The following is a 401,833-nucleotide window of genomic DNA, read 5'->3' as shown; positions in this document are numbered from 1 at the left end:
ATCGTTATTACAGCCCCATTAAACAAAAGCCCCGGTCTTACGACCAGGGCTTTTGAAGGTACTTTGTCAGCAGTCTGGGCTCCCACCAGGGAGCCCCTTTTTTGTATGGCCCTGGACCAGGCCTTGGTTCTAACCCCCCGGTTCGACAAAACGCAAAGCGTTTTGAACCAAGGCGCGCAGCGCCGCAGCCCGCGAGGGTCACAACACGCCCAAGCGTGTTGTGAGTAATCCCTGTCTGACTCCCCACGGTTCTCTATCGACCATCCAGGGAGCCCCTTTTTTGTATGGCCCTGGACCAGGCCTTGGTTCTAACCCCCCGGTTCGACAAAACGCGCCAGCGTTTTGACCGGGGTCGCGTACGACACGAGGCGCAAAGCGCCGCAGCCCGAAGGGTCACAACACGCCAAAGCAGGTTGCGAGTCATCCCTGCCTGATGCGACGGGCTGCTTCTGGACACGCACACGCTTCAAGCTGTGTGTCGCTTGAGACCTCGCTCATTTGTCAGAGACCTCACAGTTCCCAGTCCAGCACCAGGGCGGCGACACCGAAAGCGACCATACACACACCGGCGATAAGGGCGAAGGTGAGGCCTGAAAACTCCTTGAGCGGTGTATCGAACACTTCCGTGGGAGAGTCCGGGTTGAAATAGACGGTTTTGCGCTGGCCGATGGGAAAAGCACTTTCACGTGTCGATTTGCGACGACCCTCAATCCGGTGCTCGTTGCCGTCATCGTCGCGATACGCATAGATCGCCTGGTAAGCCTTTACCGTTCGCGTATCAGTACCCGTAATGGTGGTGTCCTGGAGCTCTACAATGACTGCTTCGGTCTTTTGGCCGCGATTGAAGTGCATGCGGGCCTCGCGCAGGCCATTCACGCCCGTGTACACAAAGACCAATCCGAAAACAATAATGATTACTGACATGTCCTGCCCCCCGACGCCCGAGCACTACCAATAAAAATGTAATATGGATGGAGACGGCTATCTGCGTATCACTGTGAAGCGTTTTCAGCGCTCAGTCAAAGCCCGCCCTCCCCGCTCACATCCAGGTCCCCCGTCTCAACGACATCAGGCCCATGCACAACGTAATCGACAACCCGACCGGCAGGCCCCAATCTGCGACCGCCTCCACCAGAAACAGGAAGGGTGTGTCAGACTGCTGACACACCCCGGATATTTAGCCGGGTAGTGCGATTCTGGTTGATCTGTCCCGGCCTTCTATACTGTCCCGGGTACCCGTAAACATGAAGGGTAATTCACACAGGACATCAAAGAAGGAGAACAACCCATGTCCCTATCACACTTGCTGCGCTTGGGCGGCCTGCTTTGCATGCTTGCCAGCGGTCTCGTCCACGCACAGGACAAGCCCAATATTCTGATCATCTGGGGCGATGATATAGGGTGGATGAACCCCAGTGCGTATCATCGCGGCATGATGGGCTACAAAACCCCGAATATCGACCGTATCGCCAATGAGGGGGCGCTGTTTACAGACTGGTACGGTCAGCAAAGCTGCACTGCCGGCCGCGCCGCCTTCATCACCGGCCAGAGCCCGTTCCGCACCGGCCTGCTGAAGGTCGGATTGCCCGGTGCCAAGGAGGGCCTGTCAGAGAAGGACCCGACGATCGCCGGGCTGCTCAAGAATCACGGCTACATGACCGCCCAGTACGGCAAGAACCACCTCGGGGATCTCGACGAGCACCTGCCAACCAACCACGGCTTCGATGAATTCTTCGGCAACCTGTACCACCTGAATGCGGAAGAAGAGCCCGAGAGCCCCGACTACCCCAAGAGTGCCGAATTCAAACAAAAGTTCGGGCCTCGCGGTGTCATCAAGTCCACCGCCGATGGCAAGATCGAGGACACTGGCCCGCTAACCAAAAAGCGGATGGAAACCGTCGATGAGGAAGTGACGGCCGGAGCCATCGATTTCATGGAGCGGGCAGCAGCGGCGGACAAGCCCTTCTTCCTGTGGTGGAATTCGACGCGGATGCACGTCAATACCCACCTGAAGCCCGAATCTGACGGTGTTACCGGCCTCGGAATCTATGCCGACGGCATGGTGGAGCACGATGGTCACATCGGCCAGATACTCGACAAACTGGAGGCACTGGGCCTCGATGACAATACCATTGTGATGTACTCCTCTGATAACGGAGCCGAGGTGTTCCTGTGGCCTGACGGTGGCATGACCCCATTCCGCAATGAAAAGAACTCGAACTGGGATGGTGGTTACAGGGTGCCTACCCTGATCAAGTGGCCCGGCGTCATCAAACCCGGCTCAATCTACAACGATGTGTTCTCGCACGAAGACATGCTTCCCACCATCATGGCGGCCGTCGGAGAACCCGATATCAAGCAGAAGCTGCTGAAAGGTCACCGTGCCTATGGGCACAACTACAAAGTCCATCTGGATGGCTACAACCTGATGCCCTATTTCAAGGGCGAGACCGAACAAGCGCCGCGCAAGGAGTTTTTCTACTGGACAGACGATGGCCAGCTGGCCAACTTGCGCTACGACCGCTGGAAAATGGTATTCATGGAACAGCGGGCGCACGGTTTCAGTGTCTGGGAAGAACCCCTGGTCACCCTGCGCGTACCGAAGCTCTTCGACATGCGCGGCGACCCTTTTGAACGTGCTGAACACGACGCGGAGGGCTACAACATCTGGCGTTTCGACAGGGCCTACCTGATCCTGCCAGCGGTCGACTATGTATCGCAGCACCTGGCAACCTACCGCGACTTCCCGCCGCGGCAGAAACCCGGGTCCTTCAATCTCACCCGCGTACTCGAGACGTTGCAGCAGAACCCCAGCACCAACTGAGGCTTTCCCCACCAGCCAAACCGGGCCCGGCCAAACTCTCTGGCCGGGCTCTCCACTCAGGCAACAAACTGCCGCGTAAACACCTCTGCGTCCCGGCTGAGGAATCTGCCACCGCGGTCACCTGGGTTACCGCCAGAAAACAACTAGACGTCTGCCCTCACCCACCGCAGGTCATTCACTCGTGACTCGATGGTGCGCAGCAATCTGTTCTTCGCTCAGACGAAGGAATCGGGCCGCATTATTGTAGAAAATATCGGCTTTCTGCTCCCGGGTGAGAAAGTCGGCCTCCTGAATGACTTCAATGCACTCGCCGATCACTTCCGGCCACCACATTTGATCCGACCCGAACATGATGCGCTTGCCCAGTCCCCGCAGCATCAGTTGTTCCAGATACATCAACATGGTGCGCTTGTCGAAAATATGCAGGTTGGTGGAAACGTCGACGTAGACGGTAGGGTACTGATACATGAGGCCGGTGATTTCATCGAGAAATGGCCAACCAGCGTTCTCCAGATAAAGACGCAATGACGGGTATTTGCGCAGCACAGGCGCGACACGTAACGGGTGGCCCAGTTCCGAAGGGAACTTGTCACCTCCTCCTCACCAGATACAACAGAAAAGCAGCAATGAAGGCAGATATTGGATATCTCATCACAGCACGCCCTTGTGGCAGGCACGCTAAATCCTGAACAGGCGGCAGCAGATCGAGACATCAGGGCTCAATACTGAAGTCCTGTTATCTGCGATGGCCGACACCTGGCCCGGTAGCTGTACTCTATTATCCGGGCCAGAGGATGAGTTCACCGGCCTACGTCAAAGCGCCGCTACGGGCATGCACCCGGATTTTCGCCCGGGTCATCCTGTACCACGACGGCCCGCAGGGACAACAGGACCTTATTGAGCTGCGAGTAGGCCGGGTCTCCCATATAACCGCTGTTGCCGCGGCGACACTGGACCGCTGCTTCTTCAAGGTCTTCGAGGAAAGCGCTGAAGGAGTGATGATCAATGCTGAGCCCCCCATGGGCACAGGACATGTCACGCCCGACATAGACACAGGGGCCTCCCGTTGCAGCACAAGCAAAATTGACCAGTGAGGTCCTCAAGTCCTCCGCTTGTCCGGCATTGAGCTCTCCGGCAAAGAAGTCATTGATGCGGTCATCTCCGGTAATGACCTCGAGGCCGGTATCAATCCAGCACTCGATGGCAGGTTGGCCACCAAGGTCATCATAGAGTGACTGCGCGTTCGACATGCCACTGTAGCAAAAGGCGGCGGTGACCAGGGATGCGGAAAAGAGACGTACGACAGCTGCGCGAGACGGATTCATGTTCATGACGAGTCCTTGTTCGACAGAACCGTTAGGGAATCATAAATTCGGGATACAGCGGCTGTAAGCGTAGACCGAGGATACGGTTTCGACAAATTGTCCGATGCGTCTCCCCCTTCCGCGACATCGGGGTGCTCTGTTGCATATTTCCATATGGAATTTGGAATTGAGTTTTTGCAGCACAACAACATTTATCCAATCAGCCCCCTGCTCCGACCTACGTAAACCGCCACATGAGCGCGAGAGCGTCTATACTCAACCCTGAGCCTGGCGATTGCGGCGGGTTCTCCTGCCTGTTGCTGCAGCTCTGCACTCACAAAATACGTTGTTACCCCTCAAACCTTCCCGAAATTGACTGTTCAATTTGATGGAGGTTCCTCATGAAAATCCTCTCTAAATCCATGCCCCGATGCTCTCAGCGTCCACACGCAGGAAGCGTGCGATCTCTGGTCTTCATCCTGGTGATCGCGTTCGGCATTCTGCCAGCGGCCGTCGCAACCGCCGACGGATCGCCAGGGCCCTACAGCGCTTCGGCGCTAAACGGTACGTACGTGTGGTCGGGGATGCTGAAGTTTGGCGCGCCAATCCCGATACCGGCGCTCATTGTCGACGGCGCGCCCCCGCACGACCAGGTGTCACCCGGTGAAGTAGTGGGTATCTGGGCCACAATTCTCGGCACCATGACCTTTGACGGAGCCGGCAACGTCACGCGCTTTGACGATGTGGTCAAGTCCGGGGAGATCGTGCCGCTGCCACCTGTACCCTTCGAAGCGCTCCCTCCCTTTCCGGAAACGGGATCGGGCGTCTACTCTGTCAGCGAGAGCGGCACTGTCGGCATTCAACTGACGGGGCGTGATCCTTCGAGCCCTGAAGGCCAGGTCGACTTCGAAAATGACCTGCACTGCGTTATCCAAAAACGCCAGCAGGAAATGCAGTGTGTGATTGCGCGTTTCAAAACCTACTTCGTTGACCCGAACGGCTATGCGAGCCCGATTACGGGCTTGATCACCATGAAGCGTCAACACTGAGACACACTTCCCACTGTATCCGAGTGACCTGAGGCGGCTCTGGTCACATCCCGGCGCCCGGAGGGGTCCAATAGCCGCTTGCTCCGGGTTGCGCTGCTCGCTGGATCGACATCAGTGATCGGTCAGGCCTTCTCTTGCGGCAAACGAACCGTTGCGCAGAAAGTAGATCACCTGCCCCTGCACATCCGCATTCCACATCATAAAGGTGTGGGATGCCGGCATCTGGATAAAATCACGCGTGCCTTCCACCCGGGTTTCGGCCACTGACACGGTACCGTCACTGGGTAGCGACGGCGCCCCCGGCAACGGTGGACGCCAGGCCAGGGTGCCGGCGATCACACCCAGTTCAAAGTCCACCGGGCCGAGTTGTCGTGGAACGGATACCGGCCCGGTTCCCAGTTGTGCAATGGCTGCGGGCCGCAGCCAGCCAAGCCAGTCCAGCGCGGCATAATAGTCCGCCAGCTCGCTGCCCTGATTGGGGGGCCCAAGCATGACCACCCGCCCCAGGTGCGCGATGCGGTGGTAGGCAAGGTACTCACGGACCAGGATGCCGCCCAGGGAGTGGGTGACGAAGTGGACGTGCCTTGGCCGGAACTCCACACACTCAGCCAGCCCCTTGTTCACAGCCATCACGGCGAGCTCATCGATGGAGTACAGCAGCGAGGGATAGGTGATGTTGGCGACGTTGTAGCCTGCCTTACGCAAGGCCCAGGCCATATCCACCATGGACAGCTGGGTGCGGCCAAGTCCGTGCAAGAGCACGATGCAATCCTCACCCGGTCTGTCTGCGGCGGGCTCAATTGGCCGGGCGTCGAGCGGCGCTGCGAACACCAGAGCGAGAAACAGCAGTACACCAGGCAGTTTCATTCGGCAGCCACCTTGATCAGCCTCCATCAATCCCGCTGGAAACCAACAGGGTGTACCCCGCAGTGAGGCATCCTCGGTTCACTGCCCTGCCGATCCGAAATAGGGAACTGACGTAAACGTTTCGCTCACCTCGAGCAGCCGCTTTTGTGCCTCGGGGTCGGAGGCCTGGGGAATGGCTTCGTCCGCCTCGAACACATTGAAGAACTGCCCGGTACCCACGTCGTCATTGATCAGTTGCAGCAGCGCGTCGCGGCCAGTTTCCACCGATGACTGGGGTTCGATACCCAGGTCGATGACCATGTCTGTGTCCATCAGGCCCGAGGGGAACAATGCGTTGGTGACGATATTGCGGGCCGCCAGTGCATCCTTCATGGCATAGGTCATCATGATCTGCGCGTTTTTGCTGCGCAGGTAGGCATCCAGGCTCTTGTAGTTCTTCTCGAACATCAGGTCGTCAAAATCCAGGGGGCGCTGCCCCGAGGCGACGTTCACCACCCGGCTGGGAGCGCTGGCCTCGAGCAGGGGCAGCAGCAGGTTGGTCAGCATGTAGCCAGCCAGGTAGTTCACCTGGAAATGCAGCTCATAGCCGTCACCCGATACCCGCCGACCCGCCTCGTCGGAAAGTGCGATACCGGCGTTGTTGACGAGGACATCGAGCCGTTCGTAGTCCGCGAGAATACGCGTGGCGAGGTTACGGGTTTCCTCCAGGCTGGCAAGGTCCGCCCGGTAGAACCTGGCGCTACCGCGGCCGCTGTCCTTTATCTGCTGGAGCACTTCCCTGGCACGCTCTTCGTTGCGGCCGTGGAGGATCACATGATCACCCGCCCGGGCCAGGGCCAGCGCGGTTTCTCGCCCCAGGCCGCCGGTGGAACCCGTCACCAGGATGACGCGCTGGCCTGGCGCGGGGGACATCTGTTCCGCTCGGGCTTTGCCTGGCAGCACGATGAGTGCCGCCACCAGAAGCGTCACAGGTGTCCACATAGCCACAACCTTATGGTCGACATTACCCCTGCTCACCTGCATGGTTTACATCCCTGTCGTCTATAGAACCTGCTCCCAGTGTAACCCCTCTGTAGTTGCGGGCCACACTCCACCCTGCAATGATGGCATCCCATCCACTGCGAGCGACCCAATGCGCCACGGCCAGACCCTTCCCGACGACGACAGGCCCCTCAACTGGCGAATCCTGTCGCGACTTTGGCCCATCCTGCGGGAATACCGCTGGCGAGTAATCGCCGCCCTCGCCTGCCTGCTGCTGGCCAAGGGCGCCGTGATCGCCATCCCCTTCCTGCTCAAGCATCTGGTCGACGGCCTGGATGCAACCGCCGGTATCGAACTGGCCCCTTTGCTGGTACTCGGCCTGGTACTGGCCTACGGCGGCGCCCGCTTTGCCAATGTGTTCTTCGGGGAGTTGCGCGACACCATTTTCGGGCGGGTGACGGAACGGGCCATGCGCCGTATCGGCCTGCAGGTGTTCCGCCACGTCCACAGCCTGGATCTCGACTACCACCTGAATCGGCAGACCGGTGGCCTGGCCCGGGATATCGAGCGCGGCGTTACCGGCATCAGTTTCCTGATGCGGTTCTTTATTTTCAATATCGCCCCGACCCTGTTCGAAATTGCCATGGTGGCGGGCATCCTGCTGCTGAACTACGGCCCGCAATTTTCGGTGGTGGTGGTTGTCGCGGTGGTTACCTATGGTCTGTTCTCCTTCCGCGCCACCGAGTGGCGCACCCGCTTCGTGCGGGAAATGAACCAGGCGGACTCCATCAGCAATACCCGGGCGGTAGACAGCCTGCTCAATTTCGAAACGGTGAAGTACTTTGCCAACGAGGCGTACGAAGCCGGGCGCTACGACGAATCCCTCGCGGTTTGGGAGCAGGCCCGGCGCAAGAATCGCCTGTCCCTGTTCACCCTGAATGGGGGCCAGGCCCTGATTATTGCCATCGCCCAGACCGTGGTGATTGGCCTCGCGGCCTGGCAGGTGCGGGCAGGCGCCATCACCCTGGGCGATTTTGTGCTGATCAACCAGTTCATGATCCAGCTGTTCATGCCGCTGGGCTTCCTCGGTTTTGTCTACCGGGAGATCAAGGGCTCGATGGCGAATATCGAGAACATGTTCAAGCTGCTGGCCCTGCGGCCGGCAGTGGTGGATGCCCCGGACGCCCAGGTACTGGACAGTACCGCCAACAGCGTCAGCTTCGACAACGTCAGCTTTGCCTACCAGGAAGACAGGCCGATTCTCAACCAACTCAGCTTTACCATCGAGCCCGGCAAGAAACTCGCCATTGTCGGCGCCAGTGGCGCCGGTAAATCCACCATCGTGAAGTTGCTGTTTCGCTTCTATGACCCCTCTTCAGGAACCATCCGCATCGGCGGGCAGGACATCAGCCAGGTCACCCAGCACTCCCTGCGGGAACAGGTGGGCATCGTGCCCCAGGACACGGTGCTGTTTAACGACACCCTGTTCGAGAACGTGCGCTACGGCCGGGTGGATGCCAGCCGCGAGGAGGTGGAGAACGCCATCCGCCTGGCCCACCTCGACGCCTTTATCGCCCGCCTGCCCGACGGCGGCGATACGCTGGTGGGCGAACGGGGCCTGAAGCTCTCCGGGGGCGAAAAACAGCGCGTCTCCATTGCCCGCACCATTCTCAAGGGCTCCCCTATCCTGGTGTTCGACGAGGCCACTTCATCGCTGGACAGCAGGTCGGAGCGCGCCATCCTTGACTCCCTGGCGGAGCTGGCCCGGGAGCACACCAGCCTGGTCATTGCCCACCGCCTGTCCACCGTGGTTGACGCCGACCAGATCCTGGTGCTGGACCAGGGCGAGGTCGTGGAACAGGGCACGCACACCGAACTCCTTCGCCGGGGAGCAAAATACGCGGAGTTGTGGCAGGCGCAGCAATCGCGTGCCGCCGGCGAAACCGCCCCAATAGCAGTTCTGAACTAAAAATGGCAGCCCTCAGTTAATTGGAACCGCCCGCCCTGATCCAGAGCCCTCTTATTTATTACCGTGCCACCGGAGCAAAGCTGCTCAAAAGCTGATCTATACTGGGTTTACAGCCCTTCGATGCCGATAAACATCGCTTGAAATTGGAATTCCCGGCCTTATTATGGGTCCAAGTATCGAACGCAGTAACTGTGCTGCGCACAATGGAGTAAACGATGCAAAACAAGCCGCTGTACCAACGTGAGTACAACCTGAACACCGCAGGCATGGAGTCTGTCGTGAGCACCAACAAGGTGCTGAGGAATACCTACATGCTGTTGGGTATGACCCTCGCTTTCAGCGCCCTGACTGCGGGTATTTCCATGGCCATGGGCCTGCCCCACGGTGCCGCTCTGGTGCTGTCACTGGTCGGCTTCGGGCTCCTGTTCGTGGTCCACAAAATGGCAGACACCAGCAAGGGTCTGTGGGCCATTTTCGCCTTCACCGGCGTGATGGGCGCCTCCCTCGGCCCCCTGCTCAACGCCTACGCAGCCATGCCCGGCGGCCCGGCGCTGGTCATGCAGGCCCTCGGTGGTACCGCCATCGTGTTCTTTGGCCTGTCCGCCTACGCCCTCACCACCCGCAAGGATTTCTCCTTCATGGGCGGGTTCCTGATGGTGGGCCTGATCGTGGCGGTCGTGGCCATGATTGCCAATATTTTCCTGGCGATCCCGGCACTGGCGCTGACCATCAACGCCGCCGTGATCATGATCATGTCCGGCCTGATCCTGTTCGACACCAGCCGCATCATCCACGGCGGTGAAACCAACTACATCCGCGCCACAGTCTCGCTGTACCTGAACATCTACAACCTGTTCATCCACCTGCTGAGCCTGCTGACCGCCCTGGGTGGCGATGACTGAGCCTCGCCCCGCGCTGCACGAACCCCGGTGCCTGCCACCGGGGTTTTTTGTTTTTGGCCCGCCACACACGTCGTGAAATACGCCCTCCTCGTCCTCGCCCCGCCCGGCAGCGCCAGCTACAGCGCGCTGCACTTTGCCCGTGCCGCCCTGGAACGGGGCCACAGTATTGAACGGGTGTTCTTTCTGGATGACGGGGTCAATAACGGCCTGGACACTACCGTGCCCCCCCAGGGGGAGCGCGATATTCCGGCGCTGTGGGGCGCCTTCGCCCGGGAGACCGGTGTCGAGCTGGTACTGTGCGTCAGTTCCGCTGTACGGCGTGGCCTGCTCGACGCCACCGAGGCCCAGCGCCATGAGAAGCCCGGTCCCACCGTGACCGAGGGATTCACCATTGGTGGCCTGGGGCTACTGCTGGAAGCGAGCGTGGCCAGTGACCGTGTCCTGACCTTCGGGGGCCAGGCGTGAGCGCTGTAAAGTTGCTACTGGTCTGCCGTCACGCGCCCTACGGCAACAGCCTCGCCCGCTCGACCCTCGATACCGCCCTGGCGGCGGGTGCCTTTGACATGGCGCCCACTCTGCTGTTCATGGCCGAAGGGGTGCTGCAGTTGTTACCCGAGCAGGACCCTACGGACGTGGGTACCCGCAATCATCGCAAGGTGCTGGACTCACTGCCCCTGTACGACATCGACCAGCTCTACGTGGACGGCGCCGCACTCGCCGAATACGGCCTGACAGACATGCCGCTGCCAGAGGGCGCTGTCGTTGTCGACGGCGACGGCATGCGCAAACTGCTGCAGGCGGCCGATCACCTGCTGGGGTTCTGAGATGATTTTGCACACGCTCAATGCAGCCCCGGAACAGGGTGTCTTCCAGCAGTGCCTGGGGCAGCTGGGTACCACTGACGCCCTGTTGCTGATGGGTAATGGGGTGTACGCCGCCCTGGACGGCTCTCCGGCGGCCACCCGATTGCTGGCGACAGGCGCAACACTCTATGTACTGCAAGACGACGCCCGCGCGGCCGGCGTCCTGCCGCGGCTGTGCCCCGGGGTAAAGGCAGTCGACTACGCCACCTTCGTCGAACTCACTGAGCAGTTTCCCCGGCAGCTGGCCTGGTACTGAACATGCTGGAACCCGGAGCATTCGACAAGGAGGGTTTCCTGCGCAACCTCGAGGACTGGAGCCCCGAGGTCGCCGGCCAGATCGCCAGCGCAGAGGGCATCACCCTGGAACAGGCCCACTGGGAAGTCATCGAGCTGCTGCGCGACTATTTCGCCGAATTCGACTCCTCCCCCGCCATGCGCCCTCTGGTAAAATACTGCGCCGCCAGGCTGGGGCCGGACAAAGGCAAGAGCATCTACCTGCTGTCCCTGTTCCCCGGCTCGCCGGCCAAAATCGGCAGCAAGATCGCCGGACTCCCGAAACCCGAAAACTGCCTCTAGGAGGCGCAGCCCATGGCCTCAGCACCGCTCGCAGCCGTTACCGCCGAGCATCCCTTCGCACCCTATGTCCGCATTCTCGGCAAGGGCAAGACCGGCACCCGCTCCCTCACCCAGGACGAGGCCCGCGATGCCTTCGGCATGATCCTGCGCGGCGAGGTAGAGCCGCTGCAGCTGGGTGCCTTCCTGATGTTGCTGCGGGTCAAGGAGGAATCCGGGGCGGAGCTCGCCGGGTTCGTGGAAGCCTGTCGCGACTGCATGGAGCCCAACGCCCCAACCGGTGCGGCGGACCTCGACTGGTCCAGCTATGCCGGCAAAAAACACCAGCACCCCTGGTTCCTGCTGGCGATCCTGCTGCTCAACCAGGCGGGCTACCGGGTATTCCTGCACGGCGCCGGCGGCCACACCGCCGGGCGCCTGTACACCGAACAGGCGATGGCCCAGCTCGGGTTACCGGTGGCGAATAACTGGCAGCAGGTGGATGCACAGCTCGCCGGCGAAGGCCTTAGCTACCTGTCTCTCGAGCACTTCTGTCCCGGCCTGTACCAGATCATGCAGTTCAAGTCGCTGCTGGGGCTGCGCTCCCCGGTCAATACCTTTGCCCGCATGCTCAACCCGCTGAATGCCCCGGCCAGCATCCAGAGTATCTTCCACCCCGCCTATGCCGCGCTGCACCTGGAGGCCGACAGGCTACTGGGCCAGCCCGCCTCCCTGGTGTTCAAGGGCGACAGCGGCGAGGTCGAGGTAAAACCCCAGGCCAACACCCGCCTGCTGTTCCAGCGTCAAGGTGAAGGGATAGAGGCCACATTCCAGCGCGCCCTGGGGGATCGTGTCGCGGCCGTCGAACAGCCCGACGTGGCGCCACTGCGCAGCCTGTGGCGCGACGAAGAGCGCAATGAATACGGCCTGCTGGCCACCCTGTCGACCTGCGCCAGCGCGCTGATGTTGCTGCGCCCGGAGCTGGAGGCCAGCGAGGCCACGGTGGAAGCCGAGCGCCTGTGGCACGCCCGGGATGCAGCGAGGTTGCCGGCATGCCCCTGAGCAGCTTCGCCCCCGAGGGTTACGCCAGCCAGTTGGCGGACAAGGTGACGCAGGTCAGTGCCCTGCTGGCCCCTTTCGATGCGCCGGCGCCAACCGTATTTGCCTCGCCGCCCGAGGCCTTCCGCATGCGCGCCGAGTTTCGCATGTGGCACGACGGCGATGAGCTCGACTATGTCATGTTCCGCCGGGATGATCCCAAAACCCCGGTACCCATTCGGGACTTCCCCATCGCCTGTGACACGATCCAGGCGCTGATGCCGCGCCTGCGTGAACGCCTGCGCCCGAGCGAGGTACTCCGGCGCAAATTATTCCAGGTGGAATTTCTCAGTACGCTGGCGGGCGATACCCTGGTGACGCTGGTGTACCACCGCCGGCTGGAAGCCGACTGGCAGGCCGAGGCCACACAACTGGCTGACGAACTCGGGGTGGCCATCGTGGGCCGCAGCCGCAAGCAGAAGGAAGTCCTGAGCAGAGACTACGTGACCGAAACCCTGCCGGTCGCTGGCCACAGTTACGACTACCGCCAGTACGAACAGGCCTTCACCCAACCCAATGCCCGGGTCAATATACACATGCTGGAATGGGCGGTTGCGGCGGCCGGGGGACTGGACGGCGACCTGCTCGAACTCTACTGCGGCAACGGCAATTTCACCCTGCCCCTGTCACGCTGTTTTGACCACGTGGTCGCCACCGAACTGGCCAAGACCTCGGTCCGGGCAGCGCGCTGGAACCTGGAACACAACGGCATCGACAACGTGCAGATGATCCGCCTGTCGGCGGAGGAAGTCAGCCAGGCCATGGCCGGTGAACGGGAGTTCCGGCGCCTGGCGGAACTGCCGCAACCGCTGGCTGACTACGACCTGCGCACCGTATTTGTCGACCCGCCGCGAGCGGGCCTGGACCCGGCCACCGAAGCCATGGTCAGCCAGTTCCAGCACATTCTCTACATCTCCTGTAATCCGGAAACCCTGGCCGGCAACCTTGCCCACATCAGCCGGACCCATAAGGTCGAACGGTTTGCCCTGTTTGACCAGTTCCCCTACACCCATCACATGGAGTGTGGTGTACTGCTCAGCCGCCGTTCGAGCGTGAACTGACTATACTGGAAGGAATCACCGCCACCCCAGGGAGGTAGCAACGATGGAACTGGTCAAACTCTCCACTACGGAAGTTGAAGAGCAGCTGGCGACACTGCCCGATTGGGGGCTCGACCAGCACAAGCTCTACCGCCATTTCGTGTTCACCAATTTCGTTGATGCCTGGGGATTCATGAGCCAGGTGGCGCTACTGGCGGAAACCGCCAATCACCACCCGGAGTGGTCCAACGTCTACAACCGGGTGGAAATACACCTCACCACCCACGACGCCGACGGTATCTCGGAACGGGATTTCGCCCTGGCCCGACAGATCAACAGCCTGCTCTGACGAGTTGCCCTAGCAGCGAATCCCGAAAGCCAGCAGGCCTCGGCCCAGCACCTCGTCCAGCCGTTCGCCGTCGCCCTCGCTGATCTCGATGGACTTCAGCTGCAGTTCCCGGTACACCTCGCGCCGACGCAGGCGCGCCGATAGCGCACCGGCGGGCACGTCGCTGTCCCAGCAATCGATATAGACATTCCCCTGCGGCAGGTAGAAATCCGCTTGCAGGGGTTCCTCACAGGGCAGCGCGCGGCCGTGGGCATGGGCCAGTTGCGCCAGGTAGAGCCAGTCGCACACCTGTCGCTGCAGCAGCGACCCGAGTTGATGGCCGTCCAGCCCTGCGTGCTGCAGGGGGGCGCTGTTGGCCGCCGCGAACAGGTCCGGCTCGCCCTCTATGACACCCTCTACAGCGCCCTCGCCCGGCGTTTCCGCCGCCGGCGGCAGCATCCGGGCCAGCTCCCGCAGCACCACCGGGTGATCGACAATTTCGTGGGGCCAGGTCACATAGAAGGCGCCACTGTTTTCACTCTCGGCCTGCTGGCCGCCCCAGCGCCGCCCCAATTCAGTCAGTTCCCAACCCAGGATGCTGTGCTGTTGCAGGCCTATCTCGGCCAGGGCCCGATTGATGCTGCGGGGGTGCAGTCCGGGGAAAAAGCGCCTCAGGGAGGCCGCGGTGATGCGCTGATTGGACTCGATGGATCCCAGCAGGGGGTGGTCCACCAGCGTTTCCGGCCAGACGATATAGCGGCCAAAACGCTTGCTGTTGCGGTAGCTGCCACCCTCGTACTCGCCCTTCGGGGTCAACAGCCAGTTGTCGGCCCGGCGCTCGATCCAGCCATAGTCCCGGAGGGTGACAAAGAGCTGCTGGACCGGCAGGTCCAGCGCCTTGGCCAGGGCCGTGGTGGACAGGCGCTCCGGGGCGTCGCTCACGGCATCAACCCGCCAGGGCCGCTTCGCGGTAGCGTTGCTCCAGGGCACTGTAAACCCGTTCGGCGAAGTCTTCCGCCTGGTGGTCCAGCTCCGCAATCAATTCCACCAGGTGCTCGTTGTCTTCCCGGCCCTGCCAGTTCTTGATGTAGCTGCCGTCCTTGTAGCCGTTGTCCTGGCGGAAGAAGTTGAGGACATTCTTGCCCACGTAGGCCGAGTAGAGGCTGTCGAAATCGAGCCCTGAGGCCAGCATCAACTCCCAGAAACAGGTGGGCGAAAAGCTCCTGGTCTCCAGTGAATGGTGGGCCAGGGCTTCGGTGGCCTCGCGCACATCGAGACCTTGCGGGCTGAACCCGGCCACCTCGGCGGCGATCTCCGCCGCCATTTCAGTCAGGCCCTTGCCGGGGGTGAACAGTGCCGACATGCCGAAATGCCAGATATCGATCACCTCGAGCCGAACCTGCTCCATGTCCGGTTCCTGCTTTTTCCACCACTTGTAACCGTAGTGCTCGACCAGTTCTCCGCACTCTATCCAGATTGCCCGGTACCAGGCGAAATTCTGTTGTATCCACTGCTCGTGAACCCGGGTGTTCATCCGGTGCTGCATCGCCAGCATGTTTTCCAGTGCCTGTTGCAAAGCCTGACCTCGTTCTGTTGGTACTGTGGTTGGTGTCAATCGCGGCAAGCATAGCAGCCGCCTCTCCCCGGTGACAGATCAGTTGTCGACCGCTGTCCAGCTACCCGGGATGTTGTCCTCCACCAGCTCATTGATGCTGATGCTCACAATGTCGTGATCCTGCCCCACCTCCGCAGCAAACAGCGACTCCTTGCTGCTGCGGGCGATGACCATCGACAGGGGATACTTGCGCCGCAGCCACAGTGCGGTGCGCAGGTTCTCTTCCTCGCGCCCGGTGCCGAGCACGAAGACGGTGTTGTCTCCGGTCACCTCCACTGCGTCGCTGACCTTGCGCCAGACCTCCGGGTGGGCGATGTCGCCCTCGTAGACCTGGCGCTGGTAGCCGCCGGAAAACGCCATCTGCTCGTCGGCCACCAGCACCCGCCGTTCGGCATCGCGGTCGATAATCAGGACCGACGCCAGTTCGTCGATAGCACAGCGCTGCAGCTCTTCGAGAATGGTTTGGCCGAAACGGCCAAAGCCGGCAAGGATCACCACGTCCTTGGAGCGGGTTTCGTGGAAGTGGTGGATCATGTGGCTGCGCACCAGGCCCGCTGCCGCCAGGTGGTAGGTATTGAAGGTTTCGCACTGCTGGGCGACCCGGGTATCCGCCATGGCGCGCATAAAGCGCAGGTTGCCACAGTGGATGACCACACGCTTGCCGATATCCGGCCTCATCTGTAGCAATTTGCTGGCGGCTTCGTAGCTGCGCAGGCTGTTGTCATCCAGCAGCAGGATTTTGCGTGCGCGGGTCACTTTCATCTGCTCGAGGCAGTATTCGTGGGTGATATCGCCCACGATGACCAGGGCATCGAAACTGTGCTTGAGCTCCTCGATCAGGGATGAATCCATCGCCGCGTGACTGACCACCACCACCGGGATTTTGGGGTTACGCTTGCGCAGGACCCGCAGGTAACTGAAGGTGAGCTCGTCGTGGCCCACCACAATAATGTGGTCGCGCAGGCGGCGATACTGCCAGCGCCGGGGTGCGATGGCCTTCAGGAGGGCCTCTACCAGGGTAGACGCTGCCAGAATCGGCGCGCCAAAGAAGCAGATCCACAACAATATCCGCGGCACCAGGCCACCGCCCTGAGGCGTACCCAGGTCTGCCCCACCCAGCATAAACAGGGTCAGCGCATAATAGACTTTCATCAGCAGTGAGCCGTCGGCCACTTCAGGACGCTCGCTGACCGTCACCCCCATCTCGAAGGCAAGAATGGAACTGAAGAAGAAAAACAGGGCGCCGGCGCTGCGCCAGGGAAAACGTCGTTTTATCTGTAGTGGTTGCATGTGGCGAACAAAAGGGCCAAGAGTAGCGGCGCCGGCGGGTGCCGTCTACGACTGGTCCAGTTTTTCCAGATAAAGCAGCGTGTTGAGCCAGGAAACGAAGCGCGCACTGCAGGCAGGTGACAGTTGCTGCATGGTGGACAGCGCCCGGGTGGCCAGTTTTTGAGGATTCAGGGGCCCGGATTCCTGGGGCGCTTCGGCCACCGAGTGGGCCAGCAGTTGCTCGGCCCCGGTGCGCTGCATGCGCTGGCGGTAGGAGCGCGCCGAGCGCAACTCCTGCCGTTCGACCGTACTGCCGTACTCGGCCAGCAACTGTAATTCCTGCTGGCGCAGCTGGTGCTCAAGGCCACCAGCGGATTCCTCTACCGGGGAATCCCGGTGCAGCGCCTCGATCTGGCTGACCAGGGCTAACAGCGGCCCCGGTTCCCGCGACAGCTCCTGGCTCTTCTCCAGCCGCGCCAGGGCGCGGCCGTTCCAGCCTTCCAGTGCCGAGTTGATCGCCGGGGCCAAGGCCGGTTCCCGCTCATACAGCGCCCGTGCCCGCTCCACCCAGTCACTGCGGGCTGTCTCGACACGGTCCGCGTAAAGGCTCATCTCGCAACGGGCGCGCCCCTCATACCACTCGGCCAACTGGCCCTCGGCGCCCTGTGCCCGTGCGACCAGGGCATCCAGGTAACTGAAGCCCGGCGGGTCAAAATACTCGGCACCGATCTCCCGCAGCTGCGCCAAACCCCGGTCCAGGGCCAGGGATTCGACATCGGGCACGGGGCCCGGCAGATGCAGGCCGCTTGCTGTGTCCGCTTCGTTATCCGGGCCGTTTGCCGTCACGACCTCCGCCTCCAGCGCCGGGGTATCCTGTGGGACGGTCTCAGTCATCGCTCCCCAGCCTCGGCACCGGGGCCATCTCCACCCGGCGATTGCGGGCCCTGCCCGCCTCGTCGGCGTTGGCCGCCACGGGTTGTTGCTCACCAAAGGCCGAGGCGAACACCAGGGACGCGGGCATGCCCTCCTCTATCAGGGCCCGGGTGACAGTGAGCGCGCGCTGGGCAGACAGTTCCCAGTTGTCCTCGAAGTGCAGGTTATCGCTCTGGATGGGCAGGTCGTCGGTAAAACCGCTGACCATCAGCAGCTCGTCGCGCTCCGAGAGATAATCCTGCAGCGGGCCGATCAGCGAACCGAGCAACTCACGCCCCTCGTCCTGCAGGTCTGCCGAGTTAAGGGCAAACAACACACTCCCGGAAATACCAATGCGCCCGTCGCGCAGGGAAATGCGGCCCGACGCCAGTGGATCCGCCAGCGCCTGCTCGAGCTGCTCGCGACGCTGCTGCTCTACCTGGCGCTGTTCCGTTTCAAAGGCCAGGTCCTGGGCCAGCTCGAGCTGGTAGCCAATCACCCAGACCAGGATCAGCACGAACACCCCGACCAGCGCAGCCATCAGGTCGCCAAAAATGGCCCAGACCGGTGTCTCGGTGTTGCTGTCGTGCAGGTCGCTCACTGGGCGGCCTCGGGTTCAAAGAGCTGCTGCTGGCCACCGAGCTGGCGCAGCTCCTCGATAATTTCCTTCTGCGACAACACGCTGTGGTCGATAATCTCCCGCGCCTGGGCCACGTAGTAACCCAGCTGCTCGTCGCTGCGCGCGCCGGAGCGTTCCATGGCCTGCTCCATCCGCTCCAGGCCGTCGATCAGGGACTGGTTGGCATCGCTGAACTGGCCCACGGCCGCCCGGAAGGCCTCGCCCAGGCTGGCCACCTCGCCGGCGCTACCGGCCACGTCCACTGCAAGGCCTGACAAGCGCTCAACGCCGTCGTGTACCTGGGAGCCGATGTGTTCGCCCAGCTCGGCCAGGGTTTCCGCGGAGCGCGATACAGCGGACTGCACCACGTCGTACTGGCCGGCAGCGGAATTCTCCAAACTGCCCATCAGACTCTGCAGGCGCTCCAGCAACTGCTCCCGCTCCTCCAGCAACTGGTTGTCCCGGGCGACGTTGTTGGACAGTTCCTCGCGCAGTTTGGCGATGACCTCGGCGGCGGCCTTCGGTGTCTCCGAGGCGGTCTCGATCAGGCGGGTCAGGGGGGCTTCCAGAGACGCGCCCAATTCGGCCAGGTGCTGGGCCGCTACCCCCTCGAGGGCCTGCAGGCGCTCGGCGGCCACCTCGGCGCGACCGGCTTCGGCGTCCCGCAGGGCGCTGAGCTGGGTGGTCGTGGTTTCCAGAATGGCCTGTAGCTGTGCGTCCTGCTGTTCCAGTCTCTGAGCCTCGACGGATTCCGCGCGCTCGCCCTGTGCCTGCAGGGCGTTCTGCAGCGTCTGCAACCGGTCGAGCAGTTCCACGGTGCGCTCGCCCTCCGCGTCCCGCAAGGCGGCGATGCTGGCTGCGCTCTGGGTCATCAGTTCGCCCAGTGCCTGCTCCTGCCGGGCGAGGCGCTCGGCGTCGGCACTGGCGGTAGCCGCGCGGTGCTCCTGCAGCACAGTCTCCAGGGCCTGCAGGCGTTCCTGTGTCGCCGCTGCCCGCTCGGATTCCCTGTCGGCCAGGCCATCGAAGGCATTGGCGCTCTGCTCCAGCAGGGCCTGAAGGCGATCCTGGGTCGCAGCGGCCCGTTCAGACTCCTTGTTCGCCAAGCCATCGAAGGCGCCGGCGGTCTGCTCCAGCAGGGCCTGCAGGCGCTCTTCGTGTTGCACCAGCCAGCGGGTTTCCGCCGCCTCCCGGGCCGCGGCCATCTCGCCCATACGGTTGAACACGCCCTGAAACTGTTCCTGCAGCTGGTCACCCTGCTCGCGCTGGCGCGCCTGCTGCTCACGGGCAACCTGCTCGATACCCTCGCCGATACGCTGGGCAAGGCTGCCGTTGGCCTCGCCCTGTCGTTCACCCGCAGCCGTCAGTGCGGCATGGACTTCATTGGTCGCACTGGTAAATTGTTCGGACAGCACTTCCGCCTGTTCCCGGGCCAGGCTGGCCAGTTGCTGCCTGGTGGCCTCGCTGTGCTCAGCGAGCGCTGAGACCGCCGCCTCCATGGAGGGGCGGATGCCCTCTCCGGCCATGCGACCGCTCTCCGCCAGGCTGGACTTCAGGCTGCTGCCAACCTCCTCGCCCAATCGCGAAAAGTCTTCCCGCAGGGCGCCGTACAGCTGTTGCTGGTTGCGTTCCAGGGTATCGCCCAGTTCGGTACCGAGTCGGGCCAGGCGGTCCACCAGGGCGTCGAGGCGTTCAACCACGGCGGGCACTGCCGCAGACTGGGCCTGCAGGGAATCGAAAGCAGCCTGGCGTCGCCGCTCCAGGTGCTGGTCGGGGAACACGTCGTGGGCAAAGGTATCGAGGGCGCGACCGGCAAGCAGTCGCTCCCGGCGACACAGTACCGACAACAGGCCCAGGCAGGCCGAGGCGGCAATACCGGCAACCGAGGTGCCAAAGGCCACGCCCAGGCCGGCGATCGGTGCGGCCAGGCCGGCGCGGATGGCGTCCAGTTCAGTGCTGCCCTGCAGCGCCCCCACCGCCCCGGACAACGTATCGACCATGCCAAAGAAGGTGCCCAGCAGCCCGAGCATCACCAGCAGGCCCACCAGGTAGGGTGTCAGCACTGGCCCGGGCAGATGCGACGGCTGTCCTTCCAGCCGCCCCCGCGCCGCTTCACGCAGATTGGGGTCGAGCCCCGCCAGCCAGGTGGAAGGCTCCCCAACCTGCCCCGGGGGCAGGGCCAGCGCCGTCGCCAGCGTGCCGGTCGCCTGGCGAAAACGCCAGAGTTCCAGTACGCCCGCGGTGTAGGCCAGCGCGATGAGCGCCGTCACCGCGAGCGCCAGGCCATTGACCCCGACAAAACGGGCGGCGACCCACACAACAATAGCGGCGCCCACCAGGGTGACGAGGAAAAACGGGAGTCTATTCATAGTGCTTCACTTTCTTGGGTTGGGGCCTGGCAGGGAGTTTGGCCGGGGTGTTCCGCCAGGTGTTCGTCGAGGGCCTCGATCAGCCCCAGCACCGGTAACAGGCGGGCATCGATTTCCGCCAATAGCAGCGCCTGTACATCCGACTTGAGTTGTTGTTCCGCTTCCGCCGCGCCTTGCAGCAGGGCCTCCCGCGCCGCGGCCTGCATCTTGACCAGCACGCCGGGAATGGTCGCGAACACACGCCGGCTGTGGACCGCCAGAATGTCGCCCAGCACTTCGTCCAGGTTCGCGAGTTGGGCCAGCCCGGAGTCCGCACCACTGAGGGCATCGCGGCTGCGCTCGTGCACACCGCGAACACGGGCGTCCATTTCCCGCTGGTGCGCGCTGTAGAAGCGCTTCAGTGCATCGCCGCCCCCCGCTTCCATCACCGCTTCCGGCCATTGAATACGGGTAGCGCCGGTCCCGGGGACCAGGCTGCGCATCACCGCGGCGATCATGGCAGCGCGAACTCGCAGGAAGTCCTCTCGCGCCCGCCGTGGGTCTTCATCCACCGCCTCGAATGGCCGGCGTTCCAGCATGGCCAGGGTGTCCGCCAGGGTGACGGAATTGGAGAGGTCGATCATGCCCCCCAGGCGCGGCCCGAAATGGCGCGATTCCGTACCCGCGGCAGGGCCGCCCAGGGTACTGAGAAGACTGATCAGACGGGACTGACTGAAGGCTGCGGAGGTCGGGGCTCGGCTCATCACGTATCGGGCAGATGGAAGACTCGCCCCAAAGCGCAGATTATTAGCTAACTTATTGATTTAAGTGCGCTTTTACCAGCTTGCAGGCAAGAAATTGCTAAGCCCGCATTATACGTGGGCCGGCGTTGATGGCAAGCGGCGCGAAACGTTGCGGATTGTGGTGCGACGGGCGGGACTTGAACCCGCAAGGCCTGTTAAAGCCGGGGGAGTTTAAGTCCCCTGTGTATACCAATTTCACCACCGTCGCGTCAGGCAGTGTCGGAGGTGGCCGGCAAATCCGGCAGGCCCCCGAGGCGGCGGCATCATAGCACAGCGAAGTCGGCCCGGGGCAAGCCGCGGCACATGCTACACTGCCCCAACCCGTAACCCGGCCCGGAAATGCATGCGACTGCTTGCTGCTGCCACACTGCTGATCATCGTCCTGGCCTCCGGGCTGGTCATTGGCGGCGCCGCCTGGGTGCTGCAGTCTTCCGAGCGCAGTGTCGCGCTCGCCCGGTGGGCCGTGGCGCAGTTTACCAACCTTCGTCTCGAGCTCGTATCGCCGCAGGTGTCCGTCGACAAGGGCGAGCTCAGGGCCGGGCAGTTGCTGCTCTACCCCCAGCATCATCCGGAACTGCCGCTGCTGGTGATTCACGACCTGGAAGCGTCCTTCCGGCCCCGCGACCTGCTGCGGCGGCAGCTGCGGCGGGCCAGGGTCAGCGCGGGCAATCTCACCGTCTATGTAGGACCCGGAGACCCCGGCCAGAAGCCGAGCCCGGCGAGCTGGATGCGTTTCCTCAGATGGTTACCGGGTCAGCTCGAAGTGGCTTCCGTTCACCTCCTGCAACACGATGTGGAACTGCTGGTGTTTCCCCTCCAGCAGTTGAGCGGCCAATTGCAGGACGAGAACAGTTATCGCCTGCACGCCGTCGGCGACCTCCAGGGTGAGCCGTTGGATACCACGATCCATCTCTACGCCATGCGCAGTGAAAGGGGGCTCCGGGGCATCCAGCTGCGCGCCGACCTGCACGCCACCCGCAGTGCACGGGTGGCGGTGCTGGAAGGCGAACTGCTCGGAGGCACCGAGCGCTTCAGTTACGACTTCAGCCTCAACGCCGCCCTGCCGGACATCCACCTGTTGGCCGGGCGTGGCGCGGAGCTCAGTGGCCTTGCCGGCGCCCTGCAGATGCGCGGCCGCATCCGCGGAGATCTCGACCAGTTCCGCCTGTCGGATGCCGATTTCGGGCTGTTCAATGCGCCCGACTACGAGTTTTTGGCCCATGGCGAGTTCGACTATCGCGGCCCCGATGACAACCTGCTCCAAGTCCAGGCCAGCGGTCAGATCCAGGAACTCGCACTGCTGCTGGACTGGTTTGATGTCGACCTCAGTGGCCTCGGCAGCGCCCGGGCAGAGCTGGATATACAGGGACCCCTGGCTTCCCTGGCAGTGCCCTCCTTCACGTTGAACACCCATCATGGCGCGGGACTGGACCTCACCCTGCAAGGTAGCCTGGGGCCCGGTGCGCTGAATGCCGAAGGGGCGCAACAGCGGGATAACGAGGTCCGGGTGCGCGCAGCGGGGCCCGAACTGTCGGTACTGGAGCCCTGGCTGGGTGACAACATTCCCGACCGCACGGGCCCTTGGGAAGTCACCGCCCTGGCCACCGGGCGCCGGGATCAGGTGACGCTGGCCAACATCTCGGGGCGAATCGGCGAGCCGGGCGGGACGGTGCTGAACGCGAGCGGCCGTATCGAGCAGATCGATACCACAGCGCCCTTCAGCCCCGCCTCAGTGCAGGGCGTAAACCTGCAGTTGACCGGCACGGCCGAGACACTGGAGCGGATCAACCGGTGGTACCCCACCGGCCTCGATAACGCCCACCGGCTTACCGCTGACGCCGACCTCACCGGCAGTGGCGACGCCCTGCAACTGGAAAATCTCAGGGCAAACCTGGAAGGGAGTGACCTCACCGTGGCACTCACCGGGGCACAAGGACTCATCAGCAGTCCACAGTGGGCGTTGTCCCGATTCAATGGCGATCTCGCCGCCAGTATCAGCGACACCAGCGCCCTGTCCCAGTATTTTTCCGCAAGCGTCCCGGTGCTGGGTGCGGCTTCCGCCACCGCGCAGCTCGAACGAGTAGCGGGCACCTTCCGCCTGACGAACGTACAAGGGGAAATCAACAGCGAGCAGGTGCAATTGAGCCTGTCGGGCGAGCTCCCCAATCTGCGCACACTGGAGGCCACCCGGCTGGATGTCGTCTTTTCGCGCCTGGACATGCGCAACCTGATCCACTCATTGGTGGACGGGTTCACCTACCCACAGCCGCTGGGCGCGTTGGCGGGCCAACTGGCATTGCAGCGCACAGCAGGGGAATGGCACATGCCCCAAATCTCTGTGGCCAGTAGCGGGACGCCCGCCATCAAGCTGCAGGTTGATGGCGCAATGCGCGATCTCGCCGGGGCACCGAGTGGTGGAGGCTCGGTTGAACTGGCGATCACTGACCGGGAACTGCTCAAAGTGATGAGCGGGCGCGAACTTCCCACACTGCAGGCTTCTTTTTCAACCCAGGCCAGCGCGGGGAAACTCGATTTCAACGGCAGTGCCACGCTCGCGTCTACCACGCTGGCGCTGCAGGGGAAGCTGCGCCACCACAACCAGGAGGTGCAGGGACTGGTGCTTGAGCTGTCTTCCCCCGCCGTGGTGCTGGCAGACCTGGGTCTGCAATCCGATCCCGGGCAAGCGGCAAGCGCCCAGCCGGCGCCGCCTGATCGCAATGAGCAGGCCACCCCGTTTTCGCTGGAGGAACTGATCGGCTCCCTGCCCCGCTACCCCCTCGACTTGCAGCTGCACCTGGGGTCGGTGCGCGGAGAGAACATTGACCTCGAGGGCATCGACCTGGCCATTGAGGGCAGCGAGCGCCGTTATCTGTTGCGCCAACTGGATTTGCGCGGCGATGAGTCGCGACTGGAGTTGGCGGGCGTCATCGACCTGGCGGCCCAGCCACCCGGCATCAGTCTCGGTGGCCAGGCGCAGGCCCTGGATATGTACCACGTTGTGCGCGACCTGGGCTTGCAGCTCGACGTGGCCGGCATCCTCAACCTGCGCGGCGGTATCAGCGCGCGCGGCAATCACCGGGCCGAGTGGCTGGGGAGTCTCGACGGCAATGTCTCGCTGGCGCTCGAGGACGTGGAAATTGAAGGTGCCGCCTACGACCTGCTGGCGACGGACCTGCTGGCCTGGCTGTATTCCGGCGCAGCACTGGAAAAATCGACCCACGTGGACTGCACCATGGCCAGTTTCAGCCTTCGTTCCGGCGTGGCCAAAAGCGAGAACCTGTTCGCCGAGTCACCGCGCATGGTCGCCACCGGCAAGGGTACATTCGACCTGGTGCGCGAAACCCTCGACGTGCGGATAACACCACTGTCAAAAAACCGCCTGTTGCAGATTCCCTCCTCCATCACCCTCACCGGCAAACTGCGTAAACCGCGCACCTGGGTGTCTCCCATTACCGCTACCGTCGATGCCTCAGCCAAGGCGATGACCCTCATTCCCGCGCTGACGCTGAAACTGCTGGGCCTGCGCAGGGACGACGACAAACCCATGCGTCCCTGCGAGGCACTGCCCCCTGCCTGAGACAGCGCAGCTTCGCTCGCGTCGGGCGCTGGCGCACCGGTCGGGCCGTGTTACACTCAGCGCCGCAATAACAAGCATTCCGGAATAACTCTATGGCTTCTTCTCGCGGCGAATTCAGCTCGCGTTTTGGTTTTATCATGGCGGCAGCGGGCAGCGCCGTGGGACTGGGCAACATCTGGGGCTTTCCTACCCAGGCCGCAAGCAACGGCGGCGCGGCCTTCCTGCTGGTCTACCTGTTCCTGGCCTTTTCCCTGGCCTACCCTGCGCTCATGGCGGAACTCATCATCGGCCGTCACGCCCACGCCAATGCGGTGAATGCCCTGCGACAGATTTCGCCGGGCCCGGTCAGCAAGCGCATCGGGGCAACGACAGGGATAGCCGGTTTTATTGTCGCCAGCCTGATCCTCAGTTTTTACGCCATCGTGGCGGGGTGGATGATGGCCCACTGCCTGGCCTCACTGGCCCACCTTGCGGGCATGGAAGACCTGGCCAGTTGGCTCACCGAGTTCAGCTTCAGCCGTAACATCGTCTTCATGCTGATCTTCATGGGCCTGACCATCGGCATTATTTCCGAGGGTGTACAGGCCGGTATCGAACGCTGGTCCAGCCGCCTGATGCCAATGCTGCTGATTACCCTGGTGGTGCTCACCGGTTACGTGTTTACCCTCGATGGCGCCAGCGATGGCCTGCGGGTTTACCTGCTCCCGGACTTTGAGCGCGCCCTGTCGCCCAAGCTGATTATCAGCGCCCTCGGCGCTGCCTTCTTCTCCCTGTCCCTCGGGGTGGGGACTATGTTGATTTACGGCTCTTATGTGTCCGACAAGGAAAACCTGCCCACGCTCGGCGGCATGGTGACCCTGGTGGACATCTCCATCGCGGTACTGGCCGGGTTCCTGGTGCTGCCCGCCATGTACGTGGCGCTGCACAACGGCGTGGAGATTTTCAATGAAGCGGGGGCGCTGATTTCCGAGGACACCCTGATCTTCACCGTACTGCCAGCCCTGTTCGACACCATGGGCGTGGCCGGCGTGGTGGTCTCACTGACCTTCTTCTTCCTGATGAGCATCGCCGCACTCACCTCGTCCATTTCCATGCTCGAGGTCCCGGTGGCCTACACCATCGAGGAACACGGGGTCACCCGCAAGAAAGCCGTACTGATCATCGGAACGCTGATCGCCGGTGTCAGCACCGTGATCCTGCTGAACTTCGGCCAGTTGTTCGGGCTGGTTATTGCGGTGACCACTCGCTACAGCCAGCCGCTGCTGGGCTTCATGCTCTGCGTGTACGCCGGCTGGATCTGGCACCGCGACAGCCTGCTGCAGGAATTGCGCAAGGGAAATGCCGGCGCCGAACACAGCCTGTTCTGGAAAATCTGGCCGGGCTATGTGCGGGTGGTGTGCCCGCTGATCATCCTGGCGATTTTTGCCCAGTCCCTGCTGGGCTGACGCCGGGGTTCAGTTCAGCGAGAGGCTGCCGCGTTCCTCTACCCGCTGGGTGGGCAACAGGCCCTTGAAATCGATCTTGGCGGCAAAGCGGTAATCGAGGGTATCGCCCTGCTTCTGCCCCAGCTCCGCCAGCAGCCGCAACATCTCGAACAGGTTGATACCCGCTTCCAGTTTCACGGTTTCCTCGGCGTAGGGCTCGATACGCGGGACCTCGTTGGTCACGCCACTGACCAGTTCACGGTCGAGAATGTCGATGGTGTAGCTGATACCCACGATATCCAGCGCCTGCTTGTTGGGGTTGGCGACCCGCAGGGTAATCTCGAAGCGGGGCCCCGAATCCCGGGCCGGCAGGGAGCGCACATTGTCTACGCTAACGGTGGGCGGGTCCATGTCAGACATCAGTGAAGCGCAGGCACCCGTCAACAGCAGCACCATGGCACACAGGCCGCGCAGCACAACGCGCCCTTGCCGATTGATCGCAATCATGGTGATTCTTTCCCCTGTTTCCTATTGGCCGCCGCCATAAAAAACAGGGCGTAGCCAAAGCTGCCGCCGGCAAACACCAGGGCCACCCAGTCACCGGTTTGCAAATACATCCAGCTACTGAACACAAACATCGCCAGGGTCAGGGCCAGACCCAGCCAGCGCGCGGGCTGCGACATAAAACACTCCTGTGGACACGATCAGGTGAACGCCGGCCTTTTCAGCAGCCGGCGTTTGCCGCCATAATACCACCGCAATGAACAAGTTTATTTTTGTCTTTCTCGCCGTGCTGATCGGGCTCTTCACCGTGGAGATGCTGACCCCCGTGCAGGAGCACGTGGTGCAGCCTTTTACTACCGGCCTGGCGACGCTGAGCGCAGCGCTCATTACCCCCTTCGACGCCAACGTGATCGCCTATGGCCGCGTCATCGAGCACACGGTGAGCCGCTTTGCCGTATCCATTGAATCGGGTTGCAATGGCGTGGAAGCCGCCATCGTACTGATCGCCGGCATTCTCGCCTTTCCGGCCTCTGTGCGAGACCGCCTGCTGGCCATCGGGCTGGGTTTCCTGACCATCCAGGTGCTGAATATCCTGCGCATCATCAGCCTGTTTTATCTCGGCCAGTGGAGCGAACCGGTATTCAGCTTTACCCACCTGTATCTCTGGCCGGTATTCATCATGCTCGACGTACTGGTGGTGTTCCTGCTCTACCTGCGCTACCTCGATCGCCGCCCGCGGCTGGCAGAAAGTAGCAATCCGTGAGCAATCGCTCCCCCTATCAGTTCATGGCCTGGGTCCTGCTGTTGATGCTGCCCTTCTTCGGGCTGTGGTATGCACTTGGCAACCTTCCCGCGGCCCCGGCTTTCCTGCTGGCCCGCTACGCACTCGAATGGGGGCTGCCGGATATTGTCGACAGCGTGTCCCTGGACCAGACCCGCATGCTGGTGGTGACGGCCTTTGGCGAACACAACGGCGCGCTGCTGCCGGCCGAGCAGGCGGGACACCAGATGGCCTTTGCGGTGGACACCCGGCTGGTGTCCTATTCGATCCCCTTCTACGCGGCCCTGCATTTCGCCTCCGGGGTTCCGCAGTCCCTGGAACGCTTCAGCCGGGGTCTGCTCATTTTGTGGCTGCTCATGGCGCTGGGGCTGCTCAGCATCCAGTTGAAAAACCTGATGCTGGGCCTGCAGGACACCCTGTTCACCCAGGCTTCCATGCCCCTGCCACCACCGCCGGTCATTGCCCTGCTCTACCAGCTAAATACGCTGATCGTACCCACTCTGGCACCAGTACTGGCCTGGTTGTGGAGTGCGCGAGACGCGACAATCCTGACCAGCCTGCGACTCGGAAGAACACCTGCGCCGCACTGATCTTCTTCGGCAAGATCAACGTACCAAACGCAGCCAGACCATTGCACCCGCGACCGCGGGAATTTAACGTGGGGTTGTAACAAATGGACGGTAATCCGGCGATGAACGACGAGGTGAAAGCGCAGCGCCCACCGGTGGGCATCGGCGCCTGCCTGAACGGCCAGGCGGTGCGCTACGACGGCCAGACCAAGCGCCCCAGCGGCCCGGTGGCACGCCTGCGGGAAGCCTTTGACATCCGCCCCTTCTGCCCCGAGGTGGGCATCGGCATGCCCGTGCCCCGCCCGCCCATTCACCTGGTGGGCAGCGATGCGGGACAGGTTCGCGCACTCGACGTCGCCAGCCATACCCGGGATTACACCGAGCAGCTGGCGGACTACGCCCGGCGGGTACTGGAGCGCGCTCCCGAGCTATGCGGCTACATCCTGGTCAAGAACAGCCCCAGTTGCGGCTACGACCGGGTCAAACGCCACGCCGACAATGGCCACGCCGTGGCGTCGGACACCCAGGGCATCTTTGCCAGTGCCCTGCACGCCATCGATCCGCTGCTGCCGCTGGAGGACGACGGACGACTCAACGACCCCGGACTGCGCGACAGTTTCGTGTCCCGGGTGTTCGCCTACCGCGACTGGCGGCAACTGCGCGAGCAGGAACTGAGCCCCGCGGCCCTGATCGACTTCTACAGCCGCTACAAGTACCTGGTGATGGCCCACAGTGTCGGCAGCTACAAGCAGCTGGGGCGGATGCTGGCCAGCGCCGGCAAGCAGGACCTGGAAGCGCTTGCCGACGAGTTTATCCACGCCTTTATGGCCGCGCTGTCGGAGCGCGCGACCCTGCGCTCCCACAGCAACGTGCTGTTTCACCTGTCAGGCTACCTCAAGCGCGACATCAGCGATGCCGAACGCCAGCGGCTGCGGGCACTGATCGACGAGTACCGTTGCGGCCATGTTCCCCTGGTTGTTCCCGTGACGATGCTCCGCCATCACTTTGCCAACCATCACAACCCCTACATTGCCCAGCAGGCTTACCTGCAGCCCTACCCGGACCAGCTGGGCATGCGCAACCAGCTGTAGGCATGCTGGCACCTCCGATCACTACGACAACTGCGGCCACGGCGGGCGCCCGTGAACTGGCCCGGTTCATGCGCCGCCACCCTCGCATTGTGGTACTCACCGGCGCCGGTATCAGCAAGGGATCCGGCATCCCGACCTACCGGGACGAAAAGGGCACCTGGCTACACAGCCAGCCGATCACTCACCAGGCCTATCTCGGCGATGAGCATGCCCGGCGCCGCTACTGGAGCCGGTCGCTGCAGGGCTGGCCTGCGATACGGGACGCCCGACCCAACGCTGCACACCTCAGCCTGAGTGCCCTGCAGCGCCAGGGCCGGGTGGGCCTCATCGTGACCCAGAATGTGGATCGCCTGCACCAGCGCGCGGGCAGCCGCAACGTGATCGACCTGCACGGGCGGGTCGACCGGGTGATCTGCACCGGCTGCGGCGAGTATCTGCCCCGCGAAGCCCTGCAACAGCGCTTCGCCAGGCTGGGGTTTCATCCGCTGGCCAACGGCGCGGCAGCGCGACCCGACGGCGATGCGGACCTGCCGGAGAGCAGCGTGCTGGTACCACCGATCCCCCATTGCGAGGGCTGCAACGGACTATTGATGCCGGATGTGGTGTTCTTCGGTGGCGCCATTCCGCGCGCCCGGGTGGAAACGGTGTACGCCGCCATCGACGAGGCCGACGCCCTGCTGGTGATCGGCAGTTCACTGCAGGTGTATTCCGGCTTCCGTTTTTGCAAGCACGCGGCTCACACCGGCAAGCCCATCGCCCTGCTGAACCCCGGTACCAGCCGGGCCGATCCGCTGGCCACCCTGCGGCTGCCACTGGACTGTGCGGCCGTGCTGGAAAACCTGCCGGCGGACTGATCCGCCCCCACCACCGCCTGCGTACTGTGTGCATGAGTAACCCCATCCTCTTCTGGTTCCGCCAGGACCTCAGACTGAAAGACCATCCCGGACTCCAGGCCGCGGCAGCCAGCGGACGCCCTGTTATTCCCCTCTACATTCTGGATGACACCTCGCCGAGGCACTGGCGTATGGGCGGCGCCAGCCGCTGGTGGCTACAGCAGAGCCTGGCTGCCCTCGGCAGCGCTCTGCAGCGCAGCTATGGCCTCACCCTGGTCCTGCGCCGTGGCTCGCCGACCGACATACTGCCGGCGCTCGCCAGCGAGACCGGCGCCGATACCGTTATGTGCACCCGCCAGTACGAGCCCTGGGCAGCCGATCTCGAGCAGCAATTGCACCGTGCTTTGGCAACCACGGGGGTCGAACTCAAACGCTATCCAGGCAACCTGTTGTTCGAGCCGGGGACCGTGCTCACCCAGGGAGAAACGCCCTTCAAGGTATTTACCCCGTTCTGGAAAAGCTGCCTGGCGCGGCCCGAGCCGCGGCTGCCGCTGCCGCCACCGGAGCGCCTGGTGCCCGCCTCTCCGGTCCCTGACTCAGAATCTCTTGAAGACTGGCAGCTGTATACCGCCCAGCCGGATTGGGCAGCGGGATGGTCCGAGCGGTGGCACCCCGGCGCCCAGGGCGCGGGCGCCGCGCTGGCACGCTTCCTGGGAGAAGCGGCAGAAGATTACAGCGACGGACGTGATATCCCTTCCAGGATGAGCACCAGCCGCCTGTCCCCCCACCTGCACTTTGGTGAAATCTCTCCCCGTGCCGTTTGGCATGCTTCGCGCCAGGCAGCGCGAGACCGCCCGGCACTGGGCGACCAGATCGACAAATTCCTCAGTGAACTCGGCTGGCGGGAGTTTTCCTACCACCTGCTGCACTTCTTTCCCACGCTGCCGGAAAAGCCTTTCAGGGAGACTTTTGGCGCCTTCCCCTGGCGCCAGGACGACGCCCAGCTCCGGGCCTGGCAACAGGGCCAGACGGGCTACCCGCTGGTGGACGCCGGCATGCGCGAGCTCTGGCAAACGGGCTACATGCACAACCGGGTGCGCATGGTCACTGCATCGTTCCTGACCAAACACCTGATGCTCCACTGGCGCGAAGGAGAAGACTGGTTCTGGGACACCCTGGTGGACGCCGACCTGGCCAACAATGCCGCCAGCTGGCAGTGGGTGGCCGGTAGCGGCGCCGACGCGGCGCCCTATTTCCGCATCTTTAACCCGGTCACCCAGGGCCAGAAGGTGGACGCCGGGGGCGACTACATCCGCCGCTGGGTGCCGGAACTGGCTGAATTGCCCGACAAATACCTCCACCGCCCCTTCGACGCCCCGGAAAGTGTCCTCAAAACAGCTGGCGTTGTCCTCGGAGACACCTACCCCGAGCCACTGGTCCCCCACGCCGAAGCCCGCCAGAGAGCCCTGGACGCCTACCGGAGTCTGACGGGCTGAGGGCTCCGAAGGATGGCATTTCCGCCCCAAGTCACTACACTGGACAAAGGGGAACCGAGGCCGGAGAGGCCCTCAGGCACAGGTGTGCCTGCCCCGCAGATTGACGGATAGGGCCGTCAGCAACCGACTCAAAGGAAGACACAATGACCCGCATTACCCATAAGACCCTCCTTGCCAGTGCCCTCACACTCGGCCTGGGTGCCAGCTTCGCCGCCGCCGACATCGCTGAAGTTACCACCGAGCAGGGCGATGTCATGACCTTCGAATACGAGGGCGATAATCTCCGCATCAACATGCAGGAAAGTGGCGCCGGCGGCTACATGCTGGTGCGCGACGGCAAGATGTACGTGGTGAACTACAACGACGGCCAACCCATGGTGTTCGACCTGGGCTCGGCGTTCCAGATGTTTGGCTCGATGGCGACCAGTGCCACCCCGAGTACAGTCGACAGCAAAGTGATCTCCCTGAAAGCAACCGGTGCCAGCGAAACGCTGGGCGGCATCAAGGGGGATGTCTATGAACTGCGCTTCATCGACCACGAGGGTCGCGAGCGGCAGGAAAACCTCGTGCTCTCGGATGACCCCCTCGCCATCGGCTTCCGCGACGCGATCGAGAAAATGGCCCGCACCCTGGCCGCGTCGGTCGACGAGAAACAATTCGAGAAAGAACTCAAGGCCAGCGAGAAGCTGCAACAGCAACTGGCGGACCTCAACAAGGGTGTTCTGCGCTACGGCAAGGATATGCAGATACGCTCGATCAAGGACACCACCGTCGACGCCCAGCGCTTCGTACTGCCTGCCGCCCCCACTGACCTCGGCGGCATGATGAGCGGCATATTCGGCGGCGGTAGCAGCAGTAGCCAGAAAAGCGGCCAGAGCAGCGGCGGACTGGGCTCGTTGTTTGGCGGCGGCAGTTCCTCTGACAAGGAGGAAGCCCCCGCCGAAGAGGAAGGCACCGGGTCAGCCGCAGAGGGCGTGGGCAAGGCGGTCGGCGAAGCCTTCGGCAAGCTGTTCGGTAAGTAAACGGCTCAGGCCGCCCAGGCGAGCAGCCCTTTGAAGGCGGCCTGCAACCTTCCTGACACCGTCTCAGCAAACGCCGGATCATAGTCCGGCGTTTCTGCACCCTGCGCCTCGCGCATGTAACAGCACTGTGCCAACTCCATCTGCACCGCGTGCACACCAGTTTCCGGAACGCCAAAGGAGCGGGTAATCCAGCCCCCCTTGAAGCGGCCATCCTGCACACAGGTGTAGGGCTCGCGATCAATATGGCGGCGCAACAGCTCGACGATCTCCGGCGCACAGCTGCGGCCGGAATTGGTGCCGATATTGAAGTCGGGCAGCACACCTTCGAACAGCCGCGGTACCTGGCTGCGAATCGAGTGCGCATCGTAGAGCAGCACCCTGGGGTGTTGCGTTTGCAGGCGGGACAGTTCCTGCTTCAACGTGGCGTGATAAGGGTCGTAGTAAAGACTGCGCCGCCGGGCGATTTCCTCTTCATCCGGCTCAGCGCCAGGCGTGTACAGCGGCGTGCCGTCAAAAGCCGTCACCGGGCACAGGCCGGTGGTGGCCTGCCCCGGGTACAGGCTCACGCCGTCCGGGGCGCGATTGACGTCGATCACGCAGCGCGAAATCGCGGTCCGAACGATCGTGATATCCAGCGCTTTGGCAAACCCGTAGAGCCGCTGTACCCACCAGTCGGTGTCGTAGCGCGCCAGCGGCAGGGAGACCAGCCGTGCGGCGACGTCCTCCGGGATTTCGACCCCGGTATGGGGCAGGCTCAGGACCATGGGCGCTTCTCCACGGGAAACCTCGAGCCAGGTTTCAGCTGTCTCACTCATCGCACTACCCTCCCAGGATCCACTGCAGGGCACGCTGATAGGCCTGGCCGATCTCGTCAGCCAGCACATGTCGGCCCTCACTCACGCACAGCTGCCCTGCCCGCCAGACGCAGTCAATTGCGCCCCGCCCAGAGCCGAATATCCAGCTATCGACGATGGCGTCGCCGCGGCGTTCCAGCAGCGCGGGATGCTCTGCACGCAGACTGAAAAAATCGGCCGGTGCGCCGACGCGCAACCCCGCCCCGGTGCCCAGTGCCTGCCCGCCTCCGATCAGTGAGGCCTCAAGCAGTTGTCGGCCGGTAGAGCCCCCCTCCTTCGCCAGCACATTCCGGCGCTGGCGGGTCAGCCGCTGTCCGTATTCCAGCAGTTCCAGTTCGCCGGCGAGATCGATGCGGACGTTGGAATCGCTCCCCACCCCGATACGCCCGCCGTGGGCCAGGAATTCCTCCACGGGAAAAACGCCGTCGCCGAGATTCGCTTCAGTGATGGGGCACAGGCCTGCCACCGCGCCGCTCCGCGCCAGTCCTTCGCACTCCGCGGTGGTCAGGTGGGTGGCATGGACATAGCACCAGCGTTCATCCGGCGGTTGATGCTCCAGCAGCCACTCCACCGGCCGCCTGCCGGACCACGCCTGGCACTGCTCCACTTCCGCCATTTGCTCGGCAACGTGGATGTGCACCGGGCCGGATTCAGTCAGGGCTACAAGGCGCTGCAGCTGCGCCGGTGTCACCGCGCGCAGGCTGTGTGGCGCAACACCCAGCACCCCGCCGTCCAGCGCCGAAAGTTGTGCAGGCAGGGCTTCATAGAGCCGGGCAAAGCTGTCGAGGTCATTGATAAAGCGGGCCTGGGCACCGGTTGGCGCCTGCCCACCGAAGCCACTGTGGGCATAAAACACCGGCAACAGGGTCAGGCCGATCCCGGTGCGCTCCGCGGCGGCGGCGACACGTGCCGAGAGCTCCGCGGGATTGGCGTACTGCTGGCCATCGGCATCGTGGTGTACATAGTGAAATTCACCGACCCGGGTGAAGCCCGATTGCAGCATCTCCGCAAAGGCCTGGGCGGTGATGGCCTCGAGATCCTCTGGGCGCATACGCTCTACAAAACGGTACATAAGCTCGCGCCAGGACCAGAAGCTGTCGCTACGGCTCTTGTTGACCTCGACCAGCCCGGCCATCCCCCGCTGGAAGCCGTGACTGTGCAGGTTGGGCATGCCGGGCAACAGGATGCCAACCCGGTGATCACCGGCCACCGGCGCCGTATCAGCGATGACTGCCGTGATCCTGCCGGATTCCACTGACAGCTGTACGCCTTGCGCCCAGCCGTCGGCCAAGAGAGCGCTCTCCGCGTAGTACCTAAGGGTCATGATTTACTGCTTACCTGTCATATACGGAATGTCCATTCATGCGGACGCCACTTACCGGGACGCGTATTATCGCCAGTTTCAACCTGAATTGTATATACATCTTGAGGCCATTTCCCTATCCAGTGCCACACCGCTCGGTACGATCGCCAGGTGGGTAACAGACTGCAGTCTACGTATTTCGCGCAAAACACAGTTATGATTGACGACAGGCCTGCAGAATCAAGCTACCGGTTCCGGATTGTCGACAGGGGAAGTTGAATGGGCCAGATAGATGATCTTGGCGACGCCGTCTCGCTGCTGATTACTGTGGCAATCACTGTCCTTTTCGTCTGGCTTTGGCTGGGCCCGACAATATACCGTCCCTTCAAGAATCGGGGCCTCGAGAAATTCCGCTCGTTCCTGGCAGGGCTTGCTGCGCGGCCCGAGGACTATGAATACTTCACCACCGGACACATTATCTGGTCGCAGGTATCGATCAACGAGATTGAGAAAATCATCAGTAACATGGCGGTAAGATCGGGCGGCGAGACAGGACCATTCCCGGCTCTACCCCGCTTTCTGCTGCACGTTCATGAACATAAAAGGCGGGTGTACTTTGTACCAACTAACGCCAAAGTCTTCGATTGGGACAGTATCCCTCATTACGAGCAGTATGTGAGAGACAGAACAGACGACGGTTGACGTGAACACCAGGGAAGGTGCGATGATGAAAAGTCATACGGGTTCGGGAGAACAGAAACCGGGCAGTGGTGCTGGAATAAACCCCTCCCGGTTGCAGATTGACTTTGCTCTGCCGCTGATCGACGCGAATCGCGTGTACCGCATACGGCGCCTGGGAACGTCTCTTCAACATCGATGGTTCTGGGGGATCACTGCGCTACTGACAATTACCGCGATCGCGCTTGCCCTCCATCTCAATAACGGGAAGGATTATATCCTGCGGTCACTCGCTCTTTCCCTGTTCGTCCCACTGTTCTCCTGGTACGGCTATGTAAACAAGTACAGATTCATATTTGGATCAGCTTCGGCTATCCGGCTGGTAGGTGGCAGGACGGTGAAATTCTCCTACAGAATCACAGAATCAGGCCTTACAGAGATCATTGACGGTAGCGAGGGGAAGATTCCTTTTACAGACATCCTCGATATCCAGGCAGAACGTGGAGAAACCACCCTGGTTACGCGGCAGCACCGCATCGTAATCCCTGCACGCTCGGTTGAGCGAGGGGAACTTGGAGCGTTCCTGCAGCAACTGAATAAACGGGCCAACCCTGATGCCCGCTGATAACTCCGGGCTTCACACAAACTCGAACGCCACGGCGGAAGCGCCGTCTCTCTGGCCCGGCAAAGTCGCCAGTCGATCCAAACTGCACGCAAGGTAAATCACCTGAATCAGTGTAGTTTTTGGCAGCCATACGATGTGTGGCTATAGTTTCTCATACAGGGAAGTCACTACGCACAGAATGGAGCGCATTAGCTATGACTATGAAAAACTGTCAAAGCTGTGGGGGTCAACTCGAGCAGACGCTGGACCAGTGTCCGTCCTGCGGCGCCATCCAGGAATCCTTCGCCTACACCAGCAAAACAGCGGCCGCCGTCCTCGCGTTTTTCGGCGGCAACTTTGGCCTTCACCGGTTCTATCTCGGGCAGTGGTGGGGAGTCCTCTACCTGTTGCTGTTCTGGACGTACATTCCGGCGTTGGTTGGGATTATCGAGGCCATCGTATTCTCGCTTCGCGACCAACAAACTTGGAATGCCCAGTACAACAAGGGCATATCTTTCGGTCGCGAAAAAGGCGGCCTCATTCTGATCATCGTTCTCACTGTCGGCATGATATTTATCCTGGGCATTCTCGCCGCCATCGCGCTGCCGGCTTACCAGGACTACACCATACGCGCGAAGATGACAGAACCGATGCTGGATGCGGCCGAGTTAAAGATGATCGTTGCCGAACACGTGCTCGTCGAAGGAGCCTGGCCCCAGTCCCTGGCGAGCACCGGCAGTGACTTCCGCCCTCAAAGTAGCCTGGTTCAATCCGCAACCATTGAGGATGGGGTCATCCACATTCAGGTCGCCCCCGCCACGGGCACACAAGGTGAACTCATATTTGTACCGAGCTACGAGGAAGGTGAAGTCACCTGGAGTTGTGAGGAGTCAACGGTGCCGGCCCGTTACTTGCCTGCGGCCTGCCGGTAAAAGATGGCTTCATGCAGGAACTGACAGCCTTGAGTCTGTTGCAGTGGCTGGCGGTGGGCGAGTTCCTGATAATGTATGGAATCTCACTGAAGTTGTCCGGTAGGGGTTATGTACCAGGCCTGTGCCTATGCCTGTTTGGCACGACGATCCTGATTATCAAGCTGGTTCTCATGCCGCTCATTCTATGGACACTATCGCCCCTTGCGCAGTTTTCCCAATGTAGCTTGAGGCAGACATTGCATGCCGAAACCCTTGTCTGTGGGCGTGCGATGGGTAGCGCTTACGCATGTTTTGCCGCCGCTGGAACGGCCGTTGTATGGCAGTTCATCGCCGAGAAGGTATTTGACAAAGAGGCGCGCTGAGCAGTGACGAGCCCTTAATCAGGTATTGCGCATCAGGCGTCTCGGAACGATGAAGCAACGCCAGCTGCTCTGGCGGCCAGTAGCAGCGCTGACCTGCATCGCGATGCTGGGTATCTATCCCTCCCGGAGCTGAAAACCGGATACGCTGGCGTCCGGCAGTATCTCGTCTATGCTTGTTGCCATAGAGGTAAGCGCTGGACCGGAGGTGCATCATGTACCGAAATGCAGCCGCAGTACTGGTTGGTTCACTTTTGGCATGCTCGATGTCAGCCCCCGCCTCGGCCTGTGGCGAGAGTCTTTACCGTGTGGGCAAGGGCGTCGCCTTCCGCGAATACAGCGCCCCCTTGCCTGGCCGCATCCTGGCCCTGGTGACAACCGAGAGTGACCGGGTCATGGCATCCATCCTTCGGGACGCAGGCCACGATGTGCATACGGTGGAATCCGTGGCGCAGTTGGGGAGCGAACTGACCAGCGCCGAACACGAGTTCGACGTCGTCATTACCCTGTACGAAGACCACGCCGCAGTACAGGAGGAAATCGCTCAGGCCCGGTCCGGTGCTGCCTATCTGCCCGTCGCCGCAGCCGACAGTGGCCAACTCGAGCACGCACGGCTCATCAACCGGGATGCGCCATCGACTGAGGACAGGGTCAACACCTTCCTGCGCGCCATTCACCAGACCCTCGTTCGCAGAGCACCTGCCTGAGGCAATTCGTGAACGCTGCGCCAGGGAGAAGGTGCTGTTGTCCTGCCGGGCCGCGCCACTGGCTGGCGACCGGTGTAGCCTACCTTGCGTCGGCGTCATTCTGCCTTGCCGACAACAACCCCTCCGGACACCGCGGCGAAATGTCCATTGGTTACCAGTACATTCACATCGATGGTTACGAAGCCACCTTTGGTAAACTGGATCTCGGCACGACCGATACCCATATTCTGAATTTTGACGTGTCGTTTGCGGTGACCGACCGCTGGTCAGTGTCATTGGGGATTCCCCTGGTCAGAAAGCGCTATCACGGGCCACTACCCCATGACCCTGACAGCATTATCCCTCCCGCCGACCAGGAGAATATCGACGATGGCAAGTTCCGTACCGATTTCCAGGACTTCCACCTTGGCGTTAACTACAGAGCCTGGGAAAACGCCAACTTTTCGTTTTCTCCATTCATCTCCTACGGCACACCCAGCCATGATTATCCCTTTTTCGGCAACGCCGCCATCGGCCAGAACCTGTGGAAACTGGAGCTGGGTTTTGACCTGGTCTATGTGCCCACGTTTTCCTACTGGTACTTCCGGTTCGCACCCAGCTATGAATTTGTTGAAGAAACCCTGGGGGTCAACATCAACAATGTTCGGGTGAACGCGGCAGCGGGCTATTTCGTCACAGACCGGGTATCCCTGAACGCCTTCGTACTGGCCAAGCAGGGTAAAGGGCTGGATTTTCCGGAGGATTTTCCGCCGCCGCGCAACGACGAGTTCTGGTTCAATCACGACCGGATGGCGCGACACAATTACGTCAATCTTGGCCTGGGGCTGGAGTGGCAGGTAGATCCCATGTATCACGTCAGCCTGTCGTGGATGACCATGGTGCACGCCGAGCAAACCCATATCATGCAGGACACCATTACGATGGGGCTCTCTAAGGCGTTCTAGCGACCTCCTCCGCTCCCGTCCGGGTCTGCGCCAGCGCCACCTGTTCCAGTGTCTGCGGGAGAACTTCCCGCAGCTTGCGCTTGCGCTCCAACACGTTGTCCAGAACCACCTGGTAGCGGCGATTACCGGCCATCCGCTTGCGAAAACAGGGCTGGTCCCGCAGTACCGGATACCACAGTAACCCCAGCGTGGTGGTGGTTTTCTCCAGTTCGGCCAGGGCCATTTCCTGCTCACCCGAGATGGACAGCAGGCACGCAAGATTCATGTGGGGGTGCCAGGAATTCATATCGGCCGCCCATTGCCGGAACATGCCGCGGAGGTAATCAATCAGGCGCACCGCGTCCTCGCGGCTCCCCGCTTCCATCAGTGCATCCGCCAGCATGACACCCGCCTCGATATCCTGCAGCGTCGCGCTGTCACGATACAGGCGTTCAGGCAGGCCCTGGGTGCCCATGAGCCGTATCACGATGTCGGGCCTGTCTGTGGCCGCATAGGCCCGCGCCAGGGTAAAAAGTGCCGCAGAGGACTTGTCTTCCAGTACCAGGTTGAACGCCATTTCTATCAGTTCATCGTACTGGCGCGAGAAGTACAGTGTGGCGACAGACTGCTCCGGGTCGTATTGGCGCGCAGTTTCCAGGTCGCCTATTCGGGTATACAACTCGGCTAACCGCCACCGGGAGGCGTTATTCATGGGCGCCTGCTCCCGTGCCTGGCTCGACCAGGCGATGGCCTTGTCGAGATCACCCACCACTTCATAGATACGGGATATCACCAGGTCCGCCGCGGCCGAATCGAAGGTCCCTGAAATCTGCGCAACCAGTTTTTCGGCCGGCGCGTACCAGCCGTTGGTCGCATAAAAATTGCCGAGTGCTTCGTAGCGCCGAATCGACATTGGGTCCAGGTCGCGAGCGCGCTCGAGGTAGGGGCGCGCGGCCAAAGTCTCCGCCCTGGCAACGAGATACAAGCCGTAGTCTGCCAGAGCGTCGGCGTTGCTGGGGTTCAGTTCCACGGCCCTGCGCAGGTGCTCACCCACGCCGTCGGCGTGTCGTGCGTAAAGGTACAGCCCGACTGTATGCTCAACCTGCGACAGTTGTTGCCCGGTCGCCTGGGCAGCCTCAATGAATACCTGCGCCTCGTTGACGTTCCCCCTGTACAGGAGCGCGGCCGCCATCCGGCTGTTCAACAACGCCGACCCGGGATCTTCGGCCAGCGCCTGGCGGTAGGTCGCAATGGCCTGATCCAGCTTATCCTGGTCGATAACGTCCTGCTCCAGGGCGCTTTTGAGATGGCTATTTGCCAACAGCATCAGGGAAAAAGCAGCATCGCTGCTGATGGCGACGCGACCCTCGGTAATTTCGCCTGGTGATTCACCCACCAGCTGCTGGGCAGCATCGTCGAATACGCGCTCCTGCAGGTCCAGTAAACCCTCCTCCCCCTGCTGGTAGCTTCTGCTCCAGACCTGCCGGCCGGATGCCCCGTCCAGGATAAACAGACGCAACTGGACGCCCTCATCCCCGTACTCCAGTTCACCGCTGATCAACCACCTGGCATCGAGAGCCGCGGCGATAGCAGCCGGGGCCGTGGTTTCCAGACGAAATTCACGCGATGAATCCCGCCCCACCACCTGCAGGCCGGCAACACTGCCCAACTGGTCTCGCAACTGGCCGGAAAGGCCTTCCCCCAGATACTCGTACTCACCCTCGTTACCCAGGCCACCCCGATGGGCGAAGGGAATCACTGCGACCGGATGGCTAACCGGCGTTGTGTTGGGCACGGAGCGCAAAACGGCAATGAGCGCAGCGCCCAGCAGGGTCAGCGATAGTACTATCGCCAGGCGTTTGTGCTTCCAGAACGCCGCCACTCTGGAAGCGTTTTGTCCTTCAGGACCGTCAACCGCTGAACCGGTCTGTTGCAACGCGCCGAGAAACGCCCCCATCGAGTGAAACCGCGCACCGGGTTCTTTCGCCAGAGCGCGCTGGAGAATACCTCGCAACCAGGGGGAAAAAGCCGCCAGGTCAGGCACCTCGTCGTGGCGGATCTGGTGAATCACCGCCTCTACCCGGTCGCCATGGAAAGGCCGGGTGCCGGTGATCATTTCGTAGAGCAGAATGCCGAGGGACCACACATCTGTGCGCTGATCCACCCCACTGCCGCGGGTCTGCTCGGGGCTCATATAGGCCACGGTGCCCACAATGATATTTTGTTCTGTTCGGTCTGATTGCGTCAGCTTGGCAATGCCGAAGTCCAGCAAGCGCACTGAGTCCGCGGACTCGAAAATCACGTTGGCGGCCTTTACATCCCGATGCACGATGCCCGCCTGATGAGCGGCACAGAGTGCCTGGGCTACCTGGATCGCAATGTCCACGGCCCTCGAGACGGGAAGCGCCCCCTTCCTGAGCACTGCCGCGAGGGTCTCACCGGTGTAGAACGGCATCACCAGGTAGTGCTCGCCGTCCTGCGACTCACCGATTTCGTAGACCAATCCGATATGCGGATGGTTGAGCGCCGAGACGGCCCGGGCCTCGATCATGAAGCGTTCGTCCGACAGGCCGGACGCCTTGGAAAGCACCTTGATCGCAACTTCCCGCTGCAGTGCAGGATCGTAGGCCAGGTACACGCGGGTGTGCCCACCCTCACCCAGTATCGAACGAATTTCAAAGCGCCCGATACAGGTTCCGATCTTCGGGTCTTCGATATTTTCCAGCAGGACATCCACGGCCGCATTGACAGCACTTTGCAACTCGAGCGTCAAACCGTCGCCGTCTTCACTGTACCTGAGCAGGTCTTCAACCTCGGCGCGAAGTTCCTGGGGTTCGATGGTGGAGAGAAATTGCCGCCGGACATCGCCCTCCATGGACGATGCCTGCTCGAACAGAGCTTCGATGACGGCTAGGGACTGTGCCATGGATGGTTTACCTCCAGGCCTTTGCCTGGCGCGGGTATCCGGACATCTGTCATGTCGAAACTATACACAGTATGGGTGACAATCCGGTCAATCGCCCTGATTTCTGGAAAACCAGCCAGTTCGTGATAGAAAGCATCGGTATTCGGTGTAAAGCTAAAGAGAGTGTGTTTACACAGGGGTGATACCGATGCAAACGATTCCCGGGTTGCGGGGGGAGTGCGGCATGTCTGATATTGCGGTGGAGGCATCAACATCCAGGGCGGGTGGCGCTGTCGGGATTTTCCCGGCATTGGTACTTGCGCTGGCAGCTTATGCAGGCTTTCCAGGCGAGGCGCGGGCCCATACACCCCACCAGTGTCCGCAGGACTTCCCGGATCTACCGGCCATTTCCGGGCATCTGGCACAGGGCGATATCGACAGCGGCCGCATTAGTTTCAGCAACCTCTTTCGCCACGGCAGGGAGGTCTTCTCCGCCAACTGGAATCACTGTGACGGTCAGGGCAGACCTGCCACTACCGGCACCGGTGCCGCCCGAGTGCCCGATGAGCCCGCCTTCATCAGGACCTCTGGCCCCGACGCCAACTCCTGTGCCGGCTGCCATAACGTACCACGCGCGGGTGGCGCGGGAGATTTCGTCGCCAATGTCTTTGTACTCGCGCAAGCCCAGGACCCGGTGATCACGTCGCTGGACCCCGCATTCAGTAATGAACGGAATACGCTGGGCATGTTCGGCGCCGGCGCCATCGAGATGCTGGCCCGTGAGATGACGGCCGAGCTACAGCAGGCGGCCGCGCAGCTGGGGGACGGAGAGCACACGCTCAACGCGAAAGGTATCCCCTTCGAGGTTACCCTCTCTGGTGGCGAGGTCATTGCCAGCCGGGGAGTCGACACAGACCTGGTGGTCAAGCCCTTTCACCAGGCGGGAGTCGTGGTTTCCCTGCGTGAATTTACCGTAAACGCCTTCAACCACCACCACGGTATGCAGCCCGAAGAGCGGTTCGACCTGAACCCCGCCAACGGCTTCAATGTCGATCACGATGGGGACGGTATCAGCGGGGAGATGACCATTGGCGACATTACCGCTGCTACGGTCTACCAGGCAGCGCTTGCGGTTCCCGGGCGGGTCCTGCCGGCAGCCCCCCAGGCCAGGCGCGAGGTTGCAGCCGGCGAAGCATTGTTTGAACAGGTGAGTTGCGCCGACTGCCACATACCGGCGCTGTATCTGGATAACCGCCAGTTTGTCGAGCCCAACCCCTTCAATCCGGCGGGCACTGTGAGCAGCGGAATATCCTACGCCTTCGACCTGACCCGTGAGGGCGAAAAACCCCGACTGGAGCACTACGGTAACCAGGGGGCCGTCGTGCGCGCGTACACCGACCTCAAGCGGCATAACCTGTGCGATGAAGAGATTCGGGTACTTTGCAATGAGCAACTGGCACAGGGACGCCCGGAACAGGACGGACGACCGGGCTCCGAGTTTTTTCTCACCCGAAAACTCTGGGACGTGGGTAACTCGGCTCCCTACGGCCATCGCGGGGATCTCACCACCATCACCGAAGCCATTCTGGCCCATGGGGGTGAAGCACGAGCGTCGCGTGATGCCTTCGTGGAGCTAAGCGTTGACGATCAACGGTCGGTGATTCGCTTCCTGCGTTCACTGCAAGTTCTACCTGAGGGATCTCCGCGAACTTTGATCCGCCCCTGAAGATTTTGTGACACAAACCTGCTCCTGATCGTGTGTATAGACACAGCAGGCCAAGGAAAGGCATTTCGAGGCCGGCACAACAGCACGTCGCTTTCATATCAGGAGGTTGTCATGTTCAGAGAGTTTGCAGTTCACAGATCGTTAGCTTGGTCATTCGGCGTGGCCGCCATTGTCCTGGGCGCTGCTCAGTCGTCGGCAGAGGTCACTGTCCAACACTCCGATGTCATCGGCCAGGGAATGGTCGGCCCCGTCGTCGCCCCGGATGGAGCAAAACTGGTTCGTTCGGAGAAGGGCTTGAATGTCAGCATTCGTATTCCAACCCCGGTGGGCTATGTCTACCCCACGGGCAACATGTGGAACCCCGACGCCGTGCCCGGGCACCCCGAAGTCTATTCATTCTGGGTGTTTGTTTTTAACTATCCCGAGGAATGTGCGATACCGAATGCCTGTGGCCTGAGTGATTTCGGGGCGGGGCGTGGAGCGCCAGCCGCGTTCAATGCCGGTGGTCACGTGTTGGGAGACGCACCGCATCTTCAGCTGAGCGGGCGTATTTCGCTTAACAGTACGCCGTTTCTTCCCCCGGGAGGAGCACTGATAGAACCCGAGACAGCGGAGGTGCACTTCGCCATTGCGCCACACGGTCAACTGTCTCCCGAAGATATGCCTAACCAGATAAACACGCCCATCGGTTCACCGGATCACTGGTGGATGGCCTTCTTCCACTAGCCCGCACTATCACACCAGGCGCCCGATACGCGGCGCCTGGTGCATTGACTCAACTGGCTCAACTTTCTGGACTTTCCATCGCTCGCCGAAGCCACGTTAGCGCAAAGCGCCAGGAGCGGTTTACCGTTGCGGCCGACACATTCAGGTGACTGGCGGTTTCGTCGATCGACATACCACCAAAAACACGGCACACCACAATTTTTGCCATGCGCCCGTCTTCGGCCTCCAGTTTCTCCAGCGCATCCTCGAGATCCAGCAGAGTGTTCGATTCGCTGAACAGCCCCCTGGCCTCCGCCGTTTCCAACTCGAGGTGGGGTGCAGCCCCGCCCCGTTTTTCTGCTTTTGCGTCCCGAGCGTAGTTGATCAGTATTCGCCGCATGGTCACGGCGGCAGCGCCGAGGAAATGGGCGCGTGAGACAAAATCAGCCTGGGACTGGTCCACCAGCCGGAGGTAGGCTTCGTTAATAAGGGCTGTGGTTCCCAGCGTCTGGTGACCGAGCACTCGCGATCGCTGGCGATGGGACACTGCCCTCAGGTCCCGGTAGACACACTCGAACAGCTCACCCCAGGCTTCCTCGCCCTCCCCGTCCGAGACGCGCCGGAGCAGCGCTGTGACGTCATGAGTGTTATTCAAGCTGGCCTGCGCTGCTCATCTGAGCGAAAAACATCCTGTGTCAAACCTTCCTATATCCAACGTTATAACCACCATTGGTTTTGTCGAGCGGATCGTTTCAGGTGCCAGGTCGGATTATCGCCAGGGCAAAGAAGAATAAGTAGGCCAAAATTCCACGCATAGCAACAAGCTTTCGATGAAAACTACAACTGACCAGGCAATTTCACCTACTACACTGGAAGATACGGAAAAATCGAAGCAATCAGGAAATGACTCAATGTTCCAGGAAGCGCTGAAGTCCACGCGTACCGCGTACCAGTTGATACCCTTTGTTTCCCTGATCCTGATGGTGTTTTCGGTCTCTGTCATCCCAACGGGCGAGCTTTACACCCAGGCGAGTCGCCAGATAAAAACGGCGCTGGGAATCGACTGGAGTGCCTATCGGCAATGGGCCGAGCGGGCGCTGGAACCCTACCAGGAACAAAAACGGCAGACCATCCAGGAAACTGACCCGGTCGAAGTGTACGGGGGACGACAGAGCGACACACAACCAATCGAAGCGGCCTGGCAACTGCTGAATACCCATTTCCCGCTGTTTCGGCCGGAGGTTACACAGCGGGATGCACTCGAAACCGTGGTAATCGAGATGGACCAGTCGATCAGGACCTACATCGACACAGCAGCACCTGAGGAAGGGCTCGGTGAGTTTGATGTGACCATCCCACTTGATATCTACCGTTATTTCCACTCCCCCGAAGCACAACGCGATGCAGTACTGATTGGCCCGGATGCCGAAAAAGCAAAAGCGGCAATCTGGAACAGCGTGGGGGAGAAGATCATTCACCAGACGCGATACGAAGGCCCTACCCTGCTCGCAAGTGAGGTCTCCATTGCTGCCAATGTGCTGGTAGAAGCAGTGCCGATAACCCGGGTGGGCGGCGGGAGCGATGAGAGCTATCGGACCGTCGTTCACATCAAAGGCTTCAGGGCCGATTGGCTGGACCCAGCTACAGCGCCGGACTGGGAAGCTGTGCAGACCCGCTACGTGGACGCCGCCTCCCAATCGATACCACAAACCAGTATCGCCACCTGGTTGGCGACAGCGTATCCGGAAATGGGCATATCACCGCAGGAGGAAGGATTTGTCCCATTTGGTGGGCTGGAACATGTCTGGCGGGAGATCGCTGATCGACCACTGATTGATGCCGATCTTTACCTCAACGCGCTGGCAGCGGAGGAGCGCCGCCGCGGTGACAAAGTCACCCTCATGGGGGTCACCGTGCCGGCCGGGCTGGTGCCCTTCGCTGGCCCCCTGGCATTGCTGTACCTGCAATTCAATTTGCTACAGCTATTGCTGCACGTTACCCGGCACGCCCCCCGGCACCGCGAAGTTCTAGCGGAATTTCCGTGGCCCGTGCTGCATGGTCAGCGTATCTGGTGGCTGCATCCCGCCACCTGCCTGGTTGGGCTGCCGATAGCTACCCAGTGGGTTATCGCGCTACGAATGACTGACGCCGATCCTCTGTGGGTCAATATAGGTTGGGTGTTAACGGCCTGCAGTGTCGCCTGTTCGCTTGTCGCGTGTCGTCGCCTCGTTGGATTGAGGAGCGTGGTTCCTGTTGATGAGTAACAAACCTGGCAAGGCATCAACCAGTGCCCGTTTCGGTGATTCACTTCCCTGCCTCGATTGTGGCGGCCCATACCCCGGAAGGACTTGAGGCCGACCTCTACGGAACCGGCGAACTGATAGAATCCTTCGAGGCCAGAGTCGCAAAATCTTTACTGAGCGGCCGGCGCCGGCTCTACTTGCAACGGCTTCGTTGCGAATTTCTGCTCCGCCTGCCACACGTCATAGGCAGACTGCTCTGCCAACCATATCCTCGCATCACCGCCGCGCTCTACCCCCAGCCAGGCCTCGATCCGCAGGGCCATCTCTGGCGAGATGCCGGCGCGGCCGTTCAAGACCCTGGACAGCGCCACACGGGTCACGCCAAGCTGACTGGCGGCCTCCGTGACCGTCAGGCCCAGCGCGGGTAATACGTCATCGCGCAGGGTGATGCCTGGGTGTGGCGGGTTGTGCATACGGCGCATCATTTCATCCTCAGTGGTAATCCATGTAGTCAACCAGCACGGCGTCCTCGGCTTCGAACCGGAAGGTCATGCGCCAGTTTCCGCTGACTGACGCCGCATAGTGGCCTTTCAGATCACGGCCCTTCAGCGGGTGGAGTCGCCAGCCTGGGAGATTCATGCCCTGCACATCCTTTGACTCATTGAGCCTGCCGAGCATCCTGGCTAGCCGCGGTGCATGAGCGGCTTGAATTCCTGCCGTACTCCCTTTCTCGAAGAATGCCTTCAGACCCTTGTGCCGAAATGACTTAATCACGAATGAGTGTATACCGTAAAGTTACACTTAACAATGCCTGGCAGCCAAACCTGCCAGCCGCCACGTTACCGGACTTCACCTGCTCTCGCAGTGTAACCAGGTAATCCGCCCAGCTGTGCATCATATTCGCCCGTTCCTCAAGGAACGATGAGCGGTTGTACGCCCTGCCGTTTGCATCCTTCACAGCATGGGCCAGCTGATGCTCTATTACACCAGGCCGGAAACGCAGCGCCTCATATAGCAGGGTGAGAGTAGTGGCACTGAAGCCGTGGGGAGTGACCTGCTCTTTGCTATACCCTTCTGACGAGCACGATGTGCTGAATCAATTGTCCCACTGGACTCTGCACGCATAAGGGCCGCCAGCAGTTCCTGAGACTCAAGATGCAGGAAACATCAGACCACTTGGCCAACGTCGGATCAAGTTGCTCAGGAATGTCCACATACGTAGCGCGTAAACAGCCGGAGCGCCGGACACTACACTGTGAGCCGTGCACGGGAAGTCACATTTAAGTTAGTGGAGGCTCGGGTCGGAATCGAACCGGCGTACACGGAGTTGCAGTCCGCTGCATAACCACTCTGCCACCGAGCCTTCAAGGGGGGATTGTGTGAGGGTTGGAGCGGGAAACCGGGTTCGAACCGGCGACCTCAACCTTGGCAAGGTTGCGCTCTACCAACTGAGCTATTCCCGCCTCACACAGAGGGTGCCCATTGTATGAATTGTTGCGCCGGAGTCAACATCCCGCGGAGAAAATTCCGCTAAATATCTGAAAATGCGCGATTTTATTGTTCGCGCATCACATCTCTGGCGGCCCGCAGGTAGATCACCATGGACCACAGGGTCAATACCGCCGCGCTGTACAGCATCAGGTAGCACAGGGCCAGCATCCAGCTCTCGTCCTTGACCGGGTCGATGGCCAGCAGGCCGACGATGGCCACCATCTGGAAGGCGGTCTTGACCTTGCCCACGTAGGACACCGCCACCGAGGTGCGCTGCCCCAATTCCGCCATCCATTCCCGCAGGGCCGACACTACGATCTCCCGGCCGATGATCACACAGGCAGCCAGGGTGAACAGAATGGTGTCGTGCCGCTCCACCAGCAGCACCAGTGCCACGGCCACCATCAACTTGTCGGCCACCGGGTCCAGGAACGCGCCGAAGCTGGTCATCTGGTCCAGGCGCCGGGCCAGGTAACCGTCGAACCAGTCAGTGATCGCGGCAATGGCGAAGATGCCCGCCGCCACCAGCAGGTGTTTCTCGAAGGGCAGGTAAAACACCACCACCAGGACGGGGATCATGAAAATACGCAGCATGGTCAGCGCATTGGGAATGTTGACGTGCAAGCTCGGTGCTCCTGGCTAGTCTGCGGCCGTGTGCAGGTGATCGTAGATCTGCTGGGCCATGGTGGCACTGATGCCGCCCACTTTCTTGAGTTCGTCGACGCTGGCGTTCTTCACGCCCTGGGCGCTACCGAAATGGCGCAATAGTTCCCGGCGCCGTTTGGCCCCCACCCCGGGTATGCCTTCCAGCAGGGACTGGCGGCGCGCCTTGTCGCGGCGGGCCCGGTGACCGGTGATGGCGAAGCGGTGCGCCTCGTCGCGTATGTACTGTATCAGGTGCAGTGCAGAACTGTCCCCCGGGAGTTGTCGCTCCCGGCCCGAGTCGCCCATGATCAGGGTCTCGAAGCCGGCCTTGCGGGTGACACCCTTGGCCACCCCCACGACCGTGACATCGAGTATCTGCAGTTCCTCCAGCACCGACAACGCCTGGGCGACCTGCCCTTTGCCGCCGTCGATCAGCAGCAGGTCGGGGAGAACGCCCTCCCCCGACTTGAGGCGCTTGTAGCGGCGCTCCAGGGCCTGCTGCATGGCGCCGTAATCGTCCCCGGCCGCCACGCCCTCGATGTTGAACTTGCGGTAATCGCCCTTGCGCGGGCCCTCCTGGTCGAACACCACACAGGATGCCACGGTGGCCTCACCGGAGCTGTGGCTGATATCGAAACACTCCATACGCTGGGGCGGCTCCGGCAGGCCCAGTTCGGCCTGCAGGGCCTGTACCCGCTCCTGGGTGGTTTCGCGCCCGGCCAGGTGGGCGGCAAGGTTGGTCTGGGCGGTCTGTACCGCCAGTTGCAGCCAGCGCGCCCTGGCCTCCCGCACCCGCGAGCGCAGGCGCACCTTGCGGCCGGCGGATACGGTGAAGGCCTCGGCCAGGGTATCGGCGTCATCCGGCAGCGCGTTTACCAGGATGTCACGGGGAATCTGCCGCTCCCCGCCAAGGTAGTACTGGGGCAGGAACGCCGACAGCACTTCCGCCTCGCTTTCTTCCAGTTTGAGTGGCGGATAATAGGTTTTACTCCCCAGCACCCGGGCACTGCGCACAAACAGTACCTGCACGCAGGCCCTGCCCCGGTCCAGCGCGGCGGCGAGGATATCGAGGTCACCACTGCCGCCCTCGATGCCCTGGGTCGCCTGCACATGCTGTAACTGGCTGAGTTGGTCGCGGTAACGGGCGGCCTCCTCGAAGCGCAGCTCGGTTGCTGCCCGCTCCATGTCATCCGCCAGCCGCACCATCAATTCCTGCGACTTGCCTCGCAGGAACAGGCTGGTGTTCTCCACCTGTTCGGCGTACTCCGCCTCGCTGACCATGTCCACGCAGGGGCCGGTGCAGCGGTCTATCTGGTACTGCAGGCAGGGGCGCGAGCGGTTGCGGAAATAGCTGTCTTCACACTGCCGCACCTTGAACACTTTCTGCAGGAAGTGCAGCGATTCGCGCACCGCCGCGGCGCTGGGATAGGGCCCGAAGTAGGTCCCCTTGCGCCGCTTGGAACCGCGATGCAGGCTGAGGCGCGGCCACTTGTCCTCGCTGGAGAGGAAGATGTAGGGATAGGACTTATCGTCCCGCAGCAGGATGTTGTAGGGGGGCTGGTGGGTCTTGATCAGGTTGTGCTCGAGCAGCAGCGCGTCCACCTCGGTGGACGTGACCGTGACCTGGATATCGGCGATGCGGCTGACCAGGGCCATGGTCTTCTCGGTCAGGCCACTGGCCCGGAAATAGCTGCTCACCCGATTGCGCAGGTTCTTCGCCTTGCCCACGTACAGCAGTTCCCGTTCGGCGTTGTACATCTGATACACACCGGGGCGGGTAGTCAGGCGCTTGAGAAAGGACTTGTGATCGAACCCGCTCACTGTCCCGCGCCCTGCGCTGCGCCCTGCACTTCACCATAGACCCTGGGTTCCATTTCCAGCGCCACACCAAAGCGCTCCTGCACCGACAGCTGGATGGCACGGGCCAGTTCCAGCAGGCGCGCGCCACTGTTGGCGCCATAGTTCACCAATACCAGTGCGTGGCCCGGGTGAACGCCCACGCCATTGCGTTGCTCACCTTTCCAGCCGGCTTGCTCAATCAGCCAGGCGGCGGGGATTTTTATCCGGCCCTCGCCCGCCGGATAAGTCGGCATGCCGGAATACTGGCCCGCCAGTGCCTTTGCCACGCTCTCGGCTACCACGGGGTTCTTGAAGAAGCTGCCGGCATTGGGGTCGGTCGCCGGGTCTGGCAGGCGGGCGCCGCGAATTGCCACCACCGCGTTATACACATCCATGCCGCCGGGCTCGGTAATACCCTGCGCCTCAAGGTAGACTGCCAGGCTGGGATATCGCGCTTGCGCAGGGGCTTTCAAAGGCAGGCGGAAATCGACGGCCGTCACCACCACATCCGTCAGCTCGCGCTTGAAAATACTGTCGCGGTAGGCGAATCCACAATCGGCGGCAGACAGGGTCTGCTCTACACCCGAATCGAGGTGCACTACCTGCACCGCCTCAACGAACTGTTCCAGCTCGACGCCATAGGCGCCGATATTCTGGATGGGTGCCGCGCCCACGGTACCGGGAATCAGCGCCAGGTTGGCCAGGCCGCTGTAGCCCTGCCCCACGGCCCAGGTGACGAAGGCATGCCAGTTCTCACCGGCTGCTACCCGCAGGCAATGTGTGGTGTCGTCGCTGTCCAGCAGTTGCCTTCCGCGGCTGGCCAGTTGCATGACGAGGGCATCCACATCCCCGGCAAACACGACATTGCTACCCTCGCCCAGGGGCAGGATGCCAAGGCCCTCGGCCCGCGCCCAGACCCGCGCCTGTCGCAGCTCATCGAGTGATTCCACGCGCGCAAAGGCGCGCGCCTGCGCAGCCAGCGCCAGCGTGTTGTGCGCCGCAAGGGAAAAATCAGGGTTTATTTGCACTCAGGATATCCGTGAGCAGGCCGTCACTGGCCGCTTCGATCAGATCCAGTACGTGGTCAAAGCCGTCGTCGCCACCGTAATAGGGATCCGGTACTTCCCTTAAACCGGTGTCGGCAAAGTCGAGGAACAATCCCAGGTGGCCGGCAAAACTGGCCGGACGCATGGCGCGCAGGTCGCCAAGATTGCTCTCGTCCATGGCCAGCACGTAATCAAACAGGGAGAAGTCCGCGGGCTCGACCTGCCGTGCCCGCAGGTGTGAAAGGTCGTAACCACGTTGCAGCGCCGCGGCCTGGGCCCGCCGGTCCGGCGGATGGCCGATGTGCCAGTCACCGGTGCCGCAGGAGTCAACGACAATACGCTCCTGCAGTCCGCGCTGCGCAACCCGTTGCTCAAACACACCGTGGGCAGTCGGTGACCTGCAGATATTGCCTAAACAGACAAAGAGCACATTCACCTGTGTCATCACTGCTCCCCCTCCAGCAACTCGCGCAGCCGCTCAAGGTCCTCGGCGGTATCGACACCCCCCGGTACGGCGGCACAGGCTTCGGCCACGTGAATACCCACGCCGTGATAGAGCGCGCGCAACTGTTCCAGTTGTTCCAGCCGTTCCAGCGGCGCGGGCGCCCAGGTGATATAGCGGTGCAGGAATCCGGTGCGGTAGGCGTAGATGCCGATGTGGCGGAACCAGTCCCCGGCCGGCAGGCTGTCGGGCGCCCCGCCCTGTGCGGCGTAGGCATCCCTCGGCCAGGGGATAGTGGCGCGGCTGAAGTAGAGTGCGATGCCGTCGGTATCACTCACCACCTTCACCGCATTCGGGTCCCACAGTGTTTCCACACTCTCGATACGCTCACACAACGTGGCGATGCCCGCACTGGTGTGTTGTTGCAGGTTGTTCGCCACCTGGTCGATCACCGCCGGTGGAATCAGGGGCTCGTCGCCCTGCACGTTCACCACGATGTGGTCATCGGCAAAGTCGAATTGCGTCACCACTTCCTGCAGGCGGTCGGTGCCGGAGGGGTGGTCTGCGCGGGTCATGCACACCTCGGCGCCAAAGGCATCCGCGCAGTCGGCGATGCGCTGGTCGTCAGTGGCAATGATCACCCGCTCGGCCGCACTGCTGGCGGCCTGCTGCCAGACACGCTGGACCATGGGCAGGCCGGCGATATCCTGCAGCGGCTTTCCCGGCAGTCGGGAAGAGCCATAGCGGGCGGGAATTACAACGGAGAAGGACATGGGCTGAATTTCCGTAAATGAGGGTTCCGTAACTGAGGATTCTGTAAACGGTGTTATCAATCGGCGCGCCGGGCGAGAGCGACCACCTCGTCTAGCAGGGCCTGTGGCAGGGTCGCGTCAATCGGCAGGTACCAGGCCTCGGCAAGCCGCTCGGCGGGCAGCACTGCGCGACATTTTACCGCGTCCTTCTCGGTCATGATAATCCGCCCGCCGGACATCCCGAGGAAGTCGGCCTCGGTATAGGTGTGGTGGTCGGCAAAGGAGTGTTCGGAAAACTGCAGGCCCGCCGCTTTCAGGGTGTCGAAAAACTGCTGTGGTTGTCCGATACCGGCCACGGCCCGGCAGGGGCCAGCCGAGGCGAACGCCTCGAGCGAGAGTTCATCACAGCCATCGAGCCGGCGCACCCGGCCCAGGGTATAGCGAACACCCTCCTCCGGCGAATCGCTGCCCCGGCGCAGGCGAAAATTGACCTCGTCCAGGCGCACCGCCGGCTCCCGCAATGGCCCGGCCGGCAGGCAGTGGCCGTTACCCATCCCGCGCGCGGCGTCGAGCACGGCAATTTCATAGTCCCGGGCCAGTGCGTAGTGCTGCAGGCCGTCGTCACACAGGACAATATCCACCTCCTGTTCCAGGGCCTGTACCGCCCGCGCCCGCAGGGGGTCGACCACCACGGCGGCACCGGTACGCTGGTAGATCAGCAGGGGTTCATCGCCTGCGTCACTGGCCAGGGAAATTTCCGAGAGCCGATGGGGATACAGCGGCGCCCGGCCGCCGTAACCGCGACTGACCACCCCGGGCCGCAAGCCCGCCTGCTGCAGGGCCTCCACCAGGGCGATGACGACCGGTGTCTTGCCTGTGCCACCCACAGTGATATTGCCCACCACCACCACGGGCACCGGGGCGCGATAACTGCGCAGGGTTCCCCGCCGGTACAGGCCACGCCGCAGTGCAACCACGGCGCGAAACAGCCCTTCCAGCGGCCACAGCAGGCACAGCCAGAACGCGCCCTCGTACCAGGCCCGTTCCAGGCGCGCGGCGAAAGACATCAGTCGCTGAATTCCTGATGGTAGAGCTGGGAGTAAATGCCGCCTTCGGCGAGCAGTTCGGCGTGGGTGCCCTGGGTCACGATACGGCCGGCATCCATCACCACAATGCGGTCGGCCCGCTCCACCGTCGACAGCCGGTGGGCGATCACGATGGTGGTGCGGCTCGCGGTGATCTCATCCAGGGCTCGCTGGATGCGGTGCTCGGACTCGTTGTCCAGGGCGGAAGTCGCCTCGTCCAGAATCAGCACGGGAGCGTCCTTGAGGATGGCCCGGGCAATCGCCAGGCGCTGGCGCTGGCCGCCACTGAGGCCGCCGCCGTCGTCGCCGAGTAGCGTATCCATTCCCTCTGGCAGCTGGTCGATAAACTCACTGGCGTAGGCGGCCTGCAGCGCGGCCTGCACCTGCTCCACTGATGCCCGCTGCAGCGCGCCAAAGGCGATGTTGTTACGCACGGTGTCCTTGAACAGGGTGACATCCTGTGACACCACGGCAATCTGGGCGCGCAGCGAGTCGAGGGTGTAGTCATCGATGGGCACGCCATCGAGGGTAATCGCGCCGTGCTCGCAGTCATAGAAGCGGGACAGCAACTGCACCAGGGTGCTCTTGCCGCTGCCGGAACGACCCACCAGGGCAACCGTGCTGCCCGAGGGCACATCGAGCGTGATGTGCTGCAGCACCGGCCGTTCGCCACCGGGATAGCTGAAGCTGAGATCGCGAATGGCCAGGTCGCCGCGCGCCCGGTCCACGGTATAGGTCCCGGTGTCCCGCTCACCCTCTTCGTCGATCTGGGCGAAAATGTCCTCCGCCGCCGCCAGTGCCCGCTGGATGGTGCTCTGAATGCCACTCAACTGGCGGATGGGTTTGCCCAGCAGCCCCGCCGCCGTAAGGAAGGCCACCAGGCTGCCACCGGTAAAGTCCGCCAGCATCACCGGGTTCAGGGCGATCCACACCAGCACCGCCAGCGACATCGCCAGCAGCGACTGGATAACCGGTGTCGACAGGGCGTCGGCAAAGGCGAGTTTCAGGCTCTGCTCGCGGTTGTAATCGCTGGCCGCCCGGAACCGGTCGGACTGCTGGCCCTGGCCGCCAAAGATACGGATTTCCTTGTGCCCGCCCACGCTCTCGTTACTCACCTGGGTCACGTCGCCCATGGAGTTCTGGATACGGCGGCTGTAGCGACGGAAGTGCTTGCCCACCACCGACACTACCAGGGCGATAATTGGGGCCACTGCAAAGAACACCAGCGCGAGGCGCCAGTTCTGGTACAGCAGATAGCCAATCAGACCAATAACGGTAAGACCCTCGCCGATAATGATCTTCAGCGCCTTGGTGGCCGCGCCGGACACCTGTTCGACGTTGAAGGTGATCTTGGAGATCAGCGTGCCCTGGCTGTGCCTGTCGTAGTAGCTGCAGGGGGCGCCGAGCATTTTGTCGAACAGCTCGCAGCGCAGGGTGTGAATCAGGTTGCGCGCCACGTTGGTCATGAAGTAGGTGCCGGCAAAGTAACCGGTGGCGCGGCCGAAGGCCAGCAGCACGGCGGCCACTGGCACCGCCACTCGCGCGAATTCCAGCCGGGTGCCCTCGCCGCCCTCCCAGAAGCGGTAGGCGATGCTGGCCACTACGCCCTTGTCGGACTGGGCGGTATCGTTGATGGCATCCAGCAGGAACTGCATCAGGTCGGCCAGCAACACATTGCCTGCCGAGTACACCGCGAAACCGACCACACTGAGCAGGAACATTTTCCAGTACGGCAGCGCGTAGCCCAGCAGCCTGCGATAGAGCTGCCAGTCGGACATGGTGCCCTGGCGGGCCACGTAGCGGGCGGTCCTAGCCATTGCCGTCGCTGGCGGGCTGCCGGGTGGTGATGCTGAGGTGCACGAAGCCCATCTGGCCTGCCGCGTCCATCGCCCGCACCACCGACTCGTGGCTGGACTGGGCATCGGCGGTAATGATCATGGGCAGGGTGGTATCGCCGGCAGACACTTTGTAGATGGCGGCCTGCAGGGTGCGGGGCCGGCTGTCGACCAGGCGCTGGCCGTTGACCCGGTAGGTACCCGCCTCGTCGATCATGATTTCTACCTGCTCGCCCAGGCTCTCCCGCGGCTCACCGCTGGCTTCCGGCAGGTCGATACTGAGCTGGGTCTCCCGGGTAAAGGTGGTGGAGACCATGAAGAAGATCAGCAGCAGAAACACCACATCGATTAGGGGTGTCAGGTTGACGCCGACTTCCTCCCGGCGCTGGCGACGGAATTTCAACGCCGCGCTTCCTCGGGTTCCTCGGAGTGCAGCGCATCCACCAGTTTGATGGTTTCCTGCTCCAGTTCGACCACGATGCCATCGATGCGACCGATGAAATAGCGGTGCATCACCAGTGCAGGAATTGCCACGGCGAGGCCTGCGGCGGTGGTGATCAGCGCCTCGGAGATACCGCCGGCCAGGGCGCTGGCATTACCGGTGCCCTGGGCCATGATTTCGGCGAACACCTTGATCATGCCCACTACCGTACCCAGCAGGCCCAGCAGGGGAGCCACCGCGGCGATGGTGCCGAGGGTGTTGAGGTAGCGCTCCAGCTCATGGATCACATGGCTGGCGGCTTCCTGGATGCTCTCTTTCATCACGTCGCGGCCGTGGGAGGCGTTACCCAGGCCCGCTGCGAGAATCCGCCCGAGGGGTGAAGACTGGCGCAGGCTCTTGAGGCGGCCGGCATCGATTTCGCCAGCCTTGAGCTGCTTCCACACGGTGGCCAACAGGTGGGGAGGTGCAATCTTTTTCGGGTTCAGTGTGTAAAGGCGTTCGATACAAATCGCAACCGCCACGATAGAACAAAGCAGGATCAGCACCATCAGCCAGCCGCCTGCCGTTACCAGTTCGAGCACACCTGTTTCCTGTAACAGCGAGAAGTGGCGCCATTATACGCACAGCTACCAGATCGGATAAACCGGCGAAGTGGTCACTTCGCATTAACGAATACCGGGCTGACCCTTAGCGCCAATAGAACTGCTGCAGGCGCCGGTGGGCCACCACCTCGAGAGCACTCTCACCGGGTTCAAAGATCAGTTCGATCGCACCCTCATGGGCGCTGAACCAGGCCCTGGCACCGCTGGCGGCGATACGCCTGAGCACGTCCGGGTGGGGGTGGCCGAAGCGATTGGCATAGCCGGCGCTGATCACCACGTGCTGTGCCGCAACCTGCTTCAGGAAGGCATGGCCAGTGGAGCTGTTGCTGCCGTGGTGGGCGGCCAGCAACCAGTCGCTGCGCAAACCCCTGCCCCAGTAACGCAGCAGTTGCCGCTCGCGATCACTGTCGATATCACCGGTCAGCAGCACCACCGTAGCGCCAATCTGCAGTTGCAACACGCAGGAGCCATTGTTGCGGCTGAGTGCCTGTTCCTCCGCGGGTGCCAGAAACCGGAGCGTCACCGGGCTTGCAGGCCAGTGCCAGGCCTCGCCTGCCCGGCAGTGCCTGGCCCGGGAAAGATCGGCCCCCGAGCGCACCGCCACCACTTCCACACCCTCCTCGATATCGACCCAACCCGCGCTGTGGTCGCTGTCACCGTGGCTCAACACCAGGGTATCCAGGCGCCGGATTCCGCGCTGGCGCAACAGCGGCAGCACGACACTGTCGGCCACGGTCGGCCCTCCGGGCACGCCGCCGCCGGTGTCGTACAGCAGCGCCCGGTCTCGGGTGTAGAGGAGGACGGAGGTGCCCTGCCCCACGTCGATAAACAGCAGGTGCACCGCATCTTCCGACGCCGTCTTCGCCACCCCCGGCGGCAGCAACGCGGGGGTGAGTAGCAGTGCCACCGCCAGCCACTTGCGCAACGCCGCGACAGGACTGACAGCCAGGCCAATCGCCACGGCGGCAAGCACAAGCTCTGCGGTGGACGGGCTGAATCGCCAATAGAGCCAGTCGGGCCGGGCCTGCACTATCCCGTCCGCCAGTGGCAGCAGGTACCCCAGGGGTATAGCCGCGGCCCGCCACAGCGCGTCCGCAGCGGACCAGCCTGCCAGGGCCAGGAATGTGGCTGCCAGCGACAGGGGTATCACGTAGAGCCCGAGCAGTGGGACCACCAGCAGATTCGCCGGCATGGACACCAGACTGGCGCCACCAAACCAGCCGCCTGCGAGAGGCACCATGGCCAGCGCCATGTAACCATGGGTACCCAGGATCGCAATCACGCGCTGGCCGAACCGACGCCCTCTCCCATGCCATTGCAGGCGCCACAACAGGCAGGCGACGGCACCGAACGACAACCAGAACCCGCTGCCCAGGGCGGCGAGCGGGTTGAGCGCCAGTAACACGACCGCCGCCAGCCACAGGCAGTGTCCGGCGGCGGCGCCACGCCCCAGCGCCGCGGCCACTACCACAACGCACAACATCAACAGGGCCCGGCAGGTTGCCAGGGAAAACCCTGCCAGGGCGGTATACGCCAATGCCATCAACAGTGCCAGCAACCCTGGCAACTGCAGGGCAACCCGGTTTCCCGCCAGTGACAGCAGCCGCCCGATCGCGTAACCCAGCCCTGCCAGCAGGCCAATATGCAACCCGGAAATCACCAGCAGGTGATTGAGGCCGAAGGACTGGAACAGTCGCCACAAACCGGTATCGAGCGCGCTGCGCTCGGCGACAGTGACCGCCTGCAGTACGGCCTGGACGTCCCGGGGCAGGCCGAGCCGGGCTATTCGCTCGCTGATCCGGGCCCGGGCCCGGTGGTGCAAGGTGGCCAGTCCGGCATCCACCGCGGGCAGGGGCAAGGCTGAACCGGGTGCACTGCGTACGCTGCCGGTGGCGTCGATGCCACTGCGGGCGTACCCGGCCTGCATGTTGTAGGACCCGGGATTGACCAGCCCCCAGGGGCGCCTGAGCAACACCTCGAAGCGCCAGCGGCTGCCGGGCTCGATGGCGGCCTCACCGTAATAGCTGAGCAACAGCCGGCGGGGACCGCGGCACTCAGGGGCCGACAGCGAGCTTACCTCGAACTCGAAGCGCTGTTGGCGGGTGCGCGCGTCAAAGTACGTGACCCGGGGTAGCGATACCACCCGCCCCGCCACCACCAGCGGCTGGCGCACACAGCTCTCTGGCAGAGTGCGGGCGACAGTGGCATGCCCATGGAGAATACCGACCAGCAGGCCCAGTAAACCCAGCCCGGCCAGGCGAGCGCCGCGCCGGGCGCGAAGCACCAGCGCCGTTCCGGCAAGCCCCAGAAGCAGCACGACAGGCCAAGCCGGTAACCACGGCAGCCCGGCCGATATCAACAGACCCGCCACCGGCGCTGATATCAGCCCTCCCACTGGTGGGCAATCCCGCCGATGTTGGGCATAATGGCCGCCCCCGCTGACTGGGCGCCTTGCGCCAGGAGCTACAGTCGACCACAGCGCAGCGCGGGTTCACACGTCGAATCAGGCCAGCGATGCCCAAACATACCCTCAAACAGATCATGCCCTCCCCTGCCAGGCTGCGGGAAATCAAGGCGCTTGGTTTTCTGGGCGAGTGGATTTACCAGTCCAATTTGTGGCACCTGAACCGCTACTCGGCTTCGATGGCGTTTTTTATCGGCCTGTTCGTGGCCTTCGTGCCCCTGCCGGGGCAGATGGTCATCGCCGCGCTGCTGGCCATCCTGGTGCGCTGCAACCTGCCGCTGGCGGTCACCCTGATCTGGATCACCAATCCGCTGACCATCCCGGCCATTTTCTACCTGGCCTACCGGGTGGGCGCATTGTTGATGAACGAGCCGGTGCAGTTCATGCACTTCCAGCTCAGCCTCGAGTGGGCCACCGAGAGCCTGCACGTGATCTGGCAGCCCTTCCTGCTGGGCTGCCTGGTGTGCGGCCTGTTTTTTGGCTCCGTGGGCTATTTCGTGATCAGCATGCTGTGGCGCTGGCACGTGGCCAATCGCTGGCATGCGCGCAAGGCGCGGCGGCTGACGGCAAAAAAGCTTCTGGAAGAAAACCGCCCCGGCCAGTAACACCCGCGCGGTGTGCGCCTACAGGTCCTGGTGCAGAATCTGCGCCGGCGCCAGCCTGGCGGCCCGCACTGCCGGATACAGGGCAGCCAGTAGGCACATCAGCAGGGCCACCCCACCCACCAGCAGCACATCCGAGCCCAGCACATCTACCGGCACGAAGGACACGGGGTAGACGTCGGTGTCGAGGAAGCGGTAGTCCAGCAGCTGTTCCAGCCCGGCCACCAGGGACGGCACGGCGAGGCTCAGGCCCACGCCCAGCAGGCAGCCAAGCGCAGCGCCCACCAGCCCGATCACCGCGCCCTGCAGTACGAACACCCAGGCGATGTCACCGCCGCCGGCACCCAGGGTGCGCAGGATGGCGATGTCGCCCTGCTTGTCGAACACCACCAGCACCAGTGACGACACCACGTTGAAGGCAGCCACGGCGATAATCGAAAACAGCAGGATGGATACCAGGTCCCTGGACAGCTGGATGGCGGCATACAGGTTGCCGTGGGTCTGCATCCAGTTAGTGGCGTAGTAGCCAGGGGGCAGGTTCTGCACCAGCTCCCAGCCCACCCGGGCCACGTCGAAAATATCCCGGGTTTCCACCTGCAGGCCACTGGCGGCACCCTCGGCGCTAAGCTGCGACAGGGCAAAGTCGAAGTCGACCAGGGCAACACTCTGGTCCAGCTCGGTACCGGTATCGAGCACACCGCACACCCTCACCTGGACGAAGCGGGCCTCCTTGGCGCCCACCCCGGCCCCCTGCCCCGGCACAATCAGGGTGAGAGGGTCGCCGGGGCCAACGTCCAGGCGCTGGGCCAGCCCCTTGCCCAGGGCAAGGGCGTTGCCGGTCTCGGAGAAACAGCTGAACTGCCCGGGGGGGAGGCTCGCCAGCAGGGCTCCCGCGTCGCTGCCGCCAATGACGCCCAGCCCCTGGGCGGTCTCGATGCGGCGGCCGTGCATGAACAGGGCGTTGAACTGGACGAAGGGGCGGACCGCCGTGACATCCGGGTGCCGGGCGACCGGGCCCATACGCTCGCGCCAGTCGGCCATGCCCTGGTGGGCGTACAGGGTGATGTGGGGCACCAGCGACAGGATCCGCTGGCGCATCTCCTTGTCGAAGCCGTTCATCACCGACAACACGGTAATCAGCAGGGTGATGGCCAGCACCAACCCGAGCATGGAAAGCGACGACAGAAAGGTCGAGAGATGACCCCGGCCAAAGGCAAAGCTGTAGCGCAGGGCAATGCGCAGGCGCTGTCCGGTATTCACTGACGCTCCTGCAAACGGCCCTGTACCAGCTCCAGGGTGCGGTGCATGCGCGCGGCGATCGCCGGGTCGTGGGTAACCACCACAAACGCCGCCTGCTCCCGTCCCAGTTCATCGATCAGGGCCAGCACCTGGGCGGCGGAATCCGGGTCGAGGTTGCCGGTGGGTTCATCCATGAGCACCACATCGGGCCCGGCCACCAGGGCCCGGGCAATGGCGACGCGCTGGCGCTCACCCCCGGACAACTGCCCGGGGCGGTGGGTGAGGCGGTGGCCCATGCCGACCCGCTCAAGGATGGCAGCGGCCCGGCGGGATGCCTCCCGCCGTCCGGCACCGGCAATCAGCAGCGGCATGGCCACGTTTTCGCCCGCATCGAACTCGGGCAGCAGGTGGTGGAACTGGTACACGAACCCCATGCGCTCGTTGCGCAGGCGGCAGCGCGCCCGCTCGTCGAGGCGGGCGATATCCTGACCGGCCATCAACACCCGCCCGGTGCTCGGATCATCCAGCCCGCCCAACAGGTTGAGCAGGGTCGACTTGCCGGAACCGGAGGCCCCCACCACCGCCACGGTCTCGCCGGGCAACAGGGTGAACTCGACCCCTTCCAGCACCTGCACGTGGTGGTCGCCGTCGCTGTAAACCCGGCCCAGGTTTTCGCAACGCAGCACCGCCTCTTTCATACCGGCTTCGTTCATAACAGCTTCATTCATATCCGCCCCGTCCATACCTGCCTCACTCATAGCGCAGCACCTCCGCCGGGGCGACCCGGGCAGCGCGCCAGGCCGGGTACAGGGTGGCCAGCAGGCTCAGTGTCAGGGAAGCCAGTACCACTGCCAGCACATCCCCGCCCAGCAGGCGGGCGGGCAGTTCGCTGATGAAGTACACCTGCGGGTCGAACAGCTTGACCCCGAGCAGCACTTCGACGAAGGCAGTGACCGGGGCAATGTAGGTGGCCAGCAGGCTCCCGAGTAGCGCACCGACGCCAATCCCTACCAGCGCCAGACCGAGTCCGTGGGCCACAAACACCACCATGATGCCCCGGGCACTGGCGCCCATGGTGCGCAGCACGGCAATGTCGCGGCGTTTTTCCGCGACCGACATGACCAGGGTCGATACGATATTGAAGGCGGCCACCGCCACCACACTGAGCAGCAGCAGGCTGACCATGATCTTCTCCATTTTCACGGCGCGAAACAGCGAACCCTGGGTCTGGCTCCAGTCGCGCACGGTAATATCCGCGGGCAGCGTCGGCGCCAGTTCCCGGACGATCTCCGGCGCGCGATAGAGGTCGAGGGTCTTCACCTGTAAGCCCTCTACCCTGCCCCGCTCACCCAGCAGGCGCTGGCCGGTGTCCAGGGAAACATAGGCCTGGTAGGTATCGGGTTGGGCGCCCACTTCGAACAGCCCCACCACCTGCAGGCGTTTGGTACGGGGAAAGGCGCCCAGGGGCGTCACGGTGATACGCGGCACGGTCACTTCAACGCTGTCGCCCGGCATCACACCGAGCAGGCGCGCCAGGGCCGAGCCCAGCACCACCGAAAAGGGTTCCGACTCCAGGCGCTCCAGGGAGCCATTTACGATGGCCTGGGGCACCCGCGACACCTCGCCCTCGGCGCCCACATCGATCGCGGTCAGCACACCGCCGTGGAGCAGGTAGCGGCCACTGAAAATGACCTTGTCGCTAATGTAGGGAGAAACCGCCACCACCCCTGGCCGGGCGCGCAGGTCTGTCGCCAGCGCCTGCCAGTCGGCGATGCCATCGGCGGAGGATTCGAGATAGGCGTGGGGAACCAACGACAATATGCGCTGTTGCAGTTCGCCAGCGAAGCCGTTCATCACCGACAATACCGTAATCAGGCTCGCTACCCCGAGCACCATGCCGAGCATGGACACCAGGGCAATCAGGCCGGTGAAGCGGCTGCGCTTGCGGCTGAAGCTGTAGCGCAGGCCGATGAAGAGCGCGTAGTGATCCGCCAGTGACGAGAATAGCCGCAAGCCGTGAGCGTCCCTGCCGGGCCAGTGCGCTAGCGTTTTTCGCTGGCGTCGTAGAACTGCGGGCGCGGGGGCTCGGACGCTTCGCCGCCGCGGGTTTCCTCTTCACAGCGCTGGGGGTCACCGCCACAAATGGTGCAGGACTGGTCGATACCCGTGGCGCCGATACCGCCACAGGATCCCTTGATGGGAGCACGCCCCGCCATCACACCCACGGCCATCGCGGCAATTACCGCGGCAAATACCACTACAGTGATCAGGAAAGTTGCCATATTCACCTCGCCGGCCCAGTCACTGGGCCTGTTCCTTTACTGCCTCGCTCGCCGCCAGATAGGGCGCGAACGCAGCTGTGTGAGTGGCGACAAGTTCTTCACCCTGCCGCCGGATAAAATATACCGCCAGGCCCTGCTCGCTGGCCACCCGCAGGGCGTCCTCCGCACCGAGAACCTCGAGCGCTGTCGACCAGGCGTCGGCCAGCATGGAGGATGGCGCCAGCACCGTCACCGACACCAGGTCGTGGACTACCGGATAGCCCGTACGCGGGTCGATACTGTGGGAGAAGCGCTTGCCGTTGAACTCAAAATAGTTGCGGTAGTCGCCAGACGTGGCCACCGCCACATCGGTCAGCGCCAGACCCACGGCCGGCACCCGGGCCCCCGCCGTCGGCTTCTCGATCGCCACGCGCCAGTCATCGCCGCGGGGGCTTCGGCCGGACAATCTCATCTCGCCACCTACTTCGACAAGGAAATCGTGGACTTGTTGCGTTTCCAGGTAACGCGCCAGGCGGTCCACCCCGTAGCCCTTGGCCACGGAGGAAAAGTCCAGCTTGACGTCGCGCAGCTTGCGCACCCGCCGCTGGTCCGCATCGACCTCCAGGTAGCGTTGCCCGACAGACGCCAGCGCGGACTGCACCGCCTCCTCCGAGGGAATCTGCGTCTCGCGGGTGCGGGGGCCAAATCCCCACAGGTTGACCAGCGGGCCCACTGTCACATCGTAGGCCCCTTCGCTCTGCTCGCCCACCGCCAGGGCCGCCTCCAGCACCGTCAGGAAGGCGCCGGAAACGCCCACCCATTCGTTCACGGCCGCGCGATTGACCACATTGATCTCGGCATCGTCGCGATACGTGGACATGCTGGCGTTGACCTCGTCCAGCTGGGCCTGCAGGCCCGCCTGCATCGCCTCGGGGTCCTGCAGTGCGCCGCTGTCGGTGTAGGTCACATTCCAGGTGGTACCCATGGTGTGACCGCTGAGTTTGATCGCATCGGCGCCGGGCTCGCCACAGGCACCCAGCAGCAGGAACAGCGGCAGCAGAATACAAAAAAGCCACCCCTTGGAGTGGCTTTTGTTGTGGGGAGCGACTGCGGTCACTTAACCACCGAAGTCGTCCAGCATGATGTTTTCCGGCTCGACACCCAGATCCGTCAGCATCTGGATCACAGCGGCGTTCATCATGGGCGGTCCACACATGTAGAACTCGCAGTCCTCGGGAGCCGGGTGGTTCTTGAGGTACTCCTCGAACAACACGTTGTGGATGAAGCCGGTGAGGCCGTCCCAGTTGTCTTCGGGTTGCGGGTCCGACAGGGCCACGTGCCACTCGAAGTTGTCGTTCTCGGCGGCCAGCTGGTCGTACTCGTCCTGGTAGAACATCTCGCGCAGGGAGCGCGCGCCGTACCAGAAGGAGATCTTGCGCTTGCTGCCCAGGCGCTTGAGCTGGTCGAAGATGTGCGAACGCATCGGCGCCATACCGGCACCACCACCGATGAAGACCATCTCGGCGTCGGTGTCCTTGGCGAAGAACTCACCGAAGGGACCGTACACTTTCACCTTGTCACCGGGCTTCAGGTTGAACACCCAGGACGACATCTGGCCGCAGGGGATGCCCTCACTACCGGGAGGCGGCGTGGCGATACGGATGTTGAACTTCACAACACCCTTTTCTTCGGGATAGTTGGCCATGGAGTAGGCGCGGATGACCGTGTCCTTGACCTCGGACTGCAGTTTGAAGAAGCCGAAACGCTCCCAGTCGCCGCGGTACTCTTCGTCGATGTCGAAGTCTTCGTACTTGACCAGGTGCGGCGGGCACTCCAGCTGCACGTAACCACCGGCGCGGAAGTCGACGTTCTCGCCTTCCGGCAGCTTGAGGGTCAGCTCCTTGATGAAGGTCGCCACGTTGGGATTGGATTCTACAGTGCACTCCCACTGCTTGACCCCGAACACCTCTTCCGGCACTTCGATCTTCATGTCCTGCTTGACCGCGGTCTGGCAGGACAGGCGCCAGCCTTCGGCGGCGTCGCGACGGGTGAAGTGGCCTTCCTCGGTCGGCAGCATGGAACCGCCGCCCTCGTTCACGATGCACTTGCACTGGGCGCAGGTACCGCCGCCACCACAGGCAGAGGGCAGGAACAGGCCACTCTCGGACAAGGTCTGCAGCAGTTTGCCGCCCGCCGGAACGGTGATGGTCTTCTCGCCGTTGATCTCGATGTGGACATCACCACTGCTCACCAGCCGCGAGCGGGCAAACAGGATGATGAAAACCAGTGCCAGCACGATCGCAGTGAACATGCCGACACCCAACACAATTGTCATATCCATAACTAGTCTCGCGCCCCTGTTAGATGTCGATACCGCCGAAGGACATAAAGCCCAGCGACATCAGGCCCACGGTAATGAAGGTGATACCCAGACCCTGCAGGCCGTCGGGGATATCGGAGTACTTCAGCTTCTCGCGAATACCCGCCAGGGCCACAATGGCCAGCGCCCAGCCGACACCGGCACCGGAGCCAAAGGCCACACTCTCGCCGAAGGTGTAGTCACGCTCCACCATGAACAGGGAGGCACCCATGATGGCGCAGTTCACGGTGATCAGCGGCAGGAACACACCCAGGGCGTTGTAGAGCGCCGGCACGTACTTGTCGAGGAACATCTCCATGATCTGCACGATGGCAGCGATCACGCCGATGTAGGACAGCAGGCCCAGGAAGCTCAGGTCCACCTCCGGCATACCGGCCCAGGCCAGGGCGCCGTCGGCCAGCAGGTAGTGGTAGATCAGGTTGTTGACCGGCACGGTAATGGTCAGCACCACAACCACGGCTATACCGAGGCCCAGGGCCGCTTCCACCTTCTTGGAGATCGCCAGGAAGGTACACATGCCGAGGAAGAAGGCCAGCGCCATGTTCTCGATGAACACGGCCCGGATAAACAGGCTCAGAAAGTGTTCCATTTAGGCGGCCTCCTCGACAGCAGTGTGTTTGGCAATCTTGTAGTCAGGTGCTTCCACCTGGCTCTTGTCCCAGCTGCGCAGGGCCCAGATGAACAGGCCGATCAGGAAGAAGGCGCTGGGGGCCAGCAGCATCAGGCCGTTGGGGTTGTACCAGCCGCCTTCGGTCACTACCGGCAGCACCTGGTAGCCGAACAGCTTGCCGGCGCCGAACAGTTCGCGGAAGAAGCCGACCACCAGCAGGACCACGCTGTAGCCCAGGCCGTTGCCGATACCGTCGAGGAAGCTCGGAATCGGCGGGTTTTTCATGGCGTAGGCTTCGGCGCGACCCATCACGATACAGTTGGTGATGATCAGGCCGACGAATACCGACAGCTGCTTGCTGATCTCATAGGCGTAGGCCTTGAGTACCTGGTCCACCACGATCACCAGCGACGCGATCACGGTCATCTGCACGATGATGCGGATGCTGCCCGGGATGTGCTTGCGGATGATGGAGATGAACAGGTTGGAGAAGGCCGTCACGCTGGTCAGCGCGATACACATCACCACGGTCACCTGCAGCGAAGTGGTCACCGCCAGGGCCGAGCAGATCCCGAGGATCTGCAGGGCGATCGGGTTGTTCCGCAGGATTGGCTGCGTGAGCGTTTCCTTTACTTCAGACATCTCAGGCCTCCCCGGCTTTCAGGTTTTCGATAAAGGGCTGGTAGCCCTGCTCACCCAGCCAGAATTGCACCAGGTTGCTGACCCCGTTGGAAGTCAGGGTCGCACCGGACAGACCGTCGACCTGCCAGGCGGCATTGGCACTGGACGGGTCTACGGTGCCCTTGATCAGGCCGAGTTCAACCTCTCCGTCCTTGTACACCTTCTTGCCGGGCCACTTGGCTTTCCAGCTGGGGTTGTCGACTTCGCCGCCGAGCCCGGGGGTTTCGCCGTGTTCGGCAAAGCCCAGGCCAATGACGGTGTTGAGGTCGGACTCCAGCGCCATGTAGCCGTACAGGGTGGACCACAGGCCGTAGCCGTGGACCGGCAGGATGATCTTCTCGAGATCACCGCTGGCGCTGCTCACCAGGTACACCTCGGCGTAGTCGCCGCGGCGCTTGATCTTGGCGATGTCGGCTTCGGCAGACAGGGTCTCGGACATCGAGGGGTCCTTGGCCGCCTTGCGCGCATCGAAGGTCTTGGGGTCGACCTCGTCGGTGAACTTGCCGGTGCGCAGGTCGACGATACGGGATTCGACCTGTTCGAACTGCGTCTCTACCGACACGCCCTGCTCCAGCATGCCCGCCGCGGCGAGAATGTTGCGCTTGCGGTCAAGGGTCTTGTTCACCTCCTGGACGGGCTTCAGTACCACCGCGGCGGTCGACACCACCACGGAGCACACGATGCACAGGGAGAAGGCGACGATCAGTGTTTTCTTGATGCCGTCGTTACTGGACACGGGCGAGCCTCCGTTTGATATTGGCCTGGACCACGAAATGGTCCATCAGCGGGGCGAAGATATTACCGAACAGGATGGCGAGCATGATGCCTTCCGGGAAGGCCGGGTTCATCACCCGGATCAACACGGTCATCACACCGATGAGAATACCGAAGGCCCATTTGCCGCCATTGGTCATGGCCGCCGATACGGGATCAGTCGCCATGAACATCATGCCGAAGGCGAAACCACCGGTGACCAGGTGCCAGTACCAGGGCATGGCAAAGGCCGGGTTGGAATCGGAGCCGGCAAAGTTGAGCAGCGTGGACAGTGCCACCATGCCCAGGAAAACGCCGGCAACAATGCGCCAGGCGGCAATCCGCATGAGCAGCAGTACTGCACCACCCATCAGGATGGCCAGGGTGGAAGTTTCACCAATGGAGCCGGGGATGCTGCCGAGGAAGGCGTCCATCCAGGTCCACTGTTCCTGCACCGCGGTCATACCCTGGGCGGCCGCTACCGACAGCGGGGTAGCGCCGGTGTAGCCATCTACCGCCGTCCACACGGCATCGCCAGACATGGAGGCCGGGTAGGCAAAGTACAGGAAGGCACGGCCGGTCAGGGCCGGGTTAAGGAAGTTCTTGCCGGTACCACCGAACACTTCCTTGCCGATCACCACACCGAAGCTGATCCCCAGGGCCACCTGCCACAGGGGGATATCCGGCGGACAGGTCAGGGCGAACAGGATGGAGGTCACGAAGAAACCTTCGTTGACCTCGTGCCCGCGCTTCATGGCGAACAGGACTTCCCAGAAGCCGCCCACCACAAAGGTCACGAAGTAGATCGGCAGGAAGTACAGGGCGCCGAACCAGAAACAGTCCCAGATGCTGGCCGGATCGTAACCGCCAAAGGCCGCGATCAGGCTGCCACGCCAACCGCCCACTTCCGCACCGGTGGCGGCGATGACGTCATTGGCCTGGAAGCCCAGGTTGTACATGCCGTAGAACATGGCCGGGAAGGAGCAGAACCAGACAGTGATCATGATGCGCTTGAGGTCGACACCGTCGCGCACGTGGGCACTGCTCTTGGTCACTGAGCCCGGGGAATAGAAAATGGTATCCACCGCTTCAAAAAGGGCGTACCACTTCTGGTAGCGGCCACCTTCGTGGAAGTGGTGTTCCATGTTGTCCAGAATTTTGCGCAGTCCCACGTCTTAACCCTCCTTCTCGATACGCGTCAGGTTGTCCCTGAGGATGGGACCGTACTCGTACTTGCCGGGGCAAACGTAGGTACACAGGGCGAGGTCTTCCTCGTCCAGGTCGAGGCAACCCAGCTTCTGGGCGGTCTCGGTATCGCCGACGATCAGCGCGCGCAGCAGCTGAGTCGGCAGCATGTCCATGGGCACAACCCGCTCGTAGCTGCCCACCGGCACCATGGCGCGCTCGGAGCCGTTGGTGTTGGTGGTCATGGCCAGCGGCTTGCTGCCGAACAGGCTGCTCAGGTAGATGCCGAGGCTGGAGTGGCGGTTGGCACCCGGAGAGAGCCAGCCCATGAAGTCGCGCTGACGGCCTTCCAGCAGTACCGATACCTGGTTGTGGTAGCGGCCGAGGTAGGCGGTGGGCGCATGGGTAGTGCGACCACCCAAAACAGAACCGGAAATCACGCGGTTTTCACCGTCCTTCAGCTGGCCGGCGCACAGGGCCTGCAGGTCGGCACCGAGGCGGGTGCGCAGCAGACGGGGCTGTTCCACCTGGGGACCGGCCAGGGCGATCACCCGGTCGGTGTAGAGCTTGCCATCGAGGAAGGTGCGACCGATGGCGATCACGTCCTGGTAACCAATGGTCCAGACCGGCTTCTCGGCGCTGACACCACCGCGCAGCAGGTTGATATGGGTCCCGGCCAGGCCCGCAGGGTGCGGACCGGCAAATTCGGCCACTTCAATATTGCTGGCGCTACCGGCAGGGATATTGGCACCTGAAGCCTTACACAGGTAGAGGCTGCCGCCGGTCAGCTTGGCCAGCAGGTCCAGGCCCAGTCCAAAGGCCTCTGCCTGGTCGGCGATGACCGCAGCGGGGTCAGCCGCCAGGGGCTGTGTATCGATGGCAGTGACAAACAGCGCAGCCGCTTCACTATCGGTGGCAGGCACCTTGCTGAAGGGGCGGGTTCTCAGCGCGGTCCACAGGCCGGTCTGCACCAGCTGCTCGCGTACTGCGGAGGCATCCAGGGCACGGGCTGCCGTGGCATCGTGAGCGGCAAAGCTCTCGAAGGCCTCATCAGCGCTGACTTCGATAACAACCGACTGCAACACGCGGCGGGCGCCGCGGTTGATGGCGGCCACTGTGCCGCCGGCGGGCGCGGTGTAGCGCACGCCCTCGGTTTTCTTGTCTGTGAACAGCAACTGCCCGGCTTTCACCGTGTCGCCGACTGCCACCTCCATGGTGGGCTTCATGCCGACGTAGTCAAAGCCCACCAGCGCTACAGCGCGGGCGGCAGGGGCATTTTCAATAGTTTGCTGGGGCGCACCCTGTAAAGGGATATCCAGGCCCCGCTTGATCTTGATCATACGATCTGCCTGCAGATTGAGAACAATAGTGTGTAGCGACTGGAGACCCGACTGGTCTTACCGGCCATACCGCAGCCGGCAGAAATCCGCGTCAGTCAGCTATTCCCGCCTGAATTTCAGGCAAAATGAGCCGCCCGGATTCGAGCCGCGCGCATTATAGCGGAATGCTCCCCCGGATGGCCACCATCTCGGGGGAGCAGCTGCTTGATTTAGAACAGATTTTCTCTCAGAGCGTGAGAAAAGCTCATCCTTCCCGGGGATAGACCCGGTAGTTGATGCCCGCCATCTGCTCGAGAATCCGGTACACCTGGCAGCTGTAGCCGAATTCATTGTCGTACCACAAGTAAACCACGGCCTGGGTACCGTTGACGATGGTCGCCTGGGCATCGTAGATGCAGGCGTGGCGCGAGCCCACGAAGTCACTGGACACCACTTCCGGCGAATTCGAGTAGTCGATCTGTTTGCGCATGGACGAATGCAGGGCCGCATTGCGCATGAACTCGTTCAGGGCTTCCTTGTCGGTGGCCCGGCCCAGGGTCAGGTTCAGGATGGCCATGGACACGTTCGGGGTCGGCACGCGAATCGCGTTACCGGTCAGCTTGCCCTCCAGCTGCGGCAGCACCTTGGCCACCGCCTTGGCAGCGCCGGTTTCGGTCAACACCATGTTCAGGGGCGCACTGCGGCCGCGGCGCTCCGCCTTGTGGTAGTTGTCGATCAGGTTCTGGTCGTTGGTGTAGGCGTGAACGGTTTCCACGTGCCCGGTGATAATGCCGAACTCGTCATCGATAGCCTTGAGCGGCGGCGCGATGGCGTTAGTGGTGCAGGACGCCGCGGAAATAATGGTATCGGACGCTGCAATGATGTCGTTGTTGATACCGGCAACCACGTTCTTCATGTCGCCCTTGCCGGGTGCCGTCAGGATCACCTTGCTCACGCCGGGGCACTTGAGGTGCTGGGCCAGGCCATCCTCGTCACGCCACACACCGGTGTTATCGACCACGATGGCGTTCTTGATGCCGTACTGGGTGTAGTCCACCTCGGCGGGGGAATCGGCGTAGATCACCTTGACTTCGTTGCCGTTGGCCACAAAGGACTGGTGCTCCTCGTCCACGCGGATGGTGCCTTCAAAAGCACCGTGCACGGAATCGCGACGCAGCAGGCTGGCGCGCTTGACCAGGTCGTTGGGGGCCTTGCCCTTGCGCACGACAACGGCGCGCAAGCGCAGGCTCTCGCCACCGTCGGTCTTGTCAATCAGGATGCGGGCCATCAGGCGGCCGATACGGCCAAAACCGTACAGCACCACATCGCGGGGCTCTTCTACCGGCTTCTCGGTAGCGCCGACCAGGTCTTCCACCTGGGCGGTGACATACTCTTCGATGGTCTTGCCGGCACCGTGGCCGTGGTCGTAATAGTTGACCGCCAGGCGGCCGATGTCGATATGGGCCGGACCCAGGTCGAGCTGGCTCAGGGTCTGCAGCACGGGCCAGGTCTCAAACTCGGACAGTTCGTTCTCTTCCACCTGACGCACGTAGCGGTGATCCTTCATGATCTCCAGCACAGAGCGGTTTACCAGTGATTTGCCGTAAATGTAGCATTTGACGTTGTGCTCGCGGGCCAGCTTGCCCACCACGGGAATCATGCCTTCGGCCAGCGCTTCGCGCTCTTTCCAGTCCCGGAAGTAGTCTGCCGGGCGCTCTCTCTTGCGTTCGCTCACTGTGTGTACCTTTCTTTAGTGCATTGGGTCGGGTTTCGGGCGCGCGTATTATCCTCGCCCACCCCCGCCGGGGCAAGGCAGAGCGGTCATATTTACACCCCGGCGACACCCCTTCAGGTCAGGCCACACGGGCGAGCCGGGCGCTTTTGCCGGGGGAAGGCCCCGAGTGTCATCAGCGGGTGGAGAGACCGCTCCCTTCCCCTTACAATAGCGCCCCCTGCCCGCGGGCGGGGCTCCCAGTAACTGCTGCCGACCGGATTCGCTCATGTTCCACGCCCTGCTCGCCACCACCCCCTGGCCCGACAAGCCCGGCAGCCGCACGGCAATCGGGCCGTTATACGGGAGCGCACAGGCACGCTGTGTGGCGGAACTGGCCAACACCGAACGCCTGCTGCTGGTAGTGACACCAGACACCAGCGCCGCCCTGGCCCTGGAGCGGGAACTGCCCTTCTTCTTGCCCGCAGGCGTGGAGTTACTGGCCTTCCCGGACTGGGAGACCCTGCCCTACGACAGTTTTTCCCCGCACCAGGACATCATTTCCGAGCGCCTGAGCACCCTGTACCGCCTGCCCTCCGTGCGCGGCGGGGTACTGATCGTGCCCATGCCCACCCTGATGCACCGGATCGCGCCCACCGAATACATCGCCGGCAGCAGCCTGGTGCTGGCCCCGGGGGACACCCTGGATGTCGACACCTTTCGCCGGAACCTGGAGCGCAACGGCTATCGCAATGTCGATACCGTCTACGAGCACGGGGAATTCGCCCTGCGCGGCTCCCTGCTGGACATTTTCCCGATGGGCTCCAGCACGCCCTTCCGCATCGACCTGCTGGACGACGAGGTGGACACCCTGCGCACTTTCGATCCGGAGACCCAGCGCACGGTAGAGAAAGTCGAGGCCATCAACCTGCTGCCGGCCCGGGAGTACCCGCTCAATCCCGGCGCCATCAGCCGCTTCCAGCTTAACTGGTACGAGGCCTTCGAGGTCGACCACGACGCCTGCCCGGTGTACAGCGAAGTCAGCGCCGGGCGCTCCCCCGGCGGCTGCGAATACTTCCTGCCCCTGTTCTTCGAGCAGTGCGGCACCCTGCTGGACTACCTCCCCGAGGACACCCCGGTGGTGGCGGTCGGCGACCACCACGGCGCCGCCCAGCGCTTCTGGGGCGAGGCCAACCAGCGCTTCGAGGAGTACGGCATCGACCCCCGCCGCCCCCTGCTGCCCCCGACCCGCTGCTTTACCCCGGTGGAGGAGCTCTACCACCTGCTGGGCCAGCGCGCGGTGCTGGAGTTGCGCCTGAACCCGGACGCCCCGGTCCACGTGAGCGCCCCCAGCCTGCCGCCGCCGGAACTGGCGGCGGGCGAGAGCCGCGAGGCGCCGATGGCGCGGCTCGGCCGCTTTATCGAATCCCAGCAGGCCCCGGTACTGCTGTGCGCCGAATCCGCCGGACGCCGGGAAATGCTGCTGGACAGCCTGAAGCAGGAAGGCCTCAAGCCCGTCGCCGTCAGTAACTGGGCGGAGTTCGAAGCCAGCAACGAGCCCTTCGCCATTGCCACCGCCCCCCTCGACCGGGGCATGTACTTCGGGCCCGACCTGCCCGCCCTGGTCTGCGAAACCCAGCTCTTTGGCAAGCGCGTGGCCCAACGCCGGCGCCGACGCAAGGCGGAGGAGTCGAGCAACGCCAATATCTTCCGCGATATCTCGGAACTACGGGAAGGTGTACCGGTGGTGCATCTGGAACACGGCGTGGGCCGCTATGTCGGCCTGCAGACCCTGGAAGTGGATGGCGAGGTCAACGAATTCCTGACCCTGGACTACGCCCAGGGATCGCGCCTGTACGTGCCGGTAGCCTCCCTGCACCTGATCAGCCGCTACGCCGGGGCAGACCCGGAGCTGGCCCCCCTGCACAAACTGGGCTCCGACCAGTGGGACAAGGCCCGGCGCAAGGCCAGCGAGCGCGCCTCGGACGTCGCTGCCCAGCTGCTGGAAGTGTACGCCCGGCGGGAGGCCCGCGAGGGCCACAGCTTTACCATCCCTCACCCGGACTACGACCTGTTCGCCGCCACCTTCCCCTTCGAGGAAACCGCCGACCAGGCCGCGGCCATCGAGGCGGTACTGGACGACATGGCGAGCCCCCGGGTCATGGACCGGCTGGTGTGTGGCGACGTGGGCTTCGGCAAGACCGAGGTCGCCATGCGCGCGGCCTTCATCGCCGCCGCCAACCGCAAGCAGGTGGCGGTGCTGGTGCCCACCACCCTCCTCGCCCAGCAGCACCACAATTCCTTCGCCGACCGCTTCGCCGACTGGCCCTTCAATGTGGAGGTGGTATCGCGCTTCAAGACCGGCAAGGAACTGGCCGCGGTCAGCAAGCGGGTCAGCAGTGGCGAAGTCGACATCCTGGTGGGCACCCACAAGCTGCTCGGCCAGGATTTCGCCTTCGGCGACCTGGGCTTGCTGATCATCGACGAAGAGCACCGCTTCGGGGTGAAGCAAAAGGAGGCCATCAAGGCCCTGCGCGCCGAGGTGGATATCCTCACGCTCACCGCCACGCCGATCCCCCGGACCCTGAACATGGCCCTGGGCGGCATGCGCGACCTGTCAATCATCGCCACCCCACCGGCCCGGCGCCTGTCGATCAAGACCTTCGTGCGCGAGCACAACATCGCCCTGGTCAAGGAGGCAGTCCTGCGGGAGACCCTGCGCGGCGGCCAGGTCTATTACCTGCACAACGAGGTGAAGACCATCGAGCAGACCGCGGCCAAGCTGCGTGAGCTGCTGCCAGAGCTGTCGATCGCCGTCGCCCACGGCCAGATGCGCGAGCACGAACTGGAGCGGGTGATGTCGGACTTCTACCACCAGCGCCATCACATTCTGCTCTGCACCACCATCATCGAGACCGGGATCGACATACCCAACGCCAACACCATCATCATCGAGCGGGCCGACAAGTTCGGCCTGGCCCAGCTGCACCAGTTGCGCGGCCGTGTCGGGCGCTCACACCACCAGGCCTACGCCTACCTGCTGTGCCCGCCGCGCTCGGCGATTACGCCGGACGCCGAGAAGCGGCTGGAAGCGATCGAGGCGGCCGGAGACCTGGGCGCCGGCTACCTGCTCGCCACCCACGACCTGGAGATACGCGGTGCCGGCGAACTGCTGGGGGACGAACAGAGCGGCCAGATCCACAGTGTGGGTTTCAGCCTGTACATGGAAATGCTCGAACGGGCCGTGGCCGCCCTGCGCCGCGGCGACATTCCCGACGTGGACGCCCCGCTGGACGCCGGCACCGAGGTGAACCTGCACACGGCGGCGCTGATCCCCGAGGACTACCTGCCCGACATCAACACCCGCCTGGTGCTGTACAAGCGCATCGCCGCCGCCGACAGCGATGAGGCCCTGCGGGAGATCCAGGTGGAGATGATCGACCGCTTCGGCCTGTTGCCGCCGCAGGTCGACAACCTGGTACAGGTATCGCGCCTGCGCATCGCTGCCCAGCGCCTGGGTATCCGCGCCATTGAGGTGGGCACGCAGGGTGGTACTATCGATTTCAACGACAATACCCGGGTCAATCCCCTGTCGCTGGTGAAGCTGGTGCAATCCGACCCCACCGGTTACCAACTGGCGGGGGCCACCCGGCTGCGCTTCAAACGCGAGCTGGAGCAACCCGAGCAACGCCGGCAGTTTGCCGAGCAAATACTGGACAATTTCGCCGCAGACGCCACGGATAACGCCGCCTGATGAATCGACGCCTGACTGCCCTCGCCTCACTCCTCGGCCTGCTGGCCACCCAATCCGCCTGGTCCCAACTGGAGCTTGTCCCCGAGGAGGACAGCGGCCAGCGCTGGTACCGGGTGGAACTGATGATCTTCACCCAGGGCAACGCCGGGGCGGCTTCGGCTGAGCGCTGGGACCCGCTGCCCGAGCTGGCCTACCCCGAACGGCATCGCTTCCTGGTGTATCCGGAAAAAGTTGAAGCGCGTATTGCCGCCCACCCGGCCGGGGAAAACCAGGCCGTAACCAGCACCATCGGCCCCGAGGGCAAACAGACCATCGAGTTCGTGAATATCGAGATCGAGGAGGAACCCGAGCTCACCGAGGGCCCGCTGGATATTCCCTACCGCGAGGCGGCGCCCACAACGGAGCCGTTACCCGACGCGCAGCCGGGGGGCGACCAGGCGCTGCTTCCCGGGGAAGCCGTGCCAACAGACGGCGAGCTGTTACCCGAAGAGGAACCCGCCCCGCCGCCGCGCCCGACTCCCTGGGTGGTGCGCCCGGCCGCCGAGCAGGAATTCCGCGGCAAAGCCGCCTACATGGAACGGCGCGGCGGTTACCAGATGCTGTTTCACCAGGCCTGGCTGCAGCCCATGGCGGGCGAGAACGAAGCCCGCGCCATCATCATCGACGACTCCGGCAGCGAGGCCAGCTACCCGCGCCTGCAGGGCAGTGTACGGATCTACGTATCCCGCTTTCTGCACATCGACACCCATCTGTGGCTGAACACCGAGGGCGAGTACCTGCCCGGTGACTGGCGCATGCCCGCCCCGCCGCTGGCCCCGGCCTCGCTGAGCATTGTCGAACCTCTCGACCCGAACGAATTTGGCGAATACGTGGTGCGGGCGGACGCGGTACTTGATGGCACCGCGTGGACCGACGGTGAAGCGGTGTCACCCGGAGAAATCGCGGTGAACCCGACGCCCGGGGCGCTGCCGCCCCCCTACCCCTACCGCCACGCCATTGTGCTGCAGCAACACCGACGCATGCGCAGTACCGAGGTGCACTACCTGGATCACCCGATGCTGGGTGTCGTGGTCAAGCTGACCCCCCTGTCGGAGGAAACCCTGGAGCAGCTGGGTGAGGCCGAAGCAGAAGCCAGGGCCGCCCTGGAGCAGGAAGCCGGGGTGCTGGAGGGCGCCTTACCGGGCGTCCTGTAGCGCGCGCCGCGCGACCAGGGTCTCCAGCAGCTTGCGCACGGCGCCGGCTTCCCGCGCCAGGATCTGGTGCATGATCGCCAGCGACAGGGGTACATCCCCCAGCCCCGCGGCGGCGTTGACCACCATACAGACCGAGGCGTACGGCAGGCCCAGCTCCCGGGCCAGGGCCGCTTCCGGCATCCCCGTCATTCCCACCACGTCGCAGCCGTCCCGGGCCAGCCTGCGCACCTCGGCAGCGGTTTCCAGCCGCGGCCCCTGCATCACACCGTGCACCCCGCCCGGCTCGCAATCGATGGCGGCCTGATCCGCCGCCCCAATCAAAGCCTGGCGCAGCTCCCGGTCATAGGGTTCGGTAAAGTCGACGTGCAGCAACTCACCGCTCAAGCCGTCATCGAAGGTGTGTTCGCGGCCCCAGGTGTAATCGATAAGCTGGTCCGGAATCAGCAGCCGCCCCGGCCGCATCTCGCCGGTAATTCCCCCCACGGCATTGATCCCCACCACTGCTCCCACCCCCAGCGAGTGCAGGGCCCAGAGGTTGGCGCGGTAGTTGATGCGGTGTGGCGGAATGGTCGCGGGGCCACCGTGCCGGTGGAGGAAGTACACCACCGCCTCCCCCAGCCGGCCCTCCTGGATCGATCCGGAGGGCGCGCCGAAGGGCGTGTCCACGGCGTGCTCCCGGTAAACCACCAGGCCGTCGAGTTCGGCAATGCCGGTGCCGCCGATGATGGCCAGCCCCGTCATCGAGCCGGCTCCGGGGCAGCCGCCGGCTCCGGTTCACTGTGCTCCAGGTGCAGCGTACGGGTGGGAAAGGCCACGTCGGCATCGTGGGCGTGGATGATCGCCAGGATACGCAGCAGCACATCCTGCTTGATGCGGTGGTACTCCGCCCAGACCGTAGTCTTGGTAAAGGTGTAGATGAAAAAGTCCAGCGACGAGGGACCGAAGCTGACGAAGTTGACCATCAGGGTGCGCTCGGTATCGATTTCCTCGTGCTGCTCCAGCATGGCCTTCACCTCGGCGACAATCGCCTCCATGGCGGCGCTGTCCTGGTAGCGGATACCGATGGTCTCCTTGATGCGCCGGTTGAGCATGCGCGAGGGGTTCTCAACGGCAATCTGGGTGAATACCGCGTTGGGCACGTAGAGAGGGCGCTGGTCAAAGGTCCGGATGCGGGTCAGGCGCCAACTGATCTCCTCGACGGTACCCTCGATCTCCCGGTCCGGGGAGCGAATCCAGTCACCCGGGGCAAAGGGCCGGTCGAGGTAGATGCTCATGGCGCCGAAGAAGTTGGCCAGCAAATCCTTGGCGGCAAAACCCACGGCGATGCCGCCGACCCCGCCGAAGGCCAGCAGCCCCGAGACCGATACACCGATACTCTGCAGCGCCATCAGGGACGCCAGGATCCACAGGGTGATGCGCAGCAACTTGGCGATGGCGTGCACCGTGGCCTTGTCGGTGGAGGTCTTGCTGCCCCTGTCCTCGTGCAGCAGTTCCTCCTCGGAGTAATAGACCAGCCGGTGCAGGAACCAGGCCAGCAACAGGACCAGGGCTGTGTCGTAGGCCCCGAATACCAGCTGACGCCAGCTCTCACCCAGGGAGTTCAGGGTGAGCAGCAGGTAGACCACCACCACCCAGAGCACGACCCGCAGGGGCAGCTCCAGGGCGCTCATCACCACGTCGTCCCAGCGGTTCTGGCTGTGGGCCGCGGCCCGATGCAACCTGCGCACGAGCACCCCGAGCAACAGGTGTACGCACAGTGCACCCAGCACCAGCACGGCACTCGCCACCAGCGGGCCGCTGCCCTGCCACAGGGCGTTCAGGTCACCCATCCATTCGCTCAACATGTCCACCGGCCCCGGGTACTCCTTATTCGAGAGGCTAACGCCAATTTTTAGACAAAGATTTTATGTATTCAGTGAATTTTAAAGCGCTCAAGCTATATAAAAACCACACCTTGATGAAGTGGAATTTTCAAAGCTGGCGCAAGCATATGATCTTGCAGAGAATCTTTTAATCCTGTTCAACGCGCTATTTCGGCAGGCATTTTTAGACGAATTTCACATAATGGACAGGCCAGCCTGAGGTGTTATGTTGATCCACCCAACATCTGGAACGGTCGTGAGTGTACTGCAATGAAAATGCTGAGTCCCGTAGTCGGTGGCTGGTACAAGGATCTGGAAACACACGAGTTGTTCGAAGTGGTCGCCTGGGATCCGTCGACGCTGACCATCGAAGCGCAATTCCTTGACGGCGAGGTCACAGAATACGATCTCGACGCCTGGCGACAGCTGACCCTGGCCCAGGCGGAGGCCCCGGAAGACTGGCGCACGCCCTTTGAGCTGGACGACGATGACGGCATGGACCCCGATTCCCCCTACCACCCCGAAGACTGGAACAACCCCGTCAGTATGATCGAGCCCGATACCATGTACGGCGTCGAGGATTATTAAAGCCCCTGATCCCCGAGTTCCGGCTGGGCGCGAAGAATCGCCTCCCGATACTGGGCCGGTACCGGACAGGGACGCCGTGACGCCTTGTCAACGAACACCTGGGTAATCGACCCCGCTGCCAGCACCTCGCCCGAGCCCTCATTGGCCAGCTGAAAGCCCATTTCCGCACTCGAACGCCCGAGGCGGTTGTATCCCACACTGACCCGCACCCGGTCGCCCGCAACACACTCCCCCACAAAGTCGCAGTTGATATTCACCGTGAAAAAGAAACACGGTGCCTGCTGCGGGTTCATGGCGGTCATCCCCAGTGACTCCATGTAGTGTCCCCCGACCTCGTCGGCGTAGATCATGTAATTGGCAAAATACAGATGGCCCTGAGCATCTGTGTCGCTGTAACGGACCTTCAGCACGTCGGTATATGCGGTAGGTGGGTGCAATAGCCTGGTGGCGGTGTCAGTCATGGTGTTGCGGGTTCCCTGTACAGTGAATTCGCCTGATCGGGCGCCAGGCCCGGGTCTCTCAGCCCGGCGACGCCCACGCTAGCCGAAGCGCAGGGGCAAAGTAAACAAGCCCCTTGCGGTGGGTTTCTTCTTCCCCCGGGCCTGTATATACTCACAGGCCTGTACATATAAACAGTTCGCGCAGCGCAGAGGACGAGCCCATGGAACAACTGACCCGGCGGCAACAGCAGGTACTGGATATCATCCGCGCCCACATCGGCGATACGGGCTACCCCCCGACCCGGGCGGACATCGCCCGGGAACTGGGCTTCAAGTCCGCCAATGCCGCGGAAGAACACCTCAAGGCCCTGGCGCGCAAGGGCGCCATCGAGATCATCCCCGGCGCCTCCCGCGGCATTCGCCTGCCCGAGCGAGCTGGCATTCCCATTGTCGGTCGCGTGGCCGCCGGGAGCCCCATCCTCGCCCAGGAGCACATCGAGGACTACTGCGAACTGCCCCAGGAGTTCTTCCGCCCGCGGGCGGATTATTTCCTCACCGTGCAGGGCGACAGCATGATTGACGTGGGCATCTTCGACGGCGACCTGCTGGCGGTACACAGCACGCCGGTGGCCAATAACGGGGAAATTGTGGTGGCCCGGGTGGACGACGAGGTCACGGTGAAGCGCCTGCATCGCACGTCCAGCAAGCATTTGCTCGAACTGCTGCCAGAGAATCCGGATTATGACCCGATCAGGGTCGACCTTCGCGAACAGCAGTTCGCTATCGAGGGTTTGAGCGTAGGGGTACTGCGCCGCAGTCTCTAAACCGCGGCGTCAAACAGCCGCCCCTAGTGAAGTACGCGGGGGGCGGTATCGGGCTCGATTTCTTCCGCTTCGTCCACCGTGGACAGGTTCGAGGCGGCCTCGATACCCGCCTGGATCATGGCGCGGGCCACTTCCAGGGTGTTATCCATCAGGTAGACGCGGGATTCATCGGAAAAGCGGATGCGAACCAGGGGGTCGGAATCGTCCTCGGCGCGCTGCAGGACTATTTCCCCGTCGCCCAGATCGACGATTTCCAGTACGGATGTCGGCACTCAGTTACCTCATTTGCTACAAACTGCGCCTTCATTCTATCAGCGCTGCCGGTCGAGTTACCACCCGGGTGGGGAAAGACCCTCAATACTCATCCATGGAATCGGCCATGCGGGCGAAGCGGGATTCCAGTGAGTCTACCCAGCCGGCGAACTCCCCGGGGCCGGTGGCCTGCTCCACGGTGCTGGCCAGGTTGCCCGGGCTGCGGCGAGTCGCACCGGGCGCGGGGCATTCCCAGCCCAGCATATCGGCCAGCCAGCCACTGCGTTCCAGTTGCTCGAACTCACGGATCTCACCCGCCACGGCCTTGCCTTCCGGGGGCGGCGCCAGGTCGGCGACGCGGGTCGGCGGTGCCGCCGGGAGTTCCCCTGGCGCGCTGACGGCCAATAGAAACCAGCCGTAGGCCCGCAGCAGGTGCTGATGGCAGCCGGAGCCAAAGGCAGCGGCCAGGGTGCTGGCGGGGACGACCCCGGCAGAGCTGTCCCGCTGCCAGGCAGCGAGGACCAGCCGGGCCAGGTAGAGGTGGTGGTTGGCCAGCCCCCGGGGGGAACTCATTTCTTCGAGCGCCCCTTGCTCTTGGTCGCCTTGGCGGACTTGCCCTCTTCCACGTCCCACTTGCTACCGCTGTAGAACGCTTTCCAGCCGGTCGCCTTGCCGTCGACTTCCGTCATCACGTACTGCTCCTTGGTCTTGCGGCTGTAACGCACCTGGGTGCGATTGCCGTCGTTGTCGACGGTCGGCGCGTCGAACAGGAAGCTGTACTTGGGGTCGATCTCCTGGCGATGGGGCAGCAGTTCATCGACAAAGGGCGCCCGGGTTTCGCGGTTGCGCGGGAACTGGCTGGCGGCGAGGAACAGGCCCGCGGCGCCGTCGCGCAGGACGTAGTGGTCCTCCACTTTCTCGCAGGCCAGTTCGGGCATGGGCACAGGGTCCATCTTGGGCGGTGCCGGTTCGCCGCTGCGCAGCAGCTTGCGGGTGTTCTTGCAGTCCTCGGCGGTACAGCCGAAGTACTTGCCGAAGCGCCCGGTCTTGAGCTGCATCTCGGAGCCGCACTTGTCGCACTCCAGGGTCGGGCCGTCGTAGCCCTTGATCTTGAACTTGCCGTGCTCGACCTCGAAGCCGGAGCAATCGGGATTGTTGCCGCACACATGGAGTTTGCGCTGCTCGTCGATGAGATAGCTGTCCATCGCCGCGTTGCAGATCTTGCAGCGGTGTTTGCTGCGCAACAGGCGGGATTCCGCCTCGTCGTCGGCGTCCTCGCGGATCGCCTCGTCGCCGGGCACCAGGTTGACCGTCTGCTTGCAGCGTTCCTTGGGGGGCAGTGAATAGCCCGAGCAACCGAGAAATACCCCGGTGCTGGCGGTGCGAATCTGCATCGGCCGGCCACAGACCTTGCAGGGAATATCGGTCATGGTGGGCTCGTTGGGCTGCATGCCCACCGGCTGCGGTTCTTCGGCCTGTTCCAGCAGCTCGCTGAATTCGCCGTAAAAACGGTCCAGCAACTCACGCCAGTCGAGACTGCCCTGGGCTACTTCATCCAGGCGTTCCTCCATGGTGGAGGTAAAGCCGTAATCCAGCAGCTCGGTAAAGCTTTTCTGCAGGCGCTCAGTGACGATCTCGCCCATTTTCTCAGCGTAAAAGCGCTTGTTTTCCAGGCGTACATAGCCGCGATCCTGGATGGTGGAGATGATCGAAGCGTAGGTGGAGGGGCGGCCAATGCCACGCTTTTCCAGTTCCCGCACCAGGCTGGCCTCACCGTAGCGCGGCGTCGGCTTGGTGAAGTGCTGGGCCGGATCGAGCTTTTTGAGGTCCAGCACGTCGCCGGACTTCAGGTCGGGCAGGACCACATCCTCGCCCTTGCGCCCCGCAGGCGGCTGCACTTTGGTGAAGCCGTCGAACACGATGATCCGCCCCTTGGCGGTCAGCTCGAAGTCCCCCGCCGCCACCGTAACGGTGCTGGACAGGTACTCCGCCGGCGGCATCTGGCAGGCCACGAACTGGCGCCAGATCAACTCGTACAGGCGCTCCGCGTCGCGCTCCATGCCCTGCAGCGCGGTCTGGCGCAGGTTGACTTCGGAGGGGCGGATGGCCTCGTGCGCCTCCTGGGCCCCCTCCTTGGAGGAGTAGCGGTTGGCGCTCTCGGGCAGGTACTTCGCCGGGAAGTTAGCCTGGATATAACTGCGGCAGGCCGCCACCGCCTCGTCGCTGAGGTTGGTGGAGTCGGTCCGCATGTAGGTGATGTAGCCCGCTTCGTAAAGGCGCTGGGCCAGCATCATGGTCTTCTTGACACTGAAACCGAGGCGGGTACTGGCCGCCTGCTGCAGGGTCGAGGTGATGTAGGGCGCCGGCGGTTTCGAGCGGGTGGGTTTGTCCTCCCGCTGGCTGACCTTGTAGGCCTGCTGCTCCAGTTCGGCAACGGCGGCGCGGGTGGTCTGTTCGTCGTTGGGGCGGAACTTCTCGCCCTTCTGCCGCACCACCTGGAAGCGCACGGGCTCGATGGCCGCGGGCGCCAGGTCGGCGTGAATTTCCCAGTATTCCTCGGGGATGAAGGCGCGAATTTCCTTCTCCCGCTCGACGATGAGGCGCACCGCTACCGACTGCACACGGCCGGCCGAGAGCCCGCGAGCCACCTTGGCCCACAGCAGGGGGGATACCATGTAACCGACAACCCGGTCCAGGAAGCGCCGCGCCTGCTGGGCATTCACCCGGTTATAGTCCAGATGGGCCGGGTCCTCGAATGCCTCGGAAATGGCCTTCTTGGTGATTTCGTTGAACACCACACGCTGGAAGCGATCGTCATCGCCGCCAATGGCCTCGCGCAGGTGCCAGGCAATGGCCTCTCCCTCGCGATCAAGGTCGGTTGCGAGGTAGATGGCATCGGAATTGGCTGCCAGCTTCTTCAGCTCGGCGACCACTTTTTCCTTGCCCGGCAGGATCTGGTACTCCGCCTTCCAGCCGTGCTCCGGGTCAATGCCCATACGGCGGATCAGTTGCTCGCGCGACTTCTGCTTCTTGTAGGCGGCCTTCTCTTCGGGGTCCATCTTGCGGGTGCGGGCGGCCTGCGCGGCCCTCTCCTTGGGATCGACCTTGCCGCCACTGCCCGCGGTGGGCAGGTCGCGGATATGACCTACGCTGGATTTCACGATGAAGTCGGAGCCCAGGTACTTGTTAATGGTCTTGGCCTTGGCTGGTGACTCAACGATAACGAGTGATTTGCCCATATGCTCCTGTGAACCCGGGTACCGGGCTGTTCCAGTTCTGCCCCAAAGGGAAAAAAGGGGCATATATAAGTGCCTGATCCGCCCGGGTCAAGCAAAAAGCCCGGATCAGGCCGTCAGCTGCTGCCCCCATTCGGCCAGCAGGCGTTGTATCTCGGCTACTGTAGCCACGTCCCCGGACTCTCGCCAGTAGATTCCACAGGAGGCCTCGTCGACGCTGGCTGCCAGCACCGCCTCCGGCATGCCCAGCAGTGCTTCGGGAACCGGTGCCCGCTCCCCGAGAGCACGCCAGCTCCCCTCCTCGCAAAGCCAGGCACCGCGCCGCCTGGCGCGGCCCCGGGAGGGGCGCAGGCGCAGGCCGTAATAGATACTGTCGGTGCGCGCACCCCTGGCTCCGGGCGCATTGCTGTTGGGCAATTCACGAAACTCCACAAACAGCCCGCTGACCGCCGCTGCCTCGCGCAGGCTGGCCTGCCTGCGCTGCTGCTTGCTCGGCACGAAATGCGACAGGGGCGCGAGCGCCAGGGCAATCACGAATATGATAATGAGGTAGGTCAACCGGCGGGCTCCCGCTTGCAACTTGCGAATGGCGCGACATAGTATGCTATAAAGGCCTTGCAGTCGCCGAGCAGTCTACCTTAGGAGTACATCATGACCGCGTACAAGAAAATCCTGATCGCTGTTGATCTCAGCGAAGATTCTGCCGAGGTGGCCCAGAAAGCCCGGGCAATCGGCGGCGACAATGCCGCCGAGATGCACCTCATCCACGTGATCGAGCCCCTCAGTTTTGCCTACGGCGGCGACATTCCGATGGACTTTTCCGGCATCCAGGACGAAATCCACCAGCAGGCTACCCAGCAACTCGCCACCTTCGGCACCGCCCACGGCATTTCCGCCGAACGCCAGCACATTGTCCTTGGCCGCCCGGAAGTCGAAATTCACAGCGCCGCCGAGGAAATCGGCGCCGACCTGATCGTGGTGGGCAGTCACGGCCGCTACGGCCTCGCCCTGCTCATGGGCTCCACGGCCAACGGCGTATTGCACGGCGCCACCTGCGACGTACTGGCAGTGCGCGTCGGCGACGGCGACTAGACGGGCGGGCCCACCAGGGCCAGCAGCCCCGCCTCTTCGAAGGGCCAGTGCAGCTCTTCGCTACCGCTTCGCAGCACCGGTATCAGCAAACCGTAACGCTCAAACAGGACATCGTCATCGGCGATGTCCACTACTTCGTAACTGAACGTGCAGCCTGCCGCCTGCAGTGCCTGCAAAATTTCTTCCGCCTGTTCGCACAGGTGGCAGCCGGAGGTTCCCAGCAATTCCAGTTGTTCGCCGCTTCCGGCCATAATCGTTTCCCTGAGGCCCGGGATGGCAGCGACTGCCACCCCCTGCCAGAATCATGTAGAATCGCGGTTCCGCAAATTCGAATAAGCCCCGGAGGTAATAAGAAGTGGCGCTATTCTCGCAACCCACAGCACGCGCGCTAGCCATCCTGGACCTGTTGATGGCCAACCCGCACCAGGCCTTCGGCCTGACCGAGATGACTCGCCGCCTCAATCTCAACAAGGCCACCTGCCACGCCATCCTGACCACGATGGCCAATTACGGCTTCCTTATACAACACCCGAAGACCAAGGCCTACCGGCTCGGCCCGTCCATCATTGCCGCCGGCAACGCCGCCTTCGCCCAGTTTCCGGTACTGGAATACGCCCGCCCGGAACTGGAGGGCCTGCAGAACGACCTGAAAGTCGGTTTTGCGGTGACGGCTCGCTCCAAGCTGCACCAGGTGCTGCTCGCCCTGTACGGACACGCTACACCGTTGATCGACTCGTTCCAGCTTGGCCTGCGGCTGCCCAACACCGCCCCGATCGCCGCCTGCTTTACCGCCTTCTCCCCGGCCAAGGCCCTGGAAGCCTGGCTCACCCGGGCCCACGAGTCCCGCGGCGGCTACAACGAGCGCCTGGACCAGAAATTGCGGGTCTCGGTGATCGCCATCCGCGCCCGTGGCTTCGAGGTCACCCTGAAAACCAAGGCCGAGGAAGAGCTCACCGCCGAGTTGTCACGCATCCACCAGAGCTGGAGCCTGACGGAGCTCGAAGACGCCGCCAACAAGTACCAGCACGATATTTGCGACGAACACTACCATCTGGATCGCATCGATCCCAAGGCGAAGTATAACGTCAGCACCATTGCCGTACCCGTGTGCGTGTATCGGGACATGCCGGTGATGTGCTTTGTGGCCGGCTCCATCGACAAACCGATCACCGGTGCGCAAATCGAGGAAATCGCCGCGCGGATGAAGGAATCCGCCGACCGGGTCACCGCCCTCGCCATGGGCAAGGCCAGCGTCTAGGGCTTTCCACTCCATGTCCGACAACCCGGCCTACCGTAAACGCAAGGCCTTCTTCGATCGCTTACTCACCGTGTACGGCCGCAAGCCGGTGCTGGAAGTACTGCAGAACAGCAGTCTGCAGTGCCACGCCCTGCACCTCGCCGAGAGCAATCGCGAACAGGGCATCATCCGCGAGATTCGCGAACTGGCCGACCAACGCGGCATTGAAGTAAAACACCACGACCGCCAGGCCCTGTCGCGGATATCGCGCAACGGGCGCCAGGACCAGGGGGTCGCGCTCGACGTCATCTGCCCTGCGTTCCGGCAGGCCAGTGAAGCGCTCCCCGAGCTGCCCCCCAAAGCCCGCCTGCTGGCCCTTGACGGTATCAGCAACCCACAGAACCTGGGCATGATCATCCGCTCGGCGGCCGCCGGTGACATCGACGGGATTCTCTACGCCAGCCGCGGCAATGCCGCCCTCGGCCCGCTGGTGATCAAGGCCAGCGCCGGCACCCTCTACCGGGCGCCGCTGCTGTTGTGCGATTCTCTGCCCGAGATCCTCGCCGAGTGCCGGCAACAGGGCATGGAGGTTTGCACCCTGGCAGCCCAGGCACCCGAGTCCCTGTTCGAGTACCGGCCAAATAGCGGTTGCGTTTACGTACTGGGCAACGAAACCGAAGGGGTCTCCGGGCCGGTACAGGCCCGGGCCACCCGCAGCCTGTCCATCCCCATGCGCAACGGCGTGGAGTCCCTCAACGTTGCAGTAACGGCCAGCCTGATTGCCTACGCGGGCCAGATGGGCTGAAAAATTCGACGCGTCAGTCGTCCGCCGGATTCACATCGATAATAATCTTGCCCCGCGCCCGGCCGGATTCCGAGTAGGCAATGGCCTCCCTGACTTCAGCGAGGGGATAGTGGCGGTCGATCACTGGCGACAATTCACCGCGGGCCATCAACTCAGCGAGATATTCAAGGTCCTCGCCTCTCAGGTGCGCCAGGAAGGGCTTGAGGTTCTCGTCAATAAAATTCGAGGCAACGACCGCCACGGCCAGATTGACCAGTGGCCCCACCCAGTTGCCCTTACCGGCCCCCACCATCACCAGGGTGCCCCCCGGGGCGAGCGCTTGCCGGTTGACGAGGGGGCCGTGGTTGCCCACCGCGTCGATAATAACGTCCCATTGCTGCCCCGACCGCGTGTAATCCGCCACCGTATAGTCGATGACCTCCGTGGCACCCAGGCTGCGCACCATTGCCAGGTTGCGCGTACTGCATACCCCGGTCACTTCAGCGCCCATTACCCGGGCCAGCTGTACCGCAAAGGTGCCCACACCACCGGAAGCGCCATTCACCAGGACCCGGTCACCCGGCTTCACCCGCCCCGAATCTCGCAGGGCCTGTAAGGCCGTGACAGCGGCTATCGGGACGGCGGCCGCCTCCGCGTAACCGACGTTGTCGGGAAGGTGGGCCAGGGATCCCTTGTCACTTCGTTTGAGGTAATCGCCAAAGGCGCCATTGGCGCCACCGTACACCCGGTCACCGGGTGCGTAGTCTTCGACAGCGGCGCCTACCGCGACCACGGTCCCGGCAAAATCCACGCCGAGCTGGTGTCGGCCGGGGCTGCCAATGCCAGTGTCGAGACGCATGAAATAGGGTTCACCCCGGAGATAATGCCAGTCCAGCGGGTTCACGCCGGCGGCCCGCACCTGCACCAGCACTTCGTCACTCTTGATCTCAGGTATGGGGGCGACAACCGTTTCCAGGACGTCAGGGCCGCCATAGCAGCGGGAAATAACGCTGCGCATACCGTTCTCGCCAGCGTAGATCTCGGGCTGTTCGGGACAGGCGTCGGTGCGGGACATGAGAAACGCCAGTACGACCAGCACCAGTAGAACGAGGCCGGCCAATCCGGCCAGCACATTACGTAACAATTTCACCAAGAGGCTCCCCCAATCTGCTCGGGTACGCTGCACTAAAAAGTATCAGCTTACTGTGTCGGTACGGCCGACAACAGCATGCCCGTCGCAGCGAGAGGGCGCCCTGGCGCACAACGCGTTACTTGGAGAGGTAACCCATCCCCTCTTCCAGGCCCTTGAGGGTCAGGGGGTACATGTGGCCTTCCAGCAGCTGGTTGGTCATGGCGGTGGATTGGGTCCACTCCCACTCTTCCTTGGGAACCGGATTGATCCAGATGACTTTTTCGTAGGTTTCCCGCAGGCGCCGCATCCACACCTCGCCCGACTCCTCGTTCCAGTGCTCCACGGAACCACCGGGCTGGACGATCTCATAGGGCGACATGGCGGCGTCGCCGACAAAGATCACCTTGTAGTCGTGGCTGTACTTGTGCATCACGTCGAGCAGCGAGGTGCGCTCGTTGTGGCGGCGGATGTTGTTGCGCCAGACGCTCTCGTAGATGAAGTTGTGGAAGTAGAAATACTCCATGTGCTTGAACTCGGTGCGAGCGGCCGAGAACAGCTCCTCGCAGACCTTGACGTGGGGATCCATGGAGCCGCCCACGTCAAAGAAAATCAGCACTTTCACCGCATTGTGCCGCTCGGGCACCATCTTGATATCCAGCAGCCCGGCATTGCGGGCGGTGGAGCGGATGGTGTCGTCCAGGTCGAGTTCGTCCGCCGCGCCGGTGCGGGCAAATTTTCTCAAGCGGCGCAGGGCCACCTTGATATTGCGGGTCCCGAGTTCCACGCTGTCATCGAGATTCTTGAAGTCGCGCCGGTCCCACACCTTGACCGCTTTCTTGTTGCCGCCGTTGGGTCCGACACGAATGCCTTCCGGGTGGTAGCCCTGCTGGCCGAAGGGCGAAGTGCCCCCGGTACCGATCCACTTGTTGCCGCCCTCGTGGCGCTTCTTCTGCTCCTCGAGTCGCTTCTTGAACTCCTCGATCAGCTTTTCCAGGCCGCCGAGGGACTCAATTTTCGCTTTCTCTTCCTCGGACAGGTTCTTCATGAACTCGTTGCGCAACCAGTCGTCCGGAATCAGTGCCTCGATGATGTCGTCGAGTTGTTCCAGGTCGCGAAAATGCAGGCCGAAAGCGCGGTCGAAGCGGTCGAAGTACTTTTCATCCTTCACCATGCAGGTGCGGCTGAAAAAATAGAACTCGTCGACACTGCCGAAGGCCACGTGCTGCTTCAGGCCCTCCATGAGGTCGAGCAGTTCGCGGGTGGTGACCGGAACGCCGGCGTCGCGCAAGCCGTGAAAAAAGTTGATCAGCATGAGGTCCTGCCTATGCCGGTCTAGCGGCTTTCCCGGCGGTGCATGAAGGCCAGTCGCTCAAGCAGGTGCACATCCTGCTCGTTTTTGAGCAGCGCACCGTACAGCGGCGGAATCGCCTTGGTCGGGTCGCGCTCCTTCAGCAGTTCGTCGGGAATGTCATCGGCCATCAGCAGTTTGAGCCAGTCGATGAGTTCCGACGTCGAGGGTTTCTTCTTCAACCCGGGAATGCCGCGCACATCAAAGAACACTTCCAGCGCTTCCTGCACCAGTTCCTGGGCGATGCCCGGATAGTGCACATCCACGATCTGGCGCATGGTGTCGCGATCGGGGAAGTTGATGAAGTGGAAGAAGCAGCGGCGCAGGAAGGCGTCTGGCAGTTCCTTCTCGTTGTTGGAGGTAATGATGATGATCGGGCGGTGCTTCGCCTTGATGGTTTCGCCGGTCTCGTAGACGAAGAACTCCATGCGATCGAGTTCCACCAGCAGGTCGTTGGGAAACTCGATATCGGCCTTGTCGATCTCGTCGATCAGCAGGACCACCTGCTCGTCGGCATCGAAGGCCTCCCACAGTTTGCCCTTCTTGATGTAATTGGCGATGTCCTGGACCTTCTCGTCGCCCAGCTGGGAGTCACGCAGACGGGACACGGCGTCGTACTCGTACAGGCCCTGTTGCGCCTTGGTGGTGGACTTGATGTGCCACTGGATCAGGCGTTTGCCCAGGCCGTCGGCCACTTCCTCCGCCAGCATGGTCTTGCCGGTGCCGGGCTCCCCCTTGATCAGCAGCGGGCGCTGCAGGGTGACTGCGGCGTTCACCGCCATGCGCAGGTCCTCGGTCGCTACGTAGCGATCGGTCCCCTCGAATTTCGTGCCATTGGTTGTCATCGCATCTTCCGTCATAAGATCAGGCAAAGCCCACAAGGGTAGCGAGCAGCGGCGGCCCGTGCAAGCGCGTCAGCGCTGGTCCCGCTGGTCTGGGAGGTTGTCTGGGAGGGTGTCTGAGAGCGTGTCTGGGAGGGCGTCGGCATCGGCGCGCAGGCCCTGGAGGACCGGTTCACCCTCCCCCGCGGAAGCGTCGCGAAAACGGCGTTCCCACAGGGCCAGGCGGCGGCGACGGCGGCGGCGCGATATCCACCAGGCCAGCAGCGCCACAAACACCAGTACACCGACCAGGGTCAGCAAAGGCCCCTGGAGGCTGGCGTCGGGCAGCTCGGCGGGCCGCGAGCTGATCGCGTCTTCACTCGGCCCCGCGTGCACCTCCACATGCATCGGCAGTTCGCGCTGCAGGGTCTGGCCGGACACCCTGGCCAGCAACTGGTAGCGGCCACCGTAGTCCAGTGCCGGAATGGTCACCCGGTACTCGCCATTTTCCGGTAACGGGTAGCTCCCGCTCACGTCGATGTGCTGGCGGTAATTGCGGGGCCCGCTGATATCGATACTGATGTTGAACAGGCGCAGTAATTCGGGGTCCCGAATCACCGCGTCGCCATCGCGCAGGCGCAGCCCGAGTTCACTGACCCGGCCCGCCGGCATACTGTTGGGGAGGGGGTCCACTTCCAGGTTGAGGTCGGCAATCACCGTGACCCGGACCCTGGCGTCACCCGGCGCTTCCAGCGTCCACACCCCGGGTGCAGGTGACCTGACGGTGACCAGGGCGAAGCGGTCGGCGACGAACCAGTCCGCGCCTGCATCCCGTCCCGGCAGATAAATCGCTCCATCGGGGCCACGCAAGGACAGGGCCGGTTGCATGGCGCCGTAAAACAGCAGGGCAGTGAACTCCTCCACGCTGTCGTCGATCTCGAAGCGCCCGCCTTTCAGCGGCACCTGGGCGGCAGGCGCCACCATTTCCAGTGACTGGACAAAGATGCCCGACAGGGCATCGGCCGTCCTGGCCTTCTCCGCGAGCCCCCTGCTCTCTTCCGCCAGCGAACTGAGGAAGTGCCAGTCCGCCTCATCGGACAGGGCGATGGTGTGCACCGGGATGCCGGTCGCTCCCAGGCGCGGCGCGGTTTCCGCCAGCACCTTGCGGGCCGCGGCCGCATTGGCCATGGGCGAAGTCGATACATCCACCTTGCCGTCGGTCAACAGGACGATACTGCTGCGGTAACTGGGGTCCATGCTGCCGATATCGTAGGTAGCCGCCGCCAGTGCCGCGGGAATATTGGTGCGCTGGCCGGAGTTGTCGATGGCGGCGACCGCGGCCCTGGCCTGCTCGCGCCAGTTGCTGTCCACCTCGCCGTGAGGCACCAGCACTTCGACCGTTTCACCGAAGGTCCATACCCCGGCGCGGGCACCATCGGGCAGCAAGCGCACAATCAGTTCCAGTGCGGGAGCCCGCAGGTTGTCGGGATCCGATTCCTTCATGCTGCCGGAGATATCAATCAGCAGGCGCAGGTCGGGCTTGAGGGCGCGGGCCGAGGGATCCGCCTGCACCAGCAGGGGCAGCAGCATCACCAGCGGCAGTAGCAACCCACGCAGAGTACGGGGCAGGTCAGGGATAAACCTCATCGATGCGTGTCTCAGGGCTCCGCCGTCTCCGGTGCTTCGGCCGTTACCTTGTGGCCCCGGTGCCGAAGCACCGTCAACCCCAGCAACAGGGACAGCACCAGTGCAGCCCCCAGCATGAAGCCGAGGGGCCGCAGGGCATGGGCCGCGGCCGCCTGGTCGATGGTGAGCCACTGGAAGACGGCCACGATCAGGGCCGGGGCCAGGGTTTCCACCTCCGCATCGGGATAGGCCGGCGTCAGGAGCACGGCGGCACCGCACAGTACCACCAGGCCGATCCAGGCCGGGCGCCAGGTATGGCGCAGCCAGAACGCAAACAGCAACAGCGCCAGCACCGCCGCGCCGAGATAGGCGGCCATGGCGATGTGGTAGCTCTGGTCATTCAGCACAGGTATCTCCCCTACTCGACCCAGGTAATGATGTGCTCATCATAACCATCGGGATGTACATATTCATCCGAGATCGCCCGCCCCCGGATCGATACCCCGGCCCGGTGGACGCTGTCGCGATCGCCCGACACCAGCGGATGCCATTCGGGCAGTGGCTCACCGTGGGCCCGCAGGCGATAGGCGCAGGTGCTGGGCAGCCAGTCGAACTCGGCGCTGTTCTCGACCGTGAGGTGAACGCAGTTCGGCACCAGTACCGAGCGCCGCTCATAATCGCTGCAGCGGCAGTTGTCCTCGTCGAGGTAACGGCAGCGCACCTTGGTGTAGTACACCTCGCCGCTGTCCTCGTCTTCCAGCTTGTGCAGGCAGCACTTGGCGCAGCCGTCACACAGGGCCTCCCACTGCTGGCGGTCCAGTGCCTCCAGTGGCAGGGTGTTGAACCAGTCAGCCATCGGCGCGCTCGCGCCGGCGCAACTCGGCCTCGGAGGGCGGCATCTGCAGGTAGAAACCCTGCTGTTCGATTTTGTCCAGGACCTCGGCGGCATCGGCCCGGGCCAGTTTGCGCCCGGAATCGAGCATCAGCACCATTACCGAGCGCGGTTCGCCGAACTGGGCCATCAATGCCTCCGGGACATCGGCCAGCCCACGGGCCCGGTCAACGTAAAGGTACATCTCTTCCTTGCGGGAGCTGCGGAAGATTTCACACAGGCGCTTCATGCCCCACTCTCCTTGAACCCGTGCTCCGCGAGAAAGCGGACCAGCGGGTCGATCACCCGCTCGCGCCGCCAGCCCTGCCAGTGCCGTGGCATGGGCGTGCCCTCTCCGTTTCCGGCACGACGCACCAGGGCGTCGTAATCGCGGCTGTTCAGCAGGATTTCCGGCGCCACCTCCAGCTCAGCGGCCAGCGCTCGGGCCTTGCCCTTGAGACGTTTGGCCAGGTCGCGCTCACGGCCACCGGGTGGTGCCGGCAATGGCGCCGGCATGGCCGAGTCAGGCTGCTCCGCGTGCTGGCCCAGCACTTCCAGGATGGCGTCGGCGTAGCGGCGCTGGGCCGCGGGCTGCAACTCTGCCGCGGCGCGCAACTGGGCCCGGTCGCGGGGCAAGGCCCGGGCGATCTGCAGGCAGTCCTGGTCGGTGATAATCCACGACCGCGGCTTGTCGCGTTCACGGGCGGTGTCCTCACGCCACTGGCACAGTGCGGCCAGGGCGCCGAGCTGGCGCGGATTCAGCTTCCAGCCACTCTTGATACGGGTGTAGTACGGCTCCGGACCCGCCTGCTGGGCGGCCGTCGCATCGGCGCCGTCGGCCAGTACCCAGTCGACTTTGCCCGCAGCCTCACAGGCCGCCTGCAACTCGTGATACACCGCCAGCAGGTAGAGCACATCCTGCGCCGCGTAGTGACACTGGGCCTCGGTCAGGGGGCGCTGCAGCCAGTCGGAACGGGTTTCATCCTTGGGCAGGTCCACGTCGCAGACCGCAGCGACCAGTGCCCGGTAGCCGAGGCCAAAGCCCCGGTCCAGCAAGGCGGCAGCGCGCTGGGTGTCGAACAGCGGATCCGGCTGCACGCCCAGCCACTTGTTGAACACTTCCAGGTCTTCGCTGGGCGAATGCAGTACCTTGACCACGGAAGGGTCGGTCAGCAACGCAGCCAGGCCGCTGGTATCGCTGATGGCCAGCGGATCCACCAGCCAGGCGGTGTCCCCAAAACACAGTTGCAGGAGGGCAATCTGCGGATAAAAGGTATTGCGGCGCATGAACTCCGTGTCCACCGCCACCGCGGCAGCGCCGGCATTGTCCTGCAGCACCCGCTGCAGGGTCGCGTCGTCTTCTACCAGTTCCCAGTTGGGCATTCCTGCACTCATTACTGCTCCATCTTGTGATTCATCTAACCCTGCTCCACGGCGCGCCGGCCGCTGAAGGCGTGAGCCAGGGTATTGCCGTCAACGTATTCCAGCTCGCCTCCGAGGGGTACGCCGTGAGCAATGCGGGACACGCGGACCCCCCGGGGGAGCAGCATGTCGGTCAGGTACCAGGCGGTGGCTTCGCCCTCCACCGTGGGGTTGGTGGCGAGAATGACTTCCTCGATGCCCTCGTCCAGCACCCGCTGCTGGAAGCGGTCGAGGCCGATTTCCGCAGGGCCGATACCGTCGATCGGGGACAAATGCCCCATCAACACGAAATAGAGACCGCGGTAACTGCCACTCTGTTCCACCGCCAGCACATCGGCGGGGGTTTCCACCACGCAGATGATGCTGGTATCGCGCCGGCTGTCGGCACAGATCTCGCAGATGTCCAGTTCGGTGAAATTGCGACAGCGCTGGCAGTGATCCACCTTCTCCACCGCCTGGGTGAGCGCCCGGGCCAGTGCCTCGGCCCCTTCCCGGTTGTGCTCCAGCAGGTGCAGGGTCATGCGCTGGGCCGACTTGGGCCCGACACCTGGCAGGCAGCGCAGGGCCTCTATCAGCTCCAGCAGTGCGGGACTGAACTTCATCGCGGGCGCCTAGAACGGCATCTTGAATCCACCGGGCAGGTTCAGCCCGGCAGCGAGGCCCGACATGGCCTCCTTGTTCTTGTCCTCGACCTTGCGCACGGCGTCATTGACCGCGGCGGCCAGCAGGTCTTCCAGCATGCCCTTGTCTTCCGACAGCACACTGTCGTCGATCGTTACCCGGCGCACATCGTGACGGCCGTTCATCACCACTTTCACCAGGCCGGCGGCCGCTTCACCGGTCACTTCCGCCTGGGCTAGTTCTTCCTGCTTCTTCTGCATGTCAGCCTGCATTTTCTGGGCCTGCTGCATGAGGTCCGAAAGGTTGCCTTTCATGATCTTTCCTCGGTGTTTCAGTTATCCAGGGGAGCGATGGACGCCCGGTCCAGCTCGCCGTCGAAGCGTTCGATCAGGCGCTGCAGCACCGGATCGCCCTCGATGGCAGCCTCGGCCTCGCGCTGTCGCTCCTCCGCCAGCCGCAGGCTGCGCCTGGCCGGGGTTTCGCCGGCCAGCGGCCCGACCGTAATCGCCACCCTGATCCCGGTATCAAAATAGTTCTGCAGGGCCAGCCGCACGCGGTCGGAATGGCCGCTGTTGAACAGCGTTGCGTTGTGCTCGTCGAGCACGAAGGCCAGTTCGTTACCCGCGACCTCCCGCAGCTCACAGTTGGAGGCAATATTGTAGACAATGCCCACCAGCCCGAGTTGCTCCAGCAGGTCAGGCCAGCTGGCGGGGGACAGGGCGGACAGAGGCATGGCATCCGCCGGCCGGGCCGGGGCTTCCGCCACGGCAGGCTCTGGAGCCGCCGTTGCAACCGGCTCCGGTTCATCCCACGGTGGTGGCTCCGGAACCTCCGGAGCCGCGAGGGACTCAGGCTTTTTTGCGCTGGGGCCGCCCTCCCCCTCGGCGGCCTGAAGGCTGGGGCTGGCAGTGTCCCCGCCGCCCACCGGGGCGGCACTGGACAGGGTTTCCACCGCGATGGCGGGCCGGAAGGCCAGCATTCGCAACAGGATCATCTCGAACCCGCTGCGGGGGTCGCTGGCCAGGGGCAGGTCCCGTTTACCGTTGATCGCCATCTGGTAGTAAAGCTGGGCATCTTCGGGAGTCATGCTGCGGGCGAGATCCGCCACCCGTTCGGCATCACCCCAGCTGTTGTCCACCGCGTCCGGCACCACCTGCGCCAACGCCACCCGGTGCAACAGGGTAATGAGTTCATCCAGGCTGGATTCAAAGTCCGGGGCGTGCTCGCCCATGGCGGCCACCACATCAAGGGTCGCCCTGGGGTCGCCGTCGACCACGGCCTCCAGCACCTGGTAGACAAACGTGAGGTCTACCGTACCGAGCATGGACCGGACTTCGGCTTCGCGCAGGGCACCGGAGCCAAACGCGATCGCCTGGTCCGTCAGGCTCAGGGCGTCGCGCATACTGCCCGCGGCGGCGCGCCCGAGCAGCCACAGGGCCGGCTCCTCGAAGGTCACCATCTCCTGCTCCAGCACGTGCCGCAGGTGCCCAACCACCTGCTCCGGTGGCATGTTCTTGAGGTTGAACTGCAGGCAGCGCGACAGCACGGTCGCCGGCAGTTTCTGCGGATCGGTGGTGGCCAGCAGGAATTTGACGTGGGGCGGCGGCTCCTCGAGGGTTTTCAGCAGCGCGTTGAAACTGCTGGCGGAGAGCATGTGCACCTCGTCGATGAGGTAGATCTTGTAGCGGGACCGGGTGGGCGCGTACTGCACGTTTTCCAGCAGTTCCCGGGTGTCTTCCACCTTGGTACGGGAGGCGGCATCCACTTCCAGCAGGTCGACGCTGCGGCCCTCGGCGATTTCCAGGCAGGAGCCGCACTTGCCACAGGGTTCGGAGCTGACGCCCTCGTCACAGTTCAGGCACTTGGAAAAAATCCGCGCGACGGTGGTCTTGCCGACCCCGCGGGTACCGGTGAACAGGTAGGCGTGGTGCAGGCGGTCGTGATCCAGGGCGTTGATGAGGGCCTTCAGCACATGCTCCTGGCCCACCATCTCGCGAAAACTTTTGGGCCGCCACTTGCGCGCCAGAGCCTGGTAGGACATGCCGGTCGTTGCCTTACTGCAAAAGGCGCTAGGATACACCAGCGGCGCGGGGGCGGGGAAGGAAGTCCGCAGCAGCGAGCGGGATTGACCGCTCAGGCCATCGCGCCCTGGTTATTGCGCCAGGCCCGGGGGGAATGGCCACTCCAGGCCTTGAAGTGCCGGCTGAACACGGCGACGTCGGCATAGCCCAGCTGCAGGGCGAGTTCGGTAATACTGACCCGGGGTTCCGACAGGTGCTGACAGGCCAGGTTGAAGCGCGTTTCCCGCAGGATATCGCCGTAACCCGTACCCCTGGCGCTGAGCCTGGCCTGCAGGGTACGCGGTCGCAGGTTCAGTGTTGCCGCAATCTCCGCCAGCGAACATTCCCCCGTGGGCAGCAAGCGACTGATCACGTCGGCCACCTGCTCTTCGAGTTGATTGGGGTACAGGGTCTGCAGCCTGCCCACATACTCCTCGAGATGCCGGTTGAGGGTATCGACATCGAGGTGGGCTGGCCGCGCCAGATACTGCGCGGCCAGCCCAACGCCATCGAAGCTCTGGTCAAAATGCAGGTGTTGATACTGTGTCACCCCCTGCCCGGAGCCATCCTGTGGCCGGGGCTGCCGCAGGTAAATGGGGAGTGCGTACGGGTCACTGTCCGCCATGACGGCAAGAAACCGGGCCGCCTGGGCCAGGCTCAACTGCATGAGTTGTTCGAACCCCGGCGACTGGCCGATAGCGATGCTGAGCTCCAGCCTGGCACTGGTCTCCTGCACCGAGAGCACCAGGCGCAGGCCGCTGGCGTGCAGGTACAGATAGCGCTCGGCGACCTTGATCGCTTCGGCCACGGTGGAGGCTCGGGAGGCGATCAGCGGCAGCGCCCCCAGCACCCCGATCCCCTGCCGTTGTCCCAGCAGCAGCCCGAACAGCGGCTCCTTGCAGGCCTCGCTACAGACATGCAGCAATTCGGCCATTTTGGTGTAGGCGATGTACTGATCAGGGTCGCGCAGCTGCGCCGGGCTCAGTCCGGTGCTGGCGAGCAGAGCTACCGGGTTCTCGCCCCGCTCCCGCAACAGCCGCTCAATGCCCTCGATACCGCCAATCCGCACTCGGTACATCTGTTAGGGAATCTCCTCCACCAGATTGCGTAAAATATCAACTAATATGTAGAAAATGTCAAGTTTCTGCTCAAAGGCCGGAGTAGAGTGGGCACCATTCCGAAACATAACAACTGTGGACCACCACGAGGAATCACCATGTCACTAGAAGGTAAGGTTGCCGTCCTGACCGGCGCCTGCGGCGGTATCGGCAAAGCCATCACGCGTACATTCGTCTCACAGGGCGCCCGGGTACTGGCGACAGACCTCTCGGCTCCCGCCCTCGCCGATCTGCAACAGGAACTGGGTGACTCGGTCGCCACCATGGTGCTGGACGTCTCCGATTTCACGGCAGTGACCAGTGCGATGGACAGAGCGGTCGAGACCTTCGGCACGCTCGACGTTGTCATGAACAATGCCGGCACCGGCGCCCCCAAACTGCTGCTGGAGCACGAGCCGGCGCAGGATTACGACCCCATCACCGCAGTTAACCAGAACGGTGTGTATTACGGCATCCTCGCAGCCGGCAGAAAATTCGTCGAGCTCGACCGCCCCGGCGTGATCGTCAACACCTCCTCGGTATACGGCACCATGGCGTCGGAATTGACCTTCAGCTACAACGTGAGCAAGGCCGCCGTGGACATGATGACCAAATGTGCCGCACTGGAATTCGCCCCGCACAATATTCGCGTCTGCGCCGTGGCGCCGGGACGCGTCAACACACCGATCATCGAAGGCTACAAGGCCTTGGGCCTGCTCGAGCACATCACCCGCGAACAGATGCGTGAGCGCCTGATCGAGCCCGAAGAAATTGCCCGGGTGGTCGCCTTTCTCGCCAGCGACGAAGCCGGTTGTATCAACGGCACCACCGTAGAGGCCGGCGATGGCTTCAGCGGCTTCAAGTATCCCCTGACCCAGCGCTTCGCAAGCGCCTGAGTAACCCAAGCAACGGCTTCACCGGTCGTGAGGCCCCCCACTCTATAAGAGGCAACAACCATGGCACTCCCGGAAACCATCAATCACCAGGATTTTCTACTCACCCTCAATACCAACCAGGAACCGATCGTCGTGGACGCCCTGCCGGGCGTCGATGTCTGGCCACTGTTCCTCGACACGGAAAACGGCGTGTGGGTACTGCGGGTTCGCTTCCACCCCGGCACCACCCTGCCCAAGCACTTCCACACAGGCGTTGTGCACTTCTACACCCTGTCGGGCATGTGGCACTACCTGGAATACCCGGACCAACCCCAGACCGGCGGCAGTTATCTGTACGAGCCCGGCGGTTCGATCCACACCTTCCACTGCCCGGAGGATTCCGAGGGCAGCGACGGTTTCATGGTGGTCGAGGGCGCCAACATCAACTTCGACGACGAGGGCAATTTCGTCAACATCATGGATGCCGGCTGGATCGAGGACGTGTTGCTGGCCGTGGCGAAAACCCAGGGAATCACGCCGCGTTACATCAAACCAGGCAAGAACGCCGGGTACTCCACCGACTGAAACATCACGGCTCCGCGGGGGCGGCCGGCACTACGGCCGCCCTCCAATAAAGACAAGCCCATAATAATCTCTAACAAGAGGAATGCGTCATGACCTATACCGTAGGCGCGAAGCAACAGAGAGTTCCACTGAAACGACTGGCCGCGGCCATCCTGGCCTGCCAGGCGACAGTTGCCAGTGCGCAGCTGGAGGAAGTCATCGTCACGGCACAACAGCGCTCTGAATCACTTCAGGACGTGCCCATTTCCATGGTGGCGATGAGCGGTGCCCAGATCAACGAGCAAGCCATCACCAAGATGGAAGATTTCACCATGAACATGCCGGCGGTGACGGTTGCACAGAACCCCGTCGGCAACTTCCTGTTCATTCGCGGTGTCGGCACACCCGGCGCCAACCAGGGTATCGAGCAATCGGTGGCCATTTTTCACGACGGCATCTTCATGGGTCGCCACCAGCTATCCCGCGCTCCCTTCATGGACCTCGACCGCATCGAAGTCCTGCGCGGACCGCAGAGCATACTGTTCGGCAAGAACACCATTGGCGGCGCGCTGAGTCTGCACACCGCCAGGCCCACGGATGAATTCGAAGGTTCCATCCAGGGTCTTTATGGCAGCTACGGCGAAACAGAATTCAACGGCGTGGTCTCCGGGCCACTGACAGACAGCCTGCGGGGCCGGCTGGCGTACCGCAATTACCAGCTCGATGGCTACCTGGACAATGTCATTACCGGCGACGATGCTCCCGAGCGGGACGATGAGACACTGAGGATATCGCTACAGTGGGACGTGACCGACACGGTAGTGGTCAATGCCAAGTGGGAGCACAGCGAATTTGAACAGAACGGCTCCATCACCCAGCTCGGGCGCGTCGCCGAGGTGCCCTACAACGGAACAGCCGCATTGATCACCCAGCTGAATCGCGCGTCGGTGGCCTATGCCACCGGCGGTGACGGTATCGAGGCTATCGATGACGAACGCGCCGTGGTCAACGACGGTGGCGCGATTCTCACGGCCCTGGGCGTTATACCACCCGGCGTACCGGGCTTTCCCGACAAGCCGGAGGGCAGCAAGAATGAAATGGACGTGGGCCACATCAATGTCGAGATGTTCCTGGGCGAACATACCCTGACCCTGATTTCCGGTCTTGCCCAGTACGATTACCGGGATATCTGTGACTGTGACTTCTCTGCGCTGCCTTTCATTGAGGTCGATGCCATCGAGGATTATGAGCAGTTCAGCCAGGAAGTGCGCCTGACCTCCCCGGCCGGTGAAACCTTCGAATATATTACCGGCCTTTACTACCACGATGCAGACCTCTACTACCGGGCACTGGATGCCTTCGGCACCGCCGCCTTCGGCGCTCCGAACGTTACCCGTGACTACGACTTCGACCAGTCGCAGAAACAGTGGGCTGTGTTTGGTTCGATCACCTGGAATATGACCGATCGCTTGCGCGGTACACTCGGCCTGCGTTATTCCGAGGAGGAAAAAGAGGTCAATCGGCAGCTCAGAAAACGTTTTACAGCCGGCTGGGACTTCAGCAGCACCGTTGGCGCCCCCGCTGGTACCTTTGCCTACGGTGACAGCGCCGAGGAGTACGACCGCTTTACCCAGGAGCTGGCGCCGGTGGCATCTGCCATCGATGCCACGGTATGGAACGATTCCGGACTGCTGGGAACCTATGAGCACGAGTTCGTCAATCGCAAACGCGACGAAGACTTTGTCGACTGGTATCTGAACTTCGAATTCGACGCTGGCGAAGATACGCTGATCTACGCAACGGCTTCGACCGGCGTCAAGGGCGGCGGTTTCGATGCGCGTTTTCTCAAGGAATCGGTTGGTCCCCGAGCGGGACTGTTCGAGTACGATGAGGAAGAGTCACTGGCAATGGAACTCGGGATCAAGACGACCCTGCTCGACGGCGGCATGCGCCTGAATGCCGCCGTGTTCCGCAACGAGATATCCGACAGCCAGGTCAGTGTATTCGACGGAGCGACAGGCTTCGTGGTGGTGAATGCGGCGGAAATTGTTTCCCAGGGGCTCGAACTGGACCTGCAGTGGGCCGCTACGGACAACCTCACCATCAGTGCGGCGGGATCACTGCTGGATTCCACCTATGACAAATGGGATACCGCACCCTGCTGGGCCAGCCAGCTGGTAGATCCAGGACACCCGGAATATAAACCCGGCTGCGTCAACGGCTTCCGCGACGCCAAGGGAGACAACACCGGGTTTTCACCGGAAGTGGCCTTCAATCTCAACTTTGATTACGGCATGCCGGTTGGCGATTCGCTCGAAGCCCGCGCGGTACTCAACATCAACTATTCGGACGAGTTTGCCACTGTCGGCGACCTGGACCCCCTGATCGGTTACCAGGACAGCTTCACGATGCTGGATTTTCGCCTGAGCCTTGGCGAATACAACGGCACCTGGGAAGTCGCCCTGATCGGCAAAAACCTCACCGACGAAGAGGTCAGCTACAACAGCAATGACCAACCGCTGGCGAACGGCAACGGCTTTCATTCCATGAGCCGGCTGCGGTCCTACGCCCTGCAGGCAAGCTACCGCTTCTGATTGCCGACAACGGACCTGAAGGACTCAATGCCGGCTGCGTGACAGGCAGCCGGCCAATTTCGAGGAAATGATTATGTCAGTAAAACGTGTAGCCCTCGTGACCGGTGCGGGCATGGGCATCGGTAAAGCGATCGCCAGCCGCCTCGGCCAGGACGGCTTATCTGTCGCGGTCAACGATATCGATGAGGCGACCGCCCAGGCCACGGCGGAAGCGTTGCAGGCCGAAGGCGTCACCGCCATAGGGGTTCAGGGCGATATCAGCCAGCGGGACCAGGTATTCCGCCTGGTGGAAACCGTGGTCGGCGAGTTTGGCCGTCTCGACGTCATGGTGTGCAATGCCGGCATCGTGCAGGTCGACCCGATCCTGAACATTCAGGAGGACGATTTCGACAGGCTGTTCTCCATTAACGTGAAAGGTGTACTGTGGTGCGCCCAGGCCGCGGCGCAACAGATGATGACCCAGGGTGGTGGCAAGATCATCAACGCCGGCAGCGTCGCCAGCTTCCTCGGGCATCCACTGCTCGGTACCTACGGCGCGTCCAAGTTCGCGGTGCGCGGGCTGACCCAGATCATGGCCCGGGAATTCGCCGACCACGGCATCACGGTGAACGCCTACTGCCCGGGTATCGTCGACACCGGCATGTGGGAGACCATCGACTCCCGCGCCAGCGAGGTCATGGGCACACCCCGTGGCAGCATGGTCGAGGCCGCGCAGGGGATGATTACCCTCAAACGCATGGAACAGCCCGAGGATGTGGCGAAATTCGTGTCGTTCCTGGCTTCCCCCGACGCCGATTACATTACCGGCCAGTGCATGATGGTCGATGGTGGCATTGTCATGAATTAGGGCCTAACCTGTGAGGGCCTGGGGTCTCCACGACGCAGGCCCGGTTTACCGCAATCCCGCAGTAATCCAGGCTGCCCCCACCGTGGAGCCAGGCCCGACACACTATGAGGAAGGCTTATGAACTGGATGTCCCTGCGGCCCGCCGCGGCTGCCCTGACGATGCTCGTCGCGCTCTCACCTGCGACAGGACAGGCTACCGATCCGCTCCCCACCCAGGTGTACTGGGGTGACACCCACCTGCACACCAGCAATTCTTTCGACGTCTACCTGTTCAACACCCCGACCTCGACCCCGGACACGGCACTGCGCTTTGCCCGCGGCCTGCCGGTGGTTAGCCCCACCACGCAGGTACGCTGGCAGCTGAACACGCCGCTGGATTTCGCCGTGGTGGCAGACCATGCGGAACTGGTGGGCTCCATCGTGCGCCTGTTCGAAGGTGACCCGGCAATTGCCAACACCAACGCGGGCAAGGCCCTGGCCAGGGTCGGCGGGCAACGCACCGAGGAGGAGTTGCAGGCGGTCTACGACGAGATCGTGCGCCTTGGCAGCGGCTTGCCGTCTGAATCCGGATTAACCGCGCCGGAACTGGTGGCCGACATGCATGCCGGCGACAAACGTCGCCCCACCTGGGAGGCCAATATTGACACCGTGGAGCGTCACGATACGCCCGGTGAATTCACTGCGTTCATCGGCTGGGAGTGGAGTGCCCAGCCCAAGGTCGGCAACCTGCACCGGGTCGTCTTCACGCCCCAGGGCGGCGACGTGGCCCGTCAGTTCCTTCCCTACAGTTCACTGGAGAGCGGTGACCCACAGGATCTCTGGGCCTGGCTGGAGGAGACCAGCGCACGCACCGGGGCCGACTTTGTCGCCATTCCCCACAATGGCAATATCAGCATGGGCCAGATGTTCCCGCTGGTGGACCAGAGCGGTGATCCGCTGGATGCAGAGTACGCCCGGGCCCGGGAGAAGTGGGAACGGGTGATTGAGATCACCCAGATCAAGGGCGACAGCGAAACCCATCCCCTGCTCTCCCCGACGGATGAATTCGCCGACTTCGAGACCTTCCCATTCGTGCTGACGCCTGACGGACGCACTCCGGACCCCACCGAGGGTGACTACGTGCGCGCCGGCTTGAAACGGGGCCTGGCCTGGGAGGAACAACTGGGCACCAATCCCTTCAAGGTCGGCGTCATCGGCAGCACCGACAGCCACACCGGCATGAGTGCAGTGGAAGAGGACAATTTCGCTGGCAAGGGCCAACACGATTCCCGCCCCGGCCTGCGCCCTCACCTCACCGGTATCGGCGGTTCCAGGGGCTGGGATATGGGAGCCGCCGGTTATGCCGGCGTGTGGGCCACGGAGAATACCCGCCAGGCGATCTTTGACGCCTTCATGCGGCGCGAGGTGTACGCCACTACCGGGCCGCGCATTACCCTGCGTTTCTTTGGCGGCTTTGAGTTCGACGCCACCGATACCCAGGCACAGGACCTCGCTGCAGTCGGCTACGCGAAGGGCGTTCCGATGGGCGGCGACCTGAAGGGAGAGAAGAGCAAAACCCCCACCTTCCTGCTGGCCGCGATGAAAGACCCCAATGGCGCCAATCTCGACCGCCTGCAGATCGTGAAGGGCTGGCTCAAGGCGGACGGCAGCACGGCGGAAACGGTGTATGACGTGGTTCTGTCAGGCGGGCGCGATGATGGCGCCGAACTGGTAGGCAACACGGTGGACCTGGAAACCGGGGAATACACCAATACCATCGGCGCCACCGGCTTTACGACCGTCTGGACTGACCCCGACTTCGACCCCGCCCAGCGCGCCTTCTACTACGCCCGGGTACTGGAGATCCCGACACCGCGCTACTCCCTGCTGGACGCCATCGCGCTGGGTATCGACATCGAGGAAACCGGACATCCCCCAACGATCCAGGAAAGGGTGTACAGTTCACCCATCTGGTACACCCCGTGACGGGTGGCATGTAACCGGTCCTGACAAGCATCTGGGCACAGCGGTACCGGGACGGGTACCGCTATCAAACACGCTTTGGAGGATGTTATGCGCGCACTTTATTCACTAATGGCTATCGCTACCCTGCTCGGAAGCGCTCTCTCGTCTACGACACTGGCAGCAGCTGATGCCCCTGCCCCCAACGCCCAGCGCGACGTCTACTTCGGCAACCTCCACGTACACACCCGCTATTCTTTCGACGGTTTCGCCAACGGCTCGGTGACTGCCCCGGATGATGCGTACCGCTGGGCCCGGGGCGAGGCGATCCCCGGGGGCGGCGACGGCTCGATGCTGAAAATCCTACGCCCGCTGGATTGGTACGCGGTCTCGGACCACGCAGAATTCCTTGGGGTGTTTCCCAAAATGGCGGACCCCGAGAGCCCGTTGAGCAAGCATCCTCTCGCCCCCAGAATTACCTCCGATGACCAGGCCGTCGCCTTCCAGGCCTATTCGGACACGCTCAACAACATGAGCGAGGGCAAGGTGGATTTGGAACTGGTAGATCCGGACATCGTGGGCACCATCTGGTCCGAGGTTGTGAGCACCGCTGACAAACACAATGACCCGGGCACTTTCACGACTTTCCCCGCCTACGAATGGACCTCGAACCCGGGTAAGCAGAACCTGCACCGGGTGGTCCTGTTCAAGAATTCCATGGGTATTCCAGGCCTGCCCTTTTCCGCCATCGATTCCGACCGTCCCGAGGATCTTTGGCAATGGATGGACGGCCAGCGTGACAAAGGCGTGGACCTGCTGGCGGTGGCCCATAACGGCAATGCCAGTAACGGCCTGATGTTCCCTGAAAAATCCAGCTACGGCGGCAGTCCGGTAGACGCCGACTACGCCAGTGCGCGCATGCGCAACGAACCCGTCTATGAGGTCAGCCAGATCAAGGGCACCTCGGAAGTGCACCCCACGCTGTCGCCCAACGACGAATTCGCCAATTTCGAAATCTGGGACTATACCCTGTCGGCGGATGCCAAACCGCCAGAGAAAAGGCGCGGCGGCTATGCCCGCGCCGCCTATGTCGCGGGCCTTGAACTGGCCGCCTCGGGGGCAGGCAACCCATTCAAGTTTGGCCTGATTGGCGATTCGGATACGCACAACTCAGCCTCCATGGTCGAGGAGAACAACTACCGCGGCAAGTTCGGCATGGAGAATGATGCCGGGCACCGTCTCAATGGTCTTCCTGGCTTTCCCGAGGCCAACAACCTGCAGGTACGCCGGTTCAGCTCTGGTGGCCTGGCGGCGGTCTGGGCCGAGTCCAATACCCGCGATGCCATCTTCGACGCAATCCAGCGCAAGGAGACCTATGCCACCACCGGGCCGCGCATGAAACTGCGCTTTTTCGGCGGTTTCAATTTTGACAGCAAGGCCATGGCGGGCGGCAGTGACTGGCTGGCTAAAGCCTATGACAAGGGCGTACCAATGGGTGGCGATTTGCACTCAGCGCCTGACGGCAAGGCGCCCGTCTTCCTGATCATGGCCGCCATGGAGCCAGACGGAGCCAACCTCGACCGGGTCCAGGTGATCAAGGGCTGGCTGGAGGATGGCCGGCAGAAGGAAAAGATCTTCGACGTCGCCTGGTCCGATGATCGCAAGCCCGATGAGCAGGGCAATCTGCCGCCGGTGGGCAATACGGTAAATATCGCCGAGGCCAGCTACGACAACAGCATCGGTGCGCCCCAACTGCAAGCGGCCTGGACTGACCCCGAGTTCGATCCGGCCCAGCACGCGGTATACTACGTGCGGGTGCTGGAAATTCCCACGCCGCGCTGGTCCACCTATGATGCGAAGACCCTGGGTATCAAACCGCGAACAGACATCCCGGTGACCATCCAGGAGCGGGCCTGGTCTTCCCCAATCTGGTACACCCCCTGAACCCGCACCTGAAAAAGCCTGACCCAACGGGTCAGGCTGTTCCGGAAGAACGCGAGGACAATTGAGCTACACGCCGGCTACGACGGTCTAGTTTCGCTCGGCCAGGAAAACAAACGCCAGGTGGCTCAGCAATTTTACGCCGTTGCTCAATGCGGGTTCATCAATATCGAAGTAAGGCGAATGGTTGTGCTCCGATTTCATAGGATCCTCACCGGGCGGTGTTGTACCGAGCCATAGAAACAGGCCGGGTGTTTCATTAGCGAAATAGGAAAAATCGTCGCTGCCAAATACCATGGGACCTTCATTAGCGCCCGTTTCACCCACCACCTGCTTGATAGTGGGGAGCATGCGCGCGATCAGGGCCCGATCATTGATAAGAGCGGGATACCCCTTCTGGATGTCGATGTCTGCGGTTGCGCCGACAGCTTCAGCATGATGTTCTACCACTTGCTTGACGTCAGCATGAATAGCCGCACGCTGATGGTCGTAGAAACTGCGAATAGTTCCTTCCAGAGTAACCTCAGACGGGATGATATTGTGGCGCACACCGCCGCGGATAGTACCCACGGAGATCACGGCGGGCGACTCCATCAGGTTAACCCGGCGGCTGGCAATGGTTTGCAGGCCCAACACAACCTGGCCGGACAAGGTCACCGGGTCGACACCGAACCAGGGCATACTACCGTGGGATTGGCGGCCCTTCAGGGTGATGTGAAACGTGTCTGATGCCGCATGTGCCGGGCCACTGCGATACGTAACCGTACCCGATGTACCTGCCCCAACATGGAGTCCAAATACGGCATCGGGTTTCACCGTGTCAAATAACCCTTGTTCCAGCATCAGTTCCGCGCCGCCCTCTTCCCCTGGCGGTGGGCTTTCTTCCGCCGGCTGAAAGATAAACATCACGGTTCCGCTCAGCTCTGAGCGCTGGGCAGCAAGAACGCTCGCAGCTCCCATCAACATGGCAGTGTGGGCATCATGGCCGCAGGCGTGCATCACTGGTACCTGTTTGCCCCCGTACTCTGCAACGGCTGTTGAGGCAAAGGGCAACCCGGTCATCTCCTTGACCGGAAGCGCGTCCATATCCGCACGCAGCGCCACCACTGGCCCAGGCTTGGCGCCTTTGAGAATACCGACCACGCCGGTATGAGCGATACCTGTTGTAACCTCGATACCCAGGGATTTCAGGTGATTTGCGACAATACCAGCCGTGCGATGCTCACGATTACCCAGTTCCGGGTGCTGGTGAAAATCGCGGCGCCAGCGAATGACATCACTTTCTACCGCATCGGCTGCGTGGTCGAGGGTAGACTGAATATCCGCCGCATAACTGGTGACTGGCATCGCCAGCAGCGTAGCTAACAACATGTTTCTGGGGGAGATCATCAGGGATAGCCTTCTTTACGTGTGAGTGTGGGATTTCATTGCTGATAGTTTCACTTTTCCCAGGCGGCTCTGCTCTCTGCTTTCAATGACTGTCGTTCACTTCAACAGTTTTTTGCGTCGCCCCTCTCAACCATTCCCGAAATTTCCTGGAAAACAGTGGAAGAAAAACAACGCCAAGCATCAAGGCAGACGACCAGAGCAACGGCCCCATCTCATCAGCGCTCAGGCTGCCAGCAAAAATGCTGTAGCAAGCAGCACGAACCACAGCGCCTACCGACAGTGCCGCAAAAAATATCATCGCCGGCATAGGAGTAACGCCTGCGACGCTATGCACGGGTGTCAACAGCCCAAGCGGATAGCCGGTGAAAACTGCTATAACAAGAGCACTGTTAAGTTGCCCGCCAGTATTAATCACTTTTTCCAATCGCTCTGATGCCTGCTCCCTGACGAAATCCCTGCCGCCATATCGCGTCAGGAGAAAAGCCAGCATCCCAGTGATTACCAGGCCCAAAGCGCCGTAAATCGTCCCTTCCAATGCACCAAAGCAAACCCCCACCACCAGTAAACCCAGGTGTGAGGGAATACCCAGTAACATTCGGAAGGCAACAAACAGAACGGCGACCATTGGCGCTACCGGCCCGGACTCAGTAATCCATGAGCGCAGGGACTCTACTGAAAGCTCAACATCAAAAATTTCTCTGGCATAGGAGCCGGCCACCAGAATAGCCAGTATCACCAAACCCAGCAGCAGCAACTTTCGATAGGTTTTAGACATAGCAGTATTATTAGTGTCTGAGTGAGAATTTACTGGTAGCAAACGATGGTCGAGTCGTTTACCAAATGACCGATATCCGACTCAGAAAACCCGACCTCCGATAATACCTGTTGCGTGTGCTCTCCTTTCAGCGGGGCTCGCTTGAAACCACCAAACGCCGTTTCACTGAATTTCACCGGCGTCCCAGCTACCACTTTGTTATCTTTACAGCCGGGCTCTTCAACTTCGATCAGCATATTCCTTGCAGCGAAATGGGGGTCGTTAAAAATCTCCCGCGCATCCTGGACCGGAGCCACAGGTAATAAACCACCGAGTCGCTCCATGAACTCAAATTTGGTCAGCTGCAGCAGATACCTGGCCATGCCCTCCTCCAATGCTTCCAGATGCTCTTTTCGCTTCAGGGCATCAGAAAAACGCGGATCGGTATGCAGGTCGTTCATATTTAATTGCTGGCATAGAATATCCCAGTGAGCATCCTGCATCGCAGCTATCGATACCCAACCATCCTTCACTTTAAAAAGACCCGCCGGAGCAGCCAGATGGTGGTGATTACCCGCCGGGCTCGAAGATTTACCAGCATAGGAGTAGTTGTAAACCAGGCTCTCGCAAATCGACAAAATGCTATCTGCCATCGCCACATCGACATGCTGAGCCTCTCCAGACTGTTTCGCCCGATGTAGCGCGGCCAGGATTCCAAATGCCGCATACATCCCAGGGACAATATCACCCAGGCTGGAGCCCACACGGGTGGGCATATCGCTGCGAGGCCCGGTCATGCTGACCAGGCCGCCCACGGCCTGGGCAATCGGGTCAAATGCCGGCCAGTTCGCGTAAGGGCTTTCACCGTTTCGAGCATCACCAAAGCCGCTGATGCTTGCAAACACCAGAGTGGGGTTGCAGGCCTTGAGTTCGTCAAAAGACAAACCCATCTCCTCCATCACACCGTTACGAAAGTTTTCGACGACAACGTCGGCCGTCTCGACCAGTTTTTTCAGGATCGCTACGCCTTCTTGCTGGCGCAAATCAAGCACAACACTTTTTTTGTTGCGATTCACACTCTGGAAGAAACCTCCCAAAGCCTTCGCGCCACCATTGCTGGCAAACGGCCCGGCCAGGCGCGTTGGGTCACCGGCGGGCGACTCGATCTTGATGACTTCGGCCCCGTGGTCTGCCAGCAACATGGTACAAAACGGGCCGGCCAGCATACGGGTTAAATCCAGCACCCGGATACCTTGCAATACACCAGTGGGCTCGGTACTCATCGTTATTTCTCCAGGAATTCAAGACTTCAGCTTTAGTGACGCTGGAATGTCGGGGCGGTGCCATTCATCATCGCCTCTATACCGGCGAGGAAATCTTTCGACTCCAGACACTGCGCATAGGCTTTCAGCAGCGATTCACCTACTTCAGGCGGTTGGCTGAAGTGGTTCACCGCGACTTTCATCGCCTCCACGGGTAATGGCGCTAAACCTGCATAGCGCTCAGCTACGGCAATGGCTCGATCACGGACTGACGAAACATCAACCAGCTCATGCAAGAACCCGCAGGCCAACAGTTCAGCACCCGGCACGCTCTCAGCAGAAAGCAATAGTCGTTTCGATACGCCACGGCCTACGTTGGCTACCAGCCGCTGGATACTACTCAAGGGATAGTGCAAACCAATCCTGGCCGCGGGGATCAGGGCCTTTACTTCGGCAAAGCCTATGCGGTAATCGCAAGCCATAACCAGATCGACCCCACCACCGTATACATGACCGTTTAGCGCACAGATCGTCGGACACCTGAGCTGTTCAATCTCCAGCGTCAGTTTTTCGAACGCCAGGCCGCCCAGGTTCTCTTCGTCGTAGGAATGCTGCTCTTGCTCATGACTGCCGACAACCGCCGCGATCGCCTTAAGATCAAACCCCGAGCTAAAGCAATCCCCCGTGCCGGTCAATATCAGCGCGCGAACCGATGTATCGAGCCCAATTTCTCGAATAGTTTCGCGAAGAAAAATGACTCCATCCGTCGAGATGCGGTTACGAGAGGCCGCGTTATCCAGGGTCACTTCAACGATCGCCCCATCTCTCCGGACGGAAATTTCACCAGAATGTGCTGCTGAAACTGCCATCGTCCCTCCTCCATCACAGGTTGTGGAATGCTCAGCAGTGTAATCAACAGACGGACTAACGCTTGACAGTTAAAGACAGTTATTTGACCATTTGAGACATGCACTCACATCACGCCAAGACTGGATATGCTGACGTCATCAGAGCTAATAAGAACGACCGCGCTCAACGGATTCGCCGACCTGGTGGCCGAGTTCAACGTGAGCCCGCTGGACTTAATGCATGAAGCGGGCATCAGCCCCCGGTTACTGGATGACCCGGATCACTTCATTCCCTACAGAGCGTATTGCCAGTTGATGGATTTGGCGGCGCAAACAACCAAAACGCCCGAGTTTGGCCTGTTGTTGGGAGACAAGCGGAATCTGTCCAATCTTGGACTATTTGGCGTGGCACTACAGCAAGCGAAGAGCCAGGCTGAAGCAATCGAGGTTTCCAGGCGCTTTCTCCATACCCACAACCAGTGCTCTGAATACACTTTTCAAACCGATAACGGCATTTCGCAACTCACACACACAACCAAACTTGCCCAACACTACCCTCATATACAGGCCAAGCTAAAGAGCATGGGGGTTGCCAACAGCATCCTCAAACTACTTCATGGCAAAGATTGGCGGCCAATTGAGGTGTGGCTGGATATTGCCCCTGTGGGCGATAGGAAAAAGATACAAAGGATTTTTGCGGCGCCCGTGGTATTCAATCAGCCCGAGTCCAGCATCCTATTTTATGAACAGCCGATCGCTGATGCGTTTTTCAACACGGAAAAGAACAGTTATCTACAAAAAGTCGTTCACCAGTACCTCGAGAAAAGCAGCCAGACAGAAACAGGAAGGATTTCGGATCAGGTCACTGCATTAATCAAGACGACACTGATGTCGGGCCAGTGCTCTAAACAATCCCTTGCCGAACTACTGGCATTGCACCCACGCACCCTGCAGCGCAAGCTGGCAGCTGAAGGAACTGACTTCAGAATGCTGTTGAATAAGGTCAGAAAAGAGTCGGCGCAGCACTATTTGCAGTCCACCTCTATGTCGCTTAGTGAGATTGCCGAAGTGCTGGGTTACACCGATCTCAGTGCTTTTTCTCGTGCGTTCAAGCAATGGTGTGGCCTGTCGCCACAGGCTTGGCAGCGAGTTGAAAAAAGCTGACCAACGATAAGCTATGGCGCCCCGGCTGTGGATACCACAGTTCCAGGGCCGAGATGTTGGAATGATGAACAGGTAAGAATCTGCCGACATACCAGAATGCCAACATACTGATAAATACGGCTTCTTTAGGGAAAGTGGAGGCGACCCGAACAGCCACACCCCGGCACACGAGTCAGTAACTACCGTTGCTCCCTTCCGGGCCTGGCGGGGTTCACTACCTATCGTTGCGAGGGGACCGCCCGGGCCACCATAGCGCCTGCACCGTGGGTCTGGTGGTGCAGAGGGCGCGTATTGTGTCCTAAAGGTTCCTACCCTGCAAGGCCGATATCCCCGCACGTGCAACCCGGCGGTGCAATTATGCGTCTTGACATCAATGTTACGACCTCTAACATTACGCCTATCCAGGCTTACACTTCGCAACGGACACCTCCCAATGCCCAGCCCCTCTTCTCCGAGCACCACTTCCCGGCAGCGCGTACGCACCGCCGCGGGCGCAGCCGTGGCACTGCTGCTGGCGGTCGGGCTGAGCAGCCTCCTGCACTGGCGGGCCGGGGCATCGGATGCCCGGGAACCCGCCGCAGCGCTGCCCGTGGCCACCACGGTATTTGAGCAGAACGCAGGATACGCGGAGGAGCGCCGCTTCCTCGGTGTTACGGAAGCGCCGCGCAGAACCGATCTCGGATTCGAATCCGGCGGGCTGCTGGACCGGGTTGAAGTAAACGAGGGCACCGAGGTGGAGGCCGGACAGCTGCTGGCCGAACAGGACCCGCGCCTGCTGCAGTCCCGCCGTAGTGCCGCCGCCGCCGAGCTGGAAACCCTGCAGGCCGATCTCGAGCTGGCCCACCTCAAGGCCCAGCGCCAGCGGGACCTGCAGGCGAGCGGCGCGGTTTCCCGGGAAGCCTTTGACGAAACCCGCCTGCGAGCGCAGGCCCTCGAGTCCCAGCGCAAGTCAGTGGCCGCGCAACTGGAACGACTGGATATCGAGCTGGAAAAACTCGCCCTGCGCGCGCCCTACAACGGCGTGGTTGCGGCGCTCTACACCGACCCGGGCGCCGTGGTCTCTCCCGGCACCCCCATCCTGCGCCTGATCCAGGCCGGGCCCCGGGAAGCCCACGTGGGCGTGCCACCGGAACTCGCAGCCGATCTGACACCCGGCAAGGTCTACCCGCTGCAGTGGCGCGGCCAGACCCTGAACGCGCCACTGCGGGCGGTCCGTCCCGACCTGGACCCGGCGTCGCGCACGGCAGTGGCCGTGTTTGAACTGCCGGAAACCCTGGCCGCCCTGGATGGCGAGGCGATCACCCTGCAACTCCAGCGCCACATACCCGAACCGGGTGGCTGGCTACCGGTCAGTGCGCTGCTGGAAGGCCAGCGCGGAGTGTGGAATGTACTGGCGCTCAAGCAACAGGACAGTCACTGGCTAACCGTGCGCGAGGCGGTCGAAGTGCTCGAGCTGCGCGGTGATCGCGCCTACGTCCGCGGCACCCTTGCCGATGGCGCGCGGGTGGTCGCCGACGGCCTGCACCGGATTGCCGCGGGCTCCGCGGTCCAGCCGCTGGAGCCCTGACACCGTGCTGGCCCAGGCCCTGTTCCGGCACCGTCGCTTTGTCACCCTGCTGGTCATCATCATCCTGGCTACCGGGCTCAGCAGCCTGCGCTCCATCGGCCGCCAGGAAGACCCCAGCATCACCAACTTCCTGGCCACCGTCACCACGTTTTTCCCCGGGGCTCCACCGGCCCGGGTAGAGGCACTGCTGACCCGCCCGCTGGAAGATGAGCTGCGGCGGATTCCGGAAATCGACGAGCTCTCCTCGACCTCCTCCGCCGGCGTGTCCTTTATCAATATCAAGCTGGAGGAGACACTCTCCAAAGTCGACATTCAACGCGCCTGGACCGAGATTCGCGACGCACTGGGCGAGGTCAGCACCCGGTTCCCCCCGGGGGCCGGGGCGCCGGTATTCGACGATGACCGTCTCACCGCCTACACCACCATCCTCGCCCTGAGCGCCGCCGAGGGGCGCGAGGTGCCGCTGTCACTGCTGCACCGCATCGCCCTGGACCTGGCCGACGCGGCGCGCAATGTAAACGGTACCGAACGGGTCGACCTCTACGGTGAGCCGGTCGAGGAAGTCCGCGTGGCGGTGGACGAGGCGGCAATGACGTCCCGCGGCCTGAGCCTGGCGGAAGTCGCGAATGCCCTGCAGCGGGCCGATCCCAAGGTCGCTGCCGGCCGGGCCAGTGGCGCCGGCACCGACCTGCTGGTAGAGGTGAGCGGTGAATTCGACTCGCTGGCGCGGATTCGTGCCGTTACGGTCTCCGCGGGTGACGGCGGCGGCGTGCGGGTGGGCGATATTGCCCGGGTCTACAAATCCCGGGTCACCCCGCCTCCGGCCATGGCGCTGGTGGATGGCAAGCCCGGCATCCTGGTTGCGGTGGCGATGACCGGGGGCCAGCAGGTGGACCGCTGGAGTGCGGACTTCGCCAGATTCACCGAGCAGTGGCGGGCCCAGGCGCCCGCCGGTATCGAACTGGTCACCACCTACGACCAGAGCGTCTATACCGAAGCCCGGTTGCAGGGGGTGGTCGAGAACCTGGTGCTGGGGGTCTCCCTGGTCCTGCTGGTGCTGCTGGCTACCCTCGGCTGGCGCGCGGCCGTCGTGGTGGCCGTTATCCTGCCTTTGTGCGGACTGATGTCGGTCACCCTGCTCTACTACTGGGGCGTGGCCATTCACCAGATGTCGGTGACCGGGCTGATCGTCGCCCTGGGGCTGGTGGTGGATGGGTCTATTGTGATGACCGATGAAATCCGCAAGCGCCTGCTGGCAGGTGAGGCGCCGGTCATGGCCATCAGGGGCTCGGTCCGCCGCCTGCGCATTCCCCTGCTCTCCAGCACCCTCACCACCATTCTCGCCTTCATGCCGCTGGTGGTGCTGCCGGGACCCGCGGGCGACTTCATGGGCAGTATCGCCAAGGCCGTGGTGGTCATGCTGGGTTCGTCCCTGCTGTTGGCCATGACTCTTACCCCGGTTCTCGCGGCCCGCCTGCTCCCCGCCGGCCTCACCCGCGAACATCACTGGTGGGAACAGGGCCTGGACAGTGGCCGCGGCGGTCAGCTGCTGCAGCGCAGCCTGGCGTTGGCCCTGCGCAATCCCGGCGTTTCCATCGCCCTCGCGCTGTCATTGCCGGTGGCGGGCTTTCTCGCTTTTTCCAGCCTCACCGCGCAATTTTTCCCGGGTACCGACCGCGACCAGATGTACGTCCAGGTCAAGTTGCCCGACGGTCGCTCCATCTACGACACCCAGGCCCTGGTGGAACGGCTGGACGCCAAACTGCGCGGCGAACCCCTGGTGCGCCGGGTGGACTGGACCCTGGGTGAAAGCCCGCCGGCCTTCTACTACAACATGTACCGCAACCGAGAGGGGATCCCCAGCTGGGCCGAGGCGCTGGTGCTGACCCGCGACGAGAACCGGACCGACGACCTGATCCGGCGCCTGCAGCGCGAAGTGGACCGGGAATTCCCCGAAGCCCGCGTAATCGTGCGCGGCATCGACCAGGGTCCCCCGGTGATGGCACCGCTGGAGGTGGAGATTTACGGCCCCAACCTGGAGCGACTGCGGGAGCTGGGCGAACAGTTCCGCCAGCGCATGGAAGCGGTGGCGGACGTAACGCACACCAACGCCAGTTTGTCAGGCGGCGCACCCAAGCTGGTGTTCGAACTGGACGAGGGCCGCACCCGGCTGGCGGGCCTGACCCTGTCGGACGCCGCCGATACCCTGGACGCCAGCCTCCGCGGGCTCACTGGTGGCGAGTTGCTGGAGGACACCCAGCGGCTACCGGTCCGGGTGCGGCTCGACGAAGACAGCTGGAGTGACGCCCAGGACATCGCCTCCCTGCGCATTGCCGGTGCACCGCGGGCGGACCTGACACGCCCCGGCGGCGTTGCCCTGGGTGCCCTGGGCACGCCCCACCTGCTACCCTCTTCCAGCCCCATTTCGCGCAAGGACGGCGAACGGGTCAATATCGTCCAGGCCTTCCTGATGCGGGGAGTGCTGCCGGAAGAAGCCCTCAAGGCCTTACAGGCCGACCTCGCCGCCAACCCCATTCCCCTCCCCGCCGGCTATCACTTCAGCTTTGGCGGTGACGCGGATGTGCGGGCGGAAGTGGTCGAGCAAATCATGGCGCCGATGGGCATGATCCTCGCGGCGATGCTCGCCACCATCGTGCTCACCTTCAATTCCTGGCGCCTCTCGGCCATCGCCGGTCTGGTATTCGTGTGCTCCTTCGGCCTCAGCCTGCTGTGCCTGGCCCTGTTCCGGTACCCTTTCGGGGTGCAGGCGATGATCGGGGTCATCGGCTCCATCGGGGTCTCGATCAACGCCGCCATCATCATCATGACCGCGCTGCAGCAGGATGCCGCCGCCAGCGAGGGCGATACCGGCGCCATTCACCGGGTGGTAATGGACTCCAGTCGCCACATCGTCTCCACTACCGTCACCACCTTCGGCGGCTTCCTGCCACTGATTCTGGAGGGCAGCCAGTTCTGGCCGCCCTTCGCCATGGCCATCGCCGGCGGAGTGTTACTGTCCACGGTCATTTCCTTCTTCCTCGTGCCCCCGCTGTTCCTGGTGGCGACCGGCTGGCAGCGCCACCCGGAACAAGGTGACGCCACGGCGGCGCCGGTGGCCTGAGGCGCTATACTGAGCTGCCCGGTGTCCGCACCCTGAATGAAAACCGCCGAACCATGACAGAACAGAACCAGACCCGCTCACTCTCGATACCCCGATTCCCGCGTGTCAGCCTTCGCAAGCTGCTGCTGCTGGCGCCGCTGTGCCTGGCACAACCAGCGGCTTTGGGCAAAGACGCTCTGCCTCTCTGTCGCGCACTGCCCCCGCTGCCGGGTAGCGTGGAATCGCCAGACCTGGCACAGCAGCGCGAACAGCACTGCGATGTGGATCTCAACAATAACAACACGGCCATCTGTGCCAAGACCTGGAGCACCAGCCCGGCTGCGCTCATCTACGCGTTGGAGGGCACCGCCTGGGCCGGCAGGGTCGCAGAGTTCGAACGCGAAGTCTGCCCGCGTGGAACCCGGGCGATTCAGGACGCCCACGCGGAACTTGGCGTGTTCAAACACTCCATGAATGGCCGCAAGACCAGCGCTACCTATGCCCCCGCCTCCCTGCTCTACCACCACCTGGGGGCCTGGCTGGGGCTGCGTATTCACATTCCCATCGCAGTGGAGCTGCAGTTTCCCGTCGACTGGTATCGTGAGCGCGTTGTCAGCCGCGGCCTTAAGGCCAGCGCCAATCGCAAGTCGCTGGCCATGTTGCATGCCGCGTGGGTGGAAACCGACGCCCTGCTGGCCTCGCCACAGTCCCACTCCCAGGCTCGCGAAGTGCTGACGCCGGACAGGACCCACATCTGGGGTGCCAGCCTGCTGTTCACCGGCAAGCGCTACGGCCCGGAGGTCAGCGGTACCCGCGCCTCCGGCTGGGGCAAGGGCCAGAACTACGACTTCCAGAAAACGCCGGAATTCATTGCCCTGCGCAGCGAGGGACCGCTGCAGGAAGCCGTGACTACAGGCATCGCCAGGGCCGTGACCGATCACAAGATGGAGCTCGCCATCGAGGACGCCACACCGCTGCAGGTTGCCTGGTGGGCGGGTGAAGTCGCCGAGATCGTGGTCATGGACTACCTGCTGGGTCAGCAGGACCGCATCGGCAATATCGATTACCAGTGGCGCTGGCTGTGGCAGGACGCTAACGGCTGGCACTCCACTCCGCACAAGGGGCAGGCTCCACCTGAAGCCCAGCGCCTCAGGGTCACTTGGCTCAACGATAACGACGCCGGGATTCGCGGCAGCTACGCCAATTTTGCCCGGTCAACCGGGATGATCAATGGCCTGCGCCATTTCGATCCCACCCTCTACCGGCGCCTGCGCCTGCTCGGAGCGGACTTTGCCACCCAGGGCCCGGTGTATCAGGCCATCGCCAGTGACTATCACCTGCCCGACAGCGACCTGGAACGTATCGGCGAGCGCTTGCAGGAGTTACTGGAGGTGCTCGGTACGGCCTGTAGTGCGGGCGAATTGCGCTTCGACCTGGCACCCGAGGCCATTCTTGGTTCCAGCGGCAAAGCCGCCGACGTCAGCTGCGATGCGTAAGCTTGCACCGCTACTGGCCCTGCTGTTCAGCGCGAGCAGCTGGGCGGTCAGTGAAGTGGATATCCTGTCGGACCTGAACGGCCGCTACGGTACGGTGGGCTACCATGAGCGGGTTTCCGCGGCAGTGGCTGCCATTGTCGCGCGCCGGCCCCAGCTGGTGATTGCCGCCGGAGACCTGATCGCCGCCCAGCGCCGCCCGCCACTGTCGGCGGAGCACCTGGCGCGCATGTGGCAGGCCTTCGACGACACCGTGTTCGGGCCACTTGAGAAGGCGGGCATCCCACTGGTGGTCAGCGCCGGCAATCACGACGCCTCAGCCTTTGCCGGATTTGAGGGTGACCGCACCGCCTTTGCCCACTACTGGCAGAGCAAGCCACCGCCGATGGCGCTGCTGCCAGGTTCCAACTACCCCTGGTACTTCGCGGGCAAAGTCGGCTCGCGCCTGGTGGTCAGCCTGTATGTCACCGTGCAGGGCGAATTGCCCGGTGAGCAGAAGCAGTTCCTCAGCACACTGCTGGACACGCTGGATTCAGGGGTCAGCGAAGTCTACCTGGTAGGCCATCTGCCCCTGCACGATCTGGCGAAGGGCCGCGAAGGCGACTCGCTCGATGACCCGGCACTGGAAAAGTTACTGGCGAAGCTGACGGTGCCAGTGTGGTACGTGAGCGGCCATCATCACGTGTTTTACCTGGGCCGGGACGGCGACGGGGAGTTACTGCACCTGGCCGCGCCGCCACTGGGCGGCAACCGGCGCACCTGGCTCGCTACCGACAGCCACTCCCCTTTTGGCTTTATCGCGGTGGACAACGCGCGCTGTGTCAGCCTGCATAGCCCTCCGGCCTTCGGCCCCGTCGCCCCCCGGGGCATCCCGTCCCGAATTGGCAGCCAGACCCTCGCCAGCGATCGGGTCGCCACCAGCAGTGGCGGCCACTGCCAATGACGGATACAGACTCGGCAGCGGATACACCGCTCCCTGTGATCTACCGGGACGAGCAACTGGTGGCGATCAACAAGCCCTCCGGCCTGCTGGTGCACCGCAGCCTGATCGACCGCCGCGAAACCCGCTTTGCCCTGCAACTGGTGCGCGACCAGATCGGCCAGCGGGTCTACCCGGTCCACCGACTGGACAAACCTACCTCGGGGGTGCTGTTGTTCGCGCTGGACAGCGGCACCGCCCGCACCCTGTCCACGGCATTCGAGGAGCGCCGGGTGGGCAAGGAGTACCTCGCCGTCGTGCGCGGCTACTGCCCCGAAGCTGGCACCATAGACCACCCGATCCGGGACGACCCGGACCCCCTGCTCAAGCAGGACCGGGGCCCGCCCCGGGACGCCCGCACCCGCTACCGGCGCCTGGCGACGGTGGAACTGCCCCACGCCGTGGACCGCTACCCGAGCGCGCGTTACTCGCTGGTGGCACTGGAGCCGGAAACCGGGCGCAAGCACCAGTTACGGCGCCATATGAAACACCTCGGCCACCCGATTATCGGCGACGCCAAGCACGGCAAGGGTGTGCACAACCGGTTCTTTGCCGAACAACTCCAGGCCCCCCGCTTGCTGCTGGCATGCACCGGCCTGCGGATAGCGCACCCGGTCACCAACCAGCCACTCCATCTCCAGGCGCCCGTGGACGCAGTCTTCCGCCACCTGGTGGTCACCTTCGACTGGCAGGCGGAACTGCTGGCGGCCACCCCGTGGGCACTGGAACCCCTCGCCGGCACGCCGGCCCCAGTGGACCCATAAGTCCCGCCCGCTGGACCTACGGCCGGCCCGGGCCGGACATCTACCATAGCGTTTTATCATCCGGACAGTGGACGAGCAGGCATGGAGTGGGTGGATCTTACGGCGGGAGCGCTGGTGTGGCTGAGCCTGGCCGTGTGCCTGGCGTCGCTGATCAGTTCCGTTACCGGCATGGCCGGCGGCGTGCTGATGTTCGCCGCCATGAGTGTGTGCCTGCCGCTGCGTGTACTGGTGCCCATTCACGGCGCCGTGCAGGTAGTCAACAACGCCGCCCGCAGCTGGTTCCTGCGCGGCCACATCCGCTGGCGGATGTGCCTCCCCTTTGCCCTGGGCGCGGCCCTGGGCGCCACCCTGACCACCCTGTTCATCGTGCGCTACGTGGGCGAGTTCTTTCCCCTTTTGCTGCTGGTCGGCCTGATTCTGTACACCCTGTTCAAACCGAAGCACTTGCCGGACCTGCGCATCCCCGACGGCGCCTTCTTCTGGGTGGGCATTGTGACCGGCTGCATGGGTATCCTGGTGGGTGCGATCGACCCCTTGCTGGGCGTGTTTTTCCTGCGGGATGACCTCAGCAAGCAAGAGGTGGTAAGCAACAAGTCGCTGATGCAGATGTTCACCCATCTCACCAAGATACCGGCCTACCTGTACCTCGGCTTTTCGTTCCTCGACAATGCCGCGCTTATTCTGGTGCTGACGCTGGCGGCAGTGGTCGGCGCCCGGCTGGGTGTGTTCCTGCTGCACCGCGTCAGCACCAGGGCCTTTTTCCAACTCATGCGGGTCGCGCTCGCGCTCGCCGCCTTGCGAATCATTTACCAGTTAGCCCAGATGGGAGTCTGAGATGTCTCAACAATATTCTGTCCTCAACCCGTTCGATAACACACTCCTCGGCGAGTACTCCTACAGCAGCTGGGAACAGGTGGAGGCCACTCTGGCCCGGCTCAAGGCCGGCCAACCGACACAGCGGGCAACCCCCGCCTGCGAGCGCGCCGCGGTGCTGGCGCGGCTGGCCGACCTGTTGCGGGAAAACGCAGAGGACCTGGCCACCCTGATCACCCGGGAGACCGGCAAGACCATTTCCGACGCCCGGGTGGAGATGAACCGCGCGGTGAACGCCGCCGTCGCCAGCAGCGAGGAGGCCCGCCAGATCAGTGGCGAGGCGCTGGACGCCAGCGCCTATGCCCCCATGGGCGGCAAGATCGGGGTGGTGTGCTGGCGCCCGCTGGGCACCATCCTGTGTATCACACCCTTTAACTTCCCGATCAACATCGCCGTGCACAAGATCGGCCCGGCCTACGCCGCGGGCAATACCATCCTGTTCAAGCCGGGCCCGCAAAACACCGCCTCGGCGCAGTTCCTGGTGGACCTGTGCTACCGCGCTGGCATGCCGGAAGACGCCCTGCAGCTGTGCATGCCGCCACTGGCTGACATGGACCGCCTGAACGCGCACCCGGATATCGACGCCATCAACTTCACCGGTGGCAGTGCCGCCGCGCGAGCCATTGCCGCCGTGTCCGGGTACAAGAAGCTGCTGCTGGAACTGGGCGGCAACGACCCGCTGATCGTGATGCCCGACGCCGACATCGAAGCCGCGGTGACCGCCGCCATCAACCACCGCTTCGCCACAGCCGGCCAGCGCTGCACCGCGGCCAAGCGCCTGTTTATCCACGACGCCGTTTACGATGCCTTCCGCGATCGCCTGGTGGAAAAAGCCAGTGCCCTGAAAGTCGGCGACCCGATGGACCCGGAGACCTTCGTCGGCCCGGTCATTCACCGCCAGGCCGCTGAAGGCATCGAACGCACCGTGGAGCAGGCCCTGTCCCAGGGCGCGACAGTGGCCCTCGGCCACCGCTACGAAGGCGCCTTTGTCTACCCGACTGTGCTGGAAAACGTGGCGGCCGACAGCGAAATCATGGTGGAGGAAACCTTCGGCCCGGTGATGCCCCTGTACCGCTTCACCGCGGTGGACGAGATCATCCCCATCATCAACAACAGCCCCTACGGGTTACAGGGCGGGATCTTCAGCAACGACCTGGCACTGGTCAAACGCCTGTTCGAAGCCCTCGATGTCGGCACCCTCGCGGTAAACGACGGCCCGGGCTTTCGCACCGAGCACTTCCCCTTTGGCGGGGTGAAGGCCAGCGGTGTCGGCCGTGAGGGGATCAAGTACGCGATTCGCGAGATGAGCTTCACCAAGACCCTGGTGATCTGAGGCACACCACAGACCAGCTGGAACGAAATCTGCATGCCTCTACGGCATGCAGGCTTATAAGAGAACACCACGCCGCGGTGTCCTGGGGACACCGCAATGACATTGGCGACCCTCGACTACGTGGTGATCGGCGGCTATTTTGCCGTGCTCATTGCGCTCTGCCTGAGGGTGATGCGGCGCTCCCCGGATACCGACGAGCTGTTCCTCGCAGGGCGCAGCCTGGGGCCTGCCGTGATCGGCCTGTCGCTGTTTGCCTCCAACCTGTCCTCCACCACCCTGATTGGCCTGCCTGGCGCCGCCTGGCAGAGCGGCATCTCGGTCGCCAACTACGAGTGGATGGCGGCGCTGGTGCTGTTGTTCACGGCGGCCTTTGTGGCCCCCGTGTTCGTCGGGCGCCGGCTGACCACGGTGCCGGAACTGCTCGAGCAGCGCTTCGACAGCCGCCTGCGCAAATACCTGTCCGCCACCTCGCTGTTCCTCAGCATCGTGCTGGATACCGCGGGCAGCCTCTACGCTGGCGCCCTGGTACTGATGATGTTTTTCCCCGGGCTGACCCTGGGCCCCACCTGCGCCGCCATGGCGGTGTTTGCCGGTGTTTATACCGCCGCCGGCGGGCTGCGAGCCGTAGCCTACACAGACGTGCTGCAATCTCTGGTGATTCTGCTCGGCTCGGCCATTCTCGCGGTACTGGTATTCCAGCAATTCGACTACGACTGGAGCCAGGTCAGCGGCGCTGTGGACGCCGGGCACCTGTCGTTACTGCGGCCACTGGACGACCCGGCCCTGCCCTGGCTGGGCACCCTGATCGGCCTGCCGGTGCTGGGCTTTTACTACTGGACCATGAACCAGTACGTCGCCCAGCGCCTGCTGGGCGCTCGCGACCTGGAGGCGGCCGCCCGGGGGGCAATGCTGGCGGCGGTACTCAAGTTGCTGCCGCTGTTCCTCATGGTGCTGCCGGGGGCCATGGCCATCGTCCTGCTGCCGGACCTGGAGCGGGCCGATACCGTGTTTCCCCGCCTGATCATGGAATACGCCCCCGCGGGGCTCGCCGGCCTGATGCTGGCCGGGCTGATGGCGGCGATCATGTCCAGTGTCGACTCGGCCCTGAACTCCGCCTCGACCCTGCTGATGGTGGATTTCGTCAAGCCTCGCAGGCCGGGCCTCTCCACCCGACAGATCGCCCGCTGGGGCCGCATTACCACACTGACCCTGATGCTGCTGGCAGCCCTCTGGGCCCCGGCCATCGATCGTTTTCCGGGCCTGTTCGCCTACCTGCAACAAACCTTTGCCTACGTGACCCCGCCGTTGGTGGCAGCGTTCACAGTGGCCTTCTGCAGCCGCCGGGTGGGGGCCAGCGCCGCCCTGTGGGGTGTGGCCGGCGGCCACCTGGTTTCCCTGGCCTGCTTCATCGCCGCCCAGTCGGGCTGGCTGCAGCTGCACTTCACCATCGTGGCCGGCCTGCTCTATGGCATTACCATCGTCTTGATCCTGTGCCTGCAGGCCAGCGGCCGCTGGGAGCCGGCCAGCCCCTCCCAGGCCATATTTAGTGAACGAAGTATTTTTCCGTCCCTGCCACGTCGATTACGGCTGCAAATGCTGACCCTCGCGGCCATTACTCTCGGTCTGGTGATCCTGTTCAACTGATCCAGACGAACCATTTCAGTGCACTCCGATCTATTTTTGATCGCATTTGGTGCGCATATTCTCGAGGAAAAACCCGCTCTTCACGAGAACTCGGGGCGACTAACGGGCTTGCAAAAAACATTCAACCTGTCCCTCAGGGCCTGTATTGCCTTTCCAGCGGTTCGGGCCCAGGGTCGCTGGTACGGAACCTGCATTGTTTCGTATTGAAAGCAATTGCGCCGGGCGCCGATCCGGCAGGAAGAGTGAATGCTATTAGCTACCGACCTCGACGGTACGTTCCTCGGCGGTGATCTCGAAGGCCGCACCCGCCTTTACCAATTCATCGCCGCCCACCCCCAGATAGACCTGGTCTTCGTGACCGGCCGCGGACTGGAGTCCGTTATCCCCCTGCTCTCGGATCCCACCATCCCCCAGCCCTCGTACATCATCTGCGACGTGGGCTGTACCGTCGTGGATGGTGAAACCCTGCAACCCCTGCACCCCTTGCAGGGCGAAATCGACCTGTTGTGGCCGGGGGAAAGGACCGTTGAGCAGCAGCTGGCCCACATCGACACCATCCAGCGCCAGGAAGTGCCCCAGGAACGCCGCGTCTCCTATTTTTGCGAGGCCGACGCAGTCACCGAGGAGATAGAGGCACTGGTCGAAGCCCTCGATTGCGACCTGCTCTACTCCGCCAATCGCTACCTCGACGTGCTGCCCCGCGGTATCAACAAGGGCCACACCCTCACCCGGCTGGTACAACACCTGGGGATAGACCCCCAGCGCGTGCTGGTGGCCGGGGATACCCTCAACGACCTGTCCATGTACCACCAGGCCTTCAACGGCGTGTGCGTGGGTGAATCGGAAGACGCCCTGCTCGACGCCACCCGCCACCTGGGGCGGGTCTACCACGCCGACAGCGCCGGCTGCGGCGGGATTCTCGAGGCGATCAGCTACTTTGGCTACCTCGGCCCCGCGGGCATCGACGTGGAGATCGGCGACAGCTGCCAGTCGGGCAAGTCCGATCTCGTCATCGTCTACCATCGCCTGCCCTACGAGGAAGTAAAGGAAGACGGCACGCTCAAACGCCGCCGCCCCCGCTCACCCAACGGCATTATCCCCACCCTGTTGAGCCTCTTCGGCAGCGGGCGCTCGGGTTCCTGGGTGGCCTGGTCCCAGCACGAAGGCGACCCGTCGACCTTTGAAACCCACACCGAGGTTGACCCGGTGAATTGCCCGCGCCTGACCGCCGCCCGGGTGCCGCTGACTGCGGAGCAGGTCGACGTGTTCTACAAGAAGTTCTCCAAAGAGGCGTTCTGGCCAACGCTGCACACCTTCTGGGAGCGCGCCAGCTTCGAGGAAAGCCACTGGGAGGTATTCCTCGAGGTCAACAAGCTGTTTGCCGAGCGCACCGCTGCAGAGGCTGCCACCGGCGCCACGGTCTGGATTCACGACTACAACCTGTGGATGGTGCCGGCCTTCCTGCGCGAGATGCGCCCGGATGTGACCATCGCCTTCTTCCACCACACCTACTTTCCCTCTGCTGACGTTTTCAACGTGGTGCCCTGGCGCCGTGCCATTATCGGCAGCCTGCTGCAGTGCGACTACATTGGCTTCCACATCCCCCGCCAGGCGGAAAACTTTGTCGACGTTGCGCGCGGCGTAATGCCGCTGGAAGTGGTGGAGAAATCCAACTGCGCGCCGCGCTTCTTCACCTACGGCTGCGCCGTGGGGCTGGACGAGATGACCACGCGCATCAAACTGAATGATCGCCACATCGGGCTGGGCGCTCACCCGGTGGGGCTCGATATGAGCCGGGTCGAAAAAGTACTGGCAGACCCAGGCACCCAGCAGCGCATGAACGAATTGCGCGAGGAACTGCACGGCCAGCGCCTGGTACTGTCGGTGGAGCGACTGGATTTCACCAAGGGCATTCTGGAAAAACTGGAGGCCTTCGAACGCCTGCTGGGAGACCACCCGGAACTGGTCGAGAAAGTCACCCTCATCATGGTGTGCGTACCCGCCGCCAGCGGCATGACCATCTACGATGAATTGCAGGCCCAGATCGAACAGACCGTGGGCCGGATCAATGGCCACCTCGCCACCGTCGGCTGGACCCCCGTGCAGTTCTTCTTCCGCGCTCTGCCCTTCGAGGAACTCGTGACCTACTACGCCATGGCGGATGTCATGTGGATCACGCCCCTGCGCGACGGGCTGAACCTGGTGGCCAAGGAGTACGTTGCCACCCAGGGCCTGACCGACGGCTGCGGGGTACTGGTGTTGTCGGAGTTCACCGGCGCAGCCGCCGAGTTGCGCGGCGCGGTGCTGACCAATCCCCACGACCCCCGGGAGCTGGCGGATTCCTGTTACTTCGCCCTGAACATTGGCCGGGCCGAGGCACGCAGCCGCCTCGCCGAGGCCTACGAGGTCGTGTCCCACTACGACATCAACTACTGGACCCAGGACTTCCTGTCGTCGGTAAAGACCTACGCGGCGAGCTACGCGGGCGAAGTCACCCGCCTGCCCCAGGCGGAGGAAACTACGCCGGGGGAAACCGCCGTGGCCTGAGCGCCAGCGGTTTGACCCGACGCATCACTACAGGTAATCACGAGCCAAGGAGCGAGCATGCTGTTGCGTAACGCCGTGCAGTTAATCTGCTATCCCAACCGGATCGGCAACAACCTGGCGGACCTCCATACCGCGCTGGAAACTCACTTCGCCGACGCCCTCGGCGGGGTGCACATCCTGCCCTTCTACCCGTCCAACGCCGACGCCGGGTTCTCGCCCCTAACGCACCGGGAAGTGGAGCCGGCGTACGGCAGCTGGGACGATATCGAACGCATTGCCGAACACTTTGACGTGTGCGCCGACCTGACGGTGAATCACATCTCCGACGAGTCCGAGGAGTTCCAGGACTTTATCCAGCACGGCTTCGACTCGCGCTACGCCGAACTGTTCGTGAACGTGGACGACTTCGGCGAGATCAGCCACGACGACATGGCCAAGATCCACATCCGCAAGGAAAAGGAACCCTTCCGGGAAGTCACCTTCGCCAACGGCGACAAGGCCAGGGTCTGGTGCACTTTCACCGAGCAGCAGATCGACCTGAACTACAACTCGCCCCTGACCTACGAACTGCTGGAAAGCTACATCCGCGAGATGACCAGCCACGGGGTCAAGCTGCTGCGGCTGGATGCCTTCGGCTACACCACCAAGGAAATCGGCACCAGTTGCTTCCTGGTGGAGCCCCAGGTCTATCGCAACCTGGACTGGATCAACGAAGTGTCCCTGAAGTATGGCGCTGAGTGCCTGCCGGAAGTCCACGACCACACCAGCTACCAGTACGCCATCAGCCGCCGCAACATGCACCCCTACGGCTTTGCCCTGCCGCCGCTGCTGCTGTATTCCCTGCTGGACGCCAACAGTGTCTACCTGAAAAACTGGCTGCGCATGTGCCCGCGCAACATGATCACCGTACTCGACACCCACGACGGCATCTGTATTCCCGACGTGGAAGGAGTACTGCCGGACGACAAGATAAGGATTCTGATCGACAACATTGACGCCCGCAGCGCCGACCCGATCCTGCGACGCTCGGCCGCCAACATTCACAGTGTGGGCGCCATCTACCAGCTGACCTGTACCTTCTACGACGCCCTGATGCGCAACGACGACGCCTACATCGCCGCGCGCGCCATCCAGTTCTTCACCCCTGGCATTCCCCAGGTGTATTACGTGGGCCTGTTGGCGGGCTGTAACGACGAGGACCTGATGAACGAGACCGGCGAGTTGCGGGATATCAACCGCCACTACTACAGCCTCGAGGAAGTCAGTGAGGCCGTGGAGCAGCCCGTGGTCCAGCGCCTGCTCGCGCTGATGCGTTTTCGCTGCAGCTACCCGGCCTTTGACGGCCACTTCGAACTCAATTATTCCAGTGACTCCAGCGTGTGCATGGCCTGGCGCCACGGGGAGCACTACTGCCGGCTGTTCGTGGACCTGAATTTCAATACCACCGCGGTCACCTACCGGGACCCGCGGACCGGGGAAGAGCGCACGCTGGACGCGACCTGAGTGAGCCCGGTCGCCGGCGCCGACTTCCTTCTATATTACCGTTGACGCGCTCAGGCACCGTGAGTATCATGCGCCTCCTGAAATCAAGGGGTAGCCAAGCTTCCCTGCATTTCTGTTCGGGGTATAGCGCAGTCTGGTAGCGCGCCTGCTTTGGGAGCAGGATGTCGGGAGTTCGAATCTCTCTACCCCGACCAACTTTTCCGCCACAATCTGGAAAGTTGGGAGCAGTGATTTCAAACCCGCGATGGTGGCCGTAGCTCATCGGGTAGAGCACCGGATTGTGGCTCCGGAGGTGGGGGGTTCGAGACCCCTCGGCCACCCCAATTTTTCTCTCGCTTTGACAGAACATCGCCCGCCCCCTATTTTCTAGGAAGGGGCGCGCTCTTGTGCGTGGAACACACGAACAACAGGAATTCCTGCGATGCCATCACTGCGACTGTCCGTGACGCTGGCGACCCTGTTATTGGTGACGCCGGCGGCCTTCGCGCTCAACGAGGCGGAACGCATCCAACTGCTGGAAAAGCAACTGGCAGAGCAGCAGAAAGCCATCGATGCCATGCGCGAGGAAATCCAGCGCCTCAAGGCAGCGCAACCTGAGGCCGCTTCGGTCCCGGTCCAGAAACGACACTCGGACGCCATACCCGTCAGCGAACAGCAACGCGCCCAGCAGGAACAGGAACCTGTCGTCGCTACCGCTCCGACCTGGGATGACGAAAACACCTTGCATCTGTATGGCCACGTGCAACTGGACGCTATCTACGACTTCAAACGCGTGGACCCAACCTGGAATTCCACCCTCCGCCCCTCCACCATTCCCACCACCGACGGCCAGTTCGGGGCGGACGGCGAAACCATCTTCGACGTGAAGCAAACCCAGTTCGGCTTCAAGGGCAGTACCGCGACGCCCCTCGGTGTCATGGAGAGCTGGTTCGAGTTCGACTTCTTTGGTACCGGCTCCGACGCCGGCGACACCAAGTTCAACCTGCGCCACGCCTGGATAAGCCTGGGTGGTCTCGGGTTTGGCCAGACCAACAGCAATTTCATGGACATCTCGATTTTCCCCAATGTCACCGACTGGTGGGGGCCGTCCGGGATGGTGTTCAATCGCAACCCTCAGATCCGCTATACCTGGGACCTGTCCGACGCGGAATTTGCGATGGCGCTGGAAAAACCCAACGGCAGTTTTAACAGCGGCATCTTCGGCGATATCTCACCCGGCTTCGATGACGCAGTAACGGCCAGCACCCCTTATCCCGATCTCACCGCCCACTGGCGAGACGAATACGTCTGGGGGCACTACCAGGTCGGGGCCGTGCTGCGGCAACTGGAAATCGAGACCCGTGGACTCCCGGGGGGATCGAGGAGCGATTCCGAGTCGGGCTGGGGGCTCAACCTGACGGGGGTCGTCAACAGCATTGGCCGGGACCAACTCAAACTGGGGCTGGTCTACGGTGAAGGCATTTCCAGCTTCATGAACGACGGCGGGGTCAACCTCGCGCCAGAGAACAACCGGGCCGTAGCGGTACCGGTGCTGGGGGTTACCGCCTATTACGACCGCTACTGGTCGCAGCAGTGGTCTTCCTCCATGGGTTTCTCGGTGAACGACGCCGACCCGCGCAGCCAGCAGGCTGAGGATGAGTTCGACACCGGCATCTACGCCAGCGCCAATCTGCTCTACACGCCCTATCCCGAGCTCCTGATGGGATCGGAGCTACTCTACGGCAAGCATGAAGATGTAGGAGGTCGCACCGGTGAAGACTACCGGATCCAGTTCACGCTCAAGCACAAGCTCGGTGTCAGCTTCTAGCTGCGCGCCGCTGTTGAATCGCCTGACAGCGGCCCTTGGCCTGGCGGCAGCCCTGCTGGTTGCCAGCTGTGACAAAGCCGCCCCTCCCGCCGTTGAACAAGCACCCCCTGCAGCTGAAGCGTCAGTCGCGGCTCCCGCGGCAACGTTCAGTGTGGTGGAAGCAAGCTTTACTGACATGCAGGCCGCCATGGAAGACGGACGCGTTACATCGCGCCAGCTGGTGGAGCAGTACCTCGCGCGGATTGACCAATACGGTGAGCAACTCGGCGCAGCGCTGGCGGTCAGTGATACCGCACTGCAAAAAGCCGACGAACTGGATAAAGAACGGGCCGCCGGCAAGGTGCGCGGGCCACTCCACGGGATTCCCATTGCCCTGAAGGACAATATTCACACCACCGACATGCCCACCACCGGTGGAGCGCTGGCCTTCAAGGGTTATGTACCGCCCTACGAGGCCACCCTGGTGAGTAACCTTGAAGCAGCGGGCGCCATTATTCTGGCCAAGACCACCCTGACCGAGCTGGCCAACTGGGTCGCCACCGGCATGCCCAATGGCTACAACGCCGTCGGCGGCTACAGCTACAACCCCTACGACCCCCGGCCCGACCCGCGCGAAGGCTTCGACGACGGTCGTCCGGTCCTGGATACCGGTGGCTCCAGCTCCGGTGTCGGTACCGCCGCCAATCTGTGGGCGGCCAATGTGGGTACCGAGACCAGTGGTTCTACCCAGATTCCCGCCAATAACAATGCCCTGGCCGCGATCAAACCGACGGTGGGGCGCATCAGCCGCCACGGCATTATCCCGATCACCGCAGACCAGGATACCGCCGGGCCGATGGCGAAATACGTGGCCGACGCGGCTGCCCTGCTCGGCGCGATGGAGAGCCAGGACGCCAACGACACCACCACCGGTATCTGCCCGCCCTCTGCCAGCGGGGCCTACAGTGAACACCTGCTTGCCGACGCCCTGGCCGGGGCCCGTATCGGAATTCCGCGGTCGTTCTATTACCAGCCTGTGACCCCGCCGGGCAGTGACTCCCCGACCGGGGGCCTGTCCGCAGCGGAGGCAGCCGCCATGGAGCGGGTCATGGCGATCCTGCGCGACAAGGGAGCGGTGATCGTAGACCCGGCTGATATTCCCAGCGTGATCGCCGAAGCCCCCGAGGACAACCAGCTCCTGTTCGGCAACTGTTATGACCTGCCCCAGGGGAAGGGGGGCGACGAACACTGCTCGATCATGCTCAAGTACGGCATGAAGCGCGACTTCAATAGCTGGTTGGCGAGCCTCGGCGACAGCGCACCGCTGGCCAACCTTACTGCCCTGCGTGAATTCAATCTTGCACACGAGGCACAGGGCGCCATCAAGTATGGACAGGCGGAGCTGGATATTTCCGACGAGATGGACGTGGAGGCAGACCGTGACCGCTGGCGCGCCGACAGGGACAAGGACATCCGCCTCTCGCGCACCGAGGGTATCGACGCGGCGCTGCAAGTGCACAACCTGGACGCCCTGCTGTTCCCGGCCTGGAAGTCGGAGAACATCCTCAACAAGGCGGGCTACCCGGCTATCATCGTGCCCTTCACGGCCGTGCCGAATACCCTGGACCCACCCCTGCCTGAGGGGTTTGATCCACGGCCCCTGCCCTTTGGCATCAGTTTTGTTGGCACTGCCTGTTCGGAACCGCGACTCATCGAACTGGCTTACGCCTTTGAACAGGCCACCAAAGCCCGCCGGCCTCCGGCCCGGTTTCCCTGACCGCCTGTGCCAGAGCACTCGCGAACAGGTGAGGTAACGCCCGGACTCTGGACACGCCTGTCAGCCGGGCTGCTGCCAACCCTGTTCCTGGCGCTGGCGGTCCTGCCCTCCTCCCTGGCGCTCGCCGGCGCGCGCGACCTGCAAGCGGTAGTCGACGAAGCCTTCACCGCCTACCGGGGGGTAGACGATGGCGAGGTGGCCACCTACATACCGGCACTGGCAGAGGCCGATCCCGATCACTTTGCGGTGGCGATTGCCACGGTGAGCGGCGAAGTGTTCAGCGCCGGCGACAGCAACCGGACTTTCGCCATCATGTCCGCAGCAAAACCCTTCACCCTGGCGCTGTTACTGCAGCAGCAGGGCCCGGATTTCGTGTTCGAGCATATTGGGGTCGAGCCGACAGGCCTGCCCTTCAACGCGCTGTCGAATATCGAGGACCCGCCCCTGGCGCCGCTCAATCCGATGGTCAACGCCGGCGCCATTACCGCCGTCAGCTTGCTGCAGGCGGAATCAGCCGGGCAGCGCTGGACGCTGCTGCAAAACTGGTACAGCGCGTTTGCCGGCGAACCACTGGAGCTAATGGATAACGTTTACCGTTCTGTCAGCGAGGGCGGCTACCGCAACCGGGCGGTGGCGGACCTGCTGCAATTGCACGACCGACTGGGCGCCAGCCCTGCGGAGACGCTGGAGGTGTACAACCGCCAGAGCAGTGTGGGTGTCACAGCGAAACAACTGGCGGTGATGGGGGCCACCCTGGCCAGTGGCGGCAGCAACCCCCTTACCGGGCAGCGCGTTCTCTCCCCGGAGCTGATCGATGAAGTACTGGCAGTGATGATGACCAGCGGCTTTTACGACGAAAGTGGCTGGTGGGCATACACCACAGGGCTGCCGGCCAAGAGCGGCGTCGGCGGTGGCGTGGTGGCCATTGTCCCCGGACGTATGGCGATCGTCGGCTACTCGCCACGCCTGTCACCGGCCGGCAACAGTGTCCGCGGCCTGCTCGCCGTACAGCACATCGCCCGCGAACTGAGACTCAACCTGTTCCGCACCGCCCCTTGATGATGGAACCCGGCAAGCCGAATCGTTATACTTGCGCCCTTTCGTGGCCGGGGTGGTCAAACTATCCCCGCGTGACGGCCATGAGATCCCCGGGGGTATAGCTCAGTTGGATAGAGCAACGGCCTTCTAAGCCGTGGGTCGAGGGTTCGAATCCTTCTACCCCCGCCATTTCATTTCCTTACGCAGGGATTCCGTACATGTCGGCACTCATACTCGATGGCAAAGCTCTGGCGCAACAGACCGAGGCAGCCCTGCTGCAACGAGTTGAGGCGCTGAAAGAAAAGTCCGGCGGGAAAACCCCGATCCTGGCCACCATCCTGGTGGGCGATGACCCGGCCTCGGCCACCTACGTGAAGATGAAGGGCAACGCCTGTCGCCGCGTGGGCATGGATTCCCTGGCGGTCGAGATGCCCTCCTCTACCACGACCGACGAACTGCTGGCCAAAATCGACGAACTGAACAGCAATCCCGACGTGCACGGCATCCTGCTGCAACACCCGGTGCCGGAGCAGATCGATGAGCGCGCCTGCTTTGACGCCATCGCCCTGGAGAAGGACGTGGACGGCGTAACCTGCCTCGGCTTCGGCCGCATGGCCATGGGCGAAGACGCCTACGGCTGCGCCACCCCCCAGGGCATCATGCGTTTACTCGAAGCCTACGATATCGCCATCGAAGGCAAGCACGCCGTGGTCGTGGGCCGCAGCCCCATCCTCGGCAAGCCGATGGCGATGATGCTGCTGCAAAAGAACGCCACCGTGACCATCTGCCACTCACGCACCCAGGACCTGCCCGCGCTGATCAAGCAGGCCGACATCATCGTCGGCGCCGTGGGCAAGCCGGAGTTCATCAAGGCGGAGTGGATCAAGGACGGCGCGGTCGTGGTCGACGCCGGCTACCATCCCGGCGGTGTCGGCGATATCGAACTGGGCCCGCTGGCCGAGCGCGCCGCAGCCCTGACCCCGGTTCCCGGCGGTGTCGGCCCGATGACCATCAATACCCTCATCATGCAGAGCGTGGAGTCCGGCGAGAAATCCCTCGCCTGATCTGCAGGACTAAACCCCAGCCCCTACTCCGCGGGCTTGCTCCGCTGCAGGGCCACCAGGCTGTCGGTCAGGCGCGCATTGGCTCGCGCCAGCTGGCGGCAGGTACGACGTAATTCATCCAGGTACTGCAGGCAAAGGTCGACCTGTTGGATAGACAGGTCTCCCCCCGCCGTTTCCTTCAGCAAGTCGCGTTTCAGGCCATCATAGGCCTCCCGGATGCTGTCGTACTCCGGCAGCAATTCCTGGCCGCTCTCCTTGAGTCCGTCTTCCCAGGCTCGCACAAAGGCTTCCGCCCGGGCGGTAAAGTCGGTTATCGCCTGTTCCGCCGCTGCCGGCAGTGATTGGCCGGCCAGTTCACTACGCAGCCGCTGGATATCCGCGCCCAAGGCGACCACGGTGAGGTAATGCTGCAGTGCAGTAATCAGGTTGGCGACAGTATCCACGAGGAACGGCGTCAGCGAACCCCGATTGAGTTGCACCGCAAACTCACCCACCGCCGATGCCAGGCTGCGAATATCTGCCCGCTCCTGCACCGCGTTGTCGGCACGATCACGCAGGATATCCAGCAACCCTCTGCAGGCATGCAAGGCGATCCGCCTGACCTCCTTCGCCATCGCGGTAGTGCCGGTGTAGGGCACTCCGAGGGTACTGCGGTCGAGGTAGCGCGGCCGGGCGACTTTCTGGTCGGCCGCGTGAAACAGGCGTGAGAGCTCTCTCACCAACAGCGCCGAAAGCGGCCACATCAGCAGCACGCCCATCACATTGAACAGTGTGTGGAAGACCGCCAGGGTGACGGCCGCGCTGGGTTCGAGGTGGGCGCTGTCCTGCAGGAACCCCACCAGCCACAACATCGGCCCGAGCAGCAGCAGCGCAACGATCGCCGTCAGCAGGTTGAACGCCAGGTGGCTGATGGCAACCCGTCGCGCGTTGGGCGTGGCGCCAATCATTGTCAGCAGCGCGGTCGAGGTGGTACCCAGGTTCGCCCCGATCACCACCGCCGCCGCCGCATTGATTTCCACCAACCCGCTCTCGGCGGCACTCAGCGCCACCACCATGGCGGCGCTGGAGGACTGCATGAGGGTGGTCATGCCGAAGCCGATAGCAACGTAGAGCAGCAGACTGGCGAGGGTCAGTTCGGTGAAGCCGGGCAGCGCGAAGCCGTCCGCCAGCCCTTCGAAGGCCGATTTAAGCGCGCCGATACCAAGGAACAACAGGGCGAAGCCCACCACGGCGACGCCGTAGGAACCGCGACGGCTGCGGCCGGCGGTCAACTTGAGCAGCGCCCCAACCCCGACGAGGGGCAAGGCGATGGCGGCGATGTCGAGCTTGAAGCCCACCAGGGCGACAATCCATGCCGTCATGGTGGTGCCGACATTGCTTCCGAAAATCACCCAGACGGCACGTTCCAGGCTGAGGATACCGGCATTGGCAAAACCGATGGTGGCCACCGTCACCGCGCTGGAGGACTGAACCACGGCGGTAATCAGCAGGCCCGCCGCCAGGCCCCGCAGGCGGGTGTTGGTCCACTGGGCGAGCAGGCTGCTCAGGGCATTACCGGCGGCGAGCTTGAGGCCGTCGGTCATCATCGACATCCCGATGAGCAGCAAGCCGAGCCCGCCCAGCAGGCCCGAAAGTACTGACCAGAGGGAGGCCGAATCCATCAGCAATAGCGACCCGGCATAAGGCGGGCCGCGTCAGGGCTGAACGGCAATCCTAGCTGCGGCGCCACTTGGTTCCCTCGCGGGAATCCTCCAGCACCACGCCCTGCTCCAGCAGTTCCTGGCGGATGGCGTCGGCGCGGGCGTAGTCCTTCGCCGCCTTGGCGTCCTGGCGGGCCTGGATGGCGGCCTCGATCTCCTCCGCGGAGATACCGTCGCCGGCGTCGCCCTGCAGCCAGTCTTCGGGATGCTGGTCGAGAATGCCGAGCAGGTTGCCCGCTACCAGGAGGCGCGCCTTGATGCCCGGTTTGTCTTCGTCCGCCGCCTTGTGCAGCTGCTTGGCCAGGGCGTGGATCTCGGCAATGGCCACCGGGGTGTTAAGGTCGTCGCACAGGGCCTCGTAGAACGGTTCACCTTCCAACTGGATTTCCATGTCCAGGGGGATGTCGTCTACTTCCCGCAGGGTGTTGTACAGGCTGGTGAGGGTGGCCTCGGCCTGGTCCAGCAGCTCGGCGGAGAAATTCAGGGGCGAGCGGTAGTGGGCCGACAGCAGGGCAAAGCGCAGCACCTCACCGCGGTACTTGCCCAGCAGGTCGCGCACGGTGCGCACGTTGCCGAGGGACTTGGACATCTTCTCGCCGTCGATGTCGATATAGGCGTTGTGCATCCAGTAACGCACGTAGTCACCACCGTGGGCGCAGCGGCTCTGGGCGATCTCGTTCTCGTGGTGGGGGAAAATCAGGTCGCGGCCGCCGCCGTGAATGTCGATGGTGTCGCCGAGATGCTCGCGAATCATCGCCGAGCACTCCAGGTGCCAGCCCGGGCGGCCGAAGCCCCAGGGGCTGTCCCAGCCAGGCTCGCCCTCTTTCGCCGGTTTCCACAGCACGAAATCGCCGGGGTGACGCTTGTAGCTCGCCACTTCCACCCGGGCGCCCGCCAGCATGTCGTCCAGCGAGCGGCCGGAAAGTTTGCCGTAGTCGGCCATGGACTCCACCGCGAACAGCACGTGGCCCTCGGCAGCGTAGGCGTGGCCTTTCTCGATCAGCTTTTCGGTCAGCTCGATCATCGGGCCGATATTGTGGGTGGCGTGGGGCTCCAGGGTGGGCGGCAGCGCGTTCAGCTCGCCCATGTCCTCACGGTACTTGGCGGTGAACTCCTCGGTGACCGACTCGATGCTGCGATTGCCGTCGCGGGCCGCGGCAATGATCTTGTCGTCCACGTCGGTGATGTTGCGGGCGTAGATCACCTCGTCAAACAGGGTCTGCAGCAGGCGGAACAGGGTGTCGAACACCACCACCGGGCGGGCGTTACCGATGTGGGCCAGGTTGTAGACCGTGGGGCCGCACACGTACATCTTTACCTTGCCGGGCTCGATGGGCGTAAAGACTTCCTTCTTGCCGCCCAGGGTGTTGTAGATCTTCAGGGACATGCTTGCTCCGGCTTATCCGTTGTTCCAGGTGTCGCGCAGGCCAATGGTCATATTGAAGACCGGCGCTGCCTCGGTGTGCTCGAAACGGTCCGCCACAAAGTAGCCCTCCCGCTCGAACTGGAAGCCCTGCTCCGGTTCCGCCGCGGCCAGGCCGGGCTCGATCCATGCGCCTTCCACGACTGTCAGAGACTCCGGGTTCACCAGGGTCATGAAGTCCTTGTCGCCCTTGTCCGGTGCCGCATCGGTGAACAGGCGGTCGTAAAGGCGCACGGTAGCCTGGCGGCCCCCGGCGGCAGATACCCACTGGATCACGCCCTTCGGCTTCACACCGTCTTCCGGGTCGTTACCGATGGTGTTGGGGATGGTGTGGGCGTGCACTTCGACAATATTGCCGGCTTCGTCCTTCACCACGCTGTCCGCCTCGATCACGTAGGCGTTACGCAGGCGCACGCGCTTGCCCAGTACCAGGCGCTTGAACTTCTTGTTGGCTTCCTCGCGGAAGTCCTCTGCATCGATGTACAGCTCCCGGGAAAACGGCAGCTGGCGCTCACCGAGATCCTCGCGGCTGGGGTGGCAGGCAGCCGTCAGCTGTTCCACCTGGTCTTCCGGGTAATCGGTGAGCACCACTTTCAGCGGCCGCAGCACACACATGGCCCTGGGCGCATTCTCGTTCAGGTCGTCGCGGATGGCGTGTTCCAGCATTGCCACGTCCACCACCCCGTCGGATCGGGTCACGCCGATCATCTCGCAGAACCTGCGAATGGAAGCCGGGGTAAAGCCGCGGCGGCGCATGCCGGACACGGTGGGCATGCGGGGGTCGTCCCAGCCGGAGACCACGCCGTCGTCCACCAGCTGCTTGAGCTTGCGCTTGCTGGTGACCGTGTAGTTCAGGTTGAGGCGGCCAAACTCGTACTGGCGCGGGCGGTGCGGGACCGGCAGGTGCTCCAGCAGCCAGTCGTAGAGGGGGCGGTGATCCTCGAACTCCAGGGTACAGATGGAATGGGTCACGCCCTCGATGGCGTCTTCCTGGCCGTGGGCGAAGTCGTAGGTGGGGTAAATGCACCAGTCATTGCCGGTCTGGTGGTGCTCCACCTTGCGGATGCGGTAGAGAATCGGGTCCCGCAGGTTCATGTTGGGGGACGCCATGTCGATTTTCGCCCGCAACACGCGGCTGCCCTCGTCGAACTCACCGGCCTTCATCCGGCCCAGCAGGTCGAGGTTCTCCTCGACACTGCGCTCGCGGAAGGGGCTGTTCTTGCCAGGTTCGGTCAGGGTGCCGCGGTACTCCCGGGCCTGTTCGGCGTTGAGGTCGCAGACGTAGGCATCGCCCTGCTCCACCAAATGCACCGCCCAGTCGTAAAACTGCTGGAAGTAGCTGGAGGCATAACGCACCTCGCCGGCCCACTCGTAGCCCAGCCAGCGCACGTCTTCCTGGATGGAGGCCACGTACTCGGGGCTCTCTTTTTCCGGGTTGGTGTCGTCGAAGCGCAGGTTGCACTCGCCGCCAAAGCGCTGGGCCAGGCCAAAATTCAGGCAGATGGACTTGGCGTGCCCCACATGGAGGTAGCCATTGGGCTCCGGCGGGAAGCGCGTGATGAGCTTGCTCACGCGGCCGGACTCCAGATCCTCGGCTACAATCTGCTGTAGGAAGTTGTTGGCGGGTTTGCTTTCCATAAAAAACGTCGGCTTCGGGGTAAAAAGGGCGCGTATTATAGCGGCTGAAACCGGTCTCTTATAGGTAAATACCCCACTGCTCGCGCGCGAAGGCAAAAGCCCGTATTATTGCCGGCCATTTTTGCAAACCCCACATGACCATCACGATCCAGCAGGACGCACGCCATGATCATTATTCGCACAACCTTCGGCCCCATCACCCTCGAACTGGACGCGGAAAAAGCGCCCAAGACCGTTGAGAACTTTCTCAGCTACGCCCGCGACGGCTTTTACGACGGCACCATCTTCCACCGCGTGATCGACAACTTCATGATCCAGGGCGGCGGTTTCGACACCAACATGAGCCAGAAGCCCACCGGCGAGCCGGTCGAGAACGAGGCCGACAACGGCCTGAAGAACGACTTTGGCACTATCGCCATGGCCCGCACCATGGACCCCCACTCCGCCACGGCCCAGTTCTTCATCAACGTGAAGGACAACGACTTCCTCAACCACAGCGGCAAGAACATGCAGGGCTGGGGCTACGCGGTATTCGGTAAAGTGACCGAGGGCGAAGAAGTGCTGAACAAGATTCGCGCCGTGGCCACCACCAGCAAGAACGGCCACCAGGACGTGCCCGCCGAGCCGGTGATCATCGAGACCGTCGAAATCGTCGAAGGCTGATCCCGCCAGCGTGAGCGCCACCTGGTTCATATCGGACCTGCACCTGGACCCGAACCGGCCTGCCATCACGCAGGCCTTCGGGGACTTTCTCGACGAGCGCCGCGACGCCGACGCCCTCTATATCCTGGGTGACTTCTTCGAAGCCTGGATTGGCGACGACGACGATGCCCCACTGGGAACCGAGGTCGCCGGGCTACTGGCCGACTACAGCGCCAGCGGGCCCAAAGTATTCCTGATGCAGGGCAACCGCGACTTCCTGCTGGGTGAGGACTTTGCCCGCCGTAGCGGCGCCACCCTGCTCCCCGACCCCACCGTGATCGACCTCTATGGCCGCCCCGTGCTGCTGATGCACGGCGACAGCCTGTGCACCGGCGACGCCGAATACCAGCAGTTCCGCCGCATGGCCCGCAGCCCCGAATGGCAGGCCGAGGTGCTGGGCAAGCCGCTGGCCGAGCGCCGGGCCCTGGCCGCCCAGCTGCGCAGCATGAGCAGCGAGGCCAACAGCAACAAGGCCGAGGACATCATGGATGTGACTCCGGAAGAAGTTGAGAAAGCACTTGAACAACACGGTGTGGACTGCCTGATTCACGGCCACACCCACCGGCCGAAGCGGCATGTGCAGCAACACGGCGAGCGCTGGGTGATGGGCGACTGGCACAGCCATGCCTGGGTGGTCGAGGCGACCCCCGAGAAAATCGCTCTACTCAATCTCTATGTATAACAATAACTTGAGATAGATTTATAAAGTCTATCTCAAGTATCCAGCACCCCCTGCCCCACGTTTAATCTTCCGGCTGATACCAGATGGGAGAGGTGTAGGTGCGCTCCTGGTGGATACCTGAATCGCCCTCAGCCAGGTCAACGCCGTAGAAGGCGGCATCGTGAGCCGTCCAGCGCGGTGTGGGTATCTCGAGTACCCGCACATAATAGAAGGCGTTCAGCGCGGGATCGAAATCCGGGTCCTTCCATGCCGCAATGAACTCCGTGGCGCCAATGGTGTTGCTCCAGGTGGCGGTTTTCAGATCCACCGTGTTACCCACCGGCGTCAGGCAGCGGCCGTCGGCCCCTATCTTGCGGCCATCCGACACCACCACATCGTAGATGCGCTCCTGGCGCTTGCCGTCCTTGTCCAGCCAGCCCTTGATGATCTGCACCCGGTCCAGGTTGGCACCGATCGGGTCCTTGAGCGCAGCCACCAGGAAGGTGGGCGACTTGCCTGTTGGCGCCTCGCCCAGTTCACCGCCCATGGGCACACCCTTGGCGTAGCCTACGGTGGCGGGCTGCCGGGTCTTGGTATCCCCGGGGCCAAAATCCCAGCCGGCGAAGAAGCGCACCAGCATCCGGGGGCCGGTGGTGGCGTAGGTTTCCCGGCGGGCCATGGCGTCGAACAGGGCTTCCCGGGTGTTGTCCGTGGCCCAGACCCCGGCGTAACCCGAAGCCAGGGTCTCCCAGTTCATGATCTGCAGGTTGCCGAACTTGGCAAAAGCGTGCTGCATCCGGTCGGCGCTGGGCTCGGAGCCCGAGTGCTTGCCGAAGAAGTTGTCGTCGTCGGCCGTGGCCAGTGAGGTGTGGCTGTCGGTAGAGCCGATCATGCCGTACTGGTAGGGGTTGATGCCCAGTTTGGCCTCGAGTTCGAGGCCGAGTTGCAGACCGCTGCGGGCATACTCGTGGACCAGCATGTCGTCGGTTTTCAGTTCACTCAGGTTCAGGTTGCCCTTGTCCCAGGTGCCGTAATCGGCGTATTCGTCGTTCGGCGACAACAGCGGGTGAGCCTCGCCATCGCCCTTGATCTGGGTCGCCTCGTACAGGGGCTCCCACTTGGCCCTGGTTTCGGCATATTCCCGGGTGACCGGCTTGTTGTCGACATGATTAACCAGCGGAAACATCAGGCCATTGGACATGTTGCCGTTGTGGGCAATGGCCAGCACGTCACCACCGGTCTTGTCTTCGTACTCCTGTAGTTTCTCCCACAGGTACTCCGGGTCGGTGCTGCCCTGGGGCGGATAGGTGGTGGCGGGGACCGTCTGGCGCGCCTGCTCTCCCCCGTCCCGGTAGATCACCACCCGGTGCAGGTTCTGCCCCGGCGGCACCTGGGACGTCCACTCATAACCAATGAAGGCGGTAAAGCGGCCGGGCTCGTTGAAGTTTTCCGCCGCGGAGATGGTTTTTTCCCAGGAGGATTTGTACATCTCGCTGTCCGGCCAGTACATCAGCGCGTCCGGGAAGGTGCCGCGGGAGAAGGAATCGATAATCTGCATGGCCACTGACATACCTTTGCCCGCGTTGATGTCGTCGTACCACTGCTTGCCGGTCTTGTCCGCCAGGATACGCGGGTCGCCGGCAAACATGTCCGGGAAGAAGCCCATGTTGTCGGAGTGGTCGGCAATCACCAGGAAATCCAGCGGACGGGCCAGCCGCGCGCGGCCGGCAGTGGTGGACTCCACCTCCTCGCCACGGGCAAAGCGGTAGGCCTCGTCCAGCCCCAGGCGGTTACCGAAGGCACCGGCATCCATCGAGAAGGAGGTGTGCAGGTGGGTATCTCCCCAGAACACACGGGTGGAGGCTGAACCGGTGGCATAAGGTGAATAAGGCAATTCCGGGTCAACCGGCTTCAGGGCCTCCCCCGATACAGTGCCGGCCTCCTGTGCGTAGACCGAAGGGGCGGCGACAAGCGCAGCGAAGACACAGTACGCCAGCCTGGGAGCAAATGGACGGATCACGGTAATACCCTCCTTTCCTGAAGGATGGGCCACCCGACGTGGCGACCCTCAGCCTGGACCGGCAGACCGCCGGCGCATTCTTGTTGTTGTAGCCGATGGGTAGCTGTAAACCCATGAACTGAGTATGAGTATAGACAGGGCAGGCAGATCCGCGCCGGCGATTGCACCGGCGCTTGATTCAGATCAATTATTGAGTGGAATAGTCTTTAAATTCATAAGGTTGTGAAGCCTTTTGAAAGCAAAACTACGCTGCAGGCACGCCGCTGTGAAAGCGGAATTCAGTGTCCGGGGACTCGATCAGCTCGCGCTCCACTTCAAGTAACACCTGAAGTCGTTCACCGACCTCCTCCTCCGAGCTGATCTGCCGCGCCAACTTCAGGTAGTCCATGAAGTGGCGGGATTCGGACTTCAGCAGGGAGCCGTAGAAGGCACCCAGTTCCTCATCCAGTACCGGCACCAGGCAGGCGAAGCGCTCGCAGGAGCGGGCCTCGATAATGGCCCCTACCAGCAGGGTATCCACCAGCCGGCCGGGCTCCTGCTTGCGCACCTGGTCGCGCAAGCCGCCGGCGTAGCGGGCGGCGCTGAGCTGTGGGTAGTCGATGCCCCGCTTGCCCATGATGGCGATCACCTGCTCGAAGTGGCGCAGCTCTTCCCGCGCCAGCCGGGACAGCTTGTTGAGCAGCACCGGGTGGTCGGTGTAGCGGTACATCAGGTTGAGGGCGGTGGAGGCGGCCTTCTTCTCGCAATTGGCGTGGTCCACCAGCATCAGGGCAGGGTTCTCCAGCGCCCAGTTCACCCAGGCGGGCGGCGTGGCGCAGGACAGGAACTCGCGGATGGGCGTGATATCGACGGCCTTGCTCATGCGGGGCTCTCAGCTTCCGACAGGCTCTCGGCAAAGAGATCCGGCGTCTGGATATAGCGCTCGTAGTGGGCCTCGGACAAAATAAAGAACTCCCGGTCGATCAGGTCGCGCAGTTCCACCAGGGGCAGCGCGCTGAAGTCGGCATCCACGGCGAAGCCGAACTCGTGGGTGTCGGTGATCTGCCCTGCCCCGGCCTTGAGCAGGCTGAACACCCAGCAGTACTCGTCGTGGTGGGCCACATGGCGCACCTGCTGCACCTCCAGCTGCCACTGCAGCAGGGCCTTGTCGGTCACCCGCAGCTTGTTGCTCACGCACTGGGACAAAAAGCCCGACAGGCGCCCGTCGATGGCCCGCTTCTGCTCCGGGGTGTAGCTGTTCCAGTGGATGACCTCGTGGGAAAAACGCTTGCAGCCCCGGCACACAGCATCGCCGATACCGGTGGAACAGACGCCGATACAGGGGGTTTTGATGGTGGGGTCGAGCATAAATACGGCTTTACGAGGTGCGGTGAACAGCGCCACCGAGTCTAAGGTATCAGCTGGGTGAATGCACGGTATAAGCGCTTGATTAATTTAATTGTTTCAAGGAACGGGCTATAATCCGAGCCCGATTTTTCCTCCACCGGACTGCCCCGGGGTCTGCAACTGCCGCGACCCAGCCATCGGGCGGCCATCTCTAAAGGAGCTCTACCGTGCTAGAAGCCTATCGTGAACACGTAGCGGAACGCGCCGCCCAGGATATTCCCCCCAAGCCCCTGAACGCCGAGCAGGTTGCGGCATTGGTGGAGCTGCTGAAAAGCCCGCCGGCGGGTGAAGAGGCCTTCCTGCTGGAACTGATCACCGACCGCGTGCCCCCGGGTGTTGACGAAGCGGCCTACGTGAAAGCCGGCTTCCTGTCTGCCATCGTCAAGGGTGAGGCCACCTCCCCCCTGATCGACAAGCCCGCCGCAGTGAAACTGCTGGGCAACATGCACGGCGGCTACAACATCGCCACCCTGGTGGAACTGCTGGACGACGCTGACCTGGCAGAGCTGGCCGCCACCGAGCTCAAGCACACCCTGCTGATGTTCGACGCCTTCCACGACGTGGACGAACTGGCCAAGGCCGGCAACGCCAATGCCAAGGCGGTGATGGAATCCTGGGCCGCCGGCGAGTGGTTCACCTCCCGCGACGACGTACCCGAGTCCATCAAGGTTGCCGTGTTCAAGGTAACCGGCGAGACCAACACCGACGACCTGTCCCCCGCGCCCGACGCCTGGAGCCGCCCGGACATCCCCCTGCACGCCCGCGCCATGTACAAGATGACCCGCGACGGCCTGACCCCGGAAGAGCACGGCGTGACCGGCCCCATGCAGCAAGTCGCCGACATCCAGGCCAAGGGCCTTCCCGTTGCCTTCGTTGGCGACGTGGTCGGTACCGGCTCCTCCCGTAAGTCCGCCACCAACTCTGTACTGTGGTTCTTCGGCGACGACATGCCCGGCGTACCCAACAAGAAAGGCGGCGGCATCTGCATCGGCGGCAAGGTTGCCCCCATCTTCTACAACACCATGGAAGATGCCGGCGCCCTCGTGTTCGAGGCCGACGTCGACAACCTGAACATGGGTGACGTGATCGAGATCCGCCCCTACGACGGCAAGATCCTGAACGAAGCCGGCGAGACCGTCTCCGAGTTCGAACTGAAGTCCGACGTACTGCTGGACGAAGTGCGCGCCGGTGGCCGCATCAACCTGATCATCGGCCGCGGCCTGACCACCAAGGCCCGCGAAGCCCTGGGCCTGCCCGTTTCCGACCTGTTCCGCACTCCGGAGCAGCCCGTCGACACCGGCAAGGGCTACTCCCTGGCCCAGAAAATGGTCGGCAAGGCCTGCGGCGTCGAGGGCATCCGCCCCGGCACCTACTGCGAGCCCAAGATGACCACCGTCGGCTCCCAGGACACCACCGGCCCGATGACCCGCGACGAGCTGAAAGACCTGGCCTGCCTCGGCTTCTCCGCCGACCTGACCATGCAGTCCTTCTGCCACACCGCGGCCTACCCCAAGCCCGTGGACATCGACACCCAGCACACCCTGCCCGACTTCATCATGACCCGCGGCGGCGTGAGCCTGCGCCCGGGTGACGGCATCATCCACAGCTGGCTGAACCGCATGCTGCTGCCCGACACCGTGGGCACCGGCGGCGACTCCCACACTCGCTTCCCGATGGGCATCTCCTTCCCCGCGGGCTCTGGCCTGGTGGCCTTCGCCGCCGCCACCGGTGTAATGCCGCTGGACATGCCGGAATCCGTACTGGTGCGCTTCAAGGGCGAAATGCAGCCGGGTATCACCCTGCGTGACCTGGTGCATGCCATCCCCTACTACGCCATCCAGGAAGGTCTGCTGACCGTCGAGAAGAAAGGCAAGAAGAACATCTTCTCCGGCCGCATCCTCGAGATCGAAGGCCTCACCGGCCTGACCGTCGAACAGGCTTTCGAGCTGTCTGACGCGTCTGCCGAGCGCTCCGCCGCCGGCTGTACCATCAAGCTGGACGAAGACACCATTGCCGAGTACCTGCGCTCCAACATCGTGCTGCTGCGCAGCATGGTGGCCGAGGGCTACGGTGACCCGCGCACCCTGGAGCGACGCGCCCAGAAGATGGAAGAGTGGCTGGCCAACCCCGAGCTGATGGAAGCCGACGCCGACGCCGAGTACGCCGCGGTGATCGAGATCGACCTGGCCGAAGTGACCGAGCCTGTCGTCTGCTGCCCCAACGACCCCGACGACGCCAAACTTCTTTCAGAAGTTGCGGGTGACAAAGTCGATGAGGTCTTTATCGGCTCCTGCATGACCAACATCGGCCATTTTCGTGCGGCCGGCAAACTGCTGGACCAGCACAAAGGCAGCATCTCCACCCGCATGTGGATCAGTCCGCCCACCCGCATGGATGAGCACCAGCTGATGGAAGAAGGCTACTTCAACATCTTCGGCGCCGCCGGTGCGCGCACCGAAATGCCCGGCTGCTCCCTGTGCATGGGCAACCAGGCCCGCGTGGCGGCCAACAGCACCGTGCTGTCCACCTCCACCCGTAACTTCCCCAACCGCCTCGGCGACGGCGCCAACGTCTACCTGACCAGCGCCGAGCTGGCCAGTGTGGGCGCCATCCTGGGCAAACTGCCGACCCCGGCGGAGTACATGGAATACGCGCAGAACCTGGATGCCATGAGCTCCGAGATCTACCGCTACATGAACTTCGACCAGATCGTGGAGTTCCAGAAGAGCGCCGAGGAAGGCAAGCGGATTGCAGCGGTGGAGATTAGCGAGGTGCCTGCGGCCTAATCTAGCGCCTTATATTCAGGCCTTAAACCGAAAGCCCCGTGCCTGAGAAGGTGCGGGGCTTTTTTGTGCGTGCTCGGGCGTTGCACCGCCTCTGCAAGCGCCGTATCGATTGCATGTTTGTATCCAGAAGGATACGCTCGCTGAACGTATGAAGTTCAGCAGACTGAAGTCTTCTCCAAATGGCTCTCGAAGCTAAAGGATCGAAAAGCCTTGGCGAGAATACTGGTTCGAATCCAATCACTGCGCCGAGGTAATACTGGCGATTCGAAATCACTAGGTTCCGGCCTGCATGAACTCGGAATACATTTTGGGCCAGGCTACCGAGTCTACTTCACCCGCAAAGCTGGCCTTGTGGTGCTCCTCCTATGTGGCGGAGATAAATCGAGCCAAAGCAAAGATATAGCTCGCGCTCGGGATATATTGTCCGAATTGAGAGCGGAGTAACAGCTATGGTTAAAATCACAGAATTCGATCCAAGTGCCTATCTCGATAGTGAGGAAGCTATCGCAGAGTTTCTCACTGCTGCGCTTGAGGAAGATGACCCCAGTGTATTTCTTGCAGCTATTGGGCATGTCGCCAAAGCACGGGGCATGTCTGCTATAGCACAAGACTCAGGCTTGGGACGGGAGAGTCTCTACAAGGCGTTTGCTCCTGGGGCAAAGCCGAGATATGAGACAGTCCAAAAGGTTCTGCATTCCCTTGGCGTTAAAATCAACGTGTCAGCCGCGTAACAAGGCCAAGCAGCGGGTCGCGCGTACCACGCGCCCTTGTTGGCGGCGTTACATGGCCCTCACATCACGGTATTCTCGGAGGTGGCAAAATGAATCTTCCAGATGAGTTAGACCATGAAAAACTGGCTGAAGTGGCTCTCGCAATCTTGTCGCTGACTGCGATGGATGACGATTATGGAGTCCGAGTATGGAAGGGCATGGATTGGGGTCTAACAGAGTTCTTGTACGAAAAGGGCTGGATTCATGATCCCAAAGGAAAGCAAAAGTCCATGGTCCTAACCGAAGAAGGGGCAAAGCTAGCACCCGAATTCATGAAGAAGCACTTTGCCAAGTAAAGCGCCAGGTTCCGGGGCATGTAACAAGAGCGGGCAGTACGCTCCCTTCGGTCGCCGGACGTCCGTTGCTAGTACCATCTATAACCTAAAAACGTCTCCGCGGAGACGCGGCTTCGCCGCAGGCTGCCGGTTAACGCTGCGTTACGCACCAAGCCACTATCGCGCCACAATTGCATGAATACCGTGTATCCATTAATATTCTGACACATGATAGTTTCATTCGGCGATCGTGGCACTTCGGACCTCTTCAACGGCATTTCCAGTCGGAAGAGTAGGAAATTTCCAGGTCCAATACATGAGCAGGCACTTTATAAGCTTGACGTTTTGAATGCGGCTCAAGTGCTCGATGATTTGAAATCGCCGCCTGGAAATAGACTTGAAGCACTGAAAGGAGACTTAAAGGGCTTCCATAGTATTCGAATTAATTCTCAGTGGCGCATCGTGTTCCGCTGGATTGAAAGTGGTGCCCATGATGTCCAAATCATGGATTATCACTAGAAAGGTGTGAGGTAACTTATGATTCCTAGTAACAGAACAGCTACCCATCCTGGGGTAATACTTCTCAAAGAATTCCTGGAGCCCTTAGGGGTTAGCCAAAAGGCGCTTGCCGCTCACGTAGGTATTTCAGTTCAGCGTGTCAACGAAATCGTGCGGGGCAAGCGAGGCGTTACGCCTGAAACAGCCTGGCTGTTCTCCGAGGCATTTCAAACCACGCCGGAATTTTGGCTTAATCTTCAGGCAATTCATGATCTTTCCGCCAATCGGCCGGCTACTCATGTCGAGCCGCTTCTGAGCGTGAGCGCGTAACAAGGCCACGTTGCGGACAACTTTCAGTTGCCGCAACTGACGGCTTTATGCATAAAAAGGCCTAGGCGATTAAAATTTTATTTCAAGCATCCTCATTTATTGTTCTGCTTGGCGTAAGCAGTGTTCTCGGATTTATGGAGCTAGCCGGGGAAATGGGGTTAGCCATACTGGCCGGCGCTATTGGACTGGCTTTTTCAAATTTAGATAAGATTTCACGCTTCAAAGGTGCTGGATTCGAAGCTGAGATGAAAATGGTTCATACCATCATAGAAAACCAAACCGAACCAAGTCCGGAACAGAAGAAGCAAGCCATACAGAGTGATGGCCTATCCGATGAGGAAGCTAGAATACTCGTTTCTCTCCAAAAGCCGGGATACACATGGCGATATGCTAGAACAGTTTCTGGTGAGGTATCGCTACCGTTGGATAAAACGGAGTCTATTCTTTTTTCCTTGATGACGCGTGGTTTTGCCAAAAATGGCACAGGGTCAGACGGTGAAATTTGGGCAATTACAAACGTTGGGAAAAGCGTTCAAGAACAGTATCGAGCAAAAGCAGCAAAAGGGGTCGGAGGGATTAGTTTCTGACCAAGACCAATTTGCTGGAATTCTTATGTCTCTGTCCCCTTTATCTCTGCTAGTAAAAGTGCCCCCATCGGTCCATGGGGCGCTCAATACCCCTACCCTAATCGATACGTAGACCGATCGGAAATGATTTGCACGCTAGATGTTTCAAGCTAACCTGATGAGAATGTGGCCGCATTATAAAATGGAGTTCGAAATGCGCTAAAGGGACCAGAGCCCCTCTCCCAACGCATTTGAGCTGAATGAAGCAAAGGGTTCTTAACCATTAAAAGGAAGCGTCATCATGGAAACTAGCGAAAGCACCAAATCCAGATGGGCGGCCTACTTTGGTGGTGCAACGGTTGTCGCGTCTTTGTTGCTAGTGGCTTGGGAAAATTCGTCAAAACACTGTGGCCCTGGCGGCTCAGGCACTGCAGGATCTTAATTCAATGGCCAACGAGATTCTGCTGACAGCCGCGGAGAATGACCAATTATCTCAGGTGCTGGAAAAAGGAAATCAAGATATCTCCTCTCTGACTGGCGCCGAGTTCCAACAGTACTGGGGATATAACTACGCATTGATGAACTCGTTAGATGCGGCGCACGGCTTTTACAAGAAAGGCATCCTTGGCGAAGATGATTATGCCGGCTGGCGAACGTACACATGCCAGTACCTACGAGGTCCTTCAGTCCGGGAAATATGGAACAACGACAAAGCGACCTTTGGTGACGACTTCGCCGCATTTGTCACGCGTGAGTGCAACTTATGAATGCGCGAATTAAGGTATCAGGGCCCTATTCCGCACTGAAAAATAAGCCAAAGAATACTAACACTACCTCATTTGATGAACTGACCAGTTTGTAGCTGATGGGGGATACGCATATGGATGCTCCCTATCTTATCCAGGACCACCAGGAGGACCTCTCCGCTATACTCTCATCGGGAAGCAATCAACTGCTGGATATACGATGATTCTACAACGCATGGCCGAGAGCCTCAGGTCTCGAAATTGGGGAAACCTTTTTACTGAGCTGGTTATAGTCGTCGTCGGAGTTTTCATTGGACTTCAAGTCGATACCTGGAACGATGCTCGCTCAGACGCCAAGCGCCGGGAACAAATTGTGGATGCGCTGGCTACCTATCTAAGTGACCTTAGAAGCGTTCAAGAAAATGTAAACGCTGAAGTAGAGTTGGGGTTGGCGTCATGGGAATCTGCCTATGCAGACGGCAGGCGCCCCCCGCCATTCTATTATCGTCACCAAGGGTCCGATACTGCGCCAGACATGTGGTCGACCCTTAAACAAATGCAGCTGACCGATCTTTTTGACCCCGTCACCCTCTTCGACTTGTCATATTTCTTTTCCGAACTCGACGGCGTTGGGCAGAAGCACGTTCGCTACATAACCTTTGTAGAGAATCAGATATTGCCAGGATTGGATAGCAATGAAGAAGTCTTCTACGACCAGAATGGCGAGTTGAGAATGGAATTTCGGGCAAACATGAATCGCCTGCGCGAACACGTCCAGGATAACCTGCGGCTTACTCGATGGGCTGATTGTCTCGTTTATCGCCTCGGAGCAACGCGCACTTTTGACCAGTCATGCCTCAGCGTGGACCACCAGTTAGATGGAATGAGCCGAAGATTGTAAATTTAAGGGACAGAACCCCTCCCCCCGATAGCTCTTCCTGCGGCTTCATTTATTTGGCCGCCCGGTGTTCCCGCTGCTATCGTGTGCTGAGTGCATTAGCCTGCAAGGGAAGGCTACCTTTCTGAGGAGATGAAGTCATGATCAAACCTCATGCAATCGACCATATTGTGTTGCGTACGGAGCGCTACCAGGAGCTGATCGAATTCTACTGCAATGTGCTTGGCTGCAGGATTGACAAGGTCGCTGCAGATGATTTCGGTTTGACACACCTTCGGGCGGGCAGCGCACAGATCGATATCGTCGATGTCCACCGGCCGGCTGGCCAGTCGGGTGGACCTGCTCCGGCATCGGAGGGAAATAACGTCGATCATTTCTGCCTTCAAATCGAAGCGGTCGACGAAGCTGCGTTGAAGGCCTACCTGGAACAGAATGGCGTCGAATGCGGCGAATTCTACGACCGCTATGGCGCACAGGGTATGGGACGCTCTATCTATATGAAAGATCTCGTGGGCAACAACGTGGAACTGCGCTTCGTTATTCATGAATGAACCGGGATAAGGGGTCAGAGCACTTCAGCTAGCAAGTAGAAATCGTCCAAATTTTGTATCTCCCCGTCAAAAGTTTTACCTTCCATACATACCTCTAAGGCCGGCAGCCCCAAGTAATGAAATGTCAGCCAGCATCAAAACGAGAAGCTACGGAAAAATGGAAAGATTGTTTGTTTACGGAACACTCGCGCCAGGAAGGTCGAATCATTATGTCTTGGAGGACATATCAGGAAATTGGGAGGCAGCCACTTTAACGGCGTACATGCTGGACGAGGGCTGGGGCCTGGAGCAAGGTTTTCCTGGAATCGTTCCGTCAGACGAAGGCAAAGAAGTAAGAGGGTCGGTTTTCTCATCGGATCACCTATCAGAATATTGGTCGATGATTGATGAATTCGAAGGTAGCGATTACCAGCGAGTACTGGTCCAAGTCAGGATAGAAAGCGATGAAGTTATTGAAGCCTACGTTTATGCACTTGCAACTTGAATCAAAGCTGCCCCCTTTTATGCAGATTTCCTGGCAGCTTATACCTAAGTGCCTTCGTTACTGGTGCCATCTATGACTGAAAAACGTCTCCGCGGAGACGTCACTTCGTGTCAGTGCAAAAAGGGACGGAGGGGTTATTTTTTGAACAAGACCAAATTGCTCAGATTTTAATCCCTCCGTCCCCATTATCAAAAACGACAGGCACTTGCTATGGATCAGCTAAGGAGTACGGTAGTCGCCACGACCCTGTGGTTTTGCTATTCCCGTTAGCGTATCTGGTGAGCGCATGGTCGCGTGATCGCCCTACTGACCCAGCACCCGCCTGAAGCGTCATATATTAAAAATGACCAGGAGTCACTAAATGTCCGTTCCATTGTTTTGCATTGCACTTCTCGGCCTATTGGTAATACTGCTCGGCTTCAGAGTCTCCCTTGCTCGCGCAAGCTCCAATACCGTTTACGGAGGCGAGATTGATCCTGTAAGCCCCCTGTACAAGGCTCAACGGGCGCATGGCAATACGGTAGAGTACGCGCCCATTCTGGCAATCATGATGCTTGCATTGGCCCAGGCACCACAACCCGGGTGGGTACTTTGGTCGATGATCCTTGCCACTTTCTTTCGGTACCTCTTTGCAGCCGGAATTCTGTTTCCCGCTACAATGGCAAAACCCAATCCAATGCGGTTTATTGGTGCCCTGGGTACGTATCTAACCGGCATTTCACTTGCTGTTGCGCTAGTGATTCAGGCGGTAAATACATAAACTGTCGCGCAATTACACACCGGCCGTATAAAGTGCGGACGCTGCGGGGCAGCCTACGATTTCGAAGCAGGTCGCTGACCTACCAACCGAAAACATCGCCTAAACCGCACCTCAACTTGTTCATATTCTGTTCAGAAGTAACTTGAGATATTCAACCATGTCACAATTCAACGACGTATCAGTCACCAGAGAAGCCAACATCTACTTTGACGGCAAAGTTACCAGCAGAGCGGTGCACTTTCCGGACGGGACAACGAAGACCCTCGGCATCATGCTGCCCGGTGACTACGAGTTCGGTACCGAGGCAAAGGAATTGATGGAAATCCTCTCTGGCGATCTCGAGATCCAACTGGTCGGGGAGGATTGGAGGAAGATCTCAGCTGGCGAATCCTTTGAGGTACCAGCCAATTCAAGCTTCAAATTGAAGATCACTGAAGTCACCGATTACTGTTGCAGCTATCTGACCCAGGACTGATCGATGACACCCGAACAGTTGGTCGACGCACTGAAGACCCACCAGGCGCTGGAATTCGAAGACACCATGGCGGTGATCGACGAGCATTTTGACTACACACCGACCGCCTTCAAGAACGGCGAGCAGGCGAACGAACCTGGCCAGAATGCGGGGTCCTGCAAGATTCTGGCCTTCGGCCAATTCATGGGCCTGAGCGAAGAGGAAGCACTCCGCGGTTTCGGACGTTTCTACCGGGACGTCCAGAACACACCGGACGGAGATGACCACGGCAACATCCGTAACTTTATTCGTTACGGCTGGAGTGGCGTCTCGTTCGATTCAGCACCGCTCCAGCGCCGGTAACCCGGCTATCAAGGGGGCCGAGCCCCCTTTCAACCCCTTGCGATCGGGAACGAGCGCTCTCTACCTGGGCACTATTGCTCAATAATTGAACAATCCCTCGACACTAACCCATTATCTCCGTATAGTGCCCGCCCCGCTGTGCGTCCCCGCAACAGGGATGCCCAACTGCCAGTAACATCACTTGCCAACCCGCAGGAATACGCTCTTGATCACCACCGCGAACATCACCATGCAGTTCGGTGCCCAGCCGCTGTTTGAAAACATCTCCGCCAAGTTCGGCAACGGCAATCGTTACGGGCTGATCGGAGCGAATGGCTGTGGCAAATCGACCTTTATGAAAATCCTGAGCGGCGAGTTGGCTCCCACGGCGGGCAATGTCTCCATTGCACCCGGCTGTACCCTGGGCATTCTGAGCCAGAACCAGTTCGCGTTCGAGGAATTCACCGTGATCGATACTGTGATCATGGGCGATACGGAGCTGTGGCAGGTCAAGCAGGAGCGCGACCGCATCTATTCTATGCCGGAGATGAGCGAGGAAGATGGCATGCGCGTGGCGGACCTGGAGGTCCGGTTCGCCGAAATGGACGGCTACAGCGCAGAGAGCCGCGCCGGTGAGATCCTGCTGGAAGCGGGCATCGAAGAATCCCTGCATTTCGGCCTGATGAAGCAGGTCGCTCCGGGCTGGAAGCTGCGGGTGTTGCTGGCCCAGGCACTGTTTGGGGACCCGGACATCCTGCTGCTGGACGAGCCCACCAACAACCTGGATATCCATACCATCCACTGGCTGTCGGAGATGCTGAACCAGCGCAAAAGCACCATGATCATCATTTCCCACGATCGCCACTTCCTCAACTCGGTGTGCACCCACATGGCGGACATCGACTACGGCGAACTGCGCATCTTCCCCGGTAACTATGAAGCCTTTGTCGCCGCATCCACCTTGATCCAGGAACAGCTGCACGCGGGCAACGCCAAGAAAGCGGCGGAACTCGAAGAGCTGCAGAGCTTTGTAAACCGCTTCTCGGCCAATGCCTCGAAAGCCAAGCAGGCCAGTTCCCGGGCGAAGAAGATGGAGAAGATCAAACTGGATGAAATCAAGCCGTCCAGCCGGGTTTCTCCCTATATCACCTTTAACCATAGTAAGAAGCTGCACCGCCAGGCCCTCACCCTGGAGGGTATCTCCCACGGCTTTGACGGGGTTCAACTGTTCCAGGGTGGCGAAATGCTCGTGGAAGCCGGTACCCGCATGGCGGTGATCGGGGAAAACGGCGCCGGCAAGACGACCTTCCTGCGCTGCCTGGTCAATGAACTCCAGGCTGACGCCGGCGTGGTCAAATGGTCAGAGAACGCCGCCATCGGTTACTGCCCCCAGGACAGCAGCGCGGACTTCAGTGGCGATCTCACCATTTTCGAGTGGATGAGCCAGTGGCGCACCGCAAAGCACGATGACCTTGCCGTACGTGGCATGCTCGGCCGCCTGCTGTTCACCGCGGACGATGCCAACAAGAAAGCCAGCGTCTGTTCCGGCGGCGAAAAAAACCGCCTGCTGTTCGGCAAACTGATGATGATGGACACCAACGTACTGATCATGGACGAACCGACCAACCACATGGACATGGAGTCCATCGAGGCGCTGAACAAGGCGCTGGCCAAATACGATGGCACCCTGATTTTCGTCAGTCACGACCGCCAGTTCGTCTCCTCACTGGCCACCCGGGTGGTTGAGATCAAGGACCAGACCCTGGTCGATTTCCAGGGGACCTACGACGAATACCTGGACAACAAAGCCAGAGCCGAATCGAAGGCTGCCTGAGGCAAGCATTGCGACGCACTGCCAGCCAGCGCGCAAATGCATCAACTCGTCGCGAATTAAGTCGCAGTAGCTCCTTTCCTCGCTAAACTGGGCCCTCTTGAGTCACTACAGTTTAGGAAGCAACAAAAATGGCAAGGATGTTACTTCTCTCCATTCTACTGATCAGCGCAGTCAGTCTGCAGGCAGGAGAAGACAAGAAAGTGCTTATTGTGGTGTCCAATATGATCGATATGGGCGACCCGGAAAAACACGAAGCAAGAAACGACCTGTTCGAAGTCGCCCCGCCCTTTCACGTCTTTCTGAGCCACGGGTATGCAGTAGATTTCGTCTCCCCCCAGGGTGGCGAGGTGTTTTTCATGCGGGAGCCCCTGGGAATCGCCAGCTACACCATCAAGTACGAGGGTTTCCTTGAGAAAACAGCAAACACACTGTCGCCGGACCAGGTCAATCCAGATGACTACTGGGGTGTGTTTACCGGGGGCGGCTACGGAGTCATGTTCGATGTTGCGAGTGATACCCGAGTCCAGTCCATCATCGCGGACATCTACGAATCCGGTGGTGTGGTGGGAGCCGGTGGTCATGGGTCGGCCAGCATCGTCAATGTGACGTTGTCTGATGGCGAATACCTCGTCAAAGGCAAAAAGGTGGCGGGCTTTCCCAATTCCACGGAAACCAGCAAGCCCTGGGCTAAAAACGGCACACTCCTGCCTTTCCTGATCGAGAGCCAGCTGAATAAGCACGGCGCGATTGCCCAGAACAAGGAGAATCTGGCAGATAAACATGAGGTGGTCGTGGACCAGCGCATCGTTTCAACGATGTTCTTGCCGTCTGCTGCTCTGGTTGCCAAGGAAATGATCAATCTGGCGCCGGAGCTCTCCCTTGAATAGCGCCTGGCGTATTACCATCGCGTTTATCCTGTTGGTGGCAGGCCTGTACCCCCTGGGTGTTTGGCTGCTGCTGAGGTTCCAGAGTGCCAGCCCGTTAATGCTGACCGTCGGGTTGGCAACCGTGGGCGCCTGCCTCATTTGCGGTCGCCAGCTCAGGTCACTGGGTTGGCGTTGGGGCGACTGGAAGTATCAGTACCAGAGCTATCTGCTCCCTCTCGCCTATGTGGCTCTGGCCTATGCCGGAATATGGGTGTTTTCATTCGGGGATTGGTATGACACTGGCTTTGTAGAAGAGCTAAGAACCGGCTATATGCTGGAATCGTGGTCCGACGAGTCCATTATTGCGTTACGGTTCGTGCTCACTGGCACAGTGAGCTTTTTCCTTCTCCTGCCCGGCGTGCTGGGCGAAGAGATGGGTTGGCGGGGCCTTCTGGTACCCGCGCTATCGCAGAACCTCGGATTCACTCAAGTGGCGCTACTCAGCGGTGTGCTTTGGTCCATGTTCCACTGGCCACTGATGTTCCTGGGCTTCTACGGTAATGCCGAAACCCCGCTGCTCTTTCAGCTCGCGACGTTCACGGTCTGTCTCGTATCGATGTCATTTGTGATGACGTACATACGCTACAAGACCGACAGCCTGTGGCCGGCCGTAACGTTTCACATGAGCCACAATGTATTCCTGCAGAAGTTCTTCGCCCCCATGACCGAGGCGAATGCGGCCACCGTATGGTTTGCCGATGAGTTCGGGATCGCTGTACCCTTGGTAGCAGCCTGTTTTGGTCTTGTCTATTGGCAGAAGGGGAATCTGGACTTTGGCCATATTGTGAAAGCAGACACACATATGAGGTAAGGGGATTCGTTATGGAGCAGTTGCCTTTATGAGCCAATATTCCCTGTCACTCCTTGGCGATGGGAGCGAGCTTGAGCTGACAGTATCTGGCAACATTGATCTCTTAACTACCATGCAAGAGGCCGGATTATCAGTACGCAGTAGTTGTCGCAACAGTGTCTGTAGACTGTGTAAATGTCGATTGGTTGAGGGGGAGATTAGCTACCAGGGGCGACCGCCTTGCGGGCTCCTGGATCGACACATTGCCGAGGGATACATCCTGCCCTGTATCGCCTTTGCCCGCAGTGACCTGATCCTTGATAATCTCTCACTGAATAAATCGATTTAAGGGATCGGAAGGAAGCTCCATGGACACTGAATTCTGGCACCACAAATGGCGCGAAGGTGATATCGCCTTCCACGAGGGAGCGCCCAATGCCCTGCTTCAGGCCCACTTCTCGCGCCTCGACGTTCCCGCTGGCGGCCGAATCTTCCTGCCCCTGTGCGGCAAAACGCGAGACATTGCCTGGCTGCTGGAGCGCGGCTATCAGGTAGTAGGCGCGGAACTGAGCCAGCTCGCTATCGAGCAACTGTTCAGCGAACTGGGCCTTGCACCGCGCGTTGAGGAGACGGGCAGCCTGATTCACTATAGCGCGGCGGGGATCGACATCTTCGTCGGCGACATTTTCGACCTGCAGCGCGACACCCTGGGGCCAGTGCAGGCCGTGTATGACCGCGCGGCCATGGTGGCTCTTCCTCCTGACACCCGCCGACGCTACAGCACTCACCTGGTCGACATCACCAGTGCGGCACCGCAGTTCCTGATCACCTTCAACTACGATCAATCACTCATCGACGGCCCACCCTTCTCGATCCCCCAGGAAGAGCTCGAGCGCCACTATGGCGCCATTTACCAGATGACAGAACTGGCACGGGAGCCGGTGACGGGCGGTCTGAAAGGCCAGGTCGAGGCCGTGGAACTGGCGTGGCAGCTGATTGCGCGGTTACATCCAGAATGACGGTTAATCTGGTCCTAACAGCCCTGTTCGGTGCGTGCCTGTTTGTTCTGTACAGAGTTTACAGGGCGCGCGTCATCGCTCATCGGGCACACCTGATCGATACCTACCGCTTTCCACCGTCCATTGCCGAGAAAGTGATCAAGGCTTACCCGCATTTAGGACCCGCCGACGCCGAGTTAGTGATGATGGGGCTCAGAGAATACTTCCAGGTCACCAATGTCGCGGGCAAGAGAATGGTCGCCATGCCCTCCCAGGTGGTGGATGTGGCATGGCATGAGTTCATTCTGTTCACACGGCAGTACCAGCATTTTTGCAGCAAGGCATTGGGCCGGTTCCTTCACCATCCCCCTGCCGAAGCCATGGTAACGCCCACCTCGGCACAAACGGGCATCAAAACTGCCTGGCGCGCATCCTGTCACCGGGAAGGCATTAAACCGGACTCACCAACCAGGCTACCGCTGCTGTTTAAACTGGATTCTCAACTGAACATACCGGACGGGTTCAGGTACTCGATCAATTGTCTGGCAGAAGGCAGGAATGACTACTGTGCCGGCCATATCGGTTGCAGTTCAGGATGCGCCGGGGGTTGCAGCGGTGACTCATCGGGCTGCGGTGGAGGCTGTGGGGGCGATTAAACGGCAGGAACATTTATGAACAAACAATTACACTCCGAACCCGATTCCCCCGAGGGAGCAACGGCCGTCATCAAGCACCAGGTACGTTTCGACCGGCATGCTGACTATGAAGCATGGGTAAAGGAAATTGCGCCCCTGGCCAAGGCCGCTCCCGGCCATCTGGACTGGCACATCGTGCGACCGGTTCCCGGCCGCAGTGAGACCTTTACGGTGATTGTTCGCTTTGATACGGATGAACATCTGATGGATTGGATGAACTCACCCACTCGCGCCAGCCTGATCGAGAAGGTTCAACCGCTGCTCGTCTCCGGGGACGGTGTCCATATCAGCAGCGGATTGGATTTCTGGTTTTCTCCTCCAAGTGCTAAGGCAGCGGTGCCGGTACGCTGGAAGCAGTTCCTGGTGACCTGGTCTGCCATATACCCGCTGGTGCTGGCGGTGACCCTCATCATGACGCCGCTCATGAAGAACCTTGGCTTGCCGCAGAGCCAGTTACTCGTCACCCTCGCGGTGACTGGAGTCGTTGTCTACCTCATGGTGTACGCCGTGATGCCCTGGTACACAAAGCTGGTTCAGCGGTGGCTGTTTGATTAAGTGAAATCCACTCGCCTCCTCCTCCGCTCGGCCTTGCTGGTCCTGGGCCTGGTTTCACTGGCCACCTTCGCGGACGACACCGCCAGCTGTCTCACTGGCGTAGCGCCTGTCGCAACTCACAACGGGGCAACGCTCAGGGTCGGAACCCTCAATATGGCCCATGGACGCGGGACCGCCATGAACCAGATGCTGCTGGGTAAAGAGCAGATACAGGACAACCTGGACACGCTTGCCCAACTGGTGGACCAGCAGCAACTGGATTTGCTCGCACTCCAGGAGCTGGACATCGACTCATTCTGGGCCGGTGGGTTTGACCAGGCGCAATGGCTGCTGGGCAAGACTGCGTTCAATTGTGCAGCACTGGGAATGCACGCGGAAACATGGTTCTATCGTTTTGGAACGGCTCTGCTCTCTAGCATTCAGCTACATCAGGCGCGCAGCCTGAGCTTTGACCCTACTCCCCCCTCCACCACCAAAGGCCTCGTGGCAGCCCGGATTCACTGGCTACACCTGGGCGAATCAATGCCCGTGCTGGTGATATCTGTACACCTGGATTTTTCCCGCAAGAGTGTACGCGAGCGACAATTGGCGAATATTATCCAGACCGTCGCCAGCAGCCCGTTACCGATCATCCTCATGGGAGATTTCAATGAACAGTGGCAGGAAGAAGACTCTGTTGTGCGCCAACTGGTAGAACAGGCAGACCTGCACGCCTACGAGCCAGCGTCGACGGTGCATCCGACCTACAAGGCAAAGCGCCTGGATTGGATCCTGTTATCGGACGATTTCGAAATCACGAGCTACAGTACAGCAATGGATGCAGTGTCAGACCACCGCCTCGTCGTCGCGGAAATTCGTTGGAGGGATCCCCAGTGAAAGTATCGATCTTCAGCAGGTGCCTTCTGATAGCGCTACTCTCCTGCCTGATGTCGGCCTGCGCAACCACAACCATCAGCCCCGAGGATTGCCCCGCAGGCACTCAGCCCCTGGAGAACTGTCCGCCTCTGGAAGCAATTAACGACGAACAGCTCAATACCTGGTACGAGCTGCGAGAGACCCTGCCCGGAAAGTATGCTGATAGGGATAGCATGAAACTCGGCATCGAGGCCGAGGTCCCGGTGCAGGACACCCGGGCGAAACTGCTGGGAAGCCGCCCCGAGGAAGCGCTCAGGTCGATCGCTGCGAAAATCTACCTGATCGAAGAGGCTGGACACAGCGTGGACGCGGTCTACTACATCTTCAAGGACGACATTATCGGCAGGGCGATGCTGGGTGCACTGTGCGAGGCCGTCATCCGCGGCGTGGACGTGCGCCTGATGGTCGACTCGATCGGATCAGTCGGGCTGGACAAAACCTGGCTGCGTGCACTTCAGAGTTGTGAAGTGCAGGCGGGGTTTATTCACAATGCGAAGGGGCAACAGACGACCCGTCGGGCCCGGGTGCAGGTAGCCATATTCAACGCGGTGAGCAAGTCGCCCTTTACCTCCAATCGCCGCTCTCATGACAAGTTGCTGGTGGTCGATGGTTTCGTGCCGGAAAAGGCCGTGGTGATGACCGGCGGGCGCAATGTCTCGTTATCCTACTATGGCATTCTGGCAGACGGCACGCCCAACCCGGACACCTACAACGATGCGGAAATTATCCTGCGCCCGGGGTCATCGACTGAGGAAGAATTCACAGTCAGCGCGGTAGCAGAGACGTACTATACCCTGTTATTTCAGTATAAAAACAACAAGCAGCTGCGATCGAAACAGTTTGCCAACGGCACAGACCTCTACAGCAAGCGCCGAGAGGAGATGCAGCAGGCGCTCGTCGAATTGAAATCCCTGCCGAGCCTGCAGCCCAGCTTCGCAGACATGAGTGAATACCTGGAGTCCGGGTGGCATACCGCCAATGTTCGCCTGGCGCACGAATTCGGTAATCTGGTGAACAGAGCGGTGGTCACCGACGCCGTTGCCAACCTGGCCACCAACCCCAACTCAATCATGCACCTTATCTCCAGCGCGGAGGGTGCAAACAAGCGTCACGTACGTATCGTCTCGCCCTACCTGTTCCTGGCGCGCTATTACGATTCCGAGGGAAGCCTGCTGCTGGACGAGGCACAGCTGCTGCTCGACTGGCTGGACGAAGACCCGGATCGCCGCTGCGAGATGATAACAAACTCCGTACTGACATCAGACAATCACCCCGCCCAGTCAGTTGTGGATATGTCCATGGCACCAGGGATGCTGCTGGACGACGAGCACAGGAAGGCCTGGCTCTCGGGGCTTGAAGACAGCGAGCTGAACCCGGAACTGGTGGAGAGCGACGCATGGAAAGCACTGGTCGACAACCCCCGCCTGAGTATCTATGAAACCGGGCGACTGGACGACACATCCCTCGGTGGCGACACCTCCTACGGCAAGCTGCACGCCAAGTTTCTGCTCGGCGACAGTGTGGGCTTTATAGGCACCGCCAATTTCGATTACCGCTCCCGCCTGTTCAACAACGAAATGGGGTTTTTCTTCGAAGGGCCCGAACTGAGAGAGGAATTCATCGCGGAATTCGAATTCCTCAAGGGGATGTCCTATCGTTGGGGTTCGCCGGAGTGGTTGGAAATGCGCCGGCAGATCATGGACAACGGCGGCGTCAGGGCCTGGGCACTCAAGAACCAGCGCTCACTATTCAAGATGCTGAATGCCACCGGACTGGAGTACCTGTTCTGAGGGAATGGAGGGGCCAATGTTCAAGAGGTTTCAGATGCGCAAACCAGGAAACCACAAGCGTCAGCCGGGTACAGCAACTGGCTTTGGTATCGCTGTCGGCCTCGCTAGTCTGGTCGGTAACTGACCCGGTCAGCGCTTACAGCCGGTTTTCCCCTACATCGACAACCCGGCACTGCAACCGCTTGAAGCGCGAGCCGAGAAAGATCAGCAGCCCGCCTATCAGCAGTGCAGCGATGCCGATCACCCAGGAGATCACCGCCACACCGGTACCTGGCCAGACAGCCAGGATCAGCCCGACGATCGCGGTAACCAGGCCGACGCGCTTGCCTGCCTCCTTCGCCGGGTCGTCCGCCGCCAGCTTCCGCGCGGTCAGCACCTGACCCAGGCCGACGAAGAAAATGGCCGCACCGATCATCATCAGTAACGTGCGCAGTGTGGCGTCGGGCCAAAGCACCAGGACTACCCCGATCGCGAGTACAACGAGGGCTTCACCGAGTTGCTCCTGAAGCTTGGAGTAGCGCGCCGCAACCACCAGCGTGATGGCGCCATCGGCGAGGCAGTAAATGCCGACCGCCAGCAGCAGTAATCGCACATTCTGCTCCGGCCAGAATATGGCGAAGATACCCAGCAGCACTGCCAGCGAGCCGCGCAGCAGCAGATACCACCAGACATCGCCGAGCCTGCCCGCTACCCCGGCCTGCAGCTTTTCCGCTGCGGCTTCCAGTTGTTCCTCTCGGTCGTCGTTTACCATGGCTGCACCGGCTTTTGTTATGGCACTCAGGAGTAGTTATAGGCCAGGTGTGGGTAGATGTCACAGGGCGCTTTTTGTTTTGTCTAAGTCTCCCGACGCCCGGATCGAGCGCAGATAAAAATTGAGTGGATTCAGCGTGTTGCAGATACTCCTGAAAAGGAGCATATTCAAAGCGATGGTCGGATTCGGCGCTGGGGCCGAATTTCCGAAATGGATGGCCGATATCTTCGGGTTGTGCTGCTACCCGATGGTAAAACCGTTCATAACGCATTCTTTGACAGAGGTTTCAGGCCATGAAAATCACGTATTTTCAAGACACGGACACGCTGTATATTCAGTTCCGTTCAGTCGAAATTTCTGAATCCAGAGACCTGGACGAGGATACCGTGATCGACCTCGATGCCAACGGCCAAATTTGTGCAATGACAATGGAACACGCCAAGGTCCGGACCGATATTCCTCACTTCTCCTTCGAAGAAGTTGCCGCCTGAATAAAAGAAGAAGCACGCTCCTCCCTACCAACTGAGTTGCAATTAACAGGAACATACTCCATGTACTACATCGTGGAAACGGACAAACCCTTTGATCAGGTATTAACCGACCTGGAAGCAGCGGTAACCCAACATGGGTTCGGTGTGCTTCATGTGCACAACATCGGGCAAACGCTCAGGAACAAGGGTGAGGATTTCAAGGAGCAGTGCCATGTATTCGAAGTGTGCAATCCTCATCAGGCCGCCAAAGTCTTGAGCAGCGATATGCGCCTGAACATGGCCCTGCCCTGTCGGATATCGGTCTACACCGATCAGGGCAAAGCGTATATAGGCCTGATCAAACCCGAACCCATGCTGTTGTCACTGTCGGATGATGACGACCTCAAAGTGGTCGCCTCCGAAGTCCAGCAAAAGATCATTCAAATGGTCGATGATGCCTGTTAAGGCGTGCCGCTTTACCACTACTGCGGTACGGAAATCTGCATCACGGGCAACTCATCCGGCATCCCGCCGAGTGAAACCGCACAGCGCGAAAAGCCGTTAAAGTAGGCCACTGCCATCGACAGGTGAACCAGCTCTTCCGGCGTGAACTCCTGGAGCAGCTTCTCCTTGAGTTCGCTGCCCAGGCCGGCGGGGTCGTTCAGGTACTGGTCGGTGAAGGCGAGGATCAACTTTTCCCGGTCGGTGAGCGAGGTCTGCTGAAAATCGTCATCGATCATTTGCACCTTTTCTTCGGTCAGGCCATCGGCCACGGCAATGTCGTAGCGAACACTCTTGCAGAACACGCAGTTCACCTTGCGGGCATTGCGCAACCTGGCGATCTCGACTTCCGCCGGATTCAGGAGGCCCCCTTCCCAGATCACCCGGGTCAGATCCATATATTTATCGAGCGTTTCCGGCACAAGGCCCAGCGCGGAATCCCGAACGATGTTACCGGTCTGCTGCTGCGGAGCGGTGACCCTGGGTTGTGATGCCATTGTTATTCTCCTTGGCCGCCATTTTTGGCAACGTCTGGCGCCGACAGCTGCCACAGCAGGCTCAGCCGCGTCATGCCATCGAATATGCCGAGTGCTTCCACCAGGGCCACCAATCCGGCGTCACCGTAATGCCCCTTGACGGCAGCGGCTATGTCATCGGTAATGGCCTGCGCATCCATGGCATAGATTTCGGTGAACTCGATACAGGCGCGCTCGGCGTGGGTGAAGCCGTCGCAACTTGACCAGCCAGCGAGCTGTTCGCGCTTGCCAGCGCCGATTTCGCAGTCCTTTCGCGCCCACTCCAAATCGCTGTTGTGGAGCTGCGCCAACCGCAAGCGGCACAACTCCAGTGTCATGCCGGGAATATGCGGCTGGGTCCAGAAACTCTCATACAGCGCCTTGAACGTGCCAGCCAGCTCCGGGACAGAAGCCAGCGTTGTGGCGCGGTCGGTACCGCCGTTGATCCAGTTCATCCGGTTCGTCCCTATCGGAGTGTGCGGGTGCGTTTACGATAAAGTGCAGTAGTGCGTCGACTGCGCCTTGCTGTCAACGCAACTGGTAGCAATGGGTACAGCCAAGAAGATGAATCACTTACCGGGTATCAATTACTAAACTCCGCTCGGGCCTGGTGCGACGTCAAACCAGTGCAGGGGCGGCCCACCGGTTTAACCGGTCTCGAACTGGCTATCGAATGGGTTGTCCAATGAATCCCTCTTCGCGTTACCATGGGAACCATCAGTTTCAATTACACAATCAATGCGCTATTTCGCCTACGGCTCAAACATGTCACTCGCCCGCCTCAGGGAGCGCGTACCCAGCGCGGCCCGCATCGGGTGTTATGCCCTGCGCGAACACGACCTCAGGTTCCACAAATCTGGCAGGGACGGCTCGGCAAAGTGCGATGCCTTCTTCACCGCCAGTGGCCTCGACGTCATTCACGGTGCCCTCTTCGAAATAGACCCCGGGGAGAAACCCTACCTGGACCGGGTAGAAGGGCTCGGATTCGGGTATGACGAAAAGGAGGTCATCCTCACCGCCAGCAATGGAGCCAGAGTAACCGCAGTGACCTATGTCGCCACCGTGATCGATCACACTTTGAAGCCCTACTCCTGGCACCTGAACCATGTACACATTGGTGCGACGGAAATAGCCGCTCCCGGTGACTATGTGGAACGCAAGATACTCGCCGTAGACGTTATTGAGGATCGCGACACGGCGAGGGATTCGCTGGAGCGGGCCATACACCACCGAGGCATTGCACCATGAATATGAACCAGGTCACCCTGCCCGTGTCGGATATGCAGGCAGCCACCGCGTTTTACCGCAGGATGGGCTTTCTACAGATCGTCGACACCGCACACTACGCCCGCTTTGAGTGCACCGAGGGGCAATCCACGTTTTCGCTGTCGCTGGAGACGGAGGCTTTCGTCAACGGGAGTGTGATCTACTTCGAGCACGAAGCACTGGATGAACTGGTCGCAGGGCTCAAGGAGAAGGGCTTTGCATTTGACCAGGATCCCACCGACATGTCGTACCTGTGGCGCGAAGCCATCCTCCATGACCCCTCCGGCAACAAGATCAAGCTGTTCTGGGCCGGTAACAACCGGCTGAACCCGCCCTGGCGGGTGGAGCGTCGGGATTGAGGATCAAAACGAGGCATAGCTCTCTGGCAGGCCGATTTCAACGACAGACCAACCCCGACACCGACTCCTGTCACCGAACGCGCGGCAAAACCCTCGGCGTACCCGAGCTGATCGCCATTGCCCTCGGCGGTATGGTCGGGGGAGGCATCTTTACCATCCTGGGTATTTCCGTGGCCATGGTGGGTGTGTACACGCCCCTGATTATCCTGATTGGCGGCGTGCTTGCCTGCTTCGCCGCCTACTCCTACGTCAAACTGGGTGTTTACTACAAAGACGAGGGCGCCACTTACTCCTTCTTCAAGAAGACCTTTCCCGCCTCGCCATTTGCCGCTTCGCTCATCGGCTGGTGGGTCATCTTCGGCTACATCAGCACGCTTGCCCTGTACGCCTATACGTTTTCCGCCTACGCCATCAGCGGGTTTGCCTTTGGCGATAGCGAGCTGGCAAGAAAGCTCGTCGCCGGCGCCGTCATTCTGGCGTTTACGCTGATCAATCTGTGGAGCGTCAAGGGCATGGGCAAGGTCGAGGACCTGATGGTCTACACCAAGCTGGTGATACTGGCGATTATTTCCTTTGTGCTGATCAACAACGGCAGTACCAGCCTGCCGGTACTCTTCCAGAGCCAAACATCGGTCAATATCGTGTCCATCCTGATCGCGGCGTCGCTCACCTTCGTCGCCTACGAAGGTTTCCAGCTGGTCATTAACGCGGTGAATGAAATGGAAGAGCCGCAAAGGAATATTCCCAAAGCCATTTACACGGCTATCCTGCTTGCGGTGCTGATTTACTTTGTGATCTCGCTCGGCGCCATCCTCGCCATACCGTTTGATGACATCATCAGGAACAAGGAGTACGCCCTCGCCGCCGGCGCGGAGCATGTGCTGGGGCACTGGGGTAAGGAACTGATTATTGCCGGGGCCCTGCTCGCCACCAGCAGCGCCATCAGCGGCACGGTGTTCGGGGCCTCAAGGCAGATGGCGGTGATCGCCGACGACGGCTACTTCCCGTCTATTCTGTCTCACCGTAACCAGCGTATCCCGACCTACGCCATTATCTGTATGTCGGCATTGGCCTTCCTGCTGGTTTTCGCGGGCAGCCTGCAGGTAATCCTGGAATTCGGCAGCGTCACCTTCCTGCTGGTGTCACTGCTGATGGCCTTCGCCAATTTCCGAATTCGCCATCTCACCGATTCCTCCACCCTCGTCACCCTGCTGTCCTGTGCCGGCCTGCTGGCGGGAACGGGGTTTATTCTCTACTACGAGTTCGCCAACCAGCCTGAGCAGTTGGTATTTATCGTAGCAATATATGTGGTTTTAACCCTGGGCTCGTGGATTTACTCCAGACTGAAATGACGTGTGCTCCGCCCTTGGGCGAACATGCATGCCAAAGAACAAGCTTGGGAGCCGTCTAGCGCCGGCACTTGGGTTTGACCGTGAAAACCGTTATCTTCGCAGGCCGACCCCGCAACCGTCTGAGATGCAGGCGAAGGAGAATCGTAATGCTCCGTTTTTGCTACTCGCTGGCTCTTGCAGGAATCCTCGCATTCCCCCCGTTCTCCACAGCAGCCGATACCGCGGACCTGATCTATTCCGGCGGCCCCATCCTGACGATGAACGATGCTCAACCGACCGCTGAAGCCATTGCGGTCGCAGACGGGAAGATCATTGCCGTCGGCACCGGGGAGGCCATCAAGCCCTTCATTGGGGAGCAGACGAAACAGGTCGATCTCCAGGGCCAGACCCTGCTCCCCGGCTTCGTGGACTCCCACGGGCACGCTTTCCTGATCGGTTTCCAGTCGCTCTCCGCCAACCTGCTGCCACCACCCGACGGTGAGGGCGAGAACATCGACGCGCTTGTCGGCTTGTTGCAAGACTGGACAAAAAAGAACCAGGACTACATCGACCAATACGGCTGGATAGTGGGCTTCGGCTACGACAATGCCCAGCTCGCGGAACAGCGCCACCCCACCCGGCAGGACCTGGATCGCGTGTCCACTGACCTGCCCGTGCTTATCGTGCACCAGTCGGGCCACCTTGGCGTGGCGAATTCCAAGGCACTGGACATGCTGGGTGTCACTGCCGACACCCCGAACCCGGATGGTGGCGTGTTCCAGCGGGAAGCGGATGGCAAGCAACCCAACGGGGTCGCCGAGGAGTACGCATTTTTCCGCCTGGTGGGCGGCATGAGCCAGACCTGGACCCCCGAGCTGCAGGATCGCTTCGTGGTAGAGGGCACCAAAGTCCTGGCCTCATTTGGTTACACCACAGGCCAGGAGGGGCGAGCCAACGGGCAGGCCCTCGCCGCCATGGAGCGGATGGCCGATGCCGACAAACTGAGGATCGACCTGGTGGCCTACCCGGATATTCTGGAAGTGATGGACATCGCACCCAGCCGGAGTTACACCCACCACTTTCGTGTGGGCGGCGCCAAGCTCACCATCGACGGCTCTCCCCAGGGCAAGACGGCATGGCTGACCCAGCCCTACTACGTCCCGCCACCGGGGCAGGACAAGGATTACGTGGGCTATCCCGCGATCAGTCACGACCAGGCCATGGACGCCGTGGACAAGGCCTTCGCCAACAACTGGCAGATTCTGGTCCATTGCAATGGCGATGCCGCCATCGACCTGCTCATCGAGGCGGTAGCCGCAGCGCGCAAGAAATACCCGGATGTTCATAACCGCCCCGTGCTTATCCACGGCCAGACGCTGCGCAAGGACCAGGTCGGCAAGATCAAATCCCTGAAGATCTTCCCCTCCCTGTTCCCCATGCATACCTTCTACTGGGGCGACTACCACCGCGATTCGGTTCTGGGCCCCGAACGCGCGGAGAATATCTCCCCCACCGGCTGGCTGATGGACGAGAACATGATGTTTGGCACCCACCACGATGCCCCGGTCGCCCTGCCCGACTCCATGCGGGTGCTGTCGGCCACGGTCACCCGGCGTTCCCGCAGCGGTGCGGTGATCGGGCCCCAGCACCGGGTGAGTGTCGCCACGGCGCTCAAGGCCATGACCATCTGGTCGGCGTGGCAGCACTTCGAAGAGGACCGCAAGGGCACCCTCGAAGGGGGCAAGCTGGCTGACTTTGTCATTCTGTCGGACAACCCGATGACCGTAGACCCCGAGTTGCTGGATAACCTGAAAGTCCAGCAGAGCATCAAGGAAGGCGTACCGATCTACACCCGGGAGGAATAGCCCCGCCCGACACTGGCCCATAGCCAATATTTATACCCGGATAATATTGCAATTTATTTTTATCCGGGTATATTTACGCGCTCACACAATGAGCCTGACGCCATGACCGACAAACCAAACTCCTGCACCGCCTTCAGTGGCGAGCGCAAACTTGCCTCGGGCCCGGCCAGGACTGTGGCCCGTAAACTCAAAGAGAATCTGACCACGACAGAGCAGCAGAGCGTGCTGGTATTTGATGACGCCAGTGGCCGCCTGCGGGACCTGGACCTGAGCGGAGAGCTCGAGCAGGTCCTGGCGAGGCTGGAACAACCCACAGAAGATGCTCCCCGGCGCCGCGGCCGCCCCAAACTGGGTGTGGTCCCGAAGGAGGTGACCCTGCTGCCCCGCCACTGGGACTGGCTCAATGCCCAGCCCGGGGGTGCGTCGGTCACGCTGCGCAAGCTGGTGGACAACGCTCGCCACGGGAAAGCCAGCAATAGCCAGCGACAGCACCAGGAAAGCTGTTATCGGGTGATGCATGCCCTGGGTGGAGACCGTCCAGGGTATGAAGATGCACTGCGGGCGCTGTACGCGGACGACCTCGCTGAGTTCCGGCACGCCATCGACACCTGGCCGCGGGACATCCGCAATTACCTGGGCCGGTTTGCCGACGGTGCCTTTACCGGGCCTGACGAGGGAGCCCGCTAGCATGCAGGACCTCACTCGCGGCCCTGTACTCGGCCACCTTGCCCGCCTGTCATTGCCGATTGCCGTCGGCATGCTGTTGCAGAACCTGTATCACCTGGTGGACCTCTACTTTGTGGGGCGCCTGGGGGATGCGGCCATTGCCGGCGTGAGCGTAGCCGGTAATTTGCAGTTCATGGTGCTGGCCGGGTGCCAGGTGCTCGGTGTCGGGGCGATGGCACTGATCGCCAATGCCTGTGGTCGCAAGGACTTCGACGACGCGCGCCTGCTGTTCAACCAGGCGCTGGCCATGTCGGTATTGCTCGGTTTTATCACACTGGGAGCCGGCTACCTTGGCACCGGCTATTTCCTTGAGGTAATGACCGACGACCCCGCTACCCGCGAGGCGGGCCGCGCCTTCCTGTACGCCTTTATACCCGGCCTGGCCATGCAATTTGTATTGATGGCCATGGGCAGCGCCCTGCGCGGTGCGGGCGTGGTGAAGCCGGCCATGCTGGTGCAACTGTTCACCGTGGTCCTCAACGCCCTGCTGGCGCCCATGCTCATCGCCGGCTGGGGTACCGGTATCGCCCTCGGCACCGCGGGCGCGGGCCTCGCCAGCAGTATCGCCATTGCCTGCGGCCTGTTGATGATGACGTATTACTTCCTCCGGCATGCCATCGGGCTGCGCTTCGACCTTGCCGCCATGCGCCCGCGCCTGTCGGTCTGGCGGCGGATACTCACCATCGGCCTGCCCCCGGGCGGGGAGTTCGCGCTGATGTTCGTTTACCTGTCGGTGGTGTACTGGGTACTGGCGGACTTTGGTGCCGCCGCCCAGGCGGGCTACGGTGTGGGCCAGCGGGTCATGCAGACCCTGTTCCTGCCGGCCATGGCCATCGCCTTTGGCGCGGTCCCGCTGGCGGCCCAGAGCATGGGTGCCGGCCGCCCTGACCGGGTGCGGGAGAGTTTCCTGCGCGCCCTGCAACTGACCTCGGGCATGATGCTCCTGCTGACGGTGGTGTGCCTGGTCTGGCCCGAGTGGTTGGTGACGCCCTTCTCGGATGACCCCGAGGTAATCGCCGTCGCCGCGACCTTCCTCTCCACAATCTGCTGGAACTACGTGCCCACTGGCATCATCTTCCTCGCCTCGGGGATGTTCCAGGCGCTGGGCAACACCCTGCCGGCCCTGGTGAGCAGCGCGTCGCGATTGGTATTGTTTGTGCTGCCGGTGCTGTTCCTGGCGGGCCACGAGGCCTTTGGCATCCAGGAGCTCTGGTGGCTGTCGGTGGCCAGTGTGTTACTGCAGTCGCTGTTCAGCCTGGCGCTGCTGCGCCGGGAAGGCGCCAGGCACGGCATCCGCGTGTGGCGAGCAAACAACAGCGAGCTCGCAGTGCCGCAACCGGCAAAGGCCGGGCAGCAGTGAAAGCGCCGTTACACCCGGTCCCTGGGACGGATACTGGAAATGGGAGCCCCCGCGGGTCATATAATGCGGTGAAATAACCTAACCATAACCTAACCATAACCATAACAATGACAACAGGAACTAACCCGAATGCCCTACCTCCTCATCCTCGCCGTGGCATTACTCACGGCCTGTGAAAAAGCCCCCTACCCGACAGCTGCTACCCCACTTGCACCGGAGGCCCTTGAAGCCCACAGCCAGCTGTTCCGCAAAGGTGTGGAGAAAGTCACCGACGGTGTGTACGTTGCCATTGGCTACGGCCTCGCCAACTCCATCATGCTGGAGGGCGACGACGGTATTGTCATCGTCGACACCATGGAAACTGCAGAGGAAGCCCAAGCTGTGCTGGCGGCGTTCCGTGAAATCACGGACAAACCCGTCAAAGCCCTGATTTACACCCACAATCACACCGACCATGTATTTGGCGCCGCCGGTTTCACCGGGGGCAAGCAGGTACCGGTGTACGCCCATGAGAGCACCAGCTACTACATCAACCGGGTGGTCAACCAGATCCGGCCAATCATCTCGACGCGCTCGATGCGCATGTTCGGCACTCACCTGCCCCCGGGCGAGCGCATCAACGACGGTATTGGCCCGCATCTCGGCGTCACGCCGGAGAGCGTCCTGTTCTCGCTGCCGCCCACCCACACTTTCGAAGACCAGCTTTCGATCAATGTCGCCGGGCTCAACATCGAGCTAGTACACGCCCCGGGTGAAACCGAGGACCAGCTGTTTGTCTGGGTCCCCGACAAGAAAACCGTGTTGCCAGGCGACAACGTCTACCAGGCCTTTCCCAACCTGTACACCATCCGCGGCACCGCCTACCGCGACGTCAAGCAGTGGGCCAATAGCCTTGACCGGATTCGCGCACTCGGCGCTGAACACCTGGTGCCGAGCCACGGCCGGCCACTGCAGGGCGAGGGCCAGATTGCCACCCTGCTCACGGACTACAGCGACACCATCAACTTCGTGCACGACCAGACCCTGCGTTACATGAACCACGGGCTGACACCCGACGAGATCGTCGCCAAAGTTCAACTGCCCGCCCACCTTGCCAGCAACCCCTGGCTGCAGGAGTTCTACGGCAAACTCAGCTGGTCGGTGCGCTCGGTGTTCGACGGTTACCTCGGCTGGTTCAGCGGCAACCCCAGCGAACTCCAGCCCTTGTCGCAACCCGAAGAGGCCCGGCGCATGGCGGCGCTGGCCGGAGGCAATGGCGCGCTGCTGGAGAAGGCCCGCCAGGCCCTGGAGGACGGGGATACCCAGTGGGCCCTGAGCCTGAGTGACCACCTGATGGTGCTGCAGCCGGAGGACGAGGCCTCGCGTTCCCTGCGCACTGATGCCCTGCGCAAGCTGGGCGAAACAGAGGCCAACCCCAATGCCCGCAACTACTACTTCACCGTTGCCCGGGAAGTACAGGACGGGCTCAAGCCGGGCTTCCGTCCCGCCGTCAACGAGAATTTCCTTGCCACCCTGCCCATTGAAAACTTCCTCTACGCCATGCCTCCCCTGCTGAAGGCGGAAGACACCCTGGAGGAAAACACCGCCCTCGGTTACGCCTTCAATGACAGCGGCAAGCAGTTTACGCTGCGTATCCGCCGCGGCGTGGCCACAATCCACACCGGTATCGACGAGGACGTCGTGGCCACACTCGATACATCTGAAGCCACCTGGAAGGCCATTGCGGCAGGCCTGGAGAATCCTGCCGCAGCGCTGGCTGGCGACTCCCTGGATATCGAAGGCAGCAAGCTCGCCGCGCTGCGCATCCTCGGTTACTTCGAGACCATCGACTGACCCGGGCCGCCATCGCATTCGCAAGCCCACGCCAGTAAACTCGGACAGGACTTCACTGTTAACGCGAGGTTTACTGGCGCATGAAAGTACTACTGGCTTCCCTCCTCACCCTTACGGTGCTTTTGCCCTGGGAGACAAACGTCGCCTCGCCAGCGGATGTCGCCAACAGCCGGGCCACTCCCCTGCAGGTTTTCCTGGTCCGCCACGCGGAAAAGGTGGATGCCAGTAGCGACCCCGCACTGTCGGAGGCCGGCCTGCAGCGCGCACAGGCCCTCGCCCACACCCTGCGCGATGCCGCTATCGAGCATATCCACAGCTCTGACTATATCCGCACCCGCGACACCGCAGCGCCCCTGGCGGAGCTGCTGGGCCAGGAGGTCAGCCTCTATGACGTCGAGGCACTGCCAGACCTGGCCGAGGCATTGCGAACAGCGGGCGGGCGGCACCTTGTCGTCGGCCACAGTGACACTACCCCCGAACTGGTCACCCTGCTCGGGGGTGAACCCGGGCCAGAGATCAATGAGGCAAGCGAGTACGACCGTCTCTATCTGCTCGCGATCGACACGGCGGGGAATGTGACCACGACCCTGTTACGTTACGGGGAAGGCCCGCCATAATCAGCGCCGTGAATATCGCTACGACGGTGACACTGGCACTGGTGCTCACCTTGCTCACGACCTCGAGCTGCGTCACGGCCCAGGCCGAACCGGCCCCAACCCGGGCCTTCCAGCGCCCGGCAACCGTGCCTCATCCCGAGAGCAACCCCTACACGCCCGGCAAGTTCGCCCTGGGGCGCAAACTGTTTTTCGACCCGCGCCTGTCCCGCGACAATGACATCAGCTGTGCCACCTGCCACAACCCGGCTCATGGTTGGGAAGACGGCCGGGCACTGGCAGTGGGGAGTGGGCAGGCTGTCCACGAGCGCCATAGCCCCACCTTGGAAAACCTGGCCTGGGCCCCAGCCCTGCTCTGGGATGGCCGCGCGCCGACGCTGGAATCCCAGGTCTGGTTTCCCCTGACAGCGCATGATGAGATGGCCCAGGATGTACGCGAACTGATGGCGGAACTGGGCGCCGACCAGAGCTACGTGGAGCACTTCAGGGACGTTTTCCCCGAGAGGGGCATCTCGCTGATCACGCTGTCCGCCGCCATCGCTACCTTCGAGCGGGAAATCGTCAGCGGGTGAAGCCCCTTTTGATCGCTGGGTGGCCGGTGACGACCAGGCCATTTCGCCGCTGGCCAGGGAGGGCTTTGTCCTGTTTACCGGGAAGGCGGGATGCGCCGACTGCCACAGCGGCTGGCGATTTACCGACGATACATTCCACGATGTCGGCCTGCCGGCCCCGGAGGACACCGGTCGCTACCGCTTCAGCCGGGAACCGGGCGACCGTTTTGCCTTCAAGACACCCGGCCTGCGTAACCTCGCGTCGCGGGCACCCTATATGCACAATGGGTCAATGAACACACTGGATGCCGTCATCCGGCATTACAACGGGAACTGGTTGCAGCGACCAACGCTGTCTCCCCTGTTAAGGGATCCGCATCTGAGCGAAGATGACATCACTGCCCTCCTGAGCTTTCTGGACAGCCTCAACAGCGACGGTGGGACGCAGGTACCTGACACCGCAACCCACACCCCTCAGGGAGGCAAGCCATGATACGCAGTGCCACGCAGACCGATGCCGCTGCGGTCGCGCATATCTATAACCACTATGTGGAAAGCACCGTGGTGACCTTTGAGACCGACCCGGTCAGTGACGGCGAAATGGCCGGACGTATCGACGAGTGCCGGCATGCGTCCCTGCCCTGGCTGGTCGCCGAGGACGCCGGCGAGATCATTGGATACGCCTACGCCAGCAAATGGAAGGGACGCTGTGCCTACCGCTATGCGGTGGAAGCCACCGTGTACCTGGATCACCGCGTCGCGTCCCACGGCTGGGGGACAAAGCTGTACGGCGAACTCTTCGCACAACTGAAGCAGCAAGGCTTGCACACTGTGATCGGTGGCATCGCCCTGCCCAATCCGGCGAGTGTGGCCCTGCATGAGAAATTCGGTATGGAAAAGGTTGCCCACTTCCGCGAAGTGGGGTTCAAGTTCGACCGCTGGATCGACGTGGGTTACTGGCAAGCCCTGCTGGACAGTTGAGGGAACCCGTTAGCGTCCCTGAACTCCAACACGTGAGTGTTTAACATCCGAGCAATCAGGAGGGATATTTCGTTCCATGAGCACAGACTGGCCACCCCATGTCACCGTCGCCACCGTGGTCGAGCGCGATGGCCGCTACCTGCTGGTAGAAGAACGCGACAAGGTCACCGGAGATCTGGTGTTCAACCAGCCAGCCGGCCACCTGGAGCCGGGCGAGACGCTGTTCGATGCCGCCCGGCGGGAAACCCTCGAGGAGAGCGGCTGGGAGGTCGAGTTGCTGGGCCTGTTGGGCTGGGCCCTGTACACCGCACCCTCCAACGGCGTGACCTACTACCGGAGCACCTTTATCGCCCGCCCCCTGCACCAGCGCAGCGAGCTGGCACTGGACCCCGACATCCTGCGCACCCACTGGCTCGATTACGGGGAAATCCTCGCCAACTCTGCTAGAATGCGCAGCCCTTTGGTGCTCGCGGCGATCGAACAGGCTCGCAGCGGCACCCGGTACCCGCTAGACGCACTACAGCATTTATGAGCAACGCATCCACCAAGGTCATTGTCGGCATGTCCGGCGGTGTCGATTCTTCTGTTTCCGCACTGCTGCTGAAGGAGCAGGGCTACGCCGTGGAAGGCCTGTTCATGAAGAACTGGGACGAGGACGACGGCACCGAGTACTGCACCGCCAAAGAAGACTTTGCCGACGCCCAGGCGGTGGCCGACAAGCTCGGCATCCCCCTGCACGGCGCCAATTTCGCCGCCGAGTACTGGGACAACGTGTTCGAGCACTTCCTGGAGGAGTACCGGGCCGGCCGCACCCCCAACCCGGACATCCTGTGCAACCGGGAGATCAAGTTCAAGGCCTTCCTCGACTACGCCCTGATGCTGGGCGCCGACCTGATCGCCACCGGCCACTACACCCGCCGCGGCGAAGCAGACGGCAAGGCCACCCTGCTCAAGGGCCTGGACCCGAACAAGGACCAGAGCTATTTCCTGCATGCTGTGGGTCACCATGAGCTGGAGAAGACCCTGTTCCCGGTCGGCGAGATCGAGAAGCCGGAGGTGCGCCGGCTGGCGGAACAGTACGACCTGGCCACAGCAAAGAAAAAAGATTCCACCGGTATCTGCTTTATCGGTGAGCGCCGCTTCAGCGATTTCCTCAAGCAGTACCTGCCCGCCCAGCCCGGCGACATTCACAGCCTGGAGGGCGAGGTACTGGGGCGCCACCAGGGCCTGATGTACCACACCATCGGCCAGCGCCAGGGCCTTGGCATTGGCGGCCGTGCCGACGCCGCCGACGCGCCCTGGTACGTGGTGGACAAAGACCTGGAGCGCAATGTGCTGTTAGTGGCCCAGGGCAATGACCACCCCGCCCTGTTCAAGTCCACTCTGTATACCGGCGCTATCTACTGGGTGGCGGGCTCAGCACCGGCGCTGCCCGCACAACTCACTGCCAAGGTGCGCTATCGCCAGGCGGACCAGGCCTGCACCCTGCACCGTGACGGGGAGGGCTACCGGGTCGAGTTCGATACCCCCCAGCGCGCCATCACCCCCGGGCAGTCAGTGGTGTTCTACGCCGACGACACCTGCCTCGGTGGCGGCGTGATCGAGCGAGCCGCCCCATGAGCAAGCGCGCACTCAGCGACATCGAACAGCAGACCCTGGCCCTCGCCGGGGTGGTGCAGGCTGCCCGTATCGTCGACCAGATATCCCGCACCGGCAGCTACCCGCCGGAATTTCTGGAGGCCTCCATCAACAGCCTGTTCAAATTCGACGCCGAGCGGGTGGAGGACGTGTTTGGCGGCCTGCCCGGCATCAAGCTCGGCCTGCAGAACCTGGCCGCCCTGCTGGCCAACCAGCGTGAAGCGGAAAACCGCGACATGGTCCGCTACGTGTTTGCCCTGCTCTACCTGGAGGGCAAATTCAGCGCGGACCCGGCCATGATGTCCGTCGTGCGCTCGCGCCTGGAACACGCCAGTTTCCGTGCCGAGCACTTCGCCGGGCACGTCCAGGATGTCTGCCACAGCATCTCCGGTGTCTACCAGGACACCCTCAGCAAGCTCAAATTCCGCATCAAGGTGACTGGCAGCGCCCAGCACCTGCAGGACAGCAAGAACGCCGACATCATCCGCGCCCTGCTGCTGGCGGGGATTCGCTCGGGTTTTCTCTGGCGCCAGCTCGGCGGCCGGCGCTGGAAGCTATTGTTCCAGCGCAAGGCCCTGCTGCGCTGCGCCCAGGACCTGTCCCGCAGCACCAGCCTGGTGTAAAATCGCCGCCCCCAACCACCCCCAAATCTATTTCCCGGAGTCAGCATGGACCTGTCAGCGCTTACCGCCGTATCCCCCATCGATGGCCGCTACGGCAGCAAAACCGCAGCCCTGCGCGAGGTATTCAGCGAATACGGCCTGATCAAGCGCCGGGTACTGGTGGAAGTCCGCTGGCTGCAGCGCCTGGCGAGCCACGCCGGGATCGGCGAAGTGCCCGCCCTGTCCGCCGGCGCCAATGCCCTGCTGGAAAGCATCGAAACCGGCTTCAATGTTGAGGGCGCCGCGCGGATCAAGGAGATCGAGCGCACTACCAACCACGACGTGAAAGCGGTGGAATACTTCATCAAGGAACGCTTTGCCGACAACGCCGAACTGAACGCCATTTCCGAGTTCGTGCACTTTGCCTGTACCTCCGAGGACATCAACAACCTGTCCCACGCGCTGATGCTGCGCGACGGCATGAATGACGTGATCCTGCCGGAAATGCAGCGAGTGGTGGACGCCCTGACCGACCTCGCCGTGGCCAGCGCCGAGGCGCCGATGCTGTCCCGCACCCACGGCCAGACCGCCAGCCCCTCCACCATGGGCAAGGAAATCGCCAACGTGGTCGCCCGCCTGCGCCGCCAGATGCAGCAGATCGAGCGGGTGGAATTCCTCGGCAAAATCAACGGCGCCGTGGGCAACTACAACGCCCACCTGTCGGCCTACCCGGAAGTGGACTGGCAGGACAACGCCGAACAGTTCGTGACCTCCCTGGGGCTGACCTTCAACCCCTACACCACCCAGATCGAACCCCACGACTACATGGCCGAGCTGTTCGACGCCATCGCCCGCTTCAACACCATCCTGGTGGACTTCGACCGGGACGTCTGGGGCTACATCTCCCTGGGCTACTTCAAGCAGCGCACCATCGCCGGGGAAGTGGGCTCCTCCACCATGCCGCACAAGGTCAACCCCATCGACTTCGAGAACTCCGAAGGGAACCTGGGCCTGGCCAACGCGGTGTTTGGCCACCTGGCCGCCAAGCTACCAGTCAGCCGCTGGCAGCGGGACCTCACCGACAGCACCGTACTGCGCAACATGGGCGTGGGCATGGGTTACAGCCTGATTGCCTACCAGGCCAGCCTGAAGGGCATCGGCAAGCTGCAGCTGAACGAAGCGCGCCTGGCCCAGGACCTGGACAGCAGCTGGGAAGTACTGGCGGAGCCCATCCAGACCGTCATGCGCCGCTACGGCATCGAGCAGCCCTACGAGAAACTCAAGGCTCTGACCCGCGGCCAGGATATGAACCGGGAAACCATCCAGGCCTTCGTGGAGACCCTGGAGTTGCCGCAGCAGGCCCGGGACGAGCTGCTGGCCCTCACGCCGTCCAGCTACATCGGCAACGCCGTAGCCCAGGCCAAAGCCATCAAGTAACACTCTCCCCACAAGCTCCCCGCCCGACACTGCGCTAAATTCGCAGTGTCGGCTCCCTGTCGGCTGGTTCATAATGGCGGCATCATCCATCGCGCCACAGGCCCCCTGCCCGCTCCCCATGCCCCCGACCAAGCCCCTGACACTGCCTATAGATATCGAGCACTTCCTGGCCGAGTACTGGCAGCGCAAACCCCTGCTGATTCGCAATGCGATCGCGGATTTCGAAGTGCCGCTGGATGCCGACGAACTCGCGGGCCTGGCGATGGAGGCGGAAGTGGAATCGCGCATCGTGGAGGAAGCCGGCGGTGCCTGGGCGCTGAGCCACGGCCCCTTTACCGAAGCGGACTTCCAGCGCCCTCCCCCCTGGACCCTGCTGGTTCAGGCGGTGGACCAGTTCGTACCCGAAGTGGCCGCACTGCAGCAATTGGCAGCCTTTATCCCCCAGTGGCGCGCCGACGATGTGATGGTGAGCTACGCCACCGACGGCGGTAGCGTGGGGCCCCATTTCGATTACTACGACGTGTTCCTGCTGCAGGGCGAAGGCGAGCGCCTGTGGCGCCTGGGCCAGCATTGCGACAGTAGCAGTCCCTTACTGGCGGGCTGCGACATGCGGGTACTCGAGCACTTCGAATGCCAGCAGGAGTGCCTGCTGGAGCCGGGGGACCTGCTGTACGTCCCGCCGGGGCTGGCCCACTGGGGCATTGCCCGGGGCGAGTGCACCACCTTCTCCATCGGCTTTCGCGCCCCGGCCCGGCGCGACCTGCTGGCCCGCCTCACCGACACCGCCCTCGACAGCAGCAATGCCGACAACCTGCTGGCTGACCCGCAGCGCGCCGGTGCCGATCGCTCCGGTGAAATAACCGCAACCGACCTTGAGAACGCCCGTCGCCAGGCCATTGCGCTGCTGCAGGACGAGCAGTCACCGCACTGGTTCGGTGAACTGGTGACAGAACCGCGCTATGACCTGAAGGCAGGCGACGTTGACGAGGCGGATATCCGCGCTTTACTCAAGGGGGAAACCCCACTGTATCGCGACCCGACGGGGCGGCTCGCCTGGACCCGGCAGGGCGACGACCTCGTGGTGTTTGCCAACGGCGCCAGCTGCGACGCCCCTGGCGCGATGTTGCCCTGGTTGACAGACTTCTGTGCCCGGGGGCAGGCAGACTGTGGTGACCTGGAAAACTTGCATCCACAAGCCAGCGGGTTACTGTACTTCCTTCTTGAAAGCGGTGCAGCCTGCATCGATGGCTGAGCGACCTACACTGGAAACGGAGCGACCCATGTCGAATGACACAGACACCCTTACCCTGCAGCCTGTCAGCTGGAGCGAGGCCTCGAAGGCCCTCAGTGAACTGCGCCGCGTGGTGTTCATCGAGGAACAGGGGGTACCCAAGGATATCGAGTGGGATGGCCGCGACAACGAAAGCCGCCATGTGCTGGCCCTGCGCGGGGAGACCCCGGTGGGCTGTGGCCGGCTGATGCCCGACGGCAAAATCGGCCGGATGGCAGTATTGCCCAGCGAGCGCGGCAAGGGCACTGGCGGTGCGGTCCTGCAGCGCCTGATCGAGCTGGCAAAGGAGTCCGGCATGTCCCGGGTCTATGTCCACGCCCAGCAGCACGCCGCCCCCTTCTACCGCCGGGCAGGCTTTGTCCCCCGCGGCGCCACCTTCGAGGAAGCCGGCATTCCGCACACCACCATGCACCTGGAAATCCCCCAGTAACATGAACGAGGAGCAGACGGAGCCCCGGCAGGACTTTGTCGCCGGGGTCGAATACCCCGCTCCTTTCGACGACTACGCCCAGGCGCTGGCGGAGAGCGCGCGGCGCTACTTCTGCATTCTCAGCCCGCGGCTCGACACCCGGGTGTTTGACCGCCCGGAGCTGGTCAGCGCCCTGGCCGCCCTCGCCCGCCGCAGTCGGCAGACTGAAATCCGCGTATTGGTGAGGGAAGCGGCGCCGCTGGTAAGACAGGGCCACCGCCTGCTGCAACTGGCCCGGCGCATGCCCTCCAAGGTGCGCCTGCAGGTGCTGGCAGAACACCCGGAGTGGCCGGGACAAACCCTGGTCGTTCGCGACCACGACGGCGTGCTCTACCAACCGCCAGACAGCGACAGCGGCGGCTTCTACGAGCCCGATTCCCGCGCTTCCACCCAGCAACACCTCGAACTGTTCCAGAACCTCTGGCGCAGTAGTGCGCCAAGCGTGGAATTGCGGCGCCTGGATCTTTAGCGGGCCCCTACTCCGCCATCACCCGCGCCAGCCGCTCCGGTGAGCGCCAGCGGCTGCCCAGCAGGCGCCAGAGATAGATGGCCGCCAGGGCCAGCAGGGTCGCAACAAAGGCCCACCAGCTCGCCATCGGCCCAAACGCCAGCACCTTGATGATGTACACCTGGAACACCAGCATCAGCACGTGGATAAGCATGGAGGTAATCATCAGCCAGCGAGTATCCCCGGCGCCGCGCAGGACGCCACTGGCAATCAGGATGGCCGCGTCCGCCAGCACGTAGGTCGCCAGGCCGATCATCATCTGGCTACCCAGGGTTACGATGGTGCTGAAGTCCTCTCCCGGTGTGGCGAAGACGTTCATCAGTTGCTCGCGCAGCACGATGAAGAAAGTGCCCAACAGGATCGAGTAGCCGAACGCCAGCAGGAACGCGGCGCTGATCACGTGGTTGGTGCGGGTCATGTCACCGGCACCCACGTAACGGCCAATCATGCTGGTGACGGCAATGTTCATCCCGATCAGCGGAACATAGTTGAGCATGTCCCAGTTGAACACGATGGCCATGGCGGCACCTTCGTTCACCCCGTAGGACTGGAACAGCAGCAGGAACAGGTTGAAGGTGGCAGCACCCACAAACACTTCCATACCCGAAGGCAAACCCAGGCGGACATAGCGCTGCAGGATGCCCCGGTCGTAGTGGAACGAGTCCATCACCGAAAAACGCCGGCGGTGCACGCGGTTGAAGTAGAACAGTGCGTAAACCGCTACCGAGAAGCCGGTGGCAATCACCGTCCCCAGCGCCGCGCCCTGTATGCCCAGGGCCGGCAGGCCCATCACGCCAAATATGAGGGCATAGGTCAGGGGAATGTTGACCAGCACCCCGAGCACGTCGGAGATCATCACCACCCGGGTCCGGGCAATACCGGAAAAATAGGAGGCGATACAGGTTTTGGTCAGGGCGAGGAAGGAACCCGCCAGCAACACGAAGAAGTACTGGCGTTCGAGTGCCACCTGGGCCGGAGCGTGCCCCATCCATTCAAAGAGGTTGGCCGCCTGCCAGCCGAGCAGTAACAGCAGGGGCTGGCAGGCTGCCGCCATGATCACCCCCTGGGTCACCACCCGCGGGCACTTGGCCAGTTGCCCGGCCCCCATGTACTGGGCCGCCAGCGCCGTGGCGTAGGAAATGACCCCCTGGAACAGGGAAATCGTGACAAAGAAAGTGACACCCCCACCCAGGGCAGAGGCGATGTGCAGGGCGTCGATCCGCGACATGAAGAGCCGATCGGTGAAGACCATCAGCGCAAAGGCGCTCTGGGACACCACCATTGGCAGTGCCAGCCGGAACAGCTCCTTCAGGGTCGCGGACGAGAACATAAATCAGCGGCTGGCGGCAATCCACTCGTCGACGCGGCGTTCGAGAATTGCCAGCGGCAGTGAGCCGCCGCCCAGCACCAGGTCGTGATAGGCGCGGATATCAAAGGCGTCGCCCATCTCGGCTTTGGCGCGCTCGCGCAGTTCGAGGATTTTCAGCATGCCCACCTTGTAGGAGGTCGCCTGCCCCGGCCACACCAGGTAGCGCTGGATCTCCGAGCGCACGGCGGTTTCCGGAATGGCCGAGTTATCCAGCATGTACTGGACCGCCTGCTCCTCACTCCAGCCCTTGGCGTGCATCCCGGTGTCCACCACCAGGCGAATCGCGCGGAAGATCTCCGCGCCCAGGCGGCCGAAGTTGTAATAGGGATTGTCGTAAACGCCCATCTCCCAGGCCAGCAGTTCCGAGTACAGGGCCCAGCCCTCGCCGTAGGCGGAGTACCAGACATTGGTGCGGAACAGCGGCAGGTCGGTGCGCTCCAGTGCAATCGAGCCCTGCATGTGGTGGCCGGGGTTGCCCTCGTGGTAGGCGGTGGTCTGCAGGTCGGTACGATTGTTGGCGCCCATGTCCGAAAGGTGCATGTAATAGACACCCGGACGACTGCCGTCGGCCGTGCCACTGGAGTAGTGCGCCGCAGCGCCATCGCGCTCACGGAAGGCCTCGACCCGGCGAACCTCCAGCGGCGCCTTGGGCAGGATGCCAAAGTACTCCGGGAGTTTGGCGTCGATCAGGTCCAGATAGTGGATCGTCTCGTCGATGAACGCCTGGCGGCCGGCGTCGGTGTTGGGATAGTAGAACTGCTCGTCACTGCGTACAAACTCGAAGAAGGCCGCCAGGTCCCCCTCAAAGCCCACTTGCTTGCGAATCGCATCCATTTCGCCGCGAATACGCGCCACTTCGGAAAGCCCGAGTTGGTGCACCTCCTCGGCGCTCATATCGGTGGTGGTATAACTGCGCAAACGATAGGCATAGAACGCCTGCCCGTCAGCCAGGCTGGAAACACCCAGAGGCTGCTCCGAGGTGTTTTTGCGGTCTGACTCAAGCCAGGCCACCAGCCCCTTGTAGGCTGGCTCCACTGCTGTCAGCAGGGTTTCGCGAGCCTGCTCGAGCAGGGCCGCGGCGCGCTGCTCGTCCACCGCGCCCGCTTCCTGCAGCCCGGCCACCTTGGTCTGGATATCGGCCCACAAAGGAGCCGTGGCGTCGGTGTCGTCAAACGGCGCCCCGCTGACAACTGCCCGGGACTGGTCGATCACGATGTCGTAGGCAAAACGCGGCGGACGCACTCCCTTGTCGGCGCCCCGTTGAGCCCGCTCCTGCACCTGGCCAAGGGCCCGGGCTACACCCTCCAGGCGGCTGATATAGTCGAGCATGTCCTGCTCGGTAGCCACGTTGTGGAAGTTGATCAGGAACTGTGGCAGCGACGTGTGCACGGCGGTTACCTGGTCCAGCACATAAGTGTGCGGACGCCAGCCAAGATCCTCGACCGCGCGGTCGGCACGGTAGATCCAGTAGTCGTAACTGACCCGGGCCTCGGAGTCCAGGGCCTGGTAGTCGAACCCGGCCTTCAGCGCGGCAACCGTACCCTGGCGCCATTGCAACTGGGCCTCGGCTGCGGCATCGCTGTAATCATCGATCTGGTCGTACTGGGTCTTGCGGCCCAGTTTGGTCTGCTCCATGGGGTTGAACCCCAACTCTTCTTCGTAACGCGCGTCCAGCCACTGGGTGAGGCGTTCGCTCTCACTCGGGGCTGCCACGGCGGCCAGCGGCACCAATAACAGTGCCGCAATCAGGTTGCGCATGGTGTAACTCCTTGCCTGAAATGGCGAATATCGGGGCGCTGTTGCAGCTCCTCGCCACAGAATTCGAGGGACCGGGCCTGCTCTACTGGCAACCCCCGGACAGGCGACCTAGTATAGTGACTGTGCCACCAGAAACCAGTACCTGTTCAGTTCGCTGGAGCACCGCGTTATTAAGTAACAAGAGCCAGAATTTATGCCACAAAGTGTTACTCATTGCCCACATCACACCGCACCCTGGGCGCTCGCTATAGCGATAACAGCCACCCTCACCCTCCCCGCCACCGCCCAGGAGGATTCGGGCATCAATTTCCGAGAACTGGGCCAGGGCTATGCCCACATGATCAGTTTCGCTGCCGCGCCGGAGATCTCCGCATCGGGCTTCCGGATCGACAGCGAGACGCCCAATACGGACAACGTCATGGCCGTGCTCAAGGTCCCGCTGTACAAGGAATTTGAAATCGAGGACAGTGACTGGCGCTGGTATGCCCAGGGCGCCTTCAGTTCACTGCGCTACACCGAGGAACTGGACGACCTTGAACTGGTTCCCGGCATGGATATGTTCACCACTGACATCGATGCCGAGTGGGAGGCCTACACCGGGGTGGCGGAAGCCGGCCTGATCATGCCGCTCACGCAATCCCTGTCATTGACCGGCGGATTCGGCGCCGGTGGCACCCGGCTCAAGAATGATTCGAGTATCAGCAACGCATTTGTGCGCGATATTCTGGCACCGGTGCTTGAAGGTCAGGTCATCAACTGGCGCACCAGCGCGGTGATCGGCCGGGCAACCGTCGGGCTGGCATACAGGGACACCTGGTATGACAACCTCAAGGTCCGGGGCAGCACCAGCTATGTCTACAGCTATGTGGAAAGCTTCAATGAATCCGAAGGTTTCCCCAGCTTCCAGGCGAACACGGGCAGTATGTCAGCCAAATTCGACGTTGCCCAGCCCCTGTCGGCGACGATCAATGAGCACCCGCTGTACCTGATCGGCCACGTTGCCGGCACTGCCTTTACCGGCCCGGGACGCGACCAGTTCGGTTTTACTCACTTCTACGAAGTGGGGGTGGCACTGGGTTACCGCCAGGTGGCACTGGGGTTGCAGGCAGTGCTGGGGCCCGATGTAGACGGGCTCACCATCACCTTTGACTATGGCTTCTGAGTGCAGGGCTTCTGAGTGCAGGGCTTCTAGCGTTTGGCAACGCCCAGCTCCCCCAGTGTGGCAGCCATGTCCTGGGCAGACGTAGCGGGCTCCACGTCGGTATCGATCTTCAGCACCTTGCCATCCGCGCCAATGTAGATGGTGTGGCGCTTGGCAAAGCCGAGCATGTGCAGCACGTCATACGCTTCGGCGGCGGTTTTCTCCGGGTCGCTGAGCAGGGGGAAGTCTGCCTTGGTCTCCTTGGCGAAGCCCTTGTTGTCCTCCAGAGGGTCCACACTGGCCATGAAGTAGCTGACGTCGTACTCCCGGATCAGGTGGCCATTCTCCGCCAGCGACTTGCATTCAATGGTACAGCCCTTGGTGTAGGCCTTGGGAAACCAGGCCAGCACCACAGCCTGCTTGCCGCGGTAATCCGACAGGGTGTAGGTCTTGCCGTCACTCGCCTGCAGGGTAAAGTCCGGGGCCATATCGCCGACATCCAGCGCAGATGCGGGTAGCGCGACCAGCAGGCTCAGGGAAATCAGGGTCAAAAACTTGCGGAACATGGTTAGTTCTCCGTTTCACATGGGGCAGTGCTACACGTGGTGGGTTCCACCGTGTAAGGTACGCGAGTTCGCGCAGTATGTATCACCGCGCATCATTCAACAAATACTGGACTACCGCATGAAATACCAATCGACCGCGCCACTGGCGCTGGCGACCCTGCTGGCGGCGCCGGGGCTACTGGCCGCCGAAGAGACGGAAGCAGGATGGGACGTTAACGCTCCCGCCTACTCCGTCAAACCCACCCGCGCCGAAATCGACGTCACCGAGGGCACCTGGATGAGCCTGGATGTCTCCCCGGACGGCAAGCAGGTCGTGTTCGACCTGATGGGCGACCTCTACCTGCTGCCGCTGGCGGGCGGCGAGGCCCAATCCCTGACCTCCGGCCACGCCTGGGACATGCAGCCGCGCTTCAGCCCGGATGGCAAAAAGATCGCGTTTACCTCCGACCGCGCCGGCGGCGACAACATCTGGACCCTGGACCTGGACGCCAACACCTACCACCAGGTGACCTTCGAGGATTTCCGGTTGATGAACAACCCCACCTGGAGCCCGGACGGCGACTACATCGCCGCCCGCAAGCACTTCACCACATCCCGCTCCCTGGGCACCGGTGAGGTCTGGCTGTACCGCGCCGACGGCGGTGAAAACCAGAGCGGCCAGCTGGTCGTGGAACGCCCCGCCAAGACCTTCCAGAAGGAACAGGGTGAGCCCATGTTCACCGCGGATGGCAAGGGCATCTACTACACCCTGAACGCCACCCCCGGGAACACCTTTATCTACCACCAGGACAGCAACACCGAGCTGTTCCAGATCCGCCGCATCGACCTGGGCAGCGGTGAAGTGACCACCGTAGCCGGCGGCCCCGGTGGCGCCGTGCGCCCTACCCCCTCTCCGGACGGCAAGCAGCTCGCCTTCGTCAAGCGCGTGCGCTCCGAATCCCGCCTGTTCGTGAAAGACCTGGCCAGCGGCGAGGAGCGCATGGTGTACGCCGACCTCGACCAGGATATGCAGGAAACCTGGGCCGTCCACGGCCTCTACCCGAACATGGACTGGACCCCCGACAGCGAAGCCATCGTGTTCTGGGCCGGCGGCAAGCTGAAGAAAATCAGCGTGGACAGTGGCGAGGTCAGCGACATCCCCTTCCACGTGAAGGACACCCGCGACATCTACCCCGCTCCCCGCTTCAAGGTGGACGTGGCACCGGAGCGCTTCCGCACCCGCATGGTGCGCTTTGCCCAGCCCTCCCCCGACGGCAAGGCCGTGGTGTTTGAATCCCTCGGCCAGCTCTATGTGCAGCGCGGCGACAGCGCCCCCAAAGCCCTGGCCTCCGACCCGCAGGACGGCTTCGACTACTCCCCGGTGTGGGCGCCCGACGGTGACGACATCTATTTCCTGCGCTGGAACGATGAAAGCCTGACCTCCATCCGCAAGGTCAGCGCACGCGGCGGCCGCTCCCGTGCCGTGAGCGACGCCAGGGGCCAGTTCACCGAGCTCGCCATCGACAATGAAGGCGAGACCCTGGCCTTCCGCAAACGCCCCGGTTCGGCCCTACTCAACCCCGCCTGGGGCGTGGAACCCGGCGTTTACCTGATGGACATCGACGACGGCCAGCCCCGCTTTGTGAGCAAACGCGGCACCGCCCCGCACTTCGGGCCGGACGATGGCCGCCTCTACGTGCAGGAACGCGCCGACAGCGCCACCGGCCGCGGCAGCAGCACCGCCGTCACCAAACTGCTGTCCATGAACTACAACGGGAACGAAGTCCGCGAACTGGCCCAGGCCGAGTTCGCCACCACCGTGCGCATGTCCCCCAGCGGCCGCCAGCTGGCCTTCGAGGACAGCCACCACATGTTCCTGGCGGACATCCTGCCCAGTGGCAAGCCAGTGGTACTGGACGCTCCCAAGCCGGCCTTCCCCAGCGTCAAGCTGAGCACGACCGGCGGCACCTACCTGTACTGGAATGCCGATGGCAGCGCCGTGAGCTGGTCCGTCGGGCCGGTACTGAAAACCGTCGCGGTGAAGGACGCCTTCGCCGAAGGCTTTGAGGCCCCCAAAGGCGGCCGCGACCTGTCGATGGAGGTGGAGGCCGTCAAGCCCGACACCCGCGTGGCCCTGGTCAACGCCCGGGTCATCACCATGGACGGTGCGCGTACCGTCCACGAACGCGGTACCGTGCTGCTGGAAGGCAACCGCATCAAGGCGGTCGGCGCCACGGGCGAACTGAGCGTTCCGGCCGGCTACGAGCAGGTGGACCTGGCCGGCAAGACCGTGATCCCCGGCTTTGTCGACATTCACGCCCACGGCCCCTACGGCTCCGGCGAGATTGTGCCCCAGCAGAACTGGAACCTGCTCGGCCACCTGGCGCTGGGCGTGACCACCGTGCATAACCCCTCCAGCGTGGCCAGCCTGGTGTTTGCCGCCGCGGAATACCAGCAGACCGGCAAGATCCTCGGCCCGCGCATCTTCTCCACCGCCGAGATCGTGTACGGCGCCAAGAGCACCTACTGGTCACCGGTGAACAGTCTGGACGACGCCCTCTCCCACGTGCGCCGGCTCAAGGCCCAGGGCGCCATCTCGGTGAAGAACTACAACCAGCCGCGCCGTGAACAGCGCCAGCAGGTGATCGAGGCAGCCCGCCAGGAAGGCCTGATGTCCGTGGCCGAGGGCGGTTCCCTCTACCACCTGGACATGAACCTGATCGGCGACGGCATCACCGGTATCGAGCACAACGTGCCCGTCATGCCCATGTACGACGACGTCACCCAGTACTGGAGCCAGTCCCAGGCCGGCTACACCCCGACCCTGGTAGTGACCTTCGGCGGCCTGACCTCCGAGGACTACTACTACCAGGACACCGAAGTATGGAAGCACCCCATCCTGTCCAACTTCGTGCCCCCGGCAGTGCTGCAGCCGCGCTCTGTGCGCCGCCCGATGGCCCCGGAAGCGGACTACCGTGACGACGACGCCGCCGCGGCCGCCAAGGTGCTGCTGGACAAAGGCATCATGGTCAACACCGGCGCCCACGGCCAGCGTGAAGGCCTGGGTACCCACTGGGAGATGTGGAGCTTCGTGCGCGGTGGCTTCAGCCCCATGGAAGCGCTCTCCGCCGCAACCATCAACCCCGCCACCTATCTCGGCATGAGCGATGACGTGGGCTCACTGGAAGCCGGCAAACTGGCGGACCTGGTGATCCTGGAAGACAACCCGCTGGCAGACATCCGCAACACCGATCACATCAGCCACGTGATGGTGAACGGCCGCCTGTACCGGGCCGGCGACCTGGGCGAAGAAGTGACCGGGGATGCCGAGCTCAAGCCCTTCTACTGGCAGGGCAAGCCGGAGTCGGAGATTCGCTGATAGCGGACAACCGCTAACTGGAAGGCCCCGGGGTGCAAAGCCTCGGGGCCCTCTACAGAGCTCCTCTACTGACCTCCCCTGCAAGCTTTTCTGACATTTTCGACCATACTTTGGTATCTGCATTTGCGCCACCAGCGGGCGCAGGAGGTCGATACCCATGTCCGCAATTCCAGACCAGGAAGCCATTATGCAGCTTGGCACCGCTTTCTGGGGGTCAAGGACCCTGTTAAGTGCCGTCGAGCTGGGCCTGTTCACAGAATTGGCCGCAGGTCCGAAGAGCGGTGAAGATATCAGGCAGCGCCTGGGCCTGCATCGACGAAGCGCAACCGATTTCCTCGATGCCCTGGTCGCCCTGGGCATGTTGTGCAGGGAGAATGGGCTCTACTCGAATACGCCCGATACAGACGCCCTCCTCGACCGCAACAAACCAGCCTACATTGGCGGTCTGCTGGAAATGTTCAGCGCGCGCCTCTTTCGCCATTGGGCCAACCTCACCGAGGCCCTGAAAACCGGTGTGTCGCTGAACGATACTGAAAACGACGATCCTTTCGAGGTGCTCTACGACTCCCCGGATCACCTGAAGCAGTTTCTGTCCGCCATGACTGCCATCAGCCTGGGTCCCGCAAAAGCGGCAGCAGAGCTGTTCCCCTGGAACGAGTTCAAGTCTTTCATTGATGTCGGGTGCGCCCAGGGCGGGTTCACGGCGCAGATTGCCATGGCTCACCCACACCTGACAGGCGGCGGTTTCGACCTGCCACAGGTAGGACCTATTTTTGATGATTACATGAGTTCACAGGGTGTATCGGAGCGGATGACGTTCTACCCCGGCAACTTCTTCGAAGACGCGTTACCACCCGCGGATGTGATCGTCATGGGCCACATACTTCACGACTGGGATCTCGAACAGAAGCGCGCACTGGTGCAAAAGGCCTACGATGCGCTGCCCGAAGGCGGCGCCTACGTGGTCTACGAAGCACTGATCGATAACGAACGGCGCGAGAACGCCTTCGGATTACTTATGAGCCTGAACATGTTGATCGAGACTCCCGGCGTTTTCGACTATACCGGTGCCGACTGCGAGGGCTGGATGAAAGACGCGGGATTCCGTGCAACCCGTACCGTCCACCTCGTAGGACCTGATTCGATGGTTATCGCTACGAAATAGCCAGCAAGCGGCCACCTCCTGCTCACTCGCCACGGGCAACATTATCACACGCCCGATGGTTCGGCGGGTTCTCAATCTAACTCATGCCATGCTGGACCGGCAGAGGTGACGGTTCGCTGTCAGGCCGATCAAGTAACTCCGCCTCGGAGGCGCCAGCGCGATAGCGCGCCAGTAACTCATCAGGATCGTAACCGACACCAATGGGGTTAGCGGCAAAGAGGTCACTGCGCATAAATGCGTTGGCTTCTTCGACACTGCAGCTCTCTACCTGGAATTCGTGCCGGTTGCCGTCCGGGTCCTGGTAGTACAGGGACAGCGTAAAGCCATGATGCACCGGCCAGTAAGGCGAGATACCGAGCCCTTTCAGCCGTTCGTAAGTCTCCAGCAGCTCCCCCGCCGACGCGAAGGTGAAGGCCACGTGGTTGACGCCCACCTCACCGCACTCCACCGGCGCAACCGTCGGTTTCAGTACATCGAGGTTGGCAAAGGCAAAGCGGTGATGCTCTTCGTCGAAGGTCATGAAGGTCAGCGCAGGGTCCGAGTGCACTATCCAGGCCCCGAACACCGTCTCGTACCAGGCAATCATTTCCTCGTAGCGGCGAGTCATGAACACAACGTGGGCAAGGCGCGGCTTTGGCATGTTGGTCTCCCGGTTTGTTATCGGGTAAGCATAGTCCCGGGGCCGCTTTTTCGCCCAGTGCATTTGGCTTACAAAGTGCTATTATCGGCGCTTGGGGCTATTCAGGGACTAATAGCTGTGTCGGGATTGATCGGGGAATTAAAGCGGCGTAACGTCTTCCGGGTGGCGATAGCCTACCTCGCCCTCGGGTGGGTCATCGTCCAGGTGACCGACGTAGCAGTTCCGGCATTAAACCTGCCCGAATGGGTACCTTCACTGGTGTTTTTTCTCGGGCTCATCGGTTTCCCCGTCGCCCTCCTCTTTGCCTGGGCCTTCGAGCTGACACCCGACGGTCTTAAACGCAGTGAGGATGTGCTGCCTGAAGATTCAGTCACCTCTAACACCGGCCGGTTGCTGGAACACCTCAGCCTCGGACTTCTCGCGATCGCCCTGGGCTTTGTGGTCTGGGACGCTTACCTCAGTTCTCCCAGCGATGAAGCGCCGCCAGCGGCTGCCCGCATTTCGGAGATTACTGAAAGCGCGGATGCCCCGCCACTGCAAGCCTCGATCGCCGTGCTGCCCTTCGAGGACATGTCCCCCGCCAAAGACCAGGAATACTTTTCCGACGGGATCTCCGAGGAGATTCTCAACCTGCTGGCGAAAACGGAAAAGCTGCGGGTGGCTGCGCGCACGTCGTCCTTTGCCTTCAAGGGCACCAATGCCGACGTCAAGGACATCGCCACCAAGCTGGACGTAGGCAATGTGCTGGAAGGTTCGGTGCGCAAGTCCGGCAATACCCTGCGCATCACTGCCCAGTTAATTGACGGCGACAGCGGTTACCATATCTGGTCGGAAACCTACGACCGCGAGCTCAAGGACGTGTTCTCGATGCAGGATGAGATCTCCGGCGCCATTCTGGGGGCGCTGAAGTTTCACCTGCTCGGGGAGCAGGCCCATGCGGCAGCCGACACTACGAACATGGACGCCTACAACGCCTTCCTGATCGGCCGCAGCCGCTTGAACCAGCGCACCCGGGAGGACGTGCTGGTAGCCCAGGAGAAGTTCCAGGAAGCCGTCCGGCTCGATCCCGATTTCGCACCCGCACACTCACTGCTGGCTGCCACCTGGATCTTCCTCGGGGACCAGTGGGAGACCGACTCCAGCGACCGTCTCAGCCCGGAAGAGGTAGAGCGGGAGGCCATCCCGGCCCTGGAGAAAGCCCTGGCGCTCAACCCGGAAAGCGCCGATGCCTACGCCATCCGCGGGCTGCTGCACACCCAGCGCTATCGCTTCAAAGAGGCTGGCGCCGACCTGGACATGGCCATTGCCCTCAATCCCAGCCACGCGCTGGCCTACCTGTGGCGCTCCGAATTGCGCTTCGAGGAGCGCAACTACCTGGCCATGCTGGCGGACAAGGAGCAGGCCTACGCCCTGGACCCGATGTCCCTGGAGATCTCCGAGGGTCTGGCCCGGGATTACCGGAATTTCTGGCGCCCCGAGGACGCCGACCGGATCGCAGACCGTATGGAACAACTGCACCCCGGCAGCCTGCCGGCCAGGCGCACCTCGATCCAGAACCTGACATCCCTGGGCCGCTACGCCGAGGCGCTACCGCTACTGAAAGCCGCCACGAAAGCCTATCCGGACAACGAGCGGATGCGCTCCTACTACGCTTGGTCGTTCGACTTCCTCGGGCTGCAAGACGAAGCGCTGGCGTTCGGGCTGCCCGATCTGTCCATGGAGGTCCACCTGGTGCGCAACGAGCCTGAGGCCGCCAGGGCGATTCTCGAGGCGACCACCCCGGAGGATGAGCGCTACAACGCCGTGCTCTGGCAGGGAATGCAGCTCGAGTACTGGCACGGTGACAACGACAGCCTGGCCCGCGTGGTCGCCGCCTACACCCAGGAGCTGGAGCGCCGCGGTGAGCCGTGGCAGGAGCGCTGTCACTTCGACCTGATCCAGTACTACCGCAAGCTGGGCCAGGGGGATCGCACCGAGCAGATGATGGCGCGCTGTCGGGACGAGACTGTCGGCATGCTCGAGGCGGGCTACCTCTGCCCCTGCAGCTGGTTCAACCTGGTGCTCGTCGCCATCCTGGACGGACAAACCGACGAGGCGGTGCGGCAGGCGCACGAGTGGCTGGACAAGGGCGACAGCTATTACGGCGTCGAGATACAGCCTATCTTCGCCGAGCTCAAAGATCACCCCGAGTTCCCGACACTGCTGCGCCGCAATGCAGACCAGATTGCGCGTCAGCAGCGGATCTACAAAGCGCAGGGCAAGGGGTCAGATAACTCCTGATACCTGGCGGTTTAGTCGAGCGTATTTTTGTAAATCTTGCCGTCCTTCATGATGAGATCGAAATTCTTCTCAGGATCGGCGATGAGATCGATATTCTCGAGCGGGTTGCCATCCACCAGGAGCAAATCCGCCAGGGCGCCCTTCTCGATGACACCGTTCTTTCCGGGATAGGGATCCCTGGGTCCAGATAGCTTGAAGAGCTGGTAATTGGTGCTGGTGGCCATTTTCAGCACCTCCCATGGTTCATACCATCTTGTGAGTTTTGTCAGTGCTTTGCCCTGTTTGGCCGCAATCTCGGCACCGTTTTGCAGATCCGAGCCAAAGGCGACCTTCAAATCGTGTTTTTTGGCTAATGTGTAGGCTTTCTCCGTGCCTTGGGTCATTTCCAGGAATTTCTGTTGTTCGAAAGATCCCTCGGGAAATGGAGGAGCGTCTTCATCGTTCAGCAAGGGCTGCAAGCTAAGCCATGCATCCTTTTTCTTGATCAGCTTTGCGGTGTCTTCCGTTATCATCTGGCCGTGATCAATACTTTGAACCCCTGCTTCCAGCGCTCCCCGGACCGCGACATCTGAATAGGCGTGTACGAGTACATAGGTGTTCCAGGTCGCTGCCGTATCCACTGCCGCCTTCATTTCCTCCAGCGTATATTGCCTGACATCCAGAGGGTCACTAAATGAAGCCACGCCACCGCCCGCCATGACCTTTATCTGAGTGGCGCCGCTCATTAAATTCTCACGCACCCGTCTCATCACCTGGGGAACACCGTCTGCGACCTTTGTCCACCCCATGATTTCACCATCGAGAAGTTCTCTTCCGTCTTTCCTTGTTATCGCTGTGGGAAAGCGGAAATCTCCATGGCCGGAGGTCTGCGTGATATAAGCACCCGAAGGATAGATTCTTGGCCCTGTATATCGTCCCTCGTCGATCATTTTCTTGATGCCAAAAACCGGACCTCCAGCATCGCGAACCGTTGTAAAACCTCGCATCAGCGTCGCTTCGGCGGCTTCTGCCCCCGCCAGGGTCAGATAGCCAAGGTCATTGACGAGGATTTCCCTGCTTGAAATATGGGCATGCATTATGTGAAAGTGAGCATCGGTAAGGCCGGGCATCAGGGTACGACCGCCCCCATCAATCACCTTGCCGCCAGCAACGGCCAATGGCTCCGTTGACACTTCCGAGATCAGGTTGCCCGTCACCACGACATTGGCGTCTTTGATCAGTTTCTCATGGACACCGTCGAAAACGTTGACGTTGGTAATCAAGGTAATATCCGGTTGTTCCTGCGCGAACACAGGCGCAATGGAAGTGCATATCAAACACACCGTAAGGCTCAAATAACGTCGTACGCTTAGTGATTTCATTTTGTGCCCTCTAAAAACGTTAAACGAGTCAGCAGGTAACAATCCGATTACAAACTGTTTTTATAAATCTTCCCGTCTTTCATAATCACGACGAAGTTGTTGTCCGGATCGGCCACCAGATCGAGGTTCTCGAGTGGATTGCCGTCTACGAGAAGGAGGTCGGCCAGGGCGCCTTCCTTCACGACGCCGAGCTCACCGGGATAGGGATTTCGCGGCCCGCTCAACTTGAGCAGTTGGGCGTTGTCATAGGTGGCCATTTTCAGCGCCTCAAAGGGGCTATACCAGCGCTTGAGCTTGGCCAGCAGCTTACCGTGTTTCAGGCAAAGCTCGGGGTCGAAGATAACGTCCGTACCCCAGGCGGTCTTCACGCCATACTTCTTGGCCATTGCGTAAGCGTTGTCCGTACCCTCTGTCACCTGCTCGAACTTCTGCTGATTGACCGAACCCTCGGGAAAAGGAATGGCGTCCTCATCGTTGAGGATGGGTTGAATACTCAGCCACACATCATTCTTGGCCATCAGTTTGGCCGTATCTTCGGTGATCAACATGCCGTGTTCTATCGACTTCACACCCGCCTTAATCGCCATTTGAACCGCTTCGTCACTAAAAGCGTGAACGGCTACGTAGGTGTTCCATTCGTCAGCGGCTTCGACGGCGGCTTTGAGTTCCTCCAGGGAGTATTGTCGGACGTCGAGCGGATCGAGGTCAGAAGACACACCGCCACCCGCCGTGAGTTTGATCTGGGTTGCCCCGCGACGTAACTGCTGACGTACTGCACGATAGACTTCAGGCACACCATCCGCGATGATCGCGTGGCCAGATGTCTCCAGGTAGGGGGCGTGGTTTGGCTCTAGTCCTGGCCGAAAATCCGCATGTCCGGAGGTCTGACTGACCAGCGCACCGGAAGGATAGATGCGGGCTCCGGGAATAATCCCTTGGTCAATAGCTTCATTCAATCCAAAGGTATTACCACCAATATCACGCAAGGTGGTAAAACCGCGCAGCAGGTCTTCCTCAGCCGTCTGCGCTGCCATGATGCCCAGGTAGAAGGCGTCCTTCGTCATCACTTCCGCCACGGAGAGCTTGGCCCACATCATGTGCCAGTGCATGTCGATGAGCCCGGGCATGAGCGTCTTCCCGGCGGCGTCGATCACTGTCGCGCCCTGTGGCGCTTTGATACTGGACTCAATGCTGGAAATTTTGTTGCCTTCGACCAGCACACTCATCGGTTCGGACAATTTTGGGGAAGTGCCATTGAAGATGCGGGCATTGGTGATGAGGGTCGGCTTCGACTCTGGAACCGCAGCAGCCTGTGCGGTAACGCTGCCACCGAAAAGGGTTGTTGCGAGTGCCGCGGCGGCAGCGCCAGCGACGAGGACTCGACGATAGAAGTTAGCCATTTCCTGTTCTCCTTCGTTCATCATTAACTGGTGTGCAAGTAGACCGCGCTATGAGCGAAGGTCTTGCTGGTCTGTGCTTTAGTTCGCGTTGAGGTTCTCGAAGATCCGGTAGAAAAAGCCGATGGTTTTTGCGTACTCATCCACCAGGAGACGTTCGTTCACCCCGTGGAAACCTTCAAACTCCTTGACGTTTTCGAGCTGCAGCGCGGTAATGGTGAAAGTGTCCGGTGCAAAGGGTCGGGCCTGAAAATGTTTTGAATCCGAGCCGCCGATCACGAAGAAGGGCGCGACAATCAGGTCATTGCCCCAGGTCTGGCGGATCGTCTTTTCGAGCGCCCGGTAGGCATCGGTGTCGGGATTGGCGATGGCCGTCGCGGGGGTGGAGGCGGAAATGTCCCGCACGGTAATGCGATCGTCAGCAATAGCATCCTTCACGTGCTTGATGATCACTTCGGGCGTATCCCCCGGCATGGGCCGGAAATTGACCACGGCCGTCGCGGAGGGCGGCAGGACATTGTCCTTGGTTCCCGCATTGAACATGGTGACGGCGATGGTGGTGTGCAGCATGGCCCGTGTGACCTGGTTGCCGGCCATCGCTTTGATGAATTGCTTTTCGAGGTCGGTCATTTCACCGTCTTTGCCGAAAGCGACTGCCTTGTACATCGGCTGTTGCTCTTGCGGCAGTTCCGGACCCATATAGCGATATTGCGAGCGAACGGCCGGATGAATCCTGTAGGGGAACGGTGCCGCCTCCAGTTTGGTGATGGCTTCCGCAAGGATACCGATATTCGATTCCTCGGGCGGCTGTGACGAGTGTCCGCCAACGGCGTGAATGGCCAGTTCAAGGCTGAGATAGCCCTTCTGGGCGATACCGATCAGCGCGGTATTGTCCGGAATACCGGGGAACAGGCCGGGAATGAGCGGCGCCGACTCGTCCATCACAAAGGCGAAGCGCTTGACGCCCCGCTTTTCGAGTGTTTCGGCGATGAAGCGGGCGCCCTCTGGCCCGCCCACTTCCTCGTCCTGGCCAAAGACGAAATACATCGTCCGCCTGGGCTTCCAGCCCTCCTTGATCTTCATTTCAGCGGCTTCGAGGATGCCGTGGATCTGGTTCTTGTCGTCCACCACGCCGCGGCCCCAGATGTAACCATCGGCAATCACCCCGGCAAAAGGATCCTGGAGCCACTGGTCACGCGAATCGTCCGGCACCGGGACCGCATCCATATGTGCATAGAACAACACAGGCTCTGCTTCAGGATCGGTCCCCTGCCAGGTATACAGAAGGCTGTAAGGGCGTGGGTCCCCAAGGACCTCCCGTTTAAGCGTTTTGGTCACATTGGGGTAGGATTCCGCCAGGTAGGCGTGATAGTCGGTGAATGCCTTGGTATCAAAGTCGTCCCTGTCCTGGTTTGAGATAGTACGGAACTGCACGGCCCCGGACAGGCGCTTCACGGCGGCATCAATATCTACATCAACGGTAGTTTGCTCGATGCCCTGCATCTGCATGGATGAAAAGTCCTGGCTGGCAAGGCCCGTTAAGGACAGGCTCATGCCGAGTGCCGACGCCCATATACATTTCGTCCAACTCTGCTTCGAGGTGTTCATTCCGGATTTACTCCTGATCAGGTGATGCATTGCTTCTGGCGTACAAATTCTCATTACCCAACATTAAGACAGGCTTACTCCGTGCCGCCGAATGATTTTGCAATCGCTCGCGCCATGACCTCCTCCTGTTGCTTGCCGGTGCTGAACCACACCACGACCGTATCCGCCGACGGAGAGATGTAGATGCCTTGGCCACCGACACCTCCTTTGTAGAAATCCCCGTCGGGGAACACGATGTCCCACTGGTAGCGGTTCGTCAGGCCCGCTATGTCAGGAAATGAGCTCTGCAGTAGCGTACCCACAGTGCCACCACCATAGATCTCAGGCTTGCCCGTATGCTGAATCGCATCAATCAGCGCGGGAGGAATGATTTGTTCCTTACTGACCTTGCCCCAGCTCGGGGTGTAGAGCATTGCAAAGCGGCCCATATCACGCAGGGTTGTGTTGATAAAACCCCAACCATTACCCAGGCCGTGTTCGGTGACTCCGACGAAGGCGTCATTCTGCGCACCGATCTTGCGCCAGACGCGGGCCCCGAACTCTTCGTTGAGCGTATGGCCGGTGACCTCATCAACGATCAGTTCCAGCACAAAGGTATTGATGGAGTTGTATTCGAAAACGGTATGGCCGGGCTTGACCCGCTTCATGTTCCGAAGCACGTCAAAAGGTGACAAATTGAGCTTGTCCTTGTCTTCAAACAGGCCCAGGCTCACAGCCCATCGGTACCAGCCACGCTCGGGGTTGGTCCGCGCGTCGTGCTCTTCATGTTCGGTAGAATCCAGGCCGGTCGCCATGTCCAGGGTTTCTTCGACGGTCACGTTGTCCCACTCGGAACCCTTCAGTTCGGGAACATAGTCACTCACCGGTTGCTTGAGATCGATCTTCCCTTCGAGTGCCAGTAAGGCCACTAACGTTCCCGGAACGACCTTACTGCAGGAGAACCACTGGTGTTTATCAAAGGGCCGCATGGTTTTATAGTGTTCGTACACCACGCTGCCTTTATGCAGCACCAGCAGCGCATCCATCGTGCTGGATTCGAAATGCTGGGATACCGTCTCCGGCGACATGCCCGGGCGGGTAAATGTGAGCTGACCGAGTTTGGGGTCTATCTTCTCCGGCAACTGGCTGATAGGCCCGTCCCGGCTGATTTGCATCGTGTAGACGAACGCCGACATGTTCTGCCAGGCATAGAGGGTTTTGTCACTGGCCACCTGGATTTGAACGACATTGGCGGGAGTGTGAAAGTAGTCAAAGATATCGCGCACCTCCGCAATCGGAGTGTCTCTCGATACGATGGGTTCCTGGGCCACCGCGGGCAGTATGCCCAGTGTGGTTAACAACATAGCCCAATTGATAAGTCTCATTTTCATTTCTCCAAAATCCATTACCAGGGCAGAGGCACCACCGGCGCGACAATAAACCGGATTTGCCAGTCCGGGCCAAAGGTATCCGGGGCTTCTATGTACTCCCAGTACTCCAGGCCGAACTTCCACGGCGTTTTACCAATAATCGTGGTCTTGTTGACGCCAACACCCACAGGGAAGGTCCAGCGCTGCCCGCTCGGGGCTTCGTGGTCGTAGGCGAAGGTCGGGCCGGAGCGCAGTTGCCAGCCCTCTTTCAAATTCACCACCCAGAAGTACTGTCCGGCGGTCACGTTGGTATCGACGTCGTTGTCTCCGGCAACGTCCCACTGATGAGTCACCAGCAAACCCAGCGCGCCCCAGGGTTTGACCAGTGCGACCAGCGCTTCCGGACCAAGGGCCCACTGGTCCTTGCCAAGGGCGTCATCGGTTGCAGTGGGTAATGTCCCGACCATACCGCCAATGGCGACAATACCGTTGTCGAAGGTTTTACCCACGCCCACATCGAAACCGATATCGCCCAACTCGAAATCCAGCTCCTCGTACCCCCCAGCTACAGGGACATCCTGCTTGAGGATGACGGGAACCGCAGGGCGGGCGAAAAAGTTCATGCCACTTTCCAGGGGGTAAGGCAGGCTGGGCTGGAAGGTCATGCGCAGGGCACTTTGCTCGTCCGCATCGGTCAGGTCACCGTCGAAGGCGATATAGTCCAGGTTAAAGTTCATCGTGCCCAACGCGGTATTCGGGTTGGCCAACTCGGCGGCAATTTCCGCGGCTGTTTTCTCGGCGGACCCCTCTTCCGCACTGGCCATGCCTGTATACCCCAGCAAGCAGGTCAGCACCGCGGTGCCGAGATGCTTGAAGTTCGGGCATTTCATGGGGGCTCTCCTTCTAGTAGTAATAGAACGTACTGAACTGAAGTCGCGAAGCGTCACCGTCATTACCGGCAACAGTTTTCTTTTCGCCCCACATGTACTCCATGCCCACCCGAAACCGCGGATCAACGTCATAGATCAGGTTGGCGTGGGCCGCCCAGGTCTCGGCCATTTCATCCGGCTGGAACAGGTCGGGAATTTCCTCCAGCCGGGTGTAGGCATAGTGGAGATTGGTTGAGAATTTACCGGGGAGCTTCAGGTGCAAACCGATGTTGGCATTCCAGCCCTCGGCCAGGTCCAGCTTGCCGTCCTCCCCCAGTGCAGCGTTCGGCGTCCCCGCGTTGGCGAAGGCAATAATGTCCGCTACCGTGCCATGGGTATAGCCGGCGTTGAAGCCAAGGAAGTGCTGGTTGTCCTGGTCGAGATAGACCCTGGAGCCGATAACGGAGGTCCAGCCCAGTTCAGACTCGTCATCGACACCATTCGCCCCGTCGAAACGCACCTCGTTGAGTGCTGCTCCGACACTGACGACGCCGTGGTCCCAGGGGTAGCTGAGGCCACCGGAAAGGCGCGGTGCGTCCGCCCGGGCCAGGCCGCGGCCGTCAAGGCTGTCCGGTGTCAGGATGCGCGTATCGTCGTAGGCTTCAAGGCCGACAGCCCAGTCAACCGCGCCGAATAGCTTGTCGCCATCCCACTTGATCTGTTCAGAGCGCCCGCCGAGGATGGCGTCACCAGCGGCGAAATCCATCAGTAACGGCAGGGCGCGCAGTTCCGTAATGATCGACCAGGTGCGGCCGGCCAGCAGCTGTCCGAATTGCATGTAGGCATGGCGCAGGCGGAAGTTCGTGCTGTCCGTGCCATCGAAGAAATCGAACTCCATGAAGAACTTGTCGATCTTGTAGGGCGAGTTGATATTGCGAATTTCCAGATTCGTACGACTCTCCCTGATATGTAACTTGCTATAGCTACCACCCTGGGGTGAACCGTTCACCGGGATACCTACCGACAAAAACTGGTAGGGGTCAGCTGAACCGTCAAAGTCAAAGATCAGGTCGGTCTTGGCATAACCACCGATGGAAAACCGGTAGTCCGATCCGAACAGGGGTACGGACTTCTTGAAGTCAGGGTCGTTAAGTTGTTCACCGCGCCCCAGGCCGGCAATGGGCATGTTGGACAATATGGCGTCGGTATCGGGTTCCGTCAGTGCCGCGACATCAGCTCCCGGTTCTTTTGCAGGGGCCGAACTGGCTGAGCCCTTTTCCAGGCTGGCGTCGTTGGCGGCAATCGGCTGGCTGGCCAGGCCAGCCTGTCGCTCCGCATCCCTCGCTCGCAGGACATCAAGCTCCTTCTGCATTTGCGCCATTTTTACCTGCATGGCCTGCATTTCCTGCATCTTCACCTGCATGGCCTGCAGCTGGCTTTGCATCTCCTCAAGGGTCATCGTCTGGCCACTGACGGGCAAAGAGAGTGCAGCCAGCATGGCCATCAGCGGCGTTGCCAGCCTCGGTGCCGCAGCGCTGAACGGTGCTCTATTTTTAACTGACATAATATCCGCGAACTCCTACGTTATATCAGTAAACGTAAGCCATCTGCAGAGATTGCGGACAGCTGCCCGGCTTAATCAGGAGCCTTTGTAAATCAAAGCCAGACAGGGATACTATAGGCGCGCTCGCTGCTGATTTTTTGATGAAAATATGATGAGGCGAAAAACGGGCACCTCGGTCAACAAATGTACACCCGGGTAAAGCGGTTGGAATAAGAGGCAAGGTGAACGAGTTGTGAAACGCAGAGCGTTAACGCCAATCAGCGACGAGATTGCGCCGACCTATCGGTTTGCGGATTTATGTTTTCGGCCAGGCCAGGGATTGTTTCGCAACAACCTGCGACTGCCTGTGCCGCCGAAGGAAACTCAGTTACTCGAACTCCTGCTGCGGGCAGAGGGGGATGTAGTCTCGCAGGCCACCATCGAGCAGGCCCTGTGGCCGCGACAGGACGTTCACTACGACTCCCTTGCCCGTTGTGTTTACTCCCTGCGCAAGATTCTCCGCCAATCCGGAGTTGACTGTGTTCAGACGGTATCCAAACACGGCTACCGGATTACCGAGTCAATCCATTTACAGCACCCCGGGAGGCACCAGCCCGCCCGGCTCGACGCGGTGGAAACCAGCAGTACCCCCGCCTATTCCTACTACCTGTCCGGACTGCGCGAGGCCAGCATTCCCAGCCCCGAGAAACTGTCCCTGGCTATCAGGTTTTTGCAGAAATCAGTGGCTCTGGACCCCACCTACGACGCCGCGCTGGCCCTGATCGCGGATGTGACCATGTATCAGTGTGTCCGGGGGTACCTACCACCGGAGAAAGCACTGATGCAGGCACAGCACGCTTACCTCACGGCCCTCGCCCACAACCCTTCTCATGTTCCGTCCCGGGTAGCAAAGGCCTGGTTCAAAGGGATGATTGGTCAGAACCTGGACGAGGGGCTTGCAATACTGGACGAGGCGCTGGAGGACGATCCGGATTATGCGCCGGGCTATGCCCATCGGTCCTGGTTCTCGCGGGCGCGCGGAGACGCAAAAGCGGCCGTTCTTGACCAGCGGGAAGGGGCCAAACTGAATCCCGAGGCTCTGCTGAACCGCCACGGTCTGGCATTTACACTCTTTCATAGCCTGAATGTCCAGGAAGCCATAGAACTCGAGACCGAGTTGGCCCAAAACTATCCAGACGACGATACTACCCATACCTATCTGGCGGTTTTCGAAGCCTATATGGGCAGAGAGAAAGAGGCGCTTGAAGCGGCAACCCGCGGCATGGCCCTGTCGGCCGACATTCCAGGCATAGTGGCAAATATCGCCTACGTCGAGGCAACAGTGGGCAGCCGCTCCAGGGCTGGCGAGCTGGTCCGGTTTGCGCTGGAGAACAAAGAAAACCGAAGTCCGCGCCCACACATTGCCCCTGCTCTCTGTGCGCTGGGGCGAGAGAGCGAAGCGATTTCGTTAATGATGGCTAGCAAGCAGGAGCACTGCCCCTGGTTCTACGGGATGAGAACGGACCCGCGTATTGCTGCCATTGTGAATGAAGACCGACTGGTCAGGCTGTATGAGTAGGTCCACCCCCTCGCGATGAATACCGCCTCAGAACGGATTCAGCGTATAACCTTCCTGCTGTAACTGCGCATGCGCCGTCATCGCCGACAATGCGATGGTCACACCCGGCAGCAAGTCCTCCTGCCCCACGTCTCGCATGGCCGCGGTCTGGCCACAGAGTTGAATAGTCGTTCCCGCAGCGACCAGTTCCGCTATCAATCCGGCATTAGGGTTGGTACTTCCGCGCGCCTTGTCCGTCAGCAAATCCTTCCAGGCGCCGCCGTGCACGACAACAGCCGCTGAGAGATTCCCTGCTGGCACGCCGGCGGCCCCGTGCATATTCAGGAACCGTGCGGGAGTGACCAGCTTGCGATTGAGGCCGTCTTCAGGGCCCGCCTCGGCGACATCGAAAGCCACCATGAACCGGGTATCCGCAGGCAGTTCGACAGCCGTCACAGGTGCGGAGGCGCCGAAGCCAGGCACAACTGTGCCAGGTTTGAACGCTTCCGGCCCGGCCAGTGCGGGTATAGCGAGGGTGATCACAGCAGCGATAGAGAGAGTGGAACGGATCATGCTCGAATTCCTTTGGATATTTGCGTACTTGTCGAGGTCCCGTCCCAATCCAGTTGAAACGGTCCCCTGGATGCCCATATTACGGAAAAGCCAGCGACTGTCAGCAATATGCAGAATCGATATAAGAACCCATCCGGAATGATTTGAAACACGCCGCACTATGAACCACAATAAATACTGTATATTTATACAGTATTTATTGTGAGGCGTACCATGAATGCTCCCGCCCGAATTGCCGACTTCACCTTCGAGGACAACGCCGAAGAACTGGCTCAACAGATCACCCTCCTCGCCGGGCAGATCAACGCAGCCACCCATCGCTTGCTGAAACTCATCGCCGAGTTCGACAACTGCAAGGGCTGGAGTGGTGGCGGCACCGTACGAACCTGCGCTCACTGGCTCAACTGGCAGTGCGGCATCGTGCTGGGGGCCGCACGGGAAAAGGTGCGGGTTGCCCATCGACTGGAGGAACTGCCACTGATCGATGCCGCGTTCGAAAAAGGCGAAATCAGTTACTCCAAGGTCCGGGCCATGACGCGCGTAGCCACCGCGGACAATGAAGACTACCTCCTGATGATCGCCCGTCACGGTACCGCCAGCCATATGGAAAAACTGGTGGGCAAGTTCGACAAGGTTAAAAAGCAACTGTCGGATAGGCGCCGGGAGAACGAACAGGAGAACAACCGCAAGCTGCTCTACTACCAGGACGAAGATGGCATGTGGGTCATCCACGCCAAACTGCCGCCTGAAGCGGGCGAGCAGGTTATCAAGGCGCTGGAAGCTGTGGCGGCGCCGATTCAGGCTGAGCATCAAAAGACACTATTGGAGCACGCACCCGGGGAACTGGAGGACGTCTCCGCGGAGACGTTTTCCGAAACCGTCGAGCGAGAAGAACAGGAATCAGGCAACCACTTCCAGGAGTTACTGGAACACACCCGCGCCGATGCCCTGGTCAAGATTACCGAACACTTTCTCGCCACCAGCGCAGGAGCCAATTCCCTTCAGGCCCTGAAAGGCGCCGAACGCTGCCAGATAATGCTGCACGTAGATATCGACACTCTGCAAAAGAGCGGCTCGACGCATTCCCATGGCCCCCACTGCTGTGAATTCGAGCATCAGCAGTGGCTCAGCCCGGATACCGCCCGCCGGTTGTCCTGTGACGCCAGCCTGGTGACCGTGCTGGAAAACAACAATGGAGAAGTGCTGAATATTGGCCGCCGCGCCCGCACCGTGCCGCCAGCCATTCGCCGGGCCCTAGCACTGCGGGACAAAACCTGTCGTGTGCCGGGTTGCTGCGAATCGCGCTACGTGGATGCCCACCATATCCGGCACTGGGCCGATGGCGGCGAGACCAGCCTGGATAACCTGGTGACGCTATGTCGCTATCACCACCGCCTGCTGCACCAGGGCGGTTTCAGTATTGAGGCCGTACAGAGTAACGGAGTGGATTCACCCGCCCTGCGTTTTAGCACGCCAGCCGGCATCACCATCGAAACCAGTGTCTTCCCGCAATTTCCCGACGTCTCCGCGGAGACGTCGGCGGAGGCGATGCGACAACTGGCCCCAAATGTAGACGCTACCACGGGGCGCCCCTACTGGACCGGCGAAGCCATGGACTACGGCATGGCGATCGACGGATTGCTTAGGCGAAGTCGACAAACTTGCTAAACGGCATCTCTCGCAAACGCTGGCCCGTCGCTGCAAAAATCGCATTCGCCAACGCCGGCGCCGCGGGTGGCACCGGTGGCTCGCCGATACCGGTTATCCGGCCGCCGGACTCGAGCCCATTGATTACAATCTGCGGACACTGGTTGATACGCATGCCCGTGTGCTGGTGAAAATTGTGCTGCTGGGCCATGCCGTCGGCGTAGGTGATTTCGCAGTTCATCGCATGCCCCAGGCCCCAGATGACACCGCCCGCGGCCTGGTTCTCGAAATTGATGGGGTCCACTACCTTCCCTACCTCGGCGGCCATAAAGACTTTCTCCAGGCGAATGCGCCCGTCCTGCTGGCTGACCTCCACCACCTCGGCCACCGGTGTGCCGAAGGAAACGACCAGCGCCACGCCGCGACCGTGGCCGGGGGGCAAGGGATCGTTCCAGCCGCTCATGTCACGCACCGCTTCCAGTACCCGACGGCTGGCGGGGTCGTTGCACAGGGCGAGCCGGCCGGCCAGGGGGTCCTGCCCCGCGGCAATCAGGGCTTCGTCGATGGCGGATTCAATAAAGAAGCCGCCGGTGGATGCACCCACCGAACGCCAGGAACTGGTCGGCGCCAGTTCCGGTACGCGATAGGCGTTAACCTGCATGTTGGCGATATCGTAAGGCGCGTTCCACACCCCCGCCGGTATCTGGTTGTCCGGCCCCGGGATCGGCATGCCGGCGCGTTCCATCTGGGAGGTAACCGCCGAGGGCGTGGCGATGCCGATATCGAGCGCGGTGATGCCCCCCTCCCCGCTCACCACCCGAACCCGGGCCATACCGATCTGGCGAGGGAAGTCGTGGGCAAAGTCCTCCTCCCGGCTGAAAGTCAGCTTGATGGTCTCTCCGGGCAATTTGCTGGCGATCTCCGCCGCATAGCGGATGTTCTCGAACTCCAGGCGGTGCCCGAAGCTGCCGCCGCTGTAGAGATTGTGCAAATACACCTGCTCAACAGGCAGGCCGGTGATGTCGGCAACCAGTTGCTCCGCCATGCGGGGAAACTGGTGAGAGGCCCAGATATCGACCCGCTCCCCACTCACCCGGCAGACGGCCGACAGGGGTTCCAGAGGTGCGTGTGCCACATAGGGTGCCCGGTACTCCAACTCAAGGGTCTCGCCGCCACCGGCTGACGCCAGCGCGGCCTGTACGTCGCCGTCGTCGCGCCAGCGCTTGTCCAGTCGCTCCTCGGTGAAGGATGACTCCACCGCCGCCCAGTGCTGGGCCATCTCCGGCGGATAGGGAGCCTCGCCCCACTCGCACTGCACGGCCGCAATCGCCTGGAAGGCATTCCAGGTATTGTCGGCCAGCACGGCCACGCCACCGGTGACTGGAAGAATTTGCCGTACACCCGGCATGGAACGCGCCTTGCTGTCGTCATAGGACAGCAAGGCCCCGCCCTGGCGGGGATTGAATCGCACGGTGGCATTGATCGCCCCCTCAGGCATGAGGTCGATGCCGAAGTCCTGGGTACCGGTGGACTTGGCGACAATGTCGAGCCGCAGTGACGACTTGCCGATAAGGCGCCAGGCCGACGGGGGGCGCAGGGACACGTCCTCCACCGGGGGAATTTTCGCCGCGGCGGCCGCCAGTTCGGTGTAGGGAATACGGCGGCCGTCGCGCAGGACCACCGCACCGGATGCGGTACTGAGCGTGTCCACCGCTTCCCCGGTCTTCTGTGCCGCGGCGAGCTTGAGGGTCTCACGGGCAACCGCACCGGCCCGGCGCAGCTTCTCCCAGGAGTCGGCCACAGTGGAGGAGCCGCCGGTCATCTGCTGGCCGGACAGTTTGAGCATGGCCCCCACCGCACCTCGGGCAGCGCGTGCTGCAAAACCCTGGTCATCCGGCGGGAAAGGCACGGCATCCAGCGCCATGGCCGTGTTCCAGTAGGCGGGCGATGGTTTCCCCGGAGCGACCTCGAACTGGCCTGCGTCGAGATCCAGTTCCTCGGCGATCAACAGGGCCTGCACCGAGCGAGCGCCCTGCCCCACATCGGTGTGGGGAGCGATCAGGGTGATGCCGTCCGGGCCAATCAGCACCCAGGGGTTGAACGTCACCTCACCGGCCGCCAGGTCATCCGCCAGCGGGTTGTCGGGATCCTGTTTGACTTTGTAGACACCAAAGGCCACGCCACCCGCCAGGGCGACGCTGCCAAACAGAAAGGTCCGGCGGGTCAGGGTGGCGAGGCGCCCCATAATCAGCTCTCCTCGCTGGCGAGCGTTTGCGCTGCCCGCTTCACCGCCTGGCGAATACGCGGGTAGGTGCCGCAGCGGCAGAGGTTGCCGGCCATGGCGGCATCGATATCGGCGTCGCTGGGCGCAGGGTTGTTGGCCAGCAACCAGGCGGCCTGCATCACCTGGCCCGACTGGCAGTAGCCGCACTGGGCCACCTGCTCGTCGATCCAGGCCTGTTGTACCGGGTGGGGCTCGGCGGGGGTACCCAGGCCCTCGATGGTCACCACCTCGGCACCGGCCACTGCGCCCAACGGAAACTGGCAGGAGCGCATGGCCTGGCCATTGAACAGCACGGTACAGGCGCCGCACTGGGCGATGCCGCAACCGTACTTGGTGCCGGTGAGGCCCAACTCGTCGCGCAGCACCCACAGCAGCGGCATCGCTTCCGGGGCGTCGACCTCTACGGGCGTGCCATTGAGGGTGAAACCGGTCATCTCGGATCTCCTTGTATGATCAACGGTCGTGCTCGTGGCACCACGCCAGCACCAGCGCCGCCAGTTCCGCCCGCCGCTCCTCCTCGCGCTTACCGGCGCGAATCTGGGCAAACAACCGCGCCAGTTTGCGCCGCTGGCTGTCGTCGAGTTGCTCCAGCAGTTCGGCATCGAGAGCGAGGTCGCTGCGGTCAGCATGGGTACGGTGACATAAAAGCTTGTGGTGTAACAGCGCGCGGCCGAGCACCACAAAGGGAAAGTTGAGATTGCGGCTGGGGCCGTAGCTGAGTTGTTTGCCGCCGGTGGGAATCCCTTTGACTTTGAACTGGGCGATCTCTTCGGCGTAACGCCAGGCCCCGACGCCACCAGTGATTGCCCCGGCGGCCCCAGTGACCAGCGTACCCAGCCCGCCCAGCAGCCCGCCGGTCGCGCCGTCCAGCACCATGCCGGTACCGCCGCCGATAATGGCGCCCGCGGAACCCGCCACCGCGGCGAGGGAGGCGCGACTCAGGCCCCACAGGTACCAGTCCTCCACCTGGAACAGGTCCGAGTCCTCCAACGCCAGTACCTCTTCACTGCGCTGCAGGTTGTGGTAGTGAAAGAGCTCTTCCACCTGGCGCCGGCACTGCCGTTCGCGGCGCGCCAGGGACTCCTTGTAGCGCAGGGCCAAGGCGGCCTCCACCGGGCCTGAGGGCGCACCCTCTGGGATTTTCTGGCTCACCTGGTAAGTGAGGGCGGCGGCAATCAAATCGGCGATCAGCGAACTGCTGTCCCGGTGTTGCTGTTCGCGCTCCGCCCGCAGCACCGCCACCGCCCGCTGCAGGGAGGTTTGCCAGTCCGGGTCGAGGTGGCCGAACAGTTCCAACAGCTCCAGTTGCTTGGCGAACTCGGCGCGGTGAGCATTGAACAGACGCACGGTGCGAAAATACTGGCCGAGGCCGGCCTGCCACTGGGCGGCGTAGTCGTCATTATCGATGGGGTTGATCACCGCGAGACTGGGGCGACCACACCAGCGCAAAATCTCCATCTCGGCCTCGTAGTCGACGCCGAAGGGACAGGAGCCGTCCACCACGTAAATGATGCCGGCGCCGTCGATGATCGGCCGCAACAGCTCGCACTCGTCACGAAAGCGCGGGTCGCCCTCGTGCCCTGCCACAAACTCGCGGACCGCCCGGGGCCTGCCGGCGGCGTCGCCGCAGTGGGCCTGCAGCCAGTCCAGCACTTCCCGGGCACGCTGGATACCCGGGGTATCCACCAGGCTGTAGAGAGTTTCACCGTCCACCTGCATGGGGAAGGTCCGGGCCTTGCGGGTGGAGCCCGAGCGGGCGTCGATGTAGACCGAATCGTCACGGGCCAGGGTGGCCACAATACTCGACTTGCCCTTGTTGGGGCGCCCCACCACGGCAAATACCGGCCCGCTCATACTGGCGCCACCCGGTTGAGAATGCGCACGTCGACGCCGGCAAAGGGCAACTCGCGGGCAAAGCCCCGCCAGTCCTCTACCTTGCGATGGGGAATCGAGCGCCCCGGTAGTGGCACCAGGCAGATGCTGCAGCGCAGGGCGGCCGGCAACAGGGCCAGCATATCGGCCAGTTCCCCGACCGGCGGCTCCCAGGATTTGACCAGCACCAGCAGGTGCTCGTAGTGCTCACTGTCGAGCGCGGCCAGTGCCTGGCGGTCCTGTTCCAGGCCGGCCTGGCCGAGGGTGAGCACCGCGTCTGCCGGCACCGATGGCAGCTCCTCGAACTGCCCGGGCAGGTCGCTGCCGAGGGCGCCGGCCCAGTCAATCAACAGCAGCCCCTCGGGCACCGGAACAGGGGGTTCGACTGCCGGTGTCGCCACCGGGGTTGCACTCTCTTCACCCACCTCGGGGGCCTGGGTGGACACCAGCGCCGCGTCCATCCGCGCCAGCACGCGGTCGGCGCCCGGCAACCCGGCAAATGCCCGCCGCATCAGTTTGGGACCATACCAGCGCGCCAGACCCCACAGCAGCAGGCGGGGCAACAGGGCGTAGACCAGCAGGCAGAGCAGGAGGAACGGCCACCAACCCCGCATACCGTCGATACCGGCGCGGTCCAGTACCAGCGCATCGTGGTGACGGCTGCCGGCCACCACCTCCGGCGGCACCGTGGCCCAGGGCAACCAGTCGCGCCAGGGCGCTGCGAGGGTGTCCACCAGGCCCTGCACCGCGCCGTCTCCCGGCGCATAGGTAGAGCCCCACACGAAGACAAAATCCTTGAAGGCCGGCACCGCGACAAAGGCCACCAGTGCCGCCAGGGTAAACAGGGCGCCCCACTCCTGGCCAAAGCGCAGGAACAACAGTCGCAATACCCCGCCCGCCTCCCGCAGGCTGCGCTGGTCCGGCAGGCTGCGCAGGACAAACCAGCGCGCGGGGCTGGCTGGCAGTCCAGCCGGCACGAAACCGCTCACGGTGCGTACCAGCGCCACAGTCGACAACACGCTCATGATCAATTGCAGGACAACAAAAACCAGCAACAGCAGGAATACATTGACCAGGCCCTTGCCACTGCCGAGCAGGAATCCCGCCATCGCGACGAAACCGAGTACAAGGGCAAGCAGGCGCGACAGGTTGGCACCCATCGCGCCGCTGTAGCGACCGGAGTCCTCCGCCACAGGGGCAACGTGATCCAGCCAGTACAGCAGGCGCTCAGTGTGACTGCCGCCGCTACAGTCCCGGCCGATGCCGTGGTCGCGCTGCTTCAGTTCGGCCAGCGGCACCTGGGCATCCGCCTCCAGTTGGCCAGACAGTCGGTAGAGATCGGCGAGATCAGGGCGTTGAGGCACGTCGGTCCTGCTGTTCGTATGGTCTGCGGGTATTCTACACAACGCTCCACGCGGTAACCTATGGGCCAGGTGAATAACTCAAACCCCGGGACGCATTACCGCGCGGAGACTGCTTCATGAGCCAACGGCAGAAATGGCCGATTCGTTGGGACCTGCTGGTCCGCTACCGCTATATCGAAACCCTGGTGTTGTGGGAGGGCCGACTCACCACCCGCCACCTCTGCGAGACCTTTGGCATTGGCCGCCAACAGGCCAGCAAGGACATCAATACCTACCTGCGCGAGATCGGGCCGGGCAACCTCGAGTACGACAAGTACCTCAAGGGCTACAAGCCCACGCCGGATTTTTCACCCCGGGTGACCCAGGGCCTGGCCGATGAGTACCTGCACCTGATGGCGCGCAACAACGAGCTGTCGAACGTGTTCGAATCCCTCGCCCTGAATGTCGCCAATGTCGAGGTGCTCTCGGTGCCGGTGCGGGATGTGGCGCCGGAAACGCTGCGCCCGATCATGCAGGCAGCGCGGCAGCAGCGCCGCCTGGAAGTAGACTACGTCTCCATCAACAACCCGGATAGGGAGGGGCGCATCATCGTGCCCCACACCCTGGTATTCACCGGCCTGCGCTGGCACGTCCGGGCCTGGTGCGAAAAGAACCAGGGCTACCGGGACTTCGTCCTGAGCCGTTTCCGGGACGCCCCGGAGATGATGGACGAATCACCCCACGGCGCCGACGGTGACAGCGAGTGGAACACACGGGTAACCATTCGTATCGTCCCCGACCCCCGGCTGCGGCCGGAACAGCAGGAGGTGGTGCAGGCCGACTTTGGCATGGAGGATGGCGCGCTGTTGATCTCCACCCGGGCGCGGCTCGTCTCCTACGCCCTGCGGCTACTGCATATCGACCCGGCGGAAATCCGCGAGGAGGCGGCGGCCCAGCAGATCCGGGTCGAGAACCTCGAGGAACTGCGGCCCTGGCTGTTTGGGTGAGGTGGCGTTGAGGTGGCATACGGCCCACCGGAGTCGTTACACTGATCACTGATCGGGATGCAGGGTGAACGCCATGGGCGCTTACAACAGCAGGACAGGCAGCTACCGCCAGGCCTATAGCGACGAGAGCTTCTGGCTGAAACTGCGGCGCTTTGCGGGAACCGCGGGGCGCGAGCTCACCGAGAAGGCGCTGATGCTCTACTACGCGGCGCGGCGCCCCGAAACCCCCACCTGGGCCCGGGCCACCATTTACGGGGCGCTGGGCTATTTCATCGCACCGCTGGACGCCATCGTCGACATCACCCCGGGCATTGGCTATACCGATGACCTCGGGGTGCTGGCCGTGGCCTTCCTGACCGTGGCCCGCTACGTCGACGCCGACGTGCGCGCCCAGGCCGCGCGCCGGGTCGACCAGTGGTTTGGCCCCAAGGTCATTCCGGCCCCGGACCACAAGGGTCACTAGGACAGCGTCAGGACGATCTTGCCGATGTGCTGGCTGCTCTCCATGAGCTGGTGCGCCGCTGCAGCCTGCTCCAGCGGGAACGTCGCCGCTATTACCGGCCGCACCTCGCCAGCGGCATAAAGGGGCCAGACAGACTCGCGCAGGGCCGCGGCGATGGCGGCCTTGTCGTCAGCCGTGCGGGGGCGCAGGGTAGATGCCGTCAGGGTCAGGCGCTTGACCAGCATGGGCACAAAATTCACCTCCGTCTGGAAGCCCTGCTGGAAGGCGATATTGACGATGCGCCCGTCCATCGCCGCCAGGCTCAGGTTGCGGCTGACATAGTCGCCCCCGACCATGTCGAGGATCACATCGACCCCCTCGCCCCCGGTGGCCTCCCGCAGCACGTCAACGAAATCCTGCTCCCGGTAGTTCACTGCCAGTTCCGCGCCCAGGGCCTCGCAGGCGCGGCATTTCTCGTCACTCCCCGCGGTGGCAAACACCCGCGCGCCCAGGGCCTTCGCCATCTGGATGGCGGTAATACCAATGCCAGAGCTGCCGCCGTGCACCAGCAGCGTCTCGCCTGCCTTGAGGGCGGCGCGTTCGAACACGTTGGTCCACACGGTAAAACAGGTTTCCGGCAGGCTGGCGGCCTCCACGGCGCTCAGGCCATCGGGTATCGGCAGGCACTGGCCCGCGGGCGCCACAGTGTAAGCCGCGTAGCCGCCGCCATTGGTGAGGGCACAGACGGCGTCACCGACCTGCCATCCCGTCACGCCTTCGCCCAGCGCTGCCACGCGGCCCGCTACTTCCAGCCCGGGCAGGTCGGAGGCGCCGGGCGGTGGCGGGTAGAGGCCGCGGCGTTGCATCACATCGGGGCGGTTGACCCCCGCCGCGGCCACTTCAATCAGCAGTTCGCCCACAGCCGGCACGGGCAGCGGCCGGCTCGCCGGTACCAGCACCTCGGGGTCGCCGGGCTGGCTGATTTCGACACAGAGCATGGTGTTGGGGGACATGGCACTTCTCTCCAGCGGAAAAGCGCCTATTCTGGCACAGCCCGGGCAGGGACTACGACGCGGCGTCGCCCTCCCCGGCTGCCAGCGCGCTGAAATGCTGGAAAACCTGCAGCTGGACCTCCACCAGCATGGCGGCCAGGGGCGCCTGCCAGGGCGCTTCGGCGCCACCGCTTTCACCGAGGCCACCGGGCCAGTGTGCCAGGTAGGCCTCGCCCTGCTCAGCCGCCAGGAAGTGATCGAGTTCCGCCGCCTTGTCCACCGCCAGCAACCAGTTGGTTTCGCGCATGGCGACCCCGAGACGGGGATGGGGGTGGGCTGCGAGCTCGACCAGCAATGACAGGCTGCGGGCGTCCAGTGGCCGGTAGGCGGTCAGCCTGAGGCGCCCCTCCTCGGTGGCCGCCAGCGCCCCGAGCATATAGCCCTCGCGCTCCAGGGTAATCACGTCGTCGTCGAAATCCACCGGGCCCAATTCCAGCCACCAGGCCTCGTTGCGGGCACTGCGTACCGGGGCGACACCCTGGTCCACCGAGCGGCCATAGGGGGGTACCCCACCCAGCTGTTCCAGCAGGCGCTGCATGCTGTACTCCATGGCGAGCCAGTCGCTGTGGCGCCTGGCACTGCTGCACTGGAGTTCATAGAGCATTGCCGGCGGCGAGGTGGCGCCGACGCTGTCTTCCAGCCCGGCGCAGGGCACCGCACCGTGATCGTCGAGTAGCTCAGAGGCGGGAGGCAGACCGAGCTGGCCCAGGAGTTCGTAGTGAAAGGCGAGTCTGGTGGGTTGGGGCATGTGGGCTCCTCCCTGAGCGCGTTAGCCAGTGACAGGCTGCCGGGGGAATCCGTCCCCTCGGTCGAAAGGTCCAGAGTATGGCGCCCGCCCGCCAACGCAAGACGAGGCGCGCGGAGTTGAGCAGCGGGTCACAAATTCACCGGCCGCTGGCAGAGTATAGTCCAGCTTGCCAAGGCTGCCAGCGGGCCTGAAGAAGGCTGCCAGCGGGCCTCAGTCGCGCAACAGGCGCAGCTCGCCGTCGAGGTGGACGTCCTGTTGCGGGAAGGAAATGACCACGTCGTGCTCGCGAAACAGCGCGTCGATGCGGAAGCGCAGGTCACTGCGGATCACCCGCAGGCCACGCTCGGTGCTGGAGTGAATCCACACGTTGAGCTCGAACACCAGGGCGCTGTCGCCGAAATCGTCGAAGATCACCATCGCCTCTGGCTCCTTGAGCACGTCGGGGTGATCCTCCGCCGCCTGCCGGATCAGGCGCTCGGTCAAACGGACATCGGAACCGTAGGCCACCCCTACCCGCACCGCCGTGCGCACCAGGGAATCCACCAGGGTCCAGTTGGTCACGGTGTTTTCCAGCAACTGGCTGTTGGGGATCAGCAGGTGCACACCATCCACCCGGCGAATGCGGGTCGAGCGGGTATTGATCGCCTCCACGGTGCCGCGCACGTCGTCGATCTCGAGGAAGTCGCCGATCTTGATCGGCCGCTCCCACATGAGAATCCAGCCGCTGATGAAATTGTTGATGATGTTCTGGGCACCGAAGCCAATACCGATGGCCACGGCACCGGAGACAAAGGCAAAGGCCGTTAGCGGTACACCCAGCAGATCAAGGGTCACCAGACCCAGGATGACCAGACCGACAATCTGGTAGGCGCGGATCACCAGTTGCACCGCATTGGGGTCGGTGCCGCGCCGGCCCAGGCTGGAGCGAAGGACACGCGCGCTCCACAGAATGACGGTGAAACCGGCCAGAATGAAGGCCAGTACGGTAAAGATCTTGGCCAGGTCGATGGTGACCTCGCCGAAGACAATCAGCGGGGTGTGGAGAATGCTGTCGATTTCTTCCATGCTATTATCCAACGCAGCGTTAACCCGAATGGTAGTGGTCAAGGCACGGTTGATCAATTCGACTGTGCCCCTGGTGGAGCCTGGAGATGATACGAGCCAAGTTGCTGTCGACGGACGGTCAGCAGGAATGCGGTGAGCTGGAACTGGTAGAGCGCTGGCGCGACACAGAGGGCGCCTTCCTGTGGCTCGACCTGGAGGGCGACATATCCCCCGAGCGCAAGGAGTTACTGCTGTCGCTCGGCTGTTCGGAACTGGCGATTACCGACAGCAACCGCCTGCGCCACCCCCCCAAGATCGAGAGCTTCGCCGACAATACCTTCATCCTGTTTCGCGGGATCGCCCGGATCGACGACAACCTCAACCTGGTGCCGCAACAGGTGGGCCTGTGGGTGGGCGACAACTACCTGATCTCGGTGCACCGCGGGCTGTCGGTGAGCGTCAACCATTTCTGGCAGGAGGCGCCCGAGCGGCGCTCCCTGGCAGACCCGGCGGAGCTCGCCCTGCGGATACTGCATTTCGCCAGCGGCCGCTATCTGGACAAGATCCTGCAGTTTGAGGATGAGCTCAGCGGACTGGAGGACTCACTGCTGACCGGGGAGTCCGACAGCACCATGCGCGAGCTGGTGGGCTACCGCTCGCGCCTGCGCAAGTTGCGGCGGATTTTCAACTACCACCAGGTCATGACCGAGCAGTTGCTTCACCATGGCACGCCGCACCTGGGCGAAGGCGACCCCGACGACGCCACCCACCACCTGCGGCGGGATCTCTACGACCGCTGCGAGCGGCTCTACAGCCTGTGCAACATGTACTACGAAATCTGCGGCGACCTGGTGGAGGGTTATATCTCGCTTACCTCGCACCAGCTCAACAACACCATGAAGGTGCTGACTATCATCACCGCCATCTTCGTACCACTGAGCTTTCTCGCCGGCCTGTACGGCATGAACTTCGAGAACATGCCGGAACTGCACCTGCGCTACGGCTATTTTGTGGTGCTGTTTGTGATGATTGCGGTTGCCAGCACGATGCTCTGGCTGTTCCGCAAGATCCGCTGGCTATAGCTTAGGGCCCGGTCAGTTCACGGATAATGGTGCTCCAGTGGTCGAGGGCGCCGAAGAAGGCTTTCTTGGGGACCCGCTCGTTCAGGCCGTGGGCAAACATTTCATCCGGGTCCATGAAGATACCGCTCACCGCCCAGGTCGGGATGCCGGCTTTGCGGAAATGCATGCCGTCGGTACCGCCGGACTCCATATAGGCCAGCAGTTTCACGTCGGGATAACGGGCGTGAACGGCTTTGCCCACCGCCGCCATCACGTCGTCGCGCAATTCTGAAATCGGACTCGCGGTAGGATCACCGAGCAGGTTGAACTCGATCGCATCGTTGCCCACCACCTGGCGCAGGGTCGCCTCCACATCGTTAACCGACTCACCGGGGAAGATACGGCAGTTGACGGTGACCGTGGCCGATTGCGGCAGGGCATTCTCGGCGTGGCCGGCCCGCAGCATGGTGGGGATACAGGTGGTGCGTGTGGTGCCGACATAGGAGGACTCCCGCGCCAGCCGGTCCGCCGCCTCTTCGTCACTCGGGTCGTAGGCGAAGCGGGTCATGGCCTCGCCCAGTTCCCCGCCCATCATTTCACCGGTCTGTTGGAAGTACGCCAGGGTCATTTCGCTCCAGCGCACCGGGAAGCGATAACCCTGGATATTACGAATGGCGTCGGACAGGTCAAAGATGGCGTTGTCCGCCCGGGGACGGGAGCTGTGGCCACCGGGATTCAGGGCAGTGAGTTCCCAGGTAGCGTAGGTTTTCTCGGCCGCCTGGACGGTGTAGACCAGGGCCCTGCCCTGCTTGTCCAGGTCGCCGCCGCCGGCATCCGAGTTGAGCGCGTACTCTGCGCGCGCCAGTTCAGGTGTCTCGTAGGCCAGCATGCGCGTAGTCGTCATGCCGCTCTCCTCGTCCCCGGAAAACACCAGGTAGAGGTCGCGATTGGGCTCGAAGCCCTCCTTGCGCAGGCGGATAAAGGTTGACGTTAGCTGGGCGACGCCGAATTTGTTGTCGATGGTGCCGCGGGCATAGAAGTACTTGTCGTCCTCGGTCAGTTCGAAGGGCGGGCGCTCCCAGTCACTGGCCAGGGCTTCCACCACATCCATATGCCCGAGAAACAGGATGGGGGCCAGCTTGCTGTCGGCGGCACCGGGATAGCGAGCCACCAGGGCGGCAAAGGGCCCTTTGGGAATCACCTTCACGTCGGCTTCGGCAAACCCGGCGTCCTGCAACTGGTCCGCCAGGTAGTTCGCCACCGCCAGGGTATTGCCCTTTGCCTTGGAGGTGTCCACCTCGACGATACTGCGGTAGATATCCAGGGTGCGGCTGGCGTGCTCGGACAGTACCGGGTCGGCAGCGTGGGCCAGCAGGGGGAACAGTGCGCCGAACAGGCAGGAAATACGCTTCATCGATAGCTCCGGATAAGCAGTTGAGGGAGGGCCACTGGGCAAGAATGTCGCCTGGTTGCTGTTCCCAAGGCAAGTCCCGGACTATTGTAGGGGTATAGATAGCGATTGATAAGGATAAAAGCTATGCGCAGAATTGACCTGGCTGACGCCGGTTTCCTTTACATGGAAAAACGCCAGACCCCCATGCATGTGGGCGGGCTGCACCTGTTCACCCTGCCCGACGGCGCCGAGGCAACCGAATTCCTCGGCCAGTGCCTGGAGGTGTTGCGAACCGATGAGCCCTACCGCAAACCCTTTGGCGATTACGTCGCCCACGGCCGGGCCGGCGCGCTCGGGCCGCTGTACTGGGAAAAGGACCGCAACTTCGACATCGATTACCACGTACGGCACTCGGCACTGCCCCAGCCGGGCAGGTTCCGCGAACTGTTCGTACTGATTTCCCGGCTGCACGGCATGCTGCTGGACCGCAACCGGCCCCTGTGGGAGAGCTACCTGATCGAGGGGCTGCAGAATCGCCAGTTCGCCCTGTACACCAAAATGCATCACGCCGCGACCGATGGCGCCGGCGCCATGCACATGGCCAATGCCATGTACTCCACGAAAAAGTCCGACCGGTCCGAGCGTTCGCCCTTTTCCCTGGCCGCCTACGAGGAGTACAAGGCCCGTTACCGCGCACAGAAGCAGGCCCGGGTCGTGCCCCGGGGAGCGGAGCTGCGCAATGTCTCGGAGGTGCTGCGGGAGCAGTTTGACACCACGGCCCACCTACTGGGCGCCCTGCGCCGTTTTGGCGGCGCTTTCATTGGCCGCGGCGAGGGCCTGGCGGTGCCGTGGCACCACGTGCCCCACACCTCGATGAACACCAATGTCACCGGGGCGCGCCGGTTTGTCGCCCAAAGCTGGGACTTCGACCGCGTTCGCGCGGTCTGCAAGGCGGCCAACGGCACCGTCAACGACATTGTGCTGGCCATGTGTGGCGGCGCCCTGCGGCGCTACCTGATATCCCAGGATGAGCTGCCAAAGCATTCCCTGAAAGCCATGACCCCTGTTTCCCTACGGGAAGAAGGCGACCTGGATTCATCCAACGCCGTCGGCTTTATCGTCGCCGACCTCGCCACCAACCTCGACGATCCGGAAGCGCGCCTGCGGCGCACCCAGGAATCGATGCAGGCCGGTAAATCGCTGGTCCAGAGCCTCTCCCGCCGCGAGGCCATGCTGTTCATGCAGATCACCCAGGTACCCGCCCTGCTGACCTCGGTGCTGGGGCTGGCGTCCCGCTTCCCCGCCTTCAGCACAGTGATCTCCAATGTCCCCGGCCCCCGGGAGCAACTGTACTGGAACGGTGCCAGCGTAGACGGCATGTACCCGGCGTCCATCGTCTTCGACGGCTTTGCCATGAACATCACCCTGGTCAGTTACAACAACAAGTTGCACTTCGGTATTGTGGCCTGCCGCCGCTCCATGCCCCAGGTGCAACGGCTTATCGACCACCTGGAAGATGCGCTGCAGGAACTGGAGGAAATGGCGGGCCTGGTGCCCGGTGGCAGCCAGCGGAAAAAAGCCCCGGTATCAAGGAAGAAAACCGTATCCCGGAAGAAACCTGTGGCCAGGAAGAAAAAAGCGGCCAGCGCCTAGAGTTTCGCGCTGGAGAAGGTGTCGCAGGCGTCCAGGTCACCGGATTCGAAACCGGTGCGGAACCAGCGCACCCGCTGTTCCGAGGTACCGTGGGTAAAGCTGTCCGGCACCACCTGGCGCCCCGCCTCCCGCTGCAGGCGGTCATCGCCAATGGCCGTCGCCGCCCGCAGGGCTTCCTCCAGGTCGCCGCTGTCCAGTAACTGGCGCTGGGTGTCTGCGGCGTGGCCCCAGAGGCCGGCGAAGCAGTCCGCCTGTAACTCCTGACGCACCGACAGCGCGTTGACCTCGGCTTCGCTGCGGCCACGGCCGGCAGCGCGAACCTGCTGGCTGATACCGAGCAGGGTCTGCACATGGTGGCCGACTTCGTGGGCGATCACATAGGCCTGGGCGAAATCACCCGGGGCGCCGTGACGGGTCCTGAGGTCATTGAAGAAAGAAAGGTCGATGTAGAGCTGCTGGTCGCCCGGGCAGTAGAACGGCCCCACCGCGGCTGTGGCCATGCCGCAGGCGGAATTCACCCTGCCTGAGAACAGCACCAGCGTGGGCTCGCGATAGGCGCGCCCGAGCCCGGCGAACAGTTCGTGCCAGGTCTGCTCGGTATCGGCCAGCACCACTGAAGTGAAATCCGCCAGTTCTTCCTCCTCCTGGCTGAAGGTCGCCGGGGCACTGCTGTGGCTGGTCACACCCCCGCCGAGGAACATCCCCAGCACGTCAATGCCCAGCAGGCGCCCGCCCACCAGCACCAGCACACCGACGATCAGGAGCGTACGGCCGGCCTTGCTGCGGATCAGCGCAGGGAGAAAACGCAGCAGCAAGGGCGTCGCAGAGGCCGCGCTGCTGTAGGACGGGCTTTCGCCCCGCCGGTCATCGATATTGCTACTGCGCCTGCCGCCTTTCCACCGCATGGAGTCACTCCCTGAACCTGCTCCTACATTAGCACCTGATCCGCCTCTGGCAAGCCCGAGCGAAGCTGCCTATGATGGCTCGACGGGATGATCCACGGACAGGTACAGGATATGAGTGACGGCATTCTCATCGGCGGCAGCGCAGCGGGCAAGGTTTACCTGAACCCACGTTATGCCAACCGGCATGGCCTGGTCGCCGGCGCCACCGGCACCGGCAAAACGGTCACCCTGCAATGCCTGGCCGAGGGTTTTTCCGACCTCGGCGTTCCGGTGTTCCTGGCCGACGTGAAAGGTGACATATCCGGCATGTGCCAGGCCGGCAAGCCCCACCCCAAGGTGGACGAGCGGGTGAGTTCCATCGGCATTGCCGACTATCACCAGCGGGCGTACCCAGTGGCTTTCTGGGACCTGTTCGCGAAACAGGGCACCCCGGTGCGCGCCACCATCTCGGAAATGGGCCCCCAGTTGCTGTCGCGCCTGCTGGACCTGAACGAAACCCAGGAGGGCGTCATGACCCTGGTGTTCGAGTTCGCCGACCGGGAGGGCATGCTGCTGGTGGATCTCACCGACCTGCGTTCGACCCTGCAGTACCTCGCCGACAACCGCAAGGCCATGGGCGCCAATTACAGCGTACCCGTGGCCTCGGTGAACGCCATTCTGCGGCGGCTGCTGGTACTGGAACGGGAAGGCGCCAACAGCTTCTTCGGTGAACCGGCCCTGCAACTGTCCGACTTCATGCAAACCACCCGGGACGGCCGCGGCGTCATCAACCTGCTGGCAGCCGACCAGCTGATCAACAGCCCGCGAGCCTACTCCACCTTCCTGCTCTGGCTATTGTCGGAGCTGTTTGAAAACCTCCCGGAACTGGGTGACCCGGAGCAACCGGTACTGGTGTTTTTCTTCGACGAGGCACACCTGCTGTTCCGGGATGCGCCCAAGGCGCTACTGGAGAAAATCGAACAGGTGGTGCGACTGATCCGCTCCAAGGGGGTGGGCGTCTACTTCGTGACCCAGAGCCCGGCGGATATCCCCGACAGTGTACTGGCCCAGCTGGGCAACCGGGTGCAGCACGCCCTGCGTGCCTATACGCCGGCGGAACGCAAGGCGGTGCGGGTTGCCGCCCAGTCCTTCCGCGAGAATCCGGGAGTCGACACCGCCACGGTCATCAGTGAACTGGGCGTGGGGGAAGCGCTGGTGTCGACTCTGCAGGACAAGGGGATACCGATGCCGGTGGAGAGAGTGTTGATCCGGCCGCCGCAGTCGCGCATGGGCAAGGCAACGGCCGAGGAGCGACAGGCGGTGCTGGACCGGGATCCCAACCTGAAGCGCTATGGCGAAGCGGTAGACCCCCGCTCGGCCCATGAAATACTCAGCGAACGCACTGCCGCGGCCCTGGCCAGGCAAAAGGAAGCGGACCTGGAAAAGCGTGCCGGGCGGAGTTCGTCCCGCGGCGGCTCCGGGCGCCAGAGTGCCTCGGAGGCGTTCTTCAAAAGCATGGCGCGGGCGGCCGGCAGCAGCCTGGGGCGGCAGTTGTTCCGCGGCCTGCTGGGATCGCTGCTGAAATAGTGCCGAAATAGTGCCCTATTGGAGTACAGGTCAGTGGCCGTTGCCCGGCCTGACCTTCTGTACTGCTCCCTGGACTGCCAGGGTCAGGGCGCCGGCAAGCACACCGAACAGCGCCGCCAGGATAGTGAAACCGGCAAAGTGAATGACCGGACCGACGACCCGGATCGCACTGCCCGCCTCCACCAGGTACTCGAAGACCTCCGCCACCGGATGCAGGCCGTGAACCAGTATGCCGCCGCCGACCATGAACATCGCCAGCGTACCCACCACCCCCAGCGCCTTCATCAGCCACGGGGCAAAGCTCAACAGTGAGCGGCCAAGCCAGTGCAGGAAGCGAACACCGGCGCCCTCCCCCTCGCGCTGACTGAGCCAGAGCCCGGCGTCGTCCAGCTTGATGATCCCGGCCACCAGCCCGTACACGCCCACCGTCATCACCAGCGCGATACCCGCCACCACCATCACCTGGGTGCTGAACACCGCGTCGGCCACGGTACCCAGGGTAATGACGATAATTTCCGCGGAAAGAATGAAATCGGTGCGAATGGCCCCGTTGATCTTGGCCCGCTCTTCCTTGACCAGGTCACGCTGTGGATCGGCAACCCGCTCCACCAGTTCGTGTTCGTGGGCCGCGTCCTCCTCCTGCGAGTGGAGGATGGGGTGGGCCAGCTTTTCGAAGCCTTCGTAGCACAGGAACAACCCCCCCAGCATCAGCAGGGGGGTTATCAACCAGGGCGCCACGACGGAAATCAGCAGGGCCGCCGGCACCAGGATGCACTTGTTGCGGAAGGAGCCCTTGGCCACCGCCCACACCACGGGCAGTTCGCGGTCGGCGCGCACGCCAGACACCTGCTCGGCATTCACCGCGAGATCATCGCCCAGCACGCCAGCGGTTTTCTTGGCGGCGACTTTCGACAGGACCGAAACATCGTCCAGGATGGTGGCGATGTCGTCGATCAGTACCAGCAGGCTACTACCGGCCACAGTTGTCCTCCACGTGCTATCCAGAAATTTCCCGGAGTGTAACCGAGAAAAGCGCGCGAGTAACCGCGGCCGGGCCTAATCGTGATGGCGTCGACGCTTTGCCGGGTCGTGCATCCCGGTCCGGGGGTACCGCGGTAATTTGCCGGTGGCGAGGTAACGGTGGATCGACTCCTGGGAGCGAATTTGCGCGGTCTTCTTGCGGCCCTTGACCTTGTGGTTGTCCTGGTCCGCATCGAGCACCCGGGCCTTGACGTTGTCGTGCCACTGCTGGTCGAGAATGTCCTGGATCATCTGCTGCGCAGCGGGGTCATGGACCGGGCACAGCACCTCGACCCGGAAGTCGATGTTGCGCGTCATCAGGTCGGCGGAACCGATCAGGTAGCGCGGTTTGCCGCGGTTGTAGAACACGTAGGCCCGCGGGTGTTCGAGGTAGCGGTCGACGATGCTGATGGCGTGGATATTCTCGGAAATACCGGGAATCCCCGGCCGCAGGGAGCACATTCCCCGTACGATCAGGTGAATTTCCACCCCCGCCCCCGAGGCCTCGTAGAGTTTGTCCACCAGGGCGCTGTCCACCAGGTTGTTGCACTTGAGGATCATCATCGCCCGGTAGCCCTGGCGGGCGTTGGCGATCTCCTTCTCGATCAGGCTCTCGATACCACTGCGGGTGGAGTGGGGAGAGACCAGCAGGTGCTGGTATTCCGGGCGCTTGTAGTTGAACTGCAGGAAGTCGAACACGTTGTAGACATCCCGGCCGATTTCCTGGTCGTAGGTGAGCAGGGTGAAATCGGTGTACAGGCGCGCGGTCTTCTCGTTGAAATTGCCGGTACCGATGTGCGAGTAAAAGCGCGGCGTGCCGTTCTCCTTGCGCTCGATCAGTACCAGCTTGCTATGGACCTTCAGGCCCGGCACACCAAACATCACGTCGATGCCGTTGTCCGTCAGTCGCTCGGCCCAGGTAATGTTGGCCGCCTCGTCGAACCGCGCCGCCAGTTCCACCACCGCCAGCACCCGCTTGCCGTTCTGCACCGCATTGACCAGGGCATCGATCACGCGGGACACCTTGGCCACCCGGTACAGGCAGATCTTGATGCTGCTCACATGCGGGTCGAGGGCGGCGGTCTTGAGCAGGTCCACAATGTAATCGAAGGGATGGTAGGGGTAATACAGGAACACATCCTGCTCGCGAATACTGTCGAACAGGCTGCCGGGTTCGTCGAGCCGGGGGATGCGAATGGGGGGCTGGGGTTTGAACTCCAGGTACCTCGGTCCCACATTGGGAAACGACATGAAGTCCTTGGAATTATGGTAGCGGCCGCCGGGAATCATGCTGTCGTACTTGCCGAAACCAAAGCGGGAACTCAGGTACTCGAGCAGCCGCGGCGGCATCGTGTGGTCGTAGACAAACCGCACCGCGTCCGCCTTGCGCCGCTGCTTGAGGCTGCTGGCCATCTTCTCGATCAGGCTTTCCGTAATATCCGGATCGATCTCCAGTTCCGCGTCGCGGGAAAACTTGAAACAGTAGGCCGCCGCCTCATCCACCGGGAACACGCCACGGAACATCTGCGGCAGGCAGGCCCGGATCACGTTGTCCAGGGCAATAAAGACCTTGCCCTGCTTGCCCTTGCGCCGTGGAATCTCGACAAAGCGCTCCAGCCGGTCGGTGGGCACCTCGACCACGGCGTAGTTGTAGTCGTCTCCCGAGCGGATATCCATCGCCAGGTAGATCGATTCGTCGTTGAGCATTGGAATGGCCTGATCAGGGCGCAGCAGGATGGGCTCCAGCTCGGGAAGCACGGTCTGGGTGAAGTACTCCTGGACAAAGGCCGCCTGGCCGGGGTCGAGCTGGCGCTCGTTGATCATGTAGATGCGGCGCTTGCGCAGGTCGCGCAGGACCGAGTTGTAGACCTGTTCGAACTCCTTTTGCTGCTCGACCACCCGGTTCTGGATCGCGGCCAGCAATTCCTTGGCCTGCTGGTGGGCCTTGCCGGAGGTCACCGAGATAAGGCGCCTCACCTCCGCCACCCGAACGCGGAAGAATTCGTCCATGTTGTTGGAGAAAATACCCAGGTAACGCAGGCGCTGGATCACGGGCACGGAATGGTCGGCGGCCTCCTGCAATACCCGAGCGTTGAACTGTAACCAGCTCAGTTCTCTCGAGATGAAGAGTTCCTGGTGGGATTCCGCAAGGCGCAGCTTGATCGGGCTGGGCATACAGGTCCTTGAATGCGAAGGTGACAGCACACGGGGCAGAGCGCCCCGTAAAACGACACATTGTGTGATCCTAGCATGACAGTTTTATGACAGCGATCACCCGCGACATTTCAAGGACAGAAAAAAAAGCCCGGCACATGGCCGGGCTAAAGGTAGGGTTTGTTACCTACAGGGGAATCATTCATTGGCGGCAATCAGTTCGAGATGGCCGAGAACCGTCACAAACTCCGCAGCGACGGCTTCCATCTGGTCGCGCATCTCATTGTGCCCCGGGCTCGCCTGCAAGGCCTTGCAGCCCTCTTCCACCAGGGCGACCAGCGTGATCAGCTCGAACTCGTCGAACTCCAGCGTCACCAGCGGCGAGCGTCGGTCGAGGCAGTGCTCCAGGGCAATCGTTCTCATCAATCATCACCAACAAAAAAGTAGAGGGAAAAAAGGGCCCGGTTGGTCAGAGACATGGCCGGGCCAAGGTAGGGAACTTTCCCCTCTAAGGAGCCGTTGTAAACTTCGCTCAGGCCGCGGCCTGCTCGAAGGCATCCGGATACGCGCTGCGCACCGCGGAAAAACTGTAATCTTCCATGCCCAGTTCCTTGAGCACCGGCTGCAGATCATCGCCGGCGCGAGAACTCAGGCGCTTTTGTACCGCCTCTACCAGGCCGTAGCGGTTGGCCATCTGCCAGGTGCCCGTGGCCCGGGTCCGCTTGCCCTTGCTGTAGCTGAGGGCCTCTTCGTAGGCGTAGATGGCGCGGACGGCTGCCAGTTCGAGTTCACTTTCGGTGGCGTAGCCCTCGGACCGCAGGTCCACGGCGCGGCGATAGGCCTGCTTGGCCAGTTCCGGGTGCCCCTGGCGCTGGGCATTACGCGCGAACACGTAGCATTTTTCCGGTTCGCTGATTCGAAGTACCAATTCGTGCATGTGCTTTCTCCTACCGTTCTGTCTGCGAGGTTTCGACCTCGTTCGTTGACCACGGTGTAAAGATTACGCGCCGCGCGGAAGTCTCTACATGGCAGAGCGCGACAAGCGCATAACAGTTTGCGACAGCCGGTGACGCCAGTTGATACAGCGCGGGAGGTTGAGGAGAAAAAGGCTTGATTCAGAAAGAAAAAAGCCCGCAAATCGGGAAGAGATGGCGGGCTAAAACAGCCGTATGTTTCGGGGCGGAAACATCGGCCAGGGGACGTGTAGCATGCGACGGGCCGTCACATGCTAATTTCAAAAATAGACCGCTACCGGCAAATGGCAAGTTCTGGTGCGAAAAAAGTTCGCCCTGCCCCAGTTGCGAGCGATAACCAGCCTCAGGGTTTCAGGGCCAGCACGTCGGTGTGCAGCAGGGCGAGAACAGATTCCGCTGTATTGCCGAGCAGGCGGGCCTTCACCCCCTTGCGGCCGACAGTCCCCATCACCACCAGCTGGGCCCGCACCCGGGCGGCCTCACTGGTAATGACCTTGGCCACCGGCCCGCGCTTGACGACAAAGGCGCTGCGGGGCAAGTCGTACTCCTGGGCGAGTTCGGCAATCAGCGGCGCCATGTTCTTTTTCTGTTCCCTGACGAAGGCTGCGGGGTCGACCATATCGAGCTCAGCCAACAGGGTGGGAACCTCTACCGCACAGATCAGCTTGAGTTCGGCATCCAGCGCTTCGGCGATGTGGCGGGACTGCTCGATCACTTCCAGGTTGAGGCGCCGCTTGCCCTTGACGCGGGTGCCGAGGTCGAGGGCCGCCAGTACCGGCTTGGTGCGATGCCACTTGTCCCGGGCCACGATCAATACGGGTACCGGGCACTCGCGCAACAGCTGCCAGTCGCTGGGGGTGTGGGTCACGGATTCACTGCGGCGGCCGGTCTTGATAACACCCCAGTATTTGCCGTTGGCAACCCGGCGTTTGACCCAGCCGCTGATATCCCGCTCCCAGATCACCTTGATGCTGACCTTCTGCCCTTCCTGACGGTATTTGGCGACGCGCTCCTCGGCCTCCTTTTCGCGTTCGCTGAGCAGGCGCTGCTTGAGCTCCGCTTTGTCACTGGCGCTGAGGTCCAGCCCCTTGAGTGAAGACCAGACAAAGGCCACTACCTCAACCGAATGCCCCAGGCGACGGGCCAGTTCCATGCCGCGCGGCGTGGCGGCACAACGGTTGGTGGTATCGGCAATAACCAGGATCTTTGCCATATCGCTCCCTCGTGTTCAGATTTATTCCCCGCGGATTATAGTGATCGGCGAGGCTACCTGAGAAGGGTTAACACGATAAATACCCCGACACTGGCCGCAAACCCGCTCCCGGTTCCAGCGCCGATAGTCCGCCAGGGTGATCAGCAGGTCGAAGCCAAGGGCGGTTATCAGTAACAGCGCAAACGACCCGGTGATCTGCAGCGCGCTCACGGCGTCCTGGTGCCAGAGAAACAGCGCCGGCAGCGCCAGGCCCAGCAGGCACAGGCCGAGCAGCAACAGCAGGGAGCGCGGCGGGAAGCTGCGCGGTACTCGCTGGGTATACCAGTCGAACAGGGGTGGCAGATCCTGCTCGTGTAACAGGGCCAGGAAAAGGCTGCGGCGGGAAGCGGTGGCGCGCGAAGCGCAGAAGGGACAATGGTGATGCGACATGGTACCCGGGGCAGGAATCTGAAACGCGGGTACTGTAGCGATGTACTGAAGCCATTGGCATGGCCAGCCGCGACAGCGGCATGCCCTATTCCGCCAGACTCAGCGGCTGGCGACATCTTCCCGGTAGTCAGCCGGGGCCTGGCCGGTCCAGCGCTTGAAGGCCCGGGAGAAGGTACTGGGCTCGGAGAAGCCGAGCAGGTAGGCGGTCTCCACCACTGAGCGTCCCGGGCTGCGAAGGTATTTCTGGGCCAGTTGCAGGCGCGTGTCCTGCAGCAGGTCCATGAAACTGGTGCCCTCCTCCTTCAACTTGCGCTGCAGGGTGCGGTTGCTGACGTGCAGGGCGTCGGCAATCTGGCGCTGGCTGGGCGGTCCGTCGGGGAGCCGTTCGATGATCTTGCCCACCACCTCCCGCGAGGTGCTCGGGGAGAGGAATCCGTCGAGATAGGCCTGGCTCTGTTCGTCGTTGACCCTGGCCAGCTCCGGGTCACCGGTCACCAGCGGTTCTTCGATGTCACCCCGGGACCAGCACAGGCAGTTGACGGGTTGGTCGAAGGATACCGGCGCCGCGAACTGGTACTCCCAGGGATGGGGTTCAAGCGGGGCCGGGCGCGTCATCTGTACCGTAACCGGCGCTAGGTATTCACCCAGGGTGAGGCGACACATTCGCACAATGACAGCGAGGCCGTAGTCCACCTCGGCGGGCACGGCCGCGCCCAGCTCAGTGGTTGCTTCCGAGAACACCCTGACGGTGGTGTCGTCTTCCTCCAGGTGCAGGCGCGACGCGGTGGTCAGCAGCTGGTTGAACCGGATCATGCGCCGCAGCCCGTCGTAGACGGTATCACTCGCCAGCCAGGCCAGGCCGAGGCTGCGCAACACCTGGGGCTGCAACTGACGCGCGGCCAGCAGGCCAAAATCCTCCTCGCCAGTCACCTCCACGCAGTGCTGCAGCAGCCGCCGCCAATCGGCTTCAGCGATGCGCCATTCGGGATTGGCCACCTTTGCCGCGTCGATACCGACATCTGCGAGCAGCGAGATCGGATCCTCGCCGCGCAGGCGCAGGGCTGCCGCAACGGGCAGTATGACCGCCCCCATCAAGGAAGCACCCGCTCCTGCACCGCCGCCTGAATTGCCTGTTGTTGTCATGCCAGCTGCCAGCTACCTCGCCCGGCAGCCACTATAGCATCCGTCCCTAGGCGTAGAACCAGTACGCCACCGCAATAGCCGCACCGATACCCGCAGCGTCTGCGGCCAGGCCGCAGGCCAGGGCGTGTCGCGCGTGGCGTATCCCCACCGAACCGAAGTAGACCGCCAGTACATAGAACGTGGTTTCCGTGGACCCCTGCATGGTGGCGGCAAGCCGGCCCTGGAAGGAATCCACCCCGTAGGTATTCATGGTATCGATCATCATGGCCCGGGCACCGGAACCGGACAGTGGTTTCATCAGCCCGGTTGGCATGGCATCGACCCAGCGGGTATCCCAGCCCAGCAGGGCCACACCCTGGCGCAGCGCGTCCATGACCAGGTCGAGGGCACCGCTGGCGCGGAAGCAGCCAATGGCCACCAGCATGGCGAGCAGGTAGGGAATGATCCCTATGGCGGTTTCAAAGCCCTGGCGGGCGCCGTCGATAAAGGTGTCGTAGACATTGATTCGTTTACGGTGGGCCGCCAGTAAAAACAGGATGATAAGACCGAAGATCATCAGGTTGCTGATCAGGCTGGACTGTCTCTGCAGTTCTTCCGCGCCCAGGGTACCGAGCCAGGCCATCAGCGCCAACAGGGTGGCAAAGGCCACCCCGATGAACCCCATCACCACCCCGTCCCACAGCCTGAGCCGCTGTACCCAGGCGGTGACCAGCAACCCCGCCAGGGTGGAACAGCTGGTGGCGATGAGGATCGGCAGGAACACCGCCGCCGGGTCCTCGGCCCCCATTTGTGCCCGGTATAACAGGATGGTCACGGGAAACAGGGTGACTGCCGACGTATTGAGCACCAGGAACAGGATCTGTGCGTTGGTGGCCACGGCGGGTGCGGGATTCAGGCTCTGCAGGTCCTTCATGGCCTTGATACCCAGGGGGGTGGCCGCGTTGTCCAGCCCCAGTACATTGGCAGACAGGTTGAGCGTGATGGAGGAGATGGCCGGGTGATTGGCGGGAACTTCCGGCATCAGGCGCCGGAACAGGGGCGACAGCAGCCGCGCCAGTTTGTCGACCAGGCCGCTGGCCTCCCCGAGGGCCACCACGCCCAGCCACAGGGCCATCAATCCGATCAGGCCGATGGCCAGCTCCACCGACAGTGCCGCCATGTCGAACAGGCTGGCCACCATGCGCTGGAACACCTCGGAATCCCCGAGACCCAGCCATTGATACAGTGCACTGACAAACGCCAGCAGGAAAAACCCCAACCAGATCCGGTGCAACATCAGCCGCCCTGTCCCGCCAGGAAGCGGGTGATACGCGCCGCCGTCTGCTGCGGGTACTCCAGGGGAAACAGGTGGCCCCCGGTGCAGGACTCCAGCTCCGCCGCAGGCTGCAGCCTCGCCCACCGCCGCATCGCCGGCGGGCGCAGAATATCCGAGGTCTCGCCGCGCAACCCCAGGGTGGGCACTTGCAGGCGCATGAGCCGTGGCCATACCAGCGGCACCGAGGAATAGACCGCTGCTTCCCAGCCAGGTGACCAGGCCAGCTCGAACTCGCCGCTGCTGCCCGGCCGGGTGCCGGCGCGGATGTAGTCCCAGAGGGTTTCGTCAGTCATGCCGGAGAAGGCGCGTTTGCCACGGTGAAAGTCGAAAGCCGCCTGCTGGTCTCTGAAGCGGCTTGGACGCAGCAGGGTCTTGCGAATCATCGGCATCTTGCGCAAGCCCTTGACCGGGGTCAGGGCCAGGCCCACCGCCTCCCGGGACGGGAGAAACACCGGGTCCAGCAGGATCAGGCCGCGAAACAGCTGCGGCGCTTTCACCGCCGCCAGCATGGACACCACCGCCCCCAGGGAGTGTCCCACCATCCATACCGGCTGGTCGTAACTGCGGCCCAGGGTATCCACCAAATCGGCGGCAAACTGCCGCCAGTTGGCCCGTGCCGGCGCCGGCTGCTGAGCCGCGTCCTGCCACAGGGGCCGGTGCAGATAGCCGGACACCGTGCAGTGCCGGGTCAGGGGTTCCAGCAACTGGCGATAGGCCCCCGGCGGGTAACCGTTGGCATGAGCGAATACCAGTGGGGCCCCCCTGCCGCCAAAGGATTCCAGGCGGTCTTTCATCCGCGGGCTTTCTCCTGTCGCTGTAATCAGCCGCAAAGCCTAATCCAATGTCCGCCCATACAAAAGCTTGCGCCGCCACCCGGGATGCCGGTACTGTGCGTTTATACAGCCCGCCGCTGCGGCCGGTGTAAGCGCGGCAACGGCGTATTCGACTATAGTTAATGCCACCGGGGCCACACCACACTGACGCACATACCGTTTCCTTCGTCCCGGAAGGAGCTCCAGCATGAAAACACGCGCTGCTGTCGCCTTTGAGGCTGGCAAACCCCTGGAAGTGATCGAGGTCGACCTGGAGGGACCGCGCGCCGGTGAGGTCCTGGTCGAGGTCATGGCAACCGGCATCTGCCATACCGATGCCTTCACCCTGTCCGGTGACGACCCGGAGGGCGCCTTTCCCGCGATTCTCGGCCACGAGGGAGCCGGCATCGTCAGGGAGATCGGTCCCGGCGTAACCTCACTGAAACCCGGTGATCACGTGATTCCGCTCTACACTCCGGAATGTCGCGAGTGCAATTTCTGCCTGAACCCGAAAACCAACCTCTGCGGGGCGATCCGCGAAACCCAGGGCCGCGGCGTGATGCCGGACGGCAGCAGTCGCTTCTCCCTCGATGGCAAGCCCATCCTGCATTACATGGGCTGCTCCACCTTCTCCAATTTTACGGTGCTGCCGGAAATTGCCCTGGCCAAAGTGCGCGACGACGCGCCCTTCGACAAAATCTGCTACATCGGCTGCGGGGTTACCACCGGCATCGGCGCCGTAGTCTACCGGGCCAAAGTAGAGGCTGGCAGTAACGTGGTGGTTTTCGGCCTGGGAGGCATCGGCCTCAACGTGATTCAAGGTGCGCGAATGGTGGGCGCGTCAAAAATCATCGGTGTCGACCTGAACCCGGACAAGCGGGAACTGGCGGCAAAATTCGGCATGACCGACTTCATCAACCCGGCCGAGGTGGACAACGTGGTGGAGGCAATCCTCGACCTGACCGGTGGCGGCGCCGATTACAGTTTCGAATGTATCGGCAACGTCAACGTAATGCGCCAGGCGCTGGAATGCTGCCACAAAGGCTGGGGCGAATCCTATATCATCGGCGTCGCCGGGGCCGGCCAGGAAATCAGCACCCGCCCCTTCCAGCTGGTGACAGGCCGCTCCTGGCACGGCGTGGCCTTCGGCGGTGCCCGCGGGCGCACCGACGTGCCAACCATTGTCGACTGGTACATGGATGGCAAGATCAATATCGACGACCTGATCACGCACACCATGCCACTGGCTGAGATCAACAAGGGCTTCGATCTCATGCACGGCGGCGAGAGCATCCGCTCCGTGGTCATTTATTAAGGAGAAGTAGTGGAAGTACTCAACCGACAGCGCTGTTTTGAAGGCGAGCAACTGCGGGTTCAACACCGCTCCCAGAGCCTCGACTGCGACATGACATTTTCCCTGTACCTGCCCCCCGCGGCCCGCGGGGGCGTTGTGCCCCTGCTGTACTGGTTGTCCGGCCTGACCTGCACCGACGAAAACTTCGTCCAGAAAGCCGGGGCCCAGCGCTATGCCGCCGAGCACGGTGTGGCCATTGTCGCCCCGGATACCAGCCCCCGGGGGGAAGGCGTTGCCGATGACCCCGAAGGCGCCTGGGACTTCGGCCTCGGTGCCGGTTTCTATGTCAACGCCACCGAGTCCCCCTGGGACCGCCACTACCGGATGTACGACTACATCGTCGACGAACTGCCGGCCCTGCTGGCCGAGGAATTCCCGGTGGATGTCGAGCGCGCCTCCATCTTCGGCCACTCCATGGGTGGCCACGGCGCACTGGTGATCGCCCTGCGCAACCCCGCCAAGTTCCAGTCGGTGTCCGCCTTTGCGCCCATCGTCGCCCCGAGCCAGTGCCCCTGGGGCGAGAAGGCACTGGGCCAGTATCTCGGCCCCGACCGCGAAAACTGGAAAAACTACGACAGCTGCGCCCTGATCGAAGCCGGCGCCCTGCAGTTGCCGATGCTGGTGGACCAGGGCGACGCCGACGACTTCCTGGAGGAACAGTTGCGCACCGGGTTGCTGGAGCAGGCCTGCGCCGACACCGGCTACGAGGCCACCATCCGATACCAGAGCGGTTACGACCACAGCTACTTTTTTATCAGCAGTTTTGTGGGCAGCCATATCGCCTTCCATGCCCGGGCGCTGGAACACTCCCTGGCTGAAGACTGACGGGAGTGGGTCCACCCTCGCCCTCCGGCCTGCGGCCGGCCGCCTTCCTGCTGCTGATGGTGCTGGTGGCGCTGAACCTGCGCCCCGCCCTCTCCTCTGTGTCGCCGCTGCTGGCCCGGCTGCAGGCCGACCTGGCCCTGTCACCGGCGGCGGTCGGCGCGCTCACCACGGTGCCCGTACTGTGCCTTGGCCTGTTCGCGCCGCTGGCACCGCGCCTGTCCCATCGCCTGGGGATCGAACGCGCCCTGTCCTTCGCCCTGTTGTTGCTGGGGTCCGCGCTGCTTCTGCGCGCCCAGCACCAGCTATTTAGCCTGTTTGCGGGGACTATTCTGGCCGGCGCAGCCATCGGCATCGGGGGCACCCTGTTGCCGGTGCTGGTGAAACGGGAAATGCCGGAACGGGCGGACCTGCTGACCGGGGTCTACACCATGGCGCTGTGCCTGGGCGGCGCCCTGGGCGCCGGCCTCAGTGTGCCCCTGGCCGGGTTGCTGGGAGGCTGGGCACCTTCGATTGCGTTCTGGGCCCTGCCTGCCGCCATTGCCCTGATCGCCTGGCGGGGCCTGGTGGCTCACCTCTGGCCGCAGCACACAGCGGACAGGCCCCGCGAGCGACACCCCGGCCTGAGCCGCAACGCTCTGGCCTGGCAGGTCACCGTACTCATGGGCACCCAGTCTTCCATTGCCTACATCGTCTTTGGCTGGCTGCCGGTACTGCTGCTGCAGCGCGGTATCGGCGAGGCGACGGCGGGGCTGATGCTGGGCTTCTCGGTGCTCACCCAACTGGTATCCGCTTTGGCGGCGCCCTGGCTCGGCCGGCTGGGACGCGACCAGCGCCCGGCCCTGGTGGGCCTGCTGTCGCTGGCCGCGGTCGGGTTTGCCCTGGCCATGCTGGGGCCCGCCAGCCTGGTGTGGCCCGCCATGGTTTTGCTGGGCCTGGGCCTCGGCGGAACCTTCAGCCTGGCCCTGACCCTGCTGGTGCTGCGCAGCGCCACGCCCGCCATCGCCGGCCAGCTCTCGGGCATGGCCCAGGGCATGGGCTATTGCATCGCCGCCCTGGGGCCCTTCGCCGTCGGGCTGCTACTGGACTGGAAAGTCGGACTGGCCGGCATCACCGTGCTGGTGCTGGCGATCCTTGCGGTGGCCATGGCGTCCGCCATTCTCGCGGGACGCCGCCTGCAATTGCGGGTGGATGAGAGCAGTGGGGAGATCACCACCGCGCCGCCGGAGTACTGCAGATAAGCCCGGTGCCAGCTCAGCCTCTTGAACCGTGACAGTCGAGCCCGTCGACGCGATGACCTACAGTGTGTTCCCGCGACAAGACCGGAGAAGGCACCATGTCCGAGCTCGACACACTGAAAACCGAAATCCGCCAACTGCAGGATCGCCAGGCCATCCTGGAATTGAAGCACCGCTATCTCGACGCCTGCGATGCCAAGCAGCCCGCCGAGGTCCTGGCGTGCTTTGCCGCCGGTGAAATCGACATCGACTTCGGCCACATCGGCCGCTTCCAGCGCCGCGAGGATTTTGTTGCCGTGTTCGAGGAACTGGGTTGCCACGACCACATCGTGGACATGCACCACGCCCAGAACCCCGTCATCCACCTGACCGGGGCCGACACGGCCGAGGGCCGGGTGGGACTGCACTTCCACAGCCTCAACACCCGGGACAAGACCGCTTTCAAACTGGCCGGCCAATACCGCGACGAATACCGTCGCATCGACGGCCAGTGGCAGATCAGCCGCAGCCACTTCCGCCCGCACTGGGTGGAGATGCGCGATTTCTCCGGTGCCGCGGACGTGGTGACCTACGCCGGCAACTGCATGCCGGGGTGAGCGCTGCGCACAGCGCGTCATCAGTAACACACCAGCTTCAGGCTGAGGTCCACCCAGCACCAGGCAACGTGCCAGTGCTCGTTGCCCGGCAGGTAAGCCAGCGCCCAGGCGGGCAGGTCCAGCGTCACTGCGATGTTTATCCCTACCAGCATTCCCCATTCTCCCGGGGGAGCTCCCTTTGCCAGGTTTTTTTGGGCAAACTCCCGCCCTGCCCCTGAATCGCGGGGCGGAGTTGCACTGTTTATGGGTCTATTTTTGGGTCTGTTGCGAAAGCGGCGCCTTGCTGGCGCCGCGTATCAGAGTCGGGAAAACTCCCGGTTGAGTTCGTACTGCCGCGAAGTCACATAGGACTCCATGTCCTCGACCCGCTTGAGGGCGGCATCGAGCCGGTCCCGCGCGCGCTGCAGGCGCTCGCTGCTGGGCTCCGAGTACTGGAAGACCTTGCGCGGGCGGTAATGCTGGTAGCGCTCGTCGTACTCCATCTCCAGCTCCGGATCATCGGATGGGTCATCGGCAAAGGCCGCCCCTTCGCCGAAACGCCGGTCCGGGCGCGGCGCCAGTAACAACCAGGCGCCGAGGTAAACCCACAGGGCCAGGGTACCGGTAAACAGGAAGGCCCCTACCCAGAGCAGCCGGACCACCCAGTGGGCGACATCCCAGTGATCTGCGAGCCCCGCGGCCACGCCCGCAACCTTGCCCTCTCGGGTATTGCGGTAGAGGTTCATGCCCCAGCCACTGCGCTTGCGCGAACGGATGGTGCGGTGGCAGCGGCGGGTCTCCTCGCGGAAGTCGCTGTACCCTTTATGCCGATAGTGCCTGCGGTGACGTCGTGTCATGGCTTACTCCTTGTGCCGCGAATCGCGGTCTGTCTGCGCCCGCCAGTCCGGATGCTCCGCATCCAGGATCGACTCCAGCGCAATGATCCTGTCGGTCAGTTTGTCGACCGTCTCCAGCATGTGCTCCACCGACTCGCGATCATCCTCGCTCAGCCCGCGGCTGGAGCGATTAACACTGCGGTAATGCATGATGAGCCAGAGCGGCGCCACGATCACCAGAAACAGGATCGTGGGGACAAACATGAAGTTCCAAAATTCCATTTGCTGATTCCCTGGACAGCGTGGCACTCAGGCCATGCTGCCATTGTCGAGTGGGTTCGCCAAGCGTCGTGCCGGCGGCCGGCAGTGTCCCGCTGGCCACCTTACTCAGGCTGGCCGCTGCGGGGAGTGGCTTGCGGCTCACTGCCACCGCCAAGCTCGGTTTTCAGGCGCTGCAGTTCATCGTTGATCCGCTCGTCCTCTGCCAGGGCGTCAATTTCAGCAGCCAGGTCCGGCGGTACATCGCGGCCGATGTCCATGGACTCGAGCTGGCTCTCCAGGTTGTCCATCCGCCGCTCGAAGTGCTCGAAACGGGTGAAGGCATCATCCAGGGCCTCGCGCTGCATCTGGCGCTTGACCTTGATCCGCGACTCCACGGTCTGGCTGCGCATGAGCATGGCTTTCTGCCGCGCCTTGGCATCGCTAAGCTTCTGCTGCAACTGGGCGACCTCTTCTCCCAGATGGGCAATGTGCTCATCCAGGGCCTTGAGTTCGGCTTCCACTGTGGCCAGTTCGTCGAGAATGGCGTGCTTCTCCTGCAGCGCGGCACGGGCCAGGTCCTCGCGGCCCTTGGAAATGGCCAGCTTGGCCTTGGCCTCCCAGGTGTCGGCCTCGGCCTGCACCTGCTCCAGGCGCCGCGCCGCCGCCTTGCGATCGGCCAGCACCCGGGCCGAGGAGCTGCGCACCTCCACCAGGGTGTCTTCCATCTCCTGGATGATCAGCCGGATCATCTTTTGCGGGTCCTCGGCAGAATCCAGCAGCGAGTTGAGGTTGGAGTTGATGATGTCGGTCATGCGGGAAAATATACCCATGGTCGTGCTCCTTGCTTGTGTTCGTTCAGTCGTCAAATCCGGGTTTCGAAATCGGCTCGGCGGCGCAGGGGCCGGCCCAGCCAATAGATGGCTTCCACCACCATGCTCATCTGCACCAGGGTCCAGAAGGCGGCCTGCCAGCCGGCCATGGCACCGGTGAGGGCGCCAGCCAACAGCAATGCGATATACACAAGGCGTCTTTCCTGAATTGAATTCACGCTTCCTGCTCCTGGCGAATCTGCTGTTGGTATTACAGAATCCGTGCCAAAATCCTATTTACCTGTTATTTATCAATAAGTTACTAGGTTTTTATCGATAGCTTGCGAGGATTTCTCTACTCAATTTTGGTGTTTCTGACCTTATTAGAGGTATATTTAACCTCTATATTTGGCTATATATACCCATATGAGAACGCCTGACAGTATCATCGGTGACTCCGCTGCCCTCGCCGCAGCGCTGGAACAGGTCTCCAGGCTGGCCACGGTGAACCGGCCGGTGCTGGTGCTGGGGGAACGCGGCACCGGCAAGGAGCTCGCTGCCGAGCGCCTGCACTACCTCTCCCCCCGCTGGGACGCTCCCCTGGTCAAGGTCAACTGCGCCGCCATGGCCGAGTCGCTACTGGAGTCGGAACTGTTCGGCCACGAAGCCGGGGCCTTTACCGGAGCCACCCGCGCCCACCGCGGCCGCTTCGAGCGAGCCGACGGCGGCACCCTGTTTCTCGACGAGGTCGGCACCATGTCGCCGCGCCTGCAGGAGAAGCTCCTGCGGCTGGTTGAGTACGGAGAATTCGAGCGCCTCGGGGGGCACGACACCCTGCGCGTCGATGTGCGAGTGGTCGCGGCCACCCACGCCGACCTGCGCCAGATGGCGGCCGCCGGGGAATTTCGTCACGACCTGCTGGACCGACTGAGCTTTGATGTGGTCCACCTGCCCGCCCTGCGCCAGCGCACTGAGGATATCCCCCTGCTGGCGGATCACTTCGCCGTACAGATGTCGGCCGAACTGGGCTGGGAACTGTTCGCCGGCTTCACCGAAACTGCGCTGGAGGCCCTGCAGGCCCACCGCTGGCCGGGCAACATCCGCGAACTCAAGAACGCGGTGGAGCGCTCCCTGCACCGCTGGGAGGACGCCGCGGAACCGGTGGCCAATATTGTCATCGACCCCTTTGTTTCACCCTTTGCCGACGCCCTCGAGGTATTGCCGTCGTCAGAGGGGCCCGGAGAGCCTCAGCCCCCCGCCGGGCCGGCGCGGGATTTCGCCACCCGGCTGGCCGAAATAGAAAAGCAACTGCTGGAGGAAGCGCTGGCGGAAAACGGGCATAATCAGCGCCGTACCGCCGACGCCCTCGGTCTCAGCTACGACCAGTTGCGCGGCATGGTACGCAAACACGGACTGGGAGGCCGGCGCAGGGGTCGTAAAGCAACATGAGTGAGTTGACCGACGAATCACCTGAACAAGCCCTGCCAAGGGTGATCGACGCGCTGAACAGCGACAGCTTTTGTGTTGCCCTGCTGGACTACATCGCCAGCGTGGCCCACTTCGACAGCGGGGTAATCATGGCCTACCCCGACGACGGCGAACTGCGGGTGGTGCACAACGCCCTGCACGCCGGCGACCAACCCGGCTTCGGCGGCCCCTACCGCGATGGCCTGTGGCTGCTGTCCCCGTTGTACCTCAGTGCCAAGGCCGGGGTCCGGGGCTATTTTCATATCCTCGACATCGCCCCCGACAATTTCCGCGACAGCGAATACTATGCGCTGTATTACAGCTCCAACGGGGTGGTCGATCACTGCGGCTTCCTGCTGGAGACCGGCGACGGCACCCCGCTGGCAATCTCCCTTGAACGCACGCCCGCCTACACCCGTTTCCGGGCTGCCGAACGACGGCAGCTGGCCGCCATTGCCGCCACGCTGGCGGCCCTGGCGCGCCGGCACTGGCCGGCGGGTCCAGACACCGGCACCAGCGGCGATGGTGGACTGCACCGACAGGTCGAGGCGGTGCTGGAAGCCTTCGGCAGCAGCCGTCTCACCCCGCGCGAGCGCCAGGTCGTGCAGTGGGTGCTGCGCGGCCACCCCTCCAAGGTCGTTGCCCGCGAGCTGGGCATCAGTGCCCAGACCGAGCAGGTACACCGCAAGAACATCTACCAGAAACTGGGCCTGTCGTCTCACAACGAGTTGTTTTCGCTGTTCTTCGACGCCCTGGCACAACCCTTTCGCCCCGGCGAGGATCCCCTCGCCGGGCGCTATCCACCTACCTGACTTCAGGTATGGCGACGCCCCCTGCCGCTCACTATGCTAGGTTGTCAGGTGAAACCGACACGTTGGACACAGAAAAGGATTGACCATGAACCTGTCACTGCAAGACCCGAGCCTCCTGAAAACCCGTGCCTACATCGACGGCGCCTGGGTTGATGCCGACGACGGCGCCAGCTTCGCCGTCTACAACCCCGCCACCGGCGAAGAGATTGCCCAGGTGGCCAAGGTTGGCCAGGCCGAGACCGCCCGCGCCATCGCCGCAGCGGAACGGGCCATGCAGTCCTGGAAAGCCCTGCCCGCCAAATCGCGCTCCCAGGTGCTGCGCAAGTGGTTCGACCTGATGATGGCCCACCAGGAAGACCTCGCGATCATCATGACCGCCGAGCAGGGCAAGGTTCTGGCGGAATCCCGCGGTGAAGTGGCCTACGGCGCGGCCTTTGTCGAATGGTTCGGCGAGGAAGCCAAGCGCATCGACGGCGATGTCATCCCCGGCCCCGGTGCCGACCGCCGTATCGTCTGTATCAAGCAGCCCGTGGGTGTGGTCGCGGCCATCACCCCCTGGAACTTCCCCAACGCGATGATCGCGCGCAAGGCGGCCCCGGCGCTGGCGGCAGGCTGCAGCATCGTCATCAAACCCGCCACTGAAACTCCCCTGTCGGCCTTCGCCATGGCGGAGCTGGCGGAACGCGCCGGTGTACCTGCAGGCGTACTGAACGTGGTGGCCGGTTCCTCTTCCGCCATCGGCGGCGAACTGACTGCCAACCCCATCGTGCGCAAGCTGACCTTCACCGGCTCCACCCCGGTGGGCAAGATGCTGGAAGCCCAGTGTGCCGACACCATGAAAAAGACCTCGATGGAGCTCGGCGGCAACGCTCCCTTTATCGTGTTCGACGACGCCGACCTCGACGCGGCCGTCAACGGTGCACTGATATCCAAGTACCGGAACGCCGGCCAGACCTGCGTCTGCTCCAACCGCATGTTCGTGCAGGACAGCATCTATGACGCCTTCGTCGAGAAGCTGGTGAAGGCCACCGCGGAACTCACCGTGGGTGATGGCCTCAAGGACGGCATCGCCGTCGGCCCGCTGGTGAACACCAAGGCGGTAGCGGATGTGGACGGGTTGGTGCAGGCCTCGATAGCCTCCGGCGCCAAAGTTGCCCTGGGTGGCGGCGCCCATGAACTCGGCGGCTGTTTTTACCAGCCGACCATCCTCACGGAAGTGACCTCGGAGATGGCCGTATTCCGCAACGAGATCTTCGGCCCGGTGGCCCCGGTGGTGCGCTTCTCCACCGAGGAGGAAGTCATCGCCATGGCCAACGACACCGAGTTCGGGCTGGCCTCCTACTTTTACACCCGCGATATCGGCCGGGTGTGGCGGGTCGCCGAGGCCCTGGACTACGGCATTGTCGGCATCAACGAGGGCATCATTTCCAACGAGATGGCCCCCTTCGGCGGCGTCAAGGAATCCGGCAGTGGCCGCGAGGGTTCCAAGTACGGCATCGACGACTACGTGGAAATCAAATACATGCTGATGGGCGGCCTGGACCGCTGATCAGCTCGCACAGGAGTTATCATGACTGACCTCAATCTCGAACACTGGTGGCAGCCCTTCACCAACGTCAGGGCCTTCCAGAAAAACCCCCGGATCTTCACCCGCGCCGAGGGCAGCTTCCTGTTCCGCGAGGACGGCGGCGATGTCCTGGATATTACCGCCGGCCTGTGGTGCTGCAATATCGGTCACGCCCGCAAGGAAGTCGCGGACGCCGTGCACGCCCAGCTGATGGAGCTGGACTATGCGCCGCCCTTCCAGTTCGGCACCCCGCCGGCTTTCCAGTTCGCCAGCCGGCTGATGGAACACACGCCAGAGGGCATCAACCGCATCTTCTTCACCAACTCCGGCTCCGAGGCGGTGGACACGGCGTTGAAGATCGCGCACCTGTACCAGTTCGCCCGGGGCAAGGGCAGCAAGACACGCTTCATCTCCCGTGAACAGGGCTACCATGGCGTCAACGTGGGCGGCACCTCCATGCAGGGACTGCCGACCAACCGTCACGGGTTCCCGGTCCTCAACGAAGTGGACTTCCTGCCGGGCATGCTGGACATCAGCCGCAACGCCTTCAGCCGCGGCTGCCCGGAACACGGTACCGAGCGTATGGCGGAAGCCTTCGAGCACATCGTCGCCCTGCGCGGTGCCGACAGCATCTGCGCGGTGATCATCGAGCCGATTTCCGGCGCCGGCGGCATGGTACCCCCGCCCAGGGGCTACCTGCAGAAGGTGCGCGAGCTGTGCGACAAGCACGACATCCTGCTGATTTTCGACGAGGTCATCACCGGCTTCGGCCGCACCGGCTCTGCCTTTGCCGCCACCGAGTTCGGCGTCACCCCGGACATCATGACCAGCGCCAAGGCCATCAACGGCGGCACGGTACCCATGGGCGGCGTGTTCGTGAAGGATTCCATCCAGCAGACTATTTTCGACCACACCCCGGAAACGGTGCCGGAGTTCTTCCACGGCAATACCTACGCCGGCACCCCGGTGGCCGCGGCCGCGGGCCTGGCAGCCCTGGATATCTACGAGTCCGAGGGCCTGTTCACCTGCGCCAGCGGCGCCAAGGGTGAGCACTGGGCCAACACCCTGCACGCCATGAAAGACCTGCCCAGCGTGATCGATATCCGCAACTACGGCCTGCTGGGTGCGGTGAGCTTCGACCCGGGCGAGGCGCCGGCCAAATCCCTGGGGCCGAAGATTCACCAGCGCTGCTACGAGAACGGCCTGCTGTGCCGGGCGGTGGGTGACCACATGGTGATGTCACCGCCGCTCTCGATCACCGAGTCCGAGATTGGCCTGTTCGCCGAGCGTTTCCGCAAGAGCGTGCTGGAAGTTCTCGGCTAGGTCCTCGGCCAGGGCCAGCGGTAATCTTTCACAGGGGCGCCATACGGCGCCCCTTTTTTGTGTCGGGCCACTGGTGTCCCCTTTCACGGTGCGTATACTGCGCCAGCGAATCCCCCCACTATGCAAGAGGTAGACCTTGACGCATATCGTAATCGTCGGCGGCGGTGTCGGCGGATTGGAACTGGCCACGGCCCTGGGCAGAAAACTCGGACGCAAGGGCACAGCCGAAGTCACCCTGATCGATCGCAATCACACCCACATCTGGAAACCGCTGCTACACGAAGTGGCCTCCGGCTCCCTCGACGCGGAACTGGACGCCGTCAACTACCGGGTGCACGCCCACCGTAACGGTTTCCACTTTGAACTCGGCACACTCTGTGGCGTAGACCGGTCCCACAAGCGCATCCAGTTGGCCCCGCTGGTCGATGACACCGGCGACGAGATCCTCCCGCACCGGGAAAAGGCCTACGATTACCTGGTGCTCGCGGTGGGCAGCGTCTCCAACGACTTCAATGTCGAGGGCGTCAGCCAGCACTGCATCTTCCTCGACAGCCCCGGGCAGGCCCAGGTGTTCCACCAACGGCTGGTGGATCGCTTTATCCGCCTCGACCAGGAGCTGGAGTCAGGCCAGGTGGACCGCAAACTGCGTATCGCCATCGTCGGCGGTGGCGCTACCGGCGTCGAGCTCTCCGCCGAGCTGTTCAAGGCCCGGGAGTGGTTTTCCACCTATGGCCTGAAAACCATTACCCCGAATCACCTGGAAGTGTCCCTCATCGAAGCCGGCCCGCGCCTGCTGCCGGCGCTGAACGAGCGCATCTCCGCCGGCGCTCACCGGGAACTGCTCAAGCTCGGAGTGAAAGTGCGGGTAGCGACGGCGGTGGTCTCCGCCAGCAAGGAGGGGCTGACCACCAAAGAAGGTGAGCTGATCCGCGCCGACCTGATGGTCTGGGCCGCGGGCGTCAAGGCACCGGGTTACCTCGCCGGCATCGAGGGTGTCGAAACCAATCGCATGGGCCAGTTGCTGGTGGAACCCACCCTGCAACTTAAAGGGGACCCGGACATCTATGCGCTCGGCGATTGCGCCGGCTTCGGCATGACCGGCCCCGATGGCGAGCAGCGCTGGGTACCACCCCGGGCCCAGTCGGCACACCAGATGGCCGCCTGCATCGCCAGCAACCTGCGCCGGCGCCTGAAGGACAAACCCCAGCAGCCCTTCCAGTACAAGGACATGGGCTCGCTGGTGTCACTGAGTGAATACTCGGCGTTTGGCCGCCTGATGGGGGGTCTGGCCCGCGGCGGCATCAGCCTCGAGGGCAAGGTCGCCCGCCTGGCCTACGTGTCACTCTACCGCATGCACCAGGCGGCGATACACGGCTGGCCGCGGGCCATGCTGCTGGCCTTCACCGACAAGATCAATCACTTCATCCGGCCGCGCTTCAAGCTGCATTGATCCGGCCGGGTTTTTCCTCGACGGGGGGTTCAGGGGGCGTGACCAGCATGTCGTCATGGGCCTCCATCCGCCAGGGCAGAACCGCCGGCGAAATGTGCAGGAAGTGCAGGTGTTTCTCGAACTGGTCGAGGATATCGGTGATGATGTCCTGCTGGTCGAAGCCGTAAACGTCATAGGACTGGCCACCCCGGCGCAGGAACACTTCGGCACGGTAGTAATGTTTCTGCTCGCCATCGCGGGCAGGCATTTCGGGGTAAGCGAAATCCGGAAGCAGATGCTCGAGCAGGCGAATTTCGTAGATGAAATCGACGTACTCGTCCTTGAGTACTTCAAGGAACACCCGGTGGTGTTCTTCATCCTTGTGAACCTGCGCCTGCCAGCCCTCCTTGATCAACTCCCGCTCGACCCGGTGCATGGCCTTGTAGACCGTGGTATCCATGAAGGCCTGCACCTGTTGCCACCCGGGAAATGTCACCAGGCTGTGCAGCCGGTTCCGCCACAGACTACGGCCATTGGTGCCGGAAAGGCGCTGCTGGACATCGGTCTGCAGACTGCGATGGTGATGCCCCTCGATGACCAGCGCCCGCCACATGCCGAATGCGGCGATGATCATGATCACGCTGAACGGCAATGCACTGACGATGGTCATGGTTTGCAGGGCACTCAGGCCACCGGCCAGCAACAGGGTCGAGGCCACGATGCCCTCCACCGAGGCCCAGAAAACGCGCTGCCAGACCGGCGTCTCCAGTGCCCCACCGGAGGCCAGGGAATCGATCACCAGCGAACCGGAATCCGATGACGTCACAAAGAACGTGACGATCAGAAGCACTGTGAGGAACGACAGGATCGAGGTGAGCGGCAGGATTTCATACAGCTTGAACAGGGCGATCGCCTGATTGTTCTGAACCTCCCCGATCAGGGTAGCGTAGCCCTCGTTCATGATCTCGTTGAGCGCGGTGCCGCCAAAGATGGAAAACCACAGGAAAGTAAAGATCGAGGGCACCAGCATCACCCCGAGGACGAACTCCCGGATCGTTCTGCCGCGGCTGATTTTGGCGATGAACAGGCCGACAAACGGCGCCCAGGCAATGGTCCAGCCGAAGATGAACAGGGTCCAGTTACCGATCCAGTCGCTGCGCGTGTACGCCTGCAGGTTAAAGGTCCGTTCCACGATATGGTTGAGGTAGCTGCCGGTGTTCTGCAGGAAGGTTTCCAGGATGTGGATGGACGGGCCGGCGAAAAACACAAAGGTCATCAGGGAAATGGCCAGCAGCATGTTGATGATCGAAAGCCGCTTCACACCCTTGTCCATACCCGCCACCACCGAAAAGATCGCAAGACAGGTGATCAGCACAATGCTTGTGATCTGCACCGTATGACTGATCGGCACCTCGGGCCACAGGTAGTGCAGGCCGGTATTGATCTGGGTGACCGAGAGACCGAGGGTGGTGGCGATGCCGAACATGGTACCGAGAATCGCGAACACGTCGACGGCGTGACCGATGCCGCCGTAAATACGGTCACCGATCAGCGGGTAGAGCGCAGAACGGATCGACAGCGGCAGACCGTGACGAAAGGCAAAGTAAGCCAGCACCAGGCCCACCAGGCCGTAAATGGCCCAGATGTGAAAGCCCCAGTGGAAGAATGCGATCTGCATGGCCTGGCGGGCGGAGTCGAGGGATTCCGGCGCGCCCTGGGGTGGCGCGGCATAGTGCAGCACCGGCTCGGCAACGCCGAAGAACAGCAGGGCAATGCCGTAACCGGCGGAAAACAGCATCGCAAACCAGGCGGGAAAACTGTACTGGGGATCCGCGTGGTCGGGGCCCAGCTTGATGTGCCCCCAGCGGGTCATGGCCACGCCGACAATAAACACCAGGAAAAACGCCACCGACAACATGTAGAACCAGCCGAAGGTGGTGGTGATATAGGCCAGGGTACGCGCGAAGGCATCGCCGGCGAGATCAGGATTGCTGATCGTTCCGATGACCAGCAGGACGATGACTACAACAGCGGGGATGAAGACGGGAATGAGGACGGTAGAGGTGTTGCGGTTTTCCTTGGCTGGCATGAATCTCCCCATGGCCTGACACATTTCGCCAACAGCCTAACATTTGTGGGGTTTGTTTTCAGGCACATGCCACAACGAAAAAGGCCCGGCGATCACCGGGCCTTTTCAGGAGCATGGAGAAGTCAGGCGAATTGCTCGCCTGACGCTGCCTTCTCCACCGCAATGGCCGGCGGCTCAAAGCGCTCGCCGTACTGGGCAGCCAGTTCACGGCAACGATCGACGAAGTTCTGCACGCCGTAGGTGTTGACGAACTGGATGAAGCCGCCGGTCCAGGTCGGCGCACCGATACCCATGATGGAGCCGATATTGCCGTCATCCACCGTGCGCAGAACGCCTTCCTGCAGGCACTTGAGTGACTCGATCACCTGACGGAACAGCATACGGTCCTTCATATCCTGCTCCGGCAGGCTCACGTCTGCGTTGTAGTACAGGTCGAACAGGCCGGGCCAGATATCCTTGGATCCGTCTTCGGCATACTCATAGAAACCGCCGCCATGGTAACGGCCTCCACGACCGTGTTCCTCGACCATGGTCGCCACGACCTCGCGGGTAATGGCCGCGTCAGAGTGCGCGTCTTCCACGCCCATTTCCTTCCAGGTCTGCTGGGCCTTGCGAGTCAGTTCGAGGCTGACCTCGTCATAGACCGCCAGCGGACCTACGGGCATGCCAACTGCCTTGCCCAGGGAATCGATCTGGACCGGGTGGCAGCCCTCTTTCAGCATGCGCACACCCTCGTCGAGGTAGGTGCCGAAAGTACGGGAGGTGAAGAAGCCCAGGGAGTCGTTGACCACGATCGGCGTCTTGCGGATCTGCTTGGCGTAGTCGAAAGCGCGGGCGAGGGTCTCGTCCGAGGTCTTCTCGCCGCAGATGATTTCGATCAGCGGCATCTTGTCCACGGGTGAGAAGAAGTGGATACCGATAAAGTTCTCGGGCTTGCTGCTCGCTTCCGCCAACTGGGTGATGGGCAGGGTTGAGGTGTTGGAGCCCCATACACCGTTTTCCGCCAGGAAACTCTCGGTTTCCTTGGTGATCTTGTGCTTCAGTTCGATATTCTCGAACACCGCTTCGATGATCAGGTCACAGCCTTGCAGGTCGGCATTGTCAGCGGTTGGCTTGATCAGGTCCAGGATGTCGGCCTTCTGCTCCTCTGACATCTTGCCCTTGCTGACCCGCTTGGCCAGCAGACCTTCGGTATAAGCCTTGCCTTTCTCCGCCGCTTCCGCGGAGATGTCTTTCAGCACCACCTCGATACCGGCCATGGCAGAGGAGTAGGCAATGCCCTGCCCCATCATCCCGGCACCCAGAATGCCGACCTTTTTGACCTTCTGCGGCTCGACACCTGCAGGGCGGCTGGCGCCACCGTTCAGCCGGTTCATTCCGAAGAAGAAGGTGGAGATCATGTTCTTCGCCACCGGCGTGGTCACGAGGTAGGTAAGACCCCGGGACTCGACGCGCAGCGCAGTGTCAAAGTCCACCCGGGTTGCAGTAACAGCGCAGTCCAGGATTTCTTCCGGCGCGGGCAGCAGGCCACGGGTTTTCTGGCGCAGCATCGGGGGCGCCATGGTGATCAGCTGGGCCACCGCGGGATGGTTGGCATTGCCACCGGGAATCTTGAAACCCTTGCGGTCCCAGGGTTGAACCGCCGCGTCGGGGTTGTCTTTCTGGGACAGGATCCAGGCCTTGGCTGCCGGCACCAGCTCCTCGCGAGTCGCCACCAGTTCGTCCACCAGACCCTGCTCTTTGGCATCGGCCGCCTTCACCCGGGTCCCCTCCAACAGGTAGGGCAGCGCGGTCTGCAGGCCCAGCATATTGGTCATGCGGACCACACCGCCACCGCCGGGCAACAGGCCCAGGGTGACTTCCGGCAGGCCCACGATGACACCCTTGTCATCCCAGGCGACACGGTGGTTACAGCACAGGCAGATTTCATAGCCACCGCCCAGGGCAGCGCCGTTGATGGCCGCAACCACCGGCACCGGCAGTTTCTCGAGACGGCGCAGTTGGGGCTTGGTGTGAACTTCCAGCTCCTCGAAGAAAGCCGCTTCCTCGCCCTTGGGGGTCGCCAGCAGGTCGTACAGGTTGCCGCCGGCAAAGAACACTTTTTTGGCGGAGGCCAGCACCACACCGGTGAGACCCTCTTCGCTTTCCAGCTTTTCCAGGGTTTCCCCCATCGCCACGCGGTACTCTTCGTTCATGGAATTGACCGGGCCGGTCATGTCCATGGTGACCGTTACGATACCGTCGGCGTCTTTTTCGTACTTGAATACACTCATTGTCTTGAACCTCTGTCTGACGGCCGCTTACACGCGCTCGATAATGGTGGAGATACCCATGCCGCCGCCCACGCACAGGGACAGCATGGCGCGTTTGAGGCCGCGGCGCTCCAGTTCATCCAGCATGATGCTGACCAGCATGGCGCCGGTGGCACCGAGGGGGTGACCCATGGCGATTGCACCGCCGTTGACATTGGTGACCTCGTGGTCGATGCCCAGGTCCTTCATGTAGCGCATGGCCACAGAGGCAAAGGCTTCGTTGATTTCCCACAGGTCGATATCGGATTTGTTCAGGCCGGCCTTTTTCAGGCATTTTTCCGCGGCGGGGCCGGGGCCGGTCAGCATGATGATGGGGTCGGTGGACAGCACGGCCGTGGCCACGATGCGGCCGCGGGGGGTCAGGCCCAGGTCCTTGCCGGCTTTCTCGCTGCCGATCAGCACGGCGCTGGAACCATCAACGATACCGGAGGAGTTGCCCGGGGTGTGCACGTGGTTGATTCGGTTGAGAGTCGTGTACTTGGACAGGATCACGTCATCGAAACCCATTTGCCCAGGCATTTCGAAGGAGGCGCGCAGTCCAGCCAGGCCTTCCAGGGTGGTGTCGGGCTTGATGAAATCGTCCTTTTCCAGGATGACGATGCCGTTCTTGTCCCGCACCGGAACCACGGACTTGTCGAAGTAACCGTTGTCACGGGCATGCGCCGCGCGCTGCTGTGAGGCCAGGGCGAAGGCGTCCACGTCCTCGCGGGACCAGCCCTCCAGGGTGGCGATGGTGTCGGCGCCGATGCCCTGGGGCACGAATCCGGTTTTCAGGCTGAAGGCCGGGTCTCCGCCCATGGCACCACCGTTGGAGCCCATAGGCACACGGGACATACATTCGACGCCACCGGCGACTACCAGGTCTTCCCAGCCGGAAGCGATCTTCTGGGCAGCAATGTTGACCGCCTCGAGGCCCGACGCACAGAAGCGATCCAGTTGCACGCCGGCAACCGACTCGTCCCACTCGGCGTTCTGCACAATCATTTTGGCCACATCGGAGCCCTGCTCACCCACCGGGGTCACACAGCCCATCACCACGTCATCGACGTAGGAAGTATCCAGGTCATGGCGCGCCTGCAGGGCCTTCAGCAGGCCGGCGCCGAGATCGACAGGTTTTACTTCGTGCAGGGTACCGTCGCGCTTGCCCTTGCTGCGGGGCGTGCGCACGGCATCATAGATGTACGCGGAATTGGACATGATGAAGCCTCTGGCGTTGGTGGTCGGTCAGCGCAGCCCGATGACTGCAAATCGGCCCACATGTTGCGAGCCTGGGCCCCCTGGCGCAATGATGCCGGAGAGCTAAAAAATTGACCCAAAATGACACACAAACCCGCGCTAGAAGCTGAAACGATTGCCGGATTCGGACGGCTCCACCCTGCCCTCCACACCCACCAGGCCTTCGTTCACCAGCCGCTCCAGGGTACCGGCATCGGCCCCGGTATTGGCGACAAAGCGCTGGCCGTCCTCCATCCGTCCCAGCACGATACCCCGGGCCGGCGTGTCGCCCTGGTAGCTGGCCGTGAAGGCCTCGATCGTTCCCCGGCCGCGCGGCGACTCGGCTACCGGCAGCGATTGGATAGCGTCCAGTTCCGCCTGCAGGTCTCTACGGGTTCCAACAGGCCAGGGATCGTTACCGGGAAGGCGGCTGTAGACGCCAATCGAGTGTTTGGTCAGGTAATTGCCGTTGGCGGTGACCATCCCGTGCTCGCCCTCCCCTGCCCGCAGCCGCTGCACCATTTCCACGATGCCATGGCTGGAATAGTTGTTACCGGGGCCACCGAACAGGGTCAGCCCGCCGGTCAGGGTGACGCCGCGCGGGTCGTCGCAGGCGATGCCAATGGCGTCGCAGGCCACCTGCACCGCCGAGGGGAAACAGCTGTAGATATCGAACAGGGCCATGTCGTCGACCGACAGGCCCGCCAGGGACAGGGCCTGGGCCGCGCAGGCGCGGATCGCCGGCGACTGGTGCAACACCGGGCGTTCGCTGACATTCCAGATATCGTTGCCGTCGGCGGTTCCCCGCAGGTAGATTATCTGTTCCGGGGCAACGCCGAGTTCCTGCGCGGTTCCCGCCGTGGTCATTACCAGGGCCGTGGCCATATCGACGGCGAGAATGGCGTTCATCACCCGGGTATAGGGGTAGCTGATGAAGCGATTGCCGTCTGCCGTCGAGACAGCCGCTTCCGGGGTCCACTGTTGCTGGCGCCAGGCATGGGGATTTCCCGCTGCCACCTCGCTCATGCGGCTGACCAGCCCGCCCAACACTGCGAGGTGCTCCGTCTTTGACCAGCCCTTGGCATGGCGCAGGGCGCTCTCGAACAGGGGATAGGTATTGACCGGCTCGTACATGCCATGAGCCTGTTCCAGCTTGCTGCAGGGTCGGCGATATTCGCCGAGCACGACCGGCTCGGCATCCCCGCCCAGCTTCCAGTGGCTGACGTCGGCGCCGGTTTTCAGGGCCTGGGACAAGGTGGCAAACAATTCCCCGCCACTGATCAGCACGCCCCGGCTTGCGCCACTGGCCAGACGGTCGGCAAAAAAATTTACCAGCTGCTGGGGCGTATTGCCTCCCACGTGAGCGGTAAATGTCTGCGCACTCAGGCCGAGGCGCTGGCACAGTGCATCGCCAATGTTGCCGGGCAGCAGCTCCGAGAGGCCCGGCACCTGGTTGGCGAGACAGGGTACGGTGGCCACCGTGTCGATCGCCGTGCCAATGCCGGCAGCACCGGTATCGCCCAGCGCGGCGGCGCTGACGTCCGCCAGCGCATCCACCAGGCTGCGGCTCGGGTCCCTGTCGCGCCAGGTCTGCTGGGCAACGCCGATCAGGACGGGCCGGTTGTCACTCATGGTTTCCCCTTGTCGTTGTTCTTGTCGTTGTGCTTATCGTTGTCAGGGCGCCGCGCTGGCAAAGGCCTGGATACTCTCCAGGTGCCGTGAGATCGCCACCAGCCGGGGGTACGGCGCCAGGTCGAGTTCGAAGCGCCGCGCGTTGAACATCTGCGGCACCAGGCAGACGTCTGCCAGCGACAGCTCCCCACCGTAGCAGTAATCCTCCCCCGTCACCTGTTGCTCCAGGGCGTCGAAACCCTGGCGCAACCAGTGGTGGTACCAGGCCAGTTTCTCGTCCTCGCTATGCCCGAGTTCACGGGTGATGTAACGGAGTACCCGCAGGTTGTTCAAGGGATGGATGTCACAGGCGATGGCATACATCAGGGCGCGCACCCGGGCGCGATCCAGGCTCGCCGCGGGCAGCAGGGCCGGCTCGGGGTGGGTCTCCTCGAGCCACTCCAGAATCGCCAGCGACTGGGTGACTAGGGCGCCATCCTCGAGCCGTAGCGCCGGCACCAGTCCCTGGGGATTGACCGCGAGGTAGGCGTCGCCGCGCTGTTCGAATTCGAGCAGGTTCACCGGCAGGGACTGCCATTCAAGCCCTTTCAGGCCGAGGGCAATCCGGACCCGGAAGGCGGCGGAGGAACGCTGGTAGTCGTAGAGTTCAATCATGTTGTGTCTCCGGTGTCAGGCGAGCGTCTCGGCGAGGAAGTTCTGCACCGCCTGCCAGGAACGACGGTCCGCCAGCGGGCTGTACACGGTCCCCATTTGCGGGTTGTTGGCCACCGGGTTGGTAAACGCGTGCATCGTATTGCCGTAGGCGTGAAGCTGCCAGTCGGCTCCGGCCGCCGACATTTCCGTGGCCAGCGCCAGCACCGACTCCGGCGGCGCCATCGGGTCGTCATATCCGTGCAGGCACAGCACGCTGGCATCGATGGCTTTACCGGCGGTGTTCCCGGGGGCGTCGAACAGGCCGTGCAGGCTGACCACCGAACGCAGGGGAGCGCCCACCCGGGCCAGGTCGAGAGCGCAGAGCCCGCCAAAACAGTAACCGATGGTTGCCATGCAGTTGGCGTCGACCTCGGGCTGGGCCGCGAGCGCCTCCACGCCCGCCAGCAGGCGGCCCTGCAACAGGGGGCGATCATTTTTGAGGGGCAGCATCAACTGCTGGTTTTCCTCGACGCTGGTACCGCGCACTCCTTTGCCGTAGACATCCAGTGCCATGCCAACGTAACCCAGGCCGGCCAGCGCTTCGGCCCGGCCCTGTTCGAATTCACCCCGCCCCGCCCAGGTATGGGCCACGGCCACGCCGGGCCGCGGAGATGCCACCGCGTCGTCCCAGGCCAGCCAGCCGGCAAAGGTGATTGACTGGTGGGTGTATTCCACTTCGCGGGTTTGAATGGCCATGGCCTGGTTCCTGTGCTGCTGCGGGAAAGGGGCCATAGCCTATTACAGGGTGACGGCAGGGGCCAAGCCTGTAACCTCCGACAGGTGCCGCGAATACCCCTCAGGCGCAGACCCGCAGGTAGGGCCTGCCGCCCCGCTCCACCAGGCCGTGGAGTTCGATCCCGTTACCGCTGCGATACTGGGCCAGCAGGAAGCTGGCCACTTCCCGGGTAATGAGCTGCCCCGGGTTGAGGGCGGGTATGCCCGGCGGGTAAGGCACCACCTGGTCGGCACTAATCGCACCGACCAGGGCCTCGTTGATGCCGCCGTCCTCGCGGTCAAGGGCCCGCTCACGCGCCGGGCCAAAGAACGCCTCCCGTGGCAGGCGCACAAATTCGGAGAGCGGCGGCAGCGCGCTGACCGGCGCCTCGGGCGCATCCTCCGGGGGCTCCACGGGGCCGCGCCTGGCGAGCTTTTGCAATGCGTTGAGCAGGCGCAGGACCTTGCTCTGGGTCGCGCCAAGGGTCACCAGTACGGTAAAGGTATTGTGGGTGACCTTCTCGATCTGGATGCCGTAATCCTCAAACAGCGCCAACTGGACTTCCCGCGCGCTCATGCCCGAAGCGCTGACATCGACGCTGAGCTTGAGCGGGTCGAGGCGAATGCCGTCATCCACCAGGCTGGCGGGCAACATGTCCTCCAGCTCGAGCACCCGGAACACACCGGTTTTCTGGATGCCCTCGCGCAACCGCGTGGCGATACCAAGGCAGCGCTGCAACTGGCTGTACCCCTCCAGGCTCACCTGCTTGCGGGCCACGTCCAGGCTGGCAATCATCGCGTACTGGGGGCTGGTGGAGGTGTGCATGTTGAGGTTTTCGCGAAAACGGTGCTCGTCGAAGTCCGGGTCCGCCACGTGAATCATGCTGGCCTGGGAGAAAGCGGACAGCATCTTGTGGGTGCTCTGGGTCACGTAGTCTGCACCGCAGTCCAGCGCGTTGGGACGAAATGCGGGGTGCGCCCTGCCGTGGGCATACCAGGCCTCATCGATCAGGACCTTGACACCACGTTCGTGGGCCGCGGCGATGATCGGCGCGAGGTCGTAGCGGAAGCCGTCGTAGGTACACGAGGTGAGCACCAGCAGGCGCGCCTCCGGGTGCTGTTCCAGTGCGTCGAACACATGCTTCTGTGGCACCGGTCCGTACATGCCATAGCGGCTGTTGACCGAGGCGGGCAGGTAAACCGGCTCGGCACCGAAAAGGATCACCGCGTGGTGGACCGACTTGTGGCAGGCTTGGTCGAGTATGACCTTGCCACCGGCACCGAGCAGGTGCTGCACAATCACCTTGTTGGCCGTTGACGTGCCGTTGGTAACAAAAAACGTATGCTGTGCGCCAAAGGCCTCGGCGGCCAGTTCCTGGGCTTCCTGGATCACGCTGTGGGGCTCCAGCAGGGAATCCAGTGACTGCACCGATACCGAGAGATCAGTGTTAAAGATGTGCTCGCCCATCATGTGGTAGAAGTCCGCTACCCAGGGGCTGTCGCGCAGGCTGTCGCCACCGCAGTGGCCGGGGGTGTGCCAGGCGTCCTTGGCGCTGTATACATAGTCCCTCAGGGTGTCCGCAAAGGGAGTGCGGGCACGGCGGGCGACGGCGCTGCGAATGTGGCGGCACAGCTGACCGGGGCTGATGTCGTCCCGGTCCAGCAGTTCAGCACGCCCTTCAACGGTGTCACCCTCGGGTTCCACCATCACGAAGAGGTCGAGCTCCGGGCGCAGGGCGCGCAGTTTCTCCGGCAACGCGGCAGCGCCTGCCAGGCCCGGCAGGTCGAGGACGGCTGCCTGCAGTTCTCCGCGCTCCGCGGCGAGTCGCAACAGGGCATCACCGCTGTCGCAGGCGGTGAACTCGAGGTCAAAATCACCGTGACGGCGGGTATCAGCGGCCGCACTTCGGGCCAGGCCGGCCAGCAGGTTCTCACGTCTCGGGGTGTCGCCACTGACAATGGCGACGGTAACAGGCTGGGGACTCACACTGGCTCCTTTTCGAATTCTGCCCCCAGTGTAGGGACATCATTCGCCAGAATGAATCGACAAAACTGACGGATTAACGCAAAATTTCCGTCAATTTAACGGAATGCCACTGACCGTGAGTACACTGGACACCCTCGATACCCTCGACAAGACCGACCGCCGCCTGCTGGACCTGCTGACGGCCAATGCCCGGGCCAGCACCAGCGCCCTGGCCCGGGAGCTGGGCCTGTCCCGCTCCACCGTCCAGGACCGCATCGCGCGCCTGGAACGGCGGCGGGTCATCGAAGGCTACACCCTGCGCTACAACGAGCAGTTCCGGGCGCGCATGCTGCGCGCCCACGTGATGATCCAGATCAACCCCAAACTGGCCCAGCGCATCGGGGCGGCACTCGGCGAAATCAGCGCGGTGAAAACCCTGCAGACGGTGAGTGGGGTCTATGACCTGGTCACCACCGTGGAGGCCCCCACCACCGAGGAAATGGACGCGGTACTGGACGCCATCGGCGCCATCGAGGGGGTGGAAAAAACCACCACCTCGATCGTGCTCAGTACCAAGTTCCAGCGCTAGCGCAGCGCCTTGTATCAGGCAGCCCGGCGGGGGTAGGCCTCCGGGTCGAGGCGCTGCATTTCATTTTCAATCCAGCGTTCAACCTCGTCCATCAACTCCCCCGCCTCGCGGCCGGCTGCTGACACCGGCGTGCCTATGGAGACATCAACCACCCCGGGAATGAACGAGAAAGAGCGGCGCGGCCAGCAGCGACCGGAGGTCACCGCCACCGGAATCACACTGGCACCGGTGGCCACCGCCAGGCGGGTGGCGCCGGTTTTGTAGGCGCCGCGTTTGCCCCGCTCGGTGCGGGTGCCCTCCGGGAACATGATCACCCACTTGCCGCGATCCATCAGCTCGGCGCCCTGCTCGGCCACCTTGTTCCAGGCCTCGTTGCGTCTGCTGCGGTCGATATGGATCATGCCCAGCCGCGCCATACACCAACCAAATACCGGTATCGACAGCAGCTCCTTCTTGAACACGTAGGCCAGGGGGTGCGGTGTCATGCTGGGAAAGAAAAAGGTTTCCCAGGTGGACTGGTGCTTGGGGCACAGCACAATGCGGCGCATGTCATCCTTGGCCGGCAGGTTTTCCGCCCCGTGCACCCGGTATCGAACGCCGCCGATAACCCGGGCGACCAAAATGACGCCGCGCAGCCAGGGTACTGCAAACCACCACCACAGCTTGTCGTCCCGGACAAACAGGGACCCCGTCAGCAGCACCACGCCAATCGGAATCACCGACACCACCATCCACAGGAACACCAGGGCAGAGCGCACTACATTCATAGGGTGGCGCCCTCTTCAGCCACCGGATTCTCCCCGGAACCGGGGTCTCCCTGGCCCTGCGCCTCCTGTAGCCGGCCGGGAGGCCGCGCGCCAGCCTCCTGCAGGAACCGCGCGACCTCGGCAAGTGCCGCGTCCGCTTCCTCCAGTTCAGGCGTGAACAACTGCCACACGTGCACCATGTGCGGCCAGGTCTGCAGCTCAACCGCAGAGCCCGCAGCCCGGGCCCGGCGCACGTAGCGACGGGCATCATCCAGCAGCATCTCTGCCTCGCTGGCCTGCACCAGCACCGGTGGCAGGTCGCGCAGATCACCTCGCAGGGGGGACACGATCGGGTCGGAGGGGAAGAACCGGCTGCCCAGCCAACTGCTCCACCACAGCAGCGGACGGGGGTAGCGCAGCATGGCGCCGAAGGCCGGGCCGAGCATGGGATCGCTAGCCTGGTTGCTACTCAGGCTGGGCGACGTGAGCGTACCGTCGGTCGCCGGTGAAAAGGCCACCGCCGCGTCGGCCTGGCGCAGCCCCTCATCGCGAATCCAGGCGATCAACGACAGCGTCAGGTTGCCGCCCGCGGAGTCACCCGCGACCGCCATAAACCGGGCGGGTGCCGGACCCTCGGGGCCGTTGTGCAACAGCCAGCGCCAGGCCTGTTGGCAGTCTTCAATACCGTCGCGCCGCGAGTTCTCGGGCATGAGGCGATAATCCAGGGAGAACACGGCGCAGCCACTGAGTCGCGACAGGGCGTCGGTAATGGTGCGGTGGCTGCGAGGGCTGCCCGCCAGCCAGGCGCCACCGTGGATATACAGCAGGCGCTGGTCCGCGTCACAGCCGGGGGCCAATACCCACTCGCCACGGACCCCGCCCTCTGTCACCGGGACAAAGCGGCTGTGCAGGTCCCGCCCCTCGCTAATGGCGTCCATGGCCCGGCGGATGGAGTGAATACGGGCCCTGCCCCGCAGGCCCTGACTGGCGCGCGTCAACTCGCCCAGTTGCTCCACCACCCCCTGGTGACCGTCGGAGGGCGGCGTGTTGGCAGGGGCAGGGAGCGGCTCGTCGAGCCAGGTGAGATTGGCTCCGCGCAGCTTGAACACGGTGAACGCGCACAGTGCCACAACGGCAACCAGCAACCAGAACATGGGGATGTCTCCTGAACACAATGGGGTGCATTAAACCAGAATGCCACCGCCAGACAAAATGCCGCGTCCCACTCACTGTATTTGCCCGGTGGCGCGGCTATACTAGGTGGTTTGCAGTTTCAACCGACGCACCCGTTGAGCGGGTGGAACAGCCGAGTGAAAGAAGCCACGTGAAAAAGCCCGTGTCCAAAGCCGAACTGCGCGCCGACCTCGAGCGCGCCACCGAGCGTTTCCTGCGCAAGGGCGGCCAGGTCACTGCGGTCCCGCGTGGCACCAGTGGCAGCGACGCGCACACCCCCCAGAATGGCCTGAGTCGACGCCTGTTCGTTGAACCTCGCGAACAGCGCACCCTGATTCCCGAGGTGGTCGCTGCCATTGAAAAACGGCGCAAGGCCATGCTCAAGCGCAAGCCCCAGCCGAAACGCTCGCGCCTGCCCCGCCCCCGCCGCAAGACCATTTACGACGACTTCGGCGAACCCCTGCGCAAGGTCTGGGTCGACGACTGAGACCCGGACAATAAACCCGGGCAATAAAAAAAGGGGCTGTCGAGCCCCTTTCAGAGTACCGCGGTGCTGGTCAGGCGAAGCGACGACGCAGCGCAGTGATCAGGCCACCCAGTGACAGCAGCGCACCGCCGGCGAGGCCGACCAGGAACAGCGGGCTGGCGGTAGTGGGCATTTCCGGTTCATCCGCTTCCTCAATGGTGATGACGGCGATTTCGACATCATCTGCCGGCTCTTCGTCGTGAACCGCCAGCGCCCAGCGGTCGTGGGGCAGGTATACGTTCAGCTCCTGGCCACGGCTCAGCTCGCTGGCCCGGTAGCTGCGGCCGCCGATTTCGGCGCGCCAACTGCTCGGTACCTGGATGCTATGGCTTTCGCCCTTGGTGCCATCCACGTGAATGGGGCGGAAGGTCACGCGATTGCCGCGGACCCTCAGCACCTCGACGCTGGCCTTGGCGTAGAGCTCACCGTTTTTCTCGTAGATGCCCTTGCAGGACTGGGCGATTTCGGGGTACGCCGCCAGCACTGAAGCGGACCACTCGATATCGGCACAGGTCGGGGCGGCCTGGGCGGCCACCTGTCCACTGAGACTGAGCGCGGCGGTCATTCCGGTTGCAACGATCAACTTCTTGAGCATGTCAATTCCTCCTTAGTTTCGATTGACATAGTTTTTGTCCAGCGAAGCACTCACAACAAAGCGCTGTGGCGCGTGCCCGACGAAGTAGAACGGGTAACAGGTCACGAGGGTCAGCCGCTGCTCATCGGTATCGGCGAGCACGTGGGTATCCTCGATTTCCACAATCCGGGTGGCGTCCACGGTGAAATACTTCGGCCCCTGCAGGGTCTCCAGTACCACGCGGTCGCCCAGGCTGATGTCCTTCAGCGCGCGAAAGTAGCCGTCGCGATGGCCGGCGATGCCGATATTGCCGCCCTCGTGGGGGTAGGCCATTCCGTCGATTACCCCGGCGCCACGGTCCATCGTCAGTTCCGAGTCGATGGAATAGACCGGCAGTTGCAACGCCAGGGAAGGGACATTGAGAATGCCGAGTACCGGGGGAAGGTCAAGCTGCAGACTGGCCTGATAGTCGGCTACTCGGCCGGGAGACCAAAGGCTGGTGTCGGGGGCTGGCAGGGCATCTACCGGGAGTGAAGCCATTGACGGCTCGCTGTGGCCTGCGCTGTCAGAGGCCATATCGGCCACTTCAGAATAGGCGAGCTGCACCTGCTTGAAGGCAGCGATGTCAGTCTGCCGCTCGACCTCGCCCACGGCCAACTGGCTGAGGAATAAAGCCGAACAGACCAGGCCGGCCGCATAGCAGCTCCACTCGATAGTGCGCATCAGGCGATTGCGCCAGGACATGGGCATGGACGCTCGCTTTCCCCCAGTGTGTGCCCTGACCACGGGCGTATGGTTATCGGTCGATACAGGGGAAGTCTAACCCGCCATGAGGAAATTGCCACCCCCTTTGGCAATCCGATTGACCGAAATCAAACTCCGGTAAGCGGTTGAACCGGTATTGCCGGTGCACCGTATACTGAAACAGCCCAATTACAGGACCATGCCATGCTCGAGCTGAGGGAAAGCTGCCACGTACCACGCAGTACTGCAGAGGTCAGCCGCTACCTCGCCGACTTCTCCACCGCGGCAGAGTGGGACCCGACCACGGTGTCTGCGAAGCGCCTCGATAGCGGCCCCATTGCCGAGGGGGCCCGCTTCGAGCTGGTATGCAAACTGCCCCTGGGCACGACCCGGGTACGCTATACCCTGACCGGGCTCAAGCATGGGGAGCAGCTGACCCTCTCGGGTGAGAGCGCTTTCTTTACCGTCGACGATGACATCCAGCTCACCGCCACAGACGGCGGCTGCAGGATCGACTACCGGGCCAGTTTCCAGTTTCCCGCGTTCATCGAACGCCTGGTGCAAAAGGACCCCGCCGGCCTGGAAGCCATGGGACGCCGAACCATCGAGAGCCTGGCGACTGCCCTGCGTGACGACAACCCGTCGCCCGAGGCGCAGGAGGATACGCGGCGCGCCGACCGCTGGCTCCTGCCAGGCGTGGCCCACTTTACCCGCGCTGGCTATCGCCGCGGACGCCGGCGCTGGCCGGCAAGCACCACCGACATCAGTGGCCGTCACATCGTGCTGACTGGCGCCACTTCCGGACTCGGCATGGCGGCGGCCAGCACACTCGCCGACGCGGGTGCCCACCTCACCCTGGTAGCGCGCAACCGGGATCGGGGGGAATCCACGGTGGCCGAGTTGCAGAGCCGCAGCGGCAACCGTGACATTGTCCTCGAGTGTGCCGATCTCGGGCTGTTGCAGGACACCGATGACCTGGCTGCAAGACTGCGCGAACAGGGCCGCCCGGTCGATGTTCTAATCAACAATGCGGGTGCGTTGTTCAACCAGCGCGGAGAGACAGCGGAGGGCCTGGAACAGAGCTTTGCCCTGCTGTTGCTGTCGCCCTGGCGCCTGGGGCTCGGCCTGCTGCCCCTGTTGCGGCAGAGCCACGGAGGAAGGGTCATCAATGTTGTATCCGGCGGCATGTACACCCAGAAACTGGACCTCGACATTTTGGCAGGCCAGACGGATGATTATAACGGGAGCGTCGCCTACGCCCAGGCCAAGCGAGCGCTGATGATTGTCACCGAGCACTGGGCCGAAGCCTGGTCCGACGATGGCATTAGCGTCAATGCCATGCACCCCGGCTGGGCCGATACTCCCGGGGTCGAAAGCGCCCTGCCGCTGTTTCACAAACTGGTAGGGCCCTTCCTGCGCAGCCCGGAAGAAGGAGCTGACACCATTGTCTGGCTGTCCCGGGCCCGGGAAGCGGGCCTGGTGAGTGGCCAGCTGTTCCTGGACCGGGAACCCCGGCCGACACACCTGCTGCACAGAACCCGTGAATCTGCCGCGGACCGCGAGGCCCTTCTCGCTCTTCTCGAGCAGTACCGACCCGACTCCAAAGGGTAACCACTCAGGTGACCAGCCTCAGCTTTTGAACTGGCACTGGCATTCGACCTGCAGGGCGCCACCGGCTATTGCAATGCGCCCGGCGCGTGACTACGGTGACATCACTCACCCACCTGCGAATCGAGGAGCAGAGCGTGGCTGGAAACATTCGTCCCTTCCGTATTGATATCCCCGACGCTGTTCTGGCAGACCTGAAAACGCGCCTTGCTGCAACACGCTGGCCGGACGCCGAAACCGTCGACGACTGGAGCCAGGGGATACCACTGGCCTATGTCCAGGAGGTGGCCGGGTACTGGCAGAGTGGCTATGACTGGCGCCAGCGGGAGGAGGCGCTGAACCGCTGGCCCCAGTACCTGGCCGAGGTGGACGGTCTCGACATCCATTTTATCCATGCCCGCAGCCCCCACGAGGATGCCCTGCCCCTCATCATCAGTCACGGCTGGCCCGGTTCGGTGGTGGAGTTCAACAAGGTCATTGCGCCGCTCACCGACCCCGTGGCCCACGGCGGCAGGGCCGCCGACGCCTTCCATGTGGTCGCCCCCTCTCTGCCGGGATACGGCTTCAGCGGCAAACCCACGCGAGCCGGCACCAGTGTCGAGCGCATAGGCCGACTGTGGGGACAATTGATGGCCCAGCTCGGCTATGACCGCTATGTCGCCCAGGGCGGAGACTGGGGCAGCATGGTCACCCAGAGCATCGGACAAACCGAGACCGAACACTGCGCCGGCATTCACATCAATATGCCCACTGTTGCGCCCGACCCGGAAACCATGAACAACCTGAGCGCTGCCGAACAGTCGGCGCTCGAGGCGATGGGCTTCTACCAGCAGTGGGACTCCGGCTACTCGAAACAGCAGTCCACCCGCCCCCAGACCCTCGGTTACGGACTGGCGGATTCGCCTACCGGCCAACTGGCCTGGATCCTGGAAAAATTTTACGCCTGGACCGATTGCGGGAAGGACGGTGTAAAACATCCGGAGAACGCGCTTTCACGGGACGAAATGCTCGATAACGTCATGTTCTACTGGCTCAACAACGCCGCTGCCAGTTCCGCTCGCCTGTACTGGGAGAGCTTCAATTCTCCCAACCTGGACCCCATCACCATGCCCGTTGGCTGCTCCATATTCCCAAAGGAAATTTTTCGCAGCAGTCGTCGCTGGGCGGAAAAACGCTTTACCCAGCTGATCCACTGGAACGAACTGGACCGCGGCGGTCACTTCGCCGCCTTTGAGCAACCCGAGCTGTTCGTCAATGAAGTGCGAACGGCTTTCCGCACTTTGCGCTGAACACCCCAGAGGTAACCATGTTCGACTTCTACACCGGCGTATTCAATCCCTTCGCCTCGGAGGAGATCAGCCCGCCACACACCCGCGAGTGGGCTGCCAAGCGGCGACTGGCGGATGCCCTGCGCAACCTTGCCGAACTCGCCGTGACCTCCGACGCCAGCGTCGAGCAGATCGAGGAGAGCGCAACCCGGCTTGAACAGATCGCCAGCAACCTCGCCAGTGCCCCGCGCTGCCTCGGCACGCTGGCCTTCATGGCCAATGGGGAACACGGCAGTTACGGCGAAATCAATCACGAGTTGAATGCGGTGGGCGGCCAGAGCAACCCGCTGGCCCCGGGCCTGAATCAGTGGCTGGAAGGCGATGTCGCCCACGGCACCGTGTGCTGCGGATACGCCTATGAGGGACCGCCGGGCTTTGTCCACGGCGGACATGTAGCGGCCATCCTCGACCAGTTCCTGGGGATGGCGCAACTGGCCGGCGGTCGCCCGGGCATGACCGGATCGCTGACAGTGCGCTACCTGCGCCCGACTCCGCTTAACACAGAGCTGCGCCTGCGGGCCGAGGTGGTGCAGAACGAGGGACGTAAAACCGTCATGCGGGGGGAGATCAGCAGCGAAGGCGAGGTGACCGCCACCGCCGAGGGGCTGTTCATCGAGCCGGGCCGGCCCATCCAGGACCTTGGGAGCTGAATCAGTCTTCGACAGGCTCTTCACCGCCAACCGGTTGGCGGCGATAGGCCGTCACATTAAACCCCGGCGTATCCAGGGGGTGCGGAGTCGGTATATCGGGATCCACCAGATGACTGCGAGCGGGCCGCGGGGGCGTGTCCCTGCCCGTTTCCGGCTCACTGGTATCGAGGGTCGGGCCAGGTGCCGGGCGCCTGAGCACCTCGGGAGCCTCCAGGTCTGCGTCAACTAACGCCACCTTCGGGACTTCCGGCTGGCCTGGCTGCGCGTCTGGCTGGTTTTCTGGCGGCTCGTCTGGCTGCCCGTCTGTAAAAGCATCGGGAATCTCTGCCGCGATAAAGCTCAGGGGCTGCAACCGCGCCGGGGGCGCGTCATCGTCGTGCCTGGCCACCGCCGGTGGGCTGACGTCCAGCCTGCGAGCCTGCTCGGCCAGGGTGCCGGCGAGTTCCGCGGCGATACCGGCGGCTGCACGGTCGCGATCCATGTCCGGGCTCTGGTTGACGGCCACAGCCACCTGTTCCACCGCCTGGGCGGGTACAGCCTCGGGCACAGGGGCCGATGAGGCCGGTGCCTCTTCCTCCCGCTGCTGACGCAGGTGCAGGCGCTGGCGCAGCACTTCATTGGCGCAGGCATACCAGCGGCCACACTCGGCAGATTCGGCGGGATTGGGCATCCGGTGTTTGCGGAAGTTGCGCTGGGCCAGCATGAAACGTTGCTTGACCGCGCGATAGAAGTGAATGTGGCGTTCGGTTTCCAGCGCATTAAGTTCCTCCCCACGCCGGATTTCAATCAGCTGGGGCGGCAACTGCCCCTGCAGGGAGTGCAGCAGGTCCGCCAGAAAGCAGAGGCGAAAAGCGGCCTCCGCTCCGTATTGCCCGGCGGTGTCGCAAGGCAGGTACAGGTAGTCACCCAATTCAGAAAAACCACTGGTGCGCATCAGCAGGTTGACGCTGTCGTTGAGCGGCCCCACCGCGAGCTGTCCGTCGACGATAAAGTCCACGCCGCGGCGCATGGCATCCAGGGTCGCGGTGGCGCGCTGCCGCGGGCTGGCTTCCCACTCGATCTGGACGAAGCGCCTGCTGTTGGCGCGCAGGGTTGCGGCGAAGGCGTTTTGCGGACGGGCGGGGATGACCGGGTCCGGGGCGTCGGCGTCCGGTGGAATGCCGTGGCGGGGGTTCTCCAGCGTCAGGCGTTCCATCCAGCTGGCGAAGGGGGACTTGCGAAACAGCACCAGGTCGTCGGCACTGAAACTGAGCTTGTTATCGGCACTATCGCGTTGCATCGGGCCCCGGCAGTTGTTCGTTAATACGATGCAAACAGCAGGGGCAGATGTCCGCCCCGGCCGTTTGTGTATTTATATCGGAAGCCCGCAGCGCTGTCCACGCTGCGCGTGTAATCAGGCGGCTGGAGCGAGCAGAATGTCGGCCAGCTGTGCCCGATGCCAGGCGCCATCGCCCCACAGGGCCTGGCTGTGTTTCTGGCGCTTGAAGTACAAATGAACGAAGCACTCCCAGGTAAAACCGATACCACCGTGATATTGCACGGACCGGCTGGACGCAAAGCCCGCGAGGTCGCTGGCACTGGACTTGGCCATGTGCGCGAACTGCGCCACTTTTTCCGGCTCGTGATCGTAGGCACAGGCGGCGTTGTACACCAGCGAGCGGGTTTCGTCGGCCATGATCATCACATCCACCAGCGGGTGCTTGACCGCCTGGAAGAATCCGAGGGGATGGTCGAACTGCTTGCGGGTGCTGACGTACTCGACGGTGGTCTGCAGCTGCCACTCTGCGGCCCCTGCCATGTCCGCCGCCAGCAGGGTCCAGATCGCCGGCAAAGCCTGGTTGACCGCGGCAAGGCCGTTGCTGCCGACGCAGGTGGCCAGGGCCCCGTCGAACGTGACCCGCGCCTGGTCGCGGGTGAGGTCGACAATGGCGTCTGCCTCGATGGTGACCCCATCGGCCCCCGCGTCAACCCAGTACAGGGCCAGACCGCCCTCTGCCCTGGCCAGGGCCAGGATGCGATCCACTTTGCCGGCGTCCTGCACAAAGCAGGCAGTGCCGGAGAGACGCCCGCCCTCCGCTGCCAGGGGCGTATCTCCCGGCAGCCAGCTGCCCGAGGGCCCGGTCAGCGCCAGGGTCGCGGACAGGCCGCCGCAAATTTCTTCGAGCGCCCCGCGGCCCTGTTCGCCACAGGCGGCCAGGACATAGGTTGCGTTCAACGTTCCCAGCAGGGGACAGGGAAAGGCAGCCCGGCCCAGCTCTTCTACCAGGCCGGCCACGGCCACCAGCGGCATGCCCAGGCCACCGGCCTGTTCCGGCACCGCCAGCATGCTCCAGCCCAGCTCCACCATCTGGTGCCAGAGGTCTTCGCGCCACACCAGTTCGGGGCTGCGCTCGGGGTCGGGGTTTTCCGCTACCAGCCGGTGCAGTGCATCCACTGGCAGGTTGTCGGCAAAAAATTTGCGTGCGGAATCCTTGAGCAGGCCCGCTTCTTCGCCAAAACCAAAATCGTTCGGTTGTGCCATGTTGTTCTCCTTATTCGAGCGGCTCACTTGGACTTGGGCATGCCGAGCACGCGCTCGCCCAGGATGTTGCGCTGCACTTCACTGGTGCCTGCAGCGATAGTCATGCCGAAGGTGTTCATGTAGGCCAGGGGCCACTGGCCACCCGCCGGCGCGTTGGGATCGGCCAGGTAGAGGGAGGCCGCAGCACCCTCTATGTCCAGTGCCAGCTCGGACATTCCCTGGGCGATCTCGCTGGCCAGCAGTTTGTTCTGCAGGGGAATCCGCATCGGGTGATCCAGCAGGGCCTGCACCCGGGAGCGTCGCTGGCTCTGCTCGAAGGCCTTTTCCCGGATGGCCAGTTGCATCATGCGATCTCGCAGCAGCGGGTCGTCGGCCGCCGTTGCGGCTCCCCGGGGGGTGTTGCGAGCCAGCTCCATGACCGCCGCCGCATTGACCTCGTGGGTCGCTTTGCTCTTCATGCCGCCGGAACGCGGTGTTTGTAGCTCGCCCGCCCCGCGCTCGTGCAACAGCGTAGTCATGGCCACCTGCCAGCCCTTGCCCAGTTCGTCCAGGCGATAGCTGTCATCCACTTCGAGGTCTTCGAAGATCACCTCGTTGAAGCCGGTTTCCCCGGTGATCTTGATCAGCGGGCGCACCGTGACGCCCTTGCCCAGAGCCTCCCGGATCGGGACCACAAAGTAGGACAGACCGTCGTACTTGTGGGACTTGTCGGTGCGCAGCAGGATGATCATCCACTCGGCAAAGTGGGCCAGGGAGGTCCACACCTTGTGCCCGTTGATCACCCATTTGTCACCCTTGCGTTCAGCAAAGGTCTGTACGCTGGCCAGGTCGGAGCCGGCACCGGGCTCACTGAAACCCTGGCACCAGATATCCTCTCCGGAAAACAGGCGCGGCAGCAGCCGTTGCTTGAGTGCTTCCTGGGCGTGGTAAAACACGGTAGGCGCCGCCATCCCCAGGCCGATAACATTGGGGAAGAATGGCGTCTGCGCGCGGATCATTTCCTGGTTGGCGATACGCTGGCAGTCCTTGCGCCCGCCACCCCCGACCTCCTCCGGATAGTCGCAGCCCACCAGCCCCGCATCGTAGGCCGATTTCTGCCAGGCCTGCAGGTAGTGGAGCTGAGGCTCCGTCATGATCTCCAGGGCGCTCTGGGGCAAGCGTACCGGGGGCTCCCCCGGCTTGTTGGTCGCCAGCCAGTCTCGACAATACTGACGAAACTCGGCCTGTTCGGGGCTATCTATACGCGCTGACTCTGACATCAGGACTCCTTGTGATTATTCGATGAATGACCGGGATGGCGAGGTCCGCAGTTTGCTAAATGGCGTCGGGCGCCGCAACTGGCATTATCAATAGTCGCCCCGCCACTGCGAGGGCCCGGGGCGGGACTAGTAGTGAGGCGGGCGCTCCTGCTCTGCCCCCGGGCCGGGAAGGTCGTCGATGACGGAGGCATGCTCGTCCTGGCGCTGCTTGAGCAGTTCGACCTGCCGCCTCAGCAGGAGAATCTCCTGTTGCTGGGCAGAAAGGGCGCTGTTGAGCGCGCTGAGGGTATCGTCCTGGAAGGCGAGTTGGCTCTGTAGGTCATGGAGCTGTGCCAGGATGGCGTCGTCGCTCATGGGGGATCTCCGTTCAAAATGCGCTGGCAGGCTAATATACTGCCGCCACTTTCACAAAGCACTGCGAGAACAGCATGGCAAAACGGGACAAATCCTCCGGCAACGGCAGCCGGCTGGTGTACTCCACCGATGTGGGCCGGCGCTGCCCCCAGTGCGCCCGACCGGTGGCGGAATGTGTTTGCGGCAAGGACCGCCCGGCCTCGGTGGGCGACGGCATTGTCCGCATCCAGCGCGAAACCAAGGGGCGCGGGGGCAAGGCCGTGACCGTGGTGAGGGGGCTGCCCCTGGCCGGCGCTGAACTCAAGGCCCTGGCCAAGGCCCTGAAACAGCACTGCGGGGTCGGTGGCGCCATCAAGGACGGCAATATCGAAATCCAGGGGGATCAGCGGGAGGCGATTCGGTCAAAACTGGAAAAAAAAGGCTTCACGGTAAAACTGGCCGGAGGCTAAATAAGAGCATATTGCTACATTTGACGAAGTTAGCCTTTCTTCATTGGTATATGGCAGCATATTTCCTGATTTTTTATATCCTATATGGCTAACAAAACTATAAGTTACGTTATTCTTTCCAAAATCTTCTAAAGAAAACCCTCTCAACTCGTTATTTTTATTGGATTTATTTTTTTGCTGTGCTAAAAATGACCCTAAGGGCGCGCATCGTTCGCTAAGTTCGGGGGCAACACCGGCGGCAACGGCGTGAAAAACGGACAAGACCACCCCGCCCTGCTTTATCAGCACGATGCACCGCAAGGTGCGAAAGAAAATGAGTGAAACGGCAGTATCTGACGGATTTGACATCCCTGCGAGGAAGTGGGTTATGTACGTTACCGCAGAGCACCTGAGGGACCAGGTCATACGACCAACCCTCAAATACCTTGGTGTCTGGAACCCCGGCACCGAAACTCTCCTGCTGGACGCCGCTGTCTCGGCGCCTGATCTCGGCCTGTTCTCGGCGCGCAAGGACGGCCTCGGCCTGTTCCATATCACCGCCGCACAGCACCGGGACATCTGGGATCGCTACCTGGCCTTCAAGCCCGAGATGGCGAGCCGGATACGGGGGCTGGCGAGCCAGAGGGCGTTCCTCAGCGACCCGGACAGCGAACTGACCACCAACCTGAGCTACTGCACCGCCATCGCCTGGTTACTGCACCAGCGCGCCGCCGGCAGCAATCGCCAGGACGCGCCACAGCCTGCCAGCGCCGCTCGCTTCAGCGCCTGAGCGACTGCCGCAGGTACCTCAGTACGCCGCCGAGCGCTCAGCCGCGCTGAGCACCGGTGTCGGCTCCTCCCCCATGAGGTGCTGGAATACCACCGCGTATTCCAGAATCGTCTTCACGTAATTGCGGGTTTCCCGGTACGGGATGGTCTCCGCCCACACTTCCACCGGCACCGTTTCACCAGCCTTGTTGCGCCAGCGATCCACCCTGCTCGGCCCCGCATTGTAGGCCGCGAGGGCAAACAGGCGGTTACCCTGGTAGCGCTTGAGCAATTCGCTGTAGTAGGCACTGCCCAGCATCACATTGTGATCCACCTGGTAGAGGGCATTGCTGCTCGAGGATACGCCCAGCCGCCGCGCCACCTGCCGCCCGGTGGCCGGCATGATCTGCATCAGGCCGCGCGCCCCGACCGTTGAGTGGGCCCGCGGATAGAACGAACTCTCCCTGCGCGCGATCGCCATCAACTCGTGGCTGGGCACGTTGCGCAGCGAGCCATAGCGCTGGAAAATGTCGCTGTAGGAGGTGGGAAAGCGCAGGTTGACCGCGTTCCAGGCCCGGGCCTGTCCCGCCGCGGCAATGGCCATGTTGTGCCAGCCCTGCTCCGTGGCATAGGCCCCCAGCCGTAACTGCTGCTGCGGGTCATTGGCATACACACCCAGTAAGAATGACCACTCCGCCTGCATGTTGGCGGGCTCCTCCTGGAAGTCCAGTTCGATGGCGCGCTGCAGCCCGGGCAGATTGAGTAATTCCGCCCGCTGGGTATCATCCAGTTCCAGGGGCTCCTCATTGAAGCGATAAGGCACGCCGAGGCGGTCCGCGGCCAGGAAACCGTAGTAGTCGCGCTCCCTCGCCAACTCGGCATAGGTGCCGGTGGCAAGTTCGGTCTGCCCCCGCTGATCGTAAATGCGCGCCTGCCAGTAACGCCACTCCTTACGCTGCCGCCCCTCCGCCGATAGCTGTGCCAGCGCCCTGTCCATGCCCGCCCAATCCTGCTCCTCCAGTGCCCAGCGCAGGCGGATCTCGACCAGGCCGTCGTCACCGACCCGCCCCAGTGCGTCATCCAGCCAGGCGCGGTTGACCTCCGATTTGGCAAACAGGCTGCGCAGGGCGATGGCCGACTCGACCATCTTTACCTGCTGCCCGGTGAAGGGCATTACCGGTTCAAAGCGCTGCCAGTAGTCCAGCGCCTGCTCTGGACGATAGCGGGCCAGGTACACCAGTCCGCGCACCAGGACATCCCTGGAGCGGGGATCGGCGACCGGCAAAGAGAGATTTCGCATGCCGCGGGGATTGTCATAGACCTGCTGGAGCCTGTCCGCCCAGGGGCCCAGCTCCGAACTGGCCTTGCGCGCCACATAGCGCATCAGCGAGCGCTCCCGCGCATCGAAGGCCAGCAGCATGCGCTCCCATACTGCCGAGTCGTCCAGCTGCCCGGCTTTCATCCAGGCCGAAAATAGCGGATCGCAGGGTTTGGGGCGAGACTCGCCGTGCACCCACAGGCGACGCGCCCCTTCCCAGGCCGGCTCGGTAAACCCGGTGGCGAGCCGCGCGCGGAAGTAGTAGCACTTGAGTTCGATACTGTTGGGTTCGGCGGGCATCAGGGCCAGAAAGTCATCCCAGCGCCGGTCCTTCCCGGCGCGCTCCAGGTAGCCACCCAGAAAGCGATTGGTCAGCGGGCTCCCCTCGCTCGCGCTGACAAAGTCCATGGCCTCCTGGCGGGAAATCCGGGGAGACCTGCGGCGCAATTCGTAGTAGTCGAGGTACAGGGCCAGCGGATAGCCGTCGAGCGTAGCGCGCAACCTGCGGTATTCCGAGGTTCGCCCTTTTTCCAGAGCCTCCTGGGCACTCTGGTAGGCCGTTCGCCACTCGTCCAGTGCTGCTGGCGCCCCCGTTGACATGCTCGCCCAGCCCGAAACCACCAGGGCCACCACCAGAACCAGCCAATTTTGACACCGCAAAGAAGCTTACCTCGTCGCCACACCGCCGCCATACATCGTGGGTGAACCCCACACCAGATGCACCACAGAGTGATACGGAGACTCGGCGATTGCAAGCGACCGGGGGCGAAACTGGCGGCGCGCAATGAGAGCCGCGGCCATAGAACCCGGCCGCCCCGATAAGTTAGTTATCAGGCGTTAATTTTTGTGCAATTTTTCGTCAGAATGTCCACAGAAATTGCGCCAGCGGCGAAATGATCGCTTATTATTTAACAATCACTTGATAACAAGATCGCACAGATGAGCCAGGTTTCCCGCAAAGGCGAGCGCACCGCTGCCGCCATACTCGACGCCGCCGAGCAGCAGTTCGCCAGTAAAGGCTATCACGGTACGTCCCTGCGCCATATAGCCCGGGAAGCCGGCCTGCAGGAACCGGGAATTTACAACCACTTCCAGGGCAAGGAAGCCATCTACTCCGCCGTACTGCACCGTCTGCTGGACCCGGTGGGCACTGAGCTGTCGCGACACCTCGCGGCAGCCAGATCGCTGCCTGAGATGATCGAACTACCCGGTCTGCTGATGGACCTGCTGGTCCGTGAGCCCAATCTGGCCCCCCTGCTCCAGCGCGCGCTACGCGAGGAAGCCGGCCTGCCCGGCAACACCGTACTCCATCGCTGGCTGACCCGCCTGTTCAACGAAGGCATGGCGGCGGCGGTGGAGGTGACCGAGGACATCGACCTGCAGCGCGAACGCATGGTGATCAACATGCTGGCCCTGTTCAATGTAGCCACCGGCTACTTTGTCTCTGCCCCGGCATTTAGCCAGCTGGAGGCCGGCGACCCACTGGACAAGGACAACATCAGCCGCCAGAAGCAGCTGCTGCACAGGATAATGCGGGCGATGATGGTCAGTTAAAAGACCTACTTCCGCTGCCAGGTTCCCTCGTCCATCTGCAGGCCGAGTTTGTCGGCGCACTCGGACTCTACATCCCCGGCGTCACTTGCCAACCCCGCCATTCCGGCCACGCCCGCGCTGCGGGTTTCATTGCGGATACAACCTTCCATCAGGCGCGCATTTTCCCGGGCCTGATCGGTGGGCGAGAGGGACCGGGGCTGCATGTGGTTGGTGTAGTACCAGTAACCAATGGCGACCACGGCAATGAGGGGCAAGAGTCGTAGCATGGTGCTTCACCTGCAAGTCAGACTTTGTAGTGTGAAATACAAGCTTAGCTTCTTCGCAGCCGCACTGCTGAGAACCGCCCGCCAGCTAAGGCTCGAGCCCAGATACTGCCCGCGTGAAGGCTTTAGCCAGTCTTCGGCCAGCAAATTGTCACGGTCGCTTTACACGGATCAGTTTTCCGGCTCCGGGAGAGGATGCGCCAGGATTGTTTTGATGTCGCCGCGTATCAGCCCGGCAGTAATCCCGGTCATGGTATTGACCTGCCGCATGAACTGGTCAGGGTCGAAATAATCTATCCCTGCGGCGCTGGACCAGTAGGCGCCCATGGAGACCATATTGGATGCGATTACCTCGATGCCTAGCCGCCGAGGGTGGTGCCCCAGGCCGAACCAGTGTCCCTGTGATTGCCCATGTACTCCGGGAACATCGGTCGCGCGCAGGACCTGGTTCCGTGGTTGGTGTTGCTCCAGCGCACCACGTGAAAGCGCTACCAGGTCCCTGTAGGGAGTGACGTAGAAGCCTCCGTTCTCCATCTGCCCCGTCGGTAGATAGCGGCCGTTCCGTTCGGCGTACTCGACCTGACCCAGGTGTTCCAGGTGCACGCTGGCAACCAGGCGGCCATGCGCCGGCGCCAATGCGCCGCCGGCCCCTAGCACGCGCTGGATGTCGTAGCCCGGCAACGCCGCCTCCCGATCTGGAATGAAGTGCCGACTGTCGAGAAACAGCATCAGGCTCTTGTCGCGATGCCGCTGGTCGATGCGGGAAAAGTAATGCAGGATCGAGAGCAGGCCGAGAGGCCCGTTCTCCTGAGAGATCGAGGGGCCGTCGGTGTGGGAAATCATCAGAATGATTTCATCGTCGTCGCTGCCGTAGTTGCGCCCCGGTAGCACGGCGGCCAATTGGTAAGCCTGTGTGGACTCCTCTTGAGCATCGAGAACCAGGATCCCATGACGGGCGCTTTTCGCGGCGGAGATGACCTCGGCGCCTGCCTCGCGGCCTAAGTACAGCGTAGGAACATTGTAGATTGCCGGTACCGGGAAACTGTACAAACCTCTAACACGCTCGTCCGCCATATCAAAGATCAGCACGACTCCCGCCGCTTTGGTCTGTTTAATACGCTTCAGGTAATGCGGCTCCGGAAAGGGTAATTTACCCTGCAGATTGGCGGCAAACAGTTGCGAGGCAGTACTCGACGAGACGGTATCCTCCACCTTCAGCCACTGACCCGCGCGATAGGGGTAATCGGCCGGCGCATACAACCAGTCCGGCACCTGGCGCTGGAAATCGGTAGGGGCAACCTGGAGAACAATGATCTTGCCTGCCAGCACGGCGGGATCAGGCAGGGCCTCGAACTCCTCGCCAGTCACCACGACAAGCTCGGCCCTGACCCCGTTGGGCCCGGTGTCTCCGGAATTGGCCCCGTAGTTGGCAACATCAATCTGCCTGTCGCCGATGCGAAGGGACCAGCCGCTGCGGTCGGGCCACTCCGAAGTATGCCAACGGTTATAGCGAAAAGTGTTACGTCGCAGGTCAACCATGCCCAGCTGTCCAGCTTCGCGCTCTATCAGTGCGAGGTAACTGTTCCAACCACTACTGCCAGCAAAGGTCGGACCAAACTGGTCCTTGGCCTGATGCCATGCCACAACCTGTTCACGGGATATCGTCAGCGGTGCGCAAAAGTTTTGCAGGCAATCACCTCCCGTCGCCGCCGCTGTCATGAAACTGTAAACTATCCCGATGTAAGCTACACTGACCTGCATCAACCTGATAATAATACGGTACATATAACCGCTTCCTCTCACCTCGGCCCCCTGAAACCGGACCAGTCATTAGTTACGCGCGCGTTCTTCTGGCATCGGCTTCGACCGCAGCACACCGGGAGGGGCATCGGCCCAGGCAACTCCCAATTTCCATTCAACAGGCCAAAGGCATGCTCGCACAGGCAACAAATCAGGACTCGAAGGCACCGGCCAACCCGGAGGGGATGGCCAGAACACCCTTGAATCGCCTGCTGGCGATCGCTGCTACCGAAGGCCTGGACACTGGTGAATTGTTCGATCGGGTCGGGGTAGACCCGAGGCTGCTGCTCATCAAGGGACGGCCAATCGATCGCAGCCAGTACCTGTCCGTGGCCAACGCGCTGCTCGAGGCCCTGGACATACCCGATATCGGTTTTCGCTCGGGAACCTCTTTCCGGGTCAACGATCTGGGGGTTCTCGGCCATGCCATGCTCAGTAGCGAAAACATCGTACAGGCCATCCAGACCTACCTTCGCTATCGCTCCGCCTTTGGCTCCACCTTCCCGGTACGGGCCTTGATCCATGAAGGTCAGCTGGCCCTTACCGCAGAAATCGCCCTGCCGGACAGTCCGCTGAAACGCTACCAACTGGAAAACTGGCTGCTCACGCTCACCGCTCTGCGCGAGCTGGTGAGCGAGCCGGACGCCCTGTTTCGCTCGATCAGTTTCGCCTATTCCGAACCGGCTCATAGCGACCGGCTGGTCGAGCAGTTCCGCTGCCGCCTCCTGTTTGACCAGCCCGCATCGCTGGTCGTATTCAACCCGGAACTGACCCGCGCCCGGCTGAAATTCGCTTGCGAAAGCGTACACAGACTGTGTGCACAGGAATGCACTCGAGCGCTCAGAAACCTGTCGCGCCCCGACACCCTCGATGTGGCGGTCAAATCCATGCTGGTGGACGTTTCCACCGACTTCCCCTCCCCCGCCGACCTCTCCGCCCGACTCAATATCAGCGAACGCACACTGCGCCGCCGGCTGGCCGACCTCGGTACCAGCTACAACAAATTGCTGCTCGAGGCGCGCATGGAACTCGCCGCCGCCTTCCAGGCCAGTGGCGCGAGGAGTATCAAGGACATCGCGCTCAGTCTCGGCTACAGTGAGGTAGAGAGTTACCACCGCGCGTTCAAGAGTTTCCATGGGGTCACCCCTGGGCAATTCGAGGCGCGGCACACCGACCCCTAGTCTCCGGCCGCGCCTGCCCAGCTCAGAACTGCCAGTTCACGCCTACGCCGTACATACGCGGCGCACCGAAATAGGCGCCCTGCATACCGACGAGAGTACGTACGCTGCTGCGGTACTCTTCGTCGGCCAGGTTTTTGCCATAGAGGTAGACCGACCAGCCACGGGCGGGATCGCCGAGGCTCACCCTGGCGTTTAGCAGGGTGTAGCTTTCAGCCTGCAGTGCCGGAGTGTTCTCGATATCGCGATAAGTGGAGTCGGTATAGGTCGCCCACATAGAAGCGCGCAAATCAAAATCGCCAGCATTGCCCTCCCAGGTGATATCACCGGTCAGGCTGGTGCCGGGCGTACCGGGAAGCTCATTGCCTATGCGCGCCTGTGCCTCGGCGGGATCATCACTGTTCCATTCGGTGATTTCCGAGTCCAGCACAGTTGCCGACAGGCCGGCGGACCAGTGTTCGTTGATCAGATACTTGATATCCAGGTCGAGACCCATCACTTCCGACACCGCGGCGTTCTGGGTAACCGCTTCGGTAATCCCGTTGCCAAGATCTAGGATAGCGAGCACCTGCTTGTCGGAGTAATCGTAGTAATAGAGCGCCGCGGAAACATCCAGGGTATCGTCCAGCAAACGGGATTTTACGCCGAGTTCATAGGCCAGCAGTTCTTCTGCGTTGTAAGGCAGGAAACCGATTTCCTCAACGATGCCAGAGCCGTCGAAGCCACCGCTCTTGAAGCCTCGACTGACAGAACCGTAGACCAAGGTGGCGTCCGAGGCCGTCCACGACAACTTCAGCTGACCGGAGACGTCCTGGTCGTCGTAGTCGGATTCGCCGAAAAGGCCACCGGCCACTTCCGGGTAAACCGCGGCCACGATGGAGGTGCCGAAGGGATCGTTTTCCCAGGAACCGCCCTCGTAACGTTTTTCCTCGTCGGTATAGCGCAGGCCACCAGACAACAGCAAACTGGGACTTAACTGCCATTCAACCTGACCGAACACAGACCAGCTCTCGTCATCCTGGTCATAGGCCGAAATCAACTCACCCAGCAGGTAGTCCCAGCTGCTAAGGGAACGGTGATAGTCGATACTGTCCCGGGTCGCGTTGAGACCCGCCAACCAGTACAGCGAATCCCCTTCGCTGGAAATCCGGAACTCCTGACTGAAGCTGCTTACGTCCTCGTCGTAGGTGGGCTGCGCCAGACGCAGCGGCACGAAGTCTCCGACCGAGTAATCCCTCGACAGGCTTTCAACGCCGGTCAGCGAGGTAAATGTGAAAACGTCGCCTTCCCAATTGAGTTCGAGGGACGCACCGCGATTGCGGGCATCCATTACACCAGCGAGGTCATCGTAATCGACGTGTATCGCACCTTGTTCAGGCTGGAATACACCCAGCGGATCGCCGTTGAGATTGGTCGAGTTGACGATTTCAGATCCGTCATTGGCGTAATGTACCCGCAGGTCCACCGTCAGGCGATCGCTGGCTTGCCAGAGCGCGGAAGCACGACCGGCCACCACGTCCTTGTCACCGTAGTCTGACTTGGCGGAGATGGATGGAATTGCCGGTATCACGCCCGGCGCGCGGCTGAATCCGGCCGTGCTGTCCACGGTGCCCTCGCGCTGAATATAACCGCCGCCTTGAGCGGAAAAACCGGCGAAACGCAGCTTCAGAGAGTCGCCGATGGGCGTATCAATCGCGCCCTGGAGGGTGGTCTCGCCATAGCGGCCGTAACTCAGGTCGACATGTCCGCCGATGGCGTCACCAGGCTCGACTGACACGAAGTTGATCGCGCCGGCAATGCTGTTGCGTCCGTACAATCCGGCCTGGGGGCCTTTCAGTACCTCGACCCGCTCCAGGTCGAAGAGCGGCATGCCCAGATACGAGCCAAACGGTAGGTAGACGCCGTCAATGAATGCGGAGACGGAAGGGTTGTTGTTGATCCACGGGTCTGTCGAGCCAATGCCGCGAATCGCTATGACCGGGTTGTTGGTACTGTTGCCCCGGGCGATATCCAGGGCTGAGGTATTGACGCTGAGATCAGCGAAATCCTGAATCCGTTTCTCGTTGAGGTCGTCGCTACCCATAACCGTCATCGATATCGGGATGTCGGTAGCGGACTGTTCGCGCTTCTGGGCGGTGACCGTTACCTCCTCCATCACCAGCCACGGGACTTCCACCTGACCGAAAACTGCGGAAGCACCCAGGGTGCCGGCTATCGCCAAGGCGAGCCTAGAGTGTCGTTGTGGAACGTAAGGAGTTGCCATGTTACAAGCCTCGCATTGCCGTGCGTGAGTTTCAATGCAGGCAATGCTAACAACGACCCGATTACACACGTATGACATAGGTGGCCAAGCTATTGATGCGAGTGGCCGCTGGGAACAAGTGTTCCCGACATACCAGATAGGAACGCTCAATCTGGCGCTTACGTTTTTGTGGGCTCGTTTGAGGAACGATATATTAAAATTTTTATTGAGTATTCAGTGTGTTATGGCCCGCCCGGCAGGAGTCGAACCTGCGACCTTGGCCTTAGGAGGGCCCTGCTCTATCCGTCTGAGCTACGGGCGGGTAACTCTGGAGAAGCCGCGCATTATGGGTAGTGAATTCGGACATGGCAAGCCTTCGGCTTGCTCCTGCTCCCGCTGCGCGGTCCAGCCACGCATCGCAGATGCGCGGCGTTCGGCTGCGCGCAAAGCTGACGCTTTGCCAACGCTTGCCTCACCCGTCTGAGCTACGGGCGGGTAACTCTGGAGAAGCCGCGCATTATGGGTAGTGAATTCGGACATGGCAAGCCTTCGGCTTGCTCCTGCTCCCGCTGCGCGGTCCAGCCACGTATCGCAGATGCGCGGCGTTCGGCTGCGCGCAAAGCTGACGCTTTGCCAACGCTTGCCTCACCCGTCTGAGCTACGGGCGGGTAACTCTGGAGAAGCCGCGCATTATGGGTAGTGAATTCGGACATGGCAAGCCTTCGGCTTGCTCCTGCTCCCGCTGCGCGGTCCAGCCACCTTGCAGACCACCTCATAGCCATCTATACCTGTAAGTGATGCCGGCCCGGCGCTGTACGGGCCTGTCCCGTGCGGGAACAGGGTGACAGACGGCACAAGCCTTATCGACACCGGCATTGCCAGGGATTGGACAACCCCCGTCTGTCGCCGTCACTGCGGCTGAATTGCCGCGGGAGGGATTTCCCATGGCCACTTACAGTCATCACCATGAACCGCTTTACCAGGTCCACCAGATACCCATGTCGAGGCCCTTCGTCTGGCTCGGACGCGGGTGGCAGGACCTGATTCACCATCCCATGGCCAGCCTGGCCTGGGGCGCGCTGGTCTCGGGGCTGGGGGCCCTGATCCTCGCCTACGGGCGCCACCCCTACTTCATCGCCGCCATGGCCTCGGGTTTCCTGCTGATCGGGCCGGTGATCACCGCCGGTCTGTGCGAGCTGTCCCGGCGTCGGGACAGTGGCGAAAAAACCGAAAGTTTCGAGGACTCCCTGACCCCGCTGCGCCACAACCGCAAGAGCCTCGTCGAGTTTGCCCAGATCCTGCTGCTGATCTCGCTGATCTGGTTCACCGTGTCCGCCAGCATCCTGTTCTTCACGCTCGGGGATATTGCACCCGCCGTGACGACCACCGTGTGGGGTGACGTTATGATGAGGCTGAGCGCCCCCCAACTGCTGCTCTATATCGGCAGCGGGGCGGTACTGGCGTTGATGGTCTTCGTGCTGTCGGTGGTCACTGTGCCGATGATTGTCGATCGTCACGTGGATGCCAGCACGGCCATGCGCACCAGCCTGAAAGTCAGCCTGCGCGACGCACCGGCAATGATGGTCTGGGCTGCGCTGGTCACCGGCCTGGTCGTGGTGGGCTTCGCCACCGGCCTGATCGCGATGGTGGTCATTTTCCCGCTACTGGGGCACGCGACCTGGCAGGCCTATCGCGATCTGGTCTACTGAAGGGCTGGCACCCGGACCAGCCGGGCACCGGCAGAAGAGGGATTACAGGCGGAAGCTGACGCCCACGACCTGGGTGCAGGCCTGGCTGTCCACAAAACTGCGCAGGCGGGCGTGGATTACCTCCGCGTCCTGCTCCGGCAGGCCAAACATCAGGCCGTCGAAGTAGCCAAGGGCCTTGGCGTAGATCACATCACCCTCTTCCGGCTCATAGGAATCGAGGACTTCCGAGCTGAGTACCTCGAAATCGTCCGGAGTCAGGTAGCCCAGGGAGTCCTGCGCCAGCACACAGGTCAGGTGGCGAGCCGCCACAAACTCGTCCGGGCCAAGGGAAAGCGCCTGGGCACGCAGAGCCACCAGCGGCAGGAGCAGTCCGAAGGTGAGGGTTAACAGAGATGTAGGGAGGCGTCGCATGTGAGTCCGCTGGTTAATTCAAGGTTGCGGGCGCAACAATACTAAGCCTCCGTTACACTAATATGACAATCGAGTGAATTTTTTCGTTCAGGCCAAACGTTTAGCCACGTAGGCCATGAATTCGGGCGCATTGGCCTGCTGGTCGGCATCAATTTTCCGGGCAATGTCGGTATCGGCCATCATTGCGTCCCACTCCGCCAGGCCCGGTACGGCCGCCAGTACATCCAGATTGAGGTGTGTCGGCCCCACCAGCTTGGGAATGGCCAGGGCATAGCGCAGGAAAATGTCCGCCACGCTCAGTTCTGGCCCCGCCACATAGGGTGAAAAGGCCGCCAGGACCTTCAGTCCATTAACGCCGCGCTCCATGGTCTCGCGGACCTCGGTCAATGTCGCCGGGGGAATATCGGCATTGGCAAGCACCGCTGGCAGTAGCCGGCGAGCCGACAGCTCGAGGTAGAGCTCCGACAACTTGGTGATGCGACGCACCCGGGCCCGGTCCTCGGCATTGCGCGGCAGCAGGGCCGGCTGCGGGTAGGCGTCCTCCAGGTACTCCAGCAGTACCGAACTCTCCGACAGGGTGGTGCCCTGGGCCGTCTTCATCGCCGGCACCTTGCCCATCGGGTTGACGGCGGCCAGTTCAGGGGAGCCGGGGTAGGTAATTTGCTCGTCGAAATCCAGTCCCTTGACCATCAGGGCGTGCTTGACCATGTTGTGGTAGTTGCTGAAGGGAAATCCATAGAGGGTGATCATGCTGTTGTTCTCTCTTTAGTGGCTGGGGTTAGGAACCGGGAGCAAGCTGAACAGTATAGGCCTCCTGCGGGCATCCCGCGCTACCCGTTTCTGTCTTGCCCCAGGGCAAATTTGCACCCCCCGACGCGAGCATAACGCCAGTGCTGGTCTACTATTAATGGACGGTGGTTTGCGGCCGGCTCCGGCCTGTGCCTCGATCGCACCACCTTGCCTCCAGGGGGATTCAAGCGCCATGAAAAGACTCTGCGCCATTGCGCTGGCCACTGTCGCCAGCCTCGGTCCGTGGCAGTGCCTGCACGCCGGCGGGCTATGGCTGAATGAGTACGGCGACCCCGCCAGCGGGCGGGCAGCGGCCGGTGCCGCCGCCGGCGTGGATGACGCCTCCACCATGCTGCACAACCCTGCCAGCACCATTCGCCTGGAGGGCAACCAGCTGCTCGCCAGCGCCGCCCTTTTGCAGCCCGTATTTGAGTTTAACCAGGACATGACTGGCACCCCCGGGCCCGGGGGTGGCAACGGGGGTGATGCAGGCGTGCTCTCGCCCACCGGCGGTGTGTTCTACGTGCATGACAGCGGCAGTGACAACTGGCAGGCCGGGCTCTACTTCAGTGGGCTGGCGGGTCTGGGGCTGGACTACGACGACGACTGGGTCGGCCGCTACCAGAGCATTGAAAACAGCCTGCTCATAGCGACCCTCGCCCCTACCGTCGCCTGGCGCTTCACGGACCGTCTGTCACTGGGTGTGGGCCTGCAGTACTACGTCGCCACCCTCGACCTGAGCCTGCGGGTGCCAAACCCCCTGCCCAACCGGCCCGACGGCCGAGCCACACTGGATGGCAGTGATACGGATTTCGGCTTCACTGCGGGAGCTCTGTACGAGTGGTCTGAGAGCACCCGGATCGGGGTGAATTACCAGAGTGAACTGAGCCCGGACTTTGGTGGCCAGCTCGAACTCAAGGGCCTGGGTGTCGCGGTGGATACCAACACCGAACTGACCCTCGCCCAGAAAGTCCGCCTGGGTATCTACCACCAACTCAGTGATCGCCTGGCACTGGATATATCCCTCGGCTGGGACGACTGGAGTGCTCTGGACAAGGTGTTCGTGGCCGTCGGCAGTACCGGCGCCAGCCTGGACAAAAATTCCCGGGACACCTCCCACGCAGCGCTGGGTTTCCAGTACCAGCTCAATCCCCGCTGGCTACTCACCGGAGGTGTGGCTTATGATACGAGCCCCATGGAGTCCCGTTTTCGCACAGCCGATATGCCCCTCGACCGCCAGGTGCGGGTGGCTGTGGGCGGCGAACTGATCCTCAGTGAATCCCTCAGCGTCGGTGGTTATGTCAACTACGCAGATGTCGGCCGTGCCCACATCGTAGCGCCGCAGTTTCAGGGTGACTACGAAACGACCGACATCTACCAGCTCGGCATGAATGCCAGGTGGCATTTCTGAGGGAGAGCTGTACAGTCTCGCGGTCGGGCCGCCGCCAGTTCCGACTGGTTTTCACCCTGCTCACCTGCCTCGGTTCGCTGATGCCCGTCGAGCCTGCCCGAGCGAATGGCCTGGTAGATCGTGTTGTCGAGGATTTCCAACAGAGCGAATTCGTCTTCCAGCGCTCCGGCTCACTGGTCCCCTTCCCCCCCGTCGCCACCATTGGAGGCAGCCAGTATGGCAGTGCCGAGGTCTCCCGTTCAGACCGGGGTGAAGCCATCGAGTACGACCTGTCCACCATCTCCCAGGCTGCGGGCATTCCCTGGCTGGTGACCGAACGCGATGCCGTGATCGTCGGTGAATACCTCTCCTGGTCAAAATTTGACCTGAAGAATGGCCCACGGGACAGCTTCAACGTGGCCACGGTGGGCCTGCCTGTCGGCTGGCTGCGGCAGGTCAACCCGCGCTGGCAGACCGCCGCCTTTGTCATGCCCATGGGCCACAAGGCCTCGCTGCCCGACGCGGACTGGAGCTGGCAGGTCCTGGGGGGCGCCTTTGCGCGCTATGTGCAGACCGACCGCCTGTGGTGGGCCTTTGGCGTCTACGCCGATATCGCTCCCGGAGAAGACTTTTTTGTGCCCTACCTGGGCGCCTCCCTCTCCCTCAACAACCACTGGACTCTCAGCGCGGTGATGCCCTGGCCCGCCATACTCTATGCGCCCGACGATAACTGGCTGTTTCGCTTCGGGGTTACGCCCTCCGGGGCCTCCTGGTCAGCGGCCCCCTCGGGCACGAGCGACGATGTCGCCATGAACCTGGACGCCTGGGACCTCGGCCTGACCGCCGAAAGACGCCTGCTGAAAAACGTCTACCTCGGGCTGGAGGCCGGTGTGGGCGGGTTCCGGGGCTTCCGGGTGAACGACAATTCCTCGTTCGAGGATATCGAGGTCGATGCGGGCTCGAGCCCGTTTGTCCGCCTGCAACTGAAGCTGCGCCCCGGGTTGTTTGACTAGCGAGCAGCTCCCGTCACTCGGGGAAGATCCTGCGCCAGTCCTTTTTCATGTCCACCACTACCCAGCCGCGTTGTGGCGCTTCGTCCAGCGCCTGGTCGAGTCCGCCGACATGGGAGCCGTGGTCATAGGCATATTCCCGCTCGGCGTCCGTGTGGTGAAGAATCAGGCCGAGACGGGGCCTGGTATCGCCAGCGTCTCGTGGCATCGTGGTGTACTGCAGCATCTGCAGGTCGCCGTCGGAATTGCCTGCGGCAAAAATCGGCCGACGCCCGATGTGGCGGTAGATACCGACCGGCTTGCCGGCCTTGTCGTCGATCAGGGAGATTCCGGCATCACGCACGATGACCGGAACACCATCGCGCATCTCAAAATGCGCTTCCAGCGTCGTACCGACCACCTGCTCCGGGGGAATGCCGTAGAGTGGTTCGGAGAACGCCCGAATGAAGTCGATACCCCCTCCCGACACGATGAACACCTTGAAACCGTTCGAGCGCAGGTAGTCGAGCAACTCCAGCATGGGCTGGTAGGCCATCTGTGTGAAGGGGCGCCCTGTATCCGGATGCCGGCTGGCCTGCAACCAGTCGCTCACCTCGGAATGGAAAGCGTCGCCAGTCACTCCCGCATGGGATGCCATGAGGATTTTCATGACACCCTCCATCCCGGAGGCCATCAGGGCCTTCATATCGCCGGCCAGTGCGCTTTTAAAAGGTTCTTCCCTCGCCCACTCGGGATGCTCCGGCGCCATTTCCCGCAGGCGCGCCATGGCAAAGAAGGCCTGGAAATACACCGGCTGCTCGGCCCACAAGGTGCCGTCGTTATCGAAGGTCGCGATTCGCTCGGCGGGGGGCACATAACCGTCACTGCTCTCCCTGGTAACGTTATTCACAAAGGCGACGATCGCATTCTTTGCCGCACCGTCCTGCCAGGAAGGCAGTACTTCACCTGCCAGCACGGTGACAGACCAGAGCAAGCTGGTCAGCGTCAACGCTACCAGCCGCAAACCCGATCCGATGATCGACATCCTGTATCCCCTGTCACGCTACCGTTGAGTGAAGCAGGCGCTACCTGGCGCCCGCCCCGGTTGCTCAGCCGCCAGCCCGGACTTTGTCGAGCCCGTCGCGAAGCTCGCCCGCCCAGCGCCGCAGTATGCGGTCAGCTTCGACTTTGTTGGTGACGCTGTTGCTCCAGCTCATGTAACTGTCGTCGAAGTCCCGCTGGCGATCGAGCACCCGCACCAGTACATCCCCGGTGTTGGCGTCCACTGCCTCCAGCATGAGCGTCATCTCCCCGGCCGAAGTGGTATAGGTGCGGCTCATACCGGCACTGCGTACATCCGGCGCATTGATATCCAGGTTGACGATGGCCGGTCGCAATACCAGCACCATTTCACCCGGGGTGAACTCCTCAACCACATTGTAGGCAGGCTCTTGAGCCAGGGCCTCGCGGAACATTGCCTCACAATGGGCACCGAGGGCGTCCTTGATACGGTCCACATCCTTCTGGGTAACGCGATTGCTCAGGCTGACGCGATTGGAATTCTGGTCGCGCATCCAGTTTTTGCGAAATTCAACCTCGCAGGGCGTCACACCGTAGGTGGAATAAGCCGTCAGGTCCACGCCCGGCTTTCTGTACACCTCGGCAAAGACCGTGTCGGGAACGAGTTGAAGACCGTCGGGGGTTTCCGCCGGGGGAGCCGGAGCCATACTGGCGCAGGCTGTCAGCAGCAATCCGGACGCCACGGTAGTGGCAAGCGCGATGAATCTGTCCATCGTCAATTCTCCTTGGAATGTGAGTGCGACATCGACCAGTGCTTTGGAGTGTAGACCAAATCAGCCAGACCACCCCCTCAGCGGGGTTTATCTTACTATGCAACCCGGCAGACAGTTAACAGGCCACCCGGATGATGAAATTGTAGCGCAATGCGCTGGCATGAACTTTTCTCGGGGCATAAAAAAACCCGCGCTTGCGCGCGGGTTCACAGAAGCGAGCGAGAGTCTGTCGCTTAGTCGAGGGTACCCTCGAGGATCCAGCCAGCCCACCAGGCGTCATTGGCTGAGGTGCCCGGTTCAACCGCACCCACGAAGTCGGTGTCGTCGAACGTAAAGCCGGAACCGTTGTCTACTGCCATGATGCCGGGAGCACTTACCAGGGCCGCGGCCTCGGTGATGGCGTAGGCGTCATCGATGGTGACAGTGGCATTGTTACCCTCACCCGCGTTGTCTTCTACGTCGGCTGCACGCTTGTTGTAGAAGCCGTCGGCACACTCACCCAGGATATTCACCAGGGTGACATCGGAGCTGACGATGGTGGAGCCGTCACCGTTGACATCGGCATCGTCGATGCGGATACAACCGGAGTCGAATCCTTTAACAGCCGTGTTGTAGATGGCAGTCGTCAGGGCGCCGCGCAGACGCATGCCCGGTTGCGCACCGGCGTCCGAGTCGTCGTTGTTGTTTACCGGGCTACCCAGGATCAGGATGTTGGCCAGTACCGCGTTGGTCTCGGGAGCGTACTCGTCGTCTGAGGAGTTCGCTTCGATGGCACGCGGGTCGTTGGAGCCGGTAGGTGCATCCTTGTTGGGATCCTTGCGTACGATGGCGTACTGGATGTTGCCCTGGTAACCCTCGTCGAAGTCGATATCGTCGTCGTCGTTGTTGGTCAGCACCAGGTACCTAGCGTTCACCGTACCGCCGAACCACTCAACACCGTCGTCGAGGTTGCCGTGCACCTGGATGTACTCCAGGGTAGTGCCGTGACCGACACCTTGCAGGGTCAGACCGTTGATCTCGTTGTTGGGACCAGCGACCAGACCACCCTCGGCGATACGCACGTAGCGCAGGGAGCCGGAGTTGTCGGCAGCATCGTTACCGCCGTAGTTGCCCACCACGGTACCACCTTCGCCGACCACGTTACACACAGTGCCGCTGCCGAAGCAGGCGCCGGTGCCACCCTGGCCGTACTGGGGTGCGAAGCCCTGCATGATGATACCGCCCCACTCGCCGATGCCGTCGATACCGTCATCCAGGCTGGAGAAGGTGATCGGGCTGGCGGCAGAACCATTGGCAATCAGCTTGGAGCCGCGGGTAACCAGCAGTGAACCGTCGTCAAAGGCTTTCACTTCAACACCGGCACGCACCGTCAGGGTGACGCCAGCATCGCGAACCGCCTGTACATCGGCGTCGGAGCTGACGGCCTGGTTACCGGTACCCACCAGTACCTCGCCGGACAGACGCCATTCAACGCCAGCCACCAGGGTGTAGTCGGTGTCGACCGTTCCGGAGATGGTGCACACACTGTTATCGCTGTTACAGCTCACGAAGTCGGCGGTCTGCACTTCTTCTTCAGCGCCCAGGCTGCCGGGGATGGTCCAGCCTTCCCACCAGCCGGTGGCCGCATCGGGATCAACCGCGCCAACGTAGTCGGTCTGGTCGAAAACAAAGCCAGAGCCAGTGTTCACAGCATTGATAACCGGCGCAGAGGAAAGCTGTGCAGCCGCCTCGTTGATTGCCAGGGTGCTGCTGTAGGTCAGGGTCTGCTCGACAACGTTGGACTCGGAAACCGGCAGTTCGTGGCTGTAGATACGATCGGCACAGTCGTTCAGGATGTTTTCCAGAATCACAGTGGAGGGCTCGATGATGGAGCCGTCACCGTTCACATCGGCGTCATCGATACGGATACAACCGTAGTCGAAACCCTGGACAGAGGTGTTGTAAATGCTGGTGGTCAGGGCACCGCGCAGACGCATGCCGGGCTGGCGGCCAGCGTCGGAAGCGTCGTTGTTGACCAGGGGGCCACCGATGATGGTGATGTTGGCCAGTACCGCTTCGGTTTCCGGCGCGTACTCATCGTCGGAGGAGTTGGCCTCGATAGCGCGGGGGTCGTTGGACCCGGTGGGCGCCTCTTTGGTCTGGTCTTTCTGGATGATGGCGTACTGGATGTTACCCATGTAGCCTTCATCGTAGTCGATGTCATCGTCGTCGTTGCCGGTCAGTACCAGGTACTTGGCGTCAACCGTACCGCCGAACCACTCCACACCGTCGTCCAGGTTGTTGTGAACCTGTACGTACTCGACGGTAGTGCCGTAGCCCACACCCTGCAGGGTCAGGCCGTTCAGCTCGTTGTTGGGGCCGGCGACCAGGCCGCCCTCGGCGATACGTACATAGCGGATGATGCCGCTGTCGTCGGCGGGGTCATTACCACCGTAGACAGACACATCCGTGCCACCTTCACCTTCCACGTTACACACTTCGCCGTCGCCGAAGCAGGCGCCAGTGCCGCCCTGACCGTACTGGGGCGCGAAGCCCTGTACAACCAGGCCACCCCACTCGCCGAGGCCGTCGTAGTTGTCGTCCAGTGAGCTGAAAGTAATCGGGCTGCTGGCGGTACCTTCGGCCATCAACATGGAGCCGCGGGTCACGATCAGGGTACCGTCGTCAAAGGCCCGGATGTCGGTGCCGGGTTCGATTTCCAGGGTAACGCCATTGTCGCGCAGCGCCTGCACATCAGCGGCGCTGGATACGTTCTCGTTACCCTCACCAACAGTAACCGTGCCGGACAGACGCCACTGGACATCGCTGGTCAGCGTGTAGTCGCTGTCGACCAGGCCGCTCAGGGTACCGACGCTGCAATCGTCATTGAAGCTGACAAAGGAGGCTTCGACGACATTATCGCAGTCGGTATTGCTACCACCGTCGCCACCGTCGCCGCCGTCGCCGCCGTCGCCGCTATCGCCGCCACCGGTCTCAATATTGATGGTTACGTCGTCACCCTCGTCGCCACTGCACCCCGCGAGGGCGGTGAGCGCGACCAGGGTTGCTACAACAAGCCCTTTACGATTCATGATTCAGTCCTTTCGGTTAATGGTTTGCCGCTGGTTGATGCTGAATTTGTGCACCCGGTGACCCAGGGGCCACCGTGTACGGTTAGTTAAACTGGTAGGTGATCGAGGCGCCGAAGATGGTGCCGTTTTCATAGCTCTCGATCACGTTGTTGTTCTGGGAGTACTCGACCTTCTCGTTCAGCAGGTTTTTCACCTGCAGTTCGAGGGTGAGCGACTCGCTGAACATTTTTTCGTAGGTCAGGTCGACAATGATGCGGCCATCCTCGATCTGCGGGCCGGTATTGGCACCGCGGGCGATACGGAAGATGCGGTCGTCAAAGTAGTTCAGCAGCAGGGTGAACTTCTGCTCAGTCGGGTAGTGATCGAAGCCGAGCTGGATGTTGCCCAGCCACTCGGACTGCCCCTGCAGGGCGCGACCGTTGGCGTTGGCCCCCTCGAGACGAATCGAGTCAGCACTGAGCTCTACTTCCGAGTCGATGTAGGACACGTTGCCGGCGACGAACATCAGGTAATCGGTCTCGTCGAGCACGTTCATATTGGCGTCCAGCTCGATACCGTTGAGCTTGGCCGAATCCTGGTTGCGGAAGGTGATGCCGGAAGCGGCAGAACCGGACGCATCAGGCAGTGCACGCTCCACCGGCTTGTCGATATCCTTGCGGAAGAAGGCCAGCGAGATGCTTTCGTCATTGGAGAAGTAGTACTCCGCACGCAGGTCGTAGTTCTCGATGGTGGATACCTGCAGATCCGGGTTACCGAAGATCGGATCGTCGGTGACCGGGTCATAGGACAGGGACTCGGAACGCTCGATCAGGCCCGGGTAGGAGACCGTTTCGCTGTAACCTGCACGCAACTGGATGTCCTCAATAGGACGGAAAGTCACGTTGAAGGCCGGGTATACGTCATCGTAGTCGAGTTCGTTGGAGTTGCCGTTGGCCTCGTTCGGGTAGCTGAGGGCCTGGCTGAAGTCCTCGAAACGGGCACCCAGGAGCACACTCCACGCTTCACCCAATTCGGTATTGGTGGTCAGGTAGTAGGCCTGGATCTCCTCTTCGGAGTCATAGGAGTCGGTGTCCGCGGTATTGGCCTGCAGGCGAACCCGGTCCAGAGCAAAGTTGTAATAAGGGAAGACGTCCTTCTCCAGATCCTGGTCCAGACCGAGGTCCAGGTCGCTACCGTTGTCGCCCAGGCGAATACCGAAGCGGTACTGCTCCACTTCGCGCTGCTTGTCGGACCACAGCACACCCACCTTCACCTCGGTCATATTGGAGCTACCCCACTCCAGCGGGATGGTGTAATCCACAGAAATATCATTGCTGTCCTCCACCAGGTCGGACCAGCGACGCTCAAAGGCGGAGGTAGACAGGTTACCGTTGAAATAGGTGTACTGGCGGCGGTCCGGCTCGTCCCGGTCGGTGCGCGAGTAGGCCAGGCGCCAGTCCAGGGCATGGGTGCCGTGGTCAAACTCGAATTCGTTGTGGCCAGTGAAAGCCTGGGAGAAGAACTGGCGTTCAACCCATTGCAGGATGGCACTGTCGATCTGGCTGTCTTCGAGGTCGACACCGCTCTCCCAGCGGGTGGTATCTTCGCTGCTGCGCAAGAGGCTGGTTTTACTCAGCACTTCATTCGCCGCGCCGTATTCGTAGCCCGCCACGAAATAGCCATTGAGCGAGATGGTCTCTTCGGCGCGTTGATAGCCGCCGGTCACATCCAGCGGATTGTTCAGCCTGGCGTCACCGCGATCGGAGGTTGAGTAGCCGTAGTCACCCGCGGCATAAAAACCGAACTCGCCACTGTCCGTGGGAATACGATCCCCGTAGGAGATGGAGAGGCCACCGTCCGGCAGGGCTTTCTTGTCCCCGATGTTGTAGTCGTCCTGGAAGGCCACGCCCAGACGGGCCGCTTCCAGCGGTGCGGTACAGCGGTCGGGGTCGATGGCGGGGTCACAAACGGTCAGTGAGGTACCGCCATCCGTCGCATTGACAACGCTGCGGGGCAGGCCGCGCAGCCCGCTGTCAAAGCCGGTCCAGTCGGTGTCGGAGCCGCGATGGCTGATGATGTCGTCACCGGTGAAGTCAAAGTTGTAGGCGGTTGAAGCGCCGATCTTGAAGACTCGCTCGTCGGGCAGGCCCTTGGTGTTGATCTTGATCGAGCCACCGGTGGTGCTGGCCAGCTGGTCCGGGCTGTAGGACTTCTGGATCTCGATGCCACCGAGAATATTGGTGGGGAACAGGTCGAGCTGAACGTCCCGACGCTGGGGGTCGGTACTGGGCATCAGCAGGCCGTTCAAGGTGCTGGAGATATAGCGCCCGTCGAGGCCCCGCACGGTGGCGTATTTGGAGTCGGTCACGGCAACGCCCACCACCCGGTTCAGGGCCGCGGCAACATCGGAGTCGCCAAAACGTTCGAGCATTTCCACGTCGATGGCATTGGTAATGGTGGTGGCAAAACGCTCCATGGAGCCGGCATCCTGCATGGGGTTGAAAACCCCCATTACTACCACTTCCTCCAGTGCGGTTGAGGGCAACTGCATGGTTTCCGCCGCGGATTCCGCGTACAACTTGATCTGGGCGGTCACGCCGAGATCGGCAAGCACCCGAACGTTCGATACGGTGGCATCTTTGTATTCCGGGTGGGATACCTTGAGTTCATACTCGCCCCGGGGAACGTCGACCTGGTAGATACCATTGGCATCCGTAGTCACCGACTTGCCTGCTCCACCGACGATGATGGTGGCACCGGGAACCGGTGCATTGGCGGTGTTGGTAATGACACCGGTAACGTAGCCGGTTGCGCCGACATCGCCGGCGCTGAACTTGCGAACGCTGACCTGCGGCTCATCGCCACTGGCACTGGTGAAAACAATGCTGACCTCAACATCCTCATCGGCGGCCGCATCAAAATCTATGGGAAAAGAGAGGTCATCATCGGTAAGGGTCAGTGTGTGTTCGCCGCCACTGAATTCGCCCTCGGCACTGCCGCGGCTGTCGGTGCTACCGAGCGGCTCACCGTCCAGAGCAGCTTCCACACCACGCAGTGGCGCATCATCAAGGAACAGCTGTACATATAAGCCGCCGGCCAGCGAGTGCTGCGATACCAGCGAGGCCACCAGACCCATGCCAAGATAGGATTTTTTCATGTTGCTGCGCTTCAGCCCCCAGTTAAGGAAAACGGGATGCGCGACGCTCCCCCGGGGGCGCGCCTCACTGGAATAAAGCGCACTGCCAAGGGAACTCCGTGCAGATGGGCGCATCGTAGTCCCTCAACATGACAGTTTTGTTAAAGTTTTCGGCGGCGGGCAAAAACTTGAGACGCTCGTCCAACAACCGCCTCGATTCAGCCGATAACAGCGGTAAAAGTACCAAAAGCATTGTCATAAATTGTTCAAATTATCGTCTTTTTCCTGCAACAGGCGCTCGCCATGCTGCCACCAAACCAACGGCAAGCGAGGTCAAGGGGATGGCACGCAACAACCCAGAGGTGAATCCGGGAGAGAAACAACGCATGCGGGACCAGATCCGCCAGCAGGTGGAAGAGTTCCTGCACAAGGGCGGCCGCATCGACGTCATGGACCGCACGCCCCCGCGCAGGCAGGCAGGTGAGCGCGGTTCGGTCTGGCACGGCCAGGACGATTTCCAGCAGTTGCTGGACTGAGGGAGACCTATGCTCAATATCCAGAATGTACTGGAAACCCGCTACCCCTCCTTCTTTCAGCGCCACGCGCGCAGTGCCCGGACCCTGTCACGTTTCCTGGGCTTCCTGTTCTACCAGTCCCGCTTCGAACAGTTCGGCCGCGACTACCCCCACCTGAGGGGGTTCGACTTTGTCGATGCGACGCTGGGTTACTTCGACTTCACCCTGAAGCTGCGGGACAACGAACGGGTGCGCATCCCGACCAGTGGACGCGTAGTGATTGCGGCCAACCACCCGATTGGTTCACTCGACGGGCTGGCGCTGCTGAACCTGGTGCGACAGGTACGCCCGGACGTGAAGGTGGTGGCCAACGACCTGCTCACCGCCATCGAGCCACTGCACCCGGTACTGCTGCCGGTAAACAATATGGGCGGCAATACCGCGCGCCAGAACCTGCGGGCGATCCGCGAGCACCTCGAGCAGGACGGCGCCCTGATCATCTTCCCCGCCGGGGAAGTCTCGCGCTTCGGCGCCAAGGGCGTGAAAGACGGCGAGTGGCAGAGCGGCTTCGTCAAGATCGCCAGCGCCACCCGGTCGCCGGTGCTGCCGGTGTTCGTGGCAGGCCGTAACTCGCTGTTCTTCTACAGCCTGTCCTTCCTGGCCCGCCCGCTCTCCACCCTGTGGCTGGTACGGGAAATGTTCAAGCAGAGCCACAACGCGGTAGAGGCCAGGGTCGGCAAGCCGATTCCCTATGACAACTACGCGTCGCTGGACCTCTCCGCGCAAAAGATTGCGAAGATGTTCCGCAAGCACGTCTATCGCATCGCCCGCGACCGACGCCCGATCTTCCGCTCCATCGAAACCGTGGCAGCCCCGGAAAACCCGCTGCTGGTCAAACGGGAACTGGAACAGGCAGAACACCTCGGCAGCACCGCCGACGGCAAGCAGATGTATCTCTGCCGCATGGACGATGCGCCCTGCGTCATGCGCGAACTGGGCCGTCTGCGCGAGCTGACGTTCCGCAGTGTCGGCGAGGGCACCGGCCTGCCGCGGGACGTCGACCGCTTCGATCGCGACTACCGGCACCTGGTACTGTGGGATGCCACCGACATGGAAATCGCCGGCGCCTATCGTCTCGGCGACGCCCGGGCATTGCTGGCCCGGGGCGGCAAGGACGCCCTCTATACCCATACCCTGTTCGAGTTCGGCCCCGGTATGCAGCCCTACCTCGAGCAGGGCCTGGAACTGGGCCGCAGCTTTGTCCAGCCCAAGTACCAGACCCGGCACAGCCTGGACTATTTGTGGCAGGGTATCGGCGCCTTCCTGTGCCGCAATCCGGAGTTCCGCTACCTGTTTGGCCCGGCCTCGATCAGCCGCCTCTACGGTACCGAGGCCATTGCGCGCATCGCCTGGTTCTTCAGCAGCCACTACCAGTCCATGCCACTGGAAGTGACGCCGCGCACCCCCTTTACCATCCAGCCCGAACTGCAGGCCCGCCTGGCCAGTGAGTACACGGGGCTGGACCGCGAAGAGGACCTCAAGGCCCTGCGCGACACGCTCGCCGAGCAGGGGATGCCCATTCCGGTGCTGTACAAGCACTACGCCGGGGCTCTCGAGCCCGACGGCGTGGTCTTTACCGCCTTCAATATCGATCACGACTTTGGTGACTGTGTCGACGGCTTTGTGCTGGCGGACCTGACCCGGCTCACCGAGCGCAAACGCAAACGTTATCTGGGCACTGGCACGGGGGACGTCAGCGCCACTTGACCCACGGGGAGGGGAAAATCGATGGAGGCATTCAACGCGGACGGCAAGATTCACTGCAGGACACTGTGGATTTCCGACGTTCATCTGGGCAGCATTCACTGCAAGGCCGACTACCTGCTGGCGCTGCTGGATCGCGTCAAGTGCGAACGGCTGTACCTGGTTGGCGATATCGTCGACGTGTGGGCCATGCACCGCCGGGTATTCTGGCCCGAGGCCCACAACCAGGTCCTGCGCAAGCTGCTGAAACTGTCGCGCAAACAGGTGGAAGTCATCTACATACCGGGCAACCACGACCAGAACTTCCGCGAGTTCTGCGGGGCGGAGTTCGGCAATGTGCACCTGCGTGAGCAGGCCATCCACGAGACTGCGGACGGACGGCGCTTCCTGGTCATTCACGGCGACGAGCTGGACTACGCAGTGCGTTACAGCCGTCTCAACCGCGCCATCGGTGATATCGCCTACGACTTCCTGATGTGGGTGAACCGCTGGGTGAATCGCGGTCGTGAATTGATGGGAAAACCCTACTGGTCACTGGCGAAGTGGGTAAAAGGCCACATCGCCCAGGCCGAGCAGGCCATCAATGCCTACCAGGACGCAGCAGTCCTGATGACACGCCAGAAAGGGCTGGACGGGATCATCTGCGGCCACCTCCACCACCCTGTAATCAAGCAGTACGAGGGTGTCCTCTACTGCAATGACGGCGACTGGGTGGAGAACTGCACTGCCCTGGTGGAGGACTTCAGCGGCAGCCTGCACCTGATACGCGGAATCGGCAGCCCGGAATCGGCGGTGCCGGTACTGTTCGCCGAGACGGCCCCCGCCGGCCAGGCCTGAGGCCAGTCGGTCAGGCCTCGACCAGCTCGAGCTGGCCCGGCTGCCGGCGCACACGCCGGGCAACCGGGGTGCGCATGGCCTGTAGCCCGCCGATACTGCCCAGCAGGGTGTCTGCCCGGTAGCGGTCCTCGCCTTCCAGGCTGGCGTAGTGATCCAGGCAGCGCTGGAACATCCACTGGCTGTAGCTGTGGATGTAGCGGGTGCCCTGCACTCCGCCGGTCGTGAAGGGGTGAAAACCGAGCACCCGGGGCAGGCTCCCGCCCGGGTTCTGTTCCAGCCACCCGGCGTTGTGAGCGACCACGTCCACCGCATCGGGCAAGTGTTCGTGACACATTCTCTCCAGCACCGGCATCAGGGTGTCGGGCACGCGGTCGTCGGCCAGGAATTCGCCGCTACAGGGTTGCGGGTTGTTCATCCGCTGGACCCAGCGATAGACATTGGGGGCGGTCCGCTCCATCAACTCGCGGGGTACCGGGTCCCGACCCAGGTGGGCATACAGCGGCCCGATCAGGCCGAAGTCGCCTATCGACGGGCGGCTGCCGAGCAGGAAGTCGTACTGGGCGAAGTGGGCATCGAGCTCACCCAGCAGTTCGCGATAGGACTTTTCGATACCGGGGATGGTTTCCTCCGTCACCCCCAGGGCAGGAATCGAGCCGCGGAACGGCGCACAGAGTTTTTCCCCGAGATGCACTTGTTCTTCCTCACTGGCGTCGGGGGCACTCATGGCGCCGAACTCACGCATGATGAAGGAGTATTGCTGGTCGATCACACTCCAGCGATAGTGCATGGCCGGCATCACCAGCCACTCGTCGCCGTAGAACTCGAGCATCAGCGCCACCAGCTTCTGCAGGGAGCCCGCCGGATACACGGGGGGATTGGGATGCCGGGCCTCGAGAAAATCGATGATGTCGGTGGTGTCCTGGACCACCTCGTCGTTATCCGTGACCAGCACCGGCACAATCGCCGCACCCACACGCGGCAGGATAAGTTCCTTGTGCACCTCCCGGGTGGCGGGCAGCTCCCGATAGTCCAGCCCCTTGTAGCGCAGGTAACAACGCGCCTTGCCGGTATACAGCGACAGCTCACCACCGTAGAGCGTGTAGGCCGGTGTGGGTTCGGATGTCATTATTATTTGCTCCGTCCGTCGAATTTACTGCTGCGCCAGGCGCCTCAGCAGGATAGCAGCTCGCTTGGCCTGCTGCGGCAGCAGGCGCATGTCGGCCATCTCGTCCACGGTGTGACCACCGCTTCCCAGCAAGCCAAGGCCATCGATCGCCTGCTCCACGTAGCCCGCGGCAAAGGAGATATCCGCCGCGCCGGCCCGGCGCGGATCGACCGGCGTAACGGGCCCATAGCCCAGCTCTTCACTCACCGTACTGTACAGCGCCAGCAACTGCCGGTTGCCCTCGGTGGACGGCATCGGCGGGTAACCCTCGCTGAAGGTGAGCACGGCACTGGAGTGAGGGCTGTTGTCGGCGGCCACCTTGTGCATTACCTCCTGCGCGCGGCGCAGTTGTTCCGGCGACACCGCCCGGATGCCACCGTTTACCAGCGCACTGCGGGCAATCACATTACTCTTGCCAAACACATCACCGCGGCCGCTGGTGGCATCCAGGCTGACATCGGTGCCCGCCACCAGCACGCCGGGATTGAAGGTGAGGTTTTCCTCGGCCCGGAGGGCCTCGCGCCAGGCGGTGAGGATACGCGCCAGCTCGAAGGCCGCGCCGTCACCGATGTCTTCACGGAACACCTGGGAGGAGTGAGCCGGTTTGCCCGTCACCTCGAGGCGCCAGCTGGTGGAGCCACGACGCGCGGTGGCCACGGTGTGCGGGTCGTTATCGCCGTTTTCGAAACCTAGGGCGACATCCGCCCAGCGGGCGGCGTCCACCAGGGCGGCATTGGCGACATCCAGCGGCCGACCGCGGAGTTCCTCGTCGCCAGTGAGTACCGCCGTCAACTGCAGGTCGTCGAGCAACCCCGCCTCCGCCAGGGCCGACAGCGCCAGCAACATCACCACATTGCCGCCCTTCATGTCGGCGATACCCGGCCCCGCGGTATGGTGTTCGTCCACCACTTCGAAACGCTGGAACGGGCTATCACTGGCGAATACCGTATCCAGGTGACCGATCAACAGGACTTTGGGGCCCCGGGTACCGCGACGCGCCACCAGGTGGCCGGCGCGGTTGAAGGCCGCGCCGTCAACCCACTCGGTGGTGAAGCCCAGTGCCTCAAACTCCTCCGCAAACAGGTCACCGACCTTCCGCACACCGGGAAAATTCATGCTGCCCGAATTGATGTTGACCGCCCGCTCCAGCACCTCGGTGTAGCGCGCCGTGGCGCCGTCGACCGCTTCTGCGACGGAGGTTTCCACCGGGTCGAGGGCAAGGACCGGCACACTGGCGGGAAGGGTAAGGCAAAGCATAAGTAAACATCGGCGCAACACAGGCGAATCTCCGTAGTAACCAGGTGAAGGTATGTGGTCCGAGACCTTAGCACGCAGCTCACGCCAGAGACCACGGCGCGGGGCGCGAGGGCCAACTTGCCCGCCCCTGTCGAGGCCGCCCTGAGCACGCCTGGGAACAGCTGCAAATCCTCAATTTTTCATAATGTTTACAGTGAGTTAGGCGCCCTATCACATTCAACAGCTTGCTCGAAAACCCCCGCTGACGGACCTTAGGCGGCGATAAGAACATATAACTGAGAGGTCCCAACGTGAACGCAAACATTCCCGGTAAACGCTTTCCTGGTCACCAACGCATCCTGGCCCGCGCTGTGGCCCTGCTGGCCCTGCCACTGGGCAGTACCGCAGTCCAGGCCCAGGGCAGCGACGAAGTCCTGCCGCTGGAGACGGTGATCGTCACCGCCCAGCGCTATGAACAGTCCGTCAACGATGTCGGCATGGACATCCAGGCCTACCAGGGGGAGCGACTGGAACAGCTGCGCCTGGACGATGTCGACGACCTGACCGCGGTGGTACCGAGCTTCACGGTCGCCCAGAGCTACCAGGGTGTGCCCACCTACACACTGCGCGGCGTGGGCTTCAACACCATCAACATGTCGGCGACCTCCACGGTCGGCACCTATGTGGATGAGGTGGCCTACCCCTACCCCATCCTCAACGCCGGCCCCATGTTCGACATGGCCCGGGTGGAAGTGCTGAAGGGCCCCCAGGGTACCCTGTTCGGCCGCAACACCACCGCGGGCCTGATCAACCTCGTCACCAACAAGCCCACCGAAGAATTCGAGGCCATGGTGAGCGCCGAAGTCGGCAACTACGACACCTTCAACCAGGAAGCGATGATCTCTGGCTCCCTGTTCGACGGCCTGCAGGCGCGGCTGTCGATTCGCAATGAGGATAGCGGCGAAGGCTGGCAGGAAGCCATCGACAGCAACGAGACCCTCGGCGAGGTGCACCGCACCGGGGTTCGCGCGGCAGTGGCTTTCCAGCCCACCGACACCCTGAGCATCGACTTTTCCTACAATGGCTGGCGCGACACATCCGACACCCTGGCCGCCCAGGCCATCGGCTTTACCCCCGCGACCACCCCGGGCGGCGGCGGTACGCCAAGCCTGTTCAACGCCCCGGGCCTGGCGGACTACATCGCCAACAACCAGCCCAGAAATGCCGAGGACGCCAACTGGGTCAGCGCTGCCCAGCGCGGTGCCGACATCGGTATTGGCGCCGGCCTGGCCGGCGACCTGGACAACGACGCCTCCCTGGACGCCTACAAGCTCAACATCGACTGGGAACTGAACGACGACATGCGCATAGTCGCCCTCACCGGCTACCAGGACTTCGAGCGCCAGGCCCTGTCCGACTGGAGCGGCGCACCCTTCGAAATCCTGGTGCAGGACGCCTACGGCACCATCGAGAGCTTCTCCCAGGAACTGCGCCTGGAGGGCAGCACCGAGAACACCCGCTGGCTGGTGGGCGCCTATTACGCGGAGGACGAAATTCTCGACTCCAACCGCACCCTGCTGGGCGAGAACGCCAACGTGCCCATGATTCGCTTCTTCACGACCACCCTGCTGGAGACTCCTTTCAACTCGGGCGGCTATACCCTGACCGACGCCCTGCAGGCCTTCCGTACCTATCGTGACTCGGCGGACATCGACACCACCACCAAGAGCGTATTCGGCAGCGTGGACTGGGAACTGGGCGACACCCTGACCCTGACTACCGGTATTCGCTACAGTGAAGACGAGCAGGATTACGGCGGCTGCTCCAGCGACTTCAACGGCAGCATGCTGCCCAACGTCAACGTCACCAACCGCGCCCTGTTCTTCCAGACCTACGGCGCCTTCGTCGACGAGATCAGCGCCAACGAGTGCAACACCTTCAACCCGGAAACCCTGAGCTTCGGCCTGGTGGAATCGAAACTGGATGAAGACAACGTGTCCTGGCGCGTGGTTGCCAACTGGACCCCGACAGTGGACACCCTGTACTACGCCTCGGTATCCCAGGGCACCAAGGCCGGTGTGACCCCGGTGAACGCAGCCAACATCTCCACCCAGAACGCCCCGGCCACCCAGGAAGAGCTGCTGGCCTACGAGGTGGGCATGAAGGCGACCCTGCTCAACCAGCGCATGCAGTTCAACGCGTCGGCCTTCTTCTACGATTACACTGACAAGCAGCTGAGCGTGTACTTCTCCGACCCGATCTACACCGCCCTGTCACGCATCAACAACGTGCCCGACTCCGAGGCCTACGGTCTGGACGCCGAAGTGACCTTTGCCGTCACCAACAACCTGACCGCGATCTTCGGTGGTACCCTGCTGAACACCGAGGTCAAGGGCTACACCGGCATCGACGCCGGCGGCCAGCCCGCCGACTTCGACGGCAAGTCCTTCCTCTACAGTCCGGAGGTTGCCGGCAGCCTGACGCTGATCTACGATCGACCGATTACGGATGGGTTGGGTATGTCCATAGCCCTGAACGGACGCTACCAGGATGAAAGCTACGGCAACCTGGCCAATGATGACGATCACAAGATCGACAGCTACAGCCTGTTCAACGCCACAGCGTCCATCTACTCGCTGAATGAGACCTGGAACGTCAGCCTCTGGGGCAAGAACCTCACCGACGAGTACTACTGGAAGGCGGTTGCCACCAACGCCAACACCGCGGTGCGCTTCCCGGGCCAGAGCATGACCTACGGCGCCAGCTTCACCTACCGCTTCTGATGGCCGGTTCCGGCACCTCAAGAGCCCGCATCCTGCCCCTGCGGCAGGCTGCGGGCAGCGGCATTCCCCGCCATTCCACCGCGTCCCCCAACCCGGTGTTGCACTCATGCGCGACTCGGGGCACTCTTGAGCGCGATAACAAGAGGGGGAAACCTGTGATGGCGGTAGTACCGACAGCGGAACAGCGTGCGGAGGAGCAGGACGAGGTACAGCATCTCGCCGAGGCAGTCGCCGCAGTCGGGAAACGCATCGGGCTACCCTATATCGCCGCCAGCGCCGATATCTCCAGCCCACACCCCCTGATCGACCGCGAGGGGCGCCCCCTCGCCGAATCCGTATTTCCCTGGCTCGATCCCGACCTGCGTTACTGGGAAGACCCGGGCTTTGCCCTGCGGGCGGCCATTATCCAGGCCTGCCGGGTCTGTGCCGAACCCTTCTACCTCACCCAGGGGAAACTCGGGAGCTGGCGTCACAACGGCGCGCTGGACGCGGTGAATGAGCAGGAAGACTTCGACGGTTTCGGCGTGGAATCGGCGATCATGGTGCCCTGCCATCTGCCGGGGGGCGTTATTGGCTCCATTGTCTGGGCCAGCCCGGACAAGTCGTTGCCGGTGACCGCCATTTTTCAGGAGCACGCCAGCGAACTGCTGACCCTGGCCCTCACCTTCCTGGCCAGTTACCGCGACTGCAGTGCCCGGGCGCGCATGGAGGCCCCTCCCCGCCTGACTCCCAGGGAGATCCAGTGCCTGAAGTGGGCAGCCTTGGGCAAAACCGACGCCGAGGTCGCCATCATCATGGATATCTCCCTGCCGACGGTGCGCTTCCACATCACCAACGCCGCCCGCAAACTGGCGGTCTCGGGACGTTCCCAGGCGCTGTACCGGGCGGCCATGCTGGGCTATATCGGTGCGGCGGCAGGGCCCGCGCGCAGCTGAACAGGTACAGGTAATGTTTCTAAAAAGTTACCGTTATATAAACAGCCCTTCCTTGTTCCAAAACATTAGTCGACTTGCCGGGGCTGCTCTGGTTTCATGAAGTTGCGCCTGCGGGCGCCACTTCCGGGTATTGCCGGGCGCTTTTGTCCAGCTACCCGCTTCGACAACTCGCTACAGACATCTGGAGCCCACTCCTGCCGCCAACCGCACGTTACGCGTGCGTCGCTCTCGCCTCGGCGGTGGAAACAGGCTCAAGACGGAGGCAACCTCTATGAGAAGACAGAAGCGCGATATGAACTCCAGGGCTTTTGACCGCGGCTATCAGGCCGGTGTTTCCGGCCGCAGTATCGACTACTGCCCCCACGCCAATGAGGAACATCGACAGAACTGGGTTTCCGGCTGGCGCGAAGGTCGCGCCGACCAGTGGGACGGTCTGACCGGCGTGTCCGGCGTCCACAAACTTCGCGCCCTGTAATCACAGAGGCTTCGAACACCCGCAAATCATTCCGGCCGGCGGGCTACGCCGGCCCCTTTCAATTCCGCAGGCTGCTCTGGGCCAGATCCAGCAACTCCCGGTTTGCCACGGCGTACATGGCAAAGTCCGGCGAATTGGTGCTGTGCAGCTCCGATAGCATCTCGCGCCAGCGTTTCAGCAGGGTTGCCTCCTGCTTCGACCACTGCTTGAAGCACTGGTCGGGGTCGCCATCTTCGCACCAGTGACGCAGGGCCCCGGCCGCCAGGGTCCGCTGCTGCCATTCCAGGTCCTCGAGGTAAGTATCCCGGGCCAGGGCCTGCCATTCATTGTCGACCTTGCTGGCGAGAATCTGGCCGCCAAACCAGTCGAGTTCCAGCTTGTCACCGAGGTAGTAGTAAAGCTGGGCCACACGCTCCAGTGAGGAGCCAGTCTCGCTGCTGGCCTGGATAATGCCCAGGGTGGTGTAGGACAGTACTGCACCGGCAACCCGGCCCGCCAGCAGGTCGCTGACCCCGGCGTCGATGTAGTGCTGTTCGAAAGCGGTGTACTGCTCCTTCAGGCGGCCACGCAACAGTTGGGGTACCAGCTCCCGCAGCTGGGTCACCCCCTCGCCAAACTCCTCGATACAGGTGCTGGGCGCCAGGTTGTGGCGCCGGTTGCGCAGCAGCCAGCGCACTCCCCTGCGCACCAGCCGGATCAGGTTGAGCATCATCTCCATCTGCACCCGGGCGTCGACACTGTGGTCCAGGGCCTCGATTTCGTCCCACAGGGCAACCACGTCGTAGACATCCATCACCGTGGTATAGGCCCGGGCGATGTCCGCCACCGGGGCACCGGTCGCCTTGCGCTGGCGCATGACGAAATTGAGCCCCATGCGATTGACCATGTCGTTGGCAATCTGGGTACACATGATTTCCCGGTGCAGGCGGTGAGCCTGCAGCTCCTCGCCGTAGGTCGCCACCAACTGGGAGGGGAACGCCGTGCTGACCTGGCTGGCGAGACGGGGGTCCTTGCCGAGATCGGAGTCAATCAACTCCTCTTTCAGCATGGCCTTGCTGTAGGACACCAGGATCGCCAGTTCCGGCCGGGTCAGGCCCTTGCCCTGGACCCGGCGCTCGGTCAGCTCCTCGTCCGAGGGCAGGAATTCCAGCTCCCGATTCAGGCGGCCCCTGGATTCCAGGTCGGCGATGAAGCGCTGGTACTCACCACTGCGCTCGGCCGCCTGGAATTCCGCAAGGCTGATCGCCTGCACCTGCCGGTAATTGTTCTCCAGCACCAGTTCCGCCACCGCTTCGGTCATGTCCTCGAGCATGGCGTTGCGGTGTTTTTCCGTGAGGTCGCCCCGCGCCACAATGGCGTTGAGCAGAATCTTGATGTTCACCTCGTGGTCGGAGCAGTCGACCCCGCCGGCGTTGTCGATAAAATCGGTGTTGGAGCGACCTCCGTGCAGGCAGTACTCCACCCGGGCCAGCTGGCTCATGCCGAGGTTGCCGCCCTCGCCCACCACCCGACAGCGCAACTGGTTGGCATTGACCCGCACCGCATCATTGGATTTGTCCCCCACGTCGGTGTGGGACTCCAGCGAGGACTTCACATAGGTCCCGATACCGCCATTCCACAGCAGGTCTACCTCGGCCCGCAACAACCGGGAAATAAGCTCATTGGGCGTCAGGCGGCTCTCGCTGATATCGAAGCGGGCCTGCATCTGGGGCGAGATGCTGATCGACTTGGCAGCCCGGCTGAAGATCCCGCCACCGGCGGAGATCAGGCTGGCGTCGTAGTCGGTCCAGCTGGAACGCGGAAGATTGAACAGACGCTGGCGCTCGGCGAAGCTGCTGGCGGCGTCGGGCTCCGGGTCCACAAAAATATGCATGTGGTTGAACGCCGCCAACAGGCGGATATGGGGCGACAACAGCATGCCGTTGCCGAACACATCCCCCGCCATGTCCCCAACACCAATGGCAGTAAAGTCGGTGCTCTGGACGTCGATACCGATTTCACGGAAATGCCGCTGCACCGAAACCCAGGCCCCGCGGGCGGTAATGCCCATTTTCTTGTGGTCGTACCCGGCGCTGCCGCCGGAGGCGAAGGCGTCCCCCAGCCAGAAACCGTATTCCTCGGACAGGGCGTTGGCGATATCGGAGAACGTTGCGGTGCCCTTGTCCGCCGCCACCACCAGGTAGGGGTCTTCCTCGTCCTTGCACACCACCTGCGACGGACGCTGGATACCACTCTCGACGCGGTTGTCGGTAATATCCAGGAGACCGCGAATGAACAGCTGGTAGCACTCGATGCCCTCCTGCTGCACCTCGTCGCGGCTCATGTCGGCGGTGAGGTTCTTGGCCACGAAACCACCCTTGGCGCCCACGGGCACAATCACCGCGTTCTTGACCTGCTGGGCTTTCACCAGGCCGAGCACCTCGGTGCGGAAATCCTCCATCCGGTCGGACCAGCGCAGGCCACCGCGGGCCACCTTGCCGCCGCGCAGGTGAACGCCCTCCACCCGGGGCGAGTACACGAAAATCTCGAACATCGGCACCGGCGCCGGCACATCGGGAATTGCCCGGGGATTGAACTTGAAGGAGAAGTAGGGCTTGAGTTCACCGTTGCCCGCCTGCTGGAAGAAGTTGGTCCTCAGGGTGGCTTTGATCACGGTGATGTACTGGCGCATGATGCGGTCTTCACCGAGGTTCTCCACCTGTTCCAGGGCATCCACGATCCCCTGCTCCACGGTCTGCTCACGCTCCGCCCGCCAGTCTTCGTCGCCGTCGAATACCGGCGAAAAACGGGTCAGGAACAGCTCCACCAAACCTGCTGTAATGGGCAGGTGGTTGGCCATGGTCTCGGCGATGTAGTCGACACTGTAGGGGAACTGTAACTGCCGCAGGTAGCGGGCATAGGCCCGCAGCAGGGCAATTTCACGCCAGCTGAGCCGGGTTCCCAGCAACAGCCGGTTGAAAGAGTCGTTCTCTGCTTCGCCAAACCAGATGCGGGTGAAGGCGTCTTCGAACTCGTCGCGCACCTGCTCCAGGTCAATGTCATTGGACAGTGAGTAGATCAGGCTGAATTCCTGGATCCAGTAGCGTTCACCATCGGCGGCCTTGACGCCGTAGGGGCGCTCGGACACCACCCGCAGCCCCAGGTTTTCAAGGATGGGCAGGATGTCCGACAGTGGCAGCGATTCCCCTTTGTGGTAGAGGCGCAGACGCAGCTTGTCGTCCTCCTCCTCCAGCAGGCGGTACAGTCGCATGGCCAGTTCCCGGCCATTGTCCAGGCTCAGCAGGTTGTGAACATCCATCACCGCAACGCGGGGATCGAAATCATCGCGATAACCCGGGGGAAAGCCTACGCCGAGATTGCGCGCGTAGCCTTCGCCCTGCTCCTCGCCGAATTCCTCCACCAGTCGCATGCGCAGGCGATCTTCCCAGGCGAGTGTGGCTTGCACAATTTGCTCCTCGATTTCATTGACGTCGTAGTGCCGTTGCTCGGTCGGGTCGACCCGCAGCACGAAGTGACAGCGCACCAGAATGGATTCGGAAAAATGGGTGGTGAACTCGGATTCCTCGGCACCGAAGGCGCGGCTAAGGATGTTTTGCATCTTCACCCGCTGTTCCGTGTGGTAGCGGTCCCGCGGCATGTAGACAAGGCAGTTAACGAACTTGCCGTGGGCGTCCTCGCGCACGAATAGCCGGGTCTGGCGGCGCTCCTGGATGCGGTTGACGGCCATCACCGTGTCGTACAGCTCGCGGATGCTGGACTGGAACAGCTCGTCCCGGGGAAACAGCTCCAGTACCCGGGCCAACTCGCGGCCATCGTGTTCGCTGGTCTCAAGGCCGGACAGCTCCACCACCTGCTCGACCTTGCGCCGCAGGATGGGGATCAGCGCGGGGTTCATGGTGTAGACGGTAGAGGTAAACAGGCCGATGAAACGGTGCTGCCCAATCACTTCGCCGGTCTCGTCAAAGACCTTGATCTCGACGTAATCCGGGTAAGCCAGACGGTGAATACGCGAGCGGATCCGCGACTTGGCGAAACTGAGCTGGCGCCGCTGCAGTTCTTCCGCCGGCATGGCGTTGAGATCGGTGGCGAGTTCACGGGCGCCGCGGGTATTGCGCCGGCGCAGCAGCCCGAGGCTCTCGGCCTTGGCTACGTCCACCTCAAACTGGGAACCGCTGCGCCGTACGTCGAGGTATTCATAGCCGAGGAAGGTCATATGATCCCGGCACAACCACTCGCAGAAGGCGCGGGCTTCACTGCGATACTCCTCCTCGATGCAGGTACTTTGCCCAATCACCTCGACAACCTGCTGCAGGCGTTCGCGCATGGCCGGGAAGTCATCCACCACCAGGGACACCTGCGCCAGGATTTCCTCCAGGGCGCTGCGCAGTTCGTCCATCTCGTCGCTATCGGAATGGCGGCCTATCTCGAAATAAAGCAGGCTCTCGTGTGAGAGTCCCTTGCGGCTGTCGTCGTTGTCTTCCGGCACCGCCTGCAATTCGCCGTGCTCGTCGCGATGGGTGACCAGGTTGCAGCTGGCCAGGGTGTGTATGCGGATATTGCGCTGGTTGAGCTCGCCCCTTACCGAGGCGGTGCAGAACGGCATGTCCCGGCACAGTATCGCCACCACGGTGTACTTGCTCTCCCAGCCGTGACTTTGCAGCTCGGGATTGAAAATCCGTACCTTGGCCGCGGGCGATTCCCACCGGTCCATAAAATGGAACAGCCCATACAGGCAACCGTAGAGGTTCTCGACGGTACGCCCGCGCATGTCCTCGGCGGGGAACCGCGACATGAACGTCGCTGACAGGTTATGCAGGGACTGGCGGTCGTCCTTGTCCCCACGTTTATCAATTCGCTGTGCCAGCTCTTCAAGCAGGCTGTTTTTCAGGGCATCCCAGGCCATCGGATTCTTGCGGGCTCCAATTTACGGCTTAATTTTTGTGGGTCCGTTTACCAGACCTCGGCTTTTGCGGCATAGTCTAGACCAATTGCCCTTCGCTGTAGTCAGTTTCAACTGGAACTTTTGCACAGGCAGCCAGTCTGAGGCACATCCCGTGCTGCAGGGTTTGGCCTGCAGCGGGGCATTGGCTAGAATCCGGCGCTCGCACCGATCACCGTGTGCACCAGGCGCCCACAGGCAAGAACAACAGGAGAACGCGTGGCAAGCGCAGAGCTCAGAGCACTCGAAAACTGGCTCAGCCAGCAGATCATTGGCCAGTCCCATCTGGTCCAGCGCCTCATCATCGCCCTGCTGGCAGATGGTCACCTGCTGGTGGAAGGCGCCCCCGGCCTCGCCAAGACCCGGGCCATCAAATCCCTGGCCGATGGTATCGAAGGCAGTTTCCACCGGGTCCAGTTCACTCCGGACCTGTTGCCGGGGGATGTCACCGGCACCGAAATCTACCGGCCCCAGGAAGGGAGCTTCCACTTCCAGCCGGGTCCCGTGTTCCATAACCTGGTGCTGGCCGACGAGGTCAACCGGGCACCGGCCAAGGTGCAATCCGCCCTGCTGGAAGCGATGGCCGAGCGCCAGGTGAGTGTGGGTAGCGAAACCTACGCCCTGCCGAACCTGTTCCTGGTGATGGCCACCCAGAACCCCATCGAGCAGGAAGGCACCTACCCCCTGCCCGAGGCACAGCTTGATCGCTTCCTGCTGCATGTTCGCGTGGGCTACCCGGATGCACGTGCCGAGCGCGACATTCTGCGCCTGACCCGCTCCGAGGCCGTCCACAACAGCAGCGAGCCGCCACCGCCGCTGACCCAGGAAGCGGTGTTCGAGGCGCGCCGCGAAGTACTCGAACTGCACATGGCGGAGTCGATCGAGGAGTACATCGTGCAACTGGTGATCGCGACCCGGGAGCCCGGCCACTACTCCAGTGAACTGGCCGGCTGGATCGAATACGGTGGCAGCCCCCGGGCGACCATCGCCCTCGACCGCTGCGCCCGTGCCCATGCCTGGCTGGATGGACGCGAGTTCGTATCCCCGGAAGACGTCCAGGCCGTGGCCGCTGACGTCCTGCGCCATCGCCTGTTGCTGAGTTTCGAGGCCGAGGCCAATGGTGTGACCGCGGACCAGGTGATCCGCGAACTGTTGAGCCGGGTGCCAGTGGCCTGAGCCGCCGCCGATGTCGCAACACGCACCGCAACTTCCACCCCAGGGCGCCTACTGTGAGCTGGCCAGCCTGATCGGCCTGCGGCTGCTGGGCAGCCAACTGGACCTCGGGCGGCGCAAGCGCGCCCTCAACCAGCTCACCGGCCCCAACAAGTCCAGCTTCCGCGGCCGCGGTATCGACTTCGAGGAAGTGCGCGGCTACCAGGCGGGCGACGATATCCGCAGCATCGACTGGCGCGTCACCGCCCGCACCGGCAGCGCCCACACCAAACTGTTTCGCGAGGAGCGGGAGCGCCCCGTGCTGATTGCCGTGGACCAGCGCAACAGCCTGTTCTTCGGCTCCCGCCACTGTTTCAAGTCGGTACTGGCGGCCCACCTTGCCGGTGTCCTGGCCTGGAGCGCCCTGGACAAGGGAGACCGGGTGGGAGCACTGCTGTTCAATGGCAGCGAACACCGGGAAATTCGCCCGCGCCGCAGCCGCCGCAATGTGCTGGCCATCCTGTCCGAGTTGAACGCCTACAACCACCGGTTGCCGCTGCCCGAGTCCGGTAATGGCAGCAGCTTCAGCGACATGCTGTCTCACCTGCGCCAGGTGGCGCGACCGGGCAGCAGCATCTATATCATCAGCGACTTTCACAATGCCGCCCGCGACCGCGCCGGAGAACACCTCTACCAACTGGCCCAACACTGTGAAATCACCGCCCTGGCCTGTCACGACCCGCTGGAAGAAGCCCTGCCCAGGGCGGGAGTCTACACGGTGACCGACGGCCAGCGCCGCACCCAGCTGAGCACCGCGGACCGCCGCTTGCGCCAGCAATTTGCGGAACGCGCCCGCAGCGAGGCGCAGCAGTGGGCGACAGACCTGCAACGGCTGGGCATTCCCCTGCTCTCTTTCAGCACCGGCGAGCCCCCGTTTCCCGTGTTGCAGCATTACTATGGCGAAGGCAGGCACTGACCGTGCAAGGCGACGATCCCCTGGCCCGGTTGCAACCCCTGCGCCAACCCCTGGAAACGGGCTGGTGGCCCCCCGCCCCCGGCTGGTGGCTACTGGCTGCACTGGTGCTGTTGCTGGCCGCCGCCGGGGCCTGGCAGCTCTGGCGTCGCCACCAGCGGCGTCGCTACCGGCGCCAGGCGCTGGCCCAGCTCGAGGCATTGCAAGCGAGCTGGCCCGCCAACGACCCTGCAGGCTTTGGCGGCCAGTGCAACCGCCTGCTCAAAATCGTGGCCCTGCGCAGCTTTCCCGGTGACACCGTGGCGGCACTGAGCGGCGAGGCCTGGAGTGAATTCCTCAACGCCAGCGTGAAGGCCGGCAAGGAGAACAGCGACAGCCGTTTCACCCCCGCTTTTGACCTGCAACTGTACCGGCCCGATGGTATCGACCCGGCCAGTCGCGACCAGTTGTACCGCGCCAGCCGGCGCTGGATCGCGCACCACGAGGCTGCGTCATGATTGAATGGCAATGGCCCTGGATACTCCTGTTGCTGCCACTGCCCTGGCTGGTGCGGCAACTGCTGCCCGCTGCCAACAGCCAGCAGGCGGCCCTGCGGGCGCCGTTCTTCGACAGCTGGCGCGACCTCAGCGAGAGCACCGGTGGCGCCCGGGAGGGGGGCAACTGGCCGACACTGGTTTGCCTGTCGCTGCTGTGGCTGCTGCTACTCCTTGCCGCCGCGCGCCCCCTGTGGATCGGTGAACCGATCGAATTACCCAATAGCGGCCGTGACCTGATGCTCGCTGTCGACATCTCCGGCAGTATGCGGATGGAAGACATGGTGGTCGGCCAGCGTCAGCTGCGACGGATCGATGCGGTGAAAGTCGTTGGCGCGGATTTTATCAGCCGCCGGGAAGGCGACCGACTGGGGCTGATTCTGTTTGGCAGCAAGGCCTACGTACAATCGCCCCTGAGCTTCGATACCGGCACGGTGAAGGATTTCCTCGAGGAGGCCCAGATCGGCTTTGCCGGCCAGGAGACCGCCATCGGTGATGCCATTGGCCTGGCGGTGAAGCGGCTGAAGGAGCGTCCCGCCGAGAGCCGTGTGCTGGTTCTGCTCACCGATGGCCAGGACACCGCCAGCTCGGTGCAACCACTGGACGCGGCGCGACTGGCCCAGGGCCTGGGCATCCGCATCTACACCATCGGTATCGGCGCCGACCGGATGACCATGCCGGGCCTGTTTGGCTCCAGTTTTGGCAGCCGCCAGATCAACCCCTCGGCGGAACTGGACGAAAAAGGCCTGTCGCAAATTGCTGACCTGACCGGTGGCCGCTACTTCCGCGCCCGGGACCCGGAGGAACTGGTGGGCATCTATCACCTGCTGGATGAACTGGAACCGGTAGAGCAGGATGCTTCGACCTACCGCCCGCGGCAGTCCCTGGGCTACTGGCCACTGGCCGGTGCCCTGCTGCTGAGCTTTGTGCTGGGAATAAACCACTGCCGGCGCCAGGGCCTGTTCCAGCGCACGCCAGCCAGCGAGAGAGCGCTGTCATGACCCTTGGCGCCCTTCACCTGATGCGCCCCGAGTGGCTGTGGGCGCTGCTCCCGGCCCTGCTGCTGGGCTGGGCCCTGGCGGCTGCCCACAAACGCTCGGGGAGCTGGACCGCGGTGATCGACCCCGCCCTGCTGCCCTACCTGGTGAGTGAATCCAGTACCGGTAAACGCCGCAACCTGCTGCCCTGGCTGCTGCTGGCCTGGCTACTGGCCTGTGTTGCACTGGCCGGCCCCAGCCTGCGTAAAATCCCGCAACCGGTGCAGCAACGGCAGGATGCCCTGGTGGTCGTGCTCGACCTCAGCTATTCGATGAAAGCGGCCGACCTGGTCCCGTCGCGCCTGGACCGGGCGCGCCAGAAGATTCTCGACCTGCTCAAGCAACGGGAGGAAGGCCAGACCGCCCTGGTGGCTTTTGCCGGCGACGCCCACGTGGTCACCCCCCTCACGGACGACACCGGGACCATCGCCAACCTGCTCCCGGCCCTCAACCCCGACATGATGCCGCTCCCCGGGAGCGACGCGGCCTCTGCCGTCAGCCTGGCCCTGGAACTGCTGCGCAGCGGCGGCGCACTCGATGGCCGCATTCTGCTGATCACCGATGGTGTAGCCCGGGACCAGCACAATGACATCGCCGGGGCGCTGGATGCCGCCGGGGTGGAGCTGGAGGTGATGGGTGTCGGTACGGCCAGCGGTGCGCCCCTGCCCCTGCCGGATGGTGGTTTCCTCAAGGATGCCCAGGGGACGATCGTGGTACCGGGACTCGACAGCGGCAGCCTGGCCACCCTCGCCGAGCGCAGCCGGGGCCGCTACATGGCAATGCAGGTAGATAACAGCGATCTCGAACGCCTGGCCCACCCGCCTGCCCTGCCGGGGCGGGAGCGCCTGAGCGATTCGGAGCGCCGCGCGGATCACTGGGAAGACCAGGGCTATGTGCTGGTACTGCTGTTGCTGCCTGTCGCGGTGTTCCTGTTCCGTCGCGGCGTATTGCTGGGGCTACTGGCACTGTTGTGGCTGGGGAATCCCCAGGCCGCTCGCGCCCAGAGCTGGGATGACTGGTGGCTGACGCCGGACCAGCAGGGCCAGCGCGCGCTAGAGGCGGGCGACGCTGAGCAAGCCAGCGAGCTGTTCGACAATTCCGCCTGGGCGGGGACCGCCGCCTACGAGGCGGGCAACTACGAAGGCGCTGCCCAGCGGTTTGCCGAGGGCGACAGCGCCGATGACTGGTACAACCGGGGCAACGCCCTGGCGCGGGCGGGCAAGCTGGACGAGGCGATCGCCGCCTATACCGAGTCCCTCGACAGGCAGCCGGAACAGGCAGATGCCCAGGCCAACCTGGAGCTCGTCAAACAGCTGAAAGAACAGCAGGAGCAACAGCAGCAGAATCAACAGAACCAGGATGGCGAGCAGGACCAGCAGGACCAGAATCAACAGAGCAACGACTCGCAGCAGCAGGACCAGCAGCAAAACCAGCAGCAGAACCAACAAAAAGGCGACCAGCAAAATACCGACAGTGAGTCCGGGCAGGATCAACAACCCCGGGACGACCCGGCTTCCGAGGATGATGAGCAACCGCAAGCGGATGCCCAGGCCGGTAATCAGGAAGAGGAAGAGGACGAACAGCAGCAAGCATCCCCCACGCCTCAGGATCAACAGGACGGCGAGGGTCAAGAGCAGAGCAGCGCGCCGGTCAGCGCCGAACAGGCCGAGCGCGACCAGGCCCTGGAGCAGTGGCTGCGACGGGTCCCCGACGATCCCTCCGGCCTGCTGCGGGAGAAATTCCGCTACGAGAGCCGGCAACGTCTACAGCAGGGAGAGACACCGCGAGATGAACAGAACTGGTAACCGCCCCCACTCTTCGGTGTGGCTGTTATGGCTGCTGACGTCGATGTTGACGTTGGTGCTGGCGCATCCCGCCGGGGCGGCACTGGAGGCCAGGGTCGATCGCAACCAGATTGCCATGGGCGATACCCTGCGCCTGGAAATTACCGCCACCGGGGGTGAAGACCTCAACAGTATCGACTTTGGCCTGCTTCAGGAGCAGTTCGATATTCTGCAGCGCTCCTCCTCCAACAGCGTCAATATCGTCAACGGCCAGCGCTCTGAAAGCCGCAAGCTGGTGCTGGAAATAACCCCCCAGCGCCAGGGTGACCTGCTCATCCCTTCCCTGGTCAGCGGCAGCGCCCGCACTGCGGCGCTGTCGGTGAGAGTGGGGCCGCAACCGGAATCGCCCACGGGCGACACCGAGGTGCTGTTCGACGCCGAACTGGACCGGGACCAGGTCTACGTGCAGGGCCAGGTGGTGCTGACCCTGCGGGTACAGCAGGCCATCAATCTCGACAATCGCAGCGTCACCGAGCTGAACCTGGATAACGCGTTCGTGAAACCGCTGGAACAGAACTCCTTCCAGCGAACCGTCGGCGGCCGCCCCTGGCTGGTACATGAAATACGCTATGCCATCTTCCCTGAGCAGAGCGGCACCCTGGAGATTCCCGCCCAGACCTTCTCCGCCAGGGAGAGCCTGGCCCGACGCAGCCTGTTTGACCGCAGCAGCGGCCCGTTGCTGCGGCGCTCGACTGAGCCCCTGACCATAGAAGTGCTTCCCCGCCCCGACAGCTACCCGGCCGATGCCACCTGGCTGCCGGCGCGCAACCTGACCCTGGAAGAACAGTGGTCAGTGCCTCCGGAGCAATTACAGGCGGGTGAAAGCGCCACCCGCACCGTGCGGATCGTGGCCGATGGCCTGCAGGGTGCCCAGTTGCCCCCTACCCTCTTCCCCGCCCAGCCCGGTCTGCGCTACTACCCCGACCAGCCGCAGATCAGCGAAACGGAAACCGGCAACGGGCTGGCCGGACAGCGCACCGACAGTGCCGCGCTGGTCCCGGGAAGCCCGGGCCATTACCGGATTCCCGAAGTCCGTATTCCCTGGTGGGATACCGAAAGCGGCGAGCTGCGCGAGGCAGTCCTGCCGGCCCGGGAAATTGAAGTCACGGGAGCGGCACACTCCCAGGTGCCAGCTGCCCCGCTACCAGACCAGCTTGCGTTGGACGCTCCGCCATCCCCCGCGGCCCTCGAACCGGCCGGCACGACGGAACTGTGGTGGTGGCGAAGTGTTGCGGTAGTTTGCGCCCTGGGCTGGCTGCTCACGCTGGCCTTGTGGTGGCGCGGGCGAAACCCGGGGCTGCCAGAGCAGAAAACGACGGATCGGCAGGACGGCAGTGAAAGCCAGGCTTTCAAGCAACTGATGGCCGCCTGTGCCAGCAACCAGTCCGCCGCCGCACGGCAGGCGCTGCAGGCCTGGGGCGCCAGTCTCTTTCCGGGTGAAGCCGGCCCCCACCTGAAGACCCTGCGCCAACAGGCCGGCAGTGAAGAGCTGGACCAGGCGCTCGACGCCCTGGAGCAGGCCCTGTTCGCCCCCGGCGGCGTCCCCTGGGAGGGAGCCTCCCTCGCCCATTGCGTGACACGCCTGCGTCCCGAATTGCGCAAGGCGGGAAACGCCCGGACGCCCGACGGACTGACCCTGTACCCGGCTTGACGCCGGGCACCTGCAGTTGAAGGCTTAGCCTTCCAGGGACTTGCTCAGTACTTCGAAGACATCCGGCGACAGGTCCGGCAGCGCCGCCAGGCGCTCCAGTTCCGCCCGCATTTTCACTCCCTGCTCCCCGGCGTAGTTACGCCAGCGGGTGAGCGGTGTGAGCAGGCGCGAGGCGATTTGCGGGTTGCGGATGTTCAGGGCTTCGATGATCTCGCCGAGAAACCCATAGCCACCGCCATCTGCGCGATGGAACTGCAGCGGGTTGCCATTGGCAAAACCACCCACCAGTGCACGCACCTTGTTCGGGTTGCGCAGGTCGAAGGCGGCGTGCTCGAGCAGGCCGCGGACCCGTGCCAGCGCCTGCTCACCCGGCACTGCCGCCTGCACTTGCAGCCACTGATTGACCACCAGGGTCTCGCTTTGCCACTGCCGGTAAAAGCTGTCCAGCGCCTCGTCGCGCTGGGCGTCGCTGCCGCGCTGGCTGATCACCCGCAGGGCTGCCAACTGGTCGGTCATGTTGCCCGCGCTGGCGAACTGGGCCCGCGCCAGGGCGATGTGCTCGGGACGCGCCAGCGCCAGATACTCGAGGCTCAGGTTGCGCAGGCTGCGAGCGGCCACCTGGGTGGCTTCGGGAGCGTAGGGCTCACTCACCACGTTGCGCCGGTAGGTGTCCAGCCAGGCGTTTTCTGCGTGCTCCGCCAGCGCTTTCAGTACCGCTTCACGGGCGAGGTGGATGCTCTCCACCCGGGCACCGCCACGGCGGGCCGCCAGTTCCGCCATGTAACCCTCGCCCGGCAGGCGCAGCATTTCCGCGACCATCGCCGGATCGAGGCTGGCATCCTCCAGCAGGACGGTGCAGGCGTCGAGGAACAGCGGATCCACCACAGGTGCGTCGCCCCCCAGGATCTGCCCTTCGACTTCTTCCAGTACCGACAGGGCCAACTGTTGCGCCGCATCCCAGCGCACAAAACCGTCGTCGTCACGGCTCATCAGGGCGCACAGTTCCCCCCGGCTGTAGGCGTATTCCAGGCGCACTGGCGCCGAGAACCCGCGCAACAGGGAGGGCACGGGCGGTTCACGCACGTCCTCGAAGACAAAGGTTTGTTCGGCTTCCGTCACCCTGAGAACAAGGTGGGTGTTGTCCCCGGTCTCGGGGTCCGGCGCTTGCCCGGCCAGTTGCAATGGCAGGTTGCCGGCATCTCCCAGCAGGCCCATGGCCAGGGGAATCAGCAGGGGTTGCTTGTCGGCCTGTCCCGGCGTTGGCGGGCAGGACTGGCGCACGTGCAGGCGGTAGCGTTCGGCATCGGCGTCGTACTCACCGTTCACCGACAGTACCGGCGTGCCGGCCTGGGAATACCAGCGGCGGAACTGGCCGAGGTCCACACCTGAGGCGTCCTCCATGGCGACCACGAAGTCCTCACAGGTCACGGCCTGGCCGTCGTGACGCTCGAAATACAGGTCCGAGCCTTTACGGAAGGCTTCAGCGGCTAGCAGGGTATGGATCATGCGCACCACTTCCGCACCCTTTTCGTAGACGGTCAGGGTGTAGAAGTTGGAGATCTCGATAAAGGAATCCGGCCGTATCGGGTGGGCCATGGGACCGGCGTCTTCGGCGAACTGGGCGGTGCGCATAACCGTGGCGTCTTCCACGCGCTTGACGGTACGCGAGCCCATATCGGCGGAAAACTCCGCGTCGCGAAATACCGTGAAGCCCTCTTTCAGGCTCAGCTGGAACCAGTCCCGGCAGGTGACCCGGTTGCCCGACCAGTTGTGGAAGTACTCGTGGGCAACGATCGCCTCCACCGTCTGGAAGCCCTTGTCGGTGGTCGTGGCGGGACTGCACAGCACACAGGAGCTGTTGAAGATGTTGAGGCTCTTGTTTTCCATCGCCCCCATGTTGAAATCATCCACGGCGACGATATTGAAGATATCCAGGTCGTATTCACGGCCGTAGACTTCCTCGTCCCAGCGCATGGACTTCTTCAGTGACAGCATGGCGTGGTCGCACTTGTCGAGGTCCTTCTCCTCCACAAAAATGCGCAGGTTGACCTCGCGCCCGCCGCAGGTGGTGAAACTGTCCTCCACACTGCGCAGGTCGCCGGCGACCAGGGCGAACAGGTAGGCTGGCTTCGGGAAGGGGTCGTGCCAGTCGGCGCGGTGGCGGCCGTTGTCGAGCACTTCGCTGCCCACCAGGTTGCCGTTGCTCAGCAGCACCGGGTAGCGGGCGCGGTCGGCCTCCACGCTCACCTCGAACTCGGCCATGACATCCGGCCGGTCCAGGTAGTAGGTGATCTTGCGGAAACCCTCGGCCTCGCACTGGGTACAGAACATGGTGCGGGACTTGTACAGCCCTTCCAGCGACGTATTGTCCTGGGGCCGGATGCGGGTCCGGGTGGTGAGGGTGAACTGGTCGGGCACCGAGGCCACCTGCAGGGTGTCGTCGGTCAGCGAATACTCCTGGCCTGCCAACTCCCGCCCGTCCAGGGCAATGGACAGCAACTCCAGCTCCTGCCCGTGCAGCACCAGCGCCTCACCCGGTTCGGCGGCGGGATTACGGCGGATGTGCAGCGTCGCCGCCACCAGCGCGTGGTCCTCGTACAGGTCAAAAGCCAGCCGGGTACGCTGGATCAGGAAAGCGGGTGGTCGGTAGTCTTTCAGGTAGATGGCGCTGGGGCGTGCGTCTCGCATGGGATACCTCAGTCAGAGTCGGGACAGGGCGACCTGGTAGCCGCCGTACTTGCGCAGGTTGATCACGCCGGTATCGAAGATCAGGTACTGACCCTTGATCCCGGTCAGGGTGCCCTCGATGGAGGGCGTCTTGTCCAGGTTGAAGGACTTCACCTTCACCGGGTACTCCAGTACCGGATAGTCGATGACCGTCTCCGCCTCGCCTTCCAGCACCGTGATGGCCTGCAGGCCGTGCTCATCCTGCAGGCGGGCGATGTCCCCGGCGCACTCGGCGACCAGTTCGGCACGTCGGGCCTCGAGATCCACCGGCTGCCCGGGCCCCTTGAGCATGGTCTGCCAGCTCGTCTTGTCGGCCACGTGGTTCTTGAACAGGGTCTCCACCAGGCCGGACTGGAAACGGCTGCTGACGCGAAAAATGGGCTGGGCCTGGCTCGCCCCCTGGTCCATCCAGCGCGTGGGGACCTGGCTGTGGCGGGTGATTCCCACCTTGAGCCCGGAGGTGTTGGCCAGGTAAACGATATGGTCGATCATGCAGTGCTGCTCACCCCACTCCGGTTCCCGGCAGGTTCCCAGGTGGTAGTGGCATTTTTCCGGGCTGACGATACAGCTGTCACACTGGGCCAGGCGCTTGAAGCAGGGGTAGCAGTAACCCTGGCTGAAGCTCTTGCTGGTCTTGCGGTCGCAGTGGATACAGTTGATCTGCCCCTGGTAATCCAGCCGCAGGGCCTGGCCCAGCAGGTTATTCAGGGGTTCGAGGTGGTCACCCAGCACCATCTGGTACTGCACGGGTGATTCCAGCGCGGTCTTCATCTTGCGCAGGGGACCTGCGGAAAGTTCCTGGGCCAAGGGGCCTCCTTTGGTCGGATCAGGTGGGCGTGGGACGCGTTCGCGCGCGCCCCTGTGGGTTCAGTCGCGCCAGTTCAGGGGCACTTCGGAATCGGGGTCGTCACCCGGGTTATCACATGAGTCGCCCGCCTTGTGCCCGCGGTCGATATAGCCCACCCGCTGCTCCTGGGGCAGGTTGCGCTCCCCCCAGGCGATCAGCGCCTGCAGGCACTCCTGGCGCTGCTCGCGACTGAGCCGGCGGCCGTCGGGCCACTTGCCCAGCTCCACGGCGAGCTTGAGTTTGTCGTAGACCTCGGGGGTCAGGCTTTCGATCAGTTGCTGGTATTCCATGGCGAACCGGGGATGTAGGGCGAGGGGCGCGATTATAACGCCCCGGGCTCAGGCTTTGGAAATCCGCGACAGCCCGCCGAAAAGCGCACCGAGAACGGCGCCGCTGAGCAGGCCACCCACGTGGGCGGCATTGGCAATGGCGCCAAAGCCCAGCACTTCCACCACCCCGACGACACAGATCACCAGCCAGCCCACCATGAACAGCATGATGGCGGGCCTCGGCTGCAGCCCCCAGCGAGGCTGCAGGGCACCGGCCACCCAGGAAAAGCCGAGCAAGCCGTAGACCACGCCGGACATGCCGCCAAAGATGGCGGCGCCGCCGAACAGGTACTGGGCGCTGTTGGACACCAGGGCGATGGCGGTAAACAAGCCGAGCATATTGACGCTGCCCATGACCCGCTCGACCCGGGCCCCCAGTTCCCACAGCCACAGACTGTTGAACACAATATGCAGCCAGCCGAAGTGGAGGAAGGCCGGTGTCACCAGGCGCCAGTACTGGTGCCCCTGGGGCAGAAACTCGATCTGGCCCTGCTGCAGGGTGAAGGGATTGAAGGTCAACAGGGCGAGCCAGCTCACCGGGGCGTTGAAATACACCAACAGGAAACCCGCCGCGCTGAGCGCCAGCAGCACCAGAGTGACGGGGGCTCCGCGCCAGGTGGCGGGTGCCGCTGCCGCGGGCGCCCTCTCCCGCTGCTCGATCTCGATAGTCACTTCGCCGGCGCGCCAGGCCCGGTACAGCTCGGCCACCGGGGCCACGTGGCCTGCGTCCATGACCTTCAGTACCTGCTGCCCCCGCTCCTCATAGATGCGGTGCATCACGCCGCGCTGCCGCAGGGCGACACTCAGCGGCAGCAAATCCTCGTCGAGCCCGACGCGCAGCGCCGGGTAACCGTCTTTCATCCGCAGCAATACCTAGTTAACCAGGGCGTAGCTCCAGCGCAGCTTATCCCTGCAGCTGGCATAGAAGCTGTGACCGATGGGGTGCAGCAGGGTCAGGCGGTGGGGCTTTTTGCTGATCACCACGCAGTCACCCGGACGGGCGGTCATATTGACCTGGCCGTCGCAGGTCACCGGCGGGTGAATGCGGTTGCGCCCGAGAATGTGAATACTGATCTCGCTGTTGCCGTCCACCACGATCGGGCGGCTGGAAAGCGCGTGGGGGAACATGGGCACCAGCACCATGGCATCCAGGGTCGGGTGCATGATGGGCCCGCCACCGGACAGGGAATAGGCGGTGGACCCCGTCGGTGTGGACACGATCAGGCCGTCGGCGCGTTGGCGGTAGACAAAGGTATCGTTGATGGACAGCTCGAACTCAATCATCTGGGCCGAGGTCCCGGAGTTCACCACCACATCGTTGAGGGCGTCCGCCTTGCCCACTGTCTTGCCGTCGCGGGTGACCCGGGCGTCCAGCAGGAAGCGCCGTTCCCGCTCGAACTTGCCGTCCAGCACCGCGGGCACCTGCTGCTTGATTTCGTCGGGGCTGATATCCGTGAGAAAACCGAGGCGGCCGCGGTTGACCCCCAGCACCGGGGTCTCGTAACGGGCCAGGGTGCGCGCGGCACTGAGCAGGCTGCCATCACCGCCCACCACGATCACCAGGTCGGCGTCTTCCCCGATTTCGTCCAGGCTGGCCAGCTGGTGGCTGCCCGCGGGCAGCAGCTCGCCGAGGCGATCCTCGAGCACGACCTCCAGCGCCCGCTCGTTGAGCAGCGCCAGCAGTTCCTCGAGCACAGCCTGTACGCCCTCGTGGGCACTGCGACCGACCAGGCCAATTTTCTTGAAGGATGGCTGCATTCTTTCGCGTTCCGCCCCGAATGGACTGGTAGTATAAAGGTTCCGCTGATCAATTAGGTAGTGCCCCCGCGGCGCAGGCCTACTGACCAGGGGTGCCCAGACACGAGTCCTGCCGGGGAGAACGCATGCCAAACCTGCTCTCCACTCCACCCGATCAGGCCCCGGCCCTGCGCCAGCGTGCGGTCCGCGACCTGGCCTTCGCCTGCCTGTCGCCACCACTGCTGCGCAGTGGCGCCCTGCCGGGAGCGCCGGCGCCGGTCTCCAACACCGGCTTCGCCGCCACCGCGGAACGTCTTCGCTGGCTGGTGGCGCTGGACCACAACCCGGCCCCCCTGCTGGCGCGGCTTGCCGCCCACCCCCAGACGCGCCTGGGCCTGTATTTCGAGACCCTGTGGCAGTTTTTTCTCGAGCAGGATGCCGAGGTGGAGCTGCTGACGCACAACCTGCCGGTACGTCAGGCAGGCCAGACGGTCGGCGAGTTCGACTGCCTCTACTACTGTTATCGTCGCCAGCGGGCAGTGCACCTGGAGCTGGCGGTCAAGTACTATCTGCATCGCCAGGACGCGGGATGTGATTGGGATCAGTGGCTGGGGCCCAACAGTCGCGACCGCCTCGACCTGAAACTCACCCGCCTGCTGACACACCAGAGCCAGCTGTCCCTCCACCCCGCCGGTGCCGCACTGCTCGAGGCAAAGTGTATCCGCGACCCGTTGCGGGAGGTGGAGGTGAAAGGCTACCTGTTCCACCACCTGCAGGAAGACGCGGTGGCACCGGAGGGCTTCAACCGCGCCCGCTCACTGGACACATGGTGTTACCTGAAGGAGCTCGACAGCGCCCTGCAGGCGGGAGAGACCTACCGGGTGCTACCGCGACTCGAGTGGCTGGCGGCCGCCGAAGTACCGGCACAAGAACGGCTGGACGCGGCGGGCCTGCATACGCAGCTTGGGGAGCGCTTTGGCGAGGGGGCCGGCGCGCAGCTGGTGGCGGCCCTGGGCACGGCGGGCCAGGAGACGCGACGCTTTTTCGTCTGCCCGGACAACTGGCCTGACTGATCAGGCGGATGGCCCCAGCCACGCAAAGCCGCGGCGCCCCTGCAAGCCCCCCGTGTGGACCAGCACCAGCGGCAGTGTGGTGTCGAGTGTGGTGTCGAGCTGCCCCGCCGCCAGCATCTGCCGTACTGCCAGCAGCGCCTTGCCGGTATACACCGGTTCCAGCGGCAGGCCCATGCTGTCGCTCCAGTGGATGCAGGCTTGCAACGCGTCATTGCACCGGGCGAAGCCGCCACAGTGATAATCGTGGCGGATTTCCCAGCGCGCCACCCGGGACGCCCGCAGGGCGTCGAGGTTGGCCTGGACGCGGGCAGCGGTATCGAGTGCGCCCTTCAGGGCCGAGATACCGATTACGCGGAAGCGTTCGTCGAGGCCCGCGGTAATACCCGCCAGGGTGGTTCCCGTACCCGTGGCCAGCACGACCACTGCGCCCGACGGAAAGCGCCGGGCAATGGCCTCGCCGATGGGCAGGCAACCGCCGGCACCCGCCGGGCAATCGCCGCCTTCCGGAATCAGAACACCGGGACCGTAGCGAGAGACCATCTCCCGCTGGAATGCGTCGTCGTTACGGCGGCGATACGCCGAGTACGCCAGCGCGTGCAGCCTCATACCCTGGCGGGCTGCTTCCTCGAGTGTCGGTGTGGCCAGGTTCTCGCCTCGCACCAGGCCCACGGTTTCCAGGCCACGGAGGCCGCCGGCGGCCGCCAGCGCATGCAGATGGTTGGACCAGGGGCCGCCGAAGCTCATCACACATCTGGCACCGCCGGCAACCGCCGCCGCCAGCAAGGGATGCAATTTGAACGCCTTGTTACCGGGCGCTGCCCCGCCGCTGCGATCGAGTCGCAGCACATGGACCGGACAACCCTGTTCGGGCAGCGCTAATACCTGCCAGTCGTCCCGAGTAAGTGACGGCGGTGAGGCTTGCATGGCTATTCGTTGCTGTCTCCAGATTATTGCCGCAACGACCCGATTGAGTCCGCTCCAGTGACTCTGCTATCGTGGGCACTTCTTCCGGCCCCGAGAGGGGGCTCTATGGGCCTGTTCGAAGAACTGAAGCGTCGCAACGTCATCCGCGTGGGGATTGCCTATGCGGTAACGGCATGGCTGTTGCTGCAAATCGCCGACCTGGTCCTCGACAACATCGGCTCTCCGCTGTGGGTCATGCAGGCCTTCATGCTCCTGCTGGGCCTGGGTTTCCCCCTTTCCCTGCTGTTCGCCTGGGCCTTCGAAATTACTCCCGAGGGTATCAAGCGCGAGGCCGAGGTAGACCGCGACGCCTCCATTACCCACGTAACCGGACGCAAGCTGGACTTCGGCATTATCGCACTGTTGGTGGTCGTGGCGGGCTATTTCTTCTGGGAGTCGCGCTTTACCCGCGAGCACCCGCCCGCCGAGGCGCCTGTTGCCGCTGCGGCCGATGCCGCCAGGGCGCCCTCCGCGGCGGACACCACCGGGTCGACACCGGCACCTGTCACCGCTTCCGGCACGCCCTCCATCGCCGTTCTGCCCTTCGTGAACCTGTCGTCGGACCCGGAACAGGAATTCTTCTCCGACGGCATATCCGAAGAACTGCTCAACGTACTGGCCCAGTTCTCGGACCTGCGGGTGGCGGCGCGCACCTCCTCCTTCCAATTCAAGGGAGACAACCGCAATATCAGTGATATTGCCAGCCAACTCAACGTCAACCACGTGCTGGAAGGTTCGGTACGCAAGGCCGGTAATCGCCTGCGTATCACGGCCCAGTTGATCGAGGCCGAGCACGGGTATCACCTGTGGTCCGAAACCTACGACCGCGAACTGAACGACGTGTTTGCCATCCAGGACGAAATCTCCCTGGCCATCAGTGAGGCACTGCGGGCGGAGCTGGAACTGGAAAACCAGGGCGACAGCGGACCCAAAGTGGCGGCCACCGCCAACACTGCCGCCTACGAGGCCTACCTGCACGGGCGCTACCTGATCAACCAGCGCGGCAACAAGGCGATCACCCAGGCGGTGCAGGAACTGGAGCGTTCGGTACGGCTGGATCCCGAATACGCTCCGGCCCGGGCACAGCTGGCGATCGCCTATACCCTGCTCCACAATTCGCCGTCTTCCTATGGCGATCTTACGACCGCCCAGGTCATCGCCAAGGCCACGCCCCATATCGACCGGGCTTTCGCCCTCACCGAAACCCTGGCGGAGGCCTGGGGTGCAAAGTGCCAGTTGGCCTCGACACAGGAGGATTTTCAGCGCTCGGTCGAATACTGCCAGCGGGCCCTGGAACTTAATCCGGCCTATATCGATGCAATGAACTGGATTAACAATAGCGCCCTGCTCTCAGGGCAGTACCAGCTGGCCTACAGCTACATCAAGCGCATCCAGGAAGTCGACCCGCTTTCGGTCATTGGCCGCCTGAATTATGCCGGCATGTTCCTCGGCCACACCGATCCGGAGCGGGCCCACCGCATCGCCGATGACCTCCTGGAAGTGAGTACCTGGGCCGGGCACTCCACCCACGCCAATGTCAGCGCCAGCGAGGGGAACATCGCGGAGTCCCTGCGCTGGTCACTGCTGGCATTCCGCGATAACCCGCTGGACACTTACAGCCATGGCGGCCTCGCCGGCGGCCTGAGTATCGTGGGGCTGGTCAGCGAAGCGCGGCGTATTTCCGATTACGCCCGCACCTTCGCCGCGGCGACACCGGAAGAATTCGCCGAGGCGCGAGGTTATGCAGAGACCGCCGTGAACACGGACCCGGACAACACCAGCAACCTGCTCACTCTCGCCTACAACACGTATTACGCCGGCGACCTGGACGCTGCACTCCCGCTCTACCGGCAAATACACGAGATCGCCGCACCGGACCTGCCCACCAGCCAGGGCTACAGCCTGCACCCAGGCCTGCGTTACGCCTGGCTACTGCGCCGCACTGGCGATGAATCCGGTGCCCGGCAACTTCTCACAGCCATCGAGAAAGACCTCGACAGCCGCGAGGGAACACCCCTTACCCTGTTCCCTTCCTATATCAAGGACCGGATCGTTCTGACCTGGTTAAACGGGGACGAAGAGGGAGCGTTGACGCAGATGGCGGCGGCAACCCCAAGTCAGCTGGCACCCCGCAATGAACTGCTCGACCCGCTGCTGGCGCCTTCACAGCAGGACCCACGTTTTGTCGCCCAGTTGGAACGCTACGATGCGTGGGCCAGTGAGCAGCGCGAAGAGGTGCTGACGCTGATCTGTGAGAACAACCCGATCCCCGACAGCTGGCTGCCGCTGCCGGAGACCTGTCAGGGCTTCAATACCGCGGCGCGTTAACGCGCCGGTTCAGAGACCGACGTTGTTCTTTTCCAGCACCTGTTCGGCGCGGTAGCTGGAGCGGACGAAGACGCCGGACACCACTTCCAGGAAGCCCTTTTCCAGCCCCCACAAACGGTACTGTTCGAATTCGTCCGGAGTGACATAGCGCTGGATGGGCAGGTGATTGGCAGTGGGCTGCAGGTACTGGCCGAAGGTGAGGATGTCCACCTTCGCCGCCCGCAGGTCGTCCATGGCCTCGCGAATTTCCTCGTCGGTTTCACCCAGGCCCAGCATCAGGCTGGTCTTGGTGAGCACGTCGGGACGGTGGGCCTTGGCGTGGGCCAGCACCGCGAGGGTCTGTTCATAGGAGGCGCGGGGGTCGCGCACCGGATGGGTCAGGCGACGCACGGTTTCCACGTTCTGGGCAAAGACTTCGATACCGGAATCCACCACGGTTTCCACATCGGCCAGAACCCCGAGGAAATCCGGGGTCAGGGCTTCCACCGCCGTTTCCGGGTTGTCCTCTTTCACCCGCCGCACGCAGGCGGCGTAGTGGCCAGCGCCACCATCGGCGAGGTCGTCGCGATTAACCGAGGTCAGCACCACGTACTTCAGGCCCATCAGCGCCACCGAGCGCGCGGTGTTGTCGGGTTCTTCCGAATCCAGCCAGCCTTTGGGGTTACCGGTGTTGACGGCGCAGAACCGGCAGGCGCGGGTACAGACGTCGCCCATCAGCATGATGGTGGCAGTCCCCGCGCTCCAGCATTCACTCATGTTGGGACACATGGCCTCTTCACAGACCGTGGCCAGGCGATGCTCGTGCACAATGCCCTTCACCTTCTCATAGGTGGCCCCGCCGCGGGCGCGAATGCGCAGCCATTCCGGCTTTTTCAGGCGCTCGCCCTGCTGGCTGCTGGCCTTGATGCCGTCCTTGATCGCAGTGATGCCACGGTCGTTGACGAACTTCTGGCCGCTGTGTACCTGAACCGTGGGAATGAGATTGCTGTCTGTCATCGACTGTCCTGAACTGTCCGCGGGGTGCACCCGATGGGCGAAAGGCGCTGATTATAGCGGAATTGGCGGCCAATACCGAGGTCTGTCACTGGGGTATACCGCGCGCCCGCTGGTTGGCGCGGGCATCAGTCCGGCGACTCCTGCCAACAGCAGCACGGGTGATTAGCCCTTGGCATCACGGTGTAACTGGGGCTTAATGGCGGCATCGGTCAAATTTTTTATTTGGGTAAAGTATGGAACCTTCTCCTGCCCCCGAGGGGCGTCGAGAGCGCAAGAAGCGCGAGACCCGGGAGCGCATCCTGCAGGTGGCCCAGGCCCAGTTCAACCGCCACGGCTTCGAGGCAACCACGGTCGAAGCCATCGCCGAGCAGGCGGATATTTCAAAGCCCACCCTGTTCAATTACTTTCCCAGTAAACTCAGCATCCTGCAGGCCCTGCTGCCGGAGGTGGACGAACGTTTTGCCGAGGTGATCGAAGCCACTGCGCAGACCTCTGCCGTGACCGGCAAACGGCTCGAAGCGTTTTTCAATTACGTCGCTTCCATGACGGAAGCGACGCCACACCTGACCCGCTCACTGATGCTGCAGTCCCTGCAGGTCTACGGATCCACGGAACCGTCCGAAGGTCCCAGCGACCTGCGCCGCTTCCCCGCCACCCGCAATGCACTGCAGAACCTGCTGGAAGCCGGCATCCAACGCGGTGAAGTCCGCAGCGATGCCAGACCGGAGCAACTGACCGAATACGTCACCGGGATTTACGTACACCAGTTCATGACCTGGCTGATCGACCCCAACTACCCCCTGCATCGGGAGTTGGTGGCAGCAGCAACTTTTCTCACCGCTGCCCTGCGGCCCGCTCCGCCTGCCTGACCCCCTCAGACATCACACGCCACTGCCCGGATCTCCCGCACCGGGCGGGTTTGTCAATTTAAACCGCAGGGCCACCCCTGCCTGAATTTGTGTGTGGCCTGCTGGCCCTTGGGCGCGTATCTTTTGCCCGCGGTAATATTTTAAACTCCGGTTTATATAAACCAGCCGCCCGATAAGACCCAGGCAGCACGCCTGCATAACAGATTCAGCGAGGCCTACATGCACCACGCAAGACCTTTCCGCCACGCGCCACTGGCGCTAGCCATCTCCCTGTTGAGCGCCCCGGCCGCCATGCCCACTCTGGCCCAGGGATTCGCCCTTGAGGAAGTGGTGGTCACCGCCCAGAAACGGGAGGAGTCCAGCCAGGATACCCCGATCTCCATCACCGCCCTGAGTGAGAACGCCGTGGAGAACCGCGGCATCGCCAACAGCGAAGACCTGATCGGCGAACTCCCGGGCCTGTCCGGCTACACCGCGCCGGGCTCCCGCGGCGCCTCCAGCCTGGCCATGCGCGGCGTCTCCGCCGGCAACCCGGCCAACCTGTCACTGGACCCGTCGGTGGCCATGTACATGGACGGCGTCTATGTCGGCAAGCTGGTGGGCTCCGCCATGGACGTGGCCGAGATCGAGCGCATCGAAGTCCTGCGGGGCCCCCAGGGCACCCTGTACGGGCGCAACTCCACCGCCGGTGCCGTCAACTTCATCACCAAGAAGCCCACCGGGGAACTGGGCCTGCGCGCCAGTGCCAAGGCCGGTAACTACAACTTCCGCGAGTTCAAGACCAACCTCGACCTGCCGGCTTTTGGCGCTGTCGGCGAAGGCCTCGGCGAGTTCGCCCTGAATTTCGGATACCAGACCCGCCTGCGGGACGGTTTCTACGAAAACGACAGCCCCGGGGGCGAGGACTTTGACGACCTCGACCGCCAGGCCTGGCGTGCAGCGGTGAGCTGGAACATCACCGACAGCGTCTACGTGGACTACATCTACGACCACAGCGAGCTGGACGAAATCGGCGCCCTGCAACAGGTGGTCGGCCTGACCCCACTGGACGCCGCCGGTAACGTGAGCCGCCTGCAGGCCATGCAGGGTGTCCTGCTCGCTGCCCAGGGCTGGGCCGCCAACCCCGGCGCCGACTCACGTATCAGCGAGCGCTGGATTCCCTCCCTGCAGCAGAGCATCGCCGCTTACCAGAATGCCCTCGACCGTGGCGAGGGCCGCGCCGATGACGGCCTCGCCGACTTCGCACCGGCGTCGAAAAACGATGTGGATGGCCACGCCCTGACTGCCACCTGGGAAGCCGGCGACCTCGGTTTCTTCGGTGACGTCACCTTCAAGTCGATTACCGCCTACCGGGAACTGGAAACCAGTGTGTTCGGTGACCTGGAAGACATCGACAGCCGGGTTGACGGCAACGGCACAGGCGCCTGGTCAGACCTGGTGCACCTCACCCTGGCGCAAATTTATGGCGCCGAAATCGGCTTCACCGGCGCACCGTCGGGTGTGTTCGCAGGCCGCCTGTGGAACGGCATCGACGAGATTGGCGCCTTCCACAGCAAGCAGGACACCACCACCGGTTACGAGCAATTCTCTGAAGAACTGCAGATGGTCGGCAGCACCGAGCGCATGGAATACGTGCTGGGCCTGTACTACTTCGAAGACGAGGGCGAGTACCGCCGCAACGCCATCTTTGCCGCCCCCCTGAACGGCGCCGGCAGCCAGTATTACGACAACGCTACCGAGGCCTGGGCCAGCTTCGCCCAGACCACCTGGACCCCGGGCTGGCTGGAAGACCACATCGCCCTGACCTTCGGTATTCGCTACACCGAGGAAGACAAGTCCATCGACTACGACTACGGCGCCTACGACACACCCTTCAGTTCGGTTCCTGCGCAGGCGATAAGTCGTGACGAGAGCTTCTCCAATGTCAGCGGCAACTTCACCCTGGCCTACCAGGTCACCGACGATTTCAACACCTTCCTGCGCTACGCCACGGGTTACCGCAGCGGTGGCTTCAACGGCGAAGTGTATGACAACGCGTACGACGAAGAGACCATCGAGCAGTACGAGATCGGCTTCAAGACCGACTGGTGGGACAAGCGCCTGCGGGTGAACGGCTCACTTTACGCCTACACCTACGAAGACCTGCAGGTCAGCCAGATCAAGACTGACAGCGGCGCCGCCACCAGCCAGATTACCAACGCCGGTGAAACCGAGCGCTGGGGTGGCGAACTGGAGATGATGGTGTCTCCGCTCGAGGACCTGGTGCTGGGCCTGACCTACTCCTACGTCGATGGCGACTTCGAGAAGTTCCCCGATGTCTGCGGCACCAATGTACCGACCACCTGCCTCAGCGGCGTGGACAACGCCCAGCGCGGCGCCTCGCCTGACCACCAGGTCAGTGTATCCGCCGACTACCTGTTCGCCCGCACCGGTTTCGGTGACATCACCGGCTACATCCAGGCCAACTGGCAGAGCGACTGGGTGGAAACTGCCCTGTGGAGCGGCGTGGTCGGCGGCGACCCGGTGATCTACGACCACCTGGGCATGGATGAGCGCACCATCGTCAACGCGCGCCTGAACCTGGAGGGCATTCCACTGGGGGACGGCAACCTGCGCTTCACTCTGTGGGGACGCAATCTGACCGATGACGATTACCCGACCTTCGGCATCAACCTCGGCAGCCTGGGTCTGCTCACCGAGCAGTACGGGGCGCCGCGCACCTACGGTCTCGAGGTCACCTACGACTACTGAGTAAGAGCAAAGTCCTTCTGCGGGCGGCCACTCCCTCGGGTGCCGCCCGCTTTTTCGGACAGCCAGTTACCACCATCGGCCTGAGACCGCCGGGCACCGACTCCCCCAATCTCGCCTAGCTGGTATTAATAGTAATACCGCCATCCGGCCTGCTGACCAACTCGGTTATGGAGGCCAGCCCCTCTCCTGTGTATCGTTTTCCCACGGATAATTATTTATCTGTAGTTAGCTTTTAGTCTTTTGCAGGACAGAGCGGCCGGACACCCGGTGCCGTTAATAATGATAGAGAGAGGCCCTCATGCTGTTACCGAAGTACCGCCTTCAAACCTACCTTGCCCCCAATCCCCTCGCCCTGGCAATCTCCCTGCTGGCCGCCCCTGCCGCGCTGCCTGCGCTGGCCCAGGGCGGCGCTCTCGAGGAAGTGGTTGTCACCGCCCAGAAGCGGGAGCAGTCCAGCCAGGAGACGCCGATATCCATTAGCGCGCTGAGCGCCAGCAATATCGAGAACCGTGCCATTCGCAATACGGAAGACCTGATCGGCCAGCTACCCGGCGTAGCCGGCTTCTCGGCGCCCGGCTCCCGCGGCGCGACCAGTCTCGCCATGCGCGGGGTGGCGGGCGGCAACCCGGCCAACCTGTCGCTGGACCCTTCGGTGGGTATGTACCTGGATGGCGTTTATATTGGCAAGGCAAACGGCTCGGCCATGGATGTAGCGGAAATCGAGCGTATCGAGGTTCTGCGCGGCCCCCAGGGCACCCTGTATGGCCGCAACTCCACCGCCGGTGCCGTCAATGTCATCACCCGCAAACCCTCGGGTGAATTCGGGCTGCGGGCCACCGCCAAGGCCGGCAATTACAACTTCCGGGAATTCAAGCTGAACATGGACCTGCCCTCTGTGGGTACCAGTGGCGAGGGCCTGGGTGAACTCTCCGCCAGCGTCGGTTACCAGACGCGCCTGCGCGACGGCCTCTACGACAACAACAGCCCGGGCGGGGATGATTTCGACGAACTTGACCGCCAATCCTGGCGCGCGGCGATCAATTGGAACATCACTGACAGCTTCTACGTGGACTATGTCTACGACCACAGTGAACTTGATGAAGCTGGCGCCCTGCAGCAGGTGGTGGGCTTCACTCCGGTGGATGCCGCCGGCAACGTTAGCCGTATTGCAGCACTACAGGGCACCCTGGCCGCCGCCCAGGGCATGGCCAACATACCCGGTGCGGACCCGCGCATCAGCAGCCGCTGGATACCGTCACTGCAGCAGACCATTGCCGCCTACCAGAACGCCTTGGAGCGAGGCGAGGGGCGAGCCGACGATGGCCTCGCGGACTTCACCCCGCGCTCTGACAACACGGTTGACGGCCACAGCCTGACACTCACCTGGGAAGCCGGCGACCTCGGCGCCCTTGGCGATGTTACCTTCAAGTCCATCACCGGCTATCGAGAAGTGGAAACCAATGTTTTCGGTGATATCGAGGACCTCGACAGCCGCCTGGACAGCAATGGCGTCGGCGCCTACTCCGACCTGGTGCAACTCACCATGGCCCAGATCTACGGCGCGGAGATCGGCTTCCTCGGCGCCCCTGTCGGCGCCTTCGCCGGCATGCTGTGGGACGGTATCGACAACCTTGGCGCCTTCCACACCAAGCAGAACACCTTCACCGGCTACGAGCAATTCTCCGAAGAACTGCAGATGATCGGCAGCACCGATCGCCTCGAGTACGTACTCGGCGCTTACTACTTCGAAGACGAAGGCGAGTATCGGCGCAACGCCATCTTCGCGGCCCCCCTCAATGGCGCAGGCGCCCAGTACTACGACAATGCCACCGATGCCTGGGCCGGCTTTGCCCACGCCACCTGGACTCCCGGCTGGCTGGACGAGCGCCTGTCACTGACTGCCGGCCTGCGTTACACCGAAGAAGAGAAGGAGATCGACTACGACTACAAGGAGTTCGCCACCCCCTTCGGTTTCAACCCCGCGCGGGCGGTTAGCCGCGCCGAGAGCTTCTCCAATACCAGCGGCACCTTCACTGTCGCCTTCCAGGCGACCGAAGACATCAACACATTCATACGCTACAGCACTGGCTACCGCAGCGGCGGCTTCAACGGCGAGATCTTCGACAATGGCTTTGACGAGGAAACCATCGAACAACTGGAATTAGGTATCAAGAGCGACTGGTGGGACCGCCGCCTGCGGATCAACGGCTCACTTTATACCTATACCTACGACGACCTGCAGGTCAGCCAGATCAAGACCGAGGGCGGCGCGGCAACCAGCGTCATCACCAACTCAGGGAAAGCCGACCGCTGGGGTGGCGAACTGGAGCTGCTGGTCTCGCCATTGGAGGACCTGGTCCTGGGCCTGAGCTACTCCTACATCCATGGCAACTACGACAAGTTCCCCGCCGTGTGCGGGACCAACGAGCCGGCCACCTGCCTGCCGGCGGACGACCTTGCCAAGCGCGGCTCCCCCAGCAATCAACTCAACTTCACCGCGGACTACCTGTTTGCCCGCACCCACTTCGGTGACATCACCGGCTACGTCCAGGCCAACTGGCAGGACGCCTGGTACGAGTCCGCACTGTGGACCGCCGTGGTCGGCGGCGAACCGGTCATCTCCCCCCACCAGATTATGGACGAGCGTACGGTGGTGGACGCACGCCTGAACCTGGAAAACATTCCCCTTGGCAATGGCAGCCTGCGCATCACGGCCTGGGGGCGCAACCTCACCGACGACGACTATCCCACCTTCTCCATCAACTTCGGCACCCTGGGGCTGATTTCGGAGCAGTACGGGCAGCCGCGGACCTATGGGTTGGAGGTGAGTTACCAGTACTAAGTCGAGCCTTAGGAAGCGCCAACACAGCCACACAGGCTCTGCGCCCCTGCACAGGGGCGCATCCACCCTCAATCAGCAGTCCTGATATCCCCTGATACAGTCGATTCTGCACCAAAGTTGACAACGCTAGCATCTTGACCAATTCTTGGTACCACTGTCGCTCACCTGACGGTGGCGACTTCATCCAATAACGTCGGAACAGCTCGCGAGTGAAGTGGTATACCTCAGCAGGGGATAACAACACCTAAATTTCTGAGACATACACCCTGTCGCAACAGCGGCGGGGGGCTCGTTAGCTGTACCTGTGCAAAAACCTTTGGAGGTTTACGTGCAACTATCGAAGTTACTCATGGTATCTGCTGTCGCCCTCGCAACCTCAGCGCATGCAGCGCAAGGTGGCAAGGTGGCAAGGACAAGACCAATATCAACCAGAACAGCGCTGTGCCCACGCATCTGCAATCTTTGCGCCTTGCGGAGCCTATAACGCGCTCACAGGCCGAAACCCTCGACAGAGGGCTCAGCAACGCGAGCGGGACTGTGCAAGTCATTCTCCGCCTGAGCGAGCCGTCCCTGGCCCAGGCCGGCGGCCGCCACAGCCAGCTACAGCGTGTTGCAAGCCAGCAGCAAGCTCTGGACGCGGCGCTGGCTGCGGCAGGTGCTCGCAAGCTCGGCGCCCTCAGCAAAACCTTGAATGCCGTCATGGTGGAGGTGGATGCCTCCCAGCTCTCCAGCCTTGCAGCCAACCCTTCGGTCACCGCCATTCGTGAAATAGGCCGCTATCACAAGACCCTCGATGAAACGGTTTCCCATATCGGCGCAGCCGTGGAACTGGTGGGTGACAATGACGGCAGCGGCATCTCCGTCGGCGTGGTGGACAGTGGTATCGACTACTACCATGCGGCACTGGGTGGTTCGGGTATCGTTGACGATTATCTCAATGACTCGGGCACAGTCCGTGAAGATGGTACTTTCCCCACAGAAAAAGTCGTGGGTGGCTGGGACTTCGTGGGTAGCATATGGCCTGATCCGAATGACGTTGTGCCGGGCGACGGACTGGCTGAGGACCCCGACCCCCTGGATGACGGCGATGAGGCCGGGCACGGGACTCACGTGGCCCACATCATCGGCGGCGAAGGTAACGTCGATCTCGGCATTCCTCCCGGCGTGGCACCGGGGGTCGACCTCTGGGCCCTGAAAGTCTGCTCCTCGGTTTCGACCTCCTGCTCTGGAGTCGCACTCCTGAACTCAATCGAGTACGCAGCGGACCCCGATGGCGACCCGGAAACCGATGACCACCTGGATATCCTCAACCTGTCCCTGGGCTCGAATTACGGCCAGGCCTTCGACGACGACCTGTCAGCCGCCATCGATGGCGCAACGGCCCTGGGCATTCTGACGGTGGCCTCCGCCGGGAATGCCTCCGACAAGCCCTATATTGTCGGCACACCGTCGGCGACACCTTCCGCCCTCAGCGTGGCGCAAACCCAGGTACCCTCGGCCAGCCTGCAGCTGATTTCCGCTGGTGGCCAGGATGTGCCCGCTGTGTTCCAGCCGTGGTCCGTCGAACCCGATGGCACCGTCGAAGGGCCGATCAGGTACGGCAACAGCGACGGCAGCAACCTCAACGGCTGTAAACCGTACGACGCCGGCACCTTCGACGGCAGCATTGCCTTGATCGACCGAGGAGGCTGTAACTTCACCCTGAAGATTCTCAACGCCGAACTTGCCGGCGCCAGTGCCGGCATCATCGGCCTGGTCGCCCCGGGCGCCCCCTTCTCTGGCGGTGACGGCGGCGACGGCCCCATTACGATACCTGGCTACATGATCAGCCAGTCTGCCTCCAACTTCCTGAAAAGTCTGGATGAGGATAGCGTAGCGGCCATCGACCCCGATAACGGTCTGCCGCTGGTGAACCAGATGGTTGGCTCCTCATCTCGTGGTCCGACCCTGCAGTTCAACGCCCTGATCAAGCCGGAGATCGGCGCGCCGGGCGCGTCGGTATCAGCGATTGCCGGCTCCGGTACAGGTACCGGGCCCTTCGGCGGTACGTCCGGTGCAGCGCCCATGGTATCCGGTGCCGCGGCACTGGTTCTGGCAGCGGATACCGACCTCAGCCCGGCCGAAGTACGGGCCAAGCTGGTCACCACGGGTGATACCAACATCGACACGGACCCCTTTAGCGGATTGGCGCCGGTAGCCCGTATCGGCGGTGGCGAGGTACGCGCCAATCGCGCCCTCAACACAGCGGTATCCGCCTGGGATGTCGATACCCTGTCTCCGGCACTTTCCTTCGGCTTCCTGGACGCCTTCGAGGAAACTACCCTGAGCAAGACGGTGGTAGTGACCAACTATGGCGACAGCGACGTGTCCTACGCGGTCTCCTCCGCCTTCCGCTACGCAGCAGATGACAATGGGGCAGTGTCAGTCGATGCCAGCCAGTCCTCCATCGATGTGCCTGCCGGCGGCTCGGTGGAATTTGATGTCACACTGACTGTCAGCCCGGAAGATCTGACGGCATGGTATGGCAACTCCGGTTCTCTGGGGGCCGACCCGGCCTGGATCACTGACCTGGAGTACGACGGCTACGTGAACCTGGATGCGGACGGCGTGGACAATGACATCCACCTGCCCTGGCACATCCTGCCGCGTAAATCCGGCAACCTGGCCGTATCCCTGAGTGGCAAGGGTCAATTCACGCTCAGCAACGAGGGCGTGGGAGACACTCTGGTTGAATCCTACAACCTCATCGCGACCAGTGACGATCTGCCCGAAGGTGAACGTGGAGCCAACAATCCCATCACTGACTTCAAGGCACTGGGCTATCGCACAACTGCGGTACCGGCCGGTTATTGCAGCGCCGAAAAGTCCTTCGTGATCCAGTTCGCCGTCGCTTCCTGGGAACGCCAGACTCATGCCAACGTGCCCAATGCCTGGGATCTCTACCTGGACTACAACGGTGACGGGTTCCCCGAAGCCAATGTGTTTAACTATGAGCTGGCTGGCAACCTGAGTGACGGGCGCAATGCGGTTATCGCGACTGACTACGTTGGCGGTACCCAGACCATTTACTTCCTCACGGACCATGAGACCAACAGCGCCAACACCGTTCTCACGGTTTGCGCCGAGCAGATCGGGCTGGACGGTAGAGGCCTGACCCACAAGGCTCAGGTCGCCTTTGGTGGCGCCTACGATCTCTATTTCACCGGGGAATATACGGACTTCCTGACTGAATTCGAGCTCAGCCCCGGTGTTGACGATTCTCCGGTGACCTTCCAGGGGAACAAGTCGGGCTACACGGTCTTGCCCAACGGCGGGAGTGTCAAAGGCACGAGGTCGGGCAAAACCGGCGCTCTCCTGTTGTTCCGCGGCGGCGCGCCTGAAGGCAATGAGCATGTCATCATTGAGTAGGCTGATTTGCTGACCAACAAAAGGGCCGGCTCTGCCGGCCCCAGACTGCTGACAAACCCCGGTCATTTAGCCGGGGGTTGTCGTTTTGGAGATACCGCTTTCTTTTCCCGACGTCTCCGCGGAGACGCCGCTAGACTGCCCTGAACTGGCCAGAAGCCCGATAAAAGGTTTCCCCCTGCGCGGACAGCGGTACTCATCCGCCTCACTATGTAGGTCGGCTGGGAATCTCAGACCGCTGGTTCCCGACCTCACCATGCACTAGGGGCATATTGTAGGGATCTATCACAAAAGCGCAGACCATCCCCGTGTTCTCGACGTGTTTCTCGACCACCTGAGAAACGGGCAGCACGACTAGCCCCCCTCCTCTGCGACCCCCTACCCGCGATATCCGACCGGGGCCATACTATGGCTTCGGCGGCTTCAAATTACGCCCTGGTACCGCAGTGACTCTATGAGCGGTTCCTTATACCCCAACGAGCTCAAGATGGACTCTGTGTGCTCACCCTCAAGTGGTGGCGATGACCTGATTTCTGCAGGTGTGCCACTGAATCTCGGCGCAGGAGCAGGCTGGAGAACCCCGTCAATCTCCAGAAATGTTTCTCTGTGTCGATTATGGGGGTGCGCCGCAGCCTCAACGAAATCCAGTACTGGCGCGAAACAGGCATCGGTACCTTCTAGTAGCTCACACCACTGGTCACGCGTTCTGGTTTTGAACAACGACGCCATTTCCCCCTTGGCTCGCGACCAACGGGTCTTGTCGAACTGGTTGTTGAATCCAGGCTCGTTAGCGAGGCCGCATTTCTCCATCAGCAAGTTATAGAACCTGGCTTCCAGCGCGCCCACGCTGATATAGCGGCCATCTGCACACTCGTAAGTACCATACCAGGGCGTGGCGCTGTCAATGATGTTGTCGCCCCGTTGGTTGCTCCATACACCTGCCTGATGAAACGAGTACAGCAACGACGTCATTACAGCCGTTCCGTCTGTAATCGCCGCGTCTATCACCTGACCTTTACCTGTCTTTCTGGCGTTGAGAATTCCGGCCACTATGCCGAGGGCAAGCATCAGTGCGCCTCCCCCAACATCGCCTACGAGGGTCGGTGGCGCGAAAGGCGCCTCCTCGCGGTGACCTGAGTAGTAAAGTGCGCCGCTCAATGCGATATAGTTGATATCGTGTCCGGCGCAATTTGCCAGTGGACCACACTGCCCCCAACCGGTCATACGGCCGTAAATCAATGCCGGATTTAACTCCAGGCATGTCTCTGGACCCAATCCCAGACGCTCCATTACCCCGGGACGAAAACCTTCGATCAATGCGTCGGAGTCACGGATAATGTCCAGAGCAACTTCTGCTGCGACAGGGTTTTTGAGGTCCAGGGCAATTGAACGCTTGCCACGATTCGAGATGGCATACTTGCCTTTGGTGACAAGGTCTATCAGTGCACCCGAATCGCCCCCTTTGCGTTGTATAACAGTGACTTCCGCCCCCAGATCCGCAAGAAACATTCCACACATGGGTCCCGGCCCCAACGCGGAAATTTCAACGATTTTTATACCTTCCAACGGTCCCATTCTATTCCTTTGCTCGCTTCACTGAGTTCTCAATCACTGAGAACCGGCTAAACATTCAGTTACCTGGCCTGCATAACCGTCGCCGCGTCCAGTCGAACTGTCCGGCCATTCAAATAGGGGTTTTCGATCATAAAGGTGCAGGCATGGGCAAACTCTTCTGTTTTGCCCATTCGTTTAGGTGCCTCGCACATATCGATGAGGGCGTTCTGAACATGATCATCCAGCGAACGTACCAGCGGCGTACCGAATAGACCCGGAGCAATGGAATTGACTCGAATGCCATATTTCCCTAGTTCCCTGGCCGCCGGCATATTCATTCCGTTGACACCCGCCTTGGAAGCACTGTAAGCGCACTGCCCTATCTGTCCCTCAAAGGCGGCGCCTGAAGATACATTCACTACAACGCCCCGCTCGCCATTTTCGTCGGGTTCGTTTAAGGCCATCCGTTCTGCGCACTTGGCCATGACATTGAATACACCGCACAGGTTGACGTTGATAACCGTTGCATAGCGGGACAGGCTATCGGCTTTCCCGTCCCGGCCCAGCATCTTGCACGGAAGCGGTATCCCCGCGGCATTGATATCCGCATGGATGGCACCAAACCTCGCCATGATTCTTTGTATTGCCGCGTCGATACTGCCCTCTGATACTACGTCCGTTTTGCAGAATAGCGCGTTGTCTTCCCCCAGTGCGCTCACAGTTTCGACTCCGGCCGATTCATCCAGGTCGAGAATGGCGACTTTCGCGCCTTTCTCGCGCACCATGTAATTGGCGGTCGCCTGACCCAGCCCGGACGCACCGCCCGTAATGACCACTACCTTGTCTTGCAGATTCAACGCTGACTCCCCTTTACGTTATGTCGTCGACGCAACAGATCAATGCTTACCTGAACGCTTGCACACCGGTAAGGCATCGAGCGATCAACAACTTCTGAATTTCAGTGGTACCATCCGGGATCGGATTAATGATCGCCTCACGCGCGAGTCGCTCAACGATAAATTCTCTGGTAACTCCGTTGCCCCCGTGGATTTCTACCGCGTCCCGGGTTGCGGTTACTGCCATTTCAGTGCCATACCATTTCGCCATGGAGCACTCTTTGTCGGCACGCGCCCCGCTCTGCACTTTATCGATGGCTCTGTAGGTGAGCAGACGCGCTGCGTCGATATGCGTCGCCATCGTCGCAATTTTGTCCGCAATCAGTTGATGGCCGGCAATGGGTTTACCGTGCTGCGACCGATCTTTGGCATAGCCAATGGCTTCATCCATCGCGCGACGGGCAATACCAATTCCCCACATGGCCATATGGCATCTCGCGAACTCAAACATCTTGAGCGTATTCCTGAGACCGCTCCCCAGTTCACCAAGAGTATTACTGACAGGGACCCGCACATCGGCAAGAAATATCTGTGCGGTGGACTGACCGTTGAGGGCGATTTTCTTGATCCCGGAAACATCGTAGCCATGCTCTTCCCGATCTATCAGTATGTGACTGATCTGTCCCTCACCGGTCTTGCAGGTACAGACAAGGAGATCCGAGTATTCACCGTTGGTGATCCACGTTTTCTCGCCGTTGATTACCCAGTAATCGCCGTCTCGCACTGCCCTGGTGTTAACAGCAGCCACGTCGGACCCCACATCCGGCTCTGAAATACCCATGGAGATGAATTTGTCGCCCGAGATAATATCCGGGAGGTACTTGCGTTTGATCTCGTCCGACCCCAACTGGCAAATCAGTTCTGCTCCCACGCAATTGATGAAGCCCGGGATGGCGATATCCAGAGAGGTGTAGGCAACCTCTTCGAAAACCATGAGGTGGGTCAACCAGTCCATGCCAAAGCCGCCCCACTCCTCAGAATGGGGCGCCTTGATGAGGCCGTACTCTGTCAACTGCTGGGTCCACTTTTGCATCTTTTCGCGTGGGATAAAGCCGTCTCCGTGGGCACGGAACTGTGGCTCGATCTCCGCGTCAAGGAATCTGCGGAGGCTCTCGATAACCATTTTCTGTTCTTCGGACAAGGAAAAGTTCATCATTACTCTCAACCGTTATTTCGCTAAAATGCTCACCACCGCAGTGGCCTCTTCGACGCCGTAGATTCCGCCGCCGTTTTCCTGAATGGCAATCCTGGCACCGCTCACCTGGCGTCGGTCCGCCTCGCCACGTAACTGGGTTACGAGTTCATAAATCTGGCCAAGGCCGGTTGCACCAATGGGATGACCCTTGGATTCGAGACCGCCTGAGGGGTTGATGGGAATTTTTCCGCCTATCGAGAAATCACCGCTTTCAGCGGCTCTTCCTGCCTCTCCAAAGGGAGTCAGACGAAGGTTTTCTGCCTGGATGATTTCGCCCATGGCCGTGGCGTCATGTACCTCGGCGACGTCAACGTCTTCGGGACTTACCCCGGCGATCTCGTATGCATGAACGGCCGCCAGGCTGGTTATGTGATTGCGAAAATCCGACGCCTCACGCGTGGAACCTGAACGCACGACGCTGGCCACAAGTTGTACTGCTCGAGACGCGTGGCCCCGAAGCCGCTTCAGGCCCGACCGGCTGCACAATACCACTGCAGCGGAGCCGTCGGAGATCGGCGCACACATGGGGAGCGTCAGCGGATAGGTAATTGGTGGCGCTGCCATAATCTCATCTACGGTATATGACGTCTGATACTGGGCTAAGGGATTGTGAACGGAATGGGCGTGATTCTTTGCGGAAACCGCTGCAATCTGCCGCTGTGTAGTACCAAACGTCGCCATGTGTTGACGACAAAACGCGGCATAGACGTCCATGAACATACTGTAGGGTTTACTGGATTGGCTGCCTTCAGGAGGCATTATCCCGAGGCCCATGCTGACTAACCGGTCGCGGTTGGCCTCTACGGATGACACATCCCAGGCTGAGTCAAAGGCGGCAAACATTCTGGCCTTGTCGGGGCTGGTCATTTTTTCGGTACCCACGGCGAGGGCGATATCGCAGTCGCCGGCTCGAATAGCTTGTCCGGCCAGATGCATGGCTGAACTGGCTGAAGCACAGGCGCCTTCTACATTAAAAATCGGGATACCCTCAAAGCCCATTGAGCGCAGTGCTATCTGCCCTGGTATCATGTGCTGATCATGCAGATAGCCGATGACACAGGACCCAAAGTAGGCCTGGGAGACATCGGTCTTGTCAGCACCAGCATCCGCCAGTGCCGCTGCAACCGCCTCCCGGGTCAGGTCCTGGTAACTTCGCTCAGGATGGCGACCAAACCGGGTCATGCCGACACCAGCGATATAGAGATCTGTCATAAATAGGTCCGTAGGTTTCTTGTGTTATCGCAGGCTCAGTAGCCGCGGAACCGTGGCTTTCGCTTTTGTGTGAAGGCAGCGATACCTTCTTCGAAATCCCAGGATCGAAGATGTTTACGCATTGCGACCTGTTCACGTTGGAGTGAGGCGCTACGACTTCCATCACTAGCGCGGTTTGCCACGGACTTCATCCGCCGCATAGCCAGTGGGCTATTCCCTGCTATGTGTTCCGCCAGTTTTTGTGTCTCCGTCTGGAGACTGTCGCTGGAGACCACTTCATTCACGAATCCATAGTGTTGCATCTGCTCTGCCGACAAGGTCCGGCCTGTCAAAAGGAGGTATTTCGCGATATTTAACGGCACCAGTCTGGGCAGTATGGCGGCGCCGCCTGCGCCGGGATAAACGCCAAAGTTCGCGTGAGCATCACCGATCCTCGCGCTCTCCGCAGCAACAACCAGATCGGCGCACATGGCCATCTCCAAACCGCCGGCGAGCGTGATCCCGTTGAGCGCTGCAATTACTGGCTTGGGGAAGTCTCTGAGTGGATCCAGTACGTTCTCACACAGGCGGTCGAGAATGTCCATTTCGCCTGCTGCGACAGCATTCGCCTCGACCACCTGCTTGAGATCCATTCCGGCACAGAAGGCCCTACCGCTGCCGGTAATCACCAGTACGGAACAACAATCGTCCGCGGCAATAATGGGGAGATACTGTTCGAAGAGACTAATGATGCCACTATCCAGCGCGTTCATCGCCATCGGCCGGTTCAGGATCAGCCAGGTAACTGGCCCGCGGTTCTCTAGAACCAAAACGTCATTACTCATGGATATATAACTGCCATCTGTTGGACTTTCTAACCAACATGCCGGGATTGATTGCGCCAGTATTTTTGCCGAACATCCTTGCGTAGAACTTTGCCGACTGAACTGAGCGGCAGTTTGTCGACAATGGAAATCGACTTTGGCGCCTTGTAGCCGCCGAGCGATGTCCTGACCAGCGCTATCAGGTCTTCAGGCCTCACGTTCATCTTTTCACGGAGCACAACTTCAGCATGTACCGCCTCACCCCACTCTTCATGGGGTATCCCTACAACAGCGGACATCAACACTGCTTCATGGGAGTTGATCACGGCCTCTATCTCAGTTGCGTAGATGTTGAATCCACCGGAGATAATCATGTCCTTCTTTCGATCTACGATGAAGGCAAAGCCCCATGGATCAAAGTACCCGAGATCGCCGGACTTCCAGTAGCCATTGTGAAATTCCCCGCGTGATTTCTCAGGATTATCGAGGTATCCAAGGCAAGTACCCCTTGAACGCAGCCAGAATTCGCCGGTTTCACCATTTGGCAACTGGTGTCCCTCGTCGTCTACCACAAGTACTTCGATACCGGCGGTGACTCGACCTGCAGATGCAAGTTGAGACTCGGATTGAGCGTCTACACAGTGATCCTTTTTACTCAGGGAGAGAGCCAGGGCGAAATGCTCTGTAGATCCATAGACCTGGATGAAGATGTTGCCCAGTCGTTGCTGCAATCTCTGGAGCTTGGCCGGACTCATAGGTGCTGCGCCATAGAAAACATTTTGCAGCGAGGAGAGATCAAGTTGCTCCAAACCGGGGAGTTCAAGCAATCGATAAAGCAGCGTGGGAACCATAAACGAGTGGGTAATACCCTCTTTCTGTATAGTCTGGCAGTACTTATCGAGATCGGGACTGTTCAGAGTAATGTTGCAACCACCGGTAAAGAACGCAGGAATGATAAACATGCCGCTTCCGTGACTCACAGGTGCTACATGTACCATCCGCGTGCGCGAAGTCCAGTTACCGTCTTCAAGTGCGTACATACTGTCACGCAGTCCAAACCAGTTATCCGCACAGTAAAGAGCCGGCTTTCCCTTGCCTGTCGTGCCACCCGTAAATCGGATCAAAACGGGATGCTCCCGGTCGTCAATTTCGATATCGGGGTTTTCACAGGACGCAGTATTCACCAGATCCCAAAAGCAAAGCACGCCGGGCCGGTCCTCTTCAACCGGGTCCATACAAAGAATCTCAACGCCTCTGTCACGCAGCATCTGGTAGTGACTATCGAGTAACCTGTTCTCTATAAACGCCACTCGAGGCTTCACTGTGTCTACCTGACTGATGTGCTCCTCAAGCGAATCCCTGTAGTTGGTAAAGACTCCCGTAAACGGGCCCTTGAGGATGGTAGGCATATGAACAAGAGCGAGATTGTCGTTCTCCAGGATACAAATGAAGCGGTCACCCGTACTTAACCCTATTTCGTGGGTCAACATGTTCACTACTCGGTTCGATATATCGTGTAACTCGCTGTAGGTGAACCGCCTGTCGCGTTCTACATTGACGATAGCTTCACACTGACCGTAGCGATCGGCCAGGGCCTGAAACTGGCTGCTAAAATTAATCTTCATTCAAAGCATTCTCTAACACTGGAAACTTATTGTTTTATTGACAATATCCCGATCCTGACTTCGCTTCAGGTCATCTCGTTTACATTTTGTGTCTTTGCGACTTGTCGGGAATGTACGGGGCAAGGCGGTGACATCACACAGGCCTCAAAAACTGTAGGTGACCTCCGCCCCAAATATCCTGCCTTTGGCGAGTGGAGCGAAGGTCCCACCCAGCGCTGCGGGCCCTAGCATCTCGGGAAGCTGGGTATCCCCGCCGTGTTTGACCTCATCCAACAGATTCTTCGCATAGAGGGAGAAAACCCAATGTGCATCGTTGGAAGTGAAATCAAGGCCCACATCCAGGATGTCCTGAGCGTTGATCACGCCAAGATTATTATCGGTCACCACGGAGTCGTCACGGTAGGCGAAATTCATCCGCGACGTCATATAGCCCCAGTCACCCAGATCGAGATCGTGAGTAACACCTATGCTATACGTCCATTCGGCAGCACGGGGCAGATTCAGGCGCCGGTCGGCGCCATTCACAACACCATCACCATTCAGGTCGAAATAGACTTCGTCGTACTCTGCGTCGAGCCATCCTATACTGGCCTGTACGACGAGTGACTGGGTCAGGCTGAATATTCCGTCCAACTCGAACCCGGTTATCGTTGCGTCGGCGGTGTTTTTGATTACCTGCACCACTCCGGACGCTGGGTCGGAAAGATTCACTTCGCGCTGCATATCGAGGATATTGTTATGGAAAATCGCTCCATTCAGGCGTCCCCATTCAAACTCCGTTTTTAAACCGATCTCGTAGTTATCCACCTGCTCCTGATCAAAGGGTCCGGGGCCAAAATTGACCGTGTCTCTGGCGGTATTGCGCAAGTTGTAGCCACCCGAGCGGTAACCTCTGGTCCAGTGTGCATAGATACGAGCGTCATCAGATACAAGGTAGGTCAGCCCGATTTTTGGTGATAGGCTGGACCAGGTTTCCTTGTCCTCGAAATCATAGAGGCAAGACCCCTCGATCACGTCACAGGGCGTGTTCACATTCTTGTTAAGTGAAGCAATCTTCGCGGACTTCTCTTCGGTGCTATACCGCAGCCCTCCGGTTAACACCCATGTATCTGAAAGGTCATAATCAACTGAAGTGAATGCGCCCAGTGTCTCTACCTCATAGAGGCCCCCACCACTCTGGGTTTGCGCCGGCGAGCCATCGGGAGTCAGGGCTCCCAGTAGATTACGCCCTTCAGCGTACTCGATGTCGTTTCTGAAGTAGTAAATTCCCGCGGTGTAATTGCCACGATTCAGGAAGCGATCGTTATAACGCAGTTCGTTGCTGTACTGTTCCGCTCTGGTTCCAATGGCCAGGTGGAAAAGAGAAACCGGTTGTGCATCAACGTCGCTAACAGCATCTTCCTTATAGTCTCTCCAACCGAAGATATTTGTGATGGTTCCCTGCTCACCTACCCCCCAATTCATTTCCGCATTGAGGAAATTGGTTTCCGTCTCCTGATGCCCCTCTTCGTCGATACTGAAATCAAACGAATTTCTGCTGAAATCAATCGGTGTTCCAGGGATTCCGCTACCGTTTGTATGTGATTGAGATGCCGGCCCCTGACCGTCCGTTTTGGTGTATTCATAGCGCAGAACAAGCTCAAGGTTTTCTGCCGGAGACCAGACTATGACCGGCCGATACATCTGCTGATCGAGTTTTCCAAAGTTCCGGTTTGTTTGCTTATTCTCAAAGTATCCCTCGTCGCTGTTCTGGTATGCCGTGAGTTTGGCGCTCAAGGCGCTGGTGACAGGCCCACCAACTGACGCCTTGAGGTAACCGTTATATCCACCACGACCGCCACCATCGACTGCTGCCATAACAGTGGCTTCAAACTCCTTCCCGGGCTTCCTGGTATTTACCAGAACAGCACCTCCGGTCACATTGCGACCGAACAGTATGCCCTGGGGGCCTCGCAACACCTCGATCGACTCGAGATCAAAGGTGTCAAATATGATGCCGTTGTTCAGCCCCATATACACACCGTCGACGAATACGCCGACGGTCGGGTCAATCGACGGAATGGAGCTGTTGACACCGAGGCCGCGAATCGAGAAGTTGGCCGTTCCCTTGGTCGTACCCACCTCGTCCATCGCCACGTTGGGCATACTCACCGCAAGGCTGGTTAAATCCCTGACCTTCATCGCACGAATTTGTTCGGCACTCACGGCTGATACCGAAAGAGGTGCGTCTTGCATTCCCTCTTTCCGTTTGCGCGCGGTGATGACAACTTCTTCGAGGATTGCCGCAGCAGCGCCTCGGGTGGACTGGACTTGGGCGTTGGAGGGTGTAACTACACAGGACAGTACTGCCGTGCCGATTATGGATTTTATGTGTTTGCTCGATGCGGTAAGCAATCTTGAATCAAAACTGGGCATCGCTTCTACTCCTTTATAGTTATGACGACCCCGGGGGGGAGCATCGGACCACTGCGCCGGGCAACTCACCTCTTTGCGGGTTGACTCTTTGCAGAGTCGGCAAGATATTACGCGCGCAGACAGGTTCGACGCAGGTCAATGCGTTCCAACCTCTCGTCAATTCGTAAGAGATTTCTATAAAAGAAACAGAGTGCTCTGATACAATCTGAGCGTGTTAACAGCCTCGGACATGCCCGACACAAACCTTGTTAATCTCATATATATCAATAACATAGCTTGAGAACAGAGAGACGAGTCATGAGCCTGGATGAGCCAAAAACCATCGCGGGATGGACGCGCGCCATCGCCATGGCCATAGAGGTCCAGGGATTGGACAGTGCAAGCCTGTTTCACCAGGCAGACATTTCGCCCTGTTCGACTTCCGATCCCGACCAGCGCATCGAAGCAAGCAGGGTAACCCACCTGATGCGACTCGCGGTCGAAGTGTCGGGCAACCCGGCGTTTGGCCTGCTGGTGGCGCGCCAGTTCCAACCGACCTTTTTACACGCTCTGGGTTTCTCACTCTATTCGAGCACAACGCTGCATGATGTCTGTGTTCGACTGGCTCGCTACTCACGGCTTGTCAGCGACAACATCAGCCACTCTCTGCTGGAAGCGGAGAACTGTTACATGTTCAAGGTTGAGTTAGTCAATCCCAACGCCAGCATTGAAAGCCTGGATGGATGGGTAGGCGCGATCATCCAGATATGCCGGCAGATATACCGACCTGATTTTTCTCCTTTACGCATTGAACTGGTCCGCAGCCGACCTCTTTCTCACGCCGAAGATTTCGAGCAGTTTTTCGGTGCGCCAGTGTCGTTCGCCCAGCCAGCCAACGTCATCTACTTCACAAGGGCCGACATGCATGAGCAACTACCGTCTGGCAGCTCGGTCCTTTCGCAGCGCAATGATGAAATTGTCATAGAGTACCTGGCACGACTCGACAAGGAGGATATTGTCCATCAAGTCGAGGATAAGCTACTCAAGCTACTCCCAACAGGAGACTTCAGCAAAACTCGCGTTGCAGACCTACTGAATATGAGTCGCAGCAAGCTACACAACAAGCTGGAGGAAAAAAATACCAGCTACCAGGAAATTCTCGAGGCCCTGCGATCAGATCTTGCAAGAAAATATATCGAGCAGAACAGCTTCAGTTTCTCTGAAGTTGCGTACCTGCTCGGTTTTACCGATACCAGCAATTTTTCACGGGCTTTCAGGCGCTGGACTGGTATGACGCCTTCGCAGTTCAAAGACAGGTCCAAACGCTAACTTGCGCCGAGTCTTCTACCGTATAGTCACCGCATCACCAGCAATACAAATAGCTACTCCATACGATAGACCCTATATCGCAACTTGCAGCGAGTTGTCTAATTCGTGAAGTCGGCGGCGCATTACTTTCCCTGAACTTGTTTTCGGCAGATCGTTAACGAACTGAATCGCTCTTGGCACTTTGTACGGGGCCAGATAGTTGCGGCAGTGCGCCAGGATACTTTCAGATGAGGGTGATGCGCCGTCTTTCAGCACAATGTAGGCTTTAGCCAGTTCGCCTTTGTCAACGTCGTTAATTGCACCTACCGCCACCATTACCACGTCTGGGTGACTCGATATCACCCGCTCCAGTTCTGCCGGATAGATGTTGTAACCGGCAGTGATGATCATGTCGTTTTTCCTGTCAATGACGTAAACAAAGCCTTCTTCATCCATCCATGCAACATCACCGGTACTCAGCCATCCTTGTTCATCGATAACCTCCCTGGTAGCTGAGTCGTTATCGTAATATCCCTTCATTACGATAGGTCCCTGTATCGATAACTCGCCTGTTTCTCCTGTAGAAACTGTCTTTGATTTATCAGAAAGATCAGTGATCCTGACCTTTGTGTAAGGTAGTGGTACGCCGATCGAACCTTGCTTTTGGGGACCGGTGACAGCGAAGGTGGTGCCCAGTCCACCCAGTTCGGTCATTCCCCAGAGTTCTATCAACGGGCATCCAAAAAGACGCTCGACCTCCTGTAGTTTGGCAATTGACATCGTTTGTCCCCCGACTGTACAAAGACGCACGGAGCTCAGGTCACAGTTTGCGGATTCCGCAGCATTCACCATATAGTGATACATCGTCGGCACTCCCTCAAAGAGAGTCGCCCTGTGTTCCTCAATGCTTCGGAGAGCGGCACTCGCGTCAAACCTTCGATGGGCCACGAGCGTCATACCACACTGAATGGCACTGTTCAGTACGATATTCCCGTAAACATGTGAAAAAGGTAGTGCGCTAACAACGGTATCGTCGCTACAACGGGCATGCATCAACGATGACATCGCTACATTGAGCAGTATGTTACTGTGAGTAAGACAGGCGCCTTTCGGATAACCAGTGGTACCTGAGGTGTAGGCGATGGTACAGACCGCCTCGGAATCCAGACTATCGGTACTGAAGCTATCGCCATCCCCATTCAGCAGGCTATCAAAGGATAGAACGCCATCCGGTGGTATCTCACTGCCAAACATGACAAGTCGCTGCTCTGGACAGCGTTTTACCAACGCAGCGACGTTTTCCGGATGATCGGACGAAACGAGGATGATCGAGGTGGCGCAGTTCTTCGCAATAAATGCCACCTCTTCAACCGTCAGCATGACATTGACCGGATTGATAACAGCACCCGCTTTCAAAGCGCCGTAATAGCATACGACCCATTCCCAACAATTACCCGCGTATAGGGTAATTCGGTCTCCTGAAGTTATGCCCAATGAGACAAAGGCCGCGGCGCAGCGATTGGTCTCACGTTCGAGGGCCGCAAATGTCGCTACGCGATCCTCAAAAACGAATGCTGGCTTCTCACCATACTTCTTCGCTGCCTCTGCTGGAACCTCGGCAAGTGATCTGAGCATGCTTTTACCCCCTCCTATCCGCTCTTGCGTGATGTTCTACATTTATACAGTCAAGGCTCAGAAGTTGTAACTTGCTGTCAGGCCGTAGGTTCTCGGCGTGTTGTAGAGGTCACTGGTGATACCAAAGACGTCGATAATAAAGACCTGTTCAAGATACTCTTCCTCCAAGAGGTTTTTAGTCCACAGGGAAATCCGCCAATCTTCATCCAAGCCACCAATGGACAGCCGGGCGTTGAGCAGGGAATAATTATCCACAAAGCTCAGCATCGAATTGGTCGCTTCTTTGTACATGCTGTCGGTATATTTGTAGTCCAGTTGTAGATCGACACTGAGCGATTCAAAAATATTGGGAGAATAATTGGCTATGGCGTTGAACTGCCACTTTGGGGAGTTCGGCAGGTCATTGCCATCGAGACCATCCTGGTGCAATTCAGTGGTCAGGTAACCGACGCCACCGCGAATCTGCAACCCATCTGTAACAAGCCATTTCAGTTCCGCTTCAAACCCACCGATGTCAGCCTGCTCAGCGTTGGCAAAGGTCAGCCCCAGATCGCTCGGAACGAGGGTTTGGATGTCCTTATAATCGTAATAGAACCCCGCGGCACTAACTTCCAGCGTATTCCCCGATAGGCTTGACTTTATACCCGCCTCGTATGCAACGACATTCTCAGCATCTATCGGCCCCATCTCTTCCGGGCTGAAAGTTACGTCGGCATAAACAATGCCACTCTTGAACCCCGTCGTGATGTTGGCGTAGATCATGCTGCTATCCGAAACGTTGTAACTCGCCCCGAGTCGCCAGGATACGTTGTCGTCGTCGATCGCTATAGCAGTGCCCGCACTGGTAGCAAACTCGCCTGAGAAATCGGAGGGAAGCCCAAAGCCACCCAGCTCCGGGGGAGCGTACAAGACAACGCTTTGATCGAATGGATTGAGGTCGGTCGTACCTCCCACGGCATCTCGTGATTCCCTGGAGTATCTGGCACCAATTTGCACAGTGAGCCTGGGCGTGAGATGAAAATCTATCTGGCCAAACACCGCATAGGCATCGGTGTCCTGATCCATGGTTACCCGATAAAACGTGGCGAGACCGTCCGTGGCGTCAGCCACACTGTCACTTCTTACGCTATCACGTGAATAAAACATTCCGAGCGTTGCGTCCAGGGTTTCGGCGGAATAGTTAAAACGGAGCTCCTGTGACGCCTGTTCAATTTCAACATCAGTTGCCGTTTCAAAATAGTGGTAGCCCTTGGCACTACCATAAAGAGATTCACCCATTTCGATATCGGTTCTACCAAGACTTGTCACAGAAGTAATGCTGGCGAAATCGCTGAACTCATAGTCCAGGCGGGCAATCCAGAGCGCGGCTTCTGTTGCAACACCATCCCCGGCAACCCCGTCCGCGTAGGATACTTTGCCATAGCGCTGATCCGGGAACGATTCAAAATCAACATTCAACAATGTTGCGCCGACGCCAAGCGCCACAGCCGAGCATTCCGGCGCCCGAACAGGCTTCCCGGACTGCAGGGCGGCACAGGGACCAAGGGCCGGATCGGTGGGATTGAGGTAACCACGGTTCTTGAATCCCTGAAATCCCGCATTCTGGTCAAAAACAGAGATACTGGTATCAAGGGACAGCGCATCGCCATCATAGCGTAATGAAATCCTGCCAGTGCTCTGCTCTGATCCTTCAAACTGACTACCCAGTGTATTGTCCTGATAACTGTCATCGCGATTACTGTAACGGCCAGCCACGCGTGCCGCCCACTGATCGGTAATTGGCATGTTTAGAGCGCCCTCGAACTCGTACAGACCGTAGTTACCCGCAGATGCGGTCGCGTAGCCTTCCCACTCTGAGCCCGGACGGCGTGAGAAGTATCCGATCGCGCCGCCAGTGGTGTTCCGGCCATAGAGTGTCCCCTGGGGCCCCTTGAGCACTTCAACCCTCTCCATATCAAACGTACTGAAGTTGAGCATGGCTGCAGAGGTTAGAAAGACTTCGTCGAGGTAGACGCCCACGGCCGGGTTATTATTGAAATTGAAGTCATTTAAGCCAATTCCGCGAATAGTGATTGCCGGATTGGTCCCGGCTATCGTGCCCTTGATATCGATATTAGTGACGTAGTTCTCGATATCCATTGCATCATTAATACGGAGGTCTTTGAGGTCGTTGGCAGACAATGCCGAGATCGTGACTGGCACCTCCCTCAGGCTTTGCTCCCGTTTTTGTGCCGTGACAATAACTTCTTCCAGCACAGAAGCGCGCTCAGCCGCACTCGCTTCTACCGCCATACTGGAACCAGCCACTACCAAGGAGGTCAACAATCGTGTTGTCGTTACGTTCATAATTTCTACTCCACTTGCTTTTATATATTTGTGTTTCAAATACGCTTAACGGATAAACCCTGTTTTCAGCTCCCGTTCGTGTAACTGCCCTGTACTTATTGAGCTCCCGGAGCTTCTGGATAGCTTGAGAGTAATTTCCTGGCATCGACTATCCTGTGAACATCCCCGTGTGCGTAGGTCGGCAACGCCAGTCCGAAGAGATCAGTCGTACTCTCGAGATAGTCGCCTTCGTTGATCGCGCGCATGGCCTCGCTGACCCTTTTCAACCACGCGGTATTTATGACAAGCGGTCCATGCGTATTGAAATGGCAATTCAATGGAAGCTCTGCAAGAGCAGTAACATCCCGCTCGAACTGCTTCAGGTTGTTTGCCAGAAACGCTATGGGCGTAAATGCGTCACCGGTGAACAGCACGTTCCCCGCTTCCTCATAGAGGACCACGTCTGCGCTGGTGTGGCTTGTGGTCTTCAGGACTCGCAGCACTTTGTTACCCAGGTCGATTCGCTGACCCGGCTCCAGATAGCGGAGTTTTGACCATGCAAGTGGAGGTACATTTTGCAGTGCAGGGTCGAACCCGGCTGGCGGTCGCGGTGCAGGAGGGGGAAGCAGCGCGGCGTAGTACGCCGTCCATGTTCCCGGCTGGATTCCCTTCCCAAGTACATCGGTTGTCCACGGGTCTTTGAAAACGTGCACGGATTCAAATTCCCTGTTCCCTCCCACGTGATCCAGATGCGCATGGCTGTTGATAACCATGATTGGATTACTCGGAAGTCCCTCTCGCGCACGGACGAAGTCGATGGCTTCACGGATGCTCGCGATACCCATCCCGGTGTCATACAGCACGTCTTTGGCAGCACCCGGTATCAGAAAGCTGTTCACCATTTCCGAGTGTCCATGCTCCATGAAGCCATAGATTCCACCGGGTAGTTTCTGCACCTGAAACCAACCAGCAGGTGTTTCAGTCACCGGTGATACGGGTGCGCAGCCAGCATCGACCTTGCCGAAATCCGCCTCAAAACCACTCCATAGCGGGGGAGAAACTGGCACCGCTACATCAGCGAAGGCATACCTCCCCCCGAGTACAACGAGCAGCAGGTACAAAACACTCGACTGGAACATTCGCGTAACCCTCCCCACATTGGCACCTCTTCTCTACTTCAACTTCCCAACCTGCAGTTTTTGATCCTGAAGGCTAATTTGATTAGCCGTAAGCTACTCTGATTAGCCTTTAATGTCAACGGTAGGCTCAAAACGATTCTGTGATACGGTCACCCTTGTTAATTGCCGACGAAAGCAGGCGTCAACAAGCCGACTGTCAACTGGCTCGATCAAGGGATCACCATTGGAATCGATAGAAACTATCCACGCAGAACTACGCAAGGACCTGGCTTCCATAAACCGCAGGGGAACCAAGTACCGACTGGTGCAGGAGGCAGAACGCCTCATCGCGCTGCGCGGCATAAATAATCTTCAGATCAAGGATCTGGCAGAGGCAGTCGACATACGCCCCCCCTCGGTGTACAAGCACTTTCGCAACCGTGAAGCCGTTATCGATCAGATAGCCCGGGAATTCTTCGCAGTTCTTATGGATCAGTTACGCCTGGACACCGCACGACCTTGGGACAAAGAGCTACAGTATTCGCTCAATAAACTTTGCGAGATGTTCGCCGACCGGCCCGCCTGGGTACGGATATTCCTGTACGATTTCTCAGTCCCGGGAGGGCTCGAATTTATTACTGCCATCATTGGCCCGTGGCAGAATCAGCTGCAAACGGGCCTCCTGTCCGGGTTACGATTGCGCCTGCAGAACTGGCTCACATTCTGGGGTGAGCGGGGGGAGGTCAAGAATATTGATGCCGATTGGCTACTGAATGTGATACTGGGGACTCTCGCCCTCAACCTTACCTGGAGCGATCGCCCCATACAGGTAGCCCCCCTTCCCCGAACAGAGCTCAAACGACTCCAACTACTGATGCACACCACAGTGAAATCCATCATCACCCCCACTGCGGGTGACTAGTCCATTCGAGCCCCGGGCCTCAGGGCTCAGGGGCGCTGAAGGTCAAGGTAACAGGCGAATCGTCCAAGGCTATTCTGGCGAAGCTACCTCAGCAGCCGGTATCCGGTTCATTGCGGGGTCATTGGCCGGGTTTTTAACACACCACGTACCCGCCGGATGGTAGATATAGGCCACACAGGCATTGCAGTTATCGCAGCCTGACTCGGTGAGTTCACCACTTTGGAATTTGTTAACCAGCGCCGGGTCGTGAATCAGCGCGCGGGCCATCACCACACAGTCGAAGCCCTCGGCCACCAACTGCTCGGCATTGGCGAGCGACTTGGCCCCGCCTACGTAGGCCAGGGGAATCTGTACCGATGCCCGGATGCGGCGTGAGTTCTCCAGGAAGTAAAGTTCCCGGAACGTCACCTTGCGCTCGCTGGAGGCGGCAGCCTTCATCATCAGCGCGGTGAGGCGCTCACCCTGGGCTTTCAGCACCGCACTGATCGCCTCGCGGTTCATGTTGCTGCCGAACATGTACCAGGTGGATTCGACATTGCGGCCACCCGAAAGCACCAGCATGTCGGCACCCGCTTGCTCCAGCGTGCGCGCAGTGACGATGGAGTCTGCAACCTGGGTGCCCCGGCTCAATCCATCGGCAACGCTGAGCTTGGCGATAACGGCCAGGTCGTCGCCCACCGCTTCCTTGACCGCGGCCAGCACGCGCGCAGGGAAACGCACCCGGTTTTCCGCACTGCCGCCGTACTCGTCGTCGCGCCGGTTGCTCAGGGGCGAAATAAACTGGTTCAACAAATAGCCATGCCCCATGTGCAGCTCCACCGCGTCGAAACCCGCCTCGCGGCACAGCTGGGCCGCGCGTACGAATTCCCCGGTCACCCGCGTCATGTCGTCGGCGTTCATCGACCGGCTGAAAAAATTGCCTTTCAATGCGCCGGCCGGGTTGAACCCGCCGCTGGAGCTGATAGTGCGCCCCCTGACCTTCATGCCGGTAACGAAGGAACCGCCGTGGGTAAGCTGCGCGGAGATGGCGCCACCCTCGTCGTGGACGGCCCCGGTCAAAACCCTGAGGTCCGGCAGCGCTTCCTCCCGCAGCCAGATCTGGTTGGGCAACGTGCGCCCCTCGGGCGCGACGGCCATATAGGCCACCGTGGTCAGCCCCACACCCCCCGCGGCCAGTTCCCGGTGATGCCGGACCAGCGCATGGGTAGGCTTGCCGTCGATACACATGGCTTCGTTGGCACCGGATTTCACAAAGCGGTTGCGCAGCGTCAGGGGGCCGATGGTGACAGGGTCGAAAGGTGTTGGCGCAGCGGTCATGGGCGGGCTCGTCCGGCTATCGTTTTATCGCGGGCGATGATAGCAACTCGAAGGCCGGTCGCGGGCGCTTGCGCAGTGTTGCGCACACGGCAGTTCAATAATGCAGGACTCGTGCAAGCGTTTGTCGAACCGGCGCGTTCTCTCCGCATTCCGGACTGCCCATACAAAAAAACCGCCTCAGGGGCGGTTCATGCAACGGGTTCCGGCAAGTTCCCTGCAGTGCTGCGCACTGCTCCGGACGGGATTGACCTGTACCACGCTTTGGCGTGTTACAGCCCTGCGGGCTCGCGGCAATGCCGCTCGGTCCAAACGCTACGCGTTTGTCGAACCGGCGGGTTCTCTCCGCATTCCGAACTGCACATACAAAAAAACCGCCTCAGGGGCGGTTTCTTTTGTATGTGGCGGACCGGACGGGACTCGAACCCGCGACCTCCGGCGTGACAGGCCAAAAATGCCACCTTTCCCTTGTTTTTGATTTCAGTCTCAAAATTTAAAATATTCAATTTATATTATATTTTTCAGCATCTTATAATGTTCCTTCTTGTCCGGCCCTGTACTTTTCTGTTCCGGAGAGCCCGTCAAAATGCGCCATATTTGTGTGGCTATTGTGTCACCGTGGAAAACACGGAACTTGAGACAGCCTTTCTCTTAGGCCTATAATTGCGATTCAGAGGCCCATCTAAATGTCCCAAAAACTCAACGCCACAATCATCAAAAACCTGAAGCCCAAGGCAAAGCGCTACCTGGTGACAGACAGCCAAACCCCGGGGCTGGTACTGAAAGTCAGCCCCAATGGCGGCAAATATTTCTATTACCGATACCGTCCTTCAGGTAGCAGCCGCGTCCTCGAGGAGCCCATTGGGAACGCGTCGATTTTATCGCTGGCGGACGCCCGGGATGCCGCAGCCATCAAGGCTGGCGAGGTGGCAAAAGGCATTGATCTAAGGGCCGCTAGGCGAGCGGTACGGGAACAGGAAGCACTAGACGCCGGAGAGGCAAACGACGCTCACCTTCATCTATTCAACTACATCGACAACTACTACTCGCCTTATGCGCTGGAACACAGCGTCACCGGGGCTGAGATGGTAAAAACCCTGAAGCGGGAGTTCGAATTCCTCAAGGACAAACCCATCGATCAAATCGACAGCCGTGACATCGAACAATGGCGCAGCTCTCGCGGTCGAAACGTCACCTTTGCCCGGATCAAACGGATTTACACCTACCTGAAGGCGTGTATCAATACGGCCCTGAAGCACTACAAGCTGATCGATCGTTTCGAGCTACAGAATTATTCTCTCAAGCGAAAAATCAATGAAAAGGTGAACCCGCCCAAGGTCCGATATCTCACCCGAGAGGAAGAAATACAACTACTGTCTGCGCTTGAGGAGCGTGATAAGGAACTTAAGGACAAGAGAGCTCGCTATGTGGAATGGCAATCCAGCCGCAACCACAAAAAGAAACGGCTGGAGCCCTATTCTGATCAGGATTACCCGGACCATGTGACCCCGATCGTTGTGCTCGCCTACCACACCGGGTTTGATATGGGGGATATTTTCGACCTCCATTGGGAGCACGTTGACTTTGCCAACAACCAGATACGTAAAATCCGCAACAAGACCAGCCACCAGGCTGAGAATCCTCAGCCGGTCGTCGTGCCGATGTCACCCACTGTGAAGAACGTTCTGGAACAATGGGGCCGCCAGCATGGTACGTCCGGACGAGTCTTCAAGAGCCCGAAAACGGGGGGAAGACTGGACAATATCTCCAAAGCCTGGCGATCCGTCTTGAAAGAGGCTGAGCTGAATGATTTCAGATTTAAGGATCTGCGCCACACATTTGGCAGTTGGCTCGCCATCGACGGCGTGAGCATTCTGCAAATCCGGGATCTGATGGGGCACACGGACGTGAAGACCACCCAGGTCTATGCGCACCTCTGCCCGGCTAAAAAGGAGCAGTCGATTCTGGCAGTATTCTCATGATAACTATTTGGCGATCCAGAAACCTGCGATCAAAGGGCAGCCGTTCTACGAGCAGCATCCATTGCCTGTACTCTGCTTCCGGACAGACTCATCACTGTAACTGCCGCTCGCTCGTGGAGGTCTTCAGTTGGACAATTTGCCGGTCTTTCCCGGCCGTCAACCGCTCACCATGAATCACGGTGGCTTATAGCGCTGCACACCGATTAGCTTTCTGACTGGAACCTACCAGCCATAATCACAGCACACTTCACCACCTTCATCATAAGCATCATCACAATGCTATCGCCCATCAACACCCTAACCAGGGCCAACCAAGGGCGTGGCACGGCAGCGCAGGTTATTGGCCCCACCTACGCTGGGGTAGTTCATTTTCTGATCAGGCCGCGGCCTGATCAGCAATCTCCAGAAGCCTCCGGTAGAGTTCTACCATGGCGTATGTATCCGTCTCACAGTATTTCAAGAGTGCCTCCCTGAGTTCGCCAGTACTCCCCTCGAGCTCTCCTAGCATCATTTGCTCTAACTTGAGCGCAGCGACGTCCCCTGAGGCGACCTCCAAATCTGCGTACCCGGCACCAGGCACCAACGCCGGCAGGACCGATTTAATGCTGAAGCTGCCATGGAATTGGGGGTGGTAGACGTTGTTTCTCACGATTGGGAGAAGATCTACCAGTTTGTCTGCAATAGTGACTAGCTCGCCCTCAAGCTCCGGGCAAATATTAACCAGCCCCTTAATGCAAGACCTTTCAAATCCCGCGTTGTAGGCAATCACTGAGGCCGCGCCGTCACAGGCGTTCACCAGTGCTTTGGCAAGGTCCGGCCGCGGGTCGCCTCCAGGCACAGCCAGCCATTCATAGTGTTCTATAGCCCCATCAGCGGCCATCACATGGCAGCTGAACTGAACGGGAACCTGGGTGTACGGGCTACACCCATCCCAAGCAGGTATTGCCATGGACACGGTCTCAAAATCCAGGAACGCAGCCGGGAAGGACAGAGTGCTCAATCCATCCGTCAGGCCCGGCTCTATGATTACCTGATTAGCACGGACTGAATCGACCTGCCTCGCCGCCGTGGCGCTGAGTTTCACATCAGCCCCGATCTGATCGACGGTTTGTACTCCTTGGGCTACCAGGCTGCGCGCCTTGTCCTTACCCAGTCTATACAGGGTACTGACGTGATGTTCAGGCAGTTCCGGTAGGCAACGTCCTTTGAAAGGGCAGTCTCGCGGAGAATCACAATGTTGGCCAGGCTCGATCTCCGGTTTCTCTTGAATCATGACCAATTGAAGTCTCTGCTCCAGCTCTGCCAAATCACCCAGCAAGGCCTCCGCCCTGGAGGTGACGTCTTCGGAAGCAAACAAGTTGGACAGGTCGGGATACTTGCAATCCCTGTTCAGGTATACCACCTCCGCGCGTGCAACCTGCAGCCCTGCTGCTCTGGCGGTCATCAGCTGAACAGCAATGTCAGGGATATGCTCGTCTTTGACACTCGTGGAGGACTTCACTTCCCGAATCACCCATCCATCTGCCTCAAGCGAAAGTATGTCGATAGCAACAAAGGTGTTTTCATGCTTGAAGGCAGCCTCGTAAATCACGCTGGCGCCTGCGGCTATCGCCTCTCGAGTCAACGCACACTTCTTTTCGTACTCATATCGCTCGCCTTCGATGAGCAGGCCGCCTGGATAGTAATCTCTGGCGACATTACCCACCCGGGTGCCGCTATCCATGCGTGCCCGTGCAACTTCATCAACCTCAAGCTCAGGCGCATTCTTCTCATTCACTTTCAGCCACAGCTGGAGCGGGCACTGGTGCCCCGCCATGAATCGGCTTTTTGAAAGTACTGGTCCGTTAGTCATTTCACTCTCCTTAGTAATCTCAACCTTTGGATAGATACGCCGTGGCAGCTTCAATGCACGGTAGCGCCGACGGGAACCTCGGCATCTTCGGCCTCGCAGCTATCCGCTGTATCCTCCATTGCGTTCGCTACCGCATGGGTGATTCCGGTCATCACCACAGGGAAAACGGAGATGCTTCCCTCGGTCACCTTCAAGCCCAGCTCTGTTGCGACCAAGCTCAGGGCGAAAGAGACATCACTAGGCTCAGCACCCCTCTTCAAAAGCGCTTTGGTCATCACCCTTACCTTGCGACATATCTCTTCCTGCTCTTCGTTCATATCCCCTGCGCTCTGTTTACCAATTTATGCGACCTCTATGGGCGCAATTTCATCCAGATGCGGCAAAGAAGCCGTAGAAAGCCCCTGGAGCTCGCCGCATATACCCACGACATTGACGGTAATCCGTTCCAACTGCCCCTCTCGCTTTTTCCAGAGCCTCTGCATAGCAGCCTTCTCCCGCTCCAGATCATCACGCATGGCGGCATACGCATCCAGCACGGCCCTCACTTTCTGAGCGAACTGCGCTGAGCACACGTAGTCGTATAGCGCTTCCATTTTTTCGTTCTTGCCGGATGAGGCGGTCTTCTGGCGAAACGCTTCTATGAGAATGGCCCGAAGTGCATCTGCAAGCGGTTTCGCAAACTCCGGCCTAACGAGCCAGATGCCGTCGATCTGCGTGAACGGCTCGTCGACGTTTGCCGGGTAAGCTGTGCTAACAAGCACGCCGATCTCGCCGCCAATGGACTGCTGGTCATCCTTCAGCTTGGCAATCCACTTATTCGACCAGTTCTCGGCGCGCTTGGTCTCCCACACAATCCTTCCCGCGGTGGCACCGCTCCTTAAGTTGACCGTTTGGATTACGTCTGCGCCTCGAACGCCCTTCGATACAGACTCTATAGAGTCAATGGGGAAGGATTGGGTAAGGACATCCTCCAGCTCAAGTTCCAGCACCTCTCCCTGAAGCTGCTGTGATCCTTGTTCGAGCTTCCGTTTCAGATCTTCATTGGCCTGGTGGGCATCGTCGATCTTCTTGCGAAGCTCCGCCTCACGCAGCTGAAATTCATTCCCAAGCTCAGAACGAAGAGCTTGCTGCTGCTTCTCCAACTGTCGTTGCAGGTTGAGCTCGAGATTTCGCTTCTCTTCGTCGAGCGCTTGTTTAGCTTTCCTCAGGGCGAGTTCTTCCTGGCGGAACTCTTCTAGCTTCTCGTCCTTTTCGGAAAGTTGGGTTTGGAGCTCATCAAGCGCCTCCTGAGCTTCCTGCTTGGCTTCCAGGACAGCCTTCTCTCTCTCCTTGATCAGCTTCCCTTTAACCTTGTCGCGATCAGCCTCCGCTTCCTCGAGCTTCTCGCTGAGTTCACCGAGCTGTTCTTCAAACCGAGTAGCCAACTGGCGCTCGGCCGTTCTCAGAGCACGGGCTTCCAGTGCCTCTCGCTCTTGGCTGAGCTTCTGGTCGTACTCCTCTTCGTAGCGCTCTATCAGGTGATGCGAGATACCCTGGACCAGGGGAAATTCATGGGAACAATCCGGGCAGGTAACGGGATCGTTGGGGTTGATTACGATGCGTTGGCTCATTGTGAGTCTCCAATATTGTGTAACGTATACACCTCTATTGCAGAGACCGTGCCAGCTATTTATCTATCTGTTTTTATTAGCTTTTTTAAGATACAGCAAGCCTGCAGTAGTAACTTTTACTATCTAAATATAATATTTATTATGCAATGATGATTAAATCGAGGAGAATGCTATGTGCAATGAGGCACAGATCGGAAACTAGTTGCGGCTGCTCGCGTGGCCCAAACCACACTACATAGCAAAAGGTGCTGCCTGAAGACTCTCATGGGAGGGCCAGCTTCGACCATACTCGGCCAACTGCGGGGCACTAGATACCACCGTCAGACAGCTCCCCTTAGTGCTTCGCTTCAGACGTGTCAGCCCGGTGTAGATTAGTGCGAGATCTTTCTCACTCACCGTTTCTCCAATGTAGACGACAAGAATCCGCGACTCCCAACCCTTGAAGCTATGCAATGTAGTCGCCTTTACTCTGGCGTCACCCATGTAGAAGCCTACCTTCTGTCGCCTGGACTCCTGTTCATCGGGGTGATATGTGTGAACAGACTTTATCCCCTTCCCTCCCAAGAGTTTGACTACCTCGTAGCCGAAACTCTTGAGCCCACAAAGGAAGGTCGCATCAGTGATCGCCAGGTCTTGCAGGGAACTTTTTTGAAAGAACCTCAAGATTTCCTTACAGCAGACCTCAGCAGCCTGTTCAGGGTTGATCTGCACCCAGCGAAGTTCGGCTGGCTCCAGATCGCCTTCTATCTGCCTGTTCTCAGGTAGATTGGTTATATCTTCGGGAAGGAAACGCTCGGCAAATTCTCTAGCCTTTGTCAGCGCTTGCTGGGGCATCCGATAGCTGACAGGAAGCTCAGCCCATCCCCCGCGAAAACCTGCGCCGGTCATTGCCTCATCTGTCCAGGCCCTGGCGGTTTCGTAGATATCCTGCGTAGCATCGGCAACAAGCAACATTTCCCCACCTTGTTTGCAGACCTTGCGGAGGACACTCCACCAATGAGGCATAAAATCCTGCCCCTCATCCACAAGCACCGCATCATATCGAGGGACCTCGCTACCCTCCTGGCTATCAAGGATATTACCCACTAATCCAGGCAACACGTGGTCCAGAACGCGATTGGGATTGGCATCATCTGCCCAGAGCTGACTATATTGTTCCTCGCAGCCGGCATCTTCACAGACCCGTTTGCACCAGGCATGAAAATGGAGCCAGGTGATATCCGATCTTGTATTACCTCTTTCTCTGGGCCACCGGACCGCAATGTCCATCAAGTAGTGAAGAAGTGTGATGTTAAAAGTCACTACCAGTATCTGCTTGCCTTGATTAAGCAGCTCAGCAGCGCGAGCAGCCAAGACCAATGATTTGCCGGAACCAGCAGCCCCTCTTATTCTTCGGTAGCCTGACTGAGTTCTACCAGTAACGAGCCCCCTTTGGTTTGGGTCGAGTATGAGCGGCTCTCTTTGAGTCGATGCATAATCGGGTTCTACGAGCCAATAACGGATGTCATCAGCAATAGCGGGATTCATTACCTTAGAATACTGTCGTACGCCCTCAGGAAAGACTGTACCGATATTCCCGCTCTCAATGGCAGAAGCGCCGGAAACAGGATTGTAGGCGGGATATCGGTCCATTCCGCGGTGCTTGAGGCTCATCGCAAAAAGACTCCGCACCCGCTCGTCGTCCGCGAAGGGAAAAATAACACCAGCCGTGATGACGGCAAATCCTGCGCCTTGCTGGAGCCTCGGGCAATAAAGCTCGAATATCTCGTTCTTATAGCGATAAACTTTTTCTACAGGGTTATCTGACTGCCTGGAGAATTTTTTGCCATCTTTGATAGCTATCAAGCCCGGAACTCTACCTTTACGCTCTTCTACGCTGTAATGCATAGCATCCAGGTCCCAGTCTTTAACCTCAAAAACTGCGATTCCAACTGAGGGGTTCAGGAGGACAAAATCTGGCCGAAGGCCATTCATATGTGGCTGAACGTAAATTTCCCATTCAGGAGCGAGGTAGTTGTCAAAGAGATCAAATACCTTTTTCTCGCCAGCAGTCATTGGCTGACGGAGCCGATCAAAATCCTTCTTTGGGGGTGAAACGACCCTATCCATAGATCTTCCTTACAGCATTTCCTTTTGCATAGGTGATCAACCCGCAAAACGATGTTTCTTGGTGGCGTTTATCCTATTTATCGAGGCGAAACTCTATCTCAAATTTATCACCATCCCACTCGGTAATTTCTCCAATCCAGTCAGTTTTTGGGTGAAAAGTGTTGCCGAGATTGGAGGCTGCACCACCGGCAGCTATAACCTCGGGCTGTTTCGACTTTGCGATAATTGCCCTGACGGGAAGTCCGTCTCTAAAGGCCTTTTCCAGATACGCTGTGAATTCGTTGTTACCGGCCCCACTCCAGCGGGAAACCTTATCAATGTAGGTCATCGTATCCTTGCTGCGTTTTTCAAAGAACTGGTTCCAAAGACTAACAACCAACTCATTGGATTCACTAACAGCGGAAACAGACCACTGCACATTTTTCTGAATGGCCCCAAATTTAGCGAATGCTTCAGATATCAGCACGGAATTTACGTTTCCTTCGTCTAGGATCAGCGCAGGCTGATCAAATAACCAAATGATTTCTCAGGGGAATACACCCAGATTTACGTCAACTAATGAATATCAATGAGGTGAAGCCTCTTTCGAGACCTGGAAACAGTAACGTATGCTGAGTTTGCTTCGATGTGGTTTTCAAGGTCAAAGTGGTTAAAGTACGGTGCTATCACAACGTCAAACTCTAGACCCTTGGTTGGTCGTGGCGTCGTGAAATGAATATCGATCTTCCGATTGAGGTCGCGACTGTCTTTAGAGTACGTGCTTTCACGAAAAAACATGCTGATATCATCGCGCAATTCTGACTCAAGCTGCTCCGCCAGTTCGTCGGTCGGTAGAATGACAGCAACCGATCCAAAACTCGCATTCTCGATATATTTCAGGACATGTTCCTTCGCCGTCTCGAGCCCACATGTATCGCTTGTAAGATCGTCACCATAGATAGGCTCTGGCACGCCAGAAACGGACACACTCCCTTCTTCGGAAATTTTGGCCCGAAAATGTAGTGAGTGATTGGCCAAATTCTTCGTCTGGCGCTTGTTTTCTGTCAGTTGAGCTACTTCCAGTTCTGAAGAATTAGCATTGGGGAAGCACGCGGATAGCGAACTTACCTTCCCAACGTACAGCTGCTGCTTGAAATCACCAACCGCGGTGACAGCACTGCGCCTTGGATCCGCCTGGCGCCCCATCAAAAACACCTCAATTTCAGTAAAGTCTTGAACCTCGTCTATGAAGACTGTTGAGCTATACCTAGGTTCAGCTAAGAAAGCTGCAATACGTTTCTGGTCTGTTTCTGAGTACGTGTGCCCCTTGGAATAAAGCTCACAAATAGCCAGAAGCACGTTCATATCGGCATTTGTAAGTCGCTGATCAGCCTCTCTCGATGCAACCTCCTTGACTTCCAGATCGCCATACTTGGCTGAAAGCCCTTCTAGCGACTCAAAATACCAAGAGGTAATAAGCGGCATGTTCCCGGCTGTTGTGTCCATGAACATCGCTTGACGAAATTCCGTCCTCGCGCGATCTCGGATACTGTTTTTCAGCCAATTCTGGATTCTACTCGGGAACTGACGGCCATTGAATGGGAGTAGCGGCTCGTCAATAACGTCGCCTCCCCTGGGACGCGTGTGCCAACCACCCTCGTAGTAGTACCAGCGCGAGTCTTCACTAACGAGATCATAGAACTTCTCGTAGTAGCCCTTCAATCGTTTCGCCAGTCCCTCTCCCAAGAATCTATCTTCTGGAGTATTTTCTGATTTATCGATATAACTAATTAGTTCGGAGGAGACTATGTCCCAAACCTGGTGCAGCAGGCTCGCATGATCCACCCTCAACTTTCCGAGTCGCGCATCCTCCATCTTTACGCGGTCAATCCAATCTGCGCGCTTCTGCAGGCAGTCACGAATTTCGCCAAGGAACTTGGTGGTAAGCGAACGCTCAACATCACGTAACCAATTCATGGATGACTCAAAGGGCTGCCCAGAAGACCTTAGTGCAGAGAAAGCGCCCTTTGGATTTCCAGGTATCTTGAGTTGTAGTATCTGAGCGCGCTGACGAAGTAGATCACTCTGGAGATCCTTAAACTCTCTGACTCGCATATTTGGCAGCCCGAGCTCGTTCACCGCCTTCTCCAAATAGATGATCAGTTGCTTATTGAGCACAAATCCTGTCATAGAAGACTGGTCTGCAAAGAACTCATCTCGCTCCTCAACACTGTATCTGGCGTCATGAAGTTGTTTTACTCGACCCAGCGCAACTGAAGTCTTTCCTGATCCAGCAATACCCTCCACGATCAACAGGCCGCGGGCCGGCCGGCTCATTAGTTCTTCTTGAGCTTTGGTAGTACGCGTATAGAAGTTGGAACCGAGCGACTCGGACTCATCCTCTGAAATCGGCCCATCGCCCAGATCCATTGAAATTTCAGCCAAATCACCGACTTGCTCCGAGTACCTAGCCTTCCAGCTGTCAACTGCGCTTCTTACGTTCGATAGAACCATCCTAGAGTCTGGATCTTCAAGAAGCACGCTCAGATACTGCATCTGACTGAAAGTATCCAGGCGGCCAGCGTCGAAACGATCCAGTAGATCAATCGATATAACCTCACACTCGCCCTGCTGAGGAAGTTCTATGACATCCCCAACCTCGGCAGGCGCAAGCTTACGAGATACAGGCGCTAAACGATTAACCACGTTAAGCAATTCACCACGTGCACCCTTAATAATCGAATAGTTCGCTTGGGAAACGCGGTACTTCAGCTGTTCGCCGCGTTCATTCTCTAGAGTGACAACTTTTCCGAAAGCCCTACGGCGCAACTCTTCAAGGACCTCAATCGTCGCGTGCTTATGTGTATTTACTGTGTCTAGAGCATGCGGATTCGCCAGAGCGGTCGATATATCACTGTTGCGCTGTTGTTCGAGTTCTGCATCAACTTGGAGGTTGAATATATCCAATACGCCTATTTCGTGGTCAGCTTCAGCTACCAAGCGAACCTCATCACCTGAATCAGCCAAAGCCTCCCACACACTGTCTTCTGGTTCTTGACCGAGCAATGAGGAAATTTGTTTACGAATTTCGTCCATGACTGCTTCTACTCCTGGGCTGTACCGACTACTCTAAAGTTATCTAACGATTGGAAAACTGTCGCCTCAGGCCGGTAACGGTTCCATTCAGTATTCAATTTCTGAGGTTTCATCATAGTTACGTCCGTCACCCCTTCCTGGGCATCCAACTCAGACGGAATATTGAAACCCCTATCGAACCTAATCCCCGCTCGTTCCGTCATGAGGTATCGAGGGTGCACTTCTTTCTTACCTGAATCCTTCCACCAATAAAAAATCACCTCAAAACCAGCGGTCAAAAGCGGAGGGATATTTTGTCGTACCAGGGACTTCTCGTGCTCTAGATCAAAAGGCTTGCCTTTCTCGACTGCAAGATCAGATGTATGTACTTCCACCTTTGCGAAGTTGCGCCGCTTTCCCATTCCGGCCGCTTCGAGCAGGCACCTCAATCCTTTTTGATAGCCCCGACGACCGGAAAAGTACGGGTCTACGAACTTTATACTTTTACTATTTGCCAGCAAGAGGCAAGTCGCTTCCGAGTAACTCTTGGCCTTCTTCTGAATCTGAGTATCATGCAGATCATCGAAATCACTGTCGCTCAGTCCCCAAATATCGCATACATCGTCAGCGTCCGCTTCGTGTGGAGTTACTATTCTATGGAAAGGCTTACCGTCACGTTGAGCACGGGCGTTCTCAAACCAACTTTTGTCGCCCAGATAGGGTCGCCCACTACCAACCAGGTAACCTTGTTTTAGATCACGAAGTCGCTCTTCTACCTTTGAATACTGTGCAGAGCCGTATAGTTCCTTCCTAGCTTTCTGCGAGAGGTCCCTTAACCAGGTCTTGGGGAACTCAGGTATCACGGCCCCATTGTGAAACCCAAATCTAGCCTCTATGAGAGCCAGAGCCTTCCAATCGGCGATTGTATCTGGGTCTACAGCAAACTCAGCCAGCAGCATCAGAAAAGCTCCTCCGCTCGTTCGCCAAAGAAACCGTGCGGCCAGCGATCAATGAACTCGCCATCTCCATCAATTCCCATCGGTATTAAGCGAGTCTCACCTTGCACGCAGTCGACATAAACGACATTGATATCTTCCGGCAGTACAAAATCCCTGATCCCGGATATGGTACCGCTGACCTCTCCCCCGCCTGCCTCTCGTATTCGACGAAGTATGCGCAGCATCAGATGTTCGCTATGGGTCTCGATAAGGAATGTCTTATCCCTCAACAGTGCTGCCTGGATGAATAAGTCCCCAAGTTCCGCCTGCAGCCGGGGGTGAATGTGAAGCTCTGGCTGCTCAATGGAGAAAATTCTCAGCCTTTCTGACAGGGCGCCAACTATCACAGGTAATAGTTGAGAAATGCCGACGCCGACATCCTCTGGGTTGACCTCAATACCGCGACGCTCGTCCCTCAGGAATACCTGTTTCTCAACCGGGACTTCATCCAGGAGCATGTCAAGCTCATCCAAGACTGACTCCTCTACCCTGCCCGACTGAATCAAGGACATAACCCGAGAAGCCAAGGCTACTTTCTTGTACTCTTCTATCTCTACGCTGTAACCGGTTTTGAGTCCGAACTCGCCAGAATCATCGTGCATCCAACGATTAATTTCGTTCAGCAGATGCTCCTCTTCATGGAATAAGGTATCCCATGCAGCAAGCCCATTAGCCCAATCGTATTCGGTCGCCTTTCGCGGACGATACCCTCTGGGTGGTATCTCCCTTATAGGCCCCAGGTATTTAAGCTCTGAAAGCTCATCGGCGGCCGTCTCCAGCACACCAAGAATTAATGTAGACAGTAGTGCCCGAAACTCTGCCTTGGAATCGACTCCTTCTCCATCCTCGACGGACCAGATATCAGCCAGTTTCAAAGGCTGCTTGTGAAAGGGAAGTGCATTCTCTGCATCTTCCAATCCAATCAAGCAGGTACCATTCGACTCGAGATACCTCTCCTCAATTACGCCTCCAAACAACTCGTACAAGCCGCCTTCTACGAATGGATTATCAACCAAACAGGCACTGTGGTTTAAAAGAAGCTTTGTTATTTCAACCCTACGAAGATCGCTGCTCGCGTGAATCGAGACAAAGTGATCACCATTCAATCCTAGGTTAAAATGACTAACATAGGGTCTTTCACGCAAAGAGCTCCATGACACCTCAAGAGAAAAGTCAGCGGAATTTATTTCGCTAGTGATAAGCGCAAGGTCAAAACTGCCAATTTCACGCGCATTGGCATTCCTGGCTTCGAATCGTTCCCGGAAAACTTCGGCCGCCTTCGTTTCGACGAGGTCGACACTTGAAAGGTCAAGCTTTAGACCAAGGCCAACACTCCAATCCAGATTATGTTGATGAACGAACTGTTCAAAGCCACCGAGATTAATAGAACCGCCCCCCAGGGAGGTTCCGTCGGCATTTATTGCGTGGAGATTCAGGATGTCATTAAGGTAATTCAGCGCGTGCAGCACAGTGCTCTTTCCCGCACTGTTCTGACCAAAAAACAGGTTGATCGGCTTTAGGTCGTATTGGACTCGTCGACCTATACCTTTGAAACTCTCAATTTCTAGAGACGTGATTTTTCTCATCGTTTCAGCCTTTGTCTATTTGAGTACGAGCGAGGTATTCAGTCGATTAACGCTTCGAAGATTGTTGGCTGGCTGATTGAATAAAGTCCAACTGATCCTCTACGCTTTCAGGCATCTCAGTTTGCTTATTGTCCACGGCTTATAGCTCTCCTGAAAACGCTTTCTGGCTGAGAGATCTGAACAATGGGATTGCCTCCGCTCCCTCCATTGCCGATTTTATGTGCATTACTCGACCTACTATCGAGGCGTACTCCATCTGCAACTCTATAGGAGGCAGTGGAAGCTCAAACTCCCGGATCATTCCCAAATTTAGGTTCTTTTGACGCACGCCTCTCCGCTGAGAAAGATAGTGGTGCTTTGCGACCATTATGAACGAGTAAAACCACTCAACATTGACCGATGCATTTGGCTTCAAATTTGCACAAGCTTGATTACTCGATGAATCTTCTCTCAATATCGAAGCTTTGAAGGCCGCCGTATCATACATTCCCAGCAAAATGCTTCCGGCATTGAAGACCCTTGCGCTTGTATTCTCGATAGCGTCCTGTGTGATTTTTTCAACTGAGCCAGAAAGATATCTGGAATTCAACTCCCCCGCTGAATACCAGTTTATATCGCCGTCAAAATACTCAGGAACTCTCCTGGAGGGTGTTCCACCACTCGACCAACTCCCTAAATCTGAGAATGCCTTTCTTTCCCATTTTTTTGGGTTGGTTACCGGATCACCAAACATTTCCAGAAAAACAGCGCGTAGGAACTCGTCAGCGAGCTGGATTGCTTGCTGGCGTTTGCGGCGGAGGTTGTCGGCCTTGTCGAGGATCGCCGCGATACGTTTTTGATCGCTAAGCGGTGGAAGAGGTATGCTGATACTCCTCAATAGTGGCATATTCAAGCCAGCTCTATCCTTATCACCCGTTAAATTGCGGATCTGGCGATATTGAGACTTCAGGTAGTAGAACAGGAATTCTGGGTCAAGCTCGTCTTTGCTATTTGGATTAATAGATACCACCGATTGATTGCAAGTCGCATTTTCGATTCTAAGGAGAGCAACTGTACCGCGGGTCTTCCCTTGTCCATTGAGAGCTATCAAGACACTATCTTTGGGCAAATAGCGCGCGTTGGAATTTTCGACTGCCTTCGTCGTTATCCGTTTTTCACAATCAAATATCTCGCCTTTATGTATATCCCCAGAAACAATCCACGGAATGTCGCCGCCTTCATAATATTCAGGTTCAGAGGTTTTAGGGGTTCCACCCGTCATAAGGTTACAAACTGCACCAATTTCTACAGCTTGCCATTTCACAGCATAGACTCCAGCTCTTTCAGCTTGTTATGAATATCGCCTTCCAATTCTATTAAGCGGCCTAAAATTTCCTTAGGAGGCTCATAATTCTCTTCCTTATAAGAGACTTCTTTATACCTGTTTATGGACAGGTCGTACTTATTCCCAGCAATATCTGTCTTCCCAACGAAAAACGCTTTGGCAGTCTTATCGCTCCAACGCTCTACCGATTTTCCCGCAGCTGCCAGCTGGCTATATTCCAACCACTGATCCACTAGGTCTGGCAGATCATCGCTGCCCTCTCCACTAAGAGGGGTTCTCTTGTCATCCAATGAAAATCCATCCGCCAGCAGGTCGTAAAACCAAACCCGATCCGTCTGGCCACCTTTGGTAAAGATCATCACCGCGGTACTCACACCCGCATAGGGCTTGAACACGCCACTTGGGAGGCTAACGATGGCCTCCAACTGGTTATCTTCAATCAGGGTTTTTCGCAACTGTTGGTGAGCTTTGGAGGAACCAAACAACACTCCATCCGGCACGATCACCGCGGCTCTACCGCCAACTTTTAGCATCCGTAGAATCAGGGCAACAAACAGCAGCTCGGTCTTTTTGGTCTTAACAGTGCGAAGGATTTCCGGGTCGACATCCTCCTCGTCCAGGCTACCTTTGAAAGGTGGATTTGCCAGAACGAGGTCAAAGCTTTCTCTGGCTGATTTTGGGAAACGCTCAATGAAACCCTGGCTGAGCGTATCCTGATAGTGGATATCCGGCTCGGTAACGCCGTGCATCACCAGGTTCATTGCTGCAATGCGCAGCATGGTGGCGTCGAAGTCGAAACCGTGAAACATGTCTTTGTCTACATGCTCTCGGTGCTCAGCCAATAGATCGCCGGTGTAGATGACTTGCTCCTGCTCTTCGCCATTCTCATCAAGGACAACTTCTCGGATAGTGCCGTCCTTTGAGCTGTATTTTTTCAGCATGAACTCATAGGTCGTACTCAGGAACCCTGCCGTACCGCAGGCGGGATCACAGATACGGTCGGTTGCCGACGGGTCCATCATATCAACCATGGCGCGAATAATGTGCCGCGGTGTACGGAACTGGCCGTTAATGCCCGCTGTGGTGAGCTTGCTCAGTAGGTATTCGTACAGATCACCCTTGGTATCACCCTGGTTCAGGGGAAGATCGTTAACCATGTCGATAGCCTTACGCAGTAGCGAAGGCTTTTGAATCATGAGCTGGGCATCCTTCATGAACTCGGAGAAGAGGGAGCCTTCGCCGCTGGACGTCTTGAAGAACGGGAACAGCTCGTCGCGTACCACTCGCAACAGCTCGTCGGCAGATTCGATGTGTCGAAAGTTCTGCCATCGCAGGTGCTGCTGTTCGTCGGAGAAACGACGGCTGAAGGTTTTCCCGGATCGTTCGGCCCGTTTCTCGTCGCTGGTCTCGTTCATGTCCAACAGACGGGCATACATCAGGAAGGTGATCTGCTCGATCACCGTCAGGGGGTTGGTTACACCCCCCGTCCAGAATTCCACCCAGAGCTTGTCGATCTTGCCTTTCAATGCGCCTGTAATCATTGTCTTGTCTTTAAACTGCTTGCTGCCTGGCTAGCCCAGGCAAACTAGTACTTAGCGTTTGGGTTGTTCTACAATCTGCTCGGATACCGGCAGCTCTACTTTTTTAACGGGCTGCTCTGCCTTGACAGTAAACCCGGCGACAAAACCCGCTATCAGGTGAGCCTGCTCGTCCTGGAACAGCCCATCGATACCATCGGTATGCAGTGACTTGAATGGCTGTTCGTAGAGGTCGGCAATCGTCATATGACCTCGACGACAGATTTCACTTTCCAGCAGGCCCAGAAATCGCTGCTGCATCGCATTCAGCTTGATGTGATGCTCCTGAACAAATTCGGTGAATTGTTGTTTGATCACGCTAACATCCAGGCCAACGATGGTACGTAGAAGCTGATCCAAACCGGCGGTCGAGTCCGGAAAGAACTCTGCGAGCAGGTTGAGGTCCACACGGGGGTTCTGTGTATGGACCATCGCATTCAGCTGAGCCAGCTCAGTTTCCGTTACTGGCTCCCCGGCGCGAATCTTCCGCAGCACAGGGTCTTTCTCGAACAGTGGCGTCAGCGTTTTCTCAACTTCCTGCCGGTAAATCTCGTAATCCACTGTGCGGATATTGGTCTTTCGCTCCTCGGTCAGGTACTCGCCCTCGTCTTCCTTGATATCCAGGATCCTCAGGGGCTGCGGGGGTGGCGTTGCGCCCTTGTCGCGCAGATGAATCACTCCACGTAGGCTTTGCCGCTGCTGCTCGAAATCATCGAAAGCCGCTACTTGCCAGAAATCGTCCTGCTGAATCTGGTTGATCTTCGCGGCCTTGTTGCGAACCTGATTCAGGTGCATGGACAGCGTTCGCACCTTGCCCAGTATCTGATCCTTAACCGGCTCGAGGAGGCCGGGCTGCGCCATCCGGGCGTACTGCGCATTGACGATGTCCAAATCGAATTTGAGGGCCTCGCTTTGCCCCTTGATGTTGCGCCACTGCATCAACGGGGCCATTTGATCAAACAGTAAGCCCTTGGTCACGGGCGCAAACTGGTGGAGAACGTCCACCTGGCTCAACTGCTGCTTGAGCGTCCAGTTGTCTTTGATGGCGATATTTTTATCGTCGAGGCTGTCAATATCCTGCTTGATCAACACGACCATCTTGCCAAAGGCGTCCATTTCACCGCGCTTCAACGCTTCTTCAGCGAAAGTAAGCCTGGCCTCGAACAGCTTCTGGCTGAGTGACTTGCTCTGGCGAGGGTCTTCCTCTTCCGGCTCCATCTCAAAATATTCGAAGTTGGCCCAGTGGTCGAAAATCAGAAACTTTGACTTGTCGTCGCTGCCGTCTGTGGCGGGGCCATACAGGTTCGGGCATAGACGCGTACCGCGGCCGATCATTTGCCAGAACTTCACCTTGGATTTCACGGGTTTGGCGAACACCAGGTTCAGCACCTCCGGGACATCGATACCGGTGTCCAACATATCGACAGAGATGGCTATGGTGATCTCGCTGCCTTTGCCGTCGGTAGCCTTGAAATCGTCGATAAGCTCCTCGGCGCGCTCGAATTTTGAGTGGATCACGCGGCAGAAGTTGCCTCCGTATTCGGGGTACATCTCAGCAAACAGCTGGGCCAACAGGTCAGCGTGCTGGATATTGCGAGCAAAAATGATGGATTTGCCGAGGGTCTGGCCATCTGCCAGTCGCTGACCACTCTCCATCAGGTTCTTTAGGATGGCGCGGTTGGTGTCTTTGTTGAAAACGGCTTTATCGAGGCTGGCGGCGTTGAAATCCAGCTCATTGGGATCAATGCCCTGCTCTTCCAACTCGGCGATCTGTTCATCGCTTAGGCTGTGGCCCTGGATACCCTCACGCAAGAACTGTGTGGTGTGGCTGACCACCTTGAAAGGGACCAGGTGGCCGTCCGCCACCGCCTGTTCCAGCGGGTAGTTCGCCGTCGGCATTTTGTACTCACAACCGAACAGCTGGCTGGTTGACCGGCTGATCATCTCTACCGGAGTGGCTGTTAGACCCAGCTGAAGTGCATCGTAGTACTTAAAAATATCGCCGAAGACGTTGTAGATAGAGCGGTGAGACTCGTCGGCGATAATGAGGTCAAAGTAACCTGGATCAAACTCTTCCATGATGCGCATCATGCCGGGGTATGTGGCAATGTATAGCTGAGCCATCCCTCGATCGACCTTCTTACTCTTACCAACAATATACAGCGGCTCACTCAGGAACTCGTTGTATGCCTTGCCGGCCTGCTTGCGCAGCTCCTTACGATCACACAGGAACAGCACGCGCTTGGCCCAGCCGGCATCAATCATGCGCTTGGTGAGCGCGATGGCCACACGCGTCTTACCCGTACCTGTTGCCTGCACCAAGAGCGCCTTACGGTGATTCGCAGTAAAGCGCTCACATACGCGGGTGATGGCTTCAATTTGGTACATCCGCCCGGCGATGTCCGTATCGATGGGGGTGGCGCTCAAATCCTTACGGGTAATTCGCTGTCGAATCAGGTATTGCAGGCTGTCCTTGCCATAGAAGCTGTACAGTTTTCGCGGGGTAGCCTTCTGTGCGTCATCCCAGATGTAGATATCGTGTCCATTGGTGTAGAAAATCACCGGACGCTGGCCATGCGCCTTTTCTAAAGCGTCCGCATAGAGTTTGGCTTGCTGTCGGCCCTTTTCGGCATTCTCTCGTGTGCGCTTGGCCTCGACGACGGCTAGCGGCTTGCCATTGTCGTCGTAAAGTACGTAATCACAGTAGCCAATACCCGATTGCGTCGGCTGGCCATCAACCTCGACTTCAAACCGGACTTCCTCGGTATCCTTGCCTTCGACGAGGTCGATATCCCAACCGCGGCTGTGAAGCTCGCTATCGATCAGGCGCCGACGCGTCTGGGCTTCGTTGAGTTCGAGAAGGTTCTTGGCAACCTCGCTTGCCTTCCTACGCTGCGCAAGCGCGGCATCATCCAATTGCTGTTTAAGGTTGGCAGCTTCCGCCTGCGCCTGCTGCTCCGCCTTTTGGGAGGCTTCGAGCTCAGCCATTGCCTGGTCAAAACGGGCCTGGTGCTCGGCCAGGCGCTTCTGCAAAGCTTCAGCCTTCTTGGCAGAGAGCTTCTCTGCTGGCTGCGGTTCCACGAAGGGCTGCAGATCTGACTTATCGCCCTTCTTCAGCGACAGGAGTAACCAGGAGCCCAAAATATGAGCTTCTTTCAGTAACCACAGACTGCTGCCTTTACCGAACTTACCCTCGTGTGCGGCTTTATTACCTTCCTTGCGTATGGCATGCAGCTTGTCGATGATGGCGGAATCAACTACAGACGCGAACGCGTTGTTCTCCAGGCGATCAATGAACTTGTCATTGGGGTAGCTGGGCAGAGACCACTCGCGATAGACGATACCCACCAGCTTCTCAGCGAAGCAGCGCAGCTTGATCAAAGCACTCTGTGGGTCATCGAATACATACTTCTCCGCATGACCGCCCAGATTCGCCAGGTCTGGCCAGTGAGGTCGAAGCATTTCGAAGTTCTGTGATGTCATAGGTTCAATTCTGTCCATGTTGCCCCTTGAGCAAGGGGCATGCCAACTATTCCTTTAGTCCTACATCTTCTATCCACTTATTCAGTGTCTGGTAGTTATTGAGCCCTAGTTTTTCGGCCGATTTGGTTTTGTTATTGCCCGTCTCCGCTAACGCTTTCTTGATGTAGTGACGCTTTAACTCCTTTATAACATCCTGAATATCAAAAGAATTATCCAGGCTCCTACCCAAAAGGTCACCCGCCTTTGCGGGCCGCTCCAAGAGTGCTTCACGCATTTCGCGCTCAGTGATGGTTTCACCGACTGACCATACAGCCGCGCGCGTAAGGCTCGCCTGTAGCTCCCTGACATTGCCCGGCCAGCCATGAGACTTCATAACATTTATTGCCTTAGCAGATAATTTTTTATGCTTATAGCCGGAATCCAAGTCCAGCTCCGCCTCATTTATGTCCTTGAGAAACTTATCCGTCAGCAGCATCAGATCCCCTTCTCGCTCTCGCAAAGACGGAAGATTGATAATTCCCACGGCAATTCGATAAAACAGGTCCTCCCGAAACTGTCCCTCCACCACTTCAGCCATAAGGTCGCGATTTGTTGCTGCTATCACACGTACATCGACCTTTATCCTGCCCTTATCGCCGACGCGAGTGAAGGTGCCATCATTGAGTACTCGCAATAATCGCACCTGTGTATCTGCAGGCAGCTCTCCGAACTCATCCAGGAAAATGGTGCCGCCATCGGCCTCTTGAAACCGCCCTACCCTATCCGCGACGGCTCCAGTAAACGCACCCTTTTTGTGTCCAAACAACTCACTATCAGCGAGGTCTTGCGGAATAGCTCCGCAGTTAACCACTACGAATTCAGAATCAGCCCTTGAACTGGACTCGTGGATTGCCTCTGCAAACATCTCCTTGCCTGTACCCGACTCGCCGAGAATCAAGACGGGAATATCTCGCTTAGCAATCTTCTCAGCCTTCATAATCTGTGCGTTCATTAGCGGGCTCTGTCTGATGATGCTCTCAAACGCCGGAGGTGTGGCTGCCTGGCCGGCGGCCATCCTTCGCAAGTTCGCGTCAGACTCTGCACGAATGTTAGGGATGTAGTCTGCTGCGATATCGAAGGGCATTATGAAATCAGTTATGCCCTGTTCTTCTGATGCCTCGAGCATCGCTGCGGGAAAGGCGGTCTTGCACATCAAGATCCAAATTGTCTGCATTTGAGGCGTACCGGGACTTATTAGGACCGACATATCCTCGAATGAAATCTCTGCAGACAGTGCTTTCATTAACTTACTGGCGGCCTGGTAAATGTCCCCATAATGAACCGGAGTACTTAAGTCAGCTTCATGGAGGTGAATCTCGACATTTACCTGGGCACCAAGCCAATCACCATAGGCATGAACTTCATCGCGGTCGTAGTTATATAACAGATGCACCTTCGCATGAGGCCTCTCCTTTAGCGTACTCAGAATCGGGCCAGGTTTATCGCTGATCCCTCTAGACGCATCCAGGTCACGGCCTCCTACCCAGCAGACAAGCGCTTCTTTTGTCATTTACCTAGCCCTTCTCACTGCGCACACATTCAAAACGAGGCCCGAGGCCCCCGCACCCATCAATATAACAAATATATTTATTTTGTGAATGTGTTTTTTATGCCTCAACTTGCAAACAAACACTCAAACTGAACTCTAAACTAAGATTTTTAAATAATTAATCCTTGATAATCAATTAGTTATTAACATCCCTCTCCCTTCAGGCAAATACCTGGCACATCTCCTGCTAAACCTAAGTCAACAGCATATTTATTTCTGGATAGGCAATGACAGTGTTACCACCCAAGAATATCGTTTTTGGCCAGCCAAAGGAATTCCGGGGACTGGCGATCGCGCCAATCTTTAATTTCACGCAGGAGTCAGACCTTAGCTACATGACTCTGGACCAGGCGTTTGACAGGTCCGGCGTCGAAATAACTGAGACCAGTGACTCAGGTAGCGTTCCCGAGCTCAAGCTCGAGAACAAACTGGACAGCCCCGTACTCCTGCTCGACGGCGAGGAGTTGGTAGGCGCAAAACAGAACCGGGTGGTCAACCTCACGCTGCTCGTGCCCGCCCAGACCACAGCAGTCATACCCGTATCCTGCGTGGAGTCGGGCCGCTGGTCTTACCGCTCTGAAAACTTCGAGCGTACCGACCGGACCCACTTCGCCCGCGGCCGGGCCAAAAAAATGGCCTCTGTGAGCCGCTCAATGCGGCAATTGGGCTCTCGGCGCAGTGACCAGGGCGAGGTGTGGTCTGAAATTGATCGCAAGTTCTCTGTAATGGAGTCCACATCGAATACATCGGCCATGGCAGATATGTATCAGGGTGTGGCGCCGACACTTGATGAGTATGTAGGCGAGCTCGAACCTGAGGCTCGCCAGGTGGGTGCTTTCTATTTTCTGCACGGCAAGCTCGTGGGGATGGATCTTTTCGACAAGGCCACTACCTACGCCAACCTGAACGGCAAGCTCATCAAGAGCTACGCCATAGACGCACTTGAATCTGCCCCCGTCGACCGCCAGAGAGCCTCACTCTCAGAGGCACTGCGCTTTCTTGAAATTATCGAGGGCGGGCAATGGGAGCGCTACGACTCCGTCGGCATGGGCCAGGACCATCGTCTTCTCTCAGGCCATCTGGCCTCGGCAGCATTGGCCGTAGAGGGCCAAGTCGTCCACCTGTCAGGGTTTGTGACGGAGCAAGCGCCCTCGGGCTATCGCCCGGGACGCAGGCACAGGCGGAGCCTCTAACGAGGCTCTGAAGGGGAACACCCAATAGGGCCGCGGCAAGGACGCCGCACTAACTGAATTTCAACGACACCGATGCACGGGAGCAAGCGCATGAACAAGCCTAAGAAAGTTCGCCAGATCTACGCGGAGCTCCAGCGTGTATACGGTGGCGAAATTCCATCTCACGAATTACTGGAGTGCGCGTCGCTGATTGCAGATGCAGCGGATGACTCCGTCAGCCCGTCGCCCAGGACTGCATTTCATGGGCGCACGCCGTTTTCAGAACTTCCAGTGGATGAGGTGATGGAGCGCTGGAGCTGGCGGATCGTGAGCCAGGAGTACTCGTCCGAAGATGACTTCGGACCCCACATATCCCAGGAGACTCTCTTGGAACACACGCTTTCCATGGCGGCATAAGGAAGAGCTATGTCATACAGCAGAACTCAATTGGTGCTGGGGGTAAAAGAGCACCTCCTCGCAGGCCACCCCATCACGCAGCTCGAATGCATTGTTCTCTTCGGCGTGCCCAGCCTGACCAAGGTGATTTCAGATATGCGCAGAGACGGATATGTCATCAAGTCGAAGCGCGTACCGTTCGTGGCCGCACTGAGAAGGATCAACGAGTCCGCAACGCTGGAACCACCACGGAACCTTCCGGTTAAGGAAGTGACCTTGACGGAGTACTGGCTGAGCCGATGAACAGGCGATTCAGCAAGCGACAGAGGCGAATCTTGGCTTGGATAGCCGGGGGGAAGTGCTGCAGTTGCGCCAAGCCGCTTGACCAGCAGTTTCATGCAGATCACGTGTTGGCCTACTCAAAGGGCGGTGCCACCACAACAGACAACGGGCAGGCGCTGTGTGCGACCTGCAATCTACGGAAGGGTGCAAAATGAAAATCAAACTGCGTAATTGGCAGCGTGAGGCACACAACAAGGCCATCGATTGGCTGGTTGCTCGTGGCGAGGATCGTCATTTCCTCATCAATGCGGCCCCGGGTGCGGGCAAGACCCTCGCGTCCTGCGCTATCGCTGAAACACTCATTCAGATGGGTGAGATAGAACGGGTTATCGTGATCGCGCCGCGAGCAGAAGTCGTGAACCAGTGGGCTGACGACTTCCGGTTCGTCACCGGTCGTCACATGGCCAAAGTCACCGCAGCAGATGGCGACATTGAAGGCCTCTCCGTCGATGTTTGCGCCACCTGGGCTGCCATCCAGGATCTTCTGCCAGAGCTGCAAGCGGTGTGCAGGGCCAACAAAACCCTGGTGATCTGCGATGAGCACCACCACGCCGCGGTAGAGGCGGCATGGGGCCGCGGTGCAGACGGCGCCTTCGCGGACGGTCGCTATGTCCTGGTGCTCACAGGCACCCCCATTCGCTCAGACGGAGCGGAGTCTGTATGGCTCGCTTATGACGACGCAGGTGCCATCGACCATCCCGAGGACGGCACCTATACCCTCACCTACGGCGAAGCTGTTGATCTGGGTTACTGTCGCCCCGTTACTTTCCACCGCCACGAGGGTAAATTCACTGTCGATCTGGATGGTCAGGAGGTGAAGGTTTCTGGGCACGAAAAGGCAGAACTTCCGCCCGAGCTGAAGCGGGTTCACGGGCTTCAGAAGGCCCTGGACTTCTACAGGCTGGCCAAGACGCCGCAATTTGAAAAAGACCAGGTAACACCCCTACAGGACGGCTACCAGGCGACCATGATCGAATGGGGCAGCAACAAACTCTCTGAGCTTCGTCATCGTATGCCCGAGGCGGGAGGCCTGATTATCGCCCCCAGTATCCAGATGGCCGAATATATGGTCGACCTACTCGAGCGCATTGAAGGCGAGAAGCCGATACTGGTACACAGCCAGATGCCCAACCCAAATGCCAAGATCCGCGCCTTCCGAAACACGGACAAACGCTGGCTGGTCTCGGTAGCGATGGTTTCAGAGGGCGTGGACATCAAGCGCTTGCGAGTCCTGCTCTACCTGCCTAACGCGCTGACTGAGCTGGCATTCCGCCAGGCAGTGGGTCGAGTAGTCAGGACGATGGGCACGGACGACGACACCCGGGCTTACGTGGTGATGCCCTCTTTCCAACTCTTCGAGGATTTCGCAAGGCGCGTTGAAGAAGAGATGTCTCCGGCAGCTCGCGGGGGTGGCGACACCCCAAAGCACAAGGTCTGCAAGGAATGCGGACACGAGTGCGAACTCGGTGCAGCGGCCTGCCCGGTCTGCGGACACGAATTCCCCAAGGCGCCCGAGCGACTGAAGCCATGTAGTGCCTGCGGCGCACTGAACCCGATGACTGCCAAGAGCTGCCACGCCTGCGGCAATTCTTTCGAACAGGCTTTCAAGCTCACTCTGGATGAAGCACTCCGAACAGGCGCTATAGTTCGCGGAATCGACATTGAAGAAGAAGAAGTGCAGAGCGCCGAAGAGATTGCACCAATTGTCCGTGGTCGGATTCTCAGGAGTGGCGATCAGAGGCTGGTAAAAATCATTCAAACCCTGCCTGATGAAAGCTGGGCCCGGCTTCGTTCAATCCTGGAGGCAAACTAGTATGCACTGGACAACACACTAAACCACTAAATACTTACGGCCAGTCAAATGCCGTGCTAACCCAGATAGACCCGGGTAATTTCGAGCCTGGAATGCCCAAGCTCCTCACTGATGGTCAGGCGACTTTGCTCATCAAGGACACGCTGCTCCGCTGTTAGGGCACCACGACTGGGCCCTCCTGCACTCGGTGACGGCCACCCAGTCAGTTCCTGATAACGCACCTGCGCGTAGGCATGCCGTAATCCGTGCAGCTTCGACAGCCCCGCCCGCGCAGTCCACCGTTCATAGGTGCGCAGTTGCTGAACATAGTTCCTGTTCGCCGGAATCAGTGATCCTTTTCCCGCCAGTCGATGCGCCTGCTCGAGCACGCTAAGCTGGTCCTCCGTTCGAATCGGGATGATGCGTGGCCGGCCCCCCTTGGTCCAACTGCGCTTCAGGTACAAGTGATCGCCCCGGTCGGCATAGCTTGGGTTAAACTTCATCGCCTCCTCGCGTCGCAAGCCGAAGGCCCGCTGCAACTGCAAACTCATCACCACGTGGACATCCCTGATCTGGGCCAGTTGCCCGGCGCCAACCTCGCAGGCCTTGGAGGTCTGACTCACGAAGGTCCGATTGGGTATGCCGTAGAAGTCGTTGGAGCGGGCAATGACGTTGCTGCGATTGACGCGGGCCGCCCACCACCGTAGCGCGTTCATGCGGTTCTTGATCGTGCCGGCGCCCAGCCGCTGTCGCGTCCAACGCTCGACAAGCGCCTCGACGTGTTTGGGTTTGAGCGACCGACTGGACATGCCGCGGTAGCCCATCTCATGCAGCTGATCCGCGATCTGGTTCAGCATATGGCGGCGCGCCGCCTGCGTGGACTCGCTGCCCTCGCGGTTGTCGTAACACAAACGTTTCAATTGGTAGTTCAGGTCTCTCACAGTGTCGACTCCCATCGCTGAGTGTTTATGACCTACCGCGGGCTCGTAGCCCGGCTGGCTCGCTAGCGCGAAACGGTCAAGGGACACCACTCCCCGGCAACCTGAAAGTGCCTACTCTCAGGCAACACCGCCGGATCCCGGAGGGAACCGAACCGGTGCAGACCAATTAGCCCCCCAGGGGCAACGTCGTGATGGCGATGACTTCTCCTCCCTTTTTTTGTACTGCGGCACCATCGCCGCGGGTTGCATGAAACGTCGTGCGGGCACGACGCGGTTACGATGCTGACCAGGTCAGCGGTCAGAACGACAGGCTATTGCCTGGTTCCGGATGGGCCGATCGCCCAGATGCCACACTGTCGCAGTGGCCGCGTTGAATTCGTCAATAGCGGTGCCAGTGTAGGTGCGCGTCATCTGGCCGTAACCCCGCTATTCATCCTGGCGCCGGCGCGGTTTGCGGGCGCAGCGCCATTGTCACTACATCGCGCGGCGCGGTAGTGACAAGGGCGACAGTTCGCCGTGTTCAGTTCAGATCTCGACTTGCACAGCCCGCGGCAGCCTCCCGTCACTCAGGATGAGCTACGACAGTGGCATTGTGGTTGAGGAATTTGACCCGACCGGGAAACACAGTTTTCCAGCGACTAGGTTTTTGATTAGAGTCTAATCACCCGGTAACCGGGAAACGGGCGGATTGGCCGGCGCCACTAGCGACGCGGTATGCCCTCGGGATTTCCGTACTGTGTCCAGCGTCGGGTCAGGTGCCAGATGGCGCGCAGGTCCACGTTGGTCTCCGCTCGGAGTGCCAGGTAGTCTTCGGCTGTCAACAAGGCGTCATCCTCATCCTCGACCCGGGCTTTCCACGCCGTCCACAAGGCGTGCGCTTGCGCCTCGTCAGGTTCGGCCGGGCGACCCACGGCCGGCTTCAGGGTTAACAGGCGGCGCCACCGGGTGTACTCCTTCGCGCCCAACCCGAACAGGGTCTGCATCATGTCCTGTGGGGCGTCAGCCTTGATCAGCGTCTGCTGCATTTCCTCCGAGGCCCGCAGTTGGCGGATATGCTCAACCATGTGGCAGAACACGTCACGATTCAGGTCCACCCGCAGGCAGTGAACGCGGATGGCGTCGATGCGATAAAGGTCCGCGATGTTCAGGCGCTGCAGGGCGTCGATTTCCCTCGGCCCGAACCCTAAGTCACGCAGCGCCGACTGGTCCGCCTCTGCCAGACACCGGATTGCATAAAGCAGCACTGCCGTGATCAGGTCCGCCTCTTTGGTGGTAGCCATGGTCCTCTCCTGTCCCTATGGGAGTGGCTGACCGGCGTCCCGTGCGACCCGGTGCAGGGCGCGGCAGTTCTCCATCAGCGCCACGAGGTTTTCCCAATCCGCATCCGGCAGCCAGTGCCACAGCCGGGCAGCAAGGGAACCCGCCTCCAGTGGTTCCAGTGGCACCACCGACCCAGACGGGGTCGGCTTCACATCCGCGCACGCGGCCAGTTGCCACCACAACGCCGCGCCCCATCGCACCGCATCCGTATCCGGTAGATCTGTGCCTGCCGTATCGGGCACTGCCTGTACCGCGAAGCCCACACCCTGATCCGTGAGAGGTTGAATCAGGGTCCCCAGCCCGTGGGCCTCGGCAAGCTGCCGGGCCAGTCGATACGCCCGATGCCTGAGTTGGTTCAGTTCGTGCTCCGTGCCGGCATCGGTCTCGCCGTTTTCCTGGGCTTTTGCAGGGGCCGTCGCTCCGGCCTGTGTCGACGTCGTCGCGGGTCGCGGGTTAGGTGGATTTCGGTGTCCCCTACCAGCTGCTGGCGCCACTTCTCCGGGAAGTTCCTGCATTGATTCAGCGGCTGGGCATTCCGGCGCAACCGCCGGAAATGGCTGGCCAGCGATCAAGGCCTCCAGTTCAAGACGCACGAGTGCGATATCCGCGTCCGCCGCATCGGCAATCTCCATTTCAATTGCGCCCCGCAACACCTCGGTGACCCAGTCCGGGCTGTCGTAGCGACGACACAGCGCGGCGAAAATGGCATCGAATTCCCCGTCGGAACCCAGGGACCTGCTGAGCCAGAGGTTGCGCGCAGCGCGCTCCAGTGCCTGGATCCGCACCACCTGCGGCGTACCCATGCCGGCCGACAGCGCCTGGGGAATCAGCGGCCAAAGCGTGTGTACCGCGTAGGCCATCCGGGAGATCAGCGTCTGGCTGAAACTCAGACCCCGTGCGGTAATCAGTTCCGATAAACGGCGCTGGGAAAGCGGAGCACCCGGCATTTCCGCCTCGAGCAGTGCTTTGGCTTCGAACACGGCGCGGGCCTTGTCGATAAAGTGCAGGTTGTCGCGCAGCTCGTTCTCGCGCAGGTGTGACAACAGCACATCCGATTCCGCAACCCAGGGTTTATAGACGCAGTCCAGGTAGCGAAACGCATCGTCGCTGGTTTCCTGATACAACGCCCGCAGGGCGCGCAAGCGGGAATTACCCCCGGCCAACAGCATATAGTCCGTCTCGCCGGGTCGACGCGTCACCACCAGGGGCTGGTCCAGCCCCTGAGACCGGATCGAGGCCTTGATCCGTTCGTACTCGCTGTTCCGGCAGCGCCGCGGATTGCGGTCATAGCCACGAAGCCGGGTGACTTCCAGTCGGATCAAACGGGCCTCTTCCGGCACAGTATTCGGCTCCGGTGGGGTGAGCGGTACGCGATGATGTTCAGGCTCGGTTGTCATGGCGTCTCATCGCCCGCGTTCAGCGGGCTAACGGTTTTTGAAGCTGTCCGGAACGGGAAGATGACTTTCATCACCCCGGTCAAGCCATAACTCAATTCCAAATTACCGTATCAGCAAACCCACCCGGATTCATTTGTAATGTTTCTGAACGGTGAACATCGCCCTGCCCTCCTCACAGACCTTCACTTCGGCCAGGTTCCTGCCCCGGTTCGCCATCACTTATCTAATGGCGCCGCCACGTGTCCGTATTCCGCGTTGCGATGATTGCCCGGATTCGTAAATTTGGGCTCTACCGATGCGGTGCTAAAGGGTGTTTACTCAAATGCCCGCCGCATCGAAACCTTACACCTGGACTTACCCGAATCCGGGAACAGGTTAAAAGCTCGAAGCGACGAAGGAGCAGGAACATGAACAGTAAAGAAGCGGCAGCCACTCTGGGCTATGCAGAGAAGACATTGCGGGAATCGAGAGTCACCGGCACATTGGCCGGCGTGACAACGCCCGCCTACATCAAGCGCGGGCACCGGGTCATTTATGACGAGGAGGACCTGCTGGAATGGACCGCGCAGTTCCGCAAAATCACCAACACGTCGCAATCGTCCATCGACCTCAAATGACTATACATACCACTTCGCGACAGTATCACTAAGTGGTAGACTTAGGCTAATGGCTGTTTACCAAACAAAGACCTTTGCGCGGTGGGCAAAGAAGGCTGGATTGCGAGATGCAGAGCTCTACACCGCAGCTCAGGAAGTTGTTGCTGGTCAGGTTGAGGCAAAGCTCGGCGGTAATGTCTACAAGAAACGGGTAGCCCTCCCTGGCGGCGGCAAGAGCGGTGGCAGCCGAACACTAATAGCCACAAGGAAGGGAAAGCATTCGTTCTTTCTTTATGGCTTTGAAAAAAATGAGCGCAGCAACATTAAGGAAAACGAGCTGTCCGTCCTGAAAAGTGCTGCGAAGGTCTGGCTTTCAATGACCGCTGCCGGACTAACCGCCGCCCTGAAGGCTGGAGAGATTAAAGAGGTAAAGCGAGATGAGTAGACTACTCAATGAAATGCATGAAAGCATGGCCGGCCTGCACGAAGCGGGTCTTCTGAGCACAGATGACATGCGCAAGTTCGATGCCGCCTGCCTTCCTGAGGTGAAGGAGTACACTCCAGCTCAAATCAAGAAAATCCGCACCCGCAGCAACGCAAGTCAGCCGGTCTTTGCGAAGTGTCTTAACACCAGCGCATCCACCGTGCGGCAGTGGGAAAGCGGTACCAAAAAGCCCAGCGGAATCGCCCGGAAAATGCTCAGTCTTGTCGACAGCAAGGGGTTGGGAATATTACTGGACGCTTAACTGCGAGTAGCCGAATGCCTGGTACGAATGGACGCCCGTCCCCGTTAATGGGGTAGAGCCAAAGCCAGTCTGTGTGGCTATTGTGTCACTGGGGTAAATAAGGAACTTAAGACAGACTTTCTTGCCGGACAAAAATCAACGTAACTAATTGATTTTTGTCGAAAGAAAATGGCGGACCGGACGGGACTCGAACCCGCGACCTCCGGCGTGACAGGCCGGCATTCTAACCAACTGAACTACCGGTCCAACGGCAGCATACATATCGACATCGATTGGTGGGTGGTGACGGGATCGAACCGCCGACCCTCTGCTTGTAAGGCAGATGCTCTCCCAGCTGAGCTAACCACCCCCTGAGCCGATGGACGCGCATTATAGAGAGATTGGCGGGGCTGTCAAACGTTCGTCATGATTTTTTTTAATTTTTTTCGGAGCGTTAAAAGCGCTTGATTTTAGTAGTAAAATTTGACCTCGCGCGAGGTCACCAGGTCAGCCAGGGAGAACCCTCTGCGACACACCGTTTGCCCCTGTCCCAGTCCGGAATCCCCATGGAAATCTACAAGGAATTTCACTTCGAGGCGGCCCACCGCCTGCCCAACGTCCCCGAGGGACACAAGTGCGCCCGCCTCCACGGCCATTCCTTTCACGTGCGCATCAGCGTCACCGGCGACGCCCCCGAGCCCAGCGGCTGGGTGATGGACTTCGGCGACCTCAAGGCGGCCTTCAAGCCGGTGCTGGAGCAACTGGATCACTACTACCTCAACGACATCACCGGCCTCGAAAATCCCACCAGCGAAAACCTGGCCCGCTGGATCTGGCAGCGCCTGCAACCGGACCTGCCGCTGTTGAGCGCGGTGGAAATACGTGAGACCTGTACCTCGGGTTGCATCTACCGGGGCGACTGAGGCGCCTGCACCAAAGCTGTTACAAAAAGGTAACAACTTTGAAACATCTTGACAGATTCCCAGGCGCTATAGAAAAAGGTTCCATCGATTCCGTTCACCCGTCTGAGTCACCCGTCAACGCCCGGTTGTTTCCATCTGCGGTGCAAAAGTTACGTTACGTAGCAGATGACTAAATGTTATGCACATGCATTCACAGAAATGAAACTTTCACTAGCTTAGGTATTTCTTTAAATCAAGAACTTCATGTAATTTTCTTATCTCGTTGTTTTTATTGGATTTTTACTAATTGCTCGAATTTTAAGCAATTTGTAACAAACGCGGTAAGTACTGCGCTGCACGAACGGTTAAACAAAATACCCACTGAGTTATCCACAGATTCTGTGGACAAGACCGGGGAGCGGGACGCTGTTACAGTAGCGCATCATTTGGGGGCACCAGGATGAAACCAGCATTCGCACAGCACTGGTGCACTGTCCACCTGACAGAACACCTGCCAAGCCCGACCATCGCGAAAGTTCAGAGGTAAGCAAACGGACATGGAATTCAGTCACTGGCTCTCGTTATTCACGGTGTGCCTCCTCGGCGCTATCTCCCCGGGTCCCAGCCTGGCGGTTGTGTTGGGCAACACCCTGCGCCAGGGACGCGCTGCCGGACTCGCTGCCGCCTTTGCCCACGGCTTCGGCGTAGGCCTGTACGGCCTGATCACCGTCAGCGGCCTGGCCCTGGTGATGACCGGGTCCCCGCGCGCCTTTGCGGCCATCCAGATGGCGGGCGCGGGCTACCTGATTTACCTGGGGGTACGCGGCCTGCGCAGCAGCCATTCGGGCGCTTCTGCAGGGCTCAGCGAAGGCGGTGGCGAATCCTCCCGCGGCAGCGCCCTCTCGGGGTTTCTGGTGGCCTTCCTCAACCCCAAGCTCGCGGTATTCATGCTGGCACTGTTCAGCCAGTTCCTCGGGCCCGGCACGGACTGGACGGTAAAGGGAATCATGGTGCTGACAGTGGGACTGACCGACGCCGGCTGGTACGCGTTGGTCGCGGCGATGGCGTCCCACCCCCAGGCCATCGACTGGCTGCGGCAGCGCGAGCAACTGATCGACCGGGTGCTCGCCCTGGTGCTGCTGACCCTGGGTACGGTGGTACTGGCGAGGGCCCTGATGGCACTCGGTGGCTGAGGTCAGGGGAGAGTCGGTCGGTCAGTGCAGCGTGCGATTGGGTTCGCTCACCACCACTGCCTGCAGGTGTTTGCCCAGCATGATCACAAAGCCCTGTTCCCGCACCACGCCGTCAAAGCTGTAATCAAAGCGATACTGGCGCCAGATTTTCCAGCGGCCCTGCTGGTCCCGGCTCAGGGAGAGGCGGTTGATGTGAACCGACTGGTCCAACAACTGGAAGTCATCGCGCTCACCGGCCCGCTCCACCGCCTTCACCGCCAGTTCGCGGACCCGGGTGGCGTCCAGGAAATACAGGCCCAGGGCTCCGAACAGGAACAGTATCAGGATTTCACCGAGGCTGAGGTACATCGCTTTGCTGACTCCGGCAGGCCCGGGGGCCGGATGATTGTCTGACAGGGGCGGCAAGCATACCGACCGGTTCGCCGCGACGCCAGCGCGGTGGTTTTACACAGTGACTATCCGAGTGTATTGTCAGCCATCGCCAAGGAAGAGCTCCATGCCCGAACAGCAACCCGCCGTCTCCTCCAGCAACCGGGAAGTCACCCGCCGTGAACAGCAGCGCGAACAAACCCGCCTGCGGATCCTGCGAGCCGCCATTCACTGCTTCACCCGCTCCGGCTTCACAGCTGCCTCGATGTCTCGCATCGCCCAGGCCGCGGGGGTCAAGAAGGCCCTGGTACAGTATCACTTCACCACCAAGGACAGCCTGTGGCAGGCCGCTGCCAGCCTGTTATGGGAAGAGCGCAATGCGCGCCTGGCGCAGTTTATGGCCATCCAGGACGTGAACGGCCTGGCCGACTCCCTGCGTCCCGCTTTCACCGCCATAGTGGAGTTCACCCGCGAGCATCCCGAGTGGATGTGGCTGATGTTTCACGAAGCCCAGGGCGACAGCCCGCGGGCGCGCTGGCTGCGGCAACACTTCCTGGAACGGGACTACGAACTCGGCGTGCGTTTCGTGCGCGGCTGCCAGCAACAGGGGCTGATGCGAGATGCGGACCCGCTGCAACTGCTGCACCTGATCACCGGGGCCCTGACCTACAACCTGCTGGTGGCGCCGCAAACCCGCGCCATTACCGGCACCAACCTCGCGACCCGGGAGTCCATAGACCGGCAGGTAGACCTGCTGCTGGCCATGCTGGCGCCCTGAAGGGATCACCCGCCCTGCGGCGCCAGCAGGAAGCGCCGCACCGTGGCATTGAACAGGCGTGGCTGTTCCGCGTGCAGCCAGTGGCCACAGCCCTGTAGCACCCGCAGCCGGGCGGCGGGAAACAGCGACTCGATTGCCTCGCGGTGTTGCGGCAGAATGTAGTCGGAATTTTCGCCCTTGATAAACAGTACCGGCCCGGTGAACGGGGCCGAAGCCTCCAGCCGCCCCCGCGCCGCGCCGTAATCCCGCAGCAGTCCATCCAGGTTAAAGCGCCACTGGTAACGCCCGTCCTCGCCCCTGGCAAGGCTCAGGAGGAGGAACTGGCGCACCCCCTCCTCGACGATGAAGTCCCGCATGACTGTCTCCGCCTCGCTTCGCGAGCGGGGCGCCCGATCCCGCACCGCCTGCAGGGCGGCGAAGATGGCGTCGTGGTGGGCCGGGTAATCCACCGGCGCGATATCGGCCACCACCAGCCTGTCCACCTGGCCCGGGTCATCCAGGGCAATCCGCATGGCAACCTTGCCGCCGAGGGAATGGCCGCAGAGATGGGCCCGTGCAATGCCGCGCTCTCGCAACCAGCCGCGGATGCCGTCAGCCAGCGACTCCAGGGTCATGGTTTCCAGCCAGCCGGAACGCCCGTGATTGGGAAGATCCAGGCAGTGCACCCGGAAATCGTCCTGCAGCGCGCGTGCCAGCGCACCGAGATTGTTGCCCATACCGAACAGGCCGTGGAGCAGGATGACGTCCGGCCCCTCGCCCTGCGTGGAAGATTGGATATGCAGACTCACTGCGCGCTGTGACCCCTTCGAGATTTTGCTACCATGCGCCCCACTATAACGGATCAGGAGTCCCCATGCGTTTGTTCACCACCGTTGCCCGTATCGGTGCGGCCTTGTTGCTCGCCGCCGGCCTGTCGGCCTGTAGCAGTGGCCCCAGTTACAACCCCACCACTTTCCAGGCGGAAATGGACGGCGGACCCGAAGCCTTCAAAAAGGTGAAGACCGTCATCATCCCCCACGTCAATCTCGGCCCGCCCTCACGCAACTACCTGCAGGATGTGGAGCCCCGGGTCGACGGCCTGGTCGGCACCTACCTGAAGAAGAACGGTTATAAAGTGCTGCCACAGCGCGAGTTCCGCCAGCACTGGAACACGGCGGTGCGCGCTTTTGGCGACCCGGTAGACCCGACGACTGGCAAGGTCAACATGAAGAGCTTTGTCCAGATCATGCAGAGCGTGCGCGACCAGCTGCGTGAAACCACCGATCTCGACGCCTTCGTGTTCACCGACATCGTGGAGTTTGAAGTGCCCTTCAACGGCGGTCTCAAACACCTCGCGCGCTGGGACGGGGTGACCCGTCGCCCCTCCTTGCAGGGCCCGGGCAGCGGCGTTTCGGCCGACTTCGACTGGAATATGAACGCCGCTGTGGCCTCGCTGCAGATCAGCATTTATGACATCGAGCTGCAACGGCTGTTTGCCAGCCGCGGCGGACTCGATGCGACCGACGCCATCGACACCCGCTCCTCCGCCGGCCGCTATGTACGCCGCCGCAACATTCTAGAAAACGAGGAGTACGTGATGGAGGGGATCAAGCTCGCCTTCCACCCCTTTATCCAGTGGGAAGACTGGCCGGGCAACCCGGACTGACGCCCCATGCCCGACATCACTTCGCACCTCCGCCCTGGCCGCTGCCTGTCGCTGGCACTGGCCGTCGCACTCCTCAGCCCTCTGGCCGCCCAGGCCAGCGCCGGGTTTGAGGCCTGCCGGACACAGCTGGGCGACAAGGCGATCGCCGAAGGCGTATCCGCCAACGTGGTGCGCACCACCCTGCCCACGGTCAAGGAACTGCAGCGGGTGGTCGAGCTCGACCGCAAGCAACCCGAGTTCATGCAGACCTTTGCCAGCTACGTGGGGCAGCGCGTCAGCAACCAGCGGGTGCAACAGGGGCGCAACCTGCTGCGACAGCACGGCGCCTTTCTCGACGGCCTGCAACAGCAGTACGGGGTACCCGCGCGCTACCTGGTGGCCTTCTGGGGGCTGGAAACCAACTACGGCGGCTACCTCGGCAAGATGCCGACCCTGGACGCCCTCGCCACCCTGGCCTGTGACCCGCGCCGCTCGGACTTTTTCGCCTCCGAGTTCGTGAACGCCCTGCGCCTGGTGGAACGGGAATCACTCGACCCGGCACAAATGCAGGGATCCTGGGCCGGCGCCATGGGGCACACCCAGTTCATGCCCTCTACCTACCTGCAGTACGCCCTCGATGGCGACGGCGATGGCCAGGTCAACCTGTGGCGCAGTGAACGCGACGCCCTGGCCTCGGCGGCCAATTTCCTGCGCGGGCTCGGCTGGACCCCCGGGTTGCGCTGGGGGCGCCAGGTGTCGTTGCGGGACGGATTCGACTACAGCCTGAGCGGCAAGGGACGCGGCGCCAATCTGGGCGAGTGGTCGGCTCGGGGGGTTCGCAATCTCAACGGCAGCGCCCTGCCGGCTGCCGACCTGCAGGCCGAACTGCTGCTGCCGGCGGGCCACACCGGCCCCGCCTTCCTGGTGTACGACAACTTCGAGGTGGTGAAGCGCTGGAACAACTCGGAAAACTACGCACTGTCGGTCGGCCTGTTGGCGGATCGCCTGGCCGGAGCTCCCGCCGCCGATTACGCCAACGGTGAAGCGGAACCGCTCACCAGCGCCCAGCTGCGCCAGGCCCAGGAGGCCTTGCTGGCGGCGGGCTATGACCCGGGCACCCCGGACGGGATTCTGGGAAGCCGCACCCGCGCCGCCCTGCGCGCATTCCAGCTGGCATCTGACCTGCCCGCCGACGGTTATCCCGACAGCACCACGCTGGCGGCGCTGCTACCGCAAAACTGAAAGCCCCGCGCTATTCCGCGGGGCTCCTCAGGCCGCCAGGGCCTCCAGCCCCCGCTGAATACACCACATGGCTGAGAGACAGCCCAGCAAATAGACCGGGACCGGCGCCAGCCGCCGCGCCGTCCTGCCGAGGGGGCGGCGAATAAACAGCCACACCACCAGCACCAGCAAGATAAACGCCACCTGGCCGATCTCGATGCCCACGTTAAAGAACAGCAGCGCCAGGGGCACATTGTCCTGGGGCAGGCCCGTCGCGGCCAGGGCGCCGGCAAAGCCCATACCGTGCAACAGGCCGAAGCCCCCCGCCAGCCACCAGGGATAGCGTTTCACCAGGCCATCCCCCCGGGTCAGCTCCACCGCCAATACAAAAATGCTGACGGCAATGGCAAACTCCACCAGTTCGACCGGGTAGTTGATATAGCCAAGGGCAGCGAGGGACAGGGTCACGCTGTGCCCCACGGTGAATGCGGTGATCGTCCACAGCAGTCGCTTGCCGCCGCCCACCAGCAAGATCAGGCCAAATACGAAGAGCAGGTGATCGACGCCGCCCCAGATATGCTCGATACCCAGCGCCGTGTAATCGCCCATGACCTGCCCTGCGCCAGGTTCGGCGGGCACCACAAATTCCGCTTTCTCGGCGGTGAGCACCTGCTGGTAGTGGCGGCCGTCCTGCAGGTCCACCATGACCATGGCAGAGGCCTGGTTGGGTCCGAGCCCGTCTATCCCCAGGCGCTGGCCCACCAGGCCGGCCTCCCCCAGCGCCCCGCAGTCCAGCAGCAGGGTCGTCACGCGCCCGGTGCCCTCCACCTGGGCAGGCGGGGCCTGTATCACTTCGCAGGCATCCGGCCAGCGCGGACGCATGGGCACCGGGCTGGTTGCCTGCAGCGGGGTTTTCCACACCAGGTTGAACTGGTTGTCGCCCACTTCGGTGACCTTGAGCAATGAAGGGGCGAAGCGGTGCGCCTGGGCAGGCAATGCCAGCCCCACCAGCCAGGCCAGCAACACCAGGATCACACCACGTCGGGTCAGTCTGGTCATGACGTACGCACCTCGTAGTCCTCGCGCAGATCGGCGATGGCATCCGCCAGGGCAGTAGCGCGCCGGCGCGAGAGCAGGTCCCGTTCCAGTTGTTGCCGCACCTCCTCCAGGGTGGCGTCGCGCGAGGGTTCGATAGCCTCCACCCACACGTAGTGCAGGCCGTACGTCGAGCGCAGGGGGCCAACCCACTGCCCTGCCTGCGGTATGGCCTCCTGCAGGTTCAGGACAAAAGCGGCGCCAAAATTACGTGCCAGCTGGTCGGGCGTTTGCTGGCGGAAGACGTAACCCGGCAGAAAGGGTGAGCTGAGACTGCGGGCCTGTTCCGCGCTGAGCCCCTCGCTCTGAATGCGCTCCACCACCGCAGGTACTTCGTCTTCCCGCTCTCGGTTGAAGTACAGCTGCTCAATGGAATAGCGCGGCGGCCGCCGCAGCTCTTCGCGCCGGGACTCGAACTCCGCGGCGATATCGACCTCATTCACGGGAAGGGGTGGCCGCGCCGCCAGCAGCAACTGTTCCATCACCTGAATCATGCGGCGCTTGATGACCTCGTCGCCCAGGTGAAGGCGCATGTCCAGGGCCTGCTGGTAGATCTCCTGTTCGCTCTTGCCCTCCCCCATCTGCAGGAAGGCCATGTTGCGCAACAGGCGCTGGTAGACCACCTGGTCGTACAGGTGCAGTTCCAGTTCCAGGGCGCGCTGGAACAGCATGTCGCGGTCGAGCTCCTGGGCCACCATACCCTGGAGCTGCTCTTCGCTCGGGGGGCTGCCGGCCAGGGCCAGCCACTGCTGGCGCAGGCTATCCACACGCGCTGGCGCCAGCGGGCCTATCACCGGTTTGGGTTCGGGGAACGCCCAGCGCTGGAGCTCGAACAGCGCCAGACCGAGCACAATAAAATGAATCCACGGCCGATTGAGCCGGGCCAGAAATGCCATGGGAAATCCTCGCCTGGTACGTTGGTCGGTAGGGAACTAGTCCTCGTACTCGGCGGTGGTTTTTTGCGCCTGGGCGGTGATACCCGCGGTGAGGTCGACCTGGCTGAGCATGCCAGCGTTCCAGGTGGCGATATAGTTGAGGCCATCTGCGACAGAATGATCGCGGGCGTACACCAGCATTTCCTTGGTACCGCGAATGGCCAGCGGCGTTTTGGCAGCGATGGTCAGGGCGATTTCGCGTACGCCAGCATAGAGCGCATCCCGGTCCTCGAACACCCGGTTTACAAAACCCATCTGGCAGGCCTCCGCTGCATCCATGGTGCGCCCGGTATAAGCCAGCTCGCGCGCCACCCCCTGGGGAATGATGTGCGGTAGCCGTTGCAGGGTTCCCACATCCGCGGTCATGCCGATATCGATCTCGCGAATGGAGAAATGTGCATCGGTACTGGCATAGCGCATGTCACAGCAACAGGTGAGATCCACGGCCCCGCCGATGCAGGTGTTGTGTATCGCCGCCAGCACCGGCTTGCTGCACTTCTCAATCGCCGAGAGGTTGTCCTGCATGCGCAGCACCGTGCGCCGGAATTGCTCAGACCGGCGAGCCGGGTCGCTGTGTTCGGAGAGCACTTCACCGAACATGCCGAGATCCAGGCCGGCACAAAAATGCTTGCCGTTGCCCGTCAGGATGACCACCCTCACCCCGGGCTCGGCATCCAGCCACTCGAAACATTCCTGCAGCTCGCGCCACATCGGCCCGTTCATGGCATTGGCACGGTCCGGGCGGTTGAGGGATACGGTGGCGACCTTGTCCTCAAGGCTCAGGCTGAGGGTTTCGTACTGGGGCAGCATAGGGTTATCTCTCTCGCTAGTTGGGTGGGGTTACCAGTGACTCAGAAAGTCCTGTGGATTCAGGCCAGGCAAACTCTTGGGGGCCGACGCCCGGGTGCCAAGGTATAGGAATCCGGTAATCTCTTCGTTGTCGGACAATCCCAGGGCCTGCATCACCGCCGGGTCAAAGGCGGCATCACCGGTGCGCCAGATGCCGGCGTAACCCAGGGCTTCGGCGGCCAGCAGAATACCCTGCGCGGCGCAACCGGCCGACTGCCGCTGCTCTACCGCCGGCACCTTGGGATGCTCGGTCAGGCGGGTCACCACCACCAGCAGCAGGGGCGCGCGCAGCGGGGCGCTGCGCGCCTTGTCGCGGGCGGCCGCATCGGCCTCGGGGTTGCGGGCCAGCAGGCAGCGCTCAAGCACCTCCCCAAAGGCCTCACGGCGCTCTCCGGCAATACTGATAAATCGCCAGGGCCGCAGCCAGGCGTGGTCCGGCGCGCGGGTCCCGGCGGCGATCATCTCCCGCAGTTCCTCCTCTGCCGGGCCGGGTTCAGTCAGGCGTGGCGCGGAGTTTCGTTGCTGTAAGAGGGTCAGTAGATCAGACATGGTAGGTGGTAGACGCCGGGTTCCTGGGACAGTAAACGGACCGCATGATAGCAGCAAAGCCGGTACCCGCGCTCTTTCAGGCGGCGCCCACCAGAAGATTCATGAAACCGGCGTCTCCCGGGCAGGCATCCACATTGTCACTCCAGCGGGCGAGCTCTTCCATTGAGCAGGCCACCAGGCGGTGTTCGATGTGATCGACAATCCACAGCGGCTGCCCCAGGCTGGCGAGCAGCTCCACCAGGGTGCGTCCGCTGCTACCGGCCTGGCGCAGGGAGAGCGGTGTGAGCTCGATCAGGATGCGCGGCATGCGCGGGAGTGTTCGCAGCAGGGGCACCAGCCCCGACATCACCTCGTACTCGTAGCCCTGGGTGTCCACCTTGAGCATATCGACGCGCCGGGTCTGCCCGCCGAGCCAGCGCCCGCCATCCAGCAGGGGCACCTCCACACTGGCCCGGCCGCCTCCCGTGTCGAACATCTGGTGATCGCCCAGGTTATCCTCGCTGAGGTGCAGCCTGGCAACGCCATCGGCTGCAGCCAGGGCCGCCGCTTGTAATTGAACCCGGTCGGCACAGGCGTTGCGTTGCAGATTCTCCCGCAACAGCGCGAGATTGGCAGGGTCGGGTTCCACGGCAAAGACCCGGCCCGCGGGCCCCACGCAGAGCGCAGCCAACACCGTGAAATAGCCGATATTGGCACCCACATCGACAAACACATCCCCGGGCTCGAGAAAGCGCTGTACCAGGCTGGTTTCAAAGGGCTCCCAGATACCCGTCTCCAGCAACTGGCGGGAAATACAGAGGTCCTCGGGCCCGTGAACCCGCATGGAAAGCCCGTCGGGGACACCGGGTACCCGCAGGGTGGCGACAGGCTCAGGGCGCATAGGCACCGGGGGCGACGCCAGTCCAGCGATGAAAGGCGCGGGAGAAACTGCTGGTATCGGAAAAACCCAGCAGGAACGCGATTTCCGTCAGTGACTGCCGCGGTGTCTGGCCGAGGTAGGAACAGGCCAGTTCACAGCGGGTTTCGTTGAGTATCTGGTTGAAGGAGCTGCCCTCGGCGCTGAGTTTGCGCTGCAGGCTGCGGCCGCTCATTCCCAGTTCCCGGGCGTAGTGTTCGTGACCGAGGGCACCGCCGGGCAGGTCGCGCACCAGCAGGTTGCGCAGCCGGGTGGCCACACTGCCCATCTCCAGCTGCTTGAGATAGTCTTCGATCACCCGGTCGCTGGAGCGCGCCAGGCTTTCATTGCCCCATTCCAAAGGCTGTTCCAGCTCGGCGCGGTCGAATTCCATGCGGTAGCGATCCGCGCCAAACTCGATGGGTGCCTGGAAAAACTCCCGGAACGGTGTTTCGTCGGCGCAGCGTTTGCGCAGCAACGAGACCTTGAGCGGGGCGAAGTCCTTGCCGCGAATTTTGCGCGACGAACGCAGGATCAGCGACAGGATGGCCTCCATGGCCTCCTGCGAAGGCCCGAGATCCGGTGTCCACAAATCCCAGGACAGGACAACGCTGTTCTCCCCGACATCCAGTTCCACCCGGGCGGCGTCTGACACCATGGCGTTGAAGCGGGCCACTCGCTGCAGGGCCTCCAGCAGCGTGGAACTGGCCATGAAGGCGTAGCCAAGCGCGTGAAAGGTGTTCTGGTTGGAATAGCAGGGTACCCACAGGCCCAGCGTCTCGTCCTCCAGCGCCTGCACACTCAGATCCCACAATCGGGTGGTGGCCGCCAGCGGCAGGCGGGCATCCGGATCGGCCAGTTGCTCGTGGTCGAGGCCCGACTCCTGCAGCAGCAGATCGGCATTGCAGCCATGATCGCGTAGCGCCAGCAACAACACCTTTATCCAACTGCTCAAAACAGTGGGCTGGCGTTCGACATCCTGGCTACATTGCGGCTGTGGCATCTTCGGTCATTAAGTTGGCGTATTGGGTCATGCGCGACATGCCGGGCTTGTATACCTTAGACACCGCTGCAATGTCTACTTGATCACCATAATAACGGAGATTGAACCAGCTTATGACCAGTGCCCGTATTCCCCGAGACAAAGACAACGACTACACCCGTGAGGCTGCTGCCGCGCGCCGCGCGTTCATCGAGGAGCAGAGCGGTGCCAGCCTGGAGCAGACAGGACAGTACTCCTTCGACCCGGCGGTGTTGCCCGGCAATATCGAAAATTTCACCGGCATCGTGCAGATGCCACTGGGCTTTGCCGGCCCGGTGCGCGTCAACGGCGAGCACGCCGAGGGCGATTTTTACGTTCCCATGGCCACCACCGAGGGCACGCTCGTCGCCAGCTACAGCCGCGGCATGCGCCTCACCCGCGAGGCCGGCGGTATCACCACCACAGTGGTGGACGACGCCATGCAGCGCTCCCCGGTGTTTGCCTTTGCCGATGCGCGGGGTGCCAGGGACTTCGGCATCTGGGTGGCAGAGAACTTCCCCGCCATCAAAGCCGCCGCGGAGACAACGACACGCAGCGGCAGGTTGCGCAACATCGAACAATATCCCGCCAGCCGCATGCTGTACCTGCGCTTCAATTACACCACCGGAGATGCGGCCGGCCAGAACATGTGCGGCAAGGCCACCTTTGCCGCCTGCCGCTGGATTCTCGACAACTATCCCGGCGCTATCACCCGCTACTTTTTGTCGGGAAACATGGACACCGACAAGAAGCACTCGCAGATCAATACCCTGCACACCCGAGGCAAGCGCGTCATCGCCGAAATCACCCTGCCCCGAGATCTGCTGCGCGATCTCATGCGTACTACCCCGGAGGCCATGTACGCGGCGCGTATGACATCGCAGCTCGGTGGTTTGATGGCTGGCGCGGTGCACAACGGCGTGCACCCGGCTAACGGAATTGCAAGTGTGTTTATTGCCACGGGACAGGACGAAGCCAACGTGGCAGAATCCCATGCCAGCCTGGTGCATGCGGAAATTACCCCCGAGGGTGATTATTACTATTCCGTGACACTGCCCTCGCTGATCGTCGCCACTTACGGCGGCGGCACCGGACTCGCAACCCAGCGGGAATGCCTTGAATCGATGGGTTGTTACGGTGAAGGCAAGGCCCGCAAACTGGCGGAAATTATTGCCGCTACCGTCCTCTGTGGAGAAGTATCACTGGGCGCGGCAGTGGTTTCGGAGGAATGGGTCAGCAGCCACGACACCTATGGCCGCAACCGCCCCTGAACTCCAACCTCGCGGTTTTCATTTCGATAATAGCTATAAGCATCAACATGAAAGAGGGAGTTACACCCATGAAAACAACTACCCGTTATACACGCAAGAATCCACTGGCTGCCGCCCTGAGCGGCTTGCGCTGGTCGGCCGGTGCAGCCCTGCTCGGCGGTGCTGTCGCCACCTCGACAGCCGTCACCGCACAAGCCCAGGAAGAGGCCCGCAGGGGTTCCACTTCTGCACTGCTGGAGGAGGTGGTCGTCACCGCCCGCAAGCGCGCGGAGGAATCCCAGGATGTCCCTCTGGCCGTTTCGGCGTTCGGATCAGACCAGATTGAAGCACTCAAGGTGCGCGACCTGACCAACCTCTCGGTCGGTATGCCCAATGTCGCCCTCGACGACGTCGGCACCACCCGCGGCACCGCCAACTTCTCCATTCGCGGCCTCGGCATCAACAGTTCCATCCCCGGCATCGACCCCACCGTCGGCCTCATCATTGACGGCGTCTACCAGGGCATGAACAACGGTGTGCTGTTCGACACCTTTGACCTGGCCAGCATCGAGGTCCTGCGCGGCCCACAGGGCACGCTGTTCGGCCGCAACGTCACCGGCGGCGCGGTACTGCTGAACACCAAAAAGCCCGGCGATGAATTCGAACTGAGCCTGCGCGCCGCCGCGGACCAGGGCGATGAAGGCGGCCTCAACAGTTACCTGATGGGCAGCGTGGGCGGCCCGGTCACCAGCTGGATGGGCGCGCGTCTGACCGCCTACTACAATGACGACCAGGGCTTCCTGGAAAACAAATTTGACGGCGACGACATCGGCAAGATCGAGCAGACCATGGTGCGCCCGGTTGTGGTGATCACGCCAACAGATCGTGTCGAACTCACCCTGCGCTACGAGTACTCCGAAAACGAAGGTGACGGCCCGGTCGGCCAGTGTCACACCAACGGTTCCGGCGTACCCTGTGCCTTCCAGGGCTTTGACCGCAAGGAATTCGGCGCCTCCCTCGACGAGGTGGGTTCCCAGGACAGCGAAACCAACGCCTTCACGGCCCAGCTCGACTGGGACGTGGATTTTGGCGAAGGTACCGTGACCAACATTTTCGGCTGGCGCACCTACGACGCCAACAGCGTTGGCGACATCGACGCCCAGCCCGTTTGGCTGTTCCACGCGCCCTCCTGGCTGGAAACCGAACAGTTCAGTAACGAGCTGCGCTACAACGGCCTGTTTGGCAACAATACCAACGTCACGGTGGGCACTTTTTACTTCACCAATGACATCACCTACCACGAGCGCCGCGAGTTCGGTGGCATCGTCACCGGTGGCGTGGCCCCGTTCCTGACGGCGGATGGCGGCGGCACCCTCGATGTGGAATCCTGGACCGTGTTCGGTCAGGTCGACTACGACCTGTCGAGCGACTGGACCCTGACCGCCGGCATCAACTACTCGAAAGAGGACAAGGATGCCGACGTGGTTTCCCTGATCCGCAACGTCAACTCACCGTGTAACGTGGTGCTGAACAACGACTGCCCCTACGACTTCGAGGACGAGGAAAGCTGGGACAGCGTGTCGCCCAAGCTGGGCTTCACCTACCACATGACCGACAGCTCCCGCATCTACGGTCACTGGTCACGCGGCTTCCGCTCCGGTGGCTACAACCTGCGTAACACCTCCGTCAACCCCGATGACATCCCCGGTCCTTTCGACCAGGAGCAGGTGGACAGCTACGAGCTGGGCTACAAGTCTGAATTTGGCCGCGGCAAGCTGAACGCTGCCGTCTTCTACAACCAGGTCGACGACATGCAGCGGGAAATCAACCTCCCGAGCCAGGGCGTGGGCGTAGTGCAGCTGATCCGCAACACCGCGGAGGCCACGCTGCTGGGCGTGGAAGTCGACGGTACCTATGCCCTCACCGACAACCTGATCGCCATGGCGTCGGTCGGCTGGCTGGACGCCGAGTACGACAAAGTCAACTTCGACCTGAACGGCGACGGCGTCATCGATTCGGCAGACAAGGACCTGGATCTCCCCAGGGCGGCGGAACTGACCTACTCCATCGGCCTGAACCACGACCTGGATTTCGGCGATATGGGCTACCTGAGTTCACGAATCAACTACGCCTACCGCGACGAGTCCGCCTACACGGATAACAACCTCGGTTATATCGACGAGCAGGATATCCTGGACCTGGGCTTTGACTTCTACTCCGCGGGTGGCCACTGGGTGTTCTCGCTTTACGGCCGCAACCTGCTGGACACCGTGAAGCACGGTGGCGACACCCAGTTGCCCAACGATCTCGGTGGCCTGATCCCCTGGGGCGGTACCTTCTCACCGCTGGCCAAGGGACGCCGTTACGGCATCGAGGTGACCTACAACCTCTGATTTCGCCGTGAACCTGGCGGGGGCGATGGCAACCTTGCGTTACATCGCCCCCGCTGGCCTCCCCCCCTTCGTGGCGGGGGTAGCGGATCGGGAAGACAAATAAAACACTTGAAAACGATAGGTTGTCACACGGAGGGCCCCACCAGCACACTTGATCAGATGACTACCACTACCGCGCTCCTGGCAGCCCTGTTGACAGGCGCAGCTCCAGAGTACGGCAGTGGCTCAGGAAGGAGGATACCGGCCGCAGCGGCAGCAGTGACCGCGAGCATGCCCGGCCTCCAACCTCTCGCAGCTTTCAGTTCGATAATAGCAATAAACGATAATAGAAAGAGGGAGAAGCACCATGCACAACAACACACTCGAAATCCGTCTACGCCCGCTGTCGGCGGCCCTGTCCGGGCTCGGTCGATCGACCGGGGCAATCCTGCTCGGCGGCGCGGTTGCGCTAGCCAGCAGCGCGGCGACGCAGGCCCAGCCAGAACGCCGCGGAGCTTCAGCTGTCATGCTGGAGGAAGTCGTGGTGACAGCGCGCAAGCGGGCGGAATTGTCCCAGGACGTACCCATGGCGATTTCCGCCTTTGGCTCAGAGCAGATCGAAGCTCTGAAAGTGCGCGACCTGACCAACCTGTCGGTGGGCCTGCCCAACGTGGCCCTCGACGACGTGGGCACCACTCGCGGTACCGCCAATTTCTCGATTCGCGGGCTGGGGGTGAACAGTTCGATCCCCTCGATTGACCCGACTGTCGGCATCTTCGTCAACGGCGTGTACCTGGGGGTCAACAACGGCATTATCTTCGATGTGTTCGACCTGGAAAGCGTTGAGGTCCTGCGCGGGCCCCAGGGCATCCTGTTCGGGCGCAACGTGACTGGCGGCGCCATCCTGATGAACTGGAAGCGCCCCACCGAAGAGTTCGACGCGACGGTACGTGCCGCGGTTGACGGGGGTGGCGATGGTGGCTTCAACCGCTACCTGATGGGCGCCATCGGCGGCCCGGTCACCGACTCCCTGGCGGTGCGCCTGACCGGCTACTGGAACGACGATGAGGGCTACTTCGAAAACCAGTTCACCGGCGAGGACACCGGCGCCGTGGAGCAGCAGATGGCCCGGGCCAGCATCCTGTGGACACCCACTGACAGCACCGAGCTGATTGTGCGCTACGAATACAGCGACATCGACGGCGACGGCCCGGTCGCCCAGTCCCACACCAATGGTTCCGGCGTACCCGGCACACCGTTCAACGGTGACCGCGACAGCTTCGACGTCAACTACGACGAGACCGGCTACGGCCTGGTGGAATCCGATTTCCTGAGCGCCGAGTTCAATATGGACGTGGGCCTTGGCGACGGCACCATCACCGCCATCTACGGCTGGCGCGACGCCCAGAGCAGCTCCCTCGGGGATATTGACGCTCAACCCGTCGCCCTGTTTCACGCCCCGGCCAACCTCGACAGTGAGCAGAACAGTTTCGAACTGCGCTATAACGGCCAGTTCGGCAACGCCAATGTGACTACCGGCCTGTACTGGTTCGACCACGACATGGTCTACCACGAGCGCCGCAACCTGCTCGGCGCCCTCACCGCGGCCTTGACCGGCGGCGCCTTGCCGGACAGCGTGGCCTACCAGATCCAGGACGGCGGCGGCTACTATAACGTGGAAACCCTGGGCGCCTTCGCTGCGGTGGACTACGACCTGACCGATCGCCTGACCCTGACTGCCGGAATTCGCTGGTCGTCGGAAGAGAAGTCCGCCGAGATCGCCTCACTGGGGGTCAATACCAACGTGCTGGATATCCCGGGGACCATCGTCAATGGCGTCCCGACCTACGCCAACCCGCTGTACGCCTCCGATACCCGCTGTAACTTCGTCGAGGGCCCGGCCTGCCCCATCGACTTCCAGGACGACAACACCTGGGATACCTGGGCACCGAAGATCGGCTTTACCTACGCGCTGGATGACAGCGCCCAGGTCTACGGTCACTGGAGCCGGGCGTTCCGTTCCGGGGGCTACAACCTGCGCAACACGGATCCGAGCTTCCCGCCCGGCCCCTTCGACGAGGAGCAGGTGGACAGCTACGAACTCGGCTACAAGTCGACCCATAGCTGGGGCCGCCTGAATGCCGCCGTGTTCTATACCGACATCGGCGACATGCAGCGCGAGGTCAACCTGCCCAGCGAAACCTCCGGGGTGCTGCAGATCATCGATAACACCGCCGATGCCAGTATCTATGGCCTGGAGATCGACGGCGCCTTCCCGATCACCGATGACCTGGTGCTGACCGCCGGCCTGGGCTACCTGGATGCCAGCTACGACAAGGTGATCTTCGACCTCAATGGCGACGGCGTGGTCGACAGCGCGGACAAGGACCTCGATCTGCCGCGGGCACCGGAGCTGACGTACAACGTGGGCCTGAGCTATGACATACAGGTTGGCAACTGGGGCTATGCCTCGGCCCGACTCAGCTATGCCCACCGGGACGAGTCCGCCTACACCGACAACAACCTGGGTTATATTCTCGAGCAGGACATTGTCGATGCCGGCCTCGATTTCTACAGCAACAGCGGCCACTGGGTACTCTCGCTCTACGGTCGCAACCTGCTGGATGAAGTGAAGCACGGTGGCGACACCCAGTTGCCGGCGGCCCTGGGCCCGATTCCCCTGGGGGGTACGTTCTCTCCGCCGGCGAAGGGCCAGGTCTATGGCGCAGAGGTAACCTACAACTTCTGACCTCCAGCCGGGGATTAACCAAAAAGGGCGGCCAGATGGCCGCCCTTCTTCGTAGCACTATTGCATCAGTCGTCGGGATTCAGGGAACCGAAGGGAGACTCTGTCTCCAGGGACACCCGGTGCGGGCCAATCTGGACATCACTCGCGCCCAGGGTTACGTCGTCATCACCCAATACCCCGTAATCGAAGTGATAGGTCGGCGCAATATCTCCGGCGATCATCGCCGCATCGTAGGCCGCCTGGCGCTCGCGCACCCCTTCGTTAGCAGCTTCCCAGGCCTGCCATTCGGCAGCGGAGGCCCGCATGCGCACCAGCTTCCGGGTCACGTTGGGACTCAGCAGCGAGGCGGTGGCGTTGTTGCCACCGAAGCCCTTGGAATTCACCAGGGTGTAATGCAGGGCCTGGGGGTCAACCGCCTGGTGGCTGGTACTCAGGGACAGGTGGTCACGGTGAACGTCCTCGGCAAACTCCTCCACCGTAGTGATACCCGGCACCAGGCCGTGTGCCCAGACGCCCAGGGTGGCCGTCACCTGGTCGCCGGAGGCGGAGCCCAGGGAGTGACCGAGGAAGCACTTGATGGCCGCCACCGGCCACTGCTCGATACCGAAGGCCCGGGCCACCTCCTCCAGGATCCGCGACTCGGTCACCCGGTTCTGGGGGGTACCGGTGCCGTGGGCCTGCACCAGGCCGCCGCTGCGCACGGCGCGCTCACCGATGATGGCGCGGATGCCGGCCAGGGCCTTGGTCATGGTGAGGTAGTTACCCACACCGGGGCCGGAAATGGACTTCTTGAAACCGTCGGCGTTAACGAACACATCGGGGGCGGCGCCGAACATGGTCGCCCCGGTCTCCAGGGCCAGGGCGTCGTCGAACAGCACCACCATTTGTGCCGATTCGGCGATAGTAAAGCCGCAGTTATCGGCGAAGGGCCGGCAGGCCCGGCGGTGATCGGGGGCCTGGCTGTCATCCAGTCCATCCAGCGCGCGCAAGCCCTTGTCGGTGGCCAGGGCGCCCATGGCGGCGTAGCCTTCCATGACTTCCGGGTTGATCGGCGCCTCGGCGGAGCCGATGAACGCGACCCGGGCCCGGCCGCTGCGGATATCATTGATACCCAGGCGCAGGTTGTAGAGGAACGACGCACAGGCGCCGAGGGAAGCGCCGGTTGAACCGAGGCTGCCGAGGACGTAGGCGTTGACAAAATCCGCCGGCATTTCCGCCAGGCTCAGGGGGCAGAACTTGGAGGTGACCCGCTGGCCGTTGTAGCGGGCCTTGAGCATCCCTCCGGCCCCGGCGCCGTCGAGCTGGCCCATGGCGCTGCCGGCGTAGACGCTGACCTGGTCCACCGGCACCTTGCTGGCAATGTGTTCCCAGTCGAGCCCCAGGCTGCCCAATGCATCGGAGGCCGCGTAGACCATCATCTGCAGCCCCCGGGGGTGGTTGCGGGAGGCGTACAGCTTGCCGGGCTCGAAGCCGGTGGGCAGCTGGCCCGCCGCCTTCACCTCGAATTCACGGATGGTGGGCAGCAGGAACTCCTGCTGGCCGCGGATCTTGACGTTGGCGTGGGTGACCGAGGTGGGCGTGACCTCCCACTCGGGGGGAATCACCTCGGGCAGGTACTGGCGCTTGATATCGAAGGTCACCGGCTGGCCGTTGCTCTGGGTCGGGAAGCGCCGGTTCCACTGCACCCGGTCCACGTCGAAATGGTTGAGTTCCACCCGCCGGACCAGGGTGTGGTCGAGGATATGTTGCTCGTCGACGGCCTCCAGCCCCATCAACCGGGCCAGGGCGGCGAAAGTCTGGTCACGCTCGGCCTGCGGCAGGCTGCCCTGCACCAGGCGCCGGTAAGCATGGTGGCTCGATGCCCTGCCCGCGCCGTTGATACCACCAAATCCGACAATCACCGGCAAACGCTGAGCACTCATTACCACTACCACCTCTTTATGACATGAAGAAGGCCAGTGTACGGCCGCTCACCCCAATGCCATCAGGGTATTTTTGTCACTTTTTATGCTATTTTGGACACACCGCTTCCTCCGGCCATTTCCGTCAATGTACACCGCCGCCGCCGCCCTCTACCCCGATGCCCTCGCCAGCAGCGTAACCCTGCCGATGGAGATACTGCAGGCCGCCAGCCAGATGGCCAGCGTCAGCGAACGGGGCCAGCCCCAGGCCCGCTTCCTGCTGACCGGACCCGACACGACTCCCCTGCGCCTGGCCAGCGGTATCCAGCTGACCCCCGACCTGCCCTTCCGCGCGCTGTCGCAACTGGACCTGCTGATACTGCCCGCCATCTGGCGCACGCCCCAGCCCACCCTGAACAGCGCTGCGCCCTGGTTGCACCAGTTGGCGACTATCGCCAGCCGCGGCACCCGCATCTGCAGCGTGGGCACCGCCAGTTGCCTGCTGGCCGAGGCGGGGCTGCTGGACGGGCGCCCCGCCACCACCCACTGGAACTATTTCAAGCGCTTCGCCCGGCGCTACCCCCGGGTGCAGCTCAAGACCCGGCACCTGATCACCCAGAGTGACAACATCTACTGCGTCGGCAGCGTCAATTCCATCGCCGACCTGATGGTGCACATCGTCGAGGACTGGTTTGGCACCCGGGTGGCGAGAGCGGTGGAACAGCAGTTTTCACCAGAGATCCGCCGTTCGTTCCGGGCCGCGGCCTACCAGGACGGCCCCCGCAGCAGTCACCACGATGAAACCGTGCTGCAAGCCCAGCAGTACCTGCAGGAGCATCTGGCCAGCGGGGTCAACCTGGAGAGTCTGGCGCAGCAACTCGACGTGAGTCCGCGCACCCTGGGACGCCGTTTTCGCAACGCCACCGGCTACAGCCCCCAGCAGTACCTCAACAGCCTGCGCCTGACCACCGCCCGCGACCTCCTGCGCCGCAGCAACCTGAGCATCGCCGAAATCAGCTGGCAACTGGGCCTGCAGGATGTGAGCTACTTCGCCCGGCTGTTCCGGCGCCACCACGGGGTGAGCCCCATGCGCTACCGCGAGGTGGCCCGGGGCAAGCTGTTCGATCCCCGCCAGGGGGAGTCCTGAGGCCCCGGGCGCACAGACTCGCGCGCTTGAGTGCGGGGCGGGTCTGTGGCTAAATGAGCGCCCATTTCAGGGTCCACCGCCCGGCGGCTGTGGCCCCGCTTCCACTCCACTAACCTGACCGGAACCACACCATGAGCCAAGAAGCAGTCGTCATCGTCGCCGGTGCCCGCACTCCCATGGGAGGCCTGCAGGGCAGCCTGGCTGAAGTCACCGCCCCCGAACTGGGCGCCACTGCCATCGCCGAAGCCATCGCCCGCAGCGGCGTAGACGCGGCCGATGTGGACGAAGTCTTCATGGGCTGCGTTCTCCCCGCCGGCCTGAAGCAGGGCCCGGCCCGCCAGGCGGCCATCGGTGCCGGTATCCCCAAGAGCGCGGGTGCGGTCACCCTGAACAAGCTCTGCGGCAGCGGCATGCAGGCCACCATCTACGGCTACGACAGCATCGCGGCTGGCACCAACAAGGTGGTGGTGACCGGTGGCATGGAAAGCATGACCAACGCACCCTACGTCATGCCTGGCGCCCGGGGCGGTCTGCGCGCCGGCCACAAAACCGTTTACGACCACATGTTCCTGGATGGCCTGGAAGACGCCTACACCGGCCGTGCCATGGGCAGCTTCGCCCAGCAGACCGCCAACGAACGCGGCCTGACCCGGGAGCAGATGGACGCCTTCGCCGTGGAGTCCCTGACCCGCGCCAAGACCGCCATCGAAGACGGCTCCCTGAAAGCGGAAACCGTGCCGGTCACCGTCAAGACCCGCAAGGGCGACGTGGTAGTGGAAGACGACGAGCAGCCCCACAAGGCCGCCATCGACAAGATCCCCAACCTGCGCCCGGCCTTTGACAAGGAAGGCACCATCACTGCGGCCAATTCCAGCTCGATTTCCGACGGCGCCAGCGCCCTGGTGCTGATGGCCGAGAGTGAAGCAGAACGCCGCGGCCTCAAGCCGATGGCTCGCATCGTGGCCCACTCACGCCACAGCCAGGAACCGGCCGAGTTCACCATCGCGCCCATCGGTGCCATGCAGAAGCTGTTCGAAAAGACCGGCTGGAGCAGCGAGGACGTTGACCTGTTCGAGATCAACGAAGCCTTCGCCATGGTCACCATGCTGGCCATGCAGGACCTCGGCCTCGACCACGCCAAGGTCAATGTCCACGGCGGCGCCTGCGCCCAGGGCCACCCGATTGGCTCCACCGGTTCGCGGATCATCGTCAGCCTGATGTACGCCCTGCAGAAATACGGCAAGAAGCGCGGCGTTGCCGCCCTGTGTATCGGTGGCGGTGAGGCCACTGCGGTAGGCATCGAGCTGCTGTAACCCGGAGATTCCCATGGCTCTCAGCAGCATCCCCGACATTCTCGACGACATCCGCGCGGGCAAGATGGTCATCCTGATGGACGACGAGGACCGGGAGAACGAAGGTGACCTGATCGTGGCCGCGGAAGCGGTCACGCCAGAGATCATTACCTTTTTCGCCAGCGAGGCCTGCGGCCTGATCTGCATGCCGATTACCGAGGAGCGTGCCCGGCGCCTGCAGCTACCGCTGATGGTGCGTGACAATCGCTCCCAGCACGAGACCAACTTTACCGTCTCCATCGACGCCGCCGAGCGCAAGGGCCCCGGCATCAGCTCGGTGCAGCGCGCCCACACCGTCCATCAGGCGGTAGCCGCAACGGCCAGCCCCACCGACATCATCCAGCCGGGCCACATCTTCCCGCTGGTGGCCAAGCCCGGCGGTGTACTGCGCCGGGCCGGCCATACCGAGGCCGGCGTGGACCTGGCGCGCATGGCCGGGTTCGAGCCGGCGGCGCTGATCGTCGAGATCATGAACGAGGACGGCACCATGGCGCGCCGTCCGCAACTGGAAGTGTTTGCCGAAAAACACGGCCTGCGCATGGGCACCATTGCCGACCTGATCGAGTATCGCGCCCTGCATGAGCAGTCGGTGGAACTCAGCGACAGCAAAACGGTGACAACCGAGTTCGGTGAATTTGAGTTGCACACGTTCCACGACCTGGTGGATGACACCCTGCATTTCGCCATGACCCGCGGTGAAATCCGCGAGGACGAGGCCTGCCTGGTGCGGGTACAG

The 401,833-nt window shown here is 61.4% G+C and carries 353 protein-coding genes, 10 tRNA genes, 1 other RNA gene and 1 pseudogene (1 of these 365 running past the window's edge); 177 read left to right on the top strand and 188 right to left on the bottom strand.

Translation table 11 applies throughout. The features are described 5' to 3' along the window. Positions 1-510 precede the first annotated feature (510 nt). Positions 511-924, bottom strand: a complete 414-nt coding sequence (locus FV139_RS13960) for a DUF3592 domain-containing protein (protein WP_148069051.1) — start codon at positions 922-924, stop codon at positions 511-513. A 364-nt stretch (positions 925-1,288) separates the two neighbouring features. On the opposite strand from FV139_RS13960, the gene FV139_RS13955 reads away from it, so the two are divergent. Beyond that, positions 1,289-2,824, top strand: coding sequence for an arylsulfatase (locus tag FV139_RS13955; protein ID WP_148069050.1), 1,536 nt, complete (start codon positions 1,289-1,291; stop codon positions 2,822-2,824). Between the two features lie 171 nt (positions 2,825-2,995). On the opposite strand, the gene FV139_RS13950 is transcribed toward FV139_RS13955, so the two are convergent. Continuing rightward, positions 2,996-3,397 (bottom strand): amidohydrolase family protein, encoded by a 402-nt coding sequence (locus tag FV139_RS13950; RefSeq protein WP_148069049.1) that lies wholly within the window; start codon positions 3,395-3,397, stop codon positions 2,996-2,998. Positions 3,398-3,648: 251 nt separating this feature from the next. After that, positions 3,649-4,155, bottom strand: a complete 507-nt coding sequence (locus FV139_RS13945) for a group I truncated hemoglobin (RefSeq protein ID WP_148069048.1) — start codon at positions 4,153-4,155, stop codon at positions 3,649-3,651. Between the two features lie 374 nt (positions 4,156-4,529). Between FV139_RS13945 and FV139_RS13940 the strand changes: the two genes are divergently transcribed. Then, complete coding sequence (locus tag FV139_RS13940) at positions 4,530-5,177, top strand: hypothetical protein (RefSeq protein ID WP_148069047.1); 648 nt, start codon at positions 4,530-4,532, stop codon at positions 5,175-5,177. A gap of 111 nt (positions 5,178-5,288) precedes the next feature. Here FV139_RS13940 and FV139_RS13935 read toward each other — a convergent pair whose 3' ends face one another. Then, complete coding sequence (locus tag FV139_RS13935) at positions 5,289-6,044, bottom strand: esterase/lipase family protein (protein ID WP_213004122.1); 756 nt, start codon at positions 6,042-6,044, stop codon at positions 5,289-5,291. Between the two features lie 78 nt (positions 6,045-6,122). Beyond that, positions 6,123-7,025, bottom strand: a complete 903-nt coding sequence (locus FV139_RS13930) for an SDR family NAD(P)-dependent oxidoreductase (RefSeq protein WP_187276535.1) — start codon at positions 7,023-7,025, stop codon at positions 6,123-6,125. A 151-nt stretch (positions 7,026-7,176) separates the two neighbouring features. On the opposite strand from FV139_RS13930, the gene FV139_RS13925 reads away from it, so the two are divergent. The 9 genes from FV139_RS13925 (at position 7,177) to FV139_RS13885 (ending at position 13,798) form a co-directional block, all read left to right on the top strand. Next, positions 7,177-8,994 (top strand): ABCB family ABC transporter ATP-binding protein/permease, encoded by a 1,818-nt coding sequence (locus FV139_RS13925; RefSeq protein WP_148069045.1) that lies wholly within the window; start codon positions 7,177-7,179, stop codon positions 8,992-8,994. A gap of 215 nt (positions 8,995-9,209) precedes the next feature. After that, complete coding sequence (locus FV139_RS13920) at positions 9,210-9,896, top strand: Bax inhibitor-1/YccA family protein (RefSeq protein ID WP_148069044.1); 687 nt, start codon at positions 9,210-9,212, stop codon at positions 9,894-9,896. A gap of 72 nt (positions 9,897-9,968) precedes the next feature. Beyond that, the gene (tusD, locus tag FV139_RS13915; protein WP_148069043.1) at positions 9,969-10,361 is read left to right on the top strand and encodes a sulfurtransferase complex subunit TusD; all 393 of its coding nucleotides are present in this window, start codon (positions 9,969-9,971) and stop codon (positions 10,359-10,361) included. Beyond that, a complete protein-coding gene (tusC, locus tag FV139_RS13910) occupies positions 10,358-10,720 on the top strand; it encodes a sulfurtransferase complex subunit TusC (protein WP_148069042.1) in 363 nt (120 codons plus the stop codon). Before tusD ends, tusC begins: the two co-directional genes overlap by 4 nt. A gap of 1 nt (position 10,721) precedes the next feature. Further along, the gene (tusB, locus tag FV139_RS13905; protein ID WP_148069041.1) at positions 10,722-11,015 is read left to right on the top strand and encodes a sulfurtransferase complex subunit TusB; all 294 of its coding nucleotides are present in this window, start codon (positions 10,722-10,724) and stop codon (positions 11,013-11,015) included. Between the two features lie 2 nt (positions 11,016-11,017). Then, complete coding sequence (locus FV139_RS13900; RefSeq protein WP_148069040.1) at positions 11,018-11,335, top strand: TusE/DsrC/DsvC family sulfur relay protein; 318 nt, start codon at positions 11,018-11,020, stop codon at positions 11,333-11,335. A gap of 12 nt (positions 11,336-11,347) precedes the next feature. Beyond that, on the top strand, positions 11,348-12,373 hold the full coding sequence (locus FV139_RS13895) for a glycosyl transferase family protein (protein ID WP_148069039.1): 1,026 nt from the start codon (positions 11,348-11,350) through the stop codon (positions 12,371-12,373). Then, on the top strand, positions 12,364-13,470 hold the full coding sequence (gene trmA / locus FV139_RS13890) for a tRNA (uridine(54)-C5)-methyltransferase TrmA (protein ID WP_148069038.1): 1,107 nt from the start codon (positions 12,364-12,366) through the stop codon (positions 13,468-13,470). The genes FV139_RS13895 and trmA overlap by 10 nt, the downstream gene beginning before the upstream one ends. A gap of 43 nt (positions 13,471-13,513) precedes the next feature. Beyond that, positions 13,514-13,798, top strand: coding sequence for a 4a-hydroxytetrahydrobiopterin dehydratase (locus FV139_RS13885; RefSeq protein WP_148069037.1), 285 nt, complete (start codon positions 13,514-13,516; stop codon positions 13,796-13,798). 9 nt (positions 13,799-13,807) lie between these two features. On the opposite strand, the gene FV139_RS13880 is transcribed toward FV139_RS13885, so the two are convergent. The 8 genes from FV139_RS13880 to FV139_RS13845 all read right to left on the bottom strand — a co-directional run bounded on the left by FV139_RS13880 (position 13,808) and on the right by FV139_RS13845 (position 21,548). Continuing rightward, complete coding sequence (locus FV139_RS13880; RefSeq protein ID WP_148069036.1) at positions 13,808-14,719, bottom strand: hypothetical protein; 912 nt, start codon at positions 14,717-14,719, stop codon at positions 13,808-13,810. A gap of 4 nt (positions 14,720-14,723) precedes the next feature. Continuing rightward, positions 14,724-15,353 (bottom strand): dUTP diphosphatase, encoded by a 630-nt coding sequence (locus FV139_RS13875; RefSeq protein ID WP_187276534.1) that lies wholly within the window; start codon positions 15,351-15,353, stop codon positions 14,724-14,726. A gap of 78 nt (positions 15,354-15,431) precedes the next feature. Continuing rightward, on the bottom strand, positions 15,432-16,682 hold the full coding sequence (locus FV139_RS13870) for an NAD-binding protein (protein ID WP_148069035.1): 1,251 nt from the start codon (positions 16,680-16,682) through the stop codon (positions 15,432-15,434). Between the two features lie 45 nt (positions 16,683-16,727). Further along, on the bottom strand, positions 16,728-17,555 hold the full coding sequence (locus tag FV139_RS13865) for a DUF2894 domain-containing protein (RefSeq protein ID WP_148069034.1): 828 nt from the start codon (positions 17,553-17,555) through the stop codon (positions 16,728-16,730). Then, complete coding sequence (locus FV139_RS13860; protein ID WP_148069033.1) at positions 17,548-18,174, bottom strand: OmpA family protein; 627 nt, start codon at positions 18,172-18,174, stop codon at positions 17,548-17,550. Before FV139_RS13860 ends, FV139_RS13865 begins: the two co-directional genes overlap by 8 nt. After that, the gene (locus tag FV139_RS13855) at positions 18,171-20,558 is read right to left on the bottom strand and encodes a DUF802 domain-containing protein (protein ID WP_148069032.1); all 2,388 of its coding nucleotides are present in this window, start codon (positions 20,556-20,558) and stop codon (positions 18,171-18,173) included. Before FV139_RS13855 ends, FV139_RS13860 begins: the two co-directional genes overlap by 4 nt. Next, a complete protein-coding gene (locus FV139_RS13850) occupies positions 20,555-21,301 on the bottom strand; it encodes a DUF3348 family protein (protein ID WP_148069031.1) in 747 nt (248 codons plus the stop codon). Before FV139_RS13850 ends, FV139_RS13855 begins: the two co-directional genes overlap by 4 nt. Before the next feature lie 158 nt (positions 21,302-21,459). Further along, positions 21,460-21,548: transfer RNA gene (locus tag FV139_RS13845), tRNA-Leu, on the bottom strand. A gap of 135 nt (positions 21,549-21,683) precedes the next feature. Between FV139_RS13845 and FV139_RS13840 the strand changes: the two genes are divergently transcribed. Beyond that, the gene (locus tag FV139_RS13840) at positions 21,684-24,917 is read left to right on the top strand and encodes an AsmA family protein (protein WP_148069030.1); all 3,234 of its coding nucleotides are present in this window, start codon (positions 21,684-21,686) and stop codon (positions 24,915-24,917) included. Positions 24,918-25,009: 92 nt separating this feature from the next. Continuing rightward, positions 25,010-26,362 (top strand): sodium-dependent transporter, encoded by a 1,353-nt coding sequence (locus FV139_RS13835; protein WP_148069029.1) that lies wholly within the window; start codon positions 25,010-25,012, stop codon positions 26,360-26,362. A 9-nt stretch (positions 26,363-26,371) separates the two neighbouring features. Here the strand turns inward: FV139_RS13835 and FV139_RS13830 are convergent, their stop codons facing one another. Both FV139_RS13830 and FV139_RS13825 read right to left on the bottom strand, forming a co-directional pair. Beyond that, on the bottom strand, positions 26,372-26,848 hold the full coding sequence (locus FV139_RS13830; protein ID WP_148069028.1) for an LEA type 2 family protein: 477 nt from the start codon (positions 26,846-26,848) through the stop codon (positions 26,372-26,374). Then, positions 26,845-27,024: a hypothetical protein gene (locus tag FV139_RS13825; RefSeq protein WP_148069027.1), complete on the bottom strand. Its 180-nt coding sequence runs from the start codon at positions 27,022-27,024 to the stop codon at positions 26,845-26,847. The genes FV139_RS13830 and FV139_RS13825 overlap by 4 nt, the downstream gene beginning before the upstream one ends. A gap of 77 nt (positions 27,025-27,101) precedes the next feature. Between FV139_RS13825 and xrtH the strand changes: the two genes are divergently transcribed. The 6 genes from xrtH (at position 27,102) to FV139_RS13795 (ending at position 32,637) form a co-directional block, all read left to right on the top strand. After that, positions 27,102-27,608, top strand: coding sequence for an exosortase H (xrtH, locus tag FV139_RS13820; RefSeq protein WP_148069026.1), 507 nt, complete (start codon positions 27,102-27,104; stop codon positions 27,606-27,608). Next, complete coding sequence (locus tag FV139_RS13815; RefSeq protein WP_148069025.1) at positions 27,605-28,216, top strand: exosortase H-associated membrane protein; 612 nt, start codon at positions 27,605-27,607, stop codon at positions 28,214-28,216. The genes xrtH and FV139_RS13815 overlap by 4 nt, the downstream gene beginning before the upstream one ends. Before the next feature lie 83 nt (positions 28,217-28,299). Continuing rightward, positions 28,300-29,286 carry a YbgA family protein gene (locus FV139_RS13810; RefSeq protein WP_148069024.1) on the top strand — a complete coding sequence of 329 codons (987 nt, stop codon included), beginning with the start codon at positions 28,300-28,302 and terminating at the stop codon, positions 29,284-29,286. A 2-nt stretch (positions 29,287-29,288) separates the two neighbouring features. Beyond that, positions 29,289-30,140, top strand: coding sequence for an NAD-dependent protein deacetylase (locus FV139_RS13805; RefSeq protein ID WP_148069023.1), 852 nt, complete (start codon positions 29,289-29,291; stop codon positions 30,138-30,140). A gap of 32 nt (positions 30,141-30,172) precedes the next feature. Next, entirely contained in the window at positions 30,173-31,615 is a 1,443-nt protein-coding gene (locus FV139_RS13800) for a cryptochrome/photolyase family protein (protein WP_148069022.1), read from the top strand. 143 nt (positions 31,616-31,758) lie between these two features. Next, complete coding sequence (locus tag FV139_RS13795) at positions 31,759-32,637, top strand: hypothetical protein (protein ID WP_148069021.1); 879 nt, start codon at positions 31,759-31,761, stop codon at positions 32,635-32,637. Between the two features lie 5 nt (positions 32,638-32,642). Here the strand turns inward: FV139_RS13795 and hutG are convergent, their stop codons facing one another. Further along, entirely contained in the window at positions 32,643-33,452 is an 810-nt protein-coding gene (hutG, locus tag FV139_RS13790; RefSeq protein ID WP_148069020.1) for an N-formylglutamate deformylase, read from the bottom strand. A gap of 4 nt (positions 33,453-33,456) precedes the next feature. Further along, positions 33,457-34,815 (bottom strand): formimidoylglutamate deiminase, encoded by a 1,359-nt coding sequence (locus FV139_RS13785; RefSeq protein WP_148069019.1) that lies wholly within the window; start codon positions 34,813-34,815, stop codon positions 33,457-33,459. A 258-nt stretch (positions 34,816-35,073) separates the two neighbouring features. Between FV139_RS13785 and FV139_RS13780 the strand changes: the two genes are divergently transcribed. The 6 genes from FV139_RS13780 to FV139_RS13755 all read left to right on the top strand — a co-directional run bounded on the left by FV139_RS13780 (position 35,074) and on the right by FV139_RS13755 (position 39,018). Next, positions 35,074-35,496 (top strand): hypothetical protein, encoded by a 423-nt coding sequence (locus tag FV139_RS13780; RefSeq protein ID WP_148069018.1) that lies wholly within the window; start codon positions 35,074-35,076, stop codon positions 35,494-35,496. 22 nt (positions 35,497-35,518) lie between these two features. Continuing rightward, the gene (locus tag FV139_RS13775) at positions 35,519-36,097 is read left to right on the top strand and encodes a hypothetical protein (RefSeq protein ID WP_187276533.1); all 579 of its coding nucleotides are present in this window, start codon (positions 35,519-35,521) and stop codon (positions 36,095-36,097) included. 194 nt (positions 36,098-36,291) lie between these two features. Further along, positions 36,292-37,008, top strand: a complete 717-nt coding sequence (locus FV139_RS13770; protein ID WP_148069016.1) for a pilin — start codon at positions 36,292-36,294, stop codon at positions 37,006-37,008. Between the two features lie 11 nt (positions 37,009-37,019). Next, positions 37,020-37,370: a hypothetical protein gene (locus FV139_RS13765; protein WP_148069015.1), complete on the top strand. Its 351-nt coding sequence runs from the start codon at positions 37,020-37,022 to the stop codon at positions 37,368-37,370. A gap of 263 nt (positions 37,371-37,633) precedes the next feature. Beyond that, a complete protein-coding gene (locus tag FV139_RS13760) occupies positions 37,634-38,074 on the top strand; it encodes a hypothetical protein (RefSeq protein ID WP_187276532.1) in 441 nt (146 codons plus the stop codon). 8 nt (positions 38,075-38,082) lie between these two features. Next, positions 38,083-39,018, top strand: a complete 936-nt coding sequence (locus tag FV139_RS13755) for a transporter (RefSeq protein WP_187276531.1) — start codon at positions 38,083-38,085, stop codon at positions 39,016-39,018. Here the strand turns inward: FV139_RS13755 and FV139_RS13750 are convergent. Continuing rightward, complete coding sequence (locus tag FV139_RS13750) at positions 39,005-41,923, bottom strand: serine/threonine-protein kinase (RefSeq protein WP_148069012.1); 2,919 nt, start codon at positions 41,921-41,923, stop codon at positions 39,005-39,007. The genes FV139_RS13755 and FV139_RS13750 overlap by 14 nt on opposite strands. Before the next feature lie 223 nt (positions 41,924-42,146). Here FV139_RS13750 and FV139_RS13745 point away from each other — a divergent pair, with 223 nt between their 5' ends. Together FV139_RS13745 and FV139_RS13740 are read left to right on the top strand one after the other, a co-directional pair. Further along, entirely contained in the window at positions 42,147-43,628 is a 1,482-nt protein-coding gene (locus FV139_RS13745) for a di-heme oxidoredictase family protein (protein WP_187276530.1), read from the top strand. A gap of 111 nt (positions 43,629-43,739) precedes the next feature. Then, on the top strand, positions 43,740-44,354 hold the full coding sequence (locus tag FV139_RS13740; protein WP_148069010.1) for a hypothetical protein: 615 nt from the start codon (positions 43,740-43,742) through the stop codon (positions 44,352-44,354). A 58-nt stretch (positions 44,355-44,412) separates the two neighbouring features. Here the strand turns inward: FV139_RS13740 and FV139_RS13735 are convergent, their stop codons facing one another. After that, on the bottom strand, positions 44,413-44,988 hold the full coding sequence (locus FV139_RS13735) for an ECF-type sigma factor (protein ID WP_148069009.1): 576 nt from the start codon (positions 44,986-44,988) through the stop codon (positions 44,413-44,415). 175 nt (positions 44,989-45,163) lie between these two features. Between FV139_RS13735 and FV139_RS13730 the strand changes: the two genes are divergently transcribed. After that, positions 45,164-46,597 (top strand): hypothetical protein, encoded by a 1,434-nt coding sequence (locus tag FV139_RS13730; RefSeq protein WP_148069008.1) that lies wholly within the window; start codon positions 45,164-45,166, stop codon positions 46,595-46,597. Positions 46,598-46,746: 149 nt separating this feature from the next. On the opposite strand, the gene FV139_RS13725 is transcribed toward FV139_RS13730, so the two are convergent. From FV139_RS13725 to FV139_RS13660, 14 genes are all read right to left on the bottom strand, one after another. Further along, on the bottom strand, positions 46,747-47,058 hold the full coding sequence (locus FV139_RS13725) for a HigA family addiction module antitoxin (protein ID WP_148069082.1): 312 nt from the start codon (positions 47,056-47,058) through the stop codon (positions 46,747-46,749). 10 nt (positions 47,059-47,068) lie between these two features. Then, entirely contained in the window at positions 47,069-47,350 is a 282-nt protein-coding gene (locus FV139_RS13720) for a type II toxin-antitoxin system RelE/ParE family toxin (protein ID WP_148069007.1), read from the bottom strand. Positions 47,351-47,865: 515 nt separating this feature from the next. After that, positions 47,866-47,939, bottom strand: a tRNA-Cys gene (locus FV139_RS13715). A gap of 24 nt (positions 47,940-47,963) precedes the next feature. Further along, a tRNA-Gly gene (locus FV139_RS13710) sits at positions 47,964-48,039 on the bottom strand. A gap of 91 nt (positions 48,040-48,130) precedes the next feature. After that, positions 48,131-48,691, bottom strand: a complete 561-nt coding sequence (gene pgsA / locus FV139_RS13705) for a CDP-diacylglycerol--glycerol-3-phosphate 3-phosphatidyltransferase (RefSeq protein WP_148069006.1) — start codon at positions 48,689-48,691, stop codon at positions 48,131-48,133. Between the two features lie 15 nt (positions 48,692-48,706). Next, positions 48,707-50,533, bottom strand: a complete 1,827-nt coding sequence (uvrC, locus tag FV139_RS13700) for an excinuclease ABC subunit UvrC (protein WP_148069005.1) — start codon at positions 50,531-50,533, stop codon at positions 48,707-48,709. Next, positions 50,530-51,579, bottom strand: coding sequence for a UDP-N-acetylmuramate dehydrogenase (gene murB / locus FV139_RS13695; RefSeq protein ID WP_148069004.1), 1,050 nt, complete (start codon positions 51,577-51,579; stop codon positions 50,530-50,532). The genes uvrC and murB overlap by 4 nt, the downstream gene beginning before the upstream one ends. Continuing rightward, entirely contained in the window at positions 51,563-52,042 is a 480-nt protein-coding gene (locus FV139_RS13690; RefSeq protein ID WP_148069003.1) for a low molecular weight protein-tyrosine-phosphatase, read from the bottom strand. The genes murB and FV139_RS13690 overlap by 17 nt, the downstream gene beginning before the upstream one ends. Then, positions 52,042-52,812 (bottom strand): 3-deoxy-manno-octulosonate cytidylyltransferase, encoded by a 771-nt coding sequence (kdsB, locus tag FV139_RS13685; protein ID WP_148069002.1) that lies wholly within the window; start codon positions 52,810-52,812, stop codon positions 52,042-52,044. Before kdsB ends, FV139_RS13690 begins: the two co-directional genes overlap by 1 nt. 56 nt (positions 52,813-52,868) lie before the next feature. Next, complete coding sequence (gene lpxK / locus FV139_RS13680) at positions 52,869-53,858, bottom strand: tetraacyldisaccharide 4'-kinase (RefSeq protein ID WP_148069001.1); 990 nt, start codon at positions 53,856-53,858, stop codon at positions 52,869-52,871. Then, positions 53,858-55,693 carry a lipid A export permease/ATP-binding protein MsbA gene (msbA, locus tag FV139_RS13675; RefSeq protein WP_213004121.1) on the bottom strand — a complete coding sequence of 612 codons (1,836 nt, stop codon included), beginning with the start codon at positions 55,691-55,693 and terminating at the stop codon, positions 53,858-53,860. The genes lpxK and msbA overlap by 1 nt, the downstream gene beginning before the upstream one ends. After that, positions 55,686-56,114 (bottom strand): ExbD/TolR family protein, encoded by a 429-nt coding sequence (locus tag FV139_RS13670; RefSeq protein ID WP_148069000.1) that lies wholly within the window; start codon positions 56,112-56,114, stop codon positions 55,686-55,688. The genes msbA and FV139_RS13670 overlap by 8 nt, the downstream gene beginning before the upstream one ends. Continuing rightward, positions 56,111-56,734, bottom strand: coding sequence for a MotA/TolQ/ExbB proton channel family protein (locus FV139_RS13665; RefSeq protein ID WP_148068999.1), 624 nt, complete (start codon positions 56,732-56,734; stop codon positions 56,111-56,113). Before FV139_RS13665 ends, FV139_RS13670 begins: the two co-directional genes overlap by 4 nt. A 106-nt stretch (positions 56,735-56,840) precedes the next feature. Then, positions 56,841-59,126 (bottom strand): DNA internalization-related competence protein ComEC/Rec2, encoded by a 2,286-nt coding sequence (locus FV139_RS13660; RefSeq protein ID WP_268939943.1) that lies wholly within the window; start codon positions 59,124-59,126, stop codon positions 56,841-56,843. A 143-nt stretch (positions 59,127-59,269) separates the two neighbouring features. On the opposite strand from FV139_RS13660, the gene FV139_RS13655 reads away from it, so the two are divergent. Then, positions 59,270-59,824 (top strand): DUF2062 domain-containing protein, encoded by a 555-nt coding sequence (locus tag FV139_RS13655; RefSeq protein ID WP_148068997.1) that lies wholly within the window; start codon positions 59,270-59,272, stop codon positions 59,822-59,824. 18 nt (positions 59,825-59,842) lie between these two features. On the opposite strand, the gene FV139_RS13650 is transcribed toward FV139_RS13655, so the two are convergent. The 12 genes from FV139_RS13650 to FV139_RS13595 form a co-directional block, all read right to left on the bottom strand. Further along, positions 59,843-61,081, bottom strand: coding sequence for an FtsX-like permease family protein (locus tag FV139_RS13650; protein ID WP_148068996.1), 1,239 nt, complete (start codon positions 61,079-61,081; stop codon positions 59,843-59,845). Beyond that, positions 61,078-61,758 (bottom strand): ABC transporter ATP-binding protein, encoded by a 681-nt coding sequence (locus FV139_RS13645; RefSeq protein WP_213004126.1) that lies wholly within the window; start codon positions 61,756-61,758, stop codon positions 61,078-61,080. Before FV139_RS13645 ends, FV139_RS13650 begins: the two co-directional genes overlap by 4 nt. A gap of 52 nt (positions 61,759-61,810) precedes the next feature. Then, complete coding sequence (locus tag FV139_RS13640) at positions 61,811-63,073, bottom strand: lipoprotein-releasing ABC transporter permease subunit (RefSeq protein ID WP_235898653.1); 1,263 nt, start codon at positions 63,071-63,073, stop codon at positions 61,811-61,813. A 29-nt stretch (positions 63,074-63,102) separates the two neighbouring features. Beyond that, the gene (gene nqrM / locus FV139_RS13635) at positions 63,103-63,342 is read right to left on the bottom strand and encodes a (Na+)-NQR maturation NqrM (RefSeq protein WP_148068995.1); all 240 of its coding nucleotides are present in this window, start codon (positions 63,340-63,342) and stop codon (positions 63,103-63,105) included. 19 nt (positions 63,343-63,361) lie between these two features. Beyond that, complete coding sequence (locus FV139_RS13630; protein WP_148068994.1) at positions 63,362-64,438, bottom strand: FAD:protein FMN transferase; 1,077 nt, start codon at positions 64,436-64,438, stop codon at positions 63,362-63,364. After that, positions 64,439-65,662, bottom strand: coding sequence for an NADH:ubiquinone reductase (Na(+)-transporting) subunit F (gene nqrF / locus FV139_RS13625; RefSeq protein ID WP_148068993.1), 1,224 nt, complete (start codon positions 65,660-65,662; stop codon positions 64,439-64,441). It abuts the gene before it with no gap. A gap of 19 nt (positions 65,663-65,681) precedes the next feature. After that, positions 65,682-66,290, bottom strand: a complete 609-nt coding sequence (gene nqrE / locus FV139_RS13620; protein WP_148068992.1) for an NADH:ubiquinone reductase (Na(+)-transporting) subunit E — start codon at positions 66,288-66,290, stop codon at positions 65,682-65,684. Next, positions 66,291-66,953 carry an NADH:ubiquinone reductase (Na(+)-transporting) subunit D gene (locus FV139_RS13615; protein WP_148068991.1) on the bottom strand — a complete coding sequence of 221 codons (663 nt, stop codon included), beginning with the start codon at positions 66,951-66,953 and terminating at the stop codon, positions 66,291-66,293. It abuts the gene before it with no gap. Between the two features lies 1 nt (position 66,954). Further along, on the bottom strand, positions 66,955-67,728 hold the full coding sequence (locus tag FV139_RS13610; RefSeq protein ID WP_148068990.1) for a Na(+)-translocating NADH-quinone reductase subunit C: 774 nt from the start codon (positions 67,726-67,728) through the stop codon (positions 66,955-66,957). Continuing rightward, a complete protein-coding gene (locus tag FV139_RS13605; protein ID WP_148068989.1) occupies positions 67,718-68,917 on the bottom strand; it encodes an NADH:ubiquinone reductase (Na(+)-transporting) subunit B in 1,200 nt (399 codons plus the stop codon). Before FV139_RS13605 ends, FV139_RS13610 begins: the two co-directional genes overlap by 11 nt. Before the next feature lie 3 nt (positions 68,918-68,920). Beyond that, complete coding sequence (locus tag FV139_RS13600; protein WP_148068988.1) at positions 68,921-70,270, bottom strand: Na(+)-translocating NADH-quinone reductase subunit A; 1,350 nt, start codon at positions 70,268-70,270, stop codon at positions 68,921-68,923. A gap of 244 nt (positions 70,271-70,514) precedes the next feature. Then, positions 70,515-71,984: a glyceraldehyde-3-phosphate dehydrogenase gene (locus FV139_RS13595; RefSeq protein WP_148068987.1), complete on the bottom strand. Its 1,470-nt coding sequence runs from the start codon at positions 71,982-71,984 to the stop codon at positions 70,515-70,517. A 265-nt stretch (positions 71,985-72,249) separates the two neighbouring features. Here FV139_RS13595 and mfd point away from each other — a divergent pair, with 265 nt between their 5' ends. Together mfd and FV139_RS13585 are read left to right on the top strand one after the other, a co-directional pair. Further along, on the top strand, positions 72,250-75,714 hold the full coding sequence (gene mfd / locus FV139_RS13590; RefSeq protein ID WP_148068986.1) for a transcription-repair coupling factor: 3,465 nt from the start codon (positions 72,250-72,252) through the stop codon (positions 75,712-75,714). Further along, entirely contained in the window at positions 75,714-76,907 is a 1,194-nt protein-coding gene (locus FV139_RS13585; RefSeq protein ID WP_148068985.1) for a CsiV family protein, read from the top strand. Before mfd ends, FV139_RS13585 begins: the two co-directional genes overlap by 1 nt. On the opposite strand, the gene FV139_RS13580 is transcribed toward FV139_RS13585, so the two are convergent. Both FV139_RS13580 and FV139_RS13575 read right to left on the bottom strand, forming a co-directional pair. Next, entirely contained in the window at positions 76,890-77,648 is a 759-nt protein-coding gene (locus tag FV139_RS13580) for an S-methyl-5'-thioinosine phosphorylase (RefSeq protein ID WP_148068984.1), read from the bottom strand. The two genes, FV139_RS13585 and FV139_RS13580, sit on opposite strands and share 18 nt — an antisense overlap. Further along, complete coding sequence (locus tag FV139_RS13575) at positions 77,645-78,751, bottom strand: mechanosensitive ion channel family protein (RefSeq protein WP_148068983.1); 1,107 nt, start codon at positions 78,749-78,751, stop codon at positions 77,645-77,647. Before FV139_RS13575 ends, FV139_RS13580 begins: the two co-directional genes overlap by 4 nt. A gap of 294 nt (positions 78,752-79,045) precedes the next feature. On the opposite strand from FV139_RS13575, the gene FV139_RS13570 reads away from it, so the two are divergent. Next, the gene (locus FV139_RS13570; RefSeq protein ID WP_235898652.1) at positions 79,046-79,357 is read left to right on the top strand and encodes a DUF6763 family protein; all 312 of its coding nucleotides are present in this window, start codon (positions 79,046-79,048) and stop codon (positions 79,355-79,357) included. On the opposite strand, the gene FV139_RS13565 is transcribed toward FV139_RS13570, so the two are convergent. Then, on the bottom strand, positions 79,354-79,818 hold the full coding sequence (locus FV139_RS13565) for an acyl-CoA thioesterase (protein ID WP_148068981.1): 465 nt from the start codon (positions 79,816-79,818) through the stop codon (positions 79,354-79,356). The genes FV139_RS13570 and FV139_RS13565 overlap by 4 nt on opposite strands. A gap of 200 nt (positions 79,819-80,018) precedes the next feature. Here FV139_RS13565 and lexA point away from each other — a divergent pair, with 200 nt between their 5' ends. Further along, entirely contained in the window at positions 80,019-80,621 is a 603-nt protein-coding gene (lexA, locus tag FV139_RS13560) for a transcriptional repressor LexA (protein WP_148068980.1), read from the top strand. A 23-nt stretch (positions 80,622-80,644) separates the two neighbouring features. Here the strand turns inward: lexA and FV139_RS13555 are convergent, their stop codons facing one another. From FV139_RS13555 to FV139_RS13540, 4 genes are all read right to left on the bottom strand, one after another. After that, positions 80,645-80,893, bottom strand: a complete 249-nt coding sequence (locus tag FV139_RS13555) for a hypothetical protein (protein ID WP_148068979.1) — start codon at positions 80,891-80,893, stop codon at positions 80,645-80,647. A gap of 82 nt (positions 80,894-80,975) precedes the next feature. Next, positions 80,976-81,446: a DUF6586 family protein gene (locus tag FV139_RS13550; RefSeq protein WP_148068978.1), complete on the bottom strand. Its 471-nt coding sequence runs from the start codon at positions 81,444-81,446 to the stop codon at positions 80,976-80,978. Further along, the gene (gene topA, locus FV139_RS13545) at positions 81,443-84,112 is read right to left on the bottom strand and encodes a type I DNA topoisomerase (RefSeq protein ID WP_148068977.1); all 2,670 of its coding nucleotides are present in this window, start codon (positions 84,110-84,112) and stop codon (positions 81,443-81,445) included. The genes FV139_RS13550 and topA overlap by 4 nt, the downstream gene beginning before the upstream one ends. 105 nt (positions 84,113-84,217) lie before the next feature. Next, complete coding sequence (locus tag FV139_RS13540; RefSeq protein ID WP_148068976.1) at positions 84,218-84,667, bottom strand: hypothetical protein; 450 nt, start codon at positions 84,665-84,667, stop codon at positions 84,218-84,220. 93 nt (positions 84,668-84,760) lie between these two features. Between FV139_RS13540 and FV139_RS13535 the strand changes: the two genes are divergently transcribed. Then, positions 84,761-85,201 (top strand): universal stress protein, encoded by a 441-nt coding sequence (locus FV139_RS13535; protein ID WP_148068975.1) that lies wholly within the window; start codon positions 84,761-84,763, stop codon positions 85,199-85,201. Here the strand turns inward: FV139_RS13535 and FV139_RS13530 are convergent. Next, positions 85,198-85,452, bottom strand: a complete 255-nt coding sequence (locus FV139_RS13530) for a glutaredoxin family protein (protein ID WP_148068974.1) — start codon at positions 85,450-85,452, stop codon at positions 85,198-85,200. The two genes, FV139_RS13535 and FV139_RS13530, sit on opposite strands and share 4 nt — an antisense overlap. A 104-nt stretch (positions 85,453-85,556) precedes the next feature. Here FV139_RS13530 and FV139_RS13525 point away from each other — a divergent pair, with 104 nt between their 5' ends. Then, complete coding sequence (locus FV139_RS13525; protein ID WP_148068973.1) at positions 85,557-86,459, top strand: IclR family transcriptional regulator; 903 nt, start codon at positions 85,557-85,559, stop codon at positions 86,457-86,459. A 13-nt stretch (positions 86,460-86,472) separates the two neighbouring features. Next, entirely contained in the window at positions 86,473-87,243 is a 771-nt protein-coding gene (locus FV139_RS13520) for a TrmH family RNA methyltransferase (protein ID WP_148068972.1), read from the top strand. Between the two features lie 13 nt (positions 87,244-87,256). Here FV139_RS13520 and FV139_RS13515 read toward each other — a convergent pair whose 3' ends face one another. The 12 genes from FV139_RS13515 to FV139_RS13460 all read right to left on the bottom strand — a co-directional run bounded on the left by FV139_RS13515 (position 87,257) and on the right by FV139_RS13460 (position 98,201). Next, complete coding sequence (locus FV139_RS13515) at positions 87,257-88,372, bottom strand: NAD(P)-dependent alcohol dehydrogenase (RefSeq protein WP_213004120.1); 1,116 nt, start codon at positions 88,370-88,372, stop codon at positions 87,257-87,259. 118 nt (positions 88,373-88,490) lie between these two features. After that, the gene (locus FV139_RS13510) at positions 88,491-89,666 is read right to left on the bottom strand and encodes a vWA domain-containing protein (protein WP_148068971.1); all 1,176 of its coding nucleotides are present in this window, start codon (positions 89,664-89,666) and stop codon (positions 88,491-88,493) included. 20 nt (positions 89,667-89,686) lie between these two features. Beyond that, positions 89,687-90,547, bottom strand: coding sequence for an AAA family ATPase (locus FV139_RS13505; protein WP_148068970.1), 861 nt, complete (start codon positions 90,545-90,547; stop codon positions 89,687-89,689). Positions 90,548-90,616: 69 nt separating this feature from the next. Then, a complete protein-coding gene (locus tag FV139_RS13500; RefSeq protein WP_148068969.1) occupies positions 90,617-92,170 on the bottom strand; it encodes a VWA domain-containing protein in 1,554 nt (517 codons plus the stop codon). Between the two features lie 11 nt (positions 92,171-92,181). Then, entirely contained in the window at positions 92,182-92,556 is a 375-nt protein-coding gene (locus tag FV139_RS13495; protein WP_148068968.1) for a hypothetical protein, read from the bottom strand. Between the two features lie 11 nt (positions 92,557-92,567). Further along, the gene (locus FV139_RS13490) at positions 92,568-93,005 is read right to left on the bottom strand and encodes a YcgN family cysteine cluster protein (protein WP_148068967.1); all 438 of its coding nucleotides are present in this window, start codon (positions 93,003-93,005) and stop codon (positions 92,568-92,570) included. Then, complete coding sequence (locus tag FV139_RS13485) at positions 92,998-93,270, bottom strand: YcgL domain-containing protein (RefSeq protein ID WP_148068966.1); 273 nt, start codon at positions 93,268-93,270, stop codon at positions 92,998-93,000. The genes FV139_RS13490 and FV139_RS13485 overlap by 8 nt, the downstream gene beginning before the upstream one ends. After that, the gene (gene rnd, locus FV139_RS13480; protein ID WP_235898651.1) at positions 93,267-94,415 is read right to left on the bottom strand and encodes a ribonuclease D; all 1,149 of its coding nucleotides are present in this window, start codon (positions 94,413-94,415) and stop codon (positions 93,267-93,269) included. The genes FV139_RS13485 and rnd overlap by 4 nt, the downstream gene beginning before the upstream one ends. Before the next feature lie 23 nt (positions 94,416-94,438). Next, positions 94,439-95,044, bottom strand: a complete 606-nt coding sequence (gene recR, locus FV139_RS13475) for a recombination mediator RecR (protein ID WP_148068965.1) — start codon at positions 95,042-95,044, stop codon at positions 94,439-94,441. Positions 95,045-95,053: 9 nt separating this feature from the next. Next, positions 95,054-95,377: a YbaB/EbfC family nucleoid-associated protein gene (locus FV139_RS13470; protein ID WP_148068964.1), complete on the bottom strand. Its 324-nt coding sequence runs from the start codon at positions 95,375-95,377 to the stop codon at positions 95,054-95,056. Between the two features lie 17 nt (positions 95,378-95,394). Continuing rightward, entirely contained in the window at positions 95,395-97,104 is a 1,710-nt protein-coding gene (dnaX, locus tag FV139_RS13465) for a DNA polymerase III subunit gamma/tau (protein ID WP_148068963.1), read from the bottom strand. A 92-nt stretch (positions 97,105-97,196) separates the two neighbouring features. Then, on the bottom strand, positions 97,197-98,201 hold the full coding sequence (locus tag FV139_RS13460; RefSeq protein ID WP_148068962.1) for an AraC family transcriptional regulator: 1,005 nt from the start codon (positions 98,199-98,201) through the stop codon (positions 97,197-97,199). 138 nt (positions 98,202-98,339) lie between these two features. Here FV139_RS13460 and FV139_RS13455 point away from each other — a divergent pair, with 138 nt between their 5' ends. From FV139_RS13455 to FV139_RS13430, 6 genes are all read left to right on the top strand, one after another. Then, a complete protein-coding gene (locus FV139_RS13455) occupies positions 98,340-99,116 on the top strand; it encodes an SDR family NAD(P)-dependent oxidoreductase (protein WP_148068961.1) in 777 nt (258 codons plus the stop codon). 60 nt (positions 99,117-99,176) lie between these two features. Further along, the gene (locus tag FV139_RS13450) at positions 99,177-99,680 is read left to right on the top strand and encodes a 2,4'-dihydroxyacetophenone dioxygenase family protein (protein ID WP_148068960.1); all 504 of its coding nucleotides are present in this window, start codon (positions 99,177-99,179) and stop codon (positions 99,678-99,680) included. A gap of 89 nt (positions 99,681-99,769) precedes the next feature. After that, on the top strand, positions 99,770-102,253 hold the full coding sequence (locus tag FV139_RS13445) for a TonB-dependent receptor (protein ID WP_148068959.1): 2,484 nt from the start codon (positions 99,770-99,772) through the stop codon (positions 102,251-102,253). 73 nt (positions 102,254-102,326) lie between these two features. Beyond that, entirely contained in the window at positions 102,327-103,100 is a 774-nt protein-coding gene (locus FV139_RS13440; protein ID WP_148068958.1) for an acetoin reductase, read from the top strand. A gap of 117 nt (positions 103,101-103,217) precedes the next feature. Further along, the gene (locus FV139_RS13435) at positions 103,218-105,065 is read left to right on the top strand and encodes a DUF3604 domain-containing protein (protein ID WP_148068957.1); all 1,848 of its coding nucleotides are present in this window, start codon (positions 103,218-103,220) and stop codon (positions 105,063-105,065) included. A gap of 87 nt (positions 105,066-105,152) precedes the next feature. Beyond that, positions 105,153-106,985 (top strand): DUF3604 domain-containing protein, encoded by a 1,833-nt coding sequence (locus tag FV139_RS13430; protein ID WP_148068956.1) that lies wholly within the window; start codon positions 105,153-105,155, stop codon positions 106,983-106,985. A gap of 87 nt (positions 106,986-107,072) precedes the next feature. Here the strand turns inward: FV139_RS13430 and FV139_RS13425 are convergent, their stop codons facing one another. The 4 genes from FV139_RS13425 to FV139_RS13410 all read right to left on the bottom strand — a co-directional run bounded on the left by FV139_RS13425 (position 107,073) and on the right by FV139_RS13410 (position 111,256). Next, a complete protein-coding gene (locus FV139_RS13425) occupies positions 107,073-108,371 on the bottom strand; it encodes an amidohydrolase (protein ID WP_148068955.1) in 1,299 nt (432 codons plus the stop codon). A gap of 82 nt (positions 108,372-108,453) precedes the next feature. Further along, entirely contained in the window at positions 108,454-109,146 is a 693-nt protein-coding gene (locus FV139_RS13420; protein ID WP_148068954.1) for a TVP38/TMEM64 family protein, read from the bottom strand. A 29-nt stretch (positions 109,147-109,175) separates the two neighbouring features. Beyond that, positions 109,176-110,408: a CaiB/BaiF CoA transferase family protein gene (locus tag FV139_RS13415; RefSeq protein ID WP_148068953.1), complete on the bottom strand. Its 1,233-nt coding sequence runs from the start codon at positions 110,406-110,408 to the stop codon at positions 109,176-109,178. Between the two features lie 32 nt (positions 110,409-110,440). Then, positions 110,441-111,256: an enoyl-CoA hydratase/isomerase family protein gene (locus tag FV139_RS13410; protein WP_148068952.1), complete on the bottom strand. Its 816-nt coding sequence runs from the start codon at positions 111,254-111,256 to the stop codon at positions 110,441-110,443. Positions 111,257-111,382: 126 nt separating this feature from the next. Between FV139_RS13410 and FV139_RS13405 the strand changes: the two genes are divergently transcribed. Beyond that, a complete protein-coding gene (locus tag FV139_RS13405) occupies positions 111,383-112,399 on the top strand; it encodes an AraC family transcriptional regulator (RefSeq protein ID WP_148068951.1) in 1,017 nt (338 codons plus the stop codon). A gap of 144 nt (positions 112,400-112,543) precedes the next feature. Here the strand turns inward: FV139_RS13405 and ffs are convergent. Continuing rightward, positions 112,544-112,640: signal recognition particle sRNA small type (gene ffs / locus FV139_RS13400), an RNA gene on the bottom strand. 192 nt (positions 112,641-112,832) lie between these two features. Between ffs and FV139_RS13395 the strand changes: the two genes are divergently transcribed. The 17 genes from FV139_RS13395 to folD all read left to right on the top strand — a co-directional run bounded on the left by FV139_RS13395 (position 112,833) and on the right by folD (position 133,867). Next, positions 112,833-113,966, top strand: a complete 1,134-nt coding sequence (locus FV139_RS13395) for an efflux RND transporter periplasmic adaptor subunit (protein ID WP_187276528.1) — start codon at positions 112,833-112,835, stop codon at positions 113,964-113,966. A 4-nt stretch (positions 113,967-113,970) separates the two neighbouring features. Further along, positions 113,971-117,087 (top strand): efflux RND transporter permease subunit, encoded by a 3,117-nt coding sequence (locus tag FV139_RS13390; RefSeq protein WP_148068949.1) that lies wholly within the window; start codon positions 113,971-113,973, stop codon positions 117,085-117,087. Positions 117,088-117,140: 53 nt separating this feature from the next. Further along, positions 117,141-118,562 (top strand): hypothetical protein, encoded by a 1,422-nt coding sequence (locus tag FV139_RS21065; RefSeq protein WP_187276527.1) that lies wholly within the window; start codon positions 117,141-117,143, stop codon positions 118,560-118,562. Beyond that, positions 118,555-119,502, top strand: coding sequence for a metallophosphoesterase family protein (locus FV139_RS13385; RefSeq protein ID WP_187276526.1), 948 nt, complete (start codon positions 118,555-118,557; stop codon positions 119,500-119,502). Before FV139_RS21065 ends, FV139_RS13385 begins: the two co-directional genes overlap by 8 nt. Continuing rightward, complete coding sequence (locus FV139_RS13380) at positions 119,499-120,302, top strand: pseudouridine synthase (RefSeq protein WP_148068947.1); 804 nt, start codon at positions 119,499-119,501, stop codon at positions 120,300-120,302. Before FV139_RS13385 ends, FV139_RS13380 begins: the two co-directional genes overlap by 4 nt. 81 nt (positions 120,303-120,383) lie before the next feature. Beyond that, the gene (locus FV139_RS13375; RefSeq protein WP_148068946.1) at positions 120,384-121,136 is read left to right on the top strand and encodes a sulfite exporter TauE/SafE family protein; all 753 of its coding nucleotides are present in this window, start codon (positions 120,384-120,386) and stop codon (positions 121,134-121,136) included. A 1-nt stretch (position 121,137) separates the two neighbouring features. After that, complete coding sequence (gene safD / locus FV139_RS13370; RefSeq protein WP_148068945.1) at positions 121,138-122,508, top strand: sulfoacetaldehyde dehydrogenase SafD; 1,371 nt, start codon at positions 121,138-121,140, stop codon at positions 122,506-122,508. Between the two features lie 96 nt (positions 122,509-122,604). Then, on the top strand, positions 122,605-124,152 hold the full coding sequence (locus FV139_RS13365; RefSeq protein WP_148068944.1) for a sodium:solute symporter family transporter: 1,548 nt from the start codon (positions 122,605-122,607) through the stop codon (positions 124,150-124,152). Positions 124,153-124,398: 246 nt separating this feature from the next. Further along, complete coding sequence (gene ggpS, locus FV139_RS13360; protein ID WP_148068943.1) at positions 124,399-126,699, top strand: glucosylglycerol-phosphate synthase; 2,301 nt, start codon at positions 124,399-124,401, stop codon at positions 126,697-126,699. A 57-nt stretch (positions 126,700-126,756) separates the two neighbouring features. Continuing rightward, entirely contained in the window at positions 126,757-128,202 is a 1,446-nt protein-coding gene (gene gtfA / locus FV139_RS13355) for a sucrose phosphorylase (protein ID WP_148068942.1), read from the top strand. Between the two features lie 117 nt (positions 128,203-128,319). Continuing rightward, positions 128,320-128,396, top strand: a tRNA-Pro gene (locus tag FV139_RS13350). A 53-nt stretch (positions 128,397-128,449) separates the two neighbouring features. Then, positions 128,450-128,525: transfer RNA gene (locus FV139_RS13345), tRNA-His, on the top strand. 98 nt (positions 128,526-128,623) lie between these two features. Next, positions 128,624-130,009, top strand: coding sequence for a DcaP family trimeric outer membrane transporter (locus FV139_RS13340; RefSeq protein ID WP_148068941.1), 1,386 nt, complete (start codon positions 128,624-128,626; stop codon positions 130,007-130,009). Continuing rightward, on the top strand, positions 129,996-131,765 hold the full coding sequence (locus FV139_RS13335; RefSeq protein ID WP_148068940.1) for an amidase family protein: 1,770 nt from the start codon (positions 129,996-129,998) through the stop codon (positions 131,763-131,765). Before FV139_RS13340 ends, FV139_RS13335 begins: the two co-directional genes overlap by 14 nt. A 6-nt stretch (positions 131,766-131,771) precedes the next feature. Beyond that, on the top strand, positions 131,772-132,824 hold the full coding sequence (glsA, locus tag FV139_RS13330) for a glutaminase A (RefSeq protein ID WP_148068939.1): 1,053 nt from the start codon (positions 131,772-131,774) through the stop codon (positions 132,822-132,824). 91 nt (positions 132,825-132,915) lie between these two features. Continuing rightward, positions 132,916-132,992: transfer RNA gene (locus FV139_RS13325), tRNA-Arg, on the top strand. Between the two features lie 29 nt (positions 132,993-133,021). Next, a complete protein-coding gene (gene folD, locus FV139_RS13320) occupies positions 133,022-133,867 on the top strand; it encodes a bifunctional methylenetetrahydrofolate dehydrogenase/methenyltetrahydrofolate cyclohydrolase FolD (protein WP_148068938.1) in 846 nt (281 codons plus the stop codon). A 23-nt stretch (positions 133,868-133,890) separates the two neighbouring features. Here the strand turns inward: folD and FV139_RS13315 are convergent, their stop codons facing one another. From FV139_RS13315 to FV139_RS13305, 3 genes are read right to left on the bottom strand one after another with little or no spacing between them, the layout of a single operon-like run. Beyond that, positions 133,891-135,528, bottom strand: a complete 1,638-nt coding sequence (locus tag FV139_RS13315) for a Na/Pi cotransporter family protein (RefSeq protein WP_148068937.1) — start codon at positions 135,526-135,528, stop codon at positions 133,891-133,893. Positions 135,529-135,580: 52 nt separating this feature from the next. After that, on the bottom strand, positions 135,581-136,954 hold the full coding sequence (gene cysS, locus FV139_RS13310) for a cysteine--tRNA ligase (RefSeq protein WP_148068936.1): 1,374 nt from the start codon (positions 136,952-136,954) through the stop codon (positions 135,581-135,583). Between the two features lie 12 nt (positions 136,955-136,966). Beyond that, positions 136,967-138,628 carry a glutamine--tRNA ligase/YqeY domain fusion protein gene (locus tag FV139_RS13305; protein ID WP_148068935.1) on the bottom strand — a complete coding sequence of 554 codons (1,662 nt, stop codon included), beginning with the start codon at positions 138,626-138,628 and terminating at the stop codon, positions 136,967-136,969. 165 nt (positions 138,629-138,793) lie between these two features. Here FV139_RS13305 and FV139_RS13300 point away from each other — a divergent pair, with 165 nt between their 5' ends. Together FV139_RS13300 and FV139_RS13295 are read left to right on the top strand one after the other, a co-directional pair. Then, on the top strand, positions 138,794-139,291 hold the full coding sequence (locus FV139_RS13300) for a peptidylprolyl isomerase (RefSeq protein ID WP_148068934.1): 498 nt from the start codon (positions 138,794-138,796) through the stop codon (positions 139,289-139,291). Between the two features lie 10 nt (positions 139,292-139,301). Continuing rightward, positions 139,302-140,012: a UDP-2,3-diacylglucosamine diphosphatase gene (locus FV139_RS13295; protein ID WP_148068933.1), complete on the top strand. Its 711-nt coding sequence runs from the start codon at positions 139,302-139,304 to the stop codon at positions 140,010-140,012. Positions 140,013-140,073: 61 nt separating this feature from the next. On the opposite strand, the gene FV139_RS13290 is transcribed toward FV139_RS13295, so the two are convergent. The 3 genes from FV139_RS13290 to FV139_RS13280 all read right to left on the bottom strand — a co-directional run bounded on the left by FV139_RS13290 (position 140,074) and on the right by FV139_RS13280 (position 143,358). Beyond that, positions 140,074-142,011 carry a DUF3604 domain-containing protein gene (locus tag FV139_RS13290; protein ID WP_148068932.1) on the bottom strand — a complete coding sequence of 646 codons (1,938 nt, stop codon included), beginning with the start codon at positions 142,009-142,011 and terminating at the stop codon, positions 140,074-140,076. Positions 142,012-142,255: 244 nt separating this feature from the next. Continuing rightward, on the bottom strand, positions 142,256-142,873 hold the full coding sequence (miaE, locus tag FV139_RS13285) for a tRNA-(ms[2]io[6]A)-hydroxylase (RefSeq protein ID WP_148068931.1): 618 nt from the start codon (positions 142,871-142,873) through the stop codon (positions 142,256-142,258). Beyond that, entirely contained in the window at positions 142,870-143,358 is a 489-nt protein-coding gene (locus FV139_RS13280; RefSeq protein WP_148068930.1) for a DUF1289 domain-containing protein, read from the bottom strand. Before FV139_RS13280 ends, miaE begins: the two co-directional genes overlap by 4 nt. A gap of 206 nt (positions 143,359-143,564) precedes the next feature. Here FV139_RS13280 and acnB point away from each other — a divergent pair, with 206 nt between their 5' ends. The 23 genes and pseudogenes from acnB (at position 143,565) to FV139_RS13165 (ending at position 161,360) form a co-directional block, all read left to right on the top strand. Continuing rightward, a complete protein-coding gene (gene acnB, locus FV139_RS13275) occupies positions 143,565-146,183 on the top strand; it encodes a bifunctional aconitate hydratase 2/2-methylisocitrate dehydratase (RefSeq protein WP_148068929.1) in 2,619 nt (872 codons plus the stop codon). A 159-nt stretch (positions 146,184-146,342) separates the two neighbouring features. Continuing rightward, a pseudogene (locus FV139_RS13270) lies at positions 146,343-146,627 on the top strand (type II toxin-antitoxin system RelE/ParE family toxin); the annotation flags it as partial. A gap of 5 nt (positions 146,628-146,632) precedes the next feature. After that, positions 146,633-146,914 carry an addiction module antidote protein gene (locus tag FV139_RS13265; RefSeq protein WP_148068928.1) on the top strand — a complete coding sequence of 94 codons (282 nt, stop codon included), beginning with the start codon at positions 146,633-146,635 and terminating at the stop codon, positions 146,912-146,914. Positions 146,915-147,003: 89 nt separating this feature from the next. Continuing rightward, entirely contained in the window at positions 147,004-147,249 is a 246-nt protein-coding gene (locus FV139_RS13260; protein WP_148068927.1) for a DUF6429 family protein, read from the top strand. Positions 147,250-147,456: 207 nt separating this feature from the next. Further along, positions 147,457-147,747, top strand: coding sequence for a type II toxin-antitoxin system RelE/ParE family toxin (locus FV139_RS21390; RefSeq protein ID WP_148068926.1), 291 nt, complete (start codon positions 147,457-147,459; stop codon positions 147,745-147,747). Positions 147,748-147,765: 18 nt separating this feature from the next. After that, positions 147,766-148,056: a HigA family addiction module antitoxin gene (locus FV139_RS13250; protein WP_148068925.1), complete on the top strand. Its 291-nt coding sequence runs from the start codon at positions 147,766-147,768 to the stop codon at positions 148,054-148,056. A gap of 152 nt (positions 148,057-148,208) precedes the next feature. Continuing rightward, positions 148,209-148,643, top strand: coding sequence for a hypothetical protein (locus FV139_RS13245; protein ID WP_148068924.1), 435 nt, complete (start codon positions 148,209-148,211; stop codon positions 148,641-148,643). A gap of 425 nt (positions 148,644-149,068) precedes the next feature. Beyond that, the gene (locus FV139_RS13240; RefSeq protein WP_148068923.1) at positions 149,069-149,389 is read left to right on the top strand and encodes a hypothetical protein; all 321 of its coding nucleotides are present in this window, start codon (positions 149,069-149,071) and stop codon (positions 149,387-149,389) included. A 199-nt stretch (positions 149,390-149,588) separates the two neighbouring features. Beyond that, positions 149,589-150,269 (top strand): hypothetical protein, encoded by a 681-nt coding sequence (locus tag FV139_RS13235; RefSeq protein WP_148068922.1) that lies wholly within the window; start codon positions 149,589-149,591, stop codon positions 150,267-150,269. Between the two features lie 137 nt (positions 150,270-150,406). After that, positions 150,407-150,817 (top strand): VOC family protein, encoded by a 411-nt coding sequence (locus tag FV139_RS13230; protein ID WP_148068921.1) that lies wholly within the window; start codon positions 150,407-150,409, stop codon positions 150,815-150,817. Between the two features lie 121 nt (positions 150,818-150,938). Continuing rightward, the gene (locus tag FV139_RS13225; RefSeq protein ID WP_213004119.1) at positions 150,939-151,301 is read left to right on the top strand and encodes a gamma-glutamylcyclotransferase family protein; all 363 of its coding nucleotides are present in this window, start codon (positions 150,939-150,941) and stop codon (positions 151,299-151,301) included. Between the two features lie 361 nt (positions 151,302-151,662). Next, positions 151,663-152,061, top strand: coding sequence for an MAPEG family protein (locus FV139_RS13220; RefSeq protein ID WP_148068920.1), 399 nt, complete (start codon positions 151,663-151,665; stop codon positions 152,059-152,061). 157 nt (positions 152,062-152,218) lie between these two features. Continuing rightward, the gene (gene ppnP, locus FV139_RS13215; RefSeq protein ID WP_148068919.1) at positions 152,219-152,536 is read left to right on the top strand and encodes a pyrimidine/purine nucleoside phosphorylase; all 318 of its coding nucleotides are present in this window, start codon (positions 152,219-152,221) and stop codon (positions 152,534-152,536) included. 3 nt (positions 152,537-152,539) lie between these two features. Beyond that, positions 152,540-152,878, top strand: coding sequence for a HopJ type III effector protein (locus FV139_RS13210; RefSeq protein ID WP_148068918.1), 339 nt, complete (start codon positions 152,540-152,542; stop codon positions 152,876-152,878). A gap of 205 nt (positions 152,879-153,083) precedes the next feature. After that, positions 153,084-154,691, top strand: a complete 1,608-nt coding sequence (locus FV139_RS13205; protein WP_148068917.1) for an ABC-F family ATPase — start codon at positions 153,084-153,086, stop codon at positions 154,689-154,691. A gap of 128 nt (positions 154,692-154,819) precedes the next feature. Continuing rightward, positions 154,820-155,578 carry a type 1 glutamine amidotransferase domain-containing protein gene (locus tag FV139_RS13200; protein WP_213004118.1) on the top strand — a complete coding sequence of 253 codons (759 nt, stop codon included), beginning with the start codon at positions 154,820-154,822 and terminating at the stop codon, positions 155,576-155,578. Further along, the gene (locus FV139_RS13195; RefSeq protein WP_148068916.1) at positions 155,571-156,428 is read left to right on the top strand and encodes a CPBP family intramembrane glutamic endopeptidase; all 858 of its coding nucleotides are present in this window, start codon (positions 155,571-155,573) and stop codon (positions 156,426-156,428) included. The genes FV139_RS13200 and FV139_RS13195 overlap by 8 nt, the downstream gene beginning before the upstream one ends. A gap of 28 nt (positions 156,429-156,456) precedes the next feature. Then, positions 156,457-156,756 carry a 2Fe-2S iron-sulfur cluster binding domain-containing protein gene (locus tag FV139_RS21385; RefSeq protein ID WP_148068915.1) on the top strand — a complete coding sequence of 100 codons (300 nt, stop codon included), beginning with the start codon at positions 156,457-156,459 and terminating at the stop codon, positions 156,754-156,756. A gap of 19 nt (positions 156,757-156,775) precedes the next feature. Then, positions 156,776-157,426, top strand: a complete 651-nt coding sequence (gene tmpT / locus FV139_RS13185) for a thiopurine S-methyltransferase (protein ID WP_148068914.1) — start codon at positions 156,776-156,778, stop codon at positions 157,424-157,426. Then, positions 157,423-158,061, top strand: a complete 639-nt coding sequence (locus FV139_RS13180; protein WP_148068913.1) for a glycine-rich domain-containing protein — start codon at positions 157,423-157,425, stop codon at positions 158,059-158,061. Before tmpT ends, FV139_RS13180 begins: the two co-directional genes overlap by 4 nt. Before the next feature lie 15 nt (positions 158,062-158,076). After that, positions 158,077-158,655: an antibiotic biosynthesis monooxygenase gene (locus FV139_RS13175; protein WP_148068912.1), complete on the top strand. Its 579-nt coding sequence runs from the start codon at positions 158,077-158,079 to the stop codon at positions 158,653-158,655. 153 nt (positions 158,656-158,808) lie between these two features. Then, the gene (locus FV139_RS13170; protein ID WP_148068911.1) at positions 158,809-159,531 is read left to right on the top strand and encodes an endonuclease/exonuclease/phosphatase family protein; all 723 of its coding nucleotides are present in this window, start codon (positions 158,809-158,811) and stop codon (positions 159,529-159,531) included. Between the two features lie 212 nt (positions 159,532-159,743). Then, positions 159,744-161,360: a phospholipase D-like domain-containing protein gene (locus FV139_RS13165; protein WP_187276524.1), complete on the top strand. Its 1,617-nt coding sequence runs from the start codon at positions 159,744-159,746 to the stop codon at positions 161,358-161,360. Between the two features lie 136 nt (positions 161,361-161,496). Here FV139_RS13165 and FV139_RS13160 read toward each other — a convergent pair whose 3' ends face one another. Beyond that, a complete protein-coding gene (locus FV139_RS13160; protein ID WP_148068909.1) occupies positions 161,497-162,111 on the bottom strand; it encodes an HdeD family acid-resistance protein in 615 nt (204 codons plus the stop codon). A gap of 293 nt (positions 162,112-162,404) precedes the next feature. Here FV139_RS13160 and FV139_RS13150 point away from each other — a divergent pair, with 293 nt between their 5' ends. Then, positions 162,405-162,602 carry a DUF2283 domain-containing protein gene (locus tag FV139_RS13150; RefSeq protein ID WP_148068908.1) on the top strand — a complete coding sequence of 66 codons (198 nt, stop codon included), beginning with the start codon at positions 162,405-162,407 and terminating at the stop codon, positions 162,600-162,602. A 60-nt stretch (positions 162,603-162,662) separates the two neighbouring features. Continuing rightward, positions 162,663-163,046 (top strand): DUF302 domain-containing protein, encoded by a 384-nt coding sequence (locus tag FV139_RS13145; protein ID WP_148068907.1) that lies wholly within the window; start codon positions 162,663-162,665, stop codon positions 163,044-163,046. A 17-nt stretch (positions 163,047-163,063) separates the two neighbouring features. Here FV139_RS13145 and FV139_RS13140 read toward each other — a convergent pair whose 3' ends face one another. Together FV139_RS13140 and FV139_RS13135 are read right to left on the bottom strand one after the other, a co-directional pair. Further along, the gene (locus FV139_RS13140; protein ID WP_148068906.1) at positions 163,064-163,579 is read right to left on the bottom strand and encodes a carboxymuconolactone decarboxylase family protein; all 516 of its coding nucleotides are present in this window, start codon (positions 163,577-163,579) and stop codon (positions 163,064-163,066) included. Between the two features lie 2 nt (positions 163,580-163,581). Continuing rightward, positions 163,582-164,052 (bottom strand): carboxymuconolactone decarboxylase family protein, encoded by a 471-nt coding sequence (locus tag FV139_RS13135; protein WP_148068905.1) that lies wholly within the window; start codon positions 164,050-164,052, stop codon positions 163,582-163,584. A gap of 283 nt (positions 164,053-164,335) precedes the next feature. Between FV139_RS13135 and FV139_RS13130 the strand changes: the two genes are divergently transcribed. The 18 genes from FV139_RS13130 to FV139_RS13045 all read left to right on the top strand — a co-directional run bounded on the left by FV139_RS13130 (position 164,336) and on the right by FV139_RS13045 (position 180,389). Beyond that, on the top strand, positions 164,336-164,845 hold the full coding sequence (locus FV139_RS13130; RefSeq protein WP_148068904.1) for a gamma-glutamylcyclotransferase family protein: 510 nt from the start codon (positions 164,336-164,338) through the stop codon (positions 164,843-164,845). Beyond that, positions 164,842-165,222, top strand: coding sequence for a VOC family protein (locus FV139_RS13125; protein ID WP_148068903.1), 381 nt, complete (start codon positions 164,842-164,844; stop codon positions 165,220-165,222). The genes FV139_RS13130 and FV139_RS13125 overlap by 4 nt, the downstream gene beginning before the upstream one ends. Continuing rightward, positions 165,219-166,574, top strand: coding sequence for an APC family permease (locus FV139_RS13120; protein ID WP_213004116.1), 1,356 nt, complete (start codon positions 165,219-165,221; stop codon positions 166,572-166,574). The genes FV139_RS13125 and FV139_RS13120 overlap by 4 nt, the downstream gene beginning before the upstream one ends. Positions 166,575-166,720: 146 nt before the next feature. Then, positions 166,721-168,418 carry an amidohydrolase gene (locus FV139_RS13115; protein WP_148068902.1) on the top strand — a complete coding sequence of 566 codons (1,698 nt, stop codon included), beginning with the start codon at positions 166,721-166,723 and terminating at the stop codon, positions 168,416-168,418. A gap of 102 nt (positions 168,419-168,520) precedes the next feature. After that, positions 168,521-169,105 carry a DUF2239 family protein gene (locus tag FV139_RS13110; RefSeq protein ID WP_148068901.1) on the top strand — a complete coding sequence of 195 codons (585 nt, stop codon included), beginning with the start codon at positions 168,521-168,523 and terminating at the stop codon, positions 169,103-169,105. Position 169,106: 1 nt separating this feature from the next. After that, positions 169,107-170,504 (top strand): MATE family efflux transporter, encoded by a 1,398-nt coding sequence (locus tag FV139_RS13105; protein ID WP_148068900.1) that lies wholly within the window; start codon positions 169,107-169,109, stop codon positions 170,502-170,504. 129 nt (positions 170,505-170,633) lie between these two features. After that, complete coding sequence (locus FV139_RS13100; protein WP_148068899.1) at positions 170,634-172,337, top strand: alkyl sulfatase dimerization domain-containing protein; 1,704 nt, start codon at positions 170,634-170,636, stop codon at positions 172,335-172,337. A gap of 80 nt (positions 172,338-172,417) precedes the next feature. Then, positions 172,418-172,954 carry a SixA phosphatase family protein gene (locus FV139_RS13095; RefSeq protein ID WP_148068898.1) on the top strand — a complete coding sequence of 179 codons (537 nt, stop codon included), beginning with the start codon at positions 172,418-172,420 and terminating at the stop codon, positions 172,952-172,954. Between the two features lie 8 nt (positions 172,955-172,962). Next, a complete protein-coding gene (locus FV139_RS13090) occupies positions 172,963-173,523 on the top strand; it encodes a cytochrome-c peroxidase (protein WP_187276523.1) in 561 nt (186 codons plus the stop codon). 19 nt (positions 173,524-173,542) lie between these two features. Next, positions 173,543-173,995: a cytochrome-c peroxidase gene (locus FV139_RS13085; protein ID WP_148068896.1), complete on the top strand. Its 453-nt coding sequence runs from the start codon at positions 173,543-173,545 to the stop codon at positions 173,993-173,995. Further along, positions 173,992-174,483 carry an arsinothricin resistance N-acetyltransferase ArsN1 family B gene (locus FV139_RS13080; RefSeq protein WP_148068895.1) on the top strand — a complete coding sequence of 164 codons (492 nt, stop codon included), beginning with the start codon at positions 173,992-173,994 and terminating at the stop codon, positions 174,481-174,483. The genes FV139_RS13085 and FV139_RS13080 overlap by 4 nt, the downstream gene beginning before the upstream one ends. 76 nt (positions 174,484-174,559) lie before the next feature. After that, a complete protein-coding gene (locus FV139_RS13075; RefSeq protein WP_148068894.1) occupies positions 174,560-175,015 on the top strand; it encodes an NUDIX hydrolase in 456 nt (151 codons plus the stop codon). Next, on the top strand, positions 175,012-176,103 hold the full coding sequence (gene mnmA / locus FV139_RS13070) for a tRNA 2-thiouridine(34) synthase MnmA (protein WP_148068893.1): 1,092 nt from the start codon (positions 175,012-175,014) through the stop codon (positions 176,101-176,103). Before FV139_RS13075 ends, mnmA begins: the two co-directional genes overlap by 4 nt. Further along, positions 176,100-176,744, top strand: coding sequence for a high frequency lysogenization protein HflD (gene hflD / locus FV139_RS13065; protein ID WP_148068892.1), 645 nt, complete (start codon positions 176,100-176,102; stop codon positions 176,742-176,744). The genes mnmA and hflD overlap by 4 nt, the downstream gene beginning before the upstream one ends. Before the next feature lie 45 nt (positions 176,745-176,789). Further along, positions 176,790-178,160, top strand: a complete 1,371-nt coding sequence (purB, locus tag FV139_RS13060) for an adenylosuccinate lyase (protein ID WP_148068891.1) — start codon at positions 176,790-176,792, stop codon at positions 178,158-178,160. A 73-nt stretch (positions 178,161-178,233) separates the two neighbouring features. After that, positions 178,234-179,412, top strand: coding sequence for a cupin domain-containing protein (locus FV139_RS13055; protein ID WP_148068890.1), 1,179 nt, complete (start codon positions 178,234-178,236; stop codon positions 179,410-179,412). A 28-nt stretch (positions 179,413-179,440) separates the two neighbouring features. Further along, complete coding sequence (locus tag FV139_RS13050) at positions 179,441-179,881, top strand: GNAT family N-acetyltransferase (RefSeq protein ID WP_148068889.1); 441 nt, start codon at positions 179,441-179,443, stop codon at positions 179,879-179,881. Position 179,882: 1 nt separating this feature from the next. Further along, entirely contained in the window at positions 179,883-180,389 is a 507-nt protein-coding gene (locus tag FV139_RS13045) for a DUF7931 domain-containing protein (protein ID WP_148068888.1), read from the top strand. Between the two features lie 7 nt (positions 180,390-180,396). On the opposite strand, the gene FV139_RS13040 is transcribed toward FV139_RS13045, so the two are convergent. Together FV139_RS13040 and FV139_RS13035 are read right to left on the bottom strand one after the other, a co-directional pair. Next, on the bottom strand, positions 180,397-181,758 hold the full coding sequence (locus FV139_RS13040; protein WP_235898650.1) for an MATE family efflux transporter: 1,362 nt from the start codon (positions 181,756-181,758) through the stop codon (positions 180,397-180,399). Between the two features lie 3 nt (positions 181,759-181,761). Continuing rightward, positions 181,762-183,555, bottom strand: coding sequence for a DUF885 domain-containing protein (locus tag FV139_RS13035; protein ID WP_148068887.1), 1,794 nt, complete (start codon positions 183,553-183,555; stop codon positions 181,762-181,764). A gap of 193 nt (positions 183,556-183,748) precedes the next feature. On the opposite strand from FV139_RS13035, the gene FV139_RS13030 reads away from it, so the two are divergent. Then, on the top strand, positions 183,749-184,717 hold the full coding sequence (locus tag FV139_RS13030; RefSeq protein ID WP_148068886.1) for a hypothetical protein: 969 nt from the start codon (positions 183,749-183,751) through the stop codon (positions 184,715-184,717). Between the two features lie 26 nt (positions 184,718-184,743). On the opposite strand, the gene FV139_RS13025 is transcribed toward FV139_RS13030, so the two are convergent. Beyond that, the gene (locus FV139_RS13025) at positions 184,744-185,262 is read right to left on the bottom strand and encodes a peroxiredoxin (RefSeq protein WP_148068885.1); all 519 of its coding nucleotides are present in this window, start codon (positions 185,260-185,262) and stop codon (positions 184,744-184,746) included. A 118-nt stretch (positions 185,263-185,380) separates the two neighbouring features. On the opposite strand from FV139_RS13025, the gene FV139_RS13020 reads away from it, so the two are divergent. Further along, the gene (locus tag FV139_RS13020) at positions 185,381-188,620 is read left to right on the top strand and encodes an amidohydrolase family protein (RefSeq protein WP_148068884.1); all 3,240 of its coding nucleotides are present in this window, start codon (positions 185,381-185,383) and stop codon (positions 188,618-188,620) included. Positions 188,621-188,777: 157 nt separating this feature from the next. Further along, the gene (locus FV139_RS13015; protein ID WP_148068883.1) at positions 188,778-189,785 is read left to right on the top strand and encodes a methyltransferase; all 1,008 of its coding nucleotides are present in this window, start codon (positions 188,778-188,780) and stop codon (positions 189,783-189,785) included. A gap of 76 nt (positions 189,786-189,861) precedes the next feature. Here FV139_RS13015 and FV139_RS13010 read toward each other — a convergent pair whose 3' ends face one another. Continuing rightward, positions 189,862-190,425 carry a VOC family protein gene (locus tag FV139_RS13010; RefSeq protein ID WP_148068882.1) on the bottom strand — a complete coding sequence of 188 codons (564 nt, stop codon included), beginning with the start codon at positions 190,423-190,425 and terminating at the stop codon, positions 189,862-189,864. Between the two features lie 117 nt (positions 190,426-190,542). Here FV139_RS13010 and FV139_RS13005 point away from each other — a divergent pair, with 117 nt between their 5' ends. Further along, positions 190,543-192,705: a tetratricopeptide repeat protein gene (locus FV139_RS13005; RefSeq protein WP_148068881.1), complete on the top strand. Its 2,163-nt coding sequence runs from the start codon at positions 190,543-190,545 to the stop codon at positions 192,703-192,705. An 11-nt stretch (positions 192,706-192,716) separates the two neighbouring features. Here FV139_RS13005 and FV139_RS13000 read toward each other — a convergent pair whose 3' ends face one another. From FV139_RS13000 to FV139_RS12975, 6 genes are all read right to left on the bottom strand, one after another. Beyond that, positions 192,717-193,967, bottom strand: coding sequence for a metal-dependent hydrolase family protein (locus FV139_RS13000; RefSeq protein ID WP_213004115.1), 1,251 nt, complete (start codon positions 193,965-193,967; stop codon positions 192,717-192,719). A gap of 146 nt (positions 193,968-194,113) precedes the next feature. Continuing rightward, positions 194,114-195,466, bottom strand: a complete 1,353-nt coding sequence (locus FV139_RS12995; RefSeq protein ID WP_148068879.1) for a metal-dependent hydrolase family protein — start codon at positions 195,464-195,466, stop codon at positions 194,114-194,116. 78 nt (positions 195,467-195,544) lie between these two features. Beyond that, positions 195,545-197,101, bottom strand: a complete 1,557-nt coding sequence (locus FV139_RS12990; protein ID WP_235898649.1) for a M20 family peptidase — start codon at positions 197,099-197,101, stop codon at positions 195,545-195,547. A gap of 44 nt (positions 197,102-197,145) precedes the next feature. Further along, positions 197,146-198,435 (bottom strand): serine hydrolase domain-containing protein, encoded by a 1,290-nt coding sequence (locus FV139_RS12985; protein WP_187276522.1) that lies wholly within the window; start codon positions 198,433-198,435, stop codon positions 197,146-197,148. 20 nt (positions 198,436-198,455) lie between these two features. Continuing rightward, positions 198,456-199,310 carry a hypothetical protein gene (locus FV139_RS12980; RefSeq protein ID WP_235898648.1) on the bottom strand — a complete coding sequence of 285 codons (855 nt, stop codon included), beginning with the start codon at positions 199,308-199,310 and terminating at the stop codon, positions 198,456-198,458. 13 nt (positions 199,311-199,323) lie between these two features. After that, complete coding sequence (locus FV139_RS12975) at positions 199,324-200,853, bottom strand: hypothetical protein (protein WP_148068877.1); 1,530 nt, start codon at positions 200,851-200,853, stop codon at positions 199,324-199,326. Positions 200,854-201,085: 232 nt separating this feature from the next. Here FV139_RS12975 and FV139_RS12970 point away from each other — a divergent pair, with 232 nt between their 5' ends. Continuing rightward, entirely contained in the window at positions 201,086-202,411 is a 1,326-nt protein-coding gene (locus FV139_RS12970) for a winged helix-turn-helix domain-containing protein (RefSeq protein WP_148068876.1), read from the top strand. 27 nt (positions 202,412-202,438) lie between these two features. On the opposite strand, the gene FV139_RS12965 is transcribed toward FV139_RS12970, so the two are convergent. Beyond that, positions 202,439-202,963 (bottom strand): DsrE family protein, encoded by a 525-nt coding sequence (locus tag FV139_RS12965; RefSeq protein WP_213004113.1) that lies wholly within the window; start codon positions 202,961-202,963, stop codon positions 202,439-202,441. Between the two features lie 213 nt (positions 202,964-203,176). Here FV139_RS12965 and FV139_RS12960 point away from each other — a divergent pair, with 213 nt between their 5' ends. Next, entirely contained in the window at positions 203,177-204,631 is a 1,455-nt protein-coding gene (locus FV139_RS12960; protein ID WP_148068875.1) for an HNH endonuclease signature motif containing protein, read from the top strand. On the opposite strand, the gene FV139_RS12955 is transcribed toward FV139_RS12960, so the two are convergent. From FV139_RS12955 to FV139_RS12940, 4 genes are read right to left on the bottom strand one after another with little or no spacing between them, the layout of a single operon-like run. Then, entirely contained in the window at positions 204,606-206,855 is a 2,250-nt protein-coding gene (locus FV139_RS12955; protein WP_148068874.1) for a xanthine dehydrogenase family protein molybdopterin-binding subunit, read from the bottom strand. The two genes, FV139_RS12960 and FV139_RS12955, sit on opposite strands and share 26 nt — an antisense overlap. Before the next feature lie 2 nt (positions 206,856-206,857). Then, positions 206,858-207,328: a (2Fe-2S)-binding protein gene (locus FV139_RS12950; protein WP_148068873.1), complete on the bottom strand. Its 471-nt coding sequence runs from the start codon at positions 207,326-207,328 to the stop codon at positions 206,858-206,860. Positions 207,329-207,347: 19 nt separating this feature from the next. Continuing rightward, positions 207,348-208,748, bottom strand: coding sequence for a DUF3482 domain-containing protein (locus FV139_RS12945; protein WP_148068872.1), 1,401 nt, complete (start codon positions 208,746-208,748; stop codon positions 207,348-207,350). Then, positions 208,745-210,130 (bottom strand): DUF2868 domain-containing protein, encoded by a 1,386-nt coding sequence (locus FV139_RS12940; RefSeq protein WP_148068871.1) that lies wholly within the window; start codon positions 210,128-210,130, stop codon positions 208,745-208,747. The genes FV139_RS12945 and FV139_RS12940 overlap by 4 nt, the downstream gene beginning before the upstream one ends. Positions 210,131-210,246: 116 nt before the next feature. Here FV139_RS12940 and FV139_RS12935 point away from each other — a divergent pair, with 116 nt between their 5' ends. Together FV139_RS12935 and FV139_RS12930 are read left to right on the top strand one after the other, a co-directional pair. Further along, positions 210,247-211,116, top strand: a complete 870-nt coding sequence (locus FV139_RS12935; protein ID WP_148068870.1) for a helix-turn-helix transcriptional regulator — start codon at positions 210,247-210,249, stop codon at positions 211,114-211,116. A gap of 73 nt (positions 211,117-211,189) precedes the next feature. Beyond that, positions 211,190-211,579, top strand: a complete 390-nt coding sequence (locus FV139_RS12930) for a YkvA family protein (protein ID WP_148068869.1) — start codon at positions 211,190-211,192, stop codon at positions 211,577-211,579. Here FV139_RS12930 and FV139_RS12925 read toward each other — a convergent pair. From FV139_RS12925 to FV139_RS12915, 3 genes are all read right to left on the bottom strand, one after another. Beyond that, positions 211,576-212,571, bottom strand: a complete 996-nt coding sequence (locus tag FV139_RS12925; protein ID WP_235898647.1) for an NAD(P)H-quinone oxidoreductase — start codon at positions 212,569-212,571, stop codon at positions 211,576-211,578. The two genes, FV139_RS12930 and FV139_RS12925, sit on opposite strands and share 4 nt — an antisense overlap. Before the next feature lie 52 nt (positions 212,572-212,623). Then, positions 212,624-213,358 carry a hypothetical protein gene (locus FV139_RS12920; RefSeq protein ID WP_148068868.1) on the bottom strand — a complete coding sequence of 245 codons (735 nt, stop codon included), beginning with the start codon at positions 213,356-213,358 and terminating at the stop codon, positions 212,624-212,626. Between the two features lie 210 nt (positions 213,359-213,568). Next, a complete protein-coding gene (locus tag FV139_RS12915) occupies positions 213,569-214,423 on the bottom strand; it encodes a mechanosensitive ion channel family protein (protein WP_148068867.1) in 855 nt (284 codons plus the stop codon). 86 nt (positions 214,424-214,509) lie between these two features. Here FV139_RS12915 and FV139_RS12910 point away from each other — a divergent pair, with 86 nt between their 5' ends. Beyond that, a complete protein-coding gene (locus FV139_RS12910; RefSeq protein WP_148068866.1) occupies positions 214,510-215,484 on the top strand; it encodes a magnesium transporter CorA family protein in 975 nt (324 codons plus the stop codon). Between the two features lies 1 nt (position 215,485). Here the strand turns inward: FV139_RS12910 and FV139_RS12905 are convergent, their stop codons facing one another. Further along, on the bottom strand, positions 215,486-216,877 hold the full coding sequence (locus FV139_RS12905) for a M20/M25/M40 family metallo-hydrolase (RefSeq protein WP_148068865.1): 1,392 nt from the start codon (positions 216,875-216,877) through the stop codon (positions 215,486-215,488). Positions 216,878-217,000: 123 nt separating this feature from the next. Between FV139_RS12905 and FV139_RS12900 the strand changes: the two genes are divergently transcribed. Beyond that, positions 217,001-218,509 carry a WS/DGAT/MGAT family O-acyltransferase gene (locus tag FV139_RS12900; protein WP_148068864.1) on the top strand — a complete coding sequence of 503 codons (1,509 nt, stop codon included), beginning with the start codon at positions 217,001-217,003 and terminating at the stop codon, positions 218,507-218,509. Here FV139_RS12900 and ypfJ read toward each other — a convergent pair. Next, positions 218,506-219,414: a KPN_02809 family neutral zinc metallopeptidase gene (gene ypfJ, locus FV139_RS12895; protein ID WP_148068863.1), complete on the bottom strand. Its 909-nt coding sequence runs from the start codon at positions 219,412-219,414 to the stop codon at positions 218,506-218,508. The two genes, FV139_RS12900 and ypfJ, sit on opposite strands and share 4 nt — an antisense overlap. Before the next feature lie 111 nt (positions 219,415-219,525). On the opposite strand from ypfJ, the gene FV139_RS12890 reads away from it, so the two are divergent. Then, positions 219,526-220,980 (top strand): helicase HerA-like domain-containing protein, encoded by a 1,455-nt coding sequence (locus tag FV139_RS12890; RefSeq protein ID WP_148068862.1) that lies wholly within the window; start codon positions 219,526-219,528, stop codon positions 220,978-220,980. Between the two features lie 30 nt (positions 220,981-221,010). Here the strand turns inward: FV139_RS12890 and FV139_RS12885 are convergent, their stop codons facing one another. From FV139_RS12885 to FV139_RS12845, 9 genes are all read right to left on the bottom strand, one after another. Beyond that, on the bottom strand, positions 221,011-221,961 hold the full coding sequence (locus FV139_RS12885; RefSeq protein WP_148068861.1) for a DUF808 domain-containing protein: 951 nt from the start codon (positions 221,959-221,961) through the stop codon (positions 221,011-221,013). Positions 221,962-222,036: 75 nt separating this feature from the next. Beyond that, positions 222,037-224,175 carry a polyphosphate kinase 1 gene (gene ppk1, locus FV139_RS12880; RefSeq protein ID WP_148068860.1) on the bottom strand — a complete coding sequence of 713 codons (2,139 nt, stop codon included), beginning with the start codon at positions 224,173-224,175 and terminating at the stop codon, positions 222,037-222,039. Between the two features lie 177 nt (positions 224,176-224,352). Beyond that, positions 224,353-224,577, bottom strand: a complete 225-nt coding sequence (locus FV139_RS12875) for a hypothetical protein (protein WP_148068859.1) — start codon at positions 224,575-224,577, stop codon at positions 224,353-224,355. A gap of 109 nt (positions 224,578-224,686) precedes the next feature. Continuing rightward, the gene (locus FV139_RS12870) at positions 224,687-225,091 is read right to left on the bottom strand and encodes a hypothetical protein (RefSeq protein ID WP_148068858.1); all 405 of its coding nucleotides are present in this window, start codon (positions 225,089-225,091) and stop codon (positions 224,687-224,689) included. A 380-nt stretch (positions 225,092-225,471) separates the two neighbouring features. After that, positions 225,472-226,341: a universal stress protein gene (locus tag FV139_RS12865; protein ID WP_148068857.1), complete on the bottom strand. Its 870-nt coding sequence runs from the start codon at positions 226,339-226,341 to the stop codon at positions 225,472-225,474. A gap of 21 nt (positions 226,342-226,362) precedes the next feature. Beyond that, positions 226,363-226,770, bottom strand: coding sequence for a hypothetical protein (locus tag FV139_RS12860; protein WP_148068856.1), 408 nt, complete (start codon positions 226,768-226,770; stop codon positions 226,363-226,365). A gap of 99 nt (positions 226,771-226,869) precedes the next feature. Continuing rightward, positions 226,870-227,862: an AraC family transcriptional regulator gene (locus FV139_RS12855; RefSeq protein WP_187276521.1), complete on the bottom strand. Its 993-nt coding sequence runs from the start codon at positions 227,860-227,862 to the stop codon at positions 226,870-226,872. A 97-nt stretch (positions 227,863-227,959) separates the two neighbouring features. Beyond that, positions 227,960-229,189 (bottom strand): nucleoside recognition domain-containing protein, encoded by a 1,230-nt coding sequence (locus tag FV139_RS12850; protein WP_148068854.1) that lies wholly within the window; start codon positions 229,187-229,189, stop codon positions 227,960-227,962. Next, complete coding sequence (locus tag FV139_RS12845) at positions 229,189-230,022, bottom strand: alpha/beta fold hydrolase (RefSeq protein ID WP_148068853.1); 834 nt, start codon at positions 230,020-230,022, stop codon at positions 229,189-229,191. Before FV139_RS12845 ends, FV139_RS12850 begins: the two co-directional genes overlap by 1 nt. Positions 230,023-230,248: 226 nt before the next feature. On the opposite strand from FV139_RS12845, the gene FV139_RS12840 reads away from it, so the two are divergent. The 4 genes from FV139_RS12840 (at position 230,249) to FV139_RS12825 (ending at position 234,050) form a co-directional block, all read left to right on the top strand. Then, positions 230,249-231,355 carry an S-(hydroxymethyl)glutathione dehydrogenase/class III alcohol dehydrogenase gene (locus FV139_RS12840; protein ID WP_148068852.1) on the top strand — a complete coding sequence of 369 codons (1,107 nt, stop codon included), beginning with the start codon at positions 230,249-230,251 and terminating at the stop codon, positions 231,353-231,355. Between the two features lie 9 nt (positions 231,356-231,364). Further along, the gene (fghA, locus tag FV139_RS12835; protein ID WP_148068851.1) at positions 231,365-232,219 is read left to right on the top strand and encodes an S-formylglutathione hydrolase; all 855 of its coding nucleotides are present in this window, start codon (positions 231,365-231,367) and stop codon (positions 232,217-232,219) included. A 5-nt stretch (positions 232,220-232,224) separates the two neighbouring features. Next, positions 232,225-233,457 carry an MFS transporter gene (locus tag FV139_RS12830; protein WP_213004112.1) on the top strand — a complete coding sequence of 411 codons (1,233 nt, stop codon included), beginning with the start codon at positions 232,225-232,227 and terminating at the stop codon, positions 233,455-233,457. Between the two features lie 95 nt (positions 233,458-233,552). After that, complete coding sequence (locus FV139_RS12825) at positions 233,553-234,050, top strand: nuclear transport factor 2 family protein (RefSeq protein WP_148068850.1); 498 nt, start codon at positions 233,553-233,555, stop codon at positions 234,048-234,050. A 20-nt stretch (positions 234,051-234,070) separates the two neighbouring features. On the opposite strand, the gene FV139_RS21310 is transcribed toward FV139_RS12825, so the two are convergent. From FV139_RS21310 to FV139_RS12805, 5 genes are all read right to left on the bottom strand, one after another. Beyond that, entirely contained in the window at positions 234,071-234,202 is a 132-nt protein-coding gene (locus tag FV139_RS21310; RefSeq protein WP_268939941.1) for a hypothetical protein, read from the bottom strand. 144 nt (positions 234,203-234,346) lie between these two features. Beyond that, positions 234,347-234,886 (bottom strand): PspC domain-containing protein, encoded by a 540-nt coding sequence (locus FV139_RS12820; RefSeq protein WP_148068849.1) that lies wholly within the window; start codon positions 234,884-234,886, stop codon positions 234,347-234,349. Between the two features lie 3 nt (positions 234,887-234,889). Then, the gene (gene pspB / locus FV139_RS12815) at positions 234,890-235,147 is read right to left on the bottom strand and encodes an envelope stress response membrane protein PspB (protein ID WP_148068848.1); all 258 of its coding nucleotides are present in this window, start codon (positions 235,145-235,147) and stop codon (positions 234,890-234,892) included. A 101-nt stretch (positions 235,148-235,248) separates the two neighbouring features. Next, on the bottom strand, positions 235,249-235,956 hold the full coding sequence (gene pspA, locus FV139_RS12810) for a phage shock protein PspA (protein ID WP_148068847.1): 708 nt from the start codon (positions 235,954-235,956) through the stop codon (positions 235,249-235,251). A gap of 32 nt (positions 235,957-235,988) precedes the next feature. Then, complete coding sequence (locus FV139_RS12805; protein ID WP_148068846.1) at positions 235,989-236,174, bottom strand: hypothetical protein; 186 nt, start codon at positions 236,172-236,174, stop codon at positions 235,989-235,991. A 187-nt stretch (positions 236,175-236,361) separates the two neighbouring features. Here FV139_RS12805 and pspF point away from each other — a divergent pair, with 187 nt between their 5' ends. The 5 genes from pspF to FV139_RS12780 all read left to right on the top strand — a co-directional run bounded on the left by pspF (position 236,362) and on the right by FV139_RS12780 (position 242,554). Further along, complete coding sequence (gene pspF / locus FV139_RS12800; RefSeq protein WP_148068845.1) at positions 236,362-237,384, top strand: phage shock protein operon transcriptional activator; 1,023 nt, start codon at positions 236,362-236,364, stop codon at positions 237,382-237,384. Then, positions 237,381-238,214, top strand: coding sequence for a LuxR C-terminal-related transcriptional regulator (locus FV139_RS12795; protein ID WP_148068844.1), 834 nt, complete (start codon positions 237,381-237,383; stop codon positions 238,212-238,214). The genes pspF and FV139_RS12795 overlap by 4 nt, the downstream gene beginning before the upstream one ends. 85 nt (positions 238,215-238,299) lie before the next feature. Continuing rightward, the gene (locus tag FV139_RS12790; RefSeq protein WP_148068843.1) at positions 238,300-239,763 is read left to right on the top strand and encodes an NAD-dependent succinate-semialdehyde dehydrogenase; all 1,464 of its coding nucleotides are present in this window, start codon (positions 238,300-238,302) and stop codon (positions 239,761-239,763) included. Between the two features lie 21 nt (positions 239,764-239,784). Then, the gene (locus FV139_RS12785) at positions 239,785-241,104 is read left to right on the top strand and encodes an aminotransferase class III-fold pyridoxal phosphate-dependent enzyme (protein WP_148068842.1); all 1,320 of its coding nucleotides are present in this window, start codon (positions 239,785-239,787) and stop codon (positions 241,102-241,104) included. A gap of 136 nt (positions 241,105-241,240) precedes the next feature. Further along, a complete protein-coding gene (locus FV139_RS12780; RefSeq protein WP_148068841.1) occupies positions 241,241-242,554 on the top strand; it encodes an NAD(P)/FAD-dependent oxidoreductase in 1,314 nt (437 codons plus the stop codon). Here FV139_RS12780 and FV139_RS12775 read toward each other — a convergent pair. From FV139_RS12775 to FV139_RS12745, 7 genes are all read right to left on the bottom strand, one after another. Beyond that, positions 242,541-244,622: a BCCT family transporter gene (locus FV139_RS12775; RefSeq protein WP_148068840.1), complete on the bottom strand. Its 2,082-nt coding sequence runs from the start codon at positions 244,620-244,622 to the stop codon at positions 242,541-242,543. The two genes, FV139_RS12780 and FV139_RS12775, sit on opposite strands and share 14 nt — an antisense overlap. A gap of 122 nt (positions 244,623-244,744) precedes the next feature. Then, positions 244,745-246,895: a 3-hydroxyacyl-CoA dehydrogenase NAD-binding domain-containing protein gene (locus FV139_RS12770; RefSeq protein ID WP_148068839.1), complete on the bottom strand. Its 2,151-nt coding sequence runs from the start codon at positions 246,893-246,895 to the stop codon at positions 244,745-244,747. Between the two features lie 27 nt (positions 246,896-246,922). Then, positions 246,923-248,131, bottom strand: coding sequence for an acetyl-CoA C-acetyltransferase (locus FV139_RS12765; protein ID WP_148068838.1), 1,209 nt, complete (start codon positions 248,129-248,131; stop codon positions 246,923-246,925). A 138-nt stretch (positions 248,132-248,269) separates the two neighbouring features. Beyond that, positions 248,270-249,781, bottom strand: coding sequence for an acetyl-CoA acetyltransferase (locus FV139_RS12760; protein WP_148068837.1), 1,512 nt, complete (start codon positions 249,779-249,781; stop codon positions 248,270-248,272). A 42-nt stretch (positions 249,782-249,823) separates the two neighbouring features. Beyond that, complete coding sequence (gene maiA / locus FV139_RS12755) at positions 249,824-250,435, bottom strand: maleylacetoacetate isomerase (protein WP_187276520.1); 612 nt, start codon at positions 250,433-250,435, stop codon at positions 249,824-249,826. A 15-nt stretch (positions 250,436-250,450) separates the two neighbouring features. Beyond that, complete coding sequence (locus FV139_RS12750) at positions 250,451-251,170, bottom strand: dienelactone hydrolase family protein (protein ID WP_148068836.1); 720 nt, start codon at positions 251,168-251,170, stop codon at positions 250,451-250,453. A 100-nt stretch (positions 251,171-251,270) separates the two neighbouring features. Continuing rightward, positions 251,271-253,175, bottom strand: a complete 1,905-nt coding sequence (locus tag FV139_RS12745) for an aminotransferase class I/II-fold pyridoxal phosphate-dependent enzyme (protein WP_235898646.1) — start codon at positions 253,173-253,175, stop codon at positions 251,271-251,273. Positions 253,176-253,290: 115 nt separating this feature from the next. On the opposite strand from FV139_RS12745, the gene FV139_RS12740 reads away from it, so the two are divergent. Next, positions 253,291-253,743, top strand: coding sequence for an Lrp/AsnC family transcriptional regulator (locus tag FV139_RS12740; protein WP_213004111.1), 453 nt, complete (start codon positions 253,291-253,293; stop codon positions 253,741-253,743). Between the two features lie 14 nt (positions 253,744-253,757). Here FV139_RS12740 and FV139_RS12735 read toward each other — a convergent pair whose 3' ends face one another. Together FV139_RS12735 and FV139_RS12730 are read right to left on the bottom strand one after the other, a co-directional pair. Further along, entirely contained in the window at positions 253,758-254,510 is a 753-nt protein-coding gene (locus tag FV139_RS12735) for a lysophospholipid acyltransferase family protein (protein WP_148068834.1), read from the bottom strand. Further along, a complete protein-coding gene (locus tag FV139_RS12730) occupies positions 254,507-255,643 on the bottom strand; it encodes an alpha/beta hydrolase (protein ID WP_148068833.1) in 1,137 nt (378 codons plus the stop codon). Before FV139_RS12730 ends, FV139_RS12735 begins: the two co-directional genes overlap by 4 nt. Positions 255,644-255,813: 170 nt before the next feature. Here FV139_RS12730 and FV139_RS12725 point away from each other — a divergent pair, with 170 nt between their 5' ends. Then, positions 255,814-256,149 (top strand): hypothetical protein, encoded by a 336-nt coding sequence (locus FV139_RS12725; RefSeq protein ID WP_148068832.1) that lies wholly within the window; start codon positions 255,814-255,816, stop codon positions 256,147-256,149. 70 nt (positions 256,150-256,219) lie between these two features. Here the strand turns inward: FV139_RS12725 and FV139_RS12720 are convergent, their stop codons facing one another. Together FV139_RS12720 and FV139_RS12715 are read right to left on the bottom strand one after the other, a co-directional pair. After that, positions 256,220-256,783, bottom strand: coding sequence for a hypothetical protein (locus FV139_RS12720; protein WP_148068831.1), 564 nt, complete (start codon positions 256,781-256,783; stop codon positions 256,220-256,222). Between the two features lie 12 nt (positions 256,784-256,795). Beyond that, positions 256,796-257,512, bottom strand: coding sequence for a class D sortase (locus tag FV139_RS12715; RefSeq protein ID WP_235898645.1), 717 nt, complete (start codon positions 257,510-257,512; stop codon positions 256,796-256,798). Positions 257,513-257,710: 198 nt separating this feature from the next. Between FV139_RS12715 and FV139_RS12710 the strand changes: the two genes are divergently transcribed. From FV139_RS12710 to FV139_RS12700, 3 genes are all read left to right on the top strand, one after another. Further along, positions 257,711-259,117, top strand: a complete 1,407-nt coding sequence (locus FV139_RS12710; protein WP_148068830.1) for an SDR family NAD(P)-dependent oxidoreductase — start codon at positions 257,711-257,713, stop codon at positions 259,115-259,117. A 134-nt stretch (positions 259,118-259,251) separates the two neighbouring features. Beyond that, a complete protein-coding gene (locus tag FV139_RS12705; protein ID WP_148068829.1) occupies positions 259,252-260,403 on the top strand; it encodes an epoxide hydrolase family protein in 1,152 nt (383 codons plus the stop codon). Between the two features lie 17 nt (positions 260,404-260,420). After that, a complete protein-coding gene (locus FV139_RS12700; RefSeq protein WP_148068828.1) occupies positions 260,421-261,092 on the top strand; it encodes a PaaI family thioesterase in 672 nt (223 codons plus the stop codon). Between the two features lies 1 nt (position 261,093). Here FV139_RS12700 and FV139_RS12695 read toward each other — a convergent pair whose 3' ends face one another. The 4 genes from FV139_RS12695 to FV139_RS12680 all read right to left on the bottom strand — a co-directional run bounded on the left by FV139_RS12695 (position 261,094) and on the right by FV139_RS12680 (position 265,226). Next, positions 261,094-262,371: a hypothetical protein gene (locus FV139_RS12695; RefSeq protein ID WP_148068827.1), complete on the bottom strand. Its 1,278-nt coding sequence runs from the start codon at positions 262,369-262,371 to the stop codon at positions 261,094-261,096. A gap of 114 nt (positions 262,372-262,485) precedes the next feature. Continuing rightward, entirely contained in the window at positions 262,486-263,613 is a 1,128-nt protein-coding gene (locus FV139_RS12690) for an acyl-CoA dehydrogenase family protein (RefSeq protein WP_148068826.1), read from the bottom strand. A 23-nt stretch (positions 263,614-263,636) separates the two neighbouring features. Continuing rightward, positions 263,637-264,872 carry an acyl-CoA dehydrogenase family protein gene (locus tag FV139_RS12685; protein ID WP_148068825.1) on the bottom strand — a complete coding sequence of 412 codons (1,236 nt, stop codon included), beginning with the start codon at positions 264,870-264,872 and terminating at the stop codon, positions 263,637-263,639. A 126-nt stretch (positions 264,873-264,998) separates the two neighbouring features. Then, on the bottom strand, positions 264,999-265,226 hold the full coding sequence (locus FV139_RS12680) for a SlyX family protein (protein WP_148068824.1): 228 nt from the start codon (positions 265,224-265,226) through the stop codon (positions 264,999-265,001). 74 nt (positions 265,227-265,300) lie between these two features. Between FV139_RS12680 and FV139_RS12675 the strand changes: the two genes are divergently transcribed. Beyond that, positions 265,301-265,675: a translation initiation factor Sui1 gene (locus tag FV139_RS12675; protein ID WP_148068823.1), complete on the top strand. Its 375-nt coding sequence runs from the start codon at positions 265,301-265,303 to the stop codon at positions 265,673-265,675. Here the strand turns inward: FV139_RS12675 and FV139_RS12670 are convergent. Beyond that, a complete protein-coding gene (locus FV139_RS12670; protein ID WP_148068822.1) occupies positions 265,628-265,963 on the bottom strand; it encodes a hypothetical protein in 336 nt (111 codons plus the stop codon). The genes FV139_RS12675 and FV139_RS12670 overlap by 48 nt on opposite strands. Positions 265,964-266,042: 79 nt before the next feature. Between FV139_RS12670 and FV139_RS12665 the strand changes: the two genes are divergently transcribed. Continuing rightward, a complete protein-coding gene (locus FV139_RS12665; RefSeq protein ID WP_148068821.1) occupies positions 266,043-266,444 on the top strand; it encodes a hypothetical protein in 402 nt (133 codons plus the stop codon). An 18-nt stretch (positions 266,445-266,462) separates the two neighbouring features. On the opposite strand, the gene FV139_RS12660 is transcribed toward FV139_RS12665, so the two are convergent. Continuing rightward, a complete protein-coding gene (locus tag FV139_RS12660; protein WP_148068820.1) occupies positions 266,463-268,400 on the bottom strand; it encodes a transglycosylase SLT domain-containing protein in 1,938 nt (645 codons plus the stop codon). Positions 268,401-268,679: 279 nt separating this feature from the next. Here FV139_RS12660 and FV139_RS12655 point away from each other — a divergent pair, with 279 nt between their 5' ends. Further along, positions 268,680-269,294, top strand: coding sequence for a TetR/AcrR family transcriptional regulator (locus FV139_RS12655; protein ID WP_148068819.1), 615 nt, complete (start codon positions 268,680-268,682; stop codon positions 269,292-269,294). Between the two features lie 5 nt (positions 269,295-269,299). On the opposite strand, the gene FV139_RS12650 is transcribed toward FV139_RS12655, so the two are convergent. Further along, entirely contained in the window at positions 269,300-269,560 is a 261-nt protein-coding gene (locus FV139_RS12650; protein ID WP_148068818.1) for a hypothetical protein, read from the bottom strand. A 168-nt stretch (positions 269,561-269,728) separates the two neighbouring features. Next, positions 269,729-271,342: a hypothetical protein gene (locus FV139_RS12645; RefSeq protein WP_148068817.1), complete on the bottom strand. Its 1,614-nt coding sequence runs from the start codon at positions 271,340-271,342 to the stop codon at positions 269,729-269,731. A 200-nt stretch (positions 271,343-271,542) separates the two neighbouring features. On the opposite strand from FV139_RS12645, the gene FV139_RS12640 reads away from it, so the two are divergent. Further along, positions 271,543-272,538, top strand: coding sequence for an AraC family transcriptional regulator (locus tag FV139_RS12640; RefSeq protein ID WP_187276519.1), 996 nt, complete (start codon positions 271,543-271,545; stop codon positions 272,536-272,538). 22 nt (positions 272,539-272,560) lie between these two features. On the opposite strand, the gene FV139_RS12635 is transcribed toward FV139_RS12640, so the two are convergent. Both FV139_RS12635 and FV139_RS12630 read right to left on the bottom strand, forming a co-directional pair. After that, positions 272,561-274,798 carry a TonB-dependent receptor gene (locus FV139_RS12635; protein ID WP_187276518.1) on the bottom strand — a complete coding sequence of 746 codons (2,238 nt, stop codon included), beginning with the start codon at positions 274,796-274,798 and terminating at the stop codon, positions 272,561-272,563. A 224-nt stretch (positions 274,799-275,022) separates the two neighbouring features. After that, positions 275,023-275,099: transfer RNA gene (locus tag FV139_RS12630), tRNA-Arg, on the bottom strand. A 622-nt stretch (positions 275,100-275,721) separates the two neighbouring features. Between FV139_RS12630 and FV139_RS12625 the strand changes: the two genes are divergently transcribed. Beyond that, the gene (locus FV139_RS12625) at positions 275,722-276,486 is read left to right on the top strand and encodes a DUF2189 domain-containing protein (protein WP_148068814.1); all 765 of its coding nucleotides are present in this window, start codon (positions 275,722-275,724) and stop codon (positions 276,484-276,486) included. 42 nt (positions 276,487-276,528) lie between these two features. Here the strand turns inward: FV139_RS12625 and FV139_RS12620 are convergent, their stop codons facing one another. Next, positions 276,529-276,897 (bottom strand): hypothetical protein, encoded by a 369-nt coding sequence (locus tag FV139_RS12620; protein ID WP_148068813.1) that lies wholly within the window; start codon positions 276,895-276,897, stop codon positions 276,529-276,531. A gap of 87 nt (positions 276,898-276,984) precedes the next feature. After that, positions 276,985-277,647 (bottom strand): glutathione S-transferase family protein, encoded by a 663-nt coding sequence (locus tag FV139_RS12615; protein ID WP_148068812.1) that lies wholly within the window; start codon positions 277,645-277,647, stop codon positions 276,985-276,987. 232 nt (positions 277,648-277,879) lie between these two features. Between FV139_RS12615 and FV139_RS12610 the strand changes: the two genes are divergently transcribed. Together FV139_RS12610 and FV139_RS12605 are read left to right on the top strand one after the other, a co-directional pair. Beyond that, the gene (locus FV139_RS12610; protein WP_187276517.1) at positions 277,880-279,097 is read left to right on the top strand and encodes an OmpP1/FadL family transporter; all 1,218 of its coding nucleotides are present in this window, start codon (positions 277,880-277,882) and stop codon (positions 279,095-279,097) included. Next, on the top strand, positions 279,085-280,089 hold the full coding sequence (locus FV139_RS12605; protein ID WP_148068810.1) for a hypothetical protein: 1,005 nt from the start codon (positions 279,085-279,087) through the stop codon (positions 280,087-280,089). Before FV139_RS12610 ends, FV139_RS12605 begins: the two co-directional genes overlap by 13 nt. A gap of 13 nt (positions 280,090-280,102) precedes the next feature. Here the strand turns inward: FV139_RS12605 and FV139_RS12600 are convergent, their stop codons facing one another. The 4 genes from FV139_RS12600 to FV139_RS12580 form a co-directional block, all read right to left on the bottom strand. After that, positions 280,103-281,110, bottom strand: a complete 1,008-nt coding sequence (locus tag FV139_RS12600) for an HAD family hydrolase (RefSeq protein ID WP_148068809.1) — start codon at positions 281,108-281,110, stop codon at positions 280,103-280,105. A gap of 64 nt (positions 281,111-281,174) precedes the next feature. Further along, positions 281,175-281,858, bottom strand: coding sequence for a DUF3313 family protein (locus FV139_RS12595; protein ID WP_148068808.1), 684 nt, complete (start codon positions 281,856-281,858; stop codon positions 281,175-281,177). A 233-nt stretch (positions 281,859-282,091) separates the two neighbouring features. After that, on the bottom strand, positions 282,092-284,929 hold the full coding sequence (locus tag FV139_RS12590) for a hypothetical protein (protein ID WP_187276516.1): 2,838 nt from the start codon (positions 284,927-284,929) through the stop codon (positions 282,092-282,094). Positions 284,930-285,011: 82 nt separating this feature from the next. Then, positions 285,012-288,065, bottom strand: coding sequence for a TonB-dependent receptor domain-containing protein (locus FV139_RS12580; RefSeq protein ID WP_187276515.1), 3,054 nt, complete (start codon positions 288,063-288,065; stop codon positions 285,012-285,014). Positions 288,066-288,385: 320 nt separating this feature from the next. On the opposite strand from FV139_RS12580, the gene FV139_RS12575 reads away from it, so the two are divergent. Genes FV139_RS12575 through FV139_RS12565 form a run of 3 tightly spaced genes read left to right on the top strand, consistent with a single transcriptional unit; the run spans position 288,386 to position 291,160 of the window. After that, positions 288,386-288,580, top strand: coding sequence for a hypothetical protein (locus tag FV139_RS12575; RefSeq protein WP_148068805.1), 195 nt, complete (start codon positions 288,386-288,388; stop codon positions 288,578-288,580). A gap of 9 nt (positions 288,581-288,589) precedes the next feature. After that, positions 288,590-290,326 (top strand): lysophospholipid acyltransferase family protein, encoded by a 1,737-nt coding sequence (locus tag FV139_RS12570; protein WP_148068804.1) that lies wholly within the window; start codon positions 288,590-288,592, stop codon positions 290,324-290,326. A 21-nt stretch (positions 290,327-290,347) separates the two neighbouring features. Next, a complete protein-coding gene (locus tag FV139_RS12565; RefSeq protein ID WP_148068803.1) occupies positions 290,348-291,160 on the top strand; it encodes a UDP-2,3-diacylglucosamine diphosphatase in 813 nt (270 codons plus the stop codon). 10 nt (positions 291,161-291,170) lie between these two features. Here the strand turns inward: FV139_RS12565 and FV139_RS12560 are convergent, their stop codons facing one another. Together FV139_RS12560 and FV139_RS12555 are read right to left on the bottom strand one after the other, a co-directional pair. Next, positions 291,171-292,286: a glutathione S-transferase family protein gene (locus tag FV139_RS12560; RefSeq protein WP_148068802.1), complete on the bottom strand. Its 1,116-nt coding sequence runs from the start codon at positions 292,284-292,286 to the stop codon at positions 291,171-291,173. A gap of 24 nt (positions 292,287-292,310) precedes the next feature. Continuing rightward, positions 292,311-293,582, bottom strand: a complete 1,272-nt coding sequence (locus tag FV139_RS12555) for a M20/M25/M40 family metallo-hydrolase (RefSeq protein WP_148068801.1) — start codon at positions 293,580-293,582, stop codon at positions 292,311-292,313. Positions 293,583-293,872: 290 nt separating this feature from the next. Between FV139_RS12555 and FV139_RS12550 the strand changes: the two genes are divergently transcribed. The 3 genes from FV139_RS12550 (at position 293,873) to rmf (ending at position 297,754) form a co-directional block, all read left to right on the top strand. Continuing rightward, entirely contained in the window at positions 293,873-296,344 is a 2,472-nt protein-coding gene (locus FV139_RS12550) for a TonB-dependent receptor (protein ID WP_213004110.1), read from the top strand. A 158-nt stretch (positions 296,345-296,502) separates the two neighbouring features. Beyond that, the gene (locus tag FV139_RS12545; RefSeq protein ID WP_148068800.1) at positions 296,503-297,279 is read left to right on the top strand and encodes a helix-turn-helix transcriptional regulator; all 777 of its coding nucleotides are present in this window, start codon (positions 296,503-296,505) and stop codon (positions 297,277-297,279) included. 271 nt (positions 297,280-297,550) lie between these two features. Next, positions 297,551-297,754 carry a ribosome modulation factor gene (gene rmf / locus FV139_RS12540; RefSeq protein ID WP_148068799.1) on the top strand — a complete coding sequence of 68 codons (204 nt, stop codon included), beginning with the start codon at positions 297,551-297,553 and terminating at the stop codon, positions 297,752-297,754. Between the two features lie 58 nt (positions 297,755-297,812). Here the strand turns inward: rmf and FV139_RS12535 are convergent, their stop codons facing one another. Next, positions 297,813-302,657 (bottom strand): NAD-glutamate dehydrogenase, encoded by a 4,845-nt coding sequence (locus FV139_RS12535; protein ID WP_148068798.1) that lies wholly within the window; start codon positions 302,655-302,657, stop codon positions 297,813-297,815. Positions 302,658-302,912: 255 nt separating this feature from the next. Between FV139_RS12535 and FV139_RS12530 the strand changes: the two genes are divergently transcribed. From FV139_RS12530 to FV139_RS12505, 6 genes are read left to right on the top strand one after another with little or no spacing between them, the layout of a single operon-like run. Continuing rightward, the gene (locus tag FV139_RS12530) at positions 302,913-303,869 is read left to right on the top strand and encodes an AAA family ATPase (protein WP_148068797.1); all 957 of its coding nucleotides are present in this window, start codon (positions 302,913-302,915) and stop codon (positions 303,867-303,869) included. Between the two features lie 10 nt (positions 303,870-303,879). Beyond that, positions 303,880-304,821, top strand: a complete 942-nt coding sequence (locus FV139_RS12525; RefSeq protein ID WP_148068796.1) for a DUF58 domain-containing protein — start codon at positions 303,880-303,882, stop codon at positions 304,819-304,821. A 2-nt stretch (positions 304,822-304,823) separates the two neighbouring features. Then, complete coding sequence (locus tag FV139_RS12520) at positions 304,824-305,315, top strand: DUF4381 domain-containing protein (protein ID WP_187276514.1); 492 nt, start codon at positions 304,824-304,826, stop codon at positions 305,313-305,315. After that, positions 305,312-306,352, top strand: a complete 1,041-nt coding sequence (locus tag FV139_RS12515; RefSeq protein WP_148068794.1) for a vWA domain-containing protein — start codon at positions 305,312-305,314, stop codon at positions 306,350-306,352. The genes FV139_RS12520 and FV139_RS12515 overlap by 4 nt, the downstream gene beginning before the upstream one ends. After that, entirely contained in the window at positions 306,349-308,193 is a 1,845-nt protein-coding gene (locus FV139_RS12510; RefSeq protein ID WP_235898644.1) for a VWA domain-containing protein, read from the top strand. Before FV139_RS12515 ends, FV139_RS12510 begins: the two co-directional genes overlap by 4 nt. Continuing rightward, positions 308,177-309,883 carry a BatD family protein gene (locus FV139_RS12505; RefSeq protein WP_148068793.1) on the top strand — a complete coding sequence of 569 codons (1,707 nt, stop codon included), beginning with the start codon at positions 308,177-308,179 and terminating at the stop codon, positions 309,881-309,883. Before FV139_RS12510 ends, FV139_RS12505 begins: the two co-directional genes overlap by 17 nt. Before the next feature lie 24 nt (positions 309,884-309,907). Here the strand turns inward: FV139_RS12505 and pepN are convergent, their stop codons facing one another. Genes pepN through FV139_RS12480 form a run of 5 tightly spaced genes read right to left on the bottom strand, consistent with a single transcriptional unit; the run spans position 309,908 to position 315,544 of the window. Then, positions 309,908-312,571, bottom strand: a complete 2,664-nt coding sequence (pepN, locus tag FV139_RS12500; RefSeq protein ID WP_148068792.1) for an aminopeptidase N — start codon at positions 312,569-312,571, stop codon at positions 309,908-309,910. Positions 312,572-312,583: 12 nt separating this feature from the next. Then, positions 312,584-313,417, bottom strand: a complete 834-nt coding sequence (locus FV139_RS12495; RefSeq protein WP_407946818.1) for a DUF2797 domain-containing protein — start codon at positions 313,415-313,417, stop codon at positions 312,584-312,586. Between the two features lie 60 nt (positions 313,418-313,477). Beyond that, positions 313,478-313,747 carry a YeaC family protein gene (locus tag FV139_RS12490; protein ID WP_148068791.1) on the bottom strand — a complete coding sequence of 90 codons (270 nt, stop codon included), beginning with the start codon at positions 313,745-313,747 and terminating at the stop codon, positions 313,478-313,480. A 48-nt stretch (positions 313,748-313,795) separates the two neighbouring features. After that, positions 313,796-314,647 (bottom strand): rhomboid family intramembrane serine protease, encoded by an 852-nt coding sequence (locus FV139_RS12485; protein ID WP_148068790.1) that lies wholly within the window; start codon positions 314,645-314,647, stop codon positions 313,796-313,798. Positions 314,648-314,659: 12 nt separating this feature from the next. Continuing rightward, positions 314,660-315,544, bottom strand: a complete 885-nt coding sequence (locus FV139_RS12480; RefSeq protein ID WP_148068789.1) for an NAD(+) kinase — start codon at positions 315,542-315,544, stop codon at positions 314,660-314,662. Positions 315,545-315,669: 125 nt separating this feature from the next. On the opposite strand from FV139_RS12480, the gene FV139_RS12475 reads away from it, so the two are divergent. Further along, positions 315,670-316,596 carry a DUF1853 family protein gene (locus FV139_RS12475; RefSeq protein WP_148068788.1) on the top strand — a complete coding sequence of 309 codons (927 nt, stop codon included), beginning with the start codon at positions 315,670-315,672 and terminating at the stop codon, positions 316,594-316,596. Here FV139_RS12475 and FV139_RS12470 read toward each other — a convergent pair whose 3' ends face one another. Continuing rightward, positions 316,597-317,520 carry a 1-aminocyclopropane-1-carboxylate deaminase/D-cysteine desulfhydrase gene (locus FV139_RS12470; protein WP_148068787.1) on the bottom strand — a complete coding sequence of 308 codons (924 nt, stop codon included), beginning with the start codon at positions 317,518-317,520 and terminating at the stop codon, positions 316,597-316,599. Between the two features lie 105 nt (positions 317,521-317,625). Here FV139_RS12470 and FV139_RS12465 point away from each other — a divergent pair, with 105 nt between their 5' ends. Beyond that, complete coding sequence (locus tag FV139_RS12465; RefSeq protein ID WP_148068786.1) at positions 317,626-319,887, top strand: hypothetical protein; 2,262 nt, start codon at positions 317,626-317,628, stop codon at positions 319,885-319,887. Between the two features lie 9 nt (positions 319,888-319,896). Here FV139_RS12465 and lipA read toward each other — a convergent pair whose 3' ends face one another. Then, a complete protein-coding gene (gene lipA / locus FV139_RS12460; RefSeq protein WP_148068785.1) occupies positions 319,897-320,883 on the bottom strand; it encodes a lipoyl synthase in 987 nt (328 codons plus the stop codon). Positions 320,884-321,116: 233 nt separating this feature from the next. On the opposite strand from lipA, the gene FV139_RS12455 reads away from it, so the two are divergent. The 4 genes from FV139_RS12455 to FV139_RS12440 all read left to right on the top strand — a co-directional run bounded on the left by FV139_RS12455 (position 321,117) and on the right by FV139_RS12440 (position 330,753). Beyond that, positions 321,117-321,752: a TetR/AcrR family transcriptional regulator gene (locus tag FV139_RS12455; protein WP_148068784.1), complete on the top strand. Its 636-nt coding sequence runs from the start codon at positions 321,117-321,119 to the stop codon at positions 321,750-321,752. A gap of 219 nt (positions 321,753-321,971) precedes the next feature. Then, entirely contained in the window at positions 321,972-324,503 is a 2,532-nt protein-coding gene (locus FV139_RS12450) for a TonB-dependent receptor (protein ID WP_148068783.1), read from the top strand. Between the two features lie 298 nt (positions 324,504-324,801). Beyond that, entirely contained in the window at positions 324,802-327,345 is a 2,544-nt protein-coding gene (locus FV139_RS12445; protein ID WP_148068782.1) for a TonB-dependent receptor, read from the top strand. 537 nt (positions 327,346-327,882) lie between these two features. Further along, the gene (locus tag FV139_RS12440; RefSeq protein ID WP_148068781.1) at positions 327,883-330,753 is read left to right on the top strand and encodes a S8 family serine peptidase; all 2,871 of its coding nucleotides are present in this window, start codon (positions 327,883-327,885) and stop codon (positions 330,751-330,753) included. Between the two features lie 420 nt (positions 330,754-331,173). Here FV139_RS12440 and FV139_RS12435 read toward each other — a convergent pair whose 3' ends face one another. The 7 genes from FV139_RS12435 to FV139_RS12405 all read right to left on the bottom strand — a co-directional run bounded on the left by FV139_RS12435 (position 331,174) and on the right by FV139_RS12405 (position 340,450). Next, on the bottom strand, positions 331,174-332,325 hold the full coding sequence (locus tag FV139_RS12435) for a CaiB/BaiF CoA transferase family protein (protein WP_148068780.1): 1,152 nt from the start codon (positions 332,323-332,325) through the stop codon (positions 331,174-331,176). Positions 332,326-332,384: 59 nt separating this feature from the next. Further along, entirely contained in the window at positions 332,385-333,161 is a 777-nt protein-coding gene (locus FV139_RS12430) for an SDR family NAD(P)-dependent oxidoreductase (protein ID WP_148068779.1), read from the bottom strand. 46 nt (positions 333,162-333,207) lie between these two features. Beyond that, entirely contained in the window at positions 333,208-334,356 is a 1,149-nt protein-coding gene (locus FV139_RS12425; protein ID WP_213004109.1) for an acyl-CoA dehydrogenase family protein, read from the bottom strand. 12 nt (positions 334,357-334,368) lie between these two features. After that, positions 334,369-335,607, bottom strand: a complete 1,239-nt coding sequence (locus tag FV139_RS12420) for a thiolase family protein (protein ID WP_148068778.1) — start codon at positions 335,605-335,607, stop codon at positions 334,369-334,371. Positions 335,608-335,642: 35 nt separating this feature from the next. After that, the gene (locus FV139_RS12415) at positions 335,643-336,431 is read right to left on the bottom strand and encodes an enoyl-CoA hydratase/isomerase family protein (RefSeq protein WP_148068777.1); all 789 of its coding nucleotides are present in this window, start codon (positions 336,429-336,431) and stop codon (positions 335,643-335,645) included. A gap of 29 nt (positions 336,432-336,460) precedes the next feature. Further along, positions 336,461-338,035 (bottom strand): class I adenylate-forming enzyme family protein, encoded by a 1,575-nt coding sequence (locus FV139_RS12410; RefSeq protein WP_148068776.1) that lies wholly within the window; start codon positions 338,033-338,035, stop codon positions 336,461-336,463. A gap of 144 nt (positions 338,036-338,179) precedes the next feature. Beyond that, positions 338,180-340,450 (bottom strand): TonB-dependent receptor, encoded by a 2,271-nt coding sequence (locus FV139_RS12405; protein WP_148068775.1) that lies wholly within the window; start codon positions 340,448-340,450, stop codon positions 338,180-338,182. Positions 340,451-340,747: 297 nt separating this feature from the next. Here FV139_RS12405 and FV139_RS12400 point away from each other — a divergent pair, with 297 nt between their 5' ends. Further along, a complete protein-coding gene (locus tag FV139_RS12400; protein ID WP_148068774.1) occupies positions 340,748-341,758 on the top strand; it encodes an AraC family transcriptional regulator in 1,011 nt (336 codons plus the stop codon). Positions 341,759-341,830: 72 nt separating this feature from the next. Here the strand turns inward: FV139_RS12400 and FV139_RS12395 are convergent, their stop codons facing one another. The 3 genes from FV139_RS12395 to FV139_RS12385 all read right to left on the bottom strand — a co-directional run bounded on the left by FV139_RS12395 (position 341,831) and on the right by FV139_RS12385 (position 346,836). Continuing rightward, on the bottom strand, positions 341,831-343,372 hold the full coding sequence (locus tag FV139_RS12395; RefSeq protein WP_148068773.1) for a class I adenylate-forming enzyme family protein: 1,542 nt from the start codon (positions 343,370-343,372) through the stop codon (positions 341,831-341,833). A gap of 57 nt (positions 343,373-343,429) precedes the next feature. Next, a complete protein-coding gene (locus FV139_RS12390) occupies positions 343,430-345,718 on the bottom strand; it encodes a TonB-dependent receptor (RefSeq protein WP_148068772.1) in 2,289 nt (762 codons plus the stop codon). 95 nt (positions 345,719-345,813) lie between these two features. Next, complete coding sequence (locus FV139_RS12385) at positions 345,814-346,836, bottom strand: MBL fold metallo-hydrolase (RefSeq protein WP_148068771.1); 1,023 nt, start codon at positions 346,834-346,836, stop codon at positions 345,814-345,816. A gap of 223 nt (positions 346,837-347,059) precedes the next feature. Between FV139_RS12385 and FV139_RS12380 the strand changes: the two genes are divergently transcribed. Next, on the top strand, positions 347,060-347,737 hold the full coding sequence (locus tag FV139_RS12380) for a TetR/AcrR family transcriptional regulator (RefSeq protein WP_187276513.1): 678 nt from the start codon (positions 347,060-347,062) through the stop codon (positions 347,735-347,737). 69 nt (positions 347,738-347,806) lie between these two features. Here FV139_RS12380 and FV139_RS12375 read toward each other — a convergent pair whose 3' ends face one another. Then, complete coding sequence (locus tag FV139_RS12375) at positions 347,807-349,054, bottom strand: NADH:flavin oxidoreductase (RefSeq protein WP_148068769.1); 1,248 nt, start codon at positions 349,052-349,054, stop codon at positions 347,807-347,809. Positions 349,055-349,453: 399 nt separating this feature from the next. Then, positions 349,454-349,518, bottom strand: a tRNA-Ser gene (locus FV139_RS12370). A gap of 219 nt (positions 349,519-349,737) precedes the next feature. Here FV139_RS12370 and FV139_RS12365 point away from each other — a divergent pair. Continuing rightward, entirely contained in the window at positions 349,738-351,033 is a 1,296-nt protein-coding gene (locus FV139_RS12365; RefSeq protein WP_148068768.1) for a tyrosine-type recombinase/integrase, read from the top strand. 376 nt (positions 351,034-351,409) lie between these two features. Here the strand turns inward: FV139_RS12365 and FV139_RS12360 are convergent, their stop codons facing one another. The 12 genes from FV139_RS12360 to FV139_RS12305 form a co-directional block, all read right to left on the bottom strand. Beyond that, positions 351,410-352,885 (bottom strand): DUF2779 domain-containing protein, encoded by a 1,476-nt coding sequence (locus tag FV139_RS12360; RefSeq protein WP_148068767.1) that lies wholly within the window; start codon positions 352,883-352,885, stop codon positions 351,410-351,412. A 50-nt stretch (positions 352,886-352,935) separates the two neighbouring features. Further along, positions 352,936-353,202 (bottom strand): hypothetical protein, encoded by a 267-nt coding sequence (locus FV139_RS12355; protein WP_148068766.1) that lies wholly within the window; start codon positions 353,200-353,202, stop codon positions 352,936-352,938. 24 nt (positions 353,203-353,226) lie between these two features. Further along, on the bottom strand, positions 353,227-354,495 hold the full coding sequence (locus FV139_RS12350) for a DUF2130 domain-containing protein (protein ID WP_148068765.1): 1,269 nt from the start codon (positions 354,493-354,495) through the stop codon (positions 353,227-353,229). A gap of 231 nt (positions 354,496-354,726) precedes the next feature. Further along, the gene (locus FV139_RS12345) at positions 354,727-356,604 is read right to left on the bottom strand and encodes a UvrD-helicase domain-containing protein (protein ID WP_148068764.1); all 1,878 of its coding nucleotides are present in this window, start codon (positions 356,602-356,604) and stop codon (positions 354,727-354,729) included. Positions 356,605-356,677: 73 nt separating this feature from the next. Further along, positions 356,678-357,070, bottom strand: coding sequence for a hypothetical protein (locus FV139_RS12340; RefSeq protein WP_148068763.1), 393 nt, complete (start codon positions 357,068-357,070; stop codon positions 356,678-356,680). 89 nt (positions 357,071-357,159) lie between these two features. After that, positions 357,160-359,679, bottom strand: a complete 2,520-nt coding sequence (locus tag FV139_RS12335; protein ID WP_148068762.1) for a helicase domain-containing protein — start codon at positions 359,677-359,679, stop codon at positions 357,160-357,162. A gap of 8 nt (positions 359,680-359,687) precedes the next feature. Further along, positions 359,688-360,617 carry a hypothetical protein gene (locus FV139_RS12330; RefSeq protein ID WP_148068761.1) on the bottom strand — a complete coding sequence of 310 codons (930 nt, stop codon included), beginning with the start codon at positions 360,615-360,617 and terminating at the stop codon, positions 359,688-359,690. Continuing rightward, positions 360,617-362,242 (bottom strand): DUF3696 domain-containing protein, encoded by a 1,626-nt coding sequence (locus tag FV139_RS12325; protein ID WP_148068760.1) that lies wholly within the window; start codon positions 362,240-362,242, stop codon positions 360,617-360,619. Before FV139_RS12325 ends, FV139_RS12330 begins: the two co-directional genes overlap by 1 nt. A gap of 139 nt (positions 362,243-362,381) precedes the next feature. Further along, positions 362,382-363,545: a restriction endonuclease subunit S gene (locus FV139_RS21060; RefSeq protein WP_187276512.1), complete on the bottom strand. Its 1,164-nt coding sequence runs from the start codon at positions 363,543-363,545 to the stop codon at positions 362,382-362,384. Continuing rightward, positions 363,542-365,107, bottom strand: coding sequence for a type I restriction-modification system subunit M (locus FV139_RS12315; protein ID WP_148068759.1), 1,566 nt, complete (start codon positions 365,105-365,107; stop codon positions 363,542-363,544). The genes FV139_RS21060 and FV139_RS12315 overlap by 4 nt, the downstream gene beginning before the upstream one ends. Before the next feature lie 51 nt (positions 365,108-365,158). Then, a complete protein-coding gene (locus tag FV139_RS12310) occupies positions 365,159-368,644 on the bottom strand; it encodes a DEAD/DEAH box helicase family protein (RefSeq protein ID WP_148068758.1) in 3,486 nt (1,161 codons plus the stop codon). A 28-nt stretch (positions 368,645-368,672) separates the two neighbouring features. Continuing rightward, complete coding sequence (locus FV139_RS12305; RefSeq protein WP_148068757.1) at positions 368,673-370,175, bottom strand: sigma-54 interaction domain-containing protein; 1,503 nt, start codon at positions 370,173-370,175, stop codon at positions 368,673-368,675. A 266-nt stretch (positions 370,176-370,441) separates the two neighbouring features. On the opposite strand from FV139_RS12305, the gene FV139_RS12300 reads away from it, so the two are divergent. The 5 genes from FV139_RS12300 (at position 370,442) to FV139_RS12280 (ending at position 373,937) form a co-directional block, all read left to right on the top strand. Then, on the top strand, positions 370,442-371,407 hold the full coding sequence (locus FV139_RS12300; RefSeq protein WP_148068756.1) for an ARPP-1 family domain-containing protein: 966 nt from the start codon (positions 370,442-370,444) through the stop codon (positions 371,405-371,407). 90 nt (positions 371,408-371,497) lie between these two features. Continuing rightward, positions 371,498-371,803: a hypothetical protein gene (locus FV139_RS12295; RefSeq protein ID WP_148068755.1), complete on the top strand. Its 306-nt coding sequence runs from the start codon at positions 371,498-371,500 to the stop codon at positions 371,801-371,803. 9 nt (positions 371,804-371,812) lie between these two features. Further along, a complete protein-coding gene (locus FV139_RS12290) occupies positions 371,813-372,085 on the top strand; it encodes a helix-turn-helix domain-containing protein (RefSeq protein ID WP_148068754.1) in 273 nt (90 codons plus the stop codon). Further along, complete coding sequence (locus FV139_RS21380) at positions 372,082-372,279, top strand: HNH endonuclease (protein ID WP_148068753.1); 198 nt, start codon at positions 372,082-372,084, stop codon at positions 372,277-372,279. Before FV139_RS12290 ends, FV139_RS21380 begins: the two co-directional genes overlap by 4 nt. After that, positions 372,276-373,937, top strand: coding sequence for a DEAD/DEAH box helicase (locus tag FV139_RS12280; RefSeq protein WP_148068752.1), 1,662 nt, complete (start codon positions 372,276-372,278; stop codon positions 373,935-373,937). Before FV139_RS21380 ends, FV139_RS12280 begins: the two co-directional genes overlap by 4 nt. A gap of 56 nt (positions 373,938-373,993) precedes the next feature. Here the strand turns inward: FV139_RS12280 and FV139_RS12275 are convergent, their stop codons facing one another. From FV139_RS12275 to FV139_RS12265, 3 genes are all read right to left on the bottom strand, one after another. Continuing rightward, the gene (locus FV139_RS12275) at positions 373,994-374,857 is read right to left on the bottom strand and encodes a phage integrase N-terminal domain-containing protein (protein WP_148068751.1); all 864 of its coding nucleotides are present in this window, start codon (positions 374,855-374,857) and stop codon (positions 373,994-373,996) included. A gap of 701 nt (positions 374,858-375,558) precedes the next feature. Beyond that, positions 375,559-376,137 carry a DUF2857 domain-containing protein gene (locus tag FV139_RS12270; protein ID WP_148068750.1) on the bottom strand — a complete coding sequence of 193 codons (579 nt, stop codon included), beginning with the start codon at positions 376,135-376,137 and terminating at the stop codon, positions 375,559-375,561. A gap of 15 nt (positions 376,138-376,152) precedes the next feature. Further along, the gene (locus tag FV139_RS12265) at positions 376,153-377,574 is read right to left on the bottom strand and encodes a ParB family protein (protein WP_148068749.1); all 1,422 of its coding nucleotides are present in this window, start codon (positions 377,572-377,574) and stop codon (positions 376,153-376,155) included. Between the two features lie 407 nt (positions 377,575-377,981). On the opposite strand from FV139_RS12265, the gene FV139_RS12260 reads away from it, so the two are divergent. From FV139_RS12260 to FV139_RS12250, 3 genes are read left to right on the top strand one after another with little or no spacing between them, the layout of a single operon-like run. Continuing rightward, complete coding sequence (locus FV139_RS12260) at positions 377,982-378,191, top strand: MerR family transcriptional regulator (RefSeq protein WP_117955061.1); 210 nt, start codon at positions 377,982-377,984, stop codon at positions 378,189-378,191. A 49-nt stretch (positions 378,192-378,240) separates the two neighbouring features. After that, complete coding sequence (locus FV139_RS12255) at positions 378,241-378,615, top strand: type II toxin-antitoxin system RelE/ParE family toxin (RefSeq protein WP_148068748.1); 375 nt, start codon at positions 378,241-378,243, stop codon at positions 378,613-378,615. Next, complete coding sequence (locus FV139_RS12250; protein WP_148068747.1) at positions 378,608-378,916, top strand: helix-turn-helix domain-containing protein; 309 nt, start codon at positions 378,608-378,610, stop codon at positions 378,914-378,916. Before FV139_RS12255 ends, FV139_RS12250 begins: the two co-directional genes overlap by 8 nt. Positions 378,917-379,085: 169 nt before the next feature. Here FV139_RS12250 and FV139_RS12245 read toward each other — a convergent pair. Beyond that, positions 379,086-379,162 (bottom strand) — tRNA-Asp (locus tag FV139_RS12245). 27 nt (positions 379,163-379,189) lie between these two features. Further along, positions 379,190-379,265, bottom strand: a tRNA-Val gene (locus tag FV139_RS12240). A gap of 196 nt (positions 379,266-379,461) precedes the next feature. Here FV139_RS12240 and queD point away from each other — a divergent pair. Both queD and FV139_RS12230 read left to right on the top strand, forming a co-directional pair. Then, entirely contained in the window at positions 379,462-379,818 is a 357-nt protein-coding gene (queD, locus tag FV139_RS12235; RefSeq protein ID WP_187276511.1) for a 6-carboxytetrahydropterin synthase QueD, read from the top strand. Between the two features lie 536 nt (positions 379,819-380,354). Then, the gene (locus tag FV139_RS12230; RefSeq protein ID WP_148068746.1) at positions 380,355-380,990 is read left to right on the top strand and encodes a LysE family translocator; all 636 of its coding nucleotides are present in this window, start codon (positions 380,355-380,357) and stop codon (positions 380,988-380,990) included. Positions 380,991-381,011: 21 nt separating this feature from the next. Here FV139_RS12230 and FV139_RS12225 read toward each other — a convergent pair whose 3' ends face one another. Then, positions 381,012-381,338, bottom strand: coding sequence for a DUF3301 domain-containing protein (locus FV139_RS12225; protein WP_148068745.1), 327 nt, complete (start codon positions 381,336-381,338; stop codon positions 381,012-381,014). Positions 381,339-381,486: 148 nt separating this feature from the next. On the opposite strand from FV139_RS12225, the gene FV139_RS12220 reads away from it, so the two are divergent. Next, positions 381,487-382,137 carry a TetR/AcrR family transcriptional regulator gene (locus tag FV139_RS12220; protein WP_148068744.1) on the top strand — a complete coding sequence of 217 codons (651 nt, stop codon included), beginning with the start codon at positions 381,487-381,489 and terminating at the stop codon, positions 382,135-382,137. Positions 382,138-382,142: 5 nt separating this feature from the next. Here FV139_RS12220 and FV139_RS12215 read toward each other — a convergent pair whose 3' ends face one another. Next, the gene (locus FV139_RS12215; protein WP_235898643.1) at positions 382,143-382,925 is read right to left on the bottom strand and encodes an alpha/beta fold hydrolase; all 783 of its coding nucleotides are present in this window, start codon (positions 382,923-382,925) and stop codon (positions 382,143-382,145) included. A 65-nt stretch (positions 382,926-382,990) separates the two neighbouring features. Here FV139_RS12215 and FV139_RS12210 point away from each other — a divergent pair, with 65 nt between their 5' ends. Together FV139_RS12210 and FV139_RS12205 are read left to right on the top strand one after the other, a co-directional pair. After that, positions 382,991-383,782 (top strand): hypothetical protein, encoded by a 792-nt coding sequence (locus tag FV139_RS12210; protein WP_148068743.1) that lies wholly within the window; start codon positions 382,991-382,993, stop codon positions 383,780-383,782. A gap of 6 nt (positions 383,783-383,788) precedes the next feature. Beyond that, positions 383,789-385,003 carry a lytic murein transglycosylase gene (locus tag FV139_RS12205; protein ID WP_148068742.1) on the top strand — a complete coding sequence of 405 codons (1,215 nt, stop codon included), beginning with the start codon at positions 383,789-383,791 and terminating at the stop codon, positions 385,001-385,003. Positions 385,004-385,030: 27 nt separating this feature from the next. On the opposite strand, the gene FV139_RS12200 is transcribed toward FV139_RS12205, so the two are convergent. The 6 genes from FV139_RS12200 to FV139_RS12175 form a co-directional block, all read right to left on the bottom strand. Then, the gene (locus tag FV139_RS12200) at positions 385,031-386,041 is read right to left on the bottom strand and encodes a HupE/UreJ family protein (RefSeq protein WP_148068741.1); all 1,011 of its coding nucleotides are present in this window, start codon (positions 386,039-386,041) and stop codon (positions 385,031-385,033) included. Next, the gene (locus FV139_RS12195; protein ID WP_148068740.1) at positions 386,038-386,973 is read right to left on the bottom strand and encodes a peptidylprolyl isomerase; all 936 of its coding nucleotides are present in this window, start codon (positions 386,971-386,973) and stop codon (positions 386,038-386,040) included. The genes FV139_RS12200 and FV139_RS12195 overlap by 4 nt, the downstream gene beginning before the upstream one ends. A 36-nt stretch (positions 386,974-387,009) precedes the next feature. Further along, positions 387,010-387,822, bottom strand: coding sequence for a crotonase/enoyl-CoA hydratase family protein (locus tag FV139_RS12190; protein WP_148068739.1), 813 nt, complete (start codon positions 387,820-387,822; stop codon positions 387,010-387,012). A 30-nt stretch (positions 387,823-387,852) separates the two neighbouring features. Beyond that, entirely contained in the window at positions 387,853-388,410 is a 558-nt protein-coding gene (locus FV139_RS12185; protein ID WP_148068738.1) for a nitroreductase family protein, read from the bottom strand. A 76-nt stretch (positions 388,411-388,486) separates the two neighbouring features. Beyond that, positions 388,487-389,290 (bottom strand): FkbM family methyltransferase, encoded by an 804-nt coding sequence (locus tag FV139_RS12180; protein ID WP_148068737.1) that lies wholly within the window; start codon positions 389,288-389,290, stop codon positions 388,487-388,489. Next, entirely contained in the window at positions 389,280-390,308 is a 1,029-nt protein-coding gene (locus FV139_RS12175) for an AraC family transcriptional regulator (protein ID WP_148068736.1), read from the bottom strand. Before FV139_RS12175 ends, FV139_RS12180 begins: the two co-directional genes overlap by 11 nt. A 113-nt stretch (positions 390,309-390,421) precedes the next feature. Between FV139_RS12175 and FV139_RS12170 the strand changes: the two genes are divergently transcribed. The 3 genes from FV139_RS12170 to FV139_RS12160 all read left to right on the top strand — a co-directional run bounded on the left by FV139_RS12170 (position 390,422) and on the right by FV139_RS12160 (position 396,697). Next, entirely contained in the window at positions 390,422-391,597 is a 1,176-nt protein-coding gene (locus FV139_RS12170) for a hydroxymethylglutaryl-CoA reductase (protein WP_148068735.1), read from the top strand. A gap of 68 nt (positions 391,598-391,665) precedes the next feature. Continuing rightward, complete coding sequence (locus tag FV139_RS12165; protein ID WP_187276510.1) at positions 391,666-393,969, top strand: TonB-dependent receptor; 2,304 nt, start codon at positions 391,666-391,668, stop codon at positions 393,967-393,969. Between the two features lie 346 nt (positions 393,970-394,315). Further along, positions 394,316-396,697: a TonB-dependent receptor gene (locus FV139_RS12160; RefSeq protein WP_148068733.1), complete on the top strand. Its 2,382-nt coding sequence runs from the start codon at positions 394,316-394,318 to the stop codon at positions 396,695-396,697. 65 nt (positions 396,698-396,762) lie between these two features. On the opposite strand, the gene FV139_RS12155 is transcribed toward FV139_RS12160, so the two are convergent. After that, positions 396,763-398,619 carry a beta-ketoacyl synthase gene (locus tag FV139_RS12155; protein ID WP_148068732.1) on the bottom strand — a complete coding sequence of 619 codons (1,857 nt, stop codon included), beginning with the start codon at positions 398,617-398,619 and terminating at the stop codon, positions 396,763-396,765. Between the two features lie 127 nt (positions 398,620-398,746). On the opposite strand from FV139_RS12155, the gene FV139_RS12150 reads away from it, so the two are divergent. From FV139_RS12150 to ribB, 3 genes are all read left to right on the top strand, one after another. Next, the gene (locus FV139_RS12150; protein WP_148068731.1) at positions 398,747-399,745 is read left to right on the top strand and encodes a GlxA family transcriptional regulator; all 999 of its coding nucleotides are present in this window, start codon (positions 398,747-398,749) and stop codon (positions 399,743-399,745) included. A 131-nt stretch (positions 399,746-399,876) separates the two neighbouring features. Next, positions 399,877-401,058, top strand: a complete 1,182-nt coding sequence (locus FV139_RS12145; RefSeq protein WP_148068730.1) for an acetyl-CoA C-acyltransferase — start codon at positions 399,877-399,879, stop codon at positions 401,056-401,058. A gap of 13 nt (positions 401,059-401,071) precedes the next feature. After that, a protein-coding gene (ribB, locus tag FV139_RS12140; RefSeq protein ID WP_148068729.1) for a 3,4-dihydroxy-2-butanone-4-phosphate synthase crosses the window boundary here: on the top strand, positions 401,072-401,833 show its 5' portion. It continues 351 nt past the right edge of the window; 762 of the gene's 1,113 nt are visible here — the first part of the coding sequence; it begins with the start codon at positions 401,072-401,074; its stop codon lies beyond the right edge, outside the window.

It is taken from the genome of Parahaliea maris, assembly GCF_008064665.1.
Lineage (GTDB): Bacteria > Pseudomonadota > Gammaproteobacteria > Pseudomonadales > Halieaceae > Parahaliea > Parahaliea maris.
The sequence above is the reverse complement of the archived record's forward strand: the minus strand, read 5'-3'. Positions and strand labels throughout refer to the sequence as shown.

Bases quoted from the DNA above. Each gene is read 5' to 3' on its own strand.
- ggpS (WP_148068943.1), top strand. From the start codon at position 124,399: ATGCTATTAGCTACCGACCTCGACGGTACGTTCCTCGGCGGTGATCTC.
- nqrF (WP_148068993.1), bottom strand. From the start codon at position 65,662: ATGGATATGACAATTGTGTTGGGTGTCGGCATGTTCACTGCGATCGTG.
- FV139_RS12785 (WP_148068842.1), top strand. From the start codon at position 239,785: ATGACTGACCTCAATCTCGAACACTGGTGGCAGCCCTTCACCAACGTC.
- FV139_RS13690 (WP_148069003.1), bottom strand. From the start codon at position 52,042: ATGACACAGGTGAATGTGCTCTTTGTCTGTTTAGGCAATATCTGCAGG.
- miaE (WP_148068931.1), bottom strand. From the start codon at position 142,873: ATGAGCAAGGCCGTCGATATCACGCCCATCCGCGAGTTCCTGTCCTGC.
- kdsB (WP_148069002.1), bottom strand. From the start codon at position 52,812: ATGTCCTTCTCCGTTGTAATTCCCGCCCGCTATGGCTCTTCCCGACTG.
- FV139_RS12595 (WP_148068808.1), bottom strand. From the start codon at position 281,858: ATGGACAGATTCATCGCGCTTGCCACTACCGTGGCGTCCGGATTGCTG.
- FV139_RS12175 (WP_148068736.1), bottom strand. From the start codon at position 390,308: ATGCCACAGCCGCAATGTAGCCAGGATGTCGAACGCCAGCCCACTGTT.
- FV139_RS13745 (WP_187276530.1), top strand. From the start codon at position 42,147: ATGTCTGATATTGCGGTGGAGGCATCAACATCCAGGGCGGGTGGCGCT.
- FV139_RS12890 (WP_148068862.1), top strand. From the start codon at position 219,526: ATGAGTGACGGCATTCTCATCGGCGGCAGCGCAGCGGGCAAGGTTTAC.
- FV139_RS12935 (WP_148068870.1), top strand. From the start codon at position 210,247: ATGAGCCAACGGCAGAAATGGCCGATTCGTTGGGACCTGCTGGTCCGC.
- FV139_RS13380 (WP_148068947.1), top strand. From the start codon at position 119,499: ATGACGGATACAGACTCGGCAGCGGATACACCGCTCCCTGTGATCTAC.
- FV139_RS12455 (WP_148068784.1), top strand. From the start codon at position 321,117: ATGGAACCTTCTCCTGCCCCCGAGGGGCGTCGAGAGCGCAAGAAGCGC.
- dnaX (WP_148068963.1), bottom strand. From the start codon at position 97,104: ATGTCCTACCAGGCTCTGGCGCGCAAGTGGCGGCCCAAAAGTTTTCGC.
- FV139_RS12290 (WP_148068754.1), top strand. From the start codon at position 371,813: ATGTCATACAGCAGAACTCAATTGGTGCTGGGGGTAAAAGAGCACCTC.
- FV139_RS12345 (WP_148068764.1), bottom strand. From the start codon at position 356,604: ATGGATAGGGTCGTTTCACCCCCAAAGAAGGATTTTGATCGGCTCCGT.
- lexA (WP_148068980.1), top strand. From the start codon at position 80,019: ATGGAACAACTGACCCGGCGGCAACAGCAGGTACTGGATATCATCCGC.
- FV139_RS13870 (WP_148069035.1), bottom strand. From the start codon at position 16,682: ATGCAACCACTACAGATAAAACGACGTTTTCCCTGGCGCAGCGCCGGC.
- FV139_RS12840 (WP_148068852.1), top strand. From the start codon at position 230,249: ATGAAAACACGCGCTGCTGTCGCCTTTGAGGCTGGCAAACCCCTGGAA.
- FV139_RS13500 (WP_148068969.1), bottom strand. From the start codon at position 92,170: ATGAGGTTTATCCCTGACCTGCCCCGTACTCTGCGTGGGTTGCTACTG.
- FV139_RS13175 (WP_148068912.1), top strand. From the start codon at position 158,077: ATGAACAAACAATTACACTCCGAACCCGATTCCCCCGAGGGAGCAACG.
- FV139_RS13150 (WP_148068908.1), top strand. From the start codon at position 162,405: ATGAAAATCACGTATTTTCAAGACACGGACACGCTGTATATTCAGTTC.
- FV139_RS13050 (WP_148068889.1), top strand. From the start codon at position 179,441: ATGTCGAATGACACAGACACCCTTACCCTGCAGCCTGTCAGCTGGAGC.
- FV139_RS12945 (WP_148068872.1), bottom strand. From the start codon at position 208,748: ATGAGCGGGCCGGTATTTGCCGTGGTGGGGCGCCCCAACAAGGGCAAG.
- FV139_RS13645 (WP_213004126.1), bottom strand. From the start codon at position 61,758: ATGAAAGAGGCGGTGCTGCGTTGCGAAAACCTGGGCCGGGTTTACAGC.
- FV139_RS12610 (WP_187276517.1), top strand. From the start codon at position 277,880: ATGAAAAGACTCTGCGCCATTGCGCTGGCCACTGTCGCCAGCCTCGGT.
- FV139_RS13725 (WP_148069082.1), bottom strand. From the start codon at position 47,058: ATGCGCCGTATGCACAACCCGCCACACCCAGGCATCACCCTGCGCGAT.
- FV139_RS12260 (WP_117955061.1), top strand. From the start codon at position 377,982: ATGAACAGTAAAGAAGCGGCAGCCACTCTGGGCTATGCAGAGAAGACA.
- FV139_RS12910 (WP_148068866.1), top strand. From the start codon at position 214,510: ATGATACGAGCCAAGTTGCTGTCGACGGACGGTCAGCAGGAATGCGGT.
- FV139_RS12480 (WP_148068789.1), bottom strand. From the start codon at position 315,544: ATGCAGCCATCCTTCAAGAAAATTGGCCTGGTCGGTCGCAGTGCCCAC.
- FV139_RS13535 (WP_148068975.1), top strand. From the start codon at position 84,761: ATGACCGCGTACAAGAAAATCCTGATCGCTGTTGATCTCAGCGAAGAT.
- FV139_RS12770 (WP_148068839.1), bottom strand. From the start codon at position 246,895: ATGAGTGTATTCAAGTACGAAAAAGACGCCGACGGTATCGTAACGGTC.
- FV139_RS13575 (WP_148068983.1), bottom strand. From the start codon at position 78,751: ATGTTGAGCGAATGGATGGGTGACCTGAACGCCCTGTGGCAGGGCAGC.
- FV139_RS12525 (WP_148068796.1), top strand. From the start codon at position 303,880: ATGTCGCAACACGCACCGCAACTTCCACCCCAGGGCGCCTACTGTGAG.
- FV139_RS12375 (WP_148068769.1), bottom strand. From the start codon at position 349,054: ATGACCGCTGCGCCAACACCTTTCGACCCTGTCACCATCGGCCCCCTG.
- FV139_RS13960 (WP_148069051.1), bottom strand. From the start codon at position 924: ATGTCAGTAATCATTATTGTTTTCGGATTGGTCTTTGTGTACACGGGC.
- FV139_RS12405 (WP_148068775.1), bottom strand. From the start codon at position 340,450: ATGCCCAGTTTTGATTCAAGATTGCTTACCGCATCGAGCAAACACATA.
- FV139_RS13055 (WP_148068890.1), top strand. From the start codon at position 178,234: ATGGCGGCATCATCCATCGCGCCACAGGCCCCCTGCCCGCTCCCCATG.
- FV139_RS12205 (WP_148068742.1), top strand. From the start codon at position 383,789: ATGCCCGACATCACTTCGCACCTCCGCCCTGGCCGCTGCCTGTCGCTG.
- FV139_RS12700 (WP_148068828.1), top strand. From the start codon at position 260,421: ATGTTCGACTTCTACACCGGCGTATTCAATCCCTTCGCCTCGGAGGAG.
- FV139_RS12170 (WP_148068735.1), top strand. From the start codon at position 390,422: ATGACCAGTGCCCGTATTCCCCGAGACAAAGACAACGACTACACCCGT.
- ppnP (WP_148068919.1), top strand. From the start codon at position 152,219: ATGTCACAATTCAACGACGTATCAGTCACCAGAGAAGCCAACATCTAC.
- lipA (WP_148068785.1), bottom strand. From the start codon at position 320,883: ATGACAGACAGCAATCTCATTCCCACGGTTCAGGTACACAGCGGCCAG.
- FV139_RS12295 (WP_148068755.1), top strand. From the start codon at position 371,498: ATGAACAAGCCTAAGAAAGTTCGCCAGATCTACGCGGAGCTCCAGCGT.
- FV139_RS12555 (WP_148068801.1), bottom strand. From the start codon at position 293,582: ATGCTTTGCCTTACCCTTCCCGCCAGTGTGCCGGTCCTTGCCCTCGAC.
- FV139_RS12640 (WP_187276519.1), top strand. From the start codon at position 271,543: ATGGCCAGAACACCCTTGAATCGCCTGCTGGCGATCGCTGCTACCGAA.
- FV139_RS13930 (WP_187276535.1), bottom strand. From the start codon at position 7,025: ATGTGGACACCTGTGACGCTTCTGGTGGCGGCACTCATCGTGCTGCCA.
- lpxK (WP_148069001.1), bottom strand. From the start codon at position 53,858: ATGTCTTTCGCCGCGCGCCTGGAACGGGCCTGGTACGAGGGCGCGTTC.
- FV139_RS12710 (WP_148068830.1), top strand. From the start codon at position 257,711: ATGCTCGAGCTGAGGGAAAGCTGCCACGTACCACGCAGTACTGCAGAG.
- FV139_RS13160 (WP_148068909.1), bottom strand. From the start codon at position 162,111: ATGGTAAACGACGACCGAGAGGAACAACTGGAAGCCGCAGCGGAAAAG.
- FV139_RS12350 (WP_148068765.1), bottom strand. From the start codon at position 354,495: ATGAGCCAACGCATCGTAATCAACCCCAACGATCCCGTTACCTGCCCG.
- FV139_RS13105 (WP_148068900.1), top strand. From the start codon at position 169,107: ATGCAGGACCTCACTCGCGGCCCTGTACTCGGCCACCTTGCCCGCCTG.
- FV139_RS13455 (WP_148068961.1), top strand. From the start codon at position 98,340: ATGTCACTAGAAGGTAAGGTTGCCGTCCTGACCGGCGCCTGCGGCGGT.
- FV139_RS12570 (WP_148068804.1), top strand. From the start codon at position 288,590: ATGCTCAATATCCAGAATGTACTGGAAACCCGCTACCCCTCCTTCTTT.
- FV139_RS13240 (WP_148068923.1), top strand. From the start codon at position 149,069: ATGGCCAACGAGATTCTGCTGACAGCCGCGGAGAATGACCAATTATCT.
- FV139_RS12360 (WP_148068767.1), bottom strand. From the start codon at position 352,885: ATGACTAACGGACCAGTACTTTCAAAAAGCCGATTCATGGCGGGGCAC.
- FV139_RS12625 (WP_148068814.1), top strand. From the start codon at position 275,722: ATGGCCACTTACAGTCATCACCATGAACCGCTTTACCAGGTCCACCAG.
- tusB (WP_148069041.1), top strand. From the start codon at position 10,722: ATGATTTTGCACACGCTCAATGCAGCCCCGGAACAGGGTGTCTTCCAG.
- FV139_RS12995 (WP_148068879.1), bottom strand. From the start codon at position 195,466: ATGGCTAACTTCTATCGTCGAGTCCTCGTCGCTGGCGCTGCCGCCGCG.
- FV139_RS12420 (WP_148068778.1), bottom strand. From the start codon at position 335,607: ATGACAGATCTCTATATCGCTGGTGTCGGCATGACCCGGTTTGGTCGC.
- FV139_RS12250 (WP_148068747.1), top strand. From the start codon at position 378,608: ATGAGTAGACTACTCAATGAAATGCATGAAAGCATGGCCGGCCTGCAC.
- tmpT (WP_148068914.1), top strand. From the start codon at position 156,776: ATGGACACTGAATTCTGGCACCACAAATGGCGCGAAGGTGATATCGCC.
- FV139_RS13800 (WP_148069022.1), top strand. From the start codon at position 30,173: ATGAGTAACCCCATCCTCTTCTGGTTCCGCCAGGACCTCAGACTGAAA.
- FV139_RS12145 (WP_148068730.1), top strand. From the start codon at position 399,877: ATGAGCCAAGAAGCAGTCGTCATCGTCGCCGGTGCCCGCACTCCCATG.
- FV139_RS13100 (WP_148068899.1), top strand. From the start codon at position 170,634: ATGCCCTACCTCCTCATCCTCGCCGTGGCATTACTCACGGCCTGTGAA.
- FV139_RS12180 (WP_148068737.1), bottom strand. From the start codon at position 389,290: ATGCGCCCTGAGCCTGTCGCCACCCTGCGGGTACCCGGTGTCCCCGAC.
- FV139_RS13395 (WP_187276528.1), top strand. From the start codon at position 112,833: ATGCCCAGCCCCTCTTCTCCGAGCACCACTTCCCGGCAGCGCGTACGC.
- FV139_RS13460 (WP_148068962.1), bottom strand. From the start codon at position 98,201: ATGTACCGAGTGCGGATTGGCGGTATCGAGGGCATTGAGCGGCTGTTG.
- FV139_RS12915 (WP_148068867.1), bottom strand. From the start codon at position 214,423: ATGGAAGAAATCGACAGCATTCTCCACACCCCGCTGATTGTCTTCGGC.
- FV139_RS12820 (WP_148068849.1), bottom strand. From the start codon at position 234,886: ATGACACGACGTCACCGCAGGCACTATCGGCATAAAGGGTACAGCGAC.
- FV139_RS13565 (WP_148068981.1), bottom strand. From the start codon at position 79,818: ATGACTGACACCGCCACCAGGCTATTGCACCCACCTACCGCATATACC.
- FV139_RS21390 (WP_148068926.1), top strand. From the start codon at position 147,457: ATGATAGTTTCATTCGGCGATCGTGGCACTTCGGACCTCTTCAACGGC.
- FV139_RS12385 (WP_148068771.1), bottom strand. From the start codon at position 346,836: ATGTTCCAGTCGAGTGTTTTGTACCTGCTGCTCGTTGTACTCGGGGGG.
- rnd (WP_235898651.1), bottom strand. From the start codon at position 94,415: ATGAGTGCAGGAATGCCCAACTGGGAACTGGTAGAAGACGACGCGACC.
- FV139_RS12185 (WP_148068738.1), bottom strand. From the start codon at position 388,410: ATGTCTGATCTACTGACCCTCTTACAGCAACGAAACTCCGCGCCACGC.
- FV139_RS12645 (WP_148068817.1), bottom strand. From the start codon at position 271,342: ATGTACCGTATTATTATCAGGTTGATGCAGGTCAGTGTAGCTTACATC.
- FV139_RS12580 (WP_187276515.1), bottom strand. From the start codon at position 288,065: ATGAAAAAATCCTATCTTGGCATGGGTCTGGTGGCCTCGCTGGTATCG.
- purB (WP_148068891.1), top strand. From the start codon at position 176,790: ATGGACCTGTCAGCGCTTACCGCCGTATCCCCCATCGATGGCCGCTAC.
- FV139_RS12795 (WP_148068844.1), top strand. From the start codon at position 237,381: ATGAGTGAGTTGACCGACGAATCACCTGAACAAGCCCTGCCAAGGGTG.
- safD (WP_148068945.1), top strand. From the start codon at position 121,138: ATGTCTCAACAATATTCTGTCCTCAACCCGTTCGATAACACACTCCTC.
- FV139_RS12400 (WP_148068774.1), top strand. From the start codon at position 340,748: ATGAGCCTGGATGAGCCAAAAACCATCGCGGGATGGACGCGCGCCATC.
- FV139_RS13265 (WP_148068928.1), top strand. From the start codon at position 146,633: ATGGTTAAAATCACAGAATTCGATCCAAGTGCCTATCTCGATAGTGAG.
- FV139_RS13865 (WP_148069034.1), bottom strand. From the start codon at position 17,555: ATGACTGAGACCGTCCCACAGGATACCCCGGCGCTGGAGGCGGAGGTC.
- FV139_RS13375 (WP_148068946.1), top strand. From the start codon at position 120,384: ATGGAGTGGGTGGATCTTACGGCGGGAGCGCTGGTGTGGCTGAGCCTG.
- FV139_RS12690 (WP_148068826.1), bottom strand. From the start codon at position 263,613: ATGGCACAACCGAACGATTTTGGTTTTGGCGAAGAAGCGGGCCTGCTC.
- FV139_RS12790 (WP_148068843.1), top strand. From the start codon at position 238,300: ATGAACCTGTCACTGCAAGACCCGAGCCTCCTGAAAACCCGTGCCTAC.
- FV139_RS13570 (WP_235898652.1), top strand. From the start codon at position 79,046: ATGCTGAGTCCCGTAGTCGGTGGCTGGTACAAGGATCTGGAAACACAC.
- FV139_RS12195 (WP_148068740.1), bottom strand. From the start codon at position 386,973: ATGGCATTTCTGGCCCGGCTCAATCGGCCGTGGATTCATTTTATTGTG.
- FV139_RS12775 (WP_148068840.1), bottom strand. From the start codon at position 244,622: ATGCCAGCCAAGGAAAACCGCAACACCTCTACCGTCCTCATTCCCGTC.
- xrtH (WP_148069026.1), top strand. From the start codon at position 27,102: ATGAACAAGTTTATTTTTGTCTTTCTCGCCGTGCTGATCGGGCTCTTC.
- FV139_RS13385 (WP_187276526.1), top strand. From the start codon at position 118,555: ATGCGTAAGCTTGCACCGCTACTGGCCCTGCTGTTCAGCGCGAGCAGC.
- FV139_RS12435 (WP_148068780.1), bottom strand. From the start codon at position 332,325: ATGGGACCGTTGGAAGGTATAAAAATCGTTGAAATTTCCGCGTTGGGG.
- FV139_RS13035 (WP_148068887.1), bottom strand. From the start codon at position 183,555: ATGCGCAACCTGATTGCGGCACTGTTATTGGTGCCGCTGGCCGCCGTG.
- FV139_RS13225 (WP_213004119.1), top strand. From the start codon at position 150,939: ATGTCAGCCAGCATCAAAACGAGAAGCTACGGAAAAATGGAAAGATTG.
- recR (WP_148068965.1), bottom strand. From the start codon at position 95,044: ATGAAGTTCAGTCCCGCACTGCTGGAGCTGATAGAGGCCCTGCGCTGC.
- FV139_RS12515 (WP_148068794.1), top strand. From the start codon at position 305,312: ATGATTGAATGGCAATGGCCCTGGATACTCCTGTTGCTGCCACTGCCC.
- FV139_RS13530 (WP_148068974.1), bottom strand. From the start codon at position 85,452: ATGGCCGGAAGCGGCGAACAACTGGAATTGCTGGGAACCTCCGGCTGC.
- FV139_RS12920 (WP_148068868.1), bottom strand. From the start codon at position 213,358: ATGCCCCAACCCACCAGACTCGCCTTTCACTACGAACTCCTGGGCCAG.
- FV139_RS13795 (WP_148069021.1), top strand. From the start codon at position 31,759: ATGACCCGCATTACCCATAAGACCCTCCTTGCCAGTGCCCTCACACTC.
- FV139_RS12450 (WP_148068783.1), top strand. From the start codon at position 321,972: ATGCACCACGCAAGACCTTTCCGCCACGCGCCACTGGCGCTAGCCATC.
- FV139_RS13920 (WP_148069044.1), top strand. From the start codon at position 9,210: ATGCAAAACAAGCCGCTGTACCAACGTGAGTACAACCTGAACACCGCA.
- FV139_RS13020 (WP_148068884.1), top strand. From the start codon at position 185,381: ATGAAATACCAATCGACCGCGCCACTGGCGCTGGCGACCCTGCTGGCG.
- FV139_RS13765 (WP_148069015.1), top strand. From the start codon at position 37,020: ATGCAGGAACTGACAGCCTTGAGTCTGTTGCAGTGGCTGGCGGTGGGC.
- FV139_RS12975 (WP_148068877.1), bottom strand. From the start codon at position 200,853: ATGTCAGTTAAAAATAGAGCACCGTTCAGCGCTGCGGCACCGAGGCTG.
- FV139_RS12200 (WP_148068741.1), bottom strand. From the start codon at position 386,041: ATGACCAGACTGACCCGACGTGGTGTGATCCTGGTGTTGCTGGCCTGG.
- FV139_RS13550 (WP_148068978.1), bottom strand. From the start codon at position 81,446: ATGAGTTCCCCCCGGGGGCTGGCCAACCACCACCTCTACCTGGCCCGG.
- FV139_RS12860 (WP_148068856.1), bottom strand. From the start codon at position 226,770: ATGTCGCATCACCATTGTCCCTTCTGCGCTTCGCGCGCCACCGCTTCC.
- FV139_RS12485 (WP_148068790.1), bottom strand. From the start codon at position 314,647: ATGAAAGACGGTTACCCGGCGCTGCGCGTCGGGCTCGACGAGGATTTG.
- FV139_RS13955 (WP_148069050.1), top strand. From the start codon at position 1,289: ATGTCCCTATCACACTTGCTGCGCTTGGGCGGCCTGCTTTGCATGCTT.
- FV139_RS12255 (WP_148068748.1), top strand. From the start codon at position 378,241: ATGGCTGTTTACCAAACAAAGACCTTTGCGCGGTGGGCAAAGAAGGCT.
- FV139_RS13260 (WP_148068927.1), top strand. From the start codon at position 147,004: ATGAATCTTCCAGATGAGTTAGACCATGAAAAACTGGCTGAAGTGGCT.
- FV139_RS12225 (WP_148068745.1), bottom strand. From the start codon at position 381,338: ATGTACCTCAGCCTCGGTGAAATCCTGATACTGTTCCTGTTCGGAGCC.
- pspA (WP_148068847.1), bottom strand. From the start codon at position 235,956: ATGGGTATATTTTCCCGCATGACCGACATCATCAACTCCAACCTCAAC.
- FV139_RS12210 (WP_148068743.1), top strand. From the start codon at position 382,991: ATGCGTTTGTTCACCACCGTTGCCCGTATCGGTGCGGCCTTGTTGCTC.
- FV139_RS13835 (WP_148069029.1), top strand. From the start codon at position 25,010: ATGGCTTCTTCTCGCGGCGAATTCAGCTCGCGTTTTGGTTTTATCATG.
- FV139_RS12685 (WP_148068825.1), bottom strand. From the start codon at position 264,872: ATGTCAGAGTCAGCGCGTATAGATAGCCCCGAACAGGCCGAGTTTCGT.
- FV139_RS13015 (WP_148068883.1), top strand. From the start codon at position 188,778: ATGTCCGCAATTCCAGACCAGGAAGCCATTATGCAGCTTGGCACCGCT.
- FV139_RS13145 (WP_148068907.1), top strand. From the start codon at position 162,663: ATGTACTACATCGTGGAAACGGACAAACCCTTTGATCAGGTATTAACC.
- FV139_RS12870 (WP_148068858.1), bottom strand. From the start codon at position 225,091: ATGCACGAATTGGTACTTCGAATCAGCGAACCGGAAAAATGCTACGTG.
- ypfJ (WP_148068863.1), bottom strand. From the start codon at position 219,414: ATGCGGTGGAAAGGCGGCAGGCGCAGTAGCAATATCGATGACCGGCGG.
- FV139_RS13180 (WP_148068913.1), top strand. From the start codon at position 157,423: ATGACGGTTAATCTGGTCCTAACAGCCCTGTTCGGTGCGTGCCTGTTT.
- FV139_RS12150 (WP_148068731.1), top strand. From the start codon at position 398,747: ATGTACACCGCCGCCGCCGCCCTCTACCCCGATGCCCTCGCCAGCAGC.
- FV139_RS13135 (WP_148068905.1), bottom strand. From the start codon at position 164,052: ATGAACTGGATCAACGGCGGTACCGACCGCGCCACAACGCTGGCTTCT.
- FV139_RS12905 (WP_148068865.1), bottom strand. From the start codon at position 216,877: ATGAAGCGTATTTCCTGCCTGTTCGGCGCACTGTTCCCCCTGCTGGCC.
- folD (WP_148068938.1), top strand. From the start codon at position 133,022: ATGTCGGCACTCATACTCGATGGCAAAGCTCTGGCGCAACAGACCGAG.
- FV139_RS13165 (WP_187276524.1), top strand. From the start codon at position 159,744: ATGAAACTCGGCATCGAGGCCGAGGTCCCGGTGCAGGACACCCGGGCG.
- FV139_RS12635 (WP_187276518.1), bottom strand. From the start codon at position 274,798: ATGGCAACTCCTTACGTTCCACAACGACACTCTAGGCTCGCCTTGGCG.
- FV139_RS13510 (WP_148068971.1), bottom strand. From the start codon at position 89,666: ATGCTGATCAACTTTTTTCACGGCTTGCGCGACGCCGGCGTTCCGGTC.
- FV139_RS12425 (WP_213004109.1), bottom strand. From the start codon at position 334,356: ATGATGAACTTTTCCTTGTCCGAAGAACAGAAAATGGTTATCGAGAGC.
- FV139_RS13810 (WP_148069024.1), top strand. From the start codon at position 28,300: ATGGACGGTAATCCGGCGATGAACGACGAGGTGAAAGCGCAGCGCCCA.
- FV139_RS12365 (WP_148068768.1), top strand. From the start codon at position 349,738: ATGTCCCAAAAACTCAACGCCACAATCATCAAAAACCTGAAGCCCAAG.
- FV139_RS13750 (WP_148069012.1), bottom strand. From the start codon at position 41,923: ATGGCACAGTCCCTAGCCGTCATCGAAGCTCTGTTCGAGCAGGCATCG.
- FV139_RS12925 (WP_235898647.1), bottom strand. From the start codon at position 212,571: ATGTCCCCCAACACCATGCTCTGTGTCGAAATCAGCCAGCCCGGCGAC.
- FV139_RS13115 (WP_148068902.1), top strand. From the start codon at position 166,721: ATGCTCCGTTTTTGCTACTCGCTGGCTCTTGCAGGAATCCTCGCATTC.
- FV139_RS13300 (WP_148068934.1), top strand. From the start codon at position 138,794: ATGATCATTATTCGCACAACCTTCGGCCCCATCACCCTCGAACTGGAC.
- FV139_RS12675 (WP_148068823.1), top strand. From the start codon at position 265,301: ATGGCAAAACGGGACAAATCCTCCGGCAACGGCAGCCGGCTGGTGTAC.
- FV139_RS13740 (WP_148069010.1), top strand. From the start codon at position 43,740: ATGTTCAGAGAGTTTGCAGTTCACAGATCGTTAGCTTGGTCATTCGGC.
- FV139_RS13315 (WP_148068937.1), bottom strand. From the start codon at position 135,528: ATGGATTCGGCCTCCCTCTGGTCAGTACTTTCGGGCCTGCTGGGCGGG.
- FV139_RS12325 (WP_148068760.1), bottom strand. From the start codon at position 362,242: ATGAGAAAAATCACGTCTCTAGAAATTGAGAGTTTCAAAGGTATAGGT.
- FV139_RS13365 (WP_148068944.1), top strand. From the start codon at position 122,605: ATGACATTGGCGACCCTCGACTACGTGGTGATCGGCGGCTATTTTGCC.
- FV139_RS12695 (WP_148068827.1), bottom strand. From the start codon at position 262,371: ATGCAACGCGATAGTGCCGATAACAAGCTCAGTTTCAGTGCCGACGAC.
- FV139_RS13885 (WP_148069037.1), top strand. From the start codon at position 13,514: ATGGAACTGGTCAAACTCTCCACTACGGAAGTTGAAGAGCAGCTGGCG.
- FV139_RS13780 (WP_148069018.1), top strand. From the start codon at position 35,074: ATGGGCCAGATAGATGATCTTGGCGACGCCGTCTCGCTGCTGATTACT.
- FV139_RS12620 (WP_148068813.1), bottom strand. From the start codon at position 276,897: ATGCGACGCCTCCCTACATCTCTGTTAACCCTCACCTTCGGACTGCTC.
- FV139_RS12990 (WP_235898649.1), bottom strand. From the start codon at position 197,101: ATGCATCACCTGATCAGGAGTAAATCCGGAATGAACACCTCGAAGCAG.
- FV139_RS12715 (WP_235898645.1), bottom strand. From the start codon at position 257,512: ATGCCCATGTCCTGGCGCAATCGCCTGATGCGCACTATCGAGTGGAGC.
- FV139_RS13775 (WP_187276533.1), top strand. From the start codon at position 35,519: ATGATGAAAAGTCATACGGGTTCGGGAGAACAGAAACCGGGCAGTGGT.
- FV139_RS13840 (WP_148069030.1), top strand. From the start codon at position 21,684: ATGCGACTGCTTGCTGCTGCCACACTGCTGATCATCGTCCTGGCCTCC.
- topA (WP_148068977.1), bottom strand. From the start codon at position 84,112: ATGGGCAAATCACTCGTTATCGTTGAGTCACCAGCCAAGGCCAAGACC.
- FV139_RS13945 (WP_148069048.1), bottom strand. From the start codon at position 4,155: ATGAACATGAATCCGTCTCGCGCAGCTGTCGTACGTCTCTTTTCCGCA.
- FV139_RS12310 (WP_148068758.1), bottom strand. From the start codon at position 368,644: ATGGACAGAATTGAACCTATGACATCACAGAACTTCGAAATGCTTCGA.
- FV139_RS13340 (WP_148068941.1), top strand. From the start codon at position 128,624: ATGCCATCACTGCGACTGTCCGTGACGCTGGCGACCCTGTTATTGGTG.
- FV139_RS13140 (WP_148068906.1), bottom strand. From the start codon at position 163,579: ATGGCATCACAACCCAGGGTCACCGCTCCGCAGCAGCAGACCGGTAAC.
- FV139_RS13615 (WP_148068991.1), bottom strand. From the start codon at position 66,953: ATGTCTGAAGTAAAGGAAACGCTCACGCAGCCAATCCTGCGGAACAAC.
- FV139_RS12355 (WP_148068766.1), bottom strand. From the start codon at position 353,202: ATGAACGAAGAGCAGGAAGAGATATGTCGCAAGGTAAGGGTGATGACC.
- FV139_RS12965 (WP_213004113.1), bottom strand. From the start codon at position 202,963: ATGATCCGTTCCACTCTCTCTATCGCTGCTGTGATCACCCTCGCTATA.
- FV139_RS13830 (WP_148069028.1), bottom strand. From the start codon at position 26,848: ATGATTGCGATCAATCGGCAAGGGCGCGTTGTGCTGCGCGGCCTGTGT.
- FV139_RS13280 (WP_148068930.1), bottom strand. From the start codon at position 143,358: ATGCTCGACCCCACCATCAAAACCCCCTGTATCGGCGTCTGTTCCACC.
- FV139_RS12390 (WP_148068772.1), bottom strand. From the start codon at position 345,718: ATGAACGTAACGACAACACGATTGTTGACCTCCTTGGTAGTGGCTGGT.
- FV139_RS13075 (WP_148068894.1), top strand. From the start codon at position 174,560: ATGAGCACAGACTGGCCACCCCATGTCACCGTCGCCACCGTGGTCGAG.
- FV139_RS12220 (WP_148068744.1), top strand. From the start codon at position 381,487: ATGCCCGAACAGCAACCCGCCGTCTCCTCCAGCAACCGGGAAGTCACC.
- FV139_RS13900 (WP_148069040.1), top strand. From the start codon at position 11,018: ATGCTGGAACCCGGAGCATTCGACAAGGAGGGTTTCCTGCGCAACCTC.
- cysS (WP_148068936.1), bottom strand. From the start codon at position 136,954: ATGTCCCTGAAGATCTACAACACCCTGGGCGGCAAGAAGGAAGTCTTT.
- FV139_RS12160 (WP_148068733.1), top strand. From the start codon at position 394,316: ATGCACAACAACACACTCGAAATCCGTCTACGCCCGCTGTCGGCGGCC.
- mfd (WP_148068986.1), top strand. From the start codon at position 72,250: ATGTTCCACGCCCTGCTCGCCACCACCCCCTGGCCCGACAAGCCCGGC.
- FV139_RS13415 (WP_148068953.1), bottom strand. From the start codon at position 110,408: ATGAGTACCGAGCCCACTGGTGTATTGCAAGGTATCCGGGTGCTGGAT.
- FV139_RS13655 (WP_148068997.1), top strand. From the start codon at position 59,270: ATGCCCAAACATACCCTCAAACAGATCATGCCCTCCCCTGCCAGGCTG.
- FV139_RS12305 (WP_148068757.1), bottom strand. From the start codon at position 370,175: ATGACAAAAGAAGCGCTTGTCTGCTGGGTAGGAGGCCGTGACCTGGAT.
- FV139_RS13040 (WP_235898650.1), bottom strand. From the start codon at position 181,758: ATGTTCTCGTCCGCGACCCTGAAGGAGCTGTTCCGGCTGGCACTGCCA.
- FV139_RS12590 (WP_187276516.1), bottom strand. From the start codon at position 284,929: ATGAATCGTAAAGGGCTTGTTGTAGCAACCCTGGTCGCGCTCACCGCC.
- FV139_RS12190 (WP_148068739.1), bottom strand. From the start codon at position 387,822: ATGCTGCCCCAGTACGAAACCCTCAGCCTGAGCCTTGAGGACAAGGTC.
- pspB (WP_148068848.1), bottom strand. From the start codon at position 235,147: ATGGAATTTTGGAACTTCATGTTTGTCCCCACGATCCTGTTTCTGGTG.
- FV139_RS13450 (WP_148068960.1), top strand. From the start codon at position 99,177: ATGGCACTCCCGGAAACCATCAATCACCAGGATTTTCTACTCACCCTC.
- FV139_RS13805 (WP_148069023.1), top strand. From the start codon at position 29,289: ATGCTGGCACCTCCGATCACTACGACAACTGCGGCCACGGCGGGCGCC.
- FV139_RS13895 (WP_148069039.1), top strand. From the start codon at position 11,348: ATGGCCTCAGCACCGCTCGCAGCCGTTACCGCCGAGCATCCCTTCGCA.
- pspF (WP_148068845.1), top strand. From the start codon at position 236,362: ATGAGAACGCCTGACAGTATCATCGGTGACTCCGCTGCCCTCGCCGCA.
- FV139_RS13855 (WP_148069032.1), bottom strand. From the start codon at position 20,558: ATGAATAGACTCCCGTTTTTCCTCGTCACCCTGGTGGGCGCCGCTATT.
- FV139_RS13305 (WP_148068935.1), bottom strand. From the start codon at position 138,628: ATGGAAAGCAAACCCGCCAACAACTTCCTACAGCAGATTGTAGCCGAG.
- FV139_RS12415 (WP_148068777.1), bottom strand. From the start codon at position 336,431: ATGAGTAATGACGTTTTGGTTCTAGAGAACCGCGGGCCAGTTACCTGG.
- FV139_RS13125 (WP_148068903.1), top strand. From the start codon at position 164,842: ATGAATATGAACCAGGTCACCCTGCCCGTGTCGGATATGCAGGCAGCC.
- FV139_RS13010 (WP_148068882.1), bottom strand. From the start codon at position 190,425: ATGCCAAAGCCGCGCCTTGCCCACGTTGTGTTCATGACTCGCCGCTAC.
- FV139_RS13425 (WP_148068955.1), bottom strand. From the start codon at position 108,371: ATGATCTCCCCCAGAAACATGTTGTTAGCTACGCTGCTGGCGATGCCA.
- FV139_RS12300 (WP_148068756.1), top strand. From the start codon at position 370,442: ATGACAGTGTTACCACCCAAGAATATCGTTTTTGGCCAGCCAAAGGAA.
- FV139_RS13095 (WP_148068898.1), top strand. From the start codon at position 172,418: ATGAAAGTACTACTGGCTTCCCTCCTCACCCTTACGGTGCTTTTGCCC.
- FV139_RS12470 (WP_148068787.1), bottom strand. From the start codon at position 317,520: ATGCAAGCCTCACCGCCGTCACTTACTCGGGACGACTGGCAGGTATTA.
- FV139_RS12950 (WP_148068873.1), bottom strand. From the start codon at position 207,328: ATGACCGGTTTCACCCTCAATGGCACGCCCGTAGAGGTCGACGCCCCG.
- FV139_RS12960 (WP_148068875.1), top strand. From the start codon at position 203,177: ATGAATGCTCCCGCCCGAATTGCCGACTTCACCTTCGAGGACAACGCC.
- gtfA (WP_148068942.1), top strand. From the start codon at position 126,757: ATGCTGTTGCGTAACGCCGTGCAGTTAATCTGCTATCCCAACCGGATC.
- FV139_RS21065 (WP_187276527.1), top strand. From the start codon at position 117,141: ATGACAGAACAGAACCAGACCCGCTCACTCTCGATACCCCGATTCCCG.
- FV139_RS13600 (WP_148068988.1), bottom strand. From the start codon at position 70,270: ATGATCAAGATCAAGCGGGGCCTGGATATCCCTTTACAGGGTGCGCCC.
- maiA (WP_187276520.1), bottom strand. From the start codon at position 250,435: ATGATTGAACTCTACGACTACCAGCGTTCCTCCGCCGCCTTCCGGGTC.
- FV139_RS13245 (WP_148068924.1), top strand. From the start codon at position 148,209: ATGGGGTTAGCCATACTGGCCGGCGCTATTGGACTGGCTTTTTCAAAT.
- nqrE (WP_148068992.1), bottom strand. From the start codon at position 66,290: ATGGAACACTTTCTGAGCCTGTTTATCCGGGCCGTGTTCATCGAGAAC.
- FV139_RS13250 (WP_148068925.1), top strand. From the start codon at position 147,766: ATGATTCCTAGTAACAGAACAGCTACCCATCCTGGGGTAATACTTCTC.
- FV139_RS13760 (WP_187276532.1), top strand. From the start codon at position 37,634: ATGTCAGCCCCCGCCTCGGCCTGTGGCGAGAGTCTTTACCGTGTGGGC.
- FV139_RS12955 (WP_148068874.1), bottom strand. From the start codon at position 206,855: ATGGGGCGCCTCGCCACCCTGACCCGCCGGACCTTTCTGTTTGGCAGC.
- FV139_RS13420 (WP_148068954.1), bottom strand. From the start codon at position 109,146: ATGTCTAAAACCTATCGAAAGTTGCTGCTGCTGGGTTTGGTGATACTG.
- FV139_RS13520 (WP_148068972.1), top strand. From the start codon at position 86,473: ATGTCCGACAACCCGGCCTACCGTAAACGCAAGGCCTTCTTCGATCGC.
- FV139_RS12735 (WP_148068834.1), bottom strand. From the start codon at position 254,510: ATGAATGTAGTGCGCTCTGCCCTGGTGTTCCTGTGGATGGTGGTGTCG.
- FV139_RS12155 (WP_148068732.1), bottom strand. From the start codon at position 398,619: ATGAGTGCTCAGCGTTTGCCGGTGATTGTCGGATTTGGTGGTATCAAC.
- ppk1 (WP_148068860.1), bottom strand. From the start codon at position 224,175: ATGCCCAGCCCGATCAAGCTGCGCCTTGCGGAATCCCACCAGGAACTC.
- FV139_RS12750 (WP_148068836.1), bottom strand. From the start codon at position 251,170: ATGGCCATTCAAACCCGCGAAGTGGAATACACCCACCAGTCAATCACC.
- FV139_RS12600 (WP_148068809.1), bottom strand. From the start codon at position 281,110: ATGTCGATCATCGGATCGGGTTTGCGGCTGGTAGCGTTGACGCTGACC.
- FV139_RS12315 (WP_148068759.1), bottom strand. From the start codon at position 365,107: ATGATTACAGGCGCATTGAAAGGCAAGATCGACAAGCTCTGGGTGGAA.
- mnmA (WP_148068893.1), top strand. From the start codon at position 175,012: ATGAGCAACGCATCCACCAAGGTCATTGTCGGCATGTCCGGCGGTGTC.
- FV139_RS12665 (WP_148068821.1), top strand. From the start codon at position 266,043: ATGTACGTTACCGCAGAGCACCTGAGGGACCAGGTCATACGACCAACC.
- FV139_RS12865 (WP_148068857.1), bottom strand. From the start codon at position 226,341: ATGGCAAAGATCCTGGTTATTGCCGATACCACCAACCGTTGTGCCGCC.
- FV139_RS13110 (WP_148068901.1), top strand. From the start codon at position 168,521: ATGACCGACAAACCAAACTCCTGCACCGCCTTCAGTGGCGAGCGCAAA.
- FV139_RS12855 (WP_187276521.1), bottom strand. From the start codon at position 227,862: ATGGGGGCGGTCATACTGCCCGTTGCGGCAGCCCTGCGCCTGCGCGGC.
- FV139_RS12825 (WP_148068850.1), top strand. From the start codon at position 233,553: ATGTCCGAGCTCGACACACTGAAAACCGAAATCCGCCAACTGCAGGAT.
- FV139_RS13770 (WP_148069016.1), top strand. From the start codon at position 36,292: ATGACTATGAAAAACTGTCAAAGCTGTGGGGGTCAACTCGAGCAGACG.
- FV139_RS12270 (WP_148068750.1), bottom strand. From the start codon at position 376,137: ATGGCTACCACCAAAGAGGCGGACCTGATCACGGCAGTGCTGCTTTAT.
- FV139_RS13235 (WP_148068922.1), top strand. From the start codon at position 149,589: ATGATTCTACAACGCATGGCCGAGAGCCTCAGGTCTCGAAATTGGGGA.
- FV139_RS13825 (WP_148069027.1), bottom strand. From the start codon at position 27,024: ATGTCGCAGCCCGCGCGCTGGCTGGGTCTGGCCCTGACCCTGGCGATG.
- FV139_RS13405 (WP_148068951.1), top strand. From the start codon at position 111,383: ATGCTGACGTCATCAGAGCTAATAAGAACGACCGCGCTCAACGGATTC.
- FV139_RS12535 (WP_148068798.1), bottom strand. From the start codon at position 302,657: ATGGCCTGGGATGCCCTGAAAAACAGCCTGCTTGAAGAGCTGGCACAG.
- hutG (WP_148069020.1), bottom strand. From the start codon at position 33,452: ATGAGTGAGACAGCTGAAACCTGGCTCGAGGTTTCCCGTGGAGAAGCG.
- FV139_RS13935 (WP_213004122.1), bottom strand. From the start codon at position 6,044: ATGAAACTGCCTGGTGTACTGCTGTTTCTCGCTCTGGTGTTCGCAGCG.
- FV139_RS13170 (WP_148068911.1), top strand. From the start codon at position 158,809: ATGGCCCATGGACGCGGGACCGCCATGAACCAGATGCTGCTGGGTAAA.
- FV139_RS12615 (WP_148068812.1), bottom strand. From the start codon at position 277,647: ATGATCACCCTCTATGGATTTCCCTTCAGCAACTACCACAACATGGTC.
- FV139_RS21385 (WP_148068915.1), top strand. From the start codon at position 156,457: ATGAGCCAATATTCCCTGTCACTCCTTGGCGATGGGAGCGAGCTTGAG.
- FV139_RS13220 (WP_148068920.1), top strand. From the start codon at position 151,663: ATGTCCGTTCCATTGTTTTGCATTGCACTTCTCGGCCTATTGGTAATA.
- FV139_RS13200 (WP_213004118.1), top strand. From the start codon at position 154,820: ATGGCAAGGATGTTACTTCTCTCCATTCTACTGATCAGCGCAGTCAGT.
- FV139_RS12575 (WP_148068805.1), top strand. From the start codon at position 288,386: ATGGCACGCAACAACCCAGAGGTGAATCCGGGAGAGAAACAACGCATG.
- FV139_RS13925 (WP_148069045.1), top strand. From the start codon at position 7,177: ATGCGCCACGGCCAGACCCTTCCCGACGACGACAGGCCCCTCAACTGG.
- pepN (WP_148068792.1), bottom strand. From the start codon at position 312,571: ATGCGAGACGCACGCCCCAGCGCCATCTACCTGAAAGACTACCGACCA.
- FV139_RS12980 (WP_235898648.1), bottom strand. From the start codon at position 199,310: ATGAAATGCCCGAACTTCAAGCATCTCGGCACCGCGGTGCTGACCTGC.
- FV139_RS12335 (WP_148068762.1), bottom strand. From the start codon at position 359,679: ATGGACGAAATTCGTAAACAAATTTCCTCATTGCTCGGTCAAGAACCA.
- FV139_RS13410 (WP_148068952.1), bottom strand. From the start codon at position 111,256: ATGGCAGTTTCAGCAGCACATTCTGGTGAAATTTCCGTCCGGAGAGAT.
- FV139_RS21310 (WP_268939941.1), bottom strand. From the start codon at position 234,202: ATGCTGGTAGGGATAAACATCGCAGTGACGCTGGACCTGCCCGCCTGG.
- FV139_RS12560 (WP_148068802.1), bottom strand. From the start codon at position 292,286: ATGACATCCGAACCCACACCGGCCTACACGCTCTACGGTGGTGAGCTG.
- FV139_RS12165 (WP_187276510.1), top strand. From the start codon at position 391,666: ATGAAAACAACTACCCGTTATACACGCAAGAATCCACTGGCTGCCGCC.
- FV139_RS13940 (WP_148069047.1), top strand. From the start codon at position 4,530: ATGAAAATCCTCTCTAAATCCATGCCCCGATGCTCTCAGCGTCCACAC.
- FV139_RS12545 (WP_148068800.1), top strand. From the start codon at position 296,503: ATGGCGGTAGTACCGACAGCGGAACAGCGTGCGGAGGAGCAGGACGAG.
- FV139_RS12505 (WP_148068793.1), top strand. From the start codon at position 308,177: ATGAACAGAACTGGTAACCGCCCCCACTCTTCGGTGTGGCTGTTATGG.
- FV139_RS12760 (WP_148068837.1), bottom strand. From the start codon at position 249,781: ATGAGTGACAACCGGCCCGTCCTGATCGGCGTTGCCCAGCAGACCTGG.
- FV139_RS13230 (WP_148068921.1), top strand. From the start codon at position 150,407: ATGATCAAACCTCATGCAATCGACCATATTGTGTTGCGTACGGAGCGC.
- msbA (WP_213004121.1), bottom strand. From the start codon at position 55,693: ATGGCTAGGACCGCCCGCTACGTGGCCCGCCAGGGCACCATGTCCGAC.
- FV139_RS13470 (WP_148068964.1), bottom strand. From the start codon at position 95,377: ATGAAAGGCAACCTTTCGGACCTCATGCAGCAGGCCCAGAAAATGCAG.
- FV139_RS13445 (WP_148068959.1), top strand. From the start codon at position 99,770: ATGACCTATACCGTAGGCGCGAAGCAACAGAGAGTTCCACTGAAACGA.
- FV139_RS12650 (WP_148068818.1), bottom strand. From the start codon at position 269,560: ATGCTACGACTCTTGCCCCTCATTGCCGTGGTCGCCATTGGTTACTGG.
- FV139_RS12850 (WP_148068854.1), bottom strand. From the start codon at position 229,189: ATGTTGCACCGGATCTGGTTGGGGTTTTTCCTGCTGGCGTTTGTCAGT.
- FV139_RS12465 (WP_148068786.1), top strand. From the start codon at position 317,626: ATGGGCCTGTTCGAAGAACTGAAGCGTCGCAACGTCATCCGCGTGGGG.
- FV139_RS12230 (WP_148068746.1), top strand. From the start codon at position 380,355: ATGGAATTCAGTCACTGGCTCTCGTTATTCACGGTGTGCCTCCTCGGC.
- FV139_RS12445 (WP_148068782.1), top strand. From the start codon at position 324,802: ATGCTGTTACCGAAGTACCGCCTTCAAACCTACCTTGCCCCCAATCCC.
- FV139_RS13505 (WP_148068970.1), bottom strand. From the start codon at position 90,547: ATGACAACCAATGGCACGAAATTCGAGGGGACCGATCGCTACGTAGCG.
- FV139_RS13430 (WP_148068956.1), top strand. From the start codon at position 105,153: ATGCGCGCACTTTATTCACTAATGGCTATCGCTACCCTGCTCGGAAGC.
- FV139_RS13485 (WP_148068966.1), bottom strand. From the start codon at position 93,270: ATGAAGCGCCTGTGTGAAATCTTCCGCAGCTCCCGCAAGGAAGAGATG.
- FV139_RS13580 (WP_148068984.1), bottom strand. From the start codon at position 77,648: ATGACGGGGCTGGCCATCATCGGCGGCACCGGCATTGCCGAACTCGAC.
- FV139_RS12395 (WP_148068773.1), bottom strand. From the start codon at position 343,372: ATGCTCAGATCACTTGCCGAGGTTCCAGCAGAGGCAGCGAAGAAGTAT.
- FV139_RS13045 (WP_148068888.1), top strand. From the start codon at position 179,883: ATGAACGAGGAGCAGACGGAGCCCCGGCAGGACTTTGTCGCCGGGGTC.
- FV139_RS12720 (WP_148068831.1), bottom strand. From the start codon at position 256,783: ATGCTCAAGAAGTTGATCGTTGCAACCGGAATGACCGCCGCGCTCAGT.
- rmf (WP_148068799.1), top strand. From the start codon at position 297,551: ATGAGAAGACAGAAGCGCGATATGAACTCCAGGGCTTTTGACCGCGGC.
- FV139_RS13730 (WP_148069008.1), top strand. From the start codon at position 45,164: ATGAAAACTACAACTGACCAGGCAATTTCACCTACTACACTGGAAGAT.
- FV139_RS12680 (WP_148068824.1), bottom strand. From the start codon at position 265,226: ATGAGCGACGACGCCATCCTGGCACAGCTCCATGACCTACAGAGCCAA.
- FV139_RS12330 (WP_148068761.1), bottom strand. From the start codon at position 360,617: ATGCTGCTGGCTGAGTTTGCTGTAGACCCAGATACAATCGCCGATTGG.
- FV139_RS13210 (WP_148068918.1), top strand. From the start codon at position 152,540: ATGACACCCGAACAGTTGGTCGACGCACTGAAGACCCACCAGGCGCTG.
- FV139_RS13080 (WP_148068895.1), top strand. From the start codon at position 173,992: ATGATACGCAGTGCCACGCAGACCGATGCCGCTGCGGTCGCGCATATC.
- FV139_RS21380 (WP_148068753.1), top strand. From the start codon at position 372,082: ATGAACAGGCGATTCAGCAAGCGACAGAGGCGAATCTTGGCTTGGATA.
- FV139_RS13785 (WP_148069019.1), bottom strand. From the start codon at position 34,815: ATGACCCTTAGGTACTACGCGGAGAGCGCTCTCTTGGCCGACGGCTGG.
- FV139_RS12900 (WP_148068864.1), top strand. From the start codon at position 217,001: ATGCGCAGAATTGACCTGGCTGACGCCGGTTTCCTTTACATGGAAAAA.
- trmA (WP_148069038.1), top strand. From the start codon at position 12,364: ATGCCCCTGAGCAGCTTCGCCCCCGAGGGTTACGCCAGCCAGTTGGCG.
- hflD (WP_148068892.1), top strand. From the start codon at position 176,100: ATGAGCAAGCGCGCACTCAGCGACATCGAACAGCAGACCCTGGCCCTC.
- FV139_RS12510 (WP_235898644.1), top strand. From the start codon at position 306,349: ATGACCCTTGGCGCCCTTCACCTGATGCGCCCCGAGTGGCTGTGGGCG.
- FV139_RS12845 (WP_148068853.1), bottom strand. From the start codon at position 230,022: ATGAAAGACCGCCTGGAATCCTTTGGCGGCAGGGGGGCCCCACTGGTA.
- FV139_RS13490 (WP_148068967.1), bottom strand. From the start codon at position 93,005: ATGGCTGACTGGTTCAACACCCTGCCACTGGAGGCACTGGACCGCCAG.
- FV139_RS13025 (WP_148068885.1), bottom strand. From the start codon at position 185,262: ATGTTCCGCAAGTTTTTGACCCTGATTTCCCTGAGCCTGCTGGTCGCG.
- FV139_RS13850 (WP_148069031.1), bottom strand. From the start codon at position 21,301: ATGAGCCGAGCCCCGACCTCCGCAGCCTTCAGTCAGTCCCGTCTGATC.
- FV139_RS13435 (WP_148068957.1), top strand. From the start codon at position 103,218: ATGAACTGGATGTCCCTGCGGCCCGCCGCGGCTGCCCTGACGATGCTC.
- FV139_RS12985 (WP_187276522.1), bottom strand. From the start codon at position 198,435: ATGAGACTTATCAATTGGGCTATGTTGTTAACCACACTGGGCATACTG.
- FV139_RS13440 (WP_148068958.1), top strand. From the start codon at position 102,327: ATGTCAGTAAAACGTGTAGCCCTCGTGACCGGTGCGGGCATGGGCATC.
- FV139_RS12265 (WP_148068749.1), bottom strand. From the start codon at position 377,574: ATGACAACCGAGCCTGAACATCATCGCGTACCGCTCACCCCACCGGAG.
- FV139_RS13585 (WP_148068985.1), top strand. From the start codon at position 75,714: ATGAATCGACGCCTGACTGCCCTCGCCTCACTCCTCGGCCTGCTGGCC.
- FV139_RS12490 (WP_148068791.1), bottom strand. From the start codon at position 313,747: ATGGAATACCAGCAACTGATCGAAAGCCTGACCCCCGAGGTCTACGAC.
- FV139_RS12565 (WP_148068803.1), top strand. From the start codon at position 290,348: ATGGAGGCATTCAACGCGGACGGCAAGATTCACTGCAGGACACTGTGG.
- FV139_RS12410 (WP_148068776.1), bottom strand. From the start codon at position 338,035: ATGAAGATTAATTTTAGCAGCCAGTTTCAGGCCCTGGCCGATCGCTAC.
- FV139_RS12475 (WP_148068788.1), top strand. From the start codon at position 315,670: ATGCCAAACCTGCTCTCCACTCCACCCGATCAGGCCCCGGCCCTGCGC.
- FV139_RS12730 (WP_148068833.1), bottom strand. From the start codon at position 255,643: ATGTTCTGGTTGCTGGTTGCCGTTGTGGCACTGTGCGCGTTCACCGTG.
- FV139_RS12765 (WP_148068838.1), bottom strand. From the start codon at position 248,131: ATGTCCAATTCCGCGTACATCTATGATGCCGTGCGCACGCCCCGCAGC.
- FV139_RS12930 (WP_148068869.1), top strand. From the start codon at position 211,190: ATGGGCGCTTACAACAGCAGGACAGGCAGCTACCGCCAGGCCTATAGC.
- queD (WP_187276511.1), top strand. From the start codon at position 379,462: ATGGAAATCTACAAGGAATTTCACTTCGAGGCGGCCCACCGCCTGCCC.
- FV139_RS12875 (WP_148068859.1), bottom strand. From the start codon at position 224,577: ATGAGAACGATTGCCCTGGAGCACTGCCTCGACCGACGCTCGCCGCTG.
- FV139_RS13030 (WP_148068886.1), top strand. From the start codon at position 183,749: ATGCCACAAAGTGTTACTCATTGCCCACATCACACCGCACCCTGGGCG.
- FV139_RS12280 (WP_148068752.1), top strand. From the start codon at position 372,276: ATGAAAATCAAACTGCGTAATTGGCAGCGTGAGGCACACAACAAGGCC.
- FV139_RS12655 (WP_148068819.1), top strand. From the start codon at position 268,680: ATGAGCCAGGTTTCCCGCAAAGGCGAGCGCACCGCTGCCGCCATACTC.
- FV139_RS13130 (WP_148068904.1), top strand. From the start codon at position 164,336: ATGCGCTATTTCGCCTACGGCTCAAACATGTCACTCGCCCGCCTCAGG.
- nqrM (WP_148068995.1), bottom strand. From the start codon at position 63,342: ATGGCAACTTTCCTGATCACTGTAGTGGTATTTGCCGCGGTAATTGCC.